This window comes from Enterobacter sp. LU1 (genome assembly GCF_008271405.2).
In the GTDB taxonomy this organism is placed as follows: domain Bacteria; phylum Pseudomonadota; class Gammaproteobacteria; order Enterobacterales; family Enterobacteriaceae; genus Enterobacter; species Enterobacter hormaechei_C.
Genome location: NZ_CP043438.2, coordinates 3,843,083 through 4,295,990, shown reverse-complemented (window position 1 = coordinate 4,295,990; position 452,908 = coordinate 3,843,083). Strand labels below are relative to the sequence as shown.

The 452,908-nt window shown below is 55.9% G+C and carries 438 protein-coding genes, 5 tRNA genes, 4 rRNA genes, 1 other RNA gene, 1 pseudogene and 1 riboswitch (2 of these 450 cut by a window edge); of the genes and pseudogenes, 257 read left to right on the top strand and 192 right to left on the bottom strand.

Features of this window, described 5'->3' with window-relative positions:
* The 3 genes in view from FZF21_RS20610 to FZF21_RS20600 are tightly spaced (at most 12 nt apart) and all read left to right on the top strand, a layout consistent with a single transcriptional unit that may run on beyond the window.
* Positions 1 to 178 carry the 3' portion of a TRAP transporter substrate-binding protein gene (locus FZF21_RS20610; protein WP_047056087.1) on the top strand. It extends 794 nt beyond the left edge of the window, so the window shows 178 of its 972 coding nt (coding positions 795–972); its start codon lies beyond the left edge, outside the window; the stop codon is at positions 176 to 178.
* Positions 179 to 190: 12 nt separating this feature from the next.
* Positions 191 to 700, top strand: coding sequence for a TRAP transporter small permease (locus tag FZF21_RS20605; protein WP_023295550.1), 510 nt, complete (start codon positions 191 to 193; stop codon positions 698 to 700).
* A gap of 10 nt (positions 701 to 710) precedes the next feature.
* Positions 711 to 1,997, top strand: coding sequence for a TRAP transporter large permease (locus FZF21_RS20600; protein WP_015571481.1), 1,287 nt, complete (start codon positions 711 to 713; stop codon positions 1,995 to 1,997).
* A 99-nt stretch (positions 1,998 to 2,096) separates the two neighbouring features.
* On the opposite strand, the gene zntA is transcribed toward FZF21_RS20600, so the two are convergent.
* Entirely contained in the window at positions 2,097 to 4,268 is a 2,172-nt protein-coding gene (gene zntA / locus FZF21_RS20595; RefSeq protein ID WP_047736891.1) for a Zn(II)/Cd(II)/Pb(II) translocating P-type ATPase ZntA, read from the bottom strand.
* A gap of 76 nt (positions 4,269 to 4,344) precedes the next feature.
* Positions 4,345 to 4,971 carry a lysoplasmalogenase gene (locus FZF21_RS20590; protein WP_032669031.1) on the bottom strand — a complete coding sequence of 209 codons (627 nt, stop codon included), beginning with the start codon at positions 4,969 to 4,971 and terminating at the stop codon, positions 4,345 to 4,347.
* A gap of 129 nt (positions 4,972 to 5,100) precedes the next feature.
* On the opposite strand from FZF21_RS20590, the gene FZF21_RS20585 reads away from it, so the two are divergent.
* The 4 genes from FZF21_RS20585 (at position 5,101) to FZF21_RS20570 (ending at position 7,581) form a co-directional block, all read left to right on the top strand.
* Positions 5,101 to 5,460: a DUF2500 domain-containing protein gene (locus tag FZF21_RS20585; protein ID WP_045142179.1), complete on the top strand. Its 360-nt coding sequence runs from the start codon at positions 5,101 to 5,103 to the stop codon at positions 5,458 to 5,460.
* A gap of 240 nt (positions 5,461 to 5,700) precedes the next feature.
* Entirely contained in the window at positions 5,701 to 6,180 is a 480-nt protein-coding gene (locus FZF21_RS20580) for an Hcp family type VI secretion system effector (RefSeq protein WP_045348725.1), read from the top strand.
* A gap of 6 nt (positions 6,181 to 6,186) precedes the next feature.
* Positions 6,187 to 7,068, top strand: coding sequence for a hypothetical protein (locus tag FZF21_RS20575; RefSeq protein ID WP_229692583.1), 882 nt, complete (start codon positions 6,187 to 6,189; stop codon positions 7,066 to 7,068).
* A gap of 174 nt (positions 7,069 to 7,242) precedes the next feature.
* Positions 7,243 to 7,581, top strand: coding sequence for a DUF1240 domain-containing protein (locus tag FZF21_RS20570; RefSeq protein WP_244323623.1), 339 nt, complete (start codon positions 7,243 to 7,245; stop codon positions 7,579 to 7,581).
* A gap of 50 nt (positions 7,582 to 7,631) precedes the next feature.
* Here FZF21_RS20570 and FZF21_RS20565 read toward each other — a convergent pair whose 3' ends face one another.
* Entirely contained in the window at positions 7,632 to 7,913 is a 282-nt protein-coding gene (locus tag FZF21_RS20565) for a DUF1145 family protein (protein ID WP_015571478.1), read from the bottom strand.
* Complete coding sequence (rsmD, locus tag FZF21_RS20560; protein ID WP_015571477.1) at positions 7,897 to 8,499, bottom strand: 16S rRNA (guanine(966)-N(2))-methyltransferase; 603 nt, start codon at positions 8,497 to 8,499, stop codon at positions 7,897 to 7,899. The genes FZF21_RS20565 and rsmD overlap by 17 nt, the downstream gene beginning before the upstream one ends.
* A 127-nt stretch (positions 8,500 to 8,626) precedes the next feature.
* Here rsmD and ftsY point away from each other — a divergent pair, with 127 nt between their 5' ends.
* The 6 genes from ftsY (at position 8,627) to livJ (ending at position 15,611) form a co-directional block, all read left to right on the top strand.
* The gene (ftsY, locus tag FZF21_RS20555; RefSeq protein ID WP_047736897.1) at positions 8,627 to 10,087 is read left to right on the top strand and encodes a signal recognition particle-docking protein FtsY; all 1,461 of its coding nucleotides are present in this window, start codon (positions 8,627 to 8,629) and stop codon (positions 10,085 to 10,087) included.
* A 2-nt stretch (positions 10,088 to 10,089) separates the two neighbouring features.
* Positions 10,090 to 10,755, top strand: coding sequence for a cell division ATP-binding protein FtsE (ftsE, locus tag FZF21_RS20550; protein WP_006812284.1), 666 nt, complete (start codon positions 10,090 to 10,092; stop codon positions 10,753 to 10,755).
* On the top strand, positions 10,748 to 11,803 hold the full coding sequence (gene ftsX / locus FZF21_RS20545) for a permease-like cell division protein FtsX (protein WP_017384126.1): 1,056 nt from the start codon (positions 10,748 to 10,750) through the stop codon (positions 11,801 to 11,803). The genes ftsE and ftsX overlap by 8 nt, the downstream gene beginning before the upstream one ends.
* A 250-nt stretch (positions 11,804 to 12,053) precedes the next feature.
* Complete coding sequence (gene rpoH, locus FZF21_RS20540; protein WP_149121159.1) at positions 12,054 to 12,911, top strand: RNA polymerase sigma factor RpoH; 858 nt, start codon at positions 12,054 to 12,056, stop codon at positions 12,909 to 12,911.
* A 136-nt stretch (positions 12,912 to 13,047) separates the two neighbouring features.
* The gene (locus FZF21_RS20535) at positions 13,048 to 14,313 is read left to right on the top strand and encodes a 4-aminobutyrate--2-oxoglutarate transaminase (RefSeq protein WP_149121160.1); all 1,266 of its coding nucleotides are present in this window, start codon (positions 13,048 to 13,050) and stop codon (positions 14,311 to 14,313) included.
* Positions 14,314 to 14,510: 197 nt separating this feature from the next.
* On the top strand, positions 14,511 to 15,611 hold the full coding sequence (gene livJ / locus FZF21_RS20530) for a branched chain amino acid ABC transporter substrate-binding protein LivJ (RefSeq protein WP_015571474.1): 1,101 nt from the start codon (positions 14,511 to 14,513) through the stop codon (positions 15,609 to 15,611).
* 162 nt (positions 15,612 to 15,773) lie between these two features.
* On the opposite strand, the gene panM is transcribed toward livJ, so the two are convergent.
* Positions 15,774 to 16,157, bottom strand: coding sequence for an aspartate 1-decarboxylase autocleavage activator PanM (gene panM, locus FZF21_RS20525; protein ID WP_015571473.1), 384 nt, complete (start codon positions 16,155 to 16,157; stop codon positions 15,774 to 15,776).
* Positions 16,158 to 16,581: 424 nt separating this feature from the next.
* On the opposite strand from panM, the gene livK reads away from it, so the two are divergent.
* The 10 genes from livK to ugpQ all read left to right on the top strand — a co-directional run bounded on the left by livK (position 16,582) and on the right by ugpQ (position 26,674).
* Positions 16,582 to 17,691: a high-affinity branched-chain amino acid ABC transporter substrate-binding protein LivK gene (gene livK / locus FZF21_RS20520; RefSeq protein ID WP_047740747.1), complete on the top strand. Its 1,110-nt coding sequence runs from the start codon at positions 16,582 to 16,584 to the stop codon at positions 17,689 to 17,691.
* Positions 17,692 to 17,737: 46 nt separating this feature from the next.
* On the top strand, positions 17,738 to 18,664 hold the full coding sequence (gene livH / locus FZF21_RS20515; RefSeq protein WP_015571470.1) for a high-affinity branched-chain amino acid ABC transporter permease LivH: 927 nt from the start codon (positions 17,738 to 17,740) through the stop codon (positions 18,662 to 18,664).
* On the top strand, positions 18,661 to 19,938 hold the full coding sequence (locus FZF21_RS20510) for a high-affinity branched-chain amino acid ABC transporter permease LivM (protein WP_003861542.1): 1,278 nt from the start codon (positions 18,661 to 18,663) through the stop codon (positions 19,936 to 19,938). Before livH ends, FZF21_RS20510 begins: the two co-directional genes overlap by 4 nt.
* On the top strand, positions 19,935 to 20,699 hold the full coding sequence (livG, locus tag FZF21_RS20505; RefSeq protein ID WP_003861544.1) for a high-affinity branched-chain amino acid ABC transporter ATP-binding protein LivG: 765 nt from the start codon (positions 19,935 to 19,937) through the stop codon (positions 20,697 to 20,699). The genes FZF21_RS20510 and livG overlap by 4 nt, the downstream gene beginning before the upstream one ends.
* 1 nt (position 20,700) lies before the next feature.
* Positions 20,701 to 21,414, top strand: coding sequence for a high-affinity branched-chain amino acid ABC transporter ATP-binding protein LivF (gene livF / locus FZF21_RS20500; RefSeq protein WP_015571469.1), 714 nt, complete (start codon positions 20,701 to 20,703; stop codon positions 21,412 to 21,414).
* Between the two features lie 247 nt (positions 21,415 to 21,661).
* Positions 21,662 to 22,978, top strand: a complete 1,317-nt coding sequence (gene ugpB, locus FZF21_RS20495) for a sn-glycerol-3-phosphate ABC transporter substrate-binding protein UgpB (RefSeq protein WP_023304564.1) — start codon at positions 21,662 to 21,664, stop codon at positions 22,976 to 22,978.
* 157 nt (positions 22,979 to 23,135) lie between these two features.
* Entirely contained in the window at positions 23,136 to 24,023 is an 888-nt protein-coding gene (gene ugpA, locus FZF21_RS20490; protein WP_003861551.1) for a sn-glycerol-3-phosphate ABC transporter permease UgpA, read from the top strand.
* Positions 24,020 to 24,865 (top strand): sn-glycerol-3-phosphate ABC transporter permease UgpE, encoded by an 846-nt coding sequence (gene ugpE, locus FZF21_RS20485; RefSeq protein ID WP_047736906.1) that lies wholly within the window; start codon positions 24,020 to 24,022, stop codon positions 24,863 to 24,865. Before ugpA ends, ugpE begins: the two co-directional genes overlap by 4 nt.
* Before the next feature lies 1 nt (position 24,866).
* Positions 24,867 to 25,937, top strand: coding sequence for a sn-glycerol-3-phosphate import ATP-binding protein UgpC (locus FZF21_RS20480; RefSeq protein ID WP_047716452.1), 1,071 nt, complete (start codon positions 24,867 to 24,869; stop codon positions 25,935 to 25,937).
* On the top strand, positions 25,934 to 26,674 hold the full coding sequence (gene ugpQ, locus FZF21_RS20475) for a glycerophosphodiester phosphodiesterase (protein ID WP_047736907.1): 741 nt from the start codon (positions 25,934 to 25,936) through the stop codon (positions 26,672 to 26,674). The genes FZF21_RS20480 and ugpQ overlap by 4 nt, the downstream gene beginning before the upstream one ends.
* On the opposite strand, the gene FZF21_RS20470 is transcribed toward ugpQ, so the two are convergent.
* Positions 26,664 to 27,035, bottom strand: coding sequence for a DUF2756 family protein (locus tag FZF21_RS20470; protein ID WP_047736910.1), 372 nt, complete (start codon positions 27,033 to 27,035; stop codon positions 26,664 to 26,666). The two genes, ugpQ and FZF21_RS20470, sit on opposite strands and share 11 nt — an antisense overlap.
* Before the next feature lie 122 nt (positions 27,036 to 27,157).
* Between FZF21_RS20470 and ggt the strand changes: the two genes are divergently transcribed.
* Positions 27,158 to 28,903 (top strand): gamma-glutamyltransferase, encoded by a 1,746-nt coding sequence (gene ggt / locus FZF21_RS20465; RefSeq protein ID WP_072134592.1) that lies wholly within the window; start codon positions 27,158 to 27,160, stop codon positions 28,901 to 28,903.
* A gap of 87 nt (positions 28,904 to 28,990) precedes the next feature.
* Here the strand turns inward: ggt and yhhY are convergent, their stop codons facing one another.
* A complete protein-coding gene (gene yhhY / locus FZF21_RS20460) occupies positions 28,991 to 29,479 on the bottom strand; it encodes an N-acetyltransferase (RefSeq protein ID WP_015571463.1) in 489 nt (162 codons plus the stop codon).
* Positions 29,480 to 29,789: 310 nt separating this feature from the next.
* On the opposite strand from yhhY, the gene FZF21_RS20455 reads away from it, so the two are divergent.
* The 5 genes from FZF21_RS20455 to gntU all read left to right on the top strand — a co-directional run bounded on the left by FZF21_RS20455 (position 29,790) and on the right by gntU (position 34,731).
* Positions 29,790 to 30,827: an oxidoreductase gene (locus FZF21_RS20455; RefSeq protein WP_017693850.1), complete on the top strand. Its 1,038-nt coding sequence runs from the start codon at positions 29,790 to 29,792 to the stop codon at positions 30,825 to 30,827.
* Positions 30,828 to 30,950: 123 nt separating this feature from the next.
* Complete coding sequence (locus FZF21_RS20450; RefSeq protein WP_003861565.1) at positions 30,951 to 31,646, top strand: pirin family protein; 696 nt, start codon at positions 30,951 to 30,953, stop codon at positions 31,644 to 31,646.
* A 91-nt stretch (positions 31,647 to 31,737) separates the two neighbouring features.
* Positions 31,738 to 32,733, top strand: coding sequence for a gluconate operon transcriptional repressor GntR (gene gntR, locus FZF21_RS20445; RefSeq protein ID WP_003861567.1), 996 nt, complete (start codon positions 31,738 to 31,740; stop codon positions 32,731 to 32,733).
* A 126-nt stretch (positions 32,734 to 32,859) separates the two neighbouring features.
* Complete coding sequence (gene gntK / locus FZF21_RS20440; protein WP_003861569.1) at positions 32,860 to 33,387, top strand: gluconokinase; 528 nt, start codon at positions 32,860 to 32,862, stop codon at positions 33,385 to 33,387.
* A gap of 3 nt (positions 33,388 to 33,390) precedes the next feature.
* Complete coding sequence (gene gntU / locus FZF21_RS20435; protein WP_014833577.1) at positions 33,391 to 34,731, top strand: gluconate transporter; 1,341 nt, start codon at positions 33,391 to 33,393, stop codon at positions 34,729 to 34,731.
* Between the two features lie 153 nt (positions 34,732 to 34,884).
* On the opposite strand, the gene FZF21_RS20430 is transcribed toward gntU, so the two are convergent.
* Positions 34,885 to 35,331: a hypothetical protein gene (locus FZF21_RS20430; RefSeq protein ID WP_032655370.1), complete on the bottom strand. Its 447-nt coding sequence runs from the start codon at positions 35,329 to 35,331 to the stop codon at positions 34,885 to 34,887.
* A gap of 394 nt (positions 35,332 to 35,725) precedes the next feature.
* Positions 35,726 to 36,319, bottom strand: a complete 594-nt coding sequence (gene yhgN / locus FZF21_RS20425) for an NAAT family transporter YhgN (RefSeq protein ID WP_003861574.1) — start codon at positions 36,317 to 36,319, stop codon at positions 35,726 to 35,728.
* Between the two features lie 178 nt (positions 36,320 to 36,497).
* Here yhgN and asd point away from each other — a divergent pair, with 178 nt between their 5' ends.
* The 6 genes from asd (at position 36,498) to glgP (ending at position 47,209) form a co-directional block, all read left to right on the top strand.
* Entirely contained in the window at positions 36,498 to 37,601 is a 1,104-nt protein-coding gene (gene asd / locus FZF21_RS20420; RefSeq protein WP_003861575.1) for an aspartate-semialdehyde dehydrogenase, read from the top strand.
* Between the two features lie 239 nt (positions 37,602 to 37,840).
* Positions 37,841 to 40,027, top strand: coding sequence for a 1,4-alpha-glucan branching enzyme (gene glgB, locus FZF21_RS20415; protein ID WP_023304556.1), 2,187 nt, complete (start codon positions 37,841 to 37,843; stop codon positions 40,025 to 40,027).
* A complete protein-coding gene (glgX, locus tag FZF21_RS20410) occupies positions 40,024 to 41,997 on the top strand; it encodes a glycogen debranching protein GlgX (protein ID WP_045347699.1) in 1,974 nt (657 codons plus the stop codon). Before glgB ends, glgX begins: the two co-directional genes overlap by 4 nt.
* 17 nt (positions 41,998 to 42,014) lie before the next feature.
* Positions 42,015 to 43,310, top strand: coding sequence for a glucose-1-phosphate adenylyltransferase (gene glgC / locus FZF21_RS20405; protein WP_017384139.1), 1,296 nt, complete (start codon positions 42,015 to 42,017; stop codon positions 43,308 to 43,310).
* Positions 43,310 to 44,743: a glycogen synthase GlgA gene (gene glgA, locus FZF21_RS20400; protein WP_017384140.1), complete on the top strand. Its 1,434-nt coding sequence runs from the start codon at positions 43,310 to 43,312 to the stop codon at positions 44,741 to 44,743. The genes glgC and glgA overlap by 1 nt, the downstream gene beginning before the upstream one ends.
* An 18-nt stretch (positions 44,744 to 44,761) precedes the next feature.
* The gene (glgP, locus tag FZF21_RS20395) at positions 44,762 to 47,209 is read left to right on the top strand and encodes a glycogen phosphorylase (RefSeq protein WP_149121161.1); all 2,448 of its coding nucleotides are present in this window, start codon (positions 44,762 to 44,764) and stop codon (positions 47,207 to 47,209) included.
* Between the two features lie 87 nt (positions 47,210 to 47,296).
* Here the strand turns inward: glgP and glpD are convergent, their stop codons facing one another.
* Complete coding sequence (glpD, locus tag FZF21_RS20390) at positions 47,297 to 48,805, bottom strand: glycerol-3-phosphate dehydrogenase (protein ID WP_015571453.1); 1,509 nt, start codon at positions 48,803 to 48,805, stop codon at positions 47,297 to 47,299.
* A 285-nt stretch (positions 48,806 to 49,090) separates the two neighbouring features.
* Here glpD and glpE point away from each other — a divergent pair, with 285 nt between their 5' ends.
* From glpE to FZF21_RS20375, 3 genes are read left to right on the top strand one after another with little or no spacing between them, the layout of a single operon-like run.
* Positions 49,091 to 49,423 (top strand): thiosulfate sulfurtransferase GlpE, encoded by a 333-nt coding sequence (gene glpE, locus FZF21_RS20385; protein ID WP_015571452.1) that lies wholly within the window; start codon positions 49,091 to 49,093, stop codon positions 49,421 to 49,423.
* A 47-nt stretch (positions 49,424 to 49,470) separates the two neighbouring features.
* Positions 49,471 to 50,301, top strand: coding sequence for a rhomboid family intramembrane serine protease GlpG (gene glpG, locus FZF21_RS20380; protein ID WP_015571451.1), 831 nt, complete (start codon positions 49,471 to 49,473; stop codon positions 50,299 to 50,301).
* A 16-nt stretch (positions 50,302 to 50,317) separates the two neighbouring features.
* On the top strand, positions 50,318 to 51,076 hold the full coding sequence (locus FZF21_RS20375) for a DeoR/GlpR family transcriptional regulator (RefSeq protein WP_017384141.1): 759 nt from the start codon (positions 50,318 to 50,320) through the stop codon (positions 51,074 to 51,076).
* Positions 51,077 to 51,174: 98 nt separating this feature from the next.
* Here the strand turns inward: FZF21_RS20375 and malT are convergent, their stop codons facing one another.
* Positions 51,175 to 53,880 carry an HTH-type transcriptional regulator MalT gene (malT, locus tag FZF21_RS20370; RefSeq protein WP_015571449.1) on the bottom strand — a complete coding sequence of 902 codons (2,706 nt, stop codon included), beginning with the start codon at positions 53,878 to 53,880 and terminating at the stop codon, positions 51,175 to 51,177.
* A gap of 572 nt (positions 53,881 to 54,452) precedes the next feature.
* Between malT and malP the strand changes: the two genes are divergently transcribed.
* A complete protein-coding gene (gene malP / locus FZF21_RS20365) occupies positions 54,453 to 56,846 on the top strand; it encodes a maltodextrin phosphorylase (RefSeq protein ID WP_033488065.1) in 2,394 nt (797 codons plus the stop codon).
* A 9-nt stretch (positions 56,847 to 56,855) separates the two neighbouring features.
* The gene (gene malQ, locus FZF21_RS20360) at positions 56,856 to 58,934 is read left to right on the top strand and encodes a 4-alpha-glucanotransferase (protein ID WP_045348705.1); all 2,079 of its coding nucleotides are present in this window, start codon (positions 56,856 to 56,858) and stop codon (positions 58,932 to 58,934) included.
* Between the two features lie 111 nt (positions 58,935 to 59,045).
* Here the strand turns inward: malQ and gntT are convergent, their stop codons facing one another.
* The 3 genes from gntT to gntX form a co-directional block, all read right to left on the bottom strand.
* Complete coding sequence (gntT, locus tag FZF21_RS20355) at positions 59,046 to 60,362, bottom strand: gluconate transporter (RefSeq protein WP_017384145.1); 1,317 nt, start codon at positions 60,360 to 60,362, stop codon at positions 59,046 to 59,048.
* Positions 60,363 to 60,667: 305 nt separating this feature from the next.
* Positions 60,668 to 61,243: a Fe-S biogenesis protein NfuA gene (gene nfuA / locus FZF21_RS20350; RefSeq protein ID WP_003861601.1), complete on the bottom strand. Its 576-nt coding sequence runs from the start codon at positions 61,241 to 61,243 to the stop codon at positions 60,668 to 60,670.
* 61 nt (positions 61,244 to 61,304) lie between these two features.
* Entirely contained in the window at positions 61,305 to 61,985 is a 681-nt protein-coding gene (gene gntX / locus FZF21_RS20345; protein ID WP_017384146.1) for a DNA utilization protein GntX, read from the bottom strand.
* Positions 61,986 to 62,021: 36 nt separating this feature from the next.
* Here gntX and bioH point away from each other — a divergent pair, with 36 nt between their 5' ends.
* Complete coding sequence (bioH, locus tag FZF21_RS20340) at positions 62,022 to 62,804, top strand: pimeloyl-ACP methyl ester esterase BioH (RefSeq protein WP_015571444.1); 783 nt, start codon at positions 62,022 to 62,024, stop codon at positions 62,802 to 62,804.
* On the opposite strand, the gene feoC is transcribed toward bioH, so the two are convergent.
* The 5 genes from feoC to greB form a co-directional block, all read right to left on the bottom strand.
* Entirely contained in the window at positions 62,779 to 63,015 is a 237-nt protein-coding gene (gene feoC / locus FZF21_RS20335; protein WP_017384148.1) for a [Fe-S]-dependent transcriptional repressor FeoC, read from the bottom strand. The genes bioH and feoC overlap by 26 nt on opposite strands.
* Positions 63,016 to 63,026: 11 nt before the next feature.
* Positions 63,027 to 65,345: a Fe(2+) transporter permease subunit FeoB gene (feoB, locus tag FZF21_RS20330; RefSeq protein WP_015571442.1), complete on the bottom strand. Its 2,319-nt coding sequence runs from the start codon at positions 65,343 to 65,345 to the stop codon at positions 63,027 to 63,029.
* Between the two features lie 30 nt (positions 65,346 to 65,375).
* A complete protein-coding gene (gene feoA / locus FZF21_RS20325) occupies positions 65,376 to 65,603 on the bottom strand; it encodes a ferrous iron transporter A (protein WP_003861611.1) in 228 nt (75 codons plus the stop codon).
* Positions 65,604 to 65,922: 319 nt separating this feature from the next.
* Positions 65,923 to 68,253 (bottom strand): Tex family protein, encoded by a 2,331-nt coding sequence (locus FZF21_RS20320; RefSeq protein WP_015571440.1) that lies wholly within the window; start codon positions 68,251 to 68,253, stop codon positions 65,923 to 65,925.
* An 87-nt stretch (positions 68,254 to 68,340) separates the two neighbouring features.
* The gene (gene greB, locus FZF21_RS20315) at positions 68,341 to 68,814 is read right to left on the bottom strand and encodes a transcription elongation factor GreB (protein ID WP_017384149.1); all 474 of its coding nucleotides are present in this window, start codon (positions 68,812 to 68,814) and stop codon (positions 68,341 to 68,343) included.
* Positions 68,815 to 69,042: 228 nt separating this feature from the next.
* Here greB and ompR point away from each other — a divergent pair, with 228 nt between their 5' ends.
* Together ompR and envZ are read left to right on the top strand one after the other, a co-directional pair.
* A complete protein-coding gene (ompR, locus tag FZF21_RS20310; protein WP_001157751.1) occupies positions 69,043 to 69,762 on the top strand; it encodes a two-component system response regulator OmpR in 720 nt (239 codons plus the stop codon).
* Entirely contained in the window at positions 69,759 to 71,105 is a 1,347-nt protein-coding gene (envZ, locus tag FZF21_RS20305; RefSeq protein WP_003861615.1) for a two-component system sensor histidine kinase EnvZ, read from the top strand. The genes ompR and envZ overlap by 4 nt, the downstream gene beginning before the upstream one ends.
* Before the next feature lie 91 nt (positions 71,106 to 71,196).
* On the opposite strand, the gene pckA is transcribed toward envZ, so the two are convergent.
* The 5 genes from pckA to FZF21_RS20280 all read right to left on the bottom strand — a co-directional run bounded on the left by pckA (position 71,197) and on the right by FZF21_RS20280 (position 77,386).
* The gene (pckA, locus tag FZF21_RS20300; RefSeq protein WP_015571439.1) at positions 71,197 to 72,813 is read right to left on the bottom strand and encodes a phosphoenolpyruvate carboxykinase (ATP); all 1,617 of its coding nucleotides are present in this window, start codon (positions 72,811 to 72,813) and stop codon (positions 71,197 to 71,199) included.
* Positions 72,814 to 73,198: 385 nt separating this feature from the next.
* Positions 73,199 to 74,077: an Hsp33 family molecular chaperone HslO gene (gene hslO, locus FZF21_RS20295; RefSeq protein WP_023304550.1), complete on the bottom strand. Its 879-nt coding sequence runs from the start codon at positions 74,075 to 74,077 to the stop codon at positions 73,199 to 73,201.
* A 24-nt stretch (positions 74,078 to 74,101) separates the two neighbouring features.
* Complete coding sequence (gene hslR / locus FZF21_RS20290; protein ID WP_003861618.1) at positions 74,102 to 74,503, bottom strand: ribosome-associated heat shock protein Hsp15; 402 nt, start codon at positions 74,501 to 74,503, stop codon at positions 74,102 to 74,104.
* The gene (gene yrfG, locus FZF21_RS20285; RefSeq protein WP_000550486.1) at positions 74,500 to 75,183 is read right to left on the bottom strand and encodes a GMP/IMP nucleotidase; all 684 of its coding nucleotides are present in this window, start codon (positions 75,181 to 75,183) and stop codon (positions 74,500 to 74,502) included. The genes hslR and yrfG overlap by 4 nt, the downstream gene beginning before the upstream one ends.
* Before the next feature lie 64 nt (positions 75,184 to 75,247).
* Positions 75,248 to 77,386, bottom strand: coding sequence for an intracellular growth attenuator family protein (locus FZF21_RS20280; protein ID WP_017384151.1), 2,139 nt, complete (start codon positions 77,384 to 77,386; stop codon positions 75,248 to 75,250).
* A 327-nt stretch (positions 77,387 to 77,713) separates the two neighbouring features.
* On the opposite strand from FZF21_RS20280, the gene nudE reads away from it, so the two are divergent.
* The gene (gene nudE, locus FZF21_RS20275) at positions 77,714 to 78,274 is read left to right on the top strand and encodes an ADP compounds hydrolase NudE (RefSeq protein ID WP_003861622.1); all 561 of its coding nucleotides are present in this window, start codon (positions 77,714 to 77,716) and stop codon (positions 78,272 to 78,274) included.
* Between the two features lie 94 nt (positions 78,275 to 78,368).
* On the opposite strand, the gene mrcA is transcribed toward nudE, so the two are convergent.
* Positions 78,369 to 80,921 (bottom strand): peptidoglycan glycosyltransferase/peptidoglycan DD-transpeptidase MrcA, encoded by a 2,553-nt coding sequence (gene mrcA / locus FZF21_RS20270; protein ID WP_017693864.1) that lies wholly within the window; start codon positions 80,919 to 80,921, stop codon positions 78,369 to 78,371.
* A gap of 120 nt (positions 80,922 to 81,041) precedes the next feature.
* On the opposite strand from mrcA, the gene pilM reads away from it, so the two are divergent.
* The 12 genes from pilM (at position 81,042) to trpS (ending at position 90,990) form a co-directional block, all read left to right on the top strand.
* Positions 81,042 to 81,815, top strand: a complete 774-nt coding sequence (gene pilM / locus FZF21_RS20265; protein WP_017384153.1) for a pilus assembly protein PilM — start codon at positions 81,042 to 81,044, stop codon at positions 81,813 to 81,815.
* A complete protein-coding gene (locus FZF21_RS20260; RefSeq protein ID WP_045348069.1) occupies positions 81,815 to 82,306 on the top strand; it encodes a PilN domain-containing protein in 492 nt (163 codons plus the stop codon). Before pilM ends, FZF21_RS20260 begins: the two co-directional genes overlap by 1 nt.
* Positions 82,307 to 82,309: 3 nt before the next feature.
* On the top strand, positions 82,310 to 82,762 hold the full coding sequence (locus FZF21_RS20255) for a hypothetical protein (RefSeq protein WP_023295534.1): 453 nt from the start codon (positions 82,310 to 82,312) through the stop codon (positions 82,760 to 82,762).
* Positions 82,752 to 83,156 (top strand): HofP DNA utilization family protein, encoded by a 405-nt coding sequence (locus FZF21_RS20250; RefSeq protein ID WP_149121162.1) that lies wholly within the window; start codon positions 82,752 to 82,754, stop codon positions 83,154 to 83,156. The genes FZF21_RS20255 and FZF21_RS20250 overlap by 11 nt, the downstream gene beginning before the upstream one ends.
* Complete coding sequence (hofQ, locus tag FZF21_RS20245; RefSeq protein WP_023295533.1) at positions 83,068 to 84,306, top strand: DNA uptake porin HofQ; 1,239 nt, start codon at positions 83,068 to 83,070, stop codon at positions 84,304 to 84,306. Before FZF21_RS20250 ends, hofQ begins: the two co-directional genes overlap by 89 nt.
* A 286-nt stretch (positions 84,307 to 84,592) precedes the next feature.
* Entirely contained in the window at positions 84,593 to 85,114 is a 522-nt protein-coding gene (gene aroK, locus FZF21_RS20240; RefSeq protein WP_003861630.1) for a shikimate kinase AroK, read from the top strand.
* A 57-nt stretch (positions 85,115 to 85,171) separates the two neighbouring features.
* Positions 85,172 to 86,260, top strand: coding sequence for a 3-dehydroquinate synthase (aroB, locus tag FZF21_RS20235; protein WP_047736921.1), 1,089 nt, complete (start codon positions 85,172 to 85,174; stop codon positions 86,258 to 86,260).
* A gap of 92 nt (positions 86,261 to 86,352) precedes the next feature.
* A complete protein-coding gene (gene damX, locus FZF21_RS20230; RefSeq protein WP_047736924.1) occupies positions 86,353 to 87,642 on the top strand; it encodes a cell division protein DamX in 1,290 nt (429 codons plus the stop codon).
* Positions 87,643 to 87,709: 67 nt separating this feature from the next.
* Entirely contained in the window at positions 87,710 to 88,522 is an 813-nt protein-coding gene (gene dam, locus FZF21_RS20225) for an adenine-specific DNA-methyltransferase (protein ID WP_003861633.1), read from the top strand.
* Positions 88,523 to 88,561: 39 nt separating this feature from the next.
* Positions 88,562 to 89,239 (top strand): ribulose-phosphate 3-epimerase, encoded by a 678-nt coding sequence (gene rpe / locus FZF21_RS20220; RefSeq protein ID WP_003861634.1) that lies wholly within the window; start codon positions 88,562 to 88,564, stop codon positions 89,237 to 89,239.
* On the top strand, positions 89,232 to 89,993 hold the full coding sequence (gph, locus tag FZF21_RS20215) for a phosphoglycolate phosphatase (RefSeq protein WP_015571431.1): 762 nt from the start codon (positions 89,232 to 89,234) through the stop codon (positions 89,991 to 89,993). Before rpe ends, gph begins: the two co-directional genes overlap by 8 nt.
* Positions 89,986 to 90,990 carry a tryptophan--tRNA ligase gene (gene trpS, locus FZF21_RS20210; RefSeq protein ID WP_015571430.1) on the top strand — a complete coding sequence of 335 codons (1,005 nt, stop codon included), beginning with the start codon at positions 89,986 to 89,988 and terminating at the stop codon, positions 90,988 to 90,990. Before gph ends, trpS begins: the two co-directional genes overlap by 8 nt.
* Before the next feature lie 137 nt (positions 90,991 to 91,127).
* Here the strand turns inward: trpS and FZF21_RS20205 are convergent, their stop codons facing one another.
* The 5 genes from FZF21_RS20205 to tsgA form a co-directional block, all read right to left on the bottom strand.
* Complete coding sequence (locus FZF21_RS20205) at positions 91,128 to 91,298, bottom strand: YhfL family protein (RefSeq protein WP_008503029.1); 171 nt, start codon at positions 91,296 to 91,298, stop codon at positions 91,128 to 91,130.
* A 142-nt stretch (positions 91,299 to 91,440) separates the two neighbouring features.
* Positions 91,441 to 92,814 (bottom strand): siroheme synthase CysG, encoded by a 1,374-nt coding sequence (gene cysG / locus FZF21_RS20200; RefSeq protein WP_149121163.1) that lies wholly within the window; start codon positions 92,812 to 92,814, stop codon positions 91,441 to 91,443.
* Between the two features lie 134 nt (positions 92,815 to 92,948).
* Positions 92,949 to 93,275: a nitrite reductase small subunit NirD gene (gene nirD / locus FZF21_RS20195; RefSeq protein WP_015571429.1), complete on the bottom strand. Its 327-nt coding sequence runs from the start codon at positions 93,273 to 93,275 to the stop codon at positions 92,949 to 92,951.
* Positions 93,272 to 95,815, bottom strand: coding sequence for a nitrite reductase large subunit NirB (gene nirB / locus FZF21_RS20190; RefSeq protein ID WP_149121164.1), 2,544 nt, complete (start codon positions 95,813 to 95,815; stop codon positions 93,272 to 93,274). The genes nirD and nirB overlap by 4 nt, the downstream gene beginning before the upstream one ends.
* A 260-nt stretch (positions 95,816 to 96,075) precedes the next feature.
* Positions 96,076 to 97,260, bottom strand: coding sequence for an MFS transporter TsgA (gene tsgA, locus FZF21_RS20185; protein ID WP_015571426.1), 1,185 nt, complete (start codon positions 97,258 to 97,260; stop codon positions 96,076 to 96,078).
* Positions 97,261 to 97,538: 278 nt separating this feature from the next.
* On the opposite strand from tsgA, the gene ppiA reads away from it, so the two are divergent.
* From ppiA to FZF21_RS20165, 4 genes are all read left to right on the top strand, one after another.
* A complete protein-coding gene (ppiA, locus tag FZF21_RS20180; RefSeq protein WP_000920483.1) occupies positions 97,539 to 98,111 on the top strand; it encodes a peptidylprolyl isomerase A in 573 nt (190 codons plus the stop codon).
* A gap of 105 nt (positions 98,112 to 98,216) precedes the next feature.
* Entirely contained in the window at positions 98,217 to 98,801 is a 585-nt protein-coding gene (locus FZF21_RS20175) for a putative adenosine monophosphate-protein transferase Fic (protein WP_026080671.1), read from the top strand.
* 30 nt (positions 98,802 to 98,831) lie between these two features.
* Positions 98,832 to 99,395 (top strand): aminodeoxychorismate synthase component 2, encoded by a 564-nt coding sequence (gene pabA / locus FZF21_RS20170; RefSeq protein ID WP_017384162.1) that lies wholly within the window; start codon positions 98,832 to 98,834, stop codon positions 99,393 to 99,395.
* A gap of 87 nt (positions 99,396 to 99,482) precedes the next feature.
* Positions 99,483 to 100,703: an aspartate aminotransferase family protein gene (locus FZF21_RS20165; protein WP_181007806.1), complete on the top strand. Its 1,221-nt coding sequence runs from the start codon at positions 99,483 to 99,485 to the stop codon at positions 100,701 to 100,703.
* Here FZF21_RS20165 and FZF21_RS20160 read toward each other — a convergent pair.
* Positions 100,700 to 102,787 carry a YccS/YhfK family putative transporter gene (locus tag FZF21_RS20160; protein WP_032104001.1) on the bottom strand — a complete coding sequence of 696 codons (2,088 nt, stop codon included), beginning with the start codon at positions 102,785 to 102,787 and terminating at the stop codon, positions 100,700 to 100,702. The genes FZF21_RS20165 and FZF21_RS20160 overlap by 4 nt on opposite strands.
* A 57-nt stretch (positions 102,788 to 102,844) precedes the next feature.
* Complete coding sequence (gene crp / locus FZF21_RS20155) at positions 102,845 to 103,477, bottom strand: cAMP-activated global transcriptional regulator CRP (protein ID WP_000242758.1); 633 nt, start codon at positions 103,475 to 103,477, stop codon at positions 102,845 to 102,847.
* A gap of 310 nt (positions 103,478 to 103,787) precedes the next feature.
* Between crp and FZF21_RS20150 the strand changes: the two genes are divergently transcribed.
* The gene (locus FZF21_RS20150; RefSeq protein WP_015571423.1) at positions 103,788 to 104,192 is read left to right on the top strand and encodes an OsmC family protein; all 405 of its coding nucleotides are present in this window, start codon (positions 103,788 to 103,790) and stop codon (positions 104,190 to 104,192) included.
* A gap of 85 nt (positions 104,193 to 104,277) precedes the next feature.
* Here FZF21_RS20150 and FZF21_RS20145 read toward each other — a convergent pair whose 3' ends face one another.
* Genes FZF21_RS20145 through FZF21_RS20135 form a run of 3 tightly spaced genes read right to left on the bottom strand, consistent with a single transcriptional unit; the run spans position 104,278 to position 106,415 of the window.
* A complete protein-coding gene (locus tag FZF21_RS20145) occupies positions 104,278 to 105,147 on the bottom strand; it encodes a phosphoribulokinase (protein ID WP_003861663.1) in 870 nt (289 codons plus the stop codon).
* A 30-nt stretch (positions 105,148 to 105,177) separates the two neighbouring features.
* Positions 105,178 to 105,396, bottom strand: a complete 219-nt coding sequence (locus FZF21_RS20140) for a YheU family protein (RefSeq protein ID WP_014171926.1) — start codon at positions 105,394 to 105,396, stop codon at positions 105,178 to 105,180.
* Positions 105,396 to 106,415, bottom strand: coding sequence for a hydrolase (locus tag FZF21_RS20135; RefSeq protein WP_047736927.1), 1,020 nt, complete (start codon positions 106,413 to 106,415; stop codon positions 105,396 to 105,398). The genes FZF21_RS20140 and FZF21_RS20135 overlap by 1 nt, the downstream gene beginning before the upstream one ends.
* A 228-nt stretch (positions 106,416 to 106,643) precedes the next feature.
* Between FZF21_RS20135 and mdcA the strand changes: the two genes are divergently transcribed.
* The 8 genes from mdcA to mdcH all read left to right on the top strand — a co-directional run bounded on the left by mdcA (position 106,644) and on the right by mdcH (position 113,690).
* Entirely contained in the window at positions 106,644 to 108,299 is a 1,656-nt protein-coding gene (gene mdcA / locus FZF21_RS20130) for a malonate decarboxylase subunit alpha (RefSeq protein ID WP_015571421.1), read from the top strand.
* Complete coding sequence (locus tag FZF21_RS20125; RefSeq protein ID WP_032103998.1) at positions 108,299 to 109,156, top strand: triphosphoribosyl-dephospho-CoA synthase; 858 nt, start codon at positions 108,299 to 108,301, stop codon at positions 109,154 to 109,156. Before mdcA ends, FZF21_RS20125 begins: the two co-directional genes overlap by 1 nt.
* Before the next feature lie 9 nt (positions 109,157 to 109,165).
* Positions 109,166 to 109,465 (top strand): malonate decarboxylase acyl carrier protein, encoded by a 300-nt coding sequence (gene mdcC / locus FZF21_RS20120; RefSeq protein WP_000411786.1) that lies wholly within the window; start codon positions 109,166 to 109,168, stop codon positions 109,463 to 109,465.
* Entirely contained in the window at positions 109,458 to 110,291 is an 834-nt protein-coding gene (locus tag FZF21_RS20115; protein WP_017384167.1) for a biotin-independent malonate decarboxylase subunit beta, read from the top strand. Before mdcC ends, FZF21_RS20115 begins: the two co-directional genes overlap by 8 nt.
* Entirely contained in the window at positions 110,291 to 111,091 is an 801-nt protein-coding gene (gene mdcE / locus FZF21_RS20110) for a biotin-independent malonate decarboxylase subunit gamma (RefSeq protein ID WP_045142207.1), read from the top strand. The genes FZF21_RS20115 and mdcE overlap by 1 nt, the downstream gene beginning before the upstream one ends.
* 123 nt (positions 111,092 to 111,214) lie before the next feature.
* Positions 111,215 to 112,174 (top strand): AEC family transporter, encoded by a 960-nt coding sequence (locus FZF21_RS20105; protein ID WP_000222846.1) that lies wholly within the window; start codon positions 111,215 to 111,217, stop codon positions 112,172 to 112,174.
* 2 nt (positions 112,175 to 112,176) lie between these two features.
* On the top strand, positions 112,177 to 112,794 hold the full coding sequence (locus FZF21_RS20100) for a malonate decarboxylase holo-ACP synthase (RefSeq protein ID WP_017693876.1): 618 nt from the start codon (positions 112,177 to 112,179) through the stop codon (positions 112,792 to 112,794).
* Entirely contained in the window at positions 112,794 to 113,690 is an 897-nt protein-coding gene (mdcH, locus tag FZF21_RS20095) for a malonate decarboxylase subunit epsilon (RefSeq protein WP_032649703.1), read from the top strand. Before FZF21_RS20100 ends, mdcH begins: the two co-directional genes overlap by 1 nt.
* Positions 113,691 to 113,775: 85 nt before the next feature.
* Here mdcH and FZF21_RS20090 read toward each other — a convergent pair whose 3' ends face one another.
* Positions 113,776 to 114,708, bottom strand: coding sequence for a LysR substrate-binding domain-containing protein (locus tag FZF21_RS20090; protein WP_017384171.1), 933 nt, complete (start codon positions 114,706 to 114,708; stop codon positions 113,776 to 113,778).
* 15 nt (positions 114,709 to 114,723) lie between these two features.
* Positions 114,724 to 116,628, bottom strand: coding sequence for an ABC transporter ATP-binding protein (locus tag FZF21_RS20085; protein ID WP_023295522.1), 1,905 nt, complete (start codon positions 116,626 to 116,628; stop codon positions 114,724 to 114,726).
* 132 nt (positions 116,629 to 116,760) lie between these two features.
* Between FZF21_RS20085 and kefG the strand changes: the two genes are divergently transcribed.
* The 4 genes from kefG (at position 116,761) to slyD (ending at position 120,016) form a co-directional block, all read left to right on the top strand.
* Entirely contained in the window at positions 116,761 to 117,312 is a 552-nt protein-coding gene (kefG, locus tag FZF21_RS20080) for a glutathione-regulated potassium-efflux system ancillary protein KefG (protein ID WP_003861686.1), read from the top strand.
* Positions 117,312 to 119,117, top strand: coding sequence for a glutathione-regulated potassium-efflux system protein KefB (gene kefB / locus FZF21_RS20075; RefSeq protein ID WP_032103994.1), 1,806 nt, complete (start codon positions 117,312 to 117,314; stop codon positions 119,115 to 119,117). The genes kefG and kefB overlap by 1 nt, the downstream gene beginning before the upstream one ends.
* A gap of 13 nt (positions 119,118 to 119,130) precedes the next feature.
* The gene (locus FZF21_RS20070; RefSeq protein WP_003861689.1) at positions 119,131 to 119,331 is read left to right on the top strand and encodes a YheV family putative zinc ribbon protein; all 201 of its coding nucleotides are present in this window, start codon (positions 119,131 to 119,133) and stop codon (positions 119,329 to 119,331) included.
* 94 nt (positions 119,332 to 119,425) lie between these two features.
* Positions 119,426 to 120,016, top strand: coding sequence for a peptidylprolyl isomerase (slyD, locus tag FZF21_RS20065; RefSeq protein WP_003861691.1), 591 nt, complete (start codon positions 119,426 to 119,428; stop codon positions 120,014 to 120,016).
* A gap of 51 nt (positions 120,017 to 120,067) precedes the next feature.
* Here slyD and FZF21_RS20060 read toward each other — a convergent pair whose 3' ends face one another.
* The gene (locus tag FZF21_RS20060) at positions 120,068 to 120,286 is read right to left on the bottom strand and encodes a protein SlyX (RefSeq protein WP_003861693.1); all 219 of its coding nucleotides are present in this window, start codon (positions 120,284 to 120,286) and stop codon (positions 120,068 to 120,070) included.
* A 238-nt stretch (positions 120,287 to 120,524) separates the two neighbouring features.
* On the opposite strand from FZF21_RS20060, the gene fkpA reads away from it, so the two are divergent.
* The 11 genes from fkpA to bfr all read left to right on the top strand — a co-directional run bounded on the left by fkpA (position 120,525) and on the right by bfr (position 128,726).
* On the top strand, positions 120,525 to 121,343 hold the full coding sequence (gene fkpA, locus FZF21_RS20055) for an FKBP-type peptidyl-prolyl cis-trans isomerase (protein WP_003861695.1): 819 nt from the start codon (positions 120,525 to 120,527) through the stop codon (positions 121,341 to 121,343).
* A gap of 167 nt (positions 121,344 to 121,510) precedes the next feature.
* The gene (locus tag FZF21_RS20050) at positions 121,511 to 122,233 is read left to right on the top strand and encodes a transcriptional regulator (RefSeq protein WP_003861697.1); all 723 of its coding nucleotides are present in this window, start codon (positions 121,511 to 121,513) and stop codon (positions 122,231 to 122,233) included.
* Positions 122,233 to 122,619 carry a sulfurtransferase complex subunit TusD gene (gene tusD / locus FZF21_RS20045; protein WP_047736931.1) on the top strand — a complete coding sequence of 129 codons (387 nt, stop codon included), beginning with the start codon at positions 122,233 to 122,235 and terminating at the stop codon, positions 122,617 to 122,619. The genes FZF21_RS20050 and tusD overlap by 1 nt, the downstream gene beginning before the upstream one ends.
* Complete coding sequence (tusC, locus tag FZF21_RS20040) at positions 122,619 to 122,978, top strand: sulfurtransferase complex subunit TusC (protein WP_003861700.1); 360 nt, start codon at positions 122,619 to 122,621, stop codon at positions 122,976 to 122,978. Before tusD ends, tusC begins: the two co-directional genes overlap by 1 nt.
* A 7-nt stretch (positions 122,979 to 122,985) precedes the next feature.
* Positions 122,986 to 123,273 carry a sulfurtransferase complex subunit TusB gene (gene tusB / locus FZF21_RS20035; RefSeq protein WP_015571409.1) on the top strand — a complete coding sequence of 96 codons (288 nt, stop codon included), beginning with the start codon at positions 122,986 to 122,988 and terminating at the stop codon, positions 123,271 to 123,273.
* A 124-nt stretch (positions 123,274 to 123,397) separates the two neighbouring features.
* A complete protein-coding gene (rpsL, locus tag FZF21_RS20030) occupies positions 123,398 to 123,772 on the top strand; it encodes a 30S ribosomal protein S12 (protein ID WP_000246815.1) in 375 nt (124 codons plus the stop codon).
* A 96-nt stretch (positions 123,773 to 123,868) separates the two neighbouring features.
* On the top strand, positions 123,869 to 124,339 hold the full coding sequence (gene rpsG, locus FZF21_RS20025; protein WP_003861706.1) for a 30S ribosomal protein S7: 471 nt from the start codon (positions 123,869 to 123,871) through the stop codon (positions 124,337 to 124,339).
* A 96-nt stretch (positions 124,340 to 124,435) separates the two neighbouring features.
* Positions 124,436 to 126,550: an elongation factor G gene (gene fusA, locus FZF21_RS20020; protein ID WP_006812195.1), complete on the top strand. Its 2,115-nt coding sequence runs from the start codon at positions 124,436 to 124,438 to the stop codon at positions 126,548 to 126,550.
* A 69-nt stretch (positions 126,551 to 126,619) separates the two neighbouring features.
* A complete protein-coding gene (gene tuf / locus FZF21_RS20015) occupies positions 126,620 to 127,804 on the top strand; it encodes an elongation factor Tu (RefSeq protein ID WP_017693880.1) in 1,185 nt (394 codons plus the stop codon).
* A gap of 178 nt (positions 127,805 to 127,982) precedes the next feature.
* A complete protein-coding gene (bfd, locus tag FZF21_RS20010) occupies positions 127,983 to 128,177 on the top strand; it encodes a bacterioferritin-associated ferredoxin (protein ID WP_003863268.1) in 195 nt (64 codons plus the stop codon).
* Positions 128,178 to 128,249: 72 nt separating this feature from the next.
* The gene (gene bfr, locus FZF21_RS20005) at positions 128,250 to 128,726 is read left to right on the top strand and encodes a bacterioferritin (protein WP_003863270.1); all 477 of its coding nucleotides are present in this window, start codon (positions 128,250 to 128,252) and stop codon (positions 128,724 to 128,726) included.
* On the opposite strand, the gene FZF21_RS20000 is transcribed toward bfr, so the two are convergent.
* Positions 128,710 to 129,183: an A24 family peptidase gene (locus FZF21_RS20000; RefSeq protein WP_017383731.1), complete on the bottom strand. Its 474-nt coding sequence runs from the start codon at positions 129,181 to 129,183 to the stop codon at positions 128,710 to 128,712. The two genes, bfr and FZF21_RS20000, sit on opposite strands and share 17 nt — an antisense overlap.
* 380 nt (positions 129,184 to 129,563) lie before the next feature.
* Here FZF21_RS20000 and rpsJ point away from each other — a divergent pair, with 380 nt between their 5' ends.
* The 31 genes from rpsJ to FZF21_RS19845 all read left to right on the top strand — a co-directional run bounded on the left by rpsJ (position 129,564) and on the right by FZF21_RS19845 (position 144,393).
* A complete protein-coding gene (gene rpsJ / locus FZF21_RS19995) occupies positions 129,564 to 129,875 on the top strand; it encodes a 30S ribosomal protein S10 (protein WP_001181005.1) in 312 nt (103 codons plus the stop codon).
* Between the two features lie 32 nt (positions 129,876 to 129,907).
* Positions 129,908 to 130,537, top strand: a complete 630-nt coding sequence (gene rplC, locus FZF21_RS19990) for a 50S ribosomal protein L3 (RefSeq protein WP_003863274.1) — start codon at positions 129,908 to 129,910, stop codon at positions 130,535 to 130,537.
* A gap of 10 nt (positions 130,538 to 130,547) precedes the next feature.
* Positions 130,548 to 131,153, top strand: coding sequence for a 50S ribosomal protein L4 (gene rplD, locus FZF21_RS19985; RefSeq protein ID WP_000424395.1), 606 nt, complete (start codon positions 130,548 to 130,550; stop codon positions 131,151 to 131,153).
* Positions 131,150 to 131,452, top strand: a complete 303-nt coding sequence (gene rplW, locus FZF21_RS19980; RefSeq protein ID WP_000617546.1) for a 50S ribosomal protein L23 — start codon at positions 131,150 to 131,152, stop codon at positions 131,450 to 131,452. The genes rplD and rplW overlap by 4 nt, the downstream gene beginning before the upstream one ends.
* Before the next feature lie 17 nt (positions 131,453 to 131,469).
* Complete coding sequence (rplB, locus tag FZF21_RS19975; RefSeq protein WP_000301859.1) at positions 131,470 to 132,291, top strand: 50S ribosomal protein L2; 822 nt, start codon at positions 131,470 to 131,472, stop codon at positions 132,289 to 132,291.
* Between the two features lie 16 nt (positions 132,292 to 132,307).
* Positions 132,308 to 132,586: a 30S ribosomal protein S19 gene (rpsS, locus tag FZF21_RS19970; RefSeq protein ID WP_001138117.1), complete on the top strand. Its 279-nt coding sequence runs from the start codon at positions 132,308 to 132,310 to the stop codon at positions 132,584 to 132,586.
* 14 nt (positions 132,587 to 132,600) lie between these two features.
* Entirely contained in the window at positions 132,601 to 132,933 is a 333-nt protein-coding gene (gene rplV / locus FZF21_RS19965) for a 50S ribosomal protein L22 (RefSeq protein WP_002919773.1), read from the top strand.
* Between the two features lie 17 nt (positions 132,934 to 132,950).
* Complete coding sequence (gene rpsC / locus FZF21_RS19960; RefSeq protein WP_000529945.1) at positions 132,951 to 133,652, top strand: 30S ribosomal protein S3; 702 nt, start codon at positions 132,951 to 132,953, stop codon at positions 133,650 to 133,652.
* Between the two features lie 12 nt (positions 133,653 to 133,664).
* On the top strand, positions 133,665 to 134,075 hold the full coding sequence (gene rplP / locus FZF21_RS19955) for a 50S ribosomal protein L16 (protein WP_002919759.1): 411 nt from the start codon (positions 133,665 to 133,667) through the stop codon (positions 134,073 to 134,075).
* Positions 134,075 to 134,266: a 50S ribosomal protein L29 gene (rpmC, locus tag FZF21_RS19950; RefSeq protein WP_003863282.1), complete on the top strand. Its 192-nt coding sequence runs from the start codon at positions 134,075 to 134,077 to the stop codon at positions 134,264 to 134,266. Before rplP ends, rpmC begins: the two co-directional genes overlap by 1 nt.
* On the top strand, positions 134,266 to 134,520 hold the full coding sequence (gene rpsQ / locus FZF21_RS19945; protein ID WP_002438707.1) for a 30S ribosomal protein S17: 255 nt from the start codon (positions 134,266 to 134,268) through the stop codon (positions 134,518 to 134,520). The genes rpmC and rpsQ overlap by 1 nt, the downstream gene beginning before the upstream one ends.
* A gap of 166 nt (positions 134,521 to 134,686) precedes the next feature.
* Positions 134,687 to 135,058, top strand: a complete 372-nt coding sequence (gene rplN / locus FZF21_RS19940; protein WP_002919748.1) for a 50S ribosomal protein L14 — start codon at positions 134,687 to 134,689, stop codon at positions 135,056 to 135,058.
* Between the two features lie 10 nt (positions 135,059 to 135,068).
* Positions 135,069 to 135,383 carry a 50S ribosomal protein L24 gene (rplX, locus tag FZF21_RS19935; RefSeq protein WP_003863287.1) on the top strand — a complete coding sequence of 105 codons (315 nt, stop codon included), beginning with the start codon at positions 135,069 to 135,071 and terminating at the stop codon, positions 135,381 to 135,383.
* A 14-nt stretch (positions 135,384 to 135,397) separates the two neighbouring features.
* Positions 135,398 to 135,937, top strand: coding sequence for a 50S ribosomal protein L5 (rplE, locus tag FZF21_RS19930; RefSeq protein WP_003863290.1), 540 nt, complete (start codon positions 135,398 to 135,400; stop codon positions 135,935 to 135,937).
* 14 nt (positions 135,938 to 135,951) lie between these two features.
* Positions 135,952 to 136,257 carry a 30S ribosomal protein S14 gene (gene rpsN, locus FZF21_RS19925; RefSeq protein WP_003863291.1) on the top strand — a complete coding sequence of 102 codons (306 nt, stop codon included), beginning with the start codon at positions 135,952 to 135,954 and terminating at the stop codon, positions 136,255 to 136,257.
* A gap of 30 nt (positions 136,258 to 136,287) precedes the next feature.
* Positions 136,288 to 136,680 carry a 30S ribosomal protein S8 gene (gene rpsH, locus FZF21_RS19920; protein ID WP_006178918.1) on the top strand — a complete coding sequence of 131 codons (393 nt, stop codon included), beginning with the start codon at positions 136,288 to 136,290 and terminating at the stop codon, positions 136,678 to 136,680.
* 12 nt (positions 136,681 to 136,692) lie between these two features.
* On the top strand, positions 136,693 to 137,226 hold the full coding sequence (rplF, locus tag FZF21_RS19915) for a 50S ribosomal protein L6 (RefSeq protein ID WP_006178917.1): 534 nt from the start codon (positions 136,693 to 136,695) through the stop codon (positions 137,224 to 137,226).
* Positions 137,227 to 137,235: 9 nt separating this feature from the next.
* A complete protein-coding gene (gene rplR / locus FZF21_RS19910; protein ID WP_003863297.1) occupies positions 137,236 to 137,589 on the top strand; it encodes a 50S ribosomal protein L18 in 354 nt (117 codons plus the stop codon).
* 14 nt (positions 137,590 to 137,603) lie between these two features.
* Positions 137,604 to 138,104: a 30S ribosomal protein S5 gene (rpsE, locus tag FZF21_RS19905; protein WP_003863299.1), complete on the top strand. Its 501-nt coding sequence runs from the start codon at positions 137,604 to 137,606 to the stop codon at positions 138,102 to 138,104.
* A 6-nt stretch (positions 138,105 to 138,110) separates the two neighbouring features.
* Complete coding sequence (rpmD, locus tag FZF21_RS19900; protein WP_003863301.1) at positions 138,111 to 138,290, top strand: 50S ribosomal protein L30; 180 nt, start codon at positions 138,111 to 138,113, stop codon at positions 138,288 to 138,290.
* Between the two features lie 3 nt (positions 138,291 to 138,293).
* Entirely contained in the window at positions 138,294 to 138,728 is a 435-nt protein-coding gene (rplO, locus tag FZF21_RS19895) for a 50S ribosomal protein L15 (protein WP_003863304.1), read from the top strand.
* 7 nt (positions 138,729 to 138,735) lie between these two features.
* Complete coding sequence (secY, locus tag FZF21_RS19890) at positions 138,736 to 140,067, top strand: preprotein translocase subunit SecY (protein WP_003863305.1); 1,332 nt, start codon at positions 138,736 to 138,738, stop codon at positions 140,065 to 140,067.
* A gap of 31 nt (positions 140,068 to 140,098) precedes the next feature.
* Entirely contained in the window at positions 140,099 to 140,215 is a 117-nt protein-coding gene (gene rpmJ, locus FZF21_RS19885) for a 50S ribosomal protein L36 (RefSeq protein ID WP_000868187.1), read from the top strand.
* A gap of 146 nt (positions 140,216 to 140,361) precedes the next feature.
* Complete coding sequence (gene rpsM / locus FZF21_RS19880) at positions 140,362 to 140,718, top strand: 30S ribosomal protein S13 (RefSeq protein ID WP_003863308.1); 357 nt, start codon at positions 140,362 to 140,364, stop codon at positions 140,716 to 140,718.
* Between the two features lie 16 nt (positions 140,719 to 140,734).
* Positions 140,735 to 141,124, top strand: a complete 390-nt coding sequence (gene rpsK / locus FZF21_RS19875) for a 30S ribosomal protein S11 (protein WP_003863312.1) — start codon at positions 140,735 to 140,737, stop codon at positions 141,122 to 141,124.
* Positions 141,125 to 141,156: 32 nt separating this feature from the next.
* Positions 141,157 to 141,777 (top strand): 30S ribosomal protein S4, encoded by a 621-nt coding sequence (gene rpsD / locus FZF21_RS19870; RefSeq protein ID WP_003863314.1) that lies wholly within the window; start codon positions 141,157 to 141,159, stop codon positions 141,775 to 141,777.
* 25 nt (positions 141,778 to 141,802) lie between these two features.
* Positions 141,803 to 142,792: a DNA-directed RNA polymerase subunit alpha gene (gene rpoA / locus FZF21_RS19865; RefSeq protein ID WP_002919219.1), complete on the top strand. Its 990-nt coding sequence runs from the start codon at positions 141,803 to 141,805 to the stop codon at positions 142,790 to 142,792.
* A gap of 40 nt (positions 142,793 to 142,832) precedes the next feature.
* A complete protein-coding gene (gene rplQ / locus FZF21_RS19860; protein ID WP_001216368.1) occupies positions 142,833 to 143,216 on the top strand; it encodes a 50S ribosomal protein L17 in 384 nt (127 codons plus the stop codon).
* 107 nt (positions 143,217 to 143,323) lie between these two features.
* Positions 143,324 to 143,692, top strand: a complete 369-nt coding sequence (locus FZF21_RS19855) for a DUF1992 domain-containing protein (protein ID WP_023295520.1) — start codon at positions 143,324 to 143,326, stop codon at positions 143,690 to 143,692.
* Between the two features lie 2 nt (positions 143,693 to 143,694).
* Positions 143,695 to 144,120: a Zn(2+)-responsive transcriptional regulator gene (gene zntR, locus FZF21_RS19850; protein WP_003863328.1), complete on the top strand. Its 426-nt coding sequence runs from the start codon at positions 143,695 to 143,697 to the stop codon at positions 144,118 to 144,120.
* 57 nt (positions 144,121 to 144,177) lie between these two features.
* Complete coding sequence (locus FZF21_RS19845) at positions 144,178 to 144,393, top strand: alternative ribosome-rescue factor A (RefSeq protein ID WP_017383729.1); 216 nt, start codon at positions 144,178 to 144,180, stop codon at positions 144,391 to 144,393.
* Here the strand turns inward: FZF21_RS19845 and mscL are convergent, their stop codons facing one another.
* From mscL to def, 5 genes are all read right to left on the bottom strand, one after another.
* Positions 144,394 to 144,807 carry a large-conductance mechanosensitive channel protein MscL gene (gene mscL / locus FZF21_RS19840; protein ID WP_003863335.1) on the bottom strand — a complete coding sequence of 138 codons (414 nt, stop codon included), beginning with the start codon at positions 144,805 to 144,807 and terminating at the stop codon, positions 144,394 to 144,396.
* Between the two features lie 146 nt (positions 144,808 to 144,953).
* Positions 144,954 to 146,330, bottom strand: coding sequence for a Trk system potassium transporter TrkA (trkA, locus tag FZF21_RS19835; RefSeq protein ID WP_003863337.1), 1,377 nt, complete (start codon positions 146,328 to 146,330; stop codon positions 144,954 to 144,956).
* Between the two features lie 22 nt (positions 146,331 to 146,352).
* A complete protein-coding gene (gene rsmB, locus FZF21_RS19830; RefSeq protein ID WP_047736609.1) occupies positions 146,353 to 147,639 on the bottom strand; it encodes a 16S rRNA (cytosine(967)-C(5))-methyltransferase RsmB in 1,287 nt (428 codons plus the stop codon).
* 52 nt (positions 147,640 to 147,691) lie between these two features.
* Entirely contained in the window at positions 147,692 to 148,639 is a 948-nt protein-coding gene (gene fmt, locus FZF21_RS19825; protein WP_032649696.1) for a methionyl-tRNA formyltransferase, read from the bottom strand.
* Between the two features lie 24 nt (positions 148,640 to 148,663).
* The gene (def, locus tag FZF21_RS19820; RefSeq protein WP_015571402.1) at positions 148,664 to 149,173 is read right to left on the bottom strand and encodes a peptide deformylase; all 510 of its coding nucleotides are present in this window, start codon (positions 149,171 to 149,173) and stop codon (positions 148,664 to 148,666) included.
* A 127-nt stretch (positions 149,174 to 149,300) separates the two neighbouring features.
* On the opposite strand from def, the gene dprA reads away from it, so the two are divergent.
* Genes dprA through FZF21_RS19790 form a run of 6 tightly spaced genes read left to right on the top strand, consistent with a single transcriptional unit; the run spans position 149,301 to position 153,084 of the window.
* The gene (gene dprA, locus FZF21_RS19815; RefSeq protein ID WP_032649694.1) at positions 149,301 to 150,425 is read left to right on the top strand and encodes a DNA-protecting protein DprA; all 1,125 of its coding nucleotides are present in this window, start codon (positions 149,301 to 149,303) and stop codon (positions 150,423 to 150,425) included.
* Positions 150,397 to 150,870, top strand: coding sequence for a DUF494 family protein Smg (gene smg / locus FZF21_RS19810; RefSeq protein WP_000460665.1), 474 nt, complete (start codon positions 150,397 to 150,399; stop codon positions 150,868 to 150,870). Before dprA ends, smg begins: the two co-directional genes overlap by 29 nt.
* A 26-nt stretch (positions 150,871 to 150,896) precedes the next feature.
* Positions 150,897 to 151,451, top strand: a complete 555-nt coding sequence (locus FZF21_RS19805) for a topoisomerase DNA-binding C4 zinc finger domain-containing protein (RefSeq protein ID WP_045142205.1) — start codon at positions 150,897 to 150,899, stop codon at positions 151,449 to 151,451.
* Positions 151,444 to 152,016, top strand: a complete 573-nt coding sequence (gene tsaC / locus FZF21_RS19800; protein WP_017383724.1) for an L-threonylcarbamoyladenylate synthase type 1 TsaC — start codon at positions 151,444 to 151,446, stop codon at positions 152,014 to 152,016. Before FZF21_RS19805 ends, tsaC begins: the two co-directional genes overlap by 8 nt.
* 4 nt (positions 152,017 to 152,020) lie before the next feature.
* Positions 152,021 to 152,839, top strand: a complete 819-nt coding sequence (gene aroE / locus FZF21_RS19795; RefSeq protein ID WP_015571399.1) for a shikimate dehydrogenase — start codon at positions 152,021 to 152,023, stop codon at positions 152,837 to 152,839.
* Positions 152,836 to 153,084, top strand: a complete 249-nt coding sequence (locus FZF21_RS19790) for a DUF1488 domain-containing protein (protein WP_015571398.1) — start codon at positions 152,836 to 152,838, stop codon at positions 153,082 to 153,084. The genes aroE and FZF21_RS19790 overlap by 4 nt, the downstream gene beginning before the upstream one ends.
* On the opposite strand, the gene FZF21_RS19785 is transcribed toward FZF21_RS19790, so the two are convergent.
* Positions 153,060 to 153,614 carry a gamma carbonic anhydrase family protein gene (locus tag FZF21_RS19785; RefSeq protein ID WP_047736605.1) on the bottom strand — a complete coding sequence of 185 codons (555 nt, stop codon included), beginning with the start codon at positions 153,612 to 153,614 and terminating at the stop codon, positions 153,060 to 153,062. The two genes, FZF21_RS19790 and FZF21_RS19785, sit on opposite strands and share 25 nt — an antisense overlap.
* A gap of 477 nt (positions 153,615 to 154,091) precedes the next feature.
* Between FZF21_RS19785 and FZF21_RS19780 the strand changes: the two genes are divergently transcribed.
* The 6 genes from FZF21_RS19780 (at position 154,092) to rrf (FZF21_RS19755) (ending at position 159,326) form a co-directional block, all read left to right on the top strand.
* Positions 154,092 to 155,633: ribosomal RNA gene (locus FZF21_RS19780) — 16S ribosomal RNA — on the top strand.
* Between the two features lie 84 nt (positions 155,634 to 155,717).
* Positions 155,718 to 155,793, top strand: a tRNA-Glu gene (locus tag FZF21_RS19775).
* A 192-nt stretch (positions 155,794 to 155,985) separates the two neighbouring features.
* Positions 155,986 to 158,890, top strand: a 23S ribosomal RNA gene (locus tag FZF21_RS19770).
* Between the two features lie 71 nt (positions 158,891 to 158,961).
* Positions 158,962 to 159,077 (top strand): 5S ribosomal RNA (gene rrf / locus FZF21_RS19765).
* 14 nt (positions 159,078 to 159,091) lie between these two features.
* Positions 159,092 to 159,167: transfer RNA gene (locus FZF21_RS19760), tRNA-Thr, on the top strand.
* A 43-nt stretch (positions 159,168 to 159,210) separates the two neighbouring features.
* Positions 159,211 to 159,326 (top strand): 5S ribosomal RNA (gene rrf, locus FZF21_RS19755).
* Together the 16S, 23S and 5S rRNA genes with 2 tRNA genes alongside form the textbook arrangement of a ribosomal RNA operon.
* 335 nt (positions 159,327 to 159,661) lie before the next feature.
* On the opposite strand, the gene FZF21_RS19750 is transcribed toward rrf (FZF21_RS19755), so the two are convergent.
* From FZF21_RS19750 to FZF21_RS19740, 3 genes are all read right to left on the bottom strand, one after another.
* Positions 159,662 to 159,883: a lipoprotein gene (locus tag FZF21_RS19750; RefSeq protein WP_003860364.1), complete on the bottom strand. Its 222-nt coding sequence runs from the start codon at positions 159,881 to 159,883 to the stop codon at positions 159,662 to 159,664.
* Between the two features lie 248 nt (positions 159,884 to 160,131).
* Positions 160,132 to 163,245 carry an efflux RND transporter permease subunit gene (locus FZF21_RS19745; protein WP_017693888.1) on the bottom strand — a complete coding sequence of 1,038 codons (3,114 nt, stop codon included), beginning with the start codon at positions 163,243 to 163,245 and terminating at the stop codon, positions 160,132 to 160,134.
* A gap of 11 nt (positions 163,246 to 163,256) precedes the next feature.
* Entirely contained in the window at positions 163,257 to 164,396 is a 1,140-nt protein-coding gene (locus FZF21_RS19740; RefSeq protein ID WP_015572026.1) for an efflux RND transporter periplasmic adaptor subunit, read from the bottom strand.
* A gap of 396 nt (positions 164,397 to 164,792) precedes the next feature.
* On the opposite strand from FZF21_RS19740, the gene envR reads away from it, so the two are divergent.
* Positions 164,793 to 165,440 (top strand): acrEF/envCD operon transcriptional regulator, encoded by a 648-nt coding sequence (gene envR / locus FZF21_RS19735; RefSeq protein WP_015572025.1) that lies wholly within the window; start codon positions 164,793 to 164,795, stop codon positions 165,438 to 165,440.
* On the opposite strand, the gene FZF21_RS19730 is transcribed toward envR, so the two are convergent.
* The 14 genes from FZF21_RS19730 to FZF21_RS19665 form a co-directional block, all read right to left on the bottom strand.
* Complete coding sequence (locus tag FZF21_RS19730) at positions 165,435 to 167,519, bottom strand: bifunctional diguanylate cyclase/phosphodiesterase (RefSeq protein WP_047738172.1); 2,085 nt, start codon at positions 167,517 to 167,519, stop codon at positions 165,435 to 165,437. The two genes, envR and FZF21_RS19730, sit on opposite strands and share 6 nt — an antisense overlap.
* 139 nt (positions 167,520 to 167,658) lie before the next feature.
* Positions 167,659 to 167,823, bottom strand: coding sequence for a DUF2556 family protein (locus FZF21_RS19725; RefSeq protein ID WP_003860373.1), 165 nt, complete (start codon positions 167,821 to 167,823; stop codon positions 167,659 to 167,661).
* A gap of 178 nt (positions 167,824 to 168,001) precedes the next feature.
* Positions 168,002 to 168,298, bottom strand: a complete 297-nt coding sequence (gene fis / locus FZF21_RS19720; RefSeq protein ID WP_000462905.1) for a DNA-binding transcriptional regulator Fis — start codon at positions 168,296 to 168,298, stop codon at positions 168,002 to 168,004.
* 23 nt (positions 168,299 to 168,321) lie between these two features.
* Positions 168,322 to 169,287, bottom strand: coding sequence for a tRNA dihydrouridine synthase DusB (gene dusB / locus FZF21_RS19715; protein ID WP_015572023.1), 966 nt, complete (start codon positions 169,285 to 169,287; stop codon positions 168,322 to 168,324).
* Between the two features lie 330 nt (positions 169,288 to 169,617).
* Entirely contained in the window at positions 169,618 to 170,358 is a 741-nt protein-coding gene (locus FZF21_RS19710) for a carbonic anhydrase family protein (RefSeq protein WP_017382702.1), read from the bottom strand.
* 137 nt (positions 170,359 to 170,495) lie between these two features.
* Positions 170,496 to 171,377, bottom strand: a complete 882-nt coding sequence (prmA, locus tag FZF21_RS19705; RefSeq protein WP_015572021.1) for a 50S ribosomal protein L11 methyltransferase — start codon at positions 171,375 to 171,377, stop codon at positions 170,496 to 170,498.
* 11 nt (positions 171,378 to 171,388) lie between these two features.
* Positions 171,389 to 172,840 (bottom strand): sodium/pantothenate symporter, encoded by a 1,452-nt coding sequence (panF, locus tag FZF21_RS19700; protein ID WP_040118164.1) that lies wholly within the window; start codon positions 172,838 to 172,840, stop codon positions 171,389 to 171,391.
* Complete coding sequence (locus FZF21_RS19695) at positions 172,830 to 173,072, bottom strand: YhdT family protein (protein WP_003860385.1); 243 nt, start codon at positions 173,070 to 173,072, stop codon at positions 172,830 to 172,832. Before FZF21_RS19695 ends, panF begins: the two co-directional genes overlap by 11 nt.
* A 108-nt stretch (positions 173,073 to 173,180) precedes the next feature.
* Positions 173,181 to 174,530, bottom strand: a complete 1,350-nt coding sequence (gene accC / locus FZF21_RS19690; protein WP_003860388.1) for an acetyl-CoA carboxylase biotin carboxylase subunit — start codon at positions 174,528 to 174,530, stop codon at positions 173,181 to 173,183.
* A gap of 10 nt (positions 174,531 to 174,540) precedes the next feature.
* A complete protein-coding gene (gene accB / locus FZF21_RS19685; RefSeq protein WP_015572018.1) occupies positions 174,541 to 175,005 on the bottom strand; it encodes an acetyl-CoA carboxylase biotin carboxyl carrier protein in 465 nt (154 codons plus the stop codon).
* Positions 175,006 to 175,026: 21 nt separating this feature from the next.
* Positions 175,027 to 175,479, bottom strand: coding sequence for a type II 3-dehydroquinate dehydratase (aroQ, locus tag FZF21_RS19680; RefSeq protein WP_003860391.1), 453 nt, complete (start codon positions 175,477 to 175,479; stop codon positions 175,027 to 175,029).
* A gap of 234 nt (positions 175,480 to 175,713) precedes the next feature.
* Positions 175,714 to 176,313, bottom strand: a complete 600-nt coding sequence (gene msrQ, locus FZF21_RS19675) for a protein-methionine-sulfoxide reductase heme-binding subunit MsrQ (protein WP_003860393.1) — start codon at positions 176,311 to 176,313, stop codon at positions 175,714 to 175,716.
* Complete coding sequence (msrP, locus tag FZF21_RS19670) at positions 176,314 to 177,315, bottom strand: protein-methionine-sulfoxide reductase catalytic subunit MsrP (RefSeq protein WP_045141592.1); 1,002 nt, start codon at positions 177,313 to 177,315, stop codon at positions 176,314 to 176,316.
* A 77-nt stretch (positions 177,316 to 177,392) separates the two neighbouring features.
* Positions 177,393 to 178,367, bottom strand: a complete 975-nt coding sequence (locus tag FZF21_RS19665) for an MDR family oxidoreductase (RefSeq protein WP_015572015.1) — start codon at positions 178,365 to 178,367, stop codon at positions 177,393 to 177,395.
* 183 nt (positions 178,368 to 178,550) lie between these two features.
* On the opposite strand from FZF21_RS19665, the gene csrD reads away from it, so the two are divergent.
* From csrD to tldD, 8 genes are all read left to right on the top strand, one after another.
* On the top strand, positions 178,551 to 180,491 hold the full coding sequence (gene csrD, locus FZF21_RS19660) for an RNase E specificity factor CsrD (RefSeq protein WP_032669091.1): 1,941 nt from the start codon (positions 178,551 to 178,553) through the stop codon (positions 180,489 to 180,491).
* Between the two features lie 282 nt (positions 180,492 to 180,773).
* Positions 180,774 to 181,817, top strand: a complete 1,044-nt coding sequence (gene mreB / locus FZF21_RS19655) for a rod shape-determining protein MreB (RefSeq protein WP_000913396.1) — start codon at positions 180,774 to 180,776, stop codon at positions 181,815 to 181,817.
* Positions 181,818 to 181,879: 62 nt separating this feature from the next.
* Positions 181,880 to 182,896 (top strand): rod shape-determining protein MreC, encoded by a 1,017-nt coding sequence (mreC, locus tag FZF21_RS19650; protein ID WP_003860400.1) that lies wholly within the window; start codon positions 181,880 to 181,882, stop codon positions 182,894 to 182,896.
* Positions 182,896 to 183,384, top strand: a complete 489-nt coding sequence (gene mreD, locus FZF21_RS19645; protein WP_003860402.1) for a rod shape-determining protein MreD — start codon at positions 182,896 to 182,898, stop codon at positions 183,382 to 183,384. Before mreC ends, mreD begins: the two co-directional genes overlap by 1 nt.
* A 9-nt stretch (positions 183,385 to 183,393) precedes the next feature.
* Positions 183,394 to 183,987, top strand: coding sequence for a nucleoside triphosphate pyrophosphatase (locus FZF21_RS19640; protein WP_003860403.1), 594 nt, complete (start codon positions 183,394 to 183,396; stop codon positions 183,985 to 183,987).
* Positions 183,977 to 185,446, top strand: coding sequence for a ribonuclease G (gene rng, locus FZF21_RS19635; RefSeq protein ID WP_003860405.1), 1,470 nt, complete (start codon positions 183,977 to 183,979; stop codon positions 185,444 to 185,446). The genes FZF21_RS19640 and rng overlap by 11 nt, the downstream gene beginning before the upstream one ends.
* 42 nt (positions 185,447 to 185,488) lie before the next feature.
* Entirely contained in the window at positions 185,489 to 189,295 is a 3,807-nt protein-coding gene (gene yhdP / locus FZF21_RS19630; protein WP_047738177.1) for an AsmA2 domain-containing protein YhdP, read from the top strand.
* 83 nt (positions 189,296 to 189,378) lie between these two features.
* Positions 189,379 to 190,824 carry a metalloprotease TldD gene (gene tldD, locus FZF21_RS19625; protein ID WP_017382710.1) on the top strand — a complete coding sequence of 482 codons (1,446 nt, stop codon included), beginning with the start codon at positions 189,379 to 189,381 and terminating at the stop codon, positions 190,822 to 190,824.
* Between the two features lie 49 nt (positions 190,825 to 190,873).
* On the opposite strand, the gene aaeR is transcribed toward tldD, so the two are convergent.
* Positions 190,874 to 191,800 carry an HTH-type transcriptional activator AaeR gene (gene aaeR / locus FZF21_RS19620; protein ID WP_003860415.1) on the bottom strand — a complete coding sequence of 309 codons (927 nt, stop codon included), beginning with the start codon at positions 191,798 to 191,800 and terminating at the stop codon, positions 190,874 to 190,876.
* Positions 191,801 to 191,979: 179 nt separating this feature from the next.
* Between aaeR and aaeX the strand changes: the two genes are divergently transcribed.
* The 5 genes from aaeX to FZF21_RS19595 all read left to right on the top strand — a co-directional run bounded on the left by aaeX (position 191,980) and on the right by FZF21_RS19595 (position 196,955).
* The gene (gene aaeX, locus FZF21_RS19615; RefSeq protein WP_003860416.1) at positions 191,980 to 192,183 is read left to right on the top strand and encodes a p-hydroxybenzoic acid efflux pump operon protein AaeX; all 204 of its coding nucleotides are present in this window, start codon (positions 191,980 to 191,982) and stop codon (positions 192,181 to 192,183) included.
* Positions 192,184 to 192,190: 7 nt separating this feature from the next.
* On the top strand, positions 192,191 to 193,123 hold the full coding sequence (gene aaeA / locus FZF21_RS19610) for a p-hydroxybenzoic acid efflux pump subunit AaeA (RefSeq protein ID WP_017382713.1): 933 nt from the start codon (positions 192,191 to 192,193) through the stop codon (positions 193,121 to 193,123).
* A gap of 5 nt (positions 193,124 to 193,128) precedes the next feature.
* A complete protein-coding gene (gene aaeB / locus FZF21_RS19605) occupies positions 193,129 to 195,096 on the top strand; it encodes a p-hydroxybenzoic acid efflux pump subunit AaeB (protein ID WP_003860418.1) in 1,968 nt (655 codons plus the stop codon).
* Between the two features lie 86 nt (positions 195,097 to 195,182).
* Complete coding sequence (locus FZF21_RS19600; RefSeq protein ID WP_017382714.1) at positions 195,183 to 196,637, top strand: NAD-dependent succinate-semialdehyde dehydrogenase; 1,455 nt, start codon at positions 195,183 to 195,185, stop codon at positions 196,635 to 196,637.
* A 45-nt stretch (positions 196,638 to 196,682) separates the two neighbouring features.
* Positions 196,683 to 196,955 carry a barstar family protein gene (locus FZF21_RS19595; protein WP_003860424.1) on the top strand — a complete coding sequence of 91 codons (273 nt, stop codon included), beginning with the start codon at positions 196,683 to 196,685 and terminating at the stop codon, positions 196,953 to 196,955.
* A gap of 59 nt (positions 196,956 to 197,014) precedes the next feature.
* On the opposite strand, the gene yhcN is transcribed toward FZF21_RS19595, so the two are convergent.
* The gene (yhcN, locus tag FZF21_RS19590; RefSeq protein ID WP_006812160.1) at positions 197,015 to 197,278 is read right to left on the bottom strand and encodes a peroxide/acid stress response protein YhcN; all 264 of its coding nucleotides are present in this window, start codon (positions 197,276 to 197,278) and stop codon (positions 197,015 to 197,017) included.
* Between the two features lie 378 nt (positions 197,279 to 197,656).
* Entirely contained in the window at positions 197,657 to 198,127 is a 471-nt protein-coding gene (argR, locus tag FZF21_RS19585; protein ID WP_003860428.1) for a transcriptional regulator ArgR, read from the bottom strand.
* Positions 198,128 to 198,524: 397 nt separating this feature from the next.
* On the opposite strand from argR, the gene mdh reads away from it, so the two are divergent.
* Entirely contained in the window at positions 198,525 to 199,463 is a 939-nt protein-coding gene (gene mdh / locus FZF21_RS19580) for a malate dehydrogenase (protein ID WP_003860429.1), read from the top strand.
* A gap of 51 nt (positions 199,464 to 199,514) precedes the next feature.
* On the opposite strand, the gene degS is transcribed toward mdh, so the two are convergent.
* The 3 genes from degS to zapG all read right to left on the bottom strand — a co-directional run bounded on the left by degS (position 199,515) and on the right by zapG (position 202,611).
* The gene (degS, locus tag FZF21_RS19575) at positions 199,515 to 200,582 is read right to left on the bottom strand and encodes an outer membrane-stress sensor serine endopeptidase DegS (RefSeq protein WP_003860430.1); all 1,068 of its coding nucleotides are present in this window, start codon (positions 200,580 to 200,582) and stop codon (positions 199,515 to 199,517) included.
* A gap of 92 nt (positions 200,583 to 200,674) precedes the next feature.
* The gene (degQ, locus tag FZF21_RS19570) at positions 200,675 to 202,042 is read right to left on the bottom strand and encodes a serine endoprotease DegQ (protein WP_149121165.1); all 1,368 of its coding nucleotides are present in this window, start codon (positions 202,040 to 202,042) and stop codon (positions 200,675 to 200,677) included.
* 170 nt (positions 202,043 to 202,212) lie between these two features.
* Complete coding sequence (gene zapG, locus FZF21_RS19565; RefSeq protein WP_003860432.1) at positions 202,213 to 202,611, bottom strand: Z-ring associated protein ZapG; 399 nt, start codon at positions 202,609 to 202,611, stop codon at positions 202,213 to 202,215.
* 189 nt (positions 202,612 to 202,800) lie between these two features.
* Between zapG and zapE the strand changes: the two genes are divergently transcribed.
* From zapE to nanQ, 10 genes are all read left to right on the top strand, one after another.
* Positions 202,801 to 203,925, top strand: coding sequence for a cell division protein ZapE (zapE, locus tag FZF21_RS19560; RefSeq protein ID WP_015572004.1), 1,125 nt, complete (start codon positions 202,801 to 202,803; stop codon positions 203,923 to 203,925).
* 292 nt (positions 203,926 to 204,217) lie between these two features.
* A complete protein-coding gene (gene rplM, locus FZF21_RS19555) occupies positions 204,218 to 204,646 on the top strand; it encodes a 50S ribosomal protein L13 (protein ID WP_003860434.1) in 429 nt (142 codons plus the stop codon).
* Between the two features lie 15 nt (positions 204,647 to 204,661).
* Positions 204,662 to 205,054 (top strand): 30S ribosomal protein S9, encoded by a 393-nt coding sequence (rpsI, locus tag FZF21_RS19550; RefSeq protein ID WP_003860436.1) that lies wholly within the window; start codon positions 204,662 to 204,664, stop codon positions 205,052 to 205,054.
* Between the two features lie 307 nt (positions 205,055 to 205,361).
* Positions 205,362 to 206,000 (top strand): stringent starvation protein SspA, encoded by a 639-nt coding sequence (sspA, locus tag FZF21_RS19545; protein WP_003860438.1) that lies wholly within the window; start codon positions 205,362 to 205,364, stop codon positions 205,998 to 206,000.
* Between the two features lie 5 nt (positions 206,001 to 206,005).
* Positions 206,006 to 206,503 (top strand): ClpXP protease specificity-enhancing factor, encoded by a 498-nt coding sequence (gene sspB, locus FZF21_RS19540; RefSeq protein WP_026080566.1) that lies wholly within the window; start codon positions 206,006 to 206,008, stop codon positions 206,501 to 206,503.
* Between the two features lie 102 nt (positions 206,504 to 206,605).
* Positions 206,606 to 207,388, top strand: a complete 783-nt coding sequence (gene nanR / locus FZF21_RS19535) for a transcriptional regulator NanR (protein WP_017382717.1) — start codon at positions 206,606 to 206,608, stop codon at positions 207,386 to 207,388.
* Positions 207,389 to 207,510: 122 nt separating this feature from the next.
* Positions 207,511 to 208,404: an N-acetylneuraminate lyase gene (gene nanA / locus FZF21_RS19530; protein WP_017693901.1), complete on the top strand. Its 894-nt coding sequence runs from the start codon at positions 207,511 to 207,513 to the stop codon at positions 208,402 to 208,404.
* Positions 208,405 to 208,516: 112 nt separating this feature from the next.
* A complete protein-coding gene (locus FZF21_RS19525) occupies positions 208,517 to 210,007 on the top strand; it encodes an MFS transporter (RefSeq protein ID WP_015572000.1) in 1,491 nt (496 codons plus the stop codon).
* An 88-nt stretch (positions 210,008 to 210,095) separates the two neighbouring features.
* Entirely contained in the window at positions 210,096 to 210,968 is an 873-nt protein-coding gene (locus tag FZF21_RS19520; RefSeq protein ID WP_015571999.1) for an N-acetylmannosamine kinase, read from the top strand.
* On the top strand, positions 210,968 to 211,435 hold the full coding sequence (gene nanQ / locus FZF21_RS19515; RefSeq protein ID WP_023295505.1) for an N-acetylneuraminate anomerase: 468 nt from the start codon (positions 210,968 to 210,970) through the stop codon (positions 211,433 to 211,435). The genes FZF21_RS19520 and nanQ overlap by 1 nt, the downstream gene beginning before the upstream one ends.
* Before the next feature lie 89 nt (positions 211,436 to 211,524).
* On the opposite strand, the gene FZF21_RS19510 is transcribed toward nanQ, so the two are convergent.
* From FZF21_RS19510 to gltB, 4 genes are all read right to left on the bottom strand, one after another.
* Complete coding sequence (locus tag FZF21_RS19510; protein ID WP_023295504.1) at positions 211,525 to 212,817, bottom strand: cytosine deaminase; 1,293 nt, start codon at positions 212,815 to 212,817, stop codon at positions 211,525 to 211,527.
* Entirely contained in the window at positions 212,807 to 214,057 is a 1,251-nt protein-coding gene (gene codB / locus FZF21_RS19505) for a cytosine permease (RefSeq protein WP_017693905.1), read from the bottom strand. The genes FZF21_RS19510 and codB overlap by 11 nt, the downstream gene beginning before the upstream one ends.
* A gap of 187 nt (positions 214,058 to 214,244) precedes the next feature.
* Positions 214,245 to 215,663: a glutamate synthase subunit GltD gene (gltD, locus tag FZF21_RS19500; protein WP_017382721.1), complete on the bottom strand. Its 1,419-nt coding sequence runs from the start codon at positions 215,661 to 215,663 to the stop codon at positions 214,245 to 214,247.
* Positions 215,664 to 215,672: 9 nt separating this feature from the next.
* Positions 215,673 to 220,133 carry a glutamate synthase large subunit gene (gene gltB / locus FZF21_RS19495; RefSeq protein WP_045334237.1) on the bottom strand — a complete coding sequence of 1,487 codons (4,461 nt, stop codon included), beginning with the start codon at positions 220,131 to 220,133 and terminating at the stop codon, positions 215,673 to 215,675.
* 687 nt (positions 220,134 to 220,820) lie between these two features.
* Here gltB and FZF21_RS19490 point away from each other — a divergent pair.
* A complete protein-coding gene (locus FZF21_RS19490; RefSeq protein WP_109937898.1) occupies positions 220,821 to 221,762 on the top strand; it encodes a TIGR01212 family radical SAM protein in 942 nt (313 codons plus the stop codon).
* Here the strand turns inward: FZF21_RS19490 and FZF21_RS19485 are convergent.
* Entirely contained in the window at positions 221,742 to 223,244 is a 1,503-nt protein-coding gene (locus tag FZF21_RS19485; RefSeq protein ID WP_040118157.1) for a helicase HerA-like C-terminal domain-containing protein, read from the bottom strand. The two genes, FZF21_RS19490 and FZF21_RS19485, sit on opposite strands and share 21 nt — an antisense overlap.
* A 137-nt stretch (positions 223,245 to 223,381) precedes the next feature.
* On the opposite strand from FZF21_RS19485, the gene FZF21_RS19480 reads away from it, so the two are divergent.
* Positions 223,382 to 225,028 carry a dihydroxyacetone kinase subunit DhaK gene (locus FZF21_RS19480; protein WP_149121166.1) on the top strand — a complete coding sequence of 549 codons (1,647 nt, stop codon included), beginning with the start codon at positions 223,382 to 223,384 and terminating at the stop codon, positions 225,026 to 225,028.
* A 92-nt stretch (positions 225,029 to 225,120) separates the two neighbouring features.
* Here the strand turns inward: FZF21_RS19480 and FZF21_RS19475 are convergent, their stop codons facing one another.
* Together FZF21_RS19475 and FZF21_RS19470 are read right to left on the bottom strand one after the other, a co-directional pair.
* Positions 225,121 to 226,140, bottom strand: a complete 1,020-nt coding sequence (locus FZF21_RS19475; RefSeq protein WP_015571992.1) for an NAD(P)-dependent alcohol dehydrogenase — start codon at positions 226,138 to 226,140, stop codon at positions 225,121 to 225,123.
* Between the two features lie 83 nt (positions 226,141 to 226,223).
* Complete coding sequence (locus FZF21_RS19470) at positions 226,224 to 226,724, bottom strand: GNAT family N-acetyltransferase (protein WP_045141585.1); 501 nt, start codon at positions 226,722 to 226,724, stop codon at positions 226,224 to 226,226.
* Between the two features lie 204 nt (positions 226,725 to 226,928).
* Here FZF21_RS19470 and FZF21_RS19465 point away from each other — a divergent pair, with 204 nt between their 5' ends.
* Positions 226,929 to 227,783: a DUF3289 family protein gene (locus FZF21_RS19465; protein ID WP_149121167.1), complete on the top strand. Its 855-nt coding sequence runs from the start codon at positions 226,929 to 226,931 to the stop codon at positions 227,781 to 227,783.
* A complete protein-coding gene (locus tag FZF21_RS19460; RefSeq protein WP_045141583.1) occupies positions 227,783 to 228,307 on the top strand; it encodes a DUF943 family protein in 525 nt (174 codons plus the stop codon). The genes FZF21_RS19465 and FZF21_RS19460 overlap by 1 nt, the downstream gene beginning before the upstream one ends.
* A gap of 39 nt (positions 228,308 to 228,346) precedes the next feature.
* Here the strand turns inward: FZF21_RS19460 and FZF21_RS19455 are convergent, their stop codons facing one another.
* The 3 genes from FZF21_RS19455 to pepA all read right to left on the bottom strand — a co-directional run bounded on the left by FZF21_RS19455 (position 228,347) and on the right by pepA (position 233,275).
* On the bottom strand, positions 228,347 to 231,202 hold the full coding sequence (locus FZF21_RS19455; RefSeq protein WP_017382726.1) for a valine--tRNA ligase: 2,856 nt from the start codon (positions 231,200 to 231,202) through the stop codon (positions 228,347 to 228,349).
* Positions 231,202 to 231,645, bottom strand: coding sequence for a DNA polymerase III subunit chi (gene holC, locus FZF21_RS19450; RefSeq protein WP_003861884.1), 444 nt, complete (start codon positions 231,643 to 231,645; stop codon positions 231,202 to 231,204). Before holC ends, FZF21_RS19455 begins: the two co-directional genes overlap by 1 nt.
* Positions 231,646 to 231,763: 118 nt before the next feature.
* Positions 231,764 to 233,275 carry a leucyl aminopeptidase gene (gene pepA / locus FZF21_RS19445; protein WP_003861882.1) on the bottom strand — a complete coding sequence of 504 codons (1,512 nt, stop codon included), beginning with the start codon at positions 233,273 to 233,275 and terminating at the stop codon, positions 231,764 to 231,766.
* 265 nt (positions 233,276 to 233,540) lie between these two features.
* Here pepA and lptF point away from each other — a divergent pair, with 265 nt between their 5' ends.
* From lptF to mtgA, 5 genes are all read left to right on the top strand, one after another.
* Positions 233,541 to 234,641 carry an LPS export ABC transporter permease LptF gene (lptF, locus tag FZF21_RS19440; protein ID WP_003861881.1) on the top strand — a complete coding sequence of 367 codons (1,101 nt, stop codon included), beginning with the start codon at positions 233,541 to 233,543 and terminating at the stop codon, positions 234,639 to 234,641.
* Positions 234,641 to 235,723, top strand: coding sequence for an LPS export ABC transporter permease LptG (gene lptG, locus FZF21_RS19435; protein WP_001147540.1), 1,083 nt, complete (start codon positions 234,641 to 234,643; stop codon positions 235,721 to 235,723). Before lptF ends, lptG begins: the two co-directional genes overlap by 1 nt.
* A gap of 137 nt (positions 235,724 to 235,860) precedes the next feature.
* On the top strand, positions 235,861 to 238,194 hold the full coding sequence (gene arcB, locus FZF21_RS19430; RefSeq protein WP_017382727.1) for an aerobic respiration two-component sensor histidine kinase ArcB: 2,334 nt from the start codon (positions 235,861 to 235,863) through the stop codon (positions 238,192 to 238,194).
* Positions 238,195 to 238,426: 232 nt separating this feature from the next.
* Positions 238,427 to 239,080 carry an isoprenoid biosynthesis glyoxalase ElbB gene (elbB, locus tag FZF21_RS19425; protein ID WP_015571987.1) on the top strand — a complete coding sequence of 218 codons (654 nt, stop codon included), beginning with the start codon at positions 238,427 to 238,429 and terminating at the stop codon, positions 239,078 to 239,080.
* Positions 239,077 to 239,802, top strand: a complete 726-nt coding sequence (gene mtgA, locus FZF21_RS19420) for a monofunctional biosynthetic peptidoglycan transglycosylase (RefSeq protein ID WP_047738184.1) — start codon at positions 239,077 to 239,079, stop codon at positions 239,800 to 239,802. The genes elbB and mtgA overlap by 4 nt, the downstream gene beginning before the upstream one ends.
* Positions 239,803 to 239,840: 38 nt before the next feature.
* On the opposite strand, the gene npr is transcribed toward mtgA, so the two are convergent.
* The 11 genes from npr to FZF21_RS19365 all read right to left on the bottom strand — a co-directional run bounded on the left by npr (position 239,841) and on the right by FZF21_RS19365 (position 247,760).
* Positions 239,841 to 240,113 carry a PTS phosphocarrier protein NPr gene (gene npr / locus FZF21_RS19415; RefSeq protein WP_003861872.1) on the bottom strand — a complete coding sequence of 91 codons (273 nt, stop codon included), beginning with the start codon at positions 240,111 to 240,113 and terminating at the stop codon, positions 239,841 to 239,843.
* The gene (rapZ, locus tag FZF21_RS19410; RefSeq protein WP_003861870.1) at positions 240,110 to 240,964 is read right to left on the bottom strand and encodes an RNase adapter RapZ; all 855 of its coding nucleotides are present in this window, start codon (positions 240,962 to 240,964) and stop codon (positions 240,110 to 240,112) included. The genes npr and rapZ overlap by 4 nt, the downstream gene beginning before the upstream one ends.
* A gap of 45 nt (positions 240,965 to 241,009) precedes the next feature.
* Positions 241,010 to 241,501 carry a PTS IIA-like nitrogen regulatory protein PtsN gene (ptsN, locus tag FZF21_RS19405; protein WP_003861869.1) on the bottom strand — a complete coding sequence of 164 codons (492 nt, stop codon included), beginning with the start codon at positions 241,499 to 241,501 and terminating at the stop codon, positions 241,010 to 241,012.
* Positions 241,502 to 241,583: 82 nt separating this feature from the next.
* Positions 241,584 to 241,871, bottom strand: a complete 288-nt coding sequence (gene hpf / locus FZF21_RS19400; protein ID WP_003861866.1) for a ribosome hibernation promoting factor — start codon at positions 241,869 to 241,871, stop codon at positions 241,584 to 241,586.
* Positions 241,872 to 241,893: 22 nt separating this feature from the next.
* Positions 241,894 to 243,327: an RNA polymerase factor sigma-54 gene (gene rpoN / locus FZF21_RS19395; protein WP_045907663.1), complete on the bottom strand. Its 1,434-nt coding sequence runs from the start codon at positions 243,325 to 243,327 to the stop codon at positions 241,894 to 241,896.
* Between the two features lie 47 nt (positions 243,328 to 243,374).
* Positions 243,375 to 244,100: an LPS export ABC transporter ATP-binding protein gene (gene lptB / locus FZF21_RS19390; protein ID WP_023304493.1), complete on the bottom strand. Its 726-nt coding sequence runs from the start codon at positions 244,098 to 244,100 to the stop codon at positions 243,375 to 243,377.
* Between the two features lie 6 nt (positions 244,101 to 244,106).
* Positions 244,107 to 244,661: a lipopolysaccharide ABC transporter substrate-binding protein LptA gene (gene lptA / locus FZF21_RS19385; protein WP_006812136.1), complete on the bottom strand. Its 555-nt coding sequence runs from the start codon at positions 244,659 to 244,661 to the stop codon at positions 244,107 to 244,109.
* A complete protein-coding gene (lptC, locus tag FZF21_RS19380) occupies positions 244,630 to 245,205 on the bottom strand; it encodes an LPS export ABC transporter periplasmic protein LptC (RefSeq protein ID WP_015571983.1) in 576 nt (191 codons plus the stop codon). Before lptC ends, lptA begins: the two co-directional genes overlap by 32 nt.
* Positions 245,202 to 245,768: a 3-deoxy-manno-octulosonate-8-phosphatase KdsC gene (gene kdsC / locus FZF21_RS19375; protein ID WP_017693909.1), complete on the bottom strand. Its 567-nt coding sequence runs from the start codon at positions 245,766 to 245,768 to the stop codon at positions 245,202 to 245,204. The genes lptC and kdsC overlap by 4 nt, the downstream gene beginning before the upstream one ends.
* Before the next feature lie 14 nt (positions 245,769 to 245,782).
* The gene (kdsD, locus tag FZF21_RS19370; protein WP_003861853.1) at positions 245,783 to 246,769 is read right to left on the bottom strand and encodes an arabinose-5-phosphate isomerase KdsD; all 987 of its coding nucleotides are present in this window, start codon (positions 246,767 to 246,769) and stop codon (positions 245,783 to 245,785) included.
* A 13-nt stretch (positions 246,770 to 246,782) separates the two neighbouring features.
* Positions 246,783 to 247,760, bottom strand: a complete 978-nt coding sequence (locus FZF21_RS19365) for a calcium/sodium antiporter (protein WP_003861852.1) — start codon at positions 247,758 to 247,760, stop codon at positions 246,783 to 246,785.
* Positions 247,761 to 247,987: 227 nt separating this feature from the next.
* Here FZF21_RS19365 and mlaF point away from each other — a divergent pair, with 227 nt between their 5' ends.
* From mlaF to murA, 7 genes are all read left to right on the top strand, one after another.
* The gene (mlaF, locus tag FZF21_RS19360) at positions 247,988 to 248,800 is read left to right on the top strand and encodes a phospholipid ABC transporter ATP-binding protein MlaF (protein WP_017382730.1); all 813 of its coding nucleotides are present in this window, start codon (positions 247,988 to 247,990) and stop codon (positions 248,798 to 248,800) included.
* 7 nt (positions 248,801 to 248,807) lie between these two features.
* Positions 248,808 to 249,590, top strand: a complete 783-nt coding sequence (gene mlaE / locus FZF21_RS19355) for a lipid asymmetry maintenance ABC transporter permease subunit MlaE (RefSeq protein ID WP_003861848.1) — start codon at positions 248,808 to 248,810, stop codon at positions 249,588 to 249,590.
* Positions 249,591 to 249,594: 4 nt separating this feature from the next.
* Positions 249,595 to 250,143: an outer membrane lipid asymmetry maintenance protein MlaD gene (gene mlaD, locus FZF21_RS19350; RefSeq protein WP_006812131.1), complete on the top strand. Its 549-nt coding sequence runs from the start codon at positions 249,595 to 249,597 to the stop codon at positions 250,141 to 250,143.
* Positions 250,144 to 250,161: 18 nt separating this feature from the next.
* On the top strand, positions 250,162 to 250,797 hold the full coding sequence (gene mlaC / locus FZF21_RS19345; RefSeq protein ID WP_003861845.1) for a phospholipid-binding protein MlaC: 636 nt from the start codon (positions 250,162 to 250,164) through the stop codon (positions 250,795 to 250,797).
* A complete protein-coding gene (mlaB, locus tag FZF21_RS19340; protein ID WP_003861843.1) occupies positions 250,797 to 251,090 on the top strand; it encodes a lipid asymmetry maintenance protein MlaB in 294 nt (97 codons plus the stop codon). Before mlaC ends, mlaB begins: the two co-directional genes overlap by 1 nt.
* Before the next feature lie 126 nt (positions 251,091 to 251,216).
* Positions 251,217 to 251,471 (top strand): BolA family iron metabolism protein IbaG, encoded by a 255-nt coding sequence (gene ibaG / locus FZF21_RS19335; RefSeq protein ID WP_003861840.1) that lies wholly within the window; start codon positions 251,217 to 251,219, stop codon positions 251,469 to 251,471.
* Between the two features lie 50 nt (positions 251,472 to 251,521).
* Positions 251,522 to 252,781: a UDP-N-acetylglucosamine 1-carboxyvinyltransferase gene (murA, locus tag FZF21_RS19330; RefSeq protein ID WP_006812128.1), complete on the top strand. Its 1,260-nt coding sequence runs from the start codon at positions 251,522 to 251,524 to the stop codon at positions 252,779 to 252,781.
* Between the two features lie 63 nt (positions 252,782 to 252,844).
* Here the strand turns inward: murA and sfsB are convergent, their stop codons facing one another.
* Positions 252,845 to 253,132 carry a DNA-binding transcriptional regulator SfsB gene (gene sfsB / locus FZF21_RS19325; protein ID WP_149121168.1) on the bottom strand — a complete coding sequence of 96 codons (288 nt, stop codon included), beginning with the start codon at positions 253,130 to 253,132 and terminating at the stop codon, positions 252,845 to 252,847.
* Between the two features lie 229 nt (positions 253,133 to 253,361).
* Positions 253,362 to 254,333: an octaprenyl diphosphate synthase gene (ispB, locus tag FZF21_RS19320; protein WP_006812126.1), complete on the bottom strand. Its 972-nt coding sequence runs from the start codon at positions 254,331 to 254,333 to the stop codon at positions 253,362 to 253,364.
* A 257-nt stretch (positions 254,334 to 254,590) separates the two neighbouring features.
* On the opposite strand from ispB, the gene rplU reads away from it, so the two are divergent.
* The 4 genes from rplU (at position 254,591) to cgtA (ending at position 257,431) form a co-directional block, all read left to right on the top strand.
* Positions 254,591 to 254,902, top strand: a complete 312-nt coding sequence (rplU, locus tag FZF21_RS19315; protein ID WP_003025032.1) for a 50S ribosomal protein L21 — start codon at positions 254,591 to 254,593, stop codon at positions 254,900 to 254,902.
* Positions 254,903 to 254,921: 19 nt separating this feature from the next.
* A complete protein-coding gene (rpmA, locus tag FZF21_RS19310; protein ID WP_003861831.1) occupies positions 254,922 to 255,179 on the top strand; it encodes a 50S ribosomal protein L27 in 258 nt (85 codons plus the stop codon).
* 95 nt (positions 255,180 to 255,274) lie between these two features.
* Positions 255,275 to 256,240 carry a DMT family transporter gene (locus FZF21_RS19305; protein ID WP_015571979.1) on the top strand — a complete coding sequence of 322 codons (966 nt, stop codon included), beginning with the start codon at positions 255,275 to 255,277 and terminating at the stop codon, positions 256,238 to 256,240.
* Between the two features lie 15 nt (positions 256,241 to 256,255).
* Complete coding sequence (cgtA, locus tag FZF21_RS19300; protein WP_003861823.1) at positions 256,256 to 257,431, top strand: Obg family GTPase CgtA; 1,176 nt, start codon at positions 256,256 to 256,258, stop codon at positions 257,429 to 257,431.
* Positions 257,432 to 257,464: 33 nt separating this feature from the next.
* Here cgtA and pmrB read toward each other — a convergent pair whose 3' ends face one another.
* The 3 genes from pmrB to dacB are packed head-to-tail and all read right to left on the bottom strand — an operon-like array spanning position 257,465 to position 260,603.
* A complete protein-coding gene (gene pmrB, locus FZF21_RS19295; protein WP_017693913.1) occupies positions 257,465 to 258,508 on the bottom strand; it encodes a two-component system sensor histidine kinase PmrB in 1,044 nt (347 codons plus the stop codon).
* Positions 258,505 to 259,167 (bottom strand): two-component system response regulator PmrA, encoded by a 663-nt coding sequence (pmrA, locus tag FZF21_RS19290; RefSeq protein ID WP_015571977.1) that lies wholly within the window; start codon positions 259,165 to 259,167, stop codon positions 258,505 to 258,507. The genes pmrB and pmrA overlap by 4 nt, the downstream gene beginning before the upstream one ends.
* A 2-nt stretch (positions 259,168 to 259,169) precedes the next feature.
* Entirely contained in the window at positions 259,170 to 260,603 is a 1,434-nt protein-coding gene (gene dacB, locus FZF21_RS19285) for a serine-type D-Ala-D-Ala carboxypeptidase (RefSeq protein ID WP_015571976.1), read from the bottom strand.
* Positions 260,604 to 260,831: 228 nt separating this feature from the next.
* Between dacB and greA the strand changes: the two genes are divergently transcribed.
* A complete protein-coding gene (greA, locus tag FZF21_RS19280) occupies positions 260,832 to 261,308 on the top strand; it encodes a transcription elongation factor GreA (protein ID WP_006812122.1) in 477 nt (158 codons plus the stop codon).
* 151 nt (positions 261,309 to 261,459) lie between these two features.
* Here greA and yhbY read toward each other — a convergent pair whose 3' ends face one another.
* A complete protein-coding gene (yhbY, locus tag FZF21_RS19275; RefSeq protein WP_003861814.1) occupies positions 261,460 to 261,753 on the bottom strand; it encodes a ribosome assembly RNA-binding protein YhbY in 294 nt (97 codons plus the stop codon).
* A gap of 127 nt (positions 261,754 to 261,880) precedes the next feature.
* On the opposite strand from yhbY, the gene rlmE reads away from it, so the two are divergent.
* The 6 genes from rlmE to FZF21_RS19245 all read left to right on the top strand — a co-directional run bounded on the left by rlmE (position 261,881) and on the right by FZF21_RS19245 (position 267,472).
* A complete protein-coding gene (rlmE, locus tag FZF21_RS19270) occupies positions 261,881 to 262,507 on the top strand; it encodes a 23S rRNA (uridine(2552)-2'-O)-methyltransferase RlmE (protein ID WP_003861812.1) in 627 nt (208 codons plus the stop codon).
* Positions 262,508 to 262,609: 102 nt separating this feature from the next.
* Entirely contained in the window at positions 262,610 to 264,544 is a 1,935-nt protein-coding gene (gene ftsH, locus FZF21_RS19265; RefSeq protein WP_003861810.1) for an ATP-dependent zinc metalloprotease FtsH, read from the top strand.
* Positions 264,545 to 264,642: 98 nt separating this feature from the next.
* On the top strand, positions 264,643 to 265,491 hold the full coding sequence (folP, locus tag FZF21_RS19260; RefSeq protein ID WP_003861807.1) for a dihydropteroate synthase: 849 nt from the start codon (positions 264,643 to 264,645) through the stop codon (positions 265,489 to 265,491).
* The gene (gene glmM, locus FZF21_RS19255; protein ID WP_003861804.1) at positions 265,484 to 266,821 is read left to right on the top strand and encodes a phosphoglucosamine mutase; all 1,338 of its coding nucleotides are present in this window, start codon (positions 265,484 to 265,486) and stop codon (positions 266,819 to 266,821) included. Before folP ends, glmM begins: the two co-directional genes overlap by 8 nt.
* Positions 266,822 to 267,043: 222 nt before the next feature.
* The gene (secG, locus tag FZF21_RS19250) at positions 267,044 to 267,376 is read left to right on the top strand and encodes a preprotein translocase subunit SecG (protein WP_003861803.1); all 333 of its coding nucleotides are present in this window, start codon (positions 267,044 to 267,046) and stop codon (positions 267,374 to 267,376) included.
* Positions 267,377 to 267,385: 9 nt separating this feature from the next.
* Positions 267,386 to 267,472 (top strand) — tRNA-Leu (locus tag FZF21_RS19245).
* A gap of 187 nt (positions 267,473 to 267,659) precedes the next feature.
* On the opposite strand, the gene argG is transcribed toward FZF21_RS19245, so the two are convergent.
* A complete protein-coding gene (argG, locus tag FZF21_RS19240; RefSeq protein ID WP_015571974.1) occupies positions 267,660 to 269,006 on the bottom strand; it encodes an argininosuccinate synthase in 1,347 nt (448 codons plus the stop codon).
* Between the two features lie 286 nt (positions 269,007 to 269,292).
* Here argG and FZF21_RS19235 point away from each other — a divergent pair.
* From FZF21_RS19235 to mtr, 12 genes are all read left to right on the top strand, one after another.
* A tRNA-Met gene (locus FZF21_RS19235) sits at positions 269,293 to 269,369 on the top strand.
* Positions 269,370 to 269,576: 207 nt separating this feature from the next.
* The gene (gene rimP, locus FZF21_RS19230; protein WP_014833432.1) at positions 269,577 to 270,029 is read left to right on the top strand and encodes a ribosome maturation factor RimP; all 453 of its coding nucleotides are present in this window, start codon (positions 269,577 to 269,579) and stop codon (positions 270,027 to 270,029) included.
* Between the two features lie 28 nt (positions 270,030 to 270,057).
* Entirely contained in the window at positions 270,058 to 271,560 is a 1,503-nt protein-coding gene (nusA, locus tag FZF21_RS19225; protein ID WP_003861798.1) for a transcription termination factor NusA, read from the top strand.
* Positions 271,561 to 271,584: 24 nt separating this feature from the next.
* The gene (infB, locus tag FZF21_RS19220) at positions 271,585 to 274,272 is read left to right on the top strand and encodes a translation initiation factor IF-2 (protein ID WP_006812117.1); all 2,688 of its coding nucleotides are present in this window, start codon (positions 271,585 to 271,587) and stop codon (positions 274,270 to 274,272) included.
* Between the two features lie 106 nt (positions 274,273 to 274,378).
* Positions 274,379 to 274,783 (top strand): 30S ribosome-binding factor RbfA, encoded by a 405-nt coding sequence (rbfA, locus tag FZF21_RS19215; RefSeq protein ID WP_003861793.1) that lies wholly within the window; start codon positions 274,379 to 274,381, stop codon positions 274,781 to 274,783.
* Positions 274,783 to 275,733, top strand: coding sequence for a tRNA pseudouridine(55) synthase TruB (gene truB / locus FZF21_RS19210; RefSeq protein WP_039269667.1), 951 nt, complete (start codon positions 274,783 to 274,785; stop codon positions 275,731 to 275,733). Before rbfA ends, truB begins: the two co-directional genes overlap by 1 nt.
* A 154-nt stretch (positions 275,734 to 275,887) precedes the next feature.
* Complete coding sequence (gene rpsO, locus FZF21_RS19205; protein WP_003861789.1) at positions 275,888 to 276,157, top strand: 30S ribosomal protein S15; 270 nt, start codon at positions 275,888 to 275,890, stop codon at positions 276,155 to 276,157.
* A gap of 242 nt (positions 276,158 to 276,399) precedes the next feature.
* Entirely contained in the window at positions 276,400 to 278,538 is a 2,139-nt protein-coding gene (pnp, locus tag FZF21_RS19200) for a polyribonucleotide nucleotidyltransferase (RefSeq protein WP_017693919.1), read from the top strand.
* Positions 278,539 to 278,647: 109 nt separating this feature from the next.
* Positions 278,648 to 279,532, top strand: a complete 885-nt coding sequence (gene nlpI, locus FZF21_RS19195; RefSeq protein WP_017693920.1) for a lipoprotein NlpI — start codon at positions 278,648 to 278,650, stop codon at positions 279,530 to 279,532.
* A gap of 107 nt (positions 279,533 to 279,639) precedes the next feature.
* Positions 279,640 to 279,720 (top strand): protein YrbN, encoded by an 81-nt coding sequence (gene yrbN / locus FZF21_RS19190; RefSeq protein WP_097397692.1) that lies wholly within the window; start codon positions 279,640 to 279,642, stop codon positions 279,718 to 279,720.
* Positions 279,713 to 281,608, top strand: a complete 1,896-nt coding sequence (locus FZF21_RS19185) for a DEAD/DEAH family ATP-dependent RNA helicase (protein WP_003861780.1) — start codon at positions 279,713 to 279,715, stop codon at positions 281,606 to 281,608. Before yrbN ends, FZF21_RS19185 begins: the two co-directional genes overlap by 8 nt.
* 142 nt (positions 281,609 to 281,750) lie before the next feature.
* Positions 281,751 to 282,995 (top strand): tryptophan permease, encoded by a 1,245-nt coding sequence (mtr, locus tag FZF21_RS19180; RefSeq protein ID WP_006812114.1) that lies wholly within the window; start codon positions 281,751 to 281,753, stop codon positions 282,993 to 282,995.
* A gap of 89 nt (positions 282,996 to 283,084) precedes the next feature.
* On the opposite strand, the gene FZF21_RS19175 is transcribed toward mtr, so the two are convergent.
* From FZF21_RS19175 to FZF21_RS19165, 3 genes are all read right to left on the bottom strand, one after another.
* Positions 283,085 to 284,092 (bottom strand): LLM class flavin-dependent oxidoreductase, encoded by a 1,008-nt coding sequence (locus FZF21_RS19175; RefSeq protein ID WP_006812112.1) that lies wholly within the window; start codon positions 284,090 to 284,092, stop codon positions 283,085 to 283,087.
* A gap of 78 nt (positions 284,093 to 284,170) precedes the next feature.
* Positions 284,171 to 285,049 (bottom strand): U32 family peptidase, encoded by an 879-nt coding sequence (locus FZF21_RS19170; RefSeq protein ID WP_023295495.1) that lies wholly within the window; start codon positions 285,047 to 285,049, stop codon positions 284,171 to 284,173.
* Positions 285,050 to 285,056: 7 nt separating this feature from the next.
* The gene (locus FZF21_RS19165) at positions 285,057 to 286,052 is read right to left on the bottom strand and encodes a peptidase U32 family protein (protein WP_003861773.1); all 996 of its coding nucleotides are present in this window, start codon (positions 286,050 to 286,052) and stop codon (positions 285,057 to 285,059) included.
* A 221-nt stretch (positions 286,053 to 286,273) separates the two neighbouring features.
* On the opposite strand from FZF21_RS19165, the gene FZF21_RS19160 reads away from it, so the two are divergent.
* Together FZF21_RS19160 and FZF21_RS19155 are read left to right on the top strand one after the other, a co-directional pair.
* Entirely contained in the window at positions 286,274 to 286,798 is a 525-nt protein-coding gene (locus FZF21_RS19160; RefSeq protein WP_003861771.1) for an SCP2 domain-containing protein, read from the top strand.
* Positions 286,792 to 287,295, top strand: a complete 504-nt coding sequence (locus FZF21_RS19155) for an N-acetyltransferase (RefSeq protein ID WP_045341648.1) — start codon at positions 286,792 to 286,794, stop codon at positions 287,293 to 287,295. Before FZF21_RS19160 ends, FZF21_RS19155 begins: the two co-directional genes overlap by 7 nt.
* Here FZF21_RS19155 and FZF21_RS19150 read toward each other — a convergent pair.
* Positions 287,282 to 287,611: a GIY-YIG nuclease family protein gene (locus FZF21_RS19150; RefSeq protein WP_003861768.1), complete on the bottom strand. Its 330-nt coding sequence runs from the start codon at positions 287,609 to 287,611 to the stop codon at positions 287,282 to 287,284. The two genes, FZF21_RS19155 and FZF21_RS19150, sit on opposite strands and share 14 nt — an antisense overlap.
* Positions 287,612 to 287,625: 14 nt before the next feature.
* Between FZF21_RS19150 and FZF21_RS19145 the strand changes: the two genes are divergently transcribed.
* Complete coding sequence (locus tag FZF21_RS19145) at positions 287,626 to 288,060, top strand: YhbP family protein (protein WP_023295494.1); 435 nt, start codon at positions 287,626 to 287,628, stop codon at positions 288,058 to 288,060.
* On the opposite strand, the gene FZF21_RS19140 is transcribed toward FZF21_RS19145, so the two are convergent.
* Positions 288,040 to 288,558 carry a type 1 glutamine amidotransferase domain-containing protein gene (locus FZF21_RS19140; RefSeq protein ID WP_015571965.1) on the bottom strand — a complete coding sequence of 173 codons (519 nt, stop codon included), beginning with the start codon at positions 288,556 to 288,558 and terminating at the stop codon, positions 288,040 to 288,042. The two genes, FZF21_RS19145 and FZF21_RS19140, sit on opposite strands and share 21 nt — an antisense overlap.
* Before the next feature lie 128 nt (positions 288,559 to 288,686).
* Between FZF21_RS19140 and FZF21_RS19135 the strand changes: the two genes are divergently transcribed.
* The gene (locus tag FZF21_RS19135) at positions 288,687 to 289,331 is read left to right on the top strand and encodes an NAD(P)H-binding protein (protein ID WP_023295493.1); all 645 of its coding nucleotides are present in this window, start codon (positions 288,687 to 288,689) and stop codon (positions 289,329 to 289,331) included.
* Between the two features lie 40 nt (positions 289,332 to 289,371).
* Complete coding sequence (locus FZF21_RS19130; RefSeq protein WP_023295492.1) at positions 289,372 to 290,409, top strand: permease; 1,038 nt, start codon at positions 289,372 to 289,374, stop codon at positions 290,407 to 290,409.
* A gap of 49 nt (positions 290,410 to 290,458) precedes the next feature.
* On the opposite strand, the gene dolP is transcribed toward FZF21_RS19130, so the two are convergent.
* Genes dolP through FZF21_RS19110 form a run of 4 tightly spaced genes read right to left on the bottom strand, consistent with a single transcriptional unit; the run spans position 290,459 to position 294,147 of the window.
* Positions 290,459 to 291,034, bottom strand: coding sequence for a division/outer membrane stress-associated lipid-binding lipoprotein (gene dolP / locus FZF21_RS19125; RefSeq protein WP_006812102.1), 576 nt, complete (start codon positions 291,032 to 291,034; stop codon positions 290,459 to 290,461).
* 9 nt (positions 291,035 to 291,043) lie between these two features.
* Positions 291,044 to 291,634: a DnaA initiator-associating protein DiaA gene (diaA, locus tag FZF21_RS19120; RefSeq protein WP_003861754.1), complete on the bottom strand. Its 591-nt coding sequence runs from the start codon at positions 291,632 to 291,634 to the stop codon at positions 291,044 to 291,046.
* Between the two features lie 21 nt (positions 291,635 to 291,655).
* A complete protein-coding gene (locus FZF21_RS19115) occupies positions 291,656 to 292,051 on the bottom strand; it encodes a YraN family protein (RefSeq protein ID WP_045341650.1) in 396 nt (131 codons plus the stop codon).
* Complete coding sequence (locus FZF21_RS19110; protein WP_063946021.1) at positions 292,009 to 294,147, bottom strand: penicillin-binding protein activator; 2,139 nt, start codon at positions 294,145 to 294,147, stop codon at positions 292,009 to 292,011. The genes FZF21_RS19115 and FZF21_RS19110 overlap by 43 nt, the downstream gene beginning before the upstream one ends.
* 61 nt (positions 294,148 to 294,208) lie before the next feature.
* Here FZF21_RS19110 and rsmI point away from each other — a divergent pair, with 61 nt between their 5' ends.
* Positions 294,209 to 295,072, top strand: coding sequence for a 16S rRNA (cytidine(1402)-2'-O)-methyltransferase (gene rsmI, locus FZF21_RS19105; protein ID WP_045341652.1), 864 nt, complete (start codon positions 294,209 to 294,211; stop codon positions 295,070 to 295,072).
* A gap of 67 nt (positions 295,073 to 295,139) precedes the next feature.
* Here rsmI and FZF21_RS19100 read toward each other — a convergent pair whose 3' ends face one another.
* The 11 genes from FZF21_RS19100 to kbaZ all read right to left on the bottom strand — a co-directional run bounded on the left by FZF21_RS19100 (position 295,140) and on the right by kbaZ (position 307,237).
* Positions 295,140 to 297,029 carry an enterotoxin gene (locus FZF21_RS19100; RefSeq protein WP_045341653.1) on the bottom strand — a complete coding sequence of 630 codons (1,890 nt, stop codon included), beginning with the start codon at positions 297,027 to 297,029 and terminating at the stop codon, positions 295,140 to 295,142.
* A gap of 16 nt (positions 297,030 to 297,045) precedes the next feature.
* On the bottom strand, positions 297,046 to 298,218 hold the full coding sequence (locus FZF21_RS19095) for a PatB family C-S lyase (protein ID WP_149121169.1): 1,173 nt from the start codon (positions 298,216 to 298,218) through the stop codon (positions 297,046 to 297,048).
* A gap of 12 nt (positions 298,219 to 298,230) precedes the next feature.
* Positions 298,231 to 299,802: a maltose/glucose-specific PTS transporter subunit IIBC gene (gene malX, locus FZF21_RS19090; RefSeq protein WP_040118142.1), complete on the bottom strand. Its 1,572-nt coding sequence runs from the start codon at positions 299,800 to 299,802 to the stop codon at positions 298,231 to 298,233.
* Between the two features lie 117 nt (positions 299,803 to 299,919).
* Positions 299,920 to 300,792 (bottom strand): tagatose-bisphosphate aldolase subunit KbaY, encoded by an 873-nt coding sequence (kbaY, locus tag FZF21_RS19085; RefSeq protein ID WP_015571961.1) that lies wholly within the window; start codon positions 300,790 to 300,792, stop codon positions 299,920 to 299,922.
* Positions 300,793 to 300,804: 12 nt separating this feature from the next.
* Complete coding sequence (locus FZF21_RS19080; protein ID WP_015571960.1) at positions 300,805 to 301,950, bottom strand: SIS domain-containing protein; 1,146 nt, start codon at positions 301,948 to 301,950, stop codon at positions 300,805 to 300,807.
* A gap of 246 nt (positions 301,951 to 302,196) precedes the next feature.
* Positions 302,197 to 303,330 (bottom strand): N-acetylglucosamine-6-phosphate deacetylase, encoded by a 1,134-nt coding sequence (gene nagA, locus FZF21_RS19075; RefSeq protein WP_017382442.1) that lies wholly within the window; start codon positions 303,328 to 303,330, stop codon positions 302,197 to 302,199.
* Complete coding sequence (gene agaF, locus FZF21_RS19070) at positions 303,327 to 303,761, bottom strand: PTS galactosamine/N-acetylgalactosamine transporter subunit IIA (RefSeq protein WP_032104425.1); 435 nt, start codon at positions 303,759 to 303,761, stop codon at positions 303,327 to 303,329. The genes nagA and agaF overlap by 4 nt, the downstream gene beginning before the upstream one ends.
* Before the next feature lie 17 nt (positions 303,762 to 303,778).
* Positions 303,779 to 304,657, bottom strand: a complete 879-nt coding sequence (agaE, locus tag FZF21_RS19065) for a PTS N-acetylgalactosamine transporter subunit IID (protein WP_017693933.1) — start codon at positions 304,655 to 304,657, stop codon at positions 303,779 to 303,781.
* A complete protein-coding gene (gene agaW, locus FZF21_RS19060; RefSeq protein WP_003861730.1) occupies positions 304,647 to 305,426 on the bottom strand; it encodes a PTS N-acetylgalactosamine transporter subunit IIC in 780 nt (259 codons plus the stop codon). The genes agaE and agaW overlap by 11 nt, the downstream gene beginning before the upstream one ends.
* Positions 305,427 to 305,436: 10 nt before the next feature.
* Positions 305,437 to 305,910, bottom strand: coding sequence for a PTS N-acetylgalactosamine transporter subunit IIB (gene agaV / locus FZF21_RS19055; RefSeq protein WP_003861728.1), 474 nt, complete (start codon positions 305,908 to 305,910; stop codon positions 305,437 to 305,439).
* Between the two features lie 19 nt (positions 305,911 to 305,929).
* Positions 305,930 to 307,237 (bottom strand): tagatose-bisphosphate aldolase subunit KbaZ, encoded by a 1,308-nt coding sequence (gene kbaZ / locus FZF21_RS19050; RefSeq protein WP_032649636.1) that lies wholly within the window; start codon positions 307,235 to 307,237, stop codon positions 305,930 to 305,932.
* Between the two features lie 239 nt (positions 307,238 to 307,476).
* Between kbaZ and FZF21_RS19045 the strand changes: the two genes are divergently transcribed.
* On the top strand, positions 307,477 to 308,280 hold the full coding sequence (locus FZF21_RS19045) for a DeoR family transcriptional regulator (protein ID WP_017693937.1): 804 nt from the start codon (positions 307,477 to 307,479) through the stop codon (positions 308,278 to 308,280).
* A 540-nt stretch (positions 308,281 to 308,820) separates the two neighbouring features.
* Here the strand turns inward: FZF21_RS19045 and garD are convergent.
* A complete protein-coding gene (gene garD / locus FZF21_RS19040; protein ID WP_017382436.1) occupies positions 308,821 to 310,392 on the bottom strand; it encodes a galactarate dehydratase in 1,572 nt (523 codons plus the stop codon).
* A gap of 367 nt (positions 310,393 to 310,759) precedes the next feature.
* On the opposite strand from garD, the gene garL reads away from it, so the two are divergent.
* The 11 genes from garL to FZF21_RS18985 all read left to right on the top strand — a co-directional run bounded on the left by garL (position 310,760) and on the right by FZF21_RS18985 (position 324,553).
* On the top strand, positions 310,760 to 311,530 hold the full coding sequence (garL, locus tag FZF21_RS19035; protein WP_149121170.1) for a 2-dehydro-3-deoxyglucarate aldolase: 771 nt from the start codon (positions 310,760 to 310,762) through the stop codon (positions 311,528 to 311,530).
* Positions 311,531 to 311,551: 21 nt separating this feature from the next.
* Positions 311,552 to 312,442, top strand: a complete 891-nt coding sequence (garR, locus tag FZF21_RS19030) for a 2-hydroxy-3-oxopropionate reductase (RefSeq protein WP_017382435.1) — start codon at positions 311,552 to 311,554, stop codon at positions 312,440 to 312,442.
* A 56-nt stretch (positions 312,443 to 312,498) separates the two neighbouring features.
* The gene (gene garK / locus FZF21_RS19025; RefSeq protein ID WP_032672038.1) at positions 312,499 to 313,644 is read left to right on the top strand and encodes a glycerate 2-kinase; all 1,146 of its coding nucleotides are present in this window, start codon (positions 312,499 to 312,501) and stop codon (positions 313,642 to 313,644) included.
* Between the two features lie 32 nt (positions 313,645 to 313,676).
* Positions 313,677 to 314,053, top strand: an RNA gene (gene rnpB, locus FZF21_RS19020) — RNase P RNA component class A.
* 672 nt (positions 314,054 to 314,725) lie between these two features.
* A complete protein-coding gene (gene tdcA / locus FZF21_RS19015) occupies positions 314,726 to 315,646 on the top strand; it encodes a transcriptional regulator TdcA (protein WP_006812085.1) in 921 nt (306 codons plus the stop codon).
* Between the two features lie 95 nt (positions 315,647 to 315,741).
* The gene (tdcB, locus tag FZF21_RS19010; protein ID WP_023304478.1) at positions 315,742 to 316,731 is read left to right on the top strand and encodes a bifunctional threonine ammonia-lyase/L-serine ammonia-lyase TdcB; all 990 of its coding nucleotides are present in this window, start codon (positions 315,742 to 315,744) and stop codon (positions 316,729 to 316,731) included.
* 10 nt (positions 316,732 to 316,741) lie between these two features.
* Entirely contained in the window at positions 316,742 to 318,073 is a 1,332-nt protein-coding gene (gene tdcC, locus FZF21_RS19005; protein WP_006812083.1) for a threonine/serine transporter TdcC, read from the top strand.
* A 30-nt stretch (positions 318,074 to 318,103) separates the two neighbouring features.
* On the top strand, positions 318,104 to 319,312 hold the full coding sequence (gene tdcD / locus FZF21_RS19000; RefSeq protein ID WP_149121171.1) for a propionate kinase: 1,209 nt from the start codon (positions 318,104 to 318,106) through the stop codon (positions 319,310 to 319,312).
* Between the two features lie 15 nt (positions 319,313 to 319,327).
* Entirely contained in the window at positions 319,328 to 321,622 is a 2,295-nt protein-coding gene (gene pflB / locus FZF21_RS18995; protein ID WP_017382432.1) for a formate C-acetyltransferase, read from the top strand.
* A 274-nt stretch (positions 321,623 to 321,896) separates the two neighbouring features.
* Positions 321,897 to 323,228: an amino acid permease gene (locus FZF21_RS18990; protein WP_017693942.1), complete on the top strand. Its 1,332-nt coding sequence runs from the start codon at positions 321,897 to 321,899 to the stop codon at positions 323,226 to 323,228.
* 20 nt (positions 323,229 to 323,248) lie between these two features.
* Positions 323,249 to 324,553, top strand: a complete 1,305-nt coding sequence (locus FZF21_RS18985) for a serine dehydratase subunit alpha family protein (RefSeq protein ID WP_015571948.1) — start codon at positions 323,249 to 323,251, stop codon at positions 324,551 to 324,553.
* An 80-nt stretch (positions 324,554 to 324,633) separates the two neighbouring features.
* On the opposite strand, the gene FZF21_RS18980 is transcribed toward FZF21_RS18985, so the two are convergent.
* The gene (locus FZF21_RS18980) at positions 324,634 to 325,335 is read right to left on the bottom strand and encodes a pirin family protein (RefSeq protein WP_047738200.1); all 702 of its coding nucleotides are present in this window, start codon (positions 325,333 to 325,335) and stop codon (positions 324,634 to 324,636) included.
* Between the two features lie 104 nt (positions 325,336 to 325,439).
* Here FZF21_RS18980 and yhaJ point away from each other — a divergent pair, with 104 nt between their 5' ends.
* Positions 325,440 to 326,342, top strand: coding sequence for a DNA-binding transcriptional regulator YhaJ (yhaJ, locus tag FZF21_RS18975; RefSeq protein WP_003862655.1), 903 nt, complete (start codon positions 325,440 to 325,442; stop codon positions 326,340 to 326,342).
* A gap of 38 nt (positions 326,343 to 326,380) precedes the next feature.
* Here the strand turns inward: yhaJ and FZF21_RS18970 are convergent, their stop codons facing one another.
* From FZF21_RS18970 to FZF21_RS18920, 11 genes are all read right to left on the bottom strand, one after another.
* On the bottom strand, positions 326,381 to 326,746 hold the full coding sequence (locus FZF21_RS18970) for a DUF805 domain-containing protein (protein ID WP_015571946.1): 366 nt from the start codon (positions 326,744 to 326,746) through the stop codon (positions 326,381 to 326,383).
* Positions 326,747 to 326,852: 106 nt separating this feature from the next.
* A complete protein-coding gene (locus FZF21_RS18965) occupies positions 326,853 to 327,839 on the bottom strand; it encodes a glutathione S-transferase family protein (RefSeq protein WP_017382429.1) in 987 nt (328 codons plus the stop codon).
* A 72-nt stretch (positions 327,840 to 327,911) separates the two neighbouring features.
* Positions 327,912 to 328,304 carry a DoxX family protein gene (locus FZF21_RS18960; protein ID WP_047738203.1) on the bottom strand — a complete coding sequence of 131 codons (393 nt, stop codon included), beginning with the start codon at positions 328,302 to 328,304 and terminating at the stop codon, positions 327,912 to 327,914.
* 247 nt (positions 328,305 to 328,551) lie between these two features.
* Positions 328,552 to 328,848: a YqjK-like family protein gene (locus FZF21_RS18955; protein ID WP_003862649.1), complete on the bottom strand. Its 297-nt coding sequence runs from the start codon at positions 328,846 to 328,848 to the stop codon at positions 328,552 to 328,554.
* A complete protein-coding gene (locus tag FZF21_RS18950) occupies positions 328,845 to 329,243 on the bottom strand; it encodes a phage holin family protein (RefSeq protein WP_003862647.1) in 399 nt (132 codons plus the stop codon). The genes FZF21_RS18955 and FZF21_RS18950 overlap by 4 nt, the downstream gene beginning before the upstream one ends.
* Before the next feature lie 2 nt (positions 329,244 to 329,245).
* The gene (locus FZF21_RS18945; protein WP_003862645.1) at positions 329,246 to 329,551 is read right to left on the bottom strand and encodes a YqjD family protein; all 306 of its coding nucleotides are present in this window, start codon (positions 329,549 to 329,551) and stop codon (positions 329,246 to 329,248) included.
* A 29-nt stretch (positions 329,552 to 329,580) separates the two neighbouring features.
* A complete protein-coding gene (locus FZF21_RS18940) occupies positions 329,581 to 329,949 on the bottom strand; it encodes a DUF1090 domain-containing protein (protein WP_017382428.1) in 369 nt (122 codons plus the stop codon).
* A gap of 143 nt (positions 329,950 to 330,092) precedes the next feature.
* Positions 330,093 to 330,476 carry an EnvZ/OmpR regulon moderator MzrA gene (mzrA, locus tag FZF21_RS18935; RefSeq protein ID WP_003862640.1) on the bottom strand — a complete coding sequence of 128 codons (384 nt, stop codon included), beginning with the start codon at positions 330,474 to 330,476 and terminating at the stop codon, positions 330,093 to 330,095.
* Between the two features lie 2 nt (positions 330,477 to 330,478).
* Entirely contained in the window at positions 330,479 to 331,141 is a 663-nt protein-coding gene (gene yqjA, locus FZF21_RS18930; protein WP_003862638.1) for a DedA family general envelope maintenance protein YqjA, read from the bottom strand.
* Between the two features lie 341 nt (positions 331,142 to 331,482).
* Entirely contained in the window at positions 331,483 to 332,259 is a 777-nt protein-coding gene (gene exuR, locus FZF21_RS18925; protein ID WP_003862635.1) for a transcriptional regulator ExuR, read from the bottom strand.
* A gap of 188 nt (positions 332,260 to 332,447) precedes the next feature.
* Positions 332,448 to 333,746 carry an MFS transporter gene (locus FZF21_RS18920; protein WP_015571942.1) on the bottom strand — a complete coding sequence of 433 codons (1,299 nt, stop codon included), beginning with the start codon at positions 333,744 to 333,746 and terminating at the stop codon, positions 332,448 to 332,450.
* A gap of 475 nt (positions 333,747 to 334,221) precedes the next feature.
* On the opposite strand from FZF21_RS18920, the gene uxaC reads away from it, so the two are divergent.
* The gene (uxaC, locus tag FZF21_RS18915; protein ID WP_149121172.1) at positions 334,222 to 335,634 is read left to right on the top strand and encodes a glucuronate isomerase; all 1,413 of its coding nucleotides are present in this window, start codon (positions 334,222 to 334,224) and stop codon (positions 335,632 to 335,634) included.
* Positions 335,635 to 335,651: 17 nt separating this feature from the next.
* The gene (locus FZF21_RS18910) at positions 335,652 to 337,139 is read left to right on the top strand and encodes an altronate dehydratase family protein (protein ID WP_015571940.1); all 1,488 of its coding nucleotides are present in this window, start codon (positions 335,652 to 335,654) and stop codon (positions 337,137 to 337,139) included.
* A gap of 86 nt (positions 337,140 to 337,225) precedes the next feature.
* On the opposite strand, the gene sstT is transcribed toward FZF21_RS18910, so the two are convergent.
* The 4 genes from sstT to FZF21_RS18890 form a co-directional block, all read right to left on the bottom strand.
* Positions 337,226 to 338,467 carry a serine/threonine transporter SstT gene (gene sstT, locus FZF21_RS18905; RefSeq protein ID WP_017382425.1) on the bottom strand — a complete coding sequence of 414 codons (1,242 nt, stop codon included), beginning with the start codon at positions 338,465 to 338,467 and terminating at the stop codon, positions 337,226 to 337,228.
* 256 nt (positions 338,468 to 338,723) lie between these two features.
* Positions 338,724 to 339,689 carry a TerC family protein gene (locus FZF21_RS18900; RefSeq protein ID WP_017382424.1) on the bottom strand — a complete coding sequence of 322 codons (966 nt, stop codon included), beginning with the start codon at positions 339,687 to 339,689 and terminating at the stop codon, positions 338,724 to 338,726.
* A gap of 251 nt (positions 339,690 to 339,940) precedes the next feature.
* Positions 339,941 to 340,939, bottom strand: coding sequence for a Gfo/Idh/MocA family oxidoreductase (locus tag FZF21_RS18895; protein WP_003862623.1), 999 nt, complete (start codon positions 340,937 to 340,939; stop codon positions 339,941 to 339,943).
* Positions 340,940 to 341,009: 70 nt separating this feature from the next.
* Entirely contained in the window at positions 341,010 to 341,513 is a 504-nt protein-coding gene (locus FZF21_RS18890; protein ID WP_003862622.1) for a M48 family metallopeptidase, read from the bottom strand.
* A gap of 83 nt (positions 341,514 to 341,596) precedes the next feature.
* Between FZF21_RS18890 and rlmG the strand changes: the two genes are divergently transcribed.
* Complete coding sequence (gene rlmG, locus FZF21_RS18885) at positions 341,597 to 342,733, top strand: 23S rRNA (guanine(1835)-N(2))-methyltransferase RlmG (RefSeq protein WP_047738208.1); 1,137 nt, start codon at positions 341,597 to 341,599, stop codon at positions 342,731 to 342,733.
* A gap of 103 nt (positions 342,734 to 342,836) precedes the next feature.
* Here rlmG and FZF21_RS18880 read toward each other — a convergent pair whose 3' ends face one another.
* The 3 genes from FZF21_RS18880 to lsrR all read right to left on the bottom strand — a co-directional run bounded on the left by FZF21_RS18880 (position 342,837) and on the right by lsrR (position 347,627).
* The gene (locus FZF21_RS18880; RefSeq protein ID WP_047738211.1) at positions 342,837 to 344,858 is read right to left on the bottom strand and encodes an NADPH-dependent 2,4-dienoyl-CoA reductase; all 2,022 of its coding nucleotides are present in this window, start codon (positions 344,856 to 344,858) and stop codon (positions 342,837 to 342,839) included.
* A gap of 184 nt (positions 344,859 to 345,042) precedes the next feature.
* Positions 345,043 to 346,623: an autoinducer-2 kinase gene (gene lsrK / locus FZF21_RS18875; protein ID WP_047738212.1), complete on the bottom strand. Its 1,581-nt coding sequence runs from the start codon at positions 346,621 to 346,623 to the stop codon at positions 345,043 to 345,045.
* 32 nt (positions 346,624 to 346,655) lie between these two features.
* Positions 346,656 to 347,627, bottom strand: a complete 972-nt coding sequence (gene lsrR, locus FZF21_RS18870; RefSeq protein ID WP_015571933.1) for a transcriptional regulator LsrR — start codon at positions 347,625 to 347,627, stop codon at positions 346,656 to 346,658.
* A gap of 215 nt (positions 347,628 to 347,842) precedes the next feature.
* On the opposite strand from lsrR, the gene lsrA reads away from it, so the two are divergent.
* Genes lsrA through lsrG form a run of 6 tightly spaced genes read left to right on the top strand, consistent with a single transcriptional unit; the run spans position 347,843 to position 353,528 of the window.
* Positions 347,843 to 349,330 (top strand): autoinducer 2 ABC transporter ATP-binding protein LsrA, encoded by a 1,488-nt coding sequence (gene lsrA, locus FZF21_RS18865; RefSeq protein WP_032655185.1) that lies wholly within the window; start codon positions 347,843 to 347,845, stop codon positions 349,328 to 349,330.
* Complete coding sequence (gene lsrC, locus FZF21_RS18860; RefSeq protein ID WP_149121174.1) at positions 349,327 to 350,358, top strand: autoinducer 2 ABC transporter permease LsrC; 1,032 nt, start codon at positions 349,327 to 349,329, stop codon at positions 350,356 to 350,358. The genes lsrA and lsrC overlap by 4 nt, the downstream gene beginning before the upstream one ends.
* Entirely contained in the window at positions 350,359 to 351,336 is a 978-nt protein-coding gene (lsrD, locus tag FZF21_RS18855) for an autoinducer 2 ABC transporter permease LsrD (RefSeq protein ID WP_032655179.1), read from the top strand.
* 1 nt (position 351,337) lies between these two features.
* A complete protein-coding gene (lsrB, locus tag FZF21_RS18850) occupies positions 351,338 to 352,339 on the top strand; it encodes an autoinducer 2 ABC transporter substrate-binding protein LsrB (RefSeq protein ID WP_017382416.1) in 1,002 nt (333 codons plus the stop codon).
* Between the two features lie 11 nt (positions 352,340 to 352,350).
* A complete protein-coding gene (gene lsrF, locus FZF21_RS18845) occupies positions 352,351 to 353,238 on the top strand; it encodes a 3-hydroxy-5-phosphonooxypentane-2,4-dione thiolase (protein ID WP_047738216.1) in 888 nt (295 codons plus the stop codon).
* Positions 353,235 to 353,528: a (4S)-4-hydroxy-5-phosphonooxypentane-2,3-dione isomerase gene (gene lsrG, locus FZF21_RS18840; RefSeq protein WP_023295476.1), complete on the top strand. Its 294-nt coding sequence runs from the start codon at positions 353,235 to 353,237 to the stop codon at positions 353,526 to 353,528. The genes lsrF and lsrG overlap by 4 nt, the downstream gene beginning before the upstream one ends.
* A gap of 250 nt (positions 353,529 to 353,778) precedes the next feature.
* Here lsrG and FZF21_RS18835 read toward each other — a convergent pair whose 3' ends face one another.
* The gene (locus FZF21_RS18835) at positions 353,779 to 354,468 is read right to left on the bottom strand and encodes a B3/4 domain-containing protein (protein ID WP_017382414.1); all 690 of its coding nucleotides are present in this window, start codon (positions 354,466 to 354,468) and stop codon (positions 353,779 to 353,781) included.
* 42 nt (positions 354,469 to 354,510) lie between these two features.
* Here FZF21_RS18835 and FZF21_RS18830 point away from each other — a divergent pair, with 42 nt between their 5' ends.
* Positions 354,511 to 355,113: a helix-turn-helix domain-containing protein gene (locus tag FZF21_RS18830; RefSeq protein ID WP_045141801.1), complete on the top strand. Its 603-nt coding sequence runs from the start codon at positions 354,511 to 354,513 to the stop codon at positions 355,111 to 355,113.
* A gap of 34 nt (positions 355,114 to 355,147) precedes the next feature.
* Here the strand turns inward: FZF21_RS18830 and FZF21_RS18825 are convergent, their stop codons facing one another.
* The 9 genes from FZF21_RS18825 to ygjG all read right to left on the bottom strand — a co-directional run bounded on the left by FZF21_RS18825 (position 355,148) and on the right by ygjG (position 364,521).
* Positions 355,148 to 355,864 carry a fimbria/pilus periplasmic chaperone gene (locus tag FZF21_RS18825; RefSeq protein WP_047738217.1) on the bottom strand — a complete coding sequence of 239 codons (717 nt, stop codon included), beginning with the start codon at positions 355,862 to 355,864 and terminating at the stop codon, positions 355,148 to 355,150.
* Entirely contained in the window at positions 355,857 to 356,378 is a 522-nt protein-coding gene (locus tag FZF21_RS18820) for a fimbrial protein (RefSeq protein ID WP_047738219.1), read from the bottom strand. Before FZF21_RS18820 ends, FZF21_RS18825 begins: the two co-directional genes overlap by 8 nt.
* Positions 356,379 to 356,387: 9 nt before the next feature.
* Entirely contained in the window at positions 356,388 to 356,933 is a 546-nt protein-coding gene (locus FZF21_RS18815; protein WP_032649605.1) for a fimbrial protein, read from the bottom strand.
* A gap of 9 nt (positions 356,934 to 356,942) precedes the next feature.
* Complete coding sequence (locus FZF21_RS18810; RefSeq protein ID WP_017382409.1) at positions 356,943 to 357,950, bottom strand: fimbrial protein; 1,008 nt, start codon at positions 357,948 to 357,950, stop codon at positions 356,943 to 356,945.
* Positions 357,951 to 360,575 carry a fimbrial biogenesis usher protein gene (locus FZF21_RS18805; protein ID WP_047738221.1) on the bottom strand — a complete coding sequence of 875 codons (2,625 nt, stop codon included), beginning with the start codon at positions 360,573 to 360,575 and terminating at the stop codon, positions 357,951 to 357,953. It abuts the gene before it with no gap.
* A gap of 60 nt (positions 360,576 to 360,635) precedes the next feature.
* Positions 360,636 to 361,346 carry a fimbria/pilus periplasmic chaperone gene (locus FZF21_RS18800; RefSeq protein ID WP_149121175.1) on the bottom strand — a complete coding sequence of 237 codons (711 nt, stop codon included), beginning with the start codon at positions 361,344 to 361,346 and terminating at the stop codon, positions 360,636 to 360,638.
* 46 nt (positions 361,347 to 361,392) lie between these two features.
* On the bottom strand, positions 361,393 to 361,926 hold the full coding sequence (locus FZF21_RS18795) for a fimbrial protein (RefSeq protein ID WP_017382406.1): 534 nt from the start codon (positions 361,924 to 361,926) through the stop codon (positions 361,393 to 361,395).
* Between the two features lie 71 nt (positions 361,927 to 361,997).
* A complete protein-coding gene (locus FZF21_RS18790) occupies positions 361,998 to 362,540 on the bottom strand; it encodes a fimbrial protein BcfA (protein ID WP_149121176.1) in 543 nt (180 codons plus the stop codon).
* A 601-nt stretch (positions 362,541 to 363,141) separates the two neighbouring features.
* Positions 363,142 to 364,521: a putrescine aminotransferase gene (ygjG, locus tag FZF21_RS18785; RefSeq protein WP_167497067.1), complete on the bottom strand. Its 1,380-nt coding sequence runs from the start codon at positions 364,519 to 364,521 to the stop codon at positions 363,142 to 363,144.
* A gap of 422 nt (positions 364,522 to 364,943) precedes the next feature.
* Between ygjG and FZF21_RS18780 the strand changes: the two genes are divergently transcribed.
* A complete protein-coding gene (locus tag FZF21_RS18780) occupies positions 364,944 to 366,464 on the top strand; it encodes a PAS domain-containing methyl-accepting chemotaxis protein (protein ID WP_033487685.1) in 1,521 nt (506 codons plus the stop codon).
* 239 nt (positions 366,465 to 366,703) lie between these two features.
* Entirely contained in the window at positions 366,704 to 368,263 is a 1,560-nt protein-coding gene (locus FZF21_RS18775; RefSeq protein ID WP_063946009.1) for a methyl-accepting chemotaxis protein, read from the top strand.
* Here FZF21_RS18775 and FZF21_RS18770 read toward each other — a convergent pair.
* Positions 368,260 to 368,754, bottom strand: a complete 495-nt coding sequence (locus tag FZF21_RS18770; RefSeq protein ID WP_063946008.1) for a PadR family transcriptional regulator — start codon at positions 368,752 to 368,754, stop codon at positions 368,260 to 368,262. The genes FZF21_RS18775 and FZF21_RS18770 overlap by 4 nt on opposite strands.
* A 145-nt stretch (positions 368,755 to 368,899) precedes the next feature.
* On the opposite strand from FZF21_RS18770, the gene FZF21_RS18765 reads away from it, so the two are divergent.
* Positions 368,900 to 369,664: a siderophore-interacting protein gene (locus tag FZF21_RS18765; RefSeq protein ID WP_063946007.1), complete on the top strand. Its 765-nt coding sequence runs from the start codon at positions 368,900 to 368,902 to the stop codon at positions 369,662 to 369,664.
* Here FZF21_RS18765 and FZF21_RS18760 read toward each other — a convergent pair whose 3' ends face one another.
* Positions 369,665 to 370,834, bottom strand: a complete 1,170-nt coding sequence (locus FZF21_RS18760; RefSeq protein WP_023295466.1) for a molecular chaperone DnaJ — start codon at positions 370,832 to 370,834, stop codon at positions 369,665 to 369,667.
* Positions 370,835 to 371,052: 218 nt separating this feature from the next.
* Positions 371,053 to 371,128 (bottom strand) — tRNA-Ile (locus FZF21_RS18755).
* 124 nt (positions 371,129 to 371,252) lie between these two features.
* Between FZF21_RS18755 and mug the strand changes: the two genes are divergently transcribed.
* Positions 371,253 to 371,759, top strand: coding sequence for a G/U mismatch-specific DNA glycosylase (gene mug, locus FZF21_RS18750; protein WP_017384024.1), 507 nt, complete (start codon positions 371,253 to 371,255; stop codon positions 371,757 to 371,759).
* Positions 371,760 to 371,859: 100 nt separating this feature from the next.
* Here mug and rpoD read toward each other — a convergent pair whose 3' ends face one another.
* From rpoD to rpsU, 3 genes and pseudogenes are all read right to left on the bottom strand, one after another.
* Positions 371,860 to 373,704: an RNA polymerase sigma factor RpoD gene (rpoD, locus tag FZF21_RS18745; RefSeq protein ID WP_015571912.1), complete on the bottom strand. Its 1,845-nt coding sequence runs from the start codon at positions 373,702 to 373,704 to the stop codon at positions 371,860 to 371,862.
* 94 nt (positions 373,705 to 373,798) lie between these two features.
* Positions 373,799 to 375,602, bottom strand: a pseudogene (dnaG, locus tag FZF21_RS18740) (DNA primase).
* A gap of 115 nt (positions 375,603 to 375,717) precedes the next feature.
* Entirely contained in the window at positions 375,718 to 375,933 is a 216-nt protein-coding gene (gene rpsU, locus FZF21_RS18735) for a 30S ribosomal protein S21 (protein ID WP_001144069.1), read from the bottom strand.
* Positions 375,934 to 376,169: 236 nt separating this feature from the next.
* On the opposite strand from rpsU, the gene tsaD reads away from it, so the two are divergent.
* A complete protein-coding gene (gene tsaD / locus FZF21_RS18730; protein WP_015571911.1) occupies positions 376,170 to 377,183 on the top strand; it encodes a tRNA (adenosine(37)-N6)-threonylcarbamoyltransferase complex transferase subunit TsaD in 1,014 nt (337 codons plus the stop codon).
* 72 nt (positions 377,184 to 377,255) lie between these two features.
* Here the strand turns inward: tsaD and ureG are convergent, their stop codons facing one another.
* The 10 genes from ureG to plsY form a co-directional block, all read right to left on the bottom strand.
* The gene (gene ureG, locus FZF21_RS18725) at positions 377,256 to 377,873 is read right to left on the bottom strand and encodes an urease accessory protein UreG (protein ID WP_014071813.1); all 618 of its coding nucleotides are present in this window, start codon (positions 377,871 to 377,873) and stop codon (positions 377,256 to 377,258) included.
* A 9-nt stretch (positions 377,874 to 377,882) separates the two neighbouring features.
* Positions 377,883 to 378,557, bottom strand: coding sequence for an urease accessory protein UreF (locus tag FZF21_RS18720; RefSeq protein ID WP_063946006.1), 675 nt, complete (start codon positions 378,555 to 378,557; stop codon positions 377,883 to 377,885).
* Positions 378,557 to 379,096, bottom strand: coding sequence for a HupE/UreJ family protein (locus tag FZF21_RS18715; RefSeq protein ID WP_015571909.1), 540 nt, complete (start codon positions 379,094 to 379,096; stop codon positions 378,557 to 378,559). The genes FZF21_RS18720 and FZF21_RS18715 overlap by 1 nt, the downstream gene beginning before the upstream one ends.
* A 9-nt stretch (positions 379,097 to 379,105) precedes the next feature.
* Positions 379,106 to 379,570 (bottom strand): urease accessory protein UreE, encoded by a 465-nt coding sequence (ureE, locus tag FZF21_RS18710; RefSeq protein ID WP_047057444.1) that lies wholly within the window; start codon positions 379,568 to 379,570, stop codon positions 379,106 to 379,108.
* Between the two features lie 9 nt (positions 379,571 to 379,579).
* Positions 379,580 to 381,283, bottom strand: a complete 1,704-nt coding sequence (gene ureC, locus FZF21_RS18705) for an urease subunit alpha (RefSeq protein WP_045906832.1) — start codon at positions 381,281 to 381,283, stop codon at positions 379,580 to 379,582.
* On the bottom strand, positions 381,276 to 381,590 hold the full coding sequence (locus FZF21_RS18700; RefSeq protein ID WP_015571906.1) for an urease subunit beta: 315 nt from the start codon (positions 381,588 to 381,590) through the stop codon (positions 381,276 to 381,278). The genes ureC and FZF21_RS18700 overlap by 8 nt, the downstream gene beginning before the upstream one ends.
* Positions 381,591 to 381,600: 10 nt before the next feature.
* Positions 381,601 to 381,903: an urease subunit gamma gene (locus tag FZF21_RS18695; protein ID WP_003862556.1), complete on the bottom strand. Its 303-nt coding sequence runs from the start codon at positions 381,901 to 381,903 to the stop codon at positions 381,601 to 381,603.
* A 10-nt stretch (positions 381,904 to 381,913) separates the two neighbouring features.
* Positions 381,914 to 382,741 carry an urease accessory protein UreD gene (locus FZF21_RS18690; RefSeq protein WP_015571905.1) on the bottom strand — a complete coding sequence of 276 codons (828 nt, stop codon included), beginning with the start codon at positions 382,739 to 382,741 and terminating at the stop codon, positions 381,914 to 381,916.
* 156 nt (positions 382,742 to 382,897) lie between these two features.
* Complete coding sequence (locus tag FZF21_RS18685; protein WP_040118127.1) at positions 382,898 to 384,364, bottom strand: MFS transporter; 1,467 nt, start codon at positions 384,362 to 384,364, stop codon at positions 382,898 to 382,900.
* A 92-nt stretch (positions 384,365 to 384,456) separates the two neighbouring features.
* A complete protein-coding gene (plsY, locus tag FZF21_RS18680) occupies positions 384,457 to 385,071 on the bottom strand; it encodes a glycerol-3-phosphate 1-O-acyltransferase PlsY (RefSeq protein ID WP_017384031.1) in 615 nt (204 codons plus the stop codon).
* 107 nt (positions 385,072 to 385,178) lie between these two features.
* Between plsY and folB the strand changes: the two genes are divergently transcribed.
* Both folB and bacA read left to right on the top strand, forming a co-directional pair.
* Positions 385,179 to 385,547 (top strand): bifunctional dihydroneopterin aldolase/7,8-dihydroneopterin epimerase, encoded by a 369-nt coding sequence (gene folB, locus FZF21_RS18675; protein ID WP_017384032.1) that lies wholly within the window; start codon positions 385,179 to 385,181, stop codon positions 385,545 to 385,547.
* A gap of 106 nt (positions 385,548 to 385,653) precedes the next feature.
* Positions 385,654 to 386,475: an undecaprenyl-diphosphate phosphatase gene (gene bacA, locus FZF21_RS18670; protein WP_003862545.1), complete on the top strand. Its 822-nt coding sequence runs from the start codon at positions 385,654 to 385,656 to the stop codon at positions 386,473 to 386,475.
* A 13-nt stretch (positions 386,476 to 386,488) separates the two neighbouring features.
* Here bacA and FZF21_RS18665 read toward each other — a convergent pair whose 3' ends face one another.
* Both FZF21_RS18665 and FZF21_RS18660 read right to left on the bottom strand, forming a co-directional pair.
* Entirely contained in the window at positions 386,489 to 387,730 is a 1,242-nt protein-coding gene (locus tag FZF21_RS18665) for a multifunctional CCA addition/repair protein (protein WP_023304444.1), read from the bottom strand.
* A gap of 60 nt (positions 387,731 to 387,790) precedes the next feature.
* On the bottom strand, positions 387,791 to 388,411 hold the full coding sequence (locus FZF21_RS18660) for a TIGR04211 family SH3 domain-containing protein (protein WP_001303390.1): 621 nt from the start codon (positions 388,409 to 388,411) through the stop codon (positions 387,791 to 387,793).
* Positions 388,412 to 388,648: 237 nt separating this feature from the next.
* Between FZF21_RS18660 and FZF21_RS18655 the strand changes: the two genes are divergently transcribed.
* Genes FZF21_RS18655 through hldE form a run of 3 tightly spaced genes read left to right on the top strand, consistent with a single transcriptional unit; the run spans position 388,649 to position 394,298 of the window.
* A complete protein-coding gene (locus FZF21_RS18655) occupies positions 388,649 to 389,950 on the top strand; it encodes an inorganic triphosphatase (protein WP_017384034.1) in 1,302 nt (433 codons plus the stop codon).
* Positions 389,951 to 389,971: 21 nt separating this feature from the next.
* A complete protein-coding gene (gene glnE / locus FZF21_RS18650; protein ID WP_023304442.1) occupies positions 389,972 to 392,827 on the top strand; it encodes a bifunctional [glutamate--ammonia ligase]-adenylyl-L-tyrosine phosphorylase/[glutamate--ammonia-ligase] adenylyltransferase in 2,856 nt (951 codons plus the stop codon).
* 40 nt (positions 392,828 to 392,867) lie between these two features.
* On the top strand, positions 392,868 to 394,298 hold the full coding sequence (hldE, locus tag FZF21_RS18645) for a bifunctional D-glycero-beta-D-manno-heptose-7-phosphate kinase/D-glycero-beta-D-manno-heptose 1-phosphate adenylyltransferase HldE (protein ID WP_015571898.1): 1,431 nt from the start codon (positions 392,868 to 392,870) through the stop codon (positions 394,296 to 394,298).
* A gap of 115 nt (positions 394,299 to 394,413) precedes the next feature.
* Here the strand turns inward: hldE and ubiK are convergent, their stop codons facing one another.
* The gene (gene ubiK, locus FZF21_RS18640; RefSeq protein WP_000566823.1) at positions 394,414 to 394,710 is read right to left on the bottom strand and encodes a ubiquinone biosynthesis accessory factor UbiK; all 297 of its coding nucleotides are present in this window, start codon (positions 394,708 to 394,710) and stop codon (positions 394,414 to 394,416) included.
* A 120-nt stretch (positions 394,711 to 394,830) separates the two neighbouring features.
* A riboswitch (FMN riboswitch) is annotated at positions 394,831 to 394,981 on the top strand.
* A gap of 105 nt (positions 394,982 to 395,086) precedes the next feature.
* Here ubiK and ribB point away from each other — a divergent pair.
* On the top strand, positions 395,087 to 395,740 hold the full coding sequence (gene ribB, locus FZF21_RS18635; protein ID WP_015571897.1) for a 3,4-dihydroxy-2-butanone-4-phosphate synthase: 654 nt from the start codon (positions 395,087 to 395,089) through the stop codon (positions 395,738 to 395,740).
* Positions 395,741 to 395,784: 44 nt separating this feature from the next.
* Here ribB and FZF21_RS18630 read toward each other — a convergent pair whose 3' ends face one another.
* From FZF21_RS18630 to zupT, 5 genes are all read right to left on the bottom strand, one after another.
* Positions 395,785 to 396,846 (bottom strand): hypothetical protein, encoded by a 1,062-nt coding sequence (locus tag FZF21_RS18630; RefSeq protein ID WP_047062692.1) that lies wholly within the window; start codon positions 396,844 to 396,846, stop codon positions 395,785 to 395,787.
* Entirely contained in the window at positions 396,830 to 397,591 is a 762-nt protein-coding gene (locus FZF21_RS18625) for a molecular chaperone (protein ID WP_063946005.1), read from the bottom strand. Before FZF21_RS18625 ends, FZF21_RS18630 begins: the two co-directional genes overlap by 17 nt.
* 9 nt (positions 397,592 to 397,600) lie before the next feature.
* Positions 397,601 to 400,045 (bottom strand): fimbria/pilus outer membrane usher protein, encoded by a 2,445-nt coding sequence (locus FZF21_RS18620; RefSeq protein ID WP_063946004.1) that lies wholly within the window; start codon positions 400,043 to 400,045, stop codon positions 397,601 to 397,603.
* 76 nt (positions 400,046 to 400,121) lie between these two features.
* Entirely contained in the window at positions 400,122 to 400,682 is a 561-nt protein-coding gene (locus FZF21_RS18615) for a fimbrial protein (RefSeq protein WP_047738241.1), read from the bottom strand.
* A 265-nt stretch (positions 400,683 to 400,947) separates the two neighbouring features.
* Positions 400,948 to 401,721 carry a zinc transporter ZupT gene (zupT, locus tag FZF21_RS18610; protein ID WP_015571892.1) on the bottom strand — a complete coding sequence of 258 codons (774 nt, stop codon included), beginning with the start codon at positions 401,719 to 401,721 and terminating at the stop codon, positions 400,948 to 400,950.
* Between the two features lie 130 nt (positions 401,722 to 401,851).
* On the opposite strand from zupT, the gene ygiD reads away from it, so the two are divergent.
* Positions 401,852 to 402,640, top strand: a complete 789-nt coding sequence (gene ygiD / locus FZF21_RS18605; protein WP_047738243.1) for a 4,5-DOPA dioxygenase extradiol — start codon at positions 401,852 to 401,854, stop codon at positions 402,638 to 402,640.
* 82 nt (positions 402,641 to 402,722) lie between these two features.
* Here ygiD and FZF21_RS18600 read toward each other — a convergent pair whose 3' ends face one another.
* From FZF21_RS18600 to tolC, 3 genes are all read right to left on the bottom strand, one after another.
* Positions 402,723 to 403,883: a glutathionylspermidine synthase family protein gene (locus tag FZF21_RS18600; protein ID WP_017384039.1), complete on the bottom strand. Its 1,161-nt coding sequence runs from the start codon at positions 403,881 to 403,883 to the stop codon at positions 402,723 to 402,725.
* A 2-nt stretch (positions 403,884 to 403,885) separates the two neighbouring features.
* Positions 403,886 to 404,551 (bottom strand): DUF1190 family protein, encoded by a 666-nt coding sequence (locus tag FZF21_RS18595; RefSeq protein ID WP_017384040.1) that lies wholly within the window; start codon positions 404,549 to 404,551, stop codon positions 403,886 to 403,888.
* Between the two features lie 194 nt (positions 404,552 to 404,745).
* Positions 404,746 to 406,224, bottom strand: a complete 1,479-nt coding sequence (gene tolC, locus FZF21_RS18590; RefSeq protein WP_149121178.1) for an outer membrane channel protein TolC — start codon at positions 406,222 to 406,224, stop codon at positions 404,746 to 404,748.
* Between the two features lie 203 nt (positions 406,225 to 406,427).
* Here tolC and nudF point away from each other — a divergent pair, with 203 nt between their 5' ends.
* Genes nudF through parE form a run of 5 tightly spaced genes read left to right on the top strand, consistent with a single transcriptional unit; the run spans position 406,428 to position 410,836 of the window.
* Positions 406,428 to 407,060 (top strand): ADP-ribose diphosphatase, encoded by a 633-nt coding sequence (gene nudF / locus FZF21_RS18585; protein WP_017384042.1) that lies wholly within the window; start codon positions 406,428 to 406,430, stop codon positions 407,058 to 407,060.
* The gene (locus tag FZF21_RS18580; RefSeq protein WP_003862516.1) at positions 407,057 to 407,479 is read left to right on the top strand and encodes a DUF1249 family protein; all 423 of its coding nucleotides are present in this window, start codon (positions 407,057 to 407,059) and stop codon (positions 407,477 to 407,479) included. Before nudF ends, FZF21_RS18580 begins: the two co-directional genes overlap by 4 nt.
* Before the next feature lie 27 nt (positions 407,480 to 407,506).
* Positions 407,507 to 408,334: a 3',5'-cyclic-AMP phosphodiesterase gene (gene cpdA / locus FZF21_RS18575; protein ID WP_017384043.1), complete on the top strand. Its 828-nt coding sequence runs from the start codon at positions 407,507 to 407,509 to the stop codon at positions 408,332 to 408,334.
* Entirely contained in the window at positions 408,334 to 408,915 is a 582-nt protein-coding gene (gene yqiA, locus FZF21_RS18570) for an esterase YqiA (RefSeq protein ID WP_015571888.1), read from the top strand. Before cpdA ends, yqiA begins: the two co-directional genes overlap by 1 nt.
* Before the next feature lie 28 nt (positions 408,916 to 408,943).
* Positions 408,944 to 410,836, top strand: coding sequence for a DNA topoisomerase IV subunit B (gene parE, locus FZF21_RS18565; RefSeq protein ID WP_047738244.1), 1,893 nt, complete (start codon positions 408,944 to 408,946; stop codon positions 410,834 to 410,836).
* Positions 410,837 to 410,921: 85 nt separating this feature from the next.
* Here parE and FZF21_RS18560 read toward each other — a convergent pair whose 3' ends face one another.
* Positions 410,922 to 413,051 carry a TonB-dependent siderophore receptor gene (locus FZF21_RS18560; RefSeq protein WP_015571887.1) on the bottom strand — a complete coding sequence of 710 codons (2,130 nt, stop codon included), beginning with the start codon at positions 413,049 to 413,051 and terminating at the stop codon, positions 410,922 to 410,924.
* Positions 413,052 to 413,435: 384 nt separating this feature from the next.
* Between FZF21_RS18560 and FZF21_RS18555 the strand changes: the two genes are divergently transcribed.
* The 5 genes from FZF21_RS18555 to FZF21_RS18535 are packed head-to-tail and all read left to right on the top strand — an operon-like array spanning position 413,436 to position 418,097.
* Positions 413,436 to 414,248, top strand: a complete 813-nt coding sequence (locus tag FZF21_RS18555; RefSeq protein WP_017384046.1) for an ABC transporter ATP-binding protein — start codon at positions 413,436 to 413,438, stop codon at positions 414,246 to 414,248.
* Positions 414,245 to 415,228, top strand: a complete 984-nt coding sequence (locus FZF21_RS18550; RefSeq protein WP_063946003.1) for an iron ABC transporter permease — start codon at positions 414,245 to 414,247, stop codon at positions 415,226 to 415,228. The genes FZF21_RS18555 and FZF21_RS18550 overlap by 4 nt, the downstream gene beginning before the upstream one ends.
* On the top strand, positions 415,225 to 416,265 hold the full coding sequence (locus FZF21_RS18545; RefSeq protein ID WP_017384048.1) for an iron ABC transporter permease: 1,041 nt from the start codon (positions 415,225 to 415,227) through the stop codon (positions 416,263 to 416,265). The genes FZF21_RS18550 and FZF21_RS18545 overlap by 4 nt, the downstream gene beginning before the upstream one ends.
* Positions 416,266 to 416,274: 9 nt before the next feature.
* On the top strand, positions 416,275 to 417,225 hold the full coding sequence (locus FZF21_RS18540) for an iron-siderophore ABC transporter substrate-binding protein (protein WP_015571884.1): 951 nt from the start codon (positions 416,275 to 416,277) through the stop codon (positions 417,223 to 417,225).
* Positions 417,222 to 418,097 (top strand): MurR/RpiR family transcriptional regulator, encoded by an 876-nt coding sequence (locus FZF21_RS18535; RefSeq protein ID WP_015571883.1) that lies wholly within the window; start codon positions 417,222 to 417,224, stop codon positions 418,095 to 418,097. Before FZF21_RS18540 ends, FZF21_RS18535 begins: the two co-directional genes overlap by 4 nt.
* Before the next feature lie 41 nt (positions 418,098 to 418,138).
* Here FZF21_RS18535 and FZF21_RS18530 read toward each other — a convergent pair whose 3' ends face one another.
* Complete coding sequence (locus FZF21_RS18530) at positions 418,139 to 418,978, bottom strand: AraC family transcriptional regulator (protein ID WP_045615294.1); 840 nt, start codon at positions 418,976 to 418,978, stop codon at positions 418,139 to 418,141.
* A gap of 166 nt (positions 418,979 to 419,144) precedes the next feature.
* On the opposite strand from FZF21_RS18530, the gene FZF21_RS18525 reads away from it, so the two are divergent.
* The 3 genes from FZF21_RS18525 to FZF21_RS18515 are packed head-to-tail and all read left to right on the top strand — an operon-like array spanning position 419,145 to position 423,472.
* Positions 419,145 to 420,959 carry a DUF2264 domain-containing protein gene (locus FZF21_RS18525; protein WP_023304435.1) on the top strand — a complete coding sequence of 605 codons (1,815 nt, stop codon included), beginning with the start codon at positions 419,145 to 419,147 and terminating at the stop codon, positions 420,957 to 420,959.
* A gap of 31 nt (positions 420,960 to 420,990) precedes the next feature.
* Positions 420,991 to 422,256, top strand: coding sequence for an oligosaccharide MFS transporter (locus tag FZF21_RS18520; protein WP_015571880.1), 1,266 nt, complete (start codon positions 420,991 to 420,993; stop codon positions 422,254 to 422,256).
* 28 nt (positions 422,257 to 422,284) lie between these two features.
* Positions 422,285 to 423,472 carry a glycoside hydrolase family 88 protein gene (locus tag FZF21_RS18515; protein WP_045615296.1) on the top strand — a complete coding sequence of 396 codons (1,188 nt, stop codon included), beginning with the start codon at positions 422,285 to 422,287 and terminating at the stop codon, positions 423,470 to 423,472.
* Positions 423,473 to 423,504: 32 nt separating this feature from the next.
* Here FZF21_RS18515 and lysM read toward each other — a convergent pair whose 3' ends face one another.
* The 5 genes from lysM to qseB all read right to left on the bottom strand — a co-directional run bounded on the left by lysM (position 423,505) and on the right by qseB (position 427,135).
* Positions 423,505 to 423,945, bottom strand: a complete 441-nt coding sequence (gene lysM, locus FZF21_RS18510; protein WP_014885249.1) for a peptidoglycan-binding protein LysM — start codon at positions 423,943 to 423,945, stop codon at positions 423,505 to 423,507.
* A gap of 153 nt (positions 423,946 to 424,098) precedes the next feature.
* Entirely contained in the window at positions 424,099 to 424,413 is a 315-nt protein-coding gene (locus FZF21_RS18505) for a putative quinol monooxygenase (protein WP_003862506.1), read from the bottom strand.
* A gap of 30 nt (positions 424,414 to 424,443) precedes the next feature.
* Positions 424,444 to 425,025 (bottom strand): NAD(P)H-dependent oxidoreductase, encoded by a 582-nt coding sequence (locus FZF21_RS18500; protein WP_045615298.1) that lies wholly within the window; start codon positions 425,023 to 425,025, stop codon positions 424,444 to 424,446.
* Positions 425,026 to 425,129: 104 nt separating this feature from the next.
* Complete coding sequence (gene qseC, locus FZF21_RS18495; protein ID WP_045615300.1) at positions 425,130 to 426,479, bottom strand: quorum sensing histidine kinase QseC; 1,350 nt, start codon at positions 426,477 to 426,479, stop codon at positions 425,130 to 425,132.
* A complete protein-coding gene (gene qseB / locus FZF21_RS18490; protein WP_022649409.1) occupies positions 426,476 to 427,135 on the bottom strand; it encodes a quorum sensing response regulator transcription factor QseB in 660 nt (219 codons plus the stop codon). The genes qseC and qseB overlap by 4 nt, the downstream gene beginning before the upstream one ends.
* Positions 427,136 to 427,274: 139 nt before the next feature.
* Here qseB and FZF21_RS18485 point away from each other — a divergent pair, with 139 nt between their 5' ends.
* The 5 genes from FZF21_RS18485 (at position 427,275) to FZF21_RS18465 (ending at position 434,754) form a co-directional block, all read left to right on the top strand.
* A complete protein-coding gene (locus FZF21_RS18485; RefSeq protein ID WP_003862501.1) occupies positions 427,275 to 427,676 on the top strand; it encodes a NirD/YgiW/YdeI family stress tolerance protein in 402 nt (133 codons plus the stop codon).
* Positions 427,677 to 427,794: 118 nt separating this feature from the next.
* Entirely contained in the window at positions 427,795 to 430,053 is a 2,259-nt protein-coding gene (parC, locus tag FZF21_RS18480; RefSeq protein WP_015571873.1) for a DNA topoisomerase IV subunit A, read from the top strand.
* Positions 430,054 to 430,216: 163 nt separating this feature from the next.
* Entirely contained in the window at positions 430,217 to 430,954 is a 738-nt protein-coding gene (gene plsC / locus FZF21_RS18475; RefSeq protein ID WP_003862497.1) for a 1-acylglycerol-3-phosphate O-acyltransferase, read from the top strand.
* 61 nt (positions 430,955 to 431,015) lie between these two features.
* Complete coding sequence (gene ftsP, locus FZF21_RS18470; protein ID WP_017384056.1) at positions 431,016 to 432,428, top strand: cell division protein FtsP; 1,413 nt, start codon at positions 431,016 to 431,018, stop codon at positions 432,426 to 432,428.
* Between the two features lie 151 nt (positions 432,429 to 432,579).
* A complete protein-coding gene (locus tag FZF21_RS18465) occupies positions 432,580 to 434,754 on the top strand; it encodes a YgiQ family radical SAM protein (RefSeq protein ID WP_063946001.1) in 2,175 nt (724 codons plus the stop codon).
* Positions 434,755 to 434,840: 86 nt separating this feature from the next.
* Here the strand turns inward: FZF21_RS18465 and dkgA are convergent, their stop codons facing one another.
* On the bottom strand, positions 434,841 to 435,668 hold the full coding sequence (gene dkgA, locus FZF21_RS18460) for a 2,5-didehydrogluconate reductase DkgA (protein WP_003862493.1): 828 nt from the start codon (positions 435,666 to 435,668) through the stop codon (positions 434,841 to 434,843).
* 105 nt (positions 435,669 to 435,773) lie between these two features.
* The gene (gene yqhD, locus FZF21_RS18455) at positions 435,774 to 436,937 is read right to left on the bottom strand and encodes an alcohol dehydrogenase (protein ID WP_149121179.1); all 1,164 of its coding nucleotides are present in this window, start codon (positions 436,935 to 436,937) and stop codon (positions 435,774 to 435,776) included.
* 195 nt (positions 436,938 to 437,132) lie between these two features.
* Here yqhD and FZF21_RS18450 point away from each other — a divergent pair, with 195 nt between their 5' ends.
* Positions 437,133 to 438,032, top strand: coding sequence for an AraC family transcriptional regulator (locus FZF21_RS18450; protein WP_017382749.1), 900 nt, complete (start codon positions 437,133 to 437,135; stop codon positions 438,030 to 438,032).
* Between the two features lie 45 nt (positions 438,033 to 438,077).
* On the opposite strand, the gene yghB is transcribed toward FZF21_RS18450, so the two are convergent.
* Together yghB and metC are read right to left on the bottom strand one after the other, a co-directional pair.
* A complete protein-coding gene (yghB, locus tag FZF21_RS18445; protein ID WP_015571869.1) occupies positions 438,078 to 438,737 on the bottom strand; it encodes a DedA family general envelope maintenance protein YghB in 660 nt (219 codons plus the stop codon).
* 142 nt (positions 438,738 to 438,879) lie between these two features.
* A complete protein-coding gene (gene metC / locus FZF21_RS18440; RefSeq protein WP_015571868.1) occupies positions 438,880 to 440,067 on the bottom strand; it encodes a cystathionine beta-lyase in 1,188 nt (395 codons plus the stop codon).
* A 251-nt stretch (positions 440,068 to 440,318) separates the two neighbouring features.
* On the opposite strand from metC, the gene exbB reads away from it, so the two are divergent.
* Entirely contained in the window at positions 440,319 to 441,050 is a 732-nt protein-coding gene (gene exbB, locus FZF21_RS18435) for a tol-pal system-associated acyl-CoA thioesterase (RefSeq protein ID WP_003862482.1), read from the top strand.
* 4 nt (positions 441,051 to 441,054) lie between these two features.
* Positions 441,055 to 441,480 carry a TonB system transport protein ExbD gene (exbD, locus tag FZF21_RS18430; RefSeq protein ID WP_001251472.1) on the top strand — a complete coding sequence of 142 codons (426 nt, stop codon included), beginning with the start codon at positions 441,055 to 441,057 and terminating at the stop codon, positions 441,478 to 441,480.
* A gap of 80 nt (positions 441,481 to 441,560) precedes the next feature.
* Here exbD and FZF21_RS18425 read toward each other — a convergent pair whose 3' ends face one another.
* Both FZF21_RS18425 and FZF21_RS18420 read right to left on the bottom strand, forming a co-directional pair.
* Positions 441,561 to 441,986, bottom strand: a complete 426-nt coding sequence (locus FZF21_RS18425; RefSeq protein WP_017382748.1) for a hypothetical protein — start codon at positions 441,984 to 441,986, stop codon at positions 441,561 to 441,563.
* A gap of 1 nt (position 441,987) precedes the next feature.
* Positions 441,988 to 442,392 carry a hypothetical protein gene (locus FZF21_RS18420; RefSeq protein WP_032649523.1) on the bottom strand — a complete coding sequence of 135 codons (405 nt, stop codon included), beginning with the start codon at positions 442,390 to 442,392 and terminating at the stop codon, positions 441,988 to 441,990.
* 103 nt (positions 442,393 to 442,495) lie between these two features.
* Between FZF21_RS18420 and FZF21_RS18415 the strand changes: the two genes are divergently transcribed.
* Together FZF21_RS18415 and FZF21_RS18410 are read left to right on the top strand one after the other, a co-directional pair.
* Positions 442,496 to 442,999 carry a hypothetical protein gene (locus FZF21_RS18415; protein WP_023295431.1) on the top strand — a complete coding sequence of 168 codons (504 nt, stop codon included), beginning with the start codon at positions 442,496 to 442,498 and terminating at the stop codon, positions 442,997 to 442,999.
* A 43-nt stretch (positions 443,000 to 443,042) separates the two neighbouring features.
* Positions 443,043 to 443,531, top strand: a complete 489-nt coding sequence (locus FZF21_RS18410; protein ID WP_149121180.1) for a TIGR00645 family protein — start codon at positions 443,043 to 443,045, stop codon at positions 443,529 to 443,531.
* Between the two features lie 74 nt (positions 443,532 to 443,605).
* On the opposite strand, the gene FZF21_RS18405 is transcribed toward FZF21_RS18410, so the two are convergent.
* Positions 443,606 to 444,646, bottom strand: a complete 1,041-nt coding sequence (locus FZF21_RS18405; protein WP_063945999.1) for an aldo/keto reductase — start codon at positions 444,644 to 444,646, stop codon at positions 443,606 to 443,608.
* Between the two features lie 151 nt (positions 444,647 to 444,797).
* On the opposite strand from FZF21_RS18405, the gene FZF21_RS18400 reads away from it, so the two are divergent.
* Positions 444,798 to 446,345, top strand: coding sequence for a methyl-accepting chemotaxis protein (locus FZF21_RS18400; RefSeq protein WP_015571864.1), 1,548 nt, complete (start codon positions 444,798 to 444,800; stop codon positions 446,343 to 446,345).
* Here the strand turns inward: FZF21_RS18400 and fucR are convergent.
* Both fucR and yghU read right to left on the bottom strand, forming a co-directional pair.
* The gene (gene fucR / locus FZF21_RS18395; protein ID WP_015571863.1) at positions 446,335 to 447,096 is read right to left on the bottom strand and encodes an L-fucose operon activator; all 762 of its coding nucleotides are present in this window, start codon (positions 447,094 to 447,096) and stop codon (positions 446,335 to 446,337) included. The two genes, FZF21_RS18400 and fucR, sit on opposite strands and share 11 nt — an antisense overlap.
* A 76-nt stretch (positions 447,097 to 447,172) precedes the next feature.
* Entirely contained in the window at positions 447,173 to 448,039 is an 867-nt protein-coding gene (gene yghU, locus FZF21_RS18390) for a glutathione-dependent disulfide-bond oxidoreductase (RefSeq protein ID WP_003862465.1), read from the bottom strand.
* Between the two features lie 183 nt (positions 448,040 to 448,222).
* Here yghU and gss point away from each other — a divergent pair, with 183 nt between their 5' ends.
* The gene (gss, locus tag FZF21_RS18385) at positions 448,223 to 450,085 is read left to right on the top strand and encodes a bifunctional glutathionylspermidine amidase/synthase (protein ID WP_015571862.1); all 1,863 of its coding nucleotides are present in this window, start codon (positions 448,223 to 448,225) and stop codon (positions 450,083 to 450,085) included.
* Between the two features lie 52 nt (positions 450,086 to 450,137).
* Here gss and pgaD read toward each other — a convergent pair whose 3' ends face one another.
* The 3 genes in view from pgaD to pgaB are tightly spaced (each overlapping or abutting the next) and all read right to left on the bottom strand, a layout consistent with a single transcriptional unit that may run on beyond the window.
* Positions 450,138 to 450,572 carry a poly-beta-1,6-N-acetyl-D-glucosamine biosynthesis protein PgaD gene (gene pgaD / locus FZF21_RS18380; protein ID WP_149121181.1) on the bottom strand — a complete coding sequence of 145 codons (435 nt, stop codon included), beginning with the start codon at positions 450,570 to 450,572 and terminating at the stop codon, positions 450,138 to 450,140.
* Positions 450,569 to 451,900: a poly-beta-1,6-N-acetyl-D-glucosamine synthase gene (gene pgaC / locus FZF21_RS18375; protein WP_015571860.1), complete on the bottom strand. Its 1,332-nt coding sequence runs from the start codon at positions 451,898 to 451,900 to the stop codon at positions 450,569 to 450,571. Before pgaC ends, pgaD begins: the two co-directional genes overlap by 4 nt.
* On the bottom strand, positions 451,893 to 452,908 hold the 3' portion of the coding sequence (gene pgaB, locus FZF21_RS18370) for a poly-beta-1,6-N-acetyl-D-glucosamine N-deacetylase PgaB (RefSeq protein WP_047365735.1). Its footprint extends 922 nt past the window's final position; 1,016 of the gene's 1,938 nt are visible here — the last part of the coding sequence; its start codon lies beyond the right edge, outside the window; its stop codon occupies positions 451,893 to 451,895. The genes pgaC and pgaB overlap by 8 nt, the downstream gene beginning before the upstream one ends.

The following is a 452,908-nucleotide window of genomic DNA, read 5'->3' as shown; positions in this document are numbered from 1 at the left end:
CGAGCAGCGCAAGCTGTGGAATGCGTATAACGACCAGGCGCTGGCGAAAATGAAGGCCGGCGGGGTGCAGTTCCACGACATCGATAAAACGGTGTTTATCAAGGCGACAGAGCCGGTGCGCGCGCAGTATGGCGATAAGCATCAGGATCTGATGAAAGCCATCGCTGACGTCCAGTAAACCGGAGTACGTATGTCCGAACTCTACCTGAAGTGGATGGACCGTCTGTATCTGTTCGCCATGGCGGTGGCGGGTATTTCGCTGTTGGTGATGACGATTGTCATCCCCATCGGCATTTTTTCACGCTACGTGCTTAATCGCGGCGAATCCTGGCCGGAGCCGATCGCCATTATCTGCATGGTGACGTTTACCTTTATCGGCGCGGCGGTGAGCTACCGCGCCGGGTCGCATATTGCGGTCAACATGCTCACCGACCGCCTGCCCGCGTCGCTGCAAAGAGTGTGCGCGCGGATGGTGGATCTGCTGATGCTGATGATTTCAGGCCTGATGTGCTGGTACAGCTACTGGCTGTGCGTCGAGCTGTGGGAGCAGCCGGTGGCGGAGTTTCCGCTTCTGACCTCCGGCGAAAGCTATCTGCCGCTACCTGTCGGATCGGCCATTTTGATCCTGTTTGTGCTTGAACGCCTGCTGTTTGGCTCGCAGGAAAACCGTCCGGTCGTGCTGATCGGCAATCACAGTTAAGGGGTGAACAATGGATGCGTTTGTTTTGTTATTCACCCTCGCCATTTTGCTGGCGCTGGGGATGCCGGTGGCCTTCGCCGTCGGCTTAAGCGCCGTGGCGGGCGCGCTGTGGATTGACCTGCCGCTGGAGGCGCTGATGATCCAGATCACCAGCGGGGTGAATAAATTTACCCTGCTGGCGATCCCGTTCTTCATTCTTGCCGGGGCGATCATGGCGGAAGGGGGCATTGCCCGACGGCTGGTCAACTTCGCGTACGTTTTTGTCGGCTTTATTCGCGGCGGGCTGTCGCTGGTGAACATCGTGGCATCAACGTTCTTCGGCGCGATTTCCGGCTCGTCGGTGGCGGATACGGCGTCTATCGGCAGCGTGATGATCCCGGAGATGGAGAAGAAGGGCTATCCGCGCGAATACGCGGCGGCGGTGACGGCCAGCGGGTCGGTGCAGGCGATCCTGATCCCGCCCAGCCACAACTCGGTGATTTACTCCCTGGCGGCAGGGGGAACGGTCTCCATCGCCACGCTGTTTATTGCGGGCGTGCTGCCGGGCCTGCTGCTGGGCGTGAGCCTGATGGTGCTCTGCCTGTGCTTCGCCCGCAAGCGCGGCTATCCGAAAGGGGACAAAATCCCGTTCAGGCAGGCGCTGAAAATCATGCTCGATGCTCTGTGGGGGCTGATGACGGTGGTGATTATCCTCGGCGGGATCTTGTCCGGGATATTCACGGCGACCGAATCTGCCGCCGTGGCCTGCCTGTGGGCGTTCTTCGTCACCATGTTCATCTACCGCGATTACAAGTGGAATGAACTGCCGAAGCTGATGTGCCGCACGGTGAAAACCGTCACCATCGTGATGATTTTGATTGGATTTGCCGCGGCGTTTGGCGCGGTAATGACCTACATGCAGCTGCCGATGCGCATCACCGAATTCTTCACGTCGCTGTCCGATAACAAATACGTGATCCTGATGTACCTCAACATCATGCTGCTGCTGATTGGCACGCTGATGGACATGGCGCCGATCATCCTGATCCTGACCCCGGTGCTGCTGCCGGTGACCAACTCGCTGGGGATCGATCCGGTGCATTTCGGGATGATCATGATGGTGAACCTGGGGATTGGGCTGATCACGCCGCCGGTCGGGTCGGTGCTGTTCGTGGCGAGCGCGGTGAGTAAGCAGAAGATCGAGCACGTGGTGCGGGCGATGCTGCCGTTTTACGGTATGTTGCTGGTGGTGCTGGGGATGGTGACGTACATCCCGGCGATATCATTGTGGTTGCCGGGGGTGCTAGGGATGCAGTGACGCCGTTTTATGCCGGGTGGCGGCTACGCCTTACCCGGCCTACGGTTACGGTTCGGAGATGTTGTAGGCCCGGTAAGGCGTAGCCGCCACCGGGCATTTTTACCGACGGCGCAACAGCCGCAACGCGTTCGCCGTAACCAGCACCGTCGCCCCCGTATCCGCCAGTACCGCCAGCCACAGTCCGGTCATACCGAGCAGCGTGGTGACCAGGAAAATCCCCTTCAGACCCAGCGCAATGCCGATGTTCTGCCGAATATTAGCCCGCGTCGCCCGCGCAAGATCTATCATCTGCGCCAGCCCGGTCAGGCGGTTGTGCGTCAGCGCCGCGTCGGCGGTCTCCAGCGCCACGTCGGTGCCGCTGCCCATCGCAATGCCGATGGTGGAAGCCTTCATTGCCGGGGCATCGTTTATCCCGTCCCCGACCATCGCCAGCGGGGCATGACCGTTCAGCTCGGTTACCGCGCTGACTTTATCCGCAGGCAACAATCCGGCCTTAAACTCCAGCCCCAGCTCGCCGGCAATCGCCGCCGCCGCGCGCGGGTTATCACCGGTCAGGATCACGCCCTGTACCCCCAGCTTGTGCAGCGCGTCGACGGCGTCTTTCGCATCGTCACGCAGGGTGTCGCGCAGCGCCAGCATGCCCATCGGTACACCGTCCTGCATCACGGCAACGACCGTCTGCCCGGCCTGCTCTAATGCTTCAACCTGTGGATTCGGGAACGCGCCTGCCGCGGCGATCAGCACTTTTTTGCCTTCGACCACAGCCTCAATCCCTGACCCGACCAGCGCTCGCTGGGCGGTTGCCGGAGGGATGGTCAGCCCGCGCCCCTTCGCTTCACGCACAATCGCCTGCGCCAGAGGGTGGGTGGAGCCCTGCTCCACGGCAGCGGCCAGCGTCAGCAGGGCGTCTTCACTGATGTCCTGCGGATACACGCCGGTCACCTGCGGCTTGCCGACGGTCAGCGTGCCGGTTTTATCGAAGGCGATGTGCTGAACCTGGCTCAGCTGTTCCAGCGCCGCGCCGCCCTTAATCAGCGCCCCGCGACGTGCCGCCGCCGCCAGCCCTGAGGTAATCGCCGCCGGGGTGGAGATCACCAGCGCACACGGACAGCCGATCAGCAGCAGCGTCAGCCCTTTGTAAATCCAGCCCTCCCACGGCGCGCCGAAGAACAGCGGCGGGACGACGGTGACCAGCAGCGCCACCAGCATGATGGCGGGGGTGTAAATCCGGCTGAAGCGATCGATAAAGCGTTCTACCGGCGCGCGGCGCTCCTTGGCTTCTTCTATCAGCCTGAGGATGCGGTCGATGGCGCTGTCGCCCGGTTCGGAAAGGACCGTCAGCAGCACCAGTCGGTCGACGCTGGTGGCGCCCGCAGGCACCTTTTCACCTGCCGCGCGCGCTACCGGGATGGATTCCCCGGTCAGGGCGCTTTCGTCAAAGCTCGCGGTGGCGGTAATGAGGGTCCCATCGGCTGGCAGACGTCCGCCTGCGGGCACTTCAATCACGTCGCCCGGGCGCAGGGTGTTGATGGCGACCGTTTCACGAGTACCGTTTATCACGCGAGTGGCGGTTTCCGGCTTCAGCGCCATCAGCGCGCTCACCCCTTTACGCGCCCGGCTCGCCGCCCAGCCCTCAAGGCGTTCGCCAATTAAGAACAGCAGCAGCACCATCGCCGCTTCCGCCGTCGCGCCAATAAATAGCGCCCCGATAGCCGCCACGCTCATCAGCGTTTCGATGGCAAACCAGCTGCCGCTTCTCATCAGACGCAGCGCCTGACGCGCAATCGGGAACAGGCCAACCAGCGTGGTGGCGATAAACGCCAGGCTGCCGAGCGGGTGGTTGATTTGCTCCAGCCCCCAGCTCAGGGCCATCATGATGATGAGGGTCATAAGGGGCAGATTTTCTTTTAGCGGGGACGTTTTTTCTGCGGGCGCCGTTTCGCTGCGCAGGGTATAACCCGCTTTGCTGACGGCGGCTTCAACCTGTCTGCTGACGTCGTTTTCGGCGCTGACCAGCAGCTTTTCGGTAGCGAACAGCACCTGAACGTGGTTCACACCCGGCACCTGCTTCACTGCATTTTCCACTTTGCGGGCGCAGGCCGCGCAGTCCATGCCGTTGACCACCCAGCTGTAGTGATTGCCGTTTTCAGGCAGCGCTTCGGTCCGGGTTTCGCACGCGCCCTCGCAGCAGCAGTCCTCTTTTGGCGGAACCGGGCTGAGCTTAAGTGCCGAGAATTGGGGAACTTTTTTAGGTGTTTCTGGAGTCGACATGGCAGTCTCCGGTAATGATAATTTTCTCATTAACCGCAGCATACACTCTGGAGTCGACTCCAGAGTCAAGCGTTATTTAGATATACAGCGAACGCACAATCAGGAAGTGCCCGGCAAAGTAACAGGCGGCGGAAATCGCATTATCCGCACGGAAGCGGCGGCGATAGTGGCTGCCCAGCCAGACGATATTACCCAACAGCAACAGTGCGGCACCGAAGAACGCAGACATCGCAGGCGCCGTCGGACGGAAGAACCACAGCTCGCCCGCCAGCCACACCATCACCAGCGTCATGGCGATAAACGTACAGACCGGCAGACGCATCTCTTCCAGACGCGACCAGATTACCGCGATCATCAGGGCGCCAATCACCAGCAGCACCAGCGGCAGCGGCCAGAAGAAGGAGAGCGTCATCTGGCTGGCAAAGTAGATGGTATAGAGCAGATGCGACAGGAAGAACGCCCCCACGGCGTACAGCAGGCGCTGACGCGGCAGCAGGGTTAAGGCATCGCCAATCAGGGAAGCACACAGCCCCGCGAGGACAAGATAGCTAACGGCGTTAAACATCGGGGCCTGCCAGGCAAGCAACAGCAGGAGTAATAGCGTGACGGGTTTAAACAACCAGCGCTGCCAGGCTGGGCCACGGTAGGACGCATCGACGTAAAGCCATGCGGAAAAACAGACAGCGATAAATGACCAAAGCATATTAACTCCCTGTAACTGTTGAGGCTGAATGATCAGTTCCTGATCCAGTGTAGTGACGCGAGCGGGCGTTTGGCAATGCCGGGGCAGGCGAGGTATCCTGAATTCCGCATAATCTGATGGGATTTTTCAATGAGCAAGATGCCGCTGTTTTTCATTATCGTGGTGGCGATTATCGTCATTGCCGCCTCGTTTCGCTTCGTGCAGCAGCGCCGTGAGAAGGCCGACAATGACGCCGCGCCGCTGATGCAAAAGCGCGTGGTGGTGACGAACAAGCGTGAGAAGCCGCTTAACGACCGCCGCTCCCGCCAGCAGCAGGTGACGCCAGCGGGCACAACGATGCGCTATGAAGCGAGCTTTAAGCCGGAAACCGGCGGGCTGGAGATGACCTTCCGCCTGGAGGCGCAGCAGTACCACCAGCTGACGGTGGGGGAGAAAGGCACGCTGAGTTACAAAGGGTCGCGGTTTGAAGGGTTCATGGCGGAGCAGTAATCTGTTGATCGGCGCTGAGTCTTCTTATCAGGGCCGATCGTAAATTCAATAGATATATATAGCGTGGAGTAAATATAATTGTGGTTTATGTTTTATAAAAAATATTCTGTTTTATATTCCCATTAGTGACTTAAAATATCGTTTGTATCACTATCTTACCCAGCATATTCTTAATATGATCTTATCATTGTTATTGTATGAATATATAAATTTATCATTTCAAATGGATAAGGTATTTAGATGGCGAATACAATGTGGTTGACGTTGAAGGGACAATCGCAGGGAATGATTTCTGCTGGATGTGCGTCGTTAGATTCAATAGGAAATAAATCACAGCCTGCCCATCGAGATCAGATTATGGTCATGGCAATTAATCATGGAATGAGTCGGGCGCAAAATGTAAATCATCAGTGTTTGACGTTTATTAAACCTGTGGATAAATCCTCGCCGTTGTTGGGGAAAGCCATTACTGACAATGAAACGCTAAGCTGTGAATTTAGCTTTTATCGCACCAGTCAGACTGGTTTAAACGAATGCTATTACTCACTAAAACTGATTAATGCCAGAATATCCAGCTTCCATCTACAGGTGCCGCATACCATTGATGACAGTGCGGGTCAGCCAGAAGAAATGATCGAATTGTCATACGAATCTATTGCCTGGGAGCATCGTATTGCTGGAACCAGCGCCTACAGTATCTGGGATGAGCGAATTTTTTAAGGACCCATGATGGAAGGTTATAATGACTGGATAGGGGATCATCGTGAAGATATTCTCAGAGGAAATAACTGGCAGCGTAATTTGCGTTTCGAAAATGAAATCAAGCAGCTGAAAAATAGCCTGGGCAACAATGCCAACCACATTATGCTGCTCACGCCTGACGAGGCGCAGGGTGTGATTGACGATTTGTTAGGTAGTCAGCCTGTTGGCTTTTCTACTACCTATGCCGGTAACATCAAAGAGACGGTTTCTGCGACTAAGAATCTGTCGAAGCTATTTTCTTATCAGCAGGCCGGAAAGATTGTTTTCACTTTAAAGGGTCTTGGGATCAAAGCAACGCAATATGCTTATCAGGGAAAAATGTATGTGAAGATTACGGGTTACCCTTCTCTGCGACGCATTCTTAAAGGAACCCGTTACCGGATTAATCATCCCAAAGTGCTTGAGGTTGGAATTGGTAGCGTCGGGTTTCAAAACGGCATTATGTCAGGAGCCAGATTCTGCATCTGGTTTTCCGCATGCTGGCGGTTGGTCGAACTGATCTTTAAATCCGACCATGACGTTGCCGAATTCCTGGGGAATGTGACGATGGATGTGGCGAAAGTGATTGTGGGGGTTTTTGTTTCGAGATTGGTTGGGGAAGGGATCTCGTTGGCTATATCACCATTTATAGCGAGTGTAGCTGTTCCGGTTTGGGGGCAAATAGTCTGTGTGGTTGTAATAGGTTTAGCTATTGCCAATGCGCTCAATGGGCTGGACAAACAGTATGATTTATCAAACAAACTTATAGATTGTATAAAAAAGGGTATGAAAGAGCAGCAAAAAATCGCAGAGTGGAACGCTCGAAACTCAGTAAATGGTAGTTCATTTTACTGGGAGAATTACTGATATGAGCGTTAACATTAATCTTAATAAAATTAAAAGAAGGTGCTTTTTATTTTTCTGTATCTTCTTTTTTGGTATTTTTGCTTGGGGTTTTTATTGGGCTAGCGTACCAGATATAACCGATATCATTGAATCCAGAAGCATTATTTATTTTTTTTTTTTTGGGGTTCTTTTATTATGTTGTTTGTTTTCCCGGTTGCTTGTTGTTTCGTTTTGGTTATTGTCTATATGACTTTTACGAAAAACATGGAGCCACCCAGCTTCTTCGCCAAAGGCATTATCGTCGGTTTTCACGTTATCGGTGCAGGATTTGTTATTGGCAACATTCTCTCGTTTATCGTCATATTTTATCCCCTGGGAACCAACTATGTCTTATGTGAACGTCCAGGGCCCTTTTCGGGAACGTATTACACCAGAACGGAAGAGATTTGCACGCAGGTGAAATACCTGCTTAAAACAAGAGCCAGAGATATCCAAAAATTGAATGATCAGCTGGACGGTGTATCGTCACAGTGATGGTGTTTCGTAGGCCCGGCTCGCTGCGCGCCACCGGGCAATAGCGCACCTTACTTCTTCACCTGCGCCTTAAACTTCTTCATCCACACCAGCAGCTCAAACACGCCGAAAATAAACACCCGCAGCTGCTGCCAGCCGGTCATCGGTGGGCCATCTTTCGGCAGACCGTTTTTCAGCATCACCATCTGCAAGGCATGCATGAACGCGGTAAAAATCAGCGCCACGTTAATAAAGATATTCAGCGGACGCGGGAACGGGTGCACCAGATTCAAAATCAAAAATGCCCAGACGCCCAGCATCAGCACGCGCCCTACGTTAATCAGTACTGGCATCGGATCCTCCTTGTGCCTGACGGTGATACAGACGATAAGCCACCTGGCCGGCGACCTTCTCGCGGTGCAGATCCCAGTGAACGGGAACGGGCGGCAGGCCATTTTCCACTTCGCTTTCAACGTAAATCAGCGCGTCGTCTGCCAGCCAGCCATTTTTTTCCAGCAACGATAATGTCTCTTCCAGCAGCCCTTTACGGAACGGCGGGTCAACAAACACCACGTTGAACGGCGTCCCCTGTTGGGCGAGGAAGCTCAGCGTGTTGGTATTCACCACTTTCGCGTTGGTTGCCTTCAGCGTAGCCAGATTTTGCTGCAACGTCTGCGCGACGCCGCGCTCCATCTCCAGCAGCGTGGCGCTGGCGGCATAACGCGACAGCGCTTCCAGCCCCAATGCACCGCTTCCGGCGAAGCAGTCCAGGCAGTTGGCGTCTACCATAGACGGGGCGAGCCAGTTAAACAGCGTCTCGCGAACGCGGTCCGTGGTGGGGCGTAAACCGGGGCTGTCCGGCACCGGTAATTTCCGGCCTCGCCACTGACCGCCGATAATGCGAATTTGACCGGCCGGGGCGCGGGTGGGTTTCTTCATCTCAGGAAAGCTCTGTTAACCATTGCCCTGCGATTGCGGGCGGTGATGTCAATTAAGTAAAGTGTTAGACTATTTCATCATTTTTTTAGCTTCCCTGTATATAGCGCCGCGAGGAGTGTAGTCGCAGATGGCAAAACAAAAAAAACGTGGCTTCTTTTCCTGGTTGGGTTTCGGTGAAAAAGAGCAAGAAACAGAACAGAAAACCGAAGAACAACAGGTTGTAGAAGAGTCGTCACAGCCTGAAACGCCTGTCGAAACCGCTGCGGTTGTCGAAGCGGAAGAGCCAGCCCACAGCAAAGAAGAGATTGAATCCTTTGCCGAAGAGGTGGTTGAGGTTACTGAACAGGTTCAGGAGAGCGAAAAACCAGAGCCGGTTATCGTAGAAACCCTTACCGAAGCGCCACAGGCCGCTATCGAACACGAAGAACTGCCGCTGCCGGAAGAGGTGAAAGCGGAAGAGGTTTCTGCCGAAGAGTGGCAGGCCGAAGCGGAAACCGTTGAAATTGTTGAGGCGGTGGAAGAAGAAGCGGCCCTTGAGCCTGAACTGACCGACGAAGAGCTGGAAGCCCAGGCGCTGGCGGCGGAAGCGGCTGAAGAAGCGGTCATCGTCGTGCCGGTGGAAGAGCAGGCCGAAGAAGAGATCGTTCAGGAGCAGGAAAAACCGACCAAAGAAGGTTTCTTCGCGCGCCTGAAGCGCAGCCTGCTCAAAACCAAAGAAAATTTAGGTTCCGGATTTATCAGTCTGTTCCGCGGCAAAAAGATCGACGACGATCTGTTTGAGGAGCTGGAAGAGCAGCTGCTGATTGCGGACGTGGGCGTGGAAACCACCCGGAAGATCATCGCCAACCTGACCGAAGGGGCGAGCCGCAAACAGCTGCGTGACGCCGAGGCGCTGTACGGCCTGCTGAAAGACGAGATGGGTGAAATTCTCGCAAAAGTTGACGAACCGCTTAATATTGAAGGCAAAATGCCGTTTGTTATCCTGATGGTTGGCGTCAACGGCGTGGGCAAAACCACCACCATCGGCAAGCTGGCGCGCCAGTTTGAGCAGCAGGGCAAATCGGTGATGCTGGCGGCGGGCGATACCTTCCGTGCGGCAGCGGTGGAACAGCTTCAGGTGTGGGGCCAGCGCAACAATATTCCGGTTATTGCTCAGCACACCGGCGCGGATTCCGCGTCCGTGATTTTCGATGCCATCCAGGCGGCGAAGTCGCGTAACGTGGACGTGCTGATTGCGGATACCGCAGGGCGTTTGCAGAACAAATCGCACCTGATGGAAGAGCTGAAGAAAATCGTTCGCGTCATGAAGAAGCTGGACGAAGATGCACCGCATGAAATTATGCTGACTATCGACGCCAGCACCGGACAGAACGCCATCAGCCAGGCGAAACTGTTCCATGAAGCGGTAGGACTGACCGGGATCGCGCTGACCAAGCTGGACGGGACCGCGAAAGGCGGGGTGATCTTCTCCGTGGCCGACCAGTTCGGCATTCCTATCCGTTACATCGGTGTGGGCGAGCGTATTGAGGATTTACGTCCGTTTAAAGCGGACGACTTTATTGAGGCACTATTTGCCCGAGAGGACTAACAATGATTCGCTTTGAACACGTCAGCAAGGCCTATCTCGGCGGGAGACAAGCGCTACAGGGGGTGACATTCCACCTCCAGCCAGGCGAGATGGCATTCCTGACCGGCCATTCCGGCGCGGGGAAAAGTACCCTGCTCAAGCTGATCTGTGGGATCGAGCGGCCAAGCGCCGGGAAAATCTGGTTCAGCGGCCATGAAATTAGCCGTCTTAAGAACCGTGAAGTGCCGTTCCTGCGTCGTCAGATTGGCATGATTTTCCAGGATCACCACCTGCTGATGGATCGCACGGTTTTCGATAACGTCGCGATCCCGCTGATTATTGCTGGCGCCAGTTACGATGATATCCGCCGTCGCGTTTCGGCGGCGCTGGATAAGGTCGGGCTGCTGGACAAAGCGAAGAACTTCCCGATCCAGCTCTCCGGCGGTGAGCAGCAGCGCGTGGGTATCGCCCGCGCGGTAGTGAACAAGCCTGCCGTTTTGCTGGCGGATGAACCGACCGGTAACCTGGACGATGCCCTCTCTGAAGGGATCCTGCGTCTGTTTGAGGAATTTAACCGCGTGGGGGTCACGGTACTGATGGCGACGCACGACATGGGGCTGATCTCCCGCCGTTCGTACCGCATGCTGACCCTGAGCGACGGGCATTTGCACGGAGGCCACGGTGAATAAGCGTGATGCAATGAACCAGATTCGGCAGTTCAGCAACCGGTTTGACCGTTTCCGCAAGCCTCAGGGCGGCGGGGACGGCAATCGCAATGCGCCTAAGCGTGCCAAAGCGGCACCGAAACCGAACTCCCGCAAAACCAACGTCTTTAACGAGCAGGTGCGGTACGCCTTCCAGGGCGCGTTGCAGGATCTGAAAAGCAAACCGCTGGCGACGTTCCTGACGGTGATGGTGATTGCCATCTCCCTGACGCTGCCCAGCGTCTGCTACATGGTTTACAAAAACGTAAACCAGGCGGCGTCCCAGTACTATCCGTCGCCGCAGATCACCGTTTATCTGGATAAAGCCCTCGACGATAACGCGGCGGCTCAGGTGGTGGGGCAGATTCAGGCCGAGCAGGGCGTGGAGAAGGTGAACTATCTTTCCCGCGATGAAGCGCTGGGTGAGTTCCGCAACTGGTCCGGATTCGGCGGCGCGCTGGATATGCTTGAAGAGAACCCGCTGCCCGCGGTGGCGGTGGTGATCCCGAAACTCGATTTCCAGGGCACGGATTCGCTCAACACCCTGCGCGACCGCATTACCCGCATTAACGGGATTGATGAAGTGCGCATGGACGACAGCTGGTTTGCCCGTCTTGCCGCCCTGACCGGGCTGGTAGGACGCGTGTCGGCGATGATCGGCGTGCTGATGGTGGCGGCGGTGTTCCTCGTCATCGGTAATAGCGTGCGCCTGAGCATCTTCGCCCGTCGCGATACCATCAACGTGCAGAAACTGATTGGCGCAACGGATGGTTTCATCCTCCGCCCGTTCCTTTACGGCGGCGCGTTATTAGGTTTTTCTGGTGCATTTCTTTCATTGATATTGTCAGAAATTTTGGTGATGCGGCTGTCGTCTGCCGTGACTGAAGTGGCGCAGGTTTTCGGAACTAAGTTTGATATCAGTGGCTTAGGGTTCGATGAGTGCCTGCTGTTGCTGCTGGTGTGCTCCATGATCGGCTGGGTGGCGGCATGGCTGGCAACGGTTCAACATTTACGCCACTTTACTCCCGACTAATAAAAGCGTGATATAATCTTTCCCTGCACCGAGATGTTCGCTTGCAGGGAAAGCGTCCCTGTTGTCTCTTCCCCTGTAATCATCTTCATGTCACATTTTGTGCGTAATTTATTCACTGTTGCACCTGGAACTTGTGGATAAAATCACTGTCTGATAAAAGAGTGAATGCTAATCTCGTTGCTCAAACGCTTTGGCATGGTTGTTGCCTGACGGGGACAACCTGGACCAGAAGAAACATTGAGAGGAATGAATGACCAAAGAAATGCAAACTTTAGCTTTAGCCCCTGTTGGTAACCTGGAATCTTACATCCGGGCTGCGAACACCTGGCCGATGTTAACGGCTGAGGAAGAAAAGGAGCTTGCTGAAAAGCTGCATTACCAGGGCGATCTGGAAGCAGCTAAAACGCTGATCCTGTCTCACCTGCGCTTTGTTGTTCACGTTGCTCGTAATTATGCGGGCTACGGCCTGCCGCAGGCGGACCTGATTCAGGAAGGTAACATTGGCCTGATGAAGGCGGTACGTCGCTTTAACCCGGAAGTGGGTGTGCGACTCGTCTCCTTCGCCGTGCACTGGATCAAAGCGGAAATTCACGAATACGTCCTGCGTAACTGGCGTATTGTGAAAGTCGCCACGACGAAAGCGCAGCGCAAACTGTTCTTCAACCTGCGTAAAACCAAGCAGCGTCTGGGCTGGTTCAATCAGGATGAAGTGGAAATGGTGGCGCGCGAGCTGGGCGTTTCCAGCAAAGACGTCCGCGAGATGGAATCCCGCATGGCCGCGCAGGACATGACGTTTGATATGTCCTCCGACGACGACGCATCCGACAGCCAGCCGATGGCCCCGGTTCTGTATCTACAGGATAAAACCTCTAACTTTGCTGACGGCATTGAAGAGGATAACTGGGAAGACCAGGCGGCGAACAAGCTGACCTTCGCGATGGAAGGCCTCGACGAGCGTAGCCAGGATATTATTCGTGCCCGCTGGCTGGACGAAGATAACAAGTCCACGTTGCAGGAACTGGCCGACCGCTACGGCGTCTCCGCTGAACGTGTGCGTCAGCTTGAGAAAAACGCCATGAAAAAACTTCGCGCCGCTATCGAAGCGTAATTTCCGCGAAGTACACCGAGAACCCTCGAATGCAAATTCGGGGGTTTTGTTTTTTTAGCGCCCGCTCTGGCGAATTTCTTCCCCCTGGCAAACACTTACTGATGCGCTAAGCAGGCGACTTTCAGAGGGTGACAGGGTGAAAAATAACGAACTGAACGACCGGCGTTTACAGGCGACGCCGCGCGGTATCGGCGTCATGTGTAACTTCTATGCCGATAAAGCCGAAAACGCCACGGTGTGGGACGTGGAAGGTAACGAGTATATTGATTTTGCCGCCGGGATCGCCGTGCTGAATACCGGGCATCGCCATCCTAAAGTTATCGCCGCCATCGAAAAACAGCTTCACGCCTTTACCCATACCGCTTATCAAATCGTCCCCTATGAAGGTTATGTGGCGCTTGCCGAGCGCATCAACCAGCGCGTACCCATAGAGGGGCCAGCCAAAACCGCCTTCTTCTCAACGGGGGCGGAAGCGGTCGAAAACGCGGTGAAAATCGCCCGCGCGTACACCAGACGTCCCGGCCTTATCACCTTTGGCGGCGCGTTCCACGGCCGTACCTTTATGACCATGGCGATGACCGGCAAAGTGGCGCCCTATAAGCTCGGCTTCGGCCCGTTCCCCGGCTCGGTGTACCACGCGCAATTCCCCAACAGCCTGCACGGGGTTAGTACCTCCGAAGCGCTAAAAAGCCTGGAGCGCATCTTCAAAGCCGATATCGCGCCCGATCAGGTGGCGGCAATCATTATTGAACCGGTTCAGGGCGAGGGCGGGTTCAACGTCGCGCCCGCTGATTTTATGCAGGCGCTGCGTGCCCTGTGCGATACCCACGGGATTTTACTGATTGCCGACGAAGTGCAAACCGGCTTCGCCCGTACCGGCAAGCTGTTCTCCATGGAAAACCACTGCGTGAAGCCCGATCTGATCACCATGGCGAAAAGCCTGGCGGGCGGGATGCCGCTCTCTGCCGTCTCTGGCCGGGCGGAGGTGATGGATGCGCCCGCCCCGGGCGGTCTGGGCGGAACCTACGCGGGTAACCCGCTGGCGATTGCGGCGGCCCATGCGGTGCTGGATGTGATTGACGAGGACGATCTCTGCACCCGCGCGGCGCATCTCGGGCATCATCTGGTCGAGGTGCTGAATAAAGCGAAGGATGGCTGTCCGTATATCGCCGATATCCGTGGGCAGGGCTCGATGGTGGCGGTAGAATTTACCGATCCGCAAACCGGACAGCCGTCGCCCGAATTTACCCGTCAGGTTCAGGAGCGCGCGTTGAACGAAGGGCTGCTGCTTTTGAGCTGCGGCGTTTACGGCAACGTTATTCGCTTCCTCTACCCGCTCACCATCCCCGAAGTGCAGTTCCGTAAAGCGCTGGATATTATTTCCGCCTCGCTGACACGATAAAGCCAAAAGCCCGGCTGAAATGACAGTTGGGCTTATCATATTTTCATTTCAAATTAGCTATTCCAAAATCATAAAAATGGGGTATGTTTTAGCAGAGTATGCTGAAAAAGCGCGAACAGCACACCTATAACTGAAATAAAGCGCTACACAACAACATCACAACAATCGTTATAACCATAATAATGGGGAATCTCAGGATGAACATGAAGGGTAAAGCGTTACTGGCAGGATGTATCGCGTTGGCATTCAGCACTATGGCCCAGGCCGATATTAAAGTGGCCGTGGTGGGCGCGATGTCCGGTCCGGTAGCACAGTACGGCGACCAGGAATTTACCGGCGCGGAACAGGCGGTTGCAGACATTAATGCTAAGGGCGGCATCAAGGGCGAAAAGCTGCAAATCGTAAAATATGACGATGCCTGTGACCCGAAACAGGCGGTCGCGGTGGCGAACAAAGTGGTAAACGACGGGATCAAATACGTTATTGGTCACCTGTGCTCCTCTTCCACCCAGCCCGCGTCTGACATCTACGAAGACGAAGGCATTCTGATGATCACGCCGGCCGCGACGGCGCCAGAGCTGACCGCGCGCGGCTATAAGCTGATCCTGCGTACCACCGGTCTGGACTCCGATCAGGGGCCAACCGCCGCGAAATACATCGTGGAAAAAGTGAAGCCGCAGCGCATCGCGATTGTTCATGACAAACAGCAGTACGGCGAAGGCCTGGCCCGTGCGGTGCAGGATAACCTGAAAAAAGCGAACGCCAACGTGGTGTTCTTTGACGGTATCACCGCCGGTGAGAAAGACTTCTCGACCCTGGTCGCGCGTCTGAAGAAAGAAAATATCGATTTCGTTTACTACGGCGGCTACCACCCGGAAATGGGGCAGATCCTGCGCCAGGCGCGTGCGGCGGGTCTGAAGACGCAGTTCATGGGGCCAGAAGGTGTCGCGAACGTTTCCCTGTCTAATATCGCGGGTGAATCCGCTGAAGGGCTGCTGGTGACCAAACCGAAGAACTACGACCAGGTGCCTGCGAACAAACCTGTTGTCGATGCCATCAAGGCGAAGAAACAGGATCCAAGTGGTGCGTTCGTCTGGACCACCTACGCAGCGTTGCAGTCTCTGCAAGCGGGCCTGAACCAGTCAGCCGATCCGGCGGAGATTGCCACCTGGCTGAAAGCGAACTCGGTGGAAACCGTGATGGGGCCGCTGTCCTGGGATGAGAAGGGCGATTTGAAGGGCTTCGAGTTCGGCGTGTTTGACTGGCATGCCAACGGCACGGCGACTGACGCGAAATAAACGTAAAAAGGCAACGCAAGTTGCCTTTTTTAATGTTTTCTCCCTCTCCCCGTGGGAGAGGGCCGGGGTGAGGGCATCAGCCCGCTCAGCCCTCTTTTGCCCGGTGGCGCTTCGCTTGCCGGGCCTACAATGAGCACCTCGCAGCCGCCACCCGGCTTTCTTTTAGCGCTTCTCCCACCCGTTCGCCTGCGCCGTAAACCCTAACGCCTGCATAAACGCCGCCATCACGCCGCGATCCTCTACGCCCACGTCGGCCATCCACCAGGAGGTTACGCTCGGGTTTTCGCGGATCACCTCTTCAATCAAATACTGCCCGACCCCGCGACGACGGGTCACGTCGCGCACGCGCAGGGAGTCCAGCGCCCCTTCCGTGCCGCTCAGCGTTACGCGGACGGCGGCCAGCAGACGTTCATTAAAACGCGCGGCATAGATGCGGTGGTTTTCATCGACGGCCAGCGATGAAGGGGAATATTCCGGCCAGATCTTGCCCAGGTCGATACGATCCTGGTCGCTAAAGGTCACCAGACGCACGATAGTCAGTTTCATTAGCTGCTTGTCCAAATCAAAAAGAGTAGGGCCAGTGTACTCAATTTATTTGCTCAGGCACTTTCTCTTTTTCTTCCCATTTACCAGGTAATTAGTTTTTTGGCAGCGCGATGGGCAGTTTGAAAACACATGGATCGAAAAATAAGCAGAATTTTAACCTGAAGGGCAGTGATTTATTCGGCGCTTTGTACCGTTATTTTATGCTGCAAACCGCGCTTTTATTTGTTTATCTCCGCCTGATTTCAGAATATTATCTTTGCTTAATCGCCTGAAAAATAGAGATTTTAGTCTGGTTTTTGACAAAAAACTGCGCTAAACCATTAAGGGCACTGGTAAAAATAGCGTTGTTCATTAAAAGTACAGAATGCTTTTTAACCATAATAAAACAAAATATAAACATGACATCACGAATGGGGATTCAGAGATGAAAAGGAACGCGAAGACGTTAATCGCGGGGATGGTCGCACTGTCGATCTCGCATGCCGCTATGGCAGACGACATTAAAGTTGCGGTAGTGGGGGCAATGTCCGGCCCTGTTGCCCAGTGGGGTGACATGGAGTTCAACGGCGCGCGTCAGGCCATCAAAGATATCAACGCCAAAGGCGGCATCAAAGGCGACAAGCTGGTAGGCGTGGAGTATGACGACGCCTGCGATCCTAAACAGGCCGTCGCGGTCGCCAATAAAATCGTTAACGACGGTATCCAGTACGTCATCGGGCACCTGTGTTCTTCCTCCACGCAGCCTGCGTCTGATATCTACGAAGACGAAGGCATTCTGATGATCACCCCGGGTGCCACCAACCCGGAACTGACCCAGCGCGGCTACCAGCACATCATGCGTACCGCCGGTCTGGACTCCTCTCAGGGGCCAACCGCCGCCAAATACATCCTCGAAACCGTTAAGCCGCAGCGTATCGCCATCATCCATGATAAGCAGCAGTACGGCGAAGGCCTGGCGCGTTCCGTACAGGACGGCCTGAAAAAAGGCGGGGCGAATATCGTCTTCTTCGACGGCATTACCGCCGGTGAGAAAGACTTCTCCGCGCTGATCGCCCGCCTGCAAAAAGAGAATATCGACTTCGTTTACTACGGCGGCTACTACCCGGAAATGGGGCAGATGCTGCGCCAGGCGCGCGCCACCAGCCTGAAAACCCAGTTTATGGGGCCAGAGGGCGTCGGTAATGCCTCCTTGTCCAACATCGCGGGCGATTCTGCCGAAGGCATGCTGGTGACGATGCCAAAACGCTATGACCAGGATCCGGCGAATAAGGCTATCGTGGATGCGCTCAAGGCGCAGAAGAAAGATCCGAGCGGTCCGTACGTCTGGATCACCTACGCGGCCGTGCAGTCTCTGGCCACCGCGCTGGACCGTACCGGCAGTAAAGAGCCGCTGGATCTGGTGAAAGATTTAAAAGCACACGGGGCGAACACCGTGATTGGGCCGCTGAACTGGGATGAGAAAGGCGATCTGAAGGGATTTGAGTTTGGTGTCTTTAAGTGGCACGCCGACGGGTCTTCCTCGGTCGCCAAATAATCATCCCACCGCCCGGCTCACCGGGCGGGTATAAAAAGGTTTTCTTATGTCCGAGCAGTTTCTCTACTTCTTGCAGCAGATGTTTAACGGCGTCACGCTGGGAAGCACCTACGCGCTGATCGCCATCGGCTACACGATGGTTTACGGCATTATCGGCATGATCAACTTCGCCCACGGCGAGGTGTACATGATCGGTAGCTACGTCTCCTTTATGATTATCGCCGCGCTGATGATGATGGGCATCGACAGCAGCTGGCTGCTGGTGGCCGCCGGGTTTGTCGGCGCGATTGTGATCGCCAGCGCCTACGGCTGGAGTATTGAACGGGTGGCCTACCGGCCGGTGCGCAGCTCCAAACGCCTGATCGCGCTGATCTCCGCCATCGGTATGTCCATTTTCCTGCAAAACTACGTCAGCCTGACCGAAGGTTCACGCGACGTGGCGCTGCCAAGCCTGTTTAACGGCCAGTGGATTGTAGGGGCCAGCGAAAACTTCTCTGCCACCATCACCACCATGCAGCTGGTTATCTGGGTTGTGACCTTTATTGCCATGCTGGCCCTGACCCTGTTCATCCGCTACTCCCGCATGGGACGCGCCTGCCGCGCCTGCGCGGAAGATCTGAAGATGGCGAGCCTGCTCGGGATTAACACCGACCGCGTGATTGCCCTGACCTTCGTGATCGGCGCAGCGATGGCGGCGGTGGCTGGCGTGTTGCTCGGCCAGTTCTACGGCGTAATCAACCCGTACATCGGCTTTATGGCCGGGATGAAAGCCTTCACCGCGGCGGTACTGGGCGGCATCGGCAGCATTCCGGGCGCGATGATCGGCGGTCTGATCCTGGGCGTGGCCGAAGCGCTCTCCTCGGCGTACCTGAGCACCGAATATAAAGATGTGGTGTCGTTTGCCCTGCTGATTCTGGTTCTGCTGGTAATGCCTACCGGTATTCTGGGCCGTCCGGAGGTAGAGAAAGTATGAAACCGATGCATTTTGCGATGGCGCTGCTCTCTGCCGCCATGTTCTTCGTCCTGGCGGGCGTCTTTATGGGCGTCCAGTTAGGACTGGACGGCACGAAGCTGGTGGTGGATACCGCTCCCGACATCCGCTGGCAGTGGGTGTTTATCGGCACCGCGGTGGTGTTCTTGTTCCAGCTGTTGCGTCCGCTGTTCCAGAAGACGCTGAAAAACGTCTCCGGGCCGAAATTCGTCCTGCCGGCGATCGACGGTACAACGGTGAAACAGAAGCTGTTCCTGGTGGCGCTGCTGGTCGCGGCCGTGGCGTGGCCGTTTATGGTATCGCGCGGGACGGTGGATATTGCCACCTTGACCATGATCTACGTGATTCTGGGGCTCGGTCTGAACGTGGTGGTGGGGCTGTCTGGCCTGCTGGTGCTGGGCTACGGCGGGTTCTACGCCATCGGCGCGTACACCTTCGCGCTGCTGAACCACTATTACGGCCTCGGCTTCTGGACCTGTCTGCCGCTGGCGGGGCTGGTCTCTGCCGCGGCGGGCTTCCTGCTCGGCTTCCCGGTGCTGCGCCTGCGCGGTGACTATCTGGCGATTGTGACCTTAGGCTTCGGCGAAATCGTCCGTATTCTGCTGCTCAACAATACCGAAGTGACCGGCGGCCCGAACGGCATCAGCCAGATCCCGAAACCGACCTTCTTCGGCCTGGAGTTCAGCCGTACCGCCCGCGAAGGCGGTTGGGACACCTTCAGCAACTTCTTTGGCATCAAGTACGACCCGTCCGACCGCGTGATCTGGCTCTATCTGGTGGCACTGCTGCTGGTGGTGATTACCCTGTTTGTGATCAACCGTCTGCTGCGCATGCCGCTCGGCCGCGCGTGGGAAGCGCTGCGCGAAGATGAAATTGCCTGCCGCTCGCTGGGCCTGAACCCGACCCGCATCAAGCTGACCGCGTTTACCATCAGCGCCGCGTTTGCCGGTTTCGCCGGAACGCTGTTTGCCGCGCGTCAGGGCTTCGTCAGCCCGGAATCGTTCACCTTTGCCGAATCCGCCTTTGTGCTGGCGATTGTGGTGCTCGGCGGAATGGGCTCGCAGTTCGCCGTGATCCTCGCGGCTATCCTGCTGGTGGTCTCCCGCGAGCTGATGCGCGACTTTAACGAATACAGCATGTTAATGCTGGGTGGTTTGATGGTGCTGATGATGATCTGGCGTCCGCAGGGTCTGCTGCCGATGACCCGTCCACAGCTGAAGCTGAAACGCACACAGGCGAAAGGAGAGCAGGCATGAAGCCTTTATTATCCGTTAACGGCCTGATGATGCGTTTTGGCGGCCTGCTGGCGGTCAACAACGTAAATCTGGATCTGCATAAGAAAGAGATCGTCTCCCTGATTGGCCCGAACGGCGCGGGGAAAACCACGGTCTTTAACTGTTTGACCGGCTTCTACAAGCCGACGGGCGGCACCATCATGCTGCGCGACCAGCACCTTGAAGGGCTGCCGGGCCAGCAGATTGCCCGCATGGGCGTGGTGCGTACCTTCCAGCACGTGCGTCTGTTCCGCGAGATGACGGTGATTGAGAACCTGCTGGTGGCACAGCATCAGCAGCTTAAAACCGGCCTCTTCTCCGGACTGTTGAAAACCCCGGCCTTCCGACGCACGCAGGAGGAGGCGCTCGATCGCGCCGCGACCTGGCTCGACCGTATCGGCCTGCTCCAGCACGCCAACCGTCAGGCGAGCAACCTCGCTTACGGGGATCAGCGTCGCCTTGAGATCGTGCGCTGCATGGTGACCCAGCCGGAGATCCTGATGCTCGACGAACCAGCGGCAGGCCTTAACCCGAAAGAGACCAAAGAGCTGGACGAGCTGATTGCCGAGCTGCGCGACCATCACGACACCACCATCCTGCTGATTGAGCATGACATGAAGCTGGTGATGGGCATTTCGGACCGTATCTACGTGGTAAACCAGGGCACGCCGCTGGCAAACGGCACGCCGGAAGAGATCCGCAACAACCCGGACGTGATCCGCGCATACCTTGGTGAGGCATAAGATGGAAAAAGCGATGTTAACGTTCGACAAGGTCAACGCGCACTACGGCAAGATCCAGGCGCTGCACGACGTCAGCCTGCACATCAATCAGGGCGAAATCGTCACCCTGATCGGGGCCAACGGCGCGGGTAAAACCACGCTGCTCGGCACCCTGTGCGGCGACCCGCGCGCCACCAGCGGGCGGATTGTGTTTGACGGCAAAGATATTACCGACTGGCAGACGGCTAAGATCATGCGTGAAGCGGTGGCGATTGTCCCGGAAGGGCGCCGCGTATTCTCCCGCATGACGGTGGAAGAGAACCTGGCGATGGGCGGTTTCTTCGCCCATCGGGATGAATTCCAGACCCGCATCAAGTGGGTGTACGAACTCTTCCCGCGCCTGTGGGAGCGTCGTATTCAGCGAGCGGGCACCATGTCCGGCGGCGAGCAGCAGATGCTGGCGATTGGCCGCGCGCTGATGAGCCAGCCGCGCCTGCTGCTGCTGGACGAGCCGTCGCTCGGCCTGGCGCCGATCATCATCCAGCAGATCTTCGATACCATCGAGCAGTTGCGCAAAGAGGGGATGACCATCTTCCTCGTCGAGCAGAACGCCAACCAGGCGCTGAAGCTCGCCGACCGTGGCTACGTGCTGGAGAACGGCCGCGTGGTGCTCTCCGATACCGGTGACGCGCTGCTGGCGAACGAGGCGGTGCGGAGTGCGTACCTCGGAGGCTAAGCCGTCTGTGTTGCCCGGTGGCGCTTACGCTTACCGGGCCTACGGATACCATGTAGGCCGGGTAAGGCGCAGCCGCCACCCGGCTTTTTTCATATTAACCCCCTTCACACAACCATCATCCCCCTGACGCCTGGCTGTCACTTATCTGTAAACAAACAGTTATTTTTCTGTCATTCGAGCATGTCATGTTACCTCGCGAGCATAAAACGCGTGATATCGCGCATCCGGCACAATAAGAGAGATGACAATGACATCGTTACGACACACAGCTTTGGGTCTGGCACTGGGTCTGGCTTTTGCGACGAACGCAATGGCTGTGACCACCATTCCGTTCTGGCATTCCATGGAAGGGGAGTTGGGTAAAGAGGTTGACTCCCTGGCGCAGCGTTTCAACGACACCCACCCGGATTACAAAATTGTGCCGGTGTACAAAGGCAACTACGAGCAGAGCCTGAGCGCGGGCATCGCCGCCTTCCGTACCGGTAACGCGCCTGCGCTGTTACAGGTTTATGAAGTGGGCACCGCGACAATGATGGCCTCCAAAGCCATCAAGCCGGTGTATGAAGTGTTCAAAGAAGCAGGTATTAACTTCGATGAATCCCAGTTCGTACCGACCGTCTCCGGTTATTACACCGATTCCAGAACCGGCCACCTGCTGTCCCAGCCGTTTAACAGCTCCACGCCGGTGCTGTACTACAACAAAGACGCCTTCAAAAAAGCCGGTTTAGATCCGGAGCAGCCGCCAAAAACCTGGCAGGATCTGGCGGAGTACACCGCGAAGCTGAAAGCGGCGGGGATGAAGTGCGGCTACGCCAGCGGCTGGCAGGGCTGGATCCAGATTGAAAACTTCAGCGCCTGGCACGGGCTGCCGGTTGCCACCCAAAATAACGGCTTCGACGGTACCGACGCGGTGCTGGAGTTCAACAAGCCGGAGCAGGTGAAGCACATCGCGCTGCTGGAAGCACTCAACAAGAAGGGCGACTTCAGCTACTTCGGGCGTAAAGACGAATCCACCGAGAAGTTCTACAACGGCGACTGTGCCATTACCACCGCCTCGTCCGGCTCGCTGGCGGATATACGTCACTATGCCAAATTCAACTACGGCGTGGGCATGATGCCGTACGACGCTGACGTGAAGGGCGCGCCGCAAAACGCCATCATCGGCGGGGCGAGCCTGTGGGTGATGCAGGGTAAAGACAACGGCACCTACAAAGGCGTGGCCGAGTTCCTCGACTTCCTGGCGAAGCCGGAAAACGCCGCCGAGTGGCACCAGAAGACCGGCTATCTGCCGATCACCAAAGCCGCGTACGACCTGACCCGCGAGCAGGGCTTCTACAGCAAGAACCCGGGCGCAGACATCGCGACGCGCCAGATGCTGAACAAGCCGCCGTTGCCGTTCACCAAGGGCCTGCGTCTGGGCAACATGCCGCAGATCCGCACCATCGTGGATGAAGAGCTGGAAAGCGTGTGGACCGGTAAGAAAACGCCACAGCAGGCGCTGGACGCTGCGGTAGAGCGCGGGAATCAGCTGCTGCGCCGCTTTGAGCAGTCGACCAAATCGTAATCGCTGAAACGCCCGGTGACGCGTAGCGATCCGGGCCTACGGGGATCGTGCGGGCTGATGCCCTCACCCCAACCCTCTCCCACGGGGAGAGGGAGAAATATTTGTAGGCCGGGTAAGGCGTAGCCGCCACCCGGCATTGTTCAGGAACCTAATCTCAATGTCCTCATCCCGTCCGGTGTTCCGTTCCCGCTGGCTGCCGTACCTGTTGGTCGCACCGCAGCTGGTCATCACCGTTATCTTCTTTATCTGGCCTGCGGGCGAAGCGCTGTGGTACTCGGTACAAAGCGTGGATCCGTTCGGGCTTTCCAGCCAGTTTGTCGGGCTGGACAACTTTACCGCGCTATTCCACGACAGCTACTACCTGGACTCCTTCTGGACGACGATCAAATTCAGTGCGCTGGTCACCGTGAGCGGTCTTGTCGCGTCGCTGTTTTTCGCCGCGCTGGTGGATTACGTGGTGCGCGGCAGCCGTCTGTATCAGACCCTGATGCTGCTGCCCTACGCCGTGGCTCCTGCCGTGGCCGCCGTGCTGTGGATCTTCCTGTTTAACCCAGGGCGCGGGCTGATTACCCACTTCCTGGGCGAGTTTGGCTACGACTGGAACCACGCTCAGAACAGCGGTCAGGCGATGTTCCTGGTGGTGTTCGCCTCGGTGTGGAAGCAGATCAGCTATAACTTCCTGTTTTTCTTTGCCGCGCTACAGTCTATCCCGCGTTCGCTGGTGGAGGCCGCCGCCATCGACGGCGCAGGGCCGGTGCGCCGCTTCTTCCGGCTGTCGCTGCCGCTGATCGCCCCGGTGAGTTTCTTCCTGCTGGTGGTTAACCTCGTGTACGCCTTCTTCGATACCTTCCCGGTGATCGACGCGGCGACCGCAGGCGGTCCGGTGCAGGCGACAACGACGCTGATCTACAAGATCTACCGCGAAGGCTTTGCGGGGTTGGATCTCTCCGCTTCTGCCGCGCAGTCGGTGGTGCTGATGTTCCTCGTCATCATCCTCACGGTGGTGCAGTTCCGCTATGTCGAAAGTAAGGTGCGCTACCAATGATTGAGAACCGTCGCGGGCTGACGATTTTCAGCCATACCATGCTGATTTTAGGGATTATCGTCATCCTGTTCCCACTGTACGTGGCCTTCGTCGCCGCCACGCTGGACACCAAAGCGGTGTTCGACACGCCGATGACGCTGATCCCAGGCGGGCATCTTTTCGAGAACATGAAAACTATCTGGACCCAGGGCGTGGGCGCCAACAGCGCGCCGTTCTGGCTGATGATGCTCAACAGCTTCATCATGGCGTTTGGCATCACCGTCGGCAAAATTACGGTGTCGATGCTCTCAGCGTTTGCCATCGTCTGGTTCCGCTTTCCGCTGCGTAACCTGTTTTTCTGGATGATTTTCATCACCCTGATGCTGCCGGTAGAGGTGCGTATCTTCCCGACGGTGGAGGTGATCGCCAACCTGAAGATGCTCGACAGCTACGCGGGCTTAACCCTGCCGCTGATGGCCTCGGCGACCGCCACCTTCCTGTTCCGCCAGTTCTTTATGACCCTGCCGGATGAGCTGATTGAAGCCGCGCGCATCGACGGGGCCTCGCCGATGCGCTTCTTCCGCGACATCGTGCTGCCGCTGTCGAAAACCAACCTCGCGGCGCTGTTTGTGATCACCTTTATCTACGGCTGGAACCAGTACCTGTGGCCGTTGCTGATCGTTCAGGACGTCAACCTCGGCACCGCCGTGGCAGGCATTAAAGGCATGATCGCCACCGGCGAAGGCACCACCCTCTGGAACCAGGTGATGGCGGCGATGCTGCTCACCCTTATCCCACCCATAGTCATTGTTTTAGCCATGCAGCGCGCGTTTGTCCGCGGCCTGGTCGATAGCGAGAAATAAGATGGCAGGTTTAAAATTACAGGCAGTTACCAAAAGCTGGGACGGTAAAACCCAGGTCATTCAGCCGCTGACGCTCGACGTGGCGGACGGGGAATTTATCGTGATGGTCGGCCCGTCCGGCTGCGGAAAATCCACCCTGCTGCGTATGGTGGCCGGGCTGGAGCGCGTAACGTCCGGGGATATCTGGATTGACCGCCAGCGCGTCACCGAGATGGAGCCCAAAGATCGCGGCATCGCGATGGTGTTCCAGAACTATGCCCTCTATCCGCACATGAGCGTGGAAGAGAACATGGCCTGGGGGCTGAAAATTCGCGGTATGGGCAAAGGTCATATCGACGAGCGCGTAAAAGAAGCCGCGCGCATTCTGGAACTTGACGGCCTGCTTAAGCGCCGCCCGCGCGAGCTCTCCGGCGGCCAGCGTCAGCGCGTGGCGATGGGGCGCGCCATCGTGCGCGACCCGGCGGTATTCCTGTTCGACGAACCGCTGTCAAACCTCGACGCCAAACTGCGCGTGCAGATGCGCCTTGAGCTACAGCAGCTGCATCGCCGCCTGAAAACCACGTCCCTCTATGTGACTCACGATCAGGTTGAAGCCATGACCCTCGCCCAGCGCGTGATGGTGATGAACAAAGGCATCGCCGAGCAGATTGGCACCCCGGTGGAGGTCTACGAAAAACCGGCCAGCCGTTTTGTGGCGAGCTTTATCGGCAGCCCGGCGATGAACCTGCTGGACGGGCGGATCAATGCGGCGGGAACCCACTTCGAGCTGGAAAGCGGGATGGCGTTGCCGATCAACTGGTACTATCGTGGCTACGCCGGGCGTAAGATGACGCTCGGTATCCGCCCGGAGCATATTGGTTTGACGTCTCAGGCGGACGGCGGCGTGCCGCTGGTGATGGATACGCTGGAGATGCTGGGCGCAGACAACCTGGCGCACGGGCGCTGGGGCGAGCAAAAGCTGGTGGTGCGCCTGCCGCATCAGGAGCGCCCGATGGCAGGCAGCACGCTGTGGCTGCATATGCCGGAAAATCACCTGCACTTATTTGACGGTGAAACAGGACAACGAGTATGAGCAACTGGCCTTACCCCCACATCGTCGCCCACCGGGGCGGCGGTAAACTGGCGCCGGAAAACACCCTGGCGGCAATTGACGTTGGCGCGCGCTACGGCCACACGATGATCGAATTCGACGCCAAGCTGTCGAAGGACGGCGAAATTTTCCTGCTGCACGACGACAACCTCGAACGCACCAGCAACGGCTGGGGCGTGGCAGGTGAACTGCCGTGGCGTGACCTGCTGAAGGTGGACGCCGGCAGCTGGTACAGCGGCGAATTTAAAGGCGAACCGCTGCCGCTGCTGGCGGAAGTGGCGGACCGCTGTCGTCAACACGGCATGATGGCCAACATCGAAATCAAACCGACCACCGGCACCGGGCCGCTGACGGGTAAAGTGATTGCCCTCGCCGCGCGCGAGCTGTGGGAAGGGATGACCCCGCCGCTGTTGTCGTCGTTTGACATCGACGCGCTGGAAGCCGCACAGGCTGCCGTACCGGAGTTGCCGCGCGGGCTGCTGCTGGATGAGTGGCGAGAAGACTGGCGCGCGCTGACGACTGGCTTAGGCTGCGTGTCGATCCACCTCAACCATAAGCTGCTGGATGAAGTGCGCGTGACGCTGTTGAAGGAGGCCGGTCTGCATATCCTGGTGTATACCGTCAATAAACCCCAGCGTGCAGCCGAGCTGCTGCGCTGGGGCGTGGACAGCATCTGTACCGATGCGATTGACCAGATCGGGCCGAACTTTATTTATTAAGCATACTGCCGTTCTGCTGGGTCGGCAGCATGTGCTGCTGACCGCTGCTTTGCGACACCCCGCCCCCTAACATCCCACCGTTTGAGTTTGGCAGCGGCTGCTCCCGCATCTGGCCCTGCTGCACGCGCTGGGTGTTGGTATTCATCTGGTTTTGCAGGTGCTGCTGCTGCACCTGGGTCTGCGTCTTTAACTGCTGATTGAGCATCCCTTTCTGCTGCTGTTGCTGGCTCATCATCTCCGTCTGCATACGCTGCTGGCTCGGAATGACGTAGCCCGGCTGGTTCGGGTTGTTCAGGGTGTTGATTGGCTGTGCGAGCGCGGCGAACGGAAGCAGCGCGATCAGGATCAGTAATCGTTTCATGGTTATCTCCTCCTTTGAGGCTTCTCTTAAGTTTACCCTGATTCCGGCATAACGATGATTTTTTAAGAGTTGTGAACCAGGCTTAAGCGGGGAATATGGACCCCTTCACCTGGAGAACAATAATGATGAAACCAACCTTTTTGCGCTGGGTCGCCATCGCTGCGCTGATGGCAGGCGGCACATTTACCGTAGCGGCCAACCCGCCCGCCGCTCCACCGGTCTCTTACGGCGTGGAGGAGGATGTTTTTCACCCCGTGCGGGCGACGCACGGCATGGTGGCCTCGGTTGACGCGCTGGCAACGCAGGTGGGCGTCGATATTCTTAAGCAGGGCGGTAACGCGGTGGATGCGGCGGTCGCGGTGGGATATGCGCTGGCGGTGACGCATCCACAGGCGGGGAACCTGGGCGGCGGCGGGTTTATGATGCTGCGCACCAAAGACGGTAAAACCACGGCCATCGACTTCCGTGAGATGGCGCCGAATCAGGCCTCCCGCGATATGTTCCTCGACGATCAGGGCAATCCGGACAGTAAAAAATCTCTGACCTCGCACCTTGCCTCCGGCACGCCGGGCACCGTTGCGGGGTTCTCGCTGGCGCTGGAAAAATACGGCACGCTGCCTCTGAATAAAGTGGTGCAGCCTGCCATCAAGCTGGCGCGCGACGGCTTCGTCGTCAACGACGCGCTGGCGGACGACCTCAAAACCTACGGCAGCGAAGTTATTCCCAATCATGAGAACAGCAAGGCTATCTTCTGGAAAGACGGCGAGCCGCTGAAGAAGGGCGATAAGCTGGTGCAGAAGAATCTCGCAAAAAGTCTCGAACTGATTGCCGAAAACGGTCCGGACGCCTTCTATAAGGGGCCGATTGCCGATCAGATTGCCGATGAGATGCAGAAGAACGGCGGGCTGATCACCAAAGCGGATCTGGCGGAATATAAGGCGGTGGAGCGCGAGCCGATCAGCGGCACCTATCGCGGCTACGAGGTCTTCTCCATGCCGCCGCCGTCCTCCGGGGGGATTCACATCGTGCAGATCCTCAATATTCTGGAAAACTTCGATATGCACAAGTTCGGCTTCGGTAGCGCCGATGCCATGCAGGTGATGGCGGAGGCGGAGAAGCGCGCCTACGCTGACCGCTCGGAATACCTTGGCGATCCGGACTTCGTGAAGGTGCCGTGGCAGGCGCTGACCAACAAAGCCTATGCCAAATCGATTGCCGACGAGATCGACATCAACAAGGCGAAGCCGTCGAGCGAGATCCGCCCCGGCAAGCTGGCGCCGTATGAAAGTAACCAGACCACCCATTTCTCGGTGGTGGATAAAGACGGTAACGCGGTGGCGGTAACTTACACGCTTAACACCACCTTCGGCACCGGGATTGTGGCGGGCAACAGCGGCATTTTGCTGAACAACGAGATGGATGATTTCTCTGCCAAACCGGGCGTGCCGAACGTCTACGGCCTGGTCGGCGGCGATGCGAATGCGGTCGGGCCGAAGAAGCGCCCGCTGTCGTCCATGTCGCCCACCATCGTGGTGAAAGACGGCAAAACCTGGCTGGTGACCGGCAGCCCTGGCGGGAGCCGGATTATCACAACCGTGCTGCAAATGGTGGTGAACAGTATCGACTTTGGGATGAACGTCGCCGAAGCGACCAATGCGCCGCGTTTCCACCACCAGTGGCTGCCGGACGAGCTGCGCGTGGAGAAGGGCTTTAGCCCGGACACCCTCAAGCTGCTTGAGCAGCGCGGGCAGAAGGTGGCGGTGAAGGAGGCGATGGGCAGCACCCAGAGCATTATGGTCGGGCCGGACGGGGCGCTGTTTGGCGCATCGGACCCGCGTTCGGTGGATGATTTAACGGCGGGGTATTGATTTTTTTGCCCGGTGGCGCTGCGCTTACCGGGCCTACAACGGCACGAACGTAGGCCGGGTAAGGCGAAGCCGCCACCCGGCAACAAACTACTTCATACGCGCCATATAATACGCATCCACATACTCGCCGTTGCGCAGGGCGTAGCGCCTGCCGGTGCCTTCAATCTCAAACCCGTGCTTTTTGTACACCGCGATTGCCGGTTCGTTATCCACAAACACCGTTAACTCGATGCGGTCGACGCGCAGCCAGTTGTCGCACATATCGATCATGGTGCGAATCAGTGCGCTGGCCACGCCGCGGTTATGCCACTGCGCGCCAACGCAGATACCGAAATCTGCAACGTGGCTGCGGCGTGGTCGCTGGGCGACATCAATGGTGAGGTGGCCGACCACGATATCATCAATGCAGGCAACCAGCTGTTTAATGCCCGGCTGTTCGCCTAGCCGCATTTGCCACATTTCCATTGAAGGATGAGGAACCTGTAGCGTGTTGTGGTACACCTCCGGCTGGGCGTGGATCTGACGAATGGCGTCGTAATCTTTCGGTTCAGCGTGGCGTATCACTATCTCACTCATTCCTTGTTCCTCAGTCAGTTAAAAGTCCCCTCCAACATCAGTGACTTTAAAAGTTGAGTCAATCGCTATTTTTTGCAAAAAGTGTTGGACAAGTGCGAATGAGAATGATTATTATTGCTCTGCATTCAGGAAGACCTCCTACGGGAACCTGAAAGCACGACATTGCTCACATTGCTTCCAGTATTACTTTAGCCAGCTTCTCGCTGGCTTTTTTTTGCCCTTTTTCTCCCTCTCCCTGTGGGAGAGGGCTGGGGTGAGGGCAAAACATGCGCTATGGTAAAACTCAGTAACCTTCCAAAAGGACTGAGCCATGACACTACATTGTGCATTTATTGGATTTGGCAAAAGCACCACGCGTTACCACCTTCCGTATGTTCTTAACCGAAAAGAGACCTGGCACGTGGCCCATATCTATCGCCGCCGCGCGAAGCCAGAAGAGCAGTCTCCGCAGTATTCCCATATTCATTTCACCAGCGATCTTGATGAGGTGCTTAACGACCCGCAGGTGAAGCTGGTGGTGGTCTGTACCCACGCCGACAGCCACTTTGACTACGCGAAACGCGCGCTGGAAGCGGGTAAAAACGTGCTGGTGGAAAAACCGTTCACCCCGACCATCGCCGAAGCGAAGGAGCTGTTCGCGCTGGCGAAAAGCAAAGGGCTGACCGTCACGCCGTACCAGAACCGTCGCTTTGACAGCTGCTTCCTGACGGCAAAAAAGGCAATTGAAAGCGGCAAACTCGGCGAGATCGTGGAAATCGAAAGCCACTTCGATTACTACCGACCGGTGGCGGAAACCCAGCCCGGCCTGCCGCAGGATGGCTCCTTCTATGGTCTGGGCGTGCACACCATGGACCAGATCATCTCCTTGTTTGGCCGCCCGGACCACGTGGCGTATGACATCCGCAGCCTGCGCAATAAGGCCAACCCGGACGATACCTTTGAAGCGCAGCTGTTCTACGGCGATCTCAAAGCCATCGTAAAAACCAGCCATCTGGTGAAAATCGACTACCCGAAATTTATCGTTCACGGCAAGAAAGGCTCCTTTATCAAGTACGGTATTGACCAACAGGAGACCAGCCTGAAGGCCAATATCATGCCGGGTGAACCGGGCTTTGCGGCAGATGATTCCGTGGGCGTGCTGGAGTACGTGAACGACGAGGGCCTGGCGGTCAGGGAAGAGCTGAAGCCGGAAACGGGCGACTATGGACGCGTCTACGATGCGCTGTATGACACCCTCACCACCGGCGCGCCGAATTATGTCAAGGAATCTGACGTTCTGACCAATCTGGAAATCCTTGAACGGGCCTTCGAGCAGGCCTCGCCTGCCACGGTAACCCTCGCCAGATAAGCAAAAACGGCTCCTCTGCGCTTGTTCTAAATTTTTGAACAGAGGAGTCAATTTTCACCCTCTATGATCCCAGGGCGTTTGCGTCCACACTTACTCCATCGAAACGAACTGAGGGTGAAAACAATGATCTACTTACGCAAAGCAAACGAACGTGGTCACGCGAATCATGGCTGGCTGGACTCATGGCATTCATTCTCGTTTGCCGACTACTACGACCCGAACTTTATGGGCTTCTCCGCACTGCGCGTCATTAACGACGACGTGATTGATGCAGGCCAGGGCTTCGGTACCCACCCGCACAAAGACATGGAAATCCTGACCTATGTGCTGGAAGGGGCGGTTGAGCACCAGGACAGCATGGGCAACAAAGAGCAGGTTCCGGCGGGCGAGTTCCAGATTATGAGCGCGGGTACCGGGGTGCGTCACTCTGAGTACAACCCGAGCAAAACGGAAAAACTGCACCTGTATCAAATCTGGATCATTCCAGAAGAGACCGGCATCACGCCACGCTACGAGCAGCGCCGCTTCGACGCGAAACAGGGCAAACAGCTGGTGCTGTCCCCGGATGCGCGTGAAGGTTCCCTGAAAGTGCATCAGGATATGGAGCTGTACCGCTGGGCGCTGGCGAAAGATGAACAGTCTGTACACCAGATTGCCGCTAACCGCCGCGTGTGGATCCAGGTGGTGAAAGGTGAAGTGTCCATCAACGGCACCAAAGCGACAACCGCCGATGGCCTGGCAGTCTGGGATGAGCAGGCGCTCTCCGTGCATGCCGACAGCGAAAGTGAAATTCTGCTGTTTGACCTGCCGCCGGTCTAAATAATTTCTCAACCTTCCCTTTAAACGGGGAAGGTTGAGCTTTGTCCGTGATAAACTGAGCAAATCTCTCACTTCAAGATTTCTCAGGACGATGAAAAAGAAACGCCCCGTACTTCAGGATGTCGCCGATCGCGTCGGTGTGACCAAAATGACGGTCAGCCGTTTTTTACGTAACCCGGAACAGGTTTCCGTGGCGTTGCGTGGCAAGATTGCCGCCGCCCTTGATGAACTGGGTTATATCCCCAACCGCGCGCCCGATATTCTCTCCAATGCGACCAGCCGTGCGGTGGGCGTCCTGCTTCCTTCCTTAACCAACCAGGTATTCGCCGAAGTGCTGCGTGGCATTGAAAGCGTCACCGATGCGTTTGGCTATCAGACCATGCTCGCCCACTACGGGTACAAGCCGGAACTGGAAGAGGAACGTCTTGAATCGATGCTTTCCTGGAACATCGACGGCCTGATTTTAACGGAACGTACTCACACCCCGCGCACGCTGAAAATGATTGAAGTGGCAGGCATTCCGGTGGTGGAACTGATGGACAGCCAGTCGCCGTGCCTCGACATCGCCGTGGGGTTCGATAACTTTGAAGCGGCGCGTCAGATGACGGCGGCGATCATCGCCCGCGGTCATCGCCATGTGGCCTATCTGGGTGCGCGTCTGGATGAACGTACTATCATCAAACAGAAGGGATACGAGCAGGCGATGCTCGACGCCGGTTTGACCCCGTACAGCGTGATGGTGGAGCAATCTTCTTCTTACACGTCGGGTATTGAGCTGATGCGTCAGGCGCGACGCGAGTATCCGCAACTGGACGGTATTTTCTGCACCAACGATGACCTTGCGGTCGGCGCCGCGTTTGAGTGCCAGCGTCTGGGTTTAAAAATCCCGGATGATATGGCGATTGCCGGCTTCCACGGCCACGACATTGGCCAGGTGATGGAGCCGCGTCTGGCGAGCGTCCTGACCCCGCGTGAACGCATGGGCCGCATTGGCGCAGAGCGCCTGCTGGCGCGCATTCGTGGTGAGGCAGTTACCCCGAAAATGTTAGATTTAGGTTTCACCTTGTCACCGGGTGGATCTATTTAATCCGACAAATTTGAAGTAGCTCACACTTATTCACTTCGCGCACGTTTGGATATTGCTTCTCATATGCCCCGGCAGGACAATGTTACCGATAACTGTTACCCGTAACAATTGACTGAGGGACACCCTTTGAGCACGACTAATCACGATCACCACGTTTACGTCCTGATGGGCGTGTCCGGTAGCGGTAAATCTGCCGTGGCGAGCGAAGTGGCGCATCAACTCCAGGCTGCGTTTCTTGATGGTGACTTCCTCCATCCGCGCAGCAACATCATGAAAATGGCTTCCGGCGAGCCGCTGAACGACGACGACCGCAAACCATGGTTGCAGGCGCTGAATGACGCCGCGTTCGCGATGCAGCGCACCAATAAAGTCTCCCTGATCGTCTGTTCCGCGCTGAAAAAAACCTATCGCGACCTGCTGCGCGACGGCAACCCGAACCTCTCTTTCATCTACCTGAAAGGTGATTTCGGGGTGATTGAAAGCCGCCTGAAGGCGCGTAAAGGCCACTTCTTCAAAACCCAGATGCTGGTCACGCAGTTCGAAGCGTTGCAGGAGCCGGGTGCTGACGAGCAGGATGTCTTAGTGGTTGATATCGATCAGCCGCTGGAAGGTGTTGTAGCCAGCACCATCGAGGTTATTAATAAAAGGCAGTAAGTTTTGAGTACATTAACGCTAGTTTTGACAGCAGTGGGTTCCGTATTGCTGCTGCTGTTTTTAGTGATGAAGGCGCGTATGCACGCCTTTGTGGCTTTGATGGTGGTTTCTATTGGTGCCGGTCTCTTTTCCGGCATGCCGCTCGACAAAATCGCGGCGACGATGGAAAAAGGGATGGGCGGCACGCTCGGCTTCCTGGCCATTGTGGTGGCGCTGGGCGCGATGTTTGGCAAGATTTTGCACGAGACGGGCGCGGTCGATCAGATTGCGGTCAAGATGCTGAAATCCTTCGGGCACAGCCGTGCGCACTACGCGATTGGTCTGGCCGGTCTGATTTGCGCGCTGCCGCTGTTCTTTGAAGTGGCCGTTGTGCTGCTGATTAGCGTGGCGTTCTCCATGGCGCGGCATACTGGTACCAACCTCGTGAAGCTGGTCATTCCGCTGTTTGCGGGCGTGGCGGCTGCGGCGGCGTTCCTGCTGCCGGGGCCTGCGCCGATGCTGCTGGCCTCCCAGATGCATGCTGACTTTGGCTGGATGATCCTGATTGGCCTGTGCGCGGCAATTCCGGGGATGATTATCGCCGGTCCGCTGTGGGGCAACTTCATCAGCCGCTACGTTGAGCTGCACATTCCGGATGACATCACCGAGCCGCACCTGGGCGAGGGCAAAATGCCATCCTTCGGCTTCAGTCTGTCGCTGATCCTGCTGCCGCTGGTGCTGGTGGGCCTGAAAACCATCGCTGCGCGCTTTGTGCCGGTGGGGTCAACCGCTTACGAATGGTTCGAATTTATTGGTCATCCGTTCACCGCGATCCTGGTGGCGTGTCTGGTAGCAATTTACGGCCTGGCGATGCGTCAGGGCATGCCGAAAGACCGCGTGATGGAGATCTGTGGTGCCGCGCTGCAACCGGCGGGGATTATCCTGCTGGTGATCGGGGCGGGCGGCGTGTTTAAGCAGGTGCTCGTGGATTCCGGCGTTGGCCCGGCGCTGGGTGAAGCGCTGACCGGGATGGGGCTGCCGATTGCAGTCACCTGTTTCGTGCTGGCCGCGGCGGTACGTATCATTCAGGGCTCCGCGACCGTAGCGTGCTTAACCGCCGTGGGTCTGGTGATGCCGGTGATTGAACAGCTGAACTACTCCGGTGCGCAGATGGCGGCGCTCTCTATCTGTATCGCGGGTGGCTCGATTGTGGTTTCTCACGTGAACGACGCGGGCTTCTGGCTGTTCGGTAAATTTACCGGCGCAACCGAAGCGCAAACCCTTAAAACCTGGACGCTGATGGAAACCATCCTCGGCACGACGGGTGCGATTGTCGGGATGATTGCGTTTACGTTGCTGAGCTAATCCCGGTTTTCTCCCTCTCCCCGTGGGAGAGGGCTGGGGTGAGGGCATCAGGCCGCAGAGGGCGTATTTTGTCGGGTGGCGGCTTCGCCTTACCCGACCTACAAAAACCTCAGGTCCCGTAGGCCGGGTAAGCGTAAGCGCCACCCGGCTTTTTTACAGCGGCACGATGCCTTCCTTTGTGCGCAACCAGCGCGGCGCTTTCAGCGTATCACTGTAAAACCCCACTAAATCCTGCAACAAATCTCCTGCGACTCTTTCATCGCTCGCCGAGAGCGTTCGAGCCAACAGCATTTGCGTTAGCAACTGGCAATACCGTCCTAACTGATCCACTTCCGGCTCGAAGACCGGCACGTCCAGCGGCAGGTCATCCACCGTCAGGCTGGCTTTTAGATATTCCGGAACAGGTTCAAGCAGCGTGGGCTGGAGCAGGGCGAGGCAGGCGGAAAGCCGTCCGCATAGCGCCATCTTTTGTGCTGAATCGTCACATTCAACCAGCACGTCTACGAATCGCTCGCAGTTGTCTGCCAGTTCGGTGAAATCGGTAGTGTGATCGAACGGGGTAGTAAATAAAGTGTGAGAAAAGTTAGGGGGAGTAGTCATAAGACAGCCTCTAATGAGTTGAGTTGACCATCTTTGGAGGGACCAACCTCACTGGTGATGGACTGAACGGAGTTGGTCCTACCGGCCTCATCAGCTACCGGCGCGCCTTGCGGCGCCACCGTCCAGCCCACCATTGAAGTGTAACTGACTGCGCGATAAAAAGAGATTCATCGCGGATGAGGATAACAGGGGACCAACCCTGACGCCTGATTTTGCAGGCGCGGCAAGAAGATACTGCGTTGGGGGCGGAGTGGCAAGAGAGGCTCTGGAAGGCGGCTCGCAAAACGAAATATTATTTTAGGGTGCGGCCTGATGCCCTCACCCCGACCCTCTCCCACGGGGAGAGGGGGCAAACACTAAAAACGGCAATCGAAGATTGCCGTTTTGCTTTTACCTACCCTTTCATCCACGCCCGGATCCCGTCCAGGAACATCTGCGTCGCCATCATCACCAGAATCAGCCCCATCAGGCGCTCCAGGGCGTTTACCCCTTTCTCACCCAGCAGGCGCAGGAACAGCGACGACTGCAACAGGATAATAAACGTCCCGCCCCAGGCGATCAGCAGGGCAATCACCAGATGGCTCATCTGATTCGGATACTGATGCGACAGCAGCATCAGCGTCGCCAGAATCGTTGGCCCGGCGACCAGCGGAATTGCCAGCGGCACGATAAACGGCTCTTCACCCGCAGGCAGGCCGCTGCTGCTGCCCTCCGCGCTCGGGAAAATCATCTTAATAGCAATCAGGAACAAAATGATCCCGCCGGAAATGGAGACCGTTTCGGCGCGTAAGTTCAGGAAAGCGAGGATTTTTTCACCGGCGAACAGGAAGATAAACATCACCAGCAGGGCGATGAGCAGCTCGCGGATCATGATCGCCCGGCGGCGCTTCGGCTCGGTATGCTTCAGCACCGACATGAAGATCGGCAGATTACCGAGCGGATCCATAATCAGGATCAATAAAACCGCTGCGGAAATGATTTCACTCATCTTAAATTATCCCTGATACTTATTGTGGTCATTGCGATGATTAGCACTTTTTCTGATTGCCGGGCAATCATCGATTAATTTCGCTTGCGACTTTGGCAGCATTTTGTAATGTGAAGCATATCCCAGTTCAATACTGGCTTGCACAATCAGCACACACCCCTTGCAGGAAAAAAATGCTATGAAAAACGTTGGTTTTATCGGCTGGCGCGGTATGGTCGGCTCTGTACTCATGCAACGCATGGTTGAAGAGCGCGATTTCGACGCCATCCGCCCGGTCTTCTTCTCCACTTCCCAGCTCGGCCAGGCTGCACCGTCCTTTGGGGGTACCACAGGCACGTTGCAGGATGCTTACGATCTGGAAGCGCTGAAGGCACTCGACATTATTGTGACCTGCCAGGGCGGCGATTATACCAACGAAATCTATCCGAAGCTGCGTGAAAGCGGCTGGCAGGGCTACTGGATTGATGCGGCCTCTTCGCTTCGCATGAAAGACGATGCCATCATTATTCTTGACCCGGTTAACCAGGGCGTCATCACAGACGGCCTGAACAACGGCGTGAAAACCTTTGTTGGCGGTAACTGCACCGTCAGCCTGATGCTGATGTCCCTCGGCGGCCTGTTCGCACAGGATCTGGTGGAGTGGGTCTCCGTGGCGACCTACCAGGCGGCGTCCGGCGGCGGCGCGCGTCATATGCGTGAGCTGCTGACCCAGATGGGCCAGCTGCACCAGAGCGTCGCTGCCGAGCTGGCAGACCCGGCGTCCGCCATCCTCGACATCGAGCGTAAAGTCACTCAGCTCACCCGCAGCGGCGAGCTGCCGGTGGATAACTTTGGCGTACCGCTGGCCGGTGGCCTGATCCCGTGGATCGACAAACAGCTGGATAACGGCCAGACCCGCGAAGAGTGGAAGGGCCAGGCTGAGACCAACAAAATCCTCGGCACCGCGAACACCATTCCGGTTGACGGTCTGTGTGTGCGTATCGGCGCGCTGCGCTGCCACAGCCAGGCCTTCACCATTAAACTGAAAAAAGATGTGTCTATTCCGACCGTGGAAGAGCTGCTGGCCGCACACAACCCGTGGGCGAAAGTGGTGCCAAACGATCGCGATATCACCATGCGCGAACTGACCCCGGCAGCCGTTACCGGCACGCTGACCACCCCGGTTGGTCGTCTGCGCAAGTTGAACATGGGGCCGGAGTACCTCTCCGCGTTCACCGTTGGCGATCAGCTGCTGTGGGGTGCAGCCGAGCCGCTGCGCCGTATGCTGCGCCAGCTGGCGTAATAATTTGTTAAACACGGGGGGTGATTGTCACCCCCTTTTTTTGCGTACTACATGGAGTAAAACGCAGATGTCTTATTTTTTATCAGGAGGACCCACGACGTTGGCTATGCTTTAAGGAAGATTTATTTCTCACCTGAGGGTAGGGCGGAGCAGAGAGGATTAACTGCACCGTTTAGGTCACATTAAAAGTCGTCCCGGAGCGCGTAAAAAGGGCGACATAAAAAAACAGGATGAATACCATGTCCGATCGTATTTCGAGAGACGTGATTAATGCGCTTATTGCGGGTCACTTTGCCGACCCCTTTTCTGTGCTAGGGATGCACCGTACAGAGGCCGGACTGGAAGTTCGGGCGCTGTTACCGGATGCAACAGAAGTGTGGGTTATCGAACCCAAAACCGGCCGCAAGGTGGGTAATCTGGAATGCCTCGACTCGCGTGGCTTCTTCTCGGGCGTCATGCCCCGCCGTAAAAATCCTTTTCGTTATCAGCTTGCCGTTATCTGGCACGGTCAGCAAAACCTGATTGACGATCCCTATAGCTTCGGCCCGCTCTTAAAAGAGATGGACGCCTGGCTGCTGTCCGAAGGGACCCATTTACGCCCCTACGAAACGCTGGGTGCCCATGCGGATACCATGGACGGTATCACCGGCACGCGTTTTGCCGTATGGGCGCCAAACGCCCAGCGCGTCTCCGTCGTCGGGCAGTTCAACTACTGGGACGGTCGTCGTCACCCCATGCGCCTGCGCCGGGAAACCGGCATCTGGGAGCTGTTTATCCCCGGCGCGCACAACGGTCAGCTCTACAAATTCGAGATGATCGATGCCAACGGCAAGCTGCGCATTAAATCTGACCCGTACGCCTTTGAGGCAGAGCTACGCCCCAATACCGCCTCGCTGATTTGCGGCCTGCCGGAGAAGGTTGTCCAGAGCGAGGAGCGCAAGCAGGCCAACCGCTTTGATGCGCCAATCTCCGTCTATGAAGTGCATCTCGGCTCGTGGCGTCGCCACACCGATAACAACTTCTGGCTGAGCTATCGCGAGCTGGCGGACCAGCTGGTGCCGTACGCCAAATGGATGGGCTTTACCCATCTGGAGCTGCTGCCGATCAACGAACACCCATTTGACGGCAGCTGGGGCTATCAGCCAACCGGGCTGTATGCGCCCACGCGCCGCTTCGGCACGCGCGATGACTTCCGCTATTTCATCGATGCCGCGCACGCCGCCGGGCTGAACGTGATCCTCGACTGGGTGCCGGGCCACTTCCCGTCGGATGATTTTGCGCTGGCAGAGTTCGACGGCACAAAGCTGTACGAGCACAGCGACCCGCGCGAAGGCTATCACCAGGACTGGAACACGCTGATCTACAACTACGGTCGCCGTGAAGTATCGAACTACCTGGTCGGGAACGCGTTGTACTGGATCGAGCGCTTCGGCATTGATGCCCTGCGCGTGGATGCGGTGGCGTCGATGATTTACCGCGACTACAGCCGCAAAGAGGGGGAGTGGATCCCGAACGAGTATGGTGGCCGTGAAAACCTCGAAGCGATTGAGTTTCTGCGCAACACCAACCGGATTATCGGCGAGCAGGTGGAAGGCGCCGTGACCATGGCGGAAGAGTCCACCGACTTCCCGGGCGTTTCCCGTCCACCGGCAATGGGTGGTCTGGGCTTCTGGTACAAATGGAACCTCGGCTGGATGCACGACACGCTCGACTACATGAAGCTCGACCCGGTTTATCGTCAGTATCACCACGATAAGCTCACCTTCGGGTTGCTCTATAACTACACCGAAAACTTCATGCTGCCGCTGTCGCACGATGAAGTGGTGCACGGCAAGAAATCCATTCTCGACCGCATGCCGGGCGACCCATGGCAGAAGTTTGCCAACCTGCGCGCTTACTACGGCTGGCTGTTTGCTTTCCCGGGTAAAAAGCTGCTGTTTATGGGCAACGAGTTCGCTCAGGGCCGCGAATGGAACCACGATAGCAGCCTTGACTGGCATCTGCTGGAAGGTGCGGACAACTGGCACCACGGCGTACAGCGTCTGGTCCGTGACCTGAACCTGACTTATCGCCACCACAAAGCGCTGCACGAGCTGGACTTCGATCCGTACGGCTTTGAGTGGCTGGTGGTGGACGACCACGAGCGCTCGGTGTTTGTCTTTGTGCGCCGCGACAAGGCGGGTAACGAGATCATCGTCGCCAGCAACTTCACGCCGGTGCCGCGCGAACACTACCGCTTCGGCATTAACCAGCCGGGCAAATGGCGCGAAATTCTCAATACCGACTCCATGCACTACCACGGCAGCAACGCCGGTAACGGTGGCCTGGTGCAGAGCGATGCCATTGAAAGCCACGGCCGTCCGAACTCCCTGAGCCTGACGCTGCCGCCGCTTGGCACAATCTGGCTGGTGCGGGAGGGTGAATGACGCAGCTTACGGCAGGTAAACCCGAACCGCTCGGGGCGAGTTTTGACGGAAAGGGGGTGAACTTCACGCTCTTTTCCGCCCATGCGGAGCGGGTGGAACTCTGTGTGTTTGACGGGGAAGGTAACGAGCACCGTTACGATTTACCGGCGCGCACGGGGGATACCTGGCATGGCTACCTGGCCGGAGGACGGCCGGGGATGCACTACGGTTTTCGCGTACACGGCCCCTGGGAGCCCTCTCAGGGGCACTGGTTTAACCCGGCGAAGCTGCTGATTGACCCGTGCGCGCACCGCGTGGACGGTGAGTTTAAAGATGACTCGCTGTTCCACGTTGGCTACGGCGAACCTGACCACCGCGACAGCGCGCCCGTCGCGCCCAAAAGCGTGGTGGTGCACGATCTCTACGACTGGGAAGACGATGCCCCGCCGCGCACGCCGTGGGGCAACACCGTTATTTATGAAGCCCACGTTAAAGGGCTGACATATCTGCACCCGTCAATCCCTAAAGAGATGCGCGGCACCTACAAAGCGCTTGGGCATCCGACGATGGTCGCGTACCTGAAGCACTTAGGGATCACCGCGCTGGAGCTGTTGCCCGTGGCGCATTTCGCCAGCGAGCCGCGGCTACAGCGTCTTGGGTTAAGCAACTACTGGGGCTACAACCCGCTGGCGATGTTCGCCCTCGACCCGCGCTACGCGGTGCAGCCGGAGAAGGCACGGGATGAGTTTCGCGATGCGGTGAAGGCGCTTCACGCGGCGGGTATCGAGGTCATTCTGGACGTGGTGCTGAACCACAGTGCGGAAAGCGATCTTGACGGCCCGACGCTCTCACAGCGCGGAATCGATAACCGTAGCTATTATTGGATCAGGGACGACGGCGATTACGAGAACTGGACCGGGTGCGGTAACACCCTCAACCTCAGTCATCCGGCCGTTACGCATTACGCGTACGAGTGCCTGAAATACTGGGTTGAGACGTTCCACGTGGACGGTTTTCGCTTCGACCTGGCGCCGGTGACGGGGCGCACCCCGGCGTTCAGCCAGCAGGCGCCGCTGTTTGAGGCCATCAAAAACTGCCCGGTGCTCTCAAAGGTTAAGCTGATCGCGGAGCCCTGGGACATCGGAGAGGGCGGTTATCAGGTGGGGAATTTCCCGCCGCTGTTTGCCGAGTGGAACGACCACTTCCGCGATGCCATCCGCCGCTTCTGGCTGACGCGCGATCTGTCGCTGGGGGAGTTTGCCGGTCGCTTTGCCGGCTCCAGCGATCTCTTCAAGCGTGACGGCAAACGTCCGTCGGCCACCATTAACCTGCTGACGGCACACGACGGTTTTACGCTGCGCGACTGCGTTTGTTTCAATCAGAAACACAATGAGGCAAACGGCGAGGAGAATCGCGATGGGACTAACAATAACCATAGCTTCAACCATGGTATAGAAGGGTTAGGCGGAAGTCTGGATGTGATCGAGCGGCGACGCGCCAGCGTTCATGCGCTGCTGACGACGCTTTTGTTGTCGCAGGGCACGCCGATGCTGCTGGCGGGCGATGAGCACGGCCACAGCCAGCACGGCAACAACAACGCCTATTGCCAGGACAACACCCTGACCTGGCTCGACTGGGGAGAAGCGAATAGCGGGCTGACCCATTTCACCGCGGCGCTGATCCATCTTCGCCAGCGCATCCCCGCGCTCACCGCCGACCGCTGGTGGGAAGAGGGCGACGGAAACGTTCGCTGGCTGAATAAAGACGCGCAACCGTTAAGCGCGCAAGAGTGGCAACACGGCATACCCTGTCTGCAAATCCTGCTTTCGGATGCGTGGCTGGTGACGCTGAACGCGACGGATGACGTCGCAGAGATTGTTTTACCTGACGGGGAATGGCGAGCCATTCCTCCCTTTGCCGGAGCGGATAATCCGGTTGTTATGGCTGTCTGGCACGGGCCTGCGCACGGAGTGTGCGTATTCCAAAGATGATAAAAAAGGAGTTAGTCATGGTTAGATTAGAGAAGAACGATCCGTTAATGTTGGCGCGCCAGCTACCATTAAAAACAGTTGCCCTGATACTCGCGGGCGGGCGTGGTACCCGTCTGAAAGATTTGACCATCAAGCGCGCCAAACCGGCCGTTCACTTTGGTGGTAAGTTCCGTATTATCGATTTTGCACTTTCCAACTGCCTGAACTCAGGCATTCGCCGTATTGGCGTCATTACCCAGTATCAGTCGCACACGCTGGTGCAGCACATTCAGCGCGGCTGGTCATTCTTCAGCGAAGAGATGAACGAATTTGTCGACCTGCTCCCGGCGCAGCAGCGCGTTCACGGGGAGAACTGGTACCGCGGCACGGCGGATGCCGTGACCCAGAACCTCGACATCATTCGTCGCTACAGCGCGGAATACATCGTCATCCTCGCCGGGGACCACATCTACAAGCAAGATTACTCCCACATGCTGATCGACCACGTCGAAAAAGGGGCGCGCTGCACCGTGGCGTGTCTGCCAGTGCCTGTTGCGGAAGCAACCGCGTTTGGCGTGATGCATGTAGATGGCGATGACAAGATTATCGACTTTGTCGAAAAACCGGCGAACCCGCCAACCATGCCGGGCGACGACACCAAATCGCTCGCCAGCATGGGGATCTATGTCTTTGATGCCGATTATCTTTATGAACTGCTGGAAGAGGACGACAAAGACGAAAACTCCAGCCACGACTTCGGCAAAGACATTATCCCGAAAATTACCAAAGCTGGCATGGCGTATGCACATCCCTTCCCGCTGTCCTGCGTGCAGTCCGATCCGAATGCGGAGCCTTACTGGCGCGATGTGGGAACGCTGGAAGCGTACTGGAAAGCCAACCTCGATCTGGCGTCCGTCACGCCTGAGCTGGATATGTACGACCAGAACTGGCCGATTCGCACGCATATGGAATCGTTGCCGCCGGCGAAGTTCGTCCAGGATCGCTCCGGCAGCCACGGCATGACGCTCAACTCGCTGGTCTCTGGCGGTTGCATTATCTCCGGTTCGGTGGTGGTGCAGTCCGTGCTGTTCCCGCGCGTGCGTATAAACTCATTCTGTAATATCGATTCGGCAGTTCTGCTGCCGGATGTCTGGGTAGGGCGTTCGTGTCGTCTGCGTCGCTGCGTTATCGATCGTGCCTGCATCATTCCCGAAGGGATGGTGATTGGGGAAAACGCGGAAGAAGATGCGCGTCGTTTCTACCGTTCGGAAGAGGGGATCGTGTTAGTAACACGGGAAATGTTGCGGAAGCTGCAAATCAAACAGGAGCGATGATGCAGGTTTTACACGTATGTTCTGAGATGTTCCCGTTGTTAAAAACGGGCGGCCTGGCGGATGTTCTTGGTGCATTACCAGCGGCGCAAATCGCCGGAGGGGTGGATACCCGCGTGTTGTTGCCCGCTTTTCCGGATATCCGGCGCGGTATTCCCGATGCAAAGGTTGTTACCCGTCGCGAGACCTTCGCGGGACGTATCACCCTGCTGTTTGGACATTACAATGGCGTAGGGATTTACCTGATTGATGCCCCGCATTTATACGATCGACCCGGCAGCCCGTATCACGATACCAACCTGTACGCCTATACCGATAACGTGATGCGCTTTGCCCTGCTCGGCTGGGTGGGGGCGGAAATGGCCGTCGGACTGGATCCGTTCTGGCGTCCAAACGTGGTGCATGCGCACGACTGGCATGCGGGGCTGGCTCCTGCGTATCTGGCGGCGAAGGGGCACCCGGCCAAATCGGTGTTTACGGTGCACAACCTGGCGTATCAGGGCATGTATTACGCGCATCATATGAATGACATCGATCTGCCATGGTCGTTCTTTAACATGCACGGACTGGAGTTTAACGGACAGATTTCGTTCCTGAAGGCGGGTCTGTACTACGCCGACCACATCACGGCGGTCAGCCCAACCTACGCGCGGGAAATTACCCAGCCGGAGTTCGGTTACGGTATGGAAGGGCTGCTGCAACAGCGCCACCGTGAAGGCCGTCTGTCGGGCATTCTGAACGGCGTGGATGAACAGATCTGGAATCCGGAAACGGACCTCCTGCTGGCGGCGCGCTATGGTCGCGACTCCGTGGAGGACAAAGCGGAGAACAAGCGCCAGCTACAGATTGCGATGGGGCTGAAGGTCAACGACAAGGTGCCGCTGTTTGCGGTGGTCAGCCGCCTGACCAGCCAGAAAGGGCTGGATCTGGTGCTGGAAGCGCTGCCGGGATTACTGGAGCAGGGCGGCCAGCTGGCGCTGCTCGGCGCGGGCGACCCGGTATTGCAGGAAGGTTTCCTCGCGGCCGCGGCGGAACATCCAGGGCAGGTGGGCGTGCAGATTGGCTATCACGAAGCGTTCTCGCACCGCATCATGGGCGGCGCGGACGTGATTCTGGTGCCGAGCCGCTTCGAGCCCTGCGGCCTGACGCAGCTCTATGGTCTGAAATACGGCACGTTGCCGCTGGTACGCCGCACGGGCGGGCTGGCGGATACGGTGTCTGACAGCTCCCTGGAAAACCTGGCGGACGGTATCGCCAGCGGGTTTGTTTTCGAGGACAGTAATGCCTGGTCGCTGCTTCGGGCGATCCGGCGTGCTTTCGTCTTGTGGTCCCGTCCATCCCTGTGGCGTTACGTACAACGTCAGGCGATGTCCATGGACTTTGGCTGGCACGTTGCGGCGCAGTCCTACCGCGACCTTTATCAACGCTTGATGTAACGAGGCGAAGTTACTGATATGAATGCTCCATTTAGCTACTCTTCCCCCACGCTCAGCGTTGAGGCGTTGAAACACTCCATCGCCTATAAGCTGATGTTTACCATTGGGAAAGATCCCGTTATTGCCAACAAACATGAGTGGCTGAACGCCACGCTGTTTGCGGTGCGTGACCGTATGGTCGAACGCTGGCTGCGCTCCAACCGCGCCCAGCTTTCGCAGGAGACGCGACAGGTGTATTACCTGTCGATGGAGTTTCTGATTGGTCGCACCCTCTCCAATGCGCTGTTATCGCTCGGGATTTATGACGACGTCAAAAACGCACTGGAAGAGATGGGGCTGGATTTAGAAGAGCTGATTGACGAAGAGAACGACCCGGGGCTGGGTAACGGTGGTCTCGGGCGTCTTGCCGCCTGTTTCCTCGATTCACTGGCGACGCTGGCGCTGCCCGGGCGCGGCTACGGTATTCGCTACGACTACGGTATGTTCAAGCAGAACATCGTGGATGGTCGTCAGAAAGAGTCTCCAGACTACTGGCTGGAGTACGGTAACCCGTGGGAGTTCAAGCGCCACAACACGCGCTACAAGGTGCGTTTTGGCGGGCGTATTCAGCAGGAAGGGAAAAAATCCCACTGGGTGGAAACCGAGGAGATCCTCGCCGTGGCCTATGACCAGATCATCCCCGGCTACGACACCGATGCGACCAATACGCTGCGCCTGTGGAACGCGCAGGCCAGTAGCGAGATCAACCTGGGTAAATTCAACCAGGGTGACTACTTCGCGGCGGTGGAAGATAAAAACCACTCCGAGAATGTGTCACGCGTCCTGTATCCGGATGACTCGACCTACTCAGGCCGCGAGCTGCGCCTGCGTCAGGAGTATTTCCTCGTCTCGGCAACGATTCAGGATATCCTTAGCCGTCACTATCAGCTGCACAAAACCTATGCGAATCTGGCGGAAAAAACCGCCATTCACCTCAACGATACCCATCCGGTGCTGTCGATCCCTGAGCTGATGCGCCTGCTGATTGACGAGCATAAGTTCAGCTGGGATGACGCGTTTGAAGTAACCTGCCAGGTGTTCTCGTACACCAACCATACGCTGATGAGTGAAGCGCTGGAGACGTGGCCGGTGGATATGCTCGGCAAAATTCTGCCGCGCCATCTGCAAATCATCTTCGAGATCAACGACTACTTCCTCAAGACCTTGCAGGAGCAGTACCCGAACGATACCGGTCTGCTGAGCCGCGCCTCGATCATTGATGAATCCAACGGGCGTCGCGTACGCATGGCCTGGCTGGCGGTGGTGATCAGCCACAAGGTGAACGGCGTGTCAGAGCTGCACTCGAACCTGATGGTGCAGTCCCTGTTTGCGGACTTTGCGAAGATCTTCCCGACGCGTTTCTGCAACGTGACCAACGGCGTCACCCCGCGCCGCTGGCTGGCGCTGGCGAACCAGCCGCTCTCCGATGTTCTGGATGAGAACATTGGCCGCACCTGGCGCACCGATTTGAGCCAGCTGAGCGAGCTGGAGCAGCACATTGATTTCCCGACGGTGAATAAAGCGGTACGGGAAGCCAAGCTGCTGAACAAGAAGCGTCTGGCGGTCTGGCTGGCGATGCATCTGAACGTGGTGGCGAACCCGAAAGCGCTGTTTGACGTGCAGATCAAACGTATCCACGAGTACAAGCGTCAGCTGATGAATGTCCTGCACGTTATTACCCACTACAACCGCATTAAGGCTGACCCGACGGCGGAGTGGGTGCCGCGCGTGAAAATCTTTGCCGGTAAGGCGGCGTCCGCGTACTACATGGCGAAGCACATCATTCATCTCATCAACGATGTGGCGAAGGTGGTGAATCACGATCCGGACATTGGCGATAAGCTAAAGGTCGTGTTTATCCCGAACTACAGCGTAAGCCTGGCGCAGCTGATTATTCCGGCGGCGGATCTCTCTGAGCAGATTTCCACGGCGGGGACGGAAGCATCCGGCACCAGTAACATGAAGTTTGCCCTGAACGGCGCGCTGACTATCGGCACGCTGGACGGCGCAAATGTCGAAATGCTGGAGCATGTGGGCGCGGAGAATATCTTTATTTTCGGGAATACGGCGGAAGAGGTGGAGGCGCTGCGCAAGCAGGGCTACTCGCCGCGTGAGTATTATGAAGAGGATGAAGAGTTACGCCAGGTGCTGACGCAAATCGCCACCGGCGTGTTTAACCCTGAGGAGCCCGGACGCTATCGCGATCTGGTGGACTCGCTGATTAACTTTGGCGATCACTATCAGGTGCTGGCGGATTACCGCAGCTACGTGGATTGTCAGGATAAGGTGGACGAACTGTACCGTCAGCAGGAGAAGTGGACCAGCGCCGCGATGCATAACATCGCCAACATGGGATACTTCTCGTCGGACAGGACCATCAAAGAGTATGCCGAGAATATCTGGCATATTGATCCGGTGCGGTTGTAAAAACAAAGCCCGGTGGCGCTGCGCTTACCGGGCCTACGGGATCGAGTAGGCCGGGTAAGGCGGAGCCGCCACCCGGCTTTTTTTCAATTACGACGCCAACGACAGTTCACGCTTTCCCGCATGCTGCTGCAACCATTGCGCCACGCGAGACTGCTGCTCGGCATTCAGCCACATCCCTTCTTTAGTACGACGCCAGATAGCATCGTCCAGACGGCGCACCCACTCGTGTTCCACCAGGTAGCGCAGTTCCGCTTCGTACAGCTCATGGCCAAAATGCTCGCCCAGATCGGCAATCTCTTTCGCCTCGCCGAGGAACAGTTCGGTGTTGCTGCCGTAGGTGCGGGCATAGTGGCGCGCCATTCCTTCGGTAATGAACGGGAAGCGGCGACGCAGCTTCGCGGCGTAATCGTCGCGGTTATCGCCGATATCGCCGCCAGGCAGCACGGCGCCTTTCGTCCACGCCGGGCCGATGCCTTTGTAATACGGCGCCAGTTTCTCCAGCGCGTGCTCCGCCAGTTTACGGTAGGTGGTGAGCTTACCGCCAAATACCGACAGCAGGGGCGCCTGACCGTCCACGTCATGAATATCAAGCGTATAGTCACGGGTGATGGCCTGCGGTGAGTCAGACTCGTCATCACACAGCGGACGCACGCCGGAGTAGGTCCAGACCACGTCATCGCGCGCCAGCTGTTTCTTAAAGTGCGCGTTGTACACTTTCAACAGGTAGCTGACTTCACTCTCGTCGATTTCAACGTTTTTCGGATCGCCCTTGTACTCCACGTCGGTGGTGCCGATGATGGAGAACTCGTCCATCCACGGGATCACAAACACAATGCGCTTGTCTTCATTTTGCAGGATATAAGCCTGTTTCTGGGTATGCACGCGCGGCACCACAATGTGGCTGCCCTTGATCAGGCGGATGCCGTACGGAGAAGGCAGGTGCATACCGTCATCGAAGAACTGTTTTACCCACGGGCCGGTGGCATTCACCAGGCCGCGCGCTTTCCAGCTAAACTTCTCACCGGTATCCACGTCTTCCGCTTCCACAATCCACAGGCCGTTTTCGCGGCGTGCGGCGGTCGCGCGGGTACGGGTTTTCACCTCGCCGCCTTTCTTCTCGACCATCTGCGCGTTAGCCAGCACCAGACGCGCATCGTCCACCCAGCAGTCGGAATATTCGAAACCGCGCACGATTTCAGGCTTAAGAACCGACTCTGAGCCAAAACGCAAACCTGTCGAACCTGGCAGGCTGGTGCGTTTACCCAGATGATCGTACATAAAAAGACCAATGCGGATCATCCACGCCGGACGCAGATGCGGGCGATGAGGCAGACGGAAACGCATCGGGATCGCCAGATGCGGAGCCATTTTCAGCAGTACTTCGCGTTCAGCCAGCGCTTCGCTGACCAGGCGAAATTCGTAGTGTTCCAGGTAGCGCAGGCCACCGTGGATCAGCTTGGAGCTGGCGGACGACGTCGCGCAGGCGAGATCGTTAGCTTCCAGCATCAGCACGGATAAACCGCGTCCTGCGGCATCAACCGCAATACCGGCACCGTTGATGCCACCGCCTATCACAATCAGATCTTTGGTTTCCATAACACCCTCATGCACTTTCGTTAAAGCTCAAAAATGTTCGATATCGCTCATAATAGCAAAGGAACGCGCTTTTGGTAACATCAAAAAAACAATTTAGAGTGATATGGATAACATAATGGCGTTTACCCGCCGCCAGGACGTACACTACGGGGTAAAATAGTGCGGTCTGATGCCCTCACCCCAGCCCTCTCCCACGGGGAGAGGGTGATCCGTTTCCCTCTCCCTCCGGGAGAGGGTAGGGTGAGGGGAAAACCGCACCACACCTGAATATAAGATGAGAACACCATGGATCAGTTTGAATGTATTAACGTAGAAGAAGCCCATCAGAAGATGCACCAGGGACAAGCGGTGCTGGTGGATATCCGCGATCCGCAGAGCTTTGCGATGGGCCACACGCCGGGCGCGTTCCATCTCACCAACGACACGCTGGGCGCGTTTATGCGCGATAACGACTTCGATACCCCGGTGATGGTGATGTGCTATCACGGCAACAGTAGTAAAGGCGCGGCGCAGTATCTGCTCCAGCAGGGTTACGACGCGGTATACAGCGTCGATGGCGGCTTCGATGCCTGGCATCGTCATTTCCCGGCAGAAGTTGAATACGCGTTTGAGCGCTGATCCCGCTATACTGTCCCCTTTTGTGTGGAAATAAGCGACCGCTGCCCATGTTGATGATCACCTCTTTTAGCAACCCGCGCGTCGCCCAGGCGTTTGTCGACTATATGGCGACGCAGGGCATTATCCTGACTATTCAGCAGCATACACAGACGGATGTCTGGCTGGCAGACGAAAGCCAGGCCGGCCGCGTGAATGACGAGCTGGCGCGTTTTCTGGAAAACCCGGGCGACCCGCGTTATCTGGCGGCAAGCTGGCAATCCGGCCAGACCGGCAGTGGCCTGCACTATCAACGTTTTCCGTTTCTCGCCACCCTCCGCGAGCGCGCAGGGCCGTTTACGCTGCTTTTGATGGCAGCCTGCATCATCGTCTTCATTATTATGAGCGTGGTGGGCGACCAGAGCGTGATGATTGCCCTCGCATGGCCGTACGATCCCTCCCTGCAATTTGACGTCTGGCGCTACTTCACGCATGCGCTGATGCACTTCTCGGTGATGCATATCCTCTTTAACCTGCTGTGGTGGTGGTATCTCGGCGGGGCGGTGGAGAAGCGGCTCGGCAGCGGCAAGCTGATTGTGATCACCCTTATCAGCGCCCTGTTAAGCGGCTACGTGCAGCACAAATTCAGCGGTCCATGGTTTGGCGGGTTATCCGGCGTGGTGTACGCCCTGATGGGTTACGCCTGGCTCAGAGGCGAGCGCGACCCGGATAGCGGCATCTATTTACAACGTGGATTAATAACCTTTGCGTTAATATGGCTTATTGCCGGATGGTTTGATCTGTTTGGTATGTCTATCGCCAATGGTGCGCACGTTACCGGCCTGGCGGTTGGGCTGGCGATGGCGCTGGCCGATACGCTCCATGCGCGAAAACGAACATAATACCCAGGGATATTTCATGAAACAAACACAACGTCATGACGCCATTATCGAACTGGTAAAAAAACAGGGATACGTCAGTACTGAAGAGCTGGTGGAGCAGTTTGCCGTCAGCCCGCAAACCATCCGTCGTGACCTCAACGACCTGGCCGATCAGAACCGTATTCTGCGTCACCACGGCGGCGCCGCGCTGCCGTCCAGCTCGGTGAACACCTCATGGCATGACCGTAAGGCGACGCAAACGGCAGAGAAAGAGCGTATCGCCCGTAAAGTGGCGAGCCAGATCCCGAACGGCGCGACGCTGTTTATTGATATCGGCACCACGCCGGAAGCGGTCGCCCATGCGCTGCTGAACCACGAGAACCTGCGCGTGGTGACCAACAACCTGAACGTGGCCAACACGTTGATGCAGAAAGACGATTTCCGCATCATCCTCGCGGGCGGCGAACTGCGTAGCCGCGACGGGGGCATTATCGGCGAAGCGACGCTCGATTTTATCTCTCAGTTCCGCCTCGACTTCGGCATTCTGGGGATCAGCGGCATCGACAGCGACGGCTCGCTGCTGGAGTTTGATTACCACGAGGTGCGCACCAAGCGCGCGATCATTGAAAACTCACGTCACGTGATGCTGGTGGTGGACCACTCCAAATTTGGCCGTAACGCGATGGTCAACATGGGCAGCATCAGCATGGTGGATGCGGTTTACACCGACGTAATGCCGCCGGCGGGCGTGATGCAGGTAATTAAGGATAACAATTTGCAGCTGGAATTGTGCTAGCGGTTGTGTCGGATGGCGCTGCGCTTACCCGACCTACAAAATTTTCTCCCTCTCCCTGTGGGAGAGGGCCGGGGTGAGGGCATCAGACCGCAGAGGATCTACACTCCATATCCCATCATCTTCAATAGCTGCTGCGCATGTTGCACTGCGTCCTGACGGTGCGCCACGCCCAGCTTCTGATACAGATTGCGAATGTGCGTTTTGATGGTGGTCGCCGCCACCGCCAGCTCACCGGCAATCTGCTCGTTGCTGTAGCCTGAGTAGATCAGCCCCAGCACCTGCCATTCACGCTGGGTGAGCGGGCTGGTGCGGATAAGTTCCGGTACTTCCGGGTGGTTCAGCAGACGTTCAACAAAGTTCTCATCGAAGTGTGCAAACTTGTGGCGATGATGCTGGTTAATCTCGCGCAGAATGCGCTGGGCGCGATGCTGATCGAGTTCCGGCAGCGTGTTGAGCTGAATCAGCTGGCGCAGCTGCTGGGCCATCACTTCACCCTCAATCACAAAGTGGCTGATAAACCCGGTGCGGTTCGCCAGCTGTAACGCTTCCAGCAGTACGCGCTGGGCATCGTTTTTACGGCCCGCCTGCCAGTAAAGCTGGTTTAACAGCAGCAGGTTGCGGTTTAAATCGCTCATCAGGCGCAGGCTGCGGGCGTTTTCGTTTAACTCTTCCAGCACAATCTCGGCAGGCTCAAAGTCACCCAGCAGGATCTGCACGCGAGCGATGTTGCGCCACTGGCTTTGCAGGAAGTGGTTATTGGCAAATTCCGGTTTAGGCGTATGACGCAGCCAGTTGGCGGCGGACTTTTTATCGCCGGTCATCTGCCAGTAAATCACCCGCACCTTATCGGCGTTGGACACCCAGTCGCTATGGTACTGCCCGTTGCCGAGCAGGTTTTCCAGGCGGTTAAGATGGTTGCGGGCATTATCCAGGTCGCCGCGCGCCAGCGAGCACTGCACCAGCAGAGCCAGACACTGGAGCTGCTGCTGCGGCTGGAAGCTCGAAAGGACATTCAGACCCTGGCGGGCGCAGCTTTCTGCTTCATCCAGACGCGACCATGCCCACAGCAGTTGAGCGCGAATACGCAACAGGAACTCGTGCATCGGCAGCTGTTCCAGATGCTGTTCACGGATCAGCTGGAACGCTTTCTCCTGGTTTTCCCAGGCGGCTTGCAGGAACCCCTGAGCAAATAAAATCTCGCTTTGCTGGATCAGGCTCCACAGGGCGTAATGCCAGACATCGTGGCGGCGCGCCATCTGTTCGGTTTGCTGCATGAGTGAAAGCGAACGCGTGAGATCGCCCTTACAGTGCAGCACTTCGCCGTGTACCGAGGTGGCCACAATACGGCTGTAAAAATTCGCCAGCGGCAGCTCATCCAGCGCGACCATCGCCAGCCGTTCGGCTTCCTCAGGGTCACCGTCGTTAATCGCCACCTGCGCACGCAGGGCGTTAAATTCGCCATGCAGGGTGGTATCCATCTCGCTTTCCATCTCCTGCTCGGCGCGCGCCAGCAGGGTGTTCACTTCGCTGTAGCGATGCTGGCTCTGCATCAGCCAGGCCTGGAGCAGCACCAGACGCGGATTCTCCAGCAGGCTTTCCCACGGCAGCGCTTTTAACGACTCTTCCAGCAGCGTCAGTTCACTGTGGTTGAACAGTCCCCACGCGTGGTTGAGCAGAATATCGCGCAGCATACCGGCATCCCCGGCGGCCAGCGCATGGTGGATAGCTTCGCTCGGGAAACCTTGCGCCATCCAGCTTTCGGCGGCGGCGCGGTGAATGTCAGGCAGCTCTGCGGCCAGTTCCCACTGGCAACGCTGGCGCAGGAAGCTGCCAAACAGCGGATGGTAGCTAAACCATTCGCCGGGATCGTCCATGCGCGTCAGGAACAGACCCTGACGTTCAATCTCTTCGAGCTGAAGCTGCCCGTTTTCAATGCCGGTGACGCGCACGATCAGCGCATCGTTCATGGAACGCAGCAGGGAGCTTTTCAGCAGGAAATGGCGGGTGGAGAGGTCAACACTGTCGAGTACCTCATCCACCAGATAATCCGACAGGTGGCTGGCGTTGATGCCCGCCAGGCGGCGTGCGGACTGATGCGTCGGGCTGTTGTTTTGCCGCGCGGAGAGGGCAATCAGCTGAAGCGCCGTGGCCCAGCCGGCAACGTCATCGCACAGGCGGCTGCTTTCCGACGCCTCAATCGGAGACGTCAGGCGGCAGTCAAAGAACTGCTTCGCTTCCTGATGGGTAAAGGCCAGCTGCTGACTGCCGATTTCCAGCAGCTGATCGCGCACGCGCAGGTTGGCAATGCCCAACTGCGGAAGGTTACGCGACAGGACAACCAGCGTCAGGTTTTCCGGCTGATGGCGCAGGAAGAAACGCATGGACTCGTGAATAACCGGGTTGGTGATCAGATGATAATCATCAATCACCACATACAGCGGGCGATGCCATTCGGCCAGCTCGATAAACAACTGGGAGAAAAGAGAGGACAGGCTGGCGTACTGGCGCTTTTGCACCATCACCTCGCTGGTGACGCAGTGTCCGTTGGTTGCCTGCTGAATCGCGGCAATTAAATAGCTGGCAAAACGCTCCTGCTGGTTATCCCCTTCATCCAGGGAGTACCAGCCAAGATCGCTTTTACCTGCCGCCCATTGCGAAATGAGCGTTGTTTTTCCATAACCCGCAGGACTCGTAACCAGCGCCAGTCGGAAATTATGCGCACCGGAAAGTTTAGCCAGCAGGCGCTCGCGGACCACAGTATGGTCAAGACGAACCGGGCGACTTAATTTGGACGGAATCAACATAGTTTTCACTTCACTGTGGGGAACGAGAGAATTTATTTTTTTTGCGCTTCGTAATTAATATCTATAAGTTCGGCCAATAGAGGAACTATTGCAAGTTATGTCTGGGTTTGGAGGCTCTGAATTTGCACTCTGTCACAAAACATTCTCATCACTGATGGAACTTTCCGTAAATGGCTGGATGCCGCGCTGCTTCTGGCTTGTCTGCATAAGTCGCGGTTGCGCTGAAACTGGTTTCAGAAAGAGATAATGACGCTGAAGTTAATTAACTTCGGGGAAAGTTGCATCGGCTTAATAGGGGTGCTGAATAATCCCGACGCGCGGAAATATTATTCTACGTAAGTAATCATTTCAGCGATGATTAATTTCCTCCGAAACTGCATTTCATTTCTTTGACGCTCTTCCGGGATCGCTTTTTCCGCGAAGCGCACACTCACACAGTGGCCTCGATCACACTTTTATGCTCATCCCCGCTACTCCTCCCTGTCTAATCCCCGACAGGAGGAGGAAGAGGCACAATGAGCCAGGCACACTAGCGTTAAATGTTTTTACTCTCTACAGGATGCCGATTCCCTATGTCACAGCCTACTTTCAACAAAGCTCAATTTCAGGCTGCCCTGACACGTCAGTGGCAGCGTTTTGGCCTTCATGCTGCAAACGAAATGACGCCTCACCAGTGGTGGCAGGCGGTGAGCGGGGCGCTCGCAGAGCAGCTGGACGCTCAGCCTGTGACGAAGCCCGTGAAAGGCCAGCGTCACGTCAACTACATTTCAATGGAGTTCCTGATTGGCCGTCTGACGGGTAACAATCTGCTGAATCTTGGCTGGTATCAGGAGGTCGGTGACGTGCTGAAAGAACACGACATCAACCTGACCGATCTGCTGGAAGAAGAGATTGATCCGGCGCTGGGTAACGGCGGTCTGGGACGTCTGGCAGCCTGCTTCCTGGATTCCATGGCAACCGTGGGCCAGTCGGCGATTGGCTATGGCCTGAACTATCAGTACGGCCTGTTCCGTCAGTCGTTTGCCGACGGCCATCAGATGGAAGCGCCGGACGACTGGCACCGCAATACCTATCCGTGGTTCCGCCACAACGCGCAGCTGGATGTGCAGGTCGGGATTGGCGGGAAAGTCACGAAGCAGGGGCTCTGGGAACCGGCGTTCACCATTACCGGTGAAGCCTGGGATCTGCCGGTACTCGGCTACCGTAACGGCGTGGCGCAGCCGCTGCGTCTGTGGCAGGCGAAGCACGCGCATCCGTTTAACCTGACCAAATTCAACGACGGTGATTTCCTGCGCGCCGAGCAGCAGGGGATCGATGCCGAGAAGCTGACCAAAGTCCTCTACCCGAACGACAACCATCTGGCGGGTAAAAAGCTGCGTCTGATGCAGCAGTACTTCCAGTGCGCCTGCTCCGTGGCGGATATTCTGCGTCGCCACCACCTGGCGGGCCGCAAGCTGGCTCAGCTGCCGGACTTCGAAGTTATTCAGCTTAACGACACGCATCCGACCATTGCCATCCCGGAACTGCTGCGCGTGCTGATCGACGAGCATCAGCTGAGCTGGGACGATGCCTGGGCCATCACCAGCCGCACCTTCGCCTACACCAACCACACCCTGATGCCGGAAGCGCTCGAGTGCTGGGATGAGAAGCTGGTGAAAACGCTGCTGCCGCGCCATATGCAGATCATCAATAAGATTAACGACCAGTTCAAAACGCTGGTGGAGAAAACCTGGCCGGGCGATAAGGCCGTCTGGGCGAAGCTGGCCGTTGTGCACGACAAGCAGGTGCGCATGGCGAACATGTGCGTGGTCAGCGGCTTTGCGGTGAACGGCGTTGCCGCGCTGCACTCGGATCTGGTGGTGAAAGATCTCTTCCCGGAATACCACCAGCTGTGGCCGACCAAATTCCATAACGTGACCAACGGCATCACGCCGCGTCGCTGGATTAAGCAGTGCAACCCGCTGCTGGCCGGCCTGCTGGACAAGTCCCTGAAGAAAGAGTGGGCCAACGACCTGGACCAGCTCATCAACCTGGAAAAACAGGCCGACAACGCGAAGTTCCGCGAGCAGTACCGTGCCATTAAGCTGGAGAACAAGGTTCGTCTGGCCGAGTTTGTGAAAATGCGCACCGGAATTGAGATCAACCCGAATGCGATTTTCGATATCCAGATCAAACGACTGCACGAGTACAAACGTCAGCACCTGAACCTGCTGCACATTCTGGCGCTGTACAAAGAGATCCGCGAGAACCCGCAGGCCGACCGCGTCCCGCGCGTGTTCCTGTTCGGTGCGAAAGCGGCGCCGGGCTACTACCTGGCGAAAAACATTATCCTTGCCATTAATAAAGTGGCGGCGGCGATCAACAGCGATCCGAAAGTGGGCGACAAGCTGAAGGTGGTGTTCCTGCCGGACTACTGCGTTTCTGCGGCTGAAATGCTGATCCCGGCGGCGGATATTTCCGAGCAGATCTCTACCGCCGGTAAAGAAGCGTCCGGTACCGGCAACATGAAGCTGGCCCTGAACGGCGCGCTGACCGTCGGCACGCTGGACGGTGCGAACGTCGAAATTGCCGAGAAGGTCGGCGAAGAGAACATCTTTATCTTCGGCCATACTGTTGAAGAAGTGAAAGCCATCAAAGCCAAAGGGTACGACCCGGTGAAATGGCGTAAAAAAGATAAAGTGCTGGATGCGGTGCTCAAAGAGCTGGAAAGCGGGAAGTACAGCGACGGCGACAAGCACGCGTTTGACCAGATGCTGCACAGCATGGACAAACAGGGCGGCGACCCGTACCTGGTGATGGCTGACTTCTCGGCTTACGTTGAAGCGCAGAAGCAGGTCGACGTGCTGTATCGCGACCAGGATGCCTGGACCCGCGCGTGTATCCTGAACACCGCGCGCTGCGGTATGTTCAGCTCTGACCGCTCAATCCGTGATTATCAGGCTCGTATCTGGCAGGCAAAACGCTAAGGAAGCGCGATGGAGAGTAAACGTCTGGACAGTGCCGCGCAGGCGGCGGGAATTAGCCTCAGTTACATCAATGCGCACGGCAAACCGCAGTCTATTGGTGCGGACACCAAAAGACGTTTGCTGGATGCCATGCACAAAACCGACGCGAAAGCGTCGGGTGCGCCGGTGCCGAACGTCAAGGTCTTTACCGCGGGCAAAAAGATGCCGCTGGCGGTGGAAGGGCGCGGCGAGTTCAGCTGGCTGCTCACCACCGAAGAGGGGCATCAGCACAAAGGCCATGCCACCGGCGGCAAAACCCTCAACCTTCCGGCGAAGCTGCCGGAGGGCTACCACACGCTTACGCTGACCCGGGACGACCAGCGTTTTCACTGTCGGGTGATTGTGGCGCCAAAGCGCTGCTATGAGCCGCAGGCGCTGCGTGAAGGCAAAAAGCTGTGGGGCGCCTGCGTGCAGCTCTATACCCTGCGTTCGGACAGCAACTGGGGCATTGGCGATTTTGGCGACCTGAAAAAGATGCTGGCATCTGTTGGTGAGCGCGGCGGCGCGTTCATCGGCCTCAACCCGATCCACGCCCTCTATCCGGCGAATCCGGAAAGCGCCAGCCCGTACAGCCCGTCTTCCCGTCGCTGGCTGAACGTGATTTACATCGACGTTAACGCGTTAGACGATTTCAAAAACAGCAAAGAGGCGCAGGCGTGGTGGAAGCTTGAGACCACCCAACAGCTGCTGAAACAGGCCCGCGATGCGGACTGGGTTGATTACGCCTCCGTTACCGCGCTGAAAATGGCGGCTCTGCGTCTGGCCTGGAAGGGCTTTGCGAAGCGTGACGACGAGCAGATGGCAGCCTTCCGCCAGTTTGTAATGCAGGAAGGCGAGAGCCTTTACTGGCAGGCAGCGTTTGATGCGCTGCATGCGTATCAGGTTCAGGAGGACGAGATGCGCTGGGGCTGGCCGGTGTGGCCGGAAGCGTATCAGTCCGTGGATACCCCGGAAGTGAAGGCGTTCTGTGAGACGCATGCCGACGAGGTGGATTTCTATCTCTGGTTGCAGTGGCTGGCGTACAGCCAGTTTGCCGCCTGCTGGCAGGTGAGCCAGGGCTATAACATGCCGATCGGGCTGTATCGCGATCTGGCCGTCGGCGTGGCGGAAGGCGGGGCGGAAACCTGGTGTGACCGTGAACTTTACTGCCTGAAAGCTTCTGTGGGGGCGCCGCCGGACATTCTTGGCCCGCTTGGTCAGAACTGGGGCTTGCCACCGATGGATCCGCACGTGATGGCGGCGCGTGCCTACGAGCCGTTTATCGACCTGCTACGCGCTAACATGCAGAACTGCGGCGCGTTGCGTATCGACCACGTGATGTCCGTGCTGCGCCTGTGGTGGATCCCGTACGGTGAAACGGCTGACCACGGGGCGTACGTGCAGTATCCGGTGGACGACCTGCTCTCAATCCTCGCGCTGGAGAGTAAACGTCATCAGTGCATGGTGATTGGCGAAGATCTCGGTACCGTGCCGGTGGAAATTGTCAGCAAGCTCCGCGACAGCGGGGTTTACTCCTACAAAGTGCTCTATTTTGAAAACGACCATGAGAAAACCTTCCGCGCGCCGAAAGCGTACCCTGAACAGTCAATGGCAGTCGCGACGACGCATGATCTTCCTACGCTCAGAGGCTACTGGGAAAGCGGCGACCTGACGCTCGGCAAAACGCTGGGTCTCTACCCGGATGAAGAGGTTCTGCGTGGGCTGTATCAGGATCGCGAGCTGGCGAAGCAGGGGTTGCTGGATGCGCTGCATAAGCATGGCTGTCTGCCGAAGCGCGCCGGGCATAAGGCGTCGCTGATGTCGATGACGCCAACGCTTAACCGTGGCTTACAGCGCTATATTGCCGACAGCAACAGCGCGTTGCTCGGTCTGCAACCGGAAGACTGGATTGATATGGCGGAGCCGGTAAACATCCCCGGCACCAGCTATCAGTACAAAAACTGGCGTCGCAAGCTGTCCACAACGCTTGAAGCGATGTTTGCCGATGACGGGGTGAACAGGTTGATTAAGGATTTGGATAAACGGCGAAAAGCAGCCGCGAAGAAGTGATAAAAAACCCGCCAGTGGCGGGTTTTTTATTGCCCGGTGGCGCTAACGCTTACCGGGCCTACGTGCATTAAGTAGGTCGGGTAAGGCATAGCCGCCACCCGACTTAATACATCAAACCACCATATTCAACAGCAGCACCCCGACCAGACCGCACACCGAAATAATGGTTTCCAGCGCGGACCAGGACTTGATGGTTTCACCGATGGTCAGGTTGAAGTACTCCTTGAACAGCCAGAAGCCCGGATCGTTCACGTGGGAGAAAATCACGCTCCCGGAACCAACCGCGATAACCATCAGCTCAGGGCTTACGCCCGTGGTCGCAATCAGCGGCGCAACGATACCGCCCGCGGTAATCGCCGCAACGGTCGCAGAGCCCAGCGCGATACGCAACACCGCGGCGATAGACCATGCCATCAGCAGCGGGGAGACGTTGGTTTCATGCATCATGGCAGCGATGTATTTATCCACGCCGCTGTCGACCAGCACCTGCTTGAACGCGCCGCCACCGCCGATGATCAGCAGCATCATGGCAATGATTTTGATGGAAGAAGTCAGCGTGTCGTTGATCTGATCCATGGAACGGCCACGGTTAAGACCGAAGGTGAACATGGCGATCAGGACCGCAATCAGCGTAGCCATCACCGGGTCGCCCAGGAACTCCGCAACGGACAGGAACGCGTGACCTTTCGGCAGAACCATCTCTGCTATGGCACGCATCGCCATCAGGATCACCGGTACCAGTGAGGTCCAGACGCTGACGCCAAAGCCTGGCATCTCTTCTTCAGTAAAGGTTTTGGCGCTGTACAGCCCTTCCGGGATAGGCTTATCAATGCCTTTCAGGAAGCGCGCATACACCGGGCCTGCCAGAATCACCGTCGGGATCGCCAGAATCGTACCAAACAGCAGGGTTTTACCCATATCGGCATGGAAGATGGTGGCGATAGCCGTTGGGCCCGGGTGCGGCGGCAGGAAACCGTGGGTGACGGACAGCGCCGCAGCCATCGGCACACCCACGAACAGCAGCGGGATGTTGGCGGCAGCGGCGATGGTGAACACCAGCGGCAGCATCAGCACGAAGCCCACTTCATAGAACAGCGCGAAACCGACGGTAAAACCGGTTAACACCACCGCCCATTGAATGTTCTTCTTACCAAATTTGTCGATCAGCGTGGTGGCAATACGCTGTGCGCCACCGCAGTCCGCGAGCATTTTACCGAGCATGGCGCCGAAGCCCATGATCAGCGCCAGGCTGCCGAGCGTACCGCCGACACCGGCTTTAATGGAGCTGATAACTTTAACCAGCGGCATTCCCTGCATCAGACCGACTGCAAGTGCCACCAGAACCAGAGCGATAAATCCGTTCATTTTGAAGCGGATCATCAAGAGCAGTAATAACACAACACCGATAGCGACGATGACTAATGGCATGATTGACCTGGCCTTTGAATTGTTATGGGTAACGTCATTGTTTCAACGACAAATTCCGGTTGTCCCAACTGGGAACAGAGTGTTAACGGCACTCATACTGATGCCTGCGAAAACGTTAAGTTTAGTCGGCTGTTATAAGGGTGTTGAGTGCCCACGAGAATGATACGGGTAACATGCGGTGATTGAGAATCACCCAGGGAGGCAAAATTTGAATTATGAGACGCAGGTCAACATACAGAGGGGGAGGCAAGAAAAAGTAGGCCCGGTAAGCGCAGCGCCACCGGGCAATACAGACGGGGACTGAATCAGTAGTAAGAGTGCTCGCCGCGCTGGTGCTCGGTCAGATCGCGCACGCCTTTCAGTTCCGGAAATTCGTTCAGCAGCTGCTTCTCGATCCCTTCTTTCAGGGTTACATCAACCATGGAGCAGCCGTTACAGCCGCCGCCGAATTGCAGGATCGCCAGACCATCTTCGGTGATTTCCATCAGGGAAACACGTCCCCCGTGGCCGGCCAGCTGCGGGTTGATCTGCGATTGCAGCAGATATTCCACACGCTCCATCAGCGGGGCATCGTCAGAAACTTTACGCATCTTCGCGTTTGGCGCCTTCAGCGTCAGCTGAGAACCCAGCTGGTCAGTGACGAAATCAATCTCCGCATCTTCAAGATACGGCGCGCTCAGCTCATCAACGTACGCGGTGAGCTGTTCAAATTTAAGGGCAGTGTCAGTTGCTTCCACAGCATCCGGAGGACAATAAGAGACACCACATTCTGCATTCGGAGTGCCTGGATTGATCACAAACACGCGGATCTGCGTCCCTTCTTCCTGATTTGCCAGCAGTTTGGCAAAGTGCGCTTGTGCAGAATCGGAAATACGGATCATAGCTTTGGCCTAATAGTTGACTAAATTACCTGGGTATAATCATACGCCCATTGAAGAAGGGCTACAAGGTACGGCACAGACACCATACCTGAACTGACGCGGCGCCGCTTTGCAAAAGCAGTCGGGAAAGTTCAGCCACGGTACTGCCCGTGGTGACGACATCATCCACAATCGCGATATGGAGGCCGTTGACCGGCAATTCAAGGCGAAAGGCGTTTTTCAGGTTCCTTTTGCGCGACCGGGCGTTGAGCCGGTGCTGAACGGCAGTGGCATGAGTACGTTTCAGCGCAGAGGCTGGGTACCGGCAACCCAGCCAGTGGGCGAGCGGACGGCACAGCAGGTCGCTCTGATTGTATCCCCGCCGCCAGTGCCGACGCTGAAACAGTGGCACGTTCACAAGCGTGTCGACCGGCGGCAGCCCGCGCGTTCTTCGCGCCTGTAATACCGCCAGTAACAACAGGCGTGCCAGGGGCTGCGCCAGTGCAGTCTGGCTGGAAAACTTAAACTGATGAACCAGACGACTCAGCGGCAAAACGTAATCATCTACCGCCACCAGCGCGCTCCACGGCGGCGCTTTTTTCAGGCAACGGCCGCAGGGGAGCGTCTGGCTTACGGCAGGCAAGCCGCATTGCGGACAGCCCTTCAGGTAACCCAGTGCTCGCGTGCAAACGGAACAGACGCCCCACGCGCTCATCGCAAGTGGCATTCGGCATAGCCAGCACAAGCCGGGCACTGTTAGCATACGCAACCTCCATGTGAAAAAAGAGAACGTTAACTGATGAAGACGCTGTGGTGGCAGACCGTTGGGACGGGAAATTGTCATCTTGTGCTGCTGCACGGATGGGGACTGAACGCCGAAGTGTGGCGTTGCATAAGTGAGGAACTGGCCTCGCAATTCACGGTACACCTGGTGGATCTACCGGGCTATGGCCGCAGCCACGGCTACGGCGCGATGACGCTCGACGACATGGCGGAGCAGGTTCTGGAAGCGGCGCCGCAAAAAGCCGTCTGGCTCGGCTGGAGCCTGGGCGGGCTGGTGGCAAGCCAGATTGCGCTGCGCCATCCTGAACGGGTCCAGGCGCTGATCACCGTTGCCTCATCACCCTGTTTCAGCGCCCGCGAGGCGTGGCCGGGCATCAAACCTGAGGTGCTGGCCGGGTTCCAGCATCAACTGAGCGAAGACTTCCAGCGGACGGTGGAGCGTTTCCTGGCATTACAGACGATGGGAACAGAAACCGCCCGTCAGGATGCGCGGACGCTGAAGCAGACGGTGCTTTCTCTGCCGATGCCGGAGGTTGAGGTGCTGAACGGAGGGCTGGAGATCCTGAAAACGGCCGATCTGCGCGAGCCGCTGGCGTCGTTAACGGTGCCGCATCTGCGTATTTATGGCTATCTGGATGGACTGGTTCCGCGCAAGGTGGTTCCGCTGCTGGATGCGCTGTGGCCGGAGAGTAAATCAATGGTGGTTGCCAAAGCGGCACATGCGCCGTTCATCTCTCATCCTGCTGAGTTTTGTTCGGCGCTGTCCGGTTTTATCAGCGAAGCGTCCACCACTCCCTGAGACAGGCTTTACCTTCAGGACAACTCTTACAACTGCCGGACAGACAACCGTCCGGCTCTTCCTGAATGCGCACGGCTTTCCCCATGGCCTCCAGCCTTTCCAGCATGGCATCGATCATCGGCTGCGGCGTATGCAGGCTGAGGCTGAGCTGCTTCGCCTCCATTCGCCCCTGTAACGCCAGTAAGTCACGAACCTGAATCAACGATGCCATCTTTCTTCCCCTTAGTGACAGTCGCCCGCAGGGCTGCTACAGCAGGTCGTCGGGGTTTTGCGCGTTGCCAGCAGGTTAACGTCAACGCGGCTACGCGCCCGGCGCAGCAGGCCAATCACCATCACGTTAAACAGGATCACCGCGAGGATACAGACCAGGCTGTAGCGCGGATGCTGGCTGTAATTGACGGCCTGATAAAACACGGTCGCCAGCGAGTAGGCAATGTTCAGCCCCCACAGAATGGAGAAGCCCATCCAGCCGCGGCTGGACTCACGGGCAATGGCGCCCATGACCGAGATGCACGGAATATAGAGCAGGACGAAGATCAGGTAGCTGTAGGCCGCCGACGCGCTGCCAAATTTCTGGCCCATCACGCCCATTGCTCCGGTCGCCATTTCGCCGTCGCCTTTGCTGGCTTCAATCGGGTTCGCCAGTACGCTCAGGCTGAAGGTGTCTTTCAGGCTCTGCCAGGTTTCTTCCACCGCGCCAAGCAGTTCATCGCCGAGGTTGAACGCTGCCGGATTAAACTCCTCTTCCTGGATGTTTTCCGCGGTGTAAAGCGTGTTCAGGGTGCCGACAACCACCTCTTTTGCCATCGCGCCGGTGAACAGGCCCACGGTTGCCTGCCAGTTGTCTTCCTGAACGCCAATCGGTTTGAAGACCGGCGTAATGATCCGGCTGACGGAGGCCAGGGCAGAGTCATTAATGTTGTCCGCGGCCTGGCCGCTCAGAGTGAAGCTGTTCAGGGCGCTCAGGAAAATGCTGACCACCACAATCACCTTACCGGCGCGCAGAACGAAGCCCTTCAGGCGCTGCCATGTCTGAATAATCAGGCTTTTCAGATGCGGAACGTGATAAACCGGCAGTTCCATCACGAACGGCGACGCTTCGCCACGCATGATGGTGTGCTTCAGCATCAGGCCGGTGAGAATAGCCATCACGATACCCAGCACATACAGGGAAAAGACGGCCAGCGCTCCTTCCTGACCAAAGAACGCCGCGGCAAAGACCGCGAAGATCGCCAGCCGCGCGCCGCAGGACATGAACGGCGCCATCATGATGGTCATCAGGCGTTCGCGCGGGGCATCCAGCGTACGCGCGCCCATGACTGACGGCACGTTACAGCCAAAGCCGACAATCAGCGGCACGAAGGATTTGCCCGGCAGCCCCAGCGCCTGCATCAGGCGGTCCATCACGAAGGCGGCGCGCGCCATGTAACCGGAATCCTCAAGGAAGGAGAGGAACAGGTACATCATGCCGATCTGCGGCACCAGCGGCAGGACGGTATTGATCCCGCCGCCGATCCCCTGCGCAAGGAAGATGGTCAACCATTCCGGGAAGTGGAGGGTGTAGCCCAGCCACTGAATACCGTGCACGAAGATAGCGACAGAGCCGCCATCAAAGATAGGTTGCAATGCACCGCCGATGTTAATGGCGAGCAGGAACATCACATACATCACCAGTAAAAAGATCGGTAAACCGAGGAAGCGGTTGAGCACAATCTTATCCACGGCGGCGGTGAAGCGGCTGGGTTCAGCGGTTAATGCATTGCTGACCACGTCACAGATAGCGGCAATGGCCTGATAGCGCGCATCCGCAATGTGCAGGGCCGGGTCATCCAGCTCGTCGCTCAGGCGAGCCTGTGCGACGTCCAGCTTATCCGCCGCATCGCCTGCGTAGGCGCGGCTGTAGATATCGCCTTCCAGCATTTGCAGGCCAAGCCACAGACGTTGTCTGGCGGGCATGCTGTTGTCCATCTCCTGCGCCAGCTGCCCGGCTTCGCGCAGCAGCGGCTGGGCATAGTGCACCAGTTCGACGTCGGCATTGCCCGTGTGGCGGTCAATCGCCAGCTTCAGGGCGTCAATGCCGCGCGCGCGGGTAGAAACCAGCGGAACCACCGGGCAGCCCAGACGGGCGGAGAGGGCATCGACGTCGATGCGCAGCTTTTGCTTCTCCGCGATGTCGAGCATGTTAAGCGCCACGATGCAGGGAATACCCAGCTCCAGCAGCTGTAACGTGAGATACAGATTTCGTTCGAGGTTAGAGGCATCCACCACGTTGATAAGCAGATCCGCGTCGCCGCTCAGAATATAGTGGCAGGCAATTTGCTCATCGAGAGAGGTCTGGGATGAAATCGTGGTGAGGGAATAGGTCCCCGGTAAATCAACCAGCGTGACCTGATTATCTGTCGTGGTGAACTGGCCTTCTTTGCGTTCCACCGTCACGCCTGCCCAATTTCCCACACGCTGGCGTGCGCCGGTTAACTGATTAAATAAGGTTGTCTTGCCGGAATTAGGATTGCCAATTAAGCCAATAGTTAATTTTTTCATTGTAATAGACTCACTGAAACCGCTGGCTTGTTAACGGGATAAAGATTCAACTTCAATTAATGCGAGGTCTTTTTTACGCAGAACCAGATTAACGCGTCGGGTTTCGATATGAACTGGATCGCCCAACGGCGCAACGCGCACAACCTGGAATGATGAGCCGGGTAGCATGCCCAGTGACAGGAGCTTCTGCCGATAGGCCGGGCTTATCTCACGGGTAAAACCGATAATTTTCCACGCACTGTCTGGAGTGAATTGCATAGCGCCTGATTCCACGATAGGTTAAATAATCTACACTGCGATGATAATGAGAATAGTTTTTATCAGCAATAATAAAAATGTGACGGGATGTTGTTAATCGTATTAATTTGCGGTCTGCTTGACCTTGCTCAATATTTTCGAAATTGAGGTGAAAATAAAAAGAGGGCTATTTGTTAATGAGGTGATAATTCGTGGTTTAAATATGGATACAACATATTTATTTTAATTCCCTGCGGCCTGCTTGCCGGGCGGCATTGCGTTTGCCCGGCCTACAAAACCGTAGGCCCGGTAAGCGTCGCGCCACCGGGCATTTACAGCATTAGCGTTTCTTACCCATCGCCGCTGCCAGCGCATCCATCATCGCGCTGTTGCCCGCCGGCTGTGCGTCACGTCCGCGTGGCTTCGCGGCTTTCGCTGCCGGACGCTGCTGTTCACGGCCACCGCCATTACCGCCACGGCGCGCGTTAGTGTCGCCCGGCTGCTCGTCCAGACGCATGGTCAGGGCAATACGCTTGCGCTGGAGATCCACTTCGAGCACTTTCACCTTCACGATGTCGCCCGCTTTGACCACGGTGTGCGGATCTTCAACGAACTTGTCGGCGAGGGAAGAGATATGCACCAGACCATCCTGATGCACGCCGATATCCACAAATGCGCCAAAGTTGGTGACGTTGGTTACCGCCCCCTCCAGCACCATGCCCGGCAGCAGGTCGTTCATGGTTTCTACGCCCTCAGCAAAGGTCGCGGTTTTAAACTCAGGACGCGGATCGCGGCCCGGTTTTTCCAGCTCTTTGATGATGTCGGTGACCGTCGGCACGCCGAACTGTTCGTCGGTGAAATCCACCGCTTTCAGGTTACGCAGCGCGCTGCTGTCGCCCATCAGGTCTTTCAGCGCTTGCCGGGTGGCGGCCAGGATACGCTCGACAACTGGATAGGCTTCCGGGTGAACGGTAGAGGCATCCAGCGGGTTATCGCCGTGATTGATGCGCAGGAAGCCCGCGCACTGCTCAAATGCTTTTGGCCCCAGACGGCTCACCTTCAGCAGCTGCTGGCGGTTCTGGAACTGACCGTTCTCATCACGCCAGGCGACGATATTCTGCGCCATCATACGGGTCAGGCCCGCCACGCGGGTCAGCAGGGGAACGGAAGCGGTGTTCAGGTCCACGCCGACGGCGTTAACACAGTCTTCCACTACCGCATCCAGCTTGCGCGCCAGCTGCGTCTGGCTCACGTCGTGCTGATACTGGCCCACGCCGATGGATTTCGGGTCAATCTTCACCAGCTCCGCCAGCGGATCCTGCAAACGACGGGCGATAGAGACCGCACCGCGCAGGGAAACGTCCAGATCCGGGAACTCCTGCGCTGCCAGCTCAGAGGCGGAGTAGACCGATGCCCCCGCTTCGCTGACGATCACTTTCTGCGCCGTCACTTTCGGGAACTGCTTCTGCACGTCGAGATAGAAACGTTCGGTTTCGCGGGACGCCGTACCGTTACCGATGGCAACCAGCTCAACGTTGTACTTCTCGCACAGCGCGGCGACGACGACAGCCGCTTTCGCTGCCTGACCGGTGTGCGGGTAAATGGTGTCGGTGGCAACCAGCTTGCCGGTGCCGTCAACCACAGCCACCTTCACGCCGGTACGCAGACCCGGATCGAGACCCATGGTGGCGCGCAGGCCAGCTGGCGCCGCCATCAGCAGGTCGTGCAGGTTACGGGCGAAGACGTTGATCGCTTCGTCTTCGGCGCGCTCGCGCACGGTGCCCATCAGCTCGGTTTCGAGGTGCATCAGAACCTTGATGCGCCAGGTCCAGCTCACCACGCCTTTGCGCCAGCTGTCCGCCGGGGCGTTGTTCAGGCGCAGACCCAGATGGTCGATAATGATCTGCTCGCAGTGACTCTCTTTTGGCGGCTCGTCAAACTGCGGATCGGCATTCAGGGAGAGTTGCAGCACGCCTTCGTTACGGCCGCGGAACATCGCCAGCGCGCGGTGAGACGGCGCGGTAGAAATGGGTTCGTGGTGATCGAAGTAGTCGCGGAATTTCGCGCCTTCTTCCTCTTTGCCGGACACCACGGTGGAGACGATATGCGCGTTCTTCCACAGGTAATCACGCACTTTGGCCAGCAGCGCCGCGTCTTCGGCGAAGCGCTCCATCAGAATATAGCGCGCGCCGTCCAGCGCAGCTTTGGTGTCCGCTACGCCTTTATCGGCGTCGATAAATTTGGCGGCTTCGGTTTCCGGATCGTGAGACGGCTCGTTCCACAGCAGATCGGCCAGTGGCTCAAGGCCGGCTTCGATCGCAATCTGCCCGCGCGTGCGGCGCTTCGGTTTGTACGGCAGATAGAGGTCTTCGAGCTCGGTTTTACTCAGGGTACCGTTAATGGCTTTTTCCAGGTCACTGGTCAGCTTGCCCTGCTCGCCGATAGATTTGAGGATCGCCTGACGTCGGTCTTCCAGCTCGCGAAGATAGCCCAGACGGGTCTCCAGGTTTCGCAGCTGCGTGTCATCCAGACCGCCGGTGACTTCCTTACGATAACGTGCAATAAACGGCACGGTGTTCCCTTCATCAAGCAGGCGAACGGCAGCTTCTACCTGTTCGGCTCTGGCCTGAAGTTCACCCGCAATAATGCGGCAGAGCGACTCTTTCATCATGGTCAGTTCATCTTGTGGATCGAAAATCAGGGGGATAGTTATACGGGCTGACACCAAAAAATGCCAGCCGGGGAGGGCGCTCTCGGACTATTTAACATACTCGATTTCGTTGACGTACCAGCTTGCTTCACCCGCAGGCGTCTGGACAACGGCTAAATCGCCTACCTCTTTTTTCAGCAGGGCGCGGGCCATGGGTGAGTCGATAGAAATGTAATCCTTACGACCGAAAATTTCATCGTAGCCGACGATACGAAAACGCAGGGTGTCGCCGCTGTCGTTTTCAATTTCGACCCACGCGCCGAAGAAGACTTTACCTTCCTGCTGCGGGGAGTAATCGACAATTTTGAGATTCTCGAGGCACTTCGTCAGGTAGCGTACCCGGCGATCGATTTCGCGCAGCCGCTTTTTATTGTACTGGTAGTCCGCATTCTCGCTGCGGTCGCCCAGGCTTGCTGCCCAGGTGACTTTTTTGGTCACTTCCGGACGCTCTTCGCGCCACAGGTAATCCATCTCTTTTTTGAGTTTCTCGTACCCTTCACGGGTGATCAGAGGCGTTTTCATGGTGCAGCCTTTAATGCCGGTTAACTGTCTTTGCGCACAATACGTAGCGCACAGTGTAACAGACAAGATTAATAATGATTTATGTGATGAAATGAACAGATAAGCTGCTGTTAAATATGCTTTGTAACAATTTCGTCTAGAATTTATACCAGAATTTGCTGGTCGAACCCGTGCACTTTTTTAGAATACGCTGTTCCAGGCTTATCCGAACCTTTGGGAGTACACACAATGCAAGAGAACTACAAAATTCTGGTCGTAGATGACGACATGCGCCTGCGTGCGCTGCTGGAACGTTATCTGACCGAGCAGGGCTTCCAGGTTCGTAGCGTCGCGAACGCGGAACAGATGGATCGTCTGCTGACGCGTGAATCCTTCCACCTGATGGTGTTGGACCTGATGCTGCCTGGCGAAGACGGGCTCTCTATTTGCCGCCGTCTGCGCAGCCAGAGCAACCCGATGCCGATCATCATGGTGACGGCGAAGGGTGAAGAAGTTGACCGTATCGTCGGCCTTGAGATTGGCGCTGATGACTACATTCCAAAGCCGTTCAACCCGCGTGAACTGCTGGCGCGTATTCGCGCCGTGCTGCGTCGTCAGGCGAACGAGCTGCCGGGCGCGCCATCTCAGGAAGAGGCCGTCATTGCATTCGGTAAGTTCAAACTGAACCTCGGCACCCGTGAAATGTTCCGTGAAGATGAGCCAATGCCGCTCACCAGCGGCGAGTTCGCGGTGCTGAAAGCGCTGGTCAGTCACCCGCGTGAGCCGCTCTCCCGTGACAAGCTGATGAACCTGGCGCGTGGTCGTGAATACTCCGCGATGGAGCGTTCTATCGACGTGCAGATCTCTCGTCTGCGCCGTATGGTGGAAGAAGATCCGGCGCATCCTCGTTATATTCAGACCGTGTGGGGTCTGGGCTACGTGTTTGTCCCGGACGGCTCTAAAGCATGAGGCGAATGCGCTTCTCGCCGCGAAGTTCGTTTGCCCGCACGCTGTTATTGATCGTCACCCTGCTATTCGTCAGCCTGGTGACGACCTACCTGGTGGTGCTGAACTTTGCAATCCTGCCGAGCCTTCAGCAGTTTAATAAGGTGCTGGCATACGAAGTGCGTATGCTGATGACCGACAAACTGCAACTGGAGGACGGCACGCAGTTGGTTGTTCCCCCGGCGTTCCGTCGGGAAATCTACCGTGAGCTGGGCATTTCTCTCTACTCGAACGAAGCGGCGGAAGATGCCGGCCTGCGCTGGGCGCAGCACTATGAATTCCTCAGTCAGCAGATGGCGCAGCAGCTTGGCGGCCCGACGGAAGTGCGCGTTGAGGTCAATAAAAGCTCGCCGGTTGTCTGGCTGAAAACCTGGCTGTCACCCAACATTTGGGTGCGTGTTCCGCTCACCGAGATTCATCAGGGCGACTTCTCGCCGCTGTTCCGATACACCCTGGCGATCATGCTGCTGGCCATCGGCGGCGCATGGCTGTTTATTCGTATCCAGAACCGACCGCTGGTCGACCTGGAGCATGCGGCATTGCAGGTCGGTAAAGGTATTATCCCACCGCCGCTGCGCGAGTATGGCGCATCGGAAGTGCGCTCGGTAACGCGTGCGTTTAACCACATGGCGGCAGGCGTTAAACAGCTGGCGGACGACCGTACGCTGCTGATGGCCGGGGTCAGCCATGACCTTCGCACCCCGCTGACGCGTATCCGGCTGGCAACAGAGATGATGGGCGAGCAGGATGGTTATCTTGCAGAGTCCATCAACAAGGATATCGAAGAGTGTAACGCCATCATCGAGCAGTTTATCGACTACCTGCGCACCGGGCAGGAGATGCCGATGGAGATGGCGGATCTGAACGCGGTTCTGGGCGAAGTGGTTGCCGCCGAAAGCGGCTACGAACGTGAAATTGCGACCGACCTTCAGGCAGGTGAGATTCAGGTACGTATGCATCCGCTCTCCATTAAACGCGCGGTGGCGAATATGGTGGTCAACGCGGCGCGGTACGGCAACGGCTGGATCAAAGTCAGCAGCGGTACGGAACTCAACCGCGCCTGGTTCCAGGTGGAAGACGATGGTCCGGGCATTAAGCCTGAGCAGCGTAAGCACCTGTTCCAGCCATTTGTGCGCGGCGACAGCGCGCGCAGCACCAGCGGAACCGGCTTAGGCCTGGCGATTGTGCAGCGTATTGTTGATAACCATAACGGACTACTGGAAATTGGCACCAGCGAGCGGGGCGGTTTGAGCATTCGTGCGTGGTTACCGGTGCCGGTTTTACGGGGGCAGGTGAAAGAGAGTTAAAAAAGGGGGGCCTGATGCCCTCACCCCGGCCCTCTCCCACGGGGAGAGGGAGAAAACATTAAAAAAGGCAACTTTCGTTGCCTTTTTGCTTTTACCTTGGTCCCGCACTCACCAGCGCAGCACCGGCCGGGGTGTCGGTATACTTCTCGAAGTTTTCGATAAACAGTTTCGCCAGCGATTCAGCCTTCTCACGCCACTGTTCCGGTGAACCGTAGGTGTTACGCGGATCCAGGATACGCGTATCCACGCCCGGCAGTGCTGTTGGGATCGCCAGATCGAACATCGGCAGCGTAAAGGTCTCAGCGTTATCCAGCGAACCATCCAGAATCGCGTCGATGATGGCGCGTGTATCTTTGATGGAGATACGTTTGCCCGTACCGTTCCAGCCGGTGTTCACCAGGTACGCCTGGGCGCCGGATGCCTGCATGCGTTTCACCAGCACTTCCGCGTACTGCGTTGGGTGCAGCGACAGGAACGCCGCGCCGAAGCAGGCGGAGAAGGTTGGGGTTGGCTCGGTCACACCGCGCTCGGTACCCGCCAGTTTAGCGGTAAAGCCGGAGAGGAAATGGTACTGCGTCTGGCTGGCGGTCAGGCGGGAAACCGGTGGCAGCACGCCGAACGCATCCGCGGTCAGGAAAATCACCTTCGTGGCATGACCCGCCTTCGATACCGGCTTGACGATGTTCTCGATGTGGTAGATCGGGTAAGAGACGCGGGTGTTTTCCGTTTTCGAGGCATCGTCGAAGTCGATAGAACCATCGGCACGCACGGTGACGTTTTCCAGCAGCGCATCGCGGCGAATCGCGTGGTAGATATCCGGCTCTGCCTCTTCCGACAGGCGAATGGTCTTCGCGTAGCAGCCGCCTTCAAAGTTAAACACGCCGTCATCATCCCAGCCGTGTTCATCGTCGCCAATCAGACGACGTTTTGGATCGGTGGACAGCGTTGTTTTACCGGTGCCGGAAAGGCCGAAGAACACTGCTACATCGCCTTTTTCCCCGACGTTCGCCGAGCAGTGCATGGAGGCGATACCGCGCAGCGGCAGCAGGTAGTTCATGACTGAGAACATCCCTTTCTTCATTTCGCCGCCGTACCAGGTACCGCCGATCAACTGGATACGCTCGGTCAGGTTGAAGGCGATGAAGTTTTCGGAGTTCAGACCCTGCTCTTTCCACTGCGGGTTGGTGCATTTCGCGCCGTTCATCACGATAAAGTCAGGGGTGAAGTCTTGCAGTTCTTCATCGGTCGGACGAATGAACATGTTCTTCACGAAATGCGCCTGCCAGGCCACTTCAGTAATGAACCGTACGGAGAGACGGGTGTCGGCGTTAGCGCCGCAGAACGCATCAATAATAAACAGACGCTTGCCGGAAAGCTGATGGGTGACAAGTCCTTTCAGATGCTGCCAGGTTTCCGGGGAGAGCGGTTTGTTATCGTTCTTCCCTTTGCCCTTATCAGCCCACCACAGCGTATCGCGGGTGGTGTCGTCTCGGACGATATACTTATCTTTAGGCGAACGACCGGTAAAAATACCCGTATCGACGGCGATAGCACCCAGGTTCGTCAACACACCGCGCTCGTATCCTTCCAGTGCCGGATTGAGCTCTTCCTGATACAGCGTATCGTAATCGGGGTTGTAGACCACTTCCTGGACGTCGTGAATACCATAAGCCTTGAGATCTTGCGGGGTTAAACCATTAACACGCATATCACTGCTCCTTAGCCAATATGTACTGCCTGAAATTGTAGGGTTTTTCTGGGGATGTTAACCGCGACGGGGCTCATAGATTTACGTATCTGGTCAAAACCCTTACTAACGGAAAACGCTGCGACTCCAGTCACAGGGCGGGCAGATTATCGCAGGAATCGCTTTTTGGATGGGGAAAATGTTCTTAAAAGGTTAATCTCTGGTGAATTTATCCAGAAGAATGTGAATGTAATCGCATACATGTAAGAAAATTACGTAAGGGTTACATTGGGAAAACGATTCAGCTTGGGTGGCGTTTTTTACCCCTCACCCAAAGGGGTGAGGGTGTTCAAGTTCCCTCTCCCCGTTGGGGAGAGGGTTAGGGTTAGGGTGAGGGGAAAGAGGTTTAGTGAACCTGCGGGTCCGCTGGAGAGGCGTTATTGCGGATCTCCGCGATATCCATGGAATTGAACACGTAGTGCGTACCGCAGTAATCACAGTGCATATCGATCTCACCGTCTTCCGCCATGATGCTGTCGATCTCTTCATCCGGCAGCGTTTTCAGGGCGCCAGCACAACGCTCGCGAGAGCAGGTGCACTTAAATTCCACATCCTGCGGATCGTAAACCGTCACTTCTTCTTCGTGGTACAGACGCCACAGCACGTCGGTCGCCGACAGGGTGAACAACTCTTCCGCTTTGATGGTTTCCGTCAACGTTGCCAGATGCTCGAAATCATTGGTCTGCGCATCCTGCGCAGGCAGAACCTGAAGCAGCATACCACCGGCAGCAGGCTGACCATCCACTTCACCGGTGCGGATGAACAGGCGGGTTGGCAGCTGTTCGGAACGCATGAAGTAATCTTCCAGGCAGGCGGCAAGCGTGTCGCCTTCCAGACCGACAACGCCCTGATAGCGCTCACCCTCTTCAGGCGAGATCGTGATAACCAGGTAGCCATTTCCGACCAGCGTTTTCAGATCCGCATTTTCAGGGATATCGCCCTGAACGCGCGCCACGCCGCGCATCTGCTGCTGGTTATTGCCGTTGATCACCGCCAGCGACATCGGGCCATCACCCTGCAACTGAACGGTAATATCGCCAGCGAACTTCAGCGTGGCGGTCAGCAGGCTGGTGGCAACCAGCAGTTCGCCCAACAGGGTTTTCACCGGCAGCGGGTAGTTGTGGTTTTCCAGAATCTGTTTCCAGGTTTCGGATACGGTGACCAGCTCGCCGCGCACGGCGAATTGTTCAAACAGATAGCGGTGTAATTGGTCGTGTTGGGCCATTTTCATCTCTCGTGCAGGTGAGGGTTACTCGCTCTCACCGTGTTTAAATTTCATCAGATCGCGGCGCTCTTTTTTATCCGGTCGCCGGTCCGGGTGAGGCATGGTCAGCGCATTCATCTTGCGCGCCAGCGCGGTTTTCTCGCGCTTCTCTATGCTTTCGGCCGTCTCTTCATACAGCAAAACGGCTTCGGTTGCGGGCCGCCGCTGCTCGGTAATGGCTTTCACCACCACCGTTTTCTCATCGTTGCCCTGGCGAAGCGTTAGCGTGGCATTCAGTTCAACCAGCTTGCTCGGTTTGCTGCGCTGACCGTTGTAATGCACCTTTCCGCCATCAACCATTTCACGGGCAAGGGCGCGCGTTTTGTAAAAACGGGCGGCCCACAGCCATTTATCCAGTCTTACCCCATCAGAGGGTTTTTCTTTCATGGCGTCTCCTTCACGGTGAGTGAGGGGATCATCCGGCGATAGTCGTTCAGCCCCGGATGTCGCAGATAGCTTTTTTCAGCCAGGCCGGAATCCGGATTAGTCACGCCCAGACAATAGCGAATGCCAAAAGCGGCCGCAGAATCCAGAATCGGCTCGCTGTCGTCAATAAACAGCGTGCGTTCAGGCTGTAAACCGGTCTCTTCCACCACGGCATGCCACAACCGCTGATCCTCTTTCGGATAACCAAATGTGTGGGTGGAAAGCAATAAATCAAGGTGTGAAGCAAGACCGGTATGTTCCAGCTTCACGGCCAGGTTATGGGGATGAGCATTCGTCAGCAAAATGCGGCGCTTACCGCAGGCTTTCAGCGCATCCAGGAACGGGACCGTATCGTCGCGCAGTACAGCGCGTGCGCCCTGGGCGGTGGTCATGGCACAAATATCCAAACCGAGTCGCTCGCTCCAGTAGTCAAGACAGTACCAGTTTAGCGTATGCTGCACCGCGCTATATTGCGAACGAATGAATTCCTGCGCTTCCGCCGGGGAGATCCCCTGCTGTTCACCGTATGTTTCCGGGACCAGCTTTTGCCAGAAATAGTTATCAAAGGCGAGATCAAGCAGCGTGCCGTCCATATCAAGCAGGACGGTATCGACCGCCTGCCAGTCGATATTAAGATGCATAAGGGGGAACTCCAGCCAGAAGAAACGTGCGCGACAGGGTAGCACAACTTGTCGCGCAGGGACGTTATCCGATCAGGCTCTCGGAAGAGGAGATCAGTTTCGGGTTCAGGCAATTTTCGTAGTAGGCCTGGATTTCTGCCAGCCGCGTGCGGGAACGCTGATAGCGGCGTACGGCCTGATAACCGTTCCAGACAATGCACGCCAGCATTGCAATCAGCAGCAGGGATGTCCCTATATAGCGCCACAGGCCAGCGCTATCCGGCATACGGTGCAGGCCAATATGACGCGTGCCGTTGGCGTCGGTAAAGAGGGTGGTGACGATCCCTTCCGCGCTGAATGGCGTCTGCATCAGCATCTGCGCCAGACGCTGGAATTCGCTCCACTGCTCCTGGGCAGGATAGTCATACAGCGAAACCTGCGGATAAGGTTGATCTACCAGGTCGCTGCCTTCATCGCTGGCAATCACAAAACCGCCGGGCGCCGGGCTGTTAAGCGCCTGGGCGGCACGGGTGGTTTCACGCATCACGAAGGGGGCGGTAGAGGTCGCCACCAGGTTATCCAGCGACTCGGCGCTGACCGGACGCAGAAGCACGTTCACACCGTCCAGGCGTCCCGCTTCGGCCCGTTTCACCAGCGCGTCCCAGTCTTTGCTGTTGCCGAGATTGACCAGCGCGTTCTTGAGCCGGATACAGTCATCCTGGGCGGAACAGAGATCCTCTGTTTTCAGGACGATTTCGCCAAAGTCATCCAGCAGTACCATGCCCGACTTCTGAATAGCCGAACGCAGGGCAGGGCTGACGCGAGAATCATCATCCGGTTTTGGATGGAGCTGGCGATTAATCGTCTGGGTGAGCGCAGTGGCCTTGTTGACCACATCTGATTCCGGCAGCGGCAGCGGAGAGGCGTCATTCCAGATGATCTGAGAGCAGTCGAACGGCGCGAACGGCGAGTTCTGGCGCGTGTTCCAGGCGCCCGGCGTGTGGATATTACACATCCCGGTGCCTTTGAGGCGCAACGTATCTCCCACGCGTACACCCGCTTCTTCGAGCTGCTGTACGCTGGTGGCTTCCACAGTTTGCGCCCCTTTGATCCACGACAGGGTAAATTTAATCGGCATATCCAGCGGCACGAAGAGCAGCAGCATGACGAAGATTAACGCGGCACCACCGGCAATCACCGCGCTGCGGAGCCAGTGCTGAAGCGGGAAGTTTTTCACTTCGTCGTGCAGGGATAAGTAGCGCCCCTGGCGTACAACGTGGCGGTCGAGATAGATATCAATATCCGTTTTGTGGCCAAGGTCCTGCGCTATCCACGGCTGCCAGTGGCGCGGATAGATAAGATCGATGATCCCGAGCGAGATATTGTTGATATGTTCCTGATCGTTCTCACCGAACAGTCCCCAGCGTTTTGGGGTTCCGCGCAGGCAGTGAATTTCGCGTAATGACGTTTTTGCCGGCGGAGCAAATATGCCCCACAGCCCGGCGGCCAGAAGCAGTACTGCGCCACCCGCGAGCCACGGAACAAACACGTCCGGCGTCAGCAGGCAGATGAAAAAGAGCAGGAACGAGGCGACAATCAACACCGCTTCGCGAATGCCATCCGGGCGGCTCAGGACGTACTCTTCATGCGTCTCCTGGCGGATGTTCAGCAGTTCGATCTGCTCAGTCTCTTCACCGCGAATAGAGGCCTGCGTTCCGCTTGCGCGTTCCAGCGCAAAGCGTGGCGCTTCCTGAACATATTCGCTCAGAGTATGACCATTGAGGGAGATAACCAGCGGCAGCGTATCGGTATGGATGAGCTCGACGCTGTTTTCGTCGTTAATATACTGCTCCCAGAAGGGAGGCAGGTGCACTTCAACAGAGTCGAGATAGTAACGCCACTTGTTGGGATCGTCGGTTGTAATACCGTAGCGGGTAATGGAGCGCGTTACGCACAGAACGGTGTCACTTTGGGCGTTCAGGTTGAGCGATACGGGGGCGGCGCTGGCGCCGGTAGGGCCAGGCGAAAGCCGGGATCGGTTCAGCGTGTCGAGATACTGCTCAACGGTGCTGCGTTCCTCTGGCGAAAGCTTGCGCGTGTTTGCCCCGGCAAACGCGTTCAAAAAGGGCAGCCGATAACGGCGATGTACGCGGCGCCTGAATACCCACACCGCAATCGACGCGCAGGCCAGCACAGCAGCGAGAAAAATCAAAATGGTGCTCATGCTTTCCCCATCTTACTTATCTTCTTACAGGTGTTGTCAGTCGCACCTTTTGTACAATGAATGAGATTCTGTGGTCGGCTATCGGCAAGTATGGAGTCTAACTTGAGCATGTTGACGCGCATCCCAGTGACCGGTAATGATAACAAAGCCTGTTCCGGCGCGATATCAGCAAATTCCTGGAAACATTTCAACCTCTTGACATTTGTTTTGAAATGAGAATCGCCTACAGTTACGTTGCATAAATGTAAATAAAGAGCAATTGACATTGCCGAAACCGTGCGGCGTATCGCACAATAAAGCCAGTTCACCCAGCAAAGACCCGTCAAGATGACCAAACCCTTACAAAAGCCCACCATTCTGAATGTTGAAACCGTCGCGAAATCGCGTCTGTTTAATGTCGAAAGCGTGGATCTGGAGTTCAGCAACGGTGTGCGTCGTGTTTATGAGCGTATGCGCCCCTCCTCGCGTGAAGCGGTGATGATTGTGCCCATCGTCGACGAGCACCTGATCCTCATTCGTGAATACGCCGTGGGCACAGAATCCTACGAGCTGGGTTTCTCCAAAGGACTGATCGATCCGGGCGAAACGGTGTTTGAAGCGGCAAACCGGGAGCTGAAAGAAGAGGTCGGTTTTGGCGCGAAAGAGCTGACGTTCCTGAAAAAGCTGAGCATGGCACCGTCCTATTTCTCCAGCAAAATGAACATCGTTGTCGCGGAAGATCTCTATCCTGAATCGCTGGAAGGAGACGAGCCGGAACCGCTGCCGCAGGTTCGCTGGCCGCTGGCTCATCTGATGGATTTGCTGGAAGATCCTGACTTTAACGAGGCGCGCAACGTGAGCGCACTGTTCCTGGTGCGGGAGTGGCTGAAGGGACAGGGACGTTTGTAGCGCCACCATTAAAAACGGCAACCGAAGGTTGCCGTTTTGCATTGATGTTGTAGGCCGGGTCAGGCGTAGTCGCCACCCGGCTTTTTTGTTGGCGTCAGAACAGCTCGTGCGTTTCGCCGTTATCAATCAATTCCGTACCCACCTCATGCACTGCCTGCGTGGTTGGCTGAGTGCCCTCGATGAAATACTCGGCACGGCTGTTACCGCCATTCGCGAGCTGTCCGGTACTGCGGTCGATATTCACCGTCACCACGCCCGGTGGAGGCGTTAGCGGCTGCTCTGGTACGCCCTCGAGAACGGCCTTCATGTATGCATCCCAGGCAGGTTGCGCACTCTTCGCGCCGCCTTCGTATCCGGAAATCTGATCTTTAATCGCGCCAGAGGCGGTGGTGCGCCCCAGATCGCGGCGGTGATCGTCAAAACCAATCCAGACGGAGGTGACAACCCCCGGGCCATAACCTGAGAACCAGGCATCTTTTGAACTGTTGGTTGTCCCGGTTTTGCCGCCGATGTCGTGGCGCTGCAAATCGCGGCCCGCTCGCCAGCCGGTGCCTTGCCAGCCCGGTTCGCCAAAGATGTTGGTGTTCAGTGCGCTCTTAATCAGGAACGACAGCGGCGTGCTGATCACGTGCGGGGCATACTCCTGCGCGCCACTCTGGGCGACCAGCGCCTGATTGGCCTGTTCCAGCTGAGGCTGCGGCACCGCCAGATTCTGACGTTCCTGAGAGATCGCCACATCTTCCATATCCTTGTTTTCCAGGACATTGGATTTTGGCGTGTCGCCGTAAATCACCGGAATATCGCATTCAGGGCAGGCAATTTTCGGTTTCGCTTCAAACAGTACGCCGCCCTGATCGTTCTCGATTTTGCTGATGAAATACGGATCGACCAGGAAGCCGCCGTTCGCCATCACCGAGTAGCCACGCGCAACCTGGAGCGGCGTAAAGGACGCGGAGCCGAGCGCCAGAGATTCAGTATGAACGATGTTTTGCGCCGGGAAGCCAAAGCGTTGCAGATACTCTGCCGCATAATCCACGCCCATCGCACGCATCGCGCGAACCATGACCACGTTCTTCGACTGGCCAAGGCCCTGGCGCAGGCGGATAGGGCCAGCGTATTGCGCCGGAGAGTTCTTCGGCTGCCAGTCAGAGCCCGCACCGGCATCCCAGCGGGAAATTGGCACGTCGTTGAGAATGCTGGCGAGAGTCAGCCCCTTATCCATCGCCGCGGTATACAGGAACGGTTTGATGTTCGAACCAACCTGACGCAGCGCCTGGGTCGCGCGGTTAAATTTGCTCTGGTTGAAATCGAACCCGCCAACCAGCGCCATCACGGCGCCGTTCTGCGGATTGATGGAAACCAGCGCAGAGTTTACGTCCGGCACCTGCGCCAGCCACCAGGCATCGCCGACCTGACGCACCCAGATTTGTTGTCCGGTTTGTACGACATCGGTCACTTTACGTGGCGTAGGCCCCTGAAGGGTGTCAGAACGGTATGGACGCGCCCAGCGGACACCCTCCATGCGCAGCGAAACGGATGTGCCATCGGCCATCATCGCCACTGCTTCCTGTGGATCGGCCTGGGTGACGACCGCCGGACGCAGCGGGCCATAGGTCGGCAGCGCTTTCAGGGAATCCGTGATTTTTTTACTGTCCCATGCGCCTTCACCCACTTTCCACAGCACGTTGGACGGGCCGCGATAGCCGTGACGCATATCGTAATCCATCACGTTATTACGCACCGCCTGCTGGGCAGCCTGCTGCACCTTGCGGGTCACGGTGGTATAGACGCGATAACCATCTTCATACGCTTTATCACCGTAGCGACTCACCATCTCCTGGCGAACCATTTCAGTAAGATACGGTGCAGAGAAGGCGATTTCCGGCGCATGGTAATTGGCGTCAATAACGTCGCTGCGCGCCTTATCGTACTCAGACTGGCTGATATAGCCTTCGCTCAACATACGCGACAGCACCACGTTACGGCGCGCGGTGGCGCGGTCCAGCGAGTAGAGCGGGTTAAACGTGGATGGCGCTTTTGGCAGGCCGGCAATGGTCGCCATTTCGCTCAGCGTGAGCTGATCGATCGGCTTACCAAAATAGACCTGAGCCGCAGCCCCTACGCCATAGGCGCGGTAGCCCAGATAGATCTTGTTGAGGTAAAGCTCAAGGATCTCGTCTTTGCTCAGCAGTTGCTCAATGCGGATCGCGAGGAACACCTCTTTGATCTTACGCATCAGCGTCTTTTCCGGGCTGAGGAAGAAGTTACGCGCCAGCTGCTGGGTAATGGTACTTGCCCCCTGAGAGGCATGACCGGAGAACAGCGCCACGCTTGCCGCACGGAAAATACCGACCGGATCGACACCGTGGTGCTCGTAAAAACGGCTGTCCTCGGTGGCGATAAAAGCCTTCACCATCACGGGTGGAATTTGATTTAAGGTCAGAGGGATACGACGTTTCTCGCCGTATTGCGCCATCAGTTCACCATCGGCGCTATAGACCTGCATAGGGATCTGAAGCCGCACATCACGAAGCGTGGCGACATCAGGGAGTTGCGGCTCGACATATTTGTACAAACCAATAATCGAGCCTGCTCCCAGCAGAATGCAACAGACTGCAAGGATCAATAAATACTTTACGAACTTCACCGGAGATTTCCCATTTGGTTTAGCCTGGGCAGTTTCTAAACAATCGCGCGGTAGTATAAAGGCAAGCCTGATTCATTGATATAGCCGTCACTCCGACGGGCGATAAGGAGATCGTGAAGCATGGCTTTTAAAACGTGGCAAACAGGCGTTCATATTCAACAGGATAAGGTGGTTGCGGTAGCGCTGACCAGAGAGCGGGCCGGTTGGCGTTTACGGCGCTGGTGGGCGGTACCGCTGTCGGACGGCGTTATCGGGGAAGGCAAAATACTTAAGCCAGAACAGCTGGTTAACGCATTACGTGGCTGGCGGAAAACATTGCCGCACTCGCATCGGGTATTTCTCTCATTTCCGGCGACGCGCGTTCTGCAACGCGCGTTGCCCCGTCCATCCGTTACCTTGCGTGACAGCGAACAGCTCACCTGGGTAGGCGCCGCATTAGCGCGTGAGCTGGAGATGCCCGCCGATACGCTCTGCTTTGACTACGCGCAGGATACGTTCAGCAACACTTTTCAGGTTACCGCAGCGCAAAACAGAGAGGTCGATACCCTGTTGACGCTGGCGAACGCGCTGCGTTTGCGTCTGGCAGCAATCGCCCCGGATGCCGGCGCGCTGGCTAATCTTCTCTCTGCTGTTGCCCCCGCCCGGTGCGTCGCCTGGAGAGATCAACACCAGTGGCTATGGGCGATGCGTCACCAATGGGGGCGGCGCTACACCACAGAAGCGGCGACGGTGAATGAACTGGCGGCGCTGCTTGCGCTTTCTCCTTCTGATATCGCCGTGTTTGATGCTGCCCGCGATCCCTGGGAAGCGGTGACGCTGTGCCAGCCGCCGTTGCCGGAATGCGGTGCTGATTACACCGTCGCCCTGGCGCTGGCCATGAGCGAGGCGCCGTAATGAGCATGCCCAATCTTTTACCCTGGCGTCGGCAGCAACGTAATCAGCGCCTGCGTTTCTGGGGGCTGCTGTTTGCTGGCTCATGGCTGGTGATGCTGGCGGGGAGTATCAGCCTGCGGGCGACGCAGACTCTCGCGTTACAGGCGTTGCAGAGCGAACTGGCCGGGACACGTGCGGTACAGAAAGTATTGAGAGCCCGTCAGCCGCAGTCAGCGGGGCAGAAAACCCCTTCGCTGCCGTCTGATCCGGCCTGGCAACCTGCGCTGGAGTCCCTTGCCAGCGCAATGCCCCGGCAGGCGTGGCTGACGGCGCTGCGTTATCAGCCACCCTCGCTGACCCTGACCGGCTATACCACCTCACTGCCAGCGCTCTCCGCCATGACCGATGCCCTGAAAAGGGTGACGGGATTTAACCCCGGACCGGCAGGCGAAATGCAACAGGATAGCCAGGGGCGATGGATGTTCTCTTTTCAACTACATAGCCGGAGGTAGCAGGTGGGTATCTGGTATCAACGCTGGACTGATGCACGTCCTTCCCGGCGCGTCCTTTGCTGGTTGATCGCATCGGGGCTTGTTGCGTGGGCAATTTGGGGACTGCTGCTCAGGCCCGCTGCTCTGCGTTACGCCGATATTCAGGCGCAGGCCATCAGTGCGAAGCGAATCAACGCCTCGCTGTGGCCAGAGGCCGGACGGAGAGCAGTGGTTACGCAAGTGATGCCCTCGCGGCTCTTTTCTCCCCTGGCTTTTCAGCGTGAGGGCGCAAGGCTGGTGTACTGGAAGCCGCAGCAGAGTGGGGGAGAGCTGGCGCTGGATGCCTCCTGGGGCGCGGTCCCGGCGCTCTTTTCCCGGCTGGCGCTTGAGAACGCGCGGGTGAGTGCGTTTTCCATCACCCCACAGGGCAAACAGTTACGCCTCAGCCTGCAACTGGAGATCGGTCATGCGCAGTAAAGCCCGTTTGCTGATCCTGCTTTCTCCACTTTTCCTTACCGGGATGCGGGATCCCTTCTCTGTACCGGAAGAGCGTTGCGCAGCCGGGCAGCTCAGCCAGTGGCGGTATCAGGGGGTAGTCAGCGGCAGCAGGGATATCGGCCTTATGCAGGACGGGCAGAAACGCTGGCACCGGGTAAATACGCAGGTGCGGTTACCGACAGGCTGGCGGGTGAGCGCGATAGATAAACAACAACTGACCGTTGATGTCGGCGACATGTGCGAGCCGAAGCGATGGACATGGCAACGAGAAGGAACGAAAAAAAGTGAAGATAAGGATAGGGCTGTTACTGGCGGCACTCAGCCAGCCCCTGTGGGCCGCGACGCCAAAACCAGTCACCCTACTGGTGGATGATGTCCCGGTGGTGCAGATATTACAGGCGCTGGTGGCGCAGGAGGATCGCAATCTGGTGGTGTCGCCGGATGTCAGCGGTTCGCTTTCGCTGAATTTAACGCGGGTGCCCTGGAGACAGGCGCTTCAGACAGTAGTGAACAGCGCCGGGCTGGTATTGCGGGAAGAGGGCGGCATTTTTTATGTGCATACGGCGGCCTGGCAACGGGAGCAACAGACGCGTAAAGAGCAGGAGCGGGCCCAGCGTCTGCTCGACGCCCCGCTGCACTCTCACAGCATTCCGTTTGCTTATGCGGATGCAGCCGAATTGCAAAAAGCGGCAGAAAAGCTCTTAAGCCCGAAAGGCAGTCTCTCCGTCGACAAGCGCACCAACCGTTTTCTGGTCAGGGATAACCAGACGGTGGTGGATATGCTCCAGCGCTGGGCTGTGCAGATGGATCTGCCCGTCGAGCAGGTGGAACTGGCGGCGCAGATTGTGACCATCAGTGAAAAAAGCCTGCGTGAACTGGGGGTGAAATGGAACCTCGCTGACGCAACGGAGGCCGGTAAGGTGGGTCAGGTCACGACGCTGGGGGCGGATCTGTCGGTGGCCAGTGCAACCACCCACGCAGGGTTTAACATCGGGCGCATCAACGGCAGGATGCTGGATCTTGAGTTGTCGGCGCTTGAGCAAAAGCAGCAGGTGGATATCATCGCCAGCCCGCGGCTGCTGGCGTCGCACATGCAGCCGGCCAGCATCAAGCAGGGCAGCGAAATTCCGTATCAGGTTTCCAGCGGCGAGAGCGGGGCGACATCCGTTGAATTTAAAGAGGCTGTGTTAGGCATGGAGGTCACGCCAGTGGTCCTGCCGGGCGGCCGCGTGCGCCTGAAATTGCATATCAGTGAAAATATGCCTGGCCAGGTGCTGCAACAGGCAGACGGCGAAACGCTGGCGATCGATAAGCAGGAGATCGAAACGCAGGTTGAGGTAAAAAGTGGGGAAACGCTCGCGCTGGGCGGGATCTTTTCGCAAAAGAATAAAACCGGACGCGACAGCGTGCCCGTGCTGGGCAACATTCCGTGGCTGGGTCAGCTGTTCCGCCATGACGGAAAAGATAATGAACGGCGCGAGTTAGTGGTGTTTATCACGCCACGTCTGGTCAGTATTCAGTAATGGGTAACGATCCCCGCAATGATTTTGCATTCAGTTTGTTGCAGATGTTTGACGTGGGGCATGAATTAGCATACAAGGAGTACCGATTTGAGTTGGACTTACGTCTTATTTCCTTATGCGCCGGGAACGGTGATTTAATCAGTTGCCAAACAAGCCGGAGTATTGAGATAATTTTTCGTCTGACTCTCGCTCTATTGCAAATGAGGTTTCAGTTCATGTCCTGCTACGCCGGGTGTCTGCGCAGCGGGGATTACCATTAACGAATAGTCTTAGTAGTACCGAAAAAATGGCAGAGAAACGCAATATCTTTCTGGTTGGGCCTATGGGTGCCGGCAAAAGCACTATTGGGCGTCAGTTAGCTCAACAACTCAATATGGAATTTTACGATTCTGATCAAGAGATTGAGAAACGAACCGGAGCGGATGTGGGCTGGGTCTTCGACGTAGAAGGCGAAGAAGGTTTCCGTGACCGAGAAGAAAAAGTGATCAACGAACTCACGGAAAAACAGGGCATTGTGCTGGCAACTGGCGGCGGCTCTGTAAAATCTCGCGAAACCCGCAACCGTCTCTCCGCCCGTGGCGTAGTGGTCTATCTTGAGACGACCATCGAAAAACAGCTGGCACGCACGCAGCGTGATAAAAAGCGCCCGTTGTTGCAGGTTGAAACACCGCCACGTGAAGTTCTGGAAGCTTTGGCCGATGAACGCAATCCTCTGTACGAAGAGATTGCTGATGTGACCATTCGTACTGACGATCAAAGCGCTAAAGTGGTTGCAAACCAGATTATTCATATGCTGGAAAGCAACTGATTCTGGCTTTATATACACTCGCCTGCGGGTAAAAGCATTTAAGGTGGATGTCGCGTCATGGAGAGGATTACAGTTACTCTCGGGGAACGTAGTTACCCTATCACCATCGCGGCTGGTTTGTTTAACGACCCAGCTTCCTTCTTACCACTGAAAGCGGGTGATCAGGCGATGCTGGTCACCAACGAGACGCTGGCTCCGCTTTATCTCGACCGTGTACGTCACCTGCTTGAGCAGGCGGGCGTGAAGGTCGACAGTGTGATTCTGCCCGATGGCGAGCAGTACAAAAGCCTGACGGTACTGGATACCGTCTTTACCGCACTTCTGCAAAAACCGCACGGTCGTGATACAACACTGCTTGCCCTGGGCGGCGGCGTTGTGGGCGATCTGACCGGTTTTGCAGCCGCCAGCTATCAGCGCGGCGTGCGCTTTATTCAAATTCCAACCACGTTGCTCTCACAGGTCGATTCTTCTGTGGGCGGTAAAACGGCGGTTAACCATCCGCTCGGCAAAAACATGATTGGCGCGTTCTACCAGCCTGCCTCGGTGGTGGTGGATCTCGACTGTCTGAAAACCTTGCCAGCGCGCGAACTGGCGTCCGGCCTTGCAGAAGTGATCAAATACGGCATTATTCTTGACGGGGAGTTCTTCACCTGGCTGGAAGAGAATATGGATGCGCTGCTGCGCCTCGACGGGCAGGCAATGGCCTACTGTATTCGCCGTTGTTGTGAGCTGAAAGCAGAAGTCGTTGCCGCAGATGAGCGTGAAACCGGCTTACGTGCTTTACTGAATCTGGGGCATACGTTTGGTCATGCGATCGAAGCCGAAATGGGCTACGGTAACTGGCTTCACGGTGAAGCTGTCGCTGCCGGAATGGTTATGGCGGCGCGAGCCTCTGAACGTCTGGGGCAGTTCAGGCCGGAAGAGACAGCACGTATCATCGCGTTGCTTCAACGTGCTGGCTTGCCGGTGAGTGGTCCGCAGGAAATGTCTGCGCAGGCGTACCTTCCCCACATGATGCGCGATAAAAAAGTATTGGCAGGTGAGATGCGTCTGGTACTCCCGCTTGCAATAGGGAAAAGTGAAGTGCGCGGCGGAGTGCCGCACGAAGTCGTACTTGGCGCTATTGCTGATTGTCAGCAGGCGTAACAACTAGAAAGGTCAGACCGCTGTAACAGGTGGTCGTTTTAGCTTCAGGTAAATGCAGAGTCGTTGGCAGAAGCCTTTGAGTGGGGTGTTAAATGGATGAATTCAAACCAGAAGACGAGCTGAAACCCGATCCCAGCGATCGTCGTACTGGTCGTTCTCGTCAATCTTCAGAACGTGATAACGAGCCGCAGATCAATTTTGACGATGTCGAACTGGATGCAGACGATCGTCGCCCTTCGCGTAGCCGTAACGCGCGAAATGAGCGAGAAGACGAGGAGTATGAATCCGAAGAAGAGTTAATGGATGAACAGCCTGTTGAACGTCGTCCGCGCAAACGTAAAAAAGCGGTAGCGGCAAAACCGGCCTCCCGTCAGTACATCATGATGGGCCTTGGCGTTCTGGTGCTGGTCTTGCTGATTGTCGGCATTGGGTCCGCGCTAAAAGCACCTTCTACCAATTCTACCGAGCAGACGGCGTCTGCCGAGAAGAGCATCGACCTGTCTGGTAACGATGCGAGCAACCAGGCGAATGGCGCTCAGCCTGCGCCGGGCACCACTTCCGCAGAGCAGACCGCAGGTAACACCAGCGCTGGCCAGGATATCTCTCTGCCGCCTGTCTCTGCGACCCCGACTCAGGGCCAGGCGCCTGCGACGCCTGAAGGTCAGCAGCGTGTTGAAGTTCAGGGCGATCTGAACAATGCGCTGATGCAGCCGCAGAATCAGGAGCAGGTTAACGCTGCCGTGGTGAACTCCACGCTGCCAACTGAACCAGCCACCGTTGCGCCAGTTCATGGCAGCAATGCCCAGCAGCAAACGGCGACAACGGAAACCAAACCGCGCCAGACGCAGACTGCGCCACGCCAGGAGCGTAAGCAGGCTGTGATTGAGCCGAAGCGTGAGACGAAACCGCAAACCGTGACAAAAGCGCCAGCGCAGACAAAACCTGCGGCGACTCAGCCGGTTAAAGCGCCAACGCCTGCGGCAACCACTGCACCGAAAGCAACGGCGACCACAACCGCGCCTGCTGCAACAACACCTTCTGCAACAACACCTGCGGCTCCCGCAGCCAAAACGGGCGCTGCATCAGGTAAAACGACGGGCAACGTGGGTTCTTTGCAGTCGGCCTCTTCCAGCAACTACACCCTTCAGCTGAGCAGTTCGTCTAACTATGACAACCTCAACGCCTGGGCGAAGAAATCGAATCTGAAAAACTACGTGGTTTATCAGACGACCCGTAACGGTCAACCGTGGTATGTGCTGGTGAGTGGTATTTATGCTTCCAAAGATGAAGCAAAACGTGCCGTTTCCACGCTGCCAGCCGACGTGCAGGCGAAAAACCCGTGGGCGAAGCCGATTCATCAGGTGCAGGCAGATCTGAAGTAATGTTTAAAGCGCAGGATGCTGTCGGAGCTTTCTCCACAGCCGGAGAAGGTGTAATCAGTTAGTCAGCATGAAAAAAAATCGCGCTTTTCTGAAATGGGCAGGGGGGAAATACCCCCTGCTCGACGATATTAAAAAGCACCTGCCGAAAGGCGAGTGTCTTATCGAGCCCTTCGTGGGTGCTGGATCGGTGTTCCTGAATACCGATTTTTCTCGTTATATCCTGGCGGATATCAACAGCGACCTTATCAGCCTTTATAACATCGTCAAACTGCGTACCGATGAGTATGTGGAAGAGGCGCGGAAGCTGTTTACGCCAGAGAACAACAACCCGGATGTCTACTATCAGTTCCGCGCTGAGTTTAATCAAAGCCAGGATCCGTTCCGTCGCGCGCTGTTGTTTCTTTATCTCAACCGCCATGGCTACAACGGTCTGTGCCGGTATAATCTGCGTGGCGAGTTTAACGTGCCGTTTGGCCGCTATAAGCGTCCCTATTTCCCGCAGGACGAGCTGTATCACTTTGCTGAAAAAGCGCAGAATGCCGAGTTCTACTGTCTCTCCTATGAAGAGTGCATGGAGCTGGCGGGCGTAAACTCGGTGGTCTACTGCGACCCGCCTTACGCGCCGCTGTCTGCCACGGCAAATTTCACCGCCTACCACACCAACAGCTTCAGCCCGGCCGAGCAGGCGCGTCTGGCTGAGATGGCGGAAAAGCTGGTCAGCAAAAGAATTCCGGTGTTAATTTCGAATCACGACACGCCTGATACGCGCGAATGGTACAAAGCCGCGAAGCATTTTCAGGTAAAAGTGCGGCGTAGCATTAGCAGCAACGGCGGCACACGTAAAAAGGTGGACGAACTTCTGGCGCTTTATCGACCCTGAGCCTTTGCCCGCCGGTAAACACATTTCAAGGAGATGCGGATGAAACAGTTTTTGATTGCCCCCTCAATTCTGTCGGCCGATTTTGCCCGCCTGGGTGAAGACACTGCCAAAGCTCTCGCGGCTGGCGCGGATGTCGTCCATTTCGACGTTATGGATAACCACTACGTTCCCAACCTGACCATCGGTCCGATGGTGCTTAAAGCGCTGCGTAACTACGGGATCACCGCGCCCATTGACGTGCATCTGATGGTGAAACCGGTTGACCGCATCGTGCCTGATTTCGCCGCGGCGGGTGCCAGCATCATCACTTTCCACCCGGAAGCCTCCGAACACGTTGACCGCACGCTACAGCTGATCAAAGAGAACGGCTGTAAGGCGGGACTGGTCTTTAACCCGGCGACCCCGCTGAGCTATCTCGACTACGTGATGGACAAGCTGGACGTGATCCTGCTGATGTCCGTCAACCCGGGCTTTGGTGGTCAGTCATTTATCCCTCAGACCCTCGACAAACTGCGTGAAGTGCGCCGCCGTATTGATGAGTCTGGCTATGATATTCGTCTGGAAGTGGACGGCGGCGTGAAGGTCAATAACATCGGTGAGATTGCGGCGGCAGGAGCGGATATGTTCGTCGCAGGCTCCGCCATCTTCGATCAACCGGATTACAAAAAAGTCATTGATGAAATGCGCCGTGAACTGGCGAAGGTAAGTCATGGATAAATTGCAGGCTATTCGGGGTGTAGCATTTGACCTCGACGGCACGCTGGTCGACAGCGCGCCAGGATTAACCCGCGCCGTCGATCAGGCGCTGTATGCCCTTGAACTCCCCGTTGCAGGCGAAGAGCGCGTGGTGACGTGGATTGGTAACGGTGCAGACGTGCTGATGGAGCGCGCGCTGTCCTGGGCTCGTCAGGAACGTGCCTCTCAGCGTTCCGCGCAAGGTAAACCGAGTGTTGACCACGCGGATATTCCCCAGGATGAGCAGCAGCGTATTCTGCGCAAACTGTTCGACCGTTTCTACGAAGAGACCGTCGAAGAGGGTAGCTTCCTGTTCCCGGATGTCGCTGAAACGCTGAGCGCGCTACATGCCAAAGGCATCCCGCTGGGACTGGTGACTAACAAGCCGACACCGTTCGTTGCGCCTCTGCTGGAAGCGCTGGATATCGCGAAATACTTCTCCGTAATTGTGGGCGGCGATGACGTGCAGAATAAAAAGCCGCATCCGGAACCGCTATTGCTGGTGGCAGGAAAATTATCCTTAGCGCCTGCGGAGCTGCTCTTTGTCGGGGATTCCCGCAATGATATTCTGGCTGCCAGAGCGGCAGGTTGCCCGTCGGTTGGGTTGACCTACGGCTACAACTACGGTGAAGCCATTACGCTGAGTGAGCCGGACGTTGTGTTCGACCACTTCAAAGATTTGTTGCCCGCACTCGGGCTCTCGCACAGTGAACATCAGGAATTGAATAATGACTAAGCCCATCGTTTTTAGTGGCGCACAGCCTTCAGGTGAACTGACCATTGGTAACTACATGGGTGCGTTACGTCAGTGGGTGAGCATGCAGGATGACTACCACTGCATTTACTGCATCGTGGATTTGCATGCTATCACCGCGCGTCAGGATCCCGAGAAGCTGCGCAAAGCAACACTTGATACGCTGGCGCTGTACCTGGCGTGCGGTATCGATCCAGAGAAGAGCACCATTTTCGTTCAGTCTCACGTGCCAGAGCACGCGCAGCTGGGCTGGGCGCTGAACTGCTACACCTATTTCGGCGAGCTGAGCCGCATGACCCAGTTCAAGGATAAGTCTGCCCGCTACTCTGAAAACATCAACGCCGGTCTGTTTGACTATCCGGTGCTGATGGCGGCCGACATTCTGCTGTACCAGACCAACCAGGTGCCGGTGGGTGAAGACCAGAAGCAGCACCTGGAGCTGAGCCGTGATATTGCCCAGCGCTTCAATGCGCTTTACGGTGACGTGTTCAAAGTGCCTGAGCCGTTTATTCCGAAATCCGGCGCGCGCGTGATGTCCCTGCTGGAGCCGACCAAAAAGATGTCCAAGTCTGACGATAACCGCAACAACGTTATCGGCCTGCTGGAAGATCCGAAATCGGTGGTGAAAAAGCTCAAGCGTGCGGTGACTGACTCTGACGAGCCGCCAGTGGTGCGCTACGACGTGCAGAACAAAGCGGGCGTGTCCAACCTGCTGGACATTCTCTCAGGTGTGACCGGACAGAGCATCCCTGAGCTGGAAAAACACTTTGAAGGCAAGATGTACGGCCACCTGAAAGGCGAAGTGGCAGACGCCGTTTCCGGCATGCTGACCGAGTTGCAGGAGCGCTATCACCGTTACCGTAACGACGAAGCTTTCCTGCAAAAAGTGATGAAAGAGGGCGCGGAAAAAGCCAGCGCGCGCGCCTCCGAAACCCTGAAAGCGGTGTACGACGCGATTGGGTTTGTGGCGAAACCTTAAGCCGCTTTGTCGGGTGGCGCTTACGCTTACCCGGCCTACGGGACCGTGCAGGTCGGGTAAGGCGGAGCCGCCACCCGACAAAACTGACGAAACAAAAAAACCGGGACATCCCCGGTTTTTTTACGCCTGAAAAACGCTTACTGCTGTGCCGCCGGGCCGCAACCGCCGATGATCTTCGAAATGGAAATCGCCGGGTGAAGCAGGTAATCGTAGCTGCAATTATTTTTAGTATTTTGAACGTGACCGGTGCAGGCCGTCAGAGTTGATAACAGGCCGACCAGTACGGCAGCTTTTGCCAGTTTGAACATACGCATTCCTTGTCAAAAAATCAAAAATTGGATGTAACACGAGGGAATAAATGGAAAAGTTCCATTATGCGGGCGGTATGTTATCGACTGAGGTAAGAAGGGAGTAGTCCGCTTAAAGACTACTCCCGGGAGAGATTATGCGTTAGTGGCTGGAGAACCAGTTCAGTTTTTCGCGCAGGGCAACCACGCGACCCACCACGATCAGCGCCGGGCTTTCAACCTGCTGCGCCAGCTCGCCCAGCTGCGTCAGCACGCCATCGATCACGCGTTGCGTAATGGCGGTGCCGTTTTCCACCAGTGCGACCGGCATATCTGCTTCCATGCCGTGCTCCAGCAGTTTCGCCTGAATAGTGGCTGCCTGATTTAGCCCCATATAGAACACCAGAGTCTGCTTTTCAGCGGCCAGATTATGCCAGTCCAGTTCGCTGCCGGTTTTCAGGTGGCCCGTCACCAGGCGCACGCTCTGGGCATAGTCGCGATGGGTTAACGGAATGCCGGAATAGGCAGAACAGCCGGACGCCGCCGTAATGCCCGGCACCACGGAGAACGGAATACCCGCGTTGCACAGGGTTTCCAGCTCTTCGCCGCCGCGACCAAAGATAAACGGATCGCCACCCTTCAGGCGCACCACGCGCTTACCTTTTTGCGCTTCCCGCAGCAGGATCTGGTTGATCTCCTCCTGCGGCACGCAGTGATAACCTGCCCGTTTGCCGACGAACACGCGGTCAGCATCCCGGCGTACCAGGTTCATGATGTCATCAGAGACCAGACGGTCATACACCACGATGTCCGCCTGCTGGATCTGCTGGAGACCCTTCAGCGTCAGCAGGCCCGCATCGCCGGGACCTGCGCCCACCAGCACCACTTCACCGCGATGGTCCAGCGGCTCGCTCAGGAGCTGTTCGGTCGTCTCTTCAACGGCTTTGGTGTCCTGATTGGCAAGGGACTGCGCCAGCCTGTCGTTGACAAAGAACTTCTCCCAGAAGCGACGGCGTTCGCCCACGGTTGCGAAGGTTTGCTTCACGCGGGAGCGCAGCTCTCCGGCGTATTGGGCAATCTGACCAAGATGCTGCGGCAGCACGGCTTCCAGTTTTTCCCGCAGCAGACGGGCAAGAACGGGCGAGCGCCCGCCGGACGACACCGCAATCATCAGCGGTGAACGGTCAATAATCGACGGCATGATAAAGCTCGCCTCTTTCGGCGCATCCACAACGTTACAGAAGATGCGGCGCGCTTCGCAGGCGTCGCTGACGCGCTGGTTAACGTCATCGTTATCCGTTGCGGCGATGGTCAGCCAGCAGGTATCCAGCAGGGATTCATCAAATTCGCCCTGCACCCGCGTGAGCATCCCTTCCTGCGCCCAGACGTCAAACTGAGGGGCGAAGGTGAGGGCGTTGACGGTCAGCCGGGCACCCGCCTCTAACAGCAGGCGCGCCTTGCGTTCAGCCACATCGCCGCCGCCCACGAGCAGGCAGTCGCGGTTGCGTAATTGACAAAAAATCGGCAGGTGATCCACGACGTTACCTCACAGCATTCATGGCGGGGGAAGAATTGACGTCAGGATAACAGCAGGAATCGTACAGAACATACGGTTTTTCCTGCCGTTACCCATAAGGGGTCATAAGCCTTTCCTATTGAAAAGGCGAGGGGTTACGCTTTCAGCTGCACCTCGCCGTCCTTCACGCGGACGTCGTAGTGTTTGACCGAGAAGCTTTCATCTTCCATGCAGAGTCCGTCGGTTAAGCGGAAGCGCTGCTTTTTCAGCGGGCTGGCAACCCACAGCTCGCCCTGGTGCTCCGCAATCAGACCGCGGGAGAGCACGCTGGCCTCGAAGAACGGGTCGATATTGCTGATGGCATAGACCTGTTCATCGTGGCGAGGGCGGAAAATCGCCACCTGCTCGTTGCCCAGCAGGGCACAGACGCCGGTTGCTGGCAGAATGTCGTTAATATTGCAGATGTTTACCCACTGGCTCATGCGTTTTCCTCCACCAGCATCACCGGAATATGTTCATACGGGGTCGCTGGACGATGCTGTTCGCGCTCCGGCACCACCTGCACGTTCGGGTCGCGCTGGGTGCTGTTGATAAAGTGTTTGAAGCGCGTCTGCGCCGCTGGCGTGTTCACGGTTTCGGTCCACTCGCAGATCACCGCCTCGCGCAGGCGAGTCATCTCGGATTCCAGCTGTTCATTCAGGCCCAGCTTATCGTCGATGATGACCGACTTCAGGTAGTCGATGCCGCCTTCGAGATTATCCAGCCAGGACGCGGTACGGGTCAGCTTATCGGCGGTACGAATGTAGAACATCATGAAGCGGTCGAGGTATTTGATCAGCGTATCGCGATCGAGATCGGCGGCCAGCAGATCCGCGTGGCGAGGTTTCATCCCGCCGTTACCGCACACGTACAGGTTCCAGCCTTTCTCGGTGGCAATGATACCCACGTCTTTACCCTGTGCTTCCGCACATTCACGGGTACACCCTGAGACGCCGAACTTCATTTTGTGCGGCGTACGGATGCCTTTGTAGCGGTTTTCCAGCTCTACGCCGAAGCCCACGCTGTCGCCCACCCCGTAGCGGCACCAGGTGCTGCCCACGCAGGTTTTCGCCATGCGCAGCGCCTTGGCGTACGCGTGACCGGTTTCAAAGCCCGCTTCAATCAGCTGACGCCAGATTTCCGGCAGATCATCTTTCTGCGCACCGAACAGGCCGATACGCTGGGAGCCGGTGATTTTGGTGTACAGGTTAAACTCACGGGCGATACGGCCCACGGCGACCAGCCCTTCCGGGGTAATCTCCCCTCCGGCAGAACGCGGGATCACCGAGTAAGTCCCGTCTTTCTGAATATTGGCCAGGAAGTTATCGTTGGTGTCCTGAAGCGGAGTGTGTTCTGGTTTGAGCACATATTCGTTCCAGCATGACGCCAGCAGGGAACCGACGGTAGGCTTACATACTTCACAGCCATAGCCCTGGCCGTGTTTCTCCAGCAGTTCGTCGAAGGACTTAATGCCTTCCACGCGGATTAGGTGATACAGCTCCTGGCGAGAGTAAGCGAAGTGCTCGCACAGGTTGTTGTTCACTTCAATGCCCTGTTTTGCCAGCTCGGCGTTCAGCACCTGAGTGACCAGAGGAATACAGCCGCCGCAGCCGGTCCCGGCTTTGGTTTCCGCCTTCAGCGCCGCAACGGTGTGGCAGCCTTTGTTAATGGCGGAGATCAGCATGCCTTTGGTCACGTCGAAGCAGGAGCAAATCTGCGCGCTGTCCGGCAGTTTATCCACGCCGATGGACGGCTTACCGCTGGAGGCGTGCGCCGGGAGGATTAGCGCGTCCGGGTTCTCCGGCAGCTCAATGGCGTTCAGCACCAGCTGGAGCAGGTTACCGAAGTCGCTGGTATCACCCACCAGCACCGCCCCGAGCAGGGTTTTGTTGTCCTGGCTGACGATGAGACGTTTGTAGACTTCTTTGCTTTCGTCCAGATAAACATAGCTGCGGGAGTTCGGGGTGCGGCCATGCGCATCACCAATACCGCCCACGTCCACGCCCAGCAGTTTCAGCTTGGCGCTCATGTCTGCGCCGGTGAAGGCGTTTTCGCTGCCGAGGATATGGTCAACGGCGACCTGCGCCATTTTGTACCCTGGTGCAACCAGACCGTATACGCGGTTATTCCAGCTGGCGCATTCGCCGATGGCGTAGATATCCGGATCGGAGGTCTGGCAGGTATCGTTGATCATGATCCCGCCGCGCTGCGCAACGGCCAGACCGCACTGGGTGGCCAGCTTGTCGCGCGGGCGAATACCGGTGGAGAAGACGATGAAATCCACTTCCAGCTCGCTGCCGTCGGCAAAGCGCATGGTTTTACGCGCTTCGGTGCCTTCCTGCACGATCTCTTTGGTGTTCTTGCTGGTGTGAACCTTCACGCCCATGCTTTCGATTTTACGGCGTAGCTGGTCGCCACCCATATGGTCCAGTTGTTCCGCCATCAGCATCGGGGCAAATTCGATGACGTGGGTTTCAACGCCGAGGTTTTTCAGTGCGCCTGCCGCTTCCAGACCCAGCAGACCACCGCCGACAACCGCGCCGCGTTTGCTTCGACGTGCGCAGGATTCAATGGCGTTGAGGTCCTCAATGGTACGGTAAACGAAGCAATCCTGGGTTTCCGACCCTTTAATAGGCGGGATCCACGGATACGAGCCCGTCGCCATGATCAGCTTATCGTAAAAAACCGTACGTCCGGCGCTGGAGTGGATCACTTTCTCCTGACGGTTGATGGTGATAGCGCGTTCGCCCACCAGCACTTTTACGCCATGCTTCTCGTAGAACCCTTCACGCACCAGAGAGAGCTCTTCGGCGGTATGGTGAGAGAAGTAGGAAGACAAGTGCACACGGTCGTACGCCTTGCGGGGTTCTTCACAGAACACGGTAATATCGAACTGCTCAGCATCGGCTTTATCGAGAAGATCCTCAATAAAGCGGTGGCCGACCATGCCGTTACCGATGATAGCGAGTCTGACTTTGCTCATTTTTGCCTCGATTTCTTTTCTATTACTGCCTACCTTAACGATTCAGCAGGGGCACTTATTGATGCAAATCAAATACGCCTTCACCTACCCCTTAGTGGGTATATCTATGATTTGTCAGGATTTTTATAAGTGACGGATATTGTTTGATTTTTGTGCTTGCTTATTTTTTGCACAAATGTAGTGGTGTTTTTTACCCATTGGCGGGCAGGGCGGGTGAGCAGGGGAAAACCCCTTTGCAGTACGCAAAGGGGTTACGGCGATTAGTGGGTAGCTGTTGCCGGGTTGTGTTGACGGTGACGGGTCACAAAGCCCAGCACGAAGCACATGATGAACACCACGGCGTACAGACCGTTAGCGGTATGCAGCGCCGCCAGCGGGCCGCTGTGCGCAACAATCGGGCCCGTGACCACGAAGGTCAGCATGGTGCCGATGGTGCCGCAGGTCAGCACGAAGTTCACCAGCTTTGGCGAGGCCACTTTGGTCTGAAGAGAGCCAAGGGTGATGATCGAGGTATAAATCGCGCTGGAGAAGAAGCCCAGGGTCAGGATGAACCACGGCATATGCTCCGGGGAACCGTTGATGAACAGATACATCAGCACGGTTGCCAGACCCGCCAGAACGGTCAGGATCCGTTGCAGGTCGAAGAAGCGCAGGATAAAGCTAAACGCCCACATGCCGAACATGTAAGACATCCAGAAATCGCTTACCAGTTTACCCGCGTCGTTCAGGCTCATGCCCAGACCTTTCGCGTATTCAGGAACCCAGGAGATAAAGCCCAGCTGGCCGAGGATGTAACACAGCGCGGCGATGGAGAGGAACAGTACGCCGATACCCCATTTTTCTTTCGCAACCGGCTCGGACGTAGTCTGCGCTTTTTTGCCCAGCACCGGGAACTCGCAGCCGAAGGTGAGAACAAAGATCGCGACATAAACCAGACCAATGCAGGCGTACACCCAGTACCACTCAATGCTGCGCGCCAGAAGATACGCGGCGACCATCGGGAAAATCATCCCGGCCATGCTGAAGAAGGAGTCGGTGAACAGCAGACGCGCGCCGCGCTGGCGGCCTTCATACATATGCGTAATCAGGAATGTACCGATCGACATGGTGATCCCGCTCACCAGGCCCAGCACGAACATGGCGGCAGAGAAGAGGGCGATGCTGTGGCTCAGCATCAGGCCCGCCACGGCGGCAACCATCAGCACGAAGCCGAAACGCAGCTGCGTTTTCAGCGGCACGATTTCCATCAGCCAGGCATTAAGGAAAATAGAGATCAGGATCCCCGCGTTCAGGAAGGTGAAGGTGTTACTCATGCTGGAAACGGGCAGCTGGAAGTAGTCTGCGATATTTCCCATCACCATCCCGGTGACGATCACCAACGCGCCGGTCAGGGCGTAAGAGAAGAAGCTGATCCATGTGAGCTTGATGCGATTGCTGTTAGTCATGTCTGGCCTGTTAAAAGTAAAGAAAAACGCAATGACTGCGTTTGAGCGGGCAGATTTTAGTCGCGAAAGTGATCTAATTAAATCTTTTCAGAAAATTTTGAGCGCAATTGCAGGTTTTAACGTGATGCAGATCACATTACGTTGCGGGCTGAACAATCGTTTGCGCGGTAATAATTGTTTCAATTTGGTAAAATTAGGTAAAAGACTGGTCTGGGTTCATACTGCTCTTTAGAATCAAGCCATTCGCTTTTTATACTGCGCTTTGTTAAGGAATTCTCATGCTCAAATCAACACTGGCGGCTGTCGCAGCTGTGTTTGCTCTTTCTGCCGTTTCCCCTGCTGCGCTGGCAGCCAAAGGAGACCCCCACGTCCTGCTGACTACCTCTGCGGGGAATATTGAGCTGGAGCTGGATAGCCAGAAAGCCCCTGTTTCGGTGAAAAACTTCCTCGACTACGTGAACAGTGGTTTTTATAACAACACCACGTTCCACCGCGTGATCCCGGGCTTTATGATTCAGGGTGGCGGTTTTAACGAGCAGATGCAGCAGAAACAGCCCAACCCGCCCATCAAAAATGAAGCAGACAACGGCCTGCTGAACAAGCGCGGCACCATCTCCATGGCGCGTACGGCGGACAAAGACAGCGCCACCAGCCAGTTCTTCCTCAACGTGGCTGATAACGCCTTCCTGGACCACGGTCAGCGCGACTTTGGCTACGCGGTGTTTGGCAAAGTGGTGAAAGGCATGGACGTTGCGGATAAGATCTCTCAGGTTCAGACTCACGATGTCGGTCCATACCAGAATGTGCCGTCTAAGCCAGTCGTCATTCTCTCCGCGAAAGTGCTGCCATAATCGTTCCCCCACACGGGCACATCTTGCCCGTGTCTTTCCACCCTCCCTGCGAAAGCGCGTTTTGCTGCTTATACTTGTGGCAAACGGACTATTCAGGGAGGCGTAGTGAAAAAACTCACCGACAAGCAAAAATCCCGTCTCTGGGAGCAACAACGTAAGGTCAATTTTCAGGCCAGCTGCCTCCTTGAAAAAGGTAAGGGTCCCGCTGAACCTGATATCGAGACGCTGGAACTGGGGCCTTCCGCACCGGGTTTACCCCATCTGTGTCTTATTCACCGCCATTTATTCCGCAACGAAATGAAAGGCGCGGGCGAGCTGCGCACCGCCGATATTTCTAAGGGCGACATTCCTTTTTGCCATTTCGAGTACATCGAGAAAGTGGGTAATGAGCTGATGGCTTCGCTGGAAAGTGATAAATATCTGGTGGGCCTTCAGAAAGAAGAGTTTACAGACAGAATCAGTCATTACTACTGTGAAATCAACATGCTACATCCGTTTATGAGCGGTAATGGCGTGGCCCAGCGGATCTTCTTTGAACAACTGGCTATTCATGCGGGCTATGTGCTGAACTGGCAGGGGATCGACCCGAACGACTGGGCAGCCGCCAATCAGAGCGGGGCAATGGGGGATTTGACAGCCCTGAACGCCATCTTTGCCAAAGTTGTGAGCGAAGCGCGGGAATCTGCGTAAAATAGGGCGGCCATTTTTTCAGGAGCCGCCATGATTCTGCTGATTGATAACTACGATTCCTTTACCTGGAACCTTTACCAGTATTTTTGTGAGCTGGGGGCAGAGGTGGTTGTCCGCCGTAACGATGAGATCGCGCTGGCTGACATTGACGCGCTGGCGCCCCAGAAAATCGTGATTTCGCCGGGGCCGTGTACCCCTTCGGAGTCTGGTATCTCGCTGGAGGCGATCCGCCATTATGCGGGCAAACTGCCGATTCTGGGCGTCTGCCTGGGTCATCAGGCCATTGCGCAGGTCTTTGGCGCCACCATTGTCCGTGCCGCGAAAGTCATGCACGGCAAAACCTCTCCGGTCACGCACACCGGTACCGGCGTATTCCTGGGGCTAAACAATCCGTTAACCGTGACGCGCTACCATTCTCTGATCATTGATCCGCCGACCCTGCCGGCCTGCTTTGAGGTCACCGCCTGGAGCGAGACGCAGGAGATCATGGGCATTCGTCACCGTGAGTACGATCTGGAAGGCGTGCAGTTCCACCCGGAAAGCATTCTCAGCGAACAGGGGCACGCGCTGCTGGCCAATTTCCTTAATCGCTGAATATCTGTTGCCTTGTTGTGATTTTTTATGCATATTTTGTGATTATATTTTCACAATCAATGTGACATAAAAATGGATGGTCATGACATGGCAACTGAACAACCAGCAATTACCCGCGCGACATTCGATGAAGTGATCCTGCCGATTTATGCACCGGCTGAGTTTATCCCGGTGAAAGGGAGAGGCAGCCGCGTCTGGGATCAGCAGGGCAACGAGTATGTTGATTTCGCAGGCGGTATTGCGGTGACGGCGCTGGGCCATTGCCATCCTGCGCTGGTGGACGCGCTGAAAACGCAGGGCGAAACGCTGTGGCACACGAGCAACGTGTTCACCAACGAACCGGCGCTGCGTCTGGGGCGTAAGATCATCGATGCCACCTTCGCCGAACGCGTGCTGTTTATGAACTCCGGCACCGAAGCCAACGAAACCGCCTTTAAGCTGGCGCGCTACTACGCAACCACGCGTCATAGCCCGTACAAAACCAAAATCATCGCCTTCCATAACGCCTTCCACGGTCGCTCCTTCTTTACCGTTTCCGTTGGCGGCCAGCCGAAGTATTCCGACGGCTTTGGTCCGAAACCTGCGGATATCATCCACGTGCCGTTTAACGATCTGCACGCCGTTAAAGCGGTGATGGACGATCACACCTGTGCCGTGGTGGTCGAGCCCATTCAGGGGGAAGGCGGCGTCACGGCGGCCACCCCTGAATTTCTGCAAGGGCTGCGCGAGCTGTGCGACGAGCACCAGGCGCTGCTGGTGTTTGATGAAGTGCAGTGTGGGATGGGGCGTACCGGAGACCTGTTTGCTTATATGCACTACGGCGTAACGCCGGATATTCTGACCAGCGCGAAAGCGCTCGGCGGCGGTTTCCCGGTCAGTGCGGTGCTCACCACCCAGGATATCGCTTCCGCATTTCATGTGGGCTCACACGGCTCCACCTACGGCGGTAATCCGCTGGCGTGCGCCGTGGCGGGTGCGGCGTTCGACATCATTAATACGCCGGACGTCCTGAATGGCGTGAATGCGAAACGCGACCTGTTTGTGAAACATCTCCAGCAGATTGACCAACAGTTTGATGTCTTCAGCGACATCCGCGGCATGGGGTTGCTGATCGGCGCCGAACTGAAGCCGCAGTACAAAGGCCGCGCGCGCGATTTCCTGCACGCCGCCGCGCACGAAGGCGTCATGGTGCTCAACGCCGGGCCGGACGTGATGCGCTTTGCGCCATCGCTGGTGGTGGAGGACAAAGATATCGAAGACGGGTTAACCCGTTTTGCCGCGGCGGTCGCGAAGATCGTCAGAGGCTAATACGCGGTTCGTTTTAACCGGCGCGTTAACCAAATCCCGTGATGCGGGCGCTGACGCCATGCCACCGACGAAATGGTGTGCATGGTGTTCAGGTGCCCGAGAACGCGCTGTAAATGCTGCTCAAGGGTGCTCATCGGCCCATGGGTCAGCGTCTCCGGCGCTTCCAGAATGTTCGAATCCCCTGACTCGCCCGGCGCGTCATACTCCAGACGCTGCTGACAGCGCTGCAACGCAATTTCACACGACTGCAAATAGCGCTGCGCCAGATCCGTCGTCAGCATCGTGTGCTCCCGCGCCAGCGTCGTCATGGCATTGATGTGCTCGACGATAAACTGGCTGTGCGTGACCCACAGCTTCATGTCAGCCAGATAGTGCGCGTTAAAGCCCGGCTCCTGCATGGCCTGGTTAAGGGAGTTGAACAGGGCGTTATGCGCCTGGTTGACCTTCATGCGCTCGTAGGCCAACGGAGAGGGCTGCGGGTCATCGCTCAGAATAAGACGAATGGCCTGCTGATCAGCTTCGAGCGCGTCGTGGGCGTTCTGCCTGAGCAGCCCGCTTTGCCACTGCGGCCACAGCCAGACCATGCCGCCAAAGGCGATCAGGCAGCCAATTAGCGTATCGACCAGCCGGGCAATAATAAACTGTTCCCCGTTAAGCGTGAGCAGTTGCAGGGTATACACCGCCGTCACCGTAAAGCCCACCATCGCCCAGCCGTAGTTTTTGCGGATGATCAGGTAGCTCACCAGCGTGATTGCCAGCATACCGGCCAGGGTATAGCCTTCCGGCACGTGGAAGTGCAGCGTCACGCCCGCGATAATCAGCCCCGCCATCGTACCGCCCGCCCGATGCAGAATGCGCACCCGCGTGGCGCCATAGCCGTTCTGGGTGACAAACAGCACGGTCATTAAGATCCAGTAGGGTTTCGGCAGGTGCAGGGCCATTCCCATCAGGCTGGCGATGCTCAGCATCACACTGATCCGCGCGGCATTGCGCAGGGCGGAAGATTTCAGTGATAGATAGCTTTTGAGCGCGGGCAGCAGCGGCAGCCGTTTTTGCTTATCGGCCATCAGGTCCCGGGCATAAAGCGGGCGCTGGGTGCGTAACACCCGGGCGATGCGGCTGAAATGCCAGGCAGCAAATTGCCCGACCGGGTTATCCGCGTGCTGACGCGCAATCTTTTCCAGCGCGCCGAGCTGTTTGTCCATGTTAAAGCGCGTCGGGTAGCGGTGATAGAGGATATCGTCAGCCAGCACCCGCAGGCGGGCCGCGACGGTCTGCGCGTTCCAGCGGATCACCGCTTCCGCATGGCTGCGCTCCACCAGCTTTTGCACCTCTTCCGGATTATGAAGGCTGACGGAGATATGCTCCTGCAAATCCAGCCCGACCTGGAAGGTTCGCAGCAGCCGCTTGTATTCATGATTTTTGTTGGCGGCAAGCATGTGCAACTGCTGATAGCACTGGCTGATCAGATCCACCACTTTTTGCTGGCGCGCCAGCAGCGGCGGCAGGGATTTTTCCGGGTCGGTATGTTGAGTGAGCAGGGTGTATTTTGCTTCGCAGTATTCAGCAAGCTGCACGTAGAGCAGGCTCAGGGATTCGCGCAGCGGCTGTTCCCGCCACAGCCAGAACCAGAACCAGTTAAACAGCCCGTACCACAGCGTGCCGAGGGCGTAGATCAGCAATGGCTCCCACACCGGCATATTGCCCGCAAGGCTTAAGGTGAAGATGGCGGCAATCAGCGACGCGGGAAGCAGGCGGGCGTGCAGCGAGCTGATTTCGGCGGTGACGCCGAGCGTCATCGCCAGCACGGTCAGGATCAACGGCAGAGGAATGTCGCGGGCCAGTAAAAGTTGTACGGCAAGGCTACAGCCGGCAAACAGGCAGCCGCCAATAATCAGACGTTTAAAAAAGCGTTTATGCGGCGTATCCAGACCGGCAATGTTGCAGCAGGCGGGCACGAGGGAAAACAGCAGGCCTTGCTGAAGATGTCCGAGGATCAGGCCCACGGCCACGGGAAGACACAGCACCAGCGTTTGTCGTAGTGCGTAGTTAACTTCCGGGTGATAGATCAGCCTGCGCCACATGAGGAGTAGAGACAAAAACGGCGTGCCACCCTGCGGCGGCACGCCGTTTGACCGAAATTAACGGGTTCCGTAGACCACGATAGTTTTACCGTGTGCAGAGATCAGGTTCTGGTCTTCCAGCATCTTCAGGATACGGCCCACTGTTTCACGGGAGCAGCCGACGATCTGACCGATTTCCTGACGGGTAATTTTAATTTGCATACCGTCAGGGTGGGTCATGGCGTCTGGCTGTTTCGCCAGGTTCAACAGCGTCTGCGCGATACGACCGGTCACGTCCAGGAAGGCGAGGTTACCCACCTTCTCAGAGGTCACTTGCAGACGGCGTGCCATCTGGGAAGAAAGACGCATCAGGATGTCAGGGTTGACCTGAATCAGCTGACGGAATTTCTTGTAAGAAATTTCAGCCACTTCACATGCTGTTTTTGCACGAACCCAGGCGCTACGTTCCTGGCCTTCTTCAAACAGGCCCAGTTCACCGATAAAATCGCCCTGGTTCAGATAAGAAAGGATCATCTCTTTCCCTTCTTCATCTTTGATCAGCACGGCCACCGAGCCTTTAACGATGTAATACAACGTTTCCGCTTTTTCACCCTGGTGAATCAGCGTGCTCTTTGATGGGTACTTATGAATGTGGCAATGAGACAAGAACCATTCGAGAGTCGGGTCTGTTTGCGGTTTGCCAAGCACCATGCGCTGTTATCCTCTGTTATAAGCTGTCACCAGAGTCATAAGATGCATCCGGACTCTGGGGTTGCAATCGAATTCTTACCCATACCTGGGAAGTCGGCTGTCGTAACGTTTCGCAGCCAGTAAAGTTTGATGTCCTCTGCATACATGTGTAACGTCAATGTATTACTGTAGCATCCAGAGTGTTTTAGCATAGCTTTCGCCGCGTGTCTCCTGGTGTCTCGCTTCAGCATGACGCAGGTCGCCTTCCGTTGCGAGAAATGTAACGTACACGTAATCTGTCATAAAAAATGCAACGTTGGAGTGAGTGAATATGCAAGCGCGTGTGAAATGGGTTGAAGGGTTAACGTTCCTGGGCGAGTCTGCTTCTGGGCACCAGGTTTTGATGGATGGCAACTCCGGCGATAAAGCGCCAAGCCCAATGGAAATGGTGCTGATGGCGGCAGGCGGATGCAGTGCGATCGACGTGGTGTCGATCCTGCAAAAAGGCCGTCATGACGTGACCGATTGTGAAGTGAAGCTGACGTCGGAACGTCGTGAAGAGGCGCCCCGCCTGTTCACGCATATTAATTTGCACTTTATCGTCACCGGCAAAGAACTGAAGGACGCGGCGGTCTCGCGTGCGGTTGACCTGTCTGCGGAAAAATACTGCTCTGTGGCGTTAATGCTGGAGAAAGCGGTAAAAATCACCCATTCGTATGAAGTGATCGCGGCTTAATTTTTGGCGGGTGGCGCTTCGCTGACCCGCCCTACAAAAGCACGCCCGTAGGCCCGGTAAGCGCAGCGCCACCGGGCAAAACAATTCACGCGATCTGCTTTCCTTCCATCAGCCGCTGCACCAGCGGTGTCATGATCAGCTCCATTGCCAGCCCCATTTTTCCGCCCGGTACCACTAACGTATTCATGTGCGAAATAAACGAACCCTGTAGCATCGCCAGCAGCCAGGGATAATCAATGCCTTCCAGGTTGCGGAAGTGGATCACCACAAAGCTCTCGTCCAGCGACGGGATGCTTTTTGCAGCGAACGGGTTAGAGGTGTCCACGGTGGGGACGCGCTGGAAGTTAATGTGGGTTCGGGAGAACTGCGGCGTCAGGAAGTTGATGTAATCTTCCATGGAGCGCACCACCGAGTCCATGACCGCCTCTCGCGAATGGCCGCGCTCGCTCATGTCACGCGTCAGCTTCTGGATCCACTCAAGGTTAACAATCGGCACCACCCCCACCAGCAAATCCACGTGGCGCGCCACGTCGTGCTGAGGCGTCACCACGCCGCCGTGCAATCCTTCGTAAAACAGCACGTCAGTCGGTTCCGGCAGCGGCTGCCAGGGCGTGAACGTGCCGGGGACCTGGTTCCAGGGCACGGCTTCATCGTAGGTGTGGAGATACTTGCGGGACTGCCCGGTACCGCTTTGCCCGTATTCACGGAAGGTTTGCTCCAGCAGGCCGAAGTCATTGGCCTCCGGGCCGAAGTAGCTGATGTGTTTACCCAGATCGCGCGCCTTGCGGATGGCCATATCCATCTCCGGGCGCGTGTAGCGGTGAAAGCTGTCGCCTTCTACCTCTGCCGCCCGTAAGTTAAGCTGGGCGAAGATCTTGCGGAAGGCGAGGCTGGTGGTAGTGGTTCCCGCCCCACTCGAACCCGTAACGGCAATAACCGGATGTCTGGCAGACATAGCAACTCCCTGACTGGAAAAGTGTAAAGATCAGCCGTGAAACGCGTTGCGTGGCATGATATTGACCGTCTCATGCAGTTCGGACCATACCAGCACCACGTCGCCGCTTTTAAGCTGGCGCTTAACATCGTTGACCTTTTGTTCAAGCGAACGTTCATGTTCACCATAATCGGTGCCTTCGCGCAAGACAAAGCTTTCAATCAGATTATCGAGCGTGTCGGGAGAGAGATCCTGCCAGGGAATAATCATTATTTACCGTCCAGATAAGCCGTTAACCAGTCGGGAATACGCGTCTCAAGCCACATTTTTGGCCGACGCAGCGTGCCGCCGACAAAGCCGACGTGTCCCCCGAATTGGGTGAGCTGATACTCCACGTTGGCCGGCAGATGATCGGGCGCCGGAATCGAGTGGTGATCCATAAACGGATCATCTTTGGCGTGGATAATCAGCGTAGGTTTCGTGATTTGGTTCAGTAAAGGCATGGCGCTGCACTGACGGTAATAGTCAATCGCATCGGCAAAGCCGTGAATTTTCGAGGTGATCAAATCATCAAACTCGCGCAGGCGCTTCACGCGTTTGAGCTGTTGCAGCGTCACAGGCAGCGTATCCGGATAGGCCTTCAGCTTGCGCGCGGCGTTGGCTTTCAGCAGGTTGAGCAGGTAGCGCTGGTAGACCCGCGAAAACCCCTTTTCCATATGATAGCTGCACTGCTCCAGCATAAAGGGCGCAGAGACAATCACCGCCGCATCCAGCGGTACGGCGTCGCTCTCCTTCGCCAGCAGGCAGGCCAGCATATTGCCGCCCAGCGAATACCCCACCGCTGCCGTTGGCGCCTCGCCGAAATTGTCTCTTAGCCAGCGCAGGAACCAGGTGCCGTCCTCGGTTTCACCCGAGTGATAAATGCGTTTCTGACGGTTAGGCTCGCCGCTGCATCCGCGAAAATGCATCACCACCCCAAGCCAGCCGCGGGCTTTCGCCGCCTCAACGAGACCGTGCGCGTAAGGGCTGTGCAGGCTGCCTTCCAGACCGTGAAACACCACCAGACGGGGTTTATGTCTGGCCCGATCCGGCTCTTCGCTCCAGGCGAGATCCAAAAAGTCGCCATCCGGCAAATCCAGGCGTTGCCAGTGCGGGGTGAACTGTACCTTGCGGCGGATCAGGCGCGGCAGCATGGTTTGCAGGTGAGGGTTAGCCACACCGCGCATGGGCACGAACTCTGCGCTCTCTTCGGCTGCAATGTCGAAGTCTGAGGGAATGATTTGGGTCATAAGGGCGATGCTGATTCTTGTCAGAAATTAACTATACCTTCCGAATTGTACCCCGTTTAGCCCGTTTTTCCGAAACATGAACTGATCCCGATCACAAATATTTACCTTGATTATTACTCTCAGGCTAATGATTTGGCTCTACGCTTAATTGATGCCTTTCTCACCAGAGCGCACACTTTACTCAACGTTAAGCAAATCAGAATGATGTGCTGAATCAGGAGGTTAATAATGTTATCTGGGCAAACACCCACCCGGCAATGGAACACCCGACGCAGTGAGAAAGCGCGTCGTCTGGCGTCCGTACCGGTGCAGGGCAAGGTACTGCCAACAGGCGATCTTGTCGCCATGCTGGAAAAACTGATCGCACCAGGCGACAAAGTCGTTCTGGAAGGCAACAACCAGAAGCAGGCGGATTTCCTTTCCCGTTCACTGGCGGAAGTGAACCCGCAAATCGTGCACGATCTGCATATGATCATGCCGAGCGTGGGACGCAGCGAACATCTGGACATCTTTGAGAAAGGCATCGCCCGCAAGCTGGACTTCTCCTTCTCCGGTACGCAAAGCCTGCGAATCTCCCAACTGCTGGAGGATGGTCAGCTCGAAATCGGGGCGATTCACACCTACATCGAACTCTACTCACGTTTATACGTCGACCTATCGCCAAACGTGGCGCTGATTGCCGGTTTTAAAGCGGACCGCAAAGGCAACCTTTATACCGGGGCGAGTACCGAAGATACTCCGGCGCTGGTGGAAGCCGCCGCGTTCCATGACGGCATCGTCATCGCGCAGGTGAACGAGCTGGTGGACGACGAGTGCGACCTGCCGCGTGTGGATATTCCGGGCTCGTGGATTGATTTTGTGGTGGTTGCCGATAAGCCGTTCTTTATCGAACCGCTTTTCACCCGTGACCCGCGCCTGATCAAACAGGAACATATCCTGATGGCGATGATGGCGATTAAAGGCATCTACGCTGAACACCAGGTGCAGTCCCTGAACCACGGGATTGGCTTTAACACCGCAGCGATCGAGCTGCTGCTGCCAACCTACGGCGAACAGCTCGGACTCAAAGGCAAAATCTGTAAACACTGGACCCTGAACCCGCATCCAACGCTGATCCCGGCCATCGAAAGCGGCTGGGTGGAGAGCGTCCACTGCTTCGGCGGCGAGCTGGGAATGGAAGAGTACATCCGCGCCCGTCCTGACGTGTTCTTTACCGGTGCCGATGGCTCCATGCGTTCTAACCGCGCCTTCTGCCAGCTGGCTGGTCAGTACGCGGTCGATATGTTTATCGGCTCCACGCTACAGGTTGATGGTTACGCTAACTCCTCAACCGTGACCCGCGGCCGTCTTTCCGGCTTCGGCGGCGCGCCAAACATGGGCCACGATCCGCACGGTCGTCGCCACGCCACACCGGCCTGGCTGAACATGATCACCGAGCCTGACCCGATGCAGCGCGGTAAAAAGCTGGTTGTGCAGATGGTGGAAACCTTCCAGGCGGGCGTGAAGCCAACCTTCGTGGAAAAACTCGACGCCGTTGAGGTCGCGAAAGCCTCCGGTATGCCGCTGGCGCCGGTCATGATTTACGGCGATGACGTCACCCACGTGCTGACGGAAGAGGGGATTGCTTACCTCTACCGGGCGAAAGATCTGGAAGAGCGTCGCGCCATGGTCGCCGCCGTGGCGGGTATCACCGATATCGGTCTGGGCGTTGACGCCAAACGCGTGGCGGAACTGCGCCAGAGCGGCAAAGTTGTGTATCCGGAAGATATGGGCATTCGCCGCACCGATGCCACCCGTTCGCTGCTGGCGGCCGGTAGCGTCGCGGACCTGGTGGAATGGTCCGGCGGTCTTTACAACCCACCTGCGAAATTCCGGAGCTGGTAATGAAACTTTTGCCCCAGATCCAGGTTGAAGGCGGTGCCGAATGGCTGGCGCGAACCGCCACGCAGTGTCTGATTGACGAAGCACGTTTAAGCCCGAAGCCCGGTCTGGTGGACAGCCGGGGGAACGGCGCGCACCACGATTTATCGCTTGCGCTGATGGAGCGCTCCGCTCACAGCCTGACCCCCACGTTTCAGGCGCTGGCGCAGCAGAGCTGGCAGCGTCCGGCGGATATTGCCCTCAGGCAAACCGTTGGCCGCCTGGGTCGCGAAGGTGAACGGCAGATGATGGCCGCTACCGACGGCGTGAACACGCACCGTGGCGCGATCTGGGCGCTGGGATTGCTGGTGAGCGCGGTGGCGATGCTGGGCGGCGATGCCCGGGCGCAAACCGTCGCGAACACCGCCGCTCAGCTGGCGAAGTTGCCGGATGACGCGGCGCCGAAAGTGTTCAGCAAGGGGTTACGCGTCACGCACCGCTACCGCGTACCGGGCGCGCGTGAAGAGGCTCAGCAGGCGTTTCCGCACGTTATGCAGCGCGCGCTGCCGCAGCTTCGCCTCAGCCGTCTCAACGGCAGCAGCGAAACGCAGGCCAGACTCGACGCGCTGATGGCGATCATGACCTCGCTCACCGACACCTGCGTGCTGTCGCGCGCCGGCATGGAGGGGCTGGACGCCATGCAGAACGGCGCCCGTGCGGTGCTGAACGCCGGAGGATGCGCAACCCTCGCCGGGCAGCAGGCGCTGGCGCGGTTAGACCGTCAGATGCTGGCGCTTAACGCCTCGCCGGGCGGAGCCGCAGACCTGCTTGCCGCCACGCTGTTTCTTGACCGCGCCGAAACGCCCTATTCAAAGCATTAAGAGGATGTTATGGAAAAAATCACATTGACCGTGCCCGCCAGCCGCGAAGTAAGCGGCAGGGCGCTGGCAGGGGTCGTCGGTTCCGGGGATATGGAGGTGCTTTTCACCGCCGAACCGGGCCAGACCTTAACCATTGATATCACCACCTCCGTCGACAACAGCCGCGGGCGCTGGGAGGCATTGTTCAACCGCCTGCAAACCGTCAGCAGCCTGCCCGCAGGTAAGCTGACCATCCACGACTTCGGCGCGACGCCGGGCGTGGCACGCATTCGTATCGAACAGGTTTTTGAAGGGGTGAACCATGCGTGATGACAGCAGCTTTATCGAATTAAAAGCGCGCCAGCGTGCGCAGGCGCTGCTCGACGACGGCAGCTACCGCGAACTGCTGGATCCGTTTGAAGGCATTATCTCTCCGTGGCTTGGGCCGCAGGGGATTGTTCCTCAGGCCGATGACGGCATGGTGGTCGCGAAAGGGACCATCAACGGCCAGCCTGCGGTGGTGGTGGCGATTGAAGGCACCTTCCAGGGCGGCAGCATGGGCGAAGTGTCCGGCGCCAAAATGGCGGCAGCGCTGGAGCTGGCGGCGGAAGATAACCGCAACGGCATTCCGACTCAGGCGGTGCTGTGCCTCGAAACCGGCGGCGTACGTTTGCAGGAAGCCAACCTCGGCCTGGCGGCGATTGCCGATATCCACGCCGCGATCGTTGACCTGCGTCGCTATACCCCGGTCGTCGGGATTGTCGCCGGGACCGTGGGCTGCTTCGGTGGGATGTCTATCGCCGCGGCGCTGTGCAGCTACCTGATTGTGACCCGCGAAGCGCGGCTCGGCCTCAACGGTCCGCAGGTTATCGAGCAGGAAGCGGGCATTGAAGAGTATGACTCCCGCGACCGTCCGTTTATCTGGAGCATGACCGGCGGCGAAGTACGCTTTGAAAGCGGGCTGGTGGACGCGCTGGTGGGCGACGGCGTGAACGCGGTGAAAGCCGCGATGAACGAAGCCATCGCCAAAGGCGTACCGGCGAAACATCGCACCGATAACTACGACGATTACCTGAACCGTCTGACGAATTTCGACACCCGCAAACAGGCCGATGCCGAACAGATTAAAGCGCTTTTTGCCCGGGAGGTGAAATGATGACTAACTCAATTAGCCGTGGCGAACTCTGGCTGGAAACTCTGGCCCCGAACGCGAAACGTCTGGAGGGGTTATGCCCGTCCGTGAAGGCCGCAGACGGCGAGCTAAACGGTGAAACGGTGCGTTTTGTCGCCGTGGTGCCGGACGCCAACAACCACTTCCCGCGCGCGGCGCAGGGTGAAGTCGGCCTGCTGGAAGGATGGACGCTGGCAAAAGTGGTCAGCGAAACCGTCGCCGCCGACGCAGATAAAGCCGTGAAGCGCCCGATTGTGGCGGTAATCGACGTCCCAAGCCAGGCCTATGGCCGTCGCGAAGAGGCGTTTGGTATCCACCAGGCGCTGGCCGGCGCCGCTGCCGCCTACGCTAATGCGCGGCTGGCGGGTCATCCGGTGATTGGTCTTATCGTCGGTAAGGCCATGTCCGGCGCGTTTCTGGCGCACGGCTACCAGGCTAACCGTCTGATTGCCTTCAACGATAAAGGCGTGCTGATCCATGCCATGGGCAAAGAGTCTGCGGCGCGCATTACGCTGCGTACCGTTGAGGCGCTGGAAAAACTGGCTGCAACCATTCCGCCAATGGCGTATGACATCAGCAACTACGCCACGCTGGGGCTGCTTTCCGACCTGCTGGATATCAGCAATCCGGATGCCCCTACCGAAAGCGATCTGACGCGGGTGAAAACCACCCTGCAACAGGCCATCAGCGACGCTCGTCAGGACACCACGTTGAAAAACCGTCTGGGTGCTGACAACCGCCGCAGCTCGGCGCTCGTACGTGAACGTATGCGAGCCAGCTGGTAAGTAAAAAGAGACCTGCCAGATGCATCACCCCGTGGGCGCGCCCGTTGCGTCCACGCGGGAACCTGCATCCTGAAAATAATAAACATCGCGCCAGTGCTTAAACTTTTTTACTACAGGTGATTTATGACTTACGTAATTGTTCATGCTCTTGCACCGATTTTCGTCATCATGCTGCTGGGATTCTGGGCCGGTAAGGCAAAGATGGTCGATAACAAAAATGTTTCCCTGCTGAATATCTTCGTGATGGATTTTGCACTCCCGGCTGCGCTGTTCAGCGCCACCGTGCAAACCCCGTGGACCGGCATCGTGGCGCAGTCGCCGCTGATCCTGGTGCTCACCCTGGCGATGTGGATCACCTATGCGGTCATCTACTTCCTCGCGACGAAAGTGTTTAAAAAATCCCCGCAGGATGCGGCCGTGCTGACGCTTACCGTCGCCCTGCCAAACTACGCGGCGCTTGGCCTGCCGATTCTGGGCAGCGTGCTGGGCGAAGGCCCTTCAACCTCACTGTCCGTGGCGGTCTCCATCGCCTGTGGTTCAGTGTTGATGACCCCGTTCTGCCTGCTGATTCTGGAGCGTGAGAAAGCCCGCGCCGAAGGCAATAACTCGGGTTCAACGCTTTCCATGCTGCCGGTGCTGATGTGGCGTTCCATTAAAAAACCGATCGTGATGGGCCCGCTGCTGGGTGTGATCCTGTCCGCTATCGGCATCAAAATGCCGGAGCTGGTACTGGCGGCGATTAAACCGCTGGGACTGTCTGCGACCGCTGCGGCGCTGTTCCTGACCGGGGTGATCCTCTCCGCGCGTAAACTTCAGATCAACACCATGGTGATCACTTCCACTATCGCCAAGCTGCTGATCCAGCCAGCGATCGCCTGGGGTATCGTTTTAATCTTCGGTCTGCACGGCTCCGTGGCGATCACCGCCATCCTGATGATTGCGCTGTCCGCGGGCTTCTTTGGCGTGGTGTTCGGTAACCGCTTTGGCGTGCAGTCGCCGGATGCTGAAGCCGTGCTGCTGTTGAGCTCCGTACTGTGTATCCTGTCGCTGCCGCTGTTTATCTCGCTGACTTCAGGAATGTAATCATGACCACAACATTACGCCCACACGACCTCATCTGGCTTACCGCGCGCGACGCCCTGGAAGGGATTACCGAATCCTGGGTGGACGCGGCCTGGCATGCCGGACTACCGGTAGTGGTGCGGCGTGATGTTGATAATGAAGGCCGTATTCCCGTTGGCGTGCGCGGATTGCGCCGCGACCAGCGGGCGGCCGGATGGGTGAAGCCTGAGAACGTGTTGCGCGTGGTGTCGCCCGAAGATTTGAGCGTTGCCGCCGACCTGCTGCGTTCGCCGTTTATCACTCAGCCGCCGGTTCAGGTGGCGCTTCAGCTTGCGCAGCAGTCGTGGCCGTGGACGTGGGGGATAACCGGCAGTACGGGTTACGCGCTGGCGACCGGCATTCCGGTGATCCACGCCGACAGCGATCTCGATCTGCTCATCCGCGCCCCGCGTGCCGTTTCCCCTGAGGCGTTTACTGGCTGGCAGGCTCAGCTCAGCCGTGCGTTGTGCCGGGCGGATACGCAGGTGGACACGCCCGAGGGCGGATTCGCGCTGGCGGAATGGTTACGCGACGGCAAAACGCTGCTAAAAACGCAATGTGGACCGCGCCTGGTGGCGGATCCATGGCACAGGGAGGAGTAATGAAAATACTGTTTACCTTTCCGGGGCAGGGCACACAGCATGAAGGTATGCTGCAAAACCTGCCGGGAACGGAGCTGGAGCAGGCCCGTGCTGTGCTGGGGGCGGAAGTCGATACCCTGGACAGCGCATGCTCGTTAACCCACACCCGTGCGGTTCAGCTTTCGCTGTTGATTGCCGGCGTGGCGTGGGCGCGCGAGCTGGAACGTCGCGGCGTGTCGCCGGATATCGTCAGCGGGCTGTCCATTGGCGCTTATCCTGCGGCGGTTATCGCCGGTGCGCTGGACTTTACGGACGCGCTGAAGCTGGTGGCGTTGCGCGGCGATCTGATGGAGCAGGCGTATCCTCACGGCTACGGCCTGACGGCGATTATGGGGTTGACCCTGCCGCAGGTGGAAAACCTGATTCAGGGGACAGGAACCTATATTGCTAATCTGAACGCCGAAACGCAGATCGTGATTGCCGGAACCGATGACGGCATGGCGCAGGTGGCGGAGCGCGCCCTGGCAAAAGGCGCGAGCAAGGCTAAGCGGCTGGCGGTGAGCGTACCGTCGCACTGTGAACTGCTGGCGGAACCGGCGCAGAAGCTGGTGGCAGCATTTAATTCGGTCACGCTTTCACGTCCGCGCTGTGCGTACCTGAGCGGCAGTACCGGACGCGTGCTCTGGCAGCCGGAGAAAATTGCCGACGATCTGGCGATGAATATGGCGCGAACCGTGCGCTGGCAGGAGGCGGTGATTTCCGCTAACGAGCGTGAAGCGCGGCTGGCGATTGAGATGCCGCCAGGGGGCATCCTGACCTGTCTGACGCGGCAGGCGGCGTGGGAAGGTGAATCCATTTCGCTGGAGCGCAGCGGGGTGGACGTGGCGGTGCATCTGGCGGGTCGGCTTCGTGCATGAGTTTTTAGCCCGGTGGCGCTACGCTTACCGGGCCTACAATTCGGGAGTAGGCCCGGTAAGGCGCAGCCGCCACCGGGCAATAACATCAGGCACTATCCTGCAAACTTCTCGCATACATCCGCCCTTCCGCGGCCAATGCCCGCAGGCTCGGATCCTGCTCGCGGTTGCGGGCAAAGACGATCGCAATCAGCTGCTGCATCTGGTACGGCTGCGCCAGCTTCAGTAGCTGTACCGAATTTTCATACACTTTCTTCATCCTGCCCGGCATCAGCGTAAACCCGACCCCCGCCTGCACCAGACTCAGCATCGAGAAGATATCGTTCACGCGCGTCACAATCTCCGGCTCGAAACCGGCGATATGAAACGCTTCCTGAAACCCGGCGTAAGTGGCGAACCCTTCCGCGAGGGCGACAAACTTCTGATCTTTATAATCACGCAGATCGGCGGGGCCGCTGGTATTCAGCGTGGCAGAGGCCGGTGCGGCAAGGAAAATATCGTCATGGAACAGAGGAAGCACTTCGAGGCTGTTACGGTCGATATCGCTTTCGGAAATAGAGATTAAAATCGCATCCAGCGACCCCTCATCCAGCATATGGAGCAGGGTTTCGTTCGAGCCCATCGTCAGATCCATCTCCAGATCCGGACGGCGCAGCTTCATGCCCATTATCAGGCGCGGCACAGTTTCCAGCGTCAGCGAGTAGAGCGTGCCGACGCGCAACCGTCCCTGGCCGATACCGGCGATCTTGCGCGACTCTTCCAGCCCGCGCTCCATCACCTGCATCACCTCCTGACAATACTCCAGCAGCGTCCACGCGGAGGGGAGGGCAATCAGGTTACGCCCTTTGTGAGCAAAGAGCGGGCAGCGGACGTTCTCTTCGAGGGTATGCAGCGCGCGGTGCACGCTGACACCGCTCAGGCCGAGCGTTTCGGCGGTACGTGCGATATTGCCCTTCTCCATGAACGTCATGAAGATGCTGAGCTTACGGAATGTAATCTCGCTCGTGGTATCGAAGCCCATAACCCTCCCGGCGTGTTAGTCGGCTTGCAGCATCGCTTCCAGCTGTTCCTGCGCGTCCAGCCATGCCATTTCGCACTCTTCGAGGCTGGATTTGGCTTTCGCCTGAGTTTGCAGACAGTCCGTCAGCTCCGCTTTGCGGCTCTGATCGTACAGTTCGCTGTCGCCCAGCTTCTCTTCGACGGCAGCAAGCGTGGCGTTGAGCTTTTCCATCTCTTTTTCGAGACGGGCTATCTCTTTACGCAGCGGCTGCGTCTGGGTGCGCAGTTCCGCTTCACGGCGCTTCTGGTCTTTACGCGCCTGGGCGCTGTTGGCGTTGTCTTTCGCTGACTCTTCCGGCTGGTTTTCCTGCTTCTGCACGTCCGTCAGCCACTGCTGGTAATCTTCCAGATCGCCGTCGAACGGCTCCACTTTGCCGCCGTGCACCAGATAGAGATCGTCGGTGGTGGAGCGGATCAGGTGGCGGTCGTGCGATACGACAACCAGCGCCCCTTCGAACTCGATCAGCGCTTCGGTCAGCGCCTGACGCATGTCGAGATCGAGGTGGTTGGTCGGTTCATCAAGCAGCAGCAGGTTTGGACGCTGCCAGACGATCAGCGCCAGCACCAGACGGGCCTTTTCGCCGCCGGAGAAGCGCTCGGTGTTTTCAGTCACCTTATCGCCCTGGAAGCCAAAGCCGCCGAGGTAGTCGCGCAGTTTCTGCTCCATCTCCTGCGGCGCCAGGCGCGCCAGGTGCTGGATCGGCGATTCATCCGCGCGTAAAAATTCCAGCTGATGCTGGGCGAAGTAGCCTAGCTTGATGCCCTTCGCCAGCCCGATTTCGCCGCTGACCGGGTTAAGCTCGCCCGCCAGCAGTTTGATCAGCGTCGATTTACCGGCACCGTTGCGCCCCAGCAGACCAATGCGTGAACCCGGCACCAGGTTGAGCTTGATGGAATCGAGAATAATGCGCTCGGCATAGCCCGCGCTGACCTTCTCCATCTTCAGCAGCGGGTTAGGCAGGCTTTCAGGCTCGCGGAAGCTGAAGTGGAACGGGTTATCCACGTGCGCCGGGGCGATCATCTCCATGCGTTCCAGCATCTTGATGCGGCTCTGCGCCTGCTTGGCTTTTGACGCCTTGGCCTTGAAGCGATCCACAAAGCTTTGCAGGTGCGCCACGCGCTGCTGCTGGCTTTCATACATTGCCTGCTGCTGGGCTAGGCGCGTCGCGCGCTGGCGCTCGAAAGAGCTGTAGTTGCCGGTGTATTCGAACATGCTTTGCTGTTCGATATGAATGATTTTATCCACCACCGGATCGAGGAAGTCGCGATCGTGGGAGATCAGAATCAGAGTGCCCTGATAGCTCTTGAGCCACTTTTCCAGCCAAATAACCGCATCAAGATCGAGGTGGTTGGTTGGTTCATCGAGCAGCAAAAGGTCGGAGCGGCAGATCAGCGCCTGCGCCAGGTTAAGGCGCATACGCCAGCCGCCGGAGAAATCGCTCACCGGGCGTTCAAGCTGTTCGTTGCTGAAGCCCAGACCGTGCAGCAGGCTGGAGGCACGGGAGCGAATGGTCCAGGCATCGATGGCGTCCAGCTTGCCGTGGACGGTGGCGATGGCGTGGCCGTCGTTACGTTCGTTGGCGGCGTTGAGCTCCGCTTCGAGCTTGCGGTATTCACGATCGCCGTCGATAACATAGTCGAGCGCGGGTTCGCTCAGCGCGGGCGTCTCCTGGTTCACCCAGGCGAGCTGCCAGTTGCCCGGGAAGGTAAAGTTACCGCCATCCGCGCTTATCTCGTTTTTCAGCAGCGCCAGCAGGGTGGATTTACCGCAGCCGTTTTTGCCGACCAGCCCCACTTTCTGGCCCGGGTTGATGGTAGCAGTCGCGTTATCCAGCAGGACGCGCACGCCGCGACGAATTTGTAACGAGGAGAAAACAATCATAGAAGCGCCGTATGTTCCGACTATGTTAATTTGTCATTATGATAATGTAAGGTGTGGGCCATTTTCCCCACCGGGCCGCCATGGTAGCCCAAAACGACAACAATACACAAAAACAGAACCGGGAGGGGAGTGATGTCTCAGACAGCGAAAGTGCTGCTGCTGTATGCCCATCCGGAATCACAGGACTCGGTGGCGAACCGGGTGCTGCTTAAGCCGGCCACACAGCTCAGTAACGTAACGGTGCACGATCTCTACGCGCACTATCCTGATTTTTTTATCGATATTCCTTACGAGCAGGAACTGCTGCGTCAGCACGACGTGATTGTGTTCCAGCATCCGCTTTATACCTACAGCTGTCCGGCGCTGCTCAAAGAGTGGCTGGACCGCGTGCTGAGCCGGGGCTTCTCCAGCGGGGTGGGGGGCAACCAGCTTGCGGGAAAGTACTGGCGGAGTGTCATTACCACCGGTGAGCCGGAAAGCGCTTACCGTCACGACGGGCTGAACCGTTACCCCATGAGCGACATTCTGCGGCCGTTTGAGCTGACGGCGGCGATGTGCCGTATGCACTGGATGAGCCCGATTATTATCTACTGGGCACGGCGGCAGGATCCGAAAGCACTGGCGAGCCATGCCAGGGCCTATGGCGAATGGCTGGCGTCACCGATTCCGGCGGGAGGACGCTAATGGACGGTTCGAATTTACTCCTTGCCGGGGTGCTGTTTTTGTTTGCCGCCGTCGTCGCGGTCCCGCTTGCCGCGCGTCTCGGCATTGGCGCGGTGCTGGGCTATTTGCTGGCGGGGATCGCCATTGGCCCCTGGGGGCTTGGGTTTATCAGCGATGTGGATGAAATTCTCCACTTCTCCGAGCTGGGCGTGGTCTTCCTGATGTTTATCATCGGGCTGGAGCTGAACCCCGCCAAGCTGTGGCAACTGCGGCAATCTATTTTTGGCGTCGGGGCGGCGCAGGTGTTACTCAGCGCGGCCATTCTCGCGGGACTGCTGATGTTGACGCAGTTTTCCTGGCAGGCCGCGGTGATTGGCGGGATCGGTCTTGCGATGTCGTCGACGGCGATGGCGCTTCAGCTGATGCGCGACAAAGGGATGAACCGCAACGAGGCGGGGCAGCTGGGTTTTTCGGTGCTGCTGTTCCAGGATTTAGCGGTGATCCCGGCGCTGGCGCTGGTGCCGCTGCTGGCGGGCTCCGGAGACGATCATTTCGACTGGATGAAGATCTCCATGAAGGTGCTGGCCTTCGCGGGGATGCTGATCGGCGGACGGTTTTTACTGCGTCCGGTATTCCGGTTTATTGCCGCATCCGGCGTGCGCGAGGTATTCACCGCCGCAACGCTGCTGCTGGTGCTTGGCTCAGCGCTGTTTATGGATGCGCTGGGGCTGTCGATGGCGCTTGGGACGTTTATCGCCGGGGTGCTGCTTGCGGAAAGCGAGTACCGCCACGAACTGGAGACCGCCATCGATCCGTTTAAGGGGCTGCTGTTAGGGCTGTTCTTTATCTCGGTGGGTATGGCGCTTAATCTTGGCGTGCTCTATACCCATCTGCTATGGGTTATTGCGAGTGTCGCCGTGCTGGTGGCGGTCAAAACGCTGGTGCTGTATCTCCTCGCGAGGATTTACGGGCTGCGCAGCTCGGAAAGAATGCAGTTTTCCAGCGTGTTAAGCCAGGGTGGAGAATTTGCGTTTGTGCTGTTTTCCACGGCGTCGTCTCAGAAGCTGTTCAAAGATGACCAGATGGCGCTGCTGCTGGTGACGGTTACGCTGTCGATGATGACCACCCCGCTGCTGATGAAGCTGGTGGACAAACTGCTGTCGCGCCGCCTGAATCCCGCAGACGATGAAGACGAAGCGCCGTGGGTGGAAGATGATAAACCGCAGGTGATCGTCGTGGGCTTTGGTCGCTTCGGACAGGTGATTGGTCGCCTGTTGATGGCGAATAAAATGCGCATTACGGTGCTGGAGCGCGATATCAGCGCCGTCAACCTGATGCGCAAATATGGTTATAAGGTGTACTACGGCGATGCGACGCAGCTTGAGCTGTTGCGCTCGGCGGGGGCAGAGGCTGCGGAGTCCATCGTCATCACCTGCAACGATCCGGAAGACACGATGAAGCTGGTGGAGCTGTGCCAGCAGCATTTCCCGCATCTGCATATTCTGGCGCGTGCGCGTGGACGTGTGGAGGCTCACGAACTTTTGCAGGCGGGTGTGAAACACTTCTCCCGCGAAACCTTCTCCAGCGCGCTGGAGCTGGGACGCAAGGCGCTGGTTTCGCTGGGTATGCATCCTCACCAGGCGCAACGCGCCCAGATGCATTTCCGCCGGCTGGATATGCGAATGCTGCGTGAACTGATGCCCGTGCACAGCGACACGGCGCAGATCTCCCGCGTGCGGGAAGCGCGTCGCGAACTGGAGGAGATCTTCCAGCGTGAGATGCAACAGGAACGACGCCAGCTCGACGGCTGGGATGAATTTGAATAAAGGGTAACGAAAGATGGCTGTACGTAAACGCTTTATCGCGGGCGCAAAATGCCCATCCTGCCAGGCGCAAGATACGCTGGCCATGTGGCGTGAAAATAATATCGATATCGTTGAATGTGTTAAGTGCGGTCACCAGATGCGTGAGGCCGATAAAGAAGCCCGCGATCACGTTCGCAAAGAAGAGCAAGTGATCGGCATTTTTCATCCAGACTAGCGATATGCTCTGAGTTTTTTTAAGCTTAAGGGTACACGGGTGCAGATTTCCGCTACAATCTGCGCCAGCAATTTTCCCACGCTCAGGAGATATCATGAAAGTAGCAAAAGACCTGGTGGTCAGCCTGGCCTATCAGGTACGTACAGAAGACGGTGTGTTGGTTGATGAGTCTCCGGTGAGTGCGCCGCTGGACTACCTGCATGGTCACGGTTCCCTGATTTCCGGCCTGGAAACGGCGCTGGAAGGCCATGAAGTTGGCGACAAATTCGACGTTGCTGTAGGTGCGAACGACGCTTACGGTCAGTATGATGACAACCTGGTTCAGCGCGTTCCTAAAGACGTATTCATGGGCGTTGACGAGTTGCAGGTTGGCATGCGCTTCCTGGCGGAAACTGACCAGGGTCCGGTGCCGGTTGAAATCACTGAAGTGGAAGACGACCACGTTGTGGTTGACGGCAACCACATGCTGGCGGGTCAGAACCTGAAGTTCAACGTAGAAGTTGTTGCGATCCGTGAAGCGACCGAAGAAGAGCTGGCTCATGGCCACGTTCACGGTGCGCACGGTCACGACCATGACCACGATCACGGCCACGACGGCTGCTGCGGTGGTCACGGCCACGACCATGGTCATGACCACGGCCACGGTAAAGGTGGTTGCGGTAACGGCGGCTGCGGTTGCCACTGATTCCGTACTCCGGAAAATAAAAAAGCGGGATAATCCCGCTTTTTTTACGCCTCAATAATGAGGTGGTGGCGTCTCTTCTGACTGAGAGGCAATGTTTGACGGCTGCGTGGCCTTCAGCTTTTCCGTCAGCAGGCGCATGTGATCGCGCAGTTTTGCCATTTCAAGCTCATGGGCCGTCACGGTCTGATTCAGTTCTTCGATGGTGATGTCCTGAAAAGCCAGGCGGCTTTCCAGCTCAGCCAGTCTCGCTTCGATCGTTGTATCCTTCATCATTCACCTCGTTTATCTCTCATTCGCCATAATGGACCAGCGGCGGCGAAGTTTAGCTGACTTTTTCCTTAAGTACAGTATCCATCTCCCTGACAAGAAACTTATTTAAACAAAAATAGTCTGAAAAGAAGCGACATTCGGGGGAGTCTGTCTGTAGATTTCTTCCGCAACGTTTTATAGTACGTCACTCATTTACGTTTAACACTGGGGTGAGAGACCTCAGGTCCTGGAGATATGGATGAAATCACTGTTTAAAGTTACGCTGCTGGCGACCACTATGGCTGTAGCGCTCAATGCGCCGCTGTCTTTCGCTGCTGATACTGCTGCGAAGCCTGCTGCGACTACAGACAGCAAAGCGGCATTCAAAAATGACGACCAGAAATCCGCCTACGCACTTGGCGCGTCTCTGGGTCGTTACATGGAAAACTCTCTGAAAGAACAAGAGAAACTGGGCATCAAACTGGACAAAAACCAGCTGATCGCAGGGGTTCAGGATGCGTTCGCAGACAAGAGCAAACTGTCTGACCAGGAAATCGAGCAGACTCTGCAAGCGTTTGAAGCGCGCGTGAAAGGCGCCGCTCAGACCAAGATGGAAGCAGACGCTAAAGATAACGAAGCGAAAGGCAAAGCCTACCGCGACAAGTTCGCGAAAGAGAAAGGCGTTAAAACCTCTTCTACTGGCCTGATCTATAAAGTTGAGAAAGAAGGTACCGGCGACGCGCCTAAAGACAGCGACACCGTTGTGGTGAACTACAAAGGTACGCTGATCGACGGTAAAGAGTTCGATAACTCTTATACCCGCGGTGAGCCTCTCTCCTTCCGTCTGGATGGTGTGATCCCGGGCTGGACCGAAGGCCTGAAGAACATCAAGAAAGGCGGTAAAATCAAGCTGGTCATCCCACCGGATCTGGCTTACGGCAAAACCGGCGTTCCGGGTATCCCGGCTAACTCCACGCTGGTATTTGATGTAGAACTGCTGGACATCAAACCGGCGCCGAAAGCGGATGCGAAAACAGACGCACCGGCTGACGACAAAGCCGCAGCAGCTAAGAAGTAATGCTGAAAAAAACCGCCGCCTTTACAGGCGGCGGTTTTTTTATTGTGGGGCAGATATAATTAACACTGGAAAGCGTTATACACGCTGTATTAATTTAGTTGTCCGTGTAGATAATGAGCCTGCCCTGAAAACCTAACGACAGGCTCCTGAAAAGGAGTGTTTTTTTCATGTCCAGGTCGCTTTTAACCAACGAAACCAGTGAACTTGATTTGCTGGATCAACGTCCATTTGACCAGACCGACTTCGATATTCTGAAATCCTACGAAGCGGTAGTGGACGGGTTAGCGATGCTCATTGGTTCCCACTGCGAAATCGTATTGCATTCCCTGCAAGATCTTAAGTGTTCCGCTATCCGCATTGCGAATGGTGAGCACACTGGCCGTAAAATTGGTTCGCCAATCACCGACCTTGCATTGCGTATGTTGCATGACATGACCGGCGCGGACAGCAGCGTCTCAAAATGCTATTTCACTCGCGCCAAAAGTGGCGTGCTGATGAAATCAGAAACGATCGCGATTCGAAATCGCGAACACCGGGTAATCGGTTTGCTGTGCATCAACATGAACCTTGATGTGCCATTCTCGCAAATCATGAGCACCTTCATCCCGCCAGAAACGCCGGACGTGGGCTCATCGGTGAACTTTGCTTCTTCGGTTGAGGATCTCGTGACCCAGACGCTGGAGTTCACCATTGAAGAGGTGAATGCCGATCGCAACGTATCCAACAACGCCAAGAATCGTCAGATCGTCCTGAACCTCTATGAGAAAGGGATTTTTGATATCAAAGATGCCATCAACCAGGTGGCCGATCGCCTGAATATCTCCAAACACACGGTTTACCTCTATATTCGCCAGTTCAAAAGCGGCGACTTCCTGGGACAAGACAAGTAATGCGTTTTGCGTTAATGGTGACGGGCCCGGCGTACGGTACCCAGCAGGCCAGCAGCGCGCTACAGTTTGCCCATGCGCTGCTTGATGCCGGTCATGAACTGGCAAGCGTCTTCTTTTATCGCGAAGGCGTATATAACGCGAACCAGTTTACGTCTCCGGCGAGCGATGAGTTTGACCTCGTGCGCGCCTGGCAAAAATTAAATGAAACGCAGGACGTTGACCTGCATATCTGCGTCGCGGCGGCACTGCGTCGCGGCGTGACGGATGCGACCGAAGCCGAACGCCTTGGTCTGGCGGGGGCTAACCTGCAACCGGGCTTTTCGCTCAGCGGACTGGGTGCCCTGGCACAGGCGGCGTTGACCTGCGACAGAGTGGTGCAATTTTGATGAAGCGCGTAGCGTTTGTTTTTACTTCTGCGCCGCATGGCAGCGCTTCAGGCCGGGAAGGGCTGGATGCATTGCTCGCGACATCGGCTTTAACCGAAGATATCGGCGTCTTCTTTTTAGGCGATGGCGTATTCCAGCTTCTGGCAGGCCAACAACCGCAGGCCATTCTTGCGCGCGACTACATTGCGACCTTTAAAGTTCTGCCGCTCTATGACATTGAAACCTTCTATGTGTGCGCCGACTCGCTGGCCGCGCGTGGGTTAAACGAGAAAACACCGTTCGTGCTGGACGTGACGATCCTGACATCTGCTGCGCTGCGCGAACAACTCTCTCACTACGATACCGTTCTGACTTTCTGAGGCTGTCATGCTCCATACCCTGAGCCGTTCACCGTGGCAATGCGATATCGACACGTTACTGAGCATGCTGCGCGAAGGTGATGATCTGCTGCTGATTCAGGATGGCGTGCTTGCGGCGCTTGAAGGCAGCCGTTTTGTTGAAATCCTCGCTAATGCCCCCATAACAGTCTCTGCGCTGAAAGAGGATCTGGATGCGCGGGGTCTTTCTGGTCAAATTTCAGCCAAAATTGACGTGGTTGGCTATACTGATTTCGTCAATCTTACTGTGACGCACGCCAGTCAAATGAACTGGTGATTTGAGATCGCTGTATATTTCTTGACACCTTTTCGACGTAGCCCTAAAATTTCGCGTCCTCATATTGTATGAGGTCGTTTTATTACGTGTTTACGAAGCAAAAGCTAAAACCAGGAGCTATTTAATGGCAACAGTTAACCAGCTGGTACGCAAACCACGTGCACGCAAAGTTGCAAAAAGCAACGTGCCTGCGCTGGAAGCCTGCCCGCAGAAACGTGGCGTATGTACTCGTGTATATACCACCACTCCTAAAAAACCAAACTCCGCACTGCGTAAAGTATGCCGTGTGCGTTTGACTAACGGTTTCGAAGTGACTTCCTACATCGGTGGTGAAGGTCACAACCTTCAGGAGCACTCCGTGATCCTGATCCGTGGCGGTCGTGTTAAAGACCTTCCGGGTGTTCGTTACCACACCGTTCGTGGTGCGCTGGACTGCTCAGGTGTTAAAGACCGTAAGCAGGCTCGCTCCAAGTACGGCGTGAAGCGTCCTAAGGCTTAATGGTTCTCCGTTAAGTAAGGCCAAACTGATTTATCTTAATGTCAAACTAAACTCGTAGAGTTTTGGACAATCCTGAATTAACAACGGAGTAATCCCATGCCACGTCGTCGCGTCATTGGTCAGCGTAAAATTCTTCCAGATCCGAAATTCGGATCAGAACTGCTGGCAAAATTTGTAAATATCCTGATGGTAGATGGTAAAAAATCTACCGCAGAAGCAATCGTATACAGCGCGCTGGAGACCCTGGCTCAGCGTTCTGGTAAAAATGAACTGGAAGCCTTCGAAGTCGCTCTCGACAACGTGCGCCCGACTGTAGAAGTTAAGTCTCGCCGCGTTGGTGGTTCTACTTATCAGGTTCCAGTTGAAGTTCGTCCGGTTCGTCGTAATGCTCTGGCAATGCGTTGGATCGTTGAAGCTGCTCGTAAACGCGGTGATAAATCCATGGCTCTGCGTCTGGCGAACGAACTTTCTGATGCTGCGGAAAACAAAGGTACCGCAGTTAAGAAACGTGAAGACGTTCACCGTATGGCAGAAGCCAACAAGGCGTTCGCACACTACCGTTGGTAATCCCTTCGGAGTCGTAGTCACCAGGCGGGCGCTTCAGAGAAGCCGCCCGCTCTGGGTAACTTAACTGAACGCCTAAAGATATAAACGAGGAATCAAATGGCTCGTACAACACCCATCGCACGCTACCGTAACATCGGTATCAGTGCGCACATCGACGCCGGTAAAACCACTACTACCGAACGTATTCTGTTCTACACCGGTGTAAACCATAAAATCGGTGAAGTTCATGACGGCGCAGCCACCATGGACTGGATGGAACAGGAGCAGGAGCGTGGTATTACTATCACCTCCGCAGCGACTACTGCATTCTGGTCAGGTATGGCTAAGCAGTACGAACCGCATCGCGTAAACATCATCGACACCCCAGGGCACGTTGACTTCACCATCGAAGTAGAACGTTCCATGCGTGTTCTTGACGGCGCGGTAATGGTTTATTGCGCAGTTGGTGGTGTTCAGCCACAGTCTGAAACCGTATGGCGTCAGGCAAACAAATATAAAGTTCCACGCATCGCGTTCGTTAACAAAATGGACCGTATGGGTGCTAACTTCCTGAAAGTTGTTGGCCAGATCAAAACCCGTCTGGGCGCGAACCCTGTTCCGCTTCAGCTGGCAATTGGTGCTGAAGAAGGTTTCACCGGCGTTATCGACCTGGTGAAAATGAAAGCCATCAACTGGAACGAAGCAGATGCGGGCGTTACCTTCGAATACGAAGATATCCCGGCAGAGATGCAGGACCTGGCTGACGAATGGCACCAGAACCTGATCGAATCCGCAGCAGAAGCTTCTGAAGAGCTGATGGAGAAATACCTGGGTGGTGAAGAACTGTCTGAGCAAGAGATCAAATCTGCTCTGCGTCAGCGCGTTCTGAACAACGAAATCATCCTGGTAACCTGTGGTTCTGCGTTCAAGAACAAAGGTGTTCAGGCGATGCTGGATGCGGTAGTTGACTACCTGCCATCCCCGGTTGACGTTCCTGCGATCAACGGCATCCTGGACGACGGTAAAGATACTCCGGCTGAGCGTCACGCAAGTGATGACGAGCCGTTCTCTGCACTGGCGTTCAAAATTGCTACCGACCCATTCGTGGGTAACCTGACCTTCTTCCGCGTTTACTCTGGTGTGGTTAACTCCGGTGACACCATCCTGAACTCCGTGAAAGCGGCGCGTGAACGTTTTGGCCGTATCGTACAGATGCACGCTAACAAACGTGAAGAGATCAAAGAAGTTCGTGCGGGCGACATCGCTGCTGCTATCGGTCTGAAAGACGTGACCACTGGTGACACCCTGTGTGACCCGGATCACCCGATCATTCTGGAGCGTATGGAATTCCCTGAGCCGGTAATCTCCATCGCAGTTGAACCAAAAACCAAAGCTGACCAGGAAAAAATGGGTCTGGCTCTGGGCCGTCTGGCGAAAGAAGACCCATCATTCCGCGTATGGACTGATGAAGAATCTAACCAGACCATCATCGCTGGTATGGGTGAACTGCACCTGGACATCATCGTTGACCGTATGAAGCGTGAATTCAACGTTGAAGCGAACGTGGGTAAACCTCAGGTTGCTTACCGCGAAGCGATTCGCGCGAAAGTTACCGATGTTGAAGGTAAACACGCTAAGCAGTCTGGTGGTCGCGGTCAGTACGGTCACGTTGTGATCGACATGTACCCACTGGAGCCGGGCTCTAACCCTAAAGGTTACGAGTTCATCAACGACATCAAAGGTGGTGTAATTCCTGGCGAATACATCCCTGCCGTTGATAAAGGCATCCAGGAGCAGCTGAAAGCTGGTCCTCTGGCTGGTTACCCGGTTGTAGACATGGGTGTTCGTCTGCACTTCGGTTCTTACCACGACGTTGACTCCTCTGAACTGGCGTTTAAACTGGCTGCGTCTATTGCCTTTAAAGAAGGCTTTAAGAAAGCAAAACCAGTTCTGCTTGAGCCGATCATGAAGGTTGAAGTAGAAACTCCTGAAGAGAACACCGGTGACGTTATCGGTGACTTGAGCCGTCGTCGCGGTATGCTGCGTGGTCAGGAATCCGAAGTAACTGGCGTTAAGATCCACGCTGAAGTTCCGCTGTCTGAAATGTTCGGATATGCGACTCAGCTGCGTTCTCTGACCAAAGGTCGTGCATCATACACTATGGAATTCCTGAAGTATGATGATGCGCCGAACAACGTTGCTCAGGCCGTTATCGAAGCCCGTGGTAAGTAATCCACAGGATTAAAACCTAAGTCCCGTGCTCTCTCCGAAGGGGAGAGCACTATAGTAAGGAATATAGCCGTGTCTAAAGAAAAATTTGAACGTACAAAACCGCACGTCAACGTTGGTACTATCGGCCACGTTGACCATGGTAAAACTACCCTGACTGCTGCAATCACCACCGTACTGGCTAAAACCTACGGCGGTGCTGCTCGTGCTTTCGACCAGATCGATAACGCACCAGAAGAAAAAGCTCGTGGTATCACCATCAACACCTCTCACGTTGAGTATGACACCCCGACTCGCCACTACGCACACGTAGACTGCCCAGGCCACGCCGACTATGTTAAAAACATGATCACCGGTGCTGCGCAGATGGACGGCGCGATCCTGGTTGTTGCTGCGACTGACGGCCCTATGCCTCAGACTCGTGAGCACATCCTGCTGGGTCGTCAGGTAGGCGTTCCTTTCATCATCGTGTTCCTGAACAAATGTGACATGGTTGATGACGAAGAGCTGCTGGAACTGGTAGAGATGGAAGTTCGTGAACTGCTGTCTCAGTACGATTTCCCAGGCGACGACACTCCAATCGTTCGTGGTTCCGCGCTGAAAGCGCTGGAAGGCGAAGCAGAGTGGGAAGAGAAAATCATCGAACTGGCTGGCTACCTGGATTCTTACATCCCAGAACCAGAGCGTGCGATTGACAAGCCATTCCTGCTGCCAATCGAAGACGTATTCTCCATCTCCGGTCGTGGTACCGTTGTTACCGGTCGTGTAGAGCGCGGTATCATCAAAGTTGGTGAAGAAGTTGAAATCGTTGGTATCAAAGAGACTGCGAAGTCTACCTGTACTGGCGTTGAAATGTTCCGCAAACTGCTGGACGAAGGCCGTGCTGGTGAGAACGTTGGTGTTCTGCTGCGTGGTATCAAACGTGAAGAAATCGAACGTGGTCAGGTTCTGGCGAAGCCAGGCTCAATCAAGCCACACACCAAGTTCGAATCTGAAGTGTACATTCTGTCCAAAGACGAAGGCGGCCGTCATACTCCGTTCTTCAAAGGCTACCGTCCACAGTTCTACTTCCGTACAACTGACGTGACCGGTACCATCGAACTGCCAGAAGGCGTAGAGATGGTAATGCCAGGCGACAACATCAAGATGGTTGTGACGCTGATCCACCCAATCGCGATGGACGACGGTCTGCGTTTCGCAATCCGTGAAGGCGGCCGTACCGTTGGCGCGGGCGTTGTTGCTAAAGTTCTGGGCTAATTAATTATCCCTGAAATAAAAAGGACGCTCCGGCGTCCTTTTTTGTTTTCTGCCGTTGGGGCATTGTCATAAAAATTCGCATTTTTTGCTTTCTCCCGCCACGTATTCCGACGCCCGCGCTATTGTAATCATAACCATTCTCACTTACACTTTGCGCATATTTTGAACGGGAGTCTTTATGTACGTTTGTTTATGTAATGGTGTAAGCGACAAAAAAATTCGTCAGGCCGTTCGCCAGTTTCAACCACAATCTTTCCAGCAGCTTCGCAAGTTTGTTCCGGTGGGAAATCAATGCGGTAAATGCGTTCGCGCAGCGCGTGAGATCATGCAGGACGAACTGATGCAGATCCCGGAATTCAAAGAGATCGCGTAAGCCTCTATCTTTTTTTTGACATCCCCGTAGCCCGATCTACGCTTCAATGAGTGGAAGCGGAGGGACTATATAATGAAAGGTGATGTTAAAATCATAAGTTATCTCAATAAATTATTGGGAAATGAGCTTGTCGCAATCAATCAGTATTTTCTCCATGCAAGAATGTTTAAAAACTGGGGACTGACTCGCCTCAACGATGTTGAATACCATGAGTCCATTGATGAAATGAAACACGCCGATAAATACATTGAGCGTATTTTATTCCTCGAAGGCATTCCTAACCTACAGGATCTCGGAAAACTGGGCATCGGAGAAGATGTCGAAGAGATGCTGCGTTCTGATCTCCGGCTGGAGCTGGAGGGTGCAAAAGATCTGCGTGAAGCCATTGCCTATGCGGACAGCGTACATGACTACGTCAGCCGCGATATGATGATCCAGATCCTGGCCGATGAAGAAGGGCACATCGACTGGCTTGAGACCGAACTGGATCTCATTAGCAAAATTGGCCTACAGAACTACCTTCAGTCTCAGATCAAAGTGGAAAGTTAATCAGGCTTTCCCAGCCAACGCATAAACCCGCTGCCGCCAGAAATGGCCCAAAAGGCAGTGGGTTTTTTAATGCCTGCTTATCAGGGGTAAACAACGAGAAAGCAACCAGATACAGCAGAGCCATTAACGCGGCCACTAATGCCAGTATTGGTAGTACACACCAGCCATGCCATGCCCCCAGCGCCGCCAGATATTTTATGTCGCCATATCCCATCCCTTCACGTCGGCAGATGAGCCGGTATCCCCAATAGATAATGGCGAATCCGGCATATCCTGTCATCGCACCCACTACCGCGCTCGGCAAAAAATCAGGATGGAGACAAAGCTGGTAGAGCAGGCCCGTCCATAGCAGCGGGCAAAGAAATTTATCGGGAAGAAGCCCCGTGCGGATATCGGTGCGAACAAGCAAGGCCGATAACGCAAAATAGATCAACAGAAAGGGGAGGGACAGTAGCATAGCGAGAGCCTCAAAATGGTTTGAGCGCATACTCGTAATAATCTGCATGCCCGGCAATGTGTAAAAACAGCAATTGCGTAGCGGCTTCAGACAAAGAGTTGAGAAGGGATACTTTGCATAAAAAATTGCGCGGCCTTACGTATAGTACGTCTTTGGCGCTTAATTTCTAAACGGCACTTGCGTCTTTCTCTGATTTACGTATAATGCGCGGGCTTGTCGTAATTGACGGCGGGTTCAATCTGAACCAGAGTAGCTCACTTTGTTACTCAACAATGCTCCCAATTGGGGAGCTACGTAAGAACGGTTACACTCTCCCATCAATCGTAATGGGTTTGAGGAGTAATCATTTTCGTTTATAAAATAATTGGAGCTCTGGTCTCATGCAGAACCAAAGAATCCGTATCCGCCTTAAAGCGTTTGATCATCGTCTGATCGATCAATCAACCGCGGAAATCGTCGAGACTGCTAAGCGCACTGGTGCGCAAGTCCGTGGTCCGATCCCGCTGCCGACCCGCAAAGAGCGCTTTACCGTTCTGATCTCTCCGCACGTTAACAAAGATGCGCGTGATCAGTACGAAATCCGCACTCACAAGCGTCTGGTTGACATCGTTGAGCCAACTGAGAAAACCGTTGATGCTCTGATGCGTCTGGATCTGGCTGCCGGTGTAGACGTGCAGATCAGCCTGGGTTAATCAGGTCATCGAGCGATTGAGAGGTTGAAACAATGATTGGTTTAGTCGGTAAAAAAGTGGGTATGACCCGCATCTTCACTGAAGATGGCGTTTCTATCCCAGTAACCGTAATCGAAGTTGAAGCAAACCGCGTTACTCAGGTTAAAGATCTGGCTAACGATGGCTACCGCGCTATTCAGGTTACCACTGGTGCTAAAAAAGCTAACCGTGTAACCAAACCAGAAGCGGGTCACTTCGCTAAAGCTGGCGTTGAAGCTGGCCGTGGTCTGTGGGAATTCCGTCTTGCTGAAGGCGAAGAGTTCACCGTAGGTCAGGACATTAGCGTTGAGCTGTTTGCTGACGTTAAAAAAGTTGACGTAACCGGTACCTCTAAAGGTAAAGGTTTTGCTGGTACCGTTAAGCGCTGGAACTTCCGTACCCAGGACGCTACTCACGGTAACTCCTTGTCTCACCGCGTTCCGGGTTCTATCGGTCAGAACCAGACTCCGGGCAAAGTGTTCAAAGGCAAGAAAATGGCAGGTCAGCTGGGCAACGAACGTGTAACCGTTCAGAGCCTGGACGTAGTACGTGTTGACGCTGAGCGCAACCTGCTGCTGGTTAAAGGTGCGGTCCCGGGTGCAACCGGTAGCGACCTGATCGTTAAACCAGCTGTGAAGGCGTAAGGGGATAGCAATGGAATTAGTATTGAAAGACGCGCAGAGCGCGCTGACTGTTTCCGAAACTACCTTCGGTCGTGATTTCAACGAAGCGCTGGTTCACCAGGTTGTTGTTGCTTATGCAGCTGGTGCTCGTCAGGGTACTCGTGCTCAGAAGACTCGTGCTGAAGTAACTGGTTCAGGCAAAAAGCCATGGCGCCAGAAAGGTACCGGCCGTGCGCGTTCAGGTTCTATCAAGAGCCCGATCTGGCGTTCAGGTGGCGTGACCTTCGCTGCGCGTCCACAGGACCACAGTCAAAAAGTTAACAAAAAGATGTACCGCGGCGCGCTGAAAAGCATTCTGTCCGAACTGGTACGTCAGGATCGTCTGATCGTTGTCGAGAAGTTCTCTGTTGAAGCGCCTAAAACTAAGCTGCTGGCACAGAAACTGAAAGACATGGCTCTGGAAGATGTGCTGATCATCACCGGTGAGCTGGACGAGAACCTGTTCCTGGCCGCGCGTAACCTGCACAAGGTTGACGTACGCGACGCGACTGGTATCGACCCGGTTAGCCTGATCGCCTTCGACAAAGTCGTAATGACTGCTGATGCTGTTAAGCAAGTTGAGGAGATGCTGGCATGATTCGTGAAGAACGTCTGCTGAAGGTGCTGCGCGCACCGCACGTTTCTGAAAAAGCGTCTACTGCGATGGAAAAAACAAACACCATCGTTCTCAAAGTTGCTAAAGACGCGACCAAAGCAGAGATCAAAGCTGCTGTGCAGAAACTGTTTGAAGTCGAAGTCGAAGTCGTTAACACCCTGGTAGTTAAAGGGAAAGTTAAACGTCACGGACAGCGTATCGGTCGTCGTAGCGACTGGAAAAAAGCTTACGTCACCCTGAAAGAAGGCCAGAACCTGGACTTCGTTGGCGGCGCTGAGTAAGTCGGAGGAGTAATACAATGGCAGTTGTTAAATGTAAACCGACATCTCCGGGTCGTCGCCACGTAGTTAAAGTGGTTAACCCTGAGCTGCACAAGGGCAAACCTTTTGCTCCGTTGCTGGAAAAAAACAGCAAATCCGGTGGTCGTAACAACAATGGCCGTATCACCACTCGTCACATCGGTGGTGGCCACAAGCAGGCTTATCGTATTGTTGACTTCAAACGCAACAAAGACGGTATCCCAGCAGTTGTTGAGCGTCTTGAGTACGATCCGAACCGTTCCGCGAACATCGCGCTGGTTCTGTACAAAGATGGCGAACGCCGTTACATCCTGGCCCCTAAAGGCCTGAAAGCTGGCGACCAGATTCAGTCTGGCGTTGATGCTGCAATCAAAGCAGGCAACACCCTGCCGATGCGCAATATCCCGGTTGGTTCTACCGTTCATAACGTAGAAATGAAACCAGGTAAAGGCGGTCAGCTGGCGCGTTCCGCGGGTACTTACGTTCAGATCGTTGCGCGTGACGGTGCTTATGTCACCCTGCGTCTGCGTTCTGGTGAAATGCGTAAAGTCGAAGCAGACTGCCGCGCTACTCTGGGCGAAGTTGGCAATGCTGAGCATATGCTGCGCGTTCTGGGTAAAGCTGGTGCTGCACGCTGGCGTGGTGTTCGTCCTACCGTTCGCGGTACTGCGATGAACCCAGTCGACCACCCACATGGTGGTGGTGAAGGTCGTAACTTTGGTAAGCACCCGGTAACTCCGTGGGGCGTTCAGACCAAAGGTAAGAAGACCCGCAGCAACAAGCGTACTGATAAATTTATCGTACGTCGCCGTAGCAAATAATTTTAGAGGATAAGCCATGCCACGTTCTCTCAAGAAAGGTCCTTTTATTGACCTGCACTTGCTGAAGAAGGTAGAGAAAGCGGTGGAAAGCGGAGACAAGAAGCCCCTGCGCACTTGGTCCCGTCGTTCAACGATCTTTCCTAACATGATCGGTTTGACCATCGCTGTCCATAATGGTCGTCAGCACGTTCCAGTCTTTGTTACCGACGAAATGGTTGGTCACAAACTGGGTGAATTCGCACCGACTCGTACTTATCGCGGCCACGCTGCTGATAAAAAAGCGAAGAAGAAATAAGGTAGGAGGAAGAGATGGAAACTTTAGCTCAACATCGCCATGCTCGTTCTTCTGCACAGAAGGTTCGCCTTGTTGCTGACCTGATTCGCGGTAAGAAAGTGTCGCAGGCCCTGGACATCCTGACCTATACCAACAAGAAAGCTGCGGTATTGGTCAAGAAAGTACTGGAATCTGCCATTGCTAACGCTGAACACAACGATGGCGCTGACATCGACGATCTGAAAGTCGCGAAAATTTTCGTAGATGAAGGCCCAAGCATGAAGCGCATTATGCCGCGTGCGAAAGGTCGTGCAGATCGCATCCTGAAGCGCACCAGCCACATTACTGTGGTTGTGTCCGATCGCTGAGACTCTGGAGACTAGCAATGGGTCAGAAAGTACATCCTAATGGTATTCGCCTGGGTATTGTAAAACCATGGAACTCTACCTGGTTTGCGAACACCAAAGAATTCGCTGACAACCTGGACAGCGATTTTAAAGTACGTCAGTACCTGACTAAGGAACTGGCTAAAGCGTCTGTATCTCGTATCGTTATCGAGCGTCCAGCTAAGAGCATCCGTGTGACTATTCACACTGCTCGCCCTGGCATCGTTATCGGTAAGAAAGGCGAAGACGTAGAAAAACTGCGCAAGGTCGTAGCGGATATCGCTGGCGTTCCTGCACAGATCAATATCGCTGAAGTTCGTAAGCCTGAACTGGACGCTAAATTGGTTGCTGACAGCATCACTTCTCAGCTGGAACGTCGCGTTATGTTCCGTCGTGCTATGAAGCGTGCTGTACAGAACGCAATGCGTCTGGGCGCTAAAGGTATCAAAGTTGAAGTTAGCGGCCGTCTGGGCGGCGCGGAAATCGCACGTACCGAATGGTACCGCGAAGGTCGCGTACCGCTGCACACTCTGCGTGCTGACATCGACTACAACACCTCTGAAGCGCACACCACTTACGGTGTAATCGGCGTTAAGGTATGGATCTTCAAAGGTGAGATCCTGGGTGGTATGGCTGCTGTTGAACAACCGGAAAAACCGGCTGCTCAACCTAAAAAGCAGCAGCGTAAAGGCCGTAAATAAGGAGCGTCGCTGATGTTACAACCAAAGCGTACAAAATTCCGTAAAGTGCACAAAGGCCGCAACCGTGGTCTGGCGCAGGGTACGGATGTTAGCTTCGGCACTTTCGGTCTGAAAGCTGTTGGCCGTGGTCGTCTGACTGCACGTCAGATCGAAGCAGCACGTCGTGCAATGACCCGTGCAGTTAAGCGTCAAGGTAAGATCTGGATCCGTGTATTCCCGGACAAACCGATCACCGAGAAGCCACTGGAAGTTCGTATGGGTAAAGGTAAAGGTAACGTGGAGTACTGGGTTGCCTTGATCCAACCGGGCAAAGTCCTTTATGAAATGGACGGTGTTCCGGAAGAGCTGGCCCGTGAAGCCTTCGGCCTGGCAGCAGCGAAACTGCCTATCAAAACCACCTTTGTAACTAAGACGGTGATGTAATGAAAGCAAAAGAGCTGCGTGAAAAAAGCGTTGAAGAGCTGAACGCTGAGCTGCTGAACCTGCTGCGTGAGCAGTTCAACCTGCGTATGCAGGCTGCAAGTGGCCAGCTGCAACAGACTCACCTGCTGAAGCAAGTGCGTCGCAATGTTGCGCGCGTTAAGACTTTACTGACTCAGAAGGCGGGTGCGTAATGACCGATAAAATCCGTACTCTGCAAGGTCGTGTTGTTAGCGATAAAATGGAGAAATCCATTGTTGTAGCTATCGAACGTTTTGTGAAACACCCGATCTACGGTAAATTCATCAAGCGTACGACCAAACTGCACGTACATGACGAGAACAACGAATGTGGTATCGGCGACAAGGTTGAAATCCGTGAATGCCGTCCACTGTCCAAGACTAAGTCCTGGACGCTGGTTCGCGTTGTAGAGAAAGCGGTTCTGTAATAGAGTACGCATTCTCAATACGAATAAACGGCTCAGCGATGAGCCGTTTATTTTTTCTACCCATATTGCAGAAGCGGTGTTATAATGCCGCGCCCTCGATATGGGGCTTTTTAACGGCTCTGATTTTAGAGTCTCAGGTAGTAGTTGACATTAGCGGAGCACTAAAATGATCCAAGAACAGACTATGCTGAACGTCGCCGACAACTCCGGTGCACGTCGCGTAATGTGTATCAAGGTTCTGGGTGGCTCGCACCGTCGCTACGCAGGCGTAGGCGACATCATCAAGATCACCATCAAGGAAGCAATTCCACGTGGTAAGGTCAAAAAAGGTGATGTGCTGAAGGCGGTAGTGGTGCGCACCAAGAAGGGTGTTCGTCGCCCTGACGGTTCTGTCATTCGCTTCGATGGTAATGCATGCGTTATTTTAAACAATAACAGCGAGCAGCCTATCGGCACGCGTATCTTTGGGCCGGTAACTCGTGAACTTCGTACTGAGAAGTTCATGAAAATTATCTCTCTGGCACCAGAAGTACTCTAAGGAGCGAATCATGGCAGCGAAAATCCGTCGTGATGACGAAGTTATCGTGTTAACCGGTAAAGATAAAGGTAAACGCGGTAAAGTAAAAAATGTTCTGTCTTCCGGCAAACTTGTCGTTGAAGGTATCAACCTGGTTAAGAAACATCAGAAGCCGGTTCCGGCCCTGAACCAACCAGGCGGCATCGTTGAAAAAGAAGCTGCTATTCAGGTTTCTAACGTTGCAATCTTCAATGCGGCTACCGGCAAGGCTGACCGTGTAGGCTTTAGATTCGAAGACGGTAAAAAAGTCCGTTTCTTCAAATCTAACAGCGAAACTATCAAGTAATTTGGAGTAGTACGATGGCGAAACTGCATGATTACTACAAAGACGAAGTAGTTAACAAACTCATGACTGAGTTTAACTACAATTCTGTCATGCAAGTCCCTCGGGTCGAGAAGATCACCCTGAACATGGGTGTTGGTGAAGCGATCGCTGACAAGAAACTGCTGGATAACGCAGCAGCTGACCTGACAGCAATCTCCGGTCAAAAACCGCTGATCACCAAAGCACGCAAATCTGTTGCAGGCTTCAAAATCCGTCAGGGCTATCCGATCGGCTGTAAAGTAACTCTGCGTGGCGAACGCATGTGGGAGTTCCTTGAGCGCCTGATCACTATTGCTGTTCCACGTATCCGTGACTTCCGTGGCTTGTCCGCTAAGTCTTTCGACGGTCGTGGTAACTACAGCATGGGTGTCCGTGAGCAGATCATCTTCCCAGAAATCGACTACGATAAAGTCGACCGCGTGCGTGGTTTGGATATTACCATTACCACTACTGCGAAATCTGATGAAGAAGGCCGTGCTCTGCTGGCTGCCTTTGACTTCCCGTTCCGCAAGTAAGGTAGGGTTACTGAATGGCTAAGCAATCAATGAAAGCACGCGAAGTAAAGCGCGTAGCTTTAGCTGATAAATTCTTCGCTAAACGCGCTGAACTGAAAGCGATCATTTCTGATGTGAACGCTTCCGACGAAGATCGTTGGAATGCGGTTCTCAAGCTGCAGTCTCTGCCGCGTGATTCCAGCCCGTCTCGTCAGCGTAACCGCTGTCGTCAAACAGGTCGTCCACATGGTTATGTGGGCAAGTTTGGGTTGAGCCGTATCAAACTGCGTGAAGCCGCCATGCGCGGTGAAGTGCCAGGCTTGAAAAAGGCTAGCTGGTAATTACCAATTGAATCACGGGAGTAAAGACAGATGAGCATGCAAGATCCGATCGCGGATATGCTGACCCGTATCCGTAACGGTCAGGCCGCGAACAAAGTTGCGGTCACCATGCCTTCCGCCAAGCTGAAAGTGGCAATTGCCAACGTGCTGAAGGAAGAAGGTTTTATCGAAGATTTTAAAGTTGAAGGCGACACCAAGCCGGAACTGGAACTTACTCTCAAGTATTTCCAGGGTAAAGCTGTTGTAGAAAGCATTCAGCGTGTCAGCCGCCCAGGCCTGCGCATCTATAAGAAAAAAGATGAGCTGCCAAAAGTAATGGCTGGTCTTGGTATCGCAGTTGTTTCTACCTCTAAAGGTGTTATGACTGATCGTGCAGCGCGCCAGGCTGGTCTTGGTGGCGAAATTATCTGCTACGTAGCCTAATCGGAGGAAAGAATGTCTCGTGTTGCTAAAGCACCGGTCGTTATTCCTGCCGGCGTTGATGTAAAAATCGACGGTCAGGTTATTACGATCAAAGGTAAAAACGGCGAGCTGACTCGTACCCTCAACAATGCTGTTGAAGTTAAACATGCAGATAACGCTCTGACCTTCGGTCCACGTGATGGTTTCGTGGATGGATGGGCTCAGGCTGGTACCGCGCGTGCCCTGCTGAACTCAATGGTTGTTGGTGTTACCGAAGGCTTCACTAAAAAGCTTCAGCTGGTTGGTGTAGGTTATCGTGCAGCTATCAAAGGGAATGCAGTAGGCCTGTCTCTGGGCTTCTCACACCCTGTTGAGCATCCGCTGCCGGCCGGTATCACTGCAGAATGCCCGACTCAGACTGAAATCGTGCTGAAAGGCGCTGATAAACAGCTGATCGGTCAGGTTGCAGCAGATCTGCGCGCCTACCGTCGTCCTGAGCCTTATAAAGGCAAGGGTGTTCGTTACGCCGACGAAGTCGTGCGTACCAAAGAGGCTAAGAAGAAGTAAGGTAACACTATGGATAAGAAATCTGCTCGTATCCGTCGTGCGACCCGCGCACGCCGCAAGCTCAAAGAGCTGGGTGCAACTCGCCTGGTGGTACATCGTACCCCGCGTCATATTTACGCACAGGTAATTGCACCGAACGGTTCTGAAGTTCTGGTAGCTGCTTCTACTGTAGAAAAAGCTATCTCAGAACAATTGAAGTATACCGGTAACAAAGACGCCGCAGCAGCTGTAGGTAAAGCTGTCGCTGAACGCGCTCTGGAAAAAGGCATCAGCAATGTTTCCTTTGACCGTTCCGGGTTCCAATATCATGGTCGTGTCCAGGCACTGGCAGATGCTGCCCGTGAAGCTGGCCTTCAGTTCTAAGGTAGAGGTGTAAGATGGCTCACATCGAAAAACAGGCTGGCGAACTGCAGGAAAAGCTGATCGCGGTAAACCGCGTATCTAAAACCGTTAAAGGTGGTCGTATTTTCTCCTTCACAGCTCTGACTGTAGTGGGTGATGGTAACGGTCGCGTTGGTTTTGGTTACGGTAAAGCGCGTGAAGTTCCAGCAGCGATCCAGAAAGCGATGGAAAAAGCCCGTCGCAATATGATTAACGTCGCGCTGAACAACGGTACCCTGCAACACCCAGTTAAAGGTGTTCACACGGGTTCTCGTGTATTCATGCAGCCAGCTTCCGAAGGTACCGGTATCATCGCCGGTGGTGCAATGCGCGCCGTTCTGGAAGTTGCTGGAGTTCATAACGTTCTGGCTAAAGCATATGGTTCCACCAACCCGATCAACGTGGTTCGTGCAACTATTGATGGCCTGGAAAATATGAATTCTCCAGAAATGGTCGCTGCCAAGCGTGGTAAATCCGTTGAAGAAATTCTGGGGTAATTGACCATGGCAAAGACTATTAAAATCACTCAAACCCGCAGTGCAATCGGTCGTCTGCCGAAACACAAGGCAACGCTGCTTGGCCTGGGTCTGCGTCGTATTGGTCATACCGTTGAGCGCGAGGATACTCCTGCTGTTCGTGGTATGGTCAACGCGGTTTACTTCATGGTTAAAGTTGAGGAGTAAGAGATGCGTTTAAATACTCTGTCTCCGGCCGAAGGCTCTAAAAAGGCGGGTAAACGCCTGGGTCGTGGTATCGGTTCTGGCCTCGGCAAAACCGGTGGTCGTGGTCACAAAGGTCAGAACTCTCGTTCTGGCGGTGGCGTACGTCGCGGTTTCGAGGGTGGCCAGATGCCACTGTACCGTCGTCTGCCGAAGTTCGGCTTCACCTCTCGCAAAGCAGCGATCACAGCGGAAATCCGTCTGTCTGACCTGGCGAAAGTTGAAGGCGGCGTTGTAGACCTGAACACGCTGAAAGCGGCTAACATTATCGGTATCCAGATCGAGTTCGCGAAAGTGATCCTGGCTGGTGAAGTTTCTACTCCGGTAACTGTTCGTGGCCTGCGTGTTACTAAAGGTGCTCGTGCTGCTATCGAAGCTGCTGGCGGTAAAATTGAGGAATAAGTAGCAGATGGCTAAGCAACCGGGATTAGATTTTCAAAGTGCCAAAGGTGGATTTGGCGAGCTGAAACGCAGACTGCTGTTTGTAATCGGCGCGCTGATTGTGTTCCGTATTGGCTCTTTTATTCCGATCCCTGGTATTGATGCCGCTGTACTTGCCAAACTGCTTGAGCAACAGCGAGGCACCATCATTGAAATGTTCAACATGTTCTCTGGTGGTGCTCTCAGCCGTGCTTCTATTTTCGCACTGGGTATTATGCCGTACATTTCGGCATCGATTATTATCCAGCTGCTGACGGTCGTTCATCCGGCCCTGGCAGAGTTGAAGAAAGAAGGGGAGTCTGGACGTCGTAAGATTAGCCAGTACACCCGTTACGGCACTCTGGTGCTGGCAATATTCCAGTCGATCGGTATTGCTACCGGTCTTCCGAATATGCCTGGTATGCAGGGCCTGGTATTAAACCCAGGCTTTGCATTCTATTTCACCGCTGTTGTAAGTCTGGTCACAGGGACCATGTTCCTGATGTGGCTCGGCGAACAGATTACTGAACGAGGTATCGGTAACGGTATCTCAATCATTATCTTCGCCGGTATCGTTGCGGGTCTCCCGCCGGCCATCGCCCATACTATCGAGCAAGCGCGTCAAGGCGACCTGCACTTCCTCCTGTTGCTGTTGGTTGCAGTATTAGTATTTGCAGTGACGTTCTTTGTTGTCTTCGTTGAACGTGGTCAACGCCGCATTGTGGTGAACTACGCTAAACGTCAGCAGGGTCGTCGTGTCTATGCTGCACAGAGCACACATTTACCGCTGAAAGTGAATATGGCGGGGGTTATCCCGGCTATCTTCGCTTCCAGTATTATTCTGTTCCCGGCAACCATCGCGTCATGGTTCGGGGGCGGTACTGGTTGGAACTGGCTGACAACAATTTCGCTGTATTTGCAGCCTGGGCAACCACTTTATGTGTTACTCTATGCGTCTGCGATCATCTTCTTCTGTTTCTTCTACACGGCGTTGGTCTTCAACCCGCGTGAAACAGCAGATAACCTGAAGAAGTCCGGTGCATTTGTACCAGGAATTCGTCCGGGAGAGCAAACGGCGAAGTATATCGATAAAGTAATGACTCGCCTGACTTTGGTTGGTGCGCTTTATATTACTTTTATCTGCCTGATCCCGGAGTTCATGCGTGATGCAATGAAAGTACCGTTCTACTTCGGTGGGACCTCACTGCTTATCGTTGTGGTCGTGATTATGGACTTTATGGCTCAAGTGCAAACTCTGATGATGTCCAGTCAGTATGAGTCTGCATTGAAGAAGGCGAACCTGAAAGGCTACGGCCGCTAACTGGTCGCCTGAGAAGTTACGGAGAGTAAAAATGAAAGTTCGTGCTTCCGTCAAGAAATTATGCCGTAACTGCAAAATCGTTAAGCGTGATGGTGTCATCCGTGTGATTTGCAGTGCCGAGCCGAAGCATAAACAGCGCCAAGGCTGATTATTTCGCATATTTTTCTTGCAAAGTTGGGTTGAGCTGGCTAGATTAGCCAGCCAATCTTTTGTATGTCTGTACGTTTCCATTTGAGTATCCTGAAAACGGGCTTTTCAGCATGGTGCGTACATATTAAATAGTAGGAGTGCATAGTGGCCCGTATAGCAGGCATTAACATTCCTGATCAGAAACATGCTGTGATCGCATTAACTTCGATCTATGGCGTCGGCAAGACCCGTTCTAAAGCCATTCTGGCTGCAGCGGGTATCGCTGAAGATGTTAAGATCAGTGAGCTGTCTGAAGAACAAATCGACACGCTGCGTGACGAAGTTGCCAAATTTGTCGTTGAAGGTGATCTGCGCCGTGAAATCAGCATGAGCATCAAGCGCCTGATGGATCTTGGTTGCTATCGCGGTTTGCGTCATCGTCGTGGTCTGCCAGTGCGCGGTCAGCGTACTAAGACCAACGCACGTACCCGTAAGGGTCCGCGCAAACCGATCAAGAAATAATCGGGGTGATTGAATAATGGCAAAGGCACCAGTTCGTGCACGTAAACGTGTAAGAAAACAAGTCTCTGACGGCGTGGCTCATATCCATGCTTCTTTCAACAACACCATCGTTACTATTACTGATCGTCAGGGTAACGCATTGGGTTGGGCAACAGCCGGTGGTTCCGGTTTCCGTGGTTCTCGCAAATCCACTCCGTTCGCAGCTCAGGTTGCAGCAGAGCGTTGCGCTGAAGCCGTAAAAGAATACGGCATCAAGAATCTGGAAGTTATGGTTAAAGGTCCGGGTCCGGGTCGTGAATCTACTGTTCGCGCTCTGAACGCCGCTGGTTTCCGCATCACGAATATTACTGATGTGACTCCGATCCCTCATAACGGTTGTCGTCCGCCGAAAAAACGTCGCGTATAACGCTCGTTTTTTAGGTTAGTTGGAGATAGAAAATGGCAAGATATTTGGGTCCTAAGCTCAAGCTGAGCCGTCGTGAGGGCACCGACTTATTCCTTAAGTCTGGCGTTCGCGCGATCGATACCAAGTGTAAAATTGAACAAGCTCCTGGCCAGCACGGTGCGCGTAAACCGCGTCTGTCTGACTATGGTGTGCAGTTGCGTGAAAAGCAAAAAGTTCGCCGTATCTACGGTGTGCTGGAGCGTCAGTTCCGTAACTACTATAAAGAAGCAGCACGTCTGAAAGGCAACACAGGTGAAAACCTGCTGGCTCTGCTGGAAGGTCGTCTGGACAACGTTGTATACCGTATGGGCTTCGGCGCGACTCGTGCTGAATCACGCCAGCTGGTTAGCCATAAAGCAATCATGGTAAACGGTCGTGTTGTTAACATCGCTTCTTATCAGGTTAAAGCGAATGACGTTGTTAGCATTCGTGAGAAAGCGAAAAAGCAATCTCGCGTGAAAGCCGCTCTGGAGCTGGCTGAGCAGCGTGAAAAGCCAACCTGGCTGGAAGTTGATGCTGGCAAGATGGAAGGTACGTTCAAGCGTCAGCCAGAACGTTCTGATCTGTCTGCGGACATTAACGAACACCTGATCGTCGAGCTTTACTCCAAGTAAAGCTTAGTACCAAAGAGAGGACACAATGCAGGGTTCTGTGACAGAGTTTCTAAAACCGCGCCTGGTAGATATCGAGCAAGTGAGTTCGACGCACGCCAAGGTGACCCTTGAGCCTTTAGAGCGTGGCTTTGGCCATACTCTGGGTAACGCACTGCGCCGTATTCTGCTCTCATCGATGCCGGGTTGCGCGGTGACCGAGGTTGAGATTGATGGTGTACTTCATGAGTACAGCACCAAAGAAGGCGTTCAGGAAGATATCCTTGAAATCCTGCTCAACCTGAAAGGGCTGGCGGTGAGAGTTCAGGGTAAAGATGAAGTTATTCTTACTCTGAATAAATCTGGCATTGGCCCTGTGACTGCAGCCGACATCACCCACGACGGTGATGTTGAAATCGTCAAGCCGCAGCACGTGATCTGCCACCTGACCGATGAGAACGCAGCTATTAGCATGCGTATCAAAGTTCAGCGCGGTCGTGGTTATGTGCCGGCTTCTGCCCGAATTCATTCGGAAGAAGATGAGCGCCCAATCGGCCGTCTGCTGGTCGACGCATGTTACAGCCCTGTAGAGCGTATTGCCTACAATGTTGAAGCAGCGCGTGTAGAACAGCGTACCGACCTGGACAAGCTGGTCATCGAAATGGAAACCAATGGCACAATCGATCCTGAAGAGGCGATTCGTCGTGCGGCAACCATCCTGGCAGAACAACTGGAAGCTTTCGTTGACTTACGTGATGTACGTCAGCCGGAAGTGAAAGAAGAGAAACCAGAATTCGATCCGATCCTGCTGCGCCCTGTTGACGATCTGGAATTGACTGTCCGCTCTGCTAACTGCCTCAAGGCAGAAGCTATCCACTATATCGGTGATCTGGTACAGCGTACCGAGGTTGAGTTGCTGAAAACGCCGAACCTGGGTAAAAAATCTCTTACCGAGATTAAAGACGTGCTGGCTTCACGTGGTCTGTCTCTGGGCATGCGCCTGGAAAACTGGCCACCAGCAAGCATTGCTGACGAGTAACCGGATCACAGGTTAAGGTTTTACTGAGAAGGATAAGGTCATGCGCCATCGTAAGAGTGGTCGTCAACTGAACCGCAACAGCAGCCATCGCCAGGCTATGTTCCGCAACATGGCAGGTTCACTGGTTCGTCATGAAATCATCAAGACGACCCTGCCTAAAGCGAAAGAGCTGCGTCGCGTAGTTGAGCCGCTGATTACTCTTGCCAAGACTGACAGCGTTGCTAATCGTCGTCTGGCATTCGCCCGTACTCGTGATAACGAGATCGTGGCAAAACTGTTTAACGAACTGGGCCCGCGTTTCGCGAGCCGTGCCGGTGGTTACACTCGCATTCTGAAGTGTGGCTTCCGTGCAGGCGACAACGCGCCGATGGCTTACATCGAGCTGGTTGATCGTTCAGAGAAAGCAGAAGCTGCTGCAGAGTAATCTGTAGTAACGTAAAAAAACCCGCCTCGGCGGGTTTTTTTATATCCGCAGAATCTCCACTTATCTACAATGTCTGTATCTTTTCTGCTCACCCCCTGGAGTTCATTATGTGGTTGCTCGATCAGTGGGCTGAACGCCATATTTGCGATGCCCAAAACAAAGGCGAGTTCGAAAATCTTCCCGGTAGCGGTGAGCCGCTGATTCTGGACGATGATTCACATATTCCCCCTGAATTACGGGCCGGTTATCGCTTACTGAAAAACGCAGGTTGTTTACCGCCTGAACTTCAGCAACGCAATGAAGCCGTCGAGCTTGCCGATCTGCTTAAAGGCATTCATAAGAATGACCCGCGGTACTCCGAAATCAGTCGTCGGTTGGCGCTCATCGAGCTAAAACTGCGCCAGACGGGAATGAATACTGACTTTTTGCATGGTGAGTACAGTGAAAGGTTAATGCAAAAAATAAACGAGGAGTAGCCATGTACCGCATAGGTGAACTTGCGAAGCTTGCTAACGTAACGCCGGATACTATCCGCTACTACGAAAAGCAGCAGATGATCGATCATGAGGTCAGAACGGAAGGTGGATTTCGCCTTTATACGGATAACGACCTGCAACGCCTTCGTTTTATCCGCTATGCACGGCAACTCGGCTTCACGCTGGAGTCGATCCGTGAACTGCTGTCGATCCGTATCGATCCTGAACATCATACGTGTCAGGAATCTAAAAGCATCGTTCAGGCCCGGCTGGATGAAGTTGAAGGACGCATTCAGGAGCTGCAAGCCATGCAGCGATCTCTGCAAAGGTTAAATGACGCGTGCTGCGGTACCGCTCATAGCAGTGTTTATTGCTCAATACTGGAAGCTCTTGAACAGGGCGCCAGTAGTGAAACTCAGGGTTGTTGATTTTTTATCAGCCAGGGACTAGACTCCCGCCGACATTAACTATGCTCAGGAGAAATGATGAGCCGCTATCAGCATACGAAGGGACAAATTAAGGATAACGCCATTGAGGCATTGCTTCACGACCCGCTTTTCAGACAGCGTGTTGAGAAGAACAAGAAAGGAAAAGGGAGTTATTTACGTAAAGGTAAACATGCACAACGGGGTAACTGGGAGGCCAGTGGCAAGCAAGCTAATCGCTTTTTTACCACTGGCCTTTCTGTTTCTGTCGCCTGATTAAACGCGGTTGTTCTGCTCTTTTAACAGATCGCGAATTTCAGTCAGTAAGACTTCTTCTTTAGTTGGTGCTGGCGGGGCAGCAGCCGGTTCTTCTTTTTTACGGTTAAGTCTGTTGATAAGTTTGATCGCCATGAAAATGGCAAATGCCACGATCACGAAATCAAATACGTTCTGAATGAATACGCCATAGTGCATTACAACCGCAGGGATATCGCCCTGAGCCTCCCGAAGGGTGAAGGCGAACTGTTTGAAATCAATGCCTCCAATCAACAGTCCTAACGGCGGCATAATAATGTCGGCGACTAATGATGAAACGATCTTACCGAACGCCGCACCAATAATGACACCCACAGCCAAATCCACCACATTCCCGCGCATCGCAAATTCGCGAAACTCTTTAATAAAACTCATTATGTTCTCCTTGTGCCAGCTGACGCCTATAAGTTTAACAAATGATTAGCTAATTGCCATTGGGGATAAATAATCGTTATGAAAAATAAAAGGCATGAAAATTAGAAGGTTAATATTTGGGTGCTCTCGTCTGAGCACCCAAATCATTACAGGAAGAACGGGCTTGGCTGGAATAAACGCTCGACGTCGGTAATAAATTTTTTATCGGTCAGGAACATAATAACGTGGTCACCCTGCTCAATACGTAAATTATCATTGGCGATCATGACATCGTTACCTCGCACTACGGCGCCGATAATGGTGCCTGGTGGAAGTTTAATTTCGTCGATCGCGCGACCAACAACGCGCGACGTCGTTTCATCCCCATGAGCGACGGCTTCAATGGCTTCAGCAACACCACGACGAAGAGACGACACGCCGACAATATCCGCTTTACGTACATGGCTTAGCAGGGCAGAAATGGTGGCTTGCTGAGGCGAAATAGCAATATCAATTACGCTACCCTGTACCAGGTCGACATAAGCCTTACGCTGGATAAGCACCATTACTTTTTTCGCCCCCATACGTTTAGCGAGCATGGCGGACATAATATTCGCTTCGTCGTCGTTGGTGACGGCAATAAAAAGATCAACCTGATCGATATGCTCTTCGGCCAGCAATTCCTGATCCGAAGCATCGCCATAAAACACGATAGTATTCTGAAGCTTTTCAGCCAGCTCCGACGCGCGCTGTTGATCTCGTTCAATCAGCTTCACGCTGTAGTCTTTTTCCAGCCGTCTCGCCAGACCTGCGCCAATATTACCGCCGCCAACCAGCATAATACGTTTATATGGTTTTTCGAGACGCTGAAGTTCACTCATCACCGCACGGATATGCTGAGAAGCCGCAATAAAGAAGACTTCATCCCCGGCTTCGACAATGGTGGACCCTTGCGGACGAATAGGTCTGTCGTGACGGAAAATCGCCGCAACACGCGTATCGATATGTGGCATATGCTCGCGCATTGTCGACAGGGCATTACCAATCAGCGGGCCGCCGTAATAAGCCTTCACAACCGCCAGGCTTACTTTTCCTTCCGCAAAGTTCACAACCTGCAACGCGCCCGGGTACTCAATCAGACGATAAATACTGTCGATAACCAGCTGTTCAGGGGCAATAAGATGGTCGATAGGTACTGCTTCGGAATTAAACAGCTTTTCCGCATCCCGGACATAGTCCGGGGAGCGAATGCGGGCGATGCGGTTCGGTGTGTTGAAAAGCGAGTAGGCCACCTGACATGCAACCATGTTGGTTTCATCTGAACTGGTTACTGCAACCAGCATGTCGGCATCGTCTGCGCCCGCCTCCCGAAGCACACGTGGGTGAGAGCCGTGCCCCTGTACAACACGAAGATCAAACTTGTCCTGCAAAACGCGCAGGCGATCGCCATTGGTATCCACAATGGTGATATCGTTGTTTTCGCCCACGAGATTTTCCGCCAGCGTTCCGCCAACTTGCCCTGCGCCCAGAATGATAATTTTCATCTTTCGTGACCTGTTCTCAACATCACTCTTTGATTAGCTTAGCGTAAAAGAAACCATCACCCTCTTCTGCGCCCGGCAGGTTTTGCAGACCCGGGTGCTCAGGCGTCCCCGTATCATGCAGCGTCGCGTCCGGGGTGCGTTTCAGGAAAGCCGCAATTTGCTGACTGTTCTCTTCCGGAAGAACAGAGCAGGTTGCATATACCAGGGTTCCGCCGGGTTTGAGATGCGGCCAGATGGCATCCAGAATTTCGGATTGCAACTGGGCAAGCTCCTTGATATCACGAGCGCGACGCAACCATTTGATATCGGGATGACGACGAATCACGCCGGTTGCAGAGCAGGGGGCGTCCAGCAAAATACGATCGAACCGGGTATCACCACACCAGTCTGCGGGTTTACGTCCATCGCCTTGCTTAACCTGTGCTTTCATACCCAGACGCTTGAGGTTGTCATAGACGCGTGAAAGACGCTGCTCATCAACATCCACGGCCATCACGCTGGCCTGCGGCGCCACTTCCAGAATGTGCGTTGTTTTCCCCCCTGGCGCTGCACAGAGATCAAGGATCTGCTCCCCGTCTTTCGGTTCAAGCCAGGTCATGCAGCCCTGAGCGGATGCGTCCTGTACCGTTACCCAGCCCTCTTCAAAACCGGGTAATGCATGTACCGGTGCAGGGGAGGCTAAACGAACCGCATCAGGATAAGCAGCGTGTGTGAAGCCGCTCATTCCGGCCTCTTCCAGCAGGGCCAGCCATGCGTCGCGGGTATGATGGTTACGATTAACGCGTAACCACATCGGCGGACGTTGGTTATTGGCATCAGCAATGTCTTGCCATTGCTGTGGGTAGGCTTTTTTAAGGCGATTCAGCAGCCATTCAGGGTGCAGGAAGCGCGCTTCGCTTTGCGCAAATTCTGCCAGCAGTTCGACCTGCTGACGCTGGAACTGACGCAGCACGCCGTTAATCAATCCTTTCAACTGGGGACGTTTAATCGCAACGGCCCCCTCCACTGTCTCAGCCAGCGCAGCATGAGGTGGAATGCGGGTATGAAGCAGCTGGTAGAAACCGACCATGATCAAATAATGCACGGTACGCTGCTTGCCGCTCATTGGGCGTGACATCAGCTTATTAATTAACCATTCAAGCTGAGAGAGGGTGCGCAGCACGCCAAAGCACAGCTCCTGAAGCAGTGCTTTGTCTTTATCGGAAACCTTTTGTTGCAGTGGAGGCAGGACATTACTCAGTGACTGGCCCTGCTCGATAACCTGCTCAACGGCCTGAGCCGCCATAGTGCGTAGATTTTGTCTTTTCATAACCGTAAAAATAAAAATGCCCGGAAACACCGGGCCTTAAGAGTAAATTTGTTCAGGCAAGGCGATTGCCAGGGATGAACCATTCACGACGGGAATTTAATAGATCCTGCGCGCTCATTGCCTTTTTACCGGCCGGTTGCAGCGATTCAAGATTCAGGATCCCTTCTCCGGTCGCAACCTGGATACCGTTTTTGCTGGCGTCGATAATCGTACCGGGCTCTGCCGAAGTATTGCCGTTAATAACTGAAGCTTTCCAGACTTTCACTGGCTGCTCATCAATCATCAACCAGCTCATCGGCCATGGATTAAAGGCGCGGATACAGCGTTCGAGTTGAGCTGCTGACAGGGACCAGTCGATCCGGGCTTCTTCTTTACTCAGTTTTTCAGCATAGGTCACCTGTGCCTCATCCTGCACTTCAGGTGTCGCTGTATTGTCAGCAAGCTGTTGCAGCGTCTCAATCAGCCCCTGCGGACCGAGATCCGCCAGCTTGTCATACAGCGTGGCGCTGGTATCTTCTGCGGTAATGGGACACGCCAGTTTATACAGCATGTCGCCCGTGTCTAAACCTACGTCCATCTTCATGATTGTCACGCCAGTTTCAGCATCGCCTGCCCACAGAGCGCGCTGAATAGGGGCTGCACCACGCCAGCGTGGGAGCAAGGAACCATGAACGTTAACACAGCCCAGGCGGGGCATATCGAGTACCGCTTTCGGCAGAATGAGGCCGTAAGCCACAACTACCATCACGTCAGCGTTCAGGTCTGCCACTAACTGCTGGTTTTCCTGAGGTCGTAATGATGCAGGTTGGAAAATCGGCAAACCATGCGTTTCTGCCAGCACTTTAACCGGGCCAGGCATCAATTTTTTACCGCGGCCAGCCGGACGATCAGGCTGAGTAAATACGCCAACAATCTGATGACCAGACGATAGCAGCGCGTCGAGATGACGCGCTGCAAAATCAGGGGTACCCGCGAAGATTATACGTAGTGATGTAGACACGTTATTCCTTGTATCCGGGGGGCGTTAAGCGCGAGAACGTAAACGATCCAGTTTCTCAACTTTCTGACGAATACGCTGTTGCTTCAGCGGTGAGAGGTAATCGATAAACAGCTTACCGACCAGGTGATCCATCTCATGCTGAATGCAAATCGCCAGCAGATCGTCGGCTTCCAGCTCAAACGGATTGCCGTCACGATCCAGTGCGCGGATTTTAACTTTTTCGGCACGTGGCACCAAAGCGCGCTGTTCAGGGATAGACAGACAGCCTTCCTCAATACCTGTTTCGCCGCTTTTTTCCAGCATCTCAGGGTTGATCAGCACCAGGCGCTCATCACGATTTTCAGAAACGTCGATCACAATAATACGTTTGTGAATGTCTACCTGGGTCGCGGCAAGGCCAATGCCTTCTTCAGCGTACATGGTATCGAACATATCATCGACGATACGCTGAATTTCTGCATTCACTTCTTTAACCGGTTCCGCGACGATGCGAAGGCGCTCGTCAGGAATATGTAACACTTGCAAAACTGCCATAAATTTCCAGAGTCGTGTTCAGGAGTTGATAAGAATATTACTTCTATTCTAGACAAATCCCCGGTCGATTGACAGCATCAGTGACCAATCGCAAAGATTGCTGAGGCTGCTTATGGCAGGGAAAAGGATGACGTCCACAGAGATATGGTTACGGCTTATAAACATCGGGTCGTTATACGGTGACGCGATGCTGGAGATTGCGCAGAGGCTGCTTCGCCAGGCAACCGTCGATGCTGAAGCTGTCAACGCGTCAGGGCTTTTGCCCAAACATGCCGTAAAGTTTTTTTCGTTCAGTGAGAGTGAGCTTGAACGTAGTCTGGAATGGCTGGAACACACCGACAACCACCTTCTCACAGCGGATGATCCTCGCTTTCCGCCATTGTTACGTTCTATACCTGATTTTCCCGGGGCGCTATTTGTGCGAGGCCGCGTTGACGTGCTTAATAGCATGCAGCTTGCGGTTGTGGGCAGCCGTGCGCCCTCGTGGTATGGCGAGCGGTGGGGGAAAATGCTGAGTGAACAGCTATCCCAATGTGGCTTTACGATCACCAGTGGCCTGGCTTGCGGCATCGATGGTGTGGCACATCATGCGGCGTTGTCAGCAAAAGGGCGAAGTGTCGCCGTGCTTGGCAATGGTCTTTTTAGTCTCTATCCGCGTCGTCATCACATTCTGGCTGAGCAACTTATCGCTTCAGAGGGGGCGATAGTATCTGAGTTTTCACTTTCGACATCGCCCAGACCGGGTAACTTTCCACGGCGTAACCGGATCATCAGTGGGTTAAGCCAGGGCGTGCTGGTGGTCGAAGCTGCGATTCGGAGTGGATCGCTGGTTACCGCAAGGTGCGCACTGGAGCAGGGGCGTGAAGTTTTTGCGCTACCCGGCCCGTTGGGGAACCCTGGCTGCGAAGGCCCTCACTGGCTGATAAAACAGGGGGCGACGCTGGTGACCTGTAAAGAGGATATCCTGGAAAATTTGCAGTATGGATTGCATTGGTTGCAGGATGATCTCCAAAAGCGACATATTTCATCGGATCAGGAGGCAGTAGCATTGCCATTTCCCAAGCTCCTGGCTAACGTAGGAGATGAGGTAACACCTGTTGACGTTGTCGCTGAACGTGCCGGCCAACCTGTGCCAGTAACGGTAGCACAGCTACTCGAACTGGAGTTAGCAGGGTGGATCGCAGCTGTACCCGGCGGCTATGTCCGATTAAGGAGGGCATGCCATGTTCGACGTACTGATGTATTTGTTTGAGACTTACATCCACAACGAAGCAGAAATGCAGGTGGATCAGGACAAATTAACACGGGATCTGACCGACGCAGGTTTTGAGCGGGAAGATATTTATAATGCGTTGATGTGGCTGGATAAGTTGGCTGATTATCAGGACGGCCTCGCCGAACCGATGCAGCTTGCTTCTGACCCATTGTCTGTGCGCATCTATACAGCTGAAGAGTGTGAAAGGCTGGATGCCAGCTGCCGGGGATTCATTTTATTCCTTGAGCAGATTCAGGTGCTAAACCTCGAAACGAGAGAGATGGTGATAGAGCGCGTCATGGCGCTGGATACTGCTGAATTTGAACTGGAAGATCTCAAATGGGTGATCCTGATGGTTCTGTTCAACATCCCAGGCTGTGAAAATGCCTATCAGCAAATGGAAGAATTACTCTTTGAAGTGAATGAAGGTATGCTGCATTAATTCTATGTGCAGCAACAAGAGTTGTTATGGCCAAATCAGCACTCTTCACGGTGCATAAAAACGAGCCCTGCCCACAGTGTGGGGCTGAACTTGTTATTCGGTCCGGGAAACACGGTCCGTTTCTCGGTTGTTCACACTATCCGGAATGTGATTATGTCCGTCCCCTGAAAAGCCAGGCGGACGGACATATCGTCAAAATTCTGGAGGGACAGCTTTGTCCACTCTGTGGCGGCGAACTGGCGCTGCGGCAGGGGCGGTTCGGGATGTTTATCGGATGCAGCCGCTATCCGGAATGTGAACATACGGAACAAATTGATAAACCAGATGAAACGGCAATTGCCTGCCCTCAGTGCCAGCGTGGTCAATTGGTGCAGCGCCGCTCTCGTTATGGCAAGACCTTCCATTCGTGCGATCGCTATCCTGAATGCCAGTTCGTTATCAATTTCAAACCAGTAGCGGGCGTCTGCCCTCATTGCGATTATCCGTTACTTATAGAAAAGAAAACCGCGCAAGGCTTGAAACGCTTTTGCGCCAATAAACAATGTGGAAAGCCGGTTTCGGCGGATCAAATCAGTGAATAATAACCTGCCATCAGGCTCCATCGCGCAGGCGGTGGACATACTGAAAAAAGAAGAAGTCATCGCCTATCCAACAGAAGCCGTTTTCGGGGTCGGGTGCGATCCTGACAGCGAAGTCGCCGTTAACCGTCTGCTGGCGCTAAAACAGCGGCCAGTCGAAAAAGGATTGATTTTGATCGCTGCGAACTACGAGCAGCTTAAGCCTTATATTGATGATTCCATGCTGACACCTGCACAGCGGGAAACCATTTTCTCTGCGTGGCCTGGTCCCGTGACGTTTGTTTTCCCTGCACAACCGACAACGCCGCGCTGGCTAACCGGGCGTTTCGATTCACTCGCGGTACGCGTTACCGACCATCCCTTGGTGGTGGAGTTATGCCAGGCATTTGGTAAACCCCTGGTTTCAACCAGCGCCAACCTGACCGGGCTTCCCCCTTGTCGGACAACAGAAGAAGTTCTGGCGCAGTTCGGGAATGATTTCCCTGTAGCCGTGGGTGAAACTGGGGGTCGTCTTAACCCGTCAGAAATTCGCGATGCCTTGACCGGCGAACGTTTTCGCCAGGGATAATGTTATGGAAACCTATGCTGTTTTTGGTAACCCGATCGCGCACAGCAAGTCGCCTCTGATCCATCAGCTGTTTGCAGAGCAATTGCAGATAGATCACCCGTATGGTCGGGTTCTTGCGCCTGTTGATGCATTTATACCGACGCTGAATAGCTTTTTTGATGCGGGTGGTAAAGGTGCGAACGTCACGGTGCCTTTTAAAGAAGAGGCTTTCGGGCGCGCGGATGAGCTGACCGAGCGTGCCTCGCTCGCTGGTGCCGTCAATACTCTTAAGCGGCTCGAAGATGGTCGCCTTCTGGGCGATAACACCGATGGCATAGGTTTACTCAGCGATCTGGAGCGATTGTCGTTTATTAAACCAGGCTTTCGGATCCTGCTGATCGGCGCGGGTGGCGCGTCGCGCGGCGTATTGCTTCCTCTTCTTTCGCTGGATTGTGCGGTGACAATCACCAACCGTACCTTCTCCAGAGCAGAAGAGCTGGCGGCGTTGTTCGCACACACAGGCAGCGTAACTGCGGTAGCACTTGACGATCTCGCGGGTCACGAATTTGATCTTGTAATTAATGCCACCTCAAGCGGTATTAATGGAGAGATCCCGGCGATTCCTGCATCCCTGGTTCATTCCCACATCTACGCCTATGACATGTTTTATCAAAAAGGGAAAACGCCATTTCTGACCTGGTGTGAACAACAGGGGGCAAAACACGTGGCTGATGGTCTGGGCATGCTGGTGGGGCAGGCGGCTCATGCGGTGCTACTCTGGCATGGCGTGTTACCTGCTGTAGAACCGGTGATCGAAAAGCTGAAACAGGAACTGATGGCATGAATCAGGCGATTCATTTTCCCGACAGAGAAATCTGGGATGAAAATAAGCAAGCGGTTTGTTTCCCGGTGCTGGTGCATGGAATGCAGCTCACCTGTGCGATTAAAGGGGAGACGTTGCATCAGCGCTTTGGTGGTTCAGATCCGTTAGCGGTCTTTTGCGAAAATCGCTGGGATCTGGAAGAGGAAGCCAGCGATTTGATCCGCGATCAGCAGGAAGACGATCAGGGTTGGGTCTGGTTATCCTGATCCAGATAGTCATTCTTCCATTTAACGTAATTGTTCGCTGAGTATTTCAATCCTTCGATCTCCGCCTCTTTTAGGGGGCGGATCTGTTTAACCGGACTGCCTAAATAGAGATAGCCACTTTCCAGACGTTTGTTTTGCGGAACAAGGCTTCCTGCGCCAATCATTACGTCATCTTCTACTATGACGCCATCCAGCAAAATCGATCCCATCCCAACGAGAACCCTGTTACCGATTGTGCAGCCGTGGAGCATCACTTTATGACCGACGGTGACATCTTCCCCAATGATGAGCGGATTGCCCTCAGGGTGATAAGATGACTTATGAGTCACATGCAGCACGCTGCCGTCCTGAATATTGGTGCGTGCACCGATTGCAACGTAGTTAACATCGCCCCGGATCGCGACGAGTGGCCAGATGCTGACATCATCGGCCATGCGAACATCACCAATGACCACGCTGCTGGCATCGATCATCACGCGATCGCCTTTTTGGGGGAACAGATCTTTATAAGGACGTAATACTGCAAACATATCTACCTCGATACAGATGAGTGCTATTAAAGAAGACTTTGATCGTATTCCTGGATCGAGGCAAGGCAAAATGCGTCAATTTTTAAGCGGATCGGGTGGGTTTTCAGCGAAAAGCACGGAAAATCATCAGTTGGAAAAAAAGATCTAAAAAATACTTGTGCTAAAAACTGGGATCCCTATAATGCGCCTCCATCGACACGGCGGATGTGAATCACTTCACAGATAACCCGGTCGGTTGAAGAGAAAAATCCTGAAATAACGGGTTGACTCTGAAAGAGGAAAGCGTAATATACGCCACCTCAGCGACAGAGCGCTGAAGCGCGTCGCAACTGCTCTTTAACAATTTATCAGACAATCTGTGTGGGCACTCAAAGTGACATGGATTCTTAATGTCCTCGGACACTAAATGAATACCAAGTCTCAACGAGTGAACACGTAATTCATTACGAAGTTTAATTCATTGAGCATCAAACTTTTAAATTGAAGAGTTTGATCATGGCTCAGATTGAACGCTGGCGGCAGGCCTAACACATGCAAGTCGAACGGTAACAGGAAGCAGCTTGCTGCTTCGCTGACGAGTGGCGGACGGGTGAGTAATGTCTGGGAAACTGCCTGATGGAGGGGGATAACTACTGGAAACGGTAGCTAATACCGCATAACGTCGCAAGACCAAAGAGGGGGACCTTCGGGCCTCTTGCCATCGGATGTGCCCAGATGGGATTAGCTAGTAGGTGGGGTAACGGCTCACCTAGGCGACGATCCCTAGCTGGTCTGAGAGGATGACCAGCCACACTGGAACTGAGACACGGTCCAGACTCCTACGGGAGGCAGCAGTGGGGAATATTGCACAATGGGCGCAAGCCTGATGCAGCCATGCCGCGTGTATGAAGAAGGCCTTCGGGTTGTAAAGTACTTTCAGCGGGGAGGAAGGCGATAAGGTTAATAACCTTGTCGATTGACGTTACCCGCAGAAGAAGCACCGGCTAACTCCGTGCCAGCAGCCGCGGTAATACGGAGGGTGCAAGCGTTAATCGGAATTACTGGGCGTAAAGCGCACGCAGGCGGTCTGTCAAGTCGGATGTGAAATCCCCGGGCTCAACCTGGGAACTGCATTCGAAACTGGCAGGCTAGAGTCTTGTAGAGGGGGGTAGAATTCCAGGTGTAGCGGTGAAATGCGTAGAGATCTGGAGGAATACCGGTGGCGAAGGCGGCCCCCTGGACAAAGACTGACGCTCAGGTGCGAAAGCGTGGGGAGCAAACAGGATTAGATACCCTGGTAGTCCACGCCGTAAACGATGTCGACTTGGAGGTTGTGCCCTTGAGGCGTGGCTTCCGGAGCTAACGCGTTAAGTCGACCGCCTGGGGAGTACGGCCGCAAGGTTAAAACTCAAATGAATTGACGGGGGCCCGCACAAGCGGTGGAGCATGTGGTTTAATTCGATGCAACGCGAAGAACCTTACCTACTCTTGACATCCAGAGAACTTTCCAGAGATGGATTGGTGCCTTCGGGAACTCTGAGACAGGTGCTGCATGGCTGTCGTCAGCTCGTGTTGTGAAATGTTGGGTTAAGTCCCGCAACGAGCGCAACCCTTATCCTTTGTTGCCAGCGGTTAGGCCGGGAACTCAAAGGAGACTGCCAGTGATAAACTGGAGGAAGGTGGGGATGACGTCAAGTCATCATGGCCCTTACGAGTAGGGCTACACACGTGCTACAATGGCGCATACAAAGAGAAGCGACCTCGCGAGAGCAAGCGGACCTCATAAAGTGCGTCGTAGTCCGGATTGGAGTCTGCAACTCGACTCCATGAAGTCGGAATCGCTAGTAATCGTGGATCAGAATGCCACGGTGAATACGTTCCCGGGCCTTGTACACACCGCCCGTCACACCATGGGAGTGGGTTGCAAAAGAAGTAGGTAGCTTAACCTTCGGGAGGGCGCTTACCACTTTGTGATTCATGACTGGGGTGAAGTCGTAACAAGGTAACCGTAGGGGAACCTGCGGTTGGATCACCTCCTTACCTTAAAGAACCTGCCTTTGTAGTGCTCACACAGATTGTCTGATGAAAAGTAAATAGCAAGGCGTCTTGCGATTGAGACTGTACGTCCCCTTCGTCTAGAGGCCCAGGACACCGCCCTTTCACGGCGGTAACAGGGGTTCGAATCCCCTAGGGGACGCCACTTGCTGGTTCGTGAGTGAAAGTCACCTGCCGTCATATCTCAAAACTGACTTGCGAGTCATGTTTGAGATATTTGCTCTTTAAAAATCTGGATCAAGCTGAAAATTGAAACGACACACAGCTCATGTGTGTTCGAGTCTCTCAAATTTTCGCAAGTCGATGATGAATCGAAAGAAACATCTTCGGGTTGTGAGGTTAAGCGACTAAGCGTACACGGTGGATGCCCTGGCAGTCAGAGGCGATGAAGGACGTGCTAATCTGCGAAAAGCGCCGGCGAGGTGATATGAACCCTTGACCCGGCGATGTCCGAATGGGGAAACCCAGTGCAATCCGTTGCACTATCGTTAACTGAATACATAGGTTAACGAGGCGAACCGGGGGAACTGAAACATCTAAGTACCCCGAGGAAAAGAAATCAACCGAGATTCCCCCAGTAGCGGCGAGCGAACGGGGAGCAGCCCGGAGTCTGAATCAGCTTGTGTGTTAGTGGAACGGTCTGGAAAGTCCGACGGTACAGGGTGATAGTCCCGTACACGAAAATGCACTTGCTGTGAACTCGAAGAGTAGGGCGGGACACGTGGTATCCTGTCTGAATATGGGGGGACCATCCTCCAAGGCTAAATACTCCTGACTGACCGATAGTGAACCAGTACCGTGAGGGAAAGGCGAAAAGAACCCCGGCGAGGGGAGTGAAAAAGAACCTGAAACCGTGTACGTACAAGCAGTGGGAGCCTCTTTATGGGGTGACTGCGTACCTTTTGTATAATGGGTCAGCGACTTATATTCTGTAGCAAGGTTAACCGTATAGGGGAGCCGAAGGGAAACCGAGTCTTAACTGGGCGTTAAGTTGCAGGGTATAGACCCGAAACCCGGTGATCTAGCCATGGGCAGGTTGAAGGTTGGGTAACACTAACTGGAGGACCGAACCGACTAATGTTGAAAAATTAGCGGATGACCTGTGGCTGGGGGTGAAAGGCCAATCAAACCGGGAGATAGCTGGTTCTCCCCGAAAGCTATTTAGGTAGCGCCTCGTGAATTCATCTTCGGGGGTAGAGCACTGTTTCGGCTAGGGGGCCATCCCGGCTTACCAACCCGATGCAAACTACGAATACCGAAGAATGTTATCACGGGAGACACACGGCGGGTGCTAACGTCCGTCGTGAAGAGGGAAACAACCCAGACCGCCAGCTAAGGTCCCAAAGTCATGGTTAAGTGGGAAACGATGTGGGAAGGCACAGACAGCCAGGATGTTGGCTTAGAAGCAGCCATCATTTAAAGAAAGCGTAATAGCTCACTGGTCGAGTCGGCCTGCGCGGAAGATGTAACGGGGCTAAACCATGCACCGAAGCTGCGGCAGCGACACTATGTGTTGTTGGGTAGGGGAGCGTTCTGTAAGCCGTTGAAGGTGTGCTGTGAGGCATGCTGGAGGTATCAGAAGTGCGAATGCTGACATAAGTAACGATAAAGCGGGTGAAAAGCCCGCTCGCCGGAAGACCAAGGGTTCCTGTCCAACGTTAATCGGGGCAGGGTGAGTCGACCCCTAAGGCGAGGCCGAAAGGCGTAGTCGATGGGAAACAGGTTAATATTCCTGTACTTGGTGTTACTGCGAAGGGGGGACGGAGAAGGCTATGTCAGCCGGGCGACGGTTGTCCCGGTTTAAGCATGTAGGCGGAGGTTCCAGGTAAATCCGGTACCTTGTTAACGCTGAGGTGTGATGACGAGGCACTACGGTGCTGAAGTGATAAATGCCCTGCTTCCAGGAAAAGCCTCTAAGCATCAGGTAACACGAAATCGTACCCCAAACCGACACAGGTGGTCAGGTAGAGAATACCAAGGCGCTTGAGAGAACTCGGGTGAAGGAACTAGGCAAAATGGTGCCGTAACTTCGGGAGAAGGCACGCTGATGTGTAGGTGAAGCCCCTGCGGGCGGAGCTGAAATCAGTCGAAGATACCAGCTGGCTGCAACTGTTTATTAAAAACACAGCACTGTGCAAACACGAAAGTGGACGTATACGGTGTGACGCCTGCCCGGTGCCGGAAGGTTAATTGATGGGGTTAGCGGCAACGCGAAGCTCTTGATCGAAGCCCCGGTAAACGGCGGCCGTAACTATAACGGTCCTAAGGTAGCGAAATTCCTTGTCGGGTAAGTTCCGACCTGCACGAATGGCGTAATGATGGCCAGGCTGTCTCCACCCGAGACTCAGTGAAATTGAACTCGCTGTGAAGATGCAGTGTACCCGCGGCAAGACGGAAAGACCCCGTGAACCTTTACTATAGCTTGACACTGAACACTGGTCCTTGATGTGTAGGATAGGTGGGAGGCTTTGAAGCGTGGACGCCAGTCTGCGTGGAGCCAACCTTGAAATACCACCCTTTAATGGCTGGTGTTCTAACGTAGACCCGTTACCCGGGTTGCGGACAGTGTCTGGTGGGTAGTTTGACTGGGGCGGTCTCCTCCCAAAGAGTAACGGAGGAGCACGAAGGTTGGCTAATCCTGGTCGGACATCAGGAGGTTAGTGCAATGGCATAAGCCAGCTTGACTGCGAGCGTGACGGCGCGAGCAGGTGCGAAAGCAGGTCATAGTGATCCGGTGGTTCTGAATGGAAGGGCCATCGCTCAACGGATAAAAGGTACTCCGGGGATAACAGGCTGATACCGCCCAAGAGTTCATATCGACGGCGGTGTTTGGCACCTCGATGTCGGCTCATCACATCCTGGGGCTGAAGTAGGTCCCAAGGGTATGGCTGTTCGCCATTTAAAGTGGTACGCGAGCTGGGTTTAGAACGTCGTGAGACAGTTCGGTCCCTATCTGCCGTGGGCGCTGGAGAATTGAGGGGGGCTGCTCCTAGTACGAGAGGACCGGAGTGGACGCATCACTGGTGTTCGGGTTGTCATGCCAATGGCACTGCCCGGTAGCTAAATGCGGAAGAGATAAGTGCTGAAAGCATCTAAGCACGAAACTTGCCCCGAGATGAGTTCTCCCTGAGACTTTAAGTCTCCTGAAGGAACGTTGAAGACGACGACGTTGATAGGTCGGGTGTGTAAGCGCAGCGATGCGTTGAGCTAACCGATACTAATGAACCGTGAGGCTTAACCTTACAACGCCGAAGGTGTTTTGGCGAAGAGACAGACAATCAAATTTCAGCCTGATACAGATTAACAGAATTTGCCTGGCGGCTGTAGCGCGGTGGTCCCACCTGACCCCATGCCGAACTCAGAAGTGAAACGCCGTAGCGCCGATGGTAGTGTGGGGTCTCCCCATGTGAGAGTAGGGAACTGCCAGGCATCAAATTTAGCGTGCTGATATGGCTCAGTTGGTAGAGCGCACCCTTGGTAAGGGTGAGGTCCCCAGTTCGACTCTGGGTATCAGCACCACTTTATACTTAGGTTAAAGTTCGGCAAGAAGTAAAAGAATTTGTCTGGCGGCTTTAGCGCGGTGGTCCCACCTGACCCCATGCCGAACTCAGAAGTGAAACGCCGTAGCGCCGATGGTAGTGTGGGGTCTCCCCATGTGAGAGTAGGGAACTGCCAGACATCAAACAAGTAGAAAGGCCATCCGAAAGGATGGCCTTTTTGCGTTATCGCTCCAGCCAAACCAATTCCCTCATTCGATATTCCTGCTGTCGCCATTAATACCTTACGGACGTATTAAAGCATTTTACCCTACTGAAACTGAAGTTGTGGAATGCATTATGCTGGCTCGCAGCAGCGTTAAATCAATTAAATGTTATGTACAGGTATGGGGTATAGCGGGGAGTAAGGTAGCGTATTGAATTTAATTAATATCTGATGCTATTCGTGATGAGGAATATACGTTCCTTATATCAGGGAAAAATAAAAGCGCGGCGATGGCCGCGCTTTTAGAAGCCTTATTTAGTCAGGGCGACAATACCGAGTGTCAGGCCAGCGATTGCCGCGGCGCCACCAGCAATCGCACCTGCTGTTTCCCAGTTATCCTGGGTAGTGCCCTTCATACAGGTATTGGTGTGAACCAGTCGCCCCTGATCGTCGTATACCGGTACACATGGAGAGTCGTGCGCGCAACCAGCAAGTAGCGCAGCGAGAAGTGCAACGGAAAGGAATCTTTTCATGATGTTACCTCAATATGATCGCTTATTCGCTAAAGAGCCGATACAGCAATTAACGAACTGATGATTATTTTACCACCGCACTAATACCATGCAGCACGGGGAATAATCTCAATTTGTGTGGATTGTAAAAATTATGAAGAAAAAAGCGCGGGCACTGATTATTAATGGAGGAAATGTGAAGAGGGGATGTGTTTTTACATTGTTTTCAGGAAATAAAAAAGGCACCAGAGGTGCCTTTATGATTTTCATTAATCCTTGTGCTTTGTAAACCGTCTCCGGACAACCACAAAGAAAACAGGAACAAAGAAAATGGCCAACAGGGTGGCTGACAGCATCCCGCCCATCACGCCCGTCCCGACCGCATTTTGTGCCCCACTACCTGCACCGCTGCTGATGACCAGAGGCATAACACCAAGGATGAATGCCAGGGAAGTCATCAGGATAGGACGCAGACGCATACGCGAGGCTTCAAGCGTGGCTTCGATAATCCCTTTGCCTTCTTTATCCATGAGATCCTTGGCGAACTCAACGATCAGTATGGCGTTCTTGGCTGATAAACCAATTGTCGTAAGCAGACCAACCTGGAAGTAAACGTCATTGTTCAGCCCTCGCATTGATGCAGCCAGAAGCGCGCCGATCACCCCCAGCGGCACAACCAGCATGACCGAGAAGGGAATTGACCAACTTTCATAGAGGGCCGCCAGACACAGGAACACCACAATCAGTGAGATGGCGTACAGCGCCGGAGCCTGATTCCCGGAAAGTCGTTCCTGATAAGACATCCCCGTCCAGTCGTAGCCGATGCCGGAAGGCAGTTTTGACGCAAGGCTTTCCATCAACGCCATTGCCTCACCGGTACTTTTGCCAGGGGCAGACTCACCGAGGATCTCCATTGACGGCATCCCATTGTAACGTTCCAGACGCGGTGAACCGTACACCCAGTGAGAGCTGCTAAAGGCAGAGAAAGGCACCATTTCGCCGTTAGCGCTACGCACATACAGTCCGTTAATGTCTCCAGGTAGCATACGGAAGCGAGCATCAGCCTGCACATAAACTTTTTTCACCCGTCCGTGATCGATAAAGTCGTTCACATAGGTGCCACCCAGGGCTGTTGAAATCGTCTGATTGACGTCAGACACGCTCACACCCAGCGCCTGTGCCTTCTCCTGATCGACGTCCAGCTTGAACTGTGGCGTATCTTCCAGTCCGTTAGGACGCACGCGGACCAGTAAGTCAGGATGTTCTCTCACCATGCCCAGCAGCTGGTTACGCGCCTGGGTTAACTGCGTATGCCCCAGGTTTGCCTGGTCAATCAGTTCAAAGTCAAAGCCTGTTGCGGTACCCAGTTCAATAATGGCAGGCAGGTTAAACGGAAATACAAGACCGTCTTTGATCTGGCTGAACGCTTTCGTCGCGCGGCTGACAATCGCCTCAACGCCGTTTTCCTTGCCCGGGCGTTCTTCCCATGGCTTCAGGCTGACGAAAGCGATACCGGAGTTCTGCCCCTGTCCGCTAAAGCTAAAACCGTTTACGGTAAAGACCGATTCAACGTTCGCTTTCTCTTTCGTCAGGTAATAATCCTGAACCTGATCCAGTACCTGCTGGGTACGCATCTGCGTCGCCCCTGCCGGCAACTGAACCATCGTCATAAACACCCCCTGATCCTCTTCCGGCAGGAAGGAGGAAGGCAGGCGCAGGAACAGAACTGCCATGCCGCCGACGATGATGACGTAAACCAGCAGATAGCGGCCGGTTTTACGTAAAATGCCGCTCACGCTGTTGCTGTAATGCTCCACACTTTTATCAAAGAGCGCGTTAAACCAGCCGAAGAAACCACCTTTCTTTTCATGATGTTCGCTGGAAACCGGTTTGAGCAGCGTTGCACAAAGAGCAGGCGTTAATATCAACGCTACCAGTACCGACAAGGCCATCGCGGAGACAATGGTCAGCGAGAACTGGCGATAGATAGCCCCGGTTGAACCACCAAAGAATGCCATCGGGATAAATACCGCCGAAAGCACCATGGCAATGCCCACCAGGGCGCCCTGGATTTGCTCCATCGACTTCTGCGTCGCCTCTTTTGGCGGCAGCTTGTCCTCAACCATGACGCGTTCTACGTTCTCGACCACCACGATGGCGTCATCGACGAGCAGACCTATAGCCAATACCATCCCGAACATCGTCAGGGTGTTAATGGAGAACCCGAACGCAGCCAGTACCGCAAAGGTGCCCAGTAACACCACGGGCACGGCGATCGTCGGAATAAGCGTTGCCCGCAGGTTTTGCAGGAACAAGTACATCACCAGGAACACGAGAACAATCGCTTCAAACAGTGTCTTCACCACTTCATGGATTGAGATCTTCACGAAAGGTGTGGTGTCGTACGGATACACGACTTTCAGGCCCTGAGGGAAGAAGGGCTGCAACTGCGCCAGTTTACTCTTGATGGCGGCAGCGGTATCCAGCGCGTTTGCGCCAGTCGCCAGCTTGATCCCCAGCCCCGTTGCTGCCTGGCCATTGATTTTGGTGACCATGTTGTAGTTTTCGCCACCCAGCTCAATGCGGGCCACATCTTTCAGGTGGACCATTGAACCGTCCTGGTTCACCTTCAGCGTCACACGACCAAACTCCTCCGGCGATTTCAGACGCGTTTGAGCAATAATTGAGGCGTTCAGTTGCTGCCCAGGTACGGACGGTGTTCCGCCCAACTGGCCCGCAGCAATCTGGTCGTTCTGCGTTTTTAGCTGGTTAATGATATCCAGCGGCGTGAGCTGATATTTGTTCATCGCGTTGCTGTCCAGCCAGATGCGCATTGCATACTGGGCACCGAACAGCTGCACGTCACCGACGCCGGAAGTACGGCTGATCGCATCTTTTACGTTAGAAGCGACATAGTCGGAGATATCATCCTGCGTGAGGTTTTTATTGTCCGACACAAAGCCTGCAACCAGCAGGAAGCTGCTGCTGGATTTCTCCACGCCGATCCCCTGCTGCTGCACTTCTTGTGGCAGCAGCGGCATGGCGAGCTGGAGTTTGTTCTGAACCTGCACCTGCGCAATATCAGGATCTGTACCCGACTCGAACGTCAGCGTAATGGTGACGTTACCAGCGGAATCACTGGTGGACGACATGTACATCAAATTATCGATACCGTTCATGTTCTGTTCGATAACCTGAGTGACGGTGTCCTGTACCGTCTGGGCATCAGCGCCCGGGTAGGTTGCTGTCACCGCAACCGCCGGCGGCGCAATGGTCGGATATTGCGCGACCGGTAGTTTTAAAATGGCCAGCCCGCCCGCAATCATCAGAATGATGGCGAGTACCCAGGCGAAAACAGGCCGTTGAATAAAGAAATTAGCCATGTCGTTATTCCTTAACTGGCTGGAGTCGCTGCGGTATCAGGAATAGCCACGACGGTGACGCCAGGGCGAACTTTTTGCAGGCCGCTGATAATGACGCGGTCGCCGTTTTTGAGGCCTTCCGTGATCAGCCAGCGATCGCCAATCGCCTGCGGTGCAACGACAGTGCGTGATTCCACCTGGTTTTTCTCATTTACCACAAGCACGGTGGCATCTCCGCGTGGTGTACGGGTTACCCCCTGCTGAGGAACCAGAATGGCATCAGGTTGCGTACCTTCATCGATGCGCGCACGGACAAACATACCCGGTAACAGCATATGCTGTGGGTTAGGGAAGAGGGCGCGAAGGGTGATTGAGCCGGTACTTTCATCTACCGTGACATCAGAGAACTGGAGCGTCCCTTTCAGCGGATAAGGCTGGCCATTTTCCATCAGCAACTCGACGCTGCTGGTGTCTCCCTTTTGCAGGCTCGTCTGCTGCTTCAGGCGCATAAAATCGCTGCTGGATTGCGTCACATCGACATAAATGGGATCGAGTTGCTGAACCGTCGCCAGTGCAGTTGCCTGGCCATTAGTGACTAACGCCCCTTCGGTGACGCTGGATTTACCTATACGCCCGTTGATTGGGGATGTGACTTTCGTATAGGCCAGGTTGATCCGCGCGCTTTCAACGCCAGCCTTCGCGGCAACCACGCTCGCATCCGCCTGCTGGGCAGTTGCCACCGCCTGATCGTACTCCTGCTTGCTCACATATTGCGTACCAACCAGCGGAACGTAACGTTTCACCGTCAGATGGGCGATATTCGCCGCCGCCTGTGCTTTTACCAGTTCACCTTTCGCATTGTCGTAGGCTGCCTGATAGGTGGCCGGATCGATTTGATAAAGGGATTCACCCGCTTTAACGTCGCTGCCTTCGGTAAAATTACGGTGCAGAATGATACCACTTACCTGAGGACGAACCTCCGCAACACGATACGCGTCAGTTCTGCCGGGCAATTCTGTCGTTACGGCCAGTGGCGCGCTTTTAACAATATGAACACTGACCTGAGGAGCTTGCGCATGCTGCTGTGGGTTTTCTTGCCCATCGCACCCGGTGAGCAGCGCGGCACAGACAATGAAACCGGATAAGGGTAAGCATCTGAAGTGATTCGTCATTACTGTTCCTTAAACTACCCTTGAGCCGATATTTGCCATGAATCGGTGAAAGGGTGTGAGGCAAAAAATAGAAATGTAGCCGCGTATAATAATGAGGGTGTTTAATGTTTTTTAATTTATAAGTGCTGATGGAGCTTTTAAAAGTAAAAATCGGAATCTGACACAGTGCATTCGGTATTCTTTTTCTGTCAGGATAATCAACGAAATGTTTTCGGTGAATGCTATTCATATATTTTATGAATTTTATGTATTCGATTTATTCACGTGAATTATAAATTAAATGAATTGACTTTTTTTGTGCAAAATTAACACGGGTTTTGGTTAATACTTTGACTACACGACCACGGCAATATCCTTTGATAACGTATCAATCTTATGAGTAATGAGTAGCAGGTTATGGCGCGCAAAAAGAAAGAAGAGGCTCAAAAGACCCGCCAGCAGCTGATTGAAGCCGCTATCGGGCTATTCGCGACGCGTGGCGTGTCCAGCACCACGCTTACCGACATCGCCGATGCTGCTCAACTCACTCGCGGGGCGGTTTACTGGCATTTCTCGAGTAAAGCGGAAATATTTAATGCAATATGGGATCAGCAATTGCCGATGCGTGAGATGATTCGTGACAGGTTAATACTTTCCGAAAATGACGACCCTTTGTTAATGCTTCGTGAACAATTTATTGTCGCACTGCAATATATTGCGAGCGAGCCGCGGCAATATGCGCTTTTACAAATTTTGTATCATAAGTGTGAATTTCATGACGATGTGATTTCAGAATGTGAAATACGCAAGCGGATCGGTTTAAACGATGATTATCTTCGCAAGACGCTAAAGCGATGCATTGCTCGTAACGTTATCTCTTCGCAAACCAATATTGAACTGGCGCTGATTGTTTTCCACGCCTTTTTTAGCGGTGTCATTAAAAACTGGTTAATGGATAGCAACAATTTTAATCTGTACAAACAAGCACCGGCGCTGGTGGATAATATTCTGGCGACACTAAATATCACCCGAGTGGCACCAGTGGTTTACGATACAGCCTCATGACCGCGTCCGGGGTGGCGACATCTCCCCGTGCTGGCACTGTTCCATAATAGCTTGCGCGGTAATCGGTTTGCCCAGCAGGTAACCCTGTAGCGTATTGCATCCCAGTTCTGTCAGAAAGGTTTGCTGCGCTGCGGTTTCGACCCCTTCCGCCACGACCTTCAGATTCAGCGTTTTTGCCAGGGCGACAATCGCCGAGACAATCGTCGCATCTTCGCTCTCACCACTTAACTCTTTCACAAAAGCACGATCGATTTTCAACTCGCAGGCGGGGAGTCGCTTAAGATACAGAAGGCTTGAGTAACCGGTGCCAAAATCGTCTATCGAGGCTTTTACTCCCGCATCCGTCAGCGCTGTCAGGACACGAACGCTTTCGTCCGGATTGTTCATTGCCGTGGTTTCGGTCACCTCCAGGATCAACATGCCGGGCGGTACGCTATGGCGCGTCAGACAATCGAGAACTGTTTTAACCAGCGACGGCTGTTCGAACTGCAATGTAGAAAGATTCACCGCCATTGACCAGTCCGTGTGGCCCTGAAGATGCCATTCACGCAGCTGGCGGCAGGCCTCGTCGATTACCCAGTTTCCAATCGGAATAATCAGCCCCGTTTTCTCTGCCAGCGGTAGAAACAGGTCAGGGGAGAGTAACCCCTGTTTGGGATGCTGCCAGCGTAACAGCGCTTCGAACCCGAGGACTGGCCCGGCAGGAGCGTGGAATTTAGGTTGATAAAGCAGGCGTAACTCATTACGGTCGATGGCTTGCCACAGATCATTCATCAGCTGAAGATGCGTCTGCGCCAGCGTATTCATTGACGGCTGGAAGAAGTGATAGCCGTTACGACCCATATGTTTCGTGTGGTACATCGCAGCATCAGCGTTAAACATCAGTTCACGATCGGTTTTGCCATCGTGTGGATAGAGCGCAATGCCAATGCTCAGGGTGACCATCAGTTCATAAGGATCGAGATGGAACGGGCTATCAATGACGCGCACCAGTGAATTTGCCAGTGAGGCAGCATCATCCGGAGTGGCGGTTTCGGCCAGCAGGACGAATTCATCCCCACCGATACGCGCCAGCGTATACTGACCTTTCAACTGCAACAGCAAACGCTGAGTCACCGCAACCAGAAGCTTGTCACCGACATCATGACCATAGGCATCGTTGACGGTTTTAAAGCCATCAAGATCCATAAACATCAGCGCGAAAGGGCTTCCTTCGCGATCGGCCTTGCTGATGGCCTGATCGAGGCGATCCTCAAGCAGAATACGATTGGGTAATCGCGTCAGCGTATCATGTAACGCCAGCTGTGCGAGTTCACGATTAGCTTCTGCCAGTGATGAGGCCAGCAGCGAGGTACGAGCCTGAAGGCGGGCATCGAACATCGACACCAGCAGCGTAATCCCCAGAATAGCGAGCGCGACCACGCTAACCAGTATCGCCAGCCAGCTCCCGTTAATGCCATGATGGTGGACCATCGTCGACATTGGAAATTGTGCTGCTTCCATGCCGGCGTAATGCATGCCAGCGATAGCAATGCCCATGGTGATCGCCGCCCCCAGCCGCATCAACGCCATTCGTGCAGCTTCCTGACGTAAACGGAACGTCAGCCAAAGAGCGGCCAGTGAAGCGGCAAGGGCAATGACCACAGAGATAGCCACCCACGTTTTATCCCAGACAATACCCGGTGTGACCTCCAGGGCAGCCATACCGGTGTAGTGCATGGCAACAATGCCCGCTCCCATCACGACGGCGCCAGGCAGCAGCCGGCGCAAACGTAGCTGCTCGCCGCTAACGAGCCACAGGGCAAACATTGACGAGCTGATGGCGATAACCATCGAAAGCACGGTCAGGACCGCGTTGTAACTCATGCTCATGGAAAGATCCATCGCCAGCATACCGATGAAATGCATCGCCCACACGCCAATCCCCATCGAAACACCGCCACCTGCCAGCCAGACGCGTGCAGCGATGCCCTGGCTTCCGGCAACGCGCGCAGCCATATTCAGCGCGGTATAGGCGGCAAGAATGGCAACAACAAAGGAGATGACTACGAGGATTTGGTTGTATTGGCTAACCAGCATGGTCTGTTCACTCGTTGTGAGACGTTAAGCAAGAGCGGTTGGAAAGGGCACAGACATTATCATCGTCAGGAAATGACGAAAAGTGATTTAAATCCCTGTTTTTATTGAGTGATAACAGGGGGGGACAGGATGGAAGCGGTTAGTCCAGCTCTGAGCAGTTGACCAGTTTAAGCGGGTTCACGGAATTCATATTGCGACATTTATCGGTTTCGGTGCTCATCAGTTCAATCCACTGCATCAGCAGCGCATCAAAAATGAAAACAGAGACAGCAAAAACGACCAGCCACCAGTATTTACGAATCATGTGTCATTCCGTGAAAAGAGAGCCTGTAAGTTGCTGGAAATATACACGAAAAGCGGGCGTTGAAAAGTGGGGAAAGAGAAGGTTTACAAAGCATTGACGGTTGCCCGTCCGGACGATAAAAAAGGCGCTTCCCCATGCCGAAGAGCGCCTTTTTAAACAAGCAGTTAGCTAATCGAAATTAGTTCATGCCGTATTTTTTCAGTTTCTTACGCAGGGTACCACGGTTGATGCCCATCATCAGGGCAGCGCGGGTTTGATTACCACGGGTGTATTGCATCACCATGTCCAACAGTGGCTGTTCAACTTCAGCCAGTACCAGCTCATACAGGTCATTAACATCCTGACCGTTCAGTTGAGCAAAATAGTTCTTCAGTGCCTGTTTAACCGAGTCACGCAGGGGCTTTTGAGTCACCTGATCCTGAGAGTTAACGGTAGAAACGGTCAGTACGTCAGAATTTACGCGTTGTTCGAACATAGTTCTGTCAGCTCTTTATTTCATTACGCAAGATTTTCGAAGTATGCCTCCAACGCCTCCAGCTGTTCGCTGGCATCCTCAATGGCGTTGAATGTGCGCCGAAACTGGTCATTTGGAGCGTGCTCCTGGAGATACCAGGAGACGTGTTTACGCGCAATTCGGTACCCTTTTGCCTGGCCGTAGTGGTCATGCAGTTCCCGAACATGCGAACAAAGCAAGCGCTTAACCTCTGCCAGAGGCAGTGGGGCAAGCAGCTCCCCAGTGTCCAGATAATGCTGGATTTCCCGAAAGATCCAGGGTCTTCCCTGAGCGGCACGTCCTATCATCAGAGCATCAGCTCCCGTATAGTCGAGCACAGCTCTGGCTTTAAGCGGGTCAGTAATGTCGCCATTCGCGATAACCGGAATGGAAACTTTCTGCTTAACTGCCCGAATGCTGTCGTATTCAGCTTCACCGTTGAACAAACAGGCGCGAGTGCGTCCATGAATGGTCAGGGCCTGAATGCCACAGTCTTCGGCCAGTTGGGCAATCTCTACGCAGTTACGGTGTTCCGGCGACCAACCCGTGCGAATCTTCAACGTAACAGGAACGTCCACTGCGCTGACAACCGCCGTCAGGATTGACTTCACCTGGTCGGGGTATTGCAGAAGGGCTGAACCTGCAAGCTTGCGATTCACCTTTTTGGCCGGGCAACCCATATTGATATCAATAATCTGGGCGCCACTTTCCACGTTAATACGCGCGGCATCTGCCATCTCTTCAGGCACGCTTCCGGCAATTTGCACGGTGCGGATACCTGGTTCATCAATGTGCACCATCCGTAGGCGGGACTTATCGCTTTCCCAAACCTGCGGGTTAGACGACATCATCTCGGAAACGGTCAGGCCTGCTCCCATCTCGTAACACAGCGTCCTGAACGGCCGGTCGGTAATACCTGCCATTGGGGCTGCGATCAGGCGATTTCTGAGCTGGTGGTGTCCGATGCGCATGAGTTAAGAAATGACCATACTGTGACTGCAAGGCGGCGTATATTACGCATTTTTTGCACGAGATGAAAGGCCAAACTTTGAACAATCCTCTGTTGTAGATCAAGGAATCGCCAGTCATTCTTTTTGGATAAGATTATTCGCTATTTAAATCATTGTGTTATGAATAAATGAACATTTTGTGGGCGCTTACAATTTCCCGTAACTTCTCATCATTTCTGAATAAATGAATCAATTGTCCGGGATAATCTGCTGCTATAAGCAGCAGATTATGGCGCTTCTTTGCGATCTGCGTCGCATTTCAGCACAGGATATCAGCGTAAAAAAATCGACTTATTCAACAACCAGACGGCCATGAAGCGGTTGAACCGGGCGGCTGTTTTCATGGTGCATGGTGTGAGTGAATTTTTGCAGCTGTTCAGCAGAGACGGTCAGCGGGTGCTTGAGCACCAGCCATGTCACCCCTTCTGAACACGGTGGCGTGGTCAGAGAGCCGCTAAAACGCCAGTAGGTTTTATCCGTGGGCAGTAATTTATTCATATCGAGGGTTGGCTTAATCGTTACGTTCTGGTCAACCTGTCCGGGCATCACGCCCCAGAGTTTATCCAGTTCAGTGTTTGCCGCGCCCTGATCGAACATAACGGCAACGACCGTCAGTTCGCCGTCAGCGTTTTTATGGACCAGATGCATTTCCATTGCGTATTTTTTACCGTGCACCGTATTTTCGGATGGCGCATGGAAATGGAACTGCTGTAACGTCCAGCGCTGTTTATCAAGCGTGATGCTGTCGCGTGTATCGGCATTTTCACTTGCCTGGATAGTATGGCCGTTGTTTGTCAGAATGACCGGGCCGTCGATATAGTGCGTTTCCAGCGGAGAGATGTGGGCTTTGACCGTGTTATCTATGTTGACCGGCGACTGATACATTCCGCTTTTACACGTCTTGTACGCCTCGTCCAGTTCGCCCCAGTGTTCCGGTGCGCCTTCTCCCTGATAACTCCAGTGTGATGCGTAAGCCGTAGCCGAAATCATGCTCAGCGCCAGCAGCGCTGCCTTGCCTGAAATGTGTTTCATCATATTCGTCCTGTGAATTTTATTATCCAAATCAATGATTAACATTATGATTTGTGCGGTTATTTTATCGAAGAAAGGAAGAAGGCGGGAGAAAAAACCGAAGGGAAAAGGCGTGGTCAGACGACCACGCCAAACGCTTATTTTTTACGGCCGGTGATGCGACACCACTCTTCTTTTTCGACCACCGGGTCGAGCGCGAAGAGATCGGCGTAGGCCTCACAGACGCTGTCTGCCTGGCTGGCAAGGATACCGGACAGGCCCAGCAGACCGCCTTCAACCGGCAGCACGCTGATTAACGGCGCCAGCTCGCGTAACGGGCCAGCCAGGATATTCGCGACCACAACATCGGCTTTCATCGCCTCTGGCTGTGCATCGGGCAGATACAGTTCAAGGCGATCGGAAACGCCATTACGCTCGGCGTTATCACGGCTGGCCTGAATCGCCTGCGGATCGATGTCGATCCCGATGGCTTTTGCCGCGCCCAGTTTCAGCGCCGCGATAGCAAGGATCCCGGATCCGCAACCGAAGTCGATCACGGTTTTGCCTTCCAGATCCAGGCCATCCAGCCATTGCAGGCACAGGGAGGTTGTCGGGTGGGTGCCGGTGCCGAACGCCAGACCCGGATCCAGCATCACGTTGACGGCGTTTTTATCGGGAACTTCACGCCAGCTTGGGCAGATCCACAGACGCTGACCAAACTGCATCGGATGGAAGTTGTCCATCCACTCGCGTTCCCAGTCTTTGTCTTCCAGCTGTTCAATTTTATGCGCGAAACCCACGCCCAGCAGCGGATGGTTTTCCAGAATCGCCACGACCTCTTTCATGTCGGTTTCTGCATCGAACAGGCCGATAACGTCCGTATCACCCCACAGGCGCGTTTCGCCTGGCAGCGGCTCAAAGACCGGCGTGTCATGCGTGTCCTGGAAGGTGATAGAGACCGAACCGGCCTCCATCAGCGCATCACTCAGTTCTTCGGCGTTCGCGCCGGTTGTGTTCAGTTTTAATTGGATCCACGGCATGGCAAAACTCTTTATTTATCAGTAGAAATCAGGGCAGTTTGTGGCACCGGTCGACCAAAACGGTTTCCCACCACAAACGCCAGTAAACTTATCAGTAACGAAGGCACGATCGGATGGAAGCCCAGATACTGAATTTTAAACGTGGCGAGAACAGCATACAGGACGCCCCCGACAATCATGCCGCTTAATGCACCCGCGGCATTCGCGCGTTCCCAGTAGAGCCCCAGCACCAGCGGCCACAGGAAAACGGCCTCCAGCCCACCAAAGGCGAGCAGGTTCAACCAGATGATCATCTCCGGTGGACGCCACGCGGCCAGCAGCAGCAACGCCCCCAGCACCAGGGTAATCACCGCCGACATGCGCTTGAGGCGTCGCTCATTTTCGACCTGTTCAGGACGTAAATTCAGATAGAGATCTTTAATGATCGTAGCGGAACTTTGCAGCAACTGAGCGTTGATGGTCGACATAATGGCCGCCATGGGTGCGGCGAGGAAAATCCCGGCGGCAAACGGCGGAAGCACTTTCACCATCAGGGTTGGAATGACCAGATCCGGTACGGTAAGGTCAGGGATCACCGCGCGTCCCAGCGCACCCGCCAGGTGCATACCGAACATCAGGATCGCCACCACAATTGTCCCGATAATGATCCCGCGGTGCACCGCTTTGCTGTCTTTATATGAGATGCAGCGCACGGCGGTATGCGGCAGGCCAATCACGCCAAAGCACACCAGTACCCAGAACGAGGTCATAAAGGTTGGAGAGAGGATGTCATCCGCCCCCTGCGGTGAGACCAGTTTCGGATCGATCGCTTCCAGGGTTTCAACCGCATGGCTCAGGCCCCCTGCGGCATGCACGATACCCACCAGCAGAACGAGGGTGCCAATGAGCATCACCATCCCCTGCATCGTGTCGTTGAGTACGCTGGCGCGGAACCCGCCAAACGCGGTATACAGCGCGATACTCACACCGAAAATGACCAGGCCCGTCTCATAGGGGATCCCGGCAGCCGTCTCCAGCAGTCGCGCCCCGCCGATAAACTGCACCGTCATTGCGCCAATAAACGCCACCAGCAGACTCAGGCTTGCCAGCCATACCAGCAAGCGACTCTGATAGCGGGCAAACAGCATATCGTTCAGCGTTACGGCATTGTAGCGACGGGCCAGAATGGCAAACTTTTTACCCAGTATGCCCAGAGAGAGCCAGATGGCAGGCAGCTGGATCATGGCCAGCAGTACCCAGCCCAGCCCGTACTTATAAGCGGCGCCGGGGCCACCGATAAACGAGCTGGCGCTGATGTACGTGGCGGTCAGCGTCATGGCCAGCACGACGCCACCCATAGAGCGGCTCCCGAGGAAATACTCGTTCAGAAAGGTGCCGGTCGAACGTTTACGCATCGCATAAACCGACAGGCCAAACACCAGGAACAGGTAAGCGATAAGGGGCAGAATGACTTCAAGCTGCATCATCGTCCTCCAGTGATATATCGCGATAGATGAATTTCACCATCGCCCAGCACAGCAGGATAAACACCAGCGGCAGCAGCAGGCAGGCCATTTCAAACCAGTGCGGGAGGCCGGTAATGCCAATCGCCGAATCAGGTAAGTAAGCAGTTACTAACCACGCGGCGAGATAGAGAAGGGTCAGCCACAGCGCCCAGCGCGCTTCTTTATGGGCCTGAACAAAACGTTTGTCCATTTTTTGTCCCTTGTGGATGAAGAAAGCGGGGATTGTACATGATGGGGCTTAGCGATCCCCAGAAATAAAAAAGGCCGGATAATCCGGCCTTTTAGCAACACTGGTCTCTTACTTCTCGTTCAGACCGAGTTTTTTCTCCAGGTAGTGGATGTTAGTCCCACCATTCTGGAAGTGCTCGTCGCTCATAATGCGCATCTGGAGATCAACGTTGGTTTTGATCCCGTCGATGATCAGCTCCTGAAGGGCGTTCTTCATGCGGGCAATGGCCACGTCACGGTTTTCGCCGTAGCAGATCAGCTTACCAATCATTGAGTCATAGTACGGCGGTACGGTGTAACCGGCGTAGATATGGGACTCCCAGCGCACACCAAAGCCACCCGGCGCGTGGAAACGCGTAATTTTACCCGGGCTTGGCAGGAAGGTGTTCGGGTCTTCGGCGTTGATACGGCACTCTACCGCATGGCCTTTAACCACAACTTCTTCCTGTTTGATGGACAGCGGCTGACCGGCTGCGATACGCAGCTGTTCTTTGATCAGGTCAACGCCGGTGATCATTTCGGTAACCGGGTGTTCAACCTGAATACGGGTGTTCATCTCGATGAAGTAGAACTCGCCGTTTTCGAACAGGAACTCAAAGGTACCCGCCCCGCGATAGCCGATATCGACACACGCTTTAGCGCAACGCTCGCCGATGTAGCGACGCAGTTCAGGCGTAATGCCCGGCGCTGGCGCTTCTTCGACCACTTTCTGGTGACGACGCTGCATGGAGCAGTCACGTTCTGCCAGATAGATTGCGTTACCCTGACCGTCAGCCAGCACCTGAATTTCGATGTGGCGTGGGTTTTCCAGGTATTTTTCCATGTACACCATGTCATTGCTGAAAGCCGCTTTCGCTTCCGCTTTGGTCATGGAGATGGACTGCGCCAGTTCAGCATCGCTGCGTACAACGCGCATACCGCGACCGCCGCCGCCGCCGGACGCTTTGATGATCACCGGATAGCCAATGCGTTTAGCATGGGCGCGGTTAGCATCCATATCGTCGGTCAGCGGGCCGTCAGAGCCCGGTACGGTTGGCACGCCGGCTTTTTTCATCGCGGTGATGGCAGACACTTTGTCACCCATCAGGCGAATGGTGTCGGCTTTCGGGCCAATGAAGATAAAGCCAGAGCGTTCAACCTGCTCAGCAAAGTTGGCGTTCTCAGAGAGGAAACCATAACCCGGGTGAATCGCGACCGCGCCAGTGATTTCGGCGGCGCTAATGATAGCCGGGATGTTCAGATAGCTTTTTACGGACGGAGCCGGACCGATACAGACCGTCTCATCCGCCAGCAATACGTGTTTTAAATCGCGATCCGCGCTTGAGTGCACGGCCACGGTCTTGATGCCCAGCTCTTTACAGGCACGAAGAATACGCAGTGCAATCTCGCCACGGTTGGCGATAACAATTTTATCCAGCATGTTCGCCTCGTTACTCGATGACGACCAGCGGCTCGTCAAATTCTACCGGCTGACCACTTTCGACCAGGATCGCTTTCACAGTACCTGATTTGTCTGCTTCGATCTGGTTCATCATTTTCATGGCTTCAACGATGCACAGGGTATCGCCTACGTTGACTTTCTGACCCACTTCGATGAACGCCTTCGCGTCCGGGCTCGGGGTGCGGTAGAAAGTACCAACCATTGGGGAACGTACGATGTGACCACTGATTTCTGTTGCAGCCGCAGGTGCCGCTTCTGCTGCCACTGGCGCAACGGCTGCGGAGAGCGCAGGCTGCTGCACTGGCGCAGCGTAAGCTTGCTGCATTACCGGGAAGCTAGCGGCCGGGGCTGCACGGCTGATGCGTACAGACTCTTCGCCTTCAGAAATTTCCAGTTCGGAGATGCCTGATTCTTCAACCAGCTCGATCAGTTTTTTAATCTTACGAATATCCATGAGTGGGTTCCGTACTCTTGTTTAGTGTGATTGTGACAAGCGTTTTACCGCTGTCTGTAAAGCGTATGAATAGCCGTCTGCACCCAGCCCACAAATCACGCCTGCGGCGATATCTGACAGGTAGGAATGGTGGCGGAACGGCTCTCGGGCGTGCACGTTACTCAGGTGGATCTCGATAAACGGGATACTCACCGCGAGCAGTGCGTCGCGTATAGCAACACTGGTGTGCGTAAACGCGGCCGGATTGATCAGGATATAGTCCACAGTGTCTTTAGCCTGATGAATACGGTCGATGATTGCGTACTCCGCGTTTGACTGAAAATGGTCCAAATCCACATTCAGCGAGGCTGCTTCCGTACTCAGACGGTTAACAATTTCGCTCAATGTCAGCGTGCCGTACTTCTCTGGCTCACGGGTGCCGAGCATGTTCAGGTTCGGACCGTTCAATACTAAAATTTGGAATTTGTCAGCCATTGTGCCGCTATCTCCTGCGATTTTCGGGTAAAAAACAACATATACCCTCAAAGCGCAATTGTCACCCTTTCAGAGGCCTAAAACCCCTGTCCGGAAAACCGAAGTCGCACATTATAACGATTTCGTAGCATTTGGCAGCTAAATACTGGTCTTATCAGGGAAGATTATCAACCGCTATCCGAAAAAGATTCGCGGTTGATAAATAATCTGCGGGAAAACGCACAGTTTCGTGAACTATCGCAACCACTGGCGGAACTTCTTGTAACGCCACGCTAAAAGGGCTAGGGCCAGCAGGGCGTAGATGACTGGCTGAGGGGATAAAATCTTCACCGACCACAGGTAATGAATAGGGGCGAGGATCGCGACAAGATAGACGAAGTTGTGCAGCAGTTGCCAGCGTCGACCCAGTTTTCGCTGCGCATACTGCGTGGATGTCAGCGTCAGCGCCAGTAAAACCAGCCAGCTTACGATACCCAGCGTCAAATAGGGACGCGTCACCAGTTCGCTGCCAAGGAGTGCCAGGTTGTTAATGCCCAGTTCCAGCAGGGCGTAGCTGGTGAGATGCAGCGTCGCCCAGGCGAAACACCATAGCCCTAAAAGCCGACGGGTGCGTATCAATAATGGCTGTTTAGCGTAGCGCGCCAGCGGTGAGACGAGCAAGGTCGCCAGCAAAAATTTCAGAGCCATCCGACCCGTAAAATGCTGAATATCTTTCGCCGGATCGGCACTGAACTGTCCCTGGCTGGCTGCCCAGAAGAGCCAGATAAAGGGGAGCAATCCTGCTAAATGCAGGAGTACCTTCAGCCAGGTTATCTGCTTTGCCGTTAAACGCACTTAGAAGTTCTCCCGTAAATTCAGCCCACGGTAGAGGGATGCCACCTCATCCGCATAGCCGTTAAACAGCAGCGTTGGCTGGCGTTTAACATCCAGCGCGCCGCCGGAGCCGATAAAACGTTCCGTCGCCTGCGACCAGCGCGGATGGTCAACGTGCGGGTTAACGTTGGCAAAAAAACCATACTCGTCAGGCGCTGCCAGGTTCCAGGTGGTGGGGGGGCGTTCACGGGTGAGCTTAATGCTGACGATCGATTTGATGCCCTTGAAACCGTATTTCCACGGTACGGTCAGGCGAATGGGCGCCCCGTTTTGCGGCGGCAGCGCTTTGCCGTAAACCCCAACGGTAAGCAGCGTAAGCGGATGCATGGCTTCGTCGAGACGTAAACCTTCAACGTAGGGATACTCCAGCCCGCCGCCGATAAACCGATCCTTCTGGCCTGGCATCTCGTCCGGGGCGTAGCGCGTCTGGAAGGAAACATACTTCGCGTTGCTGGTGGGCTCAACCAGCGCCAGCAGTTTATGCAAAGGGAAACCTACCCACGGCACCACCATCGACCAGGCTTCCACACAGCGCATACGGTAAATGCGTTCTTCAAGTGGGAAGCGGGTGGTGAGGTCATGATGATCCAGCGTCAGTGGTTTTGCCACCTCGCCATCTATCTTCAGCGTCCAGGGATCGGTTTTCATGCTCCCGGCGTTGGCGGCAGGATCGGCCTTATCGAGACCAAACTCATAGAAGTTGTTATAGCCGGTGACTTTATCTTCCGGCGTCAGCGCCAGTTTATTCTGCCACTGCGCCGGTTTGGTGAAGTTAAGCGGTGCGCCGGAGGGGGCTCTCGGGCGATCGTTGCCCTTAAACCAGTCGAGCAGATCGGCATGGGCCGCAGGGGTGAGCGTCAGGGCGGTGGCGCTGATGCCAAGCATTTTCAGGATCTGGCGGCGCTGTAGCATAAAGACAGATTCAGACGTTACGTCGGCTTCCGTCAGTTTTCGGGTTTTCATGGCATCCTCCGTCAGGCGTTTTTCTAAGCATGACGGAGGAGGAGGGTTAGCGCGAATATGTCACGAAAATTTGAAGATTAGGCGATTTTAACCAGCGCACGACCGTGGAACTGGTTGTCCATGATTTTATTGGCGAACTCTGGCGCCTGGCTCAGGGTAATCTCAGTGGCGCTCTGGTCAAAGAATGAGGCTGGCAGATCCTGCACCAGACGTTCCCAGGCCTCAGCTCGCCGCTCGGCTGGGGTCATGACCGAATCGACACCCTGAAGACGCACGTTACGCAGAATAAATGGCATCACCGTCGTCGGCAGGGCAAAACCGCCCGCCAGACCACAGGCCGCCACGCAGCCGCCGTAATTCATTTGCGCCAGCACCTTCGCCAGCACTTTGTCGCCGACGGTATCTACTGCGCCAGCCCAGACCTGTTTTTCCAGCGGGCGGGTCTCGGCAAATTCGTCGCGGCTCAGAATGCGGCTTGCGCCCAATTGACGTAGATAATCATGCGTACTTTCGCGGCCTGAGACGGCAGCGACCTGATACCCCAGCTTGTGCAGCAGCGTGACGGCCGTGCTGCCCACGCCGCCGCTGGCGCCGGTGACGACAATTTCGCCAGAGTCAGGGCGGATCCCGGCCTCTTCCAGCGCCATCACGCACAGCATGGCGGTGAAACCTGCCGTGCCGATGATCATCGCCTTACGACCGTCCAGGCCTTTCGGCATCGGGACCAGCCAGTCACCTTTTACGCGCGCCTGCGCTGCCAGTCCGCCCCAGTGGTTTTCACCTACGCCCCAGCCGGTGAGCAGCACCTGCTGTCCGGCGTGAAAACGTGGATCTTCACTGGTATGTACGCGGCCTGCAAAGTCGATTCCTGGCACCATCGGGAAATTTCGGATGATTTTACCTTTTCCCGTAATGGCCAGCGCATCCTTATAGTTCAGGCTGGACCAGTCGATATCTACGGTCACGTCGCCCTCCGGCAGGCGGCTCTCCTCGATGGCTTGCACTGAGGCAACGGTTTTGCCGTCCTGCTGTTCTAAGATCAAAGCCTGCATACTGGGTCCTCACTAGGTTTGATGATGGGAAAATATGTTCTGATGACTATACTCGCTCAATGAAACGCAGTGCCGATTTAACGCAATAAATTGCCAGATACGCCAGGTTTGGTAGTATGCCGCATTTGAAATGCAAGTTAGTGCTCACTTGCACCCCCTTCAACCCACGGAGTAATCTCAAGGATGCGATTAACGACGAAGTTCTCAGCTTTTATCACCTTGCTGACGGGGCTGACCATATTTGTCACGCTAATCGGCTGCTCGCTGAGCTTTTACAATGCCATCCAGGATAAGCTGGTTAACCGGGTTGAATCGGTTGCATCGGTTATCGACACTCGCCTGATTGCAACCTCCTTCCCGGCGCTTTCGCGTGAGCTGGATGAGTTAATGGTGCCTGTGGATATCGTGCAGATCGACATTAAACAGGGGAAGCAGACCGTTTTCAGCCATACCCGCCAGGGCAGCTATCGTCCTGCCGGCACGGTAGATCAGTATCGGGACGTCACGGTTAATTCACTTAAACATCCGGGTATGACAATTCATCTAATGTACCAGGATCCGATGAGCAACTATTTACGCTCGCTTATGACCACCGCGCCCTTAACCATCGCCGTTGCCTTTATCGTACTGCTGATTTTCCTCGCCGTTCGCTGGCAGCGTCGTCAACTTTCCGGCCAGGAGCTGCTGGAAACACGCTCCGTGCGGATACTGAATGGCGAACGGGGTCCACAGGTGCGGGGATCGGTTTATGAATGGCCATCACGCACCAGTAGCGCCCTGGACGTGTTGCTCTCCGAAATCCAGTTTGCCAGCGATCAGCGTAGCCGTATGGACACGTTGATTCGCTCTTACGCCGCGCAGGATAACAAAACGGGCCTCAACAACCGTCTCTTCTTTGATAATCAGCTGGCTACGCTTCTTGATGACCCCGAAAAGGTGGGTACGCATGGCGTGGTAATGATGATTCGCCTGCCCGACTTCGATCTGCTCCGTGATACCTGGGGTCAGCGCGTGGCGGAAGAGAACCTCTTTACGCTGATTAACCTGCTGTCCACCTTTATTATGCGCTACCCCGGCGCGTTACTGGCACGCTACCACCGCAGCGATTTTGCCGTCTTGCTGCCGCATCGCACCTTAAAGGAGTCCGAGAGTATCGCCAGCCAGCTGCTGAAAGCCGTCGATGCGCTGCCCCAGAGCAAAATGCTCGACAGAGACGATATGGTGCATATGGGCATCTGTGCCTGGCGCGGCGGTCAGTCGACGGAGCAGGTGATGGAACATGCGGAAGCGGCCACGCGTAACGCCGTATTGCAGGGGGCGAACGGCTGGGCAGTCTATGATGATACGCTGCCGGAGAAAGGGCGCGGCAACGTGCGCTGGCGAACCCTGATTGAACAGATGCTGAGCCGGGGCGGACCGCGCATCTATCAAAAACCGGCGGTCATGAAGAATGGTCATGTTCATCATCGTGAGCTGATGTGCCGTATTTTTGATGGCACTGAAGAGGTTATCTCCGCGGAATATCTGCCCATGGTGTTGCAATTCGGATTGTCCGAAGAGTATGACCGTCAGCAAATCACCCGTCTCATTCCGTTTTTATCGTACTGGCCTGAAGAAAATCTGGCTTTACAGGTGACCGTCGAATCGCTGATCCGTCCGCGTTTCCAGCGCTGGTTACGTGACACGTTAATGCAATGCGAAAAATCGCAACGCAAACGCATTATTTTTGAACTTGCAGAGGCAGATGTAGGTCAACACATCAGCCGGTTGCGCCCGGTAGTGCGTTTAATCAATGCGCTTGGGGCTCGCGTGGCGGTAACCCAGGCGGGTTTGACGCTGGTGAGCACCCGCTGGATCAAAGAGCTGGATGTTGAATTATTGAAGCTGCATCCGGGTCTGGTAAGGAATATTGAAAAACGCACGGAAAACCAGCTGCTGGTACAAAGCCTGGTGGAAGCGTGCAAAGGAACGCAAACGCAAGTATTTGCCACAGGCGTACGTTCACGTAGTGAATGGCAGATGTTGACAGAGCGCGGCGTGACGGGCGGTCAGGGGGATTTTTTTGCCGCCTCTCAGCCGCTTGACACCAATGTGAAAAAATATTTGCAAAGATACTCTGTTTGACCTGCCGTTTACTTTGTTTTCACGTAGAATATCGCGCCTGTAGCTTTGAGTAAGACGAGCATAAAAGCCAGTGAACGACCTTTAGTGGGTTACAAGTGAAAGTGAGGGACGCTGCTGTTTACTCAGCCCTGAGGGATTCAGGGGATGAATTTGTAACAAAGGAAACGTGCTGCACTAATTTTCACCGTAGCAGACGATTTTTGCGCCTTGTCGCTGCTGCGTGTGGTTGGTAAAGTAAGCGGATTTTGTTTTCCGCCCCAGCTTTCAGGATTATCCCTTAGTATGTTGAAAAAATTTCGTGGCATGTTTTCCAATGACCTGTCCATTGACCTGGGTACCGCGAATACCCTTATTTATGTAAAAGGACAAGGCATCGTATTGAATGAGCCTTCCGTTGTGGCCATTCGTCAGGATCGTGCCGGCTCGCCAAAAAGCGTGGCCGCAGTAGGTCATGATGCGAAGCAGATGCTGGGCCGTACGCCGGGCAACATCGCCGCGATCCGCCCTATGAAAGACGGCGTTATTGCTGACTTCTTCGTGACCGAAAAAATGCTTCAGCACTTCATCAAGCAGGTTCACAGCAACAGCTTCATGCGCCCAAGCCCGCGCGTGCTGGTGTGTGTGCCGGTTGGCGCAACCCAGGTTGAACGCCGTGCGATCCGTGAATCCGCTCAGGGTGCCGGTGCGCGTGAAGTGTTCCTGATTGAAGAACCGATGGCTGCGGCAATTGGTGCGGGTCTGCCGGTTTCTGAGGCTACCGGTTCTATGGTGGTGGATATCGGTGGCGGTACCACTGAAGTGGCCGTTATCTCCCTGAACGGTGTGGTGTACTCCTCTTCCGTGCGTATCGGCGGCGACCGTTTCGACGAAGCCATCATCAATTACGTTCGCCGTAACTACGGCTCTCTGATCGGTGAAGCAACCGCAGAGCGCATCAAGCATGAAATCGGTTCTGCCTATCCGGGTGATGAAGTACGCGAGATCGAAGTTCGCGGTCGTAACCTGGCTGAAGGCGTGCCACGCGGATTCACCCTGAACTCCAACGAAATCCTGGAAGCGTTGCAGGAGCCGCTGACCGGCATCGTGAGCGCGGTGATGGTTGCGCTGGAACAGTGCCCGCCAGAGCTGGCTTCCGATATCTCCGAGCGCGGTATGGTTCTGACCGGTGGTGGTGCGCTGCTGCGTAACCTCGACCGCCTGTTAATGGAAGAGACAGGTATTCCTGTCGTAGTTGCAGAAGATCCACTGACTTGCGTCGCCCGTGGTGGTGGCAAGGCGCTGGAAATGATCGACATGCACGGCGGCGACTTGTTTAGCGAAGAGTAGTCGGGTGTGAGAGGGTAGCAATTCGCTACCCTTTCTCTCTGACGCGAGAATACGCATAGCCTATGAAGCCAATTTTTAGCCGTGGCCCGTCGCTACAGTTTCGCCTGATCCTGGCGGTTCTGGTTGCGCTCGGGGTCATTATTGCCGATAGCCGCCTCGGTACGTTCAGCCAGATCCGAACGTACATGGATACCGCCGTCAGTCCTTTCTACTTTATTTCAAATGGTCCCCGTGAACTGCTCGACTCCGTGTCGCAAACGCTCTCATCGCGTGACCAGCTCGAACTCGAAAACCGTGCGTTACGCCAGGAACTGCTGCTGAAAAATAGCGAGCTGCTGATGCTGGGGCAATATAAGCAGGAAAACGCCCGTCTGCGCGAACTGCTTGGCTCGCCGCTGCGCCAGGATGAACAGAAAATGGTCACCCAGGTGATCTCCACCGTAAACGATCCGTACAGCGATCAGGTGGTGATTGATAAAGGCAGCGTGAACGGCGTATACGAAGGTCAGCCTGTCATCAGCGATAAGGGCGTCGTGGGCCAGGTTGTGGCGGTTGCCAAACTGACCAGCCGCGTGTTGCTGATTTGCGATGCCACCCATGCACTGCCGATTCAGGTGCTGCGTAACGATATTCGCGTGATTGCCGCCGGTAATGGCTGCACGGACGATCTGCAACTGGAACACCTGCCTGCCAACACGGATATCCGCGTGGGCGACGTGCTGGTGACGTCCGGTCTGGGCGGTCGTTTCCCTGAGGGCTACCCGGTTGCGGTTGTCTCTTCCGTGAAGCTCGACACTCAGCGTGCCTACACCGTGATTCAGGCGCGTCCAACGGCCGGCTTGCAGCGTTTGCGCTACCTGTTGCTGCTGTGGGGCGCCGATCGTAACGGCGCTAACCCGATGACACCGGAAGATGTGCATCGCGTGGCCAACGAACGCCTGATGCAGATGATGCCGCAGGTGCTGCCTGCGCCGGATGCGATGGGGCCACCTGCACCCGTACCGGCTCCGGCGACGGGGTTAACGCAGCCACTGCCGGATGCGCCGCCACCGCCGCAAGTCTCGGGTGGAGGGCAGTAGTGGCCAGTTATCGTAGCCAGGGGCGCTGGGTAATCTGGCTCTCATTCCTCGTTGCACTGTTGCTGCAAATTATGCCCTGGCCGGACGACATTCTTGTTTTCCGGCCAAACTGGGTATTGCTCATTTTGCTCTACTGGATCCTTGCCCTGCCGCACCGCGTAAATGTCGGCACAGGTTTTGTGATGGGTGCCATACTGGATCTTATCAGTGGCTCTACGCTTGGCGTCCGCGCCTTATCCATGAGCATTATTGCGTATCTCGTCGCACTCAAATTCCAGCTCTTTCGTAACCTTGCGCTCTGGCAACAGGCGCTGGTAGTGATGTTGTTGTCGCTCGCTGCGGATATCGTTGTTTTCTGGGCAGAGTTTTTAGTGATCAACGTCTCTTTCCGACCGGAAGTGTTCTGGAGTAGTGTAGTAAACGGTGTGCTCTGGCCGTGGCTGTTCCTGCTGATGCGTAAAATTCGTCAGCAGTTTGCCGTGCAATAAAAGGTTTCTATGACGTCTTTGTATCTTGCCTCCGGTTCTCCGCGTCGCCAGGAACTGCTCGCGCAGTTGGGTGTCTCCTTCGAACGCATCGTTACCGGTATCGAAGAAAAACGCGCTGAGGGTGAAAGCGCTCAGCAGTATGTCTCTCGTCTGGCGCGTGAAAAAGCGCAGGCGGGCGTTGCATGCGTGCCGCGTGACTTACCGGTGCTGGGTGCGGATACCATCGTCATTCTCAATGGTGAGGTGCTTGAGAAACCTCGCGACGCAGACCATGCGGCGCGGATGCTGCGTAATATGTCCGGACAAACCCATCAGGTGATGACGGCGGTAGCGCTGGCTGATAGCCAGTACGTTCTGGATTGCCTTGTGGTAACGGAAGTGACGTTCAGAGTCCTCACCGACGAGGAGATCGCCGGCTATATCGCCAGCGGTGAACCTATGGATAAAGCAGGTGCATACGGTATTCAAGGGTTGGGTGGCTGTTTTGTCAGGAAGATAAATGGCAGCTATCACGCCGTAGTCGGCTTACCGCTGGTGGAAACGTATGAGTTGCTGAGCAATTTTAACTCACTGCGTGAGGGAAGGGATAATTATGACGGCTGAATTGTTGGTAAACGTAACGCCATCGGAAACCCGTGTGGCCTACATTGATGGTGGCATTCTCCAGGAAATTCATATTGAGCGTGAAGCGCGACGCGGAATCGTAGGCAATATCTACAAAGGTCGTGTCAGTCGTGTCCTGCCGGGTATGCAGGCGGCTTTTGTAGATATTGGGCTCGATAAGGCGGCGTTTTTACATGCCTCCGATATCATGCCGCACACCGAATGTGTGGCAGGCGAAGAGCAAAAGCAATTTGCTGTGCGCGACATCTCTGAGCTGGTGCGTCAGGGCCAGGATCTGATGGTACAGGTGGTAAAAGATCCGCTTGGCACCAAAGGCGCGCGTCTGACCACCGACATCACCCTGCCTTCACGCTATCTGGTCTTTATGCCGGGGGCGTCGCACGTCGGCGTGTCACAGCGTATTGAGAGCGAAAGCGAGCGTGAGCGCCTGAAAAAAGTGGTCAGCGCCTACTGCGACGAGCAGGGCGGGTTTATTATCCGTACCGCGGCGGAAGGGATCAGCGAAGAAGATCTGGCCTCGGATGCGGCCTACCTGAAGCGCGTCTGGACCAAAGTGATGGAGCGTAAAAAACGCAACCAGACCCGCTACAGGCTGTACGGTGAGCTGGCGCTCGCTCAGCGCGTATTACGTGATTTCGCCGACGCCCAGCTTGACCGCATCCGCGTGGACTCCCGTCTGACGTATGAAGCCTTACTGGAGTTCACCGCCGAGTACATCCCGGAAATGCCGGGGCTGCTGGAGCATTACACCGGACGCCAGCCGATATTTGACCTCTATGACGTTGAAAACGAAATCCAGCGTGCGCTGGAGCGTAAGGTTGAGCTGAAATCGGGTGGCTATCTGATCATCGATCAAACCGAAGCGATGACCACCGTCGACATCAACACCGGCGCGTTTGTCGGACATCGCAACCTCGATGACACCATCTTCAACACCAACATCGAAGCGACGCAGGCCATCGCGCGTCAGCTTCGTCTGCGTAATCTGGGCGGCATTATCATCATCGACTTTATCGATATGAACAATGAAGATCACCGCCGTCGCGTGCTGCACTCACTGGAGCAGGCGCTGAGTAAGGACCGCGTGAAAACCAGCATCAATGGCTTCTCGCAGCTCGGTCTGGTGGAAATGACCCGGAAACGGACCCGCGAAAGCGTGGAACATGTCCTGTGTAATGAGTGTCCAACCTGCCATGGACGCGGAACGGTAAAGACGGTGGAGACGGTCTGCTACGAGATCATGCGTGAGATTGTCCGTGTCCATCATGCCTACGACTCAGACCGTTTTCTGGTCTATGCTTCCCCTGCGGTGGCGGAGGCCCTGAAAGGGGAAGAGTCGCACGCGCTGGCAGAAGTGGAAATCTTTGTCGGCAAACAGGTAAAAGTGCAAATTGAGCCGCTCTATAACCAGGAGCAGTTTGACGTCGTCATGATGTAAACGCAGTTCGCTGCGAGATTTAAGGCTGACAAGGAGAGACGCGTGAGGCGATTGCCGGGGATTTTACTGCTTACAGGGGCAACGCTGGTCGTGATTGTCGCGTTGCTCGTGAGCGGGCTGCGTCTCGCCTTGCCGCATCTGGACAGCTGGCGGCCGCAGATCCTGGCAAAAATCGAATCCGCCACCGGCCTGCCGGTGGACGTGAGCCATATCGAGGCAAGCTGGCAGAACTTTGGCCCGACGCTTGATGCCCGGGATATCAGCGCCGGCCTGAAAGATGGCGGCCACCTCAAAATCAAACGCGTCACCCTGGCGCTGGATGTCTGGCAAAGCCTGCTGCATCTGCGCTGGCAGTTTCGCGATCTCACCTTCTGGCAACTTCAGCTGATGACTAACACGCCGCTGCGAAGCGGCGACAGCGATCGGGGGCTGGAAACCAGCCGTATCAGCGATCTGTTCCTGCGGCAGTTCGATCATTTCGATCTGCGCGACAGCGAAGTGAGCTTTATTACTCTTTCCGGCCAGCGCGCTGAGCTGGCGATCCCACAGCTGACCTGGTTAAACGGGAAAGATCGCCACCGCGCCGAGGGGCAGGTGAATCTCTCCAGCCTGAACGGGCAGCACGGCGTTATGCAGGTGCGGATGGATCTGCGTGACGACAATGGCTTGCTGAACAACGGCAGGGTGTGGCTACAGGCGGACGACGTGGACGTGAAGCCGTGGCTCGGTGAGTGGCTACAGCAGAACATGCAGCTGGAGACCGCGCGCTTCAGCCTGGAAGGCTGGATGACCCTGACGAACGGGACGTTCGCCAGCGGCGATATCTGGCTTAAGCAGGGGGGCGCGAGCTGGAAAGGGGAAAACCATCAGCATCAACTTTCCGTCGATAACCTCACCGCACACGTGACGCAGGATAAAGGCGGCTGGCAGTTCGCTATTCCGGATACGCGCATCTCCATGGATAACAAACCCTGGCCGCGCGGCGCGCTGACGCTGGCGTGGATGCCGGAGCAGGACGTCGGCGGGATAAACGGTAAACGCAGCGACGAGCTGCGTATCCGCGCCAGTAACCTGGATCTGACGGCGATCGAAGGGCTGCGTTCAATGGCCGCAAAACTCTCCCCGGAGCTGGGCGAAATCTGGCTGGCGACGCAGCCGAGCGGGCAGATAAACCGGCTGGCGCTGGATATTCCGCTCCAGGCTACGGAAAAGACGCGTTTTCAGGCGGCATGGAAAAATCTCGCATGGAAACAGTGGAAACTGCTGCCGGGTGCCGAGCACTTCAGCGGTAAACTGGAAGGAAGCGTGGAAAACGGCAGGCTGACGGCAGAAATGCAGCAAGCAAAAATGCCGTACGAAACGGTCTTCCGTGCGCCACTGGAGATCGAAAAGGGAAATGCCACCCTCAACTGGCTGAAGAATGACAAAGGTTTTCAGCTCGATGGCCGCGATATCGATGTGAAAGCCAAAGCGGTACATGCCCGCGGTAATTTCCGTTATCTACAGCCTGAAGGCGATGAGCCGTGGTTGGGTATTCTGGCGGGCATCAGCACGGATGACGGTTCGCAGGCGTGGCGCTACTTCCCGGAAAACCTGATGGGGAAAGCGCTGGTGGACTATCTCAGCGGCGCTATTCAGGGCGGCCAGGCGGATAACGCCACGCTGGTCTACGGCGGCAACCCGCACCTGTTCCCGTATAAGCACAACGAAGGCCAGTTCCAGGTTCTGGTGCCGCTACGCAACGCCACCTATGCCTTCCAGCCGGACTGGCCGGCGCTGAAGAATCTGGATATTGAACTCAACTTCCTGAATGACGGCCTGTGGATGAAGACGGACAGCGTTGCGCTGGGCGGCGTAACGGCAAGCAACCTGACGGCAAACATCCCGGATTACTCCAAAGAGAAACTGCTGATTGATGCGGATATTAAGGGGCCAGGTAAAGCGGTTGGCCCGTACTTTGAAGATACGCCGCTGAAAGACTCCCTGGCAGCCACCCTTCAGCAGTTGCAGTTAGATGGCGATGTGAATGCTCGCTTACATCTGGATATCCCGCTGGACGGTGAAATGACCACCGCCAAAGGCGACGTTCGCCTTAATAACAACAGCCTCTATATCAAGCCGCTGGACAGCACGCTGAAAAACCTCAGCGGTCAGTTCAGCTTTGTTAACGGCACGCTGAAAAGTGAGCCGCTGAAAGCGACCTGGTTCAATCAACCCGTCAATATCGATTTCTCCACCACCGAGGGCGATAAAGCCTACCAGGTGGCGGTCAATATGGACGCGAACTGGCAGCCGTCACGCATGGATGTTCTGCCGAAGCCGATTGAAAATGCGGTGGACGGCGCGGTGTCATGGAATGGCAAGGTCGCCATCGACCTGCCTTATCATGCCGGTGCGCGCTATAACGTCGACATTACGGGCGATCTGAAAAACCTCAGCAGCCAACTTCCCGCGCCGCTGAATAAGAAAAGCGGTGAAGCATTGCCCGTCAATGTTAAGGTTGCGGGCAACCTTAACAGCTTCGATTTAACCGGAAACGCTGGTGGAACAAACCACTTCAACAGCCGCTGGCTGCTTAACCGCAAGCTGACGCTGGACAGAGCGATCTGGACGACGGACAGCCGTACCACGCCGCCGCTGCCGGAGCAGGCGGGCGTTGAACTGAATCTCCCGCCGATGGATGGCGCAGAGTGGCTGGCACTGTTCCAGAAAGGTGTCGGGCAAAACGTCGACCAAACGGCGCAGTTCCCACAGTCCATTACCTTGCGCACGCCTGCGCTGACGCTGGGCGGGCAGCAGTGGAACAACCTGAGTATTGTCTCCCGGCCGACGGTAAACGGCTCAAAGGTCGAGGCGCAGGGGCGTGAGATTAACGGTTCGTTGACCATGCGCGATCACGCGCCATGGCAGGCGGCTATCCGTTATCTCTATTACAATCCGACCTTTACGGCGTCTAAAGCAGAGTCGACAAGCGCTTCTCCTGTCAGTGGCAGTGGGAGGTCGCGCGTGGATTTCAGCGGCTGGCCCGATCTCCAGTTGCGCTGTGCGGAGTGCTGGCTGTGGGGGCAAAAATATGGCCGTATCGACGGTGATTTTGCTATTCAGGGCAATACGCTGAGCCTCTCTGGTGGGCTGGTGGATACCGGCTTTGGCCGCATGACTGCCGCTGGCGAATGGGTGAACAAACCGGGTGAACAGCGCACCTCGCTGAAAGGCGATATTAAAGGCAACAAGCTGGACGCCGCAGCTAACTTCTTCGGCATTAGCACGCCGCTTCGCGGATCGTCCTTCGATGTGAATTACGATCTGCACTGGCGCGCAGCGCCATGGACACCCGATGAAGCTTCGCTTAACGGCATCCTGAAAACCCACTTCGGTAAGGGTGAGATTGCCGATGTGAGCACGGGGCGCGCCGGGCAGATCCTGCGTCTGCTGAGTTTTGACGCGCTGCTGCGCAAGCTGCGCTTCGACTTTAGCGACACCTTCAGCGAAGGTTTCTACTACGATTCCATTCGCAGCACGGCGTGGATCAAAGACGGCGTTCTGCACACCGACGACACGCTGGTGGACGGCCTGGAAGCGGATATCGCGATGAAAGGGTCAGTGGATCTCGTGCGCCGCGAGCTGGATATGGAAGCCGTGGTGGCGCCGGAGATTTCCGCAAGCGTGGGCGTTGCGGCAGCCTTTGTGGTCAATCCTATTGTCGGGGCGGCGGTGTTTGCGGCCAGTAAAGTGCTGGGGCCGCTCTGGAGCAAAGTCTCGATTCTGCGCTATCGCATTACCGGGCCGGTTGATAAACCACAGATTAATGAGGTGCTGCGCCAGCCACGCAAAGAAGCACAGCAATGATTTGACGTGGGCAGGTAATTGCCTCACTCTCAATAAATACGATCTTTATACCGCCACGGGCGGCAACGAACGAGTAGCAATAGATGAGTCTGAACCTGGTAAGTGAACATTTGCTCGCAGCGAACGGCCTGAGCCATCAGGACCTGTTCTCCATTCTTGGTCAACTGACCGAACGCCGCCTCGACTACGGCGATCTCTATTTCCAGTCGAGCTATCACGAATCCTGGGTTTTAGAAGACAGCATCATTAAAGATGGCTCTTATAACATTGACCAGGGCGTCGGCGTGCGCGCCGTCAGCGGCGAAAAAACCGGTTTTGCCTATGCAGACCAGATAAGCCTGGCCGCGCTGGAGCAGAGCGCGCAGGCGGCGCGAACCATTGTGCGCGATACGGGCGACGGACGGGTGAAAACGCTGGGTGAAGTGCAGCACGCTGCGCTCTATACCAGCATCGACCCGCTGCAAAGCATGAGCCGCGAAGAGAAGCTGGACATCCTGCGTCGCGTGGACAAAGTGGCTCGCGCGGCGGATAAACGCGTGCAGGAAGTCTCTGCCAGCCTAACCGGTGTTTATGAACTGATCCTGGTGGCGGCGACGGACGGTACCCTGGCGGCGGATGTTCGCCCGCTGGTGCGTCTCTCTATCAGCGTGCAGGTTGAAGACGACGGCAAGCGCGAGCGCGGCTCCAGCGGTGGCGGCGGTCGTTTTGGTTATGACTGGTTCCTGGGTGATGTTGACGGCGAAGCCCGCGCGGATGCATGGGCAAAAGAAGCCGTGCGCATGGCGCTGGTCAACCTGTCTGCCGTGGCTGCACCCGCCGGTACGTTGCCGGTGGTACTGGGCGCAGGCTGGCCGGGAGTGCTGCTGCACGAAGCGGTCGGTCACGGCCTGGAAGGTGATTTCAACCGTCGCGGGACGTCCGTATTCAGCGGTCAGATGGGGCAGCTTGTCTCCTCAGAGCTGTGTACCGTGGTGGATGATGGCACCATGCTCGACCGTCGCGGCTCGATTTCTATCGACGATGAAGGTACGCCGGGTCAGTACAACGTGCTGATCGAAAACGGCGTACTGAAAGGCTACATGCAGGACAAGCTTAACGCGCGCCTGATGGGCGTTGCGCCGACGGGTAACGGCCGTCGTGAATCCTACGCACATCTGCCGATGCCGCGCATGACCAATACTTACATGCTGCCGGGCCAGTCCACGCCGCAGGAGATTATCGAATCCGTTGATTACGGTATCTTCGCGCCAAACTTTGGCGGCGGTCAGGTGGATATCACCTCCGGCAAATTTGTCTTCTCTACCTCAGAGGCGTATCTGATTGAGAAGGGCAAAGTGACCAAAGCGGTGAAGGGCGCAACCCTGATTGGCTCCGGCATTGAGGCCATGCAGCAGATTTCCATGGTCGGTAACGACCTGAAACTGGATAACGGCGTGGGCGTTTGCGGCAAAGAGGGCCAGAGCCTGCCTGTGGGCGTCGGTCAGCCTACGCTGAAAGTGGATAATCTGACGGTGGGCGGCACGGCGTAAATTTTCCCCCGCACTCTAACCCTCTCCCCAACGGGGAGAGGGGAAAAGCCTACTCTTTCCTTCTACCTCGCATGCCCTGAAACAGCTCCGCCACTTCCACAAAATAGTCCGTCAGATAGTTAATACAGACCTGCACCTTCAGCGGCAGCTTGTCCTTTTCGGTATAGAGCGCGTACACCGGACGCGGATCGGACTGGTAGCGCGGGAAGAGGATCTCCAGCACGCCGCTGTTGATCTCGTTGATCACCCACATCAGCGGTACGTAGGCGATCCCGGCCCCGGCCACCAGCCAGCGTGAGATGGTCATCGGATCGTTGGTTACGAAGCGGCCTTCAGGCAGCAGTTTAGTGGAAAGCCCTTCCGGCGCGATCAATTCAAATTCGTTATCTGGCCGAACGCTGTATTCCAGCCACGAGTGGTTGCTCAGGTCGGCAGGTTTTTCCGGCACGCCATACTGTGCAAGATAGCTTTTCGACGCGCAGACCACCATCGGCATGCTGCCCAGTCGACGCGAGAACAGGCTTGAGTCCTGCAACGCGCCAACGCGGATCACCACGTCTAACCCATCGGCAATCAGGTCCGGTGCCGGAATGCCCGTTACCAGATTAACGGTTAAACCGGGATACTCTTTCAGCATTTCCGCCGTCATGGCAGCGAGAACATTTTGTGCCATAGTTGAAGAACACCCGATACGCAGCGTGCCGATAGGCGTGTTGTTAAAGGCATAGAGCTGCTCGTGAACATCCTGCACCTCATGCAGCATTCGACGGCAGCCCTGATAGTAAATTTTACCCGCTTCCGTCAGCCCGATGCTGCGGGTGCTGCGGTTGAGCAGCTTCACCTGGAGCTCATCTTCCAGTTTTGACACTGTCTGGCTAATGGATGAGACGCTCATTTGTAGCTGACGTGCTGCGGCGGTAAAAGAGCCTTGCTCAACCACTTTCGCAAAGACGGACATGCGTTTTAGACGTTCCATTATTCACTCTGGCTTAAAAGTGATTTAGATCACATATGATAGATAACAGCATAACAGTTACGTTAATATATTATTAATTACATAACGGCTGCGCCACTCTCGCCCGGCAATTCTTGCTCTCCTGCGGCGGCGCGAGCTTAAAAATCCAGTAACCTGCACTCTCTTTAATCAAGGTCAACATGAGTCTGTTTCCCGTTATCGTGGTGTTCGGTTTGTCGTTCCCACCGATATTTTTCGAGCTTCTTTTATCACTGGCGATCTTCTGGCTGGTGCGCAAGGTGCTGGTCCCTACCGGGATTTATGATTTCGTCTGGCATCCTGCATTGTTCAATACCGCGCTGTATTGCTGCCTGTTCTATTTAATATCGCGCATGTTTGTCTGAGGTTGATGTGAAAACGCTAACAAGAAAAATCTCCCGCACTGCCATCACTATGGCGCTGGTCATCCTGGCGTTCATCGCTATTTTTCGCGCCTGGGTTTATTACACCGAATCCCCGTGGACGCGCGATGCGCGTTTCAGCGCGGAGGTGGTCGCGATAGCGCCCGATGTCGCCGGTCTCATTACGGCGGTCAACGTCCACGATAACCAACTGGTGAAAAAAGATCAGGTGCTGTTCACTATCGACCAGCCGCGCTATCAAAAAGCGCTGGAAGAAGCGGAAGCCGACGTGGCGTATTACAACGCGCTGGCCGCTGAAAAACGCCGTGAAGCAGGACGCCGTAACAAGCTGGGCATCCAGGCTATGTCCCGGGAAGAGATTGACCAGTCTAATAACGTGCTGCAAACCGTGCTGCATCAGCTGGCAAAAGCGCAGGCGACGCGCGATCTGGCGAAGCTCGATCTGGAACGTACCGTTATCCGCGCCCCGTCCGATGGCTGGGTGACCAACCTCAACGTCTATGCGGGTGAGTTTATCACGCGCGGCTCAACTGCCGTGGCGCTGGTGAAACAGAACTCCTTCTACGTCCTCGCCTATATGGAAGAGACCAAGCTGGAAGGCGTGCGTCCGGGCTATCGCGCCGAAATCACGCCGCTCGGCAGCAACCGGGTCCTGAAGGGAACCGTGGACAGCGTGGCCGCGGGGGTGACCAACTCCAGCAGTACCAATGATACAAAAGGGATGGCGACCGTCGATTCTAACCTCGAGTGGGTTCGCCTGGCGCAGCGCGTACCGGTACGCATTCGTCTGGATGAGCAGCAGAGCAACCTCTGGCCCGCAGGCACCACCGCGACGGTGGTGATCACGGGTGAAAAAGACCGTGATGCCAGCCAGGATTCTATCTTCCGTCAAATCGCCCATCGCCTGCGCGAGTTTGGTTGATCGCTATGGGCATTTTTTCCATCGCCAGCCAGCACATCCGCTTCGCCGTGAAGCTGGCATGCGCCATTGTGCTGGCGCTGTTTGTTGGCTTCCATTTCCAGCTTGAAACGCCGCGCTGGGCCGTTCTGACCGCCGCGATCGTCGCCGCCGGTCCAGCCTTCGCGGCGGGTGGCGAACCTTACTCCGGGGCAATTCGCTATCGCGGGATGCTGCGTATTATCGGCACCTTTATCGGCTGTATCGCCGCCCTGACCATTATCATCCTGATGATCCGCACGCCGCTGCTGATGCTGATTGTGTGCTGTATCTGGGCAGGTTTTTGCACCTGGGTCTCTTCGCTGGTGAAGGTAGAGAACTCGTACGCCTGGGGTCTGGCGGGGTATACCGCGCTGATTATTATCATCACAATTCAGAGTGAACCGCTGCTTGCTCCGCAGTTCGCCGTGGAACGTTGTAGCGAGATTGTCATTGGTATCGTCTGCGCGATTGTCGCAGATCTGCTCTTCTCTCCGCGATCCATCAAGCAGGAAGTCGATCGTGAGCTGGACGCGCTGATTGTTGCTCAGTACCAGCTTATGCAGCTGTGCATTAAGCACGGCGACAGCGAAGAGGTCGACAAGGCCTGGAGCGCGCTGGTGCGCCGCACGCAGGCGCTGGAAGGGATGCGCAGTAATCTCAACATGGAGTCTTCCCGCTGGGAGCGGGCCAATCGTCGTCTGAAAGCGATCAATACCGTCTCGTTAACGCTGATCACCCAGGCGTGTGAAACCTACCTGATTCAGAACACCCGCCCCGAAGTGGTAACGGATACTTTCCGCGAACTGTTTGATGAGCCCGTGGAGACGGTGCAGGACGTGCATCGACAGCTTAAACGCATGCGTCGTGTGATTGCCTGGACAGGAGAACGGGATACGCCAGTCACCATTTATACCTGGGTTGGCGCCGCAACGCGCTACCTGCTCCTGAAACGCGGCGTGATTAGCAACACCAAAATCAGTGCGGCGGAAGAAGAGGTATTGCAGGGCGAAGTGGTGATCAAACCGGAGTCCGCCGAACGCCACCATGCGATGGTTAATTTCTGGCGTACCACCCTGGCTTGTATACTCGGCACGCTGTTCTGGCTGTGGACCGGCTGGACGTCCGGCAGCGGCGCGATGGTGATGATTGCCGTCGTCACCGCGCTGGCGATGCGTCTGCCCAACCCGCGCATGGTCGCGATCGATTTTCTGTACGGCACCATTGCGGCGTTACCCATTGGCGCGCTCTACTTCCTGGTGATTATCCCCTCGACGCAGCAAAGCATGCTTTTGCTCTGCATCAGCCTGGCGGTGATGGCGTTCTTTATCGGGATTGAGGTACAAAAACGCCGTCTGGGATCGTTGGGTGCGCTGGCGAGCACGATTAACATCATCGTGCTGGATAACCCGATGACCTTCCATTTCAGCCAGTTCCTGGATAGCGCATTAGGTCAGCTGGTGGGCTGTTTCCTGGCGATGATGGTGATCCTGCTGGTGCGGGATAACTCTCAGGCGCGGACAGGGCGTGTGCTGCTGAATCAGTTTGTGTCGGCCGCCGTATCGTCATTGACTACCAACACCGCGCGGCGCAAGGAGAACCACCTGCCGGCGCTCTATCAGCAGCTGTTCCTGTTGCTGAATAAATTCCCGGGCGATGTCGCCCGCTTCCGCCTGGCGTTAACCATGATTATCGCGCACCAGCGTCTGCGGAACGCGCCAGTGCCGATCAACGATGATTTGTCCGCTTTCCACCGCCAGCTACGGCGAACGGCGGACCATGTGATATCGGCATCGAGTGATGACAAACGTCGCCGCTACTTTAAGCAACTGCTGGAGGAGCTGGATATCTACCAGGAGAAACTGCGGATCTGGGAAGCGCCGCCGCAGGTTACCGAGCCGGTAGAGCGGCTGGTGTTTATGCTGCACCGCTACCAGAATGCGCTGACAGACAGCTAACGAAGAGAAAACCGACGCCAAAAGCGTCGGTTTTTTTGTGGCTATACTTATTCTTGCAGGTTCAAACATTCAGGAAGGGAGGACACATGACAACCCAGGCTCTTCAGGACAGTATCCTTTTTCAGACCGGGTATCTGGTTAACGGTATCTGGAAAACACTCGACACCACGTTTGATGTGCTAAACCCGGCCACGGGCGAGGTGGTCGCGAAAGTGGCGAAAGCAGGGAAAGCCGAAACCGAAGAGGCCATTGCGGCCGCGACGAAGGCCTTTCCCGCATGGCGCGCAAAAACGGCAAAAGAGCGCTCCACGATCCTCTATCGCTGGTATGAACTGATTATCGAGAATAAAAGCTGGCTCGGGCGGCTGATGACCACCGAGCAGGGCAAGCCGCTGAAAGAGGCTGAAGGTGAGGTGGACTACGCTGCCAGCTTCATTCAGTGGTTTGCCGAGCAGGCCAAGCGCGCCAACGGTGAAATCATTCCTCCGGTTAAACCCGGCTCCCGTATTCTGGCCACTCGTGAACCTGTCGGGGTGGTTGCTGCTATCACGCCATGGAATTTCCCGATGGCCATGCTCACCCGTAAGCTCGGCCCGGCGCTGGCAGCAGGATGTACCGGCGTCATCAAGCCTGCAAACAACACGCCGCTGAGCGCCTTTGCGCTGCTGACGCTGGCGAAGCAGGCCGGTGTGCCGGATGGTGTGCTGAATGCGGTCGCGGGGAGCACCTCAGAAATTAGTGACGCCATTATGGCCAGCCATGACGTGCGCAAAATCTCGTTTACCGGATCAACCGCCGTCGGGAAAACGCTGGTTCGCAATTCCGCAGAGACCATGAAAAAGGTATCGATGGAGCTGGGCGGTAATGCGCCATATATCGTTTTCGAGGACGCGGATATTGAGGCCGCCGTCAAAGGCGCGATCGCCAATAAGTTCCGTAATGCCGGGCAGGTCTGCGTCAGCGTAAACCGTTTCTATATTCAGGAGACGGTCTATGACAAGTTTGTCAATCAACTTGCCGATGCGGTGAAGGCGCTGAAGGTGGGGAACGGTCTGGACGAGGGCGTCGTTGTCGGCCCGCTGATTGAGCCTTCGGCTGTCGAAAAAGTCCGTGAGCACGTCGAAGATGCGGTAGCGAAGGGCGCCACGGTGCTGGCTGGGGGTAAACCGCACGAACTTGGCGGCAACTTCTGGATGCCAACCGTACTCGGTGACTGCCATGAAGGCATGAAGCTGGCAGAAGAGGAGACCTTTGGTCCCGTTGCCGCCTGCTTCCGCTTCACGTCGGAAGACGAAGTGGTTATGCGCGCTAACAATACGCCTTACGGGCTGGCAGCCTACTTTTATACCCAGAATCTCTCGCGCGTGTTCCGCGTCTCGCAGGCCATTGAGAGCGGCATGATCGGAATTAATGAATGTGCGGTCTCGACCGAGCTGGGTCCGTTTGGGGGCGTAAAAGAGTCCGGGCTGGGCCGCGAAGGGTCCGTGCTGGGGCTGGAGGAGTTTCTGGAAGTCAAAACCCTGCATATCGGGGGATTATAATAGACAGGGCGGCATTTGCCGCCCGCCTGTACCGGGTGGCTGGCAATGAAAATTTATACCTTTGATTTTGACGAAATTGAGAGTCAGGAAGACTTCTATCGCGAGTTTATTCGGGCGTTCGACCTGGAGCGGGGCAGCGTAAGCAATCTTGATATGCTGTGGGATGTGGTTACCGGCGATCGTCTGCCGTTACCGCTGGAAATCGAATTTACCCATCTGCCTGAAAAACTACGCAGACGCTTTGGTGCATTGATTTTATTGTTTGATGAAGCGGAGGAGGAGCTGGAAGGGCAACTGCGTTTCAACGTGCGCCAGTGATAAAAAAGCCCCTGACCGGGAGGTCAGGGGCAAGTCGTATGATGAGATACGACGAGGGTTTATTTGTACAGTTCTGCGGTAGCGTGCCAGTGGTCGCCACTGCGCGCTTCGATGATGCGATAGGATGACGCACCCTGTTCTTCCGCTTTTTTGTTCAGCATTTCGTGCATGTCCATCGGAGACGTACCGATGGCGCCAACAGAAACAGTCCCGATAGCCTGACGGGATTGTGCCTGTTCAGCATTGATGGTGTCGGCTGCAAACGCACCGAATGACAGGACTGACAGTACGCTCAGGGCAGCTACAGTGGTTTTAATTTTCATGATTATTTACCTCGTCAATTATTTTACTGGGGTCTTTGTTCTGTGACCCTCATCACAAAATCAAGTATACACTAATCACGCAAAAAATTAATACCAGACTAATGGTTTCATCTGTTATTACGCGTTAAAAAATTCATTTTTTATAACGAGAATGCATAAAAAAGGGCGTCACAATGCGAGGTTTGTGGTTTTTTCTTATGTAAATCAAAGGGATAGGACAATTTGATTTTTAGTGCGATTTTGCGGCATATCATTCACTGAATGAATATTAACAGGCGGTAAAAAGCACTATTTGCAAAAGTAGCAGGCAGAGAAAAGCAGGGTAAAACGAGGCAAGAGCAGAATGATCCCCGCAGCCAGGCGCTACGGGGCAGACAATTACAGCTCCTGTTCGAACAGGACCAGAATCGCTTCGTAGAGGTCTTTCACCGAGAAACCATTTGCCGGGGTGGTAAAAATGGTGTCATCGCCAGCGATAGTTCCGAGGATCCCCTCTGCTTTACCCAGCGAGTCCAGCAGGCGGGCAATCAGCTGGGCTGCGCCCGGGCTGGTGTGGATCACGACCACGGCATCGTTGTAGTCGATGTCCAGAACCAGGTTTTTCAGCGGGCTGGAGGTCGTTGGCACGCCAAGTTCAGCAGGCAGGCAATAAACCATTTCCATTTTGGCGTTGCGCGTACGCACCGCTCCAAACTTGGTTAACATGCGAGAGACCTTCGACTGGTTGATGTTGTCGAAGCCTTGTTCCTGCAACGCCTGAACAATTTCTCCCTGAGAACTGAATTTCTCTTCTTTGAGTAGCGCTTTAAACGCCTTCACTAATTCTTCTTGCTTAGACGAGCTTCGCATAAGTCACCCGGAATATGACGATAGAAACAACATTATTATGCATGTGGATGAATTTTTATGCAAATTATCTACCTGGCGCCAGGCTGAAATAATGTTATGAAAGGGAGAGATTTTATCAGATTTCGTTATCGGAAAACATGCCTGGGTCACGCCGCGCAAATAAGCTTAAAAGTAAATTAAATGTTATCAAAATGATGTTGTTTTGGTGGCGTGGCAGGGTGTATTGTAACCCCCTCTTAATTCGTTGTTGCCTACATCCCGATAGTATTCAGGTGAAGGCGAAAGACGTGCGACCTCAAATTCTTTAGCGATGAAAATTGTAATTAATGACGTGCTGAATTATGGTCGCCGCAACGGAGTTACAGATACTTAAGTTAACCATAATAAGGAGTTTAGGATGAAAGTCGCAGTCCTCGGCGCTGCTGGTGGTATCGGCCAGGCGCTTGCCCTACTACTGAAAACCCAACTGCCTTCAGGCTCAGAACTCTCCCTGTACGATATTGCTCCGGTAACCCCAGGTGTGGCGGTTGACCTGAGCCACATCCCTACAGCTGTGAAAATCAAAGGCTTCTCCGGTGAAGATGCGCGTCCTGCGTTGCAGGGTGCCGACGTGGTGCTGATCTCCGCGGGTGTTGCGCGTAAACCGGGTATGGATCGTTCAGACCTGTTCAACGTCAACGCGGGCATCGTGAAAAACCTGGTTCAGCAGATCGCTGAAACCTGCCCGAAAGCGTGCATCGGGATCATCACCAACCCGGTGAACACCACCGTTGCTATCGCAGCAGAAGTGCTGAAGAAAGCGGGCGTTTACGACAAGAACAAACTGTTCGGCGTAACTACGCTGGATATCATCCGCTCCAATACCTTCGTGGCTGAGCTGAAAGGCAAGCAGCCAACGGAAGTGGAAGTGCCGGTTATCGGCGGTCACTCTGGCGTGACCATCCTGCCTCTGCTGTCGCAGATCCCGGGCGTGAGCTTCACCGAGCAGGAAGTGGCTGACCTGACCAAACGTATTCAGAACGCAGGCACCGAAGTGGTGGAAGCGAAGGCGGGTGGCGGTTCTGCAACCCTGTCTATGGGCCAGGCGGCGGCACGTTTCGGCCTGTCTCTGGTTCGCGCGTTGCAGGGCGAAAAAGGCGTTGTTGAATGCGCCTATGTTGAAGGCGACGGTGAACACGCGCGCTTCTTCTCTCAGCCGCTGCTGCTGGGTAAAAACGGTGTTGAAGAGCGTAAGTCTATCGGCACGCTGAGCGCGTTTGAGCAAAACGCGATGGAAGGCATGCTGGATACGCTGAAGAAAGACATTACGCTGGGCGAAGAATTCGTTAACAAGTGATCTTATCCCGGTAAAAAAAACGGAGCGTTAAGCTCCGTTTTTTTATGCCCGTCAGTTAGTGGCCGGGTATTCCTGGATGGTGACCTGAATCGTCAGCTTCTTGTCATTACGCATGACTTCAACAGGGATGATGGAGCCCGGGCGAATCTCAGCCACCTGGTCCATGGTTTCCAGCGCAGAGACCGCTGGCGTACCGTTGACGGAAAGGATAACGTCGTTCACCTGGATACCTGCGTTGGCCGCCGGGCCGCCAGGCGCCACTTCGTTGACCACAATCCCCTGGATCTGATCGATACCACCGCCCTGCGTATGCATCGGCGCGATTTCACGCCCGCCAATACCGATGTAGCCACGGATCACGCGGCCATCACGGATCAGCTTGTCCATGATCTTGGTCGCCAGCTGGAACGGAATGGCAAAGCCAATCCCTTCCGGCGTTTCGCCGTCGTTGCTCTTGTCGAACGAGAGGGTGTTGATGCCCATCAGTTCGCCGAGAGAGTTCACCAGCGCACCGCCGGAGTTACCGTGGTTGATTGAGGCATCGGTTTGCAGGAAGTTCTGCCGCCCTGACGGGTTCAGGCCGATTCGACCGGTCGCGCTGATGATCCCCTGAGTGATGGTCTGGCCCAGGTTGTACGGGTTACCGATCGCCAGCACCACATCGCCGATGTGCGGGGTGCGTTTGCGATTAATCGGGATTGTCGGCAGACCGCCCGTGGCGTTGATCTTCAGCACCGCCAGGTCGGTAAGACTGTCCGACCCCACCAGCAGGGCTTCAAACACGCGGCCATCCTGTAAGGCGACGATAATCTGGTCGGCATCGTTAATGACGTGTTTATTGGTGATGATGTAGCCCCGGTCATCCATGATCACACCGGAACCGAGCGTGCGGATCTCCAGCTGGTTATGAGCGGAACTGTTAAGCCCGCGGTTATAGACGTTAACCACGGCGGGGGCGGCACGGCGTACCGCCTGATTGTACGTCGCAGGCGTTTCATCCGTGCTGTCGAACTGAGGAGCCGACAGTTTGTTGAACTGGCGTAAAGATGGCATAGCCACCAGCAGCAGACCGGCAACGATCAAACCAATGACAATTGAACGAAAGAGCTTTAAAAGCATGATGCGTGTGTCGTTAAAAAAGGAACGGTTTGCAGCATAACATGAGTTATCCGGACATCACACGCAGCGGCGATGTCCGGAGTCGCAAATGGTTAACGCAGTAAAATGTAGAGGGTGTCGTTGCCTCGGATAATTTGCAGGGCAATGACCGCCGGTTTACTCTCCAGCACCTTACGCATTTCGGCAATAGACTGCACGCGAGTGCGGTTCACGCCCACGATCACGTCGTCCTGATGTAAACCTGCCTGCGCGGCCGGGCTGCTCTTCTCAACGGTAGTGACGGTAATGCCTTTCGTGCCGTTTTTAAGCTGACCGTCGCTCAGCGTAGCGCCCTGTAGAGCCGGGGAGATCTGTTCTGCGCTGGCGGAAGAGGAGGTGCTCTTGTCCAGCGTCACTTCCACGGTCAGCGGTTTGCCCTCACGGATCAGGCCCAGCTTCACTTTAGCGCCCGGCTCCGTGGTGGCAATACGTGATCGTAATTCAGCGAAGCTGCTCAGCGGTTTATCGTTCAGGCTGACAATAATGTCGCCGGATTTCACGCCCGCTTTCGCAGAGCCTGAGTTGGGAAGCACTTCGCTGACAAACGCCCCGCGCTGGACGTTGAGATTAAAGGCTTTGGCGATATCGGCGCTCATCTCCATGCCTTTGATGCCCAGCAGACCGCGCTTAACCTCGCCAAACTGAATCAGCTGTTGAGACAGGGTTTTCGCCATGTTACTCGGAATGGCAAAACCAATCCCGATGCTACCGCCGCCTGGCGCGAGGATAGCGGTGTTGATGCCGATCAGCTCACCGTTCAGATTAAGCAGCGCACCGCCGGAGTTGCCCCGGTTGATGGAGGCATCGGTCTGGATGAAGTTTTCCAGCCCTTCGAGATTCAGGCCGCTGCGCCCCAGGGCGGAGACAATTCCGGAGGTGGCGGTCTGGCCTAAACCGAACGGGTTACCGACCGCGACGGCAAAATCACCGACGCGCAGCTTATCGGAATCTGCAATGGCGATCTGGGTCAGGTTGCTGGGGTTTTGCACCTGTAGCAGGGCGATATCACTCTGATCGTCACCGCCGATCAGTTTGGCGTCAAACTCCCGACCATCGTTCAGCTGAACGCTGATTTTATCGGCCTGGCTGATCACGTGGTTATTGGTCAGGATATAGCCCTTAGCCGCGTCGATAATCACCCCTGAGCCCAGGCCTTCAAACGGCTGAGCCTGCTGATCCGGCGCATCTTCGCCAAAATATTTCTTCAGCTCTTCAGGAATACGCTGGCTTTGGCGTGCCGTCCCTTCCACCTGAACGCTGACTACCGCAGGCAGGACTTTTTCAAGCATCGGCGCAAGGCTGGGAATGGCTTCTTGTCCAGGCACCTGCGAAGGCAGTGCCGCACTGGCGGGGAAGGACGCCGAGAGAGATAACCCGACACTTAACGCTAAGGCGCTCAACAGCTGGTTTTTTTTCTTCATTGATGCTGACTCTCGTATCCTGGAATGAAAAAGAACGGCCCCAAAAACATCTTGATGTTATTGAATTTTCAACCGCTGAACAATGAGGTGTTTGACTAAATAATAGCTGGGGACGGGAAGAAAGGACGGGCGCATAAGGTACGCCCGTAAAATTTATTCAGGTTGTGCGATTAATCGCGTTTTACGCCACCGCGCAGCAGGCCGGACGCGCCGTCTGAATAGTCGCGTGGCATCTGAACCGGAGCCTGATCGTTACCGGCTTCAGAATCAGCCAGACGATTGCGGAAGGGGTTGGTCTCCGCGGTCATTTCCGGCAGCAGGCTGCTGGAGCTTTTCGCCATGTGCTGGTAGAGCTGGCGATAATCTGTCGCCATGTTGTCCAGCAGCTCAGCGCTACGGGCAAAGTGGCTGACCAGCTCTTCGCGATATTCTTCCAGTTCAGCTTTGTTCTTTTCCAGTTCGTATTGCAGTGACTGCTGCTGACGCAATTTGCGGTTACCGAAACGCATGGCCACAGCACCAATGATGATGCCGACGACTAAACCGATTAGCGCATATTCCCAGGTCATGAACTTCTCCCGTTGTCTTGTTGTTCCGTAGGGTGTTGGCTCGGCTCCTGCCTGTGCCTGATTATGCCACTATAACCGCTATTTCCGCAGAAGTGGAATCCTGACGTATCATCGCGTAGTGTAGAACGGCCTTTTTTTCATCAGCCACGCGCGCTGGTGAGGTTTAACTAAAGGAATAACAACAACATCATGCAAAACCTGTCCCCTTCATCGCGTTACCAACTGGCCCTGAGCGAGGGCACACACCAGCCGGATGATGTCCAGCGTGAAGCGGTTAACCGCCTGGACACGATTTATCAGGAACTTCTGGCGAAACCCGCCGATGCGGTGCAGAGCAGTGGGCTGAAGGCGGCATTCGGCCGTTTACTGGGCAAAAAAGAGCCCACGGTAAACGCACCGGTTCGTGGCTTATATATGTGGGGCGGCGTTGGGCGGGGTAAGACCTGGCTGATGGACATGTTCTACCAGAGCCTGCCCGGCACGCGTAAGCAGCGCCTGCACTTTCACCGTTTTATGCTGCGGGTCCATGAAGAGCTGACGGCGCTCCAGGGCGAAACCGACCCGCTGGACATTGTGGCCGATCGCTTTAAGGCGGAAACGGACGTGCTCTGCTTCGACGAGTTCTTTGTTTCCGATATTACGGATGCCATGCTGTTGGGGGGCCTCATGAAAGCGCTGTTTGCGCGTGGGATCACTCTGGTGGCGACCTCCAATATCCCGCCGGATGAGCTTTATCGCAATGGTCTCCAGCGGGCGCGTTTCCTGCCGGCCATTGATGCTATCAAACAGCACTGCGATATCATGAACGTCGATGCCGGCGTCGATTATCGTCTGCGCACATTAACGCAGGCACACCTGTGGCTTTCGCCATTGAATGCCGACACAGCCCGCGAGATGGATAAACTGTGGCTGGCGCTGGCGGGAGCGCCGCGGGGTAACGCGCCAGCGCTGGAGATTAATCATCGTCCGTTGCCGACGCTTGGCGTAGAAAACCAGACGCTGGCCGTCTCGTTTGCAACGCTCTGCGTGGACGCCCGCAGCCAGCATGACTACATTGCACTTTCGCGTCTGTTCCATACCGTTATGTTGTGGGATGTGCCCGTTATGACCCCACTCATGGAGAGCGAAGCGCGCCGCTTCATCGCGCTGGTAGATGAGTTTTACGAGCGCCACGTTAAGCTGGTGGTCAGCGCCGAGGTGCCTTTATATGAGGTTTATCAGGGCGAGCGCCTGAAGTTTGAGTTCCAGCGCTGCCTGTCGCGCCTGCAAGAGATGCAGAGCGAAGAGTACCTCAAGCGTGAGCATATGCCGTAATAAATGCTCCCCTCTCCCCGTGGGAGAGGGGCTGGGGGTGAGGGCACCAGACCGCACAATACCTGACCCCGAAAAACCCATTCCAAATCACATTTAAGGGTCGATCTTTGACCTCAACTTCTCTATAATCTTGCGACCCCACGTTACGAGAAGGTTTTTTTCCCGAAACTTTCTATGTGTCGGCATGTGCTATTCGAAGGGGTAGGTTTGCCGGACTTTGTCGTGTGAACCTCAACTGACTAAACGTTTGGGTGTTCACCAACGTGTAACTTATTATTTGGGTAAGCTTTTAATGAAAACTTTTACAGCTAAACCAGAAACCGTACAGCGCGACTGGTATGTTGTTGACGCGACCGGTAAAACTCTGGGCCGTCTGGCTACTGAACTGGCTCGTCGCCTGCGCGGTAAGCATAAAGCGGAATACACTCCGCACGTTGATACCGGTGATTACATCATCGTTCTGAACGCTGACAAAGTTGCTGTTACCGGCAACAAGCGTACTGACAAAATGTACTACCACCACACCGGCCACATCGGTGGTATCAAAGAAGCGACCTTTGAAGAGATGATTGCCCGCCGTCCTGAGCGTGTGATTGAAATCGCGGTTAAAGGCATGCTGCCAAAAGGCCCGCTGGGTCGTGCTATGTTCCGTAAACTGAAAGTTTACGCAGGCAACGAGCACAACCACGCGGCACAGCAACCGCAAGTTCTTGACATCTAATCGGGATTATAGGCAATGGCTGAAAATCAATACTACGGCACTGGTCGCCGCAAAAGTTCCGCAGCTCGCGTTTTCATCAAACCGGGCAGTGGTAAAATCGTAATCAACCAGCGTTCTCTGGAACAATACTTCGGTCGCGAAACTGCCCGCATGGTAGTTCGCCAGCCGCTGGAACTGGTTGATATGGTAGAAAAACTGGATCTGTACATCACCGTTAAAGGTGGTGGTATCTCCGGTCAGGCAGGTGCGATCCGTCACGGTATCACCCGCGCGCTGATGGAGTACGACGAATCCCTGCGTTCTGAACTGCGTAAAGCTGGCTTCGTTACTCGTGACGCTCGTCAGGTTGAACGTAAGAAAGTGGGTCTGCGTAAAGCACGTCGTCGTCCACAGTTCTCCAAACGTTAATCCATTCTGCTTACGCAGAACGATTGGCGAAAAACCCGCTTCGGCGGGTTTTTTTATGGATAATGCGCAGGTTATCCACAGTAACATTTCATATATCTTCTCTTTTTCCACATTTCCGGAATCCCCTCACCACAAAGCCATCAAAATCTGGTAAACTATCATCCAATTTTCTGCCCAAATATCGGTGAATACTCGATTTTTGTTCGATTCTTGAACAATGTGTCTTCTCTGGGATGGGCGATACATCATCTGGCTGGCCCCGTTGGGCTGGTAGCAGTAAAAATTCTGAATATACCTGGAGGTTTTCATGGCTGTCGCTGCCAACAAACGTTCGGTAATGACGCTGTTTTCTGGTCCTACTGACATTTATAGCCATCAGGTTCGTATCGTGCTGGCCGAGAAGGGTGTCAGTTTTGAGATCGAGCATGTGGAAAAGGATAACCCGCCTCAGGATCTGATCGATCTCAACCCGAGCCAAAGCGTACCGACGCTGGTGGATCGCGAGCTGACCCTGTGGGAATCCCGTATCATTATGGAATACCTGGATGAGCGTTTCCCGCATCCGCCGCTGATGCCTGTTTATCCTGTTGCGCGTGGTGAAAGCCGCCTGTACATGCAGCGTATCGAGAAAGACTGGTACTCGCTGATGAACGTTATCGTCAACGGTTCCTCTTCTGAAGCGGATGCTGCACGTAAACAGCTGCGTGAAGAGCTGCTGGCAATCGCGCCAGTCTTTGGTCAGAAGCCTTTCTTCCTGAGCGATGAGTTCAGCCTGGTGGATTGCTACCTGGCTCCGTTGCTGTGGCGTCTGCCAACCCTGGGCGTAGAGTTCAGCGGCCCTGGCGCGAAAGAGCTGAAAGGCTACATGACTCGCGTCTTTGAGCGCGACTCTTTCCTGGCATCTTTAACTGAACCGGAACGTGAAATGCGTCTCGGCCGAGGCTAATGACTGTGGAAATGTCACAACTTTCACCACGCCGTCCGTATCTGCTGCGCGCCTTCTATGAATGGCTGCTGGATAACCAGCTCACGCCGCACCTGGTTGTGGATGTGACGTTGCCGGGCGTGCTGGTTCCAATGGAATACGCGCGCGACGGACAGATTGTACTGAATATTGCGCCACGCGCAGTGGGTAACCTGGAGCTGGCGAACGACGAAGTGCGCTTTAATGCGCGCTTCGGCGGCGTGCCGCGTCAGGTTTCCGTGCCGCTGGCAGCTGTGCTGGCTATCTACGCCCGTGAAAACGGTGCGGGCACCATGTTTGAGCCGGAAGCGGCTTATGATGAAGAGGTTGCCAGCCTGAATGATGATGAGGCATCCGATGAACGCGAAAGCGACACGGTAATGTCTGTCATCGATGGCGATAAACCCGATCATAATGACGACACCGATCCGGATGACGAGCCACCACCACGCGGTGGTCGTCCCGCACTGCGCGTTGTGAAATAAACAAACAGGCCCGACGGGCCTGTTTTGCTTTCCGTCCCTTTTCGCCCCCTCTAATTTCCTGTGTTATGATGAACTGTTTTCCTTCAATGGCACCGGACTGCAATGAAACCGACTGATCTTAAAGCTGAAAACTCTGATGAAACCATTGGTCGCAGCCTGCGCCGTCGACCGCTGGCGCGCAAAAAACTGTCTGATATGGTGGAAGAAGAGCTGGAGCAGATGATCCGTCGGAAGGAATTTGCCCAGGGAGAGCAGTTACCCTCCGAGCGCGAACTGATGGAGTTCTTCAACGTGGGTCGCCCCTCGGTGCGCGAAGCGCTGGCGGCGCTAAAGCGTAAAGGGCTGGTGCAGATTAACAACGGTGAACGTGCCCGCGTAACCATGCCGTCTGCCGATACCATCATCAGTGAATTGTCGGGAATGGCGAAAGACTTTCTGACCCAGCCCGGCGGTATTGCCCATTTCGAGCAGCTTCGCCTGTTCTTTGAATCCAGCCTCGTTCGTTATGCCGCAGAATATGCCACTGACGATCAGATTGCGCAGCTCACGAAAGCCCTGGAGATCAACAGCCAGTCCCTGGATGACAACACGCTATTTATTCGTTCCGATGTCGATTTTCACCGCGTGCTGGCGGAGATCCCCGGCAATCCGATCTTCAATGCGATCCACGTTGCGCTGCTAGACTGGTTAATTGCGGCGCGTCCTAAAGTACCGGACGCAGAGCTTTATCAGCATAATGAAGTCAGCTATCGCCAGCATATCGCAATTGTGGATGCGATCCGCCGCCGGGATCCGGATGAAGCGGATCGGGCGTTGCAAACTCACCTTAACAGCGTCTCCGCCACCTGGCACGCTTTCGGCCAGCATTCAAAAGCCAAAAAATAACGATCCTTTAGTGAAGCAGATCGCAATATAAGCGTTCTGTATTCTACTGCTGCTTAATTGATCTGGTATAACAGGTATAAAGGTATGTCGATATAACAAACACACGATCGATTGAGGTAACTATGGCAACGCAATTACGCGGCGTAATGGCCGCACTCCTGACCCCGTTTAACTCTGAGCAGATGCTGGATAAAGAAAGCCTGCGCCGTCTGGTGCGGTTCAATATTGAACAGGGTATCGATGGGCTGTACGTCGGCGGTTCAACGGGAGAGGCCTTTGTACAGAGCCTTTCGGAACGAGAGCAGGTGATGGAGATTGTGGCGGAAGAGGCGAAGGGGAAAATCACGCTCATCGCCCATGTTGGCTGCGTCAGCACGGCGGAAAGCCAGCAGTTAGCCATGGCCGCCGCCCGCGTCGGTTTTGACGCTGTATCCGCCGTCACACCGTTTTACTATCCCTTTAGCTTTGAAGAACATTGCGACCACTATCGTGCAATTATTGACTCCGCGGAGGGGTTGCCGATGGTGGTTTATAACATCCCTGCGCTAAGCGGCGTTAAGTTAACGCTGGATCAGATCAACACGCTGGTAACGCTGCCTGGCGTCGGCGCGCTGAAGCAAACCTCCGGCGATCTCTTCCAGATGGAGCAGATCCGTCGTGAACATCCGGATCTGGTGCTCTACAACGGTTATGACGAGATCTTCGCCTCCGGCCTGCTGGCCGGCGCGGACGGGGGGATCGGCAGCACCTACAACATTATGGGCTGGCGCTACCAGGCGATCGCTAAAGCGGTTCGTGAAGGGGATAACGCCACCGCACAGCGCCTGCAAAGCGAATGCAACACGGTGATCGATCTGCTGATTAAAGCCGGGGTGTTCCGTGGTCTGAAAACGGTTCTGCACTATATGGACGTGGTATCCGTGCCGCTGTGCCGTAAGCCGTTTGCCCCTGTGGATGAAAAATTCGTGCCAGCGCTGAAAGCGCTGGCGGAGCAGCTAATGGCGGAAAAACGCTAACGCATAGCCGGGGGCGCTTCGCCTTATCCGGCCTACAAAAACATGCTACGTAGGCCGGATAAGGCGCAGCCGCCATCCGGCAAAACGACAGAGAAATCGTCGGGAGAGTGAAATGAGTAAGTCTACCCAAAGCATCCCGTGGTACCGCCATCTTACCCGTCCTCAGTGGCGCGCCTTCTCCGCCGCCTGGCTGGGATATCTGCTTGATGGCTTCGATTTTGTATTGATAGCCTTAGTCCTGACAGAAATAAAAAGCGAGTTTGCCCTGACGACAGTGGAAGCGGCGAGCCTGATTTCGGCGGCCTTTATATCGCGCTGGTTCGGCGGCCTGCTGCTGGGCGCCATGGGCGACCGCTATGGCCGCAAGCTGGCGATGATCACCAGCATCGTGCTCTTTTCCTGCGGTACGCTGGCCTGCGGTTTTGCGCCGGGTTACGTCACCCTGTTTATCGCCCGCATGGTGATAGGCATGGGGATGGCGGGGGAATATGGCTCCAGCGCAACCTATGTGATTGAAAGCTGGCCAAAGCACCTGCGCAACAAGGCGAGTGGTTTTCTGATTTCCGGTTTCTCCGTCGGCGCCGTGGTTGCGGCCCAGGTCTACAGCCTTGTCGTGCCCGTCTGGGGCTGGCGGGCGCTGTTCTTTATCGGCATTCTGCCCATCGTCTTTGCCCTGTGGCTGCGGAAAAATATTCCGGAAGCTGAGGACTGGAAAGCGAAGCACGAAGGCAAAGCCCCGGTGCGCACCATGGTTGATATTCTGTATCGCGGCAAATACCGCGTCATCAATATGGCGATGACGCTGTTTGCCGGTACGGCGCTGTGGTTCTGTTTTGCAGGCGAACTCAACAACGCGGGGCTGGTCGTTATTCTCGGCCTGCTGTGCGCCATCGTCTTTATCAGCTTTATGGTGCAAAGCAGCGGTAAACGCTGGCCGACGGGCGTCACGTTGATGGTTGTCGTACTCTTCGCCTTTCTCTACTCCTGGCCGATTCAGGCGCTATTACCCACTTATCTGAAAACCGACCTGGCCTATGATCCCTCAACGGTGGCGAAGGTGCTGTTCTTTAGCGGCTTCGGCGCGGCAGTAGGCTGCTGCGTGGGTGGTTTTCTCGGTGACTGGCTTGGCACCCGCAAGGCCTATGTCTGTAGCCTGTTGGCCTCACAGCTCCTGATTGTTCCCGTCTTTGCGATCGGCGGCGCCAATGTCTGGGTGTTGGGCTTGTTACTCTTTTTCCAGCAGATGCTGGGGCAGGGGATCTCCGGGATCTTACCCAAACTCATCGGCGGCTATTTCGATACCGACCAGCGTGCGGCGGGTCTGGGCTTTACCTACAACGTTGGCGCGTTGGGCGGCGCGATTGCCCCGGTGATTGGCGCGCTGCTGTCGCAGGATATGGCGCTGGGCACGGCCCTGGGATCGCTCTCCTTTGGCCTGACGTTTGTGGTGATCTTGCTTATTGGTCTGGATATGCCCTCCCGCGTTCAGCGCTGGATCAGGCCAGAAGCCCTGCGTACGCATGACGCTATTGACGGTAAACCTTTCAGCGGAGCCGTCCCGTTTGGCGGCGATAAAAGCGCTTTAGCGAAAAGCAAAAGTTAATCCGCTTGCCCGGACCTGTACCGGGCACATTCGTAAGGGATGAAGTATGTCACAACGGGATAAAAACATTTCCGAGCGGGGCGGTGCTATGACGACACTGGCGATAGACATAGGTGGAACTAAACTTGCCGCCGCCCTGGTGGATGACGGTTTACAGATCCACGCGCGACGCGAATGCCCTACGCCCGCCAGTAAGACGCCTGACGCACTGCGTGAGGCGCTGGCTGAGCTGGTCAAGCCGTTACAGACCCAGGCAACGCGTGCGGCCATTGCCTCAACCGGAATCATTCAGGACGGCAATCTGCTGGCGATTAACCCGCAAAATCTCGGAGGATTGCACCATTTTCCGCTGGTGCAGACGCTCGAAGACATTGCTGGTTTGCCGACCCTGGCGATCAATGATGCTCAGGCTGCGGCATGGGCGGAATATCACGTTAGTGCGAAGGAAATTAAAGACATGGTATTCCTGACTGTTTCAACGGGCGTGGGGGGCGGCGTAGTCAGTAACGGGAAACTCGTGACCGGAAGCGGCGGACTGGCAGGGCATCTTGGGCATACGCTCGCCGATCCAAACGGCCCGCAATGCGGCTGTGGTCGCGTGGGGTGCGTGGAAGCCATCGCGTCTGGTCGCGGTATTGCCGCCGCAGCCAGGGGAGAGCTTGCAGGATGCGATGCAAAAACGATTTTTGCGCGCGCGGCAGAGGGAAATAAACAGGCGGCGGAACTGGTCCAACGTTCTGCACAGGTACTTGCGCGGCTTATTGCCGACACGAAAGCGGTGATGGACTGCCAGCGCGTGGTGATTGGCGGCAGCATCGGGCTGGCAGGAGGGTATCTGGCGCGGGTCCGCGCGTATCTTGAGGAGCATCCTTCTGTTTATCACGTTGAATTAACCGCCGCGCACTATCGACACGATGCGGGCTTACTGGGCGCGGCGCTGTTAGCTCAGGGAGAAAGATGATGTTTTTTGGTGAGATTCGGACGCTTCCCTCCACGGGGTTGCATCCCGTTCTTCTGGAGGCGCTAACCCTCGCGCTGGCTGCCCGTCCGCTGGAAAAAGCGGCAGGACGTTATGAGCTTCGCGGTGAGGATATCTTCATGAACGTGATGACGTTTGCCACGCAGTTTCCAGACCAGAAGAAAGCGGAACTGCATGAGCAATATATTGATATCCAGGTGTTATTGACGGGAGAAGAGCGCATCCTCTTTGGCGTGACGGGCTCGGCACGCCAGCGTGAAGATTTTCATCCTGAAGAAGATTATCAGTTGTGCAGTGAGATTGCAGGTGAACAGTGTGTCACCCTCCGGCCGGGGATGTGCGCCGTATTTATGCCGGGAGAGCCACATAAGCCAGGATGCGCAATCCTTGAGCCAGGCGAGATAAAGAAAGTCGTGGTGAAGGTACGCGCCCGCTTGCTGGATACGTAGTTTATAGGCCTGATGGCGCTTCGCTTATCAGGCCTGCGGGCATAACGTAATTTGCAGGCCGGATAAGGCGCAGCCGCCATCCGGCAATGTTATTCGATATTCTGGCGCTTAAACGTCACCGCTTCCGGCTGCGTCAGGTGCAAGGTTGTCTGGCTGGGCACCGTCTCGGCAATCACCTTGCCGTGGCGAACAGAGTATCGTGCCGGCGTCTGGCGACGAACTGCATCAAACCCATTCTCTGCCGGGAGAATCACCAGGTTTGCTGTATTCCCAACGCGCACGCCATAGTCCTGCAAATCGAGCGTTTTCGCGCTGTGGGTAGTGATCAGGTTAAGCCCATCATTTATTTGCCCGTAACCCATCAGTTGGCAAACGTGCAGCCCCATATGCAGAACCTGAAGCATATTCGCGGTTCCCAGCGGATACCACGGATCGAAAACGTCGTCATGACCAAAGCAGACGTTGATCTCCGCTTCCAGCATTTCTTTGACGCGTGTGATGCCTCGGCGTTTGGGATAGGTATCGAAACGGCCCTGCAAATGCGTGTTAACCAGCGGGTTTGCCACGAAGTTAATGCCTGACATTTTTAACAGGCGGAACAGTCGGGACGTATACGCGCCATTATAGGAGTGCATCGCCGTGGTATGGCTGGCGGTCACGCGTGAACCCATTCCGTCACGATGTGCCAGTGCGGCAACGGTTTCAACGAAGCGCGATTGTTCATCATCAATCTCATCACAGTGGACATCGATCAGTCGGTCGTACTTTCTGGCCAGGGAAAACGTTTTATGCAGCGACTCAACGCCATATTCACGCGTAAATTCAAAGTGGGGGATTGCGCCGATGACATCCGCCCCTAAACGCACGGCTTCCTCAAGCAGTTCTTCACCGTTCGGATAAGAAAGAATGCCTTCCTGCGGGAATGCCACAATTTGCATATCGACCCACGGGGCGACTTCCTGCTTCACCTCCAGCATGGCTTTCAGTGCCGTAAGGGTGGGGTCCGAGACGTCAACGTGTGTACGTACGTACTGAATGCCGTTGGCGATTTGCCACTTCAGGGTCTGCATCGCGCGAGTTTTAACGTCTTCGTGGGTAAGCATCGCCTTGCGTTCGGCCCAGCGCTCGATTCCCTCGAAAAGCGTGCCGGACTGGTTCCAGTTCGGTTCACCCGCCGTTTGCGTTGTATCCAGATGGATATGCGGCTCGATGAAAGGAGGGATAACCAGCCCGCATTCGGCGTCCAGCACCTGACCGACTGGCGCAGAGGGGGTTTCCTGAGGATCGATACGGCTGAAGCGTCCGTCCTCAATCGTGATTTGCCATAAACCCTCTTGCCCCTGCAAACGGGCCTGACGGATAGTGAGGGAATTATTCTGCATGGGAAACCTCCGAAGGATTAGCAAGGGTACGTTTGGCGAATGGGTTTAACACCAAATAGCTGAAGACGCCACCCAATACTGCGTTAACGGGGACAATTCCCGGAATGTAGTGCCCGGCAGCAACACCCAGGGCGACCGAGAAAATGGCAATCCAGTTAACGGACACAAATTTTGCGTGGTCGAAGCTGGCATAGCGGCGGCGATTAATCAGGTAGTCGGCGATAATCACCCCGCCAACCGGCGGAATCGCTGCCGACAAAAAGGTCAGCCAGCCAACGAAGTTGTTGTATAGCCACAGCGCGCACAGCGTACCGATAATGCCATTAACCACCGACAGCGTACGGCTGGAAAGGCCAGTAATATTGGCGAAACCCAAACCAGAGGCGTACAACGCGTTGTCATTGGTGGTCCAGATATTCAGGCCAAGAACGACAATGGCCGGCAGCAGCAGTCCCTGGGCGATCATCACGTCAGAAATATCGGCCTGTCCTACGGCGGCAGCGCCTGCCGCACCGAAGATAAACATCAGCGAGTTGCCAAGGAAAAATGCCACCATCGCCACCAGAACGGCACCTTTGGCATTGCGGCCAAAGCGGACGAAGTCGGCGGTCAGCGTGCCTGCGCTGATAAACGAGCCTACGACCAGCGCCAGCGCGCTGGAAAAGTTGAGCGGCGTCTGCGGCACAATGGATTTGAGGTGGTCCAATCCTCCCACGCCGTCCACCGCCAGCCAGACGGAGTAGCTACCCAGGATGACGATAGCGGGTACGGCGATGATGGATAAAATCGTCAGTGCCGAGATGCCAAAAAAAATGGTTAACGTCATCAACAGGCCGGAAACTGCAATCAGGATGTTCACGTCGATGCCCGTGGCTTTACTCACCGGGATGGCAAACATCGCTACGCCGACGCCAAACCACCCTACCTGCGTACCGCCTAAAAGCATGGAGGGAAGCCAGGAACCTTTTATACCGAACGAGTAACGCGCAAGAAGATGGGTTGAGAGGCCGGTTTTTGCGCCAATGTAGCCAAGAAAAGCAGTGTAAATACCGAGGAGGAGATTGCCGAAGAGAACTGCGAGGAAGAAATCATTATAGGAAAGACCGGTACCGAGCGTGCCTCCGGTCCACATACTGGCGGAAAAAAACGTTAACCCTAACATCACAAAAGTGAGTGGAACCACGCCTTTCCGCGCCGCCAGAGGGACGGGGCCCTGGCTATAATTGTTATCTTGCGACACAATGCCTCCTTGAATTTTGGCCAAAAAATCCGCCGCATAATATACATTTTTTTCACGAAAGCAAACGTTTACGTCGGGATTTACGCTGCTTTTTTGCTTAAAAAGGCACCATTAACTTAAGGGTAGGCTACTGAAAACAGGCTCCCCAGCGTTCCGCTTTATGCTTCTGCCGGGGAGTCAGAGGGGCTTACACTTCCAGGAAGTTCATGATCCCGTCAGCCGCTTTACGGCCTTCGGCAATCGCCGTGACCACCAGGTCAGAGCCGCGAACGATGTCGCCACCGGCGAAGATTTTCGGGTTGCTGGTCTGGAACGCGTTATCGCTGCCTTCTGGCGCAATGATGCGGCCTTGAGAGTCCAGCTCTACGCTGTGCTTCGCCAGCCACTCCATGCTGTGAGGACGGAAACCAAACGCCATCACCACGGCGTCAGCCGGGATCACGTGTTCAGAACCGGCCACGATCTCCGCGCGACGACGGCCTTTCGCATCTGGCGCACCCATCTCCGTGCGCGCCATCTTCACGCCGCTCACTTTACCGTTGGCATTCACTTCAATACCCAGAGGCTGGATGTTGAACTGGAACTCGACGCCCTCTTCACGTGCGTTTTTCACTTCGCGCTTAGAGCCCGGCATGTTCTCTTCGTCACGACGGTAGGCACAGATGACATGCGCCGCATTCTGGCGAATGGAGGTACGCACGCAGTCCATCGCGGTATCACCGCCGCCCAGCACCACCACGCGTTTGCCTTCCATGCTGACGAACGGCTCATCGGCGGTCTCGCCGTAGCCCATTAGCTGTTTGGTATTCGCAATCAGGAACGGCAGCGCGTCGTACACGCCTGGCGCATCTTCGTTCTCCAGACCACCGCGCATGGACTGATAAGTGCCTACGCCCAGGAACACGGCGTCGTAATCTTTCAGCAGGTCGTCGAGCTGCACGTCGCGGCCCACTTCGGTGTTGAGTTTGAACTCAATGCCCATGCCGGTGAAGATTTCGCGGCGGCGGGTCATCACCTCTTTCTCCAGCTTGAAGGCCGGGATACCGAAGGTCAGCAGGCCGCCAATCTCCGGGTGGCGATCAAAGACCACCGCCTTCACGCCGTTACGGGTCAGCACGTCCGCACAGGCCAGGCCTGCCGGGCCCGCGCCGATAATCGCTACGCGCTTGTCGGTTTGACGCACACCGGTCATATCCGGGCGCCAGCCCATCTCGAACGCTTTATCGTTGATATAGCGTTCGATGTTGCCGATGGTTACCGCGCCAAACTCGTCGTTCAGCGTACAGGAGCCTTCACACAGACGATCCTGAGGGCACACGCGGCCGCACACTTCCGGCAGGGTGTTGGTCTGATGAGACAGCTCGGCGGCTTCAAAAATACGCCCTTCGTTGGCCAGCTTCAGCCAGTTCGGGATGTAGTTATGGACCGGACACTTCCATTCGCAGTAAGGGTTACCGCAGGACAGGCAGCGGTCTGCCTGTGCTTTGGCCTGGCCTTCTGAAAACGGCTCATAGATTTCAACAAATTCAATTTTACGGATCTTCAGCGGTTTCTTTGGCGGATCAACACGCTGAAGGTCGATAAACTGGTAAACGTTCTGGCTCATCTGAATTCCTTACTGCGCCTGCACGCGCAGCTCTGCTGCGCTACGACTACGGTGACCCAACAGGGCTTTAACATCGCTGGACTTCGGCTTCACCAGCGCGAATTTCGCAGAGAACGCCGGCCAGTTGGCCAGGATCTCTTCGCCGCGCGAAGAACCGGTATGCTGCACGTGTTCGGTAATTAAACCGCGCAGGTGTTCTTCGTGGATGGCCAGCGTATCAACGTCCAGCACTTCCACCAGCTCCGGGTTCACGCGTTTGCGGAACTCACCGTCTTCATCCAGGACGTAGGCAAAACCGCCCGTCATGCCCGCGCCAAAGTTCACGCCGGTTTTACCCAGGACGCACACAATTCCGCCCGTCATGTATTCACAGCCGTTATCGCCGATGCCTTCCACCACGGTGATGGCGCCGGAGTTACGCACCGCAAAACGTTCGCCCGCACGGCCCGCGGCAAACAGACGACCGCCGGTTGCGCCGTACAGACAGGTATTGCCGATGATGCTCGCTTCATGGCTGCGGAAGGCTGAACCAACCGGAGGACGCACCGCCAGCAGACCGCCCGCCATGCCTTTTCCGACGTAGTCGTTGGCATCGCCGGTCAGGTATAACTCAACTCCGCCTGCGTTCCACACGCCGAAGCTCTGACCCGCGGTACCGCTGAAGTGCGCGGTAATCGGATCCGACGCCAGACCCTGGTCACCGTGCGTTTGCGCGATGTAACCGGAGAGGGACGCACCCACGGAACGGTCGGTGTTGCGGATATCAAACCAGAACGTTTTGCTCTGCTTCTCATCCACATACGGCTTCGCCTGTTGCAGCAGCTGTGCGTTCAGCACGCCGTTGTCGAACGGCGGGTTGTTCTCGGTACAGTAAACCGCTTTGCCAGGATGCGGCTGAGCGGTTTCCAGCAGCTTAGACAGCTCCAGCTTCTGCTGCTTGGCCGTGAAGCCCTCAAGCTCTTTCAGCAGGTCGGTACGGCCAATCAGGTCTACCAGACGCTTCACGCCCAGCTGCGCCATCAGCTCGCGGGTTTCACGGGCGATGAAGTCAAAGTAGTTGGTCACTTTGAACGGCAGGCCGTGGTAGTGATTTTTACGCAGCTTTTCGTCCTGGGTAGCAACGCCCGTTGCACAGTTGTTCAGGTGGCAAATACGCAGGTATTTACAGCCGAGCGCAACCATCGGGCCGGTACCAAAGCCGAAGCTTTCCGCTCCCAGAATCGCCGCTTTGATGATGTCGAGGCCGGTTTTCAGTCCGCCGTCCACCTGCAAACGGATCTTGTGACGCAGGCCGTTAGCGACCAGCGCCTGCTGGGTTTCCACCAGGCCAAGCTCCCACGGACAACCCGCGTATTTCACGGAGGAGAGCGGGCTTGCGCCGGTGCCGCCGTCGTAACCGGCGATGGTGATCAGATCCGCATAGGCTTTCGCCACGCCGGTGGCAATGGTGCCAACGCCCGGTTCGGAAACCAGCTTCACGGAGATCATCGCTTTCGGGTTGACCTGTTTCAGGTCGAAAATCAGCTGCGCCAGATCCTCGATAGAGTAGATATCGTGGTGCGGCGGCGGGGAGATCAGCGTCACGCCCGGCACTGAATAGCGAAGCTTAGCGATGTATGGGGTGACTTTATCACCCGGCAGCTGACCGCCTTCACCCGGTTTCGCACCCTGCGCGACTTTAATCTGAATCACGTCGGCGTTAACCAGGTACGCAGGCGTTACGCCAAAGCGACCAGACGCCACCTGCTTAATACGGGACACTTTATTGGTGCCATAGCGGGCCGGATCTTCACCGCCTTCGCCGGAGTTGGAGTTGCCGCCGATGCTGTTCATGGCTTCCGCCAGCGCTTCGTGGGCTTCCGGGCTCAGCGCGCCGATAGACATCGCCGCGGTGTCGAAACGTTTGAACAGCTCAGACGCGGGTTCAACCTCGTCAATGCTGACCGCTTCATCACCTGGATTGAGGGCAATGAGATCGCGCAGCGTCGCTGCCGGACGGTTGTTCACCAGCTCTGCATACTGCTGATAATCGCTGTACTCGCCGCTCTGCACCGCCTGTTGCAGCGTGCGCACCACGTCCGGGTTATAAGCGTGATACTCACCCCCGTGGACATATTTCAGCAGGCCGCCCTGTTCCAGAGGCTTACGTGCCAGCCAGGCGCGTTTCGACAGGTTCACCAGATCCTGCTGGAAGTCAGCAAAACCGGCGCCGCCGATACGGCTGATCACGCCCTGGAAGCAGAGGTTGGCGACGTCGTCATGCAGGCCGACCGCTTCAAACAGCTTCGAGCAGCGGTAAGATGCGATGGTCGAGATGCCCATTTTGGACATGATTTTGTACAGACCTTTGTTGATGCCGTTACGGTAGTTCAGCATCACGGCGCGGTAGTCTTTGTCGATCGCGCGGGTATCTACCAGGCGGGCCAGCGTTTCGTAGGCCAGGTACGGGTAGATCGCCGTCGCACCGAAGCCTAAGAGCACGGCAAAGTGGTGCGGATCGCGGGCGCTCGCGGTTTCAACAATGATGTTGGCATCGCAGCGCAGGCTCTTGTCGACCAGACGCGTCTGGATAGCCCCCACCGCCATTGGCGCAGGCACCGGCAGTCGGTTTTTCGCGATGTTGCGATCAGACAGCACCAGCAGAACGGTGCCGTTACGCACCATTTGCTCGGCTTTATCGCACAGCGCGTTCACCGTCTCTTCGAGGCTCGTTTCGGTCACGTCGAAGGTGATATCGAGCGTGTCGGCGCGATAGTGCTCCTCGGTCATGGTGGTGAGCTGTTTGAAATCGGAGTACAGCAGGATCGGTGATTTAAAGGTCAGACGGTGCGCCTGGCCTTCAGCTTCACAGAAGACGTTCATCTCACGGCCGATGCTGGTGGCCAGCGACATGACGTGGGCTTCGCGCAGCGGATCGATTGGCGGGTTAGTGACCTGCGCAAACTGCTGACGGAAGTAGTCATAAATAATGCGTGGCTGGCTGGAGAGCACGGCAAACGGGGTATCGTCACCCATTGAGCCGACCGCTTCCTGGCCGTTTTCACCGAGCACGCGGATAACCGAGTCCAGCTCTTCCGCGCTGTAGTTAAACTGCTTCTGGAAGCTCGCGAGGGTGTCATCGTCCAGCTCGCGGCTGCCCACTTCTTCGTCCGACAGATCTTCAAACGGCACCAGACGACGCACGTTTTTCTCCATCCACTCTTTGTACGGATGGCGGCTCTTCAGATCGTTGTCGGTTTCGGCGGAATGCAGAATACGCCCACCGCGGGTGTCGATCACCATCAGCTCGCCCGGTCCGACGCGGCCTTTCTCGACCACTTCGTCTGGCTGGTAATCCCAGATCCCGACTTCAGAGGCACAGGTGATGAGCTTGTCTTTGGTAATAACGTAGCGCGCCGGACGCAGACCATTACGGTCCAGGTTACAGGCGGCAAAACGACCGTCGGACATAACGATGCCCGCCGGGCCGTCCCACGGCTCCATGTGCATGGAGTTAAAGTCGAAGAACGCGCGCAGCTCAGGGTCCATATCCGGGTTGTTCTGCCAGGCCGGTGGCACGAGCAGACGCATGGCGCGCACGATGTCCATCCCGCCCGCCAGCAGCAGTTCCAGCATGTTATCCATGGAGCTGGAGTCCGAGCCGGTTTCGTTCACGAACGGCGCGGCATCGTGCAGGTCCGGGATCAGCGGCGTCTGGAATTTATAGGTACGGGCGCGGGCCCACTGGCGGTTGCCGGTGATGGTGTTGATCTCGCCGTTATGCGCCAGGTAGCGGAACGGCTGCGCCAGCGGCCAGCGTGGAACGGTGTTGGTGGAGAAGCGCTGGTGGAACAGGCAAATGGCCGATTCCAGACGCAGGTCCGCCAGGTCCAGGTAGAAGCGCGGCAGGTCAGCCGGCATACACAGACCTTTATAGATGTTCACAAGGTTAGAGAGGCTACAGACGTAGAACTCTTTATCATCCAGAAGACGTTTTTCAATGCGGCGGCGGGCGATAAACAGACGGCGTTCCATATCACGCGGACGCCAGCCCGCAGGCGCATTGACAAAAATCTGTTCAATACGAGGCAGCGAGGAGAGGGCGATTTCACCGAGCACCCCTTCGTTGGTTGGCACATCGCGCCAGCCGACGATCGACAGGGTTTCACGCTGAAGTTCTTCTTCAACGATGCGGCGTGAGGCGGCAGCTTTTTCAGGATCCTGATTCAGGAACAGCATACCGACAGCGTAGTTTTTGGCTAAACGCCAGCCGCGCTCTTCCGCTACGATACGGAAGAAACGATCCGGTTTTTGCAGCAGCAGGCCGCAACCGTCGCCGGTTTTACCATCGGCAAGGATGGCGCCACGGTGCTGCATACGGGCCAGTGCGTGAATAGCAGTACGCACTACCTTGTGGCTAGGTTCGCCTTCTATGTGGGCGATCAGGCCGAAACCACAGTTATCCTTCTCAAGGGATTTATCGTACAACATATCAGTGAACCTCCCCAGGCTCGTCGGGCTTCCCACTGAACTTTACCGTGGCGCACAGGCGCAGAAAGAGCATGGCGACGGGGTTAGCGTTTCATACGCGGACCTCGCATTCGCCCTCTTTTTCATCCTTTCGCGCAGGTAAACAAGTTTGAGGACTTGCTTCAGAGGGAATCTCAATTACTGCATAAATATGATGAGCAGGCCGCTCATCCAGAAAGCTTCCAGCGGATTTCCAACTTATCGGGAATTGGTACACAGGTCAAATGGCAATCTTATTTATACAAAAATGTGCTAAAGCGTAGTTATCTTTTTGTTTTTAATATGTATTTAACTATTTTTACAACCACTTAAAGCACCGGGGAGGTGCAGGGGAGTGTGATCTGACTCACTATATGAAAGCGGTATTATCGATGCAGCGTGCTGAAATGCAGATTTATAGCAGAATATTAATCTGGTGTTGCATTCAAACCCGCATAAAATCACTGTTTTTCAGTCCTGGCGCTATAAATGAAAAAAACCATCAGAACATAAGGAAAAGTAATTACGTACAGGGTGAATGAAATCTCGGTAATCGTGATTATTTATTCAAACAGATAAAGGCCGTCCAGGGCGATTGATCCAGGTCATCGCCGACAGAGGCTAAAAATGGCAGGCTTGTCCCCTTTCTTCGGGACGGTCTATCAGATTATGCAGTTACAAAAATTAGTCAATATGTTTGGTGGGGATCTTTTGCAGCGCTATGGGCAAAAGGTTCACAAACTGACGCTGCACGGCGGCTTTAGCTGCCCGAATCGCGATGGCACCATCGGGCGTGGTGGCTGCACTTTCTGTAACGTGGCCTCGTTTGCTGACGAGGCCCAGCAGCATAAATCTATCGCTGAACAGCTCGCCCATCAGGCGAGTCTGGTGAATCGCGCGAAGCAGTATCTGGCCTATTTCCAGGCCTACACCAGCACGTGGGCTGAGGTGCAGGTGCTGCGCTCGATGTATCAGCAGGCGGTTGCTCAAGCGAACATTGTCGGGCTGTGCGTGGGGACGCGTCCGGACTGCGTGCCGGAGGCCGTGCTGGATTTACTTAGTGAGTACAAAGAGAAGGGCTACGAGATCTGGCTGGAGCTGGGCTTGCAGACCGCGCATGACAAAACCCTGCACCGTATCAATCGCGGGCATGATTTCGCCTGCTACCAGCGCACCACGCGTCTCGCCCGTGAGCGTGGATTAAAAGTCTGCTCGCATCTGATTGTCGGCTTGCCAGGAGAAGGGCAGCAGCACGGGCTGGAAACGCTGGAAAAAGTCGTCGAGACCGGCGTGGATGGCATTAAGCTGCATCCGCTGCATATCGTGAAGGGCAGCATAATGGCGAAAGCCTGGGAAGCGGGGCGGTTAAGTGGTATCGAACTCGACGACTATACGGTGACGGCGGGGGAGATGATTCGCCACACGCCTCCGGAGATTGTTTACCACCGCATCTCGGCCAGCGCCCGCCGCCCAACGCTTCTGGCACCGCTCTGGTGTGAGAACCGCTGGACGGGGATGCTGGAAATCGACCGCTATCTACAGGAGAACGGCGTACAGGGGTCGGCGCTTGGCTGCCCGTGGGTTCCCCCGCTACCGGCGACGGCCGCCTAGCAGACTTCCCAGCATGCCGCGTACTATCTGGTTGGTAATCTGACGCGTCGCGCTTTTTGCCATGGTCTGAACCACGCCATCGCGTTTGCCGCCGCGTGGCCCGGTGCTGCCGAACAGAATATCTTTCAGCCCGCCGAGAATGCCGTCGTCCACGGCAACAGATTGCCCTTTTGCGGCAGGGGCATCCTGCGATTCGGCAGTCGCCTGCACCCCTTTTTGCAGCATCTCGAACGCGGATTCGCGATCCACCTCGTCTTCATACTTCCCGTACACCGGGGAGTGGTTGATCAGGCCGTTGCGTTCATCGTCCGTTACCGGCCCCATGCGCGAGCAGGGCGCAATCACCATCGCACGCTCGACAACTGTCGGGCTGCCTTTTGCATCGAGGAACGAAATCAGCGCTTCACCGGTGCCCAGCGCCTGAATGGCGGTTTCGGTATCAAAGGCCGGATTGGCGCGCATGGTTTGCGCCGCGGCTTTCACCGCTTTCTGATCTTTCGGCGTAAAGGCGCGCAGGGCGTGCTGCACGCGGTTACCCAGTTGCCCCAGTACGTTGTCCGGAATATCCGACGGGTTTTGCGACACAAACCAGACCCCGACGCCTTTGGAGCGGATCAGGCGGATAACCTGTTCAATTTTATCCAGCAACACCTGCGGCGCGTCGTTAAACAACAGGTGCGCTTCGTCAAAGAAGAACACCAGTTTGGGTTTTTCCAGATCGCCTGCTTCTGGCAGTTGTTCGTACAGTTCAGAGAGCATCCACAGCAGGCTGGCGGCGTAAAGCTTCGGCATCTGGTAGAGCTTCTCTGCGCTCAGAATGTTGATAATGCCTTTGCCGCTGCTGTCGGTACGCATCCAGTCTTTGATATCCAGCATTGGCTCGCCGAAGAAGTGTTCGGCCCCCTGTTGCTCCAGCGTTAGGAGCCCGCGCTGAATGGCGCCCACCGAGGCGCTGCTGATATTGCCGTACTGGTTCTGGAAGGATTTGGCGTTATCGCCAATGTACTGGGTGATGGCGCGCAGATCTTTGAAGTCGAGCAGCAGTAGCCCCTGATCGTCGGCGATACGGAAGATAATGTTCAGTACCCCGGACTGCACGTCGTTGAGGTTAAGCAGACGGGCCAGCAGCAGCGGGCCGAGGTCGGAGACGGTGGCACGCACCGGATGGCCTTTTTCGCCGAAGATATCCCAGGCCACCACCGGATTACCGTGCGGCGTCCAGTCCGTGATGCCGATATTTTTCAGGCGCTCGAGGAGTTTTTCTGACGCTGCACCTTCCTGAGCCACCCCGGTTAAATCGCCCTTCACGTCAGCCATAAAAACCGGCACGCCAGTCTCTGACAACGACTCAGCCAGCTTTTGCAGGGTGACGGTTTTTCCCGTCCCGGTCGCGCCGGTGATCAGGCCATGACGGTTCGCCATCGCGGGCAGTAAAAACAGCTCTTTTTCCAGCGTCCTGGCGATTAACAATGGTGTACTCATGATGCACGTCCTCTCGTAGTCCTGGGTGGAGTATAGGCAACCTGACGGCAAAATGTCTGCGTAAATTCCTCACTTTGCGGCGCATTATCCAGTGCGGACTATGCTTTTGCATACGGTAAACAAAATTTTGGGAAACTATGTCCAGATTCTTTTTTAACGACCGCAAACAGCTTGTCAACGATGCCATTGAAGGCATACTTCTCTCCGCGCCGCACGGTAATCTCGTCAAACTGGATATCGATCCGGCCATCCGCGTGGTGGCTCGCGGCGACTGGGATAAAAGCCGCGTGGCGGTGATCTCCGGTGGCGGCTCCGGCCATGAACCAGCACATGCCGGGTTCGTCGGTAAAGGCATGCTTACCGCAGCGGTGTGTGGCGATCTGTTCGCTTCCCCAAGCGTCGATGCGGTCCTCAATGCCATTGTGGCGGTGACGGGCGATCGTGGCTGCCTGCTGATTGTGAAAAACTACACCGGTGACCGGCTTAACTTTGGCCTGGCGGCGGAAAAAGCCAAACGCTACGGCCTGAAGGTCGAGATGGTTATCGTGGCGGATGATATCGCCCTACCGGATAACAAGCAGCCGCGTGGTATCGCGGGAACGGCGCTGGTGCATAAGATTGCGGGATATGCGGCAGAACAGGGGAAATCGCTAAACGACGTGCGGGATATTGCGCAACAGGCCTGCGATAACCTCTGGAGCCTGGGGGTTGCGATGCAAACCTGTAACCTGCCGGGTAGCGATGATGAAGAAGGACGCATCAGGCAAGGCCACGTGGAGCTGGGGCTGGGGATTCACGGCGAGCCGGGGGCATCGGTGGTGGATACGCAGAACAGCAGGGCGATTATCGATACGCTGGTGATGCCGCTAAAAGCCCAGGCGGGTGACGGGCGCTTTGCGGTGCTGATCAACAACCTCGGCGGCGTGTCAGCGCTGGAGATGGTTCTGCTCACCAAAGAGCTGGCGCATTCGGCGTTGAAAGAGAACATTGCGTATCTGATTGGCCCGGCGCCGCTGGTGAGTGCTCTGGATATGAAAGGCTTTTCGCTAACGCTGTTAAAGCTCAACGATTTCTTCGAGAAGGCGATTCACGCCGAGGTCGAGACGCTGGGCTGGCAGAAGCCCGTCGCGTTCGCGCCCCTGCGTACCGTCCCCCATAGCGCCCTTCATGATCGCGTGGAATATACCCCGTCGGACAATCCGCAGGTGAGCGAGGCCGTCGCCTCGGTAACGAAAACATTGATCCAGCTGGAAAATCGCCTTAACGCGCTGGATGCCAAAGTAGGCGATGGCGATACGGGCTCCACCTTTGCGCAAGGGGCGCGGGATATTGCGCAGCGACTTGAGGAGAACAACCTGCCCCTTAACGACGTGCCGACATTACTCCTGCTGGTTGGCGAGCGGCTGGCAACGGTAATGGGCGGATCGAGCGGCGTATTGATGTCGATCTTCTTCACTGCGGCAGGACAAAAGCTTCACGATGGACAGTCGCTACCTGAAGCATTGCTGAGCGGACTGGCGCAGATGAAGCAGTATGGCGGTGCAGATCTCGGCGATCGTACGCTGATCGATGCCCTGCAACCGGCGCTGGAGGCGTTACAGAAAGGCAATATTCAGGCGGCAGCGCAGGCCGCGCAGCAAGGGGCTGAAGCAACGGCGAAAATGGCGAAAGCCGGCGCGGGACGCTCGTCGTACGTGAATAAAGAGAATCTGGACGGGGTGATGGATCCGGGGGCGGTCGCGGTGGCGGAAGTGTTTAAGACCATGGTAGATGCAAAACGGTAACAACCGTTACCGTTTTTAGTGTTTGCGCCCTCTCCCTGTGGGAGAGGGTTGGGGTGAGGGCATCAGGCCGCACATTCCCCGGCAATCTCACATCAGAAATCCGCTTTCAACACCACGCGGTAGCGGGCTTTGCCGTCGCGCACGTGCTGGATCGCTTCGTTGATTTTTGACATCGGATACAGCTCGGTGGTTGGCGCCACTTTTGTGCGTCCGGCAAACTTCATCAGCTTGCGTAACTCATATGGTGTGCCGGTAGCAGAGCCGGATATGCTGCGATCGCCGCCGATCAGGGTAAACGCCGGAACCGGCAGCGGCTTCATCACCGCACCCACGGTGTGGAAGTTACCGCCGTAGGCCAGGGCTTCAAAGTACGGCTGCCAGTCGAGATCGACGTTGACGGTGTTGATGATCAGGTCAAACTGGCCTGCCAGAGCGGTGAGCGCCTGGGGATCGCGACTGTTCACCACTTTATCCGCACCCATGGCCAGCACTTCCTGCTCTTTCGCCGGGTTAGAGCTGAACGCCGTCACTTCACAGCCCATCGCGTGCAGCAGCTTGATGGCGATATGGCCCAGACCGCCAATCCCGATCACGCCCACGCGGCTGGTGGCGGTGACGTGATGCATCAGCAGCGGTTTAAAGACGGTGATACCGCCACACAGCAGCGGACCGGCGGATTCGATATCAATGCTGTCCGGCAGCGGGATAACCCATTGCCAGTCGGCGCGCAGCTTATCGGCGAAACCGCCCTTGTTCAGGATGGTCGGCGTAGCGCCCTCAAGGCAGTTGATCTGATTGCCGCTGATACAGGCGTCGCAGTGGCCGCAGCTGCGTGCCGTCCAGCCGATACCCACGCGCTGGCCCACTTTCAGCCCTTTGTCCTGCGCGGCGCTGCCGAGCGCCACGACGCGGCCAATGACTTCGTGCCCGGCCACCAGCGGATAGCTGGAGAAGCCCCATTCATTGTCGATCATCGAGAGATCTGAGTGGCAGATCCCGCAGTAATCAACCTGTACTTCGACGTCTTCCGCTTTTAGTTCGCCCGCATCGTACTCGTACAGCTCAAGTTCTGCACCCGCCTGCGGTGCGGCGTAGCTTTTTATCTTCGACATCGCATTTCCCCTGTTTTGGTGTGAACTGTGAGTGTAGAGCATTCAGTTTACAGACGCTTAACAGAAGACGGCAGGAACAAAACTTACAGATTTTTCAGCATCCTGACTTCGCAGTCCACGTGGCCCGTGCAGCCCAGTGGCGCATCGATATGCTCAAAGCCGAGATGTTCATACAGGCCAATGGCCTCTTTAAGGAAAGCGGTGGTTTCAAGGTAGCAACGTTTAAAGCCCTGTGAGCGTGCATGTTCCAGGGCGACCAGCGCCAGCTTTTTCGCCAGGCCTTGTCCGCGTATCGTTGGCAGGAAATACATTTTCTGGAGTTCACAGATATCCGGCTCGCTGCAAAGCAGTGGGGCAATGCCGCCGCCGCCCACGACCTGGCCGTCCTGCTCGATGACCCAGTAGGCATGACCCGGCTGGCTGTACAGCTGAAAAAGTTCGTCCAGATTTGGGTCGGCCACGGTGTAGCCTTTGTCGGCGGTCAGGCCATATTCGGCAGAAACCGTGCGGATAACGGCGGCGATAGCCGGGTTGTCGCTGGCGGATATCCGGCGGAGTGTAGGGAGGGACTGCGTGGAGCTCATTTTGTTACTCAATCAATAAAAATTCATCATAGTGATATTTGATACCACCCTCTTTACAATCATGCAAGGCAGAGATAATGACAGGGAAGAATTTTCATCATCCACATGGTGTTTATACCATTTCGCTCATGTTCTCTTTTTCAAAGTTATATTATTTTCTGTTGTTGTGAAGTGCGCTGTTATTATTTATCAGGATGATGAATTATGAATATAGATACGCTTTTATCAATGTCTTTGCCGTGTGAAGTTTTTTCCACGTTCCACCGTTTTGAAAACTATTATGTAGATGATATGCAGTGTGGAGATTTAGTCGATAGGGATTTCCAGTTATTAGGACTTGAGGACATTTCTGCGCGGGTAGACCCGTTCAGGTGTTTGCAATTCAATGCGAATAATTTCTATAGTCCTCGGGTGGCGGACTTCGGCCTACGGAAACCGCAGGGTGTGTCACTTAGCCGTCAGCGCTGCGCTGAGATTATGTTTGATGAGATGATAGAACTCTCGACACAATTTGCTCACGGGCCATACGCCCCGCTTATAGGTGAGTTGATTAATCATTTTCATTACGGTAATGGAGGATCATGGCACAGTGAGCGTCTGAGTAGAGCATATGCAGAAGTGATTAGAGGTACAGAAACAAATCATTTGTTGCATTGCATTCAGACGGAGATAAATGAACGTTTCTATCTGAAACAGCAGATAGGGATTGACTTTAATTTTCTTACGGCTTTAAGCGGACACATCACTAGAAACGTCAGGCTGCCAAAATTTAACCGTTTCATCGATAGGTTTAATGGGTTGGGAATAAGCGTACATGATATTTATGCCCAGAAGGTCAGCCTGGAAAGTTTCCATCGCAATGCTGTAACCTGGGAGGGGGTGCTGTTATTTACCGGACAGGATCATTTTGGTCTTGGGACGGAAGATATTACAAATGACTTCTATAAGAACTTTCGCTTCTTCCGCATTTGGTTTTTTTTGCAACGACATCGCGATTATGCATTTAAACCCTTCATGACAAATTTTAGAGCTTATATTCATATAAACGGTGGCGTTTGATGCTGAATCATCGGAAACGTAAAGCGGCTTTTCTTAGCCTGGTGCTGTTGATAACCTGCTATTTACTCTGGACTCAACGACCAGTGACTATCATCCGCGCCGGTAGCCATGCTGAGTATGATCCCGGATTTGTCCTCAAGGAGTTTGCCAGCAAAGACAGAAAATTTGAGGCCTATGGAATCCTGGTAGACCATCTGGCTTTAACGGAGTGGGGACGTATTCATTGGTATCTGGATCATAAAGAAGAACTGAAAAACCTTTATCACATACCATCATCCGATGGCTATAACATTACCTTTTGGGATATCGGTGATGGCTTTACTGATTTTGCAAGCTCAGGGGATGGCGATATGTATTGCCTGCCTCCGATAAAGGAAACAGAAAAACATTGTGTTGAGAAAAATATGCTTATGAGCGTGGATTATGAGCAAGGTTACTATGAAAAATTCTCCTTCAGCAAGAGTGAGTATTACTGGATAACCATGCCGGACGGGAAGTTGGTGCGAATAAAAAATGCGTTATAAAAGAAAACACCGGAGAGAGTCTCCGGTGTTTTCATGATATTACAGCGCCGCGATAACCGCCTGCTGCTCGATCAGTTTGGTCTTCGCATCGGCGAAGGCAACCAGACGCTCACGCTCTTTGGCGATGACCGCTTCCGGCGCGCGGGCCACAAAGCCCTCGTTCGCCAGTTTGCTTTCGATTTTGCCAATTTCCACGTCGACTTTCGCCACTTCTTTCGCCAGACGCGCCAGCTCCGCATCTTTGTCGATCAGGCCCGCCATCGGGATCAGCAGCTCCGCGCCGTCGATGATTTTGGTCACGGAAACCGGACCTTTGTCATCGGCAGGCAGCACGGTGATGCTTTCCAGACGCGCCATGGTTTTCAGGAAGGTGTTGTTCTCGGTGACGCGACGAACGGCAGCTTCGCTGCAACCGCGCAGCAGCAGCTCCAGTGGTTTACCCGGAGCGATGTTCATTTCCGCGCGGATGTTACGTACCGCAACGATCGCCTGCTTCAGCCACTCGGTATCCGCAGATGCGGCTTCATCCACTTTCGCGGCGTCGAATGCCGGGAACGGCTGGAGCATGATGGTATCGGCATTAATACCGGCAATCACCTTCACGCGCTGCCAGATGGTTTCGGTGATGAATGGAATGATCGGGTGCGCAAGGCGCAGCAGACCTTCCAGAACGGTAATCAGCGTATTACGCGTGCCGCGCAGTTCCGCTTCAGAACCGCCGTTCATGACCGGCTTCGCCAGCTCCAGATACCAGTCACAGAACTGGTTCCAGGTGAATTCGTACAGGATGCCTGCCGCGATGTCGAAGCGGTAGCTGTCCAGCGCGTCGCGGAACGCTTTCACTGTCTGGTTAAATTCCGCCAGGATCCAGCGGTCTGCCAGAGACAGGGTCATTTCGCCGCCGTTAAAGCCGCAATCCTGATCTTCGGTGTTCATCAGCACGAAGCGGCTGGCGTTCCACAGCTTGTTACAGAAGTTACGGTAACCTTCCAGACGCTTCATATCCCAGTTGATGTCACGACCGGTGGAGGCCAGCGCCGCCAGGGTGAAGCGCAGGGCGTCGGTACCGTGAGATTCGATCCCGTTCGGGAACTGCTTCTCGGTACGCTTGCGGATTTTCTCTGCCAGCTGCGGCTGCATCATGTTGCCGGTACGTTTTTCCAGCAGCTCTTCCAGAGAGATACCGTCCACCATATCCAGCGGGTCGATAACGTTACCCTTGGATTTGGACATCTTCTGGCCTTCGTCGTCGCGGATCAGGCCGGTCATGTAGACGGTATGGAACGGAACCTGCGGCTTGCCGTCTTCGTCTTTGATGAAGTGCATGGTCATCATGATCATGCGGGCGATCCAGAAGAAGATGATGTCGAAGCCGGATACCATCACGCTGGTTGGATGGAACTGACGCAGCGCGTCGGTGTTTTCCGGCCAGCCGAGGGTAGAGAAGGTCCACAGTGCGGAGGAGAACCAGGTATCCAGCACGTCTTCGTCCTGGCGCAGGGCAACGTCAGCGCCCAGGTTGTTTTCCTGACGCACTTCCTCTTCGGTGCGGCCAACGTAGACATTGCCTTCGTTGTCGTACCACGCCGGGATACGGTGACCCCACCACAGCTGACGGGAAATACACCAGTCCTGAATATCGCGCATCCAGGAGAAGTACATGTTTTCGTACTGCTTCGGCACGAACTGGATGCTGCCGTTCTCAACCGCTTCAACAGCCGGTTTCGCCAGCACGTCGGCACGCACGTACCACTGGTCGGTCAGCATTGGCTCGATAACCACGCCGCCACGGTCGCCGTACGGCACGGTCAGATCGTGAGGTTTAATCTCTTCCAGCAGGCCGAGTGCGTCAACGGCGGCTACGATGGCTTTACGCGCGGCAAAGCGCTCCAGCTTCTGGAACTCAGCCGGGATGTCGCTGGAATAAACGTCGGATTCGTTGCCTTTGGTGTCATACACTTCTGCGCTTTCGCGGATATCGCCGTCGAAGGTCAGAATGTTGATCATCGGAAGTTGATGACGACGACCGACTTCATAGTCGTTGAAGTCATGCGCCGGGGTGATTTTCACGCAGCCGGTGCCTTTTTCCATGTCGGCGTGTTCGTCGCCCACAATCGGAATACGGCGGTTCACCAGCGGCAGCACCACGAATTTGCCGATCAGATCTTTATAACGCGGATCTTCCGGGTTAACGGCCACGCCGGTATCGCCCAGCAGGGTTTCCGGACGGGTGGTCGCCACCACCAGGTAATCTTTACCGTCGGCGGTTTTTGCGCCGTCAGCCAGCGGATAGCGGATGTGCCACATGGAGCCTTTAGACTCGCGGTTTTCCACTTCCAGGTCAGAGATGGCGGTGCGCAGTTTCGGGTCCCAGTTGACCAGGCGCTTGCCACGATAAATCAGGTCTTCTTTGTACAGGCGCACAAAGACTTCTTTCACGGCGTTGGACAGGCCTTCATCCATGGTGAAGCGCTCGCGCTCCCAGTCTACGGAGTTGCCGAGACGGCGCATCTGACGGGTAATGGTGCCGCCGGATTCTGCCTTCCACTGCCAGATTTTGTCGATGAACGCGTCGCGACCGTAGTCGTGGCGGGTTTTACCCTCTTCAGCGGCAATTTTACGCTCAACCACCATCTGGGTCGCGATACCCGCGTGGTCAGTCCCCGCCTGCCACAGGGTATTTTTGCCCTGCATGCGCTGGTAGCGGATCATGGTATCCATGATGGTCTGCTGGAAAGCATGCCCCATATGCAAACTGCCGGTGACGTTCGGCGGCGGGATCATGATGCAGAAGGACTCTTTGCTTTCGTCGCCGTTAGGCTTGAAATAGCCCTGCTGTTCCCAGTGCTCGTAAAGCGGCTGTTCGATATCGCGTGGGTTATATGTCTTTTCCATTATTTCCAGGTTGCCGTATTCAGGTTAAAACCGGCCAGGCGGTACGCTTTGTAGCGTTCGCGCGCCAGTTGTTTCAAAGATTCTTCGTAAGGGACAAAGTCTACCACTTCTGTGAAAGCGGTGGCAAAATCTGCAAAGTCTGTCCGCAGGCTAATGAGAATGTCGCGCGCGCTGCTGTTGCGTTTTTGCGGCCAGGCAATCTCCACCGGTGCCCCGCCGCGTGGACCTTCGCCCGACAGGTTATGCGGAACAAAACTCTCCGGCGGGCGCGCCCATAGCGCTTCATCCAGGCGAATCGCCTGCTGCTCATCTTCACAGGCAATCAGGACGCGTTTACCTGCGCGCCAACGTTCTGCGGCAATTTCACACACCAGCTGTTCAACGGCGCTGAGGCCATCCTGATGGGTGTCATTGTCCAGAAGGTAGAACGTTGCATTCTTCATATATGGGGCTTCTTGTCGTGGATTTAAATGCAAAGCCGGGTGGCGCTTCGCTTACCCGGCCTACGGTTGAGTGATGCTGTAGGCCGGGTAAGGCGAAGCCGCCACCCGGCGTTTTTCATCACTCGTCGCCGTTAAAACCCGCACGATTGAGCAGGAACTGCGACAGCAGCGCCACCGGACGTCCGGTCGCGCCTTTGGCTTTACCGGAGCGCCATGCGGTCCCCGCGATGTCCAGGTGCGCCCAGTTGTACTTGCGGGTAAAGCGCGCCAGGAAGCAGCCCGCGGTAATAGCTCCGCCAGGACGACCGCCGATGTTCGCCATGTCTGCGAAGTTAGACTCCAGCTGTTCCTGGAACTCGTCCCCCAGCGGCAGACGCCACGCGCGGTCGCCGGCCTGCTCGGACGCGCCGATCAGCTCATGCGCCAGCGGGTTGTGGTTCGACATCAGGCCGGTGATGTGATGGCCCAGCGCGATCACGCAGGCGCCGGTCAGGGTAGCCACGTCGATAACCGCTTCAGGTTCGAAACGCTCAACGTAGGTCAGCACGTCACACAGCACCAGACGGCCTTCGGCGTCGGTGTTCAGCACCTCAACGGTCTGGCCGGACATGGTGGTCAGCACATCACCCGGACGATAAGCGCGGCCGCCAGGCATGTTTTCGCAGCCCGCCAGCACGCCGATCACGTTGATGGGCAACTGAAGTTCCGCGACCATGCGCATGACGCCGTAAACCGCCGCCGCGCCGCACATGTCGTACTTCATCTCATCCATGCCTTCTGAAGGCTTGATGGAGATACCGCCGGAGTCGAAGGTCAGCCCTTTACCGACGAGCACGATGGGTCGCGCATCTTCTGACGGATTGCCCTTGTACTCAATGACCGACATCAGGGATTCGTTCTGGGAGCCGTTACCGACCGCCAGATAAGAGTGCATCCCCAGCTCTTTCATCTGCTGTTCGCCGATAACGCGGGTGATGACGTTCTTGCTGTACGCGTCAGCCAGCTGGCGCGCCTGAGATGCCAGGTACGCGGCGTTACAGATGTTTGGCGGCATATTGCCAAGATCTTTTGCCGCTTTAATACCGGCGGCAATGGCCAGACCGTGCTGAATGGCGCGCTCGCCGCTGGTCAGCTCGCGACGGGTTGGCACGTTAAAGACCATTTTACGCAGCGGGCGACGCGGCTCGCTTTTGGTGGTTTTCAGCTGATCAAAGCTGTAGAGGCTCTCTTTTGCGGTTTCGACGGCCTGGCGCACTTTCCAGTACGTGTTGCGGCCCTTAACGTGCAGCTCCGTCAGGAAGCAGACGGCTTCCATCGAACCAGTATCATTCAGTGTATTAATGGTTTTCTGAATAACCTGCTTGTACTGGCGCTCATCAAGCTCACGTTCTTTACCACAGCCAATCAGCAGAATACGCTCGGACAGGACGTTCGGAACATGGTGCAGCAACAAGGTCTGCCCTGGTTTGCCTTCCAGTTCGCCACGGCGCAGCAGGGCGCTGATATAACCGTCGCTGATTTTATCGAGTTGCTCGGCGATCGGGGAGAGTCGGCGTGGTTCAAAGACGCCCACAACGATGCAGGCACTCCGCTGTTTCTCCGGGCTACCGCTTTTTACACTGAACTCCATGCACTACGCTCCTGAATCTTAAAGACAACGGCGGCGGCTACGGATAGAATTGAAACCTTTCGTAACTCATGTCCGCCGTTGTGGTGACTTCGTGTTAATCTTACGTTACTACGGTTTCGACACGTCAATAAATGTCATGAAGCGCGAATCCGCCGGGTTTTTTAATCTTAGCGATGATTTCGACGACTCAAGAGAATAAATGACGTTTAAGCCATGAAACAAGCTAAATTCCTGCATAAGACGAGTTTTAACGGGCGTATTTAAAGTGATAATCATAAGATATCTGGTTCGGGAGACGCTGAAGAGCCAACTGGCGATCCTCTTTATCCTCCTTCTGATCTTTTTCTGTCAGAAGCTGGTCAGGATCCTCGGCGCGGCGGTTGATGGCGAAATCCCAACGAATCTGGTGCTTTCCCTGCTCGGGCTTGGCGTGCCGGAAATGGCGCAGCTTATCCTGCCGTTAAGCCTGTTCCTTGGTCTGCTGATGACCCTGGGTAAGCTCTATACCGAAAGTGAAATCACCGTGATGCATGCCTGCGGCCTCAGTAAAGCCGTACTGGTAAAAGCAGCCATGGTGCTGGCGCTGTTTACGGGCATTGTTGCCGCGGTTAACGTCATGTGGGCGGGGCCGACCTCCTCTCGTCATCAGGATGAGGTGCTGGCGGAAGCAAAAGCTAACCCGGGGCTGGCGGCGCTGGCGCAGGGGCAGTTCCAGCAGGCGACCGACGGTAACTCCGTGCTGTTTATCGAAAGCGTCGATGGCAACCGCTTCAATGACGTGTTTCTTGCTCAACTGCGCCCGAAAGGTAACGCCCGGCCTTCTGTGGTGGTGGCGGACTCCGGTCAGCTGTCTCAGCGTAAAGACGGCTCTCAGGTTGTCACGCTGAACAAAGGAACGCGTTTCGAAGGCACGGCTATGCTGCGCGACTTCCGTATTACCGATTTTCAGAACTACCAGGCCATCATTGGCCATCAGGCCGTCGCGCTCGATCCCACGGATACTGAGCAGATGGATATGCGCACCTTAATGAATACCGATACCGATCGTGCGCGTGCTGAACTGCACTGGCGTATCACGCTGGTCTTCACCGTATTTATGATGGCGCTGATGGTGGTTCCGCTGAGCGTGGTAAACCCGCGCCAGGGCCGCGTGCTGTCGATGCTGCCAGCGATGCTGCTGTATCTGGTGTTCTTCCTGCTGCAAACCTCAATCAAGTCTAACGGCGGGAAAGGAAAAATTGACCCGATGATCTGGACCTGGGTCGTGAATGGTTTGTATCTGCTGCTGGCAGTCGGACTCAACTTGTGGGACACGGTGCCTGTGCGTCGTCTTCGTGCCCGGTTTACGCGTAAAGGAGCCATCTAATGCAGGCGTTTGGCGTACTTGACCGCTATATCGGTAAAACGATTTTCACCACCATCATGATGACCCTGTTCATGCTGGTGTCGCTCTCGGGCATTATCAAATTTGTAGACCAGTTGAAAAAAGCCGGGCAGGGGAGTTACGACGCGTTGGGCGCCGGGATGTATACCCTGCTCAGCGTACCAAAAGATGTGCAGATCTTCTTCCCGATGGCGGCCCTGTTGGGGGCGCTGCTGGGCCTGGGGATGCTGGCTCAGCGTAGCGAGCTGGTGGTTATGCAGGCATCGGGTTTTACCCGTATGCAGGTTGCGCTGTCGGTGATGAAAACCGCGATCCCGCTGGTGCTGTTGACCATGGCGATTGGCGAATGGGTCGCGCCGCAGGGCGAACAGATGGCGCGTAACTACCGTGCTCAGGCTATGTACGGCGGTTCACTGCTCTCCACGCAGCAGGGATTATGGGCGAAAGATGGTCAGAACTTTGTCTATATCGAACGCGTGAAAGGGGACGATGAACTGGGCGGCGTGAGTATCTATGCCTTCAATAACGATCGTCGTTTACAGTCGGTGCGTTATGCCGCCTCCGCTAAATTTGATGCGAACAACAAGCTTTGGCGGTTATCCCAGGTTGATGAATCTGACCTGACGAACCCGAAACAGATCACCGGTTCGCAGACCGTTAGCGGTACCTGGAAAACCAACCTGACGCCGGACAAGCTTGGGGTGGTAGCGCTCGATCCCGATGCGCTCTCCATCAGCGGTCTGCATAATTACGTGAAGTATCTGAAATCGAGCGGACAGGATGCGGGGCGTTACCAGCTCAACATGTGGAGCAAAATCTTCCAGCCGCTGTCCGTGGCCGTGATGATGCTGATGGCGCTATCGTTCATCTTTGGACCGCTGCGTAGCGTGCCAATGGGGGTTCGCGTGGTAACCGGTATCAGCTTTGGTTTTGTGTTCTACGTCCTCGATCAGATTTTCGGTCCGCTGACGCTGGTGTATGGCATTCCGCCAATTATCGGCGCACTGTTGCCGAGCGCCAGTTTCTTCCTGATCAGCCTCTGGATGCTGCTAAAACGCTCCTGATAAACCTTCTTCCTCGCTCCCGGTTGCCCGGGGGCGAGGCTAATCTCCTGTTTCACCCCGCACTTTTTCTCACAACCTTCAACGCCTCGCCGTGAATTTGAGTATTATTGAGCGATAAAGTCGTGAAGGGATCCTCTATGAAGCAAATTCGAATGCTGGCCCAGTACTACGTCGACCTGATGATGAAGCTCGGGCTGGTGCGTTTTTCCATGCTGCTGGCGCTGGCGCTGGTCGTTCTGGCCATCGTCGTGCAAATGGCCGTGACCATGGTTCTGCATGGTCAGGTCGAGAGCATCGACGTGATCCGCTCTATTTTCTTTGGCCTGCTGATTACCCCATGGGCGGTCTATTTTCTCTCCGTGGTGGTTGAGCAACTGGAAGAGTCCCGACAGCGTTTATCGAAACTGGTGGATAAGCTGGAAGAGATGCGCGAGCGCGATCTCAAACTCAACGTTCAGCTCAAGGACAACATTGCCCAGCTGAATCAGGAAATTTCAGACCGTGAGAAGGCGGAAGCCGAGCGTCAGACCACGCTTGAGCAGCTAAAAGTTGAGATGAAAGAGCGTGAAGTGACGCAGATCCAGCTTGAACAGCAATCCTCTTTCCTGCGCTCGTTCCTCGATGCGTCGCCGGATCTGGTGTTCTACCGTAATGAAGATAAAGAGTTCTCCGGCTGTAACCGGGCCATGGAACTGTTGACCGGGAAAAGCGAAAAGCAGCTGATCCACCTGAAACCTCAGGATGTCTATTCCGAAGAGGCGGCAGCAAAAGTGATGGAGACGGATGAAAAGGTCTTCCGCCATAACGTTTCGCTGACCTATGAGCAGTGGCTGGACTATCCTGACGGGCGCAAAGCCTGCTTTGAGATCCGCAAAGTGCCTTATTACGACCGGGTGGGGAAACGTCATGGTCTGATGGGCTTTGGCCGCGATATCACCGAGCGTAAGCGCTATCAGGATGCGCTGGAGCGCGCCAGCCGGGATAAAACCACCTTCATCTCCACCATCAGCCATGAACTGCGCACCCCGCTGAATGGCATTGTGGGGCTGAGCCGCATTCTGCTGGATACCGAGCTGACCAGCGAGCAGGAAAAATACCTGAAAACGATCCACGTCTCGGCGGTCACGCTGGGCAATATCTTCAATGATATTATCGACATGGATAAGATGGAACGCCGTAAAGTTCAGCTCGACAACCAGCCGGTTGATTTTACCGGTTTCCTCGCGGACCTGGAAAACCTGTCAGGTTTACAGGCTCAGCAAAAAGGGTTGAGCTTTGTGATGGAGCCAACGCTGCCGTTGCCGCATAAAGTGGTGACGGACGGCACACGTCTGCGGCAGATCCTGTGGAACCTCATCAGCAACGCCGTGAAGTTTACCCAGAAGGGGCAGGTTGCGGTGCGCATTCGCTATGACGAAGGCGACATGCTGCACTTTGAAGTTGAGGACTCGGGTATCGGCATTCCTCAAGAGGAACAGGATAAGATCTTCGCCATGTATTATCAGGTTAAAGACAGCCACGGCGGTAAACCGGCGACCGGTACGGGCATTGGACTGGCGGTGTCGAAACGTCTGGCGAAAAGTATGGGCGGGGATATCACCGTTGCCAGCCAGCCGGGTAAAGGCTCCACCTTTACGCTTACCGTCCACGCGCCTGCCGTGGCGGAAGAGGTGGAAGATACGTTTGAGAACGACGATATGCCGCTGCCAGCCCTGCACGTTCTGCTGGTGGAAGATATTGAGCTGAACGTCATTGTCGCTCGGTCGGTACTGGAAAAACTCGGTAACAGCGTGGATGTGGCGATGACCGGGAAAGCCGCGCTGGAGATGTTCACGCCGGGCGAGTATGACCTGGTGCTGCTCGATATTCAGCTACCGGACATGACCGGGCTGGATATCTCCCGCGAGCTGACGCGCAAATATGCTCCTGACGAGCTGCCGCCGCTGGTGGCGTTGACCGCAAACGTGTTGAAAGATAAAAAAGAGTATCTCGAGGCCGGTATGGACGATGTGCTCAGCAAGCCGCTGGCGGTACCCGCCCTGACGGCGATGATCAAGAAGTTCTGGGATACCTGTGATGAAGAGGAGAGCACCATGACGTCTGTTGATAGCGCTAAAGCCCAAACGATACTGGATACCGCCATGCTGGAGCAGTATATCGATCTGGTGGGACCAAAACTGATCACCGATGGCCTCGCCGTGTTCGAAAAAATGATGCCGGGCTATCTGAACGTGCTCGAATCCAACCTGACGGCGCGTGACCAGAAGGGCATCGTCGAAGAGGGACATAAAATCAAAGGCGCGGCAGGATCTGTCGGGTTACGCCATCTCCAGCAGCTGGGCCAACAGATTCAGTCTCCTGATTTACCTGCCTGGGAAGATAACGTAGGTGATTGGGTCGAAGAGATGAAACAAGAGTGGCAAAACGATGTGGCAGTGCTGAAAGCCTGGGTGGACGCCAGAAAAAAATGACCCCGGCTATACCGGGGTGCGCGAATACTGCGCCAACACCAGGGAAATCGTGGCTGCGCCTGATTTTTATGGGTTGTTTTCGCATGGACGCCGCCTGAAAATTGAGGCCGCACGCAGATAAGATAGCAAATCTTAAACAGTTTGTTACATGAATCAGTGAAATGTGTGAAGCATAGCGTTTTAATCAGAATTTTTAATGTGCTTCAGCGAGTTGCATAGAAGGATCGTCAGAATGAAAAAGATTGGTGTCGTGCTGAGCGGATGTGGTGTTTACGATGGTTCAGAGATACATGAAACCGTATTAACGCTGCTGGCATTATCGCGCCAGGGGGCAGACGTTATCTGCTTCGCCCCGGATAAAACCCAGGCAGACGTGATTAATCATCTCACCGGCGAGCCAATGGCGGAAAGCCGTAACGTGCTGATTGAAGCGGCGCGTATTGTGCGCGGCGATATTCACCCGCTGGCACAGGCCGATGCCGCTGAACTTGATGCGCTCATCGTGCCGGGCGGTTTTGGCGCGGCGAAAAACCTGAGCACGTTTGCAACGGAAGGCACGGCGTGTCATGTCGATCCCGATTTGAAAGCGCTATCGCTGGCGATGCATGCGGCAGGTAAGCCGCAGGGCTTTATCTGCATTGCGCCGGCCATGCTGCCGAAGATTTTTGATTTCCCGCTGCGGCTCACGATCGGAACCGACATTGATACCGCTGAGATTGTCGAGGATATGGGCGGCGAACACGTGCCATGTCCGGTAGACGACATTGTGGTGGACGAGGACAACAAGATCATCACCACGCCAGCGTATATGCTGGCGCAGAACATTGCCGAGGCTGCCGCAGGCATTGAAAAGCTGGTGGACAGAGTGCTGGTCCTGACCGAATGAGTCGTAAATTCTCCCCCGGCGGGTGGTTAAAACGGATCCTGCTGCGTATTGTGATGGTCCTGGCTGTGTTCTGGGGCGGCGGTATTGCGCTGTTCAGCATCCTGCCCGTCCCGTTCTCGGCCGTGATGGCAGAGCGGCAGATTAGCGCCTGGCTCTCTGGGGATTTTGGCTATGTTGCCCATTCTGACTGGGTCAGCATGGATGCAATCTCGCCGTGGATGGGGCTGGCGGTCATTGCGGCAGAAGATCAGAAATTCCCGGACCACTGGGGTTTTGACGTGGCGGCTATCGAGAAGGCGCTGGATCATAATGAACGTCATGAAAACCGCGTCCGCGGCGCATCGACGCTTTCTCAGCAAACGGTAAAAAACCTGTTCTTATGGGACGGTCGCAGCTGGGTGAGAAAAGGGCTGGAGGCCGGGCTGACGCTGGGCGTCGAGACGGTGTGGAGCAAAAAACGCATTTTAACCGTCTACCTGAATATCGCGGAATTTGGTGACGGCGTATTTGGTGTCGAAGCGGCATCGCAGCGCTATTTTGGCAAGCCCGCCAGCAGGCTGACTATGTCCGAAGCGGCACTGCTTGCCGCCGTGCTGCCGAACCCGCTGCGTTTTAAGGCCAGCGCCCCGTCAGGCTACGTGCGAAGCCGCCAGGCGTGGATTATGCGCCAGATGCGTCAGCTGGGTGGGGAAGGGTTTATGGAGCGAAATAATCTTATGTAGGGCGGGTAAGCGAGCGCTACCCGCCGACATGGCGAACGTTAGTCTTCGTCAAACCCGGCGTTAAACAGGGCAATCACTGCCGCCAGCGCTTCTTCTTCCTGCGGGCCGGTGGCTTCAACTTCAATCTGGCGGCCTTTGGCAGAATCCAGCATCAGCAGCGCAATTACGCTGTTGGCTTCTGCCTCGGTTCCCTCGTCGTTGCGCAGCAGCACCTCAGCATCAAAACCCTGCATCAGTTCAAACAGCTTCATCGCCGGGCGTGCATGCATGCCCAGCTTGTTGGTGATCTCGACGGTCTGTTTTACGGTCATGTTTTACGTTTTTCCAGCGTGCGATGACGGGACTGAACGTTCTTTCCGCGTGAGCGGAAGTAATCGGCCAGCTGTTCGGCAATGTAGACCGAACGATGTTTACCGCCGGTACAGCCAATCGCCACCGTCAGGTAGCTGCGATTGTTTGTTTCCAGCATAGGTAACCATAGCTCAAGGTAGCTTCGCGTCTGGTAGATAAAATTGTGTACTTCTGTGTGTCTGTCGAGGAACGCTGCCACCGGCTTATCCAGACCGGTCATCGGACGCAGTTTCGGATCCCAGTGTGGGTTCGGCAGGAAACGCACATCAAAAACGTAATCCGCATCGATAGGTATGCCGTGCTTAAAGCCGAAGGATTCAAACACCATCGTCAGTTCGCGCTCGCGCTTGCCGAGTAAGCGCGTACGCAGCATTTCCGCCAGCTCGTGGACGGACATTTCGGAGGTGTCGACAATCAGGTCGGCCCGGGAACGCAGCGGCTCAAGCAGATCGCTCTCTTTATCGATGGCGCTTTCCAGCGAAAGATTTTTACTGGAGAGCGGATGCAAACGACGTGTATCGCTGTAGCGACGGATCAGCGTGTTGCGGTCAGCGTCCAGGAACAAGAGCTGAGGCGAGAAGCATTCCGGCAGGCTGTTCATTGCCTGCTCGAAGATTTCCGGCGATTCCGGCATGTTACGCACGTCGATACTGACGGCGGCAGAGATTTGCCTGTCCGCCAGCGTCCGCGCCAGATCGGGTAACAACACTACCGGCAGGTTGTCTACACAGTAAAATCCCATGTCTTCCAGCGCGCGCAGGGCCACGGACTTCCCGGACCCCGAACGACCGCTGACGATCATCAGCACCATGTTCCGTTTCTCCTCAGGGCAGCCGTTCTGAAGGCCCTTTCCCGATTATGCCTCATCCTGATTGCCTTCTGCTTCAGTGATAATTTGATAAAGCTCTTCATCACTTTGGGCTGAGCGCAGTCGACGACAAATGGTTTTATCCGCCAGACGTTTGGCAACCAGCGACAGCGTGTGCAGGTGGGTTTTGGTCTGATCGGCAGGAACCAGCAGCGCGAAAAGCAGATCCACAGGCTGGTTATCGATGGCGTCAAAAGCGATAGGTGTTTCCAGTTGCACAAACACCCCCACGGCACGCAGCGTATCTTCTTCCAGCTTGCCATGCGGGATCGCAATGCCATTGCCGATGCCAGTACTGCCCATTTTTTCACGGGTCAGAATGGCTTCAAACACGATCTGCGGCGGCAGACCCAGCTGTTTTGCGGCCAGCTCACTGATGATTTCCAGCGCGCGTTTTTTGCTCTGGCAGTGAACGCCACTGCGGGTACAATCCTGGTTAAGGACATTGCTCAGTTGAAGAGCGGAATCGTTGTTTATCATAATTTCACCTAAGCGCTAACTGTACAAATGGCCTGTTGTGTTTCACAACAGGCCGTCCTGCACCCGTTAACTGCCCGGACAATTAGTGTTGTTTCAGTTTATCTTTATGTTTATTGAGCTGTCTCGCAAGCTTATCAATCAAGCCGTCGATAGCCGCGTACATGTCTTGCCCTTCCGCACTGGCATGGAGTTCCCCTCCGTTGACGTGCAGGGTCGCATCCGAGATATGCGTCACTTTCTCCACTTTCAACACAACATAGACCTGGTTGATCCTCTCGAAATACTGCTCGAGTTTCGCAAACTTAGTGTTTACAAAATCGCGTAAAGCCTCAGTAATCTCGACGTTATGTCCGGTGATATTGAGCTGCATAGTGTCTTCCTTATCGGTTGTGTCAAACCAATTGTTTACGCTGGTTAGACGGCGGAATGGATAAAGACTCTCGATACTTCGCGACAGTACGACGTGCCACCATAATACCCTGATCGGACAGCATGGTGGTTAACTTACTGTCACTGAGTGGCTTCGCGGGGTTCTCCGCGGCGATCAACTTCTTCACCAGTGCGCGAATAGCCGTTGACGAGGCTTCGCCGCCGCCTTCGGTGTTCACGTGGCTGGAGAAGAAATACTTAAGCTCAAAAATACCGCGTGGGCTGTGCAGATATTTCTGCGTGGTCACGCGGGAAATGGTTGATTCATGCATCTCGACGGCCTGGGCGATGTCTGCCAGCACCATCGGTTTCATAAACTCTTCGCCCTGCTCAAAGAACGCCTGCTGCTGTTCGACAATACAGCGGCTGACGCGCAGCAGCGTGTCATTACGGCTCTCCAGGCTCTTGATCAACCAGCGTGCTTCCTGAAGGTTGCTGCGAATGTATTGATTATCAGCGTCATTACGTGCGCTGGTGCACATGGAGGCGTATTGCTGGTTGATTTGCAGGCGAGGAATGCTGTCGGCGTTCAGTTCAACGACCCAGCGGCCATTGTGTTTTCTCACCAGCACATCGGGGATGACATATTCCGGTTCGCTGGTCTGGATCGACTGCCCCGGACGCGGATCGAGCGACTGGATCAGATTCACCGCTTCCTTCAGCACCTCTTCTTTCAGGCGTGTGACGCGCATCAGGGTGCGGAAGTCGTGATTCGCCAGCAGATCCAGATGATCGCTGATGATGAGCCGGGCTTCGTCAATCCACGGTGTCTCTTTGGCAAACTGCGAAAGCTGGATCAGAAGGCAGTCGCGCAGATCTTTCGCGGCGACACCTATCGGGTCGAAACGCTGAACGCGTTTCAGGACGGCTTCAATCTCTTCCAGTTCAATCTCGTCATTGCCGATGCTTTCCAGAATCTCGTTCAGCGTCACGGTCAAATAGCCCGTGTCGTCAACGGCATCGACAATCGAGGTGGCAATGGCGCGATCGGTATCGGAGAAAGGAGTCAGCTCTACCTGCCACATCAGGTAGTCCTGAAGCGACTGGGTGGTTTCGCCCTGGTAGACCGGGAGTTCATCGTCCTGGTAGTCTGCGCGCGTCCCGGAAGGGGTACCCGCGGTGTAGATTTCATCCCAGCTGGCATCCAGCGGCAGTTCGTCCGGCATCTCTTTCTGTTCGAGCGCATCTACGGAGTCGAGCGTTTCTGTGTCCTGCGTCTGCTGGGCGTCTACCTCGTCATGAAGATCGGTTTGCTCCAGCAGCGGATTGCTGTCCAGCGCCTGCTGGAGCTCCTGCTGGAGTTCTAACGTGGACAGCTGCAACAGACGGATTGCCTGCTGTAGCTGCGGCGTCATGGCCAGTTGCTGGCTGAGCCGTAATTGCAAACCTTGCTTCATGTTCAGAGCGTTTTTCTCCGGTTCGGCGTGACTTAACCTCTACCCTATCAGAGTCTGAAGTCTTCCCCAAGGTACACGCGCTTAACATGCTCATCTTCGAGGATTTGCTGCGGCGTACCGTGGGCAATCAGATGGCCCTGGCTCACTATGTAGGCGCGCTCACACACGGCCAGCGTTTCACGAACGTTGTGGTCCGTGATCAGTACGCCAAGCCCGCTGTCGCGCAGGTGCTCAATGATACGTTTGATATCGATAACGGAGATGGGGTCAACGCCCGCAAACGGTTCATCCAGCAGGATGAATTTTGGGTTTGCTGCCAGCGCGCGCGCAATCTCAACGCGGCGGCGTTCACCACCGGACAGCGCCTGGCCGAGGCTGTCACGCAGATGTTCGATATGAAACTCTTCCATCAGCTCGTTCGCACGGTCAGAGCGCTGCTCGCTGGTCAGATCGTCACGGATCTGGAGCACGGCCATCAGGTTGTCGAACACGCTTAAGCGGCGGAAAATAGACGCTTCCTGCGGCAAATAGCCGATGCCACGACGCGCGCGGGCATGCAGCGGCAGCAGGCTGATATCTTCATCATCGATGATGATGTTGCCGGCGTCACGCGGGACGATGCCCACCACCATGTAGAAGGTCGTGGTTTTACCCGCCCCGTTAGGGCCAAGCAAACCCACGATTTCGCCGGAGTTGACGGTCAGACTGACATCTTCGACGACGCGGCGGCCCTTATACGCTTTCGCGAGGTTTTTTGCAGTTAAAGTTGCCATAACGAATTAGTTACTCTTTTTCTGTGCCGGAGCCTGACCGTTGTTCTTGTCCTGCAACTGCGAAGGCACAAGCACGGTCGTGACGCGTTTGCCTTTTTCGCTGGAGGCCTGCATTTTCTGCTCTTTCACCAGATAGGTGATCTTGTCGCCTTTGATATTGCTGTCCAGCTGTTCCAGGTAAGCATTACCGGTCAGGATGACCAGATCCTTCGCCAGTTCATAGTGCATATGCGAGGCATGGCCTTTCACCGGCTTGCCGTTGTCCTGCATCTGGTAGAAGGTGGCCGGGTTGCCATAACCATCGATAATCTCTTTGCCCTGCTCGCCGCCCGGACGGGTAACGACCACTTTGTCGGCGTTGATTTTAATGGTGCCCTGGGTCATGACGACGTTGCCGGTAAAGGTGACGACGTTACCCTGCATATCCAGAGACTGGGTATCGGATTCAATATGAATCGGCTGTTCGGTGTCGCCAGTCACAGCAAGCGCGGGAAGACTGGCCGCCAGCAGCGCGCTGGCGATAACAACTTTAAGGCTGAGTTTGTTTGTTTTGAATTTCATAGGAGGTTCTAACCTTTTCAATCAGCTCGGCGTTTTTGCTGCGTAAGTTCCCGCGCATTCTTAAACCGCTGGAATTAAATGTTGTGCCATACAGGGTGACTAGATCCTGCGACGTGACATCCTGGGTGACCAGGTTGATCTGGGCGTTATCCGTCGTAATTTTTCGCAGTTGCGCGTCAGCGGTCAGGGCGTTGACTTCAACGTGACCATACAGGTAAAGCATACGGTCATTTGTCAGTTTTGCCCGGTCAGACTTGATAGACCACGTCGGCACTTTGTCCGTATCAAAGGTGGTCATGACCGGTTGGGTAAACCACGAGGTACCGTCATCTGAAAAATATTCTACATGCTGAGCAACGAGGCGATAGTTCAGCGCGCCTTCCGGGCTATAGACCACGGTGTCGCTGTGATCGCTTTTGTAGGTCGGGTCGCTCGTGTTAACCACTTCCGCTTGCGTATCATCGCGGTCAGCGAGGTTGACGCCAATCAGTACCAGGGCGACAAGCGCAAGCAGAATGATAACCCAACGTCTGGTTTTACTCATATCGATTGCCCTTTCGCCTCATCAAGCTTGCCCTGCGACAGCAGAAGCAGATCGCAGACTTCACGGACGGCGCCGCGGCCACCGTGAATATGGGTAACGTAATCAGCACGCGGGATCAGCAGCGGGTGCGCGTCAGCCACGGCGATGCTCAGACCCACCTCCGCCATCACTGGCCAGTCGATCAAATCATCCCCGACGTATGCCACATTCTCTGGTGCAATGGCCAGTTTTCCCAGCAGATCCCGGAAAGCTACCATCTTATCAGACTGCCCCTGATAGAGATGGGTAATGCCCAGCGTTTCACACCGATCTTCTACCAGTTTAGCTTTCCGCCCGGTGATGATAGCAACTTCAATACCGGACGTGAGCGCACAGCGGATACCGTAACCGTCGCGAACGTTAAAGGCTTTCAGCTCTTCGCCGTTATTGCCCATATAAATCAGACCGTCGGAGAGCACACCATCCACATCGAGGATCAGCAGGCGGATATTTTCCGCCTTTGCCATCATGTGGGCGCTCACCGGGCCATAACAGGTTGCAAGGGATGCACCCGCATTACTCATTGTCTTATCCTTCATTACACTACGCCAGCGCGCAGCAGATCATGCATATGTACCACACCCAGCAGTTGGTCGCCATCGGCAACCATCACTGAGGTAATATGACGGGACTGCATCAGGTTCAGCACATCTACCGCCAGCGTGCCCGGACGGACGCGGATCCCGCCTGGCGTCATCACATCAGCAATGCCCAGCGTTCGGACATCTACACCCATATCGAATACCCGGCGCAGGTCGCCGTCGGTGAAAATGCCCTGAATCTTCATCAGATCGTCGCAGATAACCGTCATGCCCAGGTTTTTACGGGTGATCTCCAGTAACGCGTCGCGCAAAGAGGCCTCTTTGCTCACGTGCGGGATCTCATCTCCGGTGTGCATAATATCGTTAACCCGCAGCAGCAGTTTGCGCCCGAGCGCGCCGCCGGGATGAGACAGGGCAAAATCTTCAGGCGTAAAACCGCGGGCTTCCAGCAGCGCAACGGCAAGGGCATCGCCCATCACCAGCGCGGCGGTTGTGCTGGAGGTCGGCGCCAGCCCCAGCGGACAGGCTTCTTTAGGCACTTTCACGCACAGGTGAATATCCGCCGCACGCGCCATGCTGCTTTCCGGTCGGCTGGTCATGCAAATCAGCGGTACGTGCAGACGCTTCAGTACCGGGATCAACGCCAGGATTTCATTCGATTCCCCGGAGTTGGACAGCGCAATAACCACGTCCTGCGGCGTAACCATGCCGAGGTCACCGTGCGCGGCTTCACCGGGATGAACGAAGAATGACGACGTGCCGGTACTGGCAAAGGTCGCCGCCATTTTGCGTCCGATATGGCCGGATTTGCCCATCCCCATCACCACGACTTTGCCGGCACAGTAGAACATCTTCTCACAGGCCAGACTAAAATCCTGATTAATGTACTGATCTAACTGCGCCAGACCTTCACGTTCAATCTCCAGAACGTCTTTGCCTGCTTTCTGAAAGTCAAAACCCGGCTGCAATTCTATTTGCGACATAATGCGTTTCCGTTTACCCAGAGAGAAGAGGCGAAAGCCAGTACAGCATCGCCAGCCATACGATAAATCCACCCGTCAGCAGCGCGCCTGCGCCTTTGCCGATCTGCTCTTTTCGCCGCCAGCAGAGCAGGGCGAAAATCACGCTGACCAGCAGCATCACACCGTAATCGCGCGTGAAAACCATAGGGTTAAACGGCCCCGGCGAGATTAGCGCCGGCAGCCCCGTCACGATTGCGATATTGAAAATATTCGAGCCGATGATATTGCCGATGGCGATATCATCTTCCCCTTTACGCGCCCCGGCGATGGCGGTGGCCAGCTCTGGCAGGCTGGTGCCGATGGCGATTACCGTCAGACCGATTGTCAGTTCGCTCATCGCAAACGCGTTCGCCAGCACCGTCGCGTTATCGACCACCATCCGCGTGGCCATTGGCATGATGATTAGCGCGACGCCCAACCACAGCAGGGCGACGGGTAAGGTTCCTTCCCGGGGCAGCTCGGCGAGATGCTCACGCGTGAGGCTATCGTTACCCTGTTTTTCCGCCAGACGTGCGATCTTCACGCTGTAAAGCAACCAGATCACGGCCAGGGCGAGCAGGAATATACCGTCACCGACGCTCAGCACCCCGTCATAAAGTACGTAGCCTGCCAGCAGACTGACGACTAACATTAACGGCAATTCCCGGCGCAAAACATCAGAATGCACGCGAAATGGATGCAATAATGCGGCTAAGCCTAAAATCAGTAAGATATTGACGATGTTAGAGCCAATCGCGGTGCCGATAGCGAGGTCGACCTGCCCATGCAGCGAGGCTGAAACAGAAACGATGATTTCAGGAAGCGATGTGCCTACACTGACCACCGTCATGCCGATAATGATGGGCGGCATGCCAATGAGTCGACAGAGAATGGATGCGGCAAAGACCAAACGGTCAGCACTGTAGACCACCAACAGTAAACCAATTATTAACAGTGCTGTTGCTAAAAGCATCAAAAGTCCTTTCTTCAGGTATACTCGCTGGTCCACTGCGCACGAATGTTGGCGCCAGAAGAAGTCTGAGACGTAACGAATTCCTAATTTTGACTTTATGCGCCGGAAAAGTAAAACAAATGCCAGCTTTCGCTAACCCCAATAGTGAATATTCTGTAAAAATGCGGGGTTTAGGGCTGATTTACGCTTCATGCCAGCCGTGAAGCAAGGTAAGTAAGGAACCATAAATGAGCCAAACGATGGCGAATATAGTCGATGTCCGGGGCGTCAGTTTTTCTCGCGGCAACCGGTTAATATTTGATGATATTTCGCTGACCGTGCCGCGCGGTAAAATCACCGCCATCATGGGGCCGTCAGGGATCGGTAAAACCACGTTGCTGCGTCTTATCGGCGGGCAAATCCCCCCTGACAGCGGCGAAATTCTCTTCGACGGCGAAAATGTCCCGGCGATGTCTCGCTCGCGCCTCTACACGGTTCGCAAACGGATGAGCATGCTCTTTCAGTCGGGCGCGCTGTTCACGGATATGAACGTTTTTGACAACGTGGCCTATCCGTTGCGTGAGCACACCCATCTTCCTCCTGAGCTGTTGCACAGTACGGTGATGATGAAGCTTGAAGCCGTGGGGCTGCGGGGGGCTGCGAAACTCATGCCGTCCGAACTCTCGGGTGGGATGGCGCGCCGCGCCGCGCTGGCGCGTGCTATTGCCCTGGAACCCGATTTAATCATGTTCGATGAACCGTTCGTCGGGCAGGACCCCATCACCATGGGCGTGCTGGTGAAGTTAATTTCGGAGCTGAACAGCGCCCTTGGCGTCACCTGCGTGGTGGTTTCCCACGACGTGCCGGAAGTGCTGAGTATCGCTGATTACGCCTATATTGTGGCTGACAAAAAGATCGTCGCCCACGGCAGCGCGCAGGCGTTGCAGGAGAATGGCGATCCGCGCGTGCGGCAGTTCCTGGACGGTATCGCAGATGGGCCGGTGCCTTTCCGCTATCCGGCGGGCGACTATCATGACGATTTACTCGGAATAGGGAGTTAAGCCACTCATGCTGTTAAATGCGTTGGCGGGTCTTGGACACCGTGGCCTAAAAACCATCAGTACGTTCGGGCGTGCCGGATTAATGTTGTTCAACGCGCTGGTCGGCAAACCGGAGTTCCGCAAGCATGCGCCGTTACTGGTACGGCAGCTTTATAACGTCGGCGTGCTGTCGATGCTTATCATCATCGTGTCGGGTCTGTTTATTGGCATGGTGCTGGGGTTGCAGGGGTATCTGGTGCTGACAACCTACAGCGCGGAAACCAGCCTTGGCATGCTGGTGGCGCTCTCGCTGCTGCGTGAACTCGGGCCGGTGGTTGCCGCGCTGCTGTTCGCCGGGCGTGCCGGGTCAGCGTTGACGGCGGAAATTGGCCTGATGCGCGCCACCGAGCAGCTCTCCAGTATGGAGATGATGGCAGTCGATCCGCTGCGCCGGGTAATCTCGCCGCGCTTCTGGGCCGGGGTTATCTCCTTGCCGTTACTGACTATCCTCTTTGTGGCGGTAGGTATCTGGGGAGGCGCGCTGGTTGGCGTTAACTGGAAAGGCATTGATGCCGGATTCTTCTGGTCTGCCATGCAGGACGCCATCGATCTGCGGATGGATCTGGTGAACTGTCTGATCAAGAGCGTGGTTTTCGCTGTGACGGTTACCTGGATTGCGTTGTTTAATGGTTACGATGCCATTCCGACGTCGGCGGGCATTAGCCGTGCAACGACGCGTACTGTCGTACATTCGTCGCTGGCCGTTTTAGGTCTGGATTTTGTGCTCACCGCACTGATGTTTGGGAATTGAGTTCATGCAAACGAGAAAAAATGAAATTTGGGTTGGCGTGTTTCTGCTTCTGGCGCTGCTGGCCGCGCTGTTCATCTGCCTGCGAGCGGCGGACATCACCTCTGTTCGCGCCGAGCCGACGTATCGTGTCTACGCGACTTTCGATAACATCGGCGGCCTGAAAGCGCGCTCACCGGTGCGTATTGGTGGCGTCGTTATCGGACGTGTCGCTGACATTACGCTTGATGAGAAAACCTATCTGCCGCGCGTCGCGATGGATATCGAAGAGCGCTATAACCACATTCCGGACACCAGCTCGCTTTCTATCCGCACCTCTGGCCTGCTGGGGGAGCAATATCTGGCCCTTAACGTTGGTTTTGAAGATCCTGAGCTGGGAACGACTATCCTTAAAGACGGTAGCGTAATCCAGGATACCAAGTCAGCGATGGTGCTGGAAGATATGATTGGTCAGTTCCTTTACAACAGTAAAGGGGATGATAAAAAGTCTGACGATGCCCCTGCGCAGAGTGAAGACCACACCAACGTCGAACCGACGCCAGGCGCGACGAATTAATTTCAGGAGAAGTTATTCATGTTTAAACGACTGTTAATGGTTGCCATGCTGGTCATTGCCCCTCTTACCGCGGCGCACGCTGCGGATCAGAGTAACCCGTACAAACTGATGAATGAGGCCGCGAAGAAAACCTTCGACCGTCTTAAAAACGAACAGCCAAAAATCCGTTCTAACCCGGATTATCTGCGTGATGTGGTGGATCAGGAACTGCTGCCGTATGTGCAGATCAAGTATGCGGGCGCACTGGTGCTGGGCCGTTACTACAAAGACGCGACCCCGGCGCAGCGCGAGGCTTACTTTGCGGCGTTCCGTGAATACCTGAAACAGGCTTACGGCCAGGCGCTGGCGATGTACCACGGGCAGACCTATCAGATTGCCCCTGAACAGCCGCTGGGCGATGCCACTATCATTCCTATTCGCGTGACGATTATCGATCCAAACGGTCGTCCACCGGTTCGTCTGGACTTCCAGTGGCGTAAAAACAGCCAGACCGGAAACTGGCAGGCGTACGACATGATCGCTGAAGGCGTCAGCATGATCACCACTAAACAGAACGAGTGGAGCGATCTGCTGCGCACTAAAGGCATCGATGGCCTGACGGCTCAGCTTCAGTCCATCTCTCGTCAGAAAATTACCCTGGACGAGAAGAAGTAATGTCACAGCAGCTTAGCTGGGCGCGTGACGGCGAGACGTTGACGCTGACGGGAGAGCTGGATCAGGATCTGCTTAACCCGCTGTGGGACGCTCGCCATAACGCGATGCAGGGCGTGACGCTGATTGATCTCCATGGCGTTACGCGGGTAGATACCGCCGGTATCGCCCTGCTGGCGCACCTGGTGGCCACGGGCAAAAAGCAGGGGAGCAGCGTTACCCTGACGGGGGTAAGCGATAACGTGATTACCCTTGCACAGCTTTACAATTTGCCCGAAGACGTATTACCTCGCTAATTTTTTCAGTACGTTACTTCTGAAAGCCCCGACAGTTTACGCGTCGGGGCTTTTTGCTTGTTTAAGACCGCGCCACTTTGCTCTAAGATGTTGAGCTTGTTTTCACTATCAGATGATGTAGACCCCATGGAAAATAATGAAATCCAGACTGTGCTGATGAATGCACTCTCCCTTCAGGAAGCCCACGTCTCTGGCGATGGCAGTCACTTCCAGGTTATTGCTGTGGGTGAGATGTTCGACGGAATGAGTCGCGTGAAGAAACAGCAGGCTGTGTACGCGCCGCTGATGGAATACATTGCGGATAACCGCATCCACGCCCTGTCGATTAAAGCGTTCACCCCACAGGAGTGGGCACGCGATCGCAAACTAAACGGTTTTTGAGCTGAGGGCGAAACGCCCGCAGCACGGTTGAATTTATAAGAGAGCAAACGATGGATAAATTTCGTGTACAGGGACCCACGCGTCTCCAGGGCGAAGTCACAATTTCTGGCGCTAAAAACGCCGCGCTGCCCATTCTTTTCGCTGCGCTGCTCGCAGAAGAGCCGGTAGAGATCCAGAACGTACCGAAGCTGAAAGATATCGACACGACCATGAAGTTGCTCGGCCAGTTGGGCACCAAAGTGGAGCGTAACGGTTCCGTCTGGATCGATGCCAGCAACGTGAACAACTTCTCAGCGCCGTATGAGCTGGTGAAAACCATGCGTGCTTCCATCTGGGCGCTTGGTCCGCTGGTGGCGCGTTTCGGTCAGGGACAGGTTTCACTGCCGGGCGGATGCGCTATCGGCGCGCGTCCCGTTGACCTGCATATCTTCGGCCTGGAAAAACTCGGCGCAGAGATCAAGCTGGAAGAGGGTTACGTTAAAGCGTCCGTCAATGGTCGTCTGAAAGGCGCGCACATTGTCATGGACAAAGTGAGCGTGGGCGCAACGGTCACCATCATGTCGGCTGCTACGCTGGCAGAAGGCACTACCATCATCGAAAACGCCGCCCGTGAGCCGGAGATCGTGGATACCGCGAACTTCCTGGTCGCGCTGGGGGCGAAGATCAGCGGGCAGGGCACAGACCGTATCACCATCGAAGGCGTTGAACGTCTGGGTGGCGGTGTGTATCGCGTACTGCCAGACCGTATCGAAACCGGTACTTTCCTGGTGGCCGCGGCCATTTCTGGCGGTAAGATTGTCTGCCGTAACGCCCAGCCGGATACCCTGGATGCGGTGCTGGCGAAACTGCGCGATGCGGGTGCGGACATTGAAATCGGTGAAGACTGGATCAGCCTCGATATGCACGGGCAGCGTCCTAAAGCCGTTAACGTGCGTACTGCGCCACATCCGGCATTCCCGACGGATATGCAGGCACAGTTCACGCTGTTGAACCTGGTGGCCGAAGGCACGGGCTTCATCACGGAAACCATCTTCGAAAACCGTTTCATGCACGTACCGGAACTGATCCGTATGGGTGCGCATGCTGAGATTGAAAGCAACACGGTAATTTGCCACGGCGTTGAAAAATTGTCCGGTGCGCAGGTGATGGCGACCGATCTGCGCGCGTCTGCGAGCCTCGTGCTGGCAGGTTGTATTGCGGAAGGGACTACAGTTGTCGATCGTATCTACCACATCGATCGTGGTTACGAGCGTATTGAGGACAAACTGCGCGCGCTGGGTGCAAATATCGAGCGTGTGAAGGGCGAGTAATCGTTCCGGCACCCCCCTGCCAGAACAGGCCGGGGGATTGCTGTTCCTGTCAATCCTGGTGCATCAGTCCTGATGCGCTTTCTTCGTTTTGCTCTGGCGCATCATGCGCGTTCTGTCGATAAATTCATGGGTAATGGGATCGTGGTAGCGTGACGGCCATATCACCCACGGATGCGTATCCAGCGCCGTCGCGATAATCAGTTCCCCCTTCGGCCATGGGCGGGTCAGGGCGTTTGCCAGCGTCGACGAGCTTAGCCCATGACGACGTGATTCGGCAGCCTGCGATGTGCCTTTTTTACGCAGTGCCGCAATAATGTCAGCAGAATGCCAGTCGATGAATTTTGTATCCATAATGCTGTCCTTGTGTTCGTTATCGTCCACGTCGTTTCGTGTGAAAAGACAGCATTACTATACTCACTTCGAACATGTGTTCTAAAAAGTTCATGTTACGAGAAGCAATATTCAGAATAAGGCACGGCTTTATACATGCGGCCTGTAACCCGATGGGCTTACGCGGAAATGTAATTTATTGGTGTGTACTGGAATCTCCCTGCGTGGGCGCAGGGAGATGAGGAGGGGATTATCGGTCGCGCTGGACGGCGATGTGCGCGAGGCCGATTAGCGCATCACGCCATGGGCTGTCGGGAATGACCTGAATGGCGGCGATGGCTTTGTCCGCTTCTTCTTCAGCGCGCTGACGCGTCCATTCCAGGGAGCCGCAGATAGCCATTGTTTCCAGTACCGGTTCCAGAAGATGGCGTCCATTTCCCTGCTCGATAGCCTCCCGGATCATTTTCGCCTGCTCTGGTGTGCCATTGCGCATCGCGTGGAGCAGCGGCAGCGTTGGCTTGCCTTCGTTCAGGTCATCGCCGACGTTTTTACCGAGCGTTTCGCCATCCGCGCTGTAGTCCAGCAAATCATCAATCAGCTGGAACGCGGTGCCGAGGTAACGGCCATAGTCCTGAAGGCCCTTTTCCTGAGCTTCGCTACAGCCTGCCAGAATGCCGGAGCATTGCGCGGCGGCTTCGAACAGACGTGCGGTCTTGCTGTAAATCACCCGCATATAGTTTTCTTCGGTGATGTCCGGGTCGTTGACGTTCATCAGCTGTAGGACTTCACCTTCAGCGATAACGTTCACGGCTTCTGACATCACTTCCAGCACCTTCAGCGAGCCAAGGCTGGTCATCATCTGGAAGGCGCGGGTATAGATAAAATCGCCTACCAGAACGCTTGCCGCATTACCAAACGCGGCGTTGGCGGTGGCTTTTCCACGACGCATGTCTGATTCATCCACAACATCGTCGTGAAGCAGGGTGGCGGTGTGGATAAATTCGATCAGCGCCGCGATCGTGACGTGGGCATTTCCCTGATAGCCAACCGCGCGTGCGGCCAGAATGGCAATCATCGGACGAATACGTTTACCGCCGCCGCTGACGATGTAATAGCCCAACTGATTGATCAGCTGAACGTCAGAGTTGAGTTGCTCCAGGATTGCTGCATTCACACCCGCCATATCTTGCGCGGTTAACTCATTGATTTTTTCTAAATTCATCGCAAAAGCCGGGCTTTTTATCCTGTTTATCCCACACGAGATGGGTACACAAAGGGTTTCGGTTTATAAATAGTATTGCTGATTGTACTGAAAAAACGGCTCAGATAAACGTTACCGTACGTGTTGTGTTTTTTTTCTTCATGTATTGATGGTAGCACTTGTCAAAGGCTCGCGTTTTGCGTAATATTCGCGCCCTATTGTGAATATTTATAGCGCACTCTGAATCATACGAGGATGTGCGCGGAAGCGGAGTTTATATGTACGCGGTTTTCCAAAGTGGTGGTAAACAACACCGAGTAAGCGAAGGTCAGACCGTTCGCCTGGAAAAGCTGGACATCGCAACTGGCGAATCTGTTGAGTTCGCTGAAGTTCTGATGATCGCAAACGGTGAAGAAGTCAAAATCGGCGTTCCTTTCGTTGATGGCGGCGTTATCAAAGCTGAAGTTGTTGCTCACGGTCGTGGCGAGAAAGTTAAAATCGTTAAGTTTCGTCGTCGTAAACACTATCGTAAGCAGCAGGGCCACCGTCAGTGGTTCACTGATGTGAAAATTACTGGCATCAGCGCCTAAGACCTGAGGAGAGATTTAAATGGCACATAAAAAGGCTGGCGGCTCCACACGTAACGGTCGCGATTCAGAAGCTAAACGCCTGGGCGTTAAGCGTTTCGGTGGCGAATCCGTTCTGGCGGGTAGCATCATCGTTCGTCAGCGTGGCACCAAGTTCCACGCGGGTACCAACGTAGGTTGCGGTCGTGACCACACTCTGTTTGCTAAAGCAGACGGTAAAGTGAAATTTGAAGTTAAAGGCCCGAACAACCGTAAATACATCAGCATCGTTGCTGAGTAAGGTTTTCTCGGTCCGGTAACGGATTAAAGCCCCGCAACGTGTTGCGGGGCTTTTTACATTGGAAACCCGGAAAATTTTCTGTAGGGAAAACGGGCATGAAGCAGCAGGCCGGCATGGGTATTCTTTTGGCGCTCACTACCGCAATGTGCTGGGGTGCGCTGCCAATTGCAATGAAGCAGGTACTGGAAGTCATGGAGCCACCGACGGTGGTGTTTTATCGCTTCCTGATGGCAAGCATAGGCCTGGGCGCCATTCTGGCCGTCAAAGGTAAGCTGCCACCGCTGCGCATCTTCCGAAAACCGCGTTGGCTGGTGTTACTGGCTATCGCGACGGGCGGTCTGTTCGGTAACTTTATTCTGTTCAGCTCTTCCCTGCAATATCTTAGCCCTACAGCGTCGCAGGTGATTGGTCAGCTTTCACCGGTCGGCATGATGGTCGCCAGCGTATTCATCCTCAAGGAGAAGATGCGCGGCACGCAGATCATCGGGGCAAGCATGCTGCTTTGCGGGCTGGTGATGTTCTTTAACACCAGCCTGATTGAGATTTTTACCCGCCTGACGGATTACACCTGGGGTGTCATTTTTGGGGTGGGTGCAGCAACGGTCTGGGTGAGTTATGGCGTCGCGCAAAAGGTGTTATTGCGCCGTCTTGCCTCACAGCAGATCCTCTTTTTGCTGTACACTTTGTGTACACTGGCATTATTGCCTTTAGCGAAGCCGGGTGTAATTACCCAGCTCAGCGACTGGCAACTGGCGTGCCTCATTTTTTGTGGGCTGAATACGCTGGTCGGTTATGGCGCGCTGGCTGAAGCCATGGCGCGCTGGCAGGCAGCACAGGTGAGCGCCTTAATCACGCTTACCCCGCTGTTTACGCTGTTATTTTCAGATTTGTTATCAATGGCCTGGCCCGATGTCTTCGTCAAGCCGATGCTCAACCTGTTGGGTTATCTCGGTGCGTTTGTCGTGGTTGCGGGCGCGATGTATTCCGCCATTGGTCATCGTCTCTGGGGGCGTTGGCGCAAAAATGAAGCGGTTGTAATAGTCCCCCGCTCAGGCGAATGAGTTACGGAGAGTAAAATGAAGTTTGTTGATGAAGCGACGATTCTGGTCGTGGCAGGTGATGGCGGTAACGGTTGTGTAAGCTTCCGCCGTGAAAAATATATTCCTCGTGGCGGTCCTGACGGCGGTGACGGTGGGGACGGTGGCGACGTGTGGCTGGAGGCGGATGAAAACCTCAACACGCTAATCGACTACCGTTTCGAAAAATCTTTCCGCGCCGAGCGTGGCCAGAACGGCCAGAGCCGCGACTGTACCGGTAAACGCGGTAAAGACGTGACGATCAAAGTGCCGGTGGGTACGCGTGTCATCGATCAGGGCACGGGCGAAACCATGGGTGATATGACCAAACACGGTCAGCGCCTGATGGTGGCGAAAGGCGGCTGGCATGGTCTGGGTAACAGCCGTTTCAAATCTTCCGTTAACCGTACCCCGCGTCAGAAAACCATGGGTACCCCGGGTGATAAGCGCGACCTGCAACTGGAACTGATGCTGCTGGCGGATGTGGGGATGCTGGGTATGCCAAACGCCGGTAAATCGACGTTTATCCGTGCGGTCTCTGCGGCGAAACCCAAAGTAGCGGATTATCCGTTTACGACGCTGGTGCCGAGCCTGGGCGTTGTCCGTATGGATAACGAGAAGAGCTTTGTGGTCGCTGACATCCCGGGTCTGATTGAAGGGGCAGCAGAAGGCGCCGGTCTGGGTATTCGCTTCCTGAAGCACCTTGAGCGTTGTCGCGTACTGTTGCACCTCATCGACATCGATCCAATCGACGGTTCCGATCCGGTTGAAAACGCCCGTATCATTATTGGCGAGCTGGAGAAATACAGTGAAAAACTGGCGCAAAAACCGCGCTGGCTGGTATTCAACAAGATCGACCTGATGGACAAAGCGGAAGCTGAAGCGAAAGCTAAAGCGATTGCCGAAGCGATGGGTTGGGAAGATAAGTACTATCTGATCTCTGCCGCCAGCCAGGTTGGCGTGAAAGATCTCTGCTGGGATGTGATGACCTTTATCATCGAGAATCCGGTTGTTCAGGCAGAAGAGGCGAAACAGCCTGAAAAAGTCGAATTCATGTGGGATGACTACCACCGCCAGCAGCTCGAAGAGCTGGAAGCGGAAGAAGATGATGAAGACTGGGACGATGACTGGGATGAAGACGACGAAGAAGGCGTCGAGTTCATCTACAAGCACTAACCCCTGTATAAAGCCCCTTAACGGGGCTTTTTTTTATCCTATTTTCGCCGGTAACCAACAGCTGGCGATGAGGCCGCCCTCAGCGCCGTTCTCCAGCGTTAAATGGCCATGATGGAGTTGTACGATACGCTGTACGATGCTCAGCCCAAGGCCGCTGCCGCCGTAGCGCTGGTCGAGACGTCGGAAAGGTTCGGTGATCGACTGGCGGTGCGCCTCATCAATACCCGGCCCCTGATCGGTAACGCTCACCCGGGTACCGCCCTCCGTCGCTGTTAATGCCACTTCAATGGTTGTGCCTGCCGGGCTGTAGCGGGCGGCATTCTCCAGAAGGTTCCTTAGCATCAGACGTAACAGGACGGCGTCCCCCTGAACCGTCAGCACGCTGTGGGCCGGCCATATTACCGTATGCTCTTTGGCTTCATGCTCCAGGCTGAGCGGAGCAATGATCGTCTCTGTCCAGTTCACGGTATCGTAATGGCCGCTGGCCATCGCCTGTCCGGCACGCGCCAGCATCAGCAGCTGTTCCACCGTGTGCATCAACTGATCGATACGGCTTATCAGTGGCGTGGCCTGCGGGGAACCGGACTGAGCCATCAGTTCCAGATGGAGCCTGATCCCCGCAAGCGGCGTACGTAACTCGTGTGCCGCATCGGCGGTAAACAGGCGTTCCTGTTGAATAGTGTGGTCCAGCCGGGCGAGGAGTTGATTGAGCGACGTGGTCACAGCGCCTATCTCTTCCATATCGGAATACATCGGCAGGGGAGTCAGATTATCCGCCGAACGGTTCGCAAGGCTGGCGCGAAGTTTGTTGAGTGGTCGGGTGATCCAGGTGACGGCCCAAAATGAGAAGAGCAGGGTAAAACCGACCATCACCAGAGAAGGGACCAGCAGAGAGGCAATGGCTTCGCGGATCTCTTTTTCGACATGGTTGTTGCGCGCTTTGGCGGACAATGTTTCGTTCACCAGAAAACCGATCTGCTCGCGGCTCTCATGCCACAGCCAGACTACGCTAATGAGTTGAAAAAATAGCAGAATAACCGCCAGCAACACCATTAATCGCCGGCGCATACTGTTCATTTCTGGCTCTCCAGACGGTAACCCACGCCGCGTACGGTTTTGATGCGATCTTTACCGAGCTTGCGCCGCAGATTATGAATGTGAACTTCAAGCGTGTTTGATCCTGGATCGTCCTGCCAGGAGTAGATGTCCTGTTGCAGCGTTTCACGGTGCACGGTCTGCCCGCTGCGCATGATCAGGCGCGTCAGCAGAGCGAACTCTTTTGGCGTCACTTCCACAGGCTGAGACTGGCGCAGCACCTGCTGAGTTTGCAGATTGAGGGTGATATCTCCGTCCGTCAGCAGGTTGTCGCTGTGGCCCTGATAGCGGCGGATCAACGCCCGTACGCGAGCCTGTAGCTCGGCAAGGGCGAAGGGTTTTACCAGATAATCGTCAGCGCCAGAATCCAGCCCGTTAATTCTGTCTTCAATGGCATCGCGGGCGGTGAGAATCAAGACGGGATTCTCAACCCCGCGACGACGCCACTGGCAGAGCAGCGTCGCGCCGTCTTTATCCGGCAGCCCTAAATCCAGGATCACGAGGCTGTATTCACCGCTCTGGATCAGGGCATCAGCTTCAGCGGCCGTGGTGGCACAATCCAGGGCGTAGCCTTCATTCCCCAGCGCCAGCGCTAACCCTTCCTGCAATAACAGATCGTCTTCAACTATCAGTAGTTTCATCGCTAGTTATTCTGGTAGATGTCCTTATAGAGCCTGCTTTCGAAACGCACCAGTGGAATACGGCGATTGCGCTGGTCAGCCGGTTCGACGGCATAGCCGGAAAGATACTGCACAAATGCCATGCGTTGTCCGCTGGCGGTAGTGATAAAACCGGCAAGGTTGTAAACGCCTTGCAGGGAACCCGTTTTGGCTGACACTTTGCCATCCACGCCCGCAGCGTGAAGGCCCGCGCGGTACTGAAGAGAGCCGTCGTGTCCGGCAAGCGGCAGCATCGTAATAAAGTTTAGCTCAGCGTCATGCTGAGCAATGTACTGCAACACCTGCATCATGGTGGCCGGCGAGATCAGGTTATGACGCGATAAACCGGAACCATCAACGGCGATCGTATTGCCCAGATCGATACCCGCCTGCTGGCGCAGGATCTGACGTACGGCATCAGAACCGGCCCGCCAGGTGCCCGGCACACCAAATCGCGCGTGCCCAATCATGCGGAACACCGTGTCGGCAATCATGTTATCCGACTTTTTCAGCATAATCTTAAGCAAATCATGCAGTGGCGCGGACTGTTTGCTGGCGATCACCGTGCCTGGCTCATTCACCTGCGTCTGGCGCAGCAGCGTTCCGGTGTAGGTTATGCCCGCCTGCTTCAGTTCATCTTTAAAAATGGCACCGGCATAGCCCGCGCCATCCTGAATGGCGAAGGCCAGCGGGAGGGGATCGGACCGCTGGGTCAGGCAGCCGGTGAGCGTATAGCGATTGAGATCGCCCGGTACCACGTCCAGCTCGCAATACTGCGCCTCCGGGGAGCCTTTCGCCAGCGTCCGCACCTGGCTGAACATCGTGACCGGGTAGTATGAGGCCACGCGGATAAAAGCTAAGTCATTTGGTTTTGGCGCGCTGTAAAGCGATACGGAGAAGCAGTTACGGTCAACGATGGCGGCGGCTGGCGGGGCGCTAAAGCACTGCGTCATGTCGTTCCACGGCCAGCCAGGCGCTTTATCGTGGCTGGCGAAAATGGAGGTGTCGATCAGCACGTTGCCATCAATTTTTGTTACGCCGGATTTTTTCAGTACCGCCACCATATTGCGGACATCCTGGCGCTTAAAGGTGGGATCGCCACCAAAACGGGCGATAAGATCGCCTTTCAGTTCGCCACCCTCAACGTTACCTCTGGTTTCAAGGGTGGTAGTAAAACGGAAGTCAGGCCCGAGCTGGAGCAGGGCGGCGAGGGCAGTGATCACCTTCTGGGTACTGGCAGGCAGCGCCATCTGTTGACTGTGATAGTCAATCTCGGGAGCCTGCGCGCCAACCTTCTGCACCATCAGGGCAAGGTTCGCGCCGGCGGGCAGTTGATTAATGTACTCATCAACATTCGCGGCCTGAACGGTGAACGTTATACTGGTAGTCAATCCGATGATAAAACTGGAAAATCGCATAATCTCGCGCTAACAACCCGAAAACAAACCGTCATACTACGGTGCATGGCACTGTAAAGTAAACGATGACCCATAGTGAACTTCGCGGTAAAATACGTATCAAATTGAAAAATTGCTGCTGACCTGGGGCGTTGCTCCCGGGTCGGTTTTCTTTTTGCTTCTGGCCTGTTCAGGTGGGCTGGAGCAGGGAACACTGCTCCCAACAGGAATGTTTAAGAGGTATAACAAATGCAAGCTATTCCGATGACCTTACGTGGTGCCGAAAAACTGCGCGAAGAGCTGGATTTTCTCAAATCCGTGCGTCGCCCTGAAATCATCGCCGCTATCGCGGAAGCGCGTGAGCATGGCGACCTGAAAGAGAATGCTGAATACCACGCGGCGCGTGAGCAGCAGGGTTTCTGTGAGGGGCGCATTAAAGATATCGAGGCGAAACTGTCTAACGCGCAGGTTATCGATATCACCAAAATGCCAAATAATGGCCGTGTGATCTTCGGTTCTACCGTCAGCGTCCTGAATCTGGACAACGACGAAGAGCAGACCTATCGCATCGTGGGTGATGATGAAGCGGACTTCAAACAGAACCTGATTTCGGTGAACTCGCCGATTGCTCGTGGCCTGATTGGCAAAGAGCAGGACGATGTGGTCACCATCCGCACCCCTGGTGGTGAAGTGGAATACGAAATTATTAAGGTTGAATACCTGTAATTCGCTTCTCTACTAAGATGTTGATACATTGTAAAGAAAAGAAAAAGGCCGCATAGCGGCCTTTTATCAACTCAAGGAGCATGGCATTTTGCTCGCCTGCTGAAAGAAATCCCTCGTTTCACACAGAAAATGTGTTCGATTCAGGATATCCTTAACGTGGCAGCGAGATTTTGCGCTCTTTAGATGGGCGATAGAGCACCAGCGTTTTACCGATGACCTGTACATTACAGGCGCCGGTTTCGCGCACGATGGCTTCCACGATCAGGTTTTTAGTGTCTCTGTCTTCAGAGGCGATTTTCACCTTGATCAGCTCGTGGTGTTCCAGCGCTTGTTCAATCTCGGCAAGCACCCCTTCGGTCAAACCATTGTTGCCAAGCATCACTACAGGCTTGAGCGGATGTGCCAGACCTTTAAGGTGCTGTTTTTGTTTAGTACTCAGATTCATCGTATATTTTTGCTTACGTTGGGATTGAAAACGGTTCATTCTACCGCCATCTCCCTAATATCGCCAAATAGCTGCGTAGAAATTTACGTCACAGGCAAGCAACGATGAACCAGGACGGAAATGTTAAATGACAGGTAAAAAGCGTTCTGCCAGTTCCAGCCGCTGGCTTCAGGAACACTTTAGCGATAAATATGTTCAACAGGCGCAGAAAAAGGGGTTGCGTTCCCGCGCCTGGTTTAAACTTGATGAAATACAGCAAAGTGACAAACTTTTTAAACCGGGAATGACGGTGGTCGACCTCGGTGCGGCACCTGGCGGATGGTCCCAGTATGCGGTTACGCAGATCGGCGGAACGGGCCGAATCATCGCATGCGATCTTTTACCAATGGATCCCATCGTCGGTGTCGACTTCCTTCAGGGCGACTTTCGTGATGAATTAGTGCTTAAAGCACTACTTGATCGTGTAGGTGACAGTAAGGTCCAGGTTGTCATGTCGGATATGGCGCCAAATATGTGTGGAACACCGGCGGTGGATATCCCCCGCGCCATGTATCTGGTGGAACTAGCGTTAGAAATGTGTCGTGATGTACTAGCGCCTGGTGGTAGTTTTGTTGTGAAGGTGTTTCAGGGCGAAGGTTTCGAGGAGTATCTTAAGGAAATTCGCTCCCTGTTTGCGAAGGTCAAAGTTCGTAAGCCGGACTCTTCCCGGGCCCGTTCCCGTGAAGTGTATATTGTAGCGACCGGGCGAAAATGATAACCGGTAGATTTCAGGCGAAAGTTTGAATGAAACTGGATATAGAGTATCCTGACGCTGTTTTTAACACAGTTGTAATATGAGGTTAATCCCTTGAGTGACATGGCGAAAAACCTAATACTCTGGCTGGTCATTGCCGTTGTGCTGATGTCAGTATTCCAGAGCTTTGGGCCCAGCGAGTCGAATGGCCGCAAGGTGGATTATTCTACCTTCCTGCAAGAGGTCAATCAGGACCAGGTTCGCGAAGCGCGTATCAACGGACGTGAGATCAACGTTACCAAGAAAGATAGTAACCGTTACACGACTTACATCCCGGTGAACGATCCTAAGCTGCTTGATAACCTTCTGACCAAAAACGTCAAAGTGGTAGGCGAGCCGCCGGAAGAACCAAGCCTGCTGGCTTCTATCTTCATTTCCTGGTTCCCGATGCTGCTTCTTATCGGCGTCTGGATCTTCTTTATGCGCCAGATGCAGGGCGGTGGTGGCAAAGGTGCCATGTCGTTCGGTAAGAGCAAGGCGCGTATGCTGACGGAAGACCAGATCAAGACCACGTTTGCTGACGTAGCAGGTTGTGACGAAGCAAAAGAAGAGGTGGGTGAACTGGTTGAATACCTGCGCGAGCCGAGCCGTTTCCAGAAACTGGGCGGTAAGATCCCGAAAGGCGTCCTGATGGTCGGCCCTCCGGGTACCGGTAAAACCCTGCTGGCAAAAGCCATCGCGGGTGAAGCGAAGGTGCCGTTCTTTACTATTTCAGGTTCTGACTTCGTTGAAATGTTCGTGGGTGTCGGTGCATCTCGTGTGCGTGACATGTTCGAGCAGGCTAAGAAGGCAGCACCGTGCATCATCTTCATCGATGAAATCGACGCCGTAGGCCGCCAGCGTGGCGCAGGCCTGGGTGGTGGTCACGATGAACGTGAGCAGACGCTGAACCAGATGCTGGTTGAGATGGACGGCTTCGAAGGTAACGAAGGTATTATCGTTATCGCGGCAACTAACCGTCCGGACGTACTCGACCCTGCGCTGCTGCGTCCAGGCCGTTTTGACCGTCAGGTTGTGGTCGGTCTGCCGGATGTTCGCGGTCGTGAACAGATTCTGAAAGTGCATATGCGTCGCGTACCGCTGGCGCCAGATATCGACGCGGCAATCATCGCGCGTGGTACTCCAGGCTTCTCCGGTGCGGATCTGGCTAACCTGGTCAACGAGGCAGCACTGTTTGCCGCTCGCGGTAACAAGCGCGTGGTGTCCATGGTGGAATTCGAGAAAGCGAAAGACAAAATCATGATGGGTGCGGAACGTCGCTCCATGGTGATGACGGAAGCGCAGAAAGAGTCCACGGCATATCACGAAGCGGGCCACGCGATTATCGGTCGTCTGGTGCCGGAACACGATCCCGTACACAAGGTGACGATTATTCCGCGCGGTCGTGCGCTGGGTGTGACCTTCTTCCTGCCTGAAGGCGACGCGATCAGCGCCAGCCGTCAGAAGCTGGAAAGCCAGATTTCAACCCTGTACGGCGGTCGTCTGGCTGAAGAGATTATCTACGGTGCGGAACATGTTTCCACCGGTGCGTCGAACGATATTAAAGTGGCGACAAACCTGGCGCGTAACATGGTGACTCAGTGGGGCTTCTCCGACAAACTCGGTCCGCTGCTGTATGCAGAGGAAGAGGGCGAAGTATTCCTGGGCCGCTCTGTGGCAAAAGCGAAACATATGTCCGATGAAACGGCACGTATCATCGACCAGGAAGTGAAAGCGCTGATTGAACGTAACTACGCTCGCGCCCGTCAGATCCTGAACGACAATATGGACATCCTGCATTCGATGAAAGATGCGCTCATGAAATATGAGACCATCGATGCACCGCAGATTGACGACCTGATGGCGCGCCGCGAAGTGCGTCCGCCGGCAGGCTGGGAAGACCCAGGCGCGTCTAACAATTCTGACAACAATGGCACCCCGCGTGCGCCGCGTCCGGTCGATGAACCGCGTACGCCAAACCCGGGCAACACCATGTCAGAACAGTTGGGCGACAAGTAAGTCACTGCTGTTGAAGCGTTTGTCTGTATCTCAAACCCTGGAGCTTGCTCCGGGGTTTTTCTTATCTGTTTAACCACATTAATCCCAGGGACTTCACCATGAAACTATTCGCCCAGGACTCGCATCTCGACCTTTCACATCCCCATGTGATGGGGATCCTGAATGTCACGCCTGATTCCTTCTCTGACGGCGGCACGCATAATTCGCTTATCGACGCGGTTAAACACGCGAATTTAATGATTAACGCGGGTGCCACCATCATTGACGTTGGAGGGGAGTCAACGCGGCCTGGCGCGGCGGAGGTTTCGGTGGAAGAAGAGCTGGCGCGCGTGGTGCCGGTGGTGGAGGCTATCGCCCGGCGCTTTGAAGTGTGGATCTCCGTTGATACCTCCAAACCCGAAGTGATCCGTGAAGTGGCGAGAGTGGGCGCTCACATTATCAATGATATCCGCTCGCTGACCGAGCCGGGCGCGATTGAAGCCGCCGCAGAAACCGGGCTACCGGTGTGTCTGATGCATATGCAGGGTCAGCCTAAGACAATGCAGGAGGCGCCAAAATATGAAGATGTGTTTGCCGACGTCACCCGCTTCTTTATTGAGCATATCGAACGCTGTGAACGTGCGGGTATCGCAAAAGAGAAATTGCTGCTCGACCCGGGCTTCGGTTTCGGTAAAAATCTCTCACACAATTACGCGTTGCTTGCGCGCTTATCAGAGTTTCATCAGTTCGGCCTGCCACTGCTGGTGGGAATGTCGAGAAAATCGATGATTGGTCAGTTGTTGAATGTCGGGCCGAGCGAACGTCTGAGCGGCAGTCTGGCCTGCGCGGTGATTGCCGCGATGCAAGGTGCACACATCATTCGCGTCCATGACGTAAAAGAAACAGTAGAAGCCATGCGTGTGGTAGAAGCCACACTGGCAGCGAAGGAAAACAAACGCTATGAGTAATCGTAAATATTTTGGTACCGATGGCATCCGTGGGCGCGTAGGCGATGCGCCAATTACCCCTGACTTTGTCCTGAAGCTGGGCTGGGCAGCGGGGAAAGTGCTGGCGCGTCATGGCTCCCGTAAGATCATTATTGGGAAAGATACCCGTATTTCGGGTTATATGCTGGAGTCCGCGCTGGAAGCCGGGCTGGCGGCGGCGGGGCTTTCAGCTTCCTTTACGGGGCCAATGCCGACCCCTGCTGTTGCCTATCTGACCCGCACCTTCCGTGCGGAAGCGGGCATCGTCATTTCCGCTTCCCATAACCCGTTCTATGACAACGGTATCAAATTCTTCTCCATCGACGGCACCAAACTGCCGGATGACGTGGAAGAGGCGATTGAAGCGGAAATGGAAAAAGAGATCACCTGTGTTGACTCCGCTGAGCTGGGTAAAGCAAACCGTATTGTCGATGCCGCAGGCCGCTACATTGAATTCTGCAAAGGCACTTTCCCGAATGAGCTGAGCCTGGCACACCTCAAAATTGTGGTGGACTGTGCCAACGGTGCGACTTACCACATTGCGCCGAATGTGTTCCGCGAGCTGGGTGCCAAAGTGATCACTATCGGCTGCGAGCCGGATGGTCTGAACATCAACGAAGAAGTCGGCGCGACAGACGTGCGTGCCTTGCAGGCGCGTGTGCTGGCTGAAAAGGCCGATCTGGGTATTGCCCTGGATGGCGATGGTGACCGTGTGATCATGGTTGACCACGAAGGTAACAAGGTCGATGGCGATCAGATCCTCTACATCATTGCCCGTGAAGGCCTGCGTCAGGGGCAACTGCGCGGTGGCGCGGTGGGCACGCTGATGAGCAATATGGGCCTGGAACTGGCGTTGAAACAGCTGGGCATCCCGTTTGTTCGTGCGAAAGTGGGTGACCGCTACGTGCTGGAAAAACTCCAGGAGAAAGGCTGGCGTATTGGCGCGGAAAACTCCGGCCACGTGATCCTGCTCGATAAAACCACCACCGGTGACGGTATTGTGGCGGCGCTTCAGGTTGTTGCCGCGATGGCGCGTAACCATATGAGCCTGCACGATCTGTGCAGCGGCATGAAAATGTTCCCGCAGATTCTGGTCAATGTGCGTTTCACCGCGGGTAAAGGCGACCCGCTGGAAAATGATAACGTGAAAGCGGTGATGGCAGAGGTGGAAGCGACTCTTGGCAGCCGTGGGCGCGTCCTGCTGCGTAAGTCGGGTACCGAGCCGCTGATCCGCGTGATGGTGGAAGGCGAAGACGAAGCGCAGGTAACTGAATTTGCGCACCGTATTGCGGATGCAGTCAAAGCTGCATAATCTTTCAGAATAAGTGTTTAAAAAGGCGGCGTTTGCCGCCTTTGTTTTAAGCAATGAATGGCTTTTTGCTGTTTTTTTCCGCAGTTGATACAATGCCTCGAAAATGCCCTTGCGAAGGTGATTCGCTTTGGTTAGTATTCACACCCGCTTCAGTGGGAAACAAAATCCTGCTAATTGGTCGAAGCATTGGTATGCGGCAAATCCGCAAGGAACAGGTTGATTATGTACGAAGCTCTTTTAGTTATTTTCCTTATTGTAGCCATCGCTCTCGTAGCGCTGATTATGCTACAGCAAGGTAAAGGCGCTGATATGGGAGCCTCCTTCGGAGCAGGCGCTTCCGGTACGCTGTTCGGTTCAAGTGGTTCTGCGAACTTCATGACCCGTACGACGGCGATTCTGGCTACGCTGTTCTTCATCATCAGTCTGGTGCTGGGCAATATCAACAGCAACAAGACCAGTAAAGGAAGCGAGTGGGAAAATCTGAGCGCGCCAGCAAAAACTGAGCAAACTCAGCCAGCTGCACCGGCTAAGCCAACCAGCGATATCCCGCAGTAAGTATTCCGTACCGAGGTGGTGGAATTGGTAGACACGCTACCTTGAGGTGGTAGTGCCCTAACGGGCTTGTGGGTTCGAGTCCCATCCTCGGTACCAATATTCCAGAAGAAAGACGTCGCAAGACGTCTTTTTTTTCGTCTGTACATTCTGTGTATCCGATCTTTTGTAGGGCGGGTAAGCGCAGCGCCACCCGCCGTTTTGCCCGGTGGCGCTGCGCTTACCGGGCCTACGAAGAGCATAAAAAAGGCGCCCAATGGGCGCCTTTTGCATGACTTGCTGTCGATTATTTCTTATCGCTGTGTTCCAGGTTCTCAACCTGAGGGAGGCCATTACCGGAACTGGCGGAGAGCAGGCCATTCTCAACATAGTTGAACAGCTTCTCACGGGTATCGGTGATGTCCAGGTTACGCATGGTCAGCTGGCCAATACGATCGTCCGGAGAGAACACTGACTCACCTTTCTCCATGGTCAGACGCTCTGCTTTATAGGTCAGGTTGTCAGACACGGTATTGAGGATGGAGTAATCATTGCCGCGACGCAGTTCCAGCGTCACTTCGCCGGTGATTGCGCTTGCCACCCAACGTTGCAGGGCGTCACGCAGCATCAGCGCCTGTGGATCAAACCAGCGACCCTGATACAGCAGTTTGCCCAGCTGACGGCCATGAGAGTGATACTGCTCGATGGTGTCTTCGTTGTGAATACCGGTCAGCAGACGCTCGTAAGCGATGTGCAGCAGCGCCATCCCCGGCGCTTCGTAAATGCCACGGCTTTTCGCTTCAATGATACGGTTTTCGATCTGATCGCTCATACCCAGACCGTGACGACCGCCGATGCGGTTTGCTTCCAGCATCAGTTCAACATCGTCGGAGAAGGTTTTACCGTTCAGGGCAACCGGATGACCACGTTCGAAACGCACGGTCACTTCTTCCGCCGGGATCTTCACGTTCTCATCCCAGAACTTCACGCCCATGATCGGGTTAACAATTTTTACGCTGGAGTTCAGGAATTCCAGGTCTTTCGCTTCGTGCGTCGCACCCAGCATGTTGGAGTCGGTTGAGTAGGCTTTCTCAACGGACATCTTGTAGTCAAAGCCGCAGGCAATCATAAACTCAGACATTTCATGACGGCCACCCAGCTCGTCGATGAAGTCGGTATCCAGCCACGGTTTGTAGATCTGCAACTCGGCGTTGGTCAGCAGGCCATAACGATAGAAACGTTCAATATCGTTGCCTTTATAGGTGCTACCGTCCCCCCAGATGTTCACGCCATCTTCTTTCATGGCGGCGACCAGCATAGTGCCGGTGACGGCACGACCCAGCGGGGTGGTATTGAAATAGGTCAGGCCGCCGGTCGTATTATGGAAAGCACCGCACTGGATCGCGGCAATCCCTTCGGCAACCAGCTGCTTACGGCAGTCGATCAGACGTGCGTTCTCTGCGCCATATTCCATGGCACGACGAGGGATCGCGTCATAATCTTCCTCGTCCGGCTGACCCAGGTTCGCAGTATATGCATAAGGAACCGCTCCCTTCTGGCGCATCCACAGCAGTGCAGCGCTGGTATCCAGGCCGCCAGAAAAAGCGATGCCAATACGTTGTCCTACCGGGAGATGCTTGAGAATCGTCGTCATATAATAAAACCCTGCTTGATTGACTGATTAGAGACCGCTTTCGCTCTCGATGCATGTTTATGCAAAATAAGTGAGTATTCATTTAATCATCTTTTATCGACGACCGAAAGAGACGTGTGCGTTTTTTGTAAAAATTTCCCTTTTATTGCCCTGGCTGAAGTTGGGTTGACAGGTGGGGTCAACTATCAATATACTGAACGCCGATTTTACGTCCCGTCTTCGGTACCAAATCCCAGCATTATTTGCAAATTCTGTCCAAAACGCGTAGAATTTGCCACGTTTCAGGCGCGGGGTGGAGCAGCCTGGTAGCTCGTCGGGCTCATAACCCGAAGGTCGTCGGTTCAAATCCGGCCCCCGCAACCACTTTCCTATAAAGTTCTTTTTCAAATATACTGTGAAGACTTAGAGCCTTCGTAGCTGGATTTGAAAAAATGCTTTCGGAGAGTGCTCCAGGCCACAGTTGTGGCTATAGGGTTCAGTTATCTAAAGCCCCGATTTATCGGGGTTTTTTGTTATCTGACTACAGAATAACTGGGCTTTACGCCCTTTTTTTATGTCTTGGGGGTGGGCTTGTCCACATTAGAGCAAAAATTAACAGAGATGATTACTGCGCCGGTCGAAGCACTGGGCTACGAACTGGTCGGCATCGAATTCGTTCGCGGCCGTACATCCACACTGCGCATCTATATTGATAGTGAAGATGGCATCAATGTTGATGATTGTGCTGATGTCAGCCACCAGGTGAGTGCGGTTCTTGATGTTGAAGATCCGATTACCGTTGCGTACAACCTGGAAGTTTCCTCACCTGGCCTCGATCGTCCGATGTTCACGGCCGAGCACTACGTGCGCTTTACCGGTGAAGAAGTGGCTCTCGTTCTGCGTATGGCCGTACAGAACCGCCGTAAATGGCAGGGAATTATCAAAGCCGTTGATGGTGAAATGATCACGGTGACAGTCGAAGGCAAAGATGAAGTGTTCGCGCTGAGTAATATCCAGAAGGCGAACCTGGTTCCCCACTTTTAACAGTCTGGATTGAGGTGAAAAGCCCGCGATGAACAAAGAAATTTTGGCTGTTGTTGAAGCCGTCTCCAACGAGAAATCACTGCCGCGTGAGAAGATTTTCGAAGCGCTGGAAAGTGCACTGGCTACAGCAACCAAGAAAAAATACGAACAAGAGATCGATGTTCGCGTAGAAATCGATCGTAAAAGCGGTGACTTCGATACATTCCGTCGTTGGGTAATCGTTGAAGAAGTGACCCAACCGACCAAAGAGATCACGCTGGAAGCGGCACGTTTTGAAGACGAAAGTCTGAACGTGGGTGACTACGTTGAAGATCAGATTGAATCTGTTACCTTCGACCGTATCACCACCCAGACCGCGAAGCAGGTTATTGTGCAGAAAGTGCGCGAAGCCGAGCGCGCGCTGGTTGTCGATCAGTTCCGCGATCAGGAAGGCGAAATCATCACTGGTGTGGTGAAGAAAGTGAACCGCGACAACATCTCTCTGGAGATCAAATCCGAAGGGCTGCCGGGTAACGCTGAAGCCGTGATCCTGCGTGAAGACATGCTGCCGCGTGAAAACTTCCGCCCAGGCGACCGTATTCGTGGTGTGCTGTATGCCGTACGTCCTGAAGCGCGTGGTGCACAGCTGTTCGTGACGCGTTCTAAACCAGAAATGCTGGTTGAACTGTTCCGTATCGAAGTGCCGGAAATCGGCGAAGAAGTTATCGAAATCAAAGCGGCGGCCCGCGATCCGGGTTCCCGTGCGAAAATTGCGGTGAAAACCAACGACAAGCGTATCGACCCGGTCGGTGCTTGCGTCGGTATGCGTGGCGCACGTGTTCAGGCGGTTTCTACCGAACTGGGCGGCGAGCGCATTGATATTGTTCTGTGGGACGATAACCCGGCGCAGTTCGTGATCAACGCAATGGCACCGGCTGATGTGGCGTCTATCGTTGTTGACGAAGACAAACACACCATGGATATCGCTGTAGAAGCGGGCAACCTGGCGCAGGCGATTGGCCGTAACGGTCAGAACGTACGTCTGGCGTCACAGCTGAGCGGCTGGGAACTCAACGTGATGACCGTTGATGACCTTCAGGCCAAGCATCAGGCTGAAGCCCACGCGGCGATCGATACCTTCACCAAATACCTGGACATTGACGAAGACTTCGCCACTGTGCTGGTTGAAGAAGGTTTCTCTACGCTGGAAGAACTGGCCTACGTGCCAATGAAAGAGCTGCTGGAAATTGACGGTCTGGATGAACCAACCGTTGAAGCCCTGCGTGAACGCGCTAAAAACGCACTGACCACCCTGGCGCTGGCTCAGGAAGAAAGCCTTGGCGATAAGAAGCCGGCTGATGACCTGCTGAATCTGGAAGGTCTTGATCGTGCGATTGCGTTCAAGCTGGCTGCCCGTGGTGTTTGTACGCTGGAAGATCTCGCTGAGCAAGGCGTTGATGACCTGGCCGATATCGAAGGTTTAACCGACGAGAAAGCCGGCGAACTCATCATGGCCGCACGTAATATTTGCTGGTTCGGCGACGAAGCGTAATAAACTGTAGCAGGAAGGAACAGCATGACTGATGTAACTGTAAAATCGCTGGCTGCTGAGATTCAGACCTCCGTGGACCGCCTGGTACAGCAATTTGCTGATGCAGGGATCCCGAAGTCCGCTGATGACTCGGTGACCGCGCAAGAAAAACAAACCTTGTTAGCGCACCTGAACCGTGAACACGGCTCTACGCCTGACAAGTTAACGCTACAGCGTAAAACGCGTAGCACGTTGAACATCCCTGGTACCGGTGGCAAAAGCAAGTCGGTACAAATTGAAGTCCGCAAGACGCGCACCTTTGTAAAACGTGATCCGCAAGAGGCAGAACGCCTTGCCGCGGAAGAGCAGGCACAGCGTGAAGCGGAAGAACAAGCTCAGCGTGAGGCAGAAGCCACTGCCAAACGTGAAGCAGAATTAAAAGCTGAACGTGAGGCCGCAGAAAAAGCGAAACGCGACGCCGGTGAAAAAGCGAAGCGTGACGCTGCGGAAAAAGACAAAGTGAGCAATCAACAGACCGACGAAATGACCAAAACTGCCCAGGCTGAAAAAGCCCGCCGTGAAAATGAAGCTGCCGAGCTGAAGCGTAAAGCGGAAGAAGAAGCCCGCCGCAAGCTTGAAGAAGAAGCTCGCCGCGTCGCCGAAGAAGCGCGTCGCATGGCAGAAGAAAACGAGAAGAACGGTGTGAATACCGCTGAACCAACTGAAGATACCAGCGATTATCACGTCACCACGTCTCAGCATGCGCGTCAGGCAGAAGACGACAACGACCGCGAAGTTGAAGGTGGTCGTGGCCGTACTCGCAGTGCAAAAGCTGCGCGTCCTGCGAAAAAAGGTAACAAACACGCCGAATCAAAAGCTGACCGTGAAGAAGCGCGTGCAGCGGTTCGCGGCGGTAAAGGCGGCAAGCGTAAAGGTTCCGCTCTCCAGCAGGGCTTCCAGAAGCCTGCTCAGGCCGTTAACCGTGACGTTGTGATCGGCGAAACCATCACCGTTGGCGAACTGGCTAACAAGATGGCGGTGAAAGGCTCTCAGGTCATCAAAGCGATGATGAAACTGGGCGCAATGGCCACCATCAACCAGGTCATCGACCAGGAAACCGCACAGCTGGTTGCCGAAGAGATGGGCCACAAAGTTATCCTGCGTCGTGAAAACGAGCTGGAAGAAGCAGTAATGAGCGACCGTGATACGGGCGCAGCGGCTGAACCGCGCGCACCGGTCGTGACCATCATGGGTCACGTTGACCACGGTAAAACCTCTCTGCTTGACTACATTCGTTCTACTAAGGTTGCCTCCGGCGAAGCGGGTGGTATTACCCAGCACATCGGTGCTTACCACGTAGAAACCGAAAACGGCATGATCACCTTCCTGGATACCCCAGGCCACGCAGCGTTTACCTCAATGCGTGCTCGTGGTGCTCAGGCAACGGATATCGTTGTTCTGGTTGTTGCTGCCGACGATGGCGTGATGCCACAGACCATTGAAGCTATCCAGCACGCGAAAGCGGCGCAGGTGCCTCTGGTTGTCGCAGTTAACAAAATCGATAAGCCAGAAGCCGATATGGATCGCGTGAAGAACGAACTGTCCCAGTACGGCGTTATGCCGGAAGAGTGGGGCGGTGAAGCGCAGTTCATCCCTGTATCTGCAAAAGCAGGTACCGGTATCGACGACCTGCTGAACGCTATCCTGCTTCAGGCTGAAGTTCTGGAGCTGAAAGCGGTTCGTAAAGGTATGGCGAGCGGCGCGGTAATCGAATCCTTCCTGGATAAAGGTCGTGGTCCGGTTGCAACCGTTCTGGTTCGCGAAGGTACTCTGCACAAGGGCGACATCGTTCTGTGTGGTTTCGAATACGGTCGCGTTCGTGCGATGCGTAACGAACTGGGTCAGGAAGTGCTGGAAGCGGGTCCGTCCATTCCAGTGGAAATTCTCGGCCTGTCCGGTGTTCCGGCTGCCGGTGACGAAGTCACCGTGGTACGTGACGAGAAGAAAGCGCGTGAAGTCGCTCTGTATCGTCAGGGTAAATTCCGTGAAGTGAAGCTGGCTCGTCAGCAGAAATCTAAACTCGAGAACATGTTCGCCAACATGACCGAAGGCGAAGTTCACGAAGTGAACATTGTTCTGAAAGCGGACGTTCAGGGTTCTGTGGAAGCGATCTCCGACTCCTTGCTGAAACTGTCTACCGACGAAGTGAAAGTGAAGATCATCGGTTCTGGCGTAGGTGGTATCACCGAAACCGACGCAACCCTGGCAGCAGCGTCCAACGCGATCCTGGTTGGCTTCAACGTTCGTGCTGACGCATCTGCGCGTAAAGTGATTGATGCTGAAAGCCTGGATCTGCGTTACTACTCCGTTATCTATAACCTGATTGACGAAGTGAAAGCAGCGATGAGCGGCATGCTGTCTCCTGAGCTGAAACAGCAGATCATCGGTCTGGCTGAAGTACGTGACGTGTTCAAATCACCGAAATTCGGTGCGATCGCGGGCTGTATGGTTACCGAAGGGACCATCAAGCGTCACAACCCAATCCGCGTACTGCGTGACAACGTGGTTATCTACGAAGGTGAGCTGGAATCCCTGCGCCGCTTCAAAGATGACGTTAACGAAGTCCGTAACGGCATGGAATGTGGTATCGGCGTGAAGAACTACAACGACGTTCGCGTTGGCGATATGATCGAAGTGTTCGAGATCATCGAAATTCAGCGTACCATCGCGTAATCTTCGTCAACTGAAGATTAATTAGCGTAGGCCGGGTAAGCGAAGCGCCACCCGGCAGTAATTTTAAAAAGGGGCTTAAGCCCCTTTTTTGTCTGGAGAATTTATTATGGCGAAAGAATTTGGTCGCCCACAGCGCGTCGCGCAGGAGATGCAGAAAGAGATCGCTCTCATTCTGCAACGTGAAATCAAAGATCCACGCGTGGGTATGATGACCACCGTGTCGGGTGTGGAAATGTCCCGCGACCTGGCGTACGCCAAAGTGTTTGTTACTTTCCTGAATGACCAGGATGAAGACGCCGTGAAGAACGGCATTAAAGCGTTGCAGGAAGCCTCTGGTTTCATCCGCTCTCTGCTTGGCAAAGCAATGCGCCTGCGTATCGTGCCAGAGCTGACCTTCTTCTACGACAACTCGCTGGTTGAAGGTATGCGTATGTCCAACCTGGTGACCAGCGTGGTGAAACATGACGATGAGCGTCGTGTTAACCCGGCGGACGACAGCAAGGAGGACTGATGAGTCGTCCTCGTCGTCGCGGTCGTGACGTGCATGGCGTGCTGTTGCTGGATAAACCACAGGGCGCATCCAGCAACGACGTGCTGCAAAAAGTGAAGCGTATTTATAACGCCAACCGTGCAGGGCACACTGGCGCGCTGGATCCGCTGGCAACCGGTATGCTGCCGATCTGCCTGGGGGAAGCGACAAAGTTTTCCCAGTACCTGCTGGATTCGGATAAGCGCTACCGCGTGATTGCCAAACTGGGCCAGCGCACGGATACCTCCGATGCAGATGGCCTGGTGGTGGAAGAGCGCCCGGTGACCTTCAGCGCGGAGCAACTTGATGCGGCGCTGGACAGCTTCCGTGGTGATACGCTACAGGTGCCGTCGATGTATTCGGCGCTGAAATATCAGGGCAAAAAGCTCTACGAATATGCGCGTCAGGGCATTGAGGTTCCGCGTGAAGCTCGTCCGATTACCGTGTATGAGCTGCTGTTCATTCGCCACGAAGGTGATGAACTCGAGCTGGAAGTACACTGTTCGAAAGGGACCTATATCCGCACCATCATTGATGACCTCGGTGAAAAGCTGGGCTGCGGCGCGCATGTGATTTATCTGCGTCGTCTGGCGGTCAGCAAATATCCGGTCGAACGTATGGTGACGCTTGAGCATCTGCACGCCCTGGTTGAGCAGGCGCAAGCGCAGGGCGTTGCGCCAGCCGATCTGCTGGACCCGCTGCTGATGCCAATGGACAGTCCGGCAGTGGACTTCCCGGCTGTTAATCTTCCTTTAACATCGTCCGTTTACTTTAAGAACGGAAACCCGGTTCGCACATCGGGGGCGCCGCTTGAGGGCCTGGTACGCGTGACGGAAGGTGACGAAGGGAAATTCATCGGTATGGGCGAAATGGACGGCGAAGGGCGTGTGGCGCCGCGTCGTCTGGTCGTCGAATATCCGGTCGAAGCGTGACGGTGATAACGCCTCACCTTGCGATAAGCAGGGGAGACGAGTAGAATATCGCCGCTTAACGCCTGGTAAATTGTTTAACAATCTGCGGGGCGTACATGGGATAGCTGAATTAGAGATCGGCATCCTTACATTCTTTATACTTTGGAGTTTGAAAATGTCTCTAAGCGTTGAAGCTAAAGCTAAAATCGTTTCTGAGTTTGGTCGTGGTACTAACGACAGCGGTTCTACCGAAGTTCAGGTTGCACTGCTGACTGCACAGATTAACCACCTGCAAGGTCACTTTGCAGAGCACAAAAAAGATCACCACAGCCGTCGTGGTCTGCTGCGTATGGTTTCTCAGCGTCGTAAACTGCTCGACTACCTGAAGCGTAAAGATGTTGCACGCTACACCGCGCTGATCGAGCGTCTGGGCCTGCGTCGCTAATTCTTGCGAGTTTCAGAAAAGGGGGCCTGATGGCCCCTTTTTTCAACCAGACGGCAGCAATTCAATGGAAACTATTGTATTGTTGCTATAAATGATCTTCATTGCAGAGGTTCGCGCGGCTAATGAGAGGCTTCACCCATGGGGGTGTCGGTTGTCATTAGTCGCGAGGATGCGAAGAAGGTCGGGTTAAATCGTCAGCACACCTGAGGTGTGCTTTCAAACATTTAAGAAAGGACAGAATTTTGCTGAATCCGATCGTTCGTAAATTCCAGTATGGTCAGCATACCGTCACGCTGGAAACCGGCATGATGGCGCGTCAGGCTACTGCTGCCGTTATGGTAAGCATGGATGACACCGCTGTATTCGTTACCGTAGTTGGCCAGAAAAAAGCTAAACCAGGTCAGGACTTCTTCCCTCTGACCGTTAACTACCAGGAGCGTACCTACGCTGCCGGTAAAATCCCGGGTGGCTTCTTCCGTCGTGAAGGCCGTCCAAGCGAAGGCGAAACCCTGATCGCGCGTCTGATTGACCGCCCGGTTCGTCCGCTGTTCCCGGAAGGCTTCGTAAACGAAGTTCAGGTTATTGCGACCGTTGTTTCCGTTAACCCACAGGTTAACCCGGACATCGTTGCTATGATCGGCGCATCTGCGGCCCTGTCACTGTCTGGTATTCCATTCAATGGCCCAATCGGTTCCGCGCGCGTTGGCTACATCAACGACCAGTACGTACTGAACCCAACTCAGGAAGAGCTGAAAGAGAGTAAGCTGGACCTGGTTGTTGCCGGTACTGAAGCAGCGGTTCTGATGGTTGAATCCGAAGCTGAACTGCTGAGCGAAGATCAGATGCTGGGCGCTGTGGTATTTGGCCACGAGCAGCAGCAGATCGTTATTCAGAACATCAACGACCTGGTGAAAGAAGCCGGTAAACCACGTTGGGACTGGCAGCCAGAAGCGGTGAACGAGGCGCTGAACGCACGCGTTGCTGCACTGGCAGAATCTCGTCTGAGCGACGCATACCGCATCACCGACAAACAGGAGCGCTATGCTCAGGTTGATGTGATCAAATCTGAAGTGACCGCGACCCTGGTTGCCGAAGACGAAACGCTGGACGCTAACGAGATTGGCGAAATCCTGCACGCCATCGAGAAAAACGTTGTTCGTAGCCGCGTCCTGGCAGGCGAGCCGCGTATCGATGGCCGTGAAAAAGACATGATCCGTGGTCTGGACGTGCGTACTGGCGTACTGCCACGTACTCACGGTTCTGCGCTGTTCACCCGTGGTGAAACGCAGGCGCTGGTAACCGCGACCCTGGGTACCGCACGTGACGCACAGATCATCGACGAACTGATGGGCGAGCGTACTGACAGCTTCCTGTTCCACTACAACTTCCCTCCGTACTCTGTGGGCGAAACCGGTATGGTTGGCTCACCGAAGCGTCGTGAAATTGGTCACGGTCGTCTGGCGAAGCGCGGCGTGCTGGCAGTGATGCCAGAAGCAGACAAATTCCCGTACACCGTACGTGTGGTGTCTGAAATCACCGAATCCAACGGTTCCTCTTCTATGGCTTCCGTGTGTGGTGCCTCTCTGGCGCTGATGGATGCAGGCGTGCCAATTAAAGCCGCCGTTGCGGGTATCGCAATGGGTCTGGTGAAAGAGGGCGACAACTACGTTGTTCTGTCTGACATTCTGGGCGACGAAGACCACCTGGGCGATATGGACTTCAAAGTAGCGGGTTCCCGTGACGGTATCTCTGCCTTGCAGATGGATATCAAAATTGAAGGTATCACCAAAGAGATCATGCAGGTTGCTCTGAACCAGGCTAAAGGTGCGCGTCTGCACATCCTGGGCGTGATGGAACAGGCGATTAATGCGCCGCGTGGCGACATTTCTCAGTTCGCTCCACGTATCCACACCATCAAGATCAATCCAGACAAGATCAAAGATGTTATCGGTAAGGGCGGTTCTGTTATCCGTGCACTGACCGAAGAAACGGGCACCACCATCGAAATCGAAGATGACGGTACTGTGAAAATCGCAGCAACCGACGGCGAGAAAGCGAAATACGCTATCCGTCGTATCGAAGAGATCACGGCAGAAATCGAAGTGGGCCGTATCTACAATGGTAAAGTGACCCGTATCGTTGATTTTGGCGCATTCGTTGCTATCGGTGGCGGTAAAGAAGGTCTGGTACACATCTCTCAGATCGCTGACAAGCGCGTTGAGAAAGTGACCGATTACCTGCAAATGGGTCAGGAAGTACCGGTGAAAGTTCTGGAAGTTGACCGCCAGGGCCGTATCCGTCTGAGCATTAAAGAAGCAACCGAGCAGTCTCAGCCTGCTGCGGCACCGGAAGCCCCGGCTGCTGAACAGCAAGGCGAGTAAGGTTGCCATTTGCCCTCCGCGCAGGCGGAGGGCTTATTATCAGGCAGGACGCCTTGTTAAGCCGCCGGGGGACAGGACGTTCATCAATAGTTGTCTTCGGGAGTGGGAAATGAAGCCTTTTTTGCGCTGGTGTTTCGTTGCGACAGCTTTAACGCTGGCAGGATGCAGCAACTCTGCCTGGCGTAAGAGCGAAGTCCTCGCAGTGCCATTGCAACCGACTTTGCAGCAGGAAGTCATTCTGGCACGCATGGAACAAATACTTGCCAGTCGGGCTTTAACCGATGACGAACGCGCACAGCTTTTATATGAGCGCGGAGTGTTGTATGATAGTCTCGGTCTGAGGGCACTGGCGCGAAATGATTTTTCACAAGCGCTGGCGATTCGACCTGATATGCCTGAAGTATTCAATTACTTAGGCATTTATTTAACGCAGGCAGGCAATTTTGATGCTGCCTATGAAGCGTTTGATTCTGTACTTGAGCTTGATCCAACTTACAACTACGCGCACTTGAATCGCGGTATCGCATTGTATTACGGCGGTCGTGATAAGTTAGCGCAAGATGATCTGCTGGCGTTTTATCAAGACGATCCTAATGATCCTTTCCGCAGCCTGTGGCTTTACATCGTTGAGCAGAAGCTCGATGAGAAGCAGGCCAAAGAAGCACTGAAACAGCGCTTCGATAAATCGGACAAGGAACAGTGGGGATGGAACATTGTCGAGTTCTACCTGGGCAACATTAGCGAAGCAACGCTGATGGAACGCCTCAAGGCGGACGCAACGGATAACACCTCGCTCGCTGAGCATCTCAGTGAAACCAACTTCTATTTAGGTAAGTACTACCTAAGTCTGGGGGATATGGACAGCGCTACGGCACTGTTCAAATTAGCGGTTGCTAACAACGTACATAACTTCGTTGAGCACCGTTATGCATTGTTGGAATTATCGCTCTTGGGCCAGGAGCAAGACGACCTGGCAGAATCGGACCAGCAATAGCTGACGACATAAACATCAGCCCGTAATCTTTTGATTGCCATCACCTTCACTGGTGAGGGCGTTGTTGTTCGTCAATACACCTAATTTGAGCCGGTTCACACTTTTCAATGAAAATTGCTAATCATTTTCACGATGAGCTAAGTAGACTGGCCGCCATTAATATCGAGGCACTTGTACTACATGGCTGAATTCGAAACCACTTTTGCAGATCTGGGCCTGAAGGCTCCTATCCTTGAAGCCCTTAACGATCTGGGTTACGAAAAACCATCTCCGATCCAGGCTGAGTGTATCCCACACCTGCTTTCTGGTCGTGACGTGCTGGGCATGGCCCAGACTGGTAGCGGTAAAACCGCAGCATTCTCGCTGCCGCTGCTGAACAACATTGATCCGGACCTGCGCGCGCCGCAGATCCTCGTCCTGGCTCCAACCCGTGAACTGGCTGTTCAGGTTGCTGAAGCCATGACGGAATTCTCTAAACATATGCGCGGCGTAAACGTGGTAGCCCTGTACGGCGGCCAGCGTTATGACGTGCAGTTACGCGCCCTGCGCCAGGGTCCACAGATTGTTGTCGGTACGCCGGGCCGTCTGCTGGATCACCTGAAGCGCGGTACCCTGGACCTCTCTAAACTGAGCGGTCTGGTACTGGACGAAGCCGATGAAATGCTGCGTATGGGCTTCATCGAAGACGTAGAAACCATCATGGCGCAGATCCCGGAAGGTCACCAGACCGCTCTGTTCTCTGCAACCATGCCAGAAGCGATCCGTCGCATTACCCGCCGCTTCATGAAAGAGCCGCAGGAAGTGCGCATTCAGTCCAGCGTGACCACTCGCCCGGACATCAGCCAGAGCTACTGGTCTGTATACGGCATGCGCAAAAACGAAGCGCTGGTGCGTTTCCTGGAAGCGGAAGATTTTGATGCGGCGATTATCTTCGTTCGTACCAAAAACGCGACCCTGGAAGTGGCTGAAGCCCTGGAGCGTAGCGGCTACAACAGCGCAGCGCTGAACGGCGACATGAACCAGGCCCTGCGTGAGCAGACTCTGGAGCGTCTGAAAGACGGTCGTCTGGATATCCTGATTGCAACCGACGTGGCAGCACGTGGCCTGGACGTTGAGCGTATCAGCCTGGTTGTTAACTACGACATCCCGATGGACTCCGAGTCTTACGTTCACCGTATCGGCCGTACCGGTCGTGCGGGTCGCGCGGGTCGTGCGCTGCTGTTCGTTGAGAACCGCGAGCGTCGTCTGCTGCGTAACATTGAACGCACCATGAAGCTGACCATTCCAGAAGCCGAGCTGCCAAACGCAGAACTGCTGGGCAAACGCCGTCTGGAAAAATTCGCTGCGAAAGTACAGCAGCAGCTGGAAAGCAGCGATCTGGATCAGTACCGTGCGCTGCTGTCCCAGATCCAGCCTGTCGCTGAAGGCGAAGAGCTGGACATGGAAACCCTGGCCGCAGCACTGCTGAAAATGGCGCAGGGCGAACGTAGCCTGATCGTGCCACCTGATGCGCCGATGCGTCCTAAGCGTGAGTTCCGTGACCGTGACGATCGTTTCGAACGTCGTGGCGACCGTAACGACCGTGGTCCACGCGGTGACCGTCCAGAGCGTGGTGGTGAAGACCGTCCACGTCGCGAGCGTCGTGACGCTGGCGAAATGGAACTGTATCGCATTGAAGTGGGCCGTGATGATGGTGTTGAAGTTCGTCACATCGTTGGCGCGATCGCTAACGAAGGCGATATCAGCAGCCGTTACATCGGTAACATCAAGCTGTTCGGTTCCCACTCCACCATCGAGCTGCCAAAAGGCATGCCGGGCGAAGTACTGCAACACTTTACTCGCACCCGCATCCTGAACAAGCCGATGAACATGCAGCTGCTGGGCGATGCACAGCCACGTCCTGACCGTGGCGGCGAACGTCGTGGCGGTGGTCGCGGTTTCGGTGGCGAGCGTCGTGAAGGCGGTCGCAGCGAAGGTCGCGGTGGTGAAGGCCGTCGTTTCTCCGGTGAGCGCCGCGAAAACCGTGGTCCACGCCGTGAAGAAGGCGCCAGCCGTCGTCGTTTCGGTGACGCGTAAGCCTTTCGCTTCTGACGTAAAGTAAAATATACAGCCCCGATAGTTGCTATCGGGGCTTTTTTTATTCCTTTTGTACTCTTGTACTGGTACAGTGCAGCACACTAAAATGCAGAACCACATTTTTCACTGGAGATAAGGCCGCATGGCAACACTAACCACCACCCAAACGTCACCTTCGCTGCTTGGCGGCGTGGTGATCATCGGCGGAACCATCATTGGTGCCGGGATGTTTTCCCTGCCTGTGGTCATGTCCGGTGCGTGGTTCTTCTGGTCGCTGGCGGCGCTGGTTTTCACCTGGTTCTGCATGCTCCATTCCGGGCTGATGATCCTTGAAGCAAACCTGAACTACCGCATTGGCTCCAGCTTCGACACCATCACCCGGGATCTGTTGGGCAAAGGCTGGAACCTGGTGAACGGGCTGTCCATCGCGTTTGTACTCTATATCCTGACCTACGCGTACATTTCAGCGAGCGGGTCGATTCTGCATCACACCTTCTCAGAGATGTCGCTGAACGTTCCGGCGCGTCTGGCGGGTCTCTGCTTCGCGCTGGGCGTGGCGTTTATCGTCTGGATGAGCACCAAAGCGGTCAGCCGCATGACGGCGATCGTGCTGGGCGCAAAGGTCATCACCTTCTTTCTGACCTTCGGCAGCCTGCTGGGGCACGTGACACCGGCCACGCTGTTTAACGTTGCCGAAGTGAACACCTCCTACACGCCGTACCTGCTGATGACGCTGCCATTCTGTCTAGCGTCGTTCGGCTACCACGGCAACGTACCGAGCCTGATGAAGTACTACGGCAAGGATCCGCGCACCATCGTGAAATGCCTGGTTTACGGCACGCTGCTGGCGCTGGGGCTGTATGTCATCTGGTTGCTGGGGACGATGGGTAACATCCCGCGTCCGGAATTTATCGGCATTGCGCAGAAGGGCGGTAACATTGATGTGCTGGTACAGGCGCTGAGCGGCGTGCTGAACAGCCGCAGCCTGGATCTGCTTCTGGTGGTATTCTCTAACTTTGCGGTGGCGAGCTCATTCCTCGGCGTGACGCTGGGCCTGTTTGACTATCTGGCGGATCTGTTTGGTTTTGATGACTCTGCGATGGGGCGCTTCAAAACCGCGCTGTTGACCTTCCTGCCGCCGATTGTGGGCGGCCTGCTGTGGCCGAACGGTTTCCTGTACGCCATCGGCTATGCAGGACTGGCGGCCACCATCTGGGCGGCGATTGTACCGGCGCTGCTGGCGCGCAAATCACGTAAGCGCTTCGGCAGCCCGAAATTCCGCGTCTGGGGCGGAAAACCGATGATTGCGCTGATCCTGGTATTTGGTATCGGCAACGCGGTGGTGCACGTGCTGTCGAGTTTTAACCTGTTGCCGGTATATCAGTAAGTTTTTGTGCCGGATGGCGGCTACGCCTTATCCGGCCTACGCGATCCCGTAGGCCCGGTAAGCGAAGCGCCACCGGGCAAAGCAAAAAACTACCCCACCAACTCCTCTTTCACCTGCATCGCCAAATCAAACGAATGCAGACGCGCCTGGTGATCGAAAATCTGGCCGTTAACCATAATCTCATCCGCCTGGGTTTCACGCAGCACCGCCTCCAGCCCGTGACGCACTTTCGCCTTATCACCCACCAGCGACATACTCAGAGCCTGCTGCACGCCATACTGCTCGGAGGCCGACCACAGCTGATGCATATTCTCTACCGGCGGCGGCAGCTGGCCCGTCTCGCCGCGACGCAGCTTCACAAACGCCTGTTGCATAGAGGTAAACAGGAATTCCGCGTCGCGGTTGCTGTCGGCGGCAATGATATTGATACACACCATCGCATACGGCTTCTCCAGACGTTCAGACGGTTTGAAGTGCGTACGATAAAGATGCAGTGCCTGATGCAGCATATCCGGTGCGAAGTGGGAAGCGAACGCGAACGGCAGCCCCAGCTGAGCGGCGAGCTGTGCGCTGTACAGGCTTGAGCCTAACAGCCATACCGGGATCTTTTCCCCGTACCCCGGCACAGGTCGCACGTGTGGGTTCGGATCCCGCGCGTCAAACCAGTCCACCAGCTCGGCCACATCGCGCGGGAAGTTATCGATATCGCCGCTCATATGGCGACGCAGGGCGCGCATGGTCGGCTGGTCGCTGCCCGGCGCGCGGCCAAGCCCTAGATCAATACGGCCCGGATAAAGGGTATTCAGCGTCCCGAACTGCTCGGCAATCACCAGCGGGGCGTGGTTCGGCAGCATCACACCGCCGGAGCCCAGGTGCAGAGTGGTGGTATTCGCCGCCAGATAGCCAATCAGCACCGAGGTGGCGGCGCTGGCGATGCCCACCATATTGTGGTGCTCCGCCAGCCAGTAGCGGTGATAGCCGCGCTTTTCGGCAAGCTGAGCAAGATCGAGAGAGTGCGTGAAGGCTTCTCTGGCCGAGGAGCCTTGTGGGATCGGCGCCAGATCCAGCACCGAAAACGGAATGGTTTTGTCAGTCATAACAGCTCACTTTGTCGACGGTCAATCTTTAATACTGCATTAAAAAATGATAACCGTTGTTAACAAAGTGAGCCTTTTTTACGCCTGCAATTCCAGCCCGGCGAGACGTCTCCAGTAACCGTTGCAGTCGCTGTTTGCCGTCAACGGCAGCGGTGAGGCGCCGTTTTCGTTGGCGCGGAAGGCGTCCAGCATCGCGAAAACGCCGGTATCAAGCGGCGAAAGACGCACCATATCCACCAGCCCGTGCATTGACGCCAGCTCGTTGCCGAGGTTATAGACGTAACCGCTCATGGTCTGAATGCCGTTGAGGACAAACACCTGCTGGTTCTCCTGCGACAGCATACTGCGGCCGTTCGGGTACTTAATGCAGCAGGTTTCGCACTCGTCTTTCGGGCGATCTTCGGAACGTGCGGTGAAGCAGCGGGCAGAGTAGGCCAGCGGCAGATGCCCATAGCTCAGGACTTCCACTTCAAACTTGTTGCGAATGCCCAGCTCTTCGCACTGTGTGAGCAGGTTGGCCAGCCAGTCGCGGGAGAGCTCAACCGGCATGCACCAGCGGGTCATCCCCTGTTTGAGCAACAGGCGCAGGGTCACCGCGTTATAGCAGTTCAGCGCATGTCCGGCGACAAACGGCAGCTTACGCTCGGCGCACAGGTTTACCACGCCCAGGTCGCTCGCCTCCAGCAGGAACTCACCGTTTTCGACGTAGCGCTTCAGCTCGCCCAGTTCAGAGGACGCCTGCACCAGCGCCAGCGTCGAGAGCACCACCTGCTTGCCGCTGCCGGCCAGGTTTTTCGCCATATCCAGCCAGTCGCCCACTTTGGTGGCGCGGCGCTTGCTGCACACCGCTTCGCCGAGGTAAATCACATCGGCGCTGCTGTTAGCCGCCTGCTGGTAAAAATCTTCCAGCGTCTCTTTTGGCCAGTAGTAAAGCACCGGCCCTAATGAATATTTCATGATTATCTCACTGCCATTTACGGTGGTACGCGCCGAGCGTAGTTTGGGTGCCTTCGGACATCGCGCCGAGCGTCTCCATCCAGGCCGCTTGTGGAGCATAGTTTTGCGGGTCCGCCATGCAGCGGTCGATGGCCTGACGCCACACCTTCGCCACCTGGCTCACGTAGGCCGGGCTGCGCTGGCGGCCTTCGATTTTCACCGAGGCAATATTGGCGGCCAGCAGTTCCGGCAGCAATTCCAGCGTGTTGAGGCTGGTGGGCTCCTCCAGTGCGTGGTAGCGCTCGCCGTCCACCAGATAACGGCCTTTGCACAGCGTCGGGTAGCCCGCGTTTTCACCGTCCTGATAGCGGTCAATTAACACGTCATTCAGGCGTGACTCCAGTCCCTGCGGCGTTTGCTGCCAGCGAACGAAGCGGGCAGGCGAGCAGGCGCCGACGGTATTTGGCGATTCCCCGGTGAGATAGGAAGAAAGATAGCAGCGGCCTTCGGCCATGATGCACAGGCTGCCGAAGGCAAAAACCTCCAGCGGCACTGGCGTGACGCGCGCCAGTTGCTTAACCTGATGAATAGAGAGCACGCGCGGCAGCACCACGCGGGCTACGTCAAAGTGTCGATGATAAAAACGCACGGCCTCTTCATTGGTGGCCGATGCCTGAACAGAGACGTGGCGCTCAATATGCGGATAACGTTCTGCCGCATACTCAAGCATGGCGAGGTCGGCCAGGATCAGCGCATCGGCACCCAGCTGGGCCGCCATATCCACGGCGCGCTGCCAGCGGGCATAGCCATCAGGATGGGCAAAGGTATTGATGGCGATGTGCAGTTTGCGCCGGTGCTGGTGAACGAAGTTAACGGCTTCCTGAAGCTTTTTCTCCGTAAAGTTAAGACCCGCAAAATGGCGGGCGTTGGTATCATCTTTCAGCCCGATATAGACCGCATCGGCCCCATTTTCGATGGCCGCCTTAAGCGCCGGAAGGTTTCCGGCAGGGCAGAGCAGCTCCATAATTTATCCCGATGTTGTCGATCGCAGGGATCGTAAAAAATGTTAACGAGCTGGGATTTTAATTAACCCATACGCGACAATTTTTGATTTAAGGCAGCTAATGGCGTATTGATGGCACCAATAATGAGGTATACCGGACAACGGTTTGTTGATTTACGCCGCTATCTTCTTGTCGGGATATGGCAAAATAGCAGGACTATAGCTATCAGGGAGTAAAGCTCGTGCTGGATAAACTGCGTTCACGTCTCGTACAATTTGGTCCATCAATGCTGAGCGTGCCGGTAAAACTGGCGCCGTTCGCGCTTAAACGCCAGGTGCTGGAACAGGTACTGAGCTGGCAGTTCCGCCAGGCGCTACAGGACGGTGAGCTGGAGTTTCTGGAAGGCCGCTGGTTAAAGATTGAAGTGCGCGATATCGGGTTGCGCTGGTTTACTTCCGTTGAGAACGATCGGTTGATCGTCCGTGAAACCGCCGAGGCGGATGTCAGCTTTAGCGCGGATGCCAGCGATCTGCTGATGATCGCCGCGCGCAAACAGGATCCGGACACCCTCTTCTTCCAGCGTCGTCTGGTGATTGAAGGCGATACGGAGCTCGGTCTGTACGTCAAAAATTTAATGGATGCCATTGAGCTGGAGCAGATGCCGAAAGCGCTGCGTATGATGTTGATGCAAATGGCAGATTTCGTTGAGGCCGGGCTAAAAACCCCGCCGGACAGTAAACACACTTCAGTAGGTGAGCCATGCTGATTCGAGTCGAAATTGGGATTGATGCGCCGGGTATCGATGCGTTGTTACGCCGCTCTTTTGCAGGCGACGCCGAAGCCCAACTGGTTCACGATCTTCGCGAAGATGGCCTGATTACGCTGGGCCTGGTTGCCACCGACGATGAAGGGCAGGTGGTCGGCTACGTGGCCTTCAGCCCGGTGATTGTGCAGGGCGAAGAGTTGCAGTGGGTCGGCATGGCGCCGCTGGCGGTGGATGAAAACTACCGTGGCCAGGGCCTGGCGCGCCAGCTGGTCTATGAAGGGCTGGATTCCCTGAATGAATTTGGCTATGCCGCTGTCGTCGTTCTGGGCGATCCGGCGTTCTATGAACGTTTAGGTTTTGAGCCAGCGGCTAAACACGATCTGCGCTGCCACTGGCCGGGCACGGAAACATCTTTCCTGGTGCATCCTCTGGCGGATGATGCGCTCGACGGCGTTACCGGTCTGGTGGAGTACCACGATCATTTCAATCGTTTTTAAGCAGGCTTTCGCGTAGCGCCTCGAAAGAGCCGTCCCCGTTGACGAGACGCTCTTTCTGGCGCTTCGTCAGCTGCTTGATGCGGTATTCCAGCCTGAGCGCCAGGGATCTGTCGCCCACGGCGGCTGAAAACGCTAACTGAAGTTCACCTTTCCCCCGCAGCGCCTTCGCCCCTTTCCCCGTTTGATGTTGTAAAAAACGCCGTGCCACATCGGTAGTGATCCCGGTGTAGAGTGCGTTATCAGCGGTTCGGACAAGATAGAGAAACCAGCACACGGTAAACAGATTCAGTATGTTAAGGTGAACGCACCATAGCATGAGAGAGAGCGAAAATGGAAACACTGGCCGCCATTAACCGCTGGCTGGCAAAGCAGCATGTCGTGACCTGGTGCGTCTGTAAAGACGAGGAGATGTGGTGCGCAAATGCCTTTTATTACTACGATCCCGAGCGAGTGGCCTTTTACGTGATGAGCGAAGATAAAACGCGGCATGCGCAGATGACGGGCCAGCGGGCAAAAGTGGCGGGCACGGTAAACGGTCAGCCTAAAACCGTTGCGCTGATCCGCGGGGTCCAGTTTAAAGGCGAAATTCGTCGCCTGGAAGATGAGGAGAGCGACGCGCAACGTAAACGCTATACGCGCCGCTTCCCGGTGGCCGCGGCGCTAAAAGCCCCGGTGTGGGAAATCCGCCTTGATGAGCTGAAATTTACCGACAACACCCTGGGCTTTGGCAAGAAGCTGCACTGGTTACGCGCCGAGCAGGCGTAGCGCTTCACGGTTAAACGCTGGCAGATCGTCCGGTGTACGGCTGGTGATCAGCTGATCGTTATCGTTCACCACTTCCTGATCGTAGAACTCGGCTCCAGCGTTTTTCAGATCGATAACGATCGGCTTCACCGCGGTGAGCTTACGCCCGCGTACCACCTCGGCGCTGATCAGCAGCTGCGGACCGTGGCAAATGGCAAATACCGGTTTACCGGTGCCGACGAAGTCACGGGTAAAGGTGACGAAACGCTCGTCTCCGCGCAGGGAATCCGGTGAATGACCGCCCGGTAACAGCAGGGCGTCGAAATCCGACGGGCTGACGTTATCAATGGATTCGTCAATGGTCACGCTGGCTTCGCCCTTATGGCCCTTCACGGTTTTACCCGCTTCTTTCTCGATGGTGACCACCTCGTGGCCCGCCTTGCGGAATGCCTCTGCTGGCGACGTAAATTCTGAATCTTCAAACTCGTCGGTAATCAAGACTGCGATTTTTTTACCCATGCTTCCTCCGTTGTTTTCGCTTCAGACTGTTTTTTTCCCGTTTGTGGTAAATACTTACCGGTAACAGACTTTTAAGTGTGGTAGAGCAGGCCCAGAACGCAAACGGACAATTCTGTAAAGGGGATAAGATGAGTCAGGTACTGATTACCGGCGCAACCGGGCTGGTGGGTGGACATCTGCTGCGGCTGCTGATCCAGGATCGGCATATCAATTATATCGCCGCCCCGACGCGTCGCCCGCTGTTGGATATCACCGGCGTCTATAACCCGCACGATCCACAGCTCACCGACGCGCTGGCGCAGGTGCAGGATCCCATTGATATCGCCTTTTGCTGCCTTGGCACCACCCGACGGGAAGCGGGCAGTAAAGAAGCTTTTGTCCATGCGGATTACACACTGGTGGTGGATACCGCCCTGACGGCGAAAAAGCTGGGCGCAAAACATTTCCTGGTGGTCAGCGCGCACGGCGCGAACGCAGGCTCGCCGTTTTTTTACAACCAGGTGAAGGGCAAAATGGAAGAGGCGTTAATCGCGCAGAAATGGGAGCGCCTGACCATCGCGCGGCCTTCCATGCTGATGGGGCACCGTGACGAACGTCGTTTTAACGAGTCTATTTTCGCTCCGCTGTTTCGCATTCTGCCGGGTAACTGGAAGTCCATCGAGGCGCGGGATGTCGCGCTGGCGATGCTAAAAGAGGCGCTGGCTCCGTCGCAGGAGGGGGTTAATATTATCCCTTCGGCAAAACTGCGTGAAATCGCGCAGGGCGAGGCGTAAACTTCCCCGGCTTATTAAATAACACCTTCCGGGGAATGGTATGACTGGTCAGTCTTCATCTCAGGCGGCAACACCTGTTCAGTGGTGGAAGCCCGCACTCTTCTTTCTCGTGGTCATCATTGGCCTCTGGTATGTGAAATGGCAGCCGTACTACGGTAAAGCCTTCACCGCCGCCGACACCCACAGCATCGGTAAATCGATTCTCGCGCAGGCCGATTCCAGCCCGCTACGCGCGGCGTGGGATTACGCCATGGTCTATTTTCTTGCCGTCTGGAAAGCGGCGGTATTGGGCGTATTGCTGGGCTCGCTGATTCAGGTACTTATCCCGCGTAACTGGCTGGTGAAAACCCTGGGACAGCCGCGCTTGCAGGGCACGCTGCTGGGGACGATTTTCTCCCTGCCGGGCATGATGTGCTCCTGCTGCGCCGCACCGGTGGCGGCGGGTATGCGCCGACAGCGCGTGTCGATGGGCGGCGCGCTTGCCTTCTGGATGGGTAACCCCCTGCTGAACCCGGCAACGCTGGTGTTTATGGGCTTCGTTCTCGGCTGGCATTTCGCGTTTATCCGTCTGGCGGCTGGCCTGCTGACGGTGGTGCTTGTCGCTACGCTGGTGCAGCACCTGGTGAAAGACAACGAGGCCGGGCCTGCCTCCGTTGAGCTGGACGTCAGCGAGCCGCAGGGCAGTTTCTTTGCTCGCTGGGGCAAAGCGCTGTGGCAGCTTTTCTGGAGCACCATTCCGGTCTATATCCTGGCCGTACTGGTGCTGGGGGCGGCGCGCGTCTGGCTGTTCCCGCATGCGGATGGCGCTATCGACAACACGCTGATGTGGGTGATTGCGATGGCGGTGGCCGGGTGCCTGTTTGTGATCCCAACCGCGGCGGAGATCCCGATTATTCAGACCATGATGATGGCTGGTATGGGGACCGCACCGGCGCTGGCGCTGCTCATCACGCTGCCGGCGGTGAGCCTGCCGTCGCTTATCATGCTGCGTAAGTCATTCCCGGCGAAAGCGCTGTGGCTGACTGCGGGGCTGGTGGCGTTGAGCGGAGTTATTGTGGGGAGTATGGCGCTTGTGTGAAAAAAGCCCGGCGGCGCTAGCGCTTACCGGGCCTGTAGTCAGGTGGTAATTACTTAATGTAAGTAAAGGCGGTGGTGACGTGTTTCACGCCGCTCACCCGGCTGGCGATATCCGCCGCCGCTTTCCCTTCACGTTCCGTCACCAGACCCAGCAGGAATACTTCGCCGTTCTCCGTGGTCACTTTCACGTTTGAGGATTTCACCTGGTCGGTACCCAGCAGCTGGGAACGCACTTTGGTGGTGATCCAGGTATCAGATGACGCGGTGCCGAGACCAATCGGCTGGCCCTGGCGGATCTCGTTAAACACTTCCGCCGTGCCTTCCACACCCATCGCGATCTGTTTGGCGCGCGAGGCGAGTTCAGGATTTGGCGCCTGGCCTGCCAGCAGCACTTTGCCCTGATAAGCCGTCACGTTGATGCGTGCTTCCTTCTTGATCTGCTCGTCTTTCGACAGCGCACTGTTTACGCGCAGCTCAAGCGTACCGTCATCCACCTGCGTCCCAACGGTACGCGGATCGGTCGCTGCTTTGGTGCCGACCGCTGCGGTGCCGACTACAGCGGCAGCGATGCATCCCTGAAGCAGTAATGCAGACATCACGACTGCAAGGGCCGATAAAACCTTCATGAGAACTCCTTAATCATCCTGGTGAGGGAAAAGCGTGTTATCGATCAGATCGCATAAGCAGTTCACCGTGAGCATATGCATCTCCTGGATGCGGGCGCTACGGTGCGAAGGAATGCGGATCTCCACATCCTGCGGCCCCAGCAGGCCAGCCAGCTCACCGCCGTCGTAACCGGTCAGGGCGACAATCGTCATATCCCGGGTCACTGCCGCTTCAACCGCTTTAACGATATCCCGGCTGTTACCGCGCGTGGAGATCGCCAGCAGCACGTCTCCGGCATGGCCTAAGGCGCGCACCTGCTTGGCGTAGATTTCGTCATGCAGACGATCGTTGGCAATCGCAGTTAAGACCACGTTATCGGTGTTTAGTGCAATGGCAGGTAAACTCGGGCGCTCGGTTTCGAAGCGATTGATCATGCTGGCAGCAAAATGCTGTGCGTTAGCAGCGGACGTGCCATTGCCACAACAGAGGATTTTGTTGCCGTTGAGCAGCGACTGAACCAGCGTCATCGCTGCACGCGAGATCGCGTCCGGAAGGGCTTCCGCCGCGGCAATCTGCGTTTGAATGCTTTCTGTGAAGCACACTTTAATTCGTTCGAGCACGGTATCCCTTTAAAATCTTATTTATGCGTCTTCGCCAAACGCGTTTTTAAGCCAGTCGATCGCATTTCCGGTGAAGGCTACCACATCGAAACGGCAATCCACAGTATCAAAACTCCCATTATGGCTGGCAAGCCACAAGTGGGCAGTCTGTAATAACTTTTGTTGTTTGGCGAGCGTCACGCTGGCGGCAGCACCGCCAAAACGGGACGACTGTCGGAAGCGAACTTCAACAAACACGATGGTCTGACCGTCTTTCATGATCAGGTCAATCTCGCCGCCGCGCCCGCGAACGTTGGCGGCGACAAAGCGCAGTCCTTTGCCTTCAAGCCAGCGACGCGCCTTTAACTCCCACGCGTCGCCGGTCTGTTTACGGCTTAACTGGCCGGGACAATCTGCCCCTGCTGGTATTTGAGCCATGATAACTTCCTGTTAATCACACAATCCTGATCGGCGGTCAGATCGCCGGTATTCCCGTTAAGCTCGAAGCCCGGTACCTGACGCATCTGGGTGAAGTGGTTTGCCAGCGCCCAGGCATCGACGCCCATCGCGTACAGACGCGCCAGGGAATAGTCATTGCGCACCGCGCCCAGCGCCTGCTGCATCAACTGCGGGTTGCTGCCTGCCAGCATGGGGATCTCGCTGTATTGCAGTCCTTCCATTTCCAGACGGAAATCCGGGCCTGCGGTACCCTGTGCGCTGCGTGAGCTGGCGTAGAGCGTTGCGCCGCTCTGGCTGCCGTTACGCATGGCGATCATCGGTTTGATAAAGGCGATCTCTTCCGGGGTAGCGACGATGTATGCCGAATCCACTTTACCGCCGCCGCTGATTTGCGCGTCGGTAGGCGGCGCCGGGATCGTCAGACCGCCGATGGTGACGCTCTGCTGCTGCGGCAGGCTGGCGGATACCGGGCTACCGTTGAGGGCAATACCTGCCCCGCCGTTCACGCCCGCTCTCAGTTCGGCAGCTGAGCCAAATTTCTGCTGCAACACCACGCCACCGCCAAGGGTCTGCCACTCTTGCGCAAACGCGTTGGCAACGCGATCGCCCAGCGTGCTGCGTGGGATCAGCAGCAGCGGCGCCTGCTTGCCCTGCTCGTGAATATGACGGGCCGCATCGCGGGCTTCATCCTCCGGAGAGAGGGCGAAGTAACAGATATTGGCGCGGTTCTGAACCTGCTCAGGCTGGTTAAGCGCCAGCACGTTCAGCGTGGTGTTGCTCTTCATCAGCGCTTCCACGTTGTTTTTCAACAGCGGGCCGACAACGATGCTGGCGCCGTCCTGCTGAACCTGCGCCAGCACCTGGTCAAGCGGCTGGGCGCTGGTGTCGTAGATTTTCAACTCTGCACCCGAATTAGCGCTGGTGGTGGCCACAGCCTGCGGCTGGGCTGCTGGCTGCTGTTCCGGCTGCGCGGTTTGCGGCTGAGGTTGTTCTGCCGTCGCGGGCGCCGGTGTTTCAGCCGGGGCCTGTGTTGCCGCAGGCGCTGGGGTAGCAGGCTGCGTCGTTGGGGCAGTAACCGGATTCTGCATGGTGCCCTGCGCAGGGGTTTGCGCGGTGGTCAGGTCGCTGGTTTCGGCGGCGGACGGGCTGACAACGTCATTCACATTCGCCGCCTGTGCTGCCTGCGCCGGAACTGCGCTGCCGGTGACGGCGGTAGTGCCGTTTTTCGCGGCTTCAAAACCTTGCTGAATGGCGCGACCAAATACCGCAGCCTGGCCGCTTAACGGCAGCAGCAGGGCGATTTTGCTGGTGGAGGCGGGCTTAAAGTTTTGCACGTTCACCAGCTGCGTTGGCAGCATTTTCGCTCCCGGGTTTTGCGGGTAACGCTTTTGCCAGTCGGTAATGCCGGCTTTCAGCATGTTCGGATCGCTGCGGTTGTTGAACCACATCTGTTGCAGATCCAGCCAGCCTTGCAGGACATTTTCATCGGCGTTGATTACCAGCGCTTTGGCCTGATCCTGGGTCATGGAGGCGAGCGCCTGCCAGGTTGCGTCAATATTTTTCTGCTTGTCCGCACCCGCGAGCAGAGGCTCCTGGGCAATCAGCGCGCGGAGTAGCGTCAGGGAAGGGCGACCCTGCTCAGCGGTGATACCGGCCTGCCAGAAACGGGCCTGCTGGTTTTTATCCAGCGTGCTGAGATCGATGGTGCCGAGGATCTTCTTCGCGCCGTCGTAATCTTTTTGCGCGACCTTCAGTTCTGCTGACAGCAGCGTCTGCTCATGGCGCTGAGTGTCGTTAAGATCCTGCGGCAGCTGGCTGAACAGCTCGGCGGCCTGCTGGGTTTTCCCTTCTTTCAGCAGTGCACGAATGGCGAGTAATTGCCAGTTGATCCTGGTATCATTTGTACTCTGCGACATTTGTTGCAGATAAAAGCCAGAATCAGCCTGAGCGGATCCCTGCATATGAGCAGTGCTCTGGTCAGGTGCCTGGGTGCCGCAGCCGGTAAAGATCAGGGCTGCCAGCAGGAGGGGCACGCTGTGCGCGGCTTTTTTTCGAAGAAACGTTAACGGTACCATACTGTATCCAGTGATTTTTTTACGCAATGCTCAATATTAAATCGGCAATACGGACGAAACAATGAAACAACACGAAACGGCAGATAATTCTCAAGGCCAGCTTTATATTGTACCTACTCCTATCGGGAATTTGTCTGATATTACCCAACGTGCGCTCACCGTATTGCAAGCTGTTGATTTAATTGCGGCTGAAGACACCCGTCATACCGGTTTACTGCTACAACACTTTGCCATCAACGCCCGTTTGTTTGCCCTGCACGATCACAATGAGCAACAAAAAGCCGAAACGCTTGTGGCGAAGCTTAAGGAAGGGCAGAACATTGCGTTGGTGTCCGACGCGGGAACGCCGCTGATCAACGATCCGGGTTACCATCTGGTGCGCACCTGCCGTGAAGCCGGGATCCGCGTGGTCCCACTGCCGGGACCGTGTGCTGCTATTGCCGCATTAAGCGCGGCGGGCCTGCCGTCCGATCGTTTCTGCTACGAAGGTTTCCTGCCAGCTAAATCCAAAGGTCGCCGCGATGTATTAAAGGATCTGGAAGCCGAACCGCGTACGTTGATCTTCTACGAATCCACTCACCGTCTGCTGGAAAGCCTGGAGGATATGGTGACCGTCTGGGGCGAAGGGCGCTACGTGGTGCTGGCGCGCGAGCTGACCAAAACGTGGGAAACCATTCACGGTGCGCCGGTCGGCGAACTGCTGGCGTGGGTGAAAGAAGACGAAAACCGCCGCAAGGGCGAAATGGTGCTGATTGTCGAAGGGCACAAAGCGCAGGAAGACGCTCTGCCTGCCGATGCGCTGCGTACGCTGGTCCTGCTACAGGCTGAACTCCCCCTGAAAAAAGCGGCGGCGCTGGCGGCGGAGATCCACGGCGTGAAGAAAAATGCGCTGTATAAATATGCGCTGGAGCAGCAGGGGGAGTAAGCCCCTGCCGCCTGTTTTGCCGGGTGGCGGCTTCGCCTTACCCGGCCTACACCGTGTCAAAGCCTCACTATTTCTCCGGCATCGCCTCAAACACCAGCGTTTCCAGCGGTTGCAGCGTAATCACCACAGCGTTTTTATACTCCTCTGGTACGGTCGAATTACTGCCGTACACGGCTTTCAGGGTAAACTGCGAACGCTCTCCTGCCGGGACTTCAAAATCTTTGGTTAAATCCAGGTAGTAACGTTGCGGCTTATCCGATGGGTTGCGTAAGCCAAAAATCGCTTTGTCTTTACTCCATGAGGCCCAGCCGTAAACCTCAAGCGAAGTTGGGTCTCCGCCAATCCAGTGAGTATCCACCAGCACGCTGGCATTCTCACGCGACCATTTCGCCGCCTGCGCCAGGGTATCCCACTTCGCCTTATTCAGCATGGACGGCGTGATGTACAGCTCCTGAAGCTGAGTTCCGGTTGCGAAGTAGCTCCAGACCTGATCGGCAAAATCGCTGTCTGTTTGCACTTTCTCGAGTCCATAGTAAGCGTTCTCTGCGCTGACGATCCCGTGGTACATCAGTGAGTTAAGCGGGAACAGCGGACCTTTACGCACGATGGATCGCCAGGTTTCGGCATCGCGGTAGGTCATCCACTGCTGCACTGGCGTGCCGGGGCCGTACAGGTTGATATCATCGCCCTGACGCCAGATTGAATCAGCATAGAACAGCCAGGACGGGCTGGCGTCGGTGCCGGTGGTCAGGTTGATAAACAGGTTCGGATTTGCGCTGCGCATGTTGTGCAGCAGGGCAATGGACGCGTCAAAATCCGATGCAAATGGGCTGCCCTTGATATGCGAATTGGCGTTACCCATTCCGTCGAGCTTGAACGAGGTAATATGCTCGTTTTTGATCAGCTTGATGATCTGATCGTTAAAGTTTTTAAAATAGTTCGGCCCTGACAGCGCCAGCTTGCCGTCTACGGTTTCGAAACCATACTCTTTTGCATGCGAGACGCGAATATCGCGCGGCTTGTTGTATCCGCCCCACGGAGAAAGCCACAGCCCAACCGAGCTATGCAGGCTGTCGGCTTTTTCCCTGACTTTGCCAAAACCGTTGCTGAATGCCGGGCCAAACAGCCAGCGTCCGGTGCGATCGTCCCAGCCATCGTCCAGCAGGAACGCGTCCAGCGCCACCCCGCGTCCGGCAATAAATTCTTTATTCCATTCGTCCATCCGCCCAATGACATCCTGCTCGGAGTAAGGGGTAAAGAAGCCGATGTCCATCCAGCTGTTGTAGTGCAGGTAAGGCTTATAAGGCCGCGGACGCACGGCATCGATAAACTGGTTTACGCTGCGGCGCAGCTGATTAGTTTCCGGGAAAGTGCCGAACCAGGTGGTAAAACTAACCGGTGTCTCAGGCAGAATTGGCGTTTTCAGCTCCACGTTGAGGTTCGTGGTGGCTTCATAAGCGTAAGTATTCACAATCGGTTTGTCTGGCAGGATGAAGAACGAGTCGGCCACGATTGGCGAGCTGTTAATCGCCCCGTCAACGTAAGGTGCCTGAGACTGCTTCTTCGTCGGGAAGAAGGTAATTTTCGCTACGTCCCGCGGCTGCCCGACGGCGGCGATGGTGTAGCCAATGCTGGCGTATTTTCCCTTCACCAGGTTCAGTTTCACCGTTACGATAAAATCCGGATTCGTAAAGTCGATGACTATCGCATTGTCCTGCTTTTCGACGTGCTTGATTTTGAAATCAGCGGTGTGGATTTTTGTTTCATCCGGTAGCGTCAGAAAGAACAACTCCTGGGGCGTGAGCGGATGGTTAGCTTTGCTGTCCGTTACCACTACCGTTGCGTTTGCATCATCAAACGAAAGGGCAATATTGTCGTTACTGAGCGCGTAGTTTGCTGCTGCCGCACCATGAGAAACACAGAGAGTCAGCAGCGAGAGAGTGAGCATTTTTTTCATCGGGGTAAGATCCTTATCAGTAATGCTTCAGCATTCGGTTGATGGACTGTTCCAGCCAGTAGCGCTGGGTGCCGAAGTTAATACGCAGGTAGTTTTCGCCGTTTTGTACGTAGTGGCTGCCATCTTCAATGACCACGCCAGCCTGTTTTGCGAAATGTTGAGTTAGCGCCGTCGCACTGCGATCGTCCGCACTGACGTCTATCCAGGCGAGATACGACGACTCCGGGTTCATCATCTTCCATGCAGGGAAGTGGGTCTGGATGGCATCCGCAAGGTAGCGGGCATTGCCGCGCAGATAACCATTCAGCGCGTCGAGCCATGGCAGACCTTGCTGATAAGCCAGAATAATTCCCCACACGCCGAAGATATTGGGCGAGGTAATGGAGTTCTTCTCCAACTGCTGGCGGAAACGCTGGCGTAGCGAATCGTCTGGAATTATCGAGTAGGATGTTTTTAACCCGCCAAGGTTGAACGCTTTATTGGGGGAGGTCAGCACAATCAGGTTGTCCTGGGCGGCACAGCCCGAATTCAGACAGCTGACGAATGTACCGTCCAGAATGTGCTCGGCGTGAACCTCATCAACCACCAGAATCGTGCCGTAGCGCTTACAGAGATCGGACACCTGGCGTATCTCATCCGCGCGCCAGATTCGCCCCGAGGGGTTATGCGGCGAGCAGAAGAACCACAGGGTGGGGCGGTGTGTTCGTAGCTGCTCTTCCACCCGATTAAAATCAAGTTGATAACGGTTATTTTCCACACTTAGCGGGTTAGCAAGTACTTGCACTCCCTGTCGCTGTGTCGCCATCGCAAACGGGTCATACACCGGGGTGTTCATCATCACGCAGTCGCCGGGTTTGCAGAACGCCTGAACCGTATAGTGAAGCGTGGAAACGGTGCCGTAGGTCAGGGTGATCCATGACTTATGCACCTCAACCTGATGACGGCTACGCTGGAAGGCGATGACCGCATCGTAGAATTCGTCGAAGCACCAGGTGTAACCGAAGGTGCCATGCTCCACGATGCGCTGGAAGCCTTCAATCACAGCGGGTGGCGAGGTGAAATCCATATCTGCTATCCACAGCGGGATAAATCCCTCCGGGACATCACCGAAACGCGAGCACACAAACGCATGATCCCATTTACGGCATTTATCGCTTTTACGCTCAATGATTCTGTCGAAATCAAACACAACGTCCCCCTGTTAAATTAAGGCTTCAATGCCGGATTTGACGCTCTGCACCTGCGGACCGATGATCACCTGAACGCTGTGGGCATCAAGCACTACTACTGACAAGGCGCCCGCGGCCTTCAGCGCCTGCTGGTCGATAAGCCCCATATCTTTCACCACCAGACGTAAGCGGGTAATGCAGTTGTCGAGCGACTCAATATTCTCTTTACCGCCAAGCGCGCGAAGAATAAGCCCATGATCGTATTTCGATTTTCCACGTGCCCGGGTATTGGCTTCCACCGCCTGGAGCGCACCCTGCGCGTCAACCTCACGGCCCGGCGTTTTAATATCGTGCCTGAGGATGTACCAGCGGAAGACGAAGAAGTAGATAACAAACCAGGCAATACCCACCGGGAACAGCAGATACCATTTGGTCGACATCCCCTGCATGACGCCGAAGATCAGCAGATCCAGAATGCCGCCGTCGGTGTTGCCGATGGTGACGCCGAGCAGCGCCATCACCATCAGCGCCAGGCCAGACATAACGATATGAAACGCGTAAAGCACAGGGGCAATAAACAGGAACAGGAACTCAATCGGCTCTGAAATACCCGTGACAACTGAAACCAGCACGCCTGAAAGCAGCAGCCCTTTAATCACCGGACGGTTTTCCGGGCGCGCGGTGCGGTAGATAGCGTAAGCCACGGCAGGCAGGCCGAAGATAAAGGTCGGCATAAACCCTTGCGATAAAAATGCCGTAACGTGCGGGCTAAACGGCAGGCCAGCTTTCAGCTCGGCGTAGAAAATGTTCAGCGCACCGGCCACTTCCTGGCCGTTAACCATCTCAATGCCGCCCGCCGGGGTGAAGCGCACCATCGCCAGCAGGATGTGGTGCAGGCCAAAAGGTTTGAGCAGCAGTACGCCCACGCCATACAGGAATGGCCCAAAGACGCTGGTGCTCTGGATGATATGACCAATCCCGGCAATGCCCATTGCCACATATTCCCACAGCAGGGGGATGAACAAGCCGACCAGCGACAGGGTGAGGGCAGTAACAATCGGTACAAAACGAATGCCGCTAAAGAAGGCAAACGCGTCGTGCAGCACCGTGTCCTGGAAACGCTCGTGCAGGAAGTAGGTGATCACCCCTACCACAATGCCGCCGAGCACGCCCATCTCCAGCGTTTGAATGCCAAGCACAATGGATTGTCCCACCTGTCTCATGGTGGCGGCATCCGCAAGCTGGTGGGTGGCGGTCAGGTAGTAGTTGATGCTCATGTTCATCAGCATGTAGCCAACGAATCCGGCAAAAGCGCCCACCGCTTTATTACGTCTGGCAAGGCCCATCGGGATCGCCATGGCAAACATCAGCGGCAGATAGGTAAAAGCAAAGCCGCCGACCATGGCGATAAAACCAAAGGTGAGCTGCGTTAACTCGCCGCCCAGAAAGGGAAAACTTTTGATGGTGGAAGGGCTGGTGACAGAACTACCGATACCTAACAACAACCCCATAAAGGCCAACAGTGAGACCGGGAACATAAACGTCTTTCCCAGGCTCTGGAAAAACTCCCACGCTTTCGATTTAAACGACTTTTCCTGTGTCATGTAGGGACTCCTCGGATTTTTAGGATAATGGAAGGCGCTGTCCGGCTTAAGGACGCGCCTTCATATTTGCGAGGCTTATAGTTATTTTTTTAGGTACTAACGTTATGCGCGATGGGTTCAGGCTTCAGTCGCAAGCAGCAGCCGGTTCGCCGAGCCGCAAACGGTGATTTTGCTTCTGACCACCTCTTTCATGGCATCCATGCCGACGCGCATGTAGAAGCGCGGATCGTTGCCCTGTGGGTTCTCGGCAAACCAGGCTTTGACTGCGTCAGAGAAGGCGATTTTCAGCTCTGTTGCGACGTTAACTTTGCAGACGCCCAGCTCAATGGTGCGGCGCACATCCTCATCCGGCACATCACTCGCACCGTGCAGCACCAGCGGCACTGTCACTACCTCACGGATCTCGGCCAGCCGCTGGAAGTCGATTTTTGGGCGTTTGGTATAAAGACCGTGCGCGGTACCGATGGCAACGGCGAGGCTGTCCACGCCTGTCAGTTCGACAAAGCGTTTTGCTTCCTGCGGGTCGGTCAGGAATGCGCTTTCGGCGTCGACGCTCATGTCATCTTCCACTCCGCCCAGTCGGCCCAGTTCGGCCTCGACGCTACAGTCGTTGAGGTGGCAGAAATCGACGACCGATTTCACCAGCTTGACGTTTTGTTCGAAGGGGTAATGGCTACCGTCGATCATTGCGCTACGTACGCCGGCATGGACTTTGCGGCGAATGTCGTCCAGCGATTCGTGGTGATCGAGGTGTAGCGCCAGCGGCATGTCATAAGTAAGGGAATACGCGTTGCACAAGGCGTAGATCTCTTCCAGCGCAATATGTTTAAACGTCCCCGGCGTACCCGCGAGGATCACCGGCGATCGCATTTCGCTACAGACTTCGAGGATCGCCTGGATCGTCTCGGCGTTATGGATGTTAAAGGCCGGAACGGCATAGCCCTTCGCCTGTGCGTCCTGCAAAAGATATTTGGTAGAAATAATACTCATGAGCCTGTCCTCTTAAGCCTGCCACGGATGAATAACGACGCCCTGGACCACACGGTTAACCGTACCGCTAGCGGATGGCGTATCCGGCGTATTGCCAACGTGCAGAGACTGGGTCAGTGCGAAGACCTGGGCGTACATCAGGAAGCAGAACGCCTGCTCCATATCGTTAAATGAACGGGAAGGCGGCAGCAGGATATGCGGGCCAGCTTCAATGACCGGATCCGTTTCGGCTGCAATGGCTACCACGCGCATAGCCTGACGATCGCGTCGCAGCTCGGCGAGCAGATCCCGATCGTACTGACGCGTATACGGATGGCTGGAGACAAACACGACGACCAGCGTTTCGTTGTCTACCAGCGACTTAGGCCCGTGACGGAAACCCGTTGGCGAATCGTAGAATGCCGCCAGCTTGCCGGCGGTCAGCTCCAGCACCTTCAGCGCAGACTCCCGTGCGGCGCCCTGTAATCCACCGCTGCCCAGATAAACAATGCGTTTCCACGGTTCGTTACCAAAGACGCCGGGACTGAAATCGCCAAGCGATGTGAGGATCGCCTGACAGCGATCGGACACGTCGCGGAACGTTTTGCTGTTGATCGTTTCCGGTGCGAATACCGCCAGGCAGCTCGCCATCATGGTGGTGATGCTGCTTGTCATCGCGAACCCGCGATCGTGCGTTTCGGCTGGCATGAGCAGAGCGCAGGCGTTATCGCTGTCGACGGCATTCTGGTACAGGCTGCCTGCTTCATTACAGGTGATCGACAGGTGGTAGCACTCCGGTACAAACTGATTCGCCAGCTCAACGGCGGCGACGCTCTCCGGGCTATTGCCAGAACGGGCGAAAGAGACCAGCAGCAGCGGGTGCGAAGGGCTGAAATAATCCATCGGGTTGGTGACCAGATCGGTCGTAGGTATCGCGGTGATGTTTTTCCCCGTGTGGCTGGCAAGCCATGGCGCAATGATGTCGCCGATAAAAGCAGACGTACCCGCGCCGGTCAGAACGATCCGCAGATCGGGCTTGCGCAACAGTGGCGTCAGAAAACTGTCGATCGACGCGCGCAGATTATCAATATTGTTGAGCGAGCGAAGCCAGCTGGCTGGCTGCTGGCGGATCTCTTTTTCGGTCCAGGTGCCGGTGGTGGCGATAGTGGTTTGTGGCATAACTCAGTCCTTAGTCGTGTGAATTCCACATCAGACGCTGGCAAATGTGTCGCTATCTTTCGTTTCGTTTCACTTGTTCACTTTAGCAGTTAAAGAAAATCTATAGAAAAGAAATCGAAAGTTCAATGGCGAAAAAGAAATAAAACGAAAAGTGTGATCGCGAAAGGAAAGGTAAAAGTCAAGGAAAGGAAAAGAAAGGCCTTACGATCGTCTTCCGTAAGGCCAACAGGGCACACTGTGAAGGGGCTACAGGGAAAGAGCCTGACCCTGGATCCAGATCTGCCGGAGGTGTAAACCCGCATCCAGCGCAAGAACATTGGCGCGTTTGCCTGGCGCTAACGTTCCCAGCAGGTGATCCATACCGAGCAGACGGGCAGGATGCAGCGAGGCCATATGGATTGCGTTTTCTGGGGCGATCCCCGTATGCTCCACCATATTTCGCACGGCGGCATCCAGCGCGAGCGTGCTGCCCGCCAGCCCGCCTGAGGCCGTGCGGACAACGCCGCCCTGCATCTCGACATTTTCACCACACAACGTATAGCGCCCATCAGGCATCCCCGCCGCCTGCATGGCATCGGTAATCAGCACCGTACGATCCTTCGCGCAGCAACAACATAGCCGCATGGCTCCAGGATGAACGTGATGCCCGTCGGCAATAAGCTCCAGCCACGCGCGTGGGTCCGTAAGCCCGGCGCCAACCATGCCGGGCTCCCGGTGGTGTAACCCCGTCATGCCGTTGTAGCAGTGCACCAGCCCGGCTGCGCCTGCATCAAATGCGGCCAGGGTTTGCGCGTATGTAGCGGCGCTGTGGCCCAGCATGACGCGTATCCCTTTTTGCTTGAGGTGATGGATCGCCTTCAGGGCATCCACTTTTTCCGGAGCAAGCGCCACCACCCGCAGCGTGTTCTGCGAAACCGCAATCAGCTCATCAAGTTCCGCGAGATCCAGTTCGCGAAACAGTTCTGGCGGGTGCGCCCCTTTGTTCTGCGGTGTAAAGTACGGGCCTTCCAGATAGCTGCCCAGGATCTGCGCGCCGGGGCCACCGGCATGACAGCGCCGGGCAATGCGCCGTAACGCGCCATGGATCGCCTCCAGCGGAGCGGTGACGGTGGTAGGCAGAAACGCCCCCACGCCTTCACGCGCTTTGTGCATGGCTAACCGGTCCAGCACGTCGGGCGCATCATCCATCACATCCACACCCGCGCCGCCGTGGACGTGAATATCAATGTATGCCGGGCAAAGCAGGTCTGCCTCGCGGGTATTAACCCCTGCCGGAATCGGCTCGATGGCGGTGATGACGCCTCTATCCATACGCAGCTGATGGTCATCCAGCCAGCCCTGCCCGGTAAGCAGACGACGCGCGCGCAGCAGCTGGCTCATATCCCTTCCTCGGCGGGCGCTTCCTCGCGACAGCGTGCAAGTTCATCCACCAGGCTGGTCAGGCCGCGATGGCCGCACTCCAGCGCCTGCAAACGAAAGGCTTCACTGCTTAATCCGTCGCGCTCCAGAACCATCTCCAGCAAAAGCTGGAGATTGGTGCCGGTGATCACTTCGCTGCCGGGGCGCTGCATCGCGAGGGTAGAGGCCACACGAAACGGCGTACCGCCGAGAAGATCGGTGAGAAACACAATATCGTGCTCTGCATCCAGTTCATTCACTGCCTGCTCAAGCTGCCCGGTCAGCCGCGCAGTGGTGGAGCTTTCCGGAAAATCGATGGCGATAAACTGCGGCTGTTCGCCGAGGATTTGCTTCATCGCCTGTTCCAGCCCGCTGGCAAAACCGCCGTGACCCGTCAAAATAATGCCTAACATCGCAACCTCTTTGCTTTTTACAGGAAGTGACAGAATTTACCGACAACGCCCAGCACCACAGTGATACCAATCAGGCGCAGCGGGCTCCAGCCACGGCGTACCAGCCAGAACATGGTCAGGGTGTAGACCAGCGGCAGAAAGGCGGGCATCAGTTTGTCGATCACATCGGTTTGCAGTTTGACGACTGCATCCCCGGCTTTAATCTCGAGTGTGGTATTCAGGCGCACATAGGTTGCCACCAGCGCACCAATCACTGTCATCCCGACAATGGACGCAGCATGACCAACCTTTTTGGTGTTGGCCTTGATCAGCGGGATCGCGGCGACACCCATTCGGTAGGCATAGTGCGCCAGACCAAAACGCAGGCCGAGATGCACCACGTTAAACAGCACGATAAAGACCACCGCGCCAAGAATGGAGCCTTGTAGCGCCAGGCTGGCGCCAATCCCCCCGCAGATGGGCAGCAGGGTCAGCCAGAACATGGCGTCACCAATGCCACCGAGCGGTGCGCCGACGGCAATTTTAGTGCTCTGGATGCTGTTCACATCCTGCTTGGAACGCTCCATTGCCAGAATAATGCCGATGACGAAGGTCACCAGGAACGGGTGGGTGTTAAAGAAACCCATATGGCCTTTCATGGCGCGCGCCAGGTCCCGCTTATTGGTGTGGATCTTTTTCAGCGCGGGCAGTAGCCCATACAGCCAGCCGGAGGCCTGCATACGCTCGTAGTTAAACGAGGCCTGTAGCAGCATGGAACGCCAGGCGACACGGTTAATATCCTTTTTCGTTAGCTCAGCGCCAATACTCTGGTCTTCGTAGACGTTTTCATTCACGCCGGTCAGCAGTGTCTCTTCACTTTCAGATACGCCCGGCAGGGTGGTGTGATTAGATGCCATCTTCAAATTCCTCTTTCTGGGCCGCAGGCGCCGTGGGTTCAGGCGATTTGCGCAGCAGGTCGATCAGCGCCATCGCCAGCGCAGCCGCGGCAATCGCCAGCACCGGGAGTTTCAGCCAGGCCGCGGCGACAAAGCCGATAATGAAGTAAGGGATGTAAACGTTTTTCATCATGATCTTCAGCAGCACGGCGAAGCCGATCGCTGGCATGATGCCGCCCGCGACGCCGAGACCGTCGATCAGACGTTCCGGCAGCACGTCAATGGCGGTTTTCGCATGTTCAGCCCCGAAGTAGATGGGCAGAAATGCACACAGGAAGTAGAAGACGCCGAGCGCCAGCAGTGCCAGATAGTTGACCCGTTCAATACCACGGGTGTCTGCGTTAGCCGCCATGCGATCGCAACGGGACATCACGCCGGACATCACCGAGAAGAGGAAGGTGATCCCCATCTGAACCGCCACGGCAAACGGCACGGCGACCCCAACGGCGACATCCGGCTTCACGCCTGTAGTAATGGCAAATGTGGTGCCAACGATGGTGCCGATAATCACGTTTGGCGGCTGCGCGCCCGCCAGCGGCGCGAGTCCCATCCAGACCAGTTCTAACGTACCGCCGGTCAGAATTCCGGTGTGCAAATCGCCCAGAATCAGGCCAACCAGTGGCCCGAGCACCACTGGACGGTGCATGTGTGTTAAGCCGTTAAACATATCCAGGCCCGCTATAAAGGCGAGAAGCCCCAGCGCGAAAGCCTGCAACAGACTGATTTCCATTGTGAATCCCTCAGAGCAGTTTAAAGAGATCCAAAGCAGTCTCTGTTGGAACGCCCTGAACGAAGCATTCCACTCCGGCCGCCTTCAGGCCGTTAAACGCGGCGATATCGTTCGCGTCTACAGATACCGTTTTGGCAATTTGCTGTTTGCCACTGGCGTAATGCATATTTCCGACGTTAATACGGGTGATGGGCACGCCGCCCTCGACCAGCGTTAAAAAATCAGCCGGTGTTTTACAGACCAGCAGAATTTTCTGCCGGTCGGCGGCGCGATGAATGTTGTCGATCACTTTTTGCAGGGACCAGAAACGCACGGCGATGCCTTCCGCCAGCACCATCTCCATCAGGTTTTGCTGAACCGGATCGTCTGCAACCTCGTCATTTGCCACCAGCACCAGGTTCGCCCCCGCAAACCCCACCCACTGTACGCCCACCTGACCGTGGATCAGGCGTTCATCAATGCGGCATAAGACAATGTTTGGCATAGCGTTTTCCTCTTTTTAATTATGCGTGTTGAGTCGTTACGCCTTCGCAGGCGGCATGGTACTGCTGGAGTATGTCCTGAATGTGGTCGAGGATGAGTTCCCGTGGTGTGGACCTGAGAGCGCCATCGCGAACTTTGCTGTACTGCAACGGCAGATACTGGCTGATCAGCGGCAGCGGGATCGGTTCATCCGCCAGGTTGCGTACCAGCCGCTCAAAGGCGTCGTCAATCTGGCTGTCTGGCCAGTAATAGCGCACGCGGTCGGAATAGCTGTAACCGCGCGCCAGGCGACGGGCATTGCCGTCGCCGTGATAGTGGCTTTGCCAGTATTCCGGGCGATCTAGCATCACGTTTTCCAGGACGTGACGCAGCCCTGAGCAGGCTTTTGCCGGCAGCAGCTCTTCTTCAATTGCTGCCAGTGAGAACAGCGCTTCGCGCAGCGCGAAGGTTAGCGCAGGGCCGACTTTCAGAATGGCGAAGTGATCTTTCACCAACTGGCGCAGCGCCTGCGGCGTCTGGTAATCGGTAGAGTGTGCTTCAAATACAAGCGTGTCGTAGGCTTCAACCATCTCGCTCAGCGCGACGGCTTTATGCGGTTGATAGTCACAAACCTGCGCATGGTCGAACTCAACGCCAGGCTGAACCACCAGGCCAATAATGCGCGGCCAGATGTCGCTTAACCCTTCCTTCTCGAATGCGTGGCGGTGTGCCTCAAGCGTGGCGCGTGCCGCCTCTGGCGTGGTGACCTCAAGCTCGGTCAGCGTCTCGTGTGCCCCACCGGGAACCGGAACTTCCGTGCCGATAACGTAGACCAGATCGGCTACGCCAAATTGCTCGAGACAGGTGGTTTCGGCAATTTTAGCCAGCCGAGCGGCACGCCCGGCAACGATTGCATCGGTTAACGGAACCGGGTCGTCTTCGCAGGACATGCTGCAATCGAGGTGAATTTTTTTAAATCCGGCCGCCACGTAGCTTCTGATCAGATCGTCGGCGTTCGCCATCGCCTGCGAAGCCGGCAGGTTTTGCCAGCGGTTTGGACCTAAATGATCGCCGCCAAGGATCAGCTGCGAGGTGGGGAAACCAAGAGATCCCGCCAGCTTGCAGACAAACCCATAAAAATCGGCGGGCGTCATACCGGTATAACCGCCAAACTGATCCACCTGGTTTGAGGTGGCTTCTATCAGCAGGGGCGTCTGTTGTGAATGGGCGTAACGTAGAGCAGCTTCAAGTACCAGTGGATGTGCGGAACAGACGGCATAAATCCCGTTTGTATTCCCCCGTTTATGTTGTTCCACCATTTCTGTCAGATGTTTCACTTTCCTCTCCATTTCGGATGGTGTTGGTATTCATCTTTCGTTTTGTTTCATTTGATACTGCATTATGGTGAGGTAAAAATAAAACGAAAGATAATAGTTTTCCGATCTGTTTCACAAAAGAAACATAATGAAAGGTTTCAGCGGCGATTAAGCTTGCGTCCGCACACCATACAGGGCTTGCATTCCCTCAAAAGAAAGGCGTTAATAAGCAAAACGAAATGAAACGAAAGTGTATTTACTAAGGAGCTCGTATGAGCAGCACCGATTCATCCGCAGAGAAGCGCATCACCGGCACCAGTGAAAGGCGAGAGCAGATCATTCAGCGGTTGCGGGCGCAGGGAAGCGTGCAGGTTAACGATCTTTCTCTTTTATTCGGCGTGTCGACGGTGACGATCCGTAACGATCTGGCCTTTCTGGAAAAGCAGGGGATTGCCGTTCGCGCTTACGGCGGCGCGCTGATTTGCGAAGGCAATGCCCCCGGCGTGGAGCCGTCCGTTGAGGACAAAAGTTCCCTTAATACGGCAGTGAAGCGCAGCATCGCGCAGGCGGCGGCTGAACTGGTGAAGCCGGGTCACCGCATTATTCTGGACTCCGGCACCACAACCTTTGAAATTGCCCGCATGCTGCGCCAGCACACCGATGTCATTGCCATGACCAACGGGATGAACGTGGCAAACGCGCTGCTGGAAGCGGAGGGCGTGGAGCTGCTGATGACCGGCGGGCACTTGCGCCGTCAGTCGCAGTCCTTCTACGGCGACCAGGCGGAGCAGTCCTTACAGAATTATCATTTTGACCTGCTTTTCCTGGGCGTCGATGCCATCGATCTCGACCGGGGGGTGAGTACGCATAACGAGGATGAAGCCCGTCTGAACCGCAAAATGTGCGAGGTGGCGGAGCGTATTATCGTTGTCACTGACTCCAGCAAGTTTAACCGTTCAAGCCTGCATAAAATCATTGATACTCAGCGGATCGACATGATTATCGTTGATGAAGGCATTCCGGCGGAAAGCCTTGAAGGATTACGCAAAAGCGGGATCGATGTGGTGCTGGTCTAAAGGGGCTTTTCCTCTCTCCCTAACCCTCTCCCCATAGGGAGAGGGTTCCCCAGTAATTTGAAAGCAAAAGCGATAACGTTGCCTCAGAATAACTGAGGGCTTTCAGCGATGCCTCGGTCCGGCTGTAAATCGCTGAGGCGTTTCCTGTAGGCCGGGGCGAGGCGCAGGGATGCGCCGAGAGGGCGGGCTTTACAGGGATGTTACCTCCGCCCGTCCCCGATAAGCCGGAAGGAATATGCCGAAGGCACCGCGAAGCGGCGATTTACCGCCGGAAGCCCGGGTCGCCAGGGTGGTGGCGACTGAGCCACCCTGGCACGTTCACCGGTCATGTCGTGACAGAGTAGCAAGGAACATAAAGTGAACGGAATGACCACCAGAGCCGTATGTTCCCCCTCACCCCAGCCCTCTCCCTCAAGGGAGAGGGGGCCGTCTGTGCAGGCATTATTTTGTGGGGAACCCTCAGCTCCATAGGGGAGAGGGGACTGCCCGGTGCGGTTTTTTACCCTCTCCCCGGTGGGGAGAGGGCAGGGTGAGGGGCCATCAGGTCACCGGCGCCGGGTTAAACACCGCCAGCGAGTTATGCAATCCCCATTGATCGGAGAAGGTTTTCTTCCGCCCGCTTGCCACATCCAGAATGAAGTGGAACAGCTTCCAGCCCACCTCTTCAATACTCTCTTCCCCGGTGGCGATGGTGCCCGCGTTGATATCCATTAAGTCATACCAGCGGTTTGCCAGCTCGGTGCGGGTCGCCATTTTGATCACCGGTACCGCCATCAGGCCGTACGGCGTGCCGCGCCCGGTGGTAAAGACCTGTACCGTAATGCCGGACGCTACCTGCTGGGTGCCGCAAACGAAATCACTGGCAGGCGTTGCCGCGTAGATCAGACCGCGTTTGGTTGGTCGCTGGCCAGGGGAGAGCACTTCCACAATCGCGCTCTGGCCGGATTTGGCAATCGACCCGAGGGCCTTTTCCACCACGTTCGCCAGGCCGCCTTTCTTGTTACCCGGAGACGGGTTGGCGCTGCGGTCGGTTTTGCCCATGTCGAGATAGTTATCGTACCAGGCCATCTCCTCCAGCAGGCGTTTGCCCACCTCTTCGTTGACGGCGCGCGGCGTGAGCAGGTGGATAGCATCACGTACTTCGGTGACTTCGGAGAACATCACCGTGGCGCCGCAGCGCACGAACAGATCGGAGGCATAACCTACCGCCGGGTTAGCGGTGACGCCGGAAAACGCATCGCTGCCGCCACACTGTGTCCCAACGACCAGTTCAGAGGCCGGGCAGGTTTCACGCTGGCGTTTGTTCAGCTTCTCCAGATGGCGCTCTGCCACCTGTAAAATGTCGTCGACCATCGATCTGAAGCCGACATGGTGTTCATCCTGAAGTCGCACAACACTGGCATCGTCAACCGGAATGGCTTTCACATCCTCCGTACCCTGCAACAGGCGTTCTGGCTGCAATTTTTCACAGCCGAGACCAATCACCATGACCTCACCGCCAAAGTTTGGGTTAAGGGCGATATTGTGAATCGTGCGGATCGGCACGACCGCTGCGGGCGCGTTGATCGCCACGCCGCAGCCGTACAGGTGGTTAAGACCCACCACGCCGTCAACGTTGGGGTATTTCGGCAACAGATCGCGCTCAATAATTTTCACCACATAATCCACTACGCCCGCCACGCAATGCACGCTGGTGGTGATGCCAAGCAGGTTTTTGGTTCCCACGCTGCCATCCGCGTTGCGGTAACCCTCGAAGGTATAACCCTCCAGCGGAGGCAACGGCTCAGGGACGCGGGTAGCCAGCGGCAACGACTCCAGCGGCGGGGCGGTGGGCAGCTCAACCAGCGACTCCTCAATCCAGCTACCCTGCGGGATAGCGCGCACCGCATAGCCGATGACTTCGCCGTAGCGCACGATTTCGCCCTGCGCCGGGATATCGACCAGTGCGACTTTATGCCCCTGCGGAATGTGCTCAATCAGCTCCAGGCCATCCGGAAAGCGGGTGCCAGCTTTTAAGCCATTGTCGTTGACAATAATCGCCACGTTATCGGTATCGTGCACTTTTATATAGAACGCCGTCGGCGACGCCTGTCGAATTTCAATATCGGCCATTGTTCACTCTTCTCCAGCAAAATATCTGATACTAAATATAGCCAGATGGTTAATTGTTTCTTATTGAGGAAATAAAGAATGCCAGGAGAGGAAAGGTGAGAATGTGATAGCGATCGCTCCCGAACCACTAATCGTTGATTCTGTGCATCAGCGCCCACTGTGTTGGGCATATGCTCAAAATAGCGTGCTACTCCCGTTGGATAATTGAGCATTGAGACAATGTGCTGCCGGGTGGTGACGATTATACTGAATGACGATTTTATAACGCCAAAATTCAGTCAGGAAAATAAATATAACGCTGACGCTGAGTCGGAATAAATAAGAAAAGCTACTGGCTAAAACTGCGGAATTAAAAAAGGTATAAGTAATGAGTAACGACATCTTCCCGAATAAATTTAAAGCGGCCCTCGCGGCGCACCAGATTCAGATTGGCTGCTGGTCTGCGCTGGCCAACCCCATCAGCACCGAAGTGCTGGGCCTGGCCGGGTTCGACTGGCTGGTGCTGGACGGCGAACATGCGCCAAACGATATCAACACGTTTATTCCGCAGCTGATGGCGCTGAAAGGCAGCCACAGCGCGCCGGTGGTGCGTGTGCCCACCAACGAGCCGGTGATCATCAAGCGTCTGCTGGATATCGGCTTCAACAACTTTCTGATCCCGTTTGTTGAAACGGAAGAAGAAGCGGTGCTGGCCGTGGCGGCGACCCGCTATCCACCGGAAGGGATCCGCGGCGTGTCCGTCTCGCACCGCGCCAACATGTTTGGCACCGTGCCGGACTATTTCGCCCAGTCCAACAAGAACATCACCATTCTGGTTCAGGTCGAGAGCCAGCAGGGGGTCGATAACGTCGACGCTATTGCCGCGACGGAGGGGGTAGACGGCATTTTCGTCGGCCCGAGCGATCTGGCGGCCGCCTTTGGTCATCTGGGCAACGCCAGCCATCCGGACGTGCAGCGCGCAATTCAGCACATTTTTGCCCGTGCCAAAGCGCACGGTAAACCGTGCGGCATTCTGGCGCCAGTGGAAGCCGATGCCCGCCGCTACCTGGAGTGGGGCGCAACGTTTGTCGCCGTGGGCAGCGATCTCGGCGTATTCCGCGCCGCCACGCAGAAATTAGCGGACGCTTTTAAAAAATAACCATCATTGAGGAAACAGATTATGACGCTGAAAGTGGGTTTTATTGGCCTGGGTATCATGGGCAAACCAATGAGCAAAAACCTCATCAAAGCAGGTTACTCACTGGTGGTTTTAGATCGGAATTCAGACGCGGTGGCAGAGGTGATTGCGGCTGGCGCAGAAACGGCGACAACCGCAAAAGCGATTGCTGAGCAGTGCGACGTAATTATCACCATGCTGCCAAACTCCCCGCACGTGAAAGAGGTGGCGCTGGGTGAGAACGGCATTATCGACGGCGCGAAGCCGGGTCTGGTGGTGATCGACATGAGTTCTATCGCACCGCTGGCAAGCCGCGAAATCAGCGAGGCGCTGAAAGCGAAAGGCGTGGAAATGCTGGATGCGCCGGTCAGCGGCGGCGAACCGAAAGCCATCGACGGCACCTTGTCGGTGATGGTGGGGGGCGATAAAGCCGTGTTTGACAAATACTACGACCTGATGAAAGCCATGGCTGGCTCCGTGGTGCACACCGGTGAAATTGGCGCAGGCAACGTCACCAAGCTGGCAAACCAGGTGATTGTGGCGTTAAACATCGCGGCCATGTCCGAAGCGCTGACGCTGGCCACCAAAGCGGGCGTTAATCCGGATCTGGTCTATCAGGCCATTCGCGGTGGTCTGGCGGGCAGCACCGTGCTGGATGCCAAGGCGCCGATGGTGATGGATCGTAACTTCAGGCCGGGCTTCCGCATCGATCTGCACATTAAGGATCTGGCGAATGCGCTGGATACCTCCCACGGCGTGGGCGCGCAGTTGCCGCTGACTGCCGCCGTCATGGAGATGATGCAGGCGCTGCGTGCGGACGGTCTGGGCACCGCCGATCACAGCGCGTTAGCGTGCTATTACGAAAAACTGGCGAAGGTTGAAATTGCTCGCTAATGACGTCCCGCCCGGTGGCGTTACGCTTACCGGGCCTACGGCTCAGGCATACAACTATGAAAATCGTAATCGCGCCAGACTCTTATAAAGAAAGCCTGTCTGCCACCGAGGTGGCGCAGGCGATAGAAAAAGGATTTCGGGAAATTTTCCCCGACGCTCATTACGTGTCTGTTCCCGTTGCTGACGGCGGAGAAGGTACGGTTGAAGCGATGATCGCCGCGACGCAGGGCACCTGGCAGCAGGCTGTCGTCACCGGCCCGTTAGGGGAAAAGGTGAAGGCCAGTTGGGGGATCTCGGGCGACGGTACCACCGCGTTTATCGAGATGGCCGCCGCCAGCGGCCTGGTGCTTGTTCCTCCCGCGCAGCGTAACCCGCTGGTCACGACGTCGCGCGGGACGGGGGAGCTGATCCTCAGCGCGCTGGATAAAGGCGCGCGCAACATCATTATCGGTATCGGCGGGAGCGCAACCAACGATGGGGGCGCGGGTATGATGCAGGCGCTGGGCGCGAAGTTTACGGATGCGAACGGGACGGAGATCGGCTACGGCGGCGGCAGCCTGATGGCGCTTAACCGGATTGATATTTCCGATCTCGATCCGCGTCTTCAGGGATGCGCAATCCGCGTCGCCTGTGACGTGACGAATCCGCTGGTCGGTGAAAGCGGCGCGTCGCGTATCTTTGGCCCGCAAAAAGGCGCCACGGAGGAGATGATCCTCGAACTCGACGCCAATCTTAGCCACTACGCCGGGGTGATCAAAAAATCGCTGCGCATTGACGTCAACCGGGTTCCGGGGGCTGGCGCCGCGGGCGGCATGGGCGCAGCGCTGATGGCCTTCCTGGGCGCTGAGCTGAAAAGCGGCATCGAGATTGTCACTCAGGCGCTCAATCTTGAAGAACATATTCACGATTGCACGTGGGTGCTGACCGGGGAAGGGCGCATCGACAGCCAGAGCATTAATGGCAAAGTGCCCGTAGGCGTGGCGAGCGTCGCCAAAAAATACCATAAGCCGGTGATCGGGATTGCCGGAAGTCTGACGCAGGATGTGGGTGTGGTGCATCAGTACGGCATCGACGCGGTGTTCAGCGTACTGACCAGTATCGGTTCACTGGAAGAGGCGTTCCAGGGAGCGTATGACAACATTTACCGCGCCTCGCGGAATATCGCGGCCACATTGCAGGTAGGCATGCGTAGCCAGGGGTGACAGCGGCGCGCAAACCCTCTATACTGCGCGCCGAAGCTGACCAGACAGTCGCCGCTTCGTCGTCGTCCCTTTTGGGGGAGACGGGCGGAGGGGAGGAAAGTCCGGGCTCCACAGGGCAGGGTGCCAGGTAACGCCTGGGGGGGAAACCCACGACCAGTGCAACAGAGAGCAAACCGCCGATGGCCCGCGCAAGCGGGATCAGGTAAGGGTGAAAGGGTGCGGTAAGAGCGCACCGCGCGGCTGGTAACAGTCCGTGGCACGGTAAACTCCACCCGGAGCAAGGCCAAATAGGGGTTCACATGGTACGGCCCGTACTGAACCCGGGTAGGCTGCTTGAGCCAGTGAGCGATTGCTGGCCTAGATGAATGACTGTCCACGACAGAACCCGGCTTATCGGTCAGCTTCAACTTCTTACGAAACCCCGCTTCGGCGGGGTTTTTGCTTTCAGAAGGTTGCAGGCCGGGTAAGCGAAGCGCCAAACGACATCAATTCTCAATTTTGCGACGCTAAGCACATTTCACTATTTGCCTGACTGTGTGTTCCTCTCATCTGCTGCGCATGATCGTAATCACAAAATTTAACGCTATAAAATTAGAAAATTTTAGTGTTGATAAGATGTTGTAAATGTTTAGTCAGTGATGCCGAATGTTATTCATTTGATAATTTAATATTGAATCTAAAAACATTCTTCTGGTGAATGTGTGATATATCCCACTCTTTAACCGGAAAGTGAATAAATATTCCTGGTAAAGTTGATAAACCACAAAAATGTTTTAAAGGAATAATGGTGTTTTATTAACCTTTAATTGCCTGAAAGATAGCCTTTATTAATATTTTTAAAGCAAAAAAATTCACGCTGGTTATTGCCATAAAATAAATTTATTACCGCGTTTTTTATTGATCAATATCAGCGTAAATGCGTATTTTTATTGTGATAAGCATTTGATTTATAAAGGCATAAATAGATTTCTGGTGCGATTGAAAACAGAGCGTCCTGGCAAATTGTGAGTAACAGCACATACCCCCTGAAACAATATTGGGTAGAATCCGCTGCGTCATAGGGAAATAAGCGCAGAATATTATGAATACTATTATTCTACCGAAAACACAGCACCTCGTGGTATTTCAGGAAGTCATCAAAAGTGGCTCCATAGGTTCTGCTGCAAGACAACTGGGGCTGACGCAACCTGCCGTCAGCAAAATCATCAGCGACATCGAATCCTACTTTGGGGTGGAAGTGATGGTGCGTAAGAACACCGGCGTAAAACTCACTGCCGCCGGTCAGGTGCTGCTGTCCTACGCTGAGTCGATCACCCGCGAAATGAAAAACATGGTGAGCGAGATTAACAGCCTCAGTTTCAGTACCGTCATGGACGTCTCTTTTGGCTATCCGTCGCTGATTGGCTTCACCTTCCTGTCCGGGATGATCAAAAAATTCAAGGAAGTGTTCCCGAAAGCGCGCGTCTCAATGTATGAAGCGCAGCTCTCTTCATTCCTGCCCGCCATTCGCGATGGCCGGCTGGATTTCGCCATCGGCACGCTGAGCGACGGGATGCAGCTTCAGGATCTTCACGTTGAGCCACTGTTTGAATCCGAGTTTGTGCTGGTGGCGAGTAAATCACGAACGTGCACCGGCCCGACCAGACTGGCATCGCTCACGCACGAGCAGTGGGTGATGCCGCAAACCGATATGGGCTACTACAACGAACTCCTGACCACCCTGCAAGACAACCACATCAGCATTGAAAACATCGTCCAGACCGATTCCGTCGTCACCATCTATAACCTTGTCCTCAATGCCGATTACCTGACGGTGATCCCCCGTGACATGATTGCGCCATTCGGCTCGGACCAGTTTATTGTTCTGCCGGTGGAAGATGAATTACCCGTGGCGCGTTATGCCGCCGTGTGGTCAAAAAATTACAGTATTAAAAAATCGGCGTCAGTATTAGTTGAACTGGCAAAACAATATTCGTCGATGAATATCGAAAAACGACGATAGAAATAATGATGATTTAAAACACCCGGAGCGACGCTTTTAACGCTCTGATACCCTGACTTTGCCTGAAAACAATGAATTATTATAACGAGGATATTATGCACATTACTTACGATCTCCCGGTGACCATTGAAGATATTCAGGACGCCAGAAAAAGACTGGCGGGAAAGATCTATAAAACCGGTATGCCGCGCTCGAATTATCTGAGCGAACGGTGTAAGGGTGAGATATTCCTGAAATTTGAAAATATGCAGCGTACCGGTTCGTTTAAAATACGTGGGGCGTTTAATAAATTAAGCTCGCTGACCGATGCGGAAAAACGCAAGGGCGTGGTGGCCTGTTCCGCAGGGAACCACGCGCAGGGGGTCTCTCTCTCCTGCGCCATGCTCGGCATCGACGGCAAAGTGGTCATGCCGATGGGCGCGCCGAAATCCAAGGTTGCCGCCACGCGTGACTACTCTGCCGAAGTGGTGCTGCACGGCGAGAACTTTAACGACACCATCGCCAAAGTGAGCGAAATCGTCGAGATGGAAGGGCGCATTTTTATCCCGCCTTACGACGATCCGAAAGTCATTGCCGGCCAGGGCACCATCGGCCTGGAAATCCTCGAAGATTTATATGACGTGGATAACGTGATTGTCCCCATCGGCGGCGGCGGTTTAATTGCCGGTATTGCGACAGCAATTAAATCCATCAACCCAACTATCAATATTATCGGCGTGCAGTCTGAAAATGTGCACGGAATGGCGGCATCGTATCAGGCCGGAGAAATAACCAGTCATCGTGTTACCGGCACATTAGCTGACGGCTGCGACGTGTCTCGCCCAGGTAATTTAACCTTCGAAATTGTTCGTGAATTAGTCGATGACATTGTGCTGGTCAGCGAAGACGAGATTCGCAACAGCATGATCGCGCTTATTCAGCGAAATAAGGTGGTCACGGAAGGTGCCGGTGCGCTGGCGTGCGCGGCGTTATTAAGCGGCAAGCTGGACCACTATATTCAGGGCCGAAAAACCGTCTGCATTATTTCCGGCGGCAATATCGATCTCTCCCGTGTTTCCCAAATTACCGGCTTCGTTGACGCATAAAGGATGACTTATGAGCAACACAGAAAGCATTATCGTTGGCCAGACAAAAACGTCCACCTGGCGTAAATCGGATACCACCTGGACGCTCGGCCTGTTTGGTACCGCCATTGGCGCAGGCGTGCTGTTCTTCCCCATCCGTGCAGGCTTTGGCGGCCTGATCCCTATCCTGCTGATGCTGGTACTCGCGTTCCCGATTGCGTTTTACTGCCACCGCGCGCTGGCGCGTCTGTGTTTGTCCGGCAGTAACGTCTCCGGTAACATCACCGAAACGGTGGAGGAGCATTTTGGTAAGACCGGCGGGGTGGTGATCACCTTCCTCTACTTCTTTGCCATTTGCCCGCTGCTGTGGATTTACGGCGTCACCATTACCAACACCTTTATGACCTTCTGGGAAAACCAGCTCCAGATGCCCGCCCTGAACCGCGGCGTGGTGGCGCTATTCCTGCTGCTGCTGATGGCTTTTGTTATCTGGTTCGGTAAAGACCTGATGGTGAAAGTGATGAGCTACCTTGTGTTCCCGTTCATCGCCAGCCTGGTGTTGATTTCTCTCTCGCTGATCCCGTACTGGAACTCGGCGGTGATCGACCAGGTTAACCTGAGCGATATCGCCTTCACCGGTCATGACGGCATTCTGGTCACGGTATGGCTGGGGATCTCCATCATGGTCTTCTCCTTCAACTTCTCGCCTATCGTCTCCTCGTTTGTGGTCTCCAAACGCGAAGAGTACGAACCAGAGTTCGGGAAAGAGTTTACCGAGCAGAAATGTTCCAAAATCATTGGTCGCGCCAGCCTGCTGATGGTGGCGGTGGTGATGTTCTTCGCCTTTAGCTGCCTGTTTACGCTCTCTCCGCAGAACATGGCGGACGCCAAAGCGCAGAACATTCCGGTGCTCTCTTACCTGGCGAACCACTTCGCGTCGATGTCAGGCAGTAAATCCACGTTCGCCACGGTGCTGGAATACGGCGCCTCCATCATCGCGCTGGTCGCTATCTTTAAATCCTTCTTCGGCCACTATCTGGGCACGCTGGAGGGGCTGAACGGTCTGATCCTCAAGTTCGGTTACAAGGGCGACAAGAAGAAAGTCTCCGTGGGCAAGCTGAACACCATCAGCATGGTCTTCATCATGGGCTCCACCTGGATTGTGGCCTACGCCAACCCGAACATCCTGGACCTTATTGAAGCCATGGGTGCGCCAATTATCGCCTCTCTGCTGTGCCTGCTGCCGATGTACGCCATCCGCAAGGCGCCTGCGCTGGCGAAATATAAAGGCCGGACCGAGAACATCTTCGTAACCGTGGTCGGACTGCTGACCATTCTGAACATCGTGTACAAACTGTTTTAAACCAAAGCTCAGGAAGAGCGGAGCCATACCATGATTGAGTTTCCGGTAGTACTGGTCATTAACTGCGGATCGTCCTCTGTTAAGTTCTCGGTGCTGGACGCCGCAGGCTGCGATGCCCTGATGACGGGCATTGCGGACGGCATCAACACAGAAAAAGCCTTTATTTCCGTGAATGGGGGGGAGCCGGTCAGACTGGCTCACCAGGACTACGAAGGGGCGCTGGCCGCCATCGCCCTGGAGCTGGAGAAACGCAACCTGATGGGCAGCGTGGCCTTGATTGGCCATCGCATTGCCCACGGCGGCGACCTCTTCAGCGAGTCGACCCTGATCACGGAAGAGGTGATGGCGCAGATCCGCCAGGTCTCCCCGCTGGCGCCGCTGCATAACTACGCCAACCTGAGCGGCGTGGAAGCCGCCGGGCGCCTGTTCCCCGGCGTGCAGCAGGTGGCGGTATTTGATACCAGCTTCCACCAGACCATGGCGCCGCAGGCGTATCTGTACGGCTTGCCGTACCGCTATTTTGAAGAGCTGGGCGTGCGCCGCTACGGTTTCCACGGCACCTCTCACCGCTACGTGTCGGCGCAGGCGCACGCGCTGCTCGGGCTCTCTCCCGATGACAGCGGCCTGGTGATTGCCCATCTCGGCAACGGGGCGTCCATCTGCGCGGTGCGTAACGGCGTAAGCGTGGACACGTCCATGGGGATGACGCCGCTTGAAGGACTGGTGATGGGCACGCGCTGCGGCGACGTGGATTTTGGCGCGATGGCGTGGATTGCCCGGCAGACCGGCCAGTCGTTCGAGGATCTGGAGCGCGTGGTCAACAAAGAGTCCGGGCTGCTGGGGATCTCTGGCATCTCCTCCGATTTGCGCGCGCTGGAGAAAGCCTGGCATGACGGCAGCGAGCGGGCGCGGCTGGCAATAAAGACCTTCGTCCACCGGATTGCGCGACATATCGCCGGTCATGCCGCGTCCCTGCACCGTCTGGATGGCGTGGTGTTTACCGGCGGGATCGGTGAGAACTCCGTGCTTATCCGCGCGCTGGTGGTGGACCACCTGAAGGTGTTTGGCATCATCCTCGACGAGTCCAAAAATGCCCTGCCGGGCAGCGCGGGCGAGCGCGTGATCTCCACCGAGTCGTCCCGCGCGGCCTGCGCGGTGATCCCTACCAATGAAGAAAAAATGATCGCACTGGACGCCCTCCGTCTTGGGAAGGTTACTCCGGCTGCGGCTTACGCCTGATAAAGCGAGAATCTGATGAAAGTAACAATCGATACGGGCGTCGCGCCTTACAGCGACGCATGGGCCGGGTTTCGCGGTGAAGAATGGAAAAACGCCATTAACGTGCGCGATTTTATTCAGCATAACTACACCCCTTATGAAGGCGATGAAGCTTTCCTCGCGCAGGCGACGCCAGCAACGACGGCGCTGTGGCAGAAGGTGATGGTCGGCATTCGTCAGGAGAATGCTACTCACGCTCCGGTGGATTTTGACACCAACATCGCCACTACTATTACCGCGCACGGGCCGGGCTATATTGATCAGGAGCTGGAGACGATCGTTGGCCTGCAAACCGACAAGCCGCTCAAGCGCGCCCTGCATCCGTACGGCGGGATCAACATGATCCGCAGCTCGTTCGAAGCCTACGGTCGCGAGATGGATCCGCAGTTTGAATATCTCTTCACAGACCTGCGCAAAACCCACAACCAGGGCGTGTTTGACGTTTACTCCCCGGAGATGATGCGCTGCCGCAAATCGGGGGTGCTGACCGGTCTGCCGGACGGCTACGGGCGCGGACGCATCATCGGCGACTACCGTCGCGTGGCGCTGTACGGCATCAGCTATCTGGTGCGCGAGCGTGAACTTCAGTTCGCCGATCTCCAGGGGAAACTGGAGCGCGGAGAAGATCTGGAGGCCACGATCCGCCTGCGCGAGGAGCTGGCGGAGCATAAACGTGCGTTGCTCCAGATCCAGCAGATGGCGGCGAACTATGGCTTTGATATTTCACGTCCGGCGATGAATGCGCAGGAAGCGGTGCAGTGGGTCTACTTTGCCTACCTTGCCGCAGTGAAATCCCAGAATGGCGGGGCGATGTCGCTGGGGCGCACGGCCTCGTTCCTTGATATCTACATTGAACGCGACATGCAGGCAGGACGGCTGAATGAGGTGCAGGCCCAGGAGCTGATCGACCACTTCATCATGAAGATCCGCATGGTACGCTTCCTGCGCACGCCGGAGTTCGACACGCTCTTCTCCGGCGATCCGATCTGGGCCACGGAAGTGATTGGCGGCATGGGGCTGGATGGCCGCACGCTGGTGACCAAAAACAGCTTCCGCTACCTGCATACCCTGCACACCATGGGGCCTGCGCCGGAGCCAAACCTGACGATCCTCTGGTCCGAACAACTGCCGATCGCGTTCAAGAAATACGCCGCGCAGGTGTCGATCGTCACCTCCTCGCTGCAATACGAGAACGACGATCTGATGCGCGCCGACTTCAACAGCGACGACTACGCCATTGCCTGCTGCGTCAGCCCGATGGTGATCGGCAAGCAGATGCAGTTCTTCGGCGCACGCGCCAACCTGGCGAAAACGCTGCTGTATGCAATCAACGGCGGGGTGGATGAGAAGCTGAAGATCCAGGTGGGGCCGAAAACCGAGCCGCTGCTGGAGGAGGTACTGGATTACGACACCGTAATGGCGAGCCTCGATCACTTCATGGACTGGCTGGCGGTGCAGTACATCAGCGCGCTGAATCTCATTCACTATATGCATGATAAATACAGCTACGAAGCCTCGCTGATGGCGCTGCACGACCGGGACGTCTACCGCACCATGGCCTGCGGCATTGCCGGGCTGTCGGTGGCGGCGGATTCCCTGTCGGCCATCAAATACGCCACGGTAAAACCGGTGCGCGACCACACCGGTCTGGCGGTGGATTTCGTCATCGAAGGCGACTATCCGCAGTACGGCAACAACGACGATCGCGTGGACAGTATCGCCTGCGATCTGGTTGAGCGCTTTATGAAGAAAATCCAGGCGCTGCCGACGTACCGCAACGCGGTACCGACGCAGTCGATCCTGACCATCACCTCCAACGTGGTTTACGGGCAGAAGACCGGCAACACGCCGGACGGACGTCGCGGCGGCACGCCGTTTGCGCCTGGCGCCAACCCGATGCACGGGCGCGACAGAAAAGGGGCGGTGGCGTCGTTAACCTCGGTCGCCAAGCTGCCGTTCACCTACGCCAAAGACGGGATCTCCTACACCTTCTCCATCGTGCCGCAGGCACTGGGCAAGGACGAGCCGGTGCGCAAAACCAACCTTGTCGGGCTGCTGGACGGATACTTCCACCACGAAGCGACCATTGAGGGCGGGCAACACCTGAACGTCAACGTGATGAACCGGGAGATGCTGCTGGATGCCGTCGCCCATCCGGAGAACTATCCGAACCTGACGATCCGCGTTTCAGGTTATGCGGTGCGGTTTAACGCCCTGACGCGCGAGCAGCAGCAGGACGTGATTTCGAGGACGTTTACGCAGGCGATGTAATACAGGCTTCATCTTCAGCCTCCTCAAATGGGGAGGCTTTTAATTTTGTGAACGTCGTCAATTTTAGAAAACTTACTCTCCTTTCTGCTATCCCGAAGTAATATTATTCTCTCGCTTTAGAAAATCCCTATAAAAGTTGTGACTTTTTTCTCCCGCGCTCCGGATATGATCTTCCCATATCAATAACTCACACCTGCACCCTCTGACTCGCAATCGCTGGCGATCGGAACCTTATAAAAACAACCAGTTACCCTACAAAATAAGCGAGTGCCCAATGAATATGGCAACAAACAGCAGTGTGATTGTGAGTGATTCCCCTGCGGCAAGGCGGGCGGGAATGAGCGAAAGCGAATGGCGAGAGGCGATCAAATTCGACAGCACCGATACGGGCTGGGTCATCATGAGTATCGGGATGGCTATCGGCGCGGGTATCGTTTTTCTTCCTGTGCAGGTCGGGTTAATGGGGCTGTGGGTGTTTTTACTCTCGTCGATAATTGGTTATCCGGCTATGTACCTGTTCCAGCGCCTGTTTATTAATACGCTGGCGGAATCACCGGAATGCAAAGATTACCCGAGCGTCATTAGCGGTTATTTAGGTAAAAACTGGGGCATCTTATTGGGTGCGCTTTATTTCGTGATGCTGGTGATCTGGATGTTTGTCTATTCCACGGCTATCACCAACGACAGCGCATCCTACCTACACACCTTCGGCGTAACCGACGGTTTGCTGTCGGAAAATCCGTTCTACGGCTTATTCCTGATCTGCATTCTGGTCGCCATTTCGTCGCGCGGTGAAAAACTGCTGTTTAAAGTCTCCAGCCTGATGGTGCTGACCAAATTATTTGTGGTGGCGGCGCTGGGGCTTTCGATGATTGGCCTCTGGCATTTAGCCAACGTCGGTATGCTGCCGCCGATGGGCCTGCTGATTAAAAACGCCATTATTACGCTGCCTTTCACCTTAACCTCCATTCTGTTTATTCAGACATTAAGCCCGATGGTGATTTCCTATCGTTCACGGGAAAAATCCGTTGAGGTGGCGCGTCATAAAGCGCTGCGGGCAATGAATATCGCTTTTGGCGTGCTGTTTGTGACGGTCTTTTTCTACGCGGTCTCCTTTACGCTGGCGATGGGGCACGACGAGGCGGTAAAAGCCTACGAGCAGAATATTTCCGCCCTGGCAATCGCAGCACAGTTCATCAGCGGTGACGGTGCGGGCTGGGTCAAAATCGTCAGCGTGATCCTCAACATTTTTGCCGTGATGACCGCGTTCTTTGGCGTCTATCTCGGCTTTCGTGAGGCGACGCAGGGCATCGTGATGAACATCCTGCGCCGCAAAATGCCGGCGGAGAAAATCAATGAAAGCACCGTCCAGCGCGGGATTATGCTGTTCGCTATCCTGCTGGCCTGGAGCGCGATTGTGTTAAACGCGCCGGTGCTGAGCTTCACCTCCATCTGTAGCCCTATTTTCGGGATGGTGGGCTGCTTAATTCCGGCGTGGCTGGTCTACAAAGTGCCCGCACTTCATAAATATAAAGGCGTATCGCTGGTGATTATTGTGATTACCGGGCTGCTGCTTTGTGTTTCTCCTTTCCTCGCCTTCTCATGAGGTTAAATAAGGTCGTAACGATGTCTGAGCAAATTAATCCTTTATGGAACCATTTTATTCGCGCTGTGCAGGAAGAGGTAAAGCCTGCGCTGGGCTGTACCGAACCCGTCTCGCTGGCGCTGGCGTGCGCGATGGCTGCCGGACAGCTTGACGGTGAGGTGACGCGTATCGAGGCGTGGGTATCGCCGAACCTGATGAAAAACGGGCTTGGCGTAACGGTGCCCGGCACCGGTATGGTCGGTTTACCCATCGCGGCCGCGCTGGGGGCGACAGGCGGTAATGCACACGCCGGGCTGGAGGTGTTGAAAGACGCGTCGGCCGAGGCGCTAACGCGCGCCAAAGCACTGCTGAACGCGGGTCTGGTGCAGGTGAAATTGCAGGAGCCGTGCGAGGAGATCCTCTATTCACGCGCCTGCGTTTACGTCGGTGAATCCTCGGCGATGGTGACCATCGCTGGCGGGCACACTCGCGTGGTGGAGGTAGTTTGTCAGGGCGAAACGCGCTTCAGGCTTGACGATCGTCAGAGCCAGAACAACGACGATCCGCTGGCGGTACTCTCGACCACCACGCTGTCGCAGATCCTTGAGTTTGTAGAGCAGGTGCCGTTCGACGCGATCCGCTTTATCCTCGATGCGGGGCGGCTGAACGATGCGCTCTCCCGCGAAGGTTTGCGTGGCAACTGGGGGCTGCATATTGGCGCGACGCTCAATAAACAGCGCGCACGCGGCTGGATGGCGCAGGATCTGGGTTCAGACATTATTATCCGCACCAGCGCAGCCTCGGATGCCCGCATGGGAGGCGCGACGCTGCCGGCGATGAGCAACTCGGGTTCCGGGAATCAGGGCATCACCGCCACCATGCCGGTAGTGGTGGTGGCTGAGCACGTTCAGGCCGATGACGAACGGCTGGCGCGGGCGCTGATGCTCTCGCATCTGTCGGCTATCTATATCCACTACCAGCTTCCGCGCTTGTCCGCGTTGTGCGCGGCGACAACGGCCGGAATGGGGGCTGCGGCGGGGATGGCGTGGCTGATGGGCGGATCTTACCAGACCATTGCCATGGCGATCGGCAGTATGATCGGCGACGTGAGCGGGATGATCTGCGATGGGGCCTCTAACAGCTGCGCAATGAAGGTCTCGACCAGCGTCACCAGCGCCTGGAAAGCCGTGATGATGGCGCTGGATGATACTGCCGTGACGGGTAACGAGGGGATTGTGGCGCACGACGTGGAACAGTCTATCTCTAACCTGTGCGCCCTGGCGTGCCGCTCAATGCAGGCGACGGACCGGCAGATCATTGAAATTATGGCGAGTAAGGTGTTGTGATTTAATCCAACCCGTTACCCCTCACCCTAACCCTCTCCCATAGGGAGAGGGAACCGATCGAGCGAGGGGGCGTGTTGATCTTACACCGGCAAATCAATCAGCAGCGCGCGCAGCGGCGTATCGGCAACCAGGGTGATATTCGCTTCGTCACGAATAAACGCCCCGTCACCGCAGGTGAGCGCTTCTTTCTCTTCCGTATGCGTGACCGCATGCACCGTTCCGTGAATGGACTGCAAATAGGCACGCGGGCCATGAAGCTGGAAGCTCGCCTGTTCACCTTTTTTCAGTTCGATATGGTGCAACCACACCTGCTGGCGCAACTGCAAGCTGCCTTTGCTGCCGTCTGGCGAGGCAATCAGCTGCTGTTTACCGCCCTTCAGATCGATTTTTTGCACCAGCGGATTTTCCCGCTCCGGACAGGCATCCAGCCACAGCTGCATGCGGGTCAGCGTTTTATCTTTGCTGAGGTTATGCTCGCTGTAGCTAATACCTGACTGCGTGGAAATTAACAGCGCCTCGCCAGCCTTCGCCTGGACATGATTGCCCTCGCTATCGCGGTATTCTGCCTCGCCTTCCAGGATCAGGTTCAGGATATCGACTTTAGGGTACGTGCGCGGCTGGAAGGACGCGCCCGGGGCGAGCACTTCCTGATTCAATACGCGCAGTGAAGCGTAACCGAGGAGTTTAGGGTCAAAGTAGTGTCCAAAGGAAAAGGTGTAGCGGGCCTGCAACCAACCGAAATCGGCTTGTCCGCACTGTTTCGCTGTTCTTGTCGTAATCATAAACTTGACCTCTCTTTACACTAAATCAATGGTAAAGGTATGGACGCTGCATTGTTAGCCAGATATTCTGCCTGGTATGTTCAAATTTCCTGAATGAGAACGAGATGGCTAAAGAGAGAGCATTGACGCTTGAGGCGCTTCGCGTTATGGACGCGATTGACAGGCGCGGCAGCTTTGCCGCGGCGGCAGATGAACTGGGGCGCGTTCCGTCTGCCCTGAGCTATACCATGCAAAAGCTGGAAGAGGAGCTGGATGTTGTGCTCTTTGACCGTTCCGGTCATCGAACAAAATTCACCAACGTTGGGCGGATGCTGCTTGAGCGCGGCCGCGTATTGCTGGAAGCGGCGGATAAGCTGACGACGGATGCCGAAGCGCTGGCCCGCGGCTGGGAAACCCATCTGACGCTGGTGACCGAAGCGCTGGTGCCCACCGAGGCGCTGTTCCCGCTGGTGGACAGACTGGCCGCGAAAGCCAATACCCAGCTGTCGATCATCACTGAGGTGCTGGCCGGGGCGTGGGAGCGTCTTGAGACGGGCAGGGCGGATATCGTGATTGCGCCGGACATGCATTTCCGCTCATCGTCAGAAATCAATTCGCGCAAACTGTACAGCGTGATGAACGTCTACGTCGCCGCCCCGGATCACCCGATCCATCAGGAGCCGGAGCCGCTCTCTGAGGTCACGCGCGTGAAATACCGCGGTGTGGCGGTCGCGGATACCGCCCGAGAGCGCCCGGTGTTAACGGTACAGTTGCTGGATAAACAGCCGCGACTGACGGTAACGTCGCTGGAAGATAAGCGACAGGCACTCCTGGCGGGGCTGGGCGTGGCGACTATGCCGTATCCGTTTGTCGAAAAGGACATTGCAGAAGGGCGGCTGCGCGTCGTCAGCCCGGAATACACCAGCGAAGTGGATATCATTATGGCGTGGCGTCGCGACAGCATGGGCGAAGCCAAATCGTGGTGTTTGCGTGAAATTCCCAAGCTCTTTGCCCACCACAACAAATAAGCGTAGGCCCGGTAAGCGTATGCGCCACCGGGCAGAATTTACGCGCTTGCCTTAGGATCCGGACCAAAGCGGTTTTCGCCCGGCGTTCCGCTCTGACAGTTGAAAATCAAAATCACGATCCAGCCGATAAGCGGGATCAACAGCAACAGCAGCCACCACGCCGAACGATCTGTGTCGTGGAGACGACGAAACAGTACGGCCCATGAAGGCAGCAGAACTAACACACCATAAATGGTGGTGAGAATGCCTTCACCCCCCTCGCGTTCCCAGCCGAGGATCTTGTCCACAATGCCCAGCACCATAATCAGGACGAAGTTCACCAGAACGAACATCCAGTACTCTTTACGGCGGGCACGGCCACCAAATCCAACGTAGTTGCGCAGTACTTTTAAATACCAGTCCATTTTTCCTTGCCTCTTAATCAGTCAATCACTTGTTTTCTAAGCGATCGAGGTAAGGATAGATGTATGCTGTGAATTAAAAAAGGGAATCAATTGATTCCCTAAATAATTATCCGAAACGCACGTCGCGCCCGTGCGGTTCATCCAGGTCCTGCCACGGGCCAATGGAGATAATGCCCGTTGGGTTGATGGTCTTATGACTGCGGAAATAGTGGGTGCGAATATGGTCAAAATTGACCGTCTCCGCAATCCCCGGCATCTGATAGATGTCGCGCAGGAAACCGTGCAGGTTCAGGTAATCACTGATGCGATGCTTGTCGCACTTGAAGTGGGTGACATATACCGGATCAAAGCGGATCAGCGTCGTCCACAGGCGGATGTCTGCTTCGGTGAGGCGATCGCCCGCTAAATAACGATGCTGGCCGAGGATCTGCTCCAGGCGCTCCAGGGATCCAAACACGTTGCCGACCGCTTCGTCGTACGCTTCCTGACTGGTGGCAAAGCCCGCTTTGTAGACGCCGTTGTTAACGTTGTCGTAGATCCAGCCGTTCAGCTCGTCAATTTTCTCGCGCAGCTCAACCGGGTAGTAATCCCCGGCGCGGGCACCGTGCGCGTCAAACGCGGTATTGAACATGCGAATGATTTCAGCGGATTCATTGCTGACGATCGTCTGGTTTTTCTTGTCCCACAGCACAGGCACCGTTACGCGTCCGGTGTAGTGCGGATCGGCGCGCAGATAGAGCTGATACAGGAAATCGTGATGATAAAGCTCATCACCCGTCGCGGCCGGGAAGCCACTGTCGAACGTCCAGCCGTTTTCCAGCATCAGCGGGTTGACCACCGAAACCGGAATTAACGATTCGAGACCTTTAAGTTTGCGCACAATCAGCGTGCGGTGCGCCCACGGACAGGCGAGAGAAACATACAGATGATAACGATCTTTTTCCGCCGCAAAGCCCCCTTCGCCACTCGGGCCGGGTGCGCCGTCGGCGGTCAGCCAGTTACGGAAGGCCGAAACAGAGCGCTTAAAGCGTCCACCGGTGGATTTGGTGTCATACCAGACATCCTGCCAGACGCCGTCTACGAGTTGTCCCATTTTTTACTCCTCCGTCAGATAGCAAAAGCGAGGAGATGTCTCCTCGCTTTGAATGTAATCAGTATAGCCTGCTTACCACTTCTTATTCACAAGACGGTCGATGCTGTAGGCGCCCGGACCCGTGATAGCCAGCAGCAGGAAGCCACCCGCGATGGTCAGGTTTTTCATGAACATCAGGGAGTTCACGCCTTCCGCAAAGTTGCTGTGGAAGATGAACGCGGTCAGCAGGGTAAAGCCTGCGGTGAACAGCGCCGTGGTGCGGGTCAGGAAACCGAACAGGATTGCCAGGCCGCCGCCGAACTCAAGCAGAATGGTCAGTGGCAGCAGGAACCCCGGCACGCCCATCGCTTCCATATACTGCTGAGTGCCCGCATAGCCGGTAATTTTGCCCCAGCCTGCGGTGATGAACAGAACAGGCATCAGAATACGCGCTACCAGTACACCAACATCTTCTAATTTTTTCATTTTACTCTCCAGGAAACCACATCAGCGGCTAAACGTTATTTGCGTGCAAATTCGGGTAGATACCGCGTCTTTGCTGTCGATGGAGAGGAGTGTAAACGGGGCGGATGGCAAATGTTAGCAAGGAAAACTGTTAATCTTCTTCAAAGATATTGAGTAAGGGAGGGGGTTTTGCCGGGTAGCGGCTACGCCTTACCCGGCCTACACGCAATCGTAGGCCGGGTAAGCGCAGCGTCACCCGGCAAGAAGGCTAGCGCAACTGCTGTTGTCGCAGCGTGGTTTTCACCAGACGCCAGGCGCTCCAGGCGCCAAAGCCGCGGCGTGCCCAGCGGATCAGCATGTTAGGATGCCGAACCGACCAGATCGCCATCACGCTGCTGCCGACCAGCGCCCATGAGCGCAGGCTCAGGACCGTGTTCCAGCCGCGGTCAAACCGATGCGTGGCTTCAACCCAGTCTCGACGGCTGGCAGACAAATCCAGCCGCTGCTGCTGGATTTGGCTCAACAGATACGCTTTCCGCTTTTGACGTTCGGCTTTGTCGCTCACGACTTATCATCCTCCAGCAGGGCGCGGTCGTTGGCCAGCTCCTGGCGCGTATGGCGCAGGAAGGTCGACGTGCGCGCTTTATGCAGGGTCCAGATACCGCCTATCAGCGCCGCCACCAGCAGAACCACGGTAGTCGCAATCATCGCGTTCAGACGATACTGTGGATCGATAGCCCAGATGATTAACACCATCAGGCTCATCAGACCAAACGCGGCAAAGAGCATCGTAAGCCCAAGCATGAGCAGCATCTGGAAGAGGTTGGCTTTCTCCTCTTCCAGCTCCACTACCGCAAGCCGGACGCGCGTTTCGGCAATCCCGACCAGCGTCGTAAGAATACGCTGGCCGATGCCGAGGACGTTTTTAGCAGGCCCTTGTGCGTGACGTGGATCTTCCATAATCAACGACGCGTCAGCAGGACACCCAGCACCACACCCACTGCGGCGCCAATACCTACACCCGTCCATGGATTATCACGTACATATTCGTCTGCGCGCGCTGCCGCTTCGCGGGTTTGTTTCGCCAGCGCATCACCGGTTTCGCCCAGACGGTAACGGCTCTCTTTCAGTGCCTGCTCCGCTTTGCTGCGCAGTTTACTTACTTCTTCTTTCGATTTATCCGCAGAAGAGTTCAGCACCTCTTCCAGGGTGTCCGCCAGGGATTTCAGTTCAGCGCGCAGATTTTCTGAAGTTGTATCTTTTGACATGATTCTCTCCTGTTGAGATTTCCGTTAACTCAATAATCGCGAGCTTCCAGCGCTTTCAGTTCGTCCTGCGCCTCTTGCAACTTCCTCTCGCGCTTGGCAATTTTTTCCGCATCACCTTTCTCTTTCGCTTCCTGTAGGTCTTGACGGCGCTCGGCTATCTCGTCCTTCTGTTCAGCGATTTTTTCCTGATGATCGGCACGCAGCTTGCTGTCCGTACAGTTGTCTTTCACTTCGCTCAACGCTTTTTTCAGCCCGTCGATCCGGTGCTGATTGTTATGCTTTTCGGCATAACTGATTTCGCGTTGGATATCCTGTTCTTTCTCCTGACAAAGAGACATAGCGAAGGAAGCTGTGCTTAAAGAAAAAAGGGCCAGAGCCAGAGTGATGCGGTATTTCATTATAGAAACCTTCCATTGTGTTACGGCGTAAGCCGTGTTCCAGAACTATGCGGAGAACATCTGAGGGGTGCTCCGCGTACTTAAGCATAGTAAGTAAACGGGAGTTTCACCAAAGTAGGTGAAAATATTCGGAATCTTAGTCGTTAACCAAATCGATGCGACGTGTCGCGTAACCGTGACATCCAGGAGGCTACGTGGCTGTCATCATCCTGTTGCGCAATGATGTAACCCTGCGGCAGCGTGCGGTCCAGCACGGCTTTCGCCGCGGCGCTTTGCGCACTGGAGTCAAATTTTATCAGCAGCACATCGTCTTGCGGCGTGATGCTCTTAAAGCGGATCCCGTTTGCGTCCAGATGATGCCAGATGGAAAAACCATCCGGCACGCTGGTTCCCTGGCTCACAGGACGGATAGCCAGCGTCGACTCCTGATGCTGTAGCGCAGACCACAGCAGGATAAGAGCGCTGAACATCATCAGCGCGACGATAGCGTAAGAGAAGCGGCGCAGCGCGAGCGGGGAGATAACCATCGTTAACCCCTGGCTCCGTATTTCTTCTTCCACAGTACGACCAGGGACCCGACCAGGCCAAACACCAGCAGAACGACGGGCAGCAGCATCAGGCAAGACATCAGCTGATCTTCATATTTCATAAAGACCGGCGTTTTACCCAGCGCGTAGCCGAGCGTGGTCAGGATCAGCACCCACAGCAAGCCGCTCATCCAGTTAAAGAACTGGAAGCGCGTACTGCTCAGGCCGGACAAGCCCGCAATGGTGGGCAGCAGGGTGCGTACGAATGCGATAAAGCGGCCGATCAGTAAGGCGGAAAGCCCATGCTTATGGAAAAGGTGGTGCGCTCGCTGGTGGTAATGGGCCGGAAGGTGCGAAAGCCAGTTCTGAACGATTCGCGTGTTACCCAGCCATCGCCCCTGAATGTAACTCACCCAGCAGCCCAGGCTGGCGGCAATGGTCAAAAGCAGGACCGTTTGCGGGAAAGCCATCGCCCCTTTTGCACAGAGCACCCCGACCAGCACCAGCAGGCTGTCGCCGGGTAAAAAGGCAGCAGGCAGCAGACCGTTCTCAAGGAACAGGATCATAAATAACACAAAGTAGAGCATGCCAATCATGGACGGGTTGGCCAGCGTTTCGAAATCCTGAGCCCAGAGGGCGTTCAGTAGTTGGGTCAAAAGTTCCATTCAGTGTTCCTGGAAATCGGTTAACGTCACGCCTGTCATTCGGGAAAACAGCACGGCGACATTGTTATGATTTCATTATGGTCGCTCGCGGACACATTGATGTGTGGCCAACACTGTTCCCTGTTAATTGGCTGGTTAGCAAGCACTAACTTACAAAATAACGAAGTGAATCCAATTGTAACAAAGCCCGACGTTCTGCGTCACAGAATTTGAGGGGAAACACGATTTTGGCGTAAGCCACGGAGGGGAGCGAGAAATTTTACAAAGGCTGACACTATAGAGGTTTTCTTACCCTGTCTGGCCGGAAGGCGCGGCGGTGCGCCTGCCAGCAGTTCGGGGAGTTATTTTGCGAGATTGGTCGCGGTATCGAGGTGAACGACCGGATTATCGGCAAAAAGATAGCGGTCAGCGTTAAATTCAAAGTCATCACTTGTTTCATTAAACAGCATCTGTTTGGTGTTCTCCAGGTGCTGCCACATTGCCAGTTTCGCCGCATGCGGATCTTTACGAATCAGAGCCTTAAGAATCTGGTCGTGGTCGTCACACCAGTTGTCTACCGTGCGGGAATCAATGTGATCGTGTAATTTCTTCCAGTACGGGTTGTGAACGCGCTGAGTCCACATTTTTTCAACGATTGCCGCCAGCGCCGTGTTCTGAGTCGCAAGGGCGACCTGGACGTGGAATTGCAGGTCCCATTCGGAATCGCGGAAACATTTTTCTTTACGCGCGTGATCCTGGATTTCCATCAGCTTCATGATGTCCTGCTTGGTCACCTGCGTCGCAGCAAATTCCGCAATGTTGCTTTCAATCAGCTGGCGAGCCTGGAGAAGCTCAAACGGACCGTAGCTGGCAAACTCCAGACTTTCGTCCGGGGTGGGGGAGTGTTTCGCCTGGCTGGAAATCACATGAATGCCGGAACCTTTGCGTACCTCAACATACCCTTCCACTTCCAGCATGATGATGGCTTCGCGGACCACCGTACGGCTGACGCTTTTTTCATCCGCAATGAAACGTTCAGCGGGAAGTTTATCACCGACGAGATAGACCCCTTGCTCGATGCGATCTTTCAGCTCGGCGGCAAGTTGTTGATATAAACGACGTGATTCGGTGATTTCCATATGCGCTCCAGGCAGGGTACGGCGAATGATTTGTTATACCACTTTTGCGTGCCACTCTCCAGATTTCGCCATGAAAAAAGCCGCCCGTAGGCGGCTTTTGAGAAGATTTTGCCGGGTGCGCTTCGCTTGCGCGGGCCTATGGGTTTTGTAGGCCGGGTAAGGCGGAGCCGCCACCCGGCACAACAACGCTAACTCTGCGTCGCCGGTCCCCCAAGGGACTCTTTCGCCAGTTCATCGGCGGATTTGCTCTTCAGCACCGTCCAGATAACCACCGCACCCATCAGGTCGAAGATAGCCAGTACCGCGAACAGCGGGCTGAAACCAATGGTATCTGCCAGCGCGCCGACCACCAGCGCAAACAGGGTACTTGCGGTCCAGGCGGCCATCCCGGTCAGGCCGTTGGCGGTAGCGACTTCGTTACGACCAAACACGTCGGACGAGAGCGTAATAAGCGCACCGGAAAGAGACTGGTGAGCAAAGCCCCCGATACACAGCAGGGCGATAGCCACGTAAGGGCTGGTGAACAGGCCGATCATGCCCGGGCCGATCATCAGCAGGGCACCCATGGTGACCACCATCTTACGGGACACAATCAGGTTCACGCCAAACCAGCGCTGGAACAGCGGTGGCAGGTAGCCGCCGACGATACAGCCCAGGTCTGCAAACAGCATTGGCATCCAGGCGAACATCGCGATCTCTTTCAGGTTAAAGCCGTAAACTTTAAACATGAACAGCGGGATCCAGGCGTTAAACGTACCCCAGGCCGGTTCTGCCAGGAAGCGTGGCAGAGCGATACCCCAGAACTGACGGGTGCCCAGGATCTGCCAGACGGACATCTTTTTGCCGTTGTCGGTCTGATGCTGAGATTCCTGACCATTAATAATGTAGTCACGTTCTTCGTCAGACAGCTTTTTCTGATCGCGCGGGTGTTTATAGAAGATCAGCCACGCCATGGCCCAGGCAAAGCTCAGCACACCGGAGATGATGAACGCCATCTGCCAGCTGTGCATCACAATCGCCCACACCACCAGTGGCGGAGCAATCATCGCCCCGATGGAGGAGCCCACGTTGAAGTAACCGACAGCGATTGAACGCTCTTTTGCCGGGAACCATTCAGAGCTGGCTTTCAGACCTGCGGGGATCATCGCCGCTTCGGCAGCACCTACCGCACCACGCGCCAGCGCCAGTCCGCCCCAGCTGCCAGCCAGCGCGGTCGCCCCACAGAAGACGGCCCAGGCTACAGCGAAGAAGGCATAACCAATTTTTGTACCCAGAATATCAAGAACATAACCTGCAACAGGCTGCATTACGGTGTAAGCGGCAGAGTAAGCCGCAATGATGTAAGAGTATTGCTGCGTGGAGATATGTAACTCTTCCATCAATGTTGGCGCCGCTGCTGCCACGGTGTTACGTGTCAGGTAGCCCAGCACGGTGCCGAGCGTCACCAGTGCGATCATGTACCAACGTAACCCTTTAATTTTACGCATGTAAAACCTCATCGTTATGTTATTTCCGTGTCGGGACACGGCAACAACTCAACCGTTGCCGGGAGCTGTTCTGTAACGGGAGGGGCGTAACCGGGAACCTGTCCCGGAACGGCCCGAACCTTGCCATAAGTAATCGTGCTAAGTCGGCTTCCGTACCGTTAAATCCGATGTATCAAACACCGGTAATGCATTCCGTCGGCTTATAGTTTGCGACGGCGAAAAGATAACTTGTCATACAACTTTAAAAGGTGAGTGACATCACAAAAGTGTGAATCTTTGTAGGGACATTATGCGGCGTGCGCAAAGCCAGAACTGGCGCGGTCTGCGAGAGGGTTTACCCCTTTGAGGGTAATTTATTTGTCGACGTTTATTGATCTAACTCACGAAAAAAACGTCGGACTCTGGAAATTGGTGTGATAACTTTGCAGCATCTGAACATAAGCTTTCTGACGCTCCCGTAATGAGGAAGACGATAATGACACCGTTTATGACCGACGATTTTCTGCTAGATACCGAATTTGCTCGCCGCCTGTACCACGACTACGCAAAAGACCAGCCGATTTTCGACTACCACTGCCATTTACCGCCGCAGCAGGTTGCCGAAAATTACCGTTTCAAAAACCTGTATGATATCTGGCTGAAGGGTGACCACTATAAGTGGCGCGCAATGCGCACCAACGGCGTGGCCGAGCGCCTGTGTACCGGCGACGCGACCGATCGCGAGAAGTTTGACGCCTGGGCCGCTACCGTTCCTCACACCATCGGTAACCCGTTATACCACTGGACGCACCTCGAACTGCGTCGTCCGTTTGGTATCACCGGCAAGCTGCTCTCTCCCGCCACGGCGGATGAAATCTGGGATCAGTGCAACGAACTGCTGGCGCAGGATAGCTTCTCGGCGCGCGGCATCATGCAGCAGATGAACGTGAAGATGGTGGGCACCACCGACGATCCGGTCGACTCTCTGGAACATCACGCGGTTGTCGCGAAGGACAGCACGTTTGACACCAAAGTGCTGCCAAGCTGGCGCCCGGATAAAGCCTTCAACATCGAGCTGCCGACCTTTAACGACTACATGGCGAAGCTGGCGGAAGTTTCGGATACCGACATTCGTCGCTTTGGCGATCTGCAAACCGCGCTGACCAAACGTCTGGATCACTTTGCCGCACACGGCTGTAAAGTGTCTGACCACGCGCTGGACGTAGTGCTGTTCGCGGAATCCAGTGAAGCTGAGCTGGACAGTATTCTGGCGCGTCGTCTCTCCGGCGAAGCCCTGAGCGAGCACGAAGTGGCGCAGTTTAAAACCGCGGTGCTGGTGTTCCTCGGTGCGGAATATGCCCGTCGCGGCTGGGTTCAGCAGTATCACATCGGCGCGCTGCGTAATAACAACCAGCGTCAGTTCAAACTGCTGGGCGCGGACGTAGGCTTTGACTCCATCAACGACCGTCCGATGGCGGAAGAGCTGTCAAAACTGCTGAGCAAACAGAACGAGCAAAACCTGCTGCCAAAAACCATTCTGTACTGCCTGAACCCGCGCGATAACGAAGTGCTGGGCACTATGATCGGCAACTTCCAGGGCGAAGGGATGCCGGGCAAGATGCAGTTCGGTTCCGGCTGGTGGTTTAACGATCAGAAAGACGGCATGGAGCGTCAGATGACGCAGCTGGCGCAGCTCGGCCTGCTGAGCCGCTTCGTTGGCATGCTGACCGACAGCCGCAGTTTCCTCTCCTATACCCGCCATGAATATTTCCGCCGCATTCTGTGCCAGATGATTGGCCGCTGGGTGCACGCGGGCGAAGCGCCAGCGGATATCCAGCTGCTGGGCGAAATGGTGAGAAACATCTGCTTTAACAATGCGCGTGACTACTTCGCCATTGAACTGAACTAAGGCCGTTTGAGGTTGATATGCAATACATCAAAATCCATTCGCTGGATAACGTTGCCGTCGCGCTGGCCGATTTAGCCGAAGGGACGGAAGTGACCTTCGACAACCAGTCGGTGACGTTACGCCAGGCCATTGGACGTGGACATAAGTTTGCCCTGATTCCCATCGCGAAAGGGGAGAACGTGGTGAAGTACGGTTTGCCCATCGGTCATGCGCTGGCGGATATTGCGCCGGGTGAATACATTCATTCCCACAATACCCGCACCAATCTCAGCGATCTGGACGAGTACAGCTATCAACCTGACTTCCAGGCAGAAGAAGGACAGGCGGCCGATCGTGAGGTGCAGATCTACCGCCGCGCCAGCGGGGAGGTGGGGATCCGCAATGAACTGTGGATCCTCCCGACCGTCGGCTGCGTGAACGGGATCGCGCGTCAAATTCAGACGCGTTTCCTGAAAGAGACCAACAATGCTGAAGGCACCGACGGCGTGCATCTGTTCAGCCATACCTACGGTTGTTCCCAGCTGGGCGACGACCACATCAATACCCGCACCATGCTGCAAAATATGGTGCGCCACCCGAACGCGGGGGCGGTGCTGGTGATTGGCCTCGGCTGTGAAAACAATCAGGTCGACGCCTTCCGCGACACGCTGGGCGAGTTCGATCCTGAGCGCGTGCACTTTATGGTGTGTCAGCACCAGGACGACGAAGTGGAAGCGGGCGTTGAACAGCTGCACCAGCTGTATGAGGTGATGCGTCACGACAAGCGCGAGCCGGGCAAGCTGAGTGAACTGAAGTTTGGCCTGGAGTGCGGCGGATCTGACGGGCTTTCCGGCATTACCGCTAACCCGATGCTGGGCCGCTTCTCAGATTACGTGATTGCCAACGGCGGCACCACGGTGCTGACCGAAGTGCCGGAGATGTTCGGCGCAGAGCGCATTCTGATGAGCCACTGCCGCGACGAAGAGACCTTTGAGAAGACCGTCACCATGGTCAACGATTTCAAACAGTACTTCATCGCCCATAACCAGCCGATTTATGAGAACCCGTCGCCGGGTAACAAGGCGGGTGGGATCACCACGCTGGAAGAGAAATCCCTGGGCTGCACCCAGAAAGCGGGCGCCAGCCAGGTAGTGGACGTGCTGCGTTACGGTGAACGGCTGAAAACGCACGGTCTGAACCTGCTGAGCGCACCGGGCAACGATGCGGTCGCCACCAGTGCGCTGGCGGGAGCGGGCTGTCACATGGTGCTGTTCAGTACCGGGCGCGGCACGCCGTACGGCGGATTTGTGCCAACGGTGAAAATCGCCACTAACAGCGAGCTGGCGGCGAAGAAAAAACACTGGATCGACTTTGATGCCGGCCAGCTGATTCACGGCAAAGCGATGCCGCAGCTGCTGAGCGAATTCGTGGACACGATTGTGGAATTTGCCAGCGGCAGGCAGACCTGCAACGAGAAGAACGACTTCCGCGAGCTGGCGATCTTTAAGAGTGGTGTGACGCTATAAGTGCTTTGTCGGGTGGCGCTAGCGCTTACCCGACCTACTAAACCCTGTAGGCCCGGTAAGGCGTAGCCGCCACCGGGCTTTTCTTTTTAACTGCGCAGGGCGTTCTTCGCTAAACGCGCGTCTTCCGCCTGACAGGCCGCTGCGGTAAACAGCACGTCGGTAGAGGAATTCAGCGCGGTTTCGCAGGAATCCTGCAATACGCCGATAATGAAGCCGACCGCGACAACCTGCATGGCAATCTCGTTCGGAATACCGAACATGTTACAGGCCAGCGGGATCAGCAGCAGCGAGCCGCCCGCCACGCCGGATGCGCCACAGGCACACAGTGATGCAACGACGCTCAGCAGCAGCGCGGTTGGCAGATCCACCGGAATGCCCAGCGTATGCACCGCCGCCAGCGTCAGCACGGTGATGGTGATCGCCGCACCTGCCATGTTCACGGTTGCACCCAGAGGAATCGACACCGAATAGGTATCGCGATCCAGATTCAGCTTCTCCGCCAGCGCCATGTTGACCGGAATGTTTGCCGCCGAGCTGCGGGTGAAGAAGGCATACACGCCGCTTTCACGCAGGCAGGTCAGCACCAGCGGATACGGGTTGCGGCGGATCTGCCAGAACACCAGCAGCGGGTTGATCACCAGCGCCACCAGCAGCATACAGCCGACCAGGACGACCAGCAGCTGCGCGTAGCCCCACAGTGCATCGAAACCGGTGGTGGCCAGCGTCGAAGAAACCAGACCAAAGATCCCGACTGGCGCAAAGCGAATCACCAGCTTCACCATAAAGGTGACAGCGTTGGACATATCGTTCACCAGGTTTTTCGTGGTCTCGTTACCATGACGCAGCGCGAAGCCCAGACCGATCGCCCAGACCAGGATGCCGATGTAGTTCGCGTTCATCAGCGCGGTGACGGGGTTAGAGACCATGCTCATCAGCAGACCGCGAAGCACTTCCACAATCCCGGACGGCGGGGTGATATCACCGGCCGCGCTGGTCAGGTGCAGCGTGGACGGGAACAGGAAGCTAAACACCACGGCCGTTAAGGCAGCAGAGAAGGTTCCCAGCAGATACAGGAACAGAATAGGGCGAATGTTGGTTTTTTGTCCGTGCTGGTGGTTGGCAATCGACGCCATCACCAGCATCAGCACCAGTACCGGGGCGACGGCCTTCAGTGCGCCAACGAAAAGGGTGCCGAGCAGCCCCGTCGCTTCCGCGGCAGGTTTTGACACCATCGCTAGCAGAATACCCAGTACCAACCCGACCAGAATTTGTTTTACAAGACTGCCCTGCGCCAGGCGCGCGAACAGACCGCGTGATTGTGTGCTCATACGTTATTCCTGAGTGAAATTGCGTTCCATCCTGGATGTGCTCTAAGTCACATTTGTGTCCGGATGTAAGTATTTGTTTGCCTGGTTGAGTATCAGGGAAAGCAGCGAAAGGCGGAAGCGTAAAATGCTGGATTTTACGTGTTGTGTCATGTTTTTTAACTATTGCTTAACGAAAGTGCCGGGTGGCGCTACGCTTACCCGGCCTACGGGGTGACGTTGTAGGCCCGGTAAGCGTAGCGCCACCGGGCAAAACGCACTAAGCCTGCTGCTTCTTATCGTGCTGGCGGTTAACCCAGGTATTGATAATCAGCGTCACCAGCAGAATGCCAAACACCACGCCGAGCGAAATGGCGATCGGAATATGGTAAAAATCGACGATCAGCATCTTGATACCGATAAACACCAGAATCACCGACAGACCGTACTTCAGCATTGAGAAGCGCTCTGCCGCACCCGCCAGCAGGAAGTACATCGCACGCAGGCCGAGGATGGCGAACAGGTTAGAAGTCAGCACGATGAACGGGTCGGTAGTGACCGCAAAGATAGCCGGGATACTGTCCACCGCGAAAATCACGTCGCTCAGTTCGACCAGAATCAGCACCAGCAGCAGCGGGGTGGCGAACAGCAGGCCGTTCTTACGCACGAAGAAATGCTCGCTCTCGATCTTGTCCGTCATGCGCAGATGACCCCGGATCCACTTCACCAGCGGCTTATCACCGATCCCGGTATCGTCTTCTTTCGCCAGCGCCATTTTTACCCCGGTGAACAGCAGGAACGCGCCAAATACATACAGCAGCCATTCGAACTGGGTAATCAGCCAGCTACCGGCGAAGATCATGATGGTACGCAGGACAATAGCGCCCAGCACGCCGTACACCAGCACGCGACGTTGCAGAGCCGCAGGTACGGCGAAGTAGCTGAACAGCATCAGCCAGACGAAGACGTTATCAACCGCCAGCGCTTTTTCAATCAGATAGCCGGTGAGGAAGGCGAGTGCCTGAGGATCGGCCACCGCGCGGCCTTCGGTTGAGGCCAGATACCACCAGAAGGCGGCGCAGAAGAGGAGTGAGAGGGTAACCCATACCAGCGACCAGACGGCGGCTTGCTTGACGCTCATGCCGTGCTCGCCGCGACGACCCTGCAAAAAGAGGTCGATTGCCAGCATGATGAGCACGACAACCGCGAATCCGCCCCACAGCATTGGAGTGCCGACAGAATGCATACTATTTTCCTTACACATAAAAAACAAAAACGGCCATGGTCAGAAGACGATAGCCGTTAGCTTTTTATGCATAGACCTCGCCTTCCGGCAAGGTCTCACTTACAACCACGAAGGTTGCCCGGCGACCGGATGCGGTTTTGCACGCATCGTAATGACGATCCACCGGCGAAGAAGTTACTCCCCTTTGCAGGTAACAAATTATGTCAGACCATCGGTTTCGTCAATGGTCTGCACGATTTCATTACACAGTTTTACGCGACGGCTTCCACATTCACGCCGTCTGCGGGGAAGATCACGCCAGTCTGTCGGCGGATCTCCGTTTGCAGCTTCGCCGTGGTGCGGCTGATCGCCAGCCCCGGGTGGTTCACTTCGTTGTCTTCTACCAGACGGGCGAAGACCTCTGCCTCATAGAGCATAGTGTTAATATGCTGAGGCTGCGTCAGCTCCTGCGCTTTGCCGCCGCGGGGAACGATGCTTAGCTTCTGGCATTCGGAGATTTTTTCGATCACCAGCGAGCCGTCTTCGCCCTGAATTTCGCTTGGCAGTACGGAGTCACTGACCTTCGAGTGCTGCAACGTCACGCTAAAATCACCGTAGTCCAGCACCACAACGCCGTGTGCATCCACGCCGCTTTCCAGCAGGCTGGCGGTGGCGGTTACGCCGTGCGGTTCACCCCACAGGGCGACCGCAGAGGCCAGGCAGTAAAAACCGATATCCATAATCGAGCCATTCGAGAAGGCCGGGTTAAAGGTGTTCGGGTTTTCGCCGTCCAGGTAGCGCTGGTAGCGCGAGGAATACTGGCAGTAGTTGATAAAGGCTTTACGCACTTTGCCAATTTTCGGCAGCGATTGCTGCAACAGCAGGAAGTTCGGCAGACTGGCGGTTTTGAACGCTTCAAACAGTACCACCTGGTTTTCGCGGGCAAGCGCAATGGCGGCTTCCACTTCCTCAATATTCGAGGCGAGCGGCTTCTCGCAGATCACATGCTTTTTGTGGCTGAGGAACAGCTTCGTTTGCGGGAAGTGCAGAGAATTCGGGCTGGCGATATAGACCGCGTCAATGGCGTCGCTTTGCGCCATCTCATCGAGCGAGGTGAACAGATGTTCAACCAGGTAGTCATTCGCAAAACTCTGCGCCTGCTCAAGGCTGCGGGAATAGACTGCGGTGAGCTTATATTTGCCGGTTTCGTGGGCGGCGTCGACGAACTGGCGCGTGATCCAGTTCGTACCGATGACTGCGAAACGTATCATAAACGTTTACGTACTCCGTAGCAGGGAACCTAAAGCCACTGTAGCACGTCATCATGACATTTCGCGTGCGCTACTGCGCATTACTCTTTAACGATAAATGCGTCAGCCACAAACGGGTATCAAACTCCAGCTGGTGGTACTGCGGCTCCATATGGCAGCACAGGGAGTAGAACGCTTTGTCGTGCTCTTTCTCTTTCAGGTGCGCCAGCTCGTGCACCACGATCATCCGCAGAAAGGCTTCCGGCGCATTGCGAAAGACGGTCGCGACGCGGATCTCCGCTTTGGCCTTCAGCTTGCCGCCCTGTACGCGGGAGATGGCGGTATGCAGGCCGAGCGCGTTTTTCAGCACGTGGATCTTATTGTCGTACATCACCTTGTTGATCGGCGGGGCGCTCTTAAGATACTGGTTTTTCAGATCCTGCGTATACTGCCAGAGGGCTTTGTCAGTCGCGAAATCATGCGTGCCCGGGTAGCGTTTTTCCAGCACCGCGCCGAGTTTTCCCGCGGCAATCAGGTCACGAACCTGGGAAAGTAAATGCTCCGGATAGCCCTGGAGATAAGTCAGCTGGTTCATCAAAACCCCAAAATAGTGTGAAAACGGGTATACTCACGCACCCTTTTCAGGGATACGCCAAATTTTACCATTCAGGAGGGCCGATGAGCCACTTAGACAACGGTTTCCGTTCACTCAACCTTAAACGTTTCCCGGAAACGGACGACGTTAACCCGCTTCAGGCGTGGGAAGCGGCGGATGAATATCTGCTGCAACAGTTGGATGGGACTGAAATCAGCGGCCCGGTTCTGATCCTGAATGACGCGTTTGGCGCGCTGGCCTGCGCGCTGGCGGAACATGCGCCTTACAGTATCGGCGATTCTTACTTAAGCGAGCTGGCGACGCGTGAAAACCTGCGTCACAACGATATCGAAGAATCCAGCGTGAAGTTCCTCGACAGCACCGCGGACTACCCGCAGGCGCCGGGCGTGGTGCTGATTAAAGTGCCCAAAACCATGGCGCTGCTGGAGCAGCAGCTTCGCGCGCTGCGTAAGGTCGTGACGCCGGGTACGCGTATTATCGCGGGTGCCAAAGCGCGCGATATTCACACCTCGACGCTGGAATTGTTCGAGAAAGTGCTCGGCCCGACCACCACTACGCTTGCCTGGAAAAAAGCGCGCCTGATCAACTGTACCTTCAGCGCACCGGCGCTGGCCGACGCGCCGGAGACGCTGAGCTGGAAACTGGAAGGTACCGACTGGACCATCCACAACCACGCGAACGTTTTCTCCCGCACCGGTCTGGATATCGGCGCACGCTTCTTTATGGAACACCTGCCGGAAAACCTGGAAGGGGAAATCGTTGATCTCGGCTGCGGTAACGGCGTGATTGGCCTGACGCTGCTGGCGAAGAACCCGGAGGCCAGCGTGGTGTTCAGCGACGAATCGCCAATGGCGGTGGCGTCCAGCCGTCTGAACGTGGAAACCAACCTGCCGGAGGCACTGGATCGCTGCGAGTTTATGATCAATAACGCGCTGTCGGGCGTAGAGCCTTTCCGCTTCAACGCGGTATTCTGTAACCCGCCGTTCCACCAGAAGCACGCCCTGACGGATAACGTCGCGTGGGAGATGTTCCACCACGCGCGCCGCTGCCTGAAAATCAACGGCGAGCTGTATATCGTGGCGAACCGCCACCTGGACTACTTCCACAAGCTGAAGAAGATTTTCGGCAACTGCGTCACCATTGCCACCAATAACAAATTCGTGGTGCTGAAATCGGTGAAGCTGGGGCGTCGTCGGTAAGATTGGGTATGTGCGGCCTGATGCCCGGTGGCGCTTCGCTTACCGGGCCTACAATGGCCTCGAACCCGTAGGCCGGGCAAGCGAAGCGCCGCCCGGCAATGCCCTAGATCGCCAGAGCTAACTTCGTCCCCTGCGCAATTGCCCGCCGCGCATCCAGCTCCATCGCCACATCGCACCCGCCAATCAAATGCACCGTTTTCCCCGCCTCGCGCAGCGGATCGGCCAGATCGCGCTTCGGCTCCTGCCCGGCGCACAAAATCACATGATCCACGCGCAGCAGCTGCGGCTCACCGCCGATCAGCACGTGCAGCCCGTCGTCGTCGATCTTCTGGTAGCTCACCGCCGGGATCATCTTCACCCCGCGCGAGAGCAGGGTGGCGCGGTGGATCCAGCCCGTGGTTTTTCCCAGCCCTTCACCCGGCTTGCTGGCTTTACGCTGGAGCATCACAATCTGACGCGGGCTTTTCGGCAGTTGCGGACCTTCCGGGCGTAAACCGCCGGACTGACTGAGACTGGTATCAATGCCCCATTCCACGCAGAACTCAGCGATGTTCTGGCTGGTGGCTTCGCCCGGCTGGCTTAAATACATCGCGGTATCAAAACCGATCCCGCCGCAGCCGATGATCGCCACCTTCTCGCCAACCGGCGCTTTGTCCCTTAATACATCCAGATAGCTCAATACCTTCGGATGATCGATGCCTTCGATCGCAGGCGTGCGCGGGGCGATCCCACTCGCGAGGATCACCTCGTCGAAACCGATCAGATCCGCCGCGCTGACAAACTGTTTAAGCCGCAGATCGACGCCCGTCACCTCGATCATCCGGCGGTAATAGCGCAGCGTTTCGTAGAACTCCTCTTTGCCGGGGATCTGTCTGGCGATAGTAAACTGCCCGCCGATTTCCGCCAGCGCATCAAACAGCGTCACGCTGTGCCCGCGCGAGGCGGCATTGACTGCAAACGCCAGGCCCGCCGGCCCTGCACCAACCACGGCCAGACGCTTCTTGTTGACCGCAGGAACGATCGGCATTTTGGTTTCATGGCAGGCGCGGGGGTTAACGAGGCAGGAGGTGACCTTGCCGACGAAGATCTGATCCAGACACGCCTGGTTACAGCCGATGCAGGTGTTGATCTCATCCGCCCGGCCGCCCTGCGCCTTGGACAGCAGTTCGGCATCCGCGAGGAACGGGCGCGCCATCGACACCATATCGGCGTCGCCGCGTGATATCACATCCTCCGCCACCTGGGGATCGTTAATGCGGTTGGTGGTCACCAGTGGAACAGAGACTTTGCCTTTCAGCTTGCGCGTTACCCAGCTGAACGCCGCGCGCGGCACCGGCGTGGCGATGGTCGGGATGCGCGCTTCGTGCCAGCCAATCCCGGTGTTGATGATGGTGGCGCCAGCGGTTTCAATCGCCTGCGCCAGTTGCACGGTTTCGTCGAACGTGCCGCCGCCCTCCACCAGGTCAAGCATTGACAGGCGGAAGATGATGATAAAATCCGCGCCCGCACGTTCGCGTACCGCGCGCACGACTTCCACGGCAAAGCGCATGCGGCGGGCATAGTCGCCGCCCCATTCATCCTCGCGCTGGTTGGTGCGGGCGGCGAGGAATTCGTTGATCAGATAGCCTTCGGAACCCATTACCTCGACGCCATCGTAGCCCGCTTCACGCGCCAGCGCGGCGCAGCGGGCGAAGTCGTCAATCAGCGCCAAGATCTCGTCGTGGCTCAAGGCATGCGGCTTAAAACGGTTAATGGGTGCCTGAATGGCCGACGGCGCGACCAGATTCGGTTGATAGCTGTAGCGGCCAGTGTGCAGGATCTGCAGGGCAATTTTGCCGCCTTCTTTATGAACCGCGTCGGTCACAATCCGGTGATGCGCAAGCTGTGACGCATCGTTCAGCACCGCGCCGCCCTCCATCGTCACCCCGGAAGGGGCAGGGGCGACGCCGCCAGTGACAATCAGCGCCACTCCGTGGCGCGCGCGCTCGGCATAGAAGGCTGCCAGACGTTCAGCCCCGTCCGGACGCTCCTCCAGCCCGGTGTGCATCGAGCCCATCAGCACGCGGTTTTTGAGGGTGGTGAACCCCAGATCGAGAGGGGCGAATAACGACGGGTAGCGGCTCATAGTCTCTTCCAGTGTAAAATTATTGTTATGTGGTCGGATGAGTTACTAATTTAGCCAGCGGCAGCGGAAAGGTAAAAGCGGGATCGAATGATTGTGATAGATCTCAAAGAACTTCCCCGGTTGCGCTGCGCTTACCGGGGCTACAAACCGTAGGCCGGATAAGCGCAGCGCCATCCGGCGTATTTTACGGCGCTGCTGCCCGCACCAGCCCCGGTGCCTGCCACATCGACGTCGTCAGCCCGCTGTCCACCAGCCCAAGCTGGTCGGCATACACCGCCTGCCATTTCTGCATCATGCCGTCGTACAGCTCGCGGTGCTGCGGGTTCGGCGTGAACTCGCGGCTCCACTTCACCAGCCGCTCGCCCGTCGAGGCCATATCCGCAAACAACCCCGCGCCAGCACCTGCCGCAATCGCGCAACCCAGCGCCGTTGCTTCCTTCACTTCCGGCACGCGCACCGGCAGCCCGGTAACGTCGCTTAAAATCTGGCTCCACAGGGCGCCTTTGGCCCCGCCGCCCGCAAACACCAGGCTCTCAAACGTCACGCCGGAGAAGCGCGAAATCTGCGCCAGGTTGCAGGCCGAGACGATGGCCGCGTTCTCTTCCAGCGCGCGGAACAGCGTCGCTTTGTTGCACTTTTCCGGGTCGATGGAGAGGTTAATAAACGACGGCGCTGCGTGATACCACTGCTTAAAATGCATCGCGTCGGAGAAGATCGGCATCACGCCGTGGGAGCCCGCCGGGACGCGGCTCGCCATCTCTTCGAGCAGGGAGTAGGTGTCCATTCCCATTCGTTCGGCAATCAGCTTCTCTTCGGCGCAGAAGGCGTCGCGGAACCAGCGCATGGTTAGCCCGGTAAAGAAGCTGATCGACTCCGCCTGCGCCATGCCGGGGATGACGTGCGGGTTTACGCGGATGTTCATCTCAGGGTCGGTGCGCACCTGTGGCAGATTCACCACCTGCTGCCAGAAGGTGCCGCCGAGAACCGCCGTTTGTCCGGCGCGCACCACGCCCAGCCCCAGACAGCCCAGCTGCACGTCGCCGCCGCCCATCACCACCGGTGTGCCTTCGCGCAGGCCGCTCTGCTGCGCGGCTTCTTTGGTGACAGCGCCCAGCACGGTGCCGGTCTCTTTCACCGGAGAGAGAATATCGGCGCGCAGCCCGGCCATGTCGAGCAGCGCCGGACGCCAGTCGCGGGAGAAGAGATCCAGCATGCCGGTGGTGCCCGCATTGGACGGATCGACCGCCAGCTCACCGGAAAGCTTCGCCGCCAGCCAGTCGCTGATCATGGTGATGGTGGCGGCTTTACGATAAATATCCGGACGATGGTGCGCCAGCCACAGCAGGCGCGGCATGGCGCTGAGGGCAAGCGTCTGGCCGGAAACGTCATACACTTCGGATTCAAACCGGTAGTCGTGGATCTCTTTGAGTTCAGCCACCTCGCGGCTGGCGCGGGCGTCGACGTTGGCGCAGGCCCAGATAGCCTCGCCGTTGCGGTCGTACAGCACAATCCCTTCGCGCATCGAACAGCAGGCGACGGACTGAATATCCGCCGCGCTGAGCCGCGCGTGCTCCAGCGCCTGCTGAATACACCGGCAGGCCAGCCGCCAGTTGGTGTCGAGGTCGAACTCCATCGATCCTGGCACGTTCTCCACGCTCAGGTGCTTCCACTCGGCCTGGCCAACGGCAATCTGGTTGCCCTGTAAATCGAAAATCACGGCGCGAACGCTGCCTGTCCCTGCATCTAACGCTAAAAGGTAACTCATGAGCTTGCCTCGTGTCAGGCGCAGGGCTGCTCTTATCCGGCCAGAGCCAGCACCGCGCGGGCTGTCGTCTCTTCCGTCACCAGGCCATTAATACGGCGACCCTTCAGTGCGGCATAAATCGCATCGGCTTTCTCTTCCCCTCCGGCCACGCCTACGATGGTGGGCAGCTGTGCCAGTTCATCGAGCGTGACGCCCAGTAATTCTTTGTGGATCTCCAGCTCCTCAACGCATTCCCCTTCGGCATTGAGGAAATAGCCGAGGATATCGCCCACCGCGCCTTTACGGGCGTACATCAGCTGTTCACCTTCGCTGATATAGCCGGAGCGCAGTATCGTCGCGTCACGGCGCTGGTTTACCGAGCCAATCCCGACCACCGCCACGTCAGCCGCGGTGGCGGCGAGGATCACGTCCCGCACGCTGGTTTCGCGCTTTAAGATCCCGGCGACTTCAGCGGATGACACGCGAAGCGGGGCGGGGATCATGCTGACGCTACAGGCTGCATCCAGCTGGCCGATACCGGTCATATACGGCCCGACGCCGCCGGAGAGCGTCACCAGGCGGATCTGCTGCGAGCTGATAAAGCCGCTTAAGTGTTGCAGACTGCTCATGGTGGTTTCACCGAAGCCCACCGCTAACAGCTGGCCGGGTTGCAGTACGCCCATCAGCGACTGTGCCGCGCCAATGCCCAGCCGCACGTTCATCGGCGGCGTATTCAGGGCGGGCATCACGCGCACCAGCTTCAGGCCAAATCGTTGTTGCAGCTCGGTTTCCAGCGCCAGGCAGCCCTCGTAGCGGGAGTTGATCTGCACGCGGATCACCCCGGACTGACGGCCTTTCTCCAGCAGGCGGGAGATCTTCAGACGCGGCAGCCCGAGCCGTTCGCCGATGTCGTTCTGGGTCAGCCCGTCGTGGTAGTAGCACCAGGCCACGCGCGCCACCAGCTCCTCTTCCGCCAGTGCCAGCCCGGCAAACCGTCCTTCTTCCGCAGTGCGTTTATCGCTCATAATTGAACTCTTATAAAAATTTAGATCATATGTTCGTGATGGTGCGACGTGAAAATGTGAGCCACGCGACAGAACGGATCTTTTCGATCGTTTCCGCTTTATCTGAATCTCAATCGATAAAACTGTGATCCCTGCACGGTTGTAAATATAGTTCACCGTCTACGCTTTTGAACATTATTAAATCTAAAAATCATTTGTTCAATAGCGGAGCGATGATGACACCACTTCTCGACGCGCGTGATATCAGCAAGCAGTTTTCAGGCGTACCGGTCTTAAAAGGCATTGATTTCACGCTGCTTGCGGGGCAGGTGCATGCGCTGATGGGCGGTAACGGCGCGGGAAAATCGACGCTGATGAAGATCATCGCCGGGGTAGAAACCCCGGATAGCGGTGAACTTTCGGTGGCGGGTGAGTCTTTTGCACGGCTTACCCCGGCGCAGGCGCACAGGTTAGGCATTTATCTGGTGCCGCAGGAGCCGCTGCTATTTCCCAACCTGACGGTGCGGGAAAACATCCTGTTTCGTCTGCCGCGAGAGCGCGATCGGGAAAAACGCCTGGCGGAAAAACTCCGGCAGCTGCAATGCCAGCTTAACCTCGACGCTACCGCCAGCACCCTCGAGGTGGCGGACCAGCAGATGGTGGAGATCCTGCGCGGGCTGATGCGCAACGCCAGAATTCTGATCCTTGATGAACCCACGGCCTCGCTGACGCCCGGTGAAACCGAACGGCTGTTTCGCCAGATCCGCGCCTTGCAGGATCTTGGCGTCGGGATTGTTTTTATCTCGCATAAGCTGCCGGAGATTCGACAGCTGGCGAGTCACGTCTCAGTGATGCGCGACGGCGCGGTGGTGCTCAGCGGCGAAACTGCGCATTTTGACGATAACGCCCTGATCGCCGCCATGACGCCTGTAAGCCGGGAAGCATCCCTGAGCGATACGCAAAAGCTGTGGCTGGCGCTGCCGGGCAACCGCCGCACCCAGGCGCAGGATTTTCCCGTGCTGCGCGTGGAAGCGCTCACCGGGGAGGGCTTTATCGATCTCAGCCTTGAGATTTACGCCGGGGAGATTGTCGGTCTGGCCGGGCTGGTAGGGTCCGGGCGCACCGAGTTTGCCGAAACGCTCTACGGCCTGCGTCCGGTTCGCGGCGGGCGGGTGTGGCTGGAGAGCCAGGAGATCACCGCCGATCCGGTCAGTTCACGCCTGCAAAAAGGGCTGGTCTATCTGCCGGAAGACAGGCAGGTGTCCGGCCTGTTTCTCGACGCGCCGATCCGCTGGAACACCGTGGCGCTGAACGAGCCGTCGCTCTGGCAGCAGCGAAAGCGGGAGTCTGCGGTAGTGGAACGCTATCACCGGGCGCTGGGGATCAAGCTCAACCATGCGGATCAAACCGTGCGCACGCTCTCCGGTGGTAATCAGCAGAAGGTGCTGCTGGCGCGCTGTCTTGAGGCCAATCCGCTGCTGCTGATCGTCGATGAACCGACGCGCGGCGTGGACGTATCGGCGCGCGCTGATATTTATCAGCTGCTGAAAAGCGTGGCGGCGCAGAACGTGGCGGTGCTGATGATCTCAAGCGATCTCGATGAGTTTCCCGGCCTCGCGGATCGGGTGCTGGTAATGCACCAGGGCGTACTCAGCGGCGAGCTGCCGCGCCAGGCCGTCAGCCTCGACCGGATGATGGCGCTGGCGTTTGGAGGGCAATCATGAAGATCTTACTGAAAAACCGCGAGCTGAGCGCGTTTCTCTCCATTCTGGCGCTGTTCGCCGTGCTGGTGGCGCTGAACCCGTCCTACCTGAGCTTACAGACGCTGGGGATGATCTTCGCCAGCTCGCAGATCTTGATCCTGCTGGCTATCGGCGCGGCGCTGGTGATGCTGACCCGCAATATTGACGTCTCCGTCGGCTCCACCGTCGGGCTTTCGGCGATCGCCGTCGGCGTGGCGCTGAACAGCGGCTACAGCCTGCCCGTTTCCATTCTCTTCGCGCTGTCGATTGGCGCGCTGGCGGGGGCGTTCAACGGTTTTCTGGTGGTGGGCCTGCGCATTTCGGCGATTGTCGCCACCCTCGGCACGCTGGGGCTGTATCGTGGGGCGATGCTGCTGTGGACCGGCGGGAAGTGGATAGAAGGGCTGCCGCCGGGGCTGAAATCTCTCTCTGAGCCCGCCGCCGTCGGCATTTCGCCGCTCGGCATGCTGGTGTTGATTATCGCGGCCATCGGCGCGTGGACGCTGTCGCGCACCGCCTTTGGACGTGATTTTTACGCCGTGGGGGATAACCTCGCCGCCGCGCGCCAGCTGGGCGTGGCGGTGAACCGCACCCGCATGATCGCCTTTACCCTCAACGGCATGCTGGCGGCCTGCGCCGGGATTGTGTTTGCCTCACAGATTGGCTTCGTGCCCAACCAGACCGGCAGCGGGCTGGAGATGAAAGCCATCGCCGCCTGCGTGCTCGGTGGCATCTCGCTGCTGGGCGGCACCGGCACGCTGGTCGGCGCCTTACTCGGCGCGTTCTTCCTCACCCAAATCGATACCGTGCTGGTGCTGTTCAGGCTCCCGGCGTGGTGGAACGACTTTATCGCCGGGCTGGTGCTGCTGGGTGTGCTGGTGCTCGACGGGCGGCTGCGTCAGGCGCTCTCACGGCATCAGCGGGCGCTGAAATACAGCCGTTTCCAGCCGGGTAACAAAGGGGGAAAGCACGTTACCCCGTTTCCGAAACGCAAAAAAGAGGTGGCGTAAATGAGGCTTAACTGGGAAAGCGCGCTGCTGATTTTACTGGTGCTGGAGATCCTGCTCTTCGGCGCCATCAACCCGCGCATGCTTGATATCAACATGCTGCTGTTCAGCACCAGCGACTTTATCTGCATTGGCATCGTGGCGCTGCCGCTTACGCTTGTGATTATCAGCGGCGGGATCGATATTTCCCTCGGCTCAACCATCGGCCTGTGCGCCATCGCGCTGGGGGTGATGATGCAGGCAGGGTGGCCGATGGCGGTTGCCATCCCTCTGACGCTGCTGCTCGGCCTGCTGTGCGGGCTGGTGAATGCGGCGCTGATCCACTACACCGGCATCAGCCCGTTGGTCATTACCCTCGGCACGCTCTACCTCTACGGCGGCGGGGCGCTGCTGCTCTCCGGCATGGCGGGGGCGACGGGCTACGAGGGGATCGGCGGCTTCCCGGATGGCTTCACGGCGTTCGCTAACCTCACGGTGGTGGGCCTGCCGATCCCGCTGGTGCTGTTCGCGGTGATTACCGCTTTCTTCTGGCTGATTACCCACCGCGGGCGCTTTGGTCGGCATCTGTTTTTGATTGGGCAGAACCCGCGCGCGGCGCGCTATGCGGCGCTGTCGGTGAACGGCATGCCGTATGCGCTGTACGGCCTGGTGGGGGTAGCCTCGGCGGTTGCCGCGCTGGTGATGGTTTCCTATTTCGGTTCCGCGCGCTCGGATCTGGGGCGTGATTTACTGATGCCTGCACTCACCGCCGCCGTACTCGGCGGGGCAAATATCTACGGCGGGTCAGGTTCGGTTGTCGGTACGGCGCTGGCGGCGCTGCTGGTGGGGTACCTGCAACAGGGTTTACAGATGGTCGGCATCCCCAACCAGGTGTCGAGCGCGCTGTCAGGGGCGCTGCTGGTTGTGGTGGTGATGGGGCGTTCGCTGAGTCTGCACCGCGAATGGGTGCGTTCTCTCTTCAGAAAACTATCCGGAGCGTAAGATGAAAACAAAACTATTCGTCCTGGCAATGGCCCTCAGCTTCGCTTCGGCGCAGGCGGCGGACCGCATTGCCTTTATCCCGAAGCTGGTGGGCGTGGGATTCTTCACCAGCGGCGGCAACGGCGCGAAAGAGGCGGGGAAAGATCTCGGCGTGGACGTGACCTACGACGGCCCGACCGAGCCGAGCGTCTCCGGCCAGGTGCAGCTGATCAATAACTTCGTCAACCAGGGCTATAACGCCATTATCGTCTCCGCCGTGTCGCCGGACGGCCTCTGCCCGGCACTGAAGCGCGCGATGCAGCGCGGCGTGAAGGTCCTGACCTGGGACTCCGACACCAAACCGGAGTGCCGCAGCATCTACATCAACCAGGGAACGCCGGAGCAGCTCGGCGGCCTGCTGGTGGAGATGGCGGGCAAACAGGTCACCAAACCGAACGCGAAAGTGGCGTTCTTCTACTCCAGCCCGACCGTTACCGACCAGAACCAGTGGGTGAAAGAGGCAAAGGCCAAAATCGAGAAAGATCATCCTCAGTGGCAGGTCGTCACCACCCAGTTTGGCTATAACGATGCCACCAAATCTCTGCAAACCGCCGAAGGGATCTTAAAAGCCTATCCGGATCTGGATGCGATCATCGCCCCGGACGCCAACGCCCTGCCAGCCGCGGCACAGGCGGCGGAAAACCTGAAACGGGAAGGGGTGGCGATTGTCGGCTTCAGCACGCCGAACGTGATGCGCCCGTACGTTGAGCGCGGCACGGTGAAAGCCTTCGGCCTGTGGGATGTGGTGCAACAGGGCAAAATTGCGGTCAATGTCGCCGATCGTTTACTGAAAAAAGGCGATCTTAACCCTGGCGACAGCGTCGACGTGAAAGATATCGGGACGCTGAAGGTCGAGCCGAACAGCGTGCAGGGCTACCAGTATGAGGCGAAGGGCAACGGCATCGTGCTGCTGCCGGAGCGGGTGGTGTTCACCAAAGAGAACATCAACAAATACGATTTCTGACGGGGGAGCAAATGGCTGATTTAGATGACATCAAAGACGGCAAGGATTTTGGCATCGGCACGCCGCAGCAGAATGTGCCGTACACCCTGAAGGGCTGCGGCTCGCTGGACTGGGGAATGCAGTCGAGGCTTGCGCGCATCTTCAACCCACAGAGCAACCGCACGGTGATGCTGGCCTTTGACCACGGCTACTTTCAGGGGCCGACCACCGGCCTTGAGCGTATCGATCTCTCCATCGCGCCGCTGTTTGGTGAAACCGACGTGCTGATGTGCACCCGCGGCATCCTCAGGAGCCAGGTGCCAGCTGCGACGAACAAACCGGTAGTGCTGCGCGCCTCCGGCGGTAACTCGATTCTGGGCGAGCTTTCCAACGAGTGCGTGGCGGTGGCGATGGAGGATGCGCTGCGCCTGAACGTCTGCGCGGTGGCGGCGCAGGTGTATATCGGAAGCCCGTTTGAGCATCAGTCGATCAACAACATCATCAAGCTGGTGGATGCGGGGGCGCGCTACGGCATGCCGACGCTGGCGGTGACGGGCGTGGGGAAAGAGATGGCGCGTGACGCGCGCTATTTCTCGCTTGCCAGCCGCATCGCCGCCGAAATGGGAGCGCAGTTCGTCAAAACCTACTACGTGGACGAGGGCTTTGAAAAAGTGACCGCCAGCTGCCCGGTGCCGATTGTTATCGCCGGGGGCAAAAAGCTGCCGGAGCACGAGGCGCTGGAGATGTGCTGGCGGGCGATTGACCAGGGCGCATCCGGCGTGGACATGGGGCGCAACATCTTCCAGTCCAGCGCGCCACTCGCCATGCTGAAGGCGGTGAAGAAAGTCGTTCACGAGAACATGAGCGCCCAGGAGGCGTTCCAGTTCTGGCAGGAAGAGAAACAGGGAGAAGCAAAATGAACGTGACGCTGGTGGAGATTAATATTAAACCCGAGCGGGTGGACGAGTTTCTGGAGGTATTTCGCGCCAACCACGAGGGGGCCATCAAGGAGCCGGGAAACCTGCGCTTTGATGTCTTGCAGGACCCGCGGGTGAAAACCCGCTTCTTTATCTACGAAGCCTATAAAGACGAAGCGGCGGTGCTGGCGCATAAGCAAACGCCACACTATCTGGCGTGCGTGGATAAGCTTGAAGAGCTGATGTCAGAGCCGCGCAAAAAACGCTGTTTTGTGGGGTTGTTGCCGGAGTAGCGGCTTTGCCCGGTGGCGCTGCGCTTACCGGGCCTACGGGGGATGGTGCGGTGTTTGCCCGGTGGCGCTGCGCTTACCGGGCCTACGGGGGCGAGATGGTGCGGTATTTGCCCGGTGGCGCTGCGCTTACCGGGCCTACGGGGGCGAGATGGTGCGGTATTTGCCCGGTGGCGCTAACGCTTACCGGGCCTACGGGTACGGGGGGTGTTGATTTTGTAGGCCGGGTAAGCGAAGCGCCACCCGGCGTTGTTCACGCCAGCTCCAGCAACTGAATACGCGCCGTCGCGCCCGGCATCAGCTTTTGCAGATTGCTCACCAGCTCATCGCCAGCTTCCTGTAATGCCGCCAGCGGCATCGACGGCAGGCTTTCGAGAATAAACCACATGGATTGCGCCTGGCTGTCCAGACGCGTGCGTACCCCCTGTCGCCAGTTCCAGCGGCGGCAGGTGACGCCGAGATCGTCACGCCAGATAACTTCGCCTGGCTCCGGATTTTCTACAACCGGCTCACCTTCTTTAAAGGTATCAAACGGCTCGCTGCCGTCGGCCAGCGTCAGGCGCGGCGCTCCCGAGTAAGCCGCCAGATTTTCTCCCCCTACCGGAATAGCGTAGCGGATACTGATGGCATTATAGACATCCACCACCGGGTCGAGCGGCGGCAGCGAACCGTCTCTCATCACGCGCTTGCGCAGGGCCGAGGCCGAGCAGGGCGTACGTTTGGGTTTTGCACCAAAGGCTTTAAACACCTCATCCCAGGCGGCGAGATGATTTTCTGCCCAGGGCACATCATCATTGAGCATCTGCTGGCAGGCCTGCGCCAGCGCAGCGGGCGCAACCTCCGGTTGGGTAATCGGGGCAGCTTCAACCAGAATGCTCAGCGCCCGAAAGCCGGGCGCGATCCCGACAAGTCGCGAATCTATTGACGGTGTTAGAAGAGACATAAATAATCCTGTATTGACTGTTTTATACCATGGTAGTGACCAATGACTGATAAAGTCAATATAATGACCGATGCGGGCGCCGATGTTGCCCAGGTAAGCCTGGCCGTGGCGAACCGTATCCGCAGCTGGCGGAAAGAGAAAAAGCTGTCGCTGGACGAGCTTTCCCGCCGCGCCAGCGTCAGCAAAGGCATGCTGGTGGAGATCGAAAAAGGGGCTGCCAACCCCAGCATTGCCATTCTGTGCAAACTGGCCGCCGCGCTTGGCGTCTCGGTGGCAGACATCGTTAACGTCTCCAGCGAGCCGCAGGTACACATTATTCAGGAAGAGGCGATCCCGGTTCTGTGGCAGGGCGCACAGGGCGGTTATGCCAGATTGCTGGCAGGCACCGCAGGCCCCGACATGATTGAGCTGTGGCAGTGGGAGATGCATCCGGGAGAGACTTTCACCTCTCCGGGACATCCGGCGGGAACGTTTGAGCTGCTGCACGTGAACGAAGGCGTATTAACCCTGACGGTGGACGAGACGGTGGTACAGGTTAATGCTGGCGCGTCGGCGGTAGCGAAAACGGAAGCGGCGCACGGCTATGCCAATGAGGGAGAAAAAGTGCTGCGCTTTACCATGACGGTAGCGGAGTTTCACCGCTAGTGTCGGTCCGCTGCCAGGATACCCCCGCGAGCAATTATTTCACCGTGCGGGCGATCGAGGGCAATATCCGCCCCTCGTCGCTCAGCGACTGCCAGGTGAGCTGGCACCTGGCAGTCCCTTTACACCAGTCCGTTTGTCGCTGGCTCAGAGGGGCGACAACGCCGGCTTTATCCACCCGCGTTCCGTTAACGGAAAGCTGATACAGCGTAACGTAATAAGGCGACGGGTTTTCAACCGTCAGCCCGTCGGCGGTCAGCTGCCAGCGTAGCTGACGATAGGCCAGCGCCGGTTCGCCCTGAAGCCCCTCCGGGCGATAGATAAACTTCATGCTGGAACGTACCGCCATCTGAACGTTATCGCTGTGACGCTGGCTGGCCGGAATGGAGGCAATGCTTAGCGTGAAAAGCGTTTCGCGATCGGCAGGAAGCGGCGCATCGGCGCGAAACAGACGGATCTTATTCTCACGTCCGGGCTGTAGTGCAAAAAGTGGCGGCGTCGCGGTAAACCACGCGGTGGCCGCTTCGGGGGGCTGCTGCGCCCCCGGCCATCGGCCGCCGCGATAAATTTTTGTGCCAATCAGATACGGCAGCGAGGACTTATTGCGCACGGTGACGCTGATAGCGCGCTGATCCTGAGGATAAACAAACCGCGTGCCGCCAATCACCACCCCGGCCTGAGTGGGCAAGAGCCAGAAAGACGCGGCGGTCAGCAGGGCTATCCCCGCTTTTTTCAGCAGGCTGGCCTCACGCATAGGTCAGCACAAAGGTGGCGGCAGCGTTAGCCACCCCCGGCGTAACGGCGTTCGTCACGGCGAGGTAGCGGGCGTAAAAATGCAGCGCCAGGGTGGTCTGGTCATTGCTTAGCGCGAACGGCAGGCTTTCATCCCCCATGGCGATCAGCGATTTATCAGGATTATAGAGGCCGATAGCCACGCCGGTTGCATAGTCCGGCCCGCCGGTCAGGGCCAGCAGATCGCTATTGTTACCGTCCGGCGTGCCTTCAAAATGGGTGCTGACGGCGGATAACCCGGCGCCGCAGGCTTCAAGGTTAATAGTGAACGGCTCATAGGGCGTTTCGTTTTTTTGCCCGGCCAGCTGGCGGGCCGCCACATCATGCATCTCCACTATCAGCTGTTCCGAGCCGGGGGAGACAATACAGGTTTTGCCTTTCACCACGCCGGTAATATAGACCGTGCCGTCATGGGCGAGCGTCTTGCCTGACAACAGCAGCGCGCAACAGATAAATAACCTGTTCAGGATCGTCATTCTGTCTCCTTACTGGTAAAGCAGATCGAAATACATCACGGCGGTGGCGTTGCCGGTGGTGACCGTCGGCAGCGTAGATTTATAGCGCAGGAAGAAGGTCAGCGTGTTATCGCCCGGCAGCAGGGGATATAGCGGCGACTCGGTATTATTGATCGGGACAGACGCCCGCGCGCTGTCGAGCAGCTCGACTGCCAGTCCGGTCGCCATCATGTGCTGCGTCCCTTTTCCCGTATCTGATAAGGCAAGCAGCTTGGGATCGTTGGCGTCCGCGTCGCCGGTAAACCAGACGGTCGTGCCGCCGATTGCGCGGGTGCAGTTTTTGAGCGTGATGGCAAACTGCTTTTCCGGTGTCGTGGCGCCCACGCGCGGAAATTCCTCTGTCGTAAATTCACCCAGGTCGATCGTTTGCTCTGCGCTGTTAGTATCGACGTTACAGGATTCCCCAACGATGGTGCCGATAAACTGCACGTTAAAGCTTGTGTCGTCAGCCTTCACCAGCGGCGGGTTTAACAGGGCCACGCTCAGCCATACGGTGTTTTTCCATGAAATGGTCATTACGCTTCCTCAGGCGAAATCAATGCGTAACAGCGCCAGCGCCCTGAAGACGCCCAGCTCTGGCGACTGCCCGGTGGTGCTGATGGGGTAGGCTTGCAGCGTCACGTCCGCGCGTCCGGACGTATCCGTGGTAAAGGGGACGCTGCTTGAGAACACGTTTGGCCGCAGGATCTCGCCCTGCGGGCTGGTCACGACGACGGCCACGTCCGGGTTATCCGTCGCCAGCGCGTTGGCGAAACGAGCGTCTGCCGTCCCCTGTACCCGCAGGGTGAGCTGCGCCGGTGAGTTGACATCAGCGTTGCATTCGATCGGCACGGTAAAGGTTTTTGGCGCTACGCTGTCGGGTCGCTGTCCGGCCTGGGTGAAATCGCCGTGGTAGAGTGCCCCAAAATCGACGGTGACGGTTTGCCCGGCGTTAATCACGCAGTTTTGCGGGACGGTTATTACGCCGCTGTAGGTGATCTGATAAACGATTACGGTGGGCCGGTCATTTTCCGTCGTGGTGACATAGACGTTAAACATCAGTTTCGGCGGGATCACGACCGAGCCGATGAACGGCCTGACAATCTGTATTTTGAAGGTCAGATTGCTGTCGTTCACCGGGAAGACGCCGCCCGTATCCACCTCTTCGTGCCCCCCCATGTGGACATACTCCACCGGCGGATAAAAATCGCCGATGGTGGCATCATGGATTTTCATCGCACCGATAATATAATCCGGATCAAGCTGTAAATATTTCCACTCGCCTTCCGTTTTGACCACGGGGAAAGGTGAGATATAGGTACGATAGGTGCGCTTCTCCCAGTTGCCTGGGGGACAGGTGGCGTTGACGTGGATATCCTGGGTTCGGTTCAGCTCTGTACCGTTGCCCTTGATGTTTTGATCCGTGGTGAGCGTGGTGGTCAGATCGTAATTCACCATGGAAATTCCGCCGTTAGCGTTTTTGCACGTTGCGGCCAGGCTGCTCAGCGAAAAAAGTAGCCCAGCGGCAGAGAGAAGCATCATCCTTAATTTCATTTATGAACACTCCATGGTGATCCGCAGCAGCGGCTGTTTGCTTTCAGGTAAGTGGTAGTTGGCCGTACAGCGCTTATCCGCCCCTTCTCCCCATTGCGCCTTCAACACTCCCTTTTGGCTCAGGCCGGAGAGGTAGGTTTCGCCTTCTTCGCCTACGATGGTGTCGCTGCCGTTATCGTCGCGGGAAACCATGGCGCCAAACGGCACCGGCTTGCCGTGGTAGCGCAGCGTTACCAGCGCGCGTGCGCCCAGGCGGGCGTTAAACGTGGCGCGCACAATGGCGCCATGGGTCGGCACCACGCTGGTGACGGCATCATCGATATCCATGGCGTCTGAGAGGGAGTTAATGTCCAGCGCCATCCTGTTCAGATGGTATGCCGAGGCGTAAGGCACCACCGCATAGCCGCGTCCGTCGGTATGGATACCGGGTTCATTCTCGACGCTGACGTCCGCCGCGCCCGGTACGGCAATCAGCACGTTGGTATCACCCAGTGGCTGGCTTAAGGTGATGCCGTTGCGGTGGGCTACCACGCCTCCGCTCAGGCCGTAGGTCACTTCCCGATAATCGCCGTTATCGCTGTAGTTGTAGCCCAGGCTGGCGTTGCCGTAGGCGGCATCGTATTCCAGACTGGCGGAACCTTGCGAGCCAGCCCCCTGGCTGGCATAACCTTCCTGCACGCTGTAGTTAAGGTTGTTCTCCGCCAGCAGCGTGCCGTTAATCCCCGCGTTCTGAGATGTTTCTCCATGTTTATTGGCGCTCATGCCGTAGGTGGCATAGGCGTAGTTCCGCTTCTGACTGACGTCATTGGCAGGTGAAAGCCACTGGTTAAGCGGGAAGGAAAGGTTAATCGCATAAATCTCATCGCTATCCGACATGCCCGGCGATTTGTTGTAGTTGTAGGTCAGGCTGTATGAGATCCCGGCCCAGGTACCGCTGTATCCCACCTGGACGAGCGTGTTTTTGTCGTCCGTGTGCCAGTAGCTCTGCTGGCTTCCGGTCACGAACAGCGAGCCGAGCCCGCCTAGCTGCTGCGAAATATTGAATTGAAGCTTGCCGCGTTTAGTCCAGTTGAGGTTGTAGTAGTCCAGCCAGTTCGTGGCCTCATTCGCGTCATCCTGCTCCGCATCGCCCGTATAGCCCTGCATATGTGTGTAGGTTGTCTCATCCAGGTTATAGAACCCGGACGTGGAGTAGCGGTAGCCCAGCAGCTGGAAGTTCGTACCCATCTTGTTGAGGGATTTGGCATACAGGAAACGAAGAGACTGCCCCGTATGGCTGGTGTCGTCGGCCAGCGTACTGCGCGCGTGGGTAACGTCGAGAGAGACGGCGCCAAAGTTGCCCATATTGAGGCCAGCGCCAAGAGCCAGCGCGTGATAATCGCCGGAAAGCTGTGAGCCGCCATAGACGGTTACGCCCTGCGGTAGCCCCCAAATCAGCGTGCCCTGGGCAAAATTCACCTCGTCCTGCTGACCGTTATTGCTGCGGTACTGTGCCGCCGTCAGGGCATACTTCACCCGCCCTTCGCGCTGGAGGAGCGGTACGGCGGAGTAAGGAACGGAATAGCGGGAGATACTGCCGTCCGTCTCCTTCACTTCCACCGTGAGGTCGCCGCTGGAGGAGGTTGGGAAGAGATCGTTAATGGCGAAGGCGCCGGGCGGAACGTAGCTCTGGTAAAGACTATAGCCGTTCTGCTTGATGGTGACCTGCGCGTTGCTTTTGGCAATCCCGCGAATGGTGGGCGCAAAGCCTTTCATGCTGTCTGGCAGCATGTTGTCGTCCGAGGCGATCTGCGCGCCGCGAAAGGGAAGGCTGTCGAAAATTTCCGACGAGGTATAGCTATCGCCCACCGTCAGTCTGCCCTTTAGCGGAATCACCGTCCGCTCAAGATAGGTGTTGATATGTTCCCATTCGCTATGGCGGTTCTCGTCGCTGTTATAGTAGTTCCACGTCGAGTAGTCCCGCAGACGCCACGCACCAAGATTCACCCCGCTGTTCAGGCCGAGGAAATAGCTTTTGTGGGGTGTGCCGTTTTCGCTGCGATCGCGGCTGTATGAGCCGCTAAAGTTATAGTTCAGCAGCAGAGCGTTAATACCTTCATCCCACTGCTCTGGCGGGATATAGCCGCGCGCGTTGTTGCGTAATGCGGCCTGCGGAATGCTGATTTCCAGACGCTGCTGTTCGAAATTAAAGAGAGTGGCAGCGGCCGGAATAATGGCGGCAATGTCCACGCAGCTGTCGGCTTTCGCGGCGGCCAGCGCCGGGAATGCCTGAACGTTGACGCCCAGGTTTTCATACGCTTTGGGCGTCAGGCAGGCCATTAGCCCCGTGTCGTCGCCCTGTACGGCTCCGTCCGTTACGGTTCTGGCGATAAAGTTGATATCGCGGGTGGTGACAAATGTTCCATTCAGCCAGAGATCCACGCGATAGACGCCCGGCGCCTGGCCATTTGTTGAAAAACGGGAGAGATCCGCCACGGCGGAAGGATCGCTCGACAAAAATGCCGGGTTAAAAAAATACTCCGCGCGCACGGTGATGGACGAAAGGAGTCCCGCAATCGTCAACGCCAGCGGCGTTAGCGACGCTCTGACGAGCGCGTAAAATCTTCGTGGCTGAACACGCTTCATGTCTTCCCTTACCTGCGAGGCTTTTAATGACAAAACGTCATACGTAACGCCGTATACGACTTATTTCGCGCATGACTGAACGGGCGTGTTGGCACCAAAGTCATTAACGGTCTGAAACCTCACGCTGCCAGTGCCGCCACCGGGGATCTCCACCACCAGGTTATTTTTGGGCGCTACCATGTTATTTGCCAGTTGCGTGCTGCCGACGAAAAACTGAACCAACGAAACGTAATAAGGCGATGGATTGGTAATAGTGACATTTCCATTGGTGACTGAGCAGGTTAATGTTTTGGGCGCATCAATAGAGAGCGACGGCAATTTTTTCGGCCGGATAAAAAGTTTAATAACGCTCTGGGTGGCAATTTGTAGCGTATTACCGGAAAGCTTATTTTTCTCGACGGAAGGTATGGCTTTGCTGTTCAGATAAAAAACGCTTTCACGATCGACAGGCAGATCGGGGCCCACGTACATAATACGCAGGGTATTCTCTTTTTTAGGATGGATAACAAACAGCGGCGGCGTAATGACAAAATCCGCTGATTTTGCCCCTTCGGCGTTGGACACCCAGCTCTGAATTAAAAAAGTGGTATTCGTTGAAGAGTTAATAATGGCTAATGAAGCCTGCTTATCACCCTGGGGATAAATCACCCGGGTTCCCCCGAGCGCGATACCGCCTGCGCTGGCAGAACCGGCCACCCCCATCGCGAACAGAGCCGTTAGCGCGCCAGCTATCAGACGAGTCAGTTTACAGCGTGATGTAATGATACGCATTGTTCCCTCAGTTTCTCATGTGTCAGGCTTCTTGCCTGTGAGTCAGTTATTGGTAAAAAACGATGAACCAGACCTGCGCGTTCGCGGTACCAGCGTTGACGCTATCTTCGGTGGCGCGATACCTGGCGATATAGCTCAGCCGGTTTTCACCGTCCTGCAAAGGTCTGTACCAGGGGGGCGCGGTGTCTGGCTTTACCAGGTTCCCCATCGCATCGAATAGACCGATACCAATCCCGGTGGCGGCGCCAGGCCCATAGCCCGCGCGAAAAACCTGGGGATCGTTGCCGTCAGACTCGCCGCTAAACAGCACCCCGGCGCGCTGGCTTACGCTGGTGTCGCATGCTTCCAGCGTGATGAAGAAGGGTACCGGTTTGGCCCAGTCACCGGCGGCGATGAACTGGCTATTGCGTACCTGTCCCATATGCACGATTTGATCCTGGGAATCCATGCTGACGGAACAGGCCGCATTGACGACCTGACCCTGAAAGGTCACGCTTCCATCGTCCTTTGCCGCGGCTGGCAATACGGCAAAAAGCGCAGTGCCGGCTATCAGCAGCGCCCGATTTATGGATTGCTGCATTGCGAACTCTCTAACGCTTGCCGGACAACGCTTCTCCGCCCGCAGGCGAAGAAGCGAGATCGGCTAACGAATCAGGAATAAACCATCTGGAACGTTGCGACGGAGGAGACGTTGCCCGGCTCGGCCGCGCCTGTGGCCACGTAATCCACGCTCAGCGGGATGATGTTTTCGCCGTTGATCAGCTTAACGTTGGAGGAGGTATCGCCAATGTTCAGCGCCTGGCCGTCCGGCCCGAACAGTTGCAGCGCAACGTTTTTGGCCGAGCCTGCGCCAGCGGTGTTCGCCAGGCTGCCTTCTACAGCAGGGTCCTGCTGGCCGTTAAAGATCACGGCGGCATTCTGGCTAACGGTGGCGTCGCAATCTTCCAGAATGATTTTAAAATCTTCTTTCTGGTTGGCCTGCATGCCGACCGTTGTCAGCTTGACGGTACGCACCTGGCTCAGGGTAACGGTCTGGTCTACGGAGTCAGCCGCGACGGAACAGGCGGCGTTTACCACCTGGCCGACAAAGTTGACGGTCCCGCCGGAAACGGTAACGGTATCGGCCTGCGCATTAATTGCCATGCCACCAGCCAGCGCGCCGGCAACAGCCATTGCTATAACTTGCTTTTTCATACAAATCCTTTTTAGATAAACATCATGCTGTCAATTGAAATAATATATTCACAATGTCACGTGAATCTTTTTTCGAGGCAGTGGTATAGGATATGTTTTTAGATTAATATATTATTTTTACCCAAGGCGTTGTTACTGGTTTTATATCATCCGCCACTGCGCTGATGAATGAGGGGATTCTACGGATTAAATAATATTATATCAATGTGATAATGGGTTGATGTTTTATTAGTTTTACTAAATATAAAATTAACTCATAATTTATTTGTTTGAATGATATTGCACGCCGTCAGAACTGCATTTCTATTCGTTGGTCGGTTTTATTAATGTCTGCGATGAATGTCATCGTGGTTTTGTTAATAATGCAAGACGTTACGGCTGTCATTATTCGGACATGCGTTGGGAATGCGTTGGTGTTATTATCCGGCTGCTTTTACAATCTGATATTACATAAAAGATATTTTAAATTTATATGATGAACCGTGTTTGCACTTATGCACATTATTCCTCAGTCTGACTGCATAAAGAAATCCCTGGCGTATCCCAGGGATTTCTTTGCATATCGCCCTGATACTGCTAAAAGGGCAGGAAAAATAAATGTTCAGGCGGATGTTACGGCAATACGTAATGCCGCCAGCGCCTTACGCGCCGCCTTCAGCACTTGCTCACACTGCTCAATGGTAAGCGTCAACGGTGGCTCAATGCGGATGGTTTTCGAGTTGTTAAGCGTTCCCGCCACCAGTACCCGCTGGCGGAACATCTCGCTTGCGAAGCTATAACCGGTTTCGTTATCAACGAACTCAATCGCCATCAGCATCCCTTTCCCGCGCGCATCCTGTACCAGATCCGGATATTCCCGGCCCAACTGACGGAAGCCGTCCAGCAGCATGTCGCCTTTCTGCTCCGCTTGCGCGGGCAGGTTTTGCTCCAGCAGGACGTTGATGGTGGCCAGCGCCGCCGCACAGGCCAGCGGGTTACCGCCAAAGGTGGTGGTATGTAAGAACGGGTTATCGAACAGCACCGAGAAGACCTCCTCAGTGGCGACCGTTGCGCCAATCGGCATCACGCCGCCACCGAGCGCTTTCGCCAGGCACAGAATGTCCGGCTGAACGTTCTCGTGCTCGCAGGCGAACATCTTGCCGGTGCGCCCCATCCCGGTCTGCACTTCGTCGAAGATCAGCAGCGCGCCAAACTCATCGCACAGCTGACGCACGGCGGGCAGATAGCCCTGCGGCGGGAGGATCACGCCGCCTTCACCCTGAATCGGCTCCAGGATCACCGCCGCCACGTCGTCGCCGGTTTTACGGCATTCACTCAGCACGATGCGCATGGCGTTGATGTCGCCAAACGGCACGTGGCGGAAGCCCGGCAGCAGCGGCATAAACGGCTTGCGGAAGGTAGATTTAGCGGTCGCCGACAGAGCGCCCAGGGATTTCCCGTGGAACGCGCCGCTGGTGGCGATAAAGGTAAATTTCCCGCGCGGTGACTGGTACGCCTTAGCGAGCTTGAGCGCCGCTTCGACCGATTCGGTGCCGCTGTTGCTGAAGAAGCTGTATTTCAGCTTACCGGGCGTTAAGGCTGCCAGCGTTTTCGCGAGCATGGCGCGAAGCGGATCGAGCAGTTCCTGGCTATGGAGAGGTTGTTTCGCAAGTTGATTCTGTACGGCGGAAACCACAACTGGATTACGGTGCCCCACGTTGAAAATACCAAAACCCCCCAGGCAATCGATAAACTCCTGTCCCTGGGTGTCGACAAGCGTATTCTGACTGCCCGCTTGCCACTCTACGGCTCCGTAATCCCCGCCGGCGGTAACAGATTTGCGATACTCCAGAAAACCTGGATTCACATGCTCCTTAAAGTAATCAATGACCTCACGGTTAAGTTGTTTCATCTCCTCATGATCAAGCGTTCGCTTCTCAATGAGATTCAGTGCGTGCGCGGTACAGGCAAGAGCCGAGGCGCTGGAAGGTAACCTGTTCAAAATATGCTCCCGGGGATCGCGTATCACATGATACTGAGTTAAGTATTGCAGGGATTACGCCACCTCAGATGCCTTAACAAAAATCGGGATAAACGCCAGGTGAAATCAAAGTTGCACAATATTTAATCATGCCATCGCGCGCCGCACGGGATAAGGGATAACGAGCCGGGGATGGGGTGTCGTCAATTGCACTGCTCCAGGGCAGGGAATGCGCCTTAAGTGTGCACCGGGGTATCATGCTTTGTAGGTAGTTTCATGCCGAAAGTATTTTAAATCAATTAATTAGAAAAACGTACGAAAAGTGCGGTTTAACCGAGATTTGCGATCTCAATCATATTTAACAACTAAAGATAAATTTTTTATCGCCGAAAAAACATAAGCCACAAAATTAACATTCAAATAACCTGCAAGGGATGCTCACTATGTCCTCTCCTGACTATGTCACCCAGAATGAATATCCGCTGGACGATGACACCACGCTTATGTCGACCACCGACCTCCACAGCTACATGACCCACACTAACGACACCTTTGTGCAAGTGAGCGGCTTTACGCTCCAGGAGCTGCTCGGGCAACCGCACAACATTGTGCGCCACCCGGATATGCCGAAAGCGGCTTTTGCCGACATGTGGTACACGCTGCAAAAGGGCGAACCCTGGAGCGGGATTGTCAAAAACCGACGTAAAAATGGCGATCACTATTGGGTACGCGCCAATGCGGTACCGATGGTGCGTAACGGCCAGATGACGGGCTATATGTCCATTCGTACCCGCGCTACCGAGGACGAGGTCGCCGCGGTGGAGCCGCTTTATAAGGCGCTCAACGAAGGACGCTGCAAAAAACGCATTCATAAAGGGCTGGTGGTGCGCAAAGGCTGGCTCGGTAAATTACCGGCGATGCCGCTGCGCTGGCGCGTGCGCAGCGTGATGGCGATACTTTTCGCGGTGATGGCCGCAACGCTGGTTGCCAGTGCCGCGGGCTGGGCTTCGCTGGTGGCGGCAGCCGTGGTGATGCTGCTTGGCACCCTGGTGTTTGAACAACAGATTGTCCGCCCGGTGGAAAACGTCGCACGGCAGGCGCTCAGGGTCGCTACCGGAGAGCGTAACAGCGTGCAGCATCTTAACCGCAGCGATGAACTGGGGCTGACGCTGCGGGCCGTCGGACAGCTGGGGCTGATGTGCCGCTGGCTGATCAACGACGTCTCCAGCCAGGTGGTGAGCGTGCGCGACGGCAGCGACAGGCTGGCGCAGGGCAATGAAGATCTCAACGACCGCACGCGCCAGACCGTGGCTAACGTGCAGCAGACCGTGGCAACAATGAACCAGATGGCGGCGTCGGTGCAGAGTAACTCTGAGACCGCAGCCGAAGTCGACAAGCTATCGATGGCCGCCAGCAGCGCGGCCACGCAGGGGGGCACCGTGATGCAGACCGTGGTGAAAACCATGGATGACATTGCCGACAGTACCCAGCGCATTGGCTCTATTACCTCCCTTATCAATGACATTGCCTTCCAGACCAATATTCTGGCGCTGAACGCCGCGGTTGAGGCGGCACGCGCGGGCGAGCAGGGGAAAGGCTTTGCGGTGGTGGCGGGCGAAGTGCGTCATCTTGCCAGCCGCAGCGCGAACGCGGCTAACGATATTCGCAAGCTGATCGACGCCAGCGCCAGCAAAGTGCAGTCGGGCGCCGAGCAGGTTCACGCCGCGGGACGTACCATGGATGATATTGTCGAGCAGGTGAAAAACGTCACGCAGCTCATCGCGCAGATCAGTCACGCCACCTCAGAGCAGGCGACAGGCCTGACAGAGCTGACCCGTGCCGTGGCAGAGCTGGACAGCATTACGCAGAAAAATGCTGACCTGGTCGAAGAGAGCGCGCAGATTTCCGCGATGGTTAAGCACCGGGCCGGACGCCTTGAAGATGCGGTTACCGTGCTGCATTAAGAAATGCATGCTTCGATAAAGCCGTTTATTCCTCCGGGGTAAACGGCTTTTTTGTTTTTCAGAATAAGTTATGTTGTTAATGAAATATTAAGTAACTAAAAAAAGCGCCCGGTTTTTAATTGTTACAATCCAGATTCATTGAGAGTGAAAAATAAAAAAACGATCAAAGTCATAAAGTTAGCGTGTTTCCTGTCGATAACAGCGATCGTCTGAGAAATAATCACATCGATGGGGTAAATATGTTCATACATGACGTAAAGATCGGCACGAAATTATTTCTGGCGTTTGGATTATTTATTGTCCTGATGGTCGTCAGCGCAAGCTTGTCTCTGATGAGCCTGAATCGGGCAAACAATGGAATGCAAACCATCCTTACCAGCGACTATCCAACGACGGTAAAAGCGAACCAGTTAATCGACAACTTCCAGGAATTTATAAGCACGCAGCAGCTCATGCTGCTGGACGAACAGGGGATGTACACGGCGCAATCAGAGCAGCGTCTGAAGGCGATCAGCGAGCGCATCTCCGCAATCCTGAGCGAGCTGGACAACGCTCTCAAGGATAAAAAATCCCAACAGGTGCTGGCCGATATCCACGGCGTACGCCAGCAATATCTTGACTCGCGCTACCGCATTTTGCAGGCCGTGCAGAATAACGACCGTGCGGGCGCGATAAACGAAATGATGACCAACACCCTGAATCTGCAACAGTCCTATAAAGCGAAAGTGCAGGCGCTGATTGCGATCCAGGACCATGAAATGCAGAGTGCGGGCGAGCAGGTGGAAGGCGATTTCCGCACCAATCGTCTCCTGCTGGTCCTGATTACGCTTTTCAGCGTCGCGGCAGCCAGCCTGACTGGCTGGTTCATTGTGCGATCCATTACCCGACCGCTGAACGACGCGGTGAATTTTGCGGAGGCCATTGCCGATGGCGATCTCACCGGCAGCATTATCTCGCACGGTAAGGATGAAACCGGACTGCTACTCACCGCACTGATGGAGATGAAAACGCGCCTGCTGGAGATTGTGCAGCAGGTGCAAACCGGATCGGAAAACATCTCCAGCGCCGCCGCGCAAATTGTCGCGGGCAACCAGGATCTGGCTGCCCGCACGGAGGAGCAGGCCAGTTCCGTTGAACAAACGGCCGCCTCGATGGAGCAGATCACCGCTACGGTGAAGAACACCGCGTCCCACACCGGAGAAGCGACGAACCTGTCTGCCGATGCGGCTGCCGTGGTCAAAAACAACGGCGAGATGATGAAGCAGGTCACCAGCAAGATGCGCCTGATTAACGAAACATCGAACAGGATGTCCGACATTATCGACCTGATCGACGCCATTGCCTTCCAGACTAATATTCTGGCGCTGAATGCGGCGGTCGAAGCGGCGCGCGCGGGTGAGCATGGTCGTGGCTTTGCGGTGGTGGCGGGCGAGGTACGCCAGCTCGCGCAGAAAAGTGCAACATCTGCGAGTGAGATCCGCCAGCTGATTGAAAGCTCCACAAGCCAGACGCAGGACGGCATGAACCTTGTGGAGAAGGCCAGCGGGCTTATCAACGGCATGGTCGGCAACGTAGAGGAGATGGACGTAATCCTGCGTGAGATTCGCCAGGCCAGCCACGAACAGACGGAAGGCATCTCGCAGATCAACAGCGCGATTGGCCTGATAGACGCCACCACCCAGCAGAACTCCGCGCTGGTGGAGGAGTCCGTTGCGGCGGCGGCATCCCTTAACGAACAGGCGATGCACCTGAAAGAGCTGGTTCGCGTGTTCCGCGTGAGCGACGGCGTGCTGGCTTAATCCAGCTGGGAGATCTCCAGCGCCGCGCGGTCAATCACGCCGATAATCTGTTTCAACTGCGCGTCGCTGAGCTCTCCCTGATTAACCTTCAGATCCAGTACCGCTTTGAAGTTATCCAGCGCCCGCTTCATCTGCGGGTTTTTGCGCAGCTGGAACCCGACGGCGCGCGCCTTGATACGCGTCTGGATCTGCTCCAGCTGTTCCCGGTTATTTTCCAGCCACTGTTCTCCGGCGGCGTTAATCGCAATCCGCTTACGGCCGTTCTCTTCTTCGGTAATGGTGATAAGCGCCTGATCCTGCAAGTAATCCAGCGTCGGATAGATCACGCCAGGGCTTGGCGTGTAATGTCCCTGCGTCAGGTTTTCGATCTCTTTGATCAGTTCGTAACCATGGCTCGCGTTGCGGGTCAGGATATCCAGGATCACCAGCCGCAAATCGCCATGACCAAAAAATCGTGGCCGGCGTCCGCCGCCGTCGTGTTCGTGTCGCATGTTTTTCCCTCAATTTGATATATCTAAACTATATCTAAGATATATTCAGATGTAATCTAAAAAATCTTGATTTCTTAGTTAATAGCAATCATTATCATTAAAAATTCATTCCGATATATCGTATTCACCTGAGAAGGGCATCAACATGGCATCTACCCGTTACCCTCAACGTGTCCGCAATGACCTGCGTTTTCGTGAGCTGAACGTGCTGCGCACTGAGCGAGTCAGCGCAGGATTTCAGCGCATTGTGCTAGGCGGCGAGGCGCTGGAGGGCTTTAGCTCTCGCGGCTTTGACGACCATACCAAAGTCTTTTTCCCGGCACCGGGCACCACTTTCGTGCCGCCTGTGGTGACCGATGAAGGCATCGACTGGGGCGACGGCGTGCGTCCGCAGGCGCGTGACTATACCCCGCTGTACGATGACGAAAAACATGAGCTGGCGCTCGATTTCTTCGTTCATGATGGCGGCATTGCCAGCAACTGGGCGGTGGAGGCTAAGGTGGGCGACAAGCTGACCATCGGCGGGCCGCGCGGTTCGCTGGTGGTGCCGGAAGATTACGCCTGGCAGCTGTACGTGTGCGACGAGTCGGGGATGCCCGCGCTGCGCCGCCGTTTAGAAGGCATCGCAAAACTGCCTGTTCGCCCGGCGATCCACGCCATCGTCACCGTGGGCGATGCGGCGTACCAGGACTATCTGGCGCACCTGAGCGGGTTCAACATCACCTGGGTTATCGGCCACAACGAGCAGGCGGTGGCCGACCATCTTTCCGCGCTGGCCGTGCCGGAAGAGGATTACTTTATCTGGCTGACCGGGGAGGGGAAGGTGGTGAAACGCCTGAGCCGTCAGTTTGAAGGCGACGCAATTGACCCGCAGCTGGTGCGTGCCAGCGCGTACTGGCACGCCAAATAATCAGGCAGCGGGATCCAGCTGCGCTTCGCTCACCTGATGTTCGAGCGAGGCGCATACCTCTTTCAGCGCTTTCTCCTGCTGGGCAAAGTAGGCTTCCATATTGCTGAGCGACGAGACGAGCAGCCAGGACTCTTCTTTCTCCAGCTCTGCCAGCTCGTTCACCAGGGTGTCGATTTGCTCACGCACCTGCGCCATCTTTTTACGAATACGTTCCAGGTCGTTCAGCCTGTCGCTTGCCATCATCGGTTCGAATCCTTGTTGCAGACGGGCGACCAGCGAGCGAATGGCCTTCACGTCGCCGCGCTGTTTGGCCTGGTTGAGTTGCACCATCATCCTGTTGGCTTCCTCTTTTAAATCATCGGCAACCAGATCCGGGTGGCATAGCTTGCTCGCCTGACGCCAGAGCCGCTTCAGCTCGTTCCGATCCTCTTCTGAGAGATCCTTGCCTTTACGCAGGCGAACTTCGGCATCATGATGCTGTTCGCGATACTTCTTGTACTCTTCGTTGGCCTCATCGCGCGCCTGACGTGCCGGCTCTTCTTCACGCGTTAAACCGGTCTCCAGCTCCATTGCTTCGGCCAGCAGGTTGGCAATCAGATTGCTTTGCTGCTGAAGATGTTTGCGCGCCTCTGCCGCCTGAACGGAATCCGCAGGCAGATCTCGCCAGCGCCGGGTGAGCGTTGTCAGAACCTCTACGGCCTGCGCCATATAGTCCTGGCAGCGGCGGTAATCCTCTTCCCGACGACGCGTCTCCGCCTGCTGACGACGCAGGTTAAGCTCCGCCAGCGTTTTACGCAGGGCGAGGATCTGCTGCATCAACGGCCCGAGGCGGGAGAAATAGAGATCGTTGAACTCATCTAGCTGCTGTACCCGGGCGTTACGGCGATCAATCAGATCGCGCAGACGCTCTTCCAGGGCTTTCAGCTCCAGCTTGCTGGCCGCCAGCTGTGGGTCACGCCACGGGGTAACGGCGCGCTGGCTTTGCAGCCAGGCGGTGATAGCGCGAAGGGCTGCGGTGTAGTTTTTCTGCTCAAGCGCCGCGACGATGGACAGGAGATCATCGTCAAAGGCTTCCTCTTTGAGACGTTTCAGCTGGCTCCGGATGATGTCGTCATCTTCCAGCTCAATGGCATTTTTAATGATTTCTAGCCGTTTGATCGGTGTGCTCATGATGCCTTTCGCTCTGGCGCTTAAGTATTTGAGTTAAGGTTAGTTGTTGTAAAAGCTACAGGAAATAATACACACGGATGATGATCGGCGCGATGGGGGATTTCTTTAGTTTTTAGGGTTTGTGAGGGGAAGCGGCAGGCCGGGCTACGTGTGGTGGATTACTTACAAAAAAGCCACTCAATCGAGTGGCTTAACTGGATGATTATAAAGCTAAAATTTGGTGGCCCCTGCTGGACTTGAACCAGCGACCAAGCGATTATGAGTCGCCTGCTCTAACCACTGAGCTAAGGGGCCGTGGCGGTGAATTATAAAGTAACTCCCCTCAGCAATCCAGCCATTCACACCTGCCTGCTGTTTTTATAAACAACGCATAATCAATCCTTTATACTTATCTTATGATGCATAGACAGGAGTAGAGATGATCAACGATATTCTGGCCCCTGGCCTGCGGGTGGTGTTCTGCGGTATCAATCCGGGTAAGTCATCGGCGCACACCGGTTTTCACTTTGCTCATCCGGGAAATCGCTTCTGGAAGGTGATCCACCAGGCCGGATTTACCGACAAACAGCTTAAGCCGGAAGAAGAGCAGCAGCTGCTGGATACGCGCTGTGGCATCACCATGCTGGTCGAGCGACCCACGGTGCAGGCGAGCGAAGTGAATCTGCATGAGCTGCGCGCTGGCGGACGTGAGCTGATCGCGAAAATTGAAGACTATCAGCCCGCGGCGCTGGCGATCCTCGGCAAGCAGGCCTACGAGCAGGCGTTCAGCCAGCGCGGCGCCAGCTGGGGTAAGCAGAACATTACCATTGGCGTAACGCAGGTGTGGGTGCTGCCGAACCCGAGTGGGCTGAACAGGGCGACGCTGGACAAGCTGGTGGAGGCGTATCGGGAACTGGATGAGGCGCTGGTGGTGAGGGGGCTTTAGCTCCTCTGCGGTTTGATGCCCTCATCCTGACCCTCTCCCACAGGTAGAGGGAATAAACAAAAAAAGCTCCCGATTGGGAGCTTTTTCATTTCAGGACCGATTAATCGTCCAGGAAGCTACGCAGCACTTCAGAGCGGCTCGGATGGCGCAGCTTACGCAGCGCCTTCGCTTCGATCTGACGGATACGTTCGCGGGTAACGTCAAACTGTTTACCCACTTCTTCCAGCGTGTGGTCGGTGTTCATGTCGATACCGAAACGCATACGCAGCACTTTGGCTTCACGGGCGGTCAGGCCAGCCAGCACGTCGTGCGTAGCGGCACGCAGGCTCTCGGTGGTGGCAGAGTCCAGCGGCAGCTCGAGGGTGGTATCCTCGATGAAATCACCCAGATGCGAATCTTCATCATCACCGATTGGCGTTTCCATGGAGATTGGCTCTTTAGCGATTTTCAGCACTTTACGGATCTTGTCTTCCGGCATCAGCATGCGTTCAGCCAGCTCTTCCGGCGTCGGCTCGCGGCCCATCTCCTGCAACATCTGGCGAGAGATACGGTTGAGTTTGTTGATGGTCTCAATCATATGCACCGGAATACGGATGGTGCGCGCCTGGTCTGCGATAGAGCGGGTGATCGCCTGACGGATCCACCAGGTAGCATAGGTGGAGAACTTGTAACCACGACGGTATTCAAACTTATCTACCGCTTTCATCAGACCGATGTTGCCTTCCTGAATCAGATCCAGGAATTGCAGGCCACGGTTGGTGTATTTCTTGGCGATAGAGATAACCAGACGTAAGTTCGCTTCAACCATCTCTTTCTTCGCACGGCGGGCTTTCGCTTCACCGATGGACATACGACGGTTGATGTCTTTCACCTGCTCGATGGTCAGGCCGGTCTCTTCTTCAATCTGATGCAGTTTTTGCAGGCCGCGCTGTACGTCTTCTTTCACGTCGTGCAGCTTTTCAGACCACGGCTTGTTCATCGCGATAGCGGCGTTGAACCAGGTTTCGCTGGTTTCATTGCCGGTGAAGAGGGTAATGAAGTTCTTCTTCGGCATTTTGCACTGTTCAACGCACAGCTTCATGATGATACGTTCCTGGGTACGTACGCGATCCATCATCACGCGCATGCTGTTCACCAGGTAGTCGAACTGTTTTGGCACCAGGCGGAACTGTTTGAACACTTCAGACAGCTTCAGGATCTCTTCCTGAGCGGCGGCATGGCTGCGGCCTTTCGCTTTGATGGTGTCACGCGTCACTTCGTACTGGGTACGCAGCTCGGCAAACTTCTCACGCGCCAGTTCAGGGTCGATGCTGTTGTCATCGTCGCTGCTGTCGTCCTCTTCTTCTTCATCTTCGTCTTCGTCGTCATCCATCTCTTCCTGAGACAGCTCAGAACCGACGTGAGTGGCGGTTGGCGCCATATCTTCTTCAGCGTTCGGGTCGACAAAGCCAGTGATCAGATCGGACAGACGCGCTTCTTCCGCTTCGACGCGATCGTACTGCTCCAGCAGATAGGTAATCGCTTCCGGGTATTCGGCAACAGAGCACTGAACCTGGTTGATCCCGTCTTCGATGCGTTTTGCGATGTCAATTTCGCCTTCGCGGGTCAACAGTTCAACGGTACCCATTTCGCGCATGTACATGCGGACCGGGTCAGTGGTACGCCCGATTTCAGATTCCACGCTGGACAGGACCTGTGCAGCAGCTTCTTCCGCATCTTCGTCAGTGTTGTTGGAGGTTTCAGCCAGCAACAGATCATCGGCATCCGGTGCTTCTTCCATCACCTGAATGCCCATGTCATTGATCATTTGGATGATATCTTCGATCTGATCTGAATCGACGATATCTTCCGGCAGATGGTCATTGACCTCGGCATAGGTCAGATAGCCTTGCTCCTTACCGCGTTGGACAAGAAGTTTCAGCTGTGACTGCGGGTTTTGCTCCATAAGACGGTATCCACACTTAATTCGTTTGATTGGTGTCGGCGATGGGCTGCCAACCTTTAAAGCGAGGGCGTACTTATATTTTTGCCGCTGCCTCTCAGTGCGGCTGCCGGGGGCTTCCCGATCGATATTCGGCACTTAAGCCGTTAAATTTTTTATTTCTTCGCCAGTTCCTGGTTAATCATCCAGAGCTCCCGGCGTTCTTCGCTGCTCAGGCCATGGGTGCGCTCGCGAGCTATCAACTCTTCCTGGCGCAACTCAAGCATCGAATCAAACATATGGTTGAGCGAGTCGGTGAACGTTTTTTCTGCGATATCCTTATCTGCTATATCGTCCCACATCGACAGTTTTTCAAGGGTAGCGGCCTCTTTTGTGCCGCGATAATGCTCTAAAAGTTGTCCGGTGGTCAGACCTGGCTGAGACAAACAAGTGTTGACCAATTCTGAAAATAAGCCAAGCCCGGGCAATTTTTCGTGGTTCAAACCCGCCAGCGACGGCACTTGCGGAGCAAGTTCGGGGTTTTGCACCAGCAACCCTATCAGTATACGCATGGTTGTGCGTTTTAGCTGAGGCGCGGGGCGTACCGTGCCGTTTTCAGCCTGTTTCGGCATTAAACGTTCAAGCTGGCTGTCATCCAGAATGCCGAGCTTGTTGCCTAACTCCTGACGCAGATAGATGCGCAGCGTTTCGCCGGGCACCTGGCTGATTAACGGCAGCGCCAGCGTGCTGAGCTGCGCGCGCCCGTCAGGGGTACTCAAATCAACCTGCGGCATCAGGCTGTTAAACAGAAACGTGGAGAGCGGCTGAGCCTGCTCCATCCGCGCTTCAAACGCCGCTTTGCCCTCTTTACGCACCAGCGTATCCGGGTCTTCACCGTCGGGCAGGAACATAAAGCGTAGCTGACGCCCGTCGGTCATATACGGCAACGCGGTTTCCAGCGCTCGCCAGGCGGCGTCGCGTCCTGCGCGGTCACCGTCGTAACAGCAAATCACGTTGTTGGTGACGCGGAACAGCAGCTGGATATGGTCCGCCGTGGTGGACGTTCCCAGCGACGCAACGGCATAGTTAATGTCGTACTGCGCCAGCGCAACAACATCCATATAGCCTTCGACGACCAGAAGACGCGGAGGTTCCGCATTATCCTGCTGTGCCTCATAAAGACCGTAAAGCTGGCGGCCCTTATGGAAAATATCGGTTTCCGGGGAGTTAAGGTATTTCGGCAGGGCATCGCCCAGCACGCGACCACCAAAACCTATCACCCGGCCACGCTTGTCGCGGATCGGGAACATCACCCGTTCACGGAAGCGGTCGTAGCTTCGTCCCTGGTCGTTGGTGACCAGCATGCCTGCGTCGATGAGGGATTTACGATCTTCACTATTGCCGCCAAAACGCTTTAACACGTTGTCCCAGCCGGGCGGGGCGTAACCAATAGCGAAACGCGCAATCACATCGTCACTCAGTCCGCGCTTGTTCAGATACTGACGCGCAGGCTCAGCCGCAGAGTGCTTAAGAGACTGTTGGTAAAACGAATTCAGGCCATCCATCAGTTGGTACAGCGTTTGCCGCTGATGGCGCTCGATCTGACTTGGCCCACTGCCTGCTTCATACGGCACTTCAAGGTTATGCATCGCCGCCAGCTCTTCGACGGTTTCAACGAACTCGAGCTTGTCGTAGTTCATCAAAAAATCGACGGCATTACCGTGTGCGCCACAGCCGAAGCAATGGTAGAACTGTTTTTCACCGTTTACGGTGAAAGAGGGGGTTTTTTCGTTATGGAACGGACAGCACGCATGGTAGTTCTTGCCCTGCTTTTTTAGCTTCACCCGCGCGTCGATGAGATCGACGATATCGGTTCTGGCAAGCAGGTCATTGATGAAAACGCGTGGGATTCTTCCGGCCATATGCCCCAAAAATTTAAGCGACTTATAAACGAAAACAAGCCGCGCATTCCTTCCGGAAGCACGGCCTTACGACTACAACTCTGTCTGTCAATTGAGGGCTGTGGCCCTCAACAGATTAGTACAGACGAGTACGGCGTGCGTTTTCGCGAGCCAGTTTCTTCGCGTGACGTTTCACAGCGGAAGCTTTAGCGCGCTTACGTTCGGTCGTTGGTTTTTCATAAAACTCACGACGACGAACTTCAGCCAGAACACCTGCTTTCTCGCATGAACGTTTGAAGCGACGCAGTGCTACGTCGAACGGCTCGTTTTCACGTACTTTAATTACCGGCATGTAACTCTCACCTTTAATAAATTCGGTTTGCCGCTGGCATCAACGCCAGCTTATTTCAAAATGGTGCGGAATTTTACTGCAAATGCTGCTGCTTTGTAAAGCACCGATGCGATTTTGAAAGGGACTTTAATAAGGGTGAGGAGTATACACGAGGCTTCTTCCTGGGGCGAACAAAGTTTTACAACAATCCGCCCAGGCTCTACACTGCGCGGTATTGAAACGAGGTAAAACAAGTCATGCGTGTACTGGGTATTGAAACATCCTGCGATGAAACCGGCATCGCGATTTACGACGACGAAAAAGGGCTTCTGGCCAACCAGCTGTATAGTCAGGTGAAATTGCACGCTGACTACGGCGGCGTCGTGCCTGAACTGGCCTCTCGTGACCACGTGCGTAAAACGGTTCCCCTGATTCAGGCGGCGCTTAAAGAGGCCGGGTTGAGTGCAAAAGATATTGATGCCGTGGCCTATACCGCAGGGCCGGGCCTGGTCGGCGCGCTGCTGGTCGGCGCAACGGTAGGGCGTTCGCTGGCCTTCGCGTGGGATGTTCCGGCCATTCCGGTTCACCATATGGAAGGGCACCTTCTGGCGCCGATGCTGGAAGACAATCCGCCAGAGTTCCCGTTTGTGGCGCTGCTGGTTTCCGGTGGGCATACCCAGCTGATTAGCGTAACGGGCATTGGCAAGTACGCGCTGCTGGGCGAGTCGATCGACGATGCTGCCGGTGAAGCCTTCGATAAAACCGCCAAGCTGCTGGGGCTGGATTACCCGGGTGGCCCGATGCTGTCGAAAATGGCGTCGCAGGGAACGGAAGGGCGCTTTGTCTTCCCGCGGCCGATGACCGACCGTCCGGGGCTGGACTTTAGTTTCTCTGGCCTGAAAACTTTCGCGGCCAATACTATCCGCAATAATGACGACAGTGAGCAGACCCGTGCCGATATCGCCCGTGCGTTCGAAGACGCGGTGGTGGATACGCTGATGATCAAGTGCAAGCGCGCGCTGGATCAGACCGGCTTTAAGCGTCTGGTGATGGCGGGCGGCGTGAGCGCTAACCGCACGCTGCGCGCGAAGCTCGCCGAGATGATGCAAAAACGTCGCGGGGAAGTGTTCTATGCGCGTCCGGAGTTCTGTACCGATAACGGGGCGATGATCGCCTACGCCGGGATGGTGCGTCTGAACGCCGGCGCAACGGCTGACCTGAGCGTGTCTGTGCGTCCGCGCTGGCCGCTGGCGGAACTGCCTGAGGCGTGAGTTTCTTTGCCCGGTGGCGCTGCGCTTACCGGGCCTACAAGATCCACGTGTGCTAACGTGCAATAAACCACCCTACACCCGCAACATTCCTTTCTCTTCCAGAAACGCAATAATCGTCGCTAAACCGTCGCCCGCCTTCAGGTTGGTAAACGTCCACGGACGCTCGCCGCGCATGCGATTAGTGTCGCGCTCCATTACCTCCAGCGACGCACCGACGTACGGCGCGAGGTCGGTTTTGTTGATCACCAGAAAATCGGATTTGGTGATCCCCGGCCCGCCCTTGCGCGGGATTTTTTCCCCTTCGGCCACGTCGATGACGTAGATGGTGAGGTCCGCCAGCTCCGGGCTGAAGGTCGCGCTCAGGTTATCCCCGCCGCTTTCCACGAAGATCAGATCCAGATTGCCGAACTTCTCGCTCAACGCTTCCACCGCCGCCAGGTTCATTGAGGCATCTTCGCGGATGGCGGTATGCGGGCAGCCGCCCGTTTCCACCCCCACGATGCGCTCTGGCTCCAGCGCACCCGCCTCGGTCAGGATGCGCTGATCCTCTTTGGTGTAGATATCGTTGGTCACCACCGCCAAGTGATAGGTGTCGCGCATCGCCTTGCAGAGCGCTTCCAGCAGGGCGGTTTTGCCCGACCCTACCGGGCCGCCCACGCCAACGCGCAGGGGATGTTTGTAATCAGCCATGTTGACTCCTCAGGAACGGAATAGTCGTGAATATTGGGTTTCATGGCGCGCGGAGGCGATGGCCGACAGCGGCGTAGCGGCCCCCAGCGCGTCGTCGCCACGTAAAAATGCCTGTTCAAACCCGGCGGCAAAATGGTCGCTCAGGTCGATAATCAGCTGTTGTGCGGCCTGCTGCCCAAACGGTACCAGCTTGACGCCCGCCATCACCGCGCTCTCTATCCAGCTGTAGCCCAGGCTCAGCGCCAGCTCGCGCGCGCTAATGCCCCAGCGCACGCCGAGCCACGCCATGCCGCCGAGCTGGCTTCGCATCAACAGCGACAGCCATTCTGGCGGGCAGGCGGGTTCCCAGCTTTTAATCAGGCGCGTAAAGGCCGCGCCACGGTTGCGTTCTTCATCGCGCAGCTCGCGCGTTTCCCGGCAGGCGAGCAGGTATGCCGTCCAGCGTTTTGCTGCCGCGATGTCCTGCTTCTCGCAGGCACAATACAGGCGGATAAACAGCGGCAGGTCGACGCAGAAAAAGCTCTGCTCCATCTGCTGGATCTGCCAGCGCCTGAAGGCCTCAGCGTCCGTGACCCACCCGGCCTCAACGGCCCACTCCAGCCCCTGCGACCAGGTAAACGATCCGACCGGCAGGCTACTGCTGGAGAGCTGCATCAGGCGCAGCCGCTGGCGGGCATGCTCCATCAGCTCATCAGCGCCAGCAGGGCGGAGACGATCAGCCCGCCGCCGAAGGTTTTACGCAGGCCGTCGTGACGGCGCAGCAGCAGCCCTGCCGCGAAGCTGGCACACAGCACCGTGGCGCTGGCTAACATAAACCCGCTGGTGAAGAGCCAGAAGCTGTGGCCGGACATCTCCACGCCGTGCGCCCAGCCGTGGAACATCGCCAGGGCTGGCACCGCCAGCAGCAGGCGATTTTCAGTCTTAAACATCATCACGCCGCAGACCGCCAGCGAGGCGATAATCAGCATCTCCATGCCGCTAAAGCCGCCGAGCAGGCTGCCCGCAACGGCACCAGCAAGCATCATGCCGAGCGTCGCTAACGGCAACAGCAGCTTGCGGCCGCTCAGGGCGGAGAGCACGCCAGCCCCCGTCAGCATCAGCAGGTGATCCAGCCCGGTCAGCGGATGGAGAAATCCTGCCTGAAAGCTGTCGGTCCCGTGGCCGGGATGGGCAAGCGCGGGAACGGAAAAAGCCAGCAGTAACAGCGGTAAGTACTTGCGCATGATGAGTCCTTAATGTGAATGAGCGTGAGAGTGGCTATGGCTGTGGGCATCGCTGGTGTAAGCGCCCGCTTCCGGTTCAAATGGCAGGCTGGCGAAGGTCACCTCCAGCCCGAACTGACGCAGCATATCGTCGAGGACGTGATCGTGGTGGTAGCGCAGTTCGCCAGGCATTATTTGCAGCGGTACGTGACGATTGCCCAGGTGATAACAGGCGCGGGCGAGCAGGAACGGGTCGGCGCAGCGCACCACGGAAACCGACTCCGGGGCGGCGATCACTTCGATCACCTCGCTGCCATCGTCGGTAGTCAGCAGGTCGCCCCCGCGCAGCAGCAGGCCGCGCGGCAGCATTAGCCCGGCTTCGCGGCCGTCGTTCAGCGCCACGCGGGCGCGGCTTTTTACCCGCACATCAATCGTTAGCGTGACGCTGGCGGTAATCGGATGCGCATGGTCCAGGCGTTGGGTTAAATAGATCATCATGACTCCTCAAAACAGAAAATAGCGTTGCGCCATCGGCAAAACCTCTGCCGGTTCGCTGGTGATCAATTCGCCGTCGACGCGTACCTCATAGGTTTGCGCGTCAACGGTGATATTCGGCTGTAAATCGTTGTGGATCATGTCGGCCTTTTTCACCGACCGGCAGCCTCTCACCACCGCGGTGGCGCTTTGCAGTCCGAGCCGTTGCGGAATGCCGCTGGCATCAGCAGCCTGAGAGACAAACGTCAGCCGCGTGGCGTGGCGTGCGGCACCAAGGGCACCAAACATCGGGCGGTAATGTACCGGCTGCGGCGTGGGGATCGAGGCGTTGATGTCGCCCATCGGCGCGCAGGCGATCATCCCGCCTTTGACGATGGTGGCGGGTTTGACGCCAAAGAAGGCGGGGGACCAGACCACCAGATCCGCCAGCTTGCCCGCCTCAATAGAACCGACCTCATGGGCGATGCCGTGGGTCAGCGCCGGGTTGATGGTGTATTTGGCGACATAGCGCTTCACGCGGAAGTTATCGTTATCGCCGGTCTCTTCCGGCAGTGCGCCGCGCTGCACCTTCATGCGGTGCGCCACCTGCCAGGTGCGGATAATCACTTCCCCCACGCGGCCCATTGCCTGTGAATCTGACGAGGTGAGCGAGAACGCGCCGATATCGTGCAGCACGTCTTCGGCGGCGATGGTCTCCCGGCGAATGCGGGATTCGGCAAACGCCACGTCCTCGGCGATATCCGGGTCGAGGTGATGGCAAACCATCAGCATGTCCAGGTGCTCGTCGATGGTGTTGACCGTGTAGGGCAGCGTCGGGTTGGTGGAGGAGGGCAGAATATTCGGGTGCGCGCAGGCGGTGATGATATCCGGCGCATGGCCGCCGCCCGCCCCTTCGGTGTGGAAGGTGTGGATGGTGCGCCCGCCGATGGCCGCCAGCGTGTCTTCGACAAAACCGGACTCGTTCAGCGTGTCGCTGTGCAGCGCCACCTGAATATCCATCTCTTCAGCGACCTCCAGCGAGCAGTTGATGGCCGCAGGCGTCGCGCCCCAGTCTTCGTGGATCTTAAGCCCGATGGCACCTGCCACGATCTGCTCGCGCAGCGCGTCCGGGTTGGAGCCGTTCCCTTTACCCAGCAGGCCAATATTCACCGGTAGCGTATCGGCTGCCTGCAACATGCGGGCGATATACCACGGCCCCGGCGTGCAGGTGGTGGCGTTTGTGCCTGCCGCAGGCCCGGTGCCGCCGCCGATCATGGTGGTGACGCCAGACACCAGCGCCTCTTCCGCCTGCTGCGGACAGATCCAGTGGATGTGGGTGTCGATCCCGCCTGCGGTGACAATCTTCCCTTCGGCGGCGATCACCTCCGTTGCCGCGCCAATCGGGATTGTCACGCCGGGCTGAATGTCCGGGTTTCCGGCTTTGCCGATGGCGAAGATCCGCCCATCTTTTACGCCGATATCCGCTTTCACGATCCCCCAGTGATCGACGATCAGCGCGTTGGTGAGCACCAGATCCACGCAGTCGTCGGCGGTCATCTGCCCCTGTCCCATACCGTCGCGGATCACTTTTCCGCCGCCGAATTTAACCTCTTCGCCGTAGATCGTGAGATCGTCTTCCACTTCGATCCACAGCTCGCTGTCGGCCAGCCGCACTTTATCCCCGGTAGTGGGGCCGAACATATCGGCATACGCCTGGCGTGAAATCTCAGCCATGTTTCACCTCGCCCATGACCTCGCCGCGAAAGCCGAAAATGCGCTGTGCGCCCGTCACCTGCACCAGCGTCACTTCCCGCTTCTGGCCGGGCTCGAAGCGCACGGCAGTGCCGGCCGGGATGTTCAGCCGGTAACCTCGGGTGGCTTCGCGATCGAACTTCAGCGCCGGGTTGACCTCGTAAAAGTGGTAGTGCGATCCGACCTGGATCGGCCTGTCGCCGTGGTTTTCCACGATCACACTTCGGGTTTCGCGCCCGACGTTGAGAGCAATGTTTCCGGACTGGATCCGGTATTCGCCTGGGATCATCACGCGCTCCTTACACGATCGGGTTGTGGACGGTGACGAGCTTGGATCCGTCCGGAAAGGTGGCTTCCACCTGGATATCCGGGATCATCTCCGGCACGCCCTCCATCACCTGATCGCGCGTCAGGACGTGGCGGCCGGCTTCCATCAGCGAGGCGACGGTTTCGCCATCGCGCGCGCCTTCCATAATAAAGGCGCTGATCAGCGCGACCGATTCCGGGTAGTTGAGCTTTACCCCGCGCGCGAGGCGGCGTTCGGCAACCAGCGCGGCGGTGAACAGCAACAGCTTGTCTTTTTCTCTGGGAGTCAGTTCCATAGCGTTTCTCTTATGTTTGCCAGATGCGCGGCGAACAGGCGGTTTTGGAAGTTAAAAGCGGGCGAAGCGACTGCCAGATATCGCGCATCACCCGCTGACAAATCAGGTTGTCGTGGGAGAGAAAACGCACCGACAGCAGATCGTCGGTGAGCGTCGCCCCGCCAACGTTTTCCAGCGGGGCGAGAAGCGCACGCACCGCGTCGAGAAGTGCTTCCCGGGCCGGATAGAACAGCAGCGTGCCGACCCACGGATGGTCCGCCACGGGCGTCAGATCGCCACCGCTGAGATGCAGTCGCTCAATCAGACGCGGCTCGCCATCCACCCACACCTCAAGGCGGTTCTCCAGCGTGCCGTGGCTGAAGGTTTCGTTTATCACCGGACGGCCCAGACAGTACAGCTCCCACGCCAGCAGCGTGCTGGTGGCGTGCAGGTGAAAGACGGAACGCAGCGCGGCGTTAGCGCCGGGGAAAATAATGGTGTCCTGCGGCAGCCACTCCAGCGTGGCCTCTTCGTCGAGGTAAAAATGCTGACTGAGGCAGGCCAGCGGGCCGTTGCTGCGATAGAACTTACTGGCGCCGGGCATGGTGATGAGGGCATGGCTTTTGGCGTCGAGCCGCACGGAAATATCCAGCGTATCTCCGCCCACAATTCCGCCTGGCGGGTGCAGCAGGTAAAGGTGGCAGGTTTCCCCTTCGGGATAAAACGGACGCTGAACGGTGAGCGGCCCGCTGTGACGCGCGGAATGGAGAAGGGTTTTCTCAGGGGTATGACAAAACTGGAGGGCAAGCGAGGCCTGCCAGCCTTTGTATGAATTATCAGTGACCTGAGTTGCTAACATGGTGCTTCCAATTCCACACTATCGGGGTACGTTTCAGTATGCCCTGGCGGAAATGAAGGCTGTCATATGAGTCGCTTATGGATAAAAAAACCGGCTCATGTGAACCGGTTTCAGTAATGTAGGCCGGGTAAGCGCAGCGCCACCCGGCAAGAAAGGCTACCGATAATCCTCTGCATCCACATCATACCCCGACGGCTCCCAGCGGATCGCCAGCAGCGACGCCAGACCGATAAACGGTGCCAGCGCAATCACCCAGAACACGGCGGTATCCAGCGAGGCGACCAGCAGCGGGAACAGAAACAGTGACAGCGTTGAACTGCTGCGCATCAGCGTCTGGTTAAGCCCCACACCCACGCCGCGCAGCGAGGTCGGGTAGCTCAGGGAGGCAAACGTCATGGTGTGCGCACCTGGACCAAAACCCTGACCAAACAGGAACAGCGCCAGCATCGCGACGGCGACCACGCCTTCCGTGGCCCCGTCAGGCCGGCCAATCAGCGCCAGGCCGAGCAGTGCCGCAAGCTGGCACGCATAACCCGCCAGTGACATCCGCCATGCGCCGAAGCGCGGAACATAGCGCACCGCCAGCAGCCCGCCGACAAACGCGAACAGCAGGTTAAGCGCCAGCGAGATCAGAATGGTCGTCAGCATCGACTGCACAAAGAAGCTGGAGATGATCACCGGCAGGCCAAAGGCTACGGCGTTATAGGCGAACGAGGAGACCACTGACAGCAGCGTGGCGAGCGTGGTACGCCGCAGATAGATACCGCGGAACAGGTTCAGGTAGTTCGACCATTTTGCTTTGTTCACGACAGGCGCGGGCTGGTCGAGCGCATCCTGCGGTACGTGGGCATTAATATTGTAAGACTGCCGCAGGATGGACGCCGCCTCCTTCAGATTGCCCTGATTCGCCGCCCAGACCGGGGATTCGCTCATATAGCGGCTGCGGATGGCGATAATCACCAGCGCGGGCACCGCGCCAAAGCCAAGGATCAGACGCCAGAGCCAGTCGCTGTGGCTTTCCGGCAGCACGGCGTAAAAGAAGAGCACCAGAAGATAAGAGATGCTGATGGCCGCGTACCAGGTGGGGCACCACATTGCGACGCTGGAGGCTTTATTCCCCGGGCCTTTCAGCCTGGCGAACTCGCTGAGAAACGCCATCGCGACGGGAAGGTCGATCCCAACGCCAAGACCCATCACAAAGCGCGCGCCCGCAAGCACATATTCGTTCGGGGCCAGCGCACAGGCGATAGCGGCAACGACAAAGAACACCATGTCGGCCATAAAGACGCGGTAGCGCCCGATTTTATCCGTAAGATAGCCGCCGAGCAGCGCCCCGACAATCGCGCCAAAGGTAATCGCCGAGGCCACCATGCCGGTACCGGCGGGCGTCAGGTTAAATTCGCGGGTGATGTCTTTGATGCCGAATGCCAGCGCGCCGAGATCGTAGGCATCGAGGAAAATTCCCCCGAGCGCGATACCGACCACGATGCGGGCATTGGCCCGGCCCTGAGAGCCGTCATTAACGAGACGTGAAACGTCCGATGCGCTGCGTACCCACTTGATGTCGCCATCCGGGGTATTTCCTGCCGTTGGAAGGGGAGTTGAATCTGTGATTTCTGCCATTTTCTTTTTGTGTGGTTGTGTTGTGTCTCTAACAGTTACCACAGGCAGAAGGTGACAAAAATCACATTTGGTTATAAGGCATAACGAACGGTTTACTGAGCGTCTTTCTTTTTACGCCTGAGCTTCGTCCAGATCTTGGTTTCCTTACGCCGCCACAGGCGCTGAATGTTGTCGTGGTGGCGCAACAGGATCAGACACGAGAGCATCGACACCGGGAAGGTAAACTGCGGTTTAAACCACCAGACATAAAACGGGGCGATCAGTGCGCTGACGATGGCGCCCAGCGACGAATAACCGCTCAGCAGAATGGTCAGCAGCCAGGTGCCCGCCATCACGCCGGTGAGATCCCAGCCGATCGGCGCAATCGCGCCAAACGCGGTGGCAACGCCTTTACCGCCTTTAAAACCAAAGAAAACGGGCCAGATGTGGCCGACGCAGGCGGCGATGGCAATCAGCCCCAGCCAGAAGGGTGTGACGCCGAGCGCATACGCGCCCCAGACGGGAAGCATTCCTTTCAGAACATCAAAAATCAAAACCGCTACGGCTGCTCCCTTGCCGCCAATTCGTAGTACATTGGTCGCCCCCGGATTCCCGGAACCACTTTCACGCGGGTCAGGCAACCCGGCGATGCGGCAGACCAGAATGGCGCTGGAGATTGAGCCGCAAAGGTAGGCGAGGATAATCATTCCAGGCGCGATTGCACTCATAACGCTGTTCCGTTTTGAAAATGTATCTGTATTCTCAGCATCTGTGGATAATACGCATAATTCGCCGGAAGTGGTATCCGGTTTAGCCAAAAAGCAGGCAGGTCGTGATGGATATTGTATTTATAGAGCAACTTTCGGTAATCACCACAATTGGTGTTTACGACTGGGAACAGACCATCGAGCAGAAACTGGTGTTCGATATCGAAATGGGCTGGGACAACCGCAAGTCAGCAAAAAGCGATGATGTGAATGACTGTCTGAGCTACGCCGACATCAGTGAAACGGTCATCGCCCATGTGGAAGGGCAACGTTTTGCGCTGGTAGAACGCGTGGCGGAAGAGGTAGCAGACCTGCTGCTGAGCAGATTTAACTCCCCATGGGTGCGCATTAAGCTAAGCAAGCCGGGAGCGGTGGCGCGCGCCGCCAATGTAGGCGTGATCATCGAGCGTGGCACAAATCTGAAAGGAAAGATTTAACGTCATAATAGCTAAACCATTTTAGGTTATATCGGTCTTAAAGCTGTATCTTTCACGGTTGTCCGCGTGGGACACCGTTTTTTTATATCTTTTTAGGGGTTTATAGATGAGCGATATGCACTCGCTGCTGGTGGCGGCAATACTGGGTGTGGTCGAAGGATTGACGGAGTTTTTGCCGGTGTCCAGTACGGGCCATATGATTATCGTTGGCCATCTCCTGGGCTTTGAAGGCGATACCGCAAAGACGTTTGAGGTGGTTATTCAGCTGGGCTCTATCCTGGCGGTGGTCGTGATGTTCTGGCGACGTCTGTTTGGTCTGATCGGTATCCACTTCGGGCGTTTGCCGCAGCGTGAAGGAGAGGGCAAAGGGCGCCTGACGCTGATTCATATTCTGCTCGGGATGATCCCGGCGGTGGTGCTGGGGCTGGTGTTCCACGACACCATTAAATCGCTCTTCAACCCGATTAACGTGATGTACGCGCTGGTTGTCGGCGGCTTCCTGCTGATTGCCGCCGAAGTGCTGAAGCCAAAAACCCCGCGTGCGGAAGGTCTGGACGATATGACGTATCGCCAGGCGTTTATGATTGGCTGCTTCCAGTGTCTGGCGCTGTGGCCGGGCTTCTCCCGTTCAGGGGCAACCATTTCCGGCGGGATGCTGATGGGCGTGAGCCGTTACGCGGCGTCTGAGTTCTCGTTCCTGCTGGCGGTGCCGATGATGATGGGTGCCACCGCGCTGGATCTCTACAAAAGCATCGGCTTCCTGACCGTGGGCGACATTCCGATGTTCGCCGTGGGCTTTATCACCGCCTTTATTGTGGCGTTGATCGCCATCAAAACCTTCCTGCAACTGATTAAGCGTATTTCGTTTATTCCGTTCGCGATCTACCGCTTTATCGTCGCGGCTGCCGTGTACGTGGTCTTCTTCTGATGACCGACCGCCCTCAGTCTTTCGGCTGAGGGCAACGTTTTTCCTTCCACGCTGCAACCGCATCAATCCGCCGCTTCGTCAGCTCTTCGCGGATCGCCGGGCCTTTAAACCCTGCCTCCACCACCTCTTTTGTTGGCACCGCTTTCGCCACGTCCCACGCCTCACGCAGCAAACGACCCTGCGGATAATCGGACGCTTCAAACCCGGTGCGGCCGCGCACGTCGGCTTCGCTGGTCAGCGCAATTTGCTCCACGCGCTGCGGTTTGCGCCAGGCGTCGATGTTATCAAACAGCCTGACGATGGTAGCGGGTTTCAGGATCGGGAAGGTGTGGATCAGGTCGTGAAACTCGGCCACCAGTTTTGCCAGATCGCGAATGTCATTCGGCACGCGCAGGCGCTGACAAAGCCCTTCAACCAGCTTCACGCCAGCCGGACCGTGCCCGTGGTGGCGTGGCCACAACTCCTTTGGCGTTAACCCTTTGCCGAGGTCATGGCAGAGGGTAGAAAAGCGCACGTCCACCTCCGGGCTGAGCATGGCGGCCATGCTCAGCGTCATCAGGGTGTGAATGCCGGTATCAATTTCCGGGTGCCATTTCGCCGGGGCGGGCACGCCAAACAGCGCATCTATTTCCGGGAACAGCACTTTCAGCGCCCCGCAGTCGCGCAGAACCTGGAAAAAGACCTGCGGATTACGGGTAGTCAGGGCGTTTTCGGTCTCTTTCCAGACGCGTTCTGGCGTCAGGTGTTCCAGCTCGCCCGCGTCGGTCATGGCCGTCATCAGCGCCATCGTCTCGTCGGCGATGCGGAAGCTGAGATGGGCATAACGGGCGGCAAAACGCGCCACGCGCAGTACGCGAAGCGGATCTTCAGAAAAGGCGGGGGAGATATGGCGTAAAAGACGGTCACGCAGATCGTTCTGGCCGCCGTAGACATCGATAATATGGCCGTTTTCGTCCTGCGCCAGGGCATTAATGGTGAGATCGCGGCGCAGTAAGTCCTGCTCCAGCGTCACATCCGGCGCGGCATAGCAGGTGAAGCCGGTATAACCGGAACCGGATTTCCGTTCGGTACGCGCCAGGGCGTACTCTTCCCGGCTTTTCGGATGGAGGAACACAGGAAAATCGCGGCCTACCTGCTGGTAGCCCGCGTCAATCATCGCTTCGGGCGTGGCACCGACCACGACCCAGTCTTTATCTTTGACCGGCAGACCTAATAACGCATCACGTACCGCACCACCGACCAGATAACTCTTCACGCCAACACTCCCGTTTTCTCTTTTCTCAAGATGATACGTAAGTGTGGCAGAGAAGACGAGTTAGTTCATCCAGCGGTCTTTACGTTTACGGCTTGGAATAAGGTGAGGAAGCACCAGACCCAGCACCAGACCGACGCCCAGCACCCCGCCGCCATACATAAACCACTGCATGATGATGGTGCGTTGTTTGTCATCCAGCTGTAGATTCGCGGCGTTCACTTTCTTCTGCGCGACGATGAGCTCATTTTTCAGCTTCTGATTTTCGTCTTTCAGACCGGCGATCACGCTGTCGCTTTGCGCCACTTTCTGCTGCATCTCTGCGGTGCGCTGGTTCCAGGTGCCGTCAATGTTGTTCAGCTTATCGGTCAGGGTTTTCACCTGATTTTCCAGGTCCGGCACGCGGGTGCGCAGGCTTGGCACCGTGCTCAGCTCTTTCAGCGGGATCCATGAGGTGCGGCCAGAGCTGTCACGAACCTGACCGTAATTGGTGTCTGCATTGGTTTGCAGCAGAGTCACTTCCTCGCCGGCATTTACCGTACCCACGAGGCGATAATTGTCTCCAGGGCCGCTGCGTACCCAGGTATTCAGTTCATCAGAAACGTAACGTTTCTCTTCAGCGTGGACCGCGGTTGCGGCGCTAAAAGCGAGTAAAGTAAGTCCAATCAGGCGTAATTTAAGCATATCAGTCGTTATTTTCATAAAAAGTGGAACGATAGTAGTGGTATCAGTGTCGCTACGCAAAGGATTCATCATCAATCGGAATCATCTGTGTCATGATTTCCACCGCTTTAAACTTTTACGCCCGTCAAATTGCTCATTGCGTGGCAATTTGGCGCAAAATACTATGTACTGACAAACAAATGGCGAGGAAGTTCGCCTTCATCGACGCGTCTGTGACGCACGCAAAAGTACAAGGCTATGGCACAAGAGATCGAATTAAAGTTTATCGTCGAAAAAGACAGCGCTGACGCGCTCCGCCAGCATCTGAATACGCTGTCCGGCGAGCACCATGAACCCGTACAGCTGCTCAACATCTATTACGAAACGCCGGACAACTGGCTGCGCAACCACGATATGGGCCTGCGCATCCGGGGTGCGAACGGGCGCTACGAGATGACGATGAAAATCGCCGGTCGCGTGGTGGGCGGTTTGCACCAGCGTCCGGAATACAATATCGACATCAGTAAGCCAGAACTTGAGCTGGATCGTTTTCCGGCGGAAGTGTGGCCGGAAGGAACGCTGCCCGCAACGCTGTCGGCAGAGGCGCAACCGCTGTTCAGCACCGATTTCTGGCGCGAAAAATGGCTGGTGACGGAAGGCAAGAGCCGCATTGAGATCGCGTTTGATCGGGGTGAAATTAAGGCGGGTGAAGAGCAGGAGCCGATCTGCGAATTGGAACTCGAACTGCTGGAAGGCGAGGCGAGCGACGTGCTGAAGCTGGCGCACAAGCTGGTGAACCAGCCTGGCCTGCGTCAGGGCAGCCTGAGTAAAGCGGCACGCGGCTATCACCTGGCCGCCGGGAATGCGCCGCGCGTGCTGCGAGAAACCCCGATTCTGCGCGTTGTGCCGAAAGCCTCCGTTGAGCAGGGCATGGAAGCGGCGCTGGAGCTGGCGCTCTCTCAGTGGCAGTACCACGAGGAGCTGTGGGCGCGTAACGTGAAAAATGCCAAAAAACAGGTGCTGGCCGCTATGGGGCTGGTGCGTCATACCCTGACGCTCTTTGGCGGCATTGTACCGCGTAAAGCCAGCACTCACTTACGTGATTTGCTCACTCAAACCGAAACGCTGATGCTTTCCGACGTGTCGGCACAAACGGCGATCTACAGCCCGCAAAACGCCGGCGCGAAACTGGCGCTGACCGAGTTTCTGGTGACGCGCGGCTGGCGCACGTTCCTCGATGCGAAAGGGCAGACCAAAATCGCGGAAAACTTCAAACGTTTTGCGGATATCCACCTCTCCCGTCACGCGGCCGAGCTGAGAACCACCTTTGCGCATCCGCTGGGCGACCAGTATGGCGATCAGCTTCCCCGCCTGGCGCGTAACATCGACAGCATGTTGCTGCTGTCAGGTGCGTATGAGGGCGTGAAGGCGCAGGCCTGGCTAGAGAACTGGCAGGGGCTGAAGCATGCCATAGAGACCCGTCAGCAGATCGAAATCGAGCATTTCCGCAACGAGGCCATTTCGCAGGATCCGTACTGGCTGCACAGCGGAAAACGTTAATTCTGGCAAGGAACCCCTGATATGCCGCTTTCTTCGCAGTTACAGCAGCACTGGCAGACCGTTTGCGAACGCCTGCCTGAGTCGTTACCCGCGTCATCGTTAAGCGAGCAGGCGAAAAGCGTGCTCACGTTCAGTGATTTTGTGCAGGAGAGCGTCAGCGCCAACCCGGACTGGCTGGCAGAGCTGGAAAGCGCGCCGCCGCAGGCTGACGAGTGGCGGCATTATGCTGGCTGGCTGCAAACCGCGCTGGCAGAGGTGGCAGACGAAGCCACGCTGATGCGCGTACTGCGTCAGTTCCGCCGCCGGGTGATGGTACGCATTGCCTGGGCGCAGGCGCTGGAGCTGGTGAGCGAAGAGAGTACCTTGCAGCAGTTGAGCGAGCTGGCGCAGACGTTGATTGTCGCCGCGCGGGACTGGCTCTACGCCGCCTGCTGTAAAGAGTGGGGCACGCCGTGCAGCGAAGACGGGGTTCCGCAACCGCTGTTGATTCTGGGGATGGGCAAGCTGGGCGGCTGCGAGCTCAATTTCTCCTCAGACATCGATCTGATTTTTGCCTGGCCGGAGAACGGCTCCACGCGCGGCGGTCGTCGCGAGCTGGACAACGCCCAGTTCTTTACTCGCCTGGGGCAGCGGCTGATTAAGGCACTGGATCAGCCCACCCAGGATGGTTTTGTCTACCGCGTGGATATGCGTTTGCGTCCGTTTGGCGACAGCGGTCCGCTGGTGCTGAGCTTTGCCGCGCTGGAAGATTATTACCAGGAGCAGGGTCGCGACTGGGAGCGTTACGCGATGGTCAAAGCGCGGATCATGGGTGACAGCGACGATGCCTGGGCCAACGAGCTGCGCGCCATGCTGCGCCCGTTTGTGTTCCGCCGCTACATCGACTTCAGCGTGATCCAGTCCCTGCGAAATATGAAAGGGATGATTGCCCGCGAGGTGCGTCGCCGTGGCCTGAAAGACAACATCAAGCTCGGCGCGGGCGGTATTCGTGAGATCGAATTTATCGTCCAGGTCTTCCAGCTAATACGCGGCGGGCGTGAACCTTCTCTGCAATCCCGCTCGCTGCTGCCGACCCTGAGCGCTATCGAACAGCTGCATCTGCTGCCGGAAGGCGATGCGCAAACGCTGCGTGACTCTTATCTCTTCCTGCGTCGTCTGGAAAATTTGCTGCAAAGTATCAACGACGAACAGACCCAGACGTTACCGGGCGACGAGCTGAACCGGGCGCGTCTGGCCTGGGGGATGCGGGTGGATGACTGGGCGGCGCTGACGGAACGGCTGGAAGCGCATATGGCGGGCGTGCGCCGCATCTTTAACGATCTGATCGGCGACGACGAAAGTGAATCGCAGGACGATGCGCTCTCCGAGCACTGGCGCGAGCTGTGGCAGGACGCGCTCCAGGAAGATGACACCACGCCGGTGCTGGCGCACTTAAGCGACGATGCCCGCCATCGCGTGGTGGCGCTGATTGCCGATTTCCGCTTCGAACTGAACAAACGCGCCATTGGCCCGCGCGGTCGTCAGGTGCTGGATCATCTGATGCCGCATCTGCTGAGCGATGTCTGCTCCCGCGAGGATGCGCCGGTGCCGCTGTCGCGCATGATGCCGCTGCTGAGCGGGATCGTCACGCGTACCACTTACCTTGAGCTGTTAAGCGAGTTTCCCGGCGCGCTGAAGCACCTGATTTCCCTCTGCGCCGCCTCGCCGATGGTGGCGAACAAGCTGGCGCGTTATCCGCTGCTGCTGGACGAACTGCTCGACCCGAATACGCTGTATCAGCCTACGGCGACGGATGCCTACCGCGACGAGCTGCGTCAGTATCTGCTGCGCGTACCGGAAGAGGACGAAGAGCAACAGCTTGAGGCGCTGCGTCAGTTTAAGCAGGCGCAGATGCTGCGCGTGGCGGCGGCAGATATCGCCGGTACCCTGCCGGTAATGAAAGTGAGCGATCACTTAACCTGGCTGGCGGAAGCGATCATCGACGCGGTTGTCCATCAGGCGTGGGTGCAGATGGTGGCCCGCTACGGGCAGCCGAAACACCTTGCAGAGCGCGAAGGCCGCGGTTTTGCGGTGGTGGGTTACGGCAAGCTGGGCGGCTGGGAGCTGGGCTACAGCTCCGATCTGGATCTGATTTTCCTCCACGACTGTCCGGCAGACGTCATGACCGACGGCGAACGTGAGATTGACGGGCGGCAGTTCTACCTGCGTCTGGCCCAGCGCATTATGCACCTGTTCAGCACCCGCACCTCATCCGGCATTCTGTATGAAGTGGATGCGCGTCTGCGCCCGTCCGGCGCGGCAGGCATGCTGGTCACCTCGACGGAGGCTTTCGCCGACTATCAGAAGAACGAAGCCTGGACGTGGGAGCATCAGGCGCTGGTGCGCGCCCGCGTGGTATACGGCGATCCGCAGCTCAAAACGCAGTTCGATGCGATCCGCAAGGCGGTCATGACGACCCCGCGCGAGGGCAGTACGCTGCAAACCGAAGTGCGGGAAATGCGGGAGAAGATGCGCGCGCACCTTGGCAACAAACATCGCGATCGCTTTGATATTAAAGCCGATGAAGGCGGCATTACCGATATCGAGTTTATCACTCAGTACCTGGTGCTGCTGCACGCGCACGATAAGCCGAAGCTGACCCGCTGGTCGGATAACGTGCGCATACTGGAACTGCTGGCGCAGAACGACATTATGGATGAGCAGGAGGCGCAGGCATTAACCCGCGCCTACACCACGCTGCGTGATGAGTTGCACCATCTGGCCTTACAGGAACAGCCGGGCCATGTGGCGCTGGACTGTTTCGCCGATGAACGCGCGCAGGTGACCACAAGCTGGCAGAAGTGGCTGGTGGAACCGTGCGTAACAAAACAAGTGTGATATTATCGCGCGCAAATTGTGAATCTTTCTGGAGTCAGGAATGAAAGTAACACTGCCAGAGTTTGAACGTGCTGGAGTTATGGTTGTCGGTGATGTGATGCTGGATCGCTACTGGTATGGGCCGACCAGCCGTATCTCTCCGGAAGCGCCGGTGCCGGTAGTTAAGGTCGACACCATTGAAGAGCGTCCAGGCGGCGCGGCAAACGTGGCGATGAACATAGCCTCGCTGGGCGCGCATTCGCGTCTGGTGGGCCTGACCGGCATTGACGATGCGGCGCGCGCCCTGAGTCAGTCGCTGGCGGACGTGAACGTGAAGTGCGACTTCGTTTCTGTTCCGACCCACCCAACCATCACCAAGCTGCGCGTCCTGTCGCGTAACCAGCAGCTGATCCGCCTCGATTTCGAAGAAGGATTCGAAGGCGTTGATCCTGAGCCGCTGCACGAGCGTATTAGCCAGGCGCTGGGCAATATCGGCGCGCTGGTGCTGTCTGATTATGCCAAAGGCGCGCTGGCGAGCGTGCAGACCATGATCCAGCTGGCGCGTAAAGCCAGCGTACCGGTGCTGATCGATCCGAAAGGCACCGATTTTGAGCGCTATCGCGGCGCAACCCTGCTGACGCCAAACCTCTCTGAATTCGAAGCGGTGGCGGGCAAGTGCAAAACTGAAGAAGAGCTGGTTGAGCGCGGCATGAAAATCATCGCTGATTTCGAGCTGTCTGCGCTGCTGGTGACCCGTTCCGAGCAGGGCATGACGCTGCTGCAACCGGGCAAGGCGCCGCTGCATATGCCAACCCAGGCGCAGGAAGTGTACGACGTGACCGGTGCCGGTGATACGGTGATTGGCGTGCTGGCGGCGACGCTGGCGGCGGGTAACTCCCTGGAAGAAGCATGCTACTTCGCGAACGCCGCGGCGGGCGTGGTCGTTGGTAAACTCGGGACCTCCACCGTTTCGCCAATCGAGCTGGAAAACGCGGTGCGTGGGCGTGCGGATACCGGCTTTGGCGTCATGACCGAAGACGAGCTGAAAGTGGCCGTTGCTGCCGCGCGCAAACGCGGTGAAAAAGTAGTGATGACTAACGGTGTGTTCGACATCCTGCATGCGGGTCATGTCTCGTATCTGGCGAATGCGCGCAAGCTGGGCGATCGCCTGATTGTGGCGGTCAACAGCGATGCTTCAACCAAACGTCTGAAGGGTGAAACGCGTCCGGTGAACCCGCTGGAGCAGCGCATGATAGTGCTCGGCGCGCTGGAAGCGGTGGACTGGGTGGTCTCATTTGAAGAAGACACCCCGCAGCGCCTGATTGCCGGGATCCTGCCTGACCTGCTGGTGAAGGGCGGTGATTACAAACCAGAGCAAATCGCAGGTAGCGAAGAGGTCTGGGCAAATGGTGGTGAAGTGATGGTGCTCAACTTTGAGGACGGGTGTTCAACCACCAACATCATTAAGAAGATCCAGAAAGACAGTCAGTAAAAAACGGGCCAACAGGCCCGTTTTTTTATGTCGGATGGCGGCTGCGCCTTACCCGACCTACGCGTTCATCCAGGCCCGGTAAGGCGTAGCCGCCACCGGGCACAGCAGGCCGCACTTATGCCTGGTCATCCACCGGTGGAATAGCTGGCGCTGGCTTCACTTCTTCCGGCGCATTGCGGCTCTCCAGCTCGCTCAGACGCTGTTCCAGCAGCGCCAGTTTCTCGCGGGTGCGCAGCAGCACCTGAGTCTGCACATCAAACTCTTCGCGGCTGACTAAATCAAGGCGAACCAACTGTGCCTGCAACGTCTGGCGGATTTTCTTCTCAACGTCATCACCAAACTCACGAATACCTTTCGGCATGGACTCATGAACCTGACGCGCGATCTGCTCAATTTTCTTTGGGTCAATCATTGTCGTTTCCCTTGATGAAAAGGTGTTAGTGCCTATTGTAGCGCGTCATGCCGTGGGTTAAACAAAATTGTTTGAAGCTTATGCATTGCCCAGGGTAATCAATAGCGTTATAGTTATCTCGCTTATTCTCAGGGCGGGGCGAAATTCCCCACCGGCGGTAAATCAGCTTAACGCTGAAAGCCCGCGAGCGCTTTGGGTGAATTCTCAAAGGTCAGCAGATCCGGTGTAATTCCGGGGCCGACGGTTAGAGTCCGGATGGGAGAGAGTAACGATCCAGTCGGGCATGGCCCGCTCACGTTATTTTTTTGCCGCTAGTACGGCGCTCCTAAGACTGCCCTGATTCTGGTAACCATAAAGTTAATGAGGTTTTTTTACCATGAATCAGACGCTACTTTCCTCTTTTGGCACTTCAACTCAACGTGTTGAACATGCACTGGATGCACTGCGCGAAGGCCGCGGTGTGATGGTGCTTGACGATGAAAACCGTGAAAACGAAGGCGACATGATTTTTGCCGCCGAGAACATGACCGTTGAGCAGATGGCGCTGACCATCCGTCACGGTAGCGGCATCGTATGCCTGTGCATCACCGAAGACCGTCGCAAGCAGCTTGATCTGCCGATGATGGTTGAAAACAACACCAGCGCCTTTGGTACCGGCTTCACCGTGACCATTGAAGCAGCGCATGGCGTAACCACCGGTGTGTCGGCGGCTGACCGCCTGACTACCGTGCGTGCAGCGATTGCTGATGGTGCGAAACCATCCGATCTGCACCGCCCTGGTCACGTCTTCCCGCTGCGCGCGCAGCCGGGCGGCGTGCTGACCCGTGGTGGTCATACCGAAGCGACCATCGATCTGGTGACGCTGGCTGGCTTCAAACCCGCAGGCGTGCTGTGCGAACTGACCAACGATGATGGCACCATGGCGCGCGCGCCGGAGTGCATCACCTTTGCGCGACTGCACAATATGCCAGTGGTGACGATTGAAGATCTGGTTGAGTACCGCCGGGCGCACGAGCGCAAAGCCAGCTGAACATGCTGATGTGAAAAAGCCGGGGAAACCCGGCTTTTTTGTTTCTAGTGGTAGTTAATTTTGAACAGTACCACGGTTTCAAACGGCCCGGACTGAATCGCTTTCCCTTCTTCCCGTGAAAGTTCAGCCGTGTAGTTTTGCTCAACATTCATCGTATCGCCCGTAAAATCGGCGTACTCCTTGTACTGGTTGAAGGTGTAAGGCTCCGTTCCGTTAAGAATACGCAGCTTTAACCCATTCCCTATCAGTACCGCGGTGTCGTCTGCGCTAAGCGTTTCGGTTGTGTAAAACGACGAGTCCATCTTAAATCCGTCCGAGCATTGGGCATCCTGCACTTTGGTGGTTCGTATTGAAAACGTGCGCATACGCGTCTGCTGATTCACAATGTCGCGCGCGCTGAAGGCGCCGAAGTCGATCTCCTGATTTTCAGGGAAAATGCTAAACGTCGCTCCACAATCAAGCACCGTAATGTTTTGCAGTCCGTTGATGTGATACTTGAGGTTCTTCGCGTCGGCCATCTGATTAACGCCACCCTTACCGTCAAACTGCACAACGATGTAATCGCTGAGCGAACTGATATAACCATGTGGCGGCATAGCCTTAATTCGCACGAAAAGTCGTAATCGGGCGACGAACGTGCGTGAAATATGGATATCATCCGGATTGCCGGAGCAGATGCGATTCTCCCAACCCATCTGGCGGATTTGATCCGCGGTGTAAATGGTGATGTTATCGTTGTCCAGGCACTGGCGGGTATCCACGCCGTTGGGCTGGCCCGTGGCATCGTAATCTATGCCTTCATAGGTGACGCCCAGTTCATAATAGGGATCGGTTGCGGCAGGATAAGGGTTCACCCATGCAAAGACATCTTCCAGCTCAAAATTGCTCGTGACGTTGTTATCACACGTCACCGGAATTTTAATGTCATCAGACTCCCATATTTTTTGGCCAACCTGTGCGTTGCTGGGTATGGCAAAAGGGGTGATCGTTTTTGTCTCCTCGACGGGGCCGCCAGATCCACCCAGATAGCAGTTAAGCGCCAGCGCGTCTTTCAAAGGCAGCGCTGAAAGCAGCAGGGTAACCAGCAAACTAGCGAGCTTTCGCATCTTTATCGATTTTCCGTTCGGTAAGTTTACATTGCGCCGTTCCGGTGCACTGCACGTCGACTTTTTTTAGGGCGCCGTAATCGTCGATATAGCCGATACTGTAATAACTACCGTGGTAATCACCGGTAGAGGCGGTTGCCGTGGCGAAAGGCGCAATCATCAGACTGTCGAAACCCGGCAGCATGGTTTTGGCATTTTTGCTCAGCCACGCCAGCGTGATGTAGTACGGCGTAGGGTTGTGGATCGTGAGTCCTTTCGCGCTGGCGGTAATTTCCATTCGCATTTCAGTCAGTTCGCCAGATTTTTTGCGAATCGCTTCCGGACGCCAGAACAGCTTAATTCGGCTCTGCATGGCAACCTGCATCACGCTGCGCTCCTCGCTGGCGCTGGTGCTTTTTGGCGGTACTTCACGCAGGTTGAAATAAAACAGCGATTCCCTGTCTTTTGGCAGCTGGCGGGTAGCGGCTTGTTTAACAATTCTTACCTGCGACGAGGCGCCTGCTTCGATACGTTGAATGGGGGGAAGCGCCATAAAGTGCGCATCTTCTTTATGCCCCTTTTCATCTTCAATCCAGGAGAGCGCCAGATAAGGCAGCGCCTTGCTCTGGTTGTCCACTTTCAGGCTGCTGGCTTTGTCGCTTTCTGGAAAAACAATGCGGGTGCGGTCCAGGTTAATGGCCGCGTGGGCGGTAAATGCTGTGCTGATTAGCATCAGGCACAGGCTTTTAATCGGCGTTAATTTCATGATGATTTCTTACTGACACGGCAGTATCAACTGCATGCTGTTTTCTAAGTGAGAAGGTAACGAGAAGCGACACTGTTGGTTGTCACCCCATGTCACGCGAAACTGCTGTTCTGGCTCAACGGCGCCCAGCCAGACGTGGCCTTCATCGGCCACCATCCCAACCTGCAAATCGCTTTCTTCCAGGCGAACAATCGCCCCGAGCGGTGGCGTTCCTGATGACATCCGCAGAACACCTGCCACGTCCCGACCTGCACGCGTGGCAATCTGACGAAAACCAATGGCCCCCTCAGTCCAGGTTGAGGTCACGACGCGGTTGTCCACGTCCACGCCATCCGGAAGGTTGTTCATATTGATCTGCACGCTGGAGGGGGAATAGCTGGAGAATGACGGTAAAACGCCGATGCCAAAACGGTTGGTCTCATCTCGCGACATGTTCAGCGGGATATTGCCTACCCCGTCGGTGCTGACCATTACGCGGGGTTCATTACCGTAGCTGCGCCGGTGCAGCGCGGCGCCTTTCACCGTTGAGGTGAAGGAACCGCTCCAGCTTGCGCTGAGGGAGTTATATTCGTCAGCTTTATAGCTGCCGGAGAGATTAAGATCGCCGTACGCAGAATAATGCTGATAATTCCCGCTGAACTGCGCCCCGGAGTCTGGCTTCCCGCTCTCCGCGCCCGCGGAAACGCCCCAGGTGTTATTGCGATCCGACGTGTCGTACCACGACACGTTATGGCTCAGCGTGTCGCGGTTACGCAGGTCATAGTTAAGTCGATGATCGGGATCGAGCGGTACGCTGAGCGAGAGATAGAACTGAGTATCGTCACTTTCGTCTTTCTCATCGTAATGCGTTTTACTCCAGGACAGGGTTACGCCAAGGTTCTTCCAGCGGCCCATATCAAAGTTGTAGCCCGCCGTGATACTGCCGGTCGTGGAGGGTGAATCATTCCACCATGTCTGACGCAGCATATTGACGTACAGGTTCAGGGATAACGCCGAAATGTACTGGCTTGCCGTCACGCTCAGGGTTTGTTTTTCCGACTGGCGGTCACCGTCGTCATAATCAAGGTAGCGGGCGTAGCTCAAAAACTGTGGATCTGAGTAGCGGTAGCTGGCGAGCGTAAGCTGACTGCCGGTGGTATCGAAACGCTTGCTGTAGTTAATGCGATAGCTGTAACCCGTCTGGCTGCGCTGGTGTGGCAGCTGGCTGGTGGCCTGCGTGACGTCAAAAGAGAGCGCCCCCAGCCAGGCCATATTCTGGCCGATCCCGGCAGCGAGGGAACGATAGCGGTCGCCATCGGCCAGCGTACCGCCATACAGGGAGGTGTGCGACAGCATGCCCCAGGAAAATTCGCCGCTCATGAAGGCGTTATCTTCAACGTCATGGGAGGCGCCCTGGCGCGCTTTACCCGCCGCGAGCTTGTAGCGCACCTGACCCTTGCGCGTTAAAAATGGTACGGATTCGGCCGAGACCTGAAAGGTGCTGACGCGTCCATCCTCTTCCGTGACTTTGACGTCCAGCGTGCCCTGAACCGACTGGTTAAGATCCTGAATAACAAAAGGACCTGGCGGCACTTTACTCTGGTAAATCACGCGATCGGCAAGGCTTACGGTTACCGTGGCGTTGGTTTGAGCTATCCCGGTAATCTGCGGGGCATAGCCGCGCAGCGACCATGGCAGCATACGTTCATCGCTGATTAGCGATGCGCCGGTGTAGGTAAAGGCGTCAAAAATTGCGGACTGGAAATCCGTTTCACCCAACGTCAATTTCGCACCGATCGAGGGCAGAGGGCGGAACATATACACGCGTGAAAAACGTCCATTATGCTCCGAGCCTGCGTCAGTATGGCTTTGCGTGTACTGGTAATCGCTGCGTAGCCGCCACGCGCCCATGTTTGCACCGGCGGTGCCATAGGTATTGGCGTTGTCATTGTTGCTGCCGCTATTGGGCTGATAATGGCTGGCAAAAAGATTGTAATCCAGCAGTACGCCCGGCACGCCGATGTCCCAGGTGGATGGCGGCATCCAGTCAACCGCACGGTATTGCAGCCACGCCTGGGGGATGGTTACTTTCAGGGTCTGGCTGCCTTGCTCAAAAGTAAATCGGATGTCGGGTCTGGCGGAGAAATCAACGCATCCCTCTTTCTCAGGCAAAGCGTGGCGAACGTCATCCTGCAACGCAAAGGTATCGACCAGCTCGGGGGGAATACAGACCTGAACGGCGTTATTTATTTCTCGCCAGCGAAGCTGCCAACCATTTGCCAGCGGAATATCATTGACGGCAACCGTAACGAAATAGCTTCCCGGCGTAACCGATATTTGATCTTTAAACAGTGATAAATCGACGCTGCCGCGCTGATCTTTATCGATGGCGTTTATATTAAACTCGGTGGCAGAGGCAACTTTCGTCATTAACAGGGACGCAATGATGATTATCCATTGTAATTTGTATGTCATCATCCTGTTACTCGAGTAAATAGAGAGTGCCGACCGGTATGAATTACCAGTCGGCTGGTGCCGTGACGTAACAGAATTATTTGTACATCAGGACGTAGTTAGCCGTGGCTTCAACCTGGCCTGCCGTCGCAGTTTTACCTGTAGGGACTTCCATAACCGCTTTGAAATGCAGCGTCTGGGTGGTTGAACCCGCCAGCAACTCAACCTCGTTGGCCTCTCCCAGCGTGATAGCAGACTCCGCGTTATCCAGCAGACGCACCCCCACGTTCTGCGCACCGCTTGCATAGGTGTTGCTCATCAGGCTGGTATCCGCCGCGTCTGTCGCTGCGCTGGTAAAGGTCACATCCACTTTGGTAATTGGCGTGTCGGTCTCGTCTGCCGGATCGTCAAGCTGGCAGTTTTCCAGATTGATATCGACCGGTACCGGGGTAGATTTTTTGTTGGCGTTGATAACAGCCGTGGTCACTTCACCCAGATCGACTTCTTTATCAACGCTGTCTGGTGCGATACTGCACGGTGCGTCAATAACAATACCTTTGAATTTGATTTTTCCTGAGCCTTGATCTTCAGCAAAAGCAGAACCCGATACAATGACTGCCATAGCCGTCGCTAACAGTAGTTTTTTACCCATATACATGAAAATATCCTTTTTCAGAGTGATTCATAATGTGAATATTAATTTCAGAATACTCGCGAAGTATACGAATTGGGGTGGGGAGACGCGATTAACATGACTTAAATATATTTTTAGATGGTTTTAATTAATATTTGCAGGCTATCTTAAGAGGCGTGGTTTTCGGGATTTTAACAGGTCTATATTTTTCAGGTTATTATAGGTGAAATATATAGGATTGTTTTTTTGAATAATATATAGCCTCCGTATAAAACGGAGGCATAAATTCTTAGCCAATACCGGCCGTTTGCAGCAGTACCAGACTCATCCCCATCACTGACATTCCACACAGTACGCCGTAGCTGGGGTTATTGTTGGGATCGATCTCTTTCGCCAGCGGCATCAGCTCATCGACAGAGAGCGCGACCATAATCCCGGCCACGGCAGCCATAATTGCAGCCATCACAATCGGGGAGACGAGACTACCGAGGATCAGCCACGCCAGCACGCCGCCGAGAATTTCAGCCATCCCGGAGATACCCGCCCAAAAGACCGCCGTACGTTTTGAACCCGTGGCGGCATAAACGGGCCCGGCAACGGCAAGTCCTTCAGGAATATTGTGCAAAGCCACGGCCAGCGCCACACCAAAACCCATTTCCAGGTTGCTGCTGGCCGTGACATAGGTGGCGATACCTTCCGGAAAGTTATGCAGGCTGATACCCAGCGTCAGCAGAATGGCCGTGCGTTTGATATTGCCCGGGATGGGGGTAACGCTTTTTTGCATTAAATCCTGCGGGTGCGCGTGAGGAAGAATACGGTCGAGCGCAAAATAACCCAGCAGTCCAATGATAAACATGCCATAGCCCAGAACAGGCGACATACCTTCGGTGTGAAGCGCGGCGGGCAGCATCTCCATCAGCGAGATAAGCAGCATGATCCCGGCGGCGAAACCCAGCGAGAAGGCCAGAAGGCGATTAGAGGGTTTTTGCCCGAGTACCCCGAGGAACGCACCGATAAAGGTTGCGGCGCCCGCGAGTAAGGTCAAAATCAACGGTACTGACATGCATTCTCCTTAAGCGATATCTGACATTCAAATTTCCTGATGATGATCTTCACGGTTATCTGCGTTCATCTTCACCTGAATGCGCGTAATGTAGGCCCATCACATTGACACCTTCTCTAAGGATATCACCATGTCTTCTTCTCGTATGCCAGCACTGTTTTTAGGCCATGGCAGCCCAATGAACGTCCTGGAAGATAACGTCTATACCCGTGCCTGGCGTCAGCTGGGTGAGTCGTTACCGCGTCCGAAGGCAATTGTGGTGGTCTCTGCGCACTGGTTTACCCGGGGTACCGGTGTGACGGCCATGGAAGCGCCAAAAACGATTCATGATTTTGGCGGCTTTCCGCAGGCGCTGTATGACACGCATTATCCTGCTCCGGGCTCCCCCGAGCTGGCGCAGCGGCTCGTTGATCTGCTCGCCCCTGTTCCGGTTGCGCTGGACAAAGAAGCCTGGGGCTTTGACCACGGCTCATGGGGGGTGTTGATCAAAATGTATCCGGATGCCGATATCCCGATGGTGCAACTGAGTATCGACAGCACCAAACCGGCTGCCTGGCACATGGAGATGGGGCGTAAGCTGGCTTCGCTTCGTGATGAGGGCATCATGCTGATTGCCAGTGGCAACGTGGTACACAATCTGCGTACGGTACGCTGGCACGGTGAAAATACGCCGTACCCCTGGGCAACAGCCTTTAATGACTATGTAAAAGACAACCTGACCTGGCAAGGGCCGGCCGAACGACACCCTTTGGTGAACTATCTGGATCACGACGGCGGTTCGCTCTCTAACCCGACGCCGGAACACTTCTTGCCATTGCTGTATGTATTAGGCGCGTGGGATGGTCAGGAGGTTATTACAATCCCGGTCGACGGTATTGAGATGGGGAGCTTGAGTATGCTGTCGGTGCAGGTGGGGTAAAAACATGTCGGGTGGCGGCTTCGCCTTACCCGACCTACATATTGAGCGTAGGCCCGGTAAGCGTAGCGCCACCGGGCAAGTCTTACTCGACGAAAATATGCGGGTAGAAACGCGACAGATCCTGCGTAATCAGCGCGCGATCTTCGCGAATGCCAATCCCGGCAGGCTGATCGTTAATAAGCCAGCTGCCGATCAACGTATAGCTGTCGCCAAACTTCGGCAGTTGATAAAACGCCTGGACGATCATCCCTTCTTCACCGTACGGCCCTTCAACCGCTTCCAGCGTTTTACCGTTTTCGATAATCGAGACGTTTGCCCCTTCACGGGAGAAGATTGGCTTAACGACGTATTTCTCCATCGGTGGGAAATCATCTTCAGCAAAGTAAGCAGGCAGCAGGTTCGGGTGATTCGGGAACATCTCCCACAGCATCGGCAGCAGGGCTTTATTGGAGATAATGCTCTTCCAGGCCGGTTCCAGCCAGCGCACGCCGGCGTCTTCCAGTTTGGTAGAGAACATTTCCCGCAGCATGTATTCCCACGGATAGAGCTTGAACAGGTTGCTGATGACCTGATCCTGCATGTCCGTAAACTGACCTTTTTCACCTAAACCGATATCTTCGATATAGAGGAATTCCGTCGCCACTTCCGCTTCGGCTGCGCAGTCCTGCAAATACTGAACCGTACCGCGATCTTCTTCGGTATCGCGGCAGCAGGCGAGGTGCAACAGGTTGAAACCGTGCTGTTCACGCAGTTCGACGAAACGCTCAATCAGCTTTTCCTGAAGGCTGTTGAACTGGTCGCTGCCTTCGGGCAAGTTTCCGGCATTCGCCTGATCTTCCAGCCAGATCCACTGGAAGAACGCGGCTTCGTACAGAGAGGTTGGTGTATCCGCGTTGTTTTCTAAAAGCTTCGGTTCACCCACGCCATCCCATGCCAGATCGAGGCGAGAGTAGAGCGAAGGCTGGTTCGTTTTCCAGGACTGACGAACAAAACTCCAGGTGTGCTTCGGAATGCGGAATTTGGTCATCAGCTCATCGCTGTCGATGACTTTTTCTACTACCTTCAGGCACATCTGGTGCAGCTCTGCGGTTACCTCTTCAAGCTTTTCGACCTGAGCGAGCGTGAGCTTATAGTAAGCATCTTCACACCAGTACGGCTCGCCGTACATGGTGTGAAAGTTGAAACCGTATTCGGTGGCTTTTTCGCGCCAGTCCGGGCGCTCAACAATACTGACTCGTTCCATGATCAGCCGCCCATTGAGCGAGTTGAGGAGCCGGTCGCACTACGCTGCATGGTGGTTTGTTTGGCAACAGACTCACCAAAGCCGCCACGGGTAATGGTGCTGGTGGTGGCTGGTTTCGGCGCCATTGCGGTTTTCGGTACGGTCATCGTACGGCCTGGCGTTGCAGCACCGTAACCCTTGCCGGTGGCATCGGTGTATTTACCGTAGGCCGGGCTGTTCGGGTTTTTGGAGCTAAACAGCGGCTGCTGCTGGTAGCCCGCACCGCCGCTCATCAAACGGCCCATCATATAACCCGCCATCAGCGGCATCCAGAAGCTGCCGCCGGACTGTGCCTGCGCCTGGTTTTCCGGTGCCATACCCGCCTGAGCAGGTGCCTGCTGGCACTGGCCTTCACCGAATTCGGCTACACAGTCTTCGCGAGAGGCATATTTCGGCGCGGTACGTTCCGCTTCTTTGAGGGCGTTGTTATAGGCCGTCGTACACTCAGCGGCTTTACCGGTTGCGCTCGCGCAGTCGTCGGCGTTTTGATACAGCGAAACCGTTTCGTCGTTTTGCTCACAGCCTGCCAGCATAAAGACGGCGGTGACCGCCAGCGCGACAGGTGTCAGGTGGCGTGCGTTCCAGCTTTTGCGGAACGACGCGTGATTCATCGTTTTTGTCCGTTTCATATTTGTCTTCCAGGACCCAGTGGTAATAACGCTCAGGATAGAGGATGAGTGGTTGAAAATGAAGCGAAGAGGGGCGAAATGCGGGGGATCTTTACGTTGGCTTACGTTCAGGTGTGATTTTGCGCCGGGTGGCGCTGTGCTTACCCGGCCTACGGTTAAGTAGGCCCGATAAGCTCAGCGCCATCGGGCAAGGCTTAATGACGGAACGGATTCGTACCGCTGCTGGCAGTTGCGGTGCTACGCGCTGCCGCTGGCTGCGCAAGCGGGGCGCTGCTGTTAGGGGTGAAATTATCAACGGCGGCATCCTGCTGTGGATTTTCCGGCGCGACGCTGTCAGGCGACGTAGGGACCGGTTTGCCTAGCGTGCTGTTCAGCATTTGCAGATCCTGCTCGTTCAGCGTACCCAGCGCCTGCTTGATGTTCAGCTGGTTAATCAGATACTGATAACGTGCGCTGGAGAGCTGCTGTTTCGCGTTATACAGCGTGGTCGTTGCGTCTAACACGTCCACGATGGTACGCGTACCTACGGAGTAACCCGCTTCGTTCGCATCCAGTGAGCTCTGGGCAGAGACGACGGCCTGTTTATAGGCGTTGATGCTGCTGATAGAGGCATTTACGTTGTTGTAGGAAGAACGCACGGTCTGCACCACGTTGCGGTGTGCGCTTTCCAGCTGCTCGCTGGCACCCACAAAGTTGTACTGCGCCTGTTTAACCTGAGAGTTAACCATCCCGCCCTGGTACAGCGGCAGAGAGAAGCTGAGACCCACTTTGTTCTGGCCAACGTTGCTGTCGTCATAGGCCTGAGAGGTCGTTTTAGACCCGCTGTAGCTGGTGTCCGATACGCCGGTAGAGGCGCTCAGGCTCAGAGTTGGCAGGTGACCATCCTGTGCAAGACGGATCTGTTCGCGCGCCAGATCCTGGCTCAGGCGTGCCTGCAACAAGGTCAGGTTGCGGTTTTCCGCTTCTTTCAGCAGGGCGTTAACCGCCTGCGGTTTGTCCGTTTTGAAACTGTCCACGTTCAGAGAGGCCAGCTCAGGATAGTAGTTACCGGTGACCTGACGCAGTGCTTCCAGGGCGTTGTCGAGGTTGTTACGTGCGGTCACTTCGTTAGCCAGTACGGTATCGTACTGTGAACGGGCGTTCTGCACGTCAGTAATGGCGACCAGGCCCACGTTAAAACGCTGGGTGGTTTGATCTAACTGACGGTAAACCGCCTGTTTCTGCGCTTCGGTGTAGGAGAGGGCGTCAATCGCGCTCAGAACCTGGAAATAGGCGGTCGCGGTATTCAGGATCAGCGTCTGCTGATCGGTTTGATAGGTGACATCCTGAATGCCGGCGCTCTTTTCCTGCAAGCTCAGTTCCCGCCATTTGGACATGTCGAACAGGGTTTGTGTAAGCTGTAAAGAGGCGCTGGTGGCATTCGAATCGATGCCATTGTTATCGCGAAAACCGTTAGTGTAGGTATAATCTGCACCTAAGCCTAACTGCGGCAGCAGTGGACTACGTGCTTCGTTAATCTTTTCAAACGCAGCATCACGATCGGCCGCTGATTTACGTAAATCAGGGTTGCCCAGACGTGCCTGCTGGTAGACCTGTAACAGGTTTTCTGCCTGGCTCATTGCACTGAAGCCCGTCAGGCTCAGGCCGATAAGGATGGGGAGCAATTTCTTCATTTGCATTCCTTGTTGTGAAGCAGTATTAGCGCTGATCTAATTAAAAATAATTGCCGATTCTAACAGAATCATCCACACCAAAAGGTTGGCGTAACGTGCCATCTGGCGGTAATTTGCTCCAATCTACCATATAGCCATACAAACGGCAGCCAAACAGCCTTGAAATTCACAATTTCATCACCATTGCTACCAGGACTCGACCGATGCAAAAACCAGAAAACGTGCCTGTCACCTTCGCCAAAAACGATGTAGAAATTATTGCACGAGAAACGCTTTATAGCGGTTTTTTTTCAATGGAACTTTACCGTTTCAGGCATCGTCTGTTTAACGGTGAGATGAGCGGTGAAATCAAACGCGAAATTTTTGAGCGCGGGCATGCGGCTGTGTTGCTACCCTATGACCCAGTGCGTGATGAAGTGGTGCTGGTCGAACAGGTGCGTATTGCGGCTTATGATACCAGCGATACGCCGTGGTTGCTGGAGATGGTGGCCGGGATGATCGAAGAAGGTGAGTCGGTCGAAGACGTCGCTCGCCGTGAGGCGCTGGAAGAAGCGGGCCTGGCGATCGGCCGGACGAAACCGGTGTTGAGCTACCTGGCAAGCCCGGGTGGGACAACGGAACGTTCATCTATTATGGTGGGCGAAGTGGACGCCAAGACAGCGGAAGGGATCCACGGTCTGGCAGATGAAAACGAAGATATTCGGGTTCATGTGGTGAGTCGGGAGCAGGCTTACCAGTGGGTAGAAGAGGGGAAAATCGACAACGCAGCGTCTGTCATCGCCCTGCAATGGCTACAGCTGCATTATCAGACATTACGACACGAGTGGAAAAAATGAAGCGTTATACACCTGACTTCCCAGAAATGATGCGCCTGTGCGAAACCAATTTCGCCCAGCTGCGCCGCCTGCTGCCGCGAAACGACGCGCCCGGCGAAACGGTGAGCTATCAGGTGAGCAACGCGCAGTATCGGTTAACGATAACAGAATCAACGCGCTACACTACGCTGGTGGAGATTGAGCAAACGGCGCCGAGCATCAGCTACTGGAGCCTGCCGTCGATGACGGTACGTCTTTATCATGACGCGATGGTCGCTGAAGTGTGTTCAAGCCAGCAGATCTTTCGCTTTAAAGCGCGGTATGATTACCCGAATAAAAAGTTGCATCAACGCGACGAAAAGCATCAAATTAACCAGTTTTTAGCCGACTGGCTAAGATATTGTTTAGCACATGGAGCAATGGCGATTCCGGTTTGTTAGCGTCATAAACCTACCTAAGGACACCATTTGGAAAGCCTGTTGAACCTGACTGTTGCTGGTGGGGCGCCAGTCAGGATATTACAAATCACCGACACCCACCTTTTTGCCGAAAAGCATGAGACGCTTCTGGGCGTGAACACCTGGGAGAGTTATCAGGCGGTTCTTGACGCGATCCATGCTGAAAAGCGGCCATGCGATCTGATCGTCGCGACGGGCGATCTGGCGCAGGATCAATCCTCCGCAGCCTATCAGCATTTTGCTGAAGGGATTGCGAGCTTTAGCGTGCCTTGCGTCTGGCTACCGGGCAATCACGATTTTCAACCCGCTATGTACAGTTCGCTTCAGGATGCGGGGATTTCACCGGCAAAATGTGTCTTTGCGGGGGACCAGTGGCAAATTCTGCTCCTCGACAGTCAGGTGTTTGGCGTTCCGCACGGTGAGTTGAGCGACTATCAGCTTGACTGGCTGGAGACAAAACTGGCCGCCGAACCGAATCGCAATACGCTGCTGTTGCTGCATCATCACCCGCTGCCGGCGGGCTGTAGCTGGCTCGATCAGCACAGCTTACGCAACTCTGCGGCGCTGGACGGCGTACTGGCGAAATTTCCGCGCGTGAAAAATTTGCTGTGCGGGCACATTCACCAGGAACAGGATCTCGACTGGAATGGTCGCCGCCTGCTCGCGACGCCCTCTACCTGCGTGCAGTTTAAGCCGCACTGCGCCAACTTTACGCTGGATACCATCGCACCGGGCTGGCGTTGGCTGGAGCTGCATGCCGATGGCTCGCTGACCACCGAAGTTTGCCGTCTGACCGGGGCTCAATTCCGCCCGGATACCGCTTCGGAAGGCTATTGATGTCGACGCTTCTCTATCTGCATGGGTTTAACAGCTCACCGCGATCGGCGAAAGCGACGCAGCTTCGCCAGTGGCTAAGCGCGAATCATCCCCACGTGGAGATGATTATTCCGCAGTTGCCCCCTTATCCGGCGGATGCGGCAGAGATGCTGGAATCGATCGTGCTTGAACACGGCGGCGAATCGTTTGGCGTTGTCGGGTCGTCGCTCGGCGGCTACTACGCCACCTGGCTGTCGCAGTGCTTTATGTTACCCGCTGTCGTCGTCAACCCGGCGGTCCGGCCATTTGAGCTGTTAAGGGACTTTCTTGGCGAAAACGAGAACCCCTACACCGGCCAACAATATGTGCTAGAGTCACGCCATATTTACGATCTCAAAGTTATGCAGGTCGACCCGCTTGAAGCGCCCGATCTTATCTGGCTGCTGCAACAGACGGGAGATGAAGTGCTGGATTACCGCCAGGCAGTGGCGTATTACGCATCCTGCCGCCAGACTGTAGAAGAGGGCGGTAACCATGCTTTCACGGGCTTTGAAGATCATTTCACCCAGATTGTCGATTTTCTTGGACTGCACAGCCACTGACAATCAATGCGAATTGCTAGCTTAAATCATGACGCAAACCTATAACGCTGATGCCATTGAGGTACTCACCGGGCTTGAGCCGGTTCGCCGCCGCCCGGGGATGTACACCGATACGACGCGCCCAAACCACCTGGGCCAGGAAGTAATTGATAACAGTGTGGACGAAGCGCTGGCAGGCCATGCCAGACGCGTGGACGTTATCCTGCACGCCGATCAGTCGCTGGAAGTTATCGACGACGGCCGCGGCATGCCGGTAGATATCCACCCGGAAGAGGGTGTTCCCGCCGTTGAGCTGATCCTCTGTCGTCTGCACGCGGGCGGTAAGTTCTCCAACAAAAACTACCAGTTCTCCGGCGGCTTGCACGGCGTGGGGATCTCCGTGGTTAACGCCCTGTCAAAGCGCGTGGAAGTGAACGTCCGTCGCGACGGCCAGGTGTATAACATCGCGTTTGAAAACGGCGAAAAAGTGCAGGATTTGCAGGTCGTCGGGACGTGCGGTAAACGCAACACCGGCACCAGCGTCCATTTCTGGCCTGACGAAAGCTTCTTCGACAGCCCACGCTTTTCTGTTTCCCGTCTCACGCACCTGCTGAAAGCCAAAGCGGTGCTGTGCCCGGGCGTGGAAATCACCTTTAAAGACCATGTTAATAATACCGAACAAACCTGGTGCTACGCCGATGGTCTGAACGACTACCTGTGCGAAGCGGTTAACGGCCTGCCGACCCTGCCGGAAAAACCGTTCGTCGGGAATTTCGAAGGTGACACCGAAGCGGTGGACTGGGCGCTGCTGTGGCTGCCGGAAGGCGGTGAGCTGCTGACGGAAAGCTACGTCAACCTGATCCCAACGCTGCTCGGCGGGACGCACGTCAACGGCCTGCGTCAGGGGCTGCTGGATGCGATGCGCGAGTTCTGCGAATACCGCAACATTCTGCCGCGCGGCGTGAAGCTTTCCGCAGAAGATATCTGGGACCGCTGCGCCTACGTGCTCTCCGTGAAGATGCAGGATCCGCAGTTTGCCGGTCAGACTAAAGAGCGCCTGTCGTCACGCCAGTGCGCGGCGTTCGTCTCCGGCGTGGTGAAAGATGCGTTTACCCTGTGGCTGAACCAGAACGTTCAGGCCGCAGAAATGCTGGCTGAAATGGCGATCTCCAGCGCCCAGCGTCGCCTGCGCGCGGCGAAGAAAGTGGTGCGTAAAAAGCTGACCAGCGGCCCCGCGCTGCCGGGCAAGCTGGCGGACTGTACCGCCCAGGATCTCAACCGCACCGAGCTGTTCCTGGTGGAAGGGGACTCGGCAGGCGGATCGGCCAAGCAGGCGCGCGATCGTGAATATCAGGCGATCATGCCGCTCAAGGGTAAGATCCTCAACACCTGGGAGGTCTCGTCTGATGAAGTGCTGGCCTCGCAGGAAGTACACGATATCTCGGTCGCGATCGGCATCGATCCGGACAGCGACGATCTGAGCCAGCTGCGCTACGGCAAGATCTGTATCCTCGCGGATGCGGACTCCGATGGTCTGCACATCGCCACGCTGCTCTGTGCGCTGTTCGTGAAGCACTTCCGCACGCTGGTGAAAAACGGTCACGTCCACGTGGCGCTGCCGCCGCTGTACCGTATCGACCTTGGCAAAGAAGTCTACTATGCGCTGACGGAAGAAGAGAAAGCGGGCGTGCTGGAGCAGCTCAAACGCAAGAAGGGCAAACCGAACGTTCAGCGCTTTAAAGGGCTGGGCGAGATGAACCCGATGCAGCTGCGTGAAACCACGCTGGATCCGAACACCCGCCGTCTGGTGCAGCTGACCATCAGCGATGAAGACGAACAGCAAACCAACGCCGTGATGGACATGCTGCTGGCTAAGAAACGTTCTGAAGACCGACGTAACTGGCTACAGGAGAAAGGCGATATGGCGGATATAGAGGCCTGATGTCCCCTCACCCTAACCCTCTCCCACAGGGAGAGGATTAGGATCGTAGGCCCGGTAAGCGTTAGCGCCACCGGGCTTTTTTACGTCAAAACTCCATCTTCACCGTAAACTGCACTTCACGCGGGTCGCCAATCTGGTTGCCCAGGTTGTTGGTCGCAATCGACGACGTGTAGTAGGTCTTATCGAACAGATTCTTCACGTTCACCTGTAGCGTCACCGGATATTGCAGCTTCATTTTGTACGCCGCAAATGCATCCGCCACGAAATAGCCCGGCAGATAATAATCCGCACCGTTAGTTGCTGAACGACGGCTTACGCCGTGCCCGCCGCCGCCAATTGTCAGCGTATTCCCGGCAAACGCATTGTGAATATCGTACGTCAGGAACAGGGAGCCGGTATGGCGCGGTACGTTCGGCAGCGGTTTGCCCGCGTAGTCCGGGTCTTCCAGCACCTTCGCATCGGTATAGCCGTAGCTGGCGATAATGTTGGTGTTCTCGGTCAGCGATCCGGCGAGATCCACTTCGACACCCTGCGAGCGCACGCGGCCCGCGGTTTTGGCGACGGTTTCATCACCGACGCTTTCGGTGTACAGCACGTTGCGCTTGTGGATATCAAACAGCGCGATGTTGGCGGTAATGCCGTCGAACAGGTCGAATTTAGCGCCTATTTCATACGCGTTCGACGTTTCCGGCGGCAGGTCGCCGATGTAGCTCGCAATGGACGACTGCGGCATAAACGTCTGGGAATAGTTGGCAAACAGGGAGACTGCCGGCGTGAGCTTGTATACCAGGCCCAGCTTCGGCGTCCACTGGTCGTCGCGGCTGTCGGTGTTGACGTTAAACGGACGGCCTTTGCCCGCGTACTGGGTGTAATACTGGTAGCGCAGTCCGGCAACGGCGATCCATTTATCGGTCAGGTACAGCGCGTCCTGCGCGTAGGCGGAGTAGCTCTCCTGCTTGATGGTTTGATCGCTGTCGGCTGCCGAGACGGTGGTGCACTTGCCGAGGCTGCCGTAGCTCGGGTTGTAAATATTGAAATCCTTAACATTCTTACAACGGATCATGTCCGTGCGCAGCAGATCGTAATTTTCATACGACACGCCGGTCAGTATCTCATTGTAAAAGCCCGCGATGTCCACGTTCCCCTGCAAATCTGCCCGCGTCGTGTGCATACGCTGGGTCGAACCCTGGGTCGCATCCACGCGGCGGGTCAGGTTGCCGGTTTTTGAATCGTAGGCCATCACGCGAGCCTGGTTATCGCTGTACTTATCCTGGCTGTAGCTGTAGTCGAACTTCGCGGTCCACTGGCTGTTGAGCCGATACTCCGCGTTAAGCTGAGCGAGGTCGGACTGACCGTCGGTCACGTTAAATGGCTCATCAAAGCGGGTTTTGCGATCGACGTCGACGGCCTTTTTGGTGTTGAGATCGAAGATCGTTCCGCGATCGAACGGCGTTTTATAGTCGCGATGCGAATAGAGCACGGTCACGGTGGCATCATCGCCGAACCAGGTCAAAGACGGGGCGATAAAGGTGCTGCGTTCGGTGCCGAAATTACGCCAGTAATCCTCGTCCTGATACTCCCCCGTCAGGCGATAGGCCAGACGCGTACCTTCAATTGGACCGGTGACGTCAAACTGTCCGCTACCACCGCCAAAGCTGGTTGATGTGGCAGAAATCGAGCCGCCGAAGGTTTTCTCCGGGCGTTTGGTCACCACGTTAATCAGGCCGCCGGGGTCGAGAATACCGTAAAGGGTCGAGGCAGGGCCTTTTAGCACCTCCACGCGCTCGGTTGCGGCATTGAAGCTGCGCGGCAGCACGGTGCGCAGGCCGTTGGTCATGATCGAGCCATCGCGGTTTGCGCCGAAGCCACGGCGCACGAAGGCATCCTGCGTGCCGCCCAGGGTGTTGGTCTGCACCACGTTGCTGACGTTATACAGCGCCTCGTCTAGCGTGGTCGCGTTTTGGTCTTCCAGCACTTTATCGCTGACGGTATTGACCACCTGCGGGATGTCCAGCATCGGCATGTTGGTCAGCGTGGCGGTGGAGGTGTTCAGGGGCTGATAGCCGCTGGTGGCGTCGGTGGAAGCGTAAGGATCGGCAGTGACGGTAAGCGTCTCACCGTCTTTTGCTGCTGCGTGCACCAGAGGCGCCATGAACAGGAGTGAAAAGAGCGCGCGCCCTTTTACCCCGGCGAATGAAGGTGTGAACTTAGCCATTACATCTGTTTTCCCAAAATATCCTGCGATGAAATGCTCGCGGAAGAATGTGTGAGTCATTGCCCTTACGGTCTGTCCGTTAGCCTCTACGGCATCGGACTTGTAATTGAGAATCATTCAAGCATGAGGGCATGTAGTAGTAAATGGAATAAATAAAAATTTCGCTACAGAGGTTTTTCTCTGGCTAACACGCTTCGATTTCTTGTTTAAAGTATTGAAAATAATTAATAAAAATGAATTTCAATTTGTGCGGTGACGCTCAATTATCCCTGGGATTTACAGGGTGTATCTTCGCTTGACTACTACATGGAGCGGCGGCAAACTCACAAAAGAGAATGAGTTTTATTTTTATTTGTTGGTTTTTTTTCTTACGTTGGCGTTCACGTGGCTCACTACATCAAAAAGCCGGGACTGGTTCTTGAGAACCTCTCCGCGGGTTACCAGAAAAAAATCATCGTTGATGATATCTCCCTTGCGATCCCCCAGCAGAAAATGACTGTTCTGGTGGGCGCAAACGGCTGCGGAAAATCGACGCTGTTAAGTACCCTCGCACGGCTGCTTCAGCCGCTCGGCGGCAGCGCGGTGCTGGACGGCAAAGCCATCCACTCGCAACCAACCAAAGCGGTCGCCCGCCAGCTCGGGATCCTGCCGCAGTCTCCGCTGCTTCCAGAAGGGTTAACCGTATTTGAGCTGGTCTCTCGCGGACGTTTCCCCTGGCAGAACGTGATGCGCCAGTGGAGCGAGGAAGACGAGCGGGCCGTGGAAGAGGCGTTACGCCTGACCGGAACGGCAGAGTTTGCCCATCATCTGGTTGAAAGCCTGTCCGGCGGCCAGCGCCAGCGCTGCTGGATCGCTATGGTGCTGGCGCAGCAAACGCCCTATATCCTGCTGGATGAACCCACGACGTACCTCGATCTTCGCTACCAGGTGGAGATCCTCGAACTGCTGCACACGCTGACGCGCCGGCACGGGCGCACCGTGGTGGTGGTTCTGCACGATCTCAACTTCGCCGTGAATTACGGTGATTCGCTGGTCTTTTTACGTCAGGGAAAGGTCGAGGGGGTACTGCATGAGGGCGACGCCTGCACGCCGGAGCTAATCAAAGCGGTGTTTGACGTCGACGTGCATATGTCGGTTAACCCGCTGACCGGCAAGCCGTTCTTTATGCCGTTCCGTCAGGCTGACGACAAACCATGATGCGCACATCTGTGGCCTTTATTCTCTTTACGCTGCTGCTTCTGGCAGGCGCGATTGCGCACCTGAGCATCGGGGCGCGCGTTATCGCCCCCCGGACGGTAGTAGACGCATTTTTCCACTTCGACCCGCGCAATTTTGAGCATAGCGTGATCGTCAGGCTGCGCTTGATGCGGCTATGCGCCGCCCTGGTGACGGGCGCGGCGCTCGGCGTCGCGGGCGTGCTGCTGCAATCAGTGATCCGCAACCCGCTCGGCGAGCCGCATATCCTGGGGCTGAATGCAGGGGCGGCGCTGGCGGTGGTGCTGACGAGTGCCCTCGGGCTGTCGCTGCCGTTTGGCCGCCCTCTGATAGCCGCAGCTGGCGCCGCCGCGCTCTTTTTGCTGGTGCTAACGTTCTCCTCATCCGGGCGTACCGGTCTCACGCCGATGAAGGTCACGCTGTGCGGCGTGGCAATGTCGGCATTTGCCTCATCGATAACCGCCACGGTGTTGATTCTGGATGAACAGACGCTGCTGGCCGTGCGGACCTGGCTTGCGGGGGATGTGGCGGGAGTCATCGGCGAGACGATCGCTAGCGCCGCGGGGGCCGCTGCCGTGGGTTTTGCGCTGGCGCTCTGGCTGTCGCCGTCGCTGAACATGCTGGCGCTGGGCGAGAGAATGGCGCAGGGGCTTGGCGTGTCGCTGCTGAAAACGCGCCTGCTCGCGCTGCTGGCCATCGCCCTGCTGTGCGGCGCGGCGGTTTCAGTTGCCGGACCGATCGGGTTTATCGGACTCGTGGTGCCGCAGCTGATTCGCCGTCTGGTATCGGTGGACCTGCGCGTGATGGTGCCGCTTTCAGCCCTCTGCGGGGCGCTGGTTCTGCTGATGGCGGATATCGCCGCCCGTACGCTGTTTACGCCGTATGAGCTGGCAACCGGCGTGATGACTGCGCTGGTCGGCGCGCCGGTCTTTATCCTTATGGCGTCAAGGATGTTCAAATGAACCGGGCTGGATTGAGGGCAGTACGATTTTTCTCCTTCTCGGCGCTGGTTCGCCCGAGGGCGCTGCTGTATCTGGCCGTATTATCGCTTGCCGCTCTCCTGCTGCTAAGTTTTGGCCTGACGCACGGTTCGCTGCCCATTCCTGCTTCCGCCATCGGACGTGCGCTGTTTTATCCTGAACGTCTGACGGCGGATGCGCATTACATTGTGATGGATATCCGCCTGCCGCGCCTGCTGATGGCGGTGCTGTGCGGCGCGATGCTCGGCATGGCGGGGGCGGCCATGCAGTCCATTACCCGCAACGGCCTTGCTGACCCCGGTCTTATCGGCGTGAAAGAGGGCTGTAGCGCGGCGGTGCTGCTGCTGATTTTTCAGTTTCCGGGATTGGGGCCGTACTGGCGTCCACTTATCGGCATGGCCGGTGGGCTGCTGACCGCGCTGCTGGTAGTGGCGCTGGCGCGTGATATCTCGCGCCCGCGATTCATCCTGATCGGCATCGGCGTGTCATGGGCGTTTGCCGCCGCGATGGGGGTCTTTATGACGACCGCCGACGTGCGCGACGTCCAGACGGCGATGCTGTGGCTGGCGGGGAGCCTGCATACGGCAAGCTGGACGCTGGTCAGCATCGCTGCTGCCTGGACAGTGCCAGCGTTTGCGCTGCTGCTCTTTACCGCACGCGCCGCAGACGTAGCCTTGCTCGGCAACCACACTGCGACGGGGCTGGGCGTGCGGACTTCACGCCTCGCTCTGCTGCGCGTGTTTGCCCCCGTGGTGCTCACCGCGGCCTGCGTCTCCTGCGTGGGGAGTATCGGCTTTGTCGGGCTGATTGCCCCGCACATGGCGCGCCTGCTGCTGCGCGGAGGGCAAACGGCACTGCTGACGGGAAGTGCCGTACTGGGCGCGCTGCTGGTGCTGCTGGCGGATAACGTCGGGCGGCTGGCATTTCTCCCGTTGCAGCTGCCGGCGGGAATTGTCATTTCACTGATTGGCGGACCGTTTTTCCTGCTGCTGCTCTGGCAGCGTCGGGATCGATTTTAGGGGATAAAAATGCGCGTATTTTTTGCAATGCTGGTGCTGGTGGGTTTTGCTGTAGGAGCCGCAGAGCCAACGCAGACGTTTACTGACGACCTGAACCGCAACGTGGTGGTGCCGGTTAACCCGAAGCGGATTGTGTCCCTGCACGACCTGGATATCACCATTCCGCTGATCGAGCTTGGCGTACCGCCGGTTGCCAGCCATGGCCGCACCCGACCGGACGGCAGCCATTTTCTGCGTTCCAGCGGTATGCTGACGGGCATCGATTTTGATAATTCCGACATCACATTCATCGGCACCGCGGATATCGATATTGAAGCCATCGCCGCGGCGAAGCCGGATCTTATCATCACCGAGCCGACCCGCAACACGCCGGTCGAACAGCTGGAAAAAATTGCCCCGACGGTGAGTATCGATCACCTCGACGGCGGTGCGCCGGAGATCTACCGCAAGCTGGCGCAGCTTACCGGGACAGAGGCGCGGCTGAAGATTCTGGAGCGTCGCTATCAGGAGCAGATCGAGGCGCTAAAGGCGACCATCGATACGAGCAAACTGACCGTCTCGGTGATTCAGGCCAATCAGGGCAAAATCAACGCCATGCACAGCTACCACTCGCTTGGGCGCGTGCTGCGCGACGCAGGGTTCAGGTTCCCGCCGCTGATTGAGAGCATCCCGGAGGGCGGGCGCATCGACGTCAGCGCCGAGCGCCTGCCGGAGCTGGATGCTGATTTTGTCTTTGCCACCTGGCGCGGGGACACCGGCGGAAAACCGCAGGACGAGCTGGCGGCGATGGATGCGGTGATGCCGGGCTGGTGTCAGTTTCTCAACGCCTGCCGAACCGGGCATTACGTGCTCATCTCCCGCGAGGAAGCGATCTCAAATTCATTTGCCTCGCTGGGGCTGATGGCCGCGCAGGTGCAGTCGCAGATAGCGGGCCGTCCGCTGCCGGAGGCCGCACGATGATCCGAAAAATTGATGTCTACGGCGACCGCCTCCGCTCGCGGGCGCACCAGCTGACGCCGCGTCTGCTGCAGGTGGCGAGCTATATCAATGAAAATCGTGAAGCGGTTATGGAGCAGACGGCAATGGAGATTGCCGCTGTGCTACACACCTCGGACGCCACCGTGGTGCGTGCCATTCAGGCGCTTGGGTTTGGTGGGCTGCGGGATCTCAAGCAGACCCTGGAGCAGTGGTTTGGCCCGGTGGTCACCTCCAGCGAGAAGATGTCCACCACGGTAAACACGCTTACCAGCGACGTCGACGCGAGCATCGATTTTGTGCTGGAAGGCCATCAGCACACCTGCGCGGTGTTGTCCGAACCGGGCAACCGCTACGCGATGGCGCAGGCCGTGTCGCTGCTGGCGCAGGCGAGACAGGTCGCTATTTTTGGCATTGGCGCATCCGGCATTCTGGCTGAGTACACCTCGCGACTGTTTAGCCGTATAGGCCTGCCTGCGATCCCGCTCAACCGCACCGGTATTGGCCTCGCCGAACAGCTGATTGCCCTACAGCGCGGTGACGTGCTGGTAATGATGGCGCAAAAATCCGCGCACCGGGAGGGGCAGACCACGCTGCGCGAAGCGAAGCGCCTGGGTATTCCCACCATTTTGCTGACCAACGCCACGGACTCGCGCTTTAGCAAAGAGGCAAGCGTAGTGATCCACGTCCCGCGCGGCGGCGAGAAGGGCAAAATCCCGCTGCACGGCACGGTGCTGCTGTGCCTGGAGATGATTATTCTGTCCGTCGCCTCCACCGAGCCGCAGCGCACCATCAAGTCGATGAAGCGCATCAACGAGTTACACCGCGGATTAAAGCCGGGGAAAAAGAGCGGTTGATCTTCCCCCTCTCCCCGTGGGAGAGGGCTGGGGTGAGGGCGTCAAACCGCACGATGGTTCTTCCTGTACTGCAACGGCGTCTCGCCAATCCCCTTTTTAAACGCGCTGATAAACCACGTCACGTCGGAAAATCCCGCCTGTGCGGCAATGTCACGCACGCTCGAATCCGTGTGGAGTAAACACTCGCACGCCTTACGCAACCTTAGCGTGTTCAGGTAGTCGTGAATTTTTTCGCCCGTTTCCGCATGGAATCTTCGCGATACGTAACTGCGTGATTTACCCAGCTCTTCGGCCAGCGCATCCAGACGAAATTTCTCCTGATAATGCTCGTCGAGCCAGAACATTACCTGGCTGGCGATCCCCTGGCTGTTGCCCGGTTCACCGTCGTGATCGTCGGGGAGCATCGCGAACAGACCGATCAGCAGGCTGGCGATGCTCTCGCCGTTCATCGGCGGTTTATAGCAGCTAAACAGATGGTGGATATGGTGGTGACAGTGGGCTAAATCGGCGACCCACGCTTCGCCGCCACGGCGTGACAGCCGCTCCAGGCGCTGCCGGGTCTGGGGAAAATCCCGCAGGATCTTCAGCACCGCGTGCTGGTCGAGATGAATAATGGTGCGGCGGTAAATTGCCTCCGCCTGTTCGTCCACCATGACCTTGTGCAGCGTAAAAGGCGGGAAGAAAAACAGTCGTCCGGGGCGCATGGTGTAGTGACGATTATCGACAATCGCCACGCCAAAGCCCTCTTCCACATAGAGGATCTCCAGACACTGATGCCAGTGATGGTAGCGCACCGTATTGGCAAACAGGCGGCTGAACGAGGCCACGGTATCATTCAGGGCGATCAGTTCCAGAAGGTCGGATGTCGGCGTGTCGCGCATAGTGCAATAAAACTCAACTTTTTCCCGTCTGATCGTCTTTATAAACCACCTTTTTAAATTTTCTCAACTGGAGGTTTATTCATCGTTCATGCCTGTGACATGGCTAACATTTCTGCCCCTTGCGGATTCACTATGCTTTGCCGCAGTTGATTACGAGGGCGAACCGATGTGGGCGGCAAACAAAGAAAAATCAAATCCGTTGTCTTCACGCCAGGAGGTAGTGGCGTCGTTGAATGCACTTTTACAGGCGCTGGACACGCAATTTCCGGCGAACCGTTCACGATTCCCGCTGGGCGACACCTGCGCCCATTACACCGCGGATATTGCGCAGATGGAGGGACTTTCCCGCGCGCTCTGGGGGCTGTTTCCGCTGATGGCATCCGGCGAAAGCACGCCGTTCAGCGAGAAGTACCTTACTGCCATTAAGCTTGGTACCGACCCGCAAAGCAGCGGCTACTGGGGTGAAACCGGCCCGTACGATCAACGTCTGGTGGAGATGGCGGCCTACGGTCTGGGGCTCGCTCTGCTGGGGGATAAACTCACCGCGCACTTTACCGGGCGCGAGGTGATGAACCTGCACGCGTGGCTCAACCAAATCACCGACGCGCAGATGCCGGACAGCAACTGGAACTATTTTGCCATTATGGTCCAGCTCGGCTTTAAGCGCGCCGGCCTGCCGTACGATCGGGCCGCCATTGACCACCGCTTTGCGCTGATGGACGCCTACTACCTCGGCGACGGCTGGTATTCCGACGGTCCCGGCCGCCCGAAAGATTACTACATCTCCATGGCTTTCCATTTCTACGGCCTGATTTACGCCACCCTGAGTGACGACGAGGCGAGGGCGAAGGTGCTGCGCGAGCGCTCGCGTCTGTTCGCGGAAGACTTTATCTACTGGTCCGCCGCCGATGGCGCCTCGGTGCCGTTTGGCCGCAGCCTGACCTACCGCTTTGCCATGGTTGCCTTCTGGAGCGCGGTGGCCTTTTCTCAACTGGACGTCTTCACCCCGGGCATCGTGAAGGGCATTGTGCTGCGGCATCTGCGCTGGTGGCAGCAGCAGTCGATTGTCGATCGCGACGGTATTCTCACCCTCGGCTTTGCGTATCCGAACCTGGCGATGTGCGAGGATTACAACTCCCCCGGTTCACCGTACTGGGCGCTGAAAACCTATCTGATCCTGGCGCTGCCGGAAGCACACCCGTTCTGGCAGGCGGAAGAACAACCGCTGCCCGCGCTTGCTGGAAAACATGTGATTCCGCATGCGCAGCAGATCCTGATGCATTCGAAAGATTCGCAGCACGTCGTCATGCTCACCGCCGGTCAGCTGGAGCTGAACAACTACGTCAACACCGAAGCGAAATACACCAAATTTGCCTACTCCAGCCGCTTCGGATTCACCCTTGAGCGCGGGCGTTTTGGCCTGAAGCATGCCGCCTGCGATTCCATGCTGCTGCTGGCGGACGGAGATGACTATTTCCGCGGTCGTCGCGAGTGCGAAGAGGTTCGGGTGGATGAAAATTACATTTTCTCGCGCTGGTCGCCGTGGCGCGACGTGCAGATTGCGACCTGGCAGATCCCGTTCGGGGAGTGGCACCTGCGCCTGCACCGTATCAACAGCGCGCGCACTCTGCAAACCGTCGAGGGCGGCTTTGCGGTGATGAAAACCGCCCACCAGGTGCGCGAACGCGGTTGTTATCTGTTGGCTGAAAACGGCAGCAGCGTCATTGTCGATCTTTCGCCGATCATTCATCGCCAGCCAGACAGCATCGTCACGCCGCCGAACAGCAGCATTATGTTTGCGGAGTGTGCCTCCATTCCGCTGTTAAAAGCTGACCTCCCGCAAGGGGAAAGCTGGCTCTGTTGCGCCGTTCTGGCTGGCGGAAAACAGCCCGCTGCGGCGACGCCGCAGCTGAATATAACCCATAACCAGGTCGTGATTAGCGAACCCGGAAGCGAACGTAAGCTGTCGTTCACATTATAAAAATCTGGCCCTACACCCCGGCGAGGATGATATGAAAAGCACATCGACAACCAACAGAACTGAATATTACAAAATCAGCAGCTTTATCTTTCTCTATTTCTTTACCTGGTCTGCCAGTATTGGTCTGCTGGCGATCTGGCTCGGTCAGAAAGCCAACCTGAGCGGATCGGTGATTGGAACCGTCTTTGCGGTGAACGGGATATTCTCCGTTATTCTCAAGCCGATCTACGGCTATATTCTCGATAAGATCGGCATGAGCAAATATCTGCTCTATTTTGTGGTGATCATGTCGGCCCTGATGGCGCCATTCTTTATTTATGTTTACCAGCCGCTGTTAATGTCTAATACCCTGCTGGGGATTATTATCGGCGCGCTCTATTTAAGCTTTGCCTGGTACGCGGGCGTGGCGGCGTGTGAATCCTATTCCGACCGCTTTAGCCGTTTGAATGGCATGGAGTTCGGGCAGATCCGTATGTGGGGATCGCTCGGCTGGGCGGTGGCGTCATCTTTCTCCGGCCTGCTGTTCAACCTCTCACCGGCGTATAACTTTATTCTCGGCAGCGTGGCGTCGGTGGTGATGCTGATTGTCCTGCTGAGCCTGAAAGTGAACACTAACTCCGCTCACGCAGGCGAGGTGCTGACGAAAGAGAAAATAGCCCCGTCTGACGTTTACGCCCTGCTGCGTAACCGCAAATTCTGGGCTTTCTGCCTGTACGTGGCGGGCGTGGCGTGGATGATGTTTATCGCCGAGCAGCAATTCTCGCGCTATTTCGTCACCTTCTTCGATGATATTCATGAGGGCAACGCCGTATTCGGCTATCTCGGGACCGTACAGTCGGGCATGGAATTTGTCATGTATATGGTGGTCCCGCTGTTTGTGAACTTTATTGGCGCCAAACGCGGGCTGTTAATTGTCGGGCTGGTGGTTGGGGCGCGTCTGATTATTTCCGGCATGTGTGATTCACACCTGTTAATTTCAGTGCTTAAGCCGCTGTACGGTCTGGAAATTTGTCTCCTGCTGGTGTCGGTATTTAAATATATCGCCGAGCATTTCGACAAGCGCGTCAATGCCACCATGTATTTACTCGGCTATCAGGCGATGCTCTACGTTGGCAACGTGGTGGTCTCTTCCCCTGCCGGCTATATGTATGACCGTATTGGCTTTGAGCACACCTATATCATCATGGGCGCAACGGCGCTGACCTTTACCCTTATTTCTGCTTTTACGTTATCCGCCTGTCAGAGCAAATGGCGCGGGGCTCGTGCGCTGAACGTAGCAGAAACGTCAACACGATAAATTACGCCGTCAAAGAAGGAACCGAAATATGTTAAGTCGTATCAAAGAAGAACGTCTGCCTGTTATCGTTGCGCCCGTTGACTCCCGCGCATTCAGCGATGAACTGAATTCGGCGCGCAGCCACGTTCTCGACCTGATTAGCCGTCATTTAACGGAGTTCGGCGACAAATTCCCGGCGGAAACCTGCCAGAACGGTTTTTATCCGCTGACTGACAACGTGGAGTGGACCACCAGCTTCTGGACCGGGCAGCTGTGGCTGGCATGGGAGATGAGCGGCGAGGAAAAATTCCGCGCGATGGCGGAAAAACACGTGCGCTCGTTTGGCCTGCGCATCGCCGGGCGCAACGACACCAACACCCACGATTTAGGCTTCCTCTACACGCTCTCCTGCGTAGCCGCGTGGCGGCTGACCGGAAACCGCGAGGCGCGCGGCTTCTCGCTGCTGGCGGCGGAAGCCCTGCTGGAACGCTTCCACGAGAAGGCGAAAATCATCCAGGCGTGGGGCGATCTCTCCGATCCGGAGCAGGCCGGGCGGATGATCATCGACTGCAACATGAACCTGCCGCTGCTCTACTGGGCAACGGAGCAGACGGGCGATCCGCGCTTTGCCGACGCCGCAAAAGCGCACGTCATGCAGGCCGCGACATACCTCATTCGTGACGATGCCTCCACCTTCCACACCTACTATATGGATGTGGCAACCGGCGCACCGCGCTACGGCAACACCCAGCAGGGCTACGCCGACGACTCCTGCTGGTCGCGCGGGCAGGCTTGGGGCATTTACGGTTTCCTGCTGAGCTATATCTATACCGGCGACGAAACGATGATCGCCCTGTCAAAACGGCTGGCAAACTACTTCCTCAATCGCCTGCCGGAAGACTACGTCTGCCACTGGGATCTGGCGCTGGTGGGCACCGACGCACTGCGTGATTCTTCCTCGGCGGCAATTGCGGTGTGTGGACTGCTGGAGCTGGTGAAACATCTGCCGGTCACAGATCCGGATCGCGAACGTTACCTCGAATGGGCGAAAGGGATTATGTCTTCGCTGACAAAGCACTATCTGATGGGCAAAGAAGAGAAGGGCAACGGGCTGCTTAAGCACTCGGTGTATCACCTGGCGAGCAATAAAGGCGTGGATGAGTGCGCGAGCTGGGGCGATTACTTCTACGTGGAGGCACTGGTGCGTTTTACGCAGAGCTGGAAACTGTACTGGTAAAAACAGTCGGGGGGTAACCCCCGACTTATCGATCACGCTTTCGGAATACGCAGCGTCTGGCCGGGATAGATTTTATCCGGGCTGGAGAGCATTGGGCGGTTAGCCTCAAAAATCTTGTTGTACTGGTTGGCGTCGCCGTACACGGTTTTAGAGATTGCGCTCAGGGTATCGCCGGATTTCACCGTATAGTAGGTGGCTTCATCTTTGGCATCTGTTGCGGTGATATTGTTCTCCACTTCGCTGACGCCCGCGATGTTGCCGACGGCGACCTGGATTTTTTCTTTCTGCTCCTGCGTCAGCCCGTCGCCCGTCACGCTGGCCTTGCCGTCAGTGACGTTAACCTGAACCTTATCGGAACCGGGAATGTTGAGTTTCTTGAGGTGCTCGGTGATTTTGTCGCCCTGACCTTTATGATCGGTCAGGTTATCCCACAGCTTTTCGCCTGCTTCTTTTACGAAGTTAAAAAGTCCCATTCCATCCTCCTGTTAACAATGAAGTCAGAATAAGCATAGCAGTTGAGTATTAAGATGATACAAAAAGCCCGGTGGCGCTAGCGCTTACCGGGCCTACGAGTCAGGTTTTGTAGGCCGGGTAAACGCAGTGCCACCCGGCAAATTTCACGGAACTTAAACCCCTTGCTCCAGAATACGGATGTGGGTTTCCAGAACGTCCCCTTTCACCGCGTCGCTCCACGCTTTCATATGCGCGGTCTGCAAATGCGCTTCAAGGTGCGCGACGGTTTCCCACTGCTCAACCATGATGATTGAGTCTGGCGCGGTCGCCTGGAAGCTTGCGCTGGTGGCGGCGTCCACCATCGGCGCGTAGCCGTGGCAGCCTTCTTCTTTCAGTACGGTCGGGATGATCTTCGCGAACTCATCCAGTACCGCCTGGCGGTGATGTTGGCCAGGACGCGTACGGATTTCAGCAATAACGGTAAGCATAATTAACTCCTTCTAATTCCAGGCTACCAGTTAAGCAAAAATTTCCGCGAGATGCTTGCGATATTCTGCGATATAGCGCGGGACGTCCGGCGTTTTAATCACGTCGTTGACGATAAAGGTCGGCAGCGGCTCCATACCCAGGAACTGATTCGCCTTGTGGAACGGCAGATACGCGCCGTCTACGCCCACGCCTTCGAAGAACTGATCTTGCTCAGTGAACGCTTCTAGCGGGGCATTCCAGGTCAGGGAAAGCATGTATTTCTTGCCCTGAATCAGGCCGCCGGAACCGTATTTTTTAGACGCGTCTGAGCGGGTGCGGCCGTCGCTGGCATACAGCGAACCGTGACCTTCGGTAAACACATCGTCCATGTATTTTTTCACGGTCCACGGTGCGCCCATCCACCAGCCCGGCATCTGCCAGATAACCACGTCGGCCCACAGGAAGTTCTGCACTTCGGCTTTAACGTCGTAATCGCTGTCCGCGCGCACGACCTTAACATCATGTCCGGCGTCGCGCAGGAAACCATCCGCGACCTCGGTCAGGGTGTCATTGAGCTGGCCTTTAGAGTGCGCAAATTCTTTCGCGCCGTTGATAATCAGAATGTTGCTCATTATTTGTCCTCGATGCTGAGAGTATGCCGGGTATTCTACGCGCGAGGACGGAGCGGAAAAATAAGCAGAATGTGCAAAGTCTTTTGCGCTCAGCGCAATAATGGCTACCAGCTGACGGTCACCTCAAAGCCCCCTTCCGGCGCATTGCCCAGCGAGACGCGCATCCCGTGCAACGCCGCGATACGCTTGACGATAGACAACCCCAGACCGCTGCCGGTGGCGTCCTGGCCCGGTGGACGATAAAAGCGCTCGCCGAGACGCGCCAGCGCATCGGATGAAATGCCCGGGCCGTTGTCGCGCACGGTAAAGCTTTGGGTATTCAGCGTCACGTCCACCACGCTGCCGCGCGGGCTGTAACGAACGGCGTTGTCCAGCAGGTTACGCGCCAGAAGGCTCAGCAGTAGCGGCTGTCCGTGACGCATCACCTCGGGCGCGTTGACGTTGAGCCGAATATCAATGCCCGCCTGCTGCGCCGGATGCCAGATATCCAGCACCGCGGATTGCAGCAAATCGGCCATCATCACGGGTTCGACGTCATCAAGATTATCCAGTGAATCCAGGCGCGACAGGGTGAGAAGCTGGTCCACCAGCCGGGAGGCGCGGTCGATACCCGCATGCAGCTGCCCCAGCGCTTTAGACTGCGCCCCGGGATCGTCAAGGGAAAGCCGCGCCACGTCGGTTTGCACCTTCAGCGCGGCCAGCGGACTGCGCAACTCATGGGCGGCATCCGAGGTGAAGCGGCGCTCGCGGGCCATCATCTCCTGCGTACGGGCGAAAAGATGGTTAAGCGCATCAAGCAGCGGGCGAACCTCCGTCGGCACGCCGTGGGTGGGTAGCGTATCGGTCGCATCCGGCGAGCGCGAGCGCAGGGTCCGCGCCAGATTTTTCAGCGGTTTCAGTTCCCGGATCAGCAGAACAATCAGCAACAAAAGCATGACGGGCAGCGCCACCAGCCACGGCGTCAGCTGCGAGCTGACCACGTCCAGCGCCATATCCTGTCGGTACTCCCACTCCTGGCCAACCACCACGCGGTATTTCCCGTCCGGAGAAGTCAGCCACAGGAAACGCCATTCGTCGTTGTCATCCTGCAACCGACCGTCATCAAACCCGTCCCGGCGGTAGAGGTAAGGTATGTCGCGCCCGTTTTCGCCGTCGTTAAGCACCATGCTGCCGTCGGCGGTGAAGATTGCGAAGGCCAGCGCATCGTCGTCCAGATGGCCGTGTTTGGCTTTTTTCGGTACCTCGCGCATGCGTTCCGGGGCGCGAAGTTCGTCCACGTCCATCGTCAGCAGCCGTTTGGCAAACAGCATCTGCTGGGTATCGAACAGCTTATCGAGCTTGTCGGTCGTCTGGTGCCAGGCCACCACGCTTGCGGCAAACCAGGCCGCCAGGGACAGCAACAAAAAGAGGAGCGTCAGGCGCAGCTTCAGGCTCAGGCGTTGGGTCAGTTTCATGCGTCACCCAGGGTATAACCGATGCCGTGCACGGTGCGGATAAATTCGCTGCCGAGCTTGCGGCGTAAATGATGAACGTGGACTTCGACGGCGTTGCTGGAGACGTCATCATCCCAGTTGTAGAGCTTCTCTTCGATGGCCTTGCGCGGCAGCACGCGGCCCGCGTTGCGCATCAGCAGCTCCAGCAGGGCGAACTCTTTGGGCTTGAGCACCAGCGTTTCGCCCTCCAGCGTGGCGACAAGGCTTGCCGGATCGAGCGTGACCTTGCCGTGACGCAGCTCGCTGCGCGCCTGACCGTGGCTGCGGCGCACCAGCGCTTCAAGGCGGGCCGCCACTTCAATCAGCGCGAACGGCTTACACAGGTAATCATCCGCCCCCAGGCGTAACCCTTCGACGCGCTGATTCAGCGCATCCCGCGCGGTCAGGATCAGCACCGGTTCGCTCTTACCGCTTTCGCGCCAGGCGCGCAGGATCTCAAGCCCGTCGATTTCTGGCAGCGTCAGGTCCAGCACCACGGCATCATACGGCGCGGTGTACAGGGCCGCCTGCCCGGTTTTACCGTCGGTAAACCAGTCCACGTTAAAGCCCATTTTGCTTAAGCCCGCTTTGATGCCGTCGCCGATAAGCTTGTCGTCTTCTACCAGTAAAATGCGCATATTTCCTCCTTGATGCCGTCAGTAAACCTTCTGCAAGCGCCTGCTGTACAGTAAAAATAAATAAATTTTCCCCTTAAGAAGTTGTTAAGGTTTACCCTGTTTAATGGATTGTGAAACGACATTAAAGGGAGAGATAAAGATGAAAAAATTCGCTGCAATTGCTGCCATCATGATGATGACCACGGCCCCTGTCTTTGCTGCACAGGGTGGCTTCTCTGGCCCATCTGCGACACAGAACCAGACGCAAACCCAGCAGGGTGGCTTTGTCGATAACAACGCCAACCTCACCACCGCGGCTAAAGTGAAAGACCTGAAGGACGATGCCTGGGTGAAGCTGCGCGGGAACATTACCGAGCGCCTGTCCGATGACCGTTACACCTTCCGCGATGAGAGCGGCACGGTGGTGGTGGAGATCGACCACAAGCGCTGGAACGGCGTGACGGTGACGCCCCAGGATAAAGTCGAACTCCAGGGTAAAATCGATAAAGACTGGAACGAGTTTGAAATCGACGTGAAGCAGGTTATCAAGCTGAACAAATAACCCGGAAAGGGCCGCTTATGCGGCCCTTTTTCTTTGTGACTCAACTCGCCAGATGAGGTAGTATCTGCGGCAATATTGCCTGAAACCCATCGGTTTCTGAGTTGAGGAATCACACGTAATGAGCGATATGGCAGAGCGCCTCGCGCTACATGAATTCACGGAAAACGCCTACCTGAACTACTCCATGTACGTCATCATGGACAGGGCGTTGCCGTTTATCGGGGATGGCCTGAAGCCCGTTCAGCGCCGCATCGTCTATGCGATGTCCGAACTGGGACTGAATGCTACCGCCAAGTTTAAGAAATCCGCCCGTACCGTCGGCGACGTGCTGGGTAAATACCATCCGCACGGCGACAGCGCCTGCTATGAAGCGATGGTGCTGATGGCCCAGCCGTTCTCTTATCGCTATCCGCTGGTGGATGGCCAGGGGAACTGGGGGGCGCCGGACGATCCGAAATCCTTCGCGGCAATGCGTTATACCGAATCCCGCCTGTCTAAATATGCCGAAGTGCTGTTGGGCGAGCTGGGGCAGGGGACGGTCGACTGGGTGCCAAACTTCGACGGTACGATGCAGGAGCCGAAGATGCTGCCTGCGCGTCTGCCGAACATCCTGCTGAACGGCACGACCGGTATCGCCGTGGGCATGGCGACGGACATTCCGCCGCACAACCTGCGTGAAGTGGCAAAAGCCGCCATCACCCTGATTGAGCAGCCGAAAACCTCGCTGGACGATCTGCTGGATATTGTGCAGGGGCCGGACTATCCGACCGAAGCCGAGATCATCACCTCGCGCGCGGAAATCCGCAAAATCTACCAGAACGGCCGTGGCTCCGTGCGCATGCGCGCGGTGTGGACCAAAGAAGACGGGGCCGTGGTGATCACCGCGCTGCCGCACCAGGTGTCCGGTGCGAAGGTGCTGGAGCAGATCGCCTCCCAGATGCGCAATAAAAAGCTGCCGATGGTGGACGACCTGCGCGACGAATCGGACCACGAAAACCCGACCCGTCTGGTGATCGTGCCGCGCTCTAACCGCGTGGACATGGAGCAGGTGATGAACCACCTGTTCGCCACTACCGATCTGGAAAAAAGCTACCGCATCAACCTGAACATGATCGGTCTGGACGGTCGTCCGGCGGTGAAAAACCTGCTGGAGATCCTCACCGAATGGCTGGCCTTCCGCCGCGATACGGTGCGCCGTCGTCTGAACCATCGTCTGGAAAAAGTGCTTAAGCGCCTGCATATCCTCGAAGGTTTGCTGGTGGCGTTCCTCAACATTGACGAAGTGATCGAGATCATTCGTACCGAGGACGAACCTAAGCCTGCCCTGATGTCGCGCTTTGGCATCAGCGAAACCCAGGCCGAAGCGATCCTCGAACTGAAATTGCGCCATCTCGCCAGACTGGAAGAGATGAAGATCCGCGGCGAGCAGAACGAGCTGGAAAAAGAGCGCGATCAGCTTCAGGCGATTCTGGCGTCCGAGCGCAAGATGAACACCCTGCTGAAGAAAGAGTTGCAGGCCGATGCCGACGCCTTTGGCGACGACCGTCGTTCTCCGCTGCACGAGCGCGAAGAGGCGAAGGCGATGAACGAGCACGACATGCTGCCTTCCGAGCCGGTGACCATCGTGCTTTCCCAGAGCGGCTGGGTACGTAGCGCCAAAGGCCACGATATCGACGCGCCGGGTCTGAGCTACAAATCCGGTGACAGCTTCAAGGCGGCGGTGAAGGGCAAGAGTAACCAGCCGGTGGCGTTCATCGACTCCACGGGCCGCAGCTACGCCATCGACCCGATCACGCTGCCGTCTGCGCGCGGCCAGGGCGAACCGCTAACCGGCAAGCTGACGCTGCCGCCGGGCGCCACGGTGGACCATATGCTGATGGAGGCCGACGATCAAAAACTGCTGATGGCGTCTGATGCGGGCTACGGCTTTATCTGTACCTTCAACGATCTGGTGTCGCGTAACCGTGCTGGTAAGGCGCTGATTAGCCTGCCGGATAACGCACACGTCATGCCGCCGCTGATCATCGAGAACGAAAGCGACATGCTGCTGGCGATCACCGCTGCCGGACGCATGCTGATGTTCCCGGTCAGCGATCTGCCGGAGCTGTCGAAAGGGAAGGGCAACAAGATCATCAGTATCCCGTCAGCGGAAGCGGCAAAAGGCGTCGATGGCCTCGCGCATCTCTTCCTGCTGCCGCCGCAGAGCACGCTGACCATTCATGTCGGCAAGCGTAAAATCAAACTGCGTCCGGAAGAGTTGCAGAAGGTGGTGGGTGAGCGTGGACGTCGCGGCTCACTGATGCGCGGCCTCCAGCGAATCGACCGCGTGGAGATCGACTCGCCGGCGCGCAGCAAAGCGGACGACAGCGAAGAGTAACCTGTTTCATCCCCCCTCTTTCCGGAGGGGGAATTACCATAAAATTTCCCGTAAAAACGTTGTTAATTCGTGCGTTGCGATTAACAATACGCGCTCGTAATAAAGTCCTTACCTGGCCACAGGTGAAGTATAATTGTCAGCTGTCAGGGCTTCAGAGGTCGCTATGCTATACATTGTTCGTCTCATTCTTACCGTTATTTATTGCATTCTGGTCTGTATTTTCGGATCGATTTATTGCCTGTTCAGCCCGCGTAACCCAAAGCATGTCGCGACGTTTGGCCACATGTTTGGTCGTCTTGCGCCGCTGTTTGGCCTGAAGGTTGAAAAGCGTCTGCCTGAAGGGGCGGAGAATTTCGGTAACGCCATCTATATCGCTAACCATCAGAACAACTACGATATGGTGACGGCCTCAAATATTGTTCTTCCGCCGACCGTAACCGTGGGTAAAAAAAGCCTGCTGTGGATCCCGTTTTTCGGTCAGCTGTACTGGCTCACCGGTAACTTACTGATTGACCGTAACAACCGCGCCAAAGCGCATGGCACCATTGCGGAAGTGGTGGATCAGTTTAAAAAGCGCCGGATTTCCATCTGGATGTTCCCGGAAGGGACGCGCAGCCGTGGTCGCGGCCTGCTGCCGTTTAAGACCGGCGCGTTTCATGCTGCAATTGCGGCAGGCGTTCCAATTATTCCCGTGTGTGTTTCCAATACATCGAATAAGATTAATCTTAACCGTCTGAATAACGGACTGGTCATTGTCGAAATGCTGCCGCCGGTAGATACCTCAAAATACGGTAAAGACCAGGTGCGCGAGCTGGCCACGCACTGCCGCGAGCTGATGGCTCAGCATATTGCGCAGCTCGATAAAGAAGTTGCAGAGCGAGAAGCCGCCGGTAAGATTTGACCCGGTGTCGTGTAAGGGAAAACGAATTCCCGCGTTGTTAGTCGTTTCAGATGGAGCTTATATGTCACTCAGTCGGCGTCAGTTTATTCAGGCTTCGGGTATCGCCCTTTGTGCGGGTGCGATGCCGCGGACAGCCAGCGCCGCCGGGCAGCAACAGCCGCTGCCTATTCCGCCGTTGATTGAATCCCGTCGCGGGCAGCCGCTATTCCTCACGCTTCAGCGTAGCCACTGGTCCTTTACCCAGGGAACGCGCGCGCAGGTATGGGGCATTAACGGACGCTACCTCGGGCCGACCATTCGCGTGTGGAATGGCGATGACGTTAAGCTCATCTACAGTAACCGTACGACGGAAAATGTCGCGATGACCGTCAGTGGTTTGCAGGTGCCGGGGCCGCTGATTGGCGGCGCGGCACGCATGATGTCGCCGAATGCCGACTGGGCGCCCGTCCTCCCGATTCGTCAGAGCGCGGCGACATTGTGGTATCACGCCAACACCCCGAACCGCACCGCCCAGCAGGTCTACAACGGCCTGGCCGGAATGTGGCTGATTGAAGATGAGGTCAGCAAAACGCTGCCGATCCCGAATCACTACGGCGTTGATGATTTCCCGATCATTATTCAGGACAAGCGGCTGGATAACTTCGGCACGCCGGAGTACAGCGAGCCGGGCAGCGGTGGTTTTGTGGGCGATACGCTGCTGGTTAACGGCGCGCAAAGCCCGTATGTTGAAGTGTCTCGTGGCTGGGTGCGCCTGCGTCTGCTGAATGCTTCTAACTCGCGTCGCTATCAGTTGCAGATGAGCGACGGCCGCGCGCTGCACGTGATTTCAGGCGATCAGGGGTTATTACCTGCGCCGGTATCGGTAAAACAGCTGGCGCTGGCGCCGGGCGAACGTCGTGAGATCCTCGTGGATATGACCAACGGGGATGAAGTGTCCGTGACCTGCGGCGAAGCGGCAAGCATTGTTGACCGTATTCGCGGCTTCTTTGAACCGTCGAGCGTGCTGGTCTCCACGCTGGTGCTGACGCTGCGCCCGACCGGCCTGTTGCCGCTGGTGACCGACAGCCTGCCGATGCGCCTGCTGCCGCAGGAGATTGTGACCGGCCCGGCAGTACGCAGTCGCGATATCAGCCTTGGCGACGATCCGGGCATCAACGGTGCGCTGTGGGACGTAAACCGCATTGATATCACCGCCCAACAGGGAACATGGGAGCGCTGGACCGTCCGCTCGGAGATGCCGCAGTCGTTCCATATTGAAGGGGTGTCATTCCTGATCCGCAACGTCAACGGGGCGATGCCGTTCCCGGAAGACAGGGGCTGGAAAGATACCGTCTGGGTGGATGGCCAGGTCGAACTGCTCGTCTACTACGGCCAGCCTTCCTGGCCGCACTTCCCGTTCCTGTTCCACAGCCAGACGCTGGAGATGATGGACAGGGGATCGGTAGGGCAGATGCTGGTGAATCCGGCACCGTAAAACGAGTCGGGTGGCGGCTTCGCCTTACCCGACCTACAGGCCCGTAGGCCCGGTAAGCGTAGCGTCACCGGGCAATAAATACCCCTTCATTTCCCCCGGTAAACCAGCGTATAATCCCGCTCCTTTTGTCTATTTTTTCTTCGGAAGCATTATGAGCGCTATTTCCCTGATCCAGCCGGATCGCGACCTCTTCTCCTGGCCCCAGTACTGGGCAGCCTGCTTTGGACCGGCGCCGTTCCTGCCGATGTCCCGGGAAGAGATGGATCAACTGGGCTGGGACAGCTGCGATATCATTCTGGTAACGGGCGATGCGTATGTCGATCACCCGAGCTTTGGCATGGCGATCTGTGGCCGTATGCTTGAAGCCCAGGGCTTCCGCGTGGGGATCATCTCCCAGCCTGACTGGAACAGCAAAGACGACTTTATGCGTCTGGGCAAGCCTAACCTGTTTTTCGGCGTGACCGCGGGCAACATGGACTCGATGATCAACCGCTATACCGCCGACCGTAAGCTGCGCCATGACGACGCTTACACGGCTGACAACGTGGCGGGTAAACGTCCCGATCGCGCGACCCTCGTCTACACCCAGCGATGCAAAGAAGCATGGAAAGACGTGCCGGTGATCCTGGGCGGCATCGAGGCGAGCCTGCGCCGCACCGCACACTACGACTACTGGTCTGATACCGTGCGCCGTTCGGTGCTGGTGGATTCGAAAGCCGACATGCTGATCTTCGGCAACGGCGAGCGTCCGCTGGTGGAGGTGGCGCATCGCCTGGCGCAGGGTGAAGCGGTCAGCGAGATCCGCGACGTACGCAACACCGCGATCATGGTGAAAGAGGCGCTGCCGGGCTGGAGCGGGGTGGATTCCCGCATTATCGATATGCCGGGCAAAATCGACCCTATCCCACATCCGTACGGTGACGATCTGCCGTGCGCGGATAACAAACCGGTTGAGCCGAAGAAAGCGGAAGCAAAGGCCGTGGTGGTGCAGCCGCCGCGTCCAAAGCCGTGGGAAAAAACCTATGTGCTGCTGCCGTCTTACGAAAAAGTAAAAAGCGATAAAGTACTCTACGCCCACGCATCGCGCATCTTACACCATGAAACCAACCCCGGCTGCGCGCGCGCTCTGATGCAAAAGCACGGCGAGCGCTATGTCTGGGTTAACCCACCGGCGATCCCGCTCTCTACCGAAGAGATGGACAGCGTCTTTGCTCTGCCGTACAAGCGTGTGCCGCATCCGTCATATGGCAACAGCCGTATTCCGGCTTACGAGATGATCCGTTTCTCAATCAACATCATGCGCGGCTGCTTCGGCGGGTGCTCCTTCTGTTCGATCACCGAACACGAAGGCCGTATTATTCAGAGCCGTTCCGAAGAGTCGATTGTTAACGAGATCGAAGCGATTCGCGACACGGTGCCAGGCTTTACCGGCGTGATCTCCGATCTGGGTGGTCCAACGGCCAACATGTACATGCTGCGCTGTAAATCGCCGCGCGCCGAGCAGACCTGCCGTCGTCTCTCCTGCGTCTATCCGAGCATTTGCGAGCATATGGACACCAACCACGAGCCGACGATCAATCTTTACCGTCGCGCCCGTGACCTGAAAGGCATCAAGAAGATCCTGATCGCCTCCGGCGTGCGTTACGACATTGCGGTGGAAGATCCGCGCTACATCAAAGAGCTGGCGACGCACCACGTTGGCGGTTATCTGAAGATCGCCCCGGAGCACACCGAAGAAGGCCCGCTGTCCAAAATGATGAAGCCAGGCATGGGCAGCTATGACCGCTTTAAACAGCTGTTTGATACCTATTCAAAACAGGCGGGGAAAGAGCAGTATCTGATCCCATACTTCATCTCCGCACACCCCGGCACCCGTGATGAAGACATGGTGAACCTGGCGCTGTGGCTGAAGCAGCGTCGATTCCGTCTGGATCAGGTGCAGAACTTCTACCCGTCGCCGCTCGCCAACTCGACGACCATGTATTACACCGGCAAAAACCCGCTGAGTAAGATTGGTTATAAGAGCGAAGACGTGGTGGTGCCGAAAGGGGATAAACAGCGCCGTCTGCATAAAGCGCTGCTGCGCTATCACGATCCGAAAAACTGGCCGCTGATCCGTCAGGCGCTGGAAGAGATGGGGAAAAAGCACCTGATCGGCTCGCGTCGTGATTGCCTGGTGCCAGCGCCAACGCTGGAAGAGATGCGCGAAGCGCGCCGCCAGAACCGCAACACGCGCCCGGCGCTGACCAAGCACACGCCTATTGCGCATCAGCGTTCGAACGGTGTTGCGGGAACGAAGAAGAACGTAAAACGTAAGACCGGTTAAACCTGTAACAATGCCCGGTGGCGCTGCGCTTACCGGGCCTACAGGTCTAACCCTCTCCCCTCCGGGGAGAGGGCAGGGTGAGGGGATTACCCGCCAAACTGATCCGGGTCCGGCCCAAGCCGTTTGCCCTGATCCAGCTTCGCAATTTCACCCAGCTCGTCTTTATCCAGGCGGAAATCCCAGACGTCGAAGTTCTCGGCGATACGCGATGGCGTGACCGATTTCGGGATCACCACCAGACCGCTATCCAGATGCCAGCGAATGACGATCTGCGCCGGGGTTTTACCGTACTTATCCGCCAGTTCACGGATGATTTTCTGGTCAAACACCCCTTCGCCGCCCTGAGCCAACGGGCTCCAGGATTCGGTCTGGATCTTGTGCGTGGCGTTCCATGAATGAAGCTGGCGCTGCTGCATCAGCGGGTGCAGCTCAATCTGGTTAATCACCGGCGCGACGCCCGTTTCATCAATCAGGCGTTGCAGATGATGAACCTGGAAATTACAGACGCCGATGCTTTTTATCAGCCCCTCTTTTTGCAGTTCAATCATCCCTTTCCAGGCATCAACGTAATGGTCGATAGCCGGTACCGGCCAGTGCATGAGATAAAGATCGACGAAATCGAGCTGGAGTTTCTCCAGACTCTCCTGCAACGCTTCGCGGGGACGCTTTTGATCGTCGTTCCACAGCTTGGTGGTGATGAAAAGCTCATCCCGGGGAACGCCGGCGCTGGCAAGCGCTTTTCCCACGCCGTCCTCGTTTTTATAGGCGGCGGCGGTATCGATGGACCGATAGCCGACTTCCAGGGCTTTATGAATGGCGGAGACGACCTCGTCGTTACCGGCTTTCCATACACCTAGCCCCAGCTGGGGCATCACGTTGCCGTCCTGTAGCTTGATTACGGTTTGGTTTGCCATTTTTCCTCCTTCAGGTGCTCATCGCCGGAGGGAACCTCCGACGATGTGATGTGCATTAAGTCTGGACGAAATGTCAAAAAACGAAAGTCAGGATCCTAAAAACGCTTAGCGTGCCGCTTCGTAAATACGACGGCTGACGTCCAGGGTGATGTCGCCATGCTCGCCGATCTGCGTCATACCGTGTGCTTCCAGTTTCGCCAGCAGGGCAGGGATGGAGCTGCCGTCCAGGCCGTAGCCAGAGAGACGCGTTGGCACGCCCAGGCTTTCAAAGAAGTGACGGGTGGCTTCAATCGCGGCATCGATACGCGCATCGTCGGAACCGTCGGTGATGTTCCACACGCGTTCGGCGTACTGGAGCAGTTTGGCGCGTTTAGCGTCACGTTTTTCGTTCCACAGCGCAGGCAGAACCACCGCCAGCGTCTGGGCGTGATCCAGGCCGTGCATCGCCGTTAGCTCGTGGCCGAGCATATGGGTAGCCCAGTCCTGCGGCACGCCTGCGCCGATCAGGCCGTTCAGCGCCTGGGTGGCAGCCCACATCACGTTGGCACGCACGTCGTAATTTTCAGGCTCTTTCAGCGCTTTTGGACCTTCTTCAATCAGCGTCAGCAGAATGCCTTCCGCGAAACGATCCTGAATTTTGGCGTTTACCGGGTAAGTAACGTACTGCTCAACGGTGTGAACAAAGGCGTCGACCACGCCGTTCGCCACCTGACGCGCAGGCAGGGTATAGGTGTAAACCGGATCGAGGATCGCGAACACGGGCTGAACGTGTTCGTTCATAAAGGCCTGCTTGTCACCGGTGGTTTTACGGGAGATGACCGCGCCTTTGTTGGACTCTGATCCGGTGGCCGGCAGCGTCAGCACGGAGCCCATCGGGATCGCACTGCTGATGTCGCTGCCGCCCGTTTCCAGAATATGCCACGGGTCGATGTCGTCAGCGTAATGGGCCGCCGCCGCGATGAATTTGGTGCCGTCCAGCACGGAGCCGCCGCCGACCGCCAGCAGGAAGGTAATTTGCTCCTCACGGGCGATTTTTACCGCGTTCATCAGCGTTTCATAAGACGGGTTAGGCTCGATACCGCCGAACTCGCGCACGTTCAGTCCGTCCAGGGCGCTGTAAACCTGATCCAGCACGCCGGTTTTTTTCACGCTGCCGCCACCGTAGGTGATCAGCACACGGGCGTCAGCGGGGATTTGCGCGCGCAGGTCGGCGATGGTGTCTTTACCAAACAGAATGCGGGTTGGGGTATGAAGATTAAAGTTGTTCATGGCTTGTTCCCTGTAGTGGGTAAAAAATCGTGGTGGCGCAGAAGGCAACCTGATGCTGCTCATTGTGGCGGGCAGGCGCTATCCTCTCAATGCACATTCCTGCCGATGTCTTGCCCATTTCTACAGCGCGCTGGAGAAACGGTAAGAAAATGCGCACACTGTCAGCGTCGGAAACCGTACCCGGAGTAACTGAAAATGAACCGTGATGCCATCTGCCGCCAGCTAACGTCGCAGATTAAAAGACTGATAGATAACGGAAATGATTCGGCTGAGCTGCTGCCGGATATCCGATTGCTGTACGGTACCCAGCCCGGGACGCGCACCCCGGTGATGTATCAGCCCGGCATCGTGTTTCTCTTTTCTGGCCATAAGATTGGCTATATCAATGAGCGCGTGTTCCGTTACGACACCAATGAATATCTGCTTCTGACAGTACCTTTACCCTTCGAATGTGAAACTTTCGCGACAGAGGAGGTACCGCTGGCCGGGATCCGCGTCAACGTCGACATCCTCCAGTTGCAGGAGCTGCTGATGGAGATTGGGGAGGACGAACTTTTCCGGCCGTCAATGGCGGCAAGCGGTATCAACTCCGCGACCCTGTCGGAGGAAATTCTCTGCGCGATTGAACGCCTGTTAGACGTGATGGAAAGGCCGCTGGATGCGCGTATTCTCGGAAAACAGATTATCCGCGAAATTCTTTACCATGTGCTGCTGGGACCGGGCGGCGGGGCGCTGCTGGCGCTGGTAAGCCGGCAAACGCACTTCAGCCTGATTAGCCGCGTGCTGAAGCGCATCGAGAGCCAGTACACGGAAAACCTCAGCGTTGACCAGCTGGCGGCGGAAGCCAATATGAGCGTCTCGGCGTTTCACCATAACTTTAAATCTGTCACCAGCACGTCACCGTTGCAGTACCTCAAAACCTACCGTCTGCATAAGGCGCGGATGCTGATGATCCACGATGGCATGAAGGCCAGCGCCGCGGCGATGCGGGTCGGGTATGAAAGCGCGTCGCAGTTTAGTCGGGAGTTTAAGCGCTACTTCGGCGTCACGCCGGGGGAAGATGCGTCACGTATAAGAACCATGCAGGGAGCCTGAGGGGAAACGGAGGCCGGGTAAGCGGTAGCGCCACCCGGCTTTTATTTATGCGCTGCAATACTTTTTCTTAATCACCACCGCAATGGTACCCACCAGCCCTGCAACCAGCAGGAAAATCGGCAGGATCATCAGGAAGGTCATCACCTGGTCTTCATGGCGCTTAACAAAGGGGATCATATTCAGCGCGTAGCCGAGCGTGGTGACCACGCCTACCCAGAGCAGGGCGCTCAGCCAGTTGAAGAACTGGAAGCGGCGGTTAGAGAGGCCTGAAATACCCGCCATGGTAGGCAACAGGGTACGAACAAACGCCAGAAAACGCCCGGCAAGTAACGCCAGCAGGCCGTGACGGTCAAACATGCAGGTCGCGCGCTGGTGATATTTATGCGGCAGCTGCGCCAGCCAGCCTTTCACCACGCGAGTGTTTCCAAGCCAGCGCCCTTGCAGGTAGCTCAGCCAACAGCCGAGACTGGCCGCAGAGGTGAGGATCACCATTGTCGGTGCGAAGTCCATCACGCCCTTGCCGATTAACGCCCCTGCGAGCAGGAGCAGGCTGTCACCGGGTAAAAATGAGGCTGGCAGTAATCCATTTTCCAGAAACAGCGTCGCGAACATCACGAAATAGACAATCCCGACGACATGCGGGTCCGCCAGCGCGGCAAAATCGTGTTGCCAGAGCGCCGTGATGATATTTTGAATAACAGCCATGGACTTTCCTGTGGAACAGCAGATATAACGCTATTGTACTCCCAATTTTGCCTGTCGGGGTTGATCGCAGGCGCATCTCATACAGACTTTTCTGCTTGCGGTGTTCAGAATAGCGTCCGGGGAGTACATTTCAGCCAGCACTTTACACGATGCGCTCAAATCCTGCCGATAAATCCGCAATTAAATCGTCCACATTTTCCAGCCCAATATGCAGGCGGATTAAGGTCCCCTCGAAGTCCACCTCGCCGCCCGGGCGCAGGGCCGCAATCTGCTCCGGCTGGTTGGGCAGGATCAGCGATTCAAACCCACCCCATGAATAGGCCATGCTGAAGAGGGTAAAGTTATCCAGATAGCTTGCCAGTTCGGCGTCATTCAGGCGCTTTTTAAGAACAAATGAGAACAACCCGCTGCTACCCGTAAAGTCACGTTGCCAGTATTCGTGGCCCTTGCTGCCCGGCAGCGCCGGATGGTTAACGCGCTCCACCTGCGGATGCAGCGCCAGCCACTGTGCAATTTGCAGGCTGCTTTCGTGATGCTGACGCAAACGCACACCGAGCGTACGGATGCCCCGGCTGGTCATGTAGGCGGTATCGGCATCCACCATCTGGCCCATCAGGTAGGCGTTTTCACGCAATTGATCCCAGCAGCGGGCGTTAGACACCGCCGTACCGATCATGCCGTCGGAATGGCCAATCAGGTATTTGGTCGCCGCCTGAATGGAGATATCGATGTCAAATTCCAGGGCTTTAAACAGCACACCTGCCGCCCAGGTGTTGTCGATCATGATGATCGCTTCCGGCGCTATGCTGCGCACCGCCTTCACGATGGCCGGGACGTCATGCACTTCCATGGTGATGGAGCCGGGAGATTCCAGGAACACAACGCGCGTGTTGGGCTGAATAAGCGCGGCAATACCGGCCCCAATCAGCGGATCGAACCAGCTGGTGGTGACGCCGAGCTTGCTGAGTATTTTGGTGCAGAAGTCCTGGCTTGGCTCGTAGGCGGTATTGGTCATCAGGACGTGGTCACCCTGTTCCACAAACGCCAGAATGGTATTGGCGACCGCCGCCGCGCCGCACGGGAACAGCGCGCAGCCCGCGCCGCCCTCCAGTTCGCACATGGCTTCCTGCAACGAGAAATGGGTTAACGTGCCACGACGACCGTAAAACAGCCCGCCCTTCGCGCGATTACGCGTAGCGATTTTTTTATCTTCAACGGTATCAAACACCAGCGAGGAGGCGCGCTGGATCACGCTGTTTACCGAGCCCTGCGTGTATTTCTTACTGCGTCCTGCCTGCACCAGCGTGGTCTCAAGCTGCTTTTTAGTCATGTTCGCTAACCTTTTTTTTATACGTCTGGACGTCCAGACTACCACGATTGTCAGAATGTGCATCCGGATGCTTATCGAATAAGCAGAAAATATTATCAAAAATTCGCATAAGAAATTTTTACTGCGTAAGCGCAAGGAAAGTGAGCGAAAATTACGGCACTATGTAAATACTAATGAGAACTACTATCAATTCGACGACGTTTTGATATTATTACGTTCAGATTTTGTGATTTGCGTCCTGGAGATACAGAGTGGGTAATAATTTGATGCAGACGGATCTCTCCGTTTGGGGCATGTATCAACATGCTGACATCGTAGTTAAGATTGTGATGATCGGCCTGATTCTGGCGTCCGTGATCACCTGGGCTATCTTCTTCAGCAAGAGCGCCGAACTTCTTTCACAAAAACGCCGCCTCAAGCGTGAGCAGAAGCAGCTGGCGGAAGCCCGCTCTCTGGATCAGGCTTCTGATATCACCTCATCCTTCCATGCGAAAAGCCTGACTACCCTGTTAGTGAACGAAGCGCAGAACGAGCTGGAACTCTCCGCAGGCAGTGAAGATAACGAAGGCATTAAAGAGCGTACCGGCTTCCGTCTGGAGCGTCGCGTTGCGGCCGTGGGTCGTCATATGGGCCGCGGTAACGGCTACCTGGCGACTATCGGCGCCATCTCCCCGTTCGTCGGCCTGTTCGGTACCGTCTGGGGCATCATGAACAGCTTTATCGGTATCGCCCAGACGCAGACCACTAACCTTGCGGTCGTCGCGCCGGGTATCGCAGAAGCGCTGCTGGCCACGGCTATCGGTCTGGTTGCCGCTATCCCGGCGGTTGTTATCTATAACATCTTCGCGCGCATGATTGGCAGTTACAAAGCCACACTGGGTGACGTTGCCGCGCAGGTTCTGCTGCTGCAAAGCCGCGATCTGGACCTGAACGCCAGCGCCGTTAAACCGGTACATGCGGCGTCCAAACTGCGCGTAGGTTGATTGTATGGCAATGCGTCTTAATGAAAATCTGGACGATAACGGTGAAATGCATGAGATCAACGTGACGCCGTTTATCGACGTCATGCTGGTTCTGCTGATTATCTTTATGGTTGCCGCACCGCTGGCGACGGTGGACGTGAAGGTGAATCTGCCTGCGTCCTCCAGCCAGCCGCAGCCGCGTCCGGAAAAACCTATCTACCTGTCCGTGAAGGCCGATAAGTCCATGTTCCTGGGCAACGATCCGGTAACGGATGCCTCGGTTATTCCGGCGCTGGACCAGCTGACCGGCGGCAAGAAAGACACCACCGTCTTCTTCCGCGCGGATAAAACCGTCGATTATGAAACCATGATGAAGGTAATGGACACGCTGCATCAGGCGGGATACCTGAAGATTGGTCTGGTCGGCGAAGAGAAAGCGGCCGCGAAGTAAAACGAAAGCTTTTGCAGCCTTCCCTGCCGGGTGGCGGCGTCGCCTTACCCGGCCTGCATTCCGCAACAATCATTGTTGACTCACACTGAAGGCGCCGTCGGCGCCTCTTCATCAAGCGCTACACAGGTCACGTTTGAAGTTCGGTAATGACCTTCCGAGAGTTTACGGGTCAGGCGCAGGGTGGCTGTCTCGCGTGCCAGCAGGTACTGATAGTTCGCCTCCAGTCGCCCGAGGATCTTCTCTTTAAGCTCAGGGCGCTGTTCAATAATGGCGTTCATCACCGCGCCGTAAATCTCCTCCTTGGCCTGCAAGGCGTAAATCTCCCGACGATTCTGCCATTTCAGGCGCACCAGCGTGGCCGGAATCGAAACCAAATCCTGCGTAATTCGCGTCATCTCGTCATTTTTTATCTTTTTCAGGGCGTCGAGATTCTGCTTTAAGATAAATTCATCGCTTTTCTTATCATCTAAAGTCAAATAAACGTTATTACCGCTGTCATCATTCACGTTAATCTTCCCCCAGGTTATAAAAAATGGGATTGTTTTTTTCACGCGTAATTAAATTAAGCCAAATTTCATTGCCGGCCTCATTTATTTGCTGCGTTTTCTCGGTCATTATTTGACTTAGCGTCTGGGCATCTATTTCCCCTTCGGCCTGTAAATCATTTAGTAGATGAACTAAGGCTTCAATCTTGATGGCGCGAAATAAACGCTCTTTTAAATGGCGATCGTGCTCTTCCAGCACCATATTACGGGATTTGCCGGTGCGTGAAACACCAATTAATATGTCGGCTTCATAGTCGGAGAGTTTTCTTTTTCCTTGAGTGAAATTCGCCTCTTTATCTGCTTCCGTCGAAGGCTGTTCCACAGGCGTAATGTGGTACTTTGCCGGGACAAGATTGTCGGGCAGCATTTTAATTTCCTTTAATTTCAAAAAAGGTGGGGATGGAAAAAGGTTGAGATTCGTTGACAATAACATGAGGCAATTTTAAAATCAAAAAAAATGGAGCCTACCCATGAACAGCATTTTCTTTACGGTCATAACGTTACTATTACTGACCGCTGGCGTGCTTTTATTGATGCAAGAGTTAAATAAAACGAAAGCGTCAAAAGACGTCAGTGAACCGCCGCAGCCTGAATTGATGTCGAAAGAGGAGGGGGAAGATCATTTCTCCGTATTGATGAACGCCGTGACGCCGGTCTGGTACTGGCGGGTAAATCACGAATATATCGATTTTCTCCATGCGACAATTAAGCGAATGAAAATGGCTGAAATTAATGATACGCCCGGCCTGTTCGACGCGCAGCGCCGTTGTAGCGACCTTAATTCGGCGGTTTATAAATATTACGACAATATCAAAAAGCGCTGTCTGAATGGCGAGAAGGTGTCGTACTCCGATTTAGACGTATTAAATCTGCGCCAGTGTTTTCGCGAGTTTAGCCTGGAAGCCTACCCGGAACTGGTCGCGCTGGTCTGGCCGGAGTATGCGCGTCCGGATGTGGATCCCAACGAGGTATAGTTGAGATATACTGAGTGCTGGTTTCGTTTGCAGACAGGATTTTATGGAACGCTTCTTTGAAAACGCAATGTATGCCTCTCGCTGGCTGCTCGCACCCGTCTATTTTGGTCTCTCCCTGGCGTTGGTCGCCCTGACGATCAAGTTCTTCCAGGAGATATTTCACGTCCTGCCAAACATTTTCTCCGTGGCAGAAGCCGATTTGATTCTGGTTCTGCTGTCGCTGGTGGATATGACGCTGGTGGGGGGGTTACTGGTGATGGTGATGTTCTCCGGTTATGAGAATTTCGTCTCTCAGCTTGATATCGCCGAGCACAAAGAAAAGCTCAACTGGCTGGGGAAGATGGACGCCTCATCGCTGAAGAATAAAGTCGCGGCGTCGATTGTGGCGATTTCGTCTATACACCTGTTACGCGTCTTTATGGACGCGAAAAACGTCCCGGATAATAAGCTGATGTGGTATGTGATTATCCACCTGACGTTTGTGCTGTCGGCGTTTATGATGGGGTATCTGGATAAGATCAGTAAGAAATAAATCCACCACGCCCCTCACCCTAACCCCCTCCCCGGAGGGGAGAGGGACAGGGTGAGGGCAGCAGGCCGCACTATTTATTTATCCGACGACGCCTGCCACAAATTCAGCTCACCATCCGCAACGTGCTGGTCAATCCGCGTCAGTTCATCTTCGCTAAAGCGCAGGTTATTCAGCGCCTGAACGTTCTCTTCCAGCTGCTCCGGGCGGCTCGCGCCAATCAGCACCGACGTTACACGCTCATCTTTCAACAGCCAGCTTAGCGCCATCTGCGCCATCGTCTGCCCGCGCGCGTGCGCCATCTCGTTCAGCAAACGAAGGCTGCTCAGGTTGGCTTCCGTCAGCATTTTCTCCGTCAGGCCGCGCACTTTTTTCCCTTCGCGTTGCATACGTGAACCGTCCGGAATACCGTTCAGGTATTTTCCGGTGAGCAGGCCCTGTGCCAGCGGGGTAAAGGCGATACAGCCCGTTCCGTTTTTCTCCAGCGCGTCCAGCAGGCCGGTCTTGTCGACCCAGCGGTTAAGCAGGTTGTAAGACGGCTGGTGGATCAAAAGCGGGATCTTCCACTCGCGCATCAATTCGGCCATTACCGCCGTGCGTTCCGTGGAGTAGGACGAAATGCCGACGTACAGCGCTTTTCCGCTCTGCACCGCGTGCGCCAGCGCGGAGGCGGTCTCTTCCATCGGTGTGTTTTCGTCTACGCGGTGAGAATAGAAAATATCCACATACTCCACACCCATGCGTTTCAGGCTCTGGTCGAGGCTGGCGAGCAGGTATTTACGTGAACCGCCCGAACCATACGGCCCTGGCCACATGTCGTAGCCCGCTTTGGTGGAGATGATCAGCTCGTCACGATACCCGGCAAAATCCTCCCGCAGCAGACGGCCAAAATTCTCTTCAGCGCTGCCTGGTGGGGGGCCGTAGTTGTTGGCAAGGTCAAAGTGGGTAATACCGAGATCGAAGGCCTTACGCAGCAGCGCGCGCTGGGAATCGAGCGGCTGAACGTGACCGAAGCTGTGCCACAGGCCCAGCGACAGTGCCGGTAAGCGCAGGCCGCTTTTGCCGCAGTATCGGTACTGCATGTTTTCGTATCGGCCGGTGTAAGGGTGCCAGGACATGATGTCTCCTTTCTTGTCGGTGAATTTTCGAAACAACGTTTTCATTCTATGCCGACTCGATAACAAAAAAGTATATTTTCTGCGGTATCTGCCGATAAAGAGGGTAGTACTCGCCTCTGGGCGAATTCACCCTCACGGCAAGGAATACTCAATGAAGATGCTTCGTAATTTCACCATCCGTTTCGTCATGCTGACGATACTGGGGATCTTTTGTGTCATGTGGGCAGGCGTGGGGCTTTACAGCACCTGGTCTCTGTCTCGTGTTTCTGATGGTAATGATGTTGACCGCCAGCTGGTCCGGCAAATGACGGTGCTGAGCCAGGGCAACGATCAGTATTTCCGTTTCGTCACCCGCCTGAGCCGGGCGATGGAAGTTAAAGCGGCGGGCGGCACGCCGGACCTGGCTCCTGCACAGCAGGCGCTGGATAACATGAGTAAAAAGCTAGCAGAGATGAAAGCTATCTCTCCGGGCCCGATGGATGAAAAGGTGTCTGCGCAGGTGATTTCCACCTGGCAGGCGCTGCTCGATCGTGGCGTGACGCCGCAGATGGCGCAGGCGAAGCAGGCGACGCTCGAAGGCTATCGTCAGCATGCCAACAACGTCACGCCGCCGCTAAGCCGTGCATTCGGGTCAGCGGCTGAGAACTTTAACAACACCGCGGCGAAGGCGCTCGACAGCACGCGCGTGGTGGTCGACGGCCTCACCAGCATGACCCGGACGGTGATTATCACCGCCACGATCGTGGGTCTGTTGATCCTGCTGTTCACCGACCGCTACCTGGTGGCGATACTGGTAAAACCGCTGGATCGTATCCGTCAGCAGTTCCGCCAGATTGCGCAGGGCGATCTCAGCCAGCCGATTGAATCCTTTGGCCGCAACTGCGTGGGGCAACTGGTGCCGCTGCTGAGCGCCATGCAGGACAGCCTGCGGGAAGCGGTCAGCACGATTCGTTCCGGCAGCGAGAATATCTGGCGCGGGGCAACGGAGATCTCCAGCGGGAATAACGATCTCTCTTCGCGTACCGAAGAGCAGGCCGCCGCGCTGGAAGAGACCGCGGCCAGCATGGAGCAGCTAACCGCAACGGTGAAGCTGAACGCCGAAAGCGCGCGCCAGGCCAGCCAGCTTGCGGATGTCGCCTCCAGTACGGCCAGCCGCGGCGGCTCGCTGGTGGAAGATGTGGTCACAACCATGAGCGGCATTTCGGACAGCTCGAAAAAAATCGCTGAAATCACTACCGTCATCAACAGCATCGCCTTCCAGACCAATATTCTGGCGCTGAACGCCGCGGTGGAAGCGGCCCGGGCCGGGGAGCAGGGGCGGGGCTTTGCGGTCGTGGCGGGTGAGGTGCGTAATCTGGCCAGCCGCAGCGCGAATGCGGCAAAAGAGATCGAAGGGCTGATTGCAGATTCCGTTGCCCGCGTGGAGCAGGGGGCGCAGCTGGTGAACGATACCGGCACCACGATGGAAGCGATCCTGCGCGACGTGACGGAAGTGACCGTCATTATGAAGCAGATCGCCACCGCGTCAGAGGAGCAGAGCAAAGGTATTTCTCAGGTCGGCGTTGCCATCACGCAGATGGACGGCGTGACCCAGCAGAACGCCTCGCTGGTGGAGCAGGTTTCCGCCGCCGCCGCCGCACTTGAACGGCAGACCGAAGAACTCCAGCGCTCAGTGCAGAAATTCCGTCTCACCGCGTAACCTCTCGTGTCAGGCCGTCTCTGGCGGCCTGACGTTTATCGCTCTGAATAATCTGTGTCACCTGTGACAGCTGACCAATTTTCACTTCACTTGCCCGCATAAATTTACTTTTGTCGATCAGCAGCAGCGACTGGCTGGCGCGGTTTAACAGCAGCGCCTTAAAGCCCGCGTTGTGCTCGGACGGATCCCAAAGGACGCCATGCTCATCGACCCCTTCACACGAGAAGATGAACAGATCGATCTCCAGCCCTTTTAGCTGCGTCACCAGCGCCGGGTTAACATAGCAGCGATACTTACGCTCAAGCGTTCCGCCGGAGCAGATAAGCGTGATCCGCTCGCGCTTTGCCATCTCGTGGCAGATAGGCAGGCTGTTGGTAAATACGGTGAGGTCGATGTCCGGCAACTGGCGCGCCAGATGAAAGCAGGTTGAGCTGGCGTCGAGGGCGATGGTCATCCCTTCGCTGATCCAGCCCAGCGCGTGGCGGGCAATATCGGCTTTGTCGGCATAATGGCTTTTCAGGCGTGCGCCAAAGGGTTCACCGCTGTCGCGGCTGTCCGGATGAATCAGACGCGCGCGCCCGTGCTGGCGCAGAAGCTTCCCCTGCTGCTGCAACGACTTCAGATCCCGGCGGATGGTCTCTTTGCTGACGGAGAGCTTTTCAGCCAGCACATCGGTAGTCAGCCAGTCGCTTTTGCTCAGCAAGGTGATAAGACTCTGCTGTCGGGTCGCTTTTAGCGTCTGGTCTGACATACGAGGCTCCTTGCGCACGCGTGCTGACGCATTTTTCTCATCGCGGAAGAAGGGCGGCGAACCGCCCGGTCATGGATCAACCCTGACGTTTATCTTCCGTCTGGGTATCGAAGTCGCTTGCTGAATGACGCTCATGTAACTGCTCGTTCAGCTCGCCGTTGGTACGGTTAACAATGCGCCCGCGTTTAACAGCCGGACGATTCGCCACATCTTTTGCCCAGCGCTGCACGTTGGTGTACTTCCCGGCATCCAGGAACTCGGCGGCGTTATACACGCTGCCCAGCGCCACGCAGCCAAACCATGGCCAGACTGCCATATCCGCAATGGTATATTCCTCACCCGCTACGTAACGACCGCGCGCCAGCTGTTTGTCCAGCACGTCGAACAGGCGTTTAGCTTCCATGGTGAAGCGATCGATAGCGTACTCAATCTTCACCGGTGCGTAGTTATAGAAGTGGCCAAAACCGCCGCCGAGGAACGGGGCCGCGCCCTGTAACCAGAACAGCCAGTTCAGGGTTTCCGTTCGTCCTGCCGGATCTTTTGGCAGGAAGTGACCAAATTTCTCGGCCAGGTAGAGCAGGATATTGCCGGATTCAAAGACGCGCGTCGGCGGGGTGGTGGAGTGGTCACGCAGGGCCGGGATCTTCGAGTTCGGGTTCACGTCGACAAAACCGCTGGAGAACTGATCGCCCTCACCAATGCGGATTAACCATGCGTCGTATTCCGCGCCCGTCACGCCCAGCGCCAGCAGCTCTTCCAGCATGATGGTAACTTTCTGTCCATTCGGCGTACCGAGAGAGTACAGCTGGAGCGGGTGCGCGCCCACAGGTAGCTCTTTCTCGTGCGTCGCGCCCGAGACGGGACGGTTGATATTGGCGAACGCGCCGCCGTTATTCTGTTTCCATTCCCACACTTTCGGTGGCTGATAGGTGTTATCTGACATGTTGGCCTGCCTTTTTGGTGTTGTGTTGAGGCAGTGTAGCAGGAGATGCAGGAACCGTTTAACGATGCGAGCGTAATGGGCAGGGCGGGTGTATGATAACGCCACCTCTGTCAGTTAATTACAACGTGCAGACGACGACAACCCAACAAAAAAATTGCCGCCTGCCTGTTTTAGGTTGGACACATGCGTAAAGGAACGTTAAGCAGTGACGCACCCTTCGGGACGTTATTAGGTTATGCGCCGGGTGGCGTGGCGATTTACTCTTCAAATTACGGCAGTCTCGATCCGCGTCACTACCCGGAAGACGCGGAATTCCGCAGCTATATCGGCAACGAATACATGGGCCATAAATGGCAGTGCGTTGAGTTTGCGCGCCGTTTCCTGTTTCTCAATCACGGGTTTGTTTTTACCGACGTCGGGATGGCGTGGGAGATCTTCTCCCTGCGTTTTTTGCGCCAGGTGGTAAACGACAATATTTTGCCGCTACAGGCCTTTGCTAATGGCTCAAAACGCGCGCCGCAGGCCGGTGCGCTGCTCATCTGGCAAAAGGGCGGTGAGTTTCATGAAACCGGCCACGTCGCCGTCATTACCCAGCTGCTGGATGACAGAGTGCGCATTGCCGAGCAGAACGTTATTCACTCCCCGCTGCCGATGGGGCAGCAGTGGACGCGCGAGCTGCGTCTGAGCGTGGAGGACGGTTGCTATACGCTTCATGACACGTTCAACGATACCGAGATCCTCGGCTGGATGATCCAGACGGAGGAGACGGAACACAGTATTCCTCAGCCGGAGATCGACGGTGAACTGCTGAAAATCAGCGGCGCGCGATTGAAGAACAACCGTCAGTTCGACGGAAAATGGCTCAATGAAAACGACGCCCTGCAACAGGCGTACGTTCGCGCCAACGGCCACGTTATCAACAACGATCCCTGCCAGTACTTCACCATTACCGAAAGCGCCGAGCAGGAGCTGATCAAAGCCACCAACGAACTGCATCTGATGTACCTTCATGCCACCGACAAGGTGCTGAAAGACGACAGCTTACTCGCGCTTTTCGACATCCCGAAAATTCTCTGGCCGCGTCTGCGCCTTTCCTGGCAGTGGCGTCGTCACCATATGATCACCGGTCGTATGGATTTCTGCATGGATGAACGCGGCATCAAGGTTTACGAGTACAACGCGGATTCCGCCTCCTGCCATACCGAGGGCGGGCTCATTCTTGAAGAGTGGGTGAAAAACGGCTATCGCGGCACCGGCCACAATCCGGCGGAAGGCTTGCTGGAGGAGCTGACCGGCGCATGGAAGCACAGCCACGCGCGGCCGTTCGTCCATATCATGCAGGACAACGATATCGAAGAGGATTACCACGCGCTCTTTATTCAGCGCTCGCTGATCCAGGCCGGGTTTGAAACCAAAATCCTGCATGGACTGGGGGCGCTGAGCTGGGATGCCGCCGGGCAACTGATTGATGATGAAGGCCGTCACGTCAACTGCGTATGGAAAACCTGGGCGTGGGAAACGGCGATTGAGCAGATCCGCGAGGTGAGCGAAACCGAGTACGCCGCCGTGCCTATCCGCACCGGTCACCCGCAAGGTGAAGTGCGCCTGATTGACGTCCTGCTGCGCCCGGAAGTGCTGGTCTTTGAACCGCTGTGGACGGTGATCCCAGGTAACAAGGCGATCCTGCCGGTGCTGTGGCAGCTGTTCCCGAACCACCGTTACCTGCTGGATACCGATTTTGAGGTCAACGATCTGCTCAAACGGACCGGTTATGCCGTTAAACCGATCGCCGGACGCTGCGGGAGCAATATCGATCTGATCGGCGCCCAGGACGAACTGCTGGACCAGTCCAGCGGCAAGTTTGTTGACCGCAAAAATATCTACCAGCAGCTATGGTGCCTGCCGAAGGTTGACGGCAGATACATTCAGGTCTGCACTTTTACCGTGGGCGGGAACTATGGCGGAACCTGTCTGCGCGGGGATGACTCGCTGGTGGTGAAGAAAGAGAGCGATATTGAACCGCTGATTGTGGTGAAAGATAAATAACGTCTCCCTGTTATAAAAACGCCCCCGCAGGGCATGTTGCGGGGGCGTTTCATTACTGCTCTTCCTCTTCCTGCTGCTCGCTGATCTTCAAATCAATGATCCGGCCAATCTGGTCATGGTAAACCGTCAGCAGGTTGTACTGGCTCATCTCGGACATAATTTGCGGCGTGACGTTAAAACTTTGGGCAAGCTCGTCATGGCGCAACATTACCGGATGACGCCGCCTCACATGCGCGCGGCGGCGATTGTACTGATACCACAGGATCAGCAGCCAGCCGTTGAACGCCGCAATCAGCAGATAGACCAGCACCGTATTAAAGGAGGCGATAATCACGCTCCAGCGGTGATCGCCCTCCTCGGTTAACTGCATCCACAGCCTGGCGTACAGAAAAAACAGGAATCCTCCCCAGGCTATCAGCGTTAATGCGGCATCGAAAAGACGCGGCGCCAGCCGATGTTCAGTCAAAATTAACGTATTCTCGTTCATTGGATGCTCCCTTTACCCCGGTCCGGACTGATCCAGCGCGCGCGGGCGCGTTTACGTTTAAGCATGACTTTCGGAAATGCCACGAGGGTGGTAAACAGGCCAATCATCCAGTACACCATCGGGAACCAGATTACCCAGAACAGCGAGCCTGCCACTTTCCGCTCGTAGCGCCGCTCGATATACAAACTGACGAGGAATTGCAGCAGGCACATCACGCCCAGCAGCAGCCCGGTAAACGCCGGGGGAAACAGGCTCGCAACGGCCAGGTTCGCGGGAAGAGGGATAATATGGCTGAGAATGAACAACACCACGGTCGCCCCATAGGCAAACGCCCACAGCGTTGATAGCGCGTACTCAAGAAACAGGGGCCACATGCGATGATGCTCCCAGCGGGCCATCTTGCGCAGGTTAACCAGAAACACCTCTGCACCCCCCTGCGCCCAGCGCAGACGCTGTTTCCACAGCCCCTTTAGCGTCTCCGGCATCAGGATCCAGCACAGCGCCCGCGGCTCGAAAAAGATATCCCAGTGGCGAAGCTGAAGCTTCCAGCTTATGTCGATATCCTCTGTGATCATGTCCGGGCTCCAGTACCCGACATCCGCCAGCGCCTGTCGGCGAAAGGCGGCGATGACGCCGGAGACGGTAAAGACCCGGCCATAGATCCGCTGCGTTCGCTTGATAAGGCCAATAATGGAAGAAAACTCGCCCACCTGAATGCGGCCAATCAGCGTTGAGCGCGTGCGAATACGCGGATTCCCGGTGACGGCCCCAACGTGGGGATACTGAATCAGCGGTGCCACCAGATACGCCGCGGTGTCGCGGTCGAGCAGGGCGTCGCCGTCAATGCAGACCAGCAAATCGCCCCGGGCCGCCGCAGCGCCGGCCTTGAGCGCCACGGCTTTCCCCTGGTTCTCCGCGAGATTAATCACCCGCAGGCGCGGTTGCTCTCGCGCCAGCTGTTGCAGTACCTCCGCCGTGTTATCAGAAGAACCGTCGTTGATGGCGATAACTTCCACATTCCAGTACCGCTGACCCAGCGCGGCGCTAATGGTCTCCCGTGCGTTGCGTTCCTCATTGAAGCAGGGAATAAGAATCGAGATTAACGGCTCACCGGCTAAGGCGGGGGCGGGTGTTGCGTTATCCCACGACCAGTGCCGTTCAAGCTGAAACCAGAAATAGAGGCCGCCGGTTACCCAGAGCACGGACATAAAAAGCGGCCAGAAAAAGACAAAGTCCAGAATCAGTTCGCCGGTAAACAGCGCGGCTACGCCTAACGGCAACCCGAATACCAGACACAAAATAGAGAAGGCGATAATGCGATCAGTCATTGTCAGGATACCAGTACGAAGAAAATTCAGGTCTGATACGTGAAATATCAGGTTGGTTGTTGAGGAAGTCGTCGGGGTAATAACCGTAATTTTTGATGCCGTTCAGCTGGAGCACCCGCATCCACTCCACCAGACGTTCATCGGCTACGGCACGCTGCGGTTTCTGTGCCCAGTTCCTGGCCTGTAGCTCAAAAATCGTTTTATTCAGCGCGCCGGGGCGTGCGGCGACGGCTTTGACTAAACGCGTCAGCCAGGCATTGCTCTCTTCTGCCGGGACGGACTCCATCAGCGGCATTGCCATCGGCACCGTCCAGTCGTAGGCCGCCAGAAAATCATCGAGATTTTGCGCAAACCATGCCTCGCTTTCCGGCTCGAGAATGGGCAACGCGAACATGTTCCGCGCGGTTTTGATCTGCGGGCCACGGATGTTTTTCACCGCCTGGCTCAGGGTGCGGGTAAAGCCGATAAGCCGCTGACTCTTCTGCCGGGTCGTGTCCTGCCCGGCATCGTCAACGTCCGTCAGCACCGCATCGTCATGAAATAAGATCCCATTGAAGCTGGCATAGCGGGCCAGATCTTCATAGATCTCCGTCACCTGCTGGCGAACCTGCGGACTCCACGGGGAGAGCCTGATATAGGGCTCGGCGGCCACGGTCAACGCTCCCGTTTGACGATCCCGGCGCTGCACGCGCGGCAAGGCTGGACTGAGATCGAAAGAGAGAACCGGCATCCACGCGAAGACTTTCACTCCCGCGCGGGTTTGTAGCTGCCAGGCGACAAAATTAAAGAGATCGGCCCGGACCGGGAGCCGACGGTTGGGGAAATAGAGCGCATCGATCCTGCCGTCGCCCCGCGGATCCGAAAACGCCTGGAGAAACACATGGCTGATTTTCATGTCGTAGACCCGCTGGACGAGTTTGTTGATGTTTTTCGTCTGCTGGGCCGGATCGGGATCGTAGACGTAATCGAGATCGACATGCATGACGCGCACCGGGTCAAACTCCTGAA

What these genes read in the sequence shown, in the direction of transcription:
- rplU (WP_003025032.1), top strand. Translation starts at nt 254,591, where the DNA reads ATGTACGCGGTTTTCCAAAGTGGTGGTAAACAACACCGAGTAAGCGAA.
- FZF21_RS18655 (WP_017384034.1), top strand. Translation starts at nt 388,649, where the DNA reads ATGGCACAAGAGATCGAATTAAAGTTTATCGTCGAAAAAGACAGCGCT.
- sfsB (WP_149121168.1), bottom strand. Translation starts at nt 253,132, where the DNA reads ATGGATACAAAATTCATCGACTGGCATTCTGCTGACATTATTGCGGCA.
- truB (WP_039269667.1), top strand. Translation starts at nt 274,783, where the DNA reads ATGAGTCGTCCTCGTCGTCGCGGTCGTGACGTGCATGGCGTGCTGTTG.
- mtgA (WP_047738184.1), top strand. Translation starts at nt 239,077, where the DNA reads ATGAGTCGTAAATTCTCCCCCGGCGGGTGGTTAAAACGGATCCTGCTG.
- FZF21_RS18660 (WP_001303390.1), bottom strand. Translation starts at nt 388,411, where the DNA reads ATGCTTAAATTACGCCTGATTGGACTTACTTTACTCGCTTTTAGCGCC.
- secY (WP_003863305.1), top strand. Translation starts at nt 138,736, where the DNA reads ATGGCTAAGCAACCGGGATTAGATTTTCAAAGTGCCAAAGGTGGATTT.
- FZF21_RS18715 (WP_015571909.1), bottom strand. Translation starts at nt 379,096, where the DNA reads ATGCGCAAGTACTTACCGCTGTTACTGCTGGCTTTTTCCGTTCCCGCG.
- FZF21_RS20125 (WP_032103998.1), top strand. Translation starts at nt 108,299, where the DNA reads ATGAAACTTTTGCCCCAGATCCAGGTTGAAGGCGGTGCCGAATGGCTG.
- metC (WP_015571868.1), bottom strand. Translation starts at nt 440,067, where the DNA reads ATGACTAAAAAGCAGCTTGAGACCACGCTGGTGCAGGCAGGACGCAGT.
- pflB (WP_017382432.1), top strand. Translation starts at nt 319,328, where the DNA reads ATGAAAGTAACAATCGATACGGGCGTCGCGCCTTACAGCGACGCATGG.
- lsrF (WP_047738216.1), top strand. Translation starts at nt 352,351, where the DNA reads ATGGCTGATTTAGATGACATCAAAGACGGCAAGGATTTTGGCATCGGC.
- folP (WP_003861807.1), top strand. Translation starts at nt 264,643, where the DNA reads ATGAAACTATTCGCCCAGGACTCGCATCTCGACCTTTCACATCCCCAT.
- aroQ (WP_003860391.1), bottom strand. Translation starts at nt 175,479, where the DNA reads ATGGCTGACAAATTCCAAATTTTAGTATTGAACGGTCCGAACCTGAAC.
- FZF21_RS18790 (WP_149121176.1), bottom strand. Translation starts at nt 362,540, where the DNA reads ATGAAAAAGCAAGTTATAGCAATGGCTGTTGCCGGCGCGCTGGCTGGT.
- yghB (WP_015571869.1), bottom strand. Translation starts at nt 438,737, where the DNA reads ATGGCTGTTATTCAAAATATCATCACGGCGCTCTGGCAACACGATTTT.
- FZF21_RS19730 (WP_047738172.1), bottom strand. Translation starts at nt 167,519, where the DNA reads ATGCTGGTTAGCCAATACAACCAAATCCTCGTAGTCATCTCCTTTGTT.
- FZF21_RS18505 (WP_003862506.1), bottom strand. Translation starts at nt 424,413, where the DNA reads ATGCTTACCGTTATTGCTGAAATCCGTACGCGTCCTGGCCAACATCAC.
- FZF21_RS18970 (WP_015571946.1), bottom strand. Translation starts at nt 326,746, where the DNA reads ATGGACTGGTATTTAAAAGTACTGCGCAACTACGTTGGATTTGGTGGC.
- rplN (WP_002919748.1), top strand. Translation starts at nt 134,687, where the DNA reads ATGATCCAAGAACAGACTATGCTGAACGTCGCCGACAACTCCGGTGCA.
- FZF21_RS20060 (WP_003861693.1), bottom strand. Translation starts at nt 120,286, where the DNA reads ATGAAGGATACAACGATCGAAGCGAGACTGGCTGAGCTGGAAAGCCGC.
- rplE (WP_003863290.1), top strand. Translation starts at nt 135,398, where the DNA reads ATGGCGAAACTGCATGATTACTACAAAGACGAAGTAGTTAACAAACTC.
- lsrD (WP_032655179.1), top strand. Translation starts at nt 350,359, where the DNA reads ATGAGGCTTAACTGGGAAAGCGCGCTGCTGATTTTACTGGTGCTGGAG.
- mdcH (WP_032649703.1), top strand. Translation starts at nt 112,794, where the DNA reads ATGAAAATACTGTTTACCTTTCCGGGGCAGGGCACACAGCATGAAGGT.
- pgaD (WP_149121181.1), bottom strand. Translation starts at nt 450,572, where the DNA reads ATGAACGAGAATACGTTAATTTTGACTGAACATCGGCTGGCGCCGCGT.
- FZF21_RS20430 (WP_032655370.1), bottom strand. Translation starts at nt 35,331, where the DNA reads ATGACTACTCCCCCTAACTTTTCTCACACTTTATTTACTACCCCGTTC.
- FZF21_RS18450 (WP_017382749.1), top strand. Translation starts at nt 437,133, where the DNA reads ATGAACCGTGATGCCATCTGCCGCCAGCTAACGTCGCAGATTAAAAGA.
- FZF21_RS19130 (WP_023295492.1), top strand. Translation starts at nt 289,372, where the DNA reads ATGACTGGTCAGTCTTCATCTCAGGCGGCAACACCTGTTCAGTGGTGG.
- ftsY (WP_047736897.1), top strand. Translation starts at nt 8,627, where the DNA reads ATGGCAAAACAAAAAAAACGTGGCTTCTTTTCCTGGTTGGGTTTCGGT.
- FZF21_RS18825 (WP_047738217.1), bottom strand. Translation starts at nt 355,864, where the DNA reads ATGCGTGAGGCCAGCCTGCTGAAAAAAGCGGGGATAGCCCTGCTGACC.
- FZF21_RS18775 (WP_063946009.1), top strand. Translation starts at nt 366,704, where the DNA reads ATGTTCATACATGACGTAAAGATCGGCACGAAATTATTTCTGGCGTTT.
- aroB (WP_047736921.1), top strand. Translation starts at nt 85,172, where the DNA reads ATGGAGAGGATTACAGTTACTCTCGGGGAACGTAGTTACCCTATCACC.
- FZF21_RS18700 (WP_015571906.1), bottom strand. Translation starts at nt 381,590, where the DNA reads ATGATCCCAGGCGAATACCGGATCCAGTCCGGAAACATTGCTCTCAAC.
- rsmB (WP_047736609.1), bottom strand. Translation starts at nt 147,639, where the DNA reads ATGAAAAGACAAAATCTACGCACTATGGCGGCTCAGGCCGTTGAGCAG.
- asd (WP_003861575.1), top strand. Translation starts at nt 36,498, where the DNA reads ATGAAAAACGTTGGTTTTATCGGCTGGCGCGGTATGGTCGGCTCTGTA.
- FZF21_RS18920 (WP_015571942.1), bottom strand. Translation starts at nt 333,746, where the DNA reads ATGCGTAAAATTAAAGGGTTACGTTGGTACATGATCGCACTGGTGACG.
- lysM (WP_014885249.1), bottom strand. Translation starts at nt 423,945, where the DNA reads ATGGGACTTTTTAACTTCGTAAAAGAAGCAGGCGAAAAGCTGTGGGAT.
- ftsP (WP_017384056.1), top strand. Translation starts at nt 431,016, where the DNA reads ATGTCACTCAGTCGGCGTCAGTTTATTCAGGCTTCGGGTATCGCCCTT.
- dkgA (WP_003862493.1), bottom strand. Translation starts at nt 435,668, where the DNA reads ATGGCAAACCAAACCGTAATCAAGCTACAGGACGGCAACGTGATGCCC.
- FZF21_RS18515 (WP_045615296.1), top strand. Translation starts at nt 422,285, where the DNA reads ATGTTAAGTCGTATCAAAGAAGAACGTCTGCCTGTTATCGTTGCGCCC.
- FZF21_RS18540 (WP_015571884.1), top strand. Translation starts at nt 416,275, where the DNA reads ATGCGCGTATTTTTTGCAATGCTGGTGCTGGTGGGTTTTGCTGTAGGA.
- tusB (WP_015571409.1), top strand. Translation starts at nt 122,986, where the DNA reads ATGCTCCATACCCTGAGCCGTTCACCGTGGCAATGCGATATCGACACG.
- aaeB (WP_003860418.1), top strand. Translation starts at nt 193,129, where the DNA reads ATGGGCATTTTTTCCATCGCCAGCCAGCACATCCGCTTCGCCGTGAAG.
- ugpA (WP_003861551.1), top strand. Translation starts at nt 23,136, where the DNA reads ATGTCCTCATCCCGTCCGGTGTTCCGTTCCCGCTGGCTGCCGTACCTG.
- malT (WP_015571449.1), bottom strand. Translation starts at nt 53,880, where the DNA reads ATGTTGATTCCGTCCAAATTAAGTCGCCCGGTTCGTCTTGACCATACT.
- rpsU (WP_001144069.1), bottom strand. Translation starts at nt 375,933, where the DNA reads ATGCCGGTAATTAAAGTACGTGAAAACGAGCCGTTCGACGTAGCACTG.
- ugpQ (WP_047736907.1), top strand. Translation starts at nt 25,934, where the DNA reads ATGAGCAACTGGCCTTACCCCCACATCGTCGCCCACCGGGGCGGCGGT.
- FZF21_RS20565 (WP_015571478.1), bottom strand. Translation starts at nt 7,913, where the DNA reads ATGCCAGTACTGATTAACGTAGGGCGCGTGCTGATGCTGGGCGTCTGG.
- FZF21_RS19750 (WP_003860364.1), bottom strand. Translation starts at nt 159,883, where the DNA reads ATGAAAAGATTCCTTTCCGTTGCACTTCTCGCTGCGCTACTTGCTGGT.
- FZF21_RS20165 (WP_181007806.1), top strand. Translation starts at nt 99,483, where the DNA reads ATGGCAACTGAACAACCAGCAATTACCCGCGCGACATTCGATGAAGTG.
- rpsJ (WP_001181005.1), top strand. Translation starts at nt 129,564, where the DNA reads ATGCAGAACCAAAGAATCCGTATCCGCCTTAAAGCGTTTGATCATCGT.
- FZF21_RS18520 (WP_015571880.1), top strand. Translation starts at nt 420,991, where the DNA reads ATGAAAAGCACATCGACAACCAACAGAACTGAATATTACAAAATCAGC.
- ftsH (WP_003861810.1), top strand. Translation starts at nt 262,610, where the DNA reads ATGGCGAAAAACCTAATACTCTGGCTGGTCATTGCCGTTGTGCTGATG.
- garL (WP_149121170.1), top strand. Translation starts at nt 310,760, where the DNA reads ATGAGTAACGACATCTTCCCGAATAAATTTAAAGCGGCCCTCGCGGCG.
- mlaC (WP_003861845.1), top strand. Translation starts at nt 250,162, where the DNA reads ATGTTTAAACGACTGTTAATGGTTGCCATGCTGGTCATTGCCCCTCTT.
- FZF21_RS19170 (WP_023295495.1), bottom strand. Translation starts at nt 285,049, where the DNA reads ATGAAATATTCATTAGGGCCGGTGCTTTACTACTGGCCAAAAGAGACG.
- rbfA (WP_003861793.1), top strand. Translation starts at nt 274,379, where the DNA reads ATGGCGAAAGAATTTGGTCGCCCACAGCGCGTCGCGCAGGAGATGCAG.
- FZF21_RS18960 (WP_047738203.1), bottom strand. Translation starts at nt 328,304, where the DNA reads ATGAAAAAATTAGAAGATGTTGGTGTACTGGTAGCGCGTATTCTGATG.
- yrfG (WP_000550486.1), bottom strand. Translation starts at nt 75,183, where the DNA reads ATGCATCTTAATATCGACTGGCAGGCGGTCGATACCGTCCTGCTTGAT.
- pckA (WP_015571439.1), bottom strand. Translation starts at nt 72,813, where the DNA reads ATGCGTGTTAATGGTTTAACCCCGCAAGATCTCAAGGCTTATGGTATT.
- uxaC (WP_149121172.1), top strand. Translation starts at nt 334,222, where the DNA reads ATGACACCGTTTATGACCGACGATTTTCTGCTAGATACCGAATTTGCT.
- FZF21_RS19470 (WP_045141585.1), bottom strand. Translation starts at nt 226,724, where the DNA reads ATGAGCTCCACGCAGTCCCTCCCTACACTCCGCCGGATATCCGCCAGC.
- rpsD (WP_003863314.1), top strand. Translation starts at nt 141,157, where the DNA reads ATGGCAAGATATTTGGGTCCTAAGCTCAAGCTGAGCCGTCGTGAGGGC.
- fusA (WP_006812195.1), top strand. Translation starts at nt 124,436, where the DNA reads ATGGCTCGTACAACACCCATCGCACGCTACCGTAACATCGGTATCAGT.
- ptsN (WP_003861869.1), bottom strand. Translation starts at nt 241,501, where the DNA reads ATGATAAACAACGATTCCGCTCTTCAACTGAGCAATGTCCTTAACCAG.
- panF (WP_040118164.1), bottom strand. Translation starts at nt 172,840, where the DNA reads ATGCAGCTTGAAGTCATTCTGCCCCTTATCGCTTACCTGTTCCTGGTG.
- glgX (WP_045347699.1), top strand. Translation starts at nt 40,024, where the DNA reads ATGACGCAGCTTACGGCAGGTAAACCCGAACCGCTCGGGGCGAGTTTT.
- kbaZ (WP_032649636.1), bottom strand. Translation starts at nt 307,237, where the DNA reads ATGGAGAGGAAAGTGAAACATCTGACAGAAATGGTGGAACAACATAAA.
- rpsG (WP_003861706.1), top strand. Translation starts at nt 123,869, where the DNA reads ATGCCACGTCGTCGCGTCATTGGTCAGCGTAAAATTCTTCCAGATCCG.
- dusB (WP_015572023.1), bottom strand. Translation starts at nt 169,287, where the DNA reads ATGCGCATCGGACACCACCAGCTCAGAAATCGCCTGATCGCAGCCCCA.
- FZF21_RS19600 (WP_017382714.1), top strand. Translation starts at nt 195,183, where the DNA reads ATGACAACCCAGGCTCTTCAGGACAGTATCCTTTTTCAGACCGGGTAT.
- FZF21_RS19150 (WP_003861768.1), bottom strand. Translation starts at nt 287,611, where the DNA reads ATGCTATGGTGCGTTCACCTTAACATACTGAATCTGTTTACCGTGTGC.
- FZF21_RS20070 (WP_003861689.1), top strand. Translation starts at nt 119,131, where the DNA reads ATGGCTGTACGTAAACGCTTTATCGCGGGCGCAAAATGCCCATCCTGC.
- rplM (WP_003860434.1), top strand. Translation starts at nt 204,218, where the DNA reads ATGAAAACTTTTACAGCTAAACCAGAAACCGTACAGCGCGACTGGTAT.
- FZF21_RS18945 (WP_003862645.1), bottom strand. Translation starts at nt 329,551, where the DNA reads ATGTCAAAAGATACAACTTCAGAAAATCTGCGCGCTGAACTGAAATCC.
- lsrR (WP_015571933.1), bottom strand. Translation starts at nt 347,627, where the DNA reads ATGAGCGATAAACGCACTGCGGAAGAAGGACGGTTTGCCGGGCTGGCA.
- hldE (WP_015571898.1), top strand. Translation starts at nt 392,868, where the DNA reads ATGAAAGTAACACTGCCAGAGTTTGAACGTGCTGGAGTTATGGTTGTC.
- lsrA (WP_032655185.1), top strand. Translation starts at nt 347,843, where the DNA reads ATGACACCACTTCTCGACGCGCGTGATATCAGCAAGCAGTTTTCAGGC.
- rsmD (WP_015571477.1), bottom strand. Translation starts at nt 8,499, where the DNA reads ATGAAGAAACCCACCCGCGCCCCGGCCGGTCAAATTCGCATTATCGGC.
- FZF21_RS19510 (WP_023295504.1), bottom strand. Translation starts at nt 212,817, where the DNA reads ATGCAGAATAATTCCCTCACTATCCGTCAGGCCCGTTTGCAGGGGCAA.
- livK (WP_047740747.1), top strand. Translation starts at nt 16,582, where the DNA reads ATGAAAAGGAACGCGAAGACGTTAATCGCGGGGATGGTCGCACTGTCG.
- argG (WP_015571974.1), bottom strand. Translation starts at nt 269,006, where the DNA reads ATGACGACGATTCTCAAGCATCTCCCGGTAGGACAACGTATTGGCATC.
- csrD (WP_032669091.1), top strand. Translation starts at nt 178,551, where the DNA reads ATGCGATTAACGACGAAGTTCTCAGCTTTTATCACCTTGCTGACGGGG.
- nudF (WP_017384042.1), top strand. Translation starts at nt 406,428, where the DNA reads ATGCAAAAACCAGAAAACGTGCCTGTCACCTTCGCCAAAAACGATGTA.
- yhaJ (WP_003862655.1), top strand. Translation starts at nt 325,440, where the DNA reads ATGGCTAAAGAGAGAGCATTGACGCTTGAGGCGCTTCGCGTTATGGAC.
- zapE (WP_015572004.1), top strand. Translation starts at nt 202,801, where the DNA reads ATGCAAAACCTGTCCCCTTCATCGCGTTACCAACTGGCCCTGAGCGAG.
- FZF21_RS20145 (WP_003861663.1), bottom strand. Translation starts at nt 105,147, where the DNA reads ATGTCTGCCAGACATCCGGTTATTGCCGTTACGGGTTCGAGTGGGGCG.
- tolC (WP_149121178.1), bottom strand. Translation starts at nt 406,224, where the DNA reads ATGAAGAAATTGCTCCCCATCCTTATCGGCCTGAGCCTGACGGGCTTC.
- plsC (WP_003862497.1), top strand. Translation starts at nt 430,217, where the DNA reads ATGCTATACATTGTTCGTCTCATTCTTACCGTTATTTATTGCATTCTG.
- fucR (WP_015571863.1), bottom strand. Translation starts at nt 447,096, where the DNA reads ATGTCAGACCAGACGCTAAAAGCGACCCGACAGCAGAGTCTTATCACC.
- pabA (WP_017384162.1), top strand. Translation starts at nt 98,832, where the DNA reads ATGATTCTGCTGATTGATAACTACGATTCCTTTACCTGGAACCTTTAC.
- nirB (WP_149121164.1), bottom strand. Translation starts at nt 95,815, where the DNA reads ATGAGCAAAGTCAGACTCGCTATCATCGGTAACGGCATGGTCGGCCAC.
- bioH (WP_015571444.1), top strand. Translation starts at nt 62,022, where the DNA reads ATGAAGACGCTGTGGTGGCAGACCGTTGGGACGGGAAATTGTCATCTT.
- yqiA (WP_015571888.1), top strand. Translation starts at nt 408,334, where the DNA reads ATGTCGACGCTTCTCTATCTGCATGGGTTTAACAGCTCACCGCGATCG.
- panM (WP_015571473.1), bottom strand. Translation starts at nt 16,157, where the DNA reads ATGAAACTGACTATCGTGCGTCTGGTGACCTTTAGCGACCAGGATCGT.
- bfd (WP_003863268.1), top strand. Translation starts at nt 127,983, where the DNA reads ATGTACGTTTGTTTATGTAATGGTGTAAGCGACAAAAAAATTCGTCAG.
- exbD (WP_001251472.1), top strand. Translation starts at nt 441,055, where the DNA reads ATGGCAATGCGTCTTAATGAAAATCTGGACGATAACGGTGAAATGCAT.
- pgaC (WP_015571860.1), bottom strand. Translation starts at nt 451,900, where the DNA reads ATGACTGATCGCATTATCGCCTTCTCTATTTTGTGTCTGGTATTCGGG.
- FZF21_RS19805 (WP_045142205.1), top strand. Translation starts at nt 150,897, where the DNA reads ATGGCCAAATCAGCACTCTTCACGGTGCATAAAAACGAGCCCTGCCCA.
- lptB (WP_023304493.1), bottom strand. Translation starts at nt 244,100, where the DNA reads ATGGCAACTTTAACTGCAAAAAACCTCGCGAAAGCGTATAAGGGCCGC.
- FZF21_RS20140 (WP_014171926.1), bottom strand. Translation starts at nt 105,396, where the DNA reads ATGATTATTCCCTGGCAGGATCTCTCTCCCGACACGCTCGATAATCTG.
- nfuA (WP_003861601.1), bottom strand. Translation starts at nt 61,243, where the DNA reads ATGATCCGTATTTCCGATTCTGCACAAGCGCACTTTGCCAAACTGCTG.
- FZF21_RS18835 (WP_017382414.1), bottom strand. Translation starts at nt 354,468, where the DNA reads ATGTCTCTTCTAACACCGTCAATAGATTCGCGACTTGTCGGGATCGCG.
- lptA (WP_006812136.1), bottom strand. Translation starts at nt 244,661, where the DNA reads ATGAAATTCAAAACAAACAAACTCAGCCTTAAAGTTGTTATCGCCAGC.
- lptG (WP_001147540.1), top strand. Translation starts at nt 234,641, where the DNA reads ATGCAGGCGTTTGGCGTACTTGACCGCTATATCGGTAAAACGATTTTC.
- agaW (WP_003861730.1), bottom strand. Translation starts at nt 305,426, where the DNA reads ATGGAAATCAGTCTGTTGCAGGCTTTCGCGCTGGGGCTTCTCGCCTTT.
- hslO (WP_023304550.1), bottom strand. Translation starts at nt 74,077, where the DNA reads ATGGCCCAACACGACCAATTACACCGCTATCTGTTTGAACAATTCGCC.
- rlmG (WP_047738208.1), top strand. Translation starts at nt 341,597, where the DNA reads ATGAGCCACTTAGACAACGGTTTCCGTTCACTCAACCTTAAACGTTTC.
- fkpA (WP_003861695.1), top strand. Translation starts at nt 120,525, where the DNA reads ATGAAATCACTGTTTAAAGTTACGCTGCTGGCGACCACTATGGCTGTA.
- FZF21_RS19845 (WP_017383729.1), top strand. Translation starts at nt 144,178, where the DNA reads ATGAGCCGCTATCAGCATACGAAGGGACAAATTAAGGATAACGCCATT.
- rplO (WP_003863304.1), top strand. Translation starts at nt 138,294, where the DNA reads ATGCGTTTAAATACTCTGTCTCCGGCCGAAGGCTCTAAAAAGGCGGGT.
- rpoD (WP_015571912.1), bottom strand. Translation starts at nt 373,704, where the DNA reads ATGGAGCAAAACCCGCAGTCACAGCTGAAACTTCTTGTCCAACGCGGT.
- rplD (WP_000424395.1), top strand. Translation starts at nt 130,548, where the DNA reads ATGGAATTAGTATTGAAAGACGCGCAGAGCGCGCTGACTGTTTCCGAA.
- FZF21_RS20135 (WP_047736927.1), bottom strand. Translation starts at nt 106,415, where the DNA reads ATGACCCAAATCATTCCCTCAGACTTCGACATTGCAGCCGAAGAGAGC.
- FZF21_RS19110 (WP_063946021.1), bottom strand. Translation starts at nt 294,147, where the DNA reads ATGGTACCGTTAACGTTTCTTCGAAAAAAAGCCGCGCACAGCGTGCCC.
- rplB (WP_000301859.1), top strand. Translation starts at nt 131,470, where the DNA reads ATGGCAGTTGTTAAATGTAAACCGACATCTCCGGGTCGTCGCCACGTA.
- FZF21_RS18615 (WP_047738241.1), bottom strand. Translation starts at nt 400,682, where the DNA reads ATGTATATGGGTAAAAAACTACTGTTAGCGACGGCTATGGCAGTCATT.
- ugpB (WP_023304564.1), top strand. Translation starts at nt 21,662, where the DNA reads ATGACATCGTTACGACACACAGCTTTGGGTCTGGCACTGGGTCTGGCT.
- malP (WP_033488065.1), top strand. Translation starts at nt 54,453, where the DNA reads ATGTCACAGCCTACTTTCAACAAAGCTCAATTTCAGGCTGCCCTGACA.
- nanR (WP_017382717.1), top strand. Translation starts at nt 206,606, where the DNA reads ATGAAACCGACTGATCTTAAAGCTGAAAACTCTGATGAAACCATTGGT.
- elbB (WP_015571987.1), top strand. Translation starts at nt 238,427, where the DNA reads ATGAAAAAGATTGGTGTCGTGCTGAGCGGATGTGGTGTTTACGATGGT.
- ureE (WP_047057444.1), bottom strand. Translation starts at nt 379,570, where the DNA reads ATGATCTATTTAACCCAACGCCTGGACCATGCGCATCCGATTACCGCC.
- FZF21_RS18985 (WP_015571948.1), top strand. Translation starts at nt 323,249, where the DNA reads ATGTCTGAGCAAATTAATCCTTTATGGAACCATTTTATTCGCGCTGTG.
- FZF21_RS18795 (WP_017382406.1), bottom strand. Translation starts at nt 361,926, where the DNA reads ATGCAGCAATCCATAAATCGGGCGCTGCTGATAGCCGGCACTGCGCTT.
- FZF21_RS19710 (WP_017382702.1), bottom strand. Translation starts at nt 170,358, where the DNA reads ATGAAACACATTTCAGGCAAGGCAGCGCTGCTGGCGCTGAGCATGATT.
- pmrA (WP_015571977.1), bottom strand. Translation starts at nt 259,167, where the DNA reads ATGAAACTACTGATAGTTGAAGACGATCTGTTATTGCAGGAAGGGTTA.
- rapZ (WP_003861870.1), bottom strand. Translation starts at nt 240,964, where the DNA reads ATGGTGCTGATGATCGTCAGCGGTCGTTCGGGGTCCGGGAAGTCCGTG.
- FZF21_RS19725 (WP_003860373.1), bottom strand. Translation starts at nt 167,823, where the DNA reads ATGATTCGTAAATACTGGTGGCTGGTCGTTTTTGCTGTCTCTGTTTTC.
- lsrC (WP_149121174.1), top strand. Translation starts at nt 349,327, where the DNA reads ATGAAGATCTTACTGAAAAACCGCGAGCTGAGCGCGTTTCTCTCCATT.
- rplF (WP_006178917.1), top strand. Translation starts at nt 136,693, where the DNA reads ATGTCTCGTGTTGCTAAAGCACCGGTCGTTATTCCTGCCGGCGTTGAT.
- FZF21_RS19465 (WP_149121167.1), top strand. Translation starts at nt 226,929, where the DNA reads ATGAATATAGATACGCTTTTATCAATGTCTTTGCCGTGTGAAGTTTTT.
- accB (WP_015572018.1), bottom strand. Translation starts at nt 175,005, where the DNA reads ATGGATATTCGTAAGATTAAAAAACTGATCGAGCTGGTTGAAGAATCA.
- trpS (WP_015571430.1), top strand. Translation starts at nt 89,986, where the DNA reads ATGACTAAGCCCATCGTTTTTAGTGGCGCACAGCCTTCAGGTGAACTG.
- rpmC (WP_003863282.1), top strand. Translation starts at nt 134,075, where the DNA reads ATGAAAGCAAAAGAGCTGCGTGAAAAAAGCGTTGAAGAGCTGAACGCT.
- FZF21_RS18770 (WP_063946008.1), bottom strand. Translation starts at nt 368,754, where the DNA reads ATGCGACACGAACACGACGGCGGCGGACGCCGGCCACGATTTTTTGGT.
- rplX (WP_003863287.1), top strand. Translation starts at nt 135,069, where the DNA reads ATGGCAGCGAAAATCCGTCGTGATGACGAAGTTATCGTGTTAACCGGT.
- FZF21_RS19490 (WP_109937898.1), top strand. Translation starts at nt 220,821, where the DNA reads ATGCAGTTACAAAAATTAGTCAATATGTTTGGTGGGGATCTTTTGCAG.
- nlpI (WP_017693920.1), top strand. Translation starts at nt 278,648, where the DNA reads ATGAAGCCTTTTTTGCGCTGGTGTTTCGTTGCGACAGCTTTAACGCTG.
- tsaD (WP_015571911.1), top strand. Translation starts at nt 376,170, where the DNA reads ATGCGTGTACTGGGTATTGAAACATCCTGCGATGAAACCGGCATCGCG.
- rpsN (WP_003863291.1), top strand. Translation starts at nt 135,952, where the DNA reads ATGGCTAAGCAATCAATGAAAGCACGCGAAGTAAAGCGCGTAGCTTTA.
- prmA (WP_015572021.1), bottom strand. Translation starts at nt 171,377, where the DNA reads ATGCCGTGGATCCAATTAAAACTGAACACAACCGGCGCGAACGCCGAA.
- ubiK (WP_000566823.1), bottom strand. Translation starts at nt 394,710, where the DNA reads ATGATTGACCCAAAGAAAATTGAGCAGATCGCGCGTCAGGTTCATGAG.
- kbaY (WP_015571961.1), bottom strand. Translation starts at nt 300,792, where the DNA reads ATGAGTATTATTTCTACCAAATATCTTTTGCAGGACGCACAGGCGAAG.
- FZF21_RS19485 (WP_040118157.1), bottom strand. Translation starts at nt 223,244, where the DNA reads ATGAGTACACCATTGTTAATCGCCAGGACGCTGGAAAAAGAGCTGTTT.
- FZF21_RS18620 (WP_063946004.1), bottom strand. Translation starts at nt 400,045, where the DNA reads ATGACATACAAATTACAATGGATAATCATCATTGCGTCCCTGTTAATG.
- qseB (WP_022649409.1), bottom strand. Translation starts at nt 427,135, where the DNA reads ATGCGCATTTTACTGGTAGAAGACGACAAGCTTATCGGCGACGGCATC.
- rpsK (WP_003863312.1), top strand. Translation starts at nt 140,735, where the DNA reads ATGGCAAAGGCACCAGTTCGTGCACGTAAACGTGTAAGAAAACAAGTC.
- FZF21_RS18965 (WP_017382429.1), bottom strand. Translation starts at nt 327,839, where the DNA reads ATGGGACAACTCGTAGACGGCGTCTGGCAGGATGTCTGGTATGACACC.
- infB (WP_006812117.1), top strand. Translation starts at nt 271,585, where the DNA reads ATGACTGATGTAACTGTAAAATCGCTGGCTGCTGAGATTCAGACCTCC.
- tusD (WP_047736931.1), top strand. Translation starts at nt 122,233, where the DNA reads ATGCGTTTTGCGTTAATGGTGACGGGCCCGGCGTACGGTACCCAGCAG.
- rpe (WP_003861634.1), top strand. Translation starts at nt 88,562, where the DNA reads ATGAAACAGTTTTTGATTGCCCCCTCAATTCTGTCGGCCGATTTTGCC.
- def (WP_015571402.1), bottom strand. Translation starts at nt 149,173, where the DNA reads ATGGCAGTTTTGCAAGTGTTACATATTCCTGACGAGCGCCTTCGCATC.
- rlmE (WP_003861812.1), top strand. Translation starts at nt 261,881, where the DNA reads ATGACAGGTAAAAAGCGTTCTGCCAGTTCCAGCCGCTGGCTTCAGGAA.
- accC (WP_003860388.1), bottom strand. Translation starts at nt 174,530, where the DNA reads ATGCTGGATAAAATTGTTATCGCCAACCGTGGCGAGATTGCACTGCGT.
- FZF21_RS20600 (WP_015571481.1), top strand. Translation starts at nt 711, where the DNA reads ATGGATGCGTTTGTTTTGTTATTCACCCTCGCCATTTTGCTGGCGCTG.
- FZF21_RS19665 (WP_015572015.1), bottom strand. Translation starts at nt 178,367, where the DNA reads ATGCAGGCTTTGATCTTAGAACAGCAGGACGGCAAAACCGTTGCCTCA.
- FZF21_RS19155 (WP_045341648.1), top strand. Translation starts at nt 286,792, where the DNA reads ATGCTGATTCGAGTCGAAATTGGGATTGATGCGCCGGGTATCGATGCG.
- mdcE (WP_045142207.1), top strand. Translation starts at nt 110,291, where the DNA reads ATGACTAACTCAATTAGCCGTGGCGAACTCTGGCTGGAAACTCTGGCC.
- FZF21_RS19595 (WP_003860424.1), top strand. Translation starts at nt 196,683, where the DNA reads ATGAAAATTTATACCTTTGATTTTGACGAAATTGAGAGTCAGGAAGAC.
- FZF21_RS20470 (WP_047736910.1), bottom strand. Translation starts at nt 27,035, where the DNA reads ATGAAACGATTACTGATCCTGATCGCGCTGCTTCCGTTCGCCGCGCTC.
- yrbN (WP_097397692.1), top strand. Translation starts at nt 279,640, where the DNA reads ATGAAAATTGCTAATCATTTTCACGATGAGCTAAGTAGACTGGCCGCC.
- rpoN (WP_045907663.1), bottom strand. Translation starts at nt 243,327, where the DNA reads ATGAAGCAAGGTTTGCAATTACGGCTCAGCCAGCAACTGGCCATGACG.
- bfr (WP_003863270.1), top strand. Translation starts at nt 128,250, where the DNA reads ATGAAAGGTGATGTTAAAATCATAAGTTATCTCAATAAATTATTGGGA.
- lptC (WP_015571983.1), bottom strand. Translation starts at nt 245,205, where the DNA reads ATGAGTAAAACCAGACGTTGGGTTATCATTCTGCTTGCGCTTGTCGCC.
- slyD (WP_003861691.1), top strand. Translation starts at nt 119,426, where the DNA reads ATGAAAGTAGCAAAAGACCTGGTGGTCAGCCTGGCCTATCAGGTACGT.
- rpmJ (WP_000868187.1), top strand. Translation starts at nt 140,099, where the DNA reads ATGAAAGTTCGTGCTTCCGTCAAGAAATTATGCCGTAACTGCAAAATC.
- FZF21_RS20260 (WP_045348069.1), top strand. Translation starts at nt 81,815, where the DNA reads ATGAGCATGCCCAATCTTTTACCCTGGCGTCGGCAGCAACGTAATCAG.
- rpsO (WP_003861789.1), top strand. Translation starts at nt 275,888, where the DNA reads ATGTCTCTAAGCGTTGAAGCTAAAGCTAAAATCGTTTCTGAGTTTGGT.
- FZF21_RS20000 (WP_017383731.1), bottom strand. Translation starts at nt 129,183, where the DNA reads ATGCTACTGTCCCTCCCCTTTCTGTTGATCTATTTTGCGTTATCGGCC.
- FZF21_RS18950 (WP_003862647.1), bottom strand. Translation starts at nt 329,243, where the DNA reads ATGGAAGATCCACGTCACGCACAAGGGCCTGCTAAAAACGTCCTCGGC.
- feoB (WP_015571442.1), bottom strand. Translation starts at nt 65,345, where the DNA reads ATGAAAAAATTAACTATTGGCTTAATTGGCAATCCTAATTCCGGCAAG.
- FZF21_RS18410 (WP_149121180.1), top strand. Translation starts at nt 443,043, where the DNA reads ATGGAACGCTTCTTTGAAAACGCAATGTATGCCTCTCGCTGGCTGCTC.
- pilM (WP_017384153.1), top strand. Translation starts at nt 81,042, where the DNA reads ATGGCTTTTAAAACGTGGCAAACAGGCGTTCATATTCAACAGGATAAG.
- FZF21_RS18810 (WP_017382409.1), bottom strand. Translation starts at nt 357,950, where the DNA reads ATGAAATTAAGGATGATGCTTCTCTCTGCCGCTGGGCTACTTTTTTCG.
- degS (WP_003860430.1), bottom strand. Translation starts at nt 200,582, where the DNA reads ATGCTTTTAAAGCTCTTTCGTTCAATTGTCATTGGTTTGATCGTTGCC.
- FZF21_RS19165 (WP_003861773.1), bottom strand. Translation starts at nt 286,052, where the DNA reads ATGGAGCTGCTCTGCCCTGCCGGAAACCTTCCGGCGCTTAAGGCGGCC.
- pepA (WP_003861882.1), bottom strand. Translation starts at nt 233,275, where the DNA reads ATGGAGTTCAGTGTAAAAAGCGGTAGCCCGGAGAAACAGCGGAGTGCC.
- ygiD (WP_047738243.1), top strand. Translation starts at nt 401,852, where the DNA reads ATGTCTTCTTCTCGTATGCCAGCACTGTTTTTAGGCCATGGCAGCCCA.
- FZF21_RS20605 (WP_023295550.1), top strand. Translation starts at nt 191, where the DNA reads ATGTCCGAACTCTACCTGAAGTGGATGGACCGTCTGTATCTGTTCGCC.
- livJ (WP_015571474.1), top strand. Translation starts at nt 14,511, where the DNA reads ATGAACATGAAGGGTAAAGCGTTACTGGCAGGATGTATCGCGTTGGCA.
- malQ (WP_045348705.1), top strand. Translation starts at nt 56,856, where the DNA reads ATGGAGAGTAAACGTCTGGACAGTGCCGCGCAGGCGGCGGGAATTAGC.
- FZF21_RS18405 (WP_063945999.1), bottom strand. Translation starts at nt 444,646, where the DNA reads ATGTCCTGGCACCCTTACACCGGCCGATACGAAAACATGCAGTACCGA.
- secG (WP_003861803.1), top strand. Translation starts at nt 267,044, where the DNA reads ATGTACGAAGCTCTTTTAGTTATTTTCCTTATTGTAGCCATCGCTCTC.
- FZF21_RS19855 (WP_023295520.1), top strand. Translation starts at nt 143,324, where the DNA reads ATGTGGTTGCTCGATCAGTGGGCTGAACGCCATATTTGCGATGCCCAA.
- yqjA (WP_003862638.1), bottom strand. Translation starts at nt 331,141, where the DNA reads ATGGAACTTTTGACCCAACTACTGAACGCCCTCTGGGCTCAGGATTTC.
- FZF21_RS18580 (WP_003862516.1), top strand. Translation starts at nt 407,057, where the DNA reads ATGAAGCGTTATACACCTGACTTCCCAGAAATGATGCGCCTGTGCGAA.
- FZF21_RS20320 (WP_015571440.1), bottom strand. Translation starts at nt 68,253, where the DNA reads ATGATGAAAGAGTCGCTCTGCCGCATTATTGCGGGTGAACTTCAGGCC.
- zapG (WP_003860432.1), bottom strand. Translation starts at nt 202,611, where the DNA reads ATGACCTGGGAATATGCGCTAATCGGTTTAGTCGTCGGCATCATCATT.
- FZF21_RS18545 (WP_017384048.1), top strand. Translation starts at nt 415,225, where the DNA reads ATGAACCGGGCTGGATTGAGGGCAGTACGATTTTTCTCCTTCTCGGCG.
- FZF21_RS19740 (WP_015572026.1), bottom strand. Translation starts at nt 164,396, where the DNA reads ATGACGAATCACTTCAGATGCTTACCCTTATCCGGTTTCATTGTCTGT.
- bacA (WP_003862545.1), top strand. Translation starts at nt 385,654, where the DNA reads ATGAGCGATATGCACTCGCTGCTGGTGGCGGCAATACTGGGTGTGGTC.
- FZF21_RS20450 (WP_003861565.1), top strand. Translation starts at nt 30,951, where the DNA reads ATGATCTACTTACGCAAAGCAAACGAACGTGGTCACGCGAATCATGGC.
- aroE (WP_015571399.1), top strand. Translation starts at nt 152,021, where the DNA reads ATGGAAACCTATGCTGTTTTTGGTAACCCGATCGCGCACAGCAAGTCG.
- FZF21_RS19475 (WP_015571992.1), bottom strand. Translation starts at nt 226,140, where the DNA reads ATGTCGAAGATAAAAAGCTACGCCGCACCGCAGGCGGGTGCAGAACTT.
- FZF21_RS18800 (WP_149121175.1), bottom strand. Translation starts at nt 361,346, where the DNA reads ATGCGTATCATTACATCACGCTGTAAACTGACTCGTCTGATAGCTGGC.
- FZF21_RS20580 (WP_045348725.1), top strand. Translation starts at nt 5,701, where the DNA reads ATGGCGAATACAATGTGGTTGACGTTGAAGGGACAATCGCAGGGAATG.
- glgA (WP_017384140.1), top strand. Translation starts at nt 43,310, where the DNA reads ATGCAGGTTTTACACGTATGTTCTGAGATGTTCCCGTTGTTAAAAACG.
- FZF21_RS19520 (WP_015571999.1), top strand. Translation starts at nt 210,096, where the DNA reads ATGACGACACTGGCGATAGACATAGGTGGAACTAAACTTGCCGCCGCC.
- gntR (WP_003861567.1), top strand. Translation starts at nt 31,738, where the DNA reads ATGAAAAAGAAACGCCCCGTACTTCAGGATGTCGCCGATCGCGTCGGT.
- FZF21_RS18415 (WP_023295431.1), top strand. Translation starts at nt 442,496, where the DNA reads ATGAACAGCATTTTCTTTACGGTCATAACGTTACTATTACTGACCGCT.
- FZF21_RS19745 (WP_017693888.1), bottom strand. Translation starts at nt 163,245, where the DNA reads ATGGCTAATTTCTTTATTCAACGGCCTGTTTTCGCCTGGGTACTCGCC.
- mlaE (WP_003861848.1), top strand. Translation starts at nt 248,808, where the DNA reads ATGCTGTTAAATGCGTTGGCGGGTCTTGGACACCGTGGCCTAAAAACC.
- aaeX (WP_003860416.1), top strand. Translation starts at nt 191,980, where the DNA reads ATGAGTCTGTTTCCCGTTATCGTGGTGTTCGGTTTGTCGTTCCCACCG.
- FZF21_RS18820 (WP_047738219.1), bottom strand. Translation starts at nt 356,378, where the DNA reads ATGACGATCCTGAACAGGTTATTTATCTGTTGCGCGCTGCTGTTGTCA.
- FZF21_RS19525 (WP_015572000.1), top strand. Translation starts at nt 208,517, where the DNA reads ATGAGTAAGTCTACCCAAAGCATCCCGTGGTACCGCCATCTTACCCGT.
- mreB (WP_000913396.1), top strand. Translation starts at nt 180,774, where the DNA reads ATGTTGAAAAAATTTCGTGGCATGTTTTCCAATGACCTGTCCATTGAC.
- livH (WP_015571470.1), top strand. Translation starts at nt 17,738, where the DNA reads ATGTCCGAGCAGTTTCTCTACTTCTTGCAGCAGATGTTTAACGGCGTC.
- FZF21_RS19480 (WP_149121166.1), top strand. Translation starts at nt 223,382, where the DNA reads ATGTCCAGATTCTTTTTTAACGACCGCAAACAGCTTGTCAACGATGCC.
- FZF21_RS20585 (WP_045142179.1), top strand. Translation starts at nt 5,101, where the DNA reads ATGAGCAAGATGCCGCTGTTTTTCATTATCGTGGTGGCGATTATCGTC.
- FZF21_RS18815 (WP_032649605.1), bottom strand. Translation starts at nt 356,933, where the DNA reads ATGACCATTTCATGGAAAAACACCGTATGGCTGAGCGTGGCCCTGTTA.
- parC (WP_015571873.1), top strand. Translation starts at nt 427,795, where the DNA reads ATGAGCGATATGGCAGAGCGCCTCGCGCTACATGAATTCACGGAAAAC.
- FZF21_RS20050 (WP_003861697.1), top strand. Translation starts at nt 121,511, where the DNA reads ATGTCCAGGTCGCTTTTAACCAACGAAACCAGTGAACTTGATTTGCTG.
- kefG (WP_003861686.1), top strand. Translation starts at nt 116,761, where the DNA reads ATGTCTCAGACAGCGAAAGTGCTGCTGCTGTATGCCCATCCGGAATCA.
- FZF21_RS19100 (WP_045341653.1), bottom strand. Translation starts at nt 297,029, where the DNA reads ATGAAAAAAATGCTCACTCTCTCGCTGCTGACTCTCTGTGTTTCTCAT.
- FZF21_RS20510 (WP_003861542.1), top strand. Translation starts at nt 18,661, where the DNA reads ATGAAACCGATGCATTTTGCGATGGCGCTGCTCTCTGCCGCCATGTTC.
- rpsS (WP_001138117.1), top strand. Translation starts at nt 132,308, where the DNA reads ATGCCACGTTCTCTCAAGAAAGGTCCTTTTATTGACCTGCACTTGCTG.
- FZF21_RS18465 (WP_063946001.1), top strand. Translation starts at nt 432,580, where the DNA reads ATGAGCGCTATTTCCCTGATCCAGCCGGATCGCGACCTCTTCTCCTGG.
- mlaB (WP_003861843.1), top strand. Translation starts at nt 250,797, where the DNA reads ATGTCACAGCAGCTTAGCTGGGCGCGTGACGGCGAGACGTTGACGCTG.
- FZF21_RS18760 (WP_023295466.1), bottom strand. Translation starts at nt 370,834, where the DNA reads ATGAGCACACCGATCAAACGGCTAGAAATCATTAAAAATGCCATTGAG.
- feoC (WP_017384148.1), bottom strand. Translation starts at nt 63,015, where the DNA reads ATGGCATCGTTGATTCAGGTTCGTGACTTACTGGCGTTACAGGGGCGA.
- rpoA (WP_002919219.1), top strand. Translation starts at nt 141,803, where the DNA reads ATGCAGGGTTCTGTGACAGAGTTTCTAAAACCGCGCCTGGTAGATATC.
- FZF21_RS20160 (WP_032104001.1), bottom strand. Translation starts at nt 102,787, where the DNA reads ATGTGGCGCAGGCTGATCTATCACCCGGAAGTTAACTACGCACTACGA.
- yghU (WP_003862465.1), bottom strand. Translation starts at nt 448,039, where the DNA reads ATGTCAGATAACACCTATCAGCCACCGAAAGTGTGGGAATGGAAACAG.
- FZF21_RS18940 (WP_017382428.1), bottom strand. Translation starts at nt 329,949, where the DNA reads ATGAAATACCGCATCACTCTGGCTCTGGCCCTTTTTTCTTTAAGCACA.
- FZF21_RS18695 (WP_003862556.1), bottom strand. Translation starts at nt 381,903, where the DNA reads ATGGAACTGACTCCCAGAGAAAAAGACAAGCTGTTGCTGTTCACCGCC.
- nanQ (WP_023295505.1), top strand. Translation starts at nt 210,968, where the DNA reads ATGTTTTTTGGTGAGATTCGGACGCTTCCCTCCACGGGGTTGCATCCC.
- tdcD (WP_149121171.1), top strand. Translation starts at nt 318,104, where the DNA reads ATGATTGAGTTTCCGGTAGTACTGGTCATTAACTGCGGATCGTCCTCT.
- glgB (WP_023304556.1), top strand. Translation starts at nt 37,841, where the DNA reads ATGTCCGATCGTATTTCGAGAGACGTGATTAATGCGCTTATTGCGGGT.
- gltD (WP_017382721.1), bottom strand. Translation starts at nt 215,663, where the DNA reads ATGAGCCAGAACGTTTACCAGTTTATCGACCTTCAGCGTGTTGATCCG.
- mlaD (WP_006812131.1), top strand. Translation starts at nt 249,595, where the DNA reads ATGCAAACGAGAAAAAATGAAATTTGGGTTGGCGTGTTTCTGCTTCTG.
- plsY (WP_017384031.1), bottom strand. Translation starts at nt 385,071, where the DNA reads ATGAGTGCAATCGCGCCTGGAATGATTATCCTCGCCTACCTTTGCGGC.
- FZF21_RS20105 (WP_000222846.1), top strand. Translation starts at nt 111,215, where the DNA reads ATGACTTACGTAATTGTTCATGCTCTTGCACCGATTTTCGTCATCATG.
- dolP (WP_006812102.1), bottom strand. Translation starts at nt 291,034, where the DNA reads ATGAAGGTTTTATCGGCCCTTGCAGTCGTGATGTCTGCATTACTGCTT.
- FZF21_RS19080 (WP_015571960.1), bottom strand. Translation starts at nt 301,950, where the DNA reads ATGCCACAAACCACTATCGCCACCACCGGCACCTGGACCGAAAAAGAG.
- glpD (WP_015571453.1), bottom strand. Translation starts at nt 48,805, where the DNA reads ATGGAAACCAAAGATCTGATTGTGATAGGCGGTGGCATCAACGGTGCC.
- zupT (WP_015571892.1), bottom strand. Translation starts at nt 401,721, where the DNA reads ATGTCAGTACCGTTGATTTTGACCTTACTCGCGGGCGCCGCAACCTTT.
- ureC (WP_045906832.1), bottom strand. Translation starts at nt 381,283, where the DNA reads ATGGCTGAGATTTCACGCCAGGCGTATGCCGATATGTTCGGCCCCACT.
- lsrG (WP_023295476.1), top strand. Translation starts at nt 353,235, where the DNA reads ATGAACGTGACGCTGGTGGAGATTAATATTAAACCCGAGCGGGTGGAC.
- ompR (WP_001157751.1), top strand. Translation starts at nt 69,043, where the DNA reads ATGCAAGAGAACTACAAAATTCTGGTCGTAGATGACGACATGCGCCTG.
- mreC (WP_003860400.1), top strand. Translation starts at nt 181,880, where the DNA reads ATGAAGCCAATTTTTAGCCGTGGCCCGTCGCTACAGTTTCGCCTGATC.
- cgtA (WP_003861823.1), top strand. Translation starts at nt 256,256, where the DNA reads ATGAAGTTTGTTGATGAAGCGACGATTCTGGTCGTGGCAGGTGATGGC.
- mug (WP_017384024.1), top strand. Translation starts at nt 371,253, where the DNA reads ATGATCAACGATATTCTGGCCCCTGGCCTGCGGGTGGTGTTCTGCGGT.
- rng (WP_003860405.1), top strand. Translation starts at nt 183,977, where the DNA reads ATGACGGCTGAATTGTTGGTAAACGTAACGCCATCGGAAACCCGTGTG.
- mzrA (WP_003862640.1), bottom strand. Translation starts at nt 330,476, where the DNA reads ATGGTTATCTCCCCGCTCGCGCTGCGCCGCTTCTCTTACGCTATCGTC.
- FZF21_RS18880 (WP_047738211.1), bottom strand. Translation starts at nt 344,858, where the DNA reads ATGAGCCGCTACCCGTCGTTATTCGCCCCTCTCGATCTGGGGTTCACC.
- mdcA (WP_015571421.1), top strand. Translation starts at nt 106,644, where the DNA reads ATGTTATCTGGGCAAACACCCACCCGGCAATGGAACACCCGACGCAGT.
- FZF21_RS18890 (WP_003862622.1), bottom strand. Translation starts at nt 341,513, where the DNA reads ATGAACCAGCTGACTTATCTCCAGGGCTATCCGGAGCATTTACTTTCC.
- FZF21_RS19460 (WP_045141583.1), top strand. Translation starts at nt 227,783, where the DNA reads ATGCTGAATCATCGGAAACGTAAAGCGGCTTTTCTTAGCCTGGTGCTG.
- nanA (WP_017693901.1), top strand. Translation starts at nt 207,511, where the DNA reads ATGGCAACGCAATTACGCGGCGTAATGGCCGCACTCCTGACCCCGTTT.
- feoA (WP_003861611.1), bottom strand. Translation starts at nt 65,603, where the DNA reads ATGCAATTCACTCCAGACAGTGCGTGGAAAATTATCGGTTTTACCCGT.
- tdcB (WP_023304478.1), top strand. Translation starts at nt 315,742, where the DNA reads ATGCACATTACTTACGATCTCCCGGTGACCATTGAAGATATTCAGGAC.
- nirD (WP_015571429.1), bottom strand. Translation starts at nt 93,275, where the DNA reads ATGAGCCAGTGGGTAAACATCTGCAATATTAACGACATTCTGCCAGCA.
- FZF21_RS19145 (WP_023295494.1), top strand. Translation starts at nt 287,626, where the DNA reads ATGGAAACACTGGCCGCCATTAACCGCTGGCTGGCAAAGCAGCATGTC.
- ggt (WP_072134592.1), top strand. Translation starts at nt 27,158, where the DNA reads ATGATGAAACCAACCTTTTTGCGCTGGGTCGCCATCGCTGCGCTGATG.
- livG (WP_003861544.1), top strand. Translation starts at nt 19,935, where the DNA reads ATGAAGCCTTTATTATCCGTTAACGGCCTGATGATGCGTTTTGGCGGC.
- garR (WP_017382435.1), top strand. Translation starts at nt 311,552, where the DNA reads ATGACGCTGAAAGTGGGTTTTATTGGCCTGGGTATCATGGGCAAACCA.
- FZF21_RS18535 (WP_015571883.1), top strand. Translation starts at nt 417,222, where the DNA reads ATGATCCGAAAAATTGATGTCTACGGCGACCGCCTCCGCTCGCGGGCG.
- argR (WP_003860428.1), bottom strand. Translation starts at nt 198,127, where the DNA reads ATGCGAAGCTCGTCTAAGCAAGAAGAATTAGTGAAGGCGTTTAAAGCG.
- FZF21_RS20455 (WP_017693850.1), top strand. Translation starts at nt 29,790, where the DNA reads ATGACACTACATTGTGCATTTATTGGATTTGGCAAAAGCACCACGCGT.
- FZF21_RS19135 (WP_023295493.1), top strand. Translation starts at nt 288,687, where the DNA reads ATGAGTCAGGTACTGATTACCGGCGCAACCGGGCTGGTGGGTGGACAT.
- tldD (WP_017382710.1), top strand. Translation starts at nt 189,379, where the DNA reads ATGAGTCTGAACCTGGTAAGTGAACATTTGCTCGCAGCGAACGGCCTG.
- nusA (WP_003861798.1), top strand. Translation starts at nt 270,058, where the DNA reads ATGAACAAAGAAATTTTGGCTGTTGTTGAAGCCGTCTCCAACGAGAAA.
- FZF21_RS19455 (WP_017382726.1), bottom strand. Translation starts at nt 231,202, where the DNA reads ATGGAAAAGACATATAACCCACGCGATATCGAACAGCCGCTTTACGAG.
- envZ (WP_003861615.1), top strand. Translation starts at nt 69,759, where the DNA reads ATGAGGCGAATGCGCTTCTCGCCGCGAAGTTCGTTTGCCCGCACGCTG.
- mtr (WP_006812114.1), top strand. Translation starts at nt 281,751, where the DNA reads ATGGCAACACTAACCACCACCCAAACGTCACCTTCGCTGCTTGGCGGC.
- FZF21_RS18980 (WP_047738200.1), bottom strand. Translation starts at nt 325,335, where the DNA reads ATGATTACGACAAGAACAGCGAAACAGTGCGGACAAGCCGATTTCGGT.
- FZF21_RS18685 (WP_040118127.1), bottom strand. Translation starts at nt 384,364, where the DNA reads ATGGCAGAAATCACAGATTCAACTCCCCTTCCAACGGCAGGAAATACC.
- FZF21_RS19695 (WP_003860385.1), bottom strand. Translation starts at nt 173,072, where the DNA reads ATGGACAAACGTTTTGTTCAGGCCCATAAAGAAGCGCGCTGGGCGCTG.
- gltB (WP_045334237.1), bottom strand. Translation starts at nt 220,133, where the DNA reads ATGTTGTACGATAAATCCCTTGAGAAGGATAACTGTGGTTTCGGCCTG.
- FZF21_RS18595 (WP_017384040.1), bottom strand. Translation starts at nt 404,551, where the DNA reads ATGAAACGGACAAAAACGATGAATCACGCGTCGTTCCGCAAAAGCTGG.
- tsgA (WP_015571426.1), bottom strand. Translation starts at nt 97,260, where the DNA reads ATGACTAACAGCAATCGCATCAAGCTCACATGGATCAGCTTCTTCTCT.
- FZF21_RS20375 (WP_017384141.1), top strand. Translation starts at nt 50,318, where the DNA reads ATGAAACAAACACAACGTCATGACGCCATTATCGAACTGGTAAAAAAA.
- kdsD (WP_003861853.1), bottom strand. Translation starts at nt 246,769, where the DNA reads ATGTCGCAAATAGAATTGCAGCCGGGTTTTGACTTTCAGAAAGCAGGC.
- FZF21_RS18400 (WP_015571864.1), top strand. Translation starts at nt 444,798, where the DNA reads ATGAAGATGCTTCGTAATTTCACCATCCGTTTCGTCATGCTGACGATA.
- greA (WP_006812122.1), top strand. Translation starts at nt 260,832, where the DNA reads ATGCAAGCTATTCCGATGACCTTACGTGGTGCCGAAAAACTGCGCGAA.
- rplR (WP_003863297.1), top strand. Translation starts at nt 137,236, where the DNA reads ATGGATAAGAAATCTGCTCGTATCCGTCGTGCGACCCGCGCACGCCGC.
- arcB (WP_017382727.1), top strand. Translation starts at nt 235,861, where the DNA reads ATGAAGCAAATTCGAATGCTGGCCCAGTACTACGTCGACCTGATGATG.
- lsrK (WP_047738212.1), bottom strand. Translation starts at nt 346,623, where the DNA reads ATGAGTTACCTTTTAGCGTTAGATGCAGGGACAGGCAGCGTTCGCGCC.
- yhhY (WP_015571463.1), bottom strand. Translation starts at nt 29,479, where the DNA reads ATGAGTGAGATAGTGATACGCCACGCTGAACCGAAAGATTACGACGCC.
- FZF21_RS18625 (WP_063946005.1), bottom strand. Translation starts at nt 397,591, where the DNA reads ATGAAATTAACGCCGATTAAAAGCCTGTGCCTGATGCTAATCAGCACA.
- msrP (WP_045141592.1), bottom strand. Translation starts at nt 177,315, where the DNA reads ATGAAAACCCGAAAACTGACGGAAGCCGACGTAACGTCTGAATCTGTC.
- yhgN (WP_003861574.1), bottom strand. Translation starts at nt 36,319, where the DNA reads ATGAGTGAAATCATTTCCGCAGCGGTTTTATTGATCCTGATTATGGAT.
- FZF21_RS19140 (WP_015571965.1), bottom strand. Translation starts at nt 288,558, where the DNA reads ATGGGTAAAAAAATCGCAGTCTTGATTACCGACGAGTTTGAAGATTCA.
- dam (WP_003861633.1), top strand. Translation starts at nt 87,710, where the DNA reads ATGAAAAAAAATCGCGCTTTTCTGAAATGGGCAGGGGGGAAATACCCC.
- tdcC (WP_006812083.1), top strand. Translation starts at nt 316,742, where the DNA reads ATGAGCAACACAGAAAGCATTATCGTTGGCCAGACAAAAACGTCCACC.
- FZF21_RS20590 (WP_032669031.1), bottom strand. Translation starts at nt 4,971, where the DNA reads ATGCTTTGGTCATTTATCGCTGTCTGTTTTTCCGCATGGCTTTACGTC.
- ispB (WP_006812126.1), bottom strand. Translation starts at nt 254,333, where the DNA reads ATGAATTTAGAAAAAATCAATGAGTTAACCGCGCAAGATATGGCGGGT.
- aaeR (WP_003860415.1), bottom strand. Translation starts at nt 191,800, where the DNA reads ATGGAACGTCTAAAACGCATGTCCGTCTTTGCGAAAGTGGTTGAGCAA.
- rpsL (WP_000246815.1), top strand. Translation starts at nt 123,398, where the DNA reads ATGGCAACAGTTAACCAGCTGGTACGCAAACCACGTGCACGCAAAGTT.
- rpsI (WP_003860436.1), top strand. Translation starts at nt 204,662, where the DNA reads ATGGCTGAAAATCAATACTACGGCACTGGTCGCCGCAAAAGTTCCGCA.
- FZF21_RS18630 (WP_047062692.1), bottom strand. Translation starts at nt 396,846, where the DNA reads ATGCGAAAGCTCGCTAGTTTGCTGGTTACCCTGCTGCTTTCAGCGCTG.
- rpsH (WP_006178918.1), top strand. Translation starts at nt 136,288, where the DNA reads ATGAGCATGCAAGATCCGATCGCGGATATGCTGACCCGTATCCGTAAC.
- greB (WP_017384149.1), bottom strand. Translation starts at nt 68,814, where the DNA reads ATGAAAACGCCTCTGATCACCCGTGAAGGGTACGAGAAACTCAAAAAA.
- kefB (WP_032103994.1), top strand. Translation starts at nt 117,312, where the DNA reads ATGGACGGTTCGAATTTACTCCTTGCCGGGGTGCTGTTTTTGTTTGCC.
- sstT (WP_017382425.1), bottom strand. Translation starts at nt 338,467, where the DNA reads ATGAGCACACAATCACGCGGTCTGTTCGCGCGCCTGGCGCAGGGCAGT.
- murA (WP_006812128.1), top strand. Translation starts at nt 251,522, where the DNA reads ATGGATAAATTTCGTGTACAGGGACCCACGCGTCTCCAGGGCGAAGTC.
- ugpE (WP_047736906.1), top strand. Translation starts at nt 24,020, where the DNA reads ATGATTGAGAACCGTCGCGGGCTGACGATTTTCAGCCATACCATGCTG.
- rpmA (WP_003861831.1), top strand. Translation starts at nt 254,922, where the DNA reads ATGGCACATAAAAAGGCTGGCGGCTCCACACGTAACGGTCGCGATTCA.
- aroK (WP_003861630.1), top strand. Translation starts at nt 84,593, where the DNA reads ATGGCAGAGAAACGCAATATCTTTCTGGTTGGGCCTATGGGTGCCGGC.
- lsrB (WP_017382416.1), top strand. Translation starts at nt 351,338, where the DNA reads ATGAAAACAAAACTATTCGTCCTGGCAATGGCCCTCAGCTTCGCTTCG.
- dprA (WP_032649694.1), top strand. Translation starts at nt 149,301, where the DNA reads ATGACGTCCACAGAGATATGGTTACGGCTTATAAACATCGGGTCGTTA.
- FZF21_RS19790 (WP_015571398.1), top strand. Translation starts at nt 152,836, where the DNA reads ATGAATCAGGCGATTCATTTTCCCGACAGAGAAATCTGGGATGAAAAT.
- nudE (WP_003861622.1), top strand. Translation starts at nt 77,714, where the DNA reads ATGACCAAACCCTTACAAAAGCCCACCATTCTGAATGTTGAAACCGTC.
- glmM (WP_003861804.1), top strand. Translation starts at nt 265,484, where the DNA reads ATGAGTAATCGTAAATATTTTGGTACCGATGGCATCCGTGGGCGCGTA.
- ibaG (WP_003861840.1), top strand. Translation starts at nt 251,217, where the DNA reads ATGGAAAATAATGAAATCCAGACTGTGCTGATGAATGCACTCTCCCTT.
- damX (WP_047736924.1), top strand. Translation starts at nt 86,353, where the DNA reads ATGGATGAATTCAAACCAGAAGACGAGCTGAAACCCGATCCCAGCGAT.
- glgC (WP_017384139.1), top strand. Translation starts at nt 42,015, where the DNA reads ATGGTTAGATTAGAGAAGAACGATCCGTTAATGTTGGCGCGCCAGCTA.
- FZF21_RS20100 (WP_017693876.1), top strand. Translation starts at nt 112,177, where the DNA reads ATGACCACAACATTACGCCCACACGACCTCATCTGGCTTACCGCGCGC.
- FZF21_RS18990 (WP_017693942.1), top strand. Translation starts at nt 321,897, where the DNA reads ATGAATATGGCAACAAACAGCAGTGTGATTGTGAGTGATTCCCCTGCG.
- FZF21_RS18420 (WP_032649523.1), bottom strand. Translation starts at nt 442,392, where the DNA reads ATGCTGCCCGACAATCTTGTCCCGGCAAAGTACCACATTACGCCTGTG.
- FZF21_RS19045 (WP_017693937.1), top strand. Translation starts at nt 307,477, where the DNA reads ATGAGCAGCACCGATTCATCCGCAGAGAAGCGCATCACCGGCACCAGT.
- FZF21_RS18485 (WP_003862501.1), top strand. Translation starts at nt 427,275, where the DNA reads ATGAAAAAATTCGCTGCAATTGCTGCCATCATGATGATGACCACGGCC.
- FZF21_RS19305 (WP_015571979.1), top strand. Translation starts at nt 255,275, where the DNA reads ATGAAGCAGCAGGCCGGCATGGGTATTCTTTTGGCGCTCACTACCGCA.
- yhcN (WP_006812160.1), bottom strand. Translation starts at nt 197,278, where the DNA reads ATGAAAATTAAAACCACTGTAGCTGCCCTGAGCGTACTGTCAGTCCTG.
- FZF21_RS18720 (WP_063946006.1), bottom strand. Translation starts at nt 378,557, where the DNA reads ATGGAGCATGCCCGCCAGCGGCTGCGCCTGATGCAGCTCTCCAGCAGT.
- FZF21_RS20090 (WP_017384171.1), bottom strand. Translation starts at nt 114,708, where the DNA reads ATGGGCTTCGATACCACGAGCGAGATTACATTCCGTAAGCTCAGCATC.
- FZF21_RS20150 (WP_015571423.1), top strand. Translation starts at nt 103,788, where the DNA reads ATGCAAGCGCGTGTGAAATGGGTTGAAGGGTTAACGTTCCTGGGCGAG.
- hpf (WP_003861866.1), bottom strand. Translation starts at nt 241,871, where the DNA reads ATGCAGCTCAATATCACCGGACATAACGTCGAGATTACTGAGGCTTTA.
- ppiA (WP_000920483.1), top strand. Translation starts at nt 97,539, where the DNA reads ATGCTCAAATCAACACTGGCGGCTGTCGCAGCTGTGTTTGCTCTTTCT.
- FZF21_RS18690 (WP_015571905.1), bottom strand. Translation starts at nt 382,741, where the DNA reads ATGTTAGCAACTCAGGTCACTGATAATTCATACAAAGGCTGGCAGGCC.
- mscL (WP_003863335.1), bottom strand. Translation starts at nt 144,807, where the DNA reads ATGAGTTTTATTAAAGAGTTTCGCGAATTTGCGATGCGCGGGAATGTG.
- rpsC (WP_000529945.1), top strand. Translation starts at nt 132,951, where the DNA reads ATGGGTCAGAAAGTACATCCTAATGGTATTCGCCTGGGTATTGTAAAA.
- rsmI (WP_045341652.1), top strand. Translation starts at nt 294,209, where the DNA reads ATGAAACAACACGAAACGGCAGATAATTCTCAAGGCCAGCTTTATATT.
- FZF21_RS18805 (WP_047738221.1), bottom strand. Translation starts at nt 360,575, where the DNA reads ATGAAGCGTGTTCAGCCACGAAGATTTTACGCGCTCGTCAGAGCGTCG.
- crp (WP_000242758.1), bottom strand. Translation starts at nt 103,477, where the DNA reads ATGGTGCTTGGCAAACCGCAAACAGACCCGACTCTCGAATGGTTCTTG.
- FZF21_RS20205 (WP_008503029.1), bottom strand. Translation starts at nt 91,298, where the DNA reads ATGTTCAAACTGGCAAAAGCTGCCGTACTGGTCGGCCTGTTATCAACT.
- FZF21_RS20280 (WP_017384151.1), bottom strand. Translation starts at nt 77,386, where the DNA reads ATGAGCACCATTTTGATTTTTCTCGCTGCTGTGCTGGCCTGCGCGTCG.
- rpsQ (WP_002438707.1), top strand. Translation starts at nt 134,266, where the DNA reads ATGACCGATAAAATCCGTACTCTGCAAGGTCGTGTTGTTAGCGATAAA.
- kdsC (WP_017693909.1), bottom strand. Translation starts at nt 245,768, where the DNA reads ATGAGTAATGCGGGTGCATCCCTTGCAACCTGTTATGGCCCGGTGAGC.
- nagA (WP_017382442.1), bottom strand. Translation starts at nt 303,330, where the DNA reads ATGAGCCAGCTGCTGCGCGCGCGTCGTCTGCTTACCGGGCAGGGCTGG.
- pmrB (WP_017693913.1), bottom strand. Translation starts at nt 258,508, where the DNA reads ATGAACAGTATGCGCCGGCGATTAATGGTGTTGCTGGCGGTTATTCTG.
- rpmD (WP_003863301.1), top strand. Translation starts at nt 138,111, where the DNA reads ATGGCAAAGACTATTAAAATCACTCAAACCCGCAGTGCAATCGGTCGT.
- hslR (WP_003861618.1), bottom strand. Translation starts at nt 74,503, where the DNA reads ATGAAAGAAAAACCCTCTGATGGGGTAAGACTGGATAAATGGCTGTGG.
- livF (WP_015571469.1), top strand. Translation starts at nt 20,701, where the DNA reads ATGGAAAAAGCGATGTTAACGTTCGACAAGGTCAACGCGCACTACGGC.
- FZF21_RS18780 (WP_033487685.1), top strand. Translation starts at nt 364,944, where the DNA reads ATGTCCTCTCCTGACTATGTCACCCAGAATGAATATCCGCTGGACGAT.
- trkA (WP_003863337.1), bottom strand. Translation starts at nt 146,330, where the DNA reads ATGAAAATTATCATTCTGGGCGCAGGGCAAGTTGGCGGAACGCTGGCG.
- ribB (WP_015571897.1), top strand. Translation starts at nt 395,087, where the DNA reads ATGAATCAGACGCTACTTTCCTCTTTTGGCACTTCAACTCAACGTGTT.
- tdcA (WP_006812085.1), top strand. Translation starts at nt 314,726, where the DNA reads ATGAATACTATTATTCTACCGAAAACACAGCACCTCGTGGTATTTCAG.
- gss (WP_015571862.1), top strand. Translation starts at nt 448,223, where the DNA reads ATGCGTAAAGGAACGTTAAGCAGTGACGCACCCTTCGGGACGTTATTA.
- FZF21_RS18830 (WP_045141801.1), top strand. Translation starts at nt 354,511, where the DNA reads ATGACTGATAAAGTCAATATAATGACCGATGCGGGCGCCGATGTTGCC.
- agaE (WP_017693933.1), bottom strand. Translation starts at nt 304,657, where the DNA reads ATGGCATCTAATCACACCACCCTGCCGGGCGTATCTGAAAGTGAAGAG.
- FZF21_RS19365 (WP_003861852.1), bottom strand. Translation starts at nt 247,760, where the DNA reads ATGCTTTTAGCAACAGCACTGTTAATAATTGGTTTACTGTTGGTGGTC.
- FZF21_RS18530 (WP_045615294.1), bottom strand. Translation starts at nt 418,978, where the DNA reads ATGCGCGACACGCCGACATCCGACCTTCTGGAACTGATCGCCCTGAAT.
- gntX (WP_017384146.1), bottom strand. Translation starts at nt 61,985, where the DNA reads ATGCTAACAGTGCCCGGCTTGTGCTGGCTATGCCGAATGCCACTTGCG.
- FZF21_RS18560 (WP_015571887.1), bottom strand. Translation starts at nt 413,051, where the DNA reads ATGGCTAAGTTCACACCTTCATTCGCCGGGGTAAAAGGGCGCGCGCTC.
- mdh (WP_003860429.1), top strand. Translation starts at nt 198,525, where the DNA reads ATGAAAGTCGCAGTCCTCGGCGCTGCTGGTGGTATCGGCCAGGCGCTT.
- holC (WP_003861884.1), bottom strand. Translation starts at nt 231,645, where the DNA reads ATGAAGAATGCAACGTTCTACCTTCTGGACAATGACACCCATCAGGAT.
- qseC (WP_045615300.1), bottom strand. Translation starts at nt 426,479, where the DNA reads ATGAAACTGACCCAACGCCTGAGCCTGAAGCTGCGCCTGACGCTCCTC.
- sspA (WP_003860438.1), top strand. Translation starts at nt 205,362, where the DNA reads ATGGCTGTCGCTGCCAACAAACGTTCGGTAATGACGCTGTTTTCTGGT.
- FZF21_RS18895 (WP_003862623.1), bottom strand. Translation starts at nt 340,939, where the DNA reads ATGATACGTTTCGCAGTCATCGGTACGAACTGGATCACGCGCCAGTTC.
- FZF21_RS19115 (WP_045341650.1), bottom strand. Translation starts at nt 292,051, where the DNA reads ATGGCTCAAATACCAGCAGGGGCAGATTGTCCCGGCCAGTTAAGCCGT.
- mdcC (WP_000411786.1), top strand. Translation starts at nt 109,166, where the DNA reads ATGGAAAAAATCACATTGACCGTGCCCGCCAGCCGCGAAGTAAGCGGC.
- rplV (WP_002919773.1), top strand. Translation starts at nt 132,601, where the DNA reads ATGGAAACTTTAGCTCAACATCGCCATGCTCGTTCTTCTGCACAGAAG.
- npr (WP_003861872.1), bottom strand. Translation starts at nt 240,113, where the DNA reads ATGACCGTAAAACAGACCGTCGAGATCACCAACAAGCTGGGCATGCAT.
- dacB (WP_015571976.1), bottom strand. Translation starts at nt 260,603, where the DNA reads ATGCGATTTTCCAGTTTTATCATCGGATTGACTACCAGTATAACGTTC.
- ureG (WP_014071813.1), bottom strand. Translation starts at nt 377,873, where the DNA reads ATGGCTGATTACAAACATCCCCTGCGCGTTGGCGTGGGCGGCCCGGTA.
- ftsE (WP_006812284.1), top strand. Translation starts at nt 10,090, where the DNA reads ATGATTCGCTTTGAACACGTCAGCAAGGCCTATCTCGGCGGGAGACAA.
- FZF21_RS18910 (WP_015571940.1), top strand. Translation starts at nt 335,652, where the DNA reads ATGCAATACATCAAAATCCATTCGCTGGATAACGTTGCCGTCGCGCTG.
- FZF21_RS19785 (WP_047736605.1), bottom strand. Translation starts at nt 153,614, where the DNA reads ATGTTTGCAGTATTACGTCCTTATAAAGATCTGTTCCCCCAAAAAGGC.
- glnE (WP_023304442.1), top strand. Translation starts at nt 389,972, where the DNA reads ATGCCGCTTTCTTCGCAGTTACAGCAGCACTGGCAGACCGTTTGCGAA.
- FZF21_RS20480 (WP_047716452.1), top strand. Translation starts at nt 24,867, where the DNA reads ATGGCAGGTTTAAAATTACAGGCAGTTACCAAAAGCTGGGACGGTAAA.
- gntT (WP_017384145.1), bottom strand. Translation starts at nt 60,362, where the DNA reads ATGCCATTAGTCATCGTCGCTATCGGTGTTGTGTTATTACTGCTCTTG.
- FZF21_RS20250 (WP_149121162.1), top strand. Translation starts at nt 82,752, where the DNA reads ATGCGCAGTAAAGCCCGTTTGCTGATCCTGCTTTCTCCACTTTTCCTT.
- rpoH (WP_149121159.1), top strand. Translation starts at nt 12,054, where the DNA reads ATGACCAAAGAAATGCAAACTTTAGCTTTAGCCCCTGTTGGTAACCTG.
- gph (WP_015571431.1), top strand. Translation starts at nt 89,232, where the DNA reads ATGGATAAATTGCAGGCTATTCGGGGTGTAGCATTTGACCTCGACGGC.
- glgP (WP_149121161.1), top strand. Translation starts at nt 44,762, where the DNA reads ATGAATGCTCCATTTAGCTACTCTTCCCCCACGCTCAGCGTTGAGGCG.
- yhbY (WP_003861814.1), bottom strand. Translation starts at nt 261,753, where the DNA reads ATGAATCTGAGTACTAAACAAAAACAGCACCTTAAAGGTCTGGCACAT.
- FZF21_RS20570 (WP_244323623.1), top strand. Translation starts at nt 7,243, where the DNA reads ATGTTGTTTGTTTTCCCGGTTGCTTGTTGTTTCGTTTTGGTTATTGTC.
- folB (WP_017384032.1), top strand. Translation starts at nt 385,179, where the DNA reads ATGGATATTGTATTTATAGAGCAACTTTCGGTAATCACCACAATTGGT.
- FZF21_RS18900 (WP_017382424.1), bottom strand. Translation starts at nt 339,689, where the DNA reads ATGCATTCTGTCGGCACTCCAATGCTGTGGGGCGGATTCGCGGTTGTC.
- garK (WP_032672038.1), top strand. Translation starts at nt 312,499, where the DNA reads ATGAAAATCGTAATCGCGCCAGACTCTTATAAAGAAAGCCTGTCTGCC.
- envR (WP_015572025.1), top strand. Translation starts at nt 164,793, where the DNA reads ATGGCGCGCAAAAAGAAAGAAGAGGCTCAAAAGACCCGCCAGCAGCTG.
- FZF21_RS18765 (WP_063946007.1), top strand. Translation starts at nt 368,900, where the DNA reads ATGGCATCTACCCGTTACCCTCAACGTGTCCGCAATGACCTGCGTTTT.
- glpE (WP_015571452.1), top strand. Translation starts at nt 49,091, where the DNA reads ATGGATCAGTTTGAATGTATTAACGTAGAAGAAGCCCATCAGAAGATG.
- FZF21_RS18550 (WP_063946003.1), top strand. Translation starts at nt 414,245, where the DNA reads ATGATGCGCACATCTGTGGCCTTTATTCTCTTTACGCTGCTGCTTCTG.
- FZF21_RS19175 (WP_006812112.1), bottom strand. Translation starts at nt 284,092, where the DNA reads ATGACTGACAAAACCATTCCGTTTTCGGTGCTGGATCTGGCGCCGATC.
- FZF21_RS20115 (WP_017384167.1), top strand. Translation starts at nt 109,458, where the DNA reads ATGCGTGATGACAGCAGCTTTATCGAATTAAAAGCGCGCCAGCGTGCG.
- agaV (WP_003861728.1), bottom strand. Translation starts at nt 305,910, where the DNA reads ATGCCAAACATTGTCTTATGCCGCATTGATGAACGCCTGATCCACGGT.
- FZF21_RS20575 (WP_229692583.1), top strand. Translation starts at nt 6,187, where the DNA reads ATGATGGAAGGTTATAATGACTGGATAGGGGATCATCGTGAAGATATT.
- yqhD (WP_149121179.1), bottom strand. Translation starts at nt 436,937, where the DNA reads ATGAACAACTTTAATCTTCATACCCCAACCCGCATTCTGTTTGGTAAA.
- malX (WP_040118142.1), bottom strand. Translation starts at nt 299,802, where the DNA reads ATGACACAGGAAAAGTCGTTTAAATCGAAAGCGTGGGAGTTTTTCCAG.
- FZF21_RS20085 (WP_023295522.1), bottom strand. Translation starts at nt 116,628, where the DNA reads ATGATTGTTTTCTCCTCGTTACAAATTCGTCGCGGCGTGCGCGTCCTG.
- FZF21_RS19640 (WP_003860403.1), top strand. Translation starts at nt 183,394, where the DNA reads ATGACGTCTTTGTATCTTGCCTCCGGTTCTCCGCGTCGCCAGGAACTG.
- zntA (WP_047736891.1), bottom strand. Translation starts at nt 4,268, where the DNA reads ATGTCGACTCCAGAAACACCTAAAAAAGTTCCCCAATTCTCGGCACTT.
- FZF21_RS18525 (WP_023304435.1), top strand. Translation starts at nt 419,145, where the DNA reads ATGTGGGCGGCAAACAAAGAAAAATCAAATCCGTTGTCTTCACGCCAG.
- degQ (WP_149121165.1), bottom strand. Translation starts at nt 202,042, where the DNA reads ATGAAGAAAAAAAACCAGCTGTTGAGCGCCTTAGCGTTAAGTGTCGGG.
- tusC (WP_003861700.1), top strand. Translation starts at nt 122,619, where the DNA reads ATGAAGCGCGTAGCGTTTGTTTTTACTTCTGCGCCGCATGGCAGCGCT.
- rplW (WP_000617546.1), top strand. Translation starts at nt 131,150, where the DNA reads ATGATTCGTGAAGAACGTCTGCTGAAGGTGCTGCGCGCACCGCACGTT.
- mlaF (WP_017382730.1), top strand. Translation starts at nt 247,988, where the DNA reads ATGAGCCAAACGATGGCGAATATAGTCGATGTCCGGGGCGTCAGTTTT.
- fis (WP_000462905.1), bottom strand. Translation starts at nt 168,298, where the DNA reads ATGTTCGAACAACGCGTAAATTCTGACGTACTGACCGTTTCTACCGTT.
- garD (WP_017382436.1), bottom strand. Translation starts at nt 310,392, where the DNA reads ATGGCCGATATTGAAATTCGACAGGCGTCGCCGACGGCGTTCTATATA.
- exuR (WP_003862635.1), bottom strand. Translation starts at nt 332,259, where the DNA reads ATGGAAATCACCGAATCACGTCGTTTATATCAACAACTTGCCGCCGAG.
- FZF21_RS18500 (WP_045615298.1), bottom strand. Translation starts at nt 425,025, where the DNA reads ATGAGCAACATTCTGATTATCAACGGCGCGAAAGAATTTGCGCACTCT.
- zntR (WP_003863328.1), top strand. Translation starts at nt 143,695, where the DNA reads ATGTACCGCATAGGTGAACTTGCGAAGCTTGCTAACGTAACGCCGGAT.
- rplQ (WP_001216368.1), top strand. Translation starts at nt 142,833, where the DNA reads ATGCGCCATCGTAAGAGTGGTCGTCAACTGAACCGCAACAGCAGCCAT.
- rplC (WP_003863274.1), top strand. Translation starts at nt 129,908, where the DNA reads ATGATTGGTTTAGTCGGTAAAAAAGTGGGTATGACCCGCATCTTCACT.
- glpG (WP_015571451.1), top strand. Translation starts at nt 49,471, where the DNA reads ATGTTGATGATCACCTCTTTTAGCAACCCGCGCGTCGCCCAGGCGTTT.
- FZF21_RS19185 (WP_003861780.1), top strand. Translation starts at nt 279,713, where the DNA reads ATGGCTGAATTCGAAACCACTTTTGCAGATCTGGGCCTGAAGGCTCCT.
- rpsE (WP_003863299.1), top strand. Translation starts at nt 137,604, where the DNA reads ATGGCTCACATCGAAAAACAGGCTGGCGAACTGCAGGAAAAGCTGATC.
- parE (WP_047738244.1), top strand. Translation starts at nt 408,944, where the DNA reads ATGACGCAAACCTATAACGCTGATGCCATTGAGGTACTCACCGGGCTT.
- smg (WP_000460665.1), top strand. Translation starts at nt 150,397, where the DNA reads ATGTTCGACGTACTGATGTATTTGTTTGAGACTTACATCCACAACGAA.
- rplP (WP_002919759.1), top strand. Translation starts at nt 133,665, where the DNA reads ATGTTACAACCAAAGCGTACAAAATTCCGTAAAGTGCACAAAGGCCGC.
- agaF (WP_032104425.1), bottom strand. Translation starts at nt 303,761, where the DNA reads ATGTTAGGCATTATTTTGACGGGTCACGGCGGTTTTGCCAGCGGGCTG.
- FZF21_RS18600 (WP_017384039.1), bottom strand. Translation starts at nt 403,883, where the DNA reads ATGGAACGAGTCAGTATTGTTGAGCGCCCGGACTGGCGCGAAAAAGCC.